Source organism: Psychrosphaera sp. HA2-10 (assembly GCF_055693745.1).
On the sequence record NZ_CM146341.1, the window covers coordinates 631,237 to 1,092,609 of the forward strand.

General features: G+C 39.5%; 409 protein-coding genes, 9 tRNA genes and 2 other RNA genes (2 of these 420 cut by a window edge). 285 read left to right on the forward strand and 135 right to left on the reverse strand.

Annotated features, from left to right (window positions below; translation table 11 throughout):
* The 7 genes from tpiA to ACZ1GV_RS02950 form a co-directional block, all read left to right on the forward strand.
* Positions 1-735 carry the 3' portion of a triose-phosphate isomerase gene (gene tpiA / locus ACZ1GV_RS02920; RefSeq protein ID WP_210560078.1) on the forward strand. It extends 3 nt beyond the left edge of the window, so the window shows 735 of its 738 coding nt (coding positions 4-738); its start codon lies off the left edge, out of view; it ends in the stop codon at positions 733-735.
* Positions 736-744: 9 nt separating this feature from the next.
* A complete protein-coding gene (gene secG / locus ACZ1GV_RS02925) occupies positions 745-1,113 on the forward strand; it encodes a preprotein translocase subunit SecG (RefSeq protein WP_472675152.1) in 369 nt (122 codons plus the stop codon).
* 20 nt (positions 1,114-1,133) lie between these two features.
* Positions 1,134-1,220, forward strand: a tRNA-Leu gene (locus ACZ1GV_RS02930).
* A 188-nt stretch (positions 1,221-1,408) separates the two neighbouring features.
* Positions 1,409-2,767: a molecular chaperone gene (gene yegD / locus ACZ1GV_RS02935; protein ID WP_472675153.1), complete on the forward strand. Its 1,359-nt coding sequence runs from the start codon at positions 1,409-1,411 to the stop codon at positions 2,765-2,767.
* 16 nt (positions 2,768-2,783) lie between these two features.
* Positions 2,784-3,293: a M48 family metallopeptidase gene (locus tag ACZ1GV_RS02940; protein ID WP_472675154.1), complete on the forward strand. Its 510-nt coding sequence runs from the start codon at positions 2,784-2,786 to the stop codon at positions 3,291-3,293.
* 63 nt (positions 3,294-3,356) lie between these two features.
* Positions 3,357-4,202 (forward strand): glutathione-dependent disulfide-bond oxidoreductase, encoded by an 846-nt coding sequence (gene yghU / locus ACZ1GV_RS02945; RefSeq protein WP_472675155.1) that lies wholly within the window; start codon positions 3,357-3,359, stop codon positions 4,200-4,202.
* Between the two features lie 134 nt (positions 4,203-4,336).
* Positions 4,337-5,344 (forward strand): hypothetical protein, encoded by a 1,008-nt coding sequence (locus tag ACZ1GV_RS02950; RefSeq protein WP_472675156.1) that lies wholly within the window; start codon positions 4,337-4,339, stop codon positions 5,342-5,344.
* Here the strand turns inward: ACZ1GV_RS02950 and ACZ1GV_RS02955 are convergent.
* Positions 5,293-5,649, reverse strand: a complete 357-nt coding sequence (locus ACZ1GV_RS02955) for an Hpt domain-containing protein (protein ID WP_472675157.1) — start codon at positions 5,647-5,649, stop codon at positions 5,293-5,295. The two genes, ACZ1GV_RS02950 and ACZ1GV_RS02955, sit on opposite strands and share 52 nt — an antisense overlap.
* Positions 5,650-5,765: 116 nt before the next feature.
* Positions 5,766-6,956, reverse strand: a complete 1,191-nt coding sequence (locus tag ACZ1GV_RS02960; RefSeq protein ID WP_472675158.1) for a flagellar assembly protein T N-terminal domain-containing protein — start codon at positions 6,954-6,956, stop codon at positions 5,766-5,768.
* Between the two features lie 211 nt (positions 6,957-7,167).
* Here ACZ1GV_RS02960 and ACZ1GV_RS02965 point away from each other — a divergent pair, with 211 nt between their 5' ends.
* The 5 genes from ACZ1GV_RS02965 to ACZ1GV_RS02985 all read left to right on the forward strand — a co-directional run bounded on the left by ACZ1GV_RS02965 (position 7,168) and on the right by ACZ1GV_RS02985 (position 14,083).
* Positions 7,168-7,626, forward strand: coding sequence for an LPP20 family lipoprotein (locus ACZ1GV_RS02965; protein ID WP_472675159.1), 459 nt, complete (start codon positions 7,168-7,170; stop codon positions 7,624-7,626).
* Positions 7,627-7,745: 119 nt separating this feature from the next.
* The gene (locus ACZ1GV_RS02970) at positions 7,746-8,810 is read left to right on the forward strand and encodes an efflux RND transporter periplasmic adaptor subunit (protein ID WP_472675160.1); all 1,065 of its coding nucleotides are present in this window, start codon (positions 7,746-7,748) and stop codon (positions 8,808-8,810) included.
* 2 nt (positions 8,811-8,812) lie between these two features.
* Positions 8,813-11,905, forward strand: coding sequence for an efflux RND transporter permease subunit (locus tag ACZ1GV_RS02975; RefSeq protein ID WP_472675161.1), 3,093 nt, complete (start codon positions 8,813-8,815; stop codon positions 11,903-11,905).
* A gap of 26 nt (positions 11,906-11,931) precedes the next feature.
* Positions 11,932-13,557, forward strand: coding sequence for an amidohydrolase family protein (locus ACZ1GV_RS02980; RefSeq protein WP_472675162.1), 1,626 nt, complete (start codon positions 11,932-11,934; stop codon positions 13,555-13,557).
* Between the two features lie 10 nt (positions 13,558-13,567).
* Entirely contained in the window at positions 13,568-14,083 is a 516-nt protein-coding gene (locus ACZ1GV_RS02985) for a DUF2058 domain-containing protein (RefSeq protein ID WP_472675163.1), read from the forward strand.
* A 78-nt stretch (positions 14,084-14,161) separates the two neighbouring features.
* Here the strand turns inward: ACZ1GV_RS02985 and ACZ1GV_RS02990 are convergent, their stop codons facing one another.
* Complete coding sequence (locus ACZ1GV_RS02990; RefSeq protein WP_472675164.1) at positions 14,162-15,073, reverse strand: LysR family transcriptional regulator; 912 nt, start codon at positions 15,071-15,073, stop codon at positions 14,162-14,164.
* A 132-nt stretch (positions 15,074-15,205) separates the two neighbouring features.
* Between ACZ1GV_RS02990 and ACZ1GV_RS02995 the strand changes: the two genes are divergently transcribed.
* From ACZ1GV_RS02995 to ACZ1GV_RS03005, 3 genes are all read left to right on the forward strand, one after another.
* Positions 15,206-15,892 carry a type 1 glutamine amidotransferase domain-containing protein gene (locus ACZ1GV_RS02995; RefSeq protein WP_472675165.1) on the forward strand — a complete coding sequence of 229 codons (687 nt, stop codon included), beginning with the start codon at positions 15,206-15,208 and terminating at the stop codon, positions 15,890-15,892.
* Positions 15,893-15,954: 62 nt separating this feature from the next.
* Positions 15,955-17,436, forward strand: a complete 1,482-nt coding sequence (locus ACZ1GV_RS03000; RefSeq protein ID WP_472675166.1) for an NAD-dependent succinate-semialdehyde dehydrogenase — start codon at positions 15,955-15,957, stop codon at positions 17,434-17,436.
* Positions 17,437-17,542: 106 nt separating this feature from the next.
* A complete protein-coding gene (locus tag ACZ1GV_RS03005) occupies positions 17,543-18,001 on the forward strand; it encodes a hypothetical protein (protein ID WP_472675167.1) in 459 nt (152 codons plus the stop codon).
* Between the two features lie 74 nt (positions 18,002-18,075).
* Here ACZ1GV_RS03005 and ACZ1GV_RS03010 read toward each other — a convergent pair whose 3' ends face one another.
* Together ACZ1GV_RS03010 and ACZ1GV_RS03015 are read right to left on the reverse strand one after the other, a co-directional pair.
* A complete protein-coding gene (locus tag ACZ1GV_RS03010) occupies positions 18,076-18,894 on the reverse strand; it encodes an ion transporter (RefSeq protein ID WP_472675168.1) in 819 nt (272 codons plus the stop codon).
* A gap of 5 nt (positions 18,895-18,899) precedes the next feature.
* Positions 18,900-19,499: a YigZ family protein gene (locus ACZ1GV_RS03015; RefSeq protein WP_472675169.1), complete on the reverse strand. Its 600-nt coding sequence runs from the start codon at positions 19,497-19,499 to the stop codon at positions 18,900-18,902.
* A 139-nt stretch (positions 19,500-19,638) separates the two neighbouring features.
* Between ACZ1GV_RS03015 and ACZ1GV_RS03020 the strand changes: the two genes are divergently transcribed.
* The 4 genes from ACZ1GV_RS03020 (at position 19,639) to ACZ1GV_RS03035 (ending at position 25,493) form a co-directional block, all read left to right on the forward strand.
* Positions 19,639-20,145 (forward strand): hypothetical protein, encoded by a 507-nt coding sequence (locus tag ACZ1GV_RS03020; protein ID WP_472675170.1) that lies wholly within the window; start codon positions 19,639-19,641, stop codon positions 20,143-20,145.
* 2 nt (positions 20,146-20,147) lie between these two features.
* Complete coding sequence (gene dgt, locus ACZ1GV_RS03025) at positions 20,148-21,617, forward strand: dGTPase (protein ID WP_472675171.1); 1,470 nt, start codon at positions 20,148-20,150, stop codon at positions 21,615-21,617.
* Between the two features lie 84 nt (positions 21,618-21,701).
* Positions 21,702-22,901, forward strand: a complete 1,200-nt coding sequence (gene tyrS, locus ACZ1GV_RS03030) for a tyrosine--tRNA ligase (RefSeq protein ID WP_472675172.1) — start codon at positions 21,702-21,704, stop codon at positions 22,899-22,901.
* 249 nt (positions 22,902-23,150) lie between these two features.
* Entirely contained in the window at positions 23,151-25,493 is a 2,343-nt protein-coding gene (locus tag ACZ1GV_RS03035) for a S9 family peptidase (protein WP_472675173.1), read from the forward strand.
* Between the two features lie 89 nt (positions 25,494-25,582).
* Here ACZ1GV_RS03035 and ACZ1GV_RS03040 read toward each other — a convergent pair whose 3' ends face one another.
* Positions 25,583-26,155, reverse strand: coding sequence for a DUF1415 domain-containing protein (locus ACZ1GV_RS03040; RefSeq protein ID WP_472675174.1), 573 nt, complete (start codon positions 26,153-26,155; stop codon positions 25,583-25,585).
* Between the two features lie 31 nt (positions 26,156-26,186).
* Positions 26,187-26,864 carry a DNA mismatch repair endonuclease MutH gene (gene mutH / locus ACZ1GV_RS03045; RefSeq protein ID WP_472675175.1) on the reverse strand — a complete coding sequence of 226 codons (678 nt, stop codon included), beginning with the start codon at positions 26,862-26,864 and terminating at the stop codon, positions 26,187-26,189.
* A gap of 137 nt (positions 26,865-27,001) precedes the next feature.
* On the opposite strand from mutH, the gene rppH reads away from it, so the two are divergent.
* The 9 genes from rppH to ACZ1GV_RS03090 all read left to right on the forward strand — a co-directional run bounded on the left by rppH (position 27,002) and on the right by ACZ1GV_RS03090 (position 37,444).
* The gene (gene rppH / locus ACZ1GV_RS03050; protein WP_472675176.1) at positions 27,002-27,592 is read left to right on the forward strand and encodes an RNA pyrophosphohydrolase; all 591 of its coding nucleotides are present in this window, start codon (positions 27,002-27,004) and stop codon (positions 27,590-27,592) included.
* A gap of 12 nt (positions 27,593-27,604) precedes the next feature.
* A complete protein-coding gene (gene ptsP / locus ACZ1GV_RS03055; RefSeq protein WP_472675177.1) occupies positions 27,605-29,884 on the forward strand; it encodes a phosphoenolpyruvate--protein phosphotransferase in 2,280 nt (759 codons plus the stop codon).
* Positions 29,885-29,896: 12 nt separating this feature from the next.
* Positions 29,897-30,706 carry a sulfite exporter TauE/SafE family protein gene (locus ACZ1GV_RS03060; RefSeq protein ID WP_472675178.1) on the forward strand — a complete coding sequence of 270 codons (810 nt, stop codon included), beginning with the start codon at positions 29,897-29,899 and terminating at the stop codon, positions 30,704-30,706.
* Positions 30,700-31,518 carry a prolipoprotein diacylglyceryl transferase gene (gene lgt / locus ACZ1GV_RS03065; protein WP_472675179.1) on the forward strand — a complete coding sequence of 273 codons (819 nt, stop codon included), beginning with the start codon at positions 30,700-30,702 and terminating at the stop codon, positions 31,516-31,518. Before ACZ1GV_RS03060 ends, lgt begins: the two co-directional genes overlap by 7 nt.
* A 31-nt stretch (positions 31,519-31,549) precedes the next feature.
* On the forward strand, positions 31,550-32,401 hold the full coding sequence (locus tag ACZ1GV_RS03070; RefSeq protein WP_472675180.1) for a thymidylate synthase: 852 nt from the start codon (positions 31,550-31,552) through the stop codon (positions 32,399-32,401).
* A 132-nt stretch (positions 32,402-32,533) separates the two neighbouring features.
* Positions 32,534-33,790, forward strand: a complete 1,257-nt coding sequence (locus ACZ1GV_RS03075; RefSeq protein ID WP_472675181.1) for a sterol desaturase family protein — start codon at positions 32,534-32,536, stop codon at positions 33,788-33,790.
* Positions 33,780-36,263 carry a TonB-dependent receptor gene (locus ACZ1GV_RS03080; RefSeq protein WP_472675182.1) on the forward strand — a complete coding sequence of 828 codons (2,484 nt, stop codon included), beginning with the start codon at positions 33,780-33,782 and terminating at the stop codon, positions 36,261-36,263. The genes ACZ1GV_RS03075 and ACZ1GV_RS03080 overlap by 11 nt, the downstream gene beginning before the upstream one ends.
* 74 nt (positions 36,264-36,337) lie before the next feature.
* Positions 36,338-36,994, forward strand: coding sequence for a hypothetical protein (locus ACZ1GV_RS03085; RefSeq protein ID WP_472675183.1), 657 nt, complete (start codon positions 36,338-36,340; stop codon positions 36,992-36,994).
* Positions 36,995-37,042: 48 nt separating this feature from the next.
* The gene (locus tag ACZ1GV_RS03090) at positions 37,043-37,444 is read left to right on the forward strand and encodes a DUF2750 domain-containing protein (RefSeq protein ID WP_472675184.1); all 402 of its coding nucleotides are present in this window, start codon (positions 37,043-37,045) and stop codon (positions 37,442-37,444) included.
* Between the two features lie 29 nt (positions 37,445-37,473).
* Here the strand turns inward: ACZ1GV_RS03090 and ACZ1GV_RS03095 are convergent, their stop codons facing one another.
* The 3 genes from ACZ1GV_RS03095 to ACZ1GV_RS03105 form a co-directional block, all read right to left on the reverse strand.
* A complete protein-coding gene (locus ACZ1GV_RS03095) occupies positions 37,474-38,079 on the reverse strand; it encodes a class I SAM-dependent methyltransferase (protein ID WP_472675185.1) in 606 nt (201 codons plus the stop codon).
* A 106-nt stretch (positions 38,080-38,185) separates the two neighbouring features.
* Complete coding sequence (locus ACZ1GV_RS03100; protein WP_472675186.1) at positions 38,186-38,716, reverse strand: peroxiredoxin; 531 nt, start codon at positions 38,714-38,716, stop codon at positions 38,186-38,188.
* Positions 38,717-38,772: 56 nt separating this feature from the next.
* A complete protein-coding gene (locus ACZ1GV_RS03105; protein WP_472675187.1) occupies positions 38,773-39,594 on the reverse strand; it encodes a putative RNA methyltransferase in 822 nt (273 codons plus the stop codon).
* A gap of 178 nt (positions 39,595-39,772) precedes the next feature.
* Between ACZ1GV_RS03105 and ACZ1GV_RS03110 the strand changes: the two genes are divergently transcribed.
* The 3 genes from ACZ1GV_RS03110 (at position 39,773) to rimI (ending at position 41,046) form a co-directional block, all read left to right on the forward strand.
* Positions 39,773-39,849: transfer RNA gene (locus ACZ1GV_RS03110), tRNA-Trp, on the forward strand.
* A gap of 373 nt (positions 39,850-40,222) precedes the next feature.
* Positions 40,223-40,588, forward strand: a complete 366-nt coding sequence (locus tag ACZ1GV_RS03115; protein ID WP_472675188.1) for a hypothetical protein — start codon at positions 40,223-40,225, stop codon at positions 40,586-40,588.
* Positions 40,585-41,046 (forward strand): ribosomal protein S18-alanine N-acetyltransferase, encoded by a 462-nt coding sequence (gene rimI / locus ACZ1GV_RS03120; protein ID WP_472675189.1) that lies wholly within the window; start codon positions 40,585-40,587, stop codon positions 41,044-41,046. The genes ACZ1GV_RS03115 and rimI overlap by 4 nt, the downstream gene beginning before the upstream one ends.
* 23 nt (positions 41,047-41,069) lie before the next feature.
* Here rimI and ACZ1GV_RS03125 read toward each other — a convergent pair whose 3' ends face one another.
* Positions 41,070-43,172 carry a fused MFS/spermidine synthase gene (locus ACZ1GV_RS03125; protein WP_472675190.1) on the reverse strand — a complete coding sequence of 701 codons (2,103 nt, stop codon included), beginning with the start codon at positions 43,170-43,172 and terminating at the stop codon, positions 41,070-41,072.
* Positions 43,173-43,299: 127 nt separating this feature from the next.
* Between ACZ1GV_RS03125 and ACZ1GV_RS03130 the strand changes: the two genes are divergently transcribed.
* The 3 genes from ACZ1GV_RS03130 to argS all read left to right on the forward strand — a co-directional run bounded on the left by ACZ1GV_RS03130 (position 43,300) and on the right by argS (position 49,073).
* Positions 43,300-45,591, forward strand: a complete 2,292-nt coding sequence (locus ACZ1GV_RS03130) for a sensor domain-containing diguanylate cyclase (RefSeq protein ID WP_472675191.1) — start codon at positions 43,300-43,302, stop codon at positions 45,589-45,591.
* A 145-nt stretch (positions 45,592-45,736) separates the two neighbouring features.
* A complete protein-coding gene (gene prfC / locus ACZ1GV_RS03135) occupies positions 45,737-47,320 on the forward strand; it encodes a peptide chain release factor 3 (RefSeq protein WP_472675192.1) in 1,584 nt (527 codons plus the stop codon).
* Positions 47,321-47,336: 16 nt separating this feature from the next.
* Entirely contained in the window at positions 47,337-49,073 is a 1,737-nt protein-coding gene (argS, locus tag ACZ1GV_RS03140; RefSeq protein ID WP_472675193.1) for an arginine--tRNA ligase, read from the forward strand.
* A gap of 150 nt (positions 49,074-49,223) precedes the next feature.
* Here the strand turns inward: argS and ACZ1GV_RS03145 are convergent, their stop codons facing one another.
* The 3 genes from ACZ1GV_RS03145 to ACZ1GV_RS03155 all read right to left on the reverse strand — a co-directional run bounded on the left by ACZ1GV_RS03145 (position 49,224) and on the right by ACZ1GV_RS03155 (position 51,480).
* Positions 49,224-49,709: a hypothetical protein gene (locus ACZ1GV_RS03145; protein WP_472675194.1), complete on the reverse strand. Its 486-nt coding sequence runs from the start codon at positions 49,707-49,709 to the stop codon at positions 49,224-49,226.
* A gap of 150 nt (positions 49,710-49,859) precedes the next feature.
* A complete protein-coding gene (locus ACZ1GV_RS03150) occupies positions 49,860-51,095 on the reverse strand; it encodes a M56 family metallopeptidase (protein ID WP_472675196.1) in 1,236 nt (411 codons plus the stop codon).
* Positions 51,088-51,480, reverse strand: coding sequence for a BlaI/MecI/CopY family transcriptional regulator (locus ACZ1GV_RS03155; RefSeq protein ID WP_472675197.1), 393 nt, complete (start codon positions 51,478-51,480; stop codon positions 51,088-51,090). The genes ACZ1GV_RS03150 and ACZ1GV_RS03155 overlap by 8 nt, the downstream gene beginning before the upstream one ends.
* Positions 51,481-51,752: 272 nt before the next feature.
* Here ACZ1GV_RS03155 and ACZ1GV_RS03160 point away from each other — a divergent pair, with 272 nt between their 5' ends.
* Both ACZ1GV_RS03160 and ACZ1GV_RS03165 read left to right on the forward strand, forming a co-directional pair.
* Positions 51,753-52,523 (forward strand): class II aldolase/adducin family protein, encoded by a 771-nt coding sequence (locus ACZ1GV_RS03160; protein WP_472675198.1) that lies wholly within the window; start codon positions 51,753-51,755, stop codon positions 52,521-52,523.
* A gap of 103 nt (positions 52,524-52,626) precedes the next feature.
* Positions 52,627-53,802 carry a mandelate racemase/muconate lactonizing enzyme family protein gene (locus ACZ1GV_RS03165; protein WP_472675199.1) on the forward strand — a complete coding sequence of 392 codons (1,176 nt, stop codon included), beginning with the start codon at positions 52,627-52,629 and terminating at the stop codon, positions 53,800-53,802.
* A 160-nt stretch (positions 53,803-53,962) separates the two neighbouring features.
* Here the strand turns inward: ACZ1GV_RS03165 and ACZ1GV_RS03170 are convergent, their stop codons facing one another.
* From ACZ1GV_RS03170 to ACZ1GV_RS03180, 3 genes are all read right to left on the reverse strand, one after another.
* Positions 53,963-54,109, reverse strand: coding sequence for a DUF2256 domain-containing protein (locus tag ACZ1GV_RS03170; RefSeq protein WP_472675200.1), 147 nt, complete (start codon positions 54,107-54,109; stop codon positions 53,963-53,965).
* On the reverse strand, positions 54,099-55,565 hold the full coding sequence (locus ACZ1GV_RS03175; protein ID WP_472675201.1) for a cryptochrome/deoxyribodipyrimidine photo-lyase family protein: 1,467 nt from the start codon (positions 55,563-55,565) through the stop codon (positions 54,099-54,101). The genes ACZ1GV_RS03170 and ACZ1GV_RS03175 overlap by 11 nt, the downstream gene beginning before the upstream one ends.
* 100 nt (positions 55,566-55,665) lie before the next feature.
* Positions 55,666-56,025: a Fis family transcriptional regulator gene (locus ACZ1GV_RS03180; RefSeq protein WP_472675202.1), complete on the reverse strand. Its 360-nt coding sequence runs from the start codon at positions 56,023-56,025 to the stop codon at positions 55,666-55,668.
* Positions 56,026-56,355: 330 nt separating this feature from the next.
* Here ACZ1GV_RS03180 and ACZ1GV_RS03185 point away from each other — a divergent pair, with 330 nt between their 5' ends.
* Together ACZ1GV_RS03185 and ACZ1GV_RS03190 are read left to right on the forward strand one after the other, a co-directional pair.
* The gene (locus ACZ1GV_RS03185) at positions 56,356-56,775 is read left to right on the forward strand and encodes a hypothetical protein (protein ID WP_472675203.1); all 420 of its coding nucleotides are present in this window, start codon (positions 56,356-56,358) and stop codon (positions 56,773-56,775) included.
* Positions 56,772-56,969 carry a helix-turn-helix transcriptional regulator gene (locus tag ACZ1GV_RS03190; RefSeq protein ID WP_210560027.1) on the forward strand — a complete coding sequence of 66 codons (198 nt, stop codon included), beginning with the start codon at positions 56,772-56,774 and terminating at the stop codon, positions 56,967-56,969. Before ACZ1GV_RS03185 ends, ACZ1GV_RS03190 begins: the two co-directional genes overlap by 4 nt.
* A 41-nt stretch (positions 56,970-57,010) precedes the next feature.
* Here ACZ1GV_RS03190 and ACZ1GV_RS03195 read toward each other — a convergent pair whose 3' ends face one another.
* The 6 genes from ACZ1GV_RS03195 to ACZ1GV_RS03220 form a co-directional block, all read right to left on the reverse strand.
* Positions 57,011-57,898 carry an amidohydrolase family protein gene (locus ACZ1GV_RS03195; protein ID WP_472675204.1) on the reverse strand — a complete coding sequence of 296 codons (888 nt, stop codon included), beginning with the start codon at positions 57,896-57,898 and terminating at the stop codon, positions 57,011-57,013.
* A gap of 21 nt (positions 57,899-57,919) precedes the next feature.
* A complete protein-coding gene (locus tag ACZ1GV_RS03200) occupies positions 57,920-58,645 on the reverse strand; it encodes an SDR family NAD(P)-dependent oxidoreductase (protein WP_472675205.1) in 726 nt (241 codons plus the stop codon).
* A 199-nt stretch (positions 58,646-58,844) separates the two neighbouring features.
* A complete protein-coding gene (locus tag ACZ1GV_RS03205; RefSeq protein WP_210560024.1) occupies positions 58,845-59,066 on the reverse strand; it encodes a glycine zipper domain-containing protein in 222 nt (73 codons plus the stop codon).
* Positions 59,067-59,211: 145 nt separating this feature from the next.
* A complete protein-coding gene (gene bfr, locus ACZ1GV_RS03210) occupies positions 59,212-59,679 on the reverse strand; it encodes a bacterioferritin (RefSeq protein ID WP_210560023.1) in 468 nt (155 codons plus the stop codon).
* A 13-nt stretch (positions 59,680-59,692) separates the two neighbouring features.
* Complete coding sequence (gene bfr / locus ACZ1GV_RS03215) at positions 59,693-60,157, reverse strand: bacterioferritin (RefSeq protein ID WP_472675206.1); 465 nt, start codon at positions 60,155-60,157, stop codon at positions 59,693-59,695.
* Positions 60,158-60,280: 123 nt separating this feature from the next.
* Entirely contained in the window at positions 60,281-60,475 is a 195-nt protein-coding gene (locus ACZ1GV_RS03220; protein WP_472675207.1) for a (2Fe-2S)-binding protein, read from the reverse strand.
* Positions 60,476-60,732: 257 nt separating this feature from the next.
* On the opposite strand from ACZ1GV_RS03220, the gene ACZ1GV_RS03225 reads away from it, so the two are divergent.
* From ACZ1GV_RS03225 to ACZ1GV_RS03285, 13 genes are all read left to right on the forward strand, one after another.
* Complete coding sequence (locus ACZ1GV_RS03225) at positions 60,733-61,338, forward strand: peroxiredoxin C (RefSeq protein WP_210560020.1); 606 nt, start codon at positions 60,733-60,735, stop codon at positions 61,336-61,338.
* 173 nt (positions 61,339-61,511) lie between these two features.
* Positions 61,512-63,425 carry an ATP-dependent DNA helicase gene (locus ACZ1GV_RS03230; protein WP_472675209.1) on the forward strand — a complete coding sequence of 638 codons (1,914 nt, stop codon included), beginning with the start codon at positions 61,512-61,514 and terminating at the stop codon, positions 63,423-63,425.
* Between the two features lie 9 nt (positions 63,426-63,434).
* Positions 63,435-64,121: a tRNA (adenosine(37)-N6)-threonylcarbamoyltransferase complex dimerization subunit type 1 TsaB gene (gene tsaB / locus ACZ1GV_RS03235; RefSeq protein ID WP_472675210.1), complete on the forward strand. Its 687-nt coding sequence runs from the start codon at positions 63,435-63,437 to the stop codon at positions 64,119-64,121.
* A gap of 84 nt (positions 64,122-64,205) precedes the next feature.
* Positions 64,206-64,808, forward strand: a complete 603-nt coding sequence (locus tag ACZ1GV_RS03240) for a TetR/AcrR family transcriptional regulator (RefSeq protein WP_472675211.1) — start codon at positions 64,206-64,208, stop codon at positions 64,806-64,808.
* Between the two features lie 34 nt (positions 64,809-64,842).
* Positions 64,843-65,274, forward strand: coding sequence for a hypothetical protein (locus ACZ1GV_RS03245; RefSeq protein ID WP_472675212.1), 432 nt, complete (start codon positions 64,843-64,845; stop codon positions 65,272-65,274).
* A gap of 41 nt (positions 65,275-65,315) precedes the next feature.
* Complete coding sequence (locus ACZ1GV_RS03250) at positions 65,316-65,912, forward strand: Slp family lipoprotein (protein WP_472675213.1); 597 nt, start codon at positions 65,316-65,318, stop codon at positions 65,910-65,912.
* Between the two features lie 30 nt (positions 65,913-65,942).
* The gene (locus tag ACZ1GV_RS03255; protein ID WP_472675214.1) at positions 65,943-66,773 is read left to right on the forward strand and encodes a class I SAM-dependent methyltransferase; all 831 of its coding nucleotides are present in this window, start codon (positions 65,943-65,945) and stop codon (positions 66,771-66,773) included.
* A 4-nt stretch (positions 66,774-66,777) separates the two neighbouring features.
* A complete protein-coding gene (locus ACZ1GV_RS03260) occupies positions 66,778-67,620 on the forward strand; it encodes an alpha/beta fold hydrolase (protein ID WP_472675215.1) in 843 nt (280 codons plus the stop codon).
* Between the two features lie 142 nt (positions 67,621-67,762).
* Positions 67,763-69,415, forward strand: a complete 1,653-nt coding sequence (gene fadD, locus ACZ1GV_RS03265) for a long-chain-fatty-acid--CoA ligase FadD (RefSeq protein WP_472675216.1) — start codon at positions 67,763-67,765, stop codon at positions 69,413-69,415.
* Positions 69,416-69,483: 68 nt separating this feature from the next.
* The gene (gene rnd, locus ACZ1GV_RS03270) at positions 69,484-70,662 is read left to right on the forward strand and encodes a ribonuclease D (protein WP_472675217.1); all 1,179 of its coding nucleotides are present in this window, start codon (positions 69,484-69,486) and stop codon (positions 70,660-70,662) included.
* Between the two features lie 3 nt (positions 70,663-70,665).
* Positions 70,666-70,956, forward strand: a complete 291-nt coding sequence (locus ACZ1GV_RS03275) for a YcgL domain-containing protein (protein ID WP_210560011.1) — start codon at positions 70,666-70,668, stop codon at positions 70,954-70,956.
* A 10-nt stretch (positions 70,957-70,966) separates the two neighbouring features.
* The gene (locus tag ACZ1GV_RS03280) at positions 70,967-71,986 is read left to right on the forward strand and encodes a lytic murein transglycosylase (protein ID WP_472675218.1); all 1,020 of its coding nucleotides are present in this window, start codon (positions 70,967-70,969) and stop codon (positions 71,984-71,986) included.
* Positions 71,987-71,996: 10 nt separating this feature from the next.
* Complete coding sequence (locus ACZ1GV_RS03285) at positions 71,997-72,497, forward strand: YcgN family cysteine cluster protein (RefSeq protein WP_472675858.1); 501 nt, start codon at positions 71,997-71,999, stop codon at positions 72,495-72,497.
* 72 nt (positions 72,498-72,569) lie between these two features.
* Here the strand turns inward: ACZ1GV_RS03285 and dxs are convergent, their stop codons facing one another.
* From dxs to ACZ1GV_RS03300, 3 genes are read right to left on the reverse strand one after another with little or no spacing between them, the layout of a single operon-like run.
* Positions 72,570-74,474: a 1-deoxy-D-xylulose-5-phosphate synthase gene (dxs, locus tag ACZ1GV_RS03290; RefSeq protein ID WP_472675219.1), complete on the reverse strand. Its 1,905-nt coding sequence runs from the start codon at positions 74,472-74,474 to the stop codon at positions 72,570-72,572.
* A 7-nt stretch (positions 74,475-74,481) separates the two neighbouring features.
* Positions 74,482-75,366: a (2E,6E)-farnesyl diphosphate synthase gene (gene ispA, locus ACZ1GV_RS03295; RefSeq protein WP_472675220.1), complete on the reverse strand. Its 885-nt coding sequence runs from the start codon at positions 75,364-75,366 to the stop codon at positions 74,482-74,484.
* Between the two features lie 5 nt (positions 75,367-75,371).
* Positions 75,372-75,617 (reverse strand): exodeoxyribonuclease VII small subunit, encoded by a 246-nt coding sequence (locus ACZ1GV_RS03300; RefSeq protein ID WP_210560006.1) that lies wholly within the window; start codon positions 75,615-75,617, stop codon positions 75,372-75,374.
* Between the two features lie 210 nt (positions 75,618-75,827).
* Between ACZ1GV_RS03300 and pomA the strand changes: the two genes are divergently transcribed.
* The 4 genes from pomA to ACZ1GV_RS03320 all read left to right on the forward strand — a co-directional run bounded on the left by pomA (position 75,828) and on the right by ACZ1GV_RS03320 (position 81,831).
* On the forward strand, positions 75,828-76,589 hold the full coding sequence (pomA, locus tag ACZ1GV_RS03305) for a flagellar motor protein PomA (protein WP_472675221.1): 762 nt from the start codon (positions 75,828-75,830) through the stop codon (positions 76,587-76,589).
* 3 nt (positions 76,590-76,592) lie between these two features.
* Positions 76,593-77,522 (forward strand): flagellar motor protein MotB, encoded by a 930-nt coding sequence (locus ACZ1GV_RS03310; protein ID WP_472675222.1) that lies wholly within the window; start codon positions 76,593-76,595, stop codon positions 77,520-77,522.
* A 95-nt stretch (positions 77,523-77,617) separates the two neighbouring features.
* The gene (gene thiI, locus ACZ1GV_RS03315; protein ID WP_472675859.1) at positions 77,618-79,078 is read left to right on the forward strand and encodes a tRNA uracil 4-sulfurtransferase ThiI; all 1,461 of its coding nucleotides are present in this window, start codon (positions 77,618-77,620) and stop codon (positions 79,076-79,078) included.
* Positions 79,079-79,188: 110 nt separating this feature from the next.
* On the forward strand, positions 79,189-81,831 hold the full coding sequence (locus tag ACZ1GV_RS03320) for an aminotransferase class V-fold PLP-dependent enzyme (RefSeq protein ID WP_472675223.1): 2,643 nt from the start codon (positions 79,189-79,191) through the stop codon (positions 81,829-81,831).
* A 68-nt stretch (positions 81,832-81,899) separates the two neighbouring features.
* Here ACZ1GV_RS03320 and ACZ1GV_RS03325 read toward each other — a convergent pair whose 3' ends face one another.
* Complete coding sequence (locus ACZ1GV_RS03325) at positions 81,900-82,979, reverse strand: cysteine synthase A (RefSeq protein ID WP_472675224.1); 1,080 nt, start codon at positions 82,977-82,979, stop codon at positions 81,900-81,902.
* Between the two features lie 270 nt (positions 82,980-83,249).
* On the opposite strand from ACZ1GV_RS03325, the gene ACZ1GV_RS03330 reads away from it, so the two are divergent.
* The 10 genes from ACZ1GV_RS03330 to ACZ1GV_RS03375 all read left to right on the forward strand — a co-directional run bounded on the left by ACZ1GV_RS03330 (position 83,250) and on the right by ACZ1GV_RS03375 (position 94,712).
* Positions 83,250-83,326: transfer RNA gene (locus ACZ1GV_RS03330), tRNA-Met, on the forward strand.
* 184 nt (positions 83,327-83,510) lie between these two features.
* Positions 83,511-83,969 carry a ribosome maturation factor RimP gene (gene rimP, locus ACZ1GV_RS03335; protein ID WP_472675225.1) on the forward strand — a complete coding sequence of 153 codons (459 nt, stop codon included), beginning with the start codon at positions 83,511-83,513 and terminating at the stop codon, positions 83,967-83,969.
* A 23-nt stretch (positions 83,970-83,992) separates the two neighbouring features.
* On the forward strand, positions 83,993-85,489 hold the full coding sequence (nusA, locus tag ACZ1GV_RS03340) for a transcription termination factor NusA (RefSeq protein WP_472675226.1): 1,497 nt from the start codon (positions 83,993-83,995) through the stop codon (positions 85,487-85,489).
* Positions 85,490-85,512: 23 nt separating this feature from the next.
* Entirely contained in the window at positions 85,513-88,152 is a 2,640-nt protein-coding gene (gene infB / locus ACZ1GV_RS03345) for a translation initiation factor IF-2 (RefSeq protein ID WP_472675227.1), read from the forward strand.
* Positions 88,153-88,239: 87 nt separating this feature from the next.
* A complete protein-coding gene (gene rbfA / locus ACZ1GV_RS03350; protein ID WP_472675228.1) occupies positions 88,240-88,647 on the forward strand; it encodes a 30S ribosome-binding factor RbfA in 408 nt (135 codons plus the stop codon).
* 5 nt (positions 88,648-88,652) lie between these two features.
* Positions 88,653-89,645, forward strand: coding sequence for a tRNA pseudouridine(55) synthase TruB (gene truB / locus ACZ1GV_RS03355; protein ID WP_472675229.1), 993 nt, complete (start codon positions 88,653-88,655; stop codon positions 89,643-89,645).
* Positions 89,646-89,758: 113 nt separating this feature from the next.
* Positions 89,759-90,028: a 30S ribosomal protein S15 gene (rpsO, locus tag ACZ1GV_RS03360; RefSeq protein WP_210559995.1), complete on the forward strand. Its 270-nt coding sequence runs from the start codon at positions 89,759-89,761 to the stop codon at positions 90,026-90,028.
* A gap of 219 nt (positions 90,029-90,247) precedes the next feature.
* Complete coding sequence (gene pnp / locus ACZ1GV_RS03365) at positions 90,248-92,356, forward strand: polyribonucleotide nucleotidyltransferase (protein ID WP_472675230.1); 2,109 nt, start codon at positions 90,248-90,250, stop codon at positions 92,354-92,356.
* Between the two features lie 145 nt (positions 92,357-92,501).
* On the forward strand, positions 92,502-93,425 hold the full coding sequence (nlpI, locus tag ACZ1GV_RS03370) for a lipoprotein NlpI (protein WP_472675231.1): 924 nt from the start codon (positions 92,502-92,504) through the stop codon (positions 93,423-93,425).
* A 9-nt stretch (positions 93,426-93,434) separates the two neighbouring features.
* Positions 93,435-94,712 (forward strand): hypothetical protein, encoded by a 1,278-nt coding sequence (locus ACZ1GV_RS03375; protein WP_472675232.1) that lies wholly within the window; start codon positions 93,435-93,437, stop codon positions 94,710-94,712.
* Positions 94,713-94,766: 54 nt separating this feature from the next.
* On the opposite strand, the gene ACZ1GV_RS03380 is transcribed toward ACZ1GV_RS03375, so the two are convergent.
* The 5 genes from ACZ1GV_RS03380 to map all read right to left on the reverse strand — a co-directional run bounded on the left by ACZ1GV_RS03380 (position 94,767) and on the right by map (position 102,117).
* Positions 94,767-97,157, reverse strand: coding sequence for a S8 family serine peptidase (locus ACZ1GV_RS03380; protein WP_472675233.1), 2,391 nt, complete (start codon positions 97,155-97,157; stop codon positions 94,767-94,769).
* Positions 97,158-97,475: 318 nt separating this feature from the next.
* Positions 97,476-97,697 (reverse strand): DUF3820 family protein, encoded by a 222-nt coding sequence (locus ACZ1GV_RS03385; RefSeq protein WP_472675234.1) that lies wholly within the window; start codon positions 97,695-97,697, stop codon positions 97,476-97,478.
* A 99-nt stretch (positions 97,698-97,796) separates the two neighbouring features.
* Positions 97,797-98,624, reverse strand: a complete 828-nt coding sequence (gene dapD, locus ACZ1GV_RS03390) for a 2,3,4,5-tetrahydropyridine-2,6-dicarboxylate N-succinyltransferase (protein WP_472675235.1) — start codon at positions 98,622-98,624, stop codon at positions 97,797-97,799.
* A 13-nt stretch (positions 98,625-98,637) separates the two neighbouring features.
* Positions 98,638-101,253: a [protein-PII] uridylyltransferase gene (gene glnD / locus ACZ1GV_RS03395; RefSeq protein ID WP_472675236.1), complete on the reverse strand. Its 2,616-nt coding sequence runs from the start codon at positions 101,251-101,253 to the stop codon at positions 98,638-98,640.
* A gap of 72 nt (positions 101,254-101,325) precedes the next feature.
* On the reverse strand, positions 101,326-102,117 hold the full coding sequence (gene map / locus ACZ1GV_RS03400) for a type I methionyl aminopeptidase (protein WP_472675237.1): 792 nt from the start codon (positions 102,115-102,117) through the stop codon (positions 101,326-101,328).
* 332 nt (positions 102,118-102,449) lie between these two features.
* Here map and rpsB point away from each other — a divergent pair, with 332 nt between their 5' ends.
* The 18 genes from rpsB to tilS all read left to right on the forward strand — a co-directional run bounded on the left by rpsB (position 102,450) and on the right by tilS (position 123,298).
* Positions 102,450-103,172, forward strand: a complete 723-nt coding sequence (rpsB, locus tag ACZ1GV_RS03405; RefSeq protein ID WP_210559987.1) for a 30S ribosomal protein S2 — start codon at positions 102,450-102,452, stop codon at positions 103,170-103,172.
* Between the two features lie 148 nt (positions 103,173-103,320).
* Complete coding sequence (tsf, locus tag ACZ1GV_RS03410) at positions 103,321-104,172, forward strand: translation elongation factor Ts (RefSeq protein WP_210559986.1); 852 nt, start codon at positions 103,321-103,323, stop codon at positions 104,170-104,172.
* Positions 104,173-104,307: 135 nt separating this feature from the next.
* Entirely contained in the window at positions 104,308-105,036 is a 729-nt protein-coding gene (gene pyrH, locus ACZ1GV_RS03415) for a UMP kinase (protein WP_210559985.1), read from the forward strand.
* Positions 105,037-105,061: 25 nt separating this feature from the next.
* On the forward strand, positions 105,062-105,619 hold the full coding sequence (frr, locus tag ACZ1GV_RS03420) for a ribosome recycling factor (RefSeq protein ID WP_472675238.1): 558 nt from the start codon (positions 105,062-105,064) through the stop codon (positions 105,617-105,619).
* Positions 105,620-105,697: 78 nt separating this feature from the next.
* Positions 105,698-106,468 carry a polyprenyl diphosphate synthase gene (uppS, locus tag ACZ1GV_RS03425; protein ID WP_472675239.1) on the forward strand — a complete coding sequence of 257 codons (771 nt, stop codon included), beginning with the start codon at positions 105,698-105,700 and terminating at the stop codon, positions 106,466-106,468.
* Between the two features lie 15 nt (positions 106,469-106,483).
* Positions 106,484-107,350, forward strand: a complete 867-nt coding sequence (locus ACZ1GV_RS03430) for a phosphatidate cytidylyltransferase (protein WP_472675240.1) — start codon at positions 106,484-106,486, stop codon at positions 107,348-107,350.
* A 9-nt stretch (positions 107,351-107,359) separates the two neighbouring features.
* Positions 107,360-108,550, forward strand: coding sequence for a 1-deoxy-D-xylulose-5-phosphate reductoisomerase (ispC, locus tag ACZ1GV_RS03435; protein ID WP_472675241.1), 1,191 nt, complete (start codon positions 107,360-107,362; stop codon positions 108,548-108,550).
* The gene (gene rseP / locus ACZ1GV_RS03440; RefSeq protein ID WP_472675242.1) at positions 108,550-109,890 is read left to right on the forward strand and encodes a sigma E protease regulator RseP; all 1,341 of its coding nucleotides are present in this window, start codon (positions 108,550-108,552) and stop codon (positions 109,888-109,890) included. Before ispC ends, rseP begins: the two co-directional genes overlap by 1 nt.
* Positions 109,891-109,930: 40 nt before the next feature.
* Entirely contained in the window at positions 109,931-112,405 is a 2,475-nt protein-coding gene (gene bamA, locus ACZ1GV_RS03445; RefSeq protein ID WP_472675860.1) for an outer membrane protein assembly factor BamA, read from the forward strand.
* A 31-nt stretch (positions 112,406-112,436) separates the two neighbouring features.
* Positions 112,437-112,940: an OmpH/Skp family outer membrane protein gene (locus tag ACZ1GV_RS03450; RefSeq protein ID WP_472675243.1), complete on the forward strand. Its 504-nt coding sequence runs from the start codon at positions 112,437-112,439 to the stop codon at positions 112,938-112,940.
* 69 nt (positions 112,941-113,009) lie between these two features.
* Entirely contained in the window at positions 113,010-114,056 is a 1,047-nt protein-coding gene (gene lpxD / locus ACZ1GV_RS03455; RefSeq protein ID WP_472675244.1) for a UDP-3-O-(3-hydroxymyristoyl)glucosamine N-acyltransferase, read from the forward strand.
* 30 nt (positions 114,057-114,086) lie between these two features.
* Positions 114,087-114,551, forward strand: coding sequence for a 3-hydroxyacyl-ACP dehydratase FabZ (fabZ, locus tag ACZ1GV_RS03460; protein WP_472675245.1), 465 nt, complete (start codon positions 114,087-114,089; stop codon positions 114,549-114,551).
* A gap of 29 nt (positions 114,552-114,580) precedes the next feature.
* Positions 114,581-115,342 (forward strand): acyl-ACP--UDP-N-acetylglucosamine O-acyltransferase, encoded by a 762-nt coding sequence (lpxA, locus tag ACZ1GV_RS03465; protein ID WP_472675246.1) that lies wholly within the window; start codon positions 114,581-114,583, stop codon positions 115,340-115,342.
* An 87-nt stretch (positions 115,343-115,429) separates the two neighbouring features.
* Complete coding sequence (gene lpxB / locus ACZ1GV_RS03470) at positions 115,430-116,581, forward strand: lipid-A-disaccharide synthase (protein WP_472675247.1); 1,152 nt, start codon at positions 115,430-115,432, stop codon at positions 116,579-116,581.
* Between the two features lies 1 nt (position 116,582).
* On the forward strand, positions 116,583-117,194 hold the full coding sequence (rnhB, locus tag ACZ1GV_RS03475) for a ribonuclease HII (RefSeq protein WP_472675248.1): 612 nt from the start codon (positions 116,583-116,585) through the stop codon (positions 117,192-117,194).
* 71 nt (positions 117,195-117,265) lie between these two features.
* Positions 117,266-120,784, forward strand: a complete 3,519-nt coding sequence (gene dnaE, locus ACZ1GV_RS03480) for a DNA polymerase III subunit alpha (protein ID WP_472675249.1) — start codon at positions 117,266-117,268, stop codon at positions 120,782-120,784.
* A gap of 53 nt (positions 120,785-120,837) precedes the next feature.
* Positions 120,838-121,794: an acetyl-CoA carboxylase carboxyl transferase subunit alpha gene (gene accA / locus ACZ1GV_RS03485; RefSeq protein ID WP_472675250.1), complete on the forward strand. Its 957-nt coding sequence runs from the start codon at positions 120,838-120,840 to the stop codon at positions 121,792-121,794.
* Between the two features lie 112 nt (positions 121,795-121,906).
* Positions 121,907-123,298: a tRNA lysidine(34) synthetase TilS gene (gene tilS / locus ACZ1GV_RS03490; RefSeq protein ID WP_472675251.1), complete on the forward strand. Its 1,392-nt coding sequence runs from the start codon at positions 121,907-121,909 to the stop codon at positions 123,296-123,298.
* Here tilS and ACZ1GV_RS03495 read toward each other — a convergent pair.
* On the reverse strand, positions 123,295-124,188 hold the full coding sequence (locus ACZ1GV_RS03495; protein ID WP_472675252.1) for a GGDEF domain-containing protein: 894 nt from the start codon (positions 124,186-124,188) through the stop codon (positions 123,295-123,297). The two genes, tilS and ACZ1GV_RS03495, sit on opposite strands and share 4 nt — an antisense overlap.
* A gap of 178 nt (positions 124,189-124,366) precedes the next feature.
* Here ACZ1GV_RS03495 and ACZ1GV_RS03500 point away from each other — a divergent pair, with 178 nt between their 5' ends.
* Positions 124,367-126,346, forward strand: coding sequence for a monovalent cation:proton antiporter family protein (locus ACZ1GV_RS03500; protein WP_472675253.1), 1,980 nt, complete (start codon positions 124,367-124,369; stop codon positions 126,344-126,346).
* Here ACZ1GV_RS03500 and ACZ1GV_RS03505 read toward each other — a convergent pair.
* Entirely contained in the window at positions 126,343-127,509 is a 1,167-nt protein-coding gene (locus ACZ1GV_RS03505; protein WP_472675254.1) for a patatin-like phospholipase family protein, read from the reverse strand. The genes ACZ1GV_RS03500 and ACZ1GV_RS03505 overlap by 4 nt on opposite strands.
* Positions 127,510-127,731: 222 nt before the next feature.
* Here ACZ1GV_RS03505 and ffs point away from each other — a divergent pair.
* An RNA gene (ffs, locus tag ACZ1GV_RS03510) (signal recognition particle sRNA small type) lies at positions 127,732-127,828 on the forward strand.
* Between the two features lie 36 nt (positions 127,829-127,864).
* On the opposite strand, the gene ACZ1GV_RS03515 is transcribed toward ffs, so the two are convergent.
* The gene (locus tag ACZ1GV_RS03515; protein WP_472675255.1) at positions 127,865-129,232 is read right to left on the reverse strand and encodes a TrkH family potassium uptake protein; all 1,368 of its coding nucleotides are present in this window, start codon (positions 129,230-129,232) and stop codon (positions 127,865-127,867) included.
* Positions 129,229-129,888, reverse strand: coding sequence for a potassium channel family protein (locus tag ACZ1GV_RS03520; RefSeq protein WP_472675256.1), 660 nt, complete (start codon positions 129,886-129,888; stop codon positions 129,229-129,231). Before ACZ1GV_RS03520 ends, ACZ1GV_RS03515 begins: the two co-directional genes overlap by 4 nt.
* Positions 129,889-130,126: 238 nt before the next feature.
* Between ACZ1GV_RS03520 and ACZ1GV_RS03525 the strand changes: the two genes are divergently transcribed.
* Genes ACZ1GV_RS03525 through ACZ1GV_RS03535 form a run of 3 tightly spaced genes read left to right on the forward strand, consistent with a single transcriptional unit; the run spans position 130,127 to position 133,509 of the window.
* Positions 130,127-131,599 (forward strand): alpha/beta fold hydrolase, encoded by a 1,473-nt coding sequence (locus ACZ1GV_RS03525; RefSeq protein ID WP_472675257.1) that lies wholly within the window; start codon positions 130,127-130,129, stop codon positions 131,597-131,599.
* Positions 131,600-131,608: 9 nt separating this feature from the next.
* Entirely contained in the window at positions 131,609-132,343 is a 735-nt protein-coding gene (locus ACZ1GV_RS03530; protein WP_472675258.1) for an ABC transporter ATP-binding protein, read from the forward strand.
* A complete protein-coding gene (locus tag ACZ1GV_RS03535; protein ID WP_472675259.1) occupies positions 132,340-133,509 on the forward strand; it encodes an ABC transporter permease in 1,170 nt (389 codons plus the stop codon). Before ACZ1GV_RS03530 ends, ACZ1GV_RS03535 begins: the two co-directional genes overlap by 4 nt.
* Before the next feature lie 105 nt (positions 133,510-133,614).
* On the opposite strand, the gene ACZ1GV_RS03540 is transcribed toward ACZ1GV_RS03535, so the two are convergent.
* The 5 genes from ACZ1GV_RS03540 to ACZ1GV_RS03560 form a co-directional block, all read right to left on the reverse strand.
* Positions 133,615-133,782 (reverse strand): DUF2496 domain-containing protein, encoded by a 168-nt coding sequence (locus ACZ1GV_RS03540; RefSeq protein WP_472675260.1) that lies wholly within the window; start codon positions 133,780-133,782, stop codon positions 133,615-133,617.
* A gap of 12 nt (positions 133,783-133,794) precedes the next feature.
* Complete coding sequence (locus tag ACZ1GV_RS03545) at positions 133,795-134,067, reverse strand: late competence development ComFB family protein (RefSeq protein ID WP_210559962.1); 273 nt, start codon at positions 134,065-134,067, stop codon at positions 133,795-133,797.
* Positions 134,068-134,129: 62 nt separating this feature from the next.
* A complete protein-coding gene (locus ACZ1GV_RS03550; RefSeq protein ID WP_472675261.1) occupies positions 134,130-135,041 on the reverse strand; it encodes a histone deacetylase family protein in 912 nt (303 codons plus the stop codon).
* A 1-nt stretch (position 135,042) separates the two neighbouring features.
* Positions 135,043-135,633, reverse strand: coding sequence for a primosomal replication protein PriC (gene priC / locus ACZ1GV_RS03555; RefSeq protein WP_472675262.1), 591 nt, complete (start codon positions 135,631-135,633; stop codon positions 135,043-135,045).
* A gap of 21 nt (positions 135,634-135,654) precedes the next feature.
* A complete protein-coding gene (locus ACZ1GV_RS03560; protein WP_472675263.1) occupies positions 135,655-136,452 on the reverse strand; it encodes a TSUP family transporter in 798 nt (265 codons plus the stop codon).
* Between the two features lie 89 nt (positions 136,453-136,541).
* Here ACZ1GV_RS03560 and ACZ1GV_RS03565 point away from each other — a divergent pair, with 89 nt between their 5' ends.
* The 9 genes from ACZ1GV_RS03565 (at position 136,542) to ACZ1GV_RS03605 (ending at position 148,028) form a co-directional block, all read left to right on the forward strand.
* Positions 136,542-139,016: a DNA polymerase II gene (locus ACZ1GV_RS03565; RefSeq protein ID WP_472675264.1), complete on the forward strand. Its 2,475-nt coding sequence runs from the start codon at positions 136,542-136,544 to the stop codon at positions 139,014-139,016.
* Positions 139,017-139,231: 215 nt separating this feature from the next.
* Positions 139,232-142,129 (forward strand): TonB-dependent receptor, encoded by a 2,898-nt coding sequence (locus ACZ1GV_RS03570; RefSeq protein WP_472675265.1) that lies wholly within the window; start codon positions 139,232-139,234, stop codon positions 142,127-142,129.
* Positions 142,130-142,294: 165 nt separating this feature from the next.
* Positions 142,295-142,777: a DUF3016 domain-containing protein gene (locus tag ACZ1GV_RS03575; protein ID WP_472675266.1), complete on the forward strand. Its 483-nt coding sequence runs from the start codon at positions 142,295-142,297 to the stop codon at positions 142,775-142,777.
* Between the two features lie 283 nt (positions 142,778-143,060).
* Positions 143,061-143,828, forward strand: coding sequence for a DUF3450 domain-containing protein (locus ACZ1GV_RS03580; RefSeq protein ID WP_472675267.1), 768 nt, complete (start codon positions 143,061-143,063; stop codon positions 143,826-143,828).
* A gap of 6 nt (positions 143,829-143,834) precedes the next feature.
* Entirely contained in the window at positions 143,835-145,196 is a 1,362-nt protein-coding gene (locus ACZ1GV_RS03585) for a MotA/TolQ/ExbB proton channel family protein (RefSeq protein ID WP_472675268.1), read from the forward strand.
* 2 nt (positions 145,197-145,198) lie between these two features.
* Entirely contained in the window at positions 145,199-145,723 is a 525-nt protein-coding gene (locus tag ACZ1GV_RS03590; protein WP_210562436.1) for a MotA/TolQ/ExbB proton channel family protein, read from the forward strand.
* Between the two features lie 11 nt (positions 145,724-145,734).
* A complete protein-coding gene (locus tag ACZ1GV_RS03595; RefSeq protein WP_472675269.1) occupies positions 145,735-146,139 on the forward strand; it encodes an ExbD/TolR family protein in 405 nt (134 codons plus the stop codon).
* Position 146,140: 1 nt separating this feature from the next.
* Complete coding sequence (locus ACZ1GV_RS03600; protein ID WP_472675270.1) at positions 146,141-146,758, forward strand: TonB family protein; 618 nt, start codon at positions 146,141-146,143, stop codon at positions 146,756-146,758.
* A 1-nt stretch (position 146,759) separates the two neighbouring features.
* The gene (locus ACZ1GV_RS03605; RefSeq protein WP_472675271.1) at positions 146,760-148,028 is read left to right on the forward strand and encodes a tetratricopeptide repeat protein; all 1,269 of its coding nucleotides are present in this window, start codon (positions 146,760-146,762) and stop codon (positions 148,026-148,028) included.
* 114 nt (positions 148,029-148,142) lie between these two features.
* Here the strand turns inward: ACZ1GV_RS03605 and ACZ1GV_RS03610 are convergent, their stop codons facing one another.
* Complete coding sequence (locus tag ACZ1GV_RS03610; RefSeq protein ID WP_472675272.1) at positions 148,143-148,649, reverse strand: GGDEF domain-containing protein; 507 nt, start codon at positions 148,647-148,649, stop codon at positions 148,143-148,145.
* A gap of 166 nt (positions 148,650-148,815) precedes the next feature.
* Between ACZ1GV_RS03610 and ACZ1GV_RS03615 the strand changes: the two genes are divergently transcribed.
* The 10 genes from ACZ1GV_RS03615 to ACZ1GV_RS03660 all read left to right on the forward strand — a co-directional run bounded on the left by ACZ1GV_RS03615 (position 148,816) and on the right by ACZ1GV_RS03660 (position 158,626).
* Positions 148,816-149,301 carry an HvfA family oxazolone/thioamide-modified RiPP metallophore gene (locus tag ACZ1GV_RS03615; protein WP_472675273.1) on the forward strand — a complete coding sequence of 162 codons (486 nt, stop codon included), beginning with the start codon at positions 148,816-148,818 and terminating at the stop codon, positions 149,299-149,301.
* A gap of 64 nt (positions 149,302-149,365) precedes the next feature.
* Entirely contained in the window at positions 149,366-150,193 is an 828-nt protein-coding gene (locus ACZ1GV_RS03620; RefSeq protein WP_472675274.1) for an HvfB family MNIO-type RiPP peptide maturase, read from the forward strand.
* Entirely contained in the window at positions 150,190-150,972 is a 783-nt protein-coding gene (locus ACZ1GV_RS03625) for an HvfC family RiPP maturation protein (protein ID WP_472675275.1), read from the forward strand. Before ACZ1GV_RS03620 ends, ACZ1GV_RS03625 begins: the two co-directional genes overlap by 4 nt.
* Before the next feature lie 79 nt (positions 150,973-151,051).
* Positions 151,052-151,585: an adenine phosphoribosyltransferase gene (gene apt / locus ACZ1GV_RS03630; protein ID WP_472675276.1), complete on the forward strand. Its 534-nt coding sequence runs from the start codon at positions 151,052-151,054 to the stop codon at positions 151,583-151,585.
* Positions 151,586-151,608: 23 nt separating this feature from the next.
* Positions 151,609-154,050 carry a DNA polymerase III subunit gamma/tau gene (dnaX, locus tag ACZ1GV_RS03635; protein ID WP_472675277.1) on the forward strand — a complete coding sequence of 814 codons (2,442 nt, stop codon included), beginning with the start codon at positions 151,609-151,611 and terminating at the stop codon, positions 154,048-154,050.
* Positions 154,051-154,120: 70 nt separating this feature from the next.
* Positions 154,121-154,447 carry a YbaB/EbfC family nucleoid-associated protein gene (locus ACZ1GV_RS03640; protein ID WP_210559947.1) on the forward strand — a complete coding sequence of 109 codons (327 nt, stop codon included), beginning with the start codon at positions 154,121-154,123 and terminating at the stop codon, positions 154,445-154,447.
* Between the two features lie 40 nt (positions 154,448-154,487).
* A complete protein-coding gene (gene recR / locus ACZ1GV_RS03645; protein ID WP_472675278.1) occupies positions 154,488-155,105 on the forward strand; it encodes a recombination mediator RecR in 618 nt (205 codons plus the stop codon).
* 150 nt (positions 155,106-155,255) lie between these two features.
* Complete coding sequence (gene htpG, locus ACZ1GV_RS03650; RefSeq protein ID WP_472675279.1) at positions 155,256-157,184, forward strand: molecular chaperone HtpG; 1,929 nt, start codon at positions 155,256-155,258, stop codon at positions 157,182-157,184.
* Positions 157,185-157,414: 230 nt separating this feature from the next.
* A complete protein-coding gene (gene adk / locus ACZ1GV_RS03655) occupies positions 157,415-158,059 on the forward strand; it encodes an adenylate kinase (protein WP_472675280.1) in 645 nt (214 codons plus the stop codon).
* Positions 158,060-158,236: 177 nt separating this feature from the next.
* Positions 158,237-158,626, forward strand: coding sequence for an MAPEG family protein (locus ACZ1GV_RS03660; RefSeq protein ID WP_472675281.1), 390 nt, complete (start codon positions 158,237-158,239; stop codon positions 158,624-158,626).
* Between the two features lie 144 nt (positions 158,627-158,770).
* On the opposite strand, the gene rpsT is transcribed toward ACZ1GV_RS03660, so the two are convergent.
* A complete protein-coding gene (gene rpsT, locus ACZ1GV_RS03665) occupies positions 158,771-159,031 on the reverse strand; it encodes a 30S ribosomal protein S20 (protein ID WP_155694308.1) in 261 nt (86 codons plus the stop codon).
* A gap of 169 nt (positions 159,032-159,200) precedes the next feature.
* On the opposite strand from rpsT, the gene murJ reads away from it, so the two are divergent.
* The 12 genes from murJ (at position 159,201) to ACZ1GV_RS03725 (ending at position 173,612) form a co-directional block, all read left to right on the forward strand.
* On the forward strand, positions 159,201-160,751 hold the full coding sequence (murJ, locus tag ACZ1GV_RS03670; RefSeq protein ID WP_472675282.1) for a murein biosynthesis integral membrane protein MurJ: 1,551 nt from the start codon (positions 159,201-159,203) through the stop codon (positions 160,749-160,751).
* Positions 160,752-160,865: 114 nt separating this feature from the next.
* The gene (gene ribF, locus ACZ1GV_RS03675) at positions 160,866-161,801 is read left to right on the forward strand and encodes a bifunctional riboflavin kinase/FAD synthetase (protein WP_472675283.1); all 936 of its coding nucleotides are present in this window, start codon (positions 160,866-160,868) and stop codon (positions 161,799-161,801) included.
* 2 nt (positions 161,802-161,803) lie between these two features.
* Positions 161,804-164,641 (forward strand): isoleucine--tRNA ligase, encoded by a 2,838-nt coding sequence (ileS, locus tag ACZ1GV_RS03680; protein WP_472675284.1) that lies wholly within the window; start codon positions 161,804-161,806, stop codon positions 164,639-164,641.
* Positions 164,641-165,159 (forward strand): signal peptidase II, encoded by a 519-nt coding sequence (gene lspA / locus ACZ1GV_RS03685; RefSeq protein WP_472675285.1) that lies wholly within the window; start codon positions 164,641-164,643, stop codon positions 165,157-165,159. Before ileS ends, lspA begins: the two co-directional genes overlap by 1 nt.
* A 24-nt stretch (positions 165,160-165,183) precedes the next feature.
* Positions 165,184-165,648: an FKBP-type peptidyl-prolyl cis-trans isomerase gene (gene fkpB / locus ACZ1GV_RS03690; RefSeq protein ID WP_472675286.1), complete on the forward strand. Its 465-nt coding sequence runs from the start codon at positions 165,184-165,186 to the stop codon at positions 165,646-165,648.
* Between the two features lie 9 nt (positions 165,649-165,657).
* Positions 165,658-166,587, forward strand: a complete 930-nt coding sequence (gene ispH / locus ACZ1GV_RS03695) for a 4-hydroxy-3-methylbut-2-enyl diphosphate reductase (protein ID WP_210559938.1) — start codon at positions 165,658-165,660, stop codon at positions 166,585-166,587.
* 160 nt (positions 166,588-166,747) lie between these two features.
* Positions 166,748-167,458 carry a type IV pilus modification protein PilV gene (gene pilV / locus ACZ1GV_RS03700; RefSeq protein WP_472675287.1) on the forward strand — a complete coding sequence of 237 codons (711 nt, stop codon included), beginning with the start codon at positions 166,748-166,750 and terminating at the stop codon, positions 167,456-167,458.
* The gene (locus tag ACZ1GV_RS03705) at positions 167,455-168,333 is read left to right on the forward strand and encodes a PilW family protein (RefSeq protein WP_472675288.1); all 879 of its coding nucleotides are present in this window, start codon (positions 167,455-167,457) and stop codon (positions 168,331-168,333) included. Before pilV ends, ACZ1GV_RS03705 begins: the two co-directional genes overlap by 4 nt.
* Before the next feature lie 3 nt (positions 168,334-168,336).
* Entirely contained in the window at positions 168,337-168,990 is a 654-nt protein-coding gene (locus ACZ1GV_RS03710) for a pilus assembly PilX family protein (protein ID WP_472675289.1), read from the forward strand.
* A gap of 1 nt (position 168,991) precedes the next feature.
* Positions 168,992-172,603, forward strand: coding sequence for a pilus assembly protein (locus tag ACZ1GV_RS03715; RefSeq protein ID WP_472675290.1), 3,612 nt, complete (start codon positions 168,992-168,994; stop codon positions 172,601-172,603).
* Between the two features lie 16 nt (positions 172,604-172,619).
* Complete coding sequence (locus ACZ1GV_RS03720; protein ID WP_472675291.1) at positions 172,620-173,087, forward strand: type IV pilin protein; 468 nt, start codon at positions 172,620-172,622, stop codon at positions 173,085-173,087.
* Positions 173,088-173,090: 3 nt separating this feature from the next.
* A complete protein-coding gene (locus ACZ1GV_RS03725) occupies positions 173,091-173,612 on the forward strand; it encodes a GspH/FimT family pseudopilin (RefSeq protein ID WP_472675292.1) in 522 nt (173 codons plus the stop codon).
* A 24-nt stretch (positions 173,613-173,636) separates the two neighbouring features.
* On the opposite strand, the gene nadE is transcribed toward ACZ1GV_RS03725, so the two are convergent.
* A complete protein-coding gene (gene nadE, locus ACZ1GV_RS03730) occupies positions 173,637-174,467 on the reverse strand; it encodes an ammonia-dependent NAD(+) synthetase (protein ID WP_472675861.1) in 831 nt (276 codons plus the stop codon).
* Between the two features lie 92 nt (positions 174,468-174,559).
* Here nadE and ACZ1GV_RS03735 point away from each other — a divergent pair, with 92 nt between their 5' ends.
* Positions 174,560-174,898, forward strand: a complete 339-nt coding sequence (locus ACZ1GV_RS03735; RefSeq protein WP_210559932.1) for a P-II family nitrogen regulator — start codon at positions 174,560-174,562, stop codon at positions 174,896-174,898.
* Positions 174,899-174,966: 68 nt separating this feature from the next.
* Here ACZ1GV_RS03735 and ACZ1GV_RS03740 read toward each other — a convergent pair whose 3' ends face one another.
* A complete protein-coding gene (locus tag ACZ1GV_RS03740) occupies positions 174,967-175,404 on the reverse strand; it encodes an Hsp20 family protein (RefSeq protein WP_472675293.1) in 438 nt (145 codons plus the stop codon).
* Positions 175,405-175,599: 195 nt separating this feature from the next.
* Positions 175,600-176,247 carry a thiol peroxidase gene (gene tpx, locus ACZ1GV_RS03745; RefSeq protein WP_472675294.1) on the reverse strand — a complete coding sequence of 216 codons (648 nt, stop codon included), beginning with the start codon at positions 176,245-176,247 and terminating at the stop codon, positions 175,600-175,602.
* A gap of 137 nt (positions 176,248-176,384) precedes the next feature.
* Here tpx and ACZ1GV_RS03750 point away from each other — a divergent pair, with 137 nt between their 5' ends.
* Positions 176,385-177,389 carry a response regulator gene (locus tag ACZ1GV_RS03750; protein WP_472675295.1) on the forward strand — a complete coding sequence of 335 codons (1,005 nt, stop codon included), beginning with the start codon at positions 176,385-176,387 and terminating at the stop codon, positions 177,387-177,389.
* Between the two features lie 2 nt (positions 177,390-177,391).
* Complete coding sequence (locus tag ACZ1GV_RS03755; protein WP_472675296.1) at positions 177,392-178,369, forward strand: sensor domain-containing diguanylate cyclase; 978 nt, start codon at positions 177,392-177,394, stop codon at positions 178,367-178,369.
* A 93-nt stretch (positions 178,370-178,462) separates the two neighbouring features.
* On the opposite strand, the gene hisIE is transcribed toward ACZ1GV_RS03755, so the two are convergent.
* Both hisIE and ACZ1GV_RS03765 read right to left on the reverse strand, forming a co-directional pair.
* Complete coding sequence (gene hisIE, locus ACZ1GV_RS03760) at positions 178,463-179,086, reverse strand: bifunctional phosphoribosyl-AMP cyclohydrolase/phosphoribosyl-ATP diphosphatase HisIE (RefSeq protein ID WP_472675297.1); 624 nt, start codon at positions 179,084-179,086, stop codon at positions 178,463-178,465.
* A 20-nt stretch (positions 179,087-179,106) separates the two neighbouring features.
* Positions 179,107-180,825, reverse strand: coding sequence for a proline--tRNA ligase (locus ACZ1GV_RS03765; RefSeq protein WP_472675298.1), 1,719 nt, complete (start codon positions 180,823-180,825; stop codon positions 179,107-179,109).
* 123 nt (positions 180,826-180,948) lie between these two features.
* On the opposite strand from ACZ1GV_RS03765, the gene ACZ1GV_RS03770 reads away from it, so the two are divergent.
* Positions 180,949-181,743, forward strand: coding sequence for a DUF2310 family Zn-ribbon-containing protein (locus tag ACZ1GV_RS03770; protein WP_472675299.1), 795 nt, complete (start codon positions 180,949-180,951; stop codon positions 181,741-181,743).
* Positions 181,744-181,818: 75 nt separating this feature from the next.
* Here the strand turns inward: ACZ1GV_RS03770 and ACZ1GV_RS03775 are convergent, their stop codons facing one another.
* Complete coding sequence (locus ACZ1GV_RS03775; protein ID WP_472675300.1) at positions 181,819-183,021, reverse strand: Kelch repeat-containing protein; 1,203 nt, start codon at positions 183,019-183,021, stop codon at positions 181,819-181,821.
* Positions 183,005-183,709 (reverse strand): tRNA (N6-threonylcarbamoyladenosine(37)-N6)-methyltransferase TrmO, encoded by a 705-nt coding sequence (gene tsaA, locus ACZ1GV_RS03780; protein ID WP_472675301.1) that lies wholly within the window; start codon positions 183,707-183,709, stop codon positions 183,005-183,007. Before tsaA ends, ACZ1GV_RS03775 begins: the two co-directional genes overlap by 17 nt.
* Before the next feature lie 184 nt (positions 183,710-183,893).
* Here tsaA and ACZ1GV_RS03785 point away from each other — a divergent pair, with 184 nt between their 5' ends.
* Positions 183,894-185,930, forward strand: coding sequence for a methyl-accepting chemotaxis protein (locus tag ACZ1GV_RS03785; RefSeq protein ID WP_472675302.1), 2,037 nt, complete (start codon positions 183,894-183,896; stop codon positions 185,928-185,930).
* 42 nt (positions 185,931-185,972) lie between these two features.
* On the opposite strand, the gene ACZ1GV_RS03790 is transcribed toward ACZ1GV_RS03785, so the two are convergent.
* From ACZ1GV_RS03790 to ACZ1GV_RS03800, 3 genes are all read right to left on the reverse strand, one after another.
* Entirely contained in the window at positions 185,973-186,701 is a 729-nt protein-coding gene (locus tag ACZ1GV_RS03790) for a UDP-2,3-diacylglucosamine diphosphatase (RefSeq protein WP_472675303.1), read from the reverse strand.
* A 9-nt stretch (positions 186,702-186,710) separates the two neighbouring features.
* Positions 186,711-187,205: a peptidylprolyl isomerase gene (locus tag ACZ1GV_RS03795; protein ID WP_472675304.1), complete on the reverse strand. Its 495-nt coding sequence runs from the start codon at positions 187,203-187,205 to the stop codon at positions 186,711-186,713.
* Positions 187,206-187,353: 148 nt separating this feature from the next.
* Positions 187,354-188,016 carry an SDR family oxidoreductase gene (locus ACZ1GV_RS03800; RefSeq protein ID WP_472675305.1) on the reverse strand — a complete coding sequence of 221 codons (663 nt, stop codon included), beginning with the start codon at positions 188,014-188,016 and terminating at the stop codon, positions 187,354-187,356.
* Positions 188,017-188,213: 197 nt separating this feature from the next.
* On the opposite strand from ACZ1GV_RS03800, the gene ylqF reads away from it, so the two are divergent.
* From ylqF to ACZ1GV_RS03815, 3 genes are read left to right on the forward strand one after another with little or no spacing between them, the layout of a single operon-like run.
* Positions 188,214-189,143 carry a ribosome biogenesis GTPase YlqF gene (gene ylqF / locus ACZ1GV_RS03805; RefSeq protein WP_472675862.1) on the forward strand — a complete coding sequence of 310 codons (930 nt, stop codon included), beginning with the start codon at positions 188,214-188,216 and terminating at the stop codon, positions 189,141-189,143.
* A gap of 39 nt (positions 189,144-189,182) precedes the next feature.
* Positions 189,183-189,590 carry an acyl-CoA thioesterase gene (locus tag ACZ1GV_RS03810; protein ID WP_472675306.1) on the forward strand — a complete coding sequence of 136 codons (408 nt, stop codon included), beginning with the start codon at positions 189,183-189,185 and terminating at the stop codon, positions 189,588-189,590.
* A 33-nt stretch (positions 189,591-189,623) separates the two neighbouring features.
* Positions 189,624-189,929 (forward strand): 4a-hydroxytetrahydrobiopterin dehydratase, encoded by a 306-nt coding sequence (locus ACZ1GV_RS03815; protein ID WP_472675307.1) that lies wholly within the window; start codon positions 189,624-189,626, stop codon positions 189,927-189,929.
* A gap of 138 nt (positions 189,930-190,067) precedes the next feature.
* Here ACZ1GV_RS03815 and ACZ1GV_RS03820 read toward each other — a convergent pair whose 3' ends face one another.
* From ACZ1GV_RS03820 to cmoA, 11 genes are all read right to left on the reverse strand, one after another.
* The gene (locus ACZ1GV_RS03820; protein WP_472675308.1) at positions 190,068-190,775 is read right to left on the reverse strand and encodes a DUF445 domain-containing protein; all 708 of its coding nucleotides are present in this window, start codon (positions 190,773-190,775) and stop codon (positions 190,068-190,070) included.
* Between the two features lie 71 nt (positions 190,776-190,846).
* Positions 190,847-191,284, reverse strand: a complete 438-nt coding sequence (locus ACZ1GV_RS03825) for a YebG family protein (RefSeq protein WP_472675309.1) — start codon at positions 191,282-191,284, stop codon at positions 190,847-190,849.
* 212 nt (positions 191,285-191,496) lie between these two features.
* Complete coding sequence (gene serA, locus ACZ1GV_RS03830; protein ID WP_210559914.1) at positions 191,497-192,726, reverse strand: phosphoglycerate dehydrogenase; 1,230 nt, start codon at positions 192,724-192,726, stop codon at positions 191,497-191,499.
* A gap of 70 nt (positions 192,727-192,796) precedes the next feature.
* Positions 192,797-193,450, reverse strand: coding sequence for a ribose-5-phosphate isomerase RpiA (gene rpiA, locus ACZ1GV_RS03835; protein ID WP_472675310.1), 654 nt, complete (start codon positions 193,448-193,450; stop codon positions 192,797-192,799).
* Complete coding sequence (locus ACZ1GV_RS03840) at positions 193,447-194,046, reverse strand: 5-formyltetrahydrofolate cyclo-ligase (RefSeq protein ID WP_472675311.1); 600 nt, start codon at positions 194,044-194,046, stop codon at positions 193,447-193,449. Before ACZ1GV_RS03840 ends, rpiA begins: the two co-directional genes overlap by 4 nt.
* A gap of 8 nt (positions 194,047-194,054) precedes the next feature.
* Positions 194,055-194,822, reverse strand: coding sequence for a DUF3108 domain-containing protein (locus ACZ1GV_RS03845; RefSeq protein ID WP_472675312.1), 768 nt, complete (start codon positions 194,820-194,822; stop codon positions 194,055-194,057).
* Positions 194,812-195,465 (reverse strand): phosphoribosylglycinamide formyltransferase, encoded by a 654-nt coding sequence (gene purN / locus ACZ1GV_RS03850; RefSeq protein WP_472675313.1) that lies wholly within the window; start codon positions 195,463-195,465, stop codon positions 194,812-194,814. The genes ACZ1GV_RS03845 and purN overlap by 11 nt, the downstream gene beginning before the upstream one ends.
* A 3-nt stretch (positions 195,466-195,468) precedes the next feature.
* Entirely contained in the window at positions 195,469-196,512 is a 1,044-nt protein-coding gene (gene purM / locus ACZ1GV_RS03855) for a phosphoribosylformylglycinamidine cyclo-ligase (RefSeq protein ID WP_472675314.1), read from the reverse strand.
* A 75-nt stretch (positions 196,513-196,587) separates the two neighbouring features.
* On the reverse strand, positions 196,588-197,481 hold the full coding sequence (locus ACZ1GV_RS03860) for a LysR family transcriptional regulator (RefSeq protein ID WP_472675315.1): 894 nt from the start codon (positions 197,479-197,481) through the stop codon (positions 196,588-196,590).
* A 9-nt stretch (positions 197,482-197,490) separates the two neighbouring features.
* Positions 197,491-198,459, reverse strand: coding sequence for a tRNA 5-methoxyuridine(34)/uridine 5-oxyacetic acid(34) synthase CmoB (cmoB, locus tag ACZ1GV_RS03865; protein WP_472675316.1), 969 nt, complete (start codon positions 198,457-198,459; stop codon positions 197,491-197,493).
* A 30-nt stretch (positions 198,460-198,489) separates the two neighbouring features.
* Positions 198,490-199,215, reverse strand: coding sequence for a carboxy-S-adenosyl-L-methionine synthase CmoA (cmoA, locus tag ACZ1GV_RS03870; RefSeq protein ID WP_472675317.1), 726 nt, complete (start codon positions 199,213-199,215; stop codon positions 198,490-198,492).
* 157 nt (positions 199,216-199,372) lie between these two features.
* On the opposite strand from cmoA, the gene ACZ1GV_RS03875 reads away from it, so the two are divergent.
* The 18 genes from ACZ1GV_RS03875 (at position 199,373) to ACZ1GV_RS03960 (ending at position 214,760) form a co-directional block, all read left to right on the forward strand.
* Positions 199,373-202,207, forward strand: a complete 2,835-nt coding sequence (locus ACZ1GV_RS03875; RefSeq protein WP_472675318.1) for a diguanylate cyclase domain-containing protein — start codon at positions 199,373-199,375, stop codon at positions 202,205-202,207.
* 129 nt (positions 202,208-202,336) lie between these two features.
* A complete protein-coding gene (gene aspS / locus ACZ1GV_RS03880; protein WP_472675319.1) occupies positions 202,337-204,127 on the forward strand; it encodes an aspartate--tRNA ligase in 1,791 nt (596 codons plus the stop codon).
* Positions 204,128-204,138: 11 nt separating this feature from the next.
* Positions 204,139-204,663 (forward strand): crossover junction endodeoxyribonuclease RuvC, encoded by a 525-nt coding sequence (ruvC, locus tag ACZ1GV_RS03885; protein ID WP_210559903.1) that lies wholly within the window; start codon positions 204,139-204,141, stop codon positions 204,661-204,663.
* 49 nt (positions 204,664-204,712) lie between these two features.
* Positions 204,713-205,321: a Holliday junction branch migration protein RuvA gene (gene ruvA / locus ACZ1GV_RS03890; RefSeq protein WP_472675320.1), complete on the forward strand. Its 609-nt coding sequence runs from the start codon at positions 204,713-204,715 to the stop codon at positions 205,319-205,321.
* A gap of 37 nt (positions 205,322-205,358) precedes the next feature.
* The gene (gene ruvB, locus ACZ1GV_RS03895) at positions 205,359-206,366 is read left to right on the forward strand and encodes a Holliday junction branch migration DNA helicase RuvB (protein WP_210559901.1); all 1,008 of its coding nucleotides are present in this window, start codon (positions 205,359-205,361) and stop codon (positions 206,364-206,366) included.
* Between the two features lie 467 nt (positions 206,367-206,833).
* Positions 206,834-207,232, forward strand: a complete 399-nt coding sequence (gene ybgC, locus ACZ1GV_RS03900; protein WP_472675321.1) for a tol-pal system-associated acyl-CoA thioesterase — start codon at positions 206,834-206,836, stop codon at positions 207,230-207,232.
* Entirely contained in the window at positions 207,222-207,911 is a 690-nt protein-coding gene (gene tolQ / locus ACZ1GV_RS03905) for a protein TolQ (RefSeq protein WP_472675322.1), read from the forward strand. The genes ybgC and tolQ overlap by 11 nt, the downstream gene beginning before the upstream one ends.
* Before the next feature lie 6 nt (positions 207,912-207,917).
* Positions 207,918-208,349, forward strand: coding sequence for a protein TolR (gene tolR / locus ACZ1GV_RS03910; RefSeq protein ID WP_472675323.1), 432 nt, complete (start codon positions 207,918-207,920; stop codon positions 208,347-208,349).
* Entirely contained in the window at positions 208,346-209,341 is a 996-nt protein-coding gene (gene tolA / locus ACZ1GV_RS03915; RefSeq protein ID WP_472675324.1) for a cell envelope integrity protein TolA, read from the forward strand. The genes tolR and tolA overlap by 4 nt, the downstream gene beginning before the upstream one ends.
* Complete coding sequence (tolB, locus tag ACZ1GV_RS03920; protein ID WP_472675325.1) at positions 209,341-210,693, forward strand: Tol-Pal system beta propeller repeat protein TolB; 1,353 nt, start codon at positions 209,341-209,343, stop codon at positions 210,691-210,693. The genes tolA and tolB overlap by 1 nt, the downstream gene beginning before the upstream one ends.
* Positions 210,694-210,754: 61 nt before the next feature.
* Complete coding sequence (pal, locus tag ACZ1GV_RS03925) at positions 210,755-211,312, forward strand: peptidoglycan-associated lipoprotein Pal (RefSeq protein ID WP_472675326.1); 558 nt, start codon at positions 210,755-210,757, stop codon at positions 211,310-211,312.
* A gap of 21 nt (positions 211,313-211,333) precedes the next feature.
* Positions 211,334-212,071 carry a tol-pal system protein YbgF gene (gene ybgF, locus ACZ1GV_RS03930; RefSeq protein WP_472675327.1) on the forward strand — a complete coding sequence of 246 codons (738 nt, stop codon included), beginning with the start codon at positions 211,334-211,336 and terminating at the stop codon, positions 212,069-212,071.
* Positions 212,072-212,227: 156 nt separating this feature from the next.
* A tRNA-Lys gene (locus ACZ1GV_RS03935) sits at positions 212,228-212,303 on the forward strand.
* A 20-nt stretch (positions 212,304-212,323) separates the two neighbouring features.
* Positions 212,324-212,399: transfer RNA gene (locus tag ACZ1GV_RS03940), tRNA-Lys, on the forward strand.
* Positions 212,400-212,436: 37 nt separating this feature from the next.
* A tRNA-Lys gene (locus ACZ1GV_RS03945) sits at positions 212,437-212,512 on the forward strand.
* A 177-nt stretch (positions 212,513-212,689) separates the two neighbouring features.
* Positions 212,690-213,769 carry a quinolinate synthase NadA gene (gene nadA, locus ACZ1GV_RS03950; RefSeq protein WP_472675863.1) on the forward strand — a complete coding sequence of 360 codons (1,080 nt, stop codon included), beginning with the start codon at positions 212,690-212,692 and terminating at the stop codon, positions 213,767-213,769.
* A gap of 248 nt (positions 213,770-214,017) precedes the next feature.
* Positions 214,018-214,488, forward strand: coding sequence for a hotdog fold domain-containing protein (locus tag ACZ1GV_RS03955; protein ID WP_472675328.1), 471 nt, complete (start codon positions 214,018-214,020; stop codon positions 214,486-214,488).
* Positions 214,489-214,670: 182 nt separating this feature from the next.
* Positions 214,671-214,760, forward strand: a tRNA-Ser gene (locus ACZ1GV_RS03960).
* Positions 214,761-215,292: 532 nt separating this feature from the next.
* Here the strand turns inward: ACZ1GV_RS03960 and ACZ1GV_RS03965 are convergent.
* The 4 genes from ACZ1GV_RS03965 to ACZ1GV_RS03980 all read right to left on the reverse strand — a co-directional run bounded on the left by ACZ1GV_RS03965 (position 215,293) and on the right by ACZ1GV_RS03980 (position 218,683).
* On the reverse strand, positions 215,293-215,817 hold the full coding sequence (locus ACZ1GV_RS03965) for a prepilin-type N-terminal cleavage/methylation domain-containing protein (protein ID WP_472675329.1): 525 nt from the start codon (positions 215,815-215,817) through the stop codon (positions 215,293-215,295).
* A gap of 311 nt (positions 215,818-216,128) precedes the next feature.
* A complete protein-coding gene (locus tag ACZ1GV_RS03970) occupies positions 216,129-216,335 on the reverse strand; it encodes a cold-shock protein (RefSeq protein ID WP_210559890.1) in 207 nt (68 codons plus the stop codon).
* Between the two features lie 203 nt (positions 216,336-216,538).
* Positions 216,539-216,958, reverse strand: a complete 420-nt coding sequence (locus tag ACZ1GV_RS03975; RefSeq protein WP_472675330.1) for a VF530 family protein — start codon at positions 216,956-216,958, stop codon at positions 216,539-216,541.
* Positions 216,959-217,078: 120 nt separating this feature from the next.
* Positions 217,079-218,683, reverse strand: coding sequence for an ABC-F family ATPase (locus ACZ1GV_RS03980; protein ID WP_472675331.1), 1,605 nt, complete (start codon positions 218,681-218,683; stop codon positions 217,079-217,081).
* A gap of 240 nt (positions 218,684-218,923) precedes the next feature.
* Here ACZ1GV_RS03980 and ACZ1GV_RS03985 point away from each other — a divergent pair, with 240 nt between their 5' ends.
* Complete coding sequence (locus ACZ1GV_RS03985) at positions 218,924-219,211, forward strand: MazG nucleotide pyrophosphohydrolase domain-containing protein (RefSeq protein WP_210559887.1); 288 nt, start codon at positions 218,924-218,926, stop codon at positions 219,209-219,211.
* 111 nt (positions 219,212-219,322) lie between these two features.
* On the opposite strand, the gene katG is transcribed toward ACZ1GV_RS03985, so the two are convergent.
* A complete protein-coding gene (gene katG / locus ACZ1GV_RS03990; RefSeq protein ID WP_472675332.1) occupies positions 219,323-221,563 on the reverse strand; it encodes a catalase/peroxidase HPI in 2,241 nt (746 codons plus the stop codon).
* A gap of 175 nt (positions 221,564-221,738) precedes the next feature.
* On the opposite strand from katG, the gene ACZ1GV_RS03995 reads away from it, so the two are divergent.
* The 5 genes from ACZ1GV_RS03995 to ACZ1GV_RS04015 all read left to right on the forward strand — a co-directional run bounded on the left by ACZ1GV_RS03995 (position 221,739) and on the right by ACZ1GV_RS04015 (position 229,248).
* Positions 221,739-222,152: a CBS domain-containing protein gene (locus ACZ1GV_RS03995; protein WP_472675333.1), complete on the forward strand. Its 414-nt coding sequence runs from the start codon at positions 221,739-221,741 to the stop codon at positions 222,150-222,152.
* A 79-nt stretch (positions 222,153-222,231) separates the two neighbouring features.
* On the forward strand, positions 222,232-222,417 hold the full coding sequence (locus ACZ1GV_RS04000; protein ID WP_472675334.1) for a DUF6435 family protein: 186 nt from the start codon (positions 222,232-222,234) through the stop codon (positions 222,415-222,417).
* Between the two features lie 141 nt (positions 222,418-222,558).
* Complete coding sequence (locus ACZ1GV_RS04005; RefSeq protein ID WP_472675335.1) at positions 222,559-226,281, forward strand: hypothetical protein; 3,723 nt, start codon at positions 222,559-222,561, stop codon at positions 226,279-226,281.
* Positions 226,282-226,419: 138 nt separating this feature from the next.
* Positions 226,420-227,526, forward strand: coding sequence for a hypothetical protein (locus ACZ1GV_RS04010; RefSeq protein ID WP_472675336.1), 1,107 nt, complete (start codon positions 226,420-226,422; stop codon positions 227,524-227,526).
* A 114-nt stretch (positions 227,527-227,640) separates the two neighbouring features.
* Positions 227,641-229,248, forward strand: a complete 1,608-nt coding sequence (locus ACZ1GV_RS04015) for a long-chain fatty acid--CoA ligase (protein WP_472675337.1) — start codon at positions 227,641-227,643, stop codon at positions 229,246-229,248.
* A 12-nt stretch (positions 229,249-229,260) separates the two neighbouring features.
* Here ACZ1GV_RS04015 and ACZ1GV_RS04020 read toward each other — a convergent pair whose 3' ends face one another.
* Positions 229,261-230,616, reverse strand: a complete 1,356-nt coding sequence (locus tag ACZ1GV_RS04020) for a M24 family metallopeptidase (RefSeq protein WP_472675338.1) — start codon at positions 230,614-230,616, stop codon at positions 229,261-229,263.
* 143 nt (positions 230,617-230,759) lie between these two features.
* Here ACZ1GV_RS04020 and prsT point away from each other — a divergent pair, with 143 nt between their 5' ends.
* Together prsT and ACZ1GV_RS04030 are read left to right on the forward strand one after the other, a co-directional pair.
* Positions 230,760-233,549 carry an XrtA/PEP-CTERM system TPR-repeat protein PrsT gene (prsT, locus tag ACZ1GV_RS04025; RefSeq protein WP_472675339.1) on the forward strand — a complete coding sequence of 930 codons (2,790 nt, stop codon included), beginning with the start codon at positions 230,760-230,762 and terminating at the stop codon, positions 233,547-233,549.
* On the forward strand, positions 233,546-234,475 hold the full coding sequence (locus ACZ1GV_RS04030; protein WP_472675340.1) for a glutaminase: 930 nt from the start codon (positions 233,546-233,548) through the stop codon (positions 234,473-234,475). The genes prsT and ACZ1GV_RS04030 overlap by 4 nt, the downstream gene beginning before the upstream one ends.
* 185 nt (positions 234,476-234,660) lie before the next feature.
* Here ACZ1GV_RS04030 and ssb read toward each other — a convergent pair whose 3' ends face one another.
* Entirely contained in the window at positions 234,661-235,119 is a 459-nt protein-coding gene (ssb, locus tag ACZ1GV_RS04035; RefSeq protein ID WP_472675341.1) for a single-stranded DNA-binding protein, read from the reverse strand.
* Positions 235,120-235,224: 105 nt separating this feature from the next.
* The gene (locus tag ACZ1GV_RS04040; RefSeq protein WP_472675342.1) at positions 235,225-235,626 is read right to left on the reverse strand and encodes a rhodanese-like domain-containing protein; all 402 of its coding nucleotides are present in this window, start codon (positions 235,624-235,626) and stop codon (positions 235,225-235,227) included.
* Positions 235,627-235,837: 211 nt separating this feature from the next.
* Here ACZ1GV_RS04040 and ACZ1GV_RS04045 point away from each other — a divergent pair, with 211 nt between their 5' ends.
* Complete coding sequence (locus tag ACZ1GV_RS04045; RefSeq protein WP_472675343.1) at positions 235,838-238,168, forward strand: TonB-dependent receptor; 2,331 nt, start codon at positions 235,838-235,840, stop codon at positions 238,166-238,168.
* A 93-nt stretch (positions 238,169-238,261) separates the two neighbouring features.
* Positions 238,262-238,942: a Fe2+-dependent dioxygenase gene (locus ACZ1GV_RS04050; protein ID WP_472675344.1), complete on the forward strand. Its 681-nt coding sequence runs from the start codon at positions 238,262-238,264 to the stop codon at positions 238,940-238,942.
* Positions 238,943-239,021: 79 nt separating this feature from the next.
* Here the strand turns inward: ACZ1GV_RS04050 and ACZ1GV_RS04055 are convergent, their stop codons facing one another.
* The 9 genes from ACZ1GV_RS04055 to cysZ form a co-directional block, all read right to left on the reverse strand.
* Positions 239,022-243,128 (reverse strand): ExeM/NucH family extracellular endonuclease, encoded by a 4,107-nt coding sequence (locus ACZ1GV_RS04055; RefSeq protein ID WP_472675345.1) that lies wholly within the window; start codon positions 243,126-243,128, stop codon positions 239,022-239,024.
* Positions 243,129-243,448: 320 nt separating this feature from the next.
* The gene (locus ACZ1GV_RS04060) at positions 243,449-243,853 is read right to left on the reverse strand and encodes a type 2 periplasmic-binding domain-containing protein (RefSeq protein ID WP_472675346.1); all 405 of its coding nucleotides are present in this window, start codon (positions 243,851-243,853) and stop codon (positions 243,449-243,451) included.
* Positions 243,854-243,864: 11 nt separating this feature from the next.
* On the reverse strand, positions 243,865-245,049 hold the full coding sequence (locus ACZ1GV_RS04065; protein ID WP_472675347.1) for a porin: 1,185 nt from the start codon (positions 245,047-245,049) through the stop codon (positions 243,865-243,867).
* Between the two features lie 206 nt (positions 245,050-245,255).
* The gene (locus ACZ1GV_RS04070; RefSeq protein ID WP_472675348.1) at positions 245,256-246,503 is read right to left on the reverse strand and encodes a glutamate-5-semialdehyde dehydrogenase; all 1,248 of its coding nucleotides are present in this window, start codon (positions 246,501-246,503) and stop codon (positions 245,256-245,258) included.
* Positions 246,503-247,612, reverse strand: a complete 1,110-nt coding sequence (gene proB, locus ACZ1GV_RS04075) for a glutamate 5-kinase (RefSeq protein ID WP_210559870.1) — start codon at positions 247,610-247,612, stop codon at positions 246,503-246,505. Before proB ends, ACZ1GV_RS04070 begins: the two co-directional genes overlap by 1 nt.
* 182 nt (positions 247,613-247,794) lie before the next feature.
* Complete coding sequence (locus tag ACZ1GV_RS04080; protein ID WP_472675349.1) at positions 247,795-248,268, reverse strand: MarR family winged helix-turn-helix transcriptional regulator; 474 nt, start codon at positions 248,266-248,268, stop codon at positions 247,795-247,797.
* A 33-nt stretch (positions 248,269-248,301) separates the two neighbouring features.
* A complete protein-coding gene (gene putP, locus ACZ1GV_RS04085; protein WP_472675350.1) occupies positions 248,302-249,792 on the reverse strand; it encodes a sodium/proline symporter PutP in 1,491 nt (496 codons plus the stop codon).
* A gap of 263 nt (positions 249,793-250,055) precedes the next feature.
* Positions 250,056-251,006 carry a hypothetical protein gene (locus ACZ1GV_RS04090; RefSeq protein ID WP_472675351.1) on the reverse strand — a complete coding sequence of 317 codons (951 nt, stop codon included), beginning with the start codon at positions 251,004-251,006 and terminating at the stop codon, positions 250,056-250,058.
* A gap of 85 nt (positions 251,007-251,091) precedes the next feature.
* A complete protein-coding gene (gene cysZ, locus ACZ1GV_RS04095) occupies positions 251,092-251,841 on the reverse strand; it encodes a sulfate transporter CysZ (RefSeq protein ID WP_472675352.1) in 750 nt (249 codons plus the stop codon).
* 148 nt (positions 251,842-251,989) lie between these two features.
* Between cysZ and smc the strand changes: the two genes are divergently transcribed.
* Both smc and zipA read left to right on the forward strand, forming a co-directional pair.
* Positions 251,990-255,493, forward strand: a complete 3,504-nt coding sequence (gene smc / locus ACZ1GV_RS04100) for a chromosome segregation protein SMC (RefSeq protein ID WP_472675353.1) — start codon at positions 251,990-251,992, stop codon at positions 255,491-255,493.
* A 33-nt stretch (positions 255,494-255,526) separates the two neighbouring features.
* Complete coding sequence (gene zipA, locus ACZ1GV_RS04105) at positions 255,527-256,513, forward strand: cell division protein ZipA (protein ID WP_472675354.1); 987 nt, start codon at positions 255,527-255,529, stop codon at positions 256,511-256,513.
* Here the strand turns inward: zipA and flgN are convergent.
* The 3 genes from flgN to flgA all read right to left on the reverse strand — a co-directional run bounded on the left by flgN (position 256,510) and on the right by flgA (position 258,054).
* Complete coding sequence (flgN, locus tag ACZ1GV_RS04110) at positions 256,510-256,947, reverse strand: flagellar export chaperone FlgN (protein WP_472675355.1); 438 nt, start codon at positions 256,945-256,947, stop codon at positions 256,510-256,512. The genes zipA and flgN overlap by 4 nt on opposite strands.
* A gap of 1 nt (position 256,948) precedes the next feature.
* Entirely contained in the window at positions 256,949-257,275 is a 327-nt protein-coding gene (gene flgM / locus ACZ1GV_RS04115) for a flagellar biosynthesis anti-sigma factor FlgM (protein ID WP_472675356.1), read from the reverse strand.
* Positions 257,276-257,343: 68 nt separating this feature from the next.
* Entirely contained in the window at positions 257,344-258,054 is a 711-nt protein-coding gene (flgA, locus tag ACZ1GV_RS04120) for a flagellar basal body P-ring formation chaperone FlgA (protein ID WP_472675357.1), read from the reverse strand.
* Positions 258,055-258,203: 149 nt separating this feature from the next.
* Between flgA and ACZ1GV_RS04125 the strand changes: the two genes are divergently transcribed.
* From ACZ1GV_RS04125 to flgE, 6 genes are all read left to right on the forward strand, one after another.
* Positions 258,204-259,136 (forward strand): chemotaxis protein CheV, encoded by a 933-nt coding sequence (locus ACZ1GV_RS04125; protein WP_472675358.1) that lies wholly within the window; start codon positions 258,204-258,206, stop codon positions 259,134-259,136.
* A 31-nt stretch (positions 259,137-259,167) separates the two neighbouring features.
* Positions 259,168-259,989 carry a CheR family methyltransferase gene (locus ACZ1GV_RS04130; RefSeq protein WP_472675359.1) on the forward strand — a complete coding sequence of 274 codons (822 nt, stop codon included), beginning with the start codon at positions 259,168-259,170 and terminating at the stop codon, positions 259,987-259,989.
* A gap of 69 nt (positions 259,990-260,058) precedes the next feature.
* Positions 260,059-260,457 (forward strand): flagellar basal body rod protein FlgB, encoded by a 399-nt coding sequence (gene flgB, locus ACZ1GV_RS04135; RefSeq protein WP_472675360.1) that lies wholly within the window; start codon positions 260,059-260,061, stop codon positions 260,455-260,457.
* A gap of 2 nt (positions 260,458-260,459) precedes the next feature.
* On the forward strand, positions 260,460-260,873 hold the full coding sequence (gene flgC, locus ACZ1GV_RS04140) for a flagellar basal body rod protein FlgC (protein WP_210559858.1): 414 nt from the start codon (positions 260,460-260,462) through the stop codon (positions 260,871-260,873).
* Between the two features lie 11 nt (positions 260,874-260,884).
* Entirely contained in the window at positions 260,885-261,568 is a 684-nt protein-coding gene (locus ACZ1GV_RS04145; protein ID WP_210559857.1) for a flagellar hook assembly protein FlgD, read from the forward strand.
* Between the two features lie 22 nt (positions 261,569-261,590).
* Positions 261,591-263,066 carry a flagellar hook protein FlgE gene (gene flgE / locus ACZ1GV_RS04150; RefSeq protein WP_472675361.1) on the forward strand — a complete coding sequence of 492 codons (1,476 nt, stop codon included), beginning with the start codon at positions 261,591-261,593 and terminating at the stop codon, positions 263,064-263,066.
* A 178-nt stretch (positions 263,067-263,244) separates the two neighbouring features.
* On the opposite strand, the gene rsgA is transcribed toward flgE, so the two are convergent.
* Positions 263,245-264,303, reverse strand: coding sequence for a ribosome small subunit-dependent GTPase A (gene rsgA, locus ACZ1GV_RS04155; protein WP_210559855.1), 1,059 nt, complete (start codon positions 264,301-264,303; stop codon positions 263,245-263,247).
* A gap of 279 nt (positions 264,304-264,582) precedes the next feature.
* Between rsgA and ACZ1GV_RS04160 the strand changes: the two genes are divergently transcribed.
* Complete coding sequence (locus ACZ1GV_RS04160) at positions 264,583-266,157, forward strand: SulP family inorganic anion transporter (protein ID WP_472675362.1); 1,575 nt, start codon at positions 264,583-264,585, stop codon at positions 266,155-266,157.
* 232 nt (positions 266,158-266,389) lie between these two features.
* Positions 266,390-267,376: an oxygen-dependent tRNA uridine(34) hydroxylase TrhO gene (gene trhO, locus ACZ1GV_RS04165; protein WP_472675363.1), complete on the forward strand. Its 987-nt coding sequence runs from the start codon at positions 266,390-266,392 to the stop codon at positions 267,374-267,376.
* A 140-nt stretch (positions 267,377-267,516) separates the two neighbouring features.
* Here the strand turns inward: trhO and hemW are convergent, their stop codons facing one another.
* From hemW to ACZ1GV_RS04180, 3 genes are all read right to left on the reverse strand, one after another.
* Positions 267,517-268,701, reverse strand: a complete 1,185-nt coding sequence (gene hemW, locus ACZ1GV_RS04170; RefSeq protein ID WP_472675364.1) for a radical SAM family heme chaperone HemW — start codon at positions 268,699-268,701, stop codon at positions 267,517-267,519.
* Position 268,702: 1 nt separating this feature from the next.
* Positions 268,703-269,302 carry an XTP/dITP diphosphatase gene (locus ACZ1GV_RS04175; RefSeq protein WP_472675365.1) on the reverse strand — a complete coding sequence of 200 codons (600 nt, stop codon included), beginning with the start codon at positions 269,300-269,302 and terminating at the stop codon, positions 268,703-268,705.
* A 151-nt stretch (positions 269,303-269,453) separates the two neighbouring features.
* On the reverse strand, positions 269,454-270,035 hold the full coding sequence (locus ACZ1GV_RS04180; RefSeq protein WP_472675366.1) for a Fe-Mn family superoxide dismutase: 582 nt from the start codon (positions 270,033-270,035) through the stop codon (positions 269,454-269,456).
* 210 nt (positions 270,036-270,245) lie between these two features.
* On the opposite strand from ACZ1GV_RS04180, the gene ACZ1GV_RS04185 reads away from it, so the two are divergent.
* The 28 genes from ACZ1GV_RS04185 to wecA all read left to right on the forward strand — a co-directional run bounded on the left by ACZ1GV_RS04185 (position 270,246) and on the right by wecA (position 302,494).
* A complete protein-coding gene (locus ACZ1GV_RS04185) occupies positions 270,246-270,590 on the forward strand; it encodes a Grx4 family monothiol glutaredoxin (RefSeq protein ID WP_210559850.1) in 345 nt (114 codons plus the stop codon).
* Positions 270,591-270,784: 194 nt separating this feature from the next.
* Positions 270,785-272,413 (forward strand): Lcl C-terminal domain-containing protein, encoded by a 1,629-nt coding sequence (locus tag ACZ1GV_RS04190; RefSeq protein ID WP_472675367.1) that lies wholly within the window; start codon positions 270,785-270,787, stop codon positions 272,411-272,413.
* Positions 272,410-272,949, forward strand: a complete 540-nt coding sequence (locus ACZ1GV_RS04195; protein WP_472675368.1) for an Lcl C-terminal domain-containing protein — start codon at positions 272,410-272,412, stop codon at positions 272,947-272,949. Before ACZ1GV_RS04190 ends, ACZ1GV_RS04195 begins: the two co-directional genes overlap by 4 nt.
* 84 nt (positions 272,950-273,033) lie before the next feature.
* A complete protein-coding gene (locus tag ACZ1GV_RS04200; RefSeq protein ID WP_472675369.1) occupies positions 273,034-273,813 on the forward strand; it encodes a DUF2884 family protein in 780 nt (259 codons plus the stop codon).
* Positions 273,814-273,872: 59 nt separating this feature from the next.
* A complete protein-coding gene (locus ACZ1GV_RS04205; RefSeq protein WP_472675370.1) occupies positions 273,873-274,304 on the forward strand; it encodes a diacylglycerol kinase in 432 nt (143 codons plus the stop codon).
* A 217-nt stretch (positions 274,305-274,521) separates the two neighbouring features.
* Positions 274,522-276,021, forward strand: coding sequence for a peptide MFS transporter (locus ACZ1GV_RS04210; RefSeq protein ID WP_472675371.1), 1,500 nt, complete (start codon positions 274,522-274,524; stop codon positions 276,019-276,021).
* Between the two features lie 253 nt (positions 276,022-276,274).
* Positions 276,275-279,004 carry an SLBB domain-containing protein gene (locus tag ACZ1GV_RS04215; protein WP_472675372.1) on the forward strand — a complete coding sequence of 910 codons (2,730 nt, stop codon included), beginning with the start codon at positions 276,275-276,277 and terminating at the stop codon, positions 279,002-279,004.
* A gap of 66 nt (positions 279,005-279,070) precedes the next feature.
* Positions 279,071-280,078: an NAD-dependent epimerase gene (locus tag ACZ1GV_RS04220; protein ID WP_472675373.1), complete on the forward strand. Its 1,008-nt coding sequence runs from the start codon at positions 279,071-279,073 to the stop codon at positions 280,076-280,078.
* A gap of 31 nt (positions 280,079-280,109) precedes the next feature.
* Positions 280,110-281,285 carry a nucleotide sugar dehydrogenase gene (locus ACZ1GV_RS04225; protein ID WP_472675374.1) on the forward strand — a complete coding sequence of 392 codons (1,176 nt, stop codon included), beginning with the start codon at positions 280,110-280,112 and terminating at the stop codon, positions 281,283-281,285.
* Between the two features lie 214 nt (positions 281,286-281,499).
* Entirely contained in the window at positions 281,500-282,408 is a 909-nt protein-coding gene (locus ACZ1GV_RS04230; RefSeq protein ID WP_472675375.1) for a Wzz/FepE/Etk N-terminal domain-containing protein, read from the forward strand.
* A gap of 93 nt (positions 282,409-282,501) precedes the next feature.
* Positions 282,502-283,929 (forward strand): mannose-1-phosphate guanylyltransferase/mannose-6-phosphate isomerase, encoded by a 1,428-nt coding sequence (locus tag ACZ1GV_RS04235; RefSeq protein ID WP_472675376.1) that lies wholly within the window; start codon positions 282,502-282,504, stop codon positions 283,927-283,929.
* On the forward strand, positions 283,929-285,377 hold the full coding sequence (locus ACZ1GV_RS04240; RefSeq protein ID WP_472675377.1) for a phosphomannomutase: 1,449 nt from the start codon (positions 283,929-283,931) through the stop codon (positions 285,375-285,377). Before ACZ1GV_RS04235 ends, ACZ1GV_RS04240 begins: the two co-directional genes overlap by 1 nt.
* Positions 285,378-285,476: 99 nt before the next feature.
* Complete coding sequence (gene rfbB, locus ACZ1GV_RS04245; RefSeq protein ID WP_472675378.1) at positions 285,477-286,535, forward strand: dTDP-glucose 4,6-dehydratase; 1,059 nt, start codon at positions 285,477-285,479, stop codon at positions 286,533-286,535.
* Positions 286,536-286,573: 38 nt separating this feature from the next.
* Positions 286,574-287,458, forward strand: a complete 885-nt coding sequence (gene rfbA, locus ACZ1GV_RS04250; protein WP_472675379.1) for a glucose-1-phosphate thymidylyltransferase RfbA — start codon at positions 286,574-286,576, stop codon at positions 287,456-287,458.
* Positions 287,451-288,230 (forward strand): hypothetical protein, encoded by a 780-nt coding sequence (locus tag ACZ1GV_RS04255; protein ID WP_472675380.1) that lies wholly within the window; start codon positions 287,451-287,453, stop codon positions 288,228-288,230. The genes rfbA and ACZ1GV_RS04255 overlap by 8 nt, the downstream gene beginning before the upstream one ends.
* A gap of 16 nt (positions 288,231-288,246) precedes the next feature.
* Positions 288,247-288,486, forward strand: a complete 240-nt coding sequence (locus tag ACZ1GV_RS04260; protein ID WP_472675381.1) for an acyl carrier protein — start codon at positions 288,247-288,249, stop codon at positions 288,484-288,486.
* Positions 288,486-289,226: an SDR family NAD(P)-dependent oxidoreductase gene (locus ACZ1GV_RS04265; protein WP_472675382.1), complete on the forward strand. Its 741-nt coding sequence runs from the start codon at positions 288,486-288,488 to the stop codon at positions 289,224-289,226. Before ACZ1GV_RS04260 ends, ACZ1GV_RS04265 begins: the two co-directional genes overlap by 1 nt.
* A complete protein-coding gene (locus tag ACZ1GV_RS04270; RefSeq protein WP_472675383.1) occupies positions 289,223-290,566 on the forward strand; it encodes an AMP-binding protein in 1,344 nt (447 codons plus the stop codon). Before ACZ1GV_RS04265 ends, ACZ1GV_RS04270 begins: the two co-directional genes overlap by 4 nt.
* Position 290,567: 1 nt before the next feature.
* On the forward strand, positions 290,568-291,632 hold the full coding sequence (locus ACZ1GV_RS04275; RefSeq protein WP_472675384.1) for a LuxE/PaaK family acyltransferase: 1,065 nt from the start codon (positions 290,568-290,570) through the stop codon (positions 291,630-291,632).
* Positions 291,619-292,869 (forward strand): acyl-CoA reductase, encoded by a 1,251-nt coding sequence (locus ACZ1GV_RS04280; protein WP_472675385.1) that lies wholly within the window; start codon positions 291,619-291,621, stop codon positions 292,867-292,869. The genes ACZ1GV_RS04275 and ACZ1GV_RS04280 overlap by 14 nt, the downstream gene beginning before the upstream one ends.
* A gap of 12 nt (positions 292,870-292,881) precedes the next feature.
* Positions 292,882-294,009: a dTDP-4-amino-4,6-dideoxygalactose transaminase gene (gene rffA / locus ACZ1GV_RS04285; protein ID WP_472675386.1), complete on the forward strand. Its 1,128-nt coding sequence runs from the start codon at positions 292,882-292,884 to the stop codon at positions 294,007-294,009.
* A 188-nt stretch (positions 294,010-294,197) separates the two neighbouring features.
* On the forward strand, positions 294,198-295,622 hold the full coding sequence (locus ACZ1GV_RS04290; RefSeq protein WP_472675387.1) for a lipopolysaccharide biosynthesis protein: 1,425 nt from the start codon (positions 294,198-294,200) through the stop codon (positions 295,620-295,622).
* A gap of 23 nt (positions 295,623-295,645) precedes the next feature.
* The gene (locus tag ACZ1GV_RS04295) at positions 295,646-296,707 is read left to right on the forward strand and encodes a TDP-N-acetylfucosamine:lipid II N-acetylfucosaminyltransferase family protein (protein WP_472675388.1); all 1,062 of its coding nucleotides are present in this window, start codon (positions 295,646-295,648) and stop codon (positions 296,705-296,707) included.
* On the forward strand, positions 296,704-297,762 hold the full coding sequence (locus ACZ1GV_RS04300; protein ID WP_472675389.1) for a glycosyltransferase family 4 protein: 1,059 nt from the start codon (positions 296,704-296,706) through the stop codon (positions 297,760-297,762). Before ACZ1GV_RS04295 ends, ACZ1GV_RS04300 begins: the two co-directional genes overlap by 4 nt.
* A 7-nt stretch (positions 297,763-297,769) precedes the next feature.
* Positions 297,770-299,071 (forward strand): hypothetical protein, encoded by a 1,302-nt coding sequence (locus ACZ1GV_RS04305; RefSeq protein WP_472675390.1) that lies wholly within the window; start codon positions 297,770-297,772, stop codon positions 299,069-299,071.
* A complete protein-coding gene (locus ACZ1GV_RS04310; RefSeq protein WP_472675391.1) occupies positions 299,061-300,032 on the forward strand; it encodes an acyltransferase family protein in 972 nt (323 codons plus the stop codon). The genes ACZ1GV_RS04305 and ACZ1GV_RS04310 overlap by 11 nt, the downstream gene beginning before the upstream one ends.
* Positions 300,029-301,222, forward strand: coding sequence for a glycosyltransferase (locus ACZ1GV_RS04315; protein ID WP_472675392.1), 1,194 nt, complete (start codon positions 300,029-300,031; stop codon positions 301,220-301,222). The genes ACZ1GV_RS04310 and ACZ1GV_RS04315 overlap by 4 nt, the downstream gene beginning before the upstream one ends.
* A gap of 216 nt (positions 301,223-301,438) precedes the next feature.
* Positions 301,439-302,494, forward strand: coding sequence for a UDP-N-acetylglucosamine--undecaprenyl-phosphate N-acetylglucosaminephosphotransferase (wecA, locus tag ACZ1GV_RS04320; protein WP_472675393.1), 1,056 nt, complete (start codon positions 301,439-301,441; stop codon positions 302,492-302,494).
* A gap of 62 nt (positions 302,495-302,556) precedes the next feature.
* Here the strand turns inward: wecA and galE are convergent, their stop codons facing one another.
* Positions 302,557-303,579, reverse strand: a complete 1,023-nt coding sequence (galE, locus tag ACZ1GV_RS04325) for a UDP-glucose 4-epimerase GalE (RefSeq protein ID WP_472675394.1) — start codon at positions 303,577-303,579, stop codon at positions 302,557-302,559.
* 731 nt (positions 303,580-304,310) lie between these two features.
* Between galE and ACZ1GV_RS04330 the strand changes: the two genes are divergently transcribed.
* The gene (locus tag ACZ1GV_RS04330; RefSeq protein WP_472675395.1) at positions 304,311-306,035 is read left to right on the forward strand and encodes an SLC13 family permease; all 1,725 of its coding nucleotides are present in this window, start codon (positions 304,311-304,313) and stop codon (positions 306,033-306,035) included.
* A gap of 115 nt (positions 306,036-306,150) precedes the next feature.
* On the opposite strand, the gene galU is transcribed toward ACZ1GV_RS04330, so the two are convergent.
* Positions 306,151-307,056 (reverse strand): UTP--glucose-1-phosphate uridylyltransferase GalU, encoded by a 906-nt coding sequence (galU, locus tag ACZ1GV_RS04335; protein WP_472675396.1) that lies wholly within the window; start codon positions 307,054-307,056, stop codon positions 306,151-306,153.
* 269 nt (positions 307,057-307,325) lie between these two features.
* On the opposite strand from galU, the gene ACZ1GV_RS04340 reads away from it, so the two are divergent.
* From ACZ1GV_RS04340 to ACZ1GV_RS04385, 10 genes are all read left to right on the forward strand, one after another.
* The gene (locus ACZ1GV_RS04340; RefSeq protein ID WP_472675397.1) at positions 307,326-308,543 is read left to right on the forward strand and encodes a polysaccharide biosynthesis protein; all 1,218 of its coding nucleotides are present in this window, start codon (positions 307,326-307,328) and stop codon (positions 308,541-308,543) included.
* Positions 308,533-309,681, forward strand: coding sequence for an O-antigen polymerase (locus ACZ1GV_RS04345; protein ID WP_472675398.1), 1,149 nt, complete (start codon positions 308,533-308,535; stop codon positions 309,679-309,681). The genes ACZ1GV_RS04340 and ACZ1GV_RS04345 overlap by 11 nt, the downstream gene beginning before the upstream one ends.
* Complete coding sequence (locus ACZ1GV_RS04350; RefSeq protein ID WP_210559819.1) at positions 309,669-310,829, forward strand: glycosyltransferase; 1,161 nt, start codon at positions 309,669-309,671, stop codon at positions 310,827-310,829. Before ACZ1GV_RS04345 ends, ACZ1GV_RS04350 begins: the two co-directional genes overlap by 13 nt.
* Positions 310,830-310,834: 5 nt before the next feature.
* The gene (locus ACZ1GV_RS04355; protein ID WP_472675399.1) at positions 310,835-311,893 is read left to right on the forward strand and encodes a hypothetical protein; all 1,059 of its coding nucleotides are present in this window, start codon (positions 310,835-310,837) and stop codon (positions 311,891-311,893) included.
* Positions 311,894-313,033: a glycosyltransferase gene (locus tag ACZ1GV_RS04360; protein WP_472675400.1), complete on the forward strand. Its 1,140-nt coding sequence runs from the start codon at positions 311,894-311,896 to the stop codon at positions 313,031-313,033. It abuts the gene before it with no gap.
* The gene (locus tag ACZ1GV_RS04365; RefSeq protein ID WP_210559816.1) at positions 313,017-313,610 is read left to right on the forward strand and encodes a sugar transferase; all 594 of its coding nucleotides are present in this window, start codon (positions 313,017-313,019) and stop codon (positions 313,608-313,610) included. The genes ACZ1GV_RS04360 and ACZ1GV_RS04365 overlap by 17 nt, the downstream gene beginning before the upstream one ends.
* Positions 313,611-313,618: 8 nt before the next feature.
* On the forward strand, positions 313,619-314,233 hold the full coding sequence (locus ACZ1GV_RS04370; RefSeq protein WP_472675401.1) for an acetyltransferase: 615 nt from the start codon (positions 313,619-313,621) through the stop codon (positions 314,231-314,233).
* Positions 314,234-315,409 (forward strand): DegT/DnrJ/EryC1/StrS family aminotransferase, encoded by a 1,176-nt coding sequence (locus ACZ1GV_RS04375; RefSeq protein WP_210559814.1) that lies wholly within the window; start codon positions 314,234-314,236, stop codon positions 315,407-315,409.
* A gap of 4 nt (positions 315,410-315,413) precedes the next feature.
* Positions 315,414-317,372, forward strand: a complete 1,959-nt coding sequence (locus tag ACZ1GV_RS04380; protein WP_472675402.1) for a polysaccharide biosynthesis protein — start codon at positions 315,414-315,416, stop codon at positions 317,370-317,372.
* A gap of 123 nt (positions 317,373-317,495) precedes the next feature.
* Positions 317,496-318,491, forward strand: coding sequence for a DHH family phosphoesterase (locus ACZ1GV_RS04385; RefSeq protein ID WP_472675403.1), 996 nt, complete (start codon positions 317,496-317,498; stop codon positions 318,489-318,491).
* On the opposite strand, the gene ACZ1GV_RS04390 is transcribed toward ACZ1GV_RS04385, so the two are convergent.
* The 4 genes from ACZ1GV_RS04390 to ACZ1GV_RS04405 all read right to left on the reverse strand — a co-directional run bounded on the left by ACZ1GV_RS04390 (position 318,469) and on the right by ACZ1GV_RS04405 (position 321,916).
* Positions 318,469-319,065 (reverse strand): hypothetical protein, encoded by a 597-nt coding sequence (locus ACZ1GV_RS04390; protein WP_210559811.1) that lies wholly within the window; start codon positions 319,063-319,065, stop codon positions 318,469-318,471. The two genes, ACZ1GV_RS04385 and ACZ1GV_RS04390, sit on opposite strands and share 23 nt — an antisense overlap.
* Before the next feature lie 28 nt (positions 319,066-319,093).
* Positions 319,094-320,572, reverse strand: a complete 1,479-nt coding sequence (locus ACZ1GV_RS04395; protein WP_472675404.1) for a capsule assembly Wzi family protein — start codon at positions 320,570-320,572, stop codon at positions 319,094-319,096.
* Between the two features lie 85 nt (positions 320,573-320,657).
* Positions 320,658-320,927, reverse strand: coding sequence for an EscU/YscU/HrcU family type III secretion system export apparatus switch protein (locus tag ACZ1GV_RS04400; protein WP_210559809.1), 270 nt, complete (start codon positions 320,925-320,927; stop codon positions 320,658-320,660).
* Positions 320,928-320,977: 50 nt separating this feature from the next.
* Complete coding sequence (locus ACZ1GV_RS04405) at positions 320,978-321,916, reverse strand: hypothetical protein (protein ID WP_472675405.1); 939 nt, start codon at positions 321,914-321,916, stop codon at positions 320,978-320,980.
* A 92-nt stretch (positions 321,917-322,008) separates the two neighbouring features.
* Between ACZ1GV_RS04405 and ACZ1GV_RS04410 the strand changes: the two genes are divergently transcribed.
* From ACZ1GV_RS04410 to ACZ1GV_RS04430, 5 genes are read left to right on the forward strand one after another with little or no spacing between them, the layout of a single operon-like run.
* Positions 322,009-323,937 (forward strand): heme lyase CcmF/NrfE family subunit, encoded by a 1,929-nt coding sequence (locus ACZ1GV_RS04410; RefSeq protein WP_210559807.1) that lies wholly within the window; start codon positions 322,009-322,011, stop codon positions 323,935-323,937.
* Positions 323,938-323,939: 2 nt separating this feature from the next.
* Complete coding sequence (locus ACZ1GV_RS04415; protein ID WP_472675406.1) at positions 323,940-324,539, forward strand: redoxin family protein; 600 nt, start codon at positions 323,940-323,942, stop codon at positions 324,537-324,539.
* Positions 324,536-325,108, forward strand: a complete 573-nt coding sequence (locus ACZ1GV_RS04420) for a cytochrome c-type biogenesis protein (protein ID WP_472675407.1) — start codon at positions 324,536-324,538, stop codon at positions 325,106-325,108. Before ACZ1GV_RS04415 ends, ACZ1GV_RS04420 begins: the two co-directional genes overlap by 4 nt.
* Before the next feature lie 3 nt (positions 325,109-325,111).
* The gene (gene ccmI / locus ACZ1GV_RS04425) at positions 325,112-326,413 is read left to right on the forward strand and encodes a c-type cytochrome biogenesis protein CcmI (protein WP_472675408.1); all 1,302 of its coding nucleotides are present in this window, start codon (positions 325,112-325,114) and stop codon (positions 326,411-326,413) included.
* Positions 326,410-327,261, forward strand: a complete 852-nt coding sequence (locus ACZ1GV_RS04430) for an MlaA family lipoprotein (protein WP_472675409.1) — start codon at positions 326,410-326,412, stop codon at positions 327,259-327,261. Before ccmI ends, ACZ1GV_RS04430 begins: the two co-directional genes overlap by 4 nt.
* A gap of 28 nt (positions 327,262-327,289) precedes the next feature.
* Here the strand turns inward: ACZ1GV_RS04430 and ruvX are convergent, their stop codons facing one another.
* From ruvX to rsmE, 4 genes are all read right to left on the reverse strand, one after another.
* A complete protein-coding gene (gene ruvX / locus ACZ1GV_RS04435; protein ID WP_472675410.1) occupies positions 327,290-327,724 on the reverse strand; it encodes a Holliday junction resolvase RuvX in 435 nt (144 codons plus the stop codon).
* A complete protein-coding gene (locus ACZ1GV_RS04440) occupies positions 327,724-328,302 on the reverse strand; it encodes a YqgE/AlgH family protein (protein WP_472675411.1) in 579 nt (192 codons plus the stop codon). The genes ruvX and ACZ1GV_RS04440 overlap by 1 nt, the downstream gene beginning before the upstream one ends.
* A 44-nt stretch (positions 328,303-328,346) precedes the next feature.
* Positions 328,347-329,300 (reverse strand): glutathione synthase, encoded by a 954-nt coding sequence (gene gshB / locus ACZ1GV_RS04445; protein WP_472675412.1) that lies wholly within the window; start codon positions 329,298-329,300, stop codon positions 328,347-328,349.
* A 185-nt stretch (positions 329,301-329,485) separates the two neighbouring features.
* Positions 329,486-330,217, reverse strand: a complete 732-nt coding sequence (gene rsmE / locus ACZ1GV_RS04450) for a 16S rRNA (uracil(1498)-N(3))-methyltransferase (RefSeq protein WP_472675413.1) — start codon at positions 330,215-330,217, stop codon at positions 329,486-329,488.
* Between the two features lie 144 nt (positions 330,218-330,361).
* Here rsmE and ACZ1GV_RS04455 point away from each other — a divergent pair, with 144 nt between their 5' ends.
* Together ACZ1GV_RS04455 and ACZ1GV_RS04460 are read left to right on the forward strand one after the other, a co-directional pair.
* Positions 330,362-331,255, forward strand: a complete 894-nt coding sequence (locus ACZ1GV_RS04455; protein ID WP_472675414.1) for an ABC transporter ATP-binding protein — start codon at positions 330,362-330,364, stop codon at positions 331,253-331,255.
* Complete coding sequence (locus ACZ1GV_RS04460; RefSeq protein WP_472675415.1) at positions 331,252-332,586, forward strand: ABC transporter permease; 1,335 nt, start codon at positions 331,252-331,254, stop codon at positions 332,584-332,586. Before ACZ1GV_RS04455 ends, ACZ1GV_RS04460 begins: the two co-directional genes overlap by 4 nt.
* A 302-nt stretch (positions 332,587-332,888) precedes the next feature.
* On the opposite strand, the gene ACZ1GV_RS04465 is transcribed toward ACZ1GV_RS04460, so the two are convergent.
* Positions 332,889-333,128: a hypothetical protein gene (locus ACZ1GV_RS04465; RefSeq protein ID WP_472675416.1), complete on the reverse strand. Its 240-nt coding sequence runs from the start codon at positions 333,126-333,128 to the stop codon at positions 332,889-332,891.
* 450 nt (positions 333,129-333,578) lie between these two features.
* On the opposite strand from ACZ1GV_RS04465, the gene ACZ1GV_RS04470 reads away from it, so the two are divergent.
* Positions 333,579-334,475 (forward strand): ABC transporter ATP-binding protein, encoded by an 897-nt coding sequence (locus ACZ1GV_RS04470; RefSeq protein WP_210559796.1) that lies wholly within the window; start codon positions 333,579-333,581, stop codon positions 334,473-334,475.
* 9 nt (positions 334,476-334,484) lie between these two features.
* Entirely contained in the window at positions 334,485-338,039 is a 3,555-nt protein-coding gene (locus ACZ1GV_RS04475) for an ABC transporter permease/M1 family aminopeptidase (RefSeq protein WP_472675417.1), read from the forward strand.
* A 717-nt stretch (positions 338,040-338,756) separates the two neighbouring features.
* Here the strand turns inward: ACZ1GV_RS04475 and metK are convergent.
* On the reverse strand, positions 338,757-339,908 hold the full coding sequence (gene metK / locus ACZ1GV_RS04480; protein ID WP_472675418.1) for a methionine adenosyltransferase: 1,152 nt from the start codon (positions 339,906-339,908) through the stop codon (positions 338,757-338,759).
* Between the two features lie 218 nt (positions 339,909-340,126).
* Here metK and ACZ1GV_RS04485 point away from each other — a divergent pair, with 218 nt between their 5' ends.
* The 3 genes from ACZ1GV_RS04485 (at position 340,127) to ACZ1GV_RS04495 (ending at position 345,916) form a co-directional block, all read left to right on the forward strand.
* Entirely contained in the window at positions 340,127-342,913 is a 2,787-nt protein-coding gene (locus ACZ1GV_RS04485; protein WP_472675419.1) for a M16 family metallopeptidase, read from the forward strand.
* Positions 342,914-343,135: 222 nt separating this feature from the next.
* Positions 343,136-345,226 (forward strand): S9 family peptidase, encoded by a 2,091-nt coding sequence (locus ACZ1GV_RS04490; RefSeq protein WP_472675420.1) that lies wholly within the window; start codon positions 343,136-343,138, stop codon positions 345,224-345,226.
* Positions 345,227-345,304: 78 nt separating this feature from the next.
* Positions 345,305-345,916: an acyltransferase gene (locus ACZ1GV_RS04495; RefSeq protein ID WP_472675421.1), complete on the forward strand. Its 612-nt coding sequence runs from the start codon at positions 345,305-345,307 to the stop codon at positions 345,914-345,916.
* Positions 345,917-345,976: 60 nt separating this feature from the next.
* Here the strand turns inward: ACZ1GV_RS04495 and ACZ1GV_RS04500 are convergent, their stop codons facing one another.
* The 5 genes from ACZ1GV_RS04500 to ACZ1GV_RS04520 form a co-directional block, all read right to left on the reverse strand.
* On the reverse strand, positions 345,977-346,306 hold the full coding sequence (locus ACZ1GV_RS04500) for a TusE/DsrC/DsvC family sulfur relay protein (protein WP_472675422.1): 330 nt from the start codon (positions 346,304-346,306) through the stop codon (positions 345,977-345,979).
* A 43-nt stretch (positions 346,307-346,349) separates the two neighbouring features.
* Complete coding sequence (locus ACZ1GV_RS04505) at positions 346,350-346,646, reverse strand: DsrH/TusB family sulfur metabolism protein (protein WP_472675423.1); 297 nt, start codon at positions 346,644-346,646, stop codon at positions 346,350-346,352.
* A gap of 13 nt (positions 346,647-346,659) precedes the next feature.
* A complete protein-coding gene (gene tusC / locus ACZ1GV_RS04510) occupies positions 346,660-347,022 on the reverse strand; it encodes a sulfurtransferase complex subunit TusC (protein WP_472675424.1) in 363 nt (120 codons plus the stop codon).
* Positions 347,023-347,029: 7 nt separating this feature from the next.
* Positions 347,030-347,386, reverse strand: a complete 357-nt coding sequence (gene tusD, locus ACZ1GV_RS04515; RefSeq protein WP_472675425.1) for a sulfurtransferase complex subunit TusD — start codon at positions 347,384-347,386, stop codon at positions 347,030-347,032.
* Positions 347,387-347,671: 285 nt separating this feature from the next.
* Positions 347,672-348,337, reverse strand: a complete 666-nt coding sequence (locus ACZ1GV_RS04520) for a Bax inhibitor-1/YccA family protein (protein ID WP_472675426.1) — start codon at positions 348,335-348,337, stop codon at positions 347,672-347,674.
* A gap of 459 nt (positions 348,338-348,796) precedes the next feature.
* On the opposite strand from ACZ1GV_RS04520, the gene ACZ1GV_RS04525 reads away from it, so the two are divergent.
* Together ACZ1GV_RS04525 and ACZ1GV_RS04530 are read left to right on the forward strand one after the other, a co-directional pair.
* Positions 348,797-348,888: transfer RNA gene (locus ACZ1GV_RS04525), tRNA-Ser, on the forward strand.
* A gap of 50 nt (positions 348,889-348,938) precedes the next feature.
* Positions 348,939-349,030: transfer RNA gene (locus ACZ1GV_RS04530), tRNA-Ser, on the forward strand.
* A gap of 501 nt (positions 349,031-349,531) precedes the next feature.
* Here the strand turns inward: ACZ1GV_RS04530 and ACZ1GV_RS04535 are convergent.
* From ACZ1GV_RS04535 to ACZ1GV_RS04550, 4 genes are all read right to left on the reverse strand, one after another.
* A complete protein-coding gene (locus ACZ1GV_RS04535) occupies positions 349,532-350,590 on the reverse strand; it encodes an NAD(P)/FAD-dependent oxidoreductase (RefSeq protein WP_472675427.1) in 1,059 nt (352 codons plus the stop codon).
* A 64-nt stretch (positions 350,591-350,654) separates the two neighbouring features.
* Positions 350,655-351,383, reverse strand: coding sequence for an SDR family NAD(P)-dependent oxidoreductase (locus tag ACZ1GV_RS04540; protein ID WP_472675428.1), 729 nt, complete (start codon positions 351,381-351,383; stop codon positions 350,655-350,657).
* Positions 351,384-351,385: 2 nt separating this feature from the next.
* Positions 351,386-351,805 carry a thiol-disulfide oxidoreductase DCC family protein gene (locus tag ACZ1GV_RS04545; protein ID WP_472675429.1) on the reverse strand — a complete coding sequence of 140 codons (420 nt, stop codon included), beginning with the start codon at positions 351,803-351,805 and terminating at the stop codon, positions 351,386-351,388.
* Positions 351,806-351,892: 87 nt separating this feature from the next.
* Complete coding sequence (locus ACZ1GV_RS04550) at positions 351,893-352,801, reverse strand: TIGR01777 family oxidoreductase (RefSeq protein ID WP_472675430.1); 909 nt, start codon at positions 352,799-352,801, stop codon at positions 351,893-351,895.
* Positions 352,802-352,910: 109 nt separating this feature from the next.
* Here ACZ1GV_RS04550 and ACZ1GV_RS04555 point away from each other — a divergent pair, with 109 nt between their 5' ends.
* The 3 genes from ACZ1GV_RS04555 to ACZ1GV_RS04565 are packed head-to-tail and all read left to right on the forward strand — an operon-like array spanning position 352,911 to position 356,373.
* Positions 352,911-353,975, forward strand: coding sequence for an AI-2E family transporter (locus ACZ1GV_RS04555; RefSeq protein WP_210559783.1), 1,065 nt, complete (start codon positions 352,911-352,913; stop codon positions 353,973-353,975).
* A 43-nt stretch (positions 353,976-354,018) separates the two neighbouring features.
* Positions 354,019-354,525 carry a TIGR03546 family protein gene (locus ACZ1GV_RS04560; RefSeq protein WP_472675431.1) on the forward strand — a complete coding sequence of 169 codons (507 nt, stop codon included), beginning with the start codon at positions 354,019-354,021 and terminating at the stop codon, positions 354,523-354,525.
* A gap of 15 nt (positions 354,526-354,540) precedes the next feature.
* Positions 354,541-356,373, forward strand: a complete 1,833-nt coding sequence (locus ACZ1GV_RS04565) for a TIGR03545 family protein (protein WP_472675432.1) — start codon at positions 354,541-354,543, stop codon at positions 356,371-356,373.
* Positions 356,374-356,474: 101 nt separating this feature from the next.
* Here the strand turns inward: ACZ1GV_RS04565 and ACZ1GV_RS04570 are convergent, their stop codons facing one another.
* Positions 356,475-357,158: a PEP-CTERM sorting domain-containing protein gene (locus ACZ1GV_RS04570; protein WP_472675433.1), complete on the reverse strand. Its 684-nt coding sequence runs from the start codon at positions 357,156-357,158 to the stop codon at positions 356,475-356,477.
* Positions 357,159-357,311: 153 nt separating this feature from the next.
* Between ACZ1GV_RS04570 and ACZ1GV_RS04575 the strand changes: the two genes are divergently transcribed.
* The 3 genes from ACZ1GV_RS04575 to ACZ1GV_RS04585 all read left to right on the forward strand — a co-directional run bounded on the left by ACZ1GV_RS04575 (position 357,312) and on the right by ACZ1GV_RS04585 (position 359,637).
* Positions 357,312-358,109, forward strand: coding sequence for an acyl-CoA thioesterase (locus tag ACZ1GV_RS04575; protein ID WP_472675434.1), 798 nt, complete (start codon positions 357,312-357,314; stop codon positions 358,107-358,109).
* 76 nt (positions 358,110-358,185) lie between these two features.
* Positions 358,186-358,821 (forward strand): pyridoxamine 5'-phosphate oxidase, encoded by a 636-nt coding sequence (pdxH, locus tag ACZ1GV_RS04580; RefSeq protein WP_472675435.1) that lies wholly within the window; start codon positions 358,186-358,188, stop codon positions 358,819-358,821.
* Positions 358,822-358,842: 21 nt separating this feature from the next.
* A complete protein-coding gene (locus ACZ1GV_RS04585; protein WP_472675436.1) occupies positions 358,843-359,637 on the forward strand; it encodes a TatD family hydrolase in 795 nt (264 codons plus the stop codon).
* A 46-nt stretch (positions 359,638-359,683) separates the two neighbouring features.
* On the opposite strand, the gene ACZ1GV_RS04590 is transcribed toward ACZ1GV_RS04585, so the two are convergent.
* Positions 359,684-360,283, reverse strand: a complete 600-nt coding sequence (locus tag ACZ1GV_RS04590; RefSeq protein WP_472675437.1) for an AhpA/YtjB family protein — start codon at positions 360,281-360,283, stop codon at positions 359,684-359,686.
* Between the two features lie 119 nt (positions 360,284-360,402).
* Here ACZ1GV_RS04590 and serB point away from each other — a divergent pair, with 119 nt between their 5' ends.
* Both serB and cysS read left to right on the forward strand, forming a co-directional pair.
* Positions 360,403-361,581 carry a phosphoserine phosphatase SerB gene (gene serB / locus ACZ1GV_RS04595; protein ID WP_472675438.1) on the forward strand — a complete coding sequence of 393 codons (1,179 nt, stop codon included), beginning with the start codon at positions 360,403-360,405 and terminating at the stop codon, positions 361,579-361,581.
* Between the two features lie 78 nt (positions 361,582-361,659).
* The gene (gene cysS, locus ACZ1GV_RS04600; RefSeq protein WP_210559775.1) at positions 361,660-363,042 is read left to right on the forward strand and encodes a cysteine--tRNA ligase; all 1,383 of its coding nucleotides are present in this window, start codon (positions 361,660-361,662) and stop codon (positions 363,040-363,042) included.
* Between the two features lie 50 nt (positions 363,043-363,092).
* Here cysS and ACZ1GV_RS04605 read toward each other — a convergent pair whose 3' ends face one another.
* Positions 363,093-363,692, reverse strand: a complete 600-nt coding sequence (locus tag ACZ1GV_RS04605; RefSeq protein WP_472675439.1) for a Yip1 family protein — start codon at positions 363,690-363,692, stop codon at positions 363,093-363,095.
* A gap of 383 nt (positions 363,693-364,075) precedes the next feature.
* On the opposite strand from ACZ1GV_RS04605, the gene ACZ1GV_RS04610 reads away from it, so the two are divergent.
* The 4 genes from ACZ1GV_RS04610 to ACZ1GV_RS04625 all read left to right on the forward strand — a co-directional run bounded on the left by ACZ1GV_RS04610 (position 364,076) and on the right by ACZ1GV_RS04625 (position 368,482).
* Positions 364,076-365,212 carry a methyl-accepting chemotaxis protein gene (locus ACZ1GV_RS04610; protein ID WP_472675440.1) on the forward strand — a complete coding sequence of 379 codons (1,137 nt, stop codon included), beginning with the start codon at positions 364,076-364,078 and terminating at the stop codon, positions 365,210-365,212.
* A gap of 708 nt (positions 365,213-365,920) precedes the next feature.
* Positions 365,921-366,640 (forward strand): PEP_CTERM-anchored TLD domain-containing protein, encoded by a 720-nt coding sequence (locus ACZ1GV_RS04615; RefSeq protein WP_472675441.1) that lies wholly within the window; start codon positions 365,921-365,923, stop codon positions 366,638-366,640.
* 580 nt (positions 366,641-367,220) lie between these two features.
* On the forward strand, positions 367,221-367,973 hold the full coding sequence (miaE, locus tag ACZ1GV_RS04620) for a tRNA isopentenyl-2-thiomethyl-A-37 hydroxylase MiaE (RefSeq protein ID WP_472675442.1): 753 nt from the start codon (positions 367,221-367,223) through the stop codon (positions 367,971-367,973).
* A gap of 116 nt (positions 367,974-368,089) precedes the next feature.
* The gene (locus tag ACZ1GV_RS04625; RefSeq protein WP_472675443.1) at positions 368,090-368,482 is read left to right on the forward strand and encodes a DUF6404 family protein; all 393 of its coding nucleotides are present in this window, start codon (positions 368,090-368,092) and stop codon (positions 368,480-368,482) included.
* 4 nt (positions 368,483-368,486) lie between these two features.
* Here the strand turns inward: ACZ1GV_RS04625 and ACZ1GV_RS04630 are convergent, their stop codons facing one another.
* Complete coding sequence (locus ACZ1GV_RS04630) at positions 368,487-369,539, reverse strand: phospholipase A (protein WP_472675444.1); 1,053 nt, start codon at positions 369,537-369,539, stop codon at positions 368,487-368,489.
* A 323-nt stretch (positions 369,540-369,862) separates the two neighbouring features.
* Here ACZ1GV_RS04630 and ACZ1GV_RS04635 point away from each other — a divergent pair, with 323 nt between their 5' ends.
* Both ACZ1GV_RS04635 and ACZ1GV_RS04640 read left to right on the forward strand, forming a co-directional pair.
* Positions 369,863-370,039: a DUF1328 family protein gene (locus ACZ1GV_RS04635; RefSeq protein ID WP_472675445.1), complete on the forward strand. Its 177-nt coding sequence runs from the start codon at positions 369,863-369,865 to the stop codon at positions 370,037-370,039.
* A gap of 20 nt (positions 370,040-370,059) precedes the next feature.
* Positions 370,060-370,254 carry a hypothetical protein gene (locus ACZ1GV_RS04640; protein WP_210559768.1) on the forward strand — a complete coding sequence of 65 codons (195 nt, stop codon included), beginning with the start codon at positions 370,060-370,062 and terminating at the stop codon, positions 370,252-370,254.
* Positions 370,255-370,321: 67 nt separating this feature from the next.
* On the opposite strand, the gene ACZ1GV_RS04645 is transcribed toward ACZ1GV_RS04640, so the two are convergent.
* On the reverse strand, positions 370,322-372,751 hold the full coding sequence (locus tag ACZ1GV_RS04645) for a TonB-dependent receptor (protein WP_472675446.1): 2,430 nt from the start codon (positions 372,749-372,751) through the stop codon (positions 370,322-370,324).
* A 236-nt stretch (positions 372,752-372,987) separates the two neighbouring features.
* Between ACZ1GV_RS04645 and ACZ1GV_RS04650 the strand changes: the two genes are divergently transcribed.
* Complete coding sequence (locus ACZ1GV_RS04650) at positions 372,988-373,986, forward strand: NADP-dependent oxidoreductase (protein ID WP_472675447.1); 999 nt, start codon at positions 372,988-372,990, stop codon at positions 373,984-373,986.
* Positions 373,987-374,120: 134 nt separating this feature from the next.
* Here the strand turns inward: ACZ1GV_RS04650 and ACZ1GV_RS04655 are convergent, their stop codons facing one another.
* Positions 374,121-376,211: a M13 family metallopeptidase gene (locus tag ACZ1GV_RS04655; protein ID WP_472675448.1), complete on the reverse strand. Its 2,091-nt coding sequence runs from the start codon at positions 376,209-376,211 to the stop codon at positions 374,121-374,123.
* A gap of 147 nt (positions 376,212-376,358) precedes the next feature.
* A non-coding RNA gene (gene ssrS, locus ACZ1GV_RS04660) (6S RNA) lies at positions 376,359-376,555 on the reverse strand.
* Positions 376,556-376,832: 277 nt separating this feature from the next.
* Here ssrS and ACZ1GV_RS04665 point away from each other — a divergent pair.
* The 14 genes from ACZ1GV_RS04665 to ACZ1GV_RS04730 all read left to right on the forward strand — a co-directional run bounded on the left by ACZ1GV_RS04665 (position 376,833) and on the right by ACZ1GV_RS04730 (position 393,179).
* Positions 376,833-377,387: a UPF0149 family protein gene (locus tag ACZ1GV_RS04665; RefSeq protein ID WP_472675449.1), complete on the forward strand. Its 555-nt coding sequence runs from the start codon at positions 376,833-376,835 to the stop codon at positions 377,385-377,387.
* 28 nt (positions 377,388-377,415) lie between these two features.
* Entirely contained in the window at positions 377,416-378,765 is a 1,350-nt protein-coding gene (gene pepP, locus ACZ1GV_RS04670; protein ID WP_472675864.1) for a Xaa-Pro aminopeptidase, read from the forward strand.
* A gap of 3 nt (positions 378,766-378,768) precedes the next feature.
* Entirely contained in the window at positions 378,769-380,007 is a 1,239-nt protein-coding gene (gene ubiH, locus ACZ1GV_RS04675; protein WP_472675450.1) for a 2-octaprenyl-6-methoxyphenyl hydroxylase, read from the forward strand.
* 65 nt (positions 380,008-380,072) lie between these two features.
* Positions 380,073-381,317 carry an FAD-dependent oxidoreductase gene (locus ACZ1GV_RS04680; protein WP_472675451.1) on the forward strand — a complete coding sequence of 415 codons (1,245 nt, stop codon included), beginning with the start codon at positions 380,073-380,075 and terminating at the stop codon, positions 381,315-381,317.
* Positions 381,318-381,506: 189 nt separating this feature from the next.
* Complete coding sequence (gcvT, locus tag ACZ1GV_RS04685) at positions 381,507-382,592, forward strand: glycine cleavage system aminomethyltransferase GcvT (RefSeq protein ID WP_472675452.1); 1,086 nt, start codon at positions 381,507-381,509, stop codon at positions 382,590-382,592.
* A 139-nt stretch (positions 382,593-382,731) separates the two neighbouring features.
* On the forward strand, positions 382,732-383,121 hold the full coding sequence (gene gcvH / locus ACZ1GV_RS04690) for a glycine cleavage system protein GcvH (RefSeq protein WP_210559759.1): 390 nt from the start codon (positions 382,732-382,734) through the stop codon (positions 383,119-383,121).
* An 82-nt stretch (positions 383,122-383,203) separates the two neighbouring features.
* Positions 383,204-386,128 (forward strand): aminomethyl-transferring glycine dehydrogenase, encoded by a 2,925-nt coding sequence (gene gcvP, locus ACZ1GV_RS04695; RefSeq protein ID WP_472675453.1) that lies wholly within the window; start codon positions 383,204-383,206, stop codon positions 386,126-386,128.
* 282 nt (positions 386,129-386,410) lie between these two features.
* Positions 386,411-387,817 (forward strand): FAD-binding oxidoreductase, encoded by a 1,407-nt coding sequence (locus tag ACZ1GV_RS04700; RefSeq protein ID WP_472675454.1) that lies wholly within the window; start codon positions 386,411-386,413, stop codon positions 387,815-387,817.
* A complete protein-coding gene (locus tag ACZ1GV_RS04705) occupies positions 387,807-388,493 on the forward strand; it encodes a penicillin-insensitive murein endopeptidase (protein ID WP_472675455.1) in 687 nt (228 codons plus the stop codon). Before ACZ1GV_RS04700 ends, ACZ1GV_RS04705 begins: the two co-directional genes overlap by 11 nt.
* Positions 388,494-388,516: 23 nt before the next feature.
* Positions 388,517-389,542, forward strand: coding sequence for a leucine-rich repeat domain-containing protein (locus tag ACZ1GV_RS04710; protein ID WP_472675456.1), 1,026 nt, complete (start codon positions 388,517-388,519; stop codon positions 389,540-389,542).
* A 175-nt stretch (positions 389,543-389,717) separates the two neighbouring features.
* The gene (locus ACZ1GV_RS04715) at positions 389,718-390,116 is read left to right on the forward strand and encodes a hypothetical protein (RefSeq protein WP_472675457.1); all 399 of its coding nucleotides are present in this window, start codon (positions 389,718-389,720) and stop codon (positions 390,114-390,116) included.
* 148 nt (positions 390,117-390,264) lie between these two features.
* Positions 390,265-391,281, forward strand: a complete 1,017-nt coding sequence (locus tag ACZ1GV_RS04720; protein WP_472675458.1) for a hypothetical protein — start codon at positions 390,265-390,267, stop codon at positions 391,279-391,281.
* On the forward strand, positions 391,278-392,363 hold the full coding sequence (locus tag ACZ1GV_RS04725; RefSeq protein WP_472675459.1) for an AAA family ATPase: 1,086 nt from the start codon (positions 391,278-391,280) through the stop codon (positions 392,361-392,363). Before ACZ1GV_RS04720 ends, ACZ1GV_RS04725 begins: the two co-directional genes overlap by 4 nt.
* Positions 392,364-393,179, forward strand: a complete 816-nt coding sequence (locus tag ACZ1GV_RS04730) for a hypothetical protein (protein ID WP_472675460.1) — start codon at positions 392,364-392,366, stop codon at positions 393,177-393,179.
* 497 nt (positions 393,180-393,676) lie between these two features.
* On the opposite strand, the gene ACZ1GV_RS04735 is transcribed toward ACZ1GV_RS04730, so the two are convergent.
* Both ACZ1GV_RS04735 and ACZ1GV_RS04740 read right to left on the reverse strand, forming a co-directional pair.
* The gene (locus ACZ1GV_RS04735) at positions 393,677-394,480 is read right to left on the reverse strand and encodes an SDR family NAD(P)-dependent oxidoreductase (RefSeq protein ID WP_472675461.1); all 804 of its coding nucleotides are present in this window, start codon (positions 394,478-394,480) and stop codon (positions 393,677-393,679) included.
* 363 nt (positions 394,481-394,843) lie between these two features.
* A complete protein-coding gene (locus tag ACZ1GV_RS04740; protein WP_472675462.1) occupies positions 394,844-395,830 on the reverse strand; it encodes a zinc-dependent alcohol dehydrogenase family protein in 987 nt (328 codons plus the stop codon).
* A 126-nt stretch (positions 395,831-395,956) separates the two neighbouring features.
* Between ACZ1GV_RS04740 and ACZ1GV_RS04745 the strand changes: the two genes are divergently transcribed.
* From ACZ1GV_RS04745 to ACZ1GV_RS04755, 3 genes are all read left to right on the forward strand, one after another.
* Positions 395,957-396,847 carry a LysR family transcriptional regulator gene (locus tag ACZ1GV_RS04745; protein WP_472675865.1) on the forward strand — a complete coding sequence of 297 codons (891 nt, stop codon included), beginning with the start codon at positions 395,957-395,959 and terminating at the stop codon, positions 396,845-396,847.
* A gap of 540 nt (positions 396,848-397,387) precedes the next feature.
* Positions 397,388-397,975: an outer membrane beta-barrel protein gene (locus ACZ1GV_RS04750; protein ID WP_472675463.1), complete on the forward strand. Its 588-nt coding sequence runs from the start codon at positions 397,388-397,390 to the stop codon at positions 397,973-397,975.
* A 207-nt stretch (positions 397,976-398,182) separates the two neighbouring features.
* Positions 398,183-399,904: a diguanylate cyclase gene (locus ACZ1GV_RS04755; RefSeq protein ID WP_472675464.1), complete on the forward strand. Its 1,722-nt coding sequence runs from the start codon at positions 398,183-398,185 to the stop codon at positions 399,902-399,904.
* A 106-nt stretch (positions 399,905-400,010) separates the two neighbouring features.
* Here the strand turns inward: ACZ1GV_RS04755 and ACZ1GV_RS04760 are convergent, their stop codons facing one another.
* Positions 400,011-400,928 (reverse strand): LysR family transcriptional regulator, encoded by a 918-nt coding sequence (locus ACZ1GV_RS04760; protein ID WP_472675465.1) that lies wholly within the window; start codon positions 400,926-400,928, stop codon positions 400,011-400,013.
* Positions 400,929-401,065: 137 nt separating this feature from the next.
* Here ACZ1GV_RS04760 and ACZ1GV_RS04765 point away from each other — a divergent pair, with 137 nt between their 5' ends.
* A complete protein-coding gene (locus tag ACZ1GV_RS04765; RefSeq protein WP_472675466.1) occupies positions 401,066-401,767 on the forward strand; it encodes a CPBP family intramembrane glutamic endopeptidase in 702 nt (233 codons plus the stop codon).
* A 66-nt stretch (positions 401,768-401,833) separates the two neighbouring features.
* On the opposite strand, the gene ACZ1GV_RS04770 is transcribed toward ACZ1GV_RS04765, so the two are convergent.
* Complete coding sequence (locus tag ACZ1GV_RS04770; RefSeq protein WP_472675866.1) at positions 401,834-403,114, reverse strand: TMEM143 family protein; 1,281 nt, start codon at positions 403,112-403,114, stop codon at positions 401,834-401,836.
* A 205-nt stretch (positions 403,115-403,319) separates the two neighbouring features.
* Here ACZ1GV_RS04770 and ACZ1GV_RS04775 point away from each other — a divergent pair, with 205 nt between their 5' ends.
* From ACZ1GV_RS04775 to ACZ1GV_RS04805, 7 genes are all read left to right on the forward strand, one after another.
* Positions 403,320-404,585: an OmpA family protein gene (locus tag ACZ1GV_RS04775; protein ID WP_472675467.1), complete on the forward strand. Its 1,266-nt coding sequence runs from the start codon at positions 403,320-403,322 to the stop codon at positions 404,583-404,585.
* Between the two features lie 104 nt (positions 404,586-404,689).
* A complete protein-coding gene (locus tag ACZ1GV_RS04780; RefSeq protein WP_472675468.1) occupies positions 404,690-405,562 on the forward strand; it encodes an MBL fold metallo-hydrolase in 873 nt (290 codons plus the stop codon).
* A 67-nt stretch (positions 405,563-405,629) separates the two neighbouring features.
* The gene (locus tag ACZ1GV_RS04785; protein ID WP_472675469.1) at positions 405,630-406,436 is read left to right on the forward strand and encodes a sulfite exporter TauE/SafE family protein; all 807 of its coding nucleotides are present in this window, start codon (positions 405,630-405,632) and stop codon (positions 406,434-406,436) included.
* 173 nt (positions 406,437-406,609) lie between these two features.
* On the forward strand, positions 406,610-406,858 hold the full coding sequence (locus ACZ1GV_RS04790) for a DUF3297 family protein (protein ID WP_210559738.1): 249 nt from the start codon (positions 406,610-406,612) through the stop codon (positions 406,856-406,858).
* A 61-nt stretch (positions 406,859-406,919) separates the two neighbouring features.
* The gene (locus ACZ1GV_RS04795; RefSeq protein ID WP_472675470.1) at positions 406,920-407,705 is read left to right on the forward strand and encodes a phytanoyl-CoA dioxygenase family protein; all 786 of its coding nucleotides are present in this window, start codon (positions 406,920-406,922) and stop codon (positions 407,703-407,705) included.
* Between the two features lie 75 nt (positions 407,706-407,780).
* Positions 407,781-408,878: a serine hydrolase domain-containing protein gene (locus tag ACZ1GV_RS04800; RefSeq protein WP_472675471.1), complete on the forward strand. Its 1,098-nt coding sequence runs from the start codon at positions 407,781-407,783 to the stop codon at positions 408,876-408,878.
* Positions 408,879-408,939: 61 nt separating this feature from the next.
* Positions 408,940-409,275 carry a zinc ribbon domain-containing protein YjdM gene (locus ACZ1GV_RS04805; protein ID WP_472675472.1) on the forward strand — a complete coding sequence of 112 codons (336 nt, stop codon included), beginning with the start codon at positions 408,940-408,942 and terminating at the stop codon, positions 409,273-409,275.
* On the opposite strand, the gene arsJ is transcribed toward ACZ1GV_RS04805, so the two are convergent.
* The 3 genes from arsJ to ACZ1GV_RS04820 all read right to left on the reverse strand — a co-directional run bounded on the left by arsJ (position 409,262) and on the right by ACZ1GV_RS04820 (position 412,005).
* Positions 409,262-410,482 carry an organoarsenical effux MFS transporter ArsJ gene (gene arsJ, locus ACZ1GV_RS04810; RefSeq protein ID WP_472675473.1) on the reverse strand — a complete coding sequence of 407 codons (1,221 nt, stop codon included), beginning with the start codon at positions 410,480-410,482 and terminating at the stop codon, positions 409,262-409,264. The two genes, ACZ1GV_RS04805 and arsJ, sit on opposite strands and share 14 nt — an antisense overlap.
* 38 nt (positions 410,483-410,520) lie before the next feature.
* A complete protein-coding gene (locus tag ACZ1GV_RS04815) occupies positions 410,521-411,531 on the reverse strand; it encodes an ArsJ-associated glyceraldehyde-3-phosphate dehydrogenase (protein WP_472675474.1) in 1,011 nt (336 codons plus the stop codon).
* A gap of 114 nt (positions 411,532-411,645) precedes the next feature.
* Entirely contained in the window at positions 411,646-412,005 is a 360-nt protein-coding gene (locus tag ACZ1GV_RS04820; RefSeq protein ID WP_472675475.1) for a metalloregulator ArsR/SmtB family transcription factor, read from the reverse strand.
* A 357-nt stretch (positions 412,006-412,362) separates the two neighbouring features.
* Here ACZ1GV_RS04820 and ACZ1GV_RS04825 point away from each other — a divergent pair, with 357 nt between their 5' ends.
* Both ACZ1GV_RS04825 and ACZ1GV_RS04830 read left to right on the forward strand, forming a co-directional pair.
* Positions 412,363-413,334: an ABC transporter ATP-binding protein gene (locus ACZ1GV_RS04825; protein ID WP_472675476.1), complete on the forward strand. Its 972-nt coding sequence runs from the start codon at positions 412,363-412,365 to the stop codon at positions 413,332-413,334.
* Complete coding sequence (locus tag ACZ1GV_RS04830; RefSeq protein ID WP_472675477.1) at positions 413,331-414,554, forward strand: ABC transporter permease; 1,224 nt, start codon at positions 413,331-413,333, stop codon at positions 414,552-414,554. Before ACZ1GV_RS04825 ends, ACZ1GV_RS04830 begins: the two co-directional genes overlap by 4 nt.
* A gap of 60 nt (positions 414,555-414,614) precedes the next feature.
* Here ACZ1GV_RS04830 and ACZ1GV_RS04835 read toward each other — a convergent pair whose 3' ends face one another.
* The 3 genes from ACZ1GV_RS04835 to ACZ1GV_RS04845 all read right to left on the reverse strand — a co-directional run bounded on the left by ACZ1GV_RS04835 (position 414,615) and on the right by ACZ1GV_RS04845 (position 419,411).
* A complete protein-coding gene (locus ACZ1GV_RS04835) occupies positions 414,615-415,562 on the reverse strand; it encodes a carbohydrate kinase family protein (RefSeq protein WP_472675478.1) in 948 nt (315 codons plus the stop codon).
* Between the two features lie 59 nt (positions 415,563-415,621).
* Positions 415,622-418,027, reverse strand: coding sequence for a TonB-dependent receptor domain-containing protein (locus ACZ1GV_RS04840; protein WP_472675479.1), 2,406 nt, complete (start codon positions 418,025-418,027; stop codon positions 415,622-415,624).
* Positions 418,028-418,181: 154 nt separating this feature from the next.
* Entirely contained in the window at positions 418,182-419,411 is a 1,230-nt protein-coding gene (locus ACZ1GV_RS04845; protein WP_472675480.1) for an MFS transporter, read from the reverse strand.
* Positions 419,412-419,621: 210 nt separating this feature from the next.
* Here ACZ1GV_RS04845 and gtfA point away from each other — a divergent pair, with 210 nt between their 5' ends.
* The 5 genes from gtfA to ACZ1GV_RS04870 all read left to right on the forward strand — a co-directional run bounded on the left by gtfA (position 419,622) and on the right by ACZ1GV_RS04870 (position 429,833).
* Positions 419,622-421,109: a sucrose phosphorylase gene (gtfA, locus tag ACZ1GV_RS04850; protein ID WP_472675481.1), complete on the forward strand. Its 1,488-nt coding sequence runs from the start codon at positions 419,622-419,624 to the stop codon at positions 421,107-421,109.
* 41 nt (positions 421,110-421,150) lie between these two features.
* A complete protein-coding gene (locus ACZ1GV_RS04855; protein ID WP_472675482.1) occupies positions 421,151-422,182 on the forward strand; it encodes a LacI family DNA-binding transcriptional regulator in 1,032 nt (343 codons plus the stop codon).
* A 76-nt stretch (positions 422,183-422,258) separates the two neighbouring features.
* Positions 422,259-423,161 carry a prohibitin family protein gene (locus ACZ1GV_RS04860; protein ID WP_472675867.1) on the forward strand — a complete coding sequence of 301 codons (903 nt, stop codon included), beginning with the start codon at positions 422,259-422,261 and terminating at the stop codon, positions 423,159-423,161.
* A gap of 4 nt (positions 423,162-423,165) precedes the next feature.
* Positions 423,166-428,751 carry an alpha-2-macroglobulin family protein gene (locus ACZ1GV_RS04865; RefSeq protein ID WP_472675483.1) on the forward strand — a complete coding sequence of 1,862 codons (5,586 nt, stop codon included), beginning with the start codon at positions 423,166-423,168 and terminating at the stop codon, positions 428,749-428,751.
* The gene (locus tag ACZ1GV_RS04870) at positions 428,748-429,833 is read left to right on the forward strand and encodes a hypothetical protein (RefSeq protein ID WP_472675484.1); all 1,086 of its coding nucleotides are present in this window, start codon (positions 428,748-428,750) and stop codon (positions 429,831-429,833) included. The genes ACZ1GV_RS04865 and ACZ1GV_RS04870 overlap by 4 nt, the downstream gene beginning before the upstream one ends.
* Here the strand turns inward: ACZ1GV_RS04870 and ACZ1GV_RS04875 are convergent.
* From ACZ1GV_RS04875 to ACZ1GV_RS04890, 4 genes are all read right to left on the reverse strand, one after another.
* A complete protein-coding gene (locus tag ACZ1GV_RS04875) occupies positions 429,813-430,553 on the reverse strand; it encodes a DUF3307 domain-containing protein (RefSeq protein WP_472675485.1) in 741 nt (246 codons plus the stop codon). The two genes, ACZ1GV_RS04870 and ACZ1GV_RS04875, sit on opposite strands and share 21 nt — an antisense overlap.
* A gap of 16 nt (positions 430,554-430,569) precedes the next feature.
* Entirely contained in the window at positions 430,570-431,196 is a 627-nt protein-coding gene (locus ACZ1GV_RS04880) for a hypothetical protein (protein ID WP_472675486.1), read from the reverse strand.
* Positions 431,197-431,320: 124 nt separating this feature from the next.
* Positions 431,321-431,878, reverse strand: a complete 558-nt coding sequence (locus ACZ1GV_RS04885; RefSeq protein WP_472675487.1) for a carboxymuconolactone decarboxylase family protein — start codon at positions 431,876-431,878, stop codon at positions 431,321-431,323.
* A gap of 94 nt (positions 431,879-431,972) precedes the next feature.
* Positions 431,973-432,581, reverse strand: coding sequence for a TetR/AcrR family transcriptional regulator (locus ACZ1GV_RS04890; RefSeq protein WP_472675488.1), 609 nt, complete (start codon positions 432,579-432,581; stop codon positions 431,973-431,975).
* Between the two features lie 204 nt (positions 432,582-432,785).
* Here ACZ1GV_RS04890 and ACZ1GV_RS04895 point away from each other — a divergent pair, with 204 nt between their 5' ends.
* On the forward strand, positions 432,786-433,208 hold the full coding sequence (locus ACZ1GV_RS04895; protein WP_472675489.1) for a VOC family protein: 423 nt from the start codon (positions 432,786-432,788) through the stop codon (positions 433,206-433,208).
* Positions 433,209-433,337: 129 nt separating this feature from the next.
* On the opposite strand, the gene ACZ1GV_RS04900 is transcribed toward ACZ1GV_RS04895, so the two are convergent.
* The 3 genes from ACZ1GV_RS04900 to ACZ1GV_RS04910 form a co-directional block, all read right to left on the reverse strand.
* Positions 433,338-434,615, reverse strand: coding sequence for a dicarboxylate/amino acid:cation symporter (locus ACZ1GV_RS04900; protein ID WP_472675490.1), 1,278 nt, complete (start codon positions 434,613-434,615; stop codon positions 433,338-433,340).
* Between the two features lie 149 nt (positions 434,616-434,764).
* Complete coding sequence (locus ACZ1GV_RS04905; RefSeq protein WP_472675491.1) at positions 434,765-438,025, reverse strand: M1 family aminopeptidase; 3,261 nt, start codon at positions 438,023-438,025, stop codon at positions 434,765-434,767.
* A 2-nt stretch (positions 438,026-438,027) separates the two neighbouring features.
* Complete coding sequence (locus ACZ1GV_RS04910) at positions 438,028-438,921, reverse strand: ATP-binding cassette domain-containing protein (protein WP_472675492.1); 894 nt, start codon at positions 438,919-438,921, stop codon at positions 438,028-438,030.
* A 234-nt stretch (positions 438,922-439,155) separates the two neighbouring features.
* On the opposite strand from ACZ1GV_RS04910, the gene ACZ1GV_RS04915 reads away from it, so the two are divergent.
* The 10 genes from ACZ1GV_RS04915 (at position 439,156) to ACZ1GV_RS04960 (ending at position 450,111) form a co-directional block, all read left to right on the forward strand.
* Entirely contained in the window at positions 439,156-440,814 is a 1,659-nt protein-coding gene (locus tag ACZ1GV_RS04915; protein ID WP_472675493.1) for a sensor histidine kinase, read from the forward strand.
* Entirely contained in the window at positions 440,807-441,517 is a 711-nt protein-coding gene (locus tag ACZ1GV_RS04920; RefSeq protein WP_472675494.1) for a LytR/AlgR family response regulator transcription factor, read from the forward strand. Before ACZ1GV_RS04915 ends, ACZ1GV_RS04920 begins: the two co-directional genes overlap by 8 nt.
* Before the next feature lie 128 nt (positions 441,518-441,645).
* Positions 441,646-443,820, forward strand: coding sequence for a prolyl oligopeptidase family serine peptidase (locus ACZ1GV_RS04925; protein WP_472675495.1), 2,175 nt, complete (start codon positions 441,646-441,648; stop codon positions 443,818-443,820).
* 125 nt (positions 443,821-443,945) lie between these two features.
* A complete protein-coding gene (locus ACZ1GV_RS04930) occupies positions 443,946-444,587 on the forward strand; it encodes a hypothetical protein (RefSeq protein ID WP_472675496.1) in 642 nt (213 codons plus the stop codon).
* A 164-nt stretch (positions 444,588-444,751) separates the two neighbouring features.
* Positions 444,752-445,288 carry a methanogen output domain 1-containing protein gene (locus ACZ1GV_RS04935; RefSeq protein ID WP_472675497.1) on the forward strand — a complete coding sequence of 179 codons (537 nt, stop codon included), beginning with the start codon at positions 444,752-444,754 and terminating at the stop codon, positions 445,286-445,288.
* Entirely contained in the window at positions 445,272-446,225 is a 954-nt protein-coding gene (locus ACZ1GV_RS04940; RefSeq protein ID WP_472675498.1) for a GGDEF domain-containing protein, read from the forward strand. Before ACZ1GV_RS04935 ends, ACZ1GV_RS04940 begins: the two co-directional genes overlap by 17 nt.
* 192 nt (positions 446,226-446,417) lie before the next feature.
* Positions 446,418-446,684 (forward strand): CBU_0592 family membrane protein, encoded by a 267-nt coding sequence (locus ACZ1GV_RS04945; RefSeq protein WP_472675499.1) that lies wholly within the window; start codon positions 446,418-446,420, stop codon positions 446,682-446,684.
* 207 nt (positions 446,685-446,891) lie between these two features.
* On the forward strand, positions 446,892-447,395 hold the full coding sequence (locus ACZ1GV_RS04950) for a hypothetical protein (protein WP_472675500.1): 504 nt from the start codon (positions 446,892-446,894) through the stop codon (positions 447,393-447,395).
* A 52-nt stretch (positions 447,396-447,447) separates the two neighbouring features.
* Positions 447,448-448,104, forward strand: coding sequence for a cupin domain-containing protein (locus ACZ1GV_RS04955; protein WP_472675501.1), 657 nt, complete (start codon positions 447,448-447,450; stop codon positions 448,102-448,104).
* A 156-nt stretch (positions 448,105-448,260) separates the two neighbouring features.
* Positions 448,261-450,111, forward strand: a complete 1,851-nt coding sequence (locus ACZ1GV_RS04960; RefSeq protein WP_472675502.1) for a choice-of-anchor I family protein — start codon at positions 448,261-448,263, stop codon at positions 450,109-450,111.
* 133 nt (positions 450,112-450,244) lie between these two features.
* Here ACZ1GV_RS04960 and ACZ1GV_RS04965 read toward each other — a convergent pair whose 3' ends face one another.
* Positions 450,245-450,754: a nuclear transport factor 2 family protein gene (locus ACZ1GV_RS04965; RefSeq protein WP_472675503.1), complete on the reverse strand. Its 510-nt coding sequence runs from the start codon at positions 450,752-450,754 to the stop codon at positions 450,245-450,247.
* Positions 450,755-450,879: 125 nt separating this feature from the next.
* On the opposite strand from ACZ1GV_RS04965, the gene ACZ1GV_RS04970 reads away from it, so the two are divergent.
* From ACZ1GV_RS04970 to ACZ1GV_RS05010, 9 genes are all read left to right on the forward strand, one after another.
* Positions 450,880-451,482: an FMN-dependent NADH-azoreductase gene (locus ACZ1GV_RS04970; protein ID WP_472675504.1), complete on the forward strand. Its 603-nt coding sequence runs from the start codon at positions 450,880-450,882 to the stop codon at positions 451,480-451,482.
* Positions 451,483-451,539: 57 nt separating this feature from the next.
* Positions 451,540-452,766, forward strand: a complete 1,227-nt coding sequence (locus ACZ1GV_RS04975) for an aminotransferase class V-fold PLP-dependent enzyme (RefSeq protein ID WP_472675505.1) — start codon at positions 451,540-451,542, stop codon at positions 452,764-452,766.
* An 88-nt stretch (positions 452,767-452,854) separates the two neighbouring features.
* On the forward strand, positions 452,855-453,265 hold the full coding sequence (locus ACZ1GV_RS04980; RefSeq protein WP_472675506.1) for a hypothetical protein: 411 nt from the start codon (positions 452,855-452,857) through the stop codon (positions 453,263-453,265).
* Positions 453,266-453,428: 163 nt separating this feature from the next.
* On the forward strand, positions 453,429-454,820 hold the full coding sequence (locus tag ACZ1GV_RS04985; RefSeq protein WP_472675507.1) for a TolC family protein: 1,392 nt from the start codon (positions 453,429-453,431) through the stop codon (positions 454,818-454,820).
* The gene (locus ACZ1GV_RS04990) at positions 454,810-456,087 is read left to right on the forward strand and encodes an efflux RND transporter periplasmic adaptor subunit (RefSeq protein ID WP_472675508.1); all 1,278 of its coding nucleotides are present in this window, start codon (positions 454,810-454,812) and stop codon (positions 456,085-456,087) included. The genes ACZ1GV_RS04985 and ACZ1GV_RS04990 overlap by 11 nt, the downstream gene beginning before the upstream one ends.
* Positions 456,080-459,205 carry an efflux RND transporter permease subunit gene (locus tag ACZ1GV_RS04995; protein WP_472675509.1) on the forward strand — a complete coding sequence of 1,042 codons (3,126 nt, stop codon included), beginning with the start codon at positions 456,080-456,082 and terminating at the stop codon, positions 459,203-459,205. The genes ACZ1GV_RS04990 and ACZ1GV_RS04995 overlap by 8 nt, the downstream gene beginning before the upstream one ends.
* Positions 459,198-459,941: a glutaredoxin domain-containing protein gene (locus ACZ1GV_RS05000; RefSeq protein WP_472675510.1), complete on the forward strand. Its 744-nt coding sequence runs from the start codon at positions 459,198-459,200 to the stop codon at positions 459,939-459,941. The genes ACZ1GV_RS04995 and ACZ1GV_RS05000 overlap by 8 nt, the downstream gene beginning before the upstream one ends.
* A gap of 152 nt (positions 459,942-460,093) precedes the next feature.
* Complete coding sequence (gene efpL, locus ACZ1GV_RS05005; protein WP_472675511.1) at positions 460,094-460,660, forward strand: elongation factor P-like protein EfpL; 567 nt, start codon at positions 460,094-460,096, stop codon at positions 460,658-460,660.
* Positions 460,661-460,855: 195 nt separating this feature from the next.
* A complete protein-coding gene (locus ACZ1GV_RS05010; RefSeq protein ID WP_472675512.1) occupies positions 460,856-461,269 on the forward strand; it encodes a DUF3293 domain-containing protein in 414 nt (137 codons plus the stop codon).
* Positions 461,270-461,347: 78 nt separating this feature from the next.
* Here ACZ1GV_RS05010 and fabR read toward each other — a convergent pair whose 3' ends face one another.
* A protein-coding gene (fabR, locus tag ACZ1GV_RS05015; protein ID WP_472675513.1) for an HTH-type transcriptional repressor FabR crosses the window boundary here: on the reverse strand, positions 461,348-461,373 show its 3' portion. 586 nt of this gene lie beyond the right edge of the window; only the last 26 of its 612 coding nucleotides appear in the window; its start codon lies beyond the right edge, outside the window; the stop codon is at positions 461,348-461,350.

Consider the following 461,373-nt stretch of genomic DNA (forward strand, 5'->3'; position numbering starts at 1 on the left):
GCCATTCGATTACCGCTTGTTGTAGCGAATTGGAAGCTTAATGGCGACCGCCAATTGTTAACAGATATGGTTAGCAGTATCCAACAATTAGATGCTGATAGTGTAGAGACAGTAATATGTCCTCCGTTTGTCTATCTTTCTGAAGATACACAAGGCGTTAAAAAAGGCGCTCAAACGATTTCCGTTCATGACTCTGGTGCTTACACCGGCGAAATTTCTGGAAGAATGTTGAGGGATGTTGGCTGTCAGTATGTTATTGTAGGTCACTCAGAGCGTCGCTCTTTATTTGGTGAAACAAATGATGTCGTTGCGAAGAAAGTTTTAGCAACACTTGCTGCCGGACTTATACCAATTATTTGTGTTGGTGAAACAGACGAGCAAAGAGAAAATGGTGAAACAACAGCCGTTATAACTGAACAAGTTAAATCAGCTATTGACGCATTACCAAATTACTCTGATAGTGTTGTTTTTGCTTATGAGCCTGTATGGGCTATAGGCACAGGTAAAACAGCTAGTGGCGAACAGGCTGAAGAAGTTCACGCAATGATTCGTAAAACATTAGCGGGATATAGCCAAGAATTAGCAGACTTAACGCGCATTTTATATGGTGGTAGCGTTAAGGCAGAAAATAGTGAAGAATTGTTTTCCAAGGAAAACATCGACGGCGGCCTAATCGGTGGCGCGAGTTTAGATGTGGAAGCGTTCACAAACATTTGTAAAAACGCAGTAGCTTAAGGTAAAAGCATGTACGAGATTTTAATAGTAGTATATTTGATCATAGCGATCGCTCTAGTTGGATTAATTTTAATTCAACAAGGTAAAGGCGCTGATATGGGTGCATCATTCGGTGCCGGTGCGTCAGCAACATTATTTGGTTCAAGCGGTTCTGGTAACTTCTTAACAAAAACCACAACATTTTTAGCGACAGCATTTTTTATCCTAAGTATCTTCTTAGGAAGCATGACAGCAAATTCTGTTAAGCAAGAAGATGAGTTTAGTGACCTTTCTGTACCTACAGAAACAGCGCCAGCTGCACAGTCAGAATTACCTGCAGAAATTCCTGTCGGTGATGCGCCTAAAACAGACGGTTCGGACGAAGTTCCTGTAAACTAACTGTAACGCATAATAATTTAGCGGTTGTGCTGAAATTGGTAGACAGGCAGCGTTGAGGTCGCTGTGTTCGAAAGGACGTGAGGGTTCAAGTCCCTCCAACCGCACCATTATTAGGTTCATGTAGAACCACAAAGAGTCAGAATAGCTAGGTAAAATCAGCGTTCTGGCTTTTTTTATGTCCAATGAAAATTAATTACGGACAATGACGCTATCTGCACGACAAACTAAAGGTGAAAGTAAGTTAGATATCCTGTAGAATCCGCGCCCTTTATTTTCAAAGTGAGTAGCAGTTTTAATGATAGGTTTTGACTACGGGACATCGAATTGCGCGGTTGCGACCATGCATAATGGGCGACCGGAAATGTTAACATTGGGCGATCATGGGAAGTTCATGGCGTCGTCGCTATATGCTCCTAGTCGTGACGTTATCGCGAACTGGTTACATAAAAATATCAATGCTGCTCATCAACAAACCTTCTTAGACTCACGCAGATACCTCATATCAAAAGGGCAAGAAGCTCTAGAAGATCTTCGTTATGACGGTATAGCTGAACATTTATCTTTTGGTAAACAGGCTTTGGCAAGGTATTTAGAAGACCCAAGTGAAGGTTATTATATAAAGTCACCTAAATCATTTTTAGGTACGAGCGGGCTGTTACCTCAACAAATTGTATTTTTTGAACATATTGTTGCCTCTATGATGGCGCATGTAAAAAATTTAGTAGAAAAGCAATTAGAACGCGAGGTAACAAAAGTAGTCATTGGTAGACCAATAAACTTCCAAGGACGAAATAGTGAACAAAGTAACAAACAAGCTATCGACGTTCTCACAAATGCTGCTAGACATGTTGGCTATAAAGATATTGAATTTCAATTTGAGCCTGTAGCGGCTGGTTTCGAATACGAAGCAAGCCTAACCAAAGAAACGCGAGTATTAGTCGTCGACATAGGCGGTGGTACAACGGACTGCTCTATGTTGCTTATGGGGCCAGAACTAAAGAGTAAAACTGACCGAAGCGATGCATTATTAGGACATAGTGGTTTAAGAGTTGGTGGTAATGATTTTGATATCCAGTTAGCGCTCAAAGGCGTCATGCCTAATTTAGGTATGAACGGAAAGTTGAAGTCTGGCAAGCCGATGCCAGTTAACAGCTACTTTAAAGCGGTTGCAATTAATGATGTTAATGCACAAACTGACTTTTATAGTGACAGTAATGGACGATTTTTAAAGCAATTGATGCGAGACTCGGAACAACCAGAAATATTATCTAGATTCCTCAAAGCGTACGATGAAAAACTTAGCTATCAGCTAGTGAACAGCGCTGAACAAGCAAAAATTGCCCTAACAGATGCTTCAAATGTTAATATTGACCTAAGTTACCTAACACCTTCTTTAGTGCAAAATGTAGATCGTGAATTGTTTCTAACCGCATCTGAAAATCAATTAAACAGTATTGCTACACTTATGACTGATGCTGTTGAGCAAGGTGGCGTTGAGCCCGACGTAATATTTGTAACCGGCGGTACAGCTAAATCTCCTGTTATTAATGACTTTATTAAATCGAAGTTTAATAATAAACCTGTGGTCATTGGTGATCATTTTGGTAGTGTCACTGCAGGTTTAAGTCGCTGGGCTGAAACCATTTTTAGCTGATAGGAATACATTAAACTTGACTAGTAACACGCTTAAATACATCAGCCACTATCCACCGTCGATCATTACGTCGGTGGAACGCTTGATTAGCGAACAAAATTTAACTGCGTACCTACGAAATAAGTATCCAAAAGTACATTCGTTCAAAAATGATAAATTGTTGCGAGACTACGTGTTAGATAAAAAGTCTCAACACTTAAAAAAAAGTCTTCCTGTTAGCAAAGTCGAATACGACAACAAGTTACACGTTGTTAAAAACGCCCTTGGTACACACACGAGTATCGCTCGCGTGCAGGGAAATAAATTAAAACGTAAATATGAAATACGAATTAGTTCTATATTTAAAAATGCACCAGAACCATTTTTAGCTATGATAGTGGTTCATGAACTTGCACATTTTAAAGAAGCAGAACACAACAAAGCGTTCTATAAGCTTTGCGAATATATGTTGCCGGATTATCATCAACTTGAGTTAGATGTCCGCCTTTTCCTCACTCACTTAGAGTTGATAGGTGATATTTATTAATTTACAAAGGGTTCATCTAAAAATTAAGTTGTAACGTAAAAGTATAAAAAAATAGGAGTTTTTATGGCGAGTAATACGTACAACCCTCCAAAGGTATGGACCTGGGAAAACGAAAATGGTGGCGAATGGGCTAGTCTCAATAGACCTGATTCAGGCGCTAGATTTGACAAGTCGTTACCCGTTGGCAAGCATCCTTTTCAACTGTACTCATTGGCAACACCCAACGGAGTAAAAGTTACGGTAATGTTCGAAGAGCTTCTAGCAGCAGGGTTTCAAGAGGCGGAATACGATGCACATCTAGTTAAAATTCAAGATGCAGAGCAATTTAGTAGTGGTTTTGTATCTGTAAATCCAAACTCTAAGATACCTGCGTTAGTCGATAAATCTGGCAATAAAGACATTAATATCTTTGAGTCAGGTGCAATACTGCTCCATCTTGCAGAAAAATTTAACGCCTTTATTCCAAGTTCAACGGAGGAGCGTGCGGCGTGTTTGTCTTGGTTATTTTGGCAAGTAGGAAGCGGCCCTTACTTAGGTGGTGGCTTTGGTCACTTTTATGCTTACGCACCAGAAAAATTTGAATATCCAATCGACCGCTTCACGATGGAAACAAAACGTCAGTTAGATGTTTTGGATAAACATTTAGCCAACAATGAATATATGGTTGGAAAAGATTATACAATTGCTGATATGGCTATATGGCCTTGGTATGGCGCACTAGTACTTGGCCACCTTTATGACGCAGCAGAGTTTTTAAACGTAAGTAGCTATAAAAACTTGGTTGCTTGGGCTGAAAAAATTGAACAAAGACCTGCAGTGAAACGCGGAAAAATCGTCAATAAAACATGGGGTGATGAAAGTGAACAACTGCACGAACGTCACTCACACGAAGACTTCAATAATAATTAACTTCAAATAACACAGTGTTACATGCAAGGTAGGTATAAGTTTGTACCTATCTTGCACCTCGTTTGTTTTTAATATCGCGCCCAAACATTTCTATACTATGCTAAAAGATAGGTATAGGAAGTTGGAGTGCAACATTGAACAAAATATCGGTTCTTTTAGTATTTACCATAGTGTTTTATGCACCAGGTATATTTGCGCTTAATGGCGAAACTATATCCTTCGAAATACAAGCACTACCGGCCTACGAAAAACACGATGAAGTTCGCCTTCCATCATCTGTACCTTTCGAATATCAATCTCATCAATATTATTTAAGGCTTTTAGAGTTGGCCTTAATAAAGACACAAAAAGAATTTGGGCCTTATAAAATATCATTTGTCGATTTGCCGTTTTACCAGAGCAGGGCTTTACAAGAACTGGATATAGAAGACAGTATTAATGTTTATTGGAGTGTAGCTACAGATAAACGAGAAGAGCAGGCCACGGCGATTAAAGTCCCTCTACTAAAGGGACTATTGGGGTATAGAATATCTCTAATATTAAAAGAAAAATATGCGATGTTCCGTCGCTTAAATGATCCTCGGAAGTTACAAGAGTTAATTGCAGCGCAAGGTTATGATTGGCCAGACTATTCAATTTTAAAGCATAATGAGTTTAATGTTGTAGGTATAAGTGTGTATGACTCTATTTTGGAATTACTGCACAAGCAGCGAGTTGATCACTTTCCTCGCGGAGTTGAGGAAGCAATGCGTGAAGTTGAGCAGAGAGAGGACTCCGCAATTACCTTAGAGCCAAAATTCATGTTGTATTACCCGTCGTATATTTACTTTTTTGTAGGTAAAAAGAACGTTCGCTTAGCAAAACGAATTGAAAAGGGTTTATTGTTAGCTCATAAAGACGGAAGTTTAGAGGAACTGTTTGAGCAGTTTATTCAAGTTGACGAAATTTCGAAGAAGGTGAATGTTAAAAATAGAAAAATAATTAGACTGGACAATCCTTTGTCAACGTCAAAGCCGTTAATAGAGGTGAAACCGATATGGCCGGTTCCTCAAAAAGTTAATAACAAGTTATTAGTACCGAACAAATCTTCTTACAGTGACTCTTTGATTGCAGACTTAGTGGTTTCTAACAACAGGATATAATTATCGTAAATAGACTTTATTGTTGTTTCATCCTGCTCTTTACCTGCCTTTTCTAAAATAGCAGACTGCTCTTGTACTTTAAAAGCACCAACGCTTGCAGCTGCACCTTTTATACTATGACATGCCTTACCAAACCCAATCCAATCACCTAAGTTAAAAAGTTGTCTAATAACGGGAATATCTTGCTCTAATTGCACAATAAACATAGCAAGAACGTCATTGAATAATTGTTCATCGTCCATACAATTAGTTAGTCCAGTTTTCGTATCTAAACCTTCTATTGTTTGTAATGCATCGATTGTCATTCTTATATTTCCATTTAAGTGTTTAGTTAAAGAACCGTTAATCTAAATATAAAACGATTAGATACTTGGTAACTCATTATAGACTATAACAAATAGTAAATGACGCTAAAACCCGGTTACCAATCAGTTGCCCAGTCTTTAAGCTCAATTACATCATTTACTTGAACGTTGCTCATAAAGTCTTTATCAAGAGACTCAGCAATAGCCGAGTTTTCATATACTTGGGTGATTTTCACTCTATATGGACTAATAACAAAGTTGGTAAGTAAATTACCACTATTATCTACGATATCAGCACGATACGAAACTCTATACTCTTGACCAACATATACACCTTGTCCACGGCCAATATTAAGTTGTATTTGTTTACCTTCTTGTATCGCTAAAATTTTACTTTGTAACTGTTGGCAGCTCAATTGACTTAATATATCGTCTCGCATATCGGTAAGGTTTCGTTCTATTGCGCTACCATATTCAGAGTTCCAAAACTTACGGCTGCTCACATTAACCGAGTCTCTTTTATCAAACGTCCAGTCAGCCTCTGTTCTAAAACGATTTTGATAAATGACCTCGTGCGTAAGCGCATTGGCAATCATTAAATCAAATGTAAAAAACCGCTCAAATTCATCATCTTCCCAGAAGCTAAAACTGTTCGATACATCGCCGAATGACAAGTCGCTAATACGACCAAACATTACAAATTGCGTATTTGCATTCTGTGCAACAGCGTCGATAAGTTCATGTCGAACACGCCCTTGCTGTTCAAAATCGATATTTACGTTTAGCTTTTTTTCAAACCAAGCGACGGGATATATTGTTGAACTCCCGGATTGCAACATAGATAAGATCTTTCTAGGGATTTCTTTCTCTAGGCCGTATAAACCACCAATTTTTGCATGTTCCCAATGCTGAATAGGGAATTGAGTAATGGCGACTTTTTTACCGAATTCAGCAGCGTAACAAGCTCGTTCTTCCGGGAATATATCAGCTCGAATAGTTACAGAAATAGAGTCACCGCGTTGTAGTTCACTGACTATTTCTATTCTATTTACTGCACCGTTTGATCGCACTTGGATTGAGTCATCGACCAAAAGACCTTTTGAGATTTGCTGAATACTCGAAACATTCGCGCCAGAAAATAGCATTGCTTGCTTAACGGCATCTTGCATCGCTCGATTTTTAGCGCTCGCTACATCACCGTGGCGAACTCGAGCTTGCCCGGTGGCCTCGTACCAATCAGCAATCGTTGTTGCTGAAAATGCTGATAGAGTCATAAATACGATAAATTTTACAAACGAATTAGTCATGGCTTTGGTCTCAGTGCTAAATTCTACGATGTGGCCGTCAAACTATTGTCACCTGACAAACCAAGCGACAAAGGCCTTACATTTAAACTAGTGTAAAACTGCAATTTATAGACCAGTCTTATAAGTTCGTTTGATATTATTGGGGTTGGTGGAAGTGGCCTAAAATTTGAATAACAATATTTACTTTATGATCCGTGCTTGAGACGACAAGATGACTATTCGATTTATTATTATTTTATTTGTAGCACTAAGTGCTGGTGGATGTACGTCCTTACTGGATAAGCATGTTAGTTGGGAATATGAAAAGCCTGAGCAGTTCCCCATTCTAAGAGCCGTGGGTTATGCACCAATTTCAGCACAAACCGGCAATGATCCTCAAATTCGGCAAATAATGGCAATGCGTGCATCTAAGTTAGATGCTTATCGAGAATTAGCAGAGCAAGTTTATGGCTATCAAATTAAAGGTAAGTCTGAAGTAAAAAATTTAGTTGCGCAAGATGATCAAATGAGAGCTAAAGTAGAGGGAGTTATAAGAGGTGCAAGATTAGTGAAATCTTATCCCGTTGGAGATACCTACGCCACGGAATTAGAACTTGATATGAAACTAGTTTTTGATTTGTACCGTATCAATACCCGTCCAAGAAAAATTAAGAATGTAGAATACTACTAGTTACCCACGAGATTCAGACAAGACGATTGAAACTCAAGGCAAATCACATGGTTGAATAAAACCAAACAAGTATGATTCTACTATTATTTAAATCAGCTTAAGATTAGTAGGATCTCGGTATGTTAAAAAATCCTGTTTTATGGATTGTAGTTTTATTAATAGGCATGTTGGCATTTGTATTTTGGCCAATGGAAGACAAACTGCAAGATCAGCGAAGAGGCGGTACACCGTTAGTCGAATATTCTGTCGTATCTTCGTTACCGTATAATGAGGAGATTTCAGCACTAGGTAATGCACAAGCTAACGAATCTATAGATTTAAAAGCCTACAGCACAGATAGGGTTCAATTAGTTCACTTTGATGACGGCCAGTTTGTAAAAAAAGGTCAGCTACTTGTCACAATGAAACATGATGAAGAAAAGGCAAATATTGACGAGTACAAAGCCACGCTCAATGAACATCGCCGTCAATTAAGGCGTCTGCAAGATTTAGAAAAGCAAAGCGCAACTGCTGCGAGCGCAATAGAAAAACAACAAAGCCTCATCGAGTCAACGGAAGCGCAACAACAAGTTGCAGAAGCTCGCTTTAACGAAAAATTCATTGTAGCTCCATTTTCTGGCCAAGTAGGTCTTCGACAAATTAGTCCCGGCCAACTTGTTACCAATAGCACCAATATAGTTACCTTAGACGATGTGAGCAGAATCAAAGTCGAGTTTCAGCTTCCTGAAAAATACCTAACGGAAGTTACTGTCGGTCAACAAGTACAAGCGCAACACGTCGCGTTCAAACAACCTTTTTTCGGTCAAATTGATAGTATTTCATCTCGCGTTGATAAAACGTCACGAGCTTTTTCAGTGCGAGCCATATTTAACAACGAGTCACAGTCATTACGTCCAGGTATGTTGCTTCAATTAAAGATCACGACCGAAGCTAGCAGTGCGCTTGTTATACCTGAGTCTGCAATTGTACCAATTAATAATCAGCACTTTGTCTATGTTCTCAACGACGATAACACAGTAACTAAAACTGAAATTGAAGTGGGCCGTCGTAAACCTGGAACAGCAGAGGTAATTAGCGGTTTAACGAGTGGCGACAAAGTTATTCACAAAGGGGTTTTGAAGATCAGAGATGGCGCTAGTGTTATGACACCGGAAGACAACAAGAATAAGCCTAAGGAGAGCTAATCATGTTACTTTCCGATGTGTCAGTTAAACGCCCTGTTTTTGCAACAGTAATAAACTTACTATTAGTCACATTTGGCATTGTTGCCTTCTTCATGTTGGCTTTAAGGCAATACCCGGACATTGATCCTCCCATTGTATCAGTAAGTACTTCCTATCCTGGAGCGTCAGCTGAAATAGTAGAGAGCAAAATTACCCAAATATTAGAATCTCGAATATCAGGAATCTCGGGTGTTAAAAATATTAACTCGAGCTCACGAAACGGTCGCTCAAACATCAGTATTGAGTTTAATACTAACGTTGATATTGACGCCGCTGCAAATGATGTTCGTGAACGTGTATCAAGAGCACTTCGTAGTCTGCCAGACCAAGCCTTGCCTCCTGAGGTTTACAAAGCAAATGACGATGAAGATGTGGTGGTGTGGTTCGTTTTAAACTCAGAAACCATGAACGCATTGGAACTAACTGATTATGCAAAACGGTATATTGTTGACCGCTTTGCTGTGGTTGACGGCGTTGCTCGCGTTCGTTTAGGCGGAAGCCGTGATTATTCAATGAAAGTTTGGCTAGACAAGGATGCAATGGCTGCGCGTGGCGTTACCGTCACTGATATCGAAAATGTACTTCGAAGAGAAAACGTCGAGTTGCCTGCTGGTGAAATTAAGTCTACCGATCGTAATTTTAACGTTCGAATTGCGCGGGCATATAAAACCCCAGAACAATATCAATCTATGGTCGTTGCTCGAGGCGATGATGGTTATTTGGTTCGCCTCGGTGATGTCACCAGAGTCGAGTTAACTGCACAAGATGATGAAAATACCTTCCGTGGTAACGGCGAAAACATGATTGGTTTGGGCATAATCAAACAATCAAAAGCCAATACTTTAGATGTTGTTAAAGCCGCCCGAGTCGAAATGGATAATATCCGTGCAACATTGCCTGAAGGGACACATATTGAGGACTCTTATGATTCGTCAGTATTTATCGCTAAGTCAATTGATGAAGTGTACAACACACTATTTATCGCCATATTTCTTGTTGTGCTTGTTATTTATCTATTTTTGGGCAACGTAAGAGCTACTTTTGTTCCTGCGGTAACGGTTCCTGTTGCCTTAGTATCCACCTTTACAGTTCTAATGGTGTTAGGTTTTTCGATTAACCTACTAACGTTATTAGCTTTAGTTTTGGCAATTGGTCTGGTTGTCGATGACTCCATCGTCGTTCTTGAAAATATTTACCGCCGTATGGAAGAGGGCGAGCCACCTTTATTAGCCGCTTATCGTGGGGCAAGGGAAGTTGGTTTTGCGGTTATCGCCACCACGCTTGTTTTAGTTGCGGTGTTTATTCCCCTAGTATTTTTAGAAGGCAATGTAGGGCGATTGTTTGTTGAATTTGCAATTGCAGTCACTGCCGCCGTGATTTTTTCTAGTTTTACTGCGCTAACATTGTCGCCTATGTTGTGTTCTAAAATTCTTACCTATCGAAAGCGTGAATCTAAAGTTGGTAAATGGCTAGATAGCGGATTTGATAAGCTAGAAACAAGTTATGAGTCACAACTTAACAGCACGGTATCAAATAAAGTTGGTTTAGTTGTCGTTATGTTAATGTCTTTGACATTAATTTATGGACTTTTCAAAGTGATTCCTCAGGAGCTTGCACCACAAGAAGACCGAGGTAACTTCTTTATGATTGTACAAGCGGCTGAAGGTGCAAGTTACGACAGTAACCTAGCCAACATGAATGAAGTGGAAGCTAAACTACTAAAATATTATGAGCGTGGTGAAGTTGATCGTGTCATCGTTCGAACGCCAGGGTTTGGAGGCGGAGCCGGAATTGCAATTATTGGTATGCCAGACTGGGACAACCGAATTAAGTCAACTAACCAGGTGATGGGCGAAATATCAGCAGAGATGCAATCATTAACTGACGTTAGGGCCTTCGCGATAATGCGAAGCGGATTAGGTGGTCGAGGGCTTGGCCGTCCAGTACAATTTGTATTACAAGGTGATACTTACGAACAACTTGCCCAATGGCGAGATATTATTTTAAGTGAAGCAAGAAAAAACCCTAATTTACTAAGGCTCGACAGCGATTATAAAGAAACATTGCCACAGCTATTAGTGGAAATTGATACATTACGTGCCGCAGATTTAGGTGTATCAGTTGCAGATATTGGTCGAACATTAGAAGCAACACTTGGACAGCGTCGCGCTACAACGTATATCGAGCGTGGCCAAGAGTATGAAGTGGTATTAGAAGGACCTGATGAAGAGTTTGCGACACCGTCAACCTTAAATGATTTGTACGTCCGCTCGGCTCGTACTCAGCAGCTTATTCCACTGTCAAATTTAGTGACAGTTCGAGAGCAGGCGACTGCCGGAACACTAAACCGCTACAATAGAATGCGTAGTATCACTATTGAAGCTAACTTAGCTGACGGTTATAAATTAGGTGAAGCACTGGATTTCTTAAACCAAGTAGTAGCCGAAAATATAACTGATGCAGTACAAGTCGATTACCAAGGCCAATCAGCGCTCTACAAAGAGTCAGGTAGTTCCATTGCGTTTGTTATGCTAATGGCGATGGCGATTACTTACTTAGTATTAGCCGCACAATTTGAGAGCTTTGTTCATCCGTTAGTTATTATGCTTGCGGTACCATTAGCGGCGGTAGGTGCCTTAATGGGATTGCAGTTTGCTGGCTTGAGTTTAAATATTTACAGTCAAATTGGGCTCGTTATGCTAATTGGACTTGCTGCTAAGAATGGTATTTTAATTGTTGAATTTACTAATCAGCTACGAGATAAAGGTGGTGAATTTAAAACATCGCTTATTCGTGCATCAAAACAAAGACTTCGCCCAATCGTGATGACCTCTTTCTCAACTATAATGAGTGCGGTCCCTCTAATGCTCGCAAGTGGTGCCGGTGCAGAGAGTCGAGAAGTTATTGGTGTTGTTATCTTTTCAGGAGTTGCATTTTCAACAATGTTAACCTTATACATTGTTCCAATGGCTTATTTTTGGATAGCTCGTAATACAGGTTCGCCGCAGGCAGTAAGTAACGAGTTAACAAAGCAAATGAACAATCACCCTGAGTAATTAATTTAATATATGTGGATTTACTTATGACAGTAGCAAGGAATCTAGCTAAGCAAAGCTATCTTTTATCTTTAAAAAACATAATCAGTGGCTGTTTGCGTCGGGCATTTTTGGTAGCTGCCGTATTTGTATTCTCGCCACTGTCGCTCGCAGAGCCAGGAGAAAAGGCACCAGAAAGGAAGTCTACAGAAGGTATTGAAGCTGAGCGTATAATTTTACGGGGTGGTATTTTAATAAATGGTGAGGGTGCACCTCCGCGCGGTCCCGTAGATATACTCATAGAGAAAGGTCGAATCAAGAATATTAAGTCTGTAGGTTATCCAGGTGTACCAATAAAAGATGGTGGGCGCCTCAAAGCCAAAACAGGCGATGTCGAAATTGACATTGAAGGTCAATATATCCTCCCTGGATTTATTGATATGCACGGCCATATTGGTGGTTCAACGGCAGGTGTGCCTGCAGAGTATGTATTTAAGTTATGGTTGGCGCATGGCATCACAACGATCAGAGAACCAGGTAGCTTCAACGGTTTGGAGTGGGTATTAGAGCATAAAAAACGCAGTGACAATAATACGATTGTTGCGCCAAGAATTGTTCCTTATGTTGGTTTTGGAATGGGACATAAAGGTCCTATATACACTGCTAAACAGGCAAGGGACTGGGTTGAGCTAATCGCAAGTAAAGGTGCAAAAGGAATAAAGTTTTTTGGCGCAACACCTAAAGTTATGGAAGCGGCGCTAGATGAAGCAAAAAAACAAGGTCTAAGAACCATGATGCATCATGCTCAGCTTAATGTAATGAGTATGAGCGCATTAGATTCAGCGCGACTTGGCTTAACAACCATGGAGCATTGGTATGGGCTACCAGAAGCTTTATTCGAAGATAAAGTTATTCAGCATTATCCAGCTAATTATAACTACAATAATGAGCAACACCGTTTTGCTGAAGCCGGAAAACTATGGAATCAAGCTACAGACGTTAATTCAAAACACTGGCAAGAAGTGCGTGATGAGTTGATCGCCCTTGATTTCACCCTAAATCCTACGATGACAATTTATGAAGCGAGTCGAGACTTAATGAGAGAGCGACAAGCTATATGGCACGAGGAATATACATTGCCAGTACTGTGGAAGTTTTTTGAACCAAGCCGTTATGCACACGGGAGTTATTGGTTTGATTGGACAACAGCGGATGAAATTAACTGGAAAAATAATTTTAATAAATGGATGGCGTTCTTAAATGACTATAAAAATCATGGCGGACGAGTGACTACAGGATCTGACTCGGGCTACATTTATAAAATATTTGGGTTTGGCTATATACGTGAACTAGAACTGCTTCAAGAAGCTGGTTTTCACCCGTTAGAAGTTATTCAATCAGCAACATTAAATGGCGCAGAAGCATTAGGAATGGCAGAGCAAATTGGAAGCATTAGCATAGGAAAGCGCGCTGATTTAGTGATCAGTTCAGAAAACCCACTACATAATTTTAAAGTTTTATACGGAACGGGTCATTATCAGTTAAACGCCGATAATCAACCAACACGTGTTAATGGATTAAAGTATACAATTAAAGATGGTATCGTTTATGATGCCCAACAATTGTTACAAGACGTTCGCAATATTGTTGCTAAAGCGAAAGAATCAAAATAAAAGGTTAATCATGGCCCAGATGTCATTACAAGAGCAGCTATTAAAAGCTGGCTTAACAAACGAAAAAAAAGCAAAAAAAGCAAAAAAAGCGAGTAAAAAAACTCGTGATATGAAACGCGACGTAAAAGCAGCCGCGGAAGAAAAGCGTCAAGCGCAATTAGCAAAAGATAAAGAACTGAACAATCAGATTAAACAGCAAGCTGAGCAAAAAGCGCAAAAAGCACAGATAAAACAACTGATTGAAATGAATATGCTTGAAGTGGCTGGTGGCGATGTTACCTACAACTTCATGGACGACAACAAAGTTAAAACCCTGAAGGTGACCGCAGCAATACAGCGCCAGTTGGCTAACGGATTATTGTCTATCGTTAATTATAAAGATGACTATGCAATTATCCCTTCTGTTGTATCAGACAAAATTGCAATTAGAGATGATTCGGTTCTGGTTTCACAAAATGAAATTGAAGAGCCGGATGAAGACGATCCGTATGCGGACTATGTTATTCCAGATGATCTGATGTGGTAATAGCAAGTTTAGTAATGCTTATTATTTTATTTTGAGTAAATGCAAAAAAGGAGACAATAGTCTCCTTTTTTATAAGCGTTATTTTAGCAATGGAAGTTGATCGTCCCGCCAATCCTTAAAGTGTTCAACAAGAAAGTCTATCGCTAATCTTGCTCTGGCCGGTAAGTACTGCTTATTAGCGTAAACAATCCAAGTGGGAATTTGTTTTTTCCAAAATGGCTCTAAAATTGGCACAAGGTTTTTATTTATAAGACTATTACCGTAACTCGATTGAGGCATATACGAAATGCCCATTCCCGCCTCAACAGCTTGGACTAAACTTCGACCACTGTTTGATCGCCATTTCGGTTTTACCTTAACGGTAATTTCCTTATTTTCACTCTCAAATCGCCAATGATCAGATATTGCCACTATGCAGTCATGATTCACCAAATCTTGCGGTGTTTGAGGTATGCCGTACTTTTGCAAATAACCAGGACTGGCCGCGGCCACTAATTGTCTATCAACGAGCTTTCTTGCAATTAGCGAAGAGTCTTTTAACTGACCATAGCGAATAGAAAAGTCGATTCCTTCTTGAACAAAGTCGACATATTTAGAATTAAAATCAATATCAATATTTAGTTTTGGATGCAGCTTTGCAAACTCCAGCAACACTGGAACTATATAGAGTTCGGCAAACTCGCCTGCGGCTGATACGCGTAAAGTGCCAGCTAGTTCCACTTGATGATCACTAATAGCTTCGTTCGCTTGAGCTAGTCCGTCCAATAAGCTTTGGCAGCGATGGTAATAACTATGACCTGCATCGGTTAATTTTACCTGTCTTGTCGTTCGCGCAAAAAGTGCAACACCTAAACGTTTTTCTAATTTAGCGATCTGTCTACTGATATGCGACGTAGAAACATTGAGCCTTTTTGCTGCACTTGTGAAACCTTGTGTTTCCGCAACAGCAACAAATTCTGAAATGCCGTCGAACGATAAAGACGTGATCATGTAGTCAACCTTTGATGATTAATTGTTGCATTATAACAATAATGTTTTCTAATAAAAGGTTATTATCAATGAATCAGAAAGGGTCTATTATATATTTGTAAAGTATCTCAAATAAATTATTAAGGATTGGAAATGTCAGCAACAGAAAAAAAGATTTTAGTATTAGTAACTAATCACGCAACGCTAGGTGACACAAATGAAGCAAACGGCACGTATGCTCCGGAGATCACACACGCTATAAATGTATTTAACAAAGCTGGCTTAGACTACGATATTGCTTCAATAAAAGGTGGTGCAGCGCCACTATACGGTACGGATGCGGAAGGTGACGATGTAAATGCAGCTATCCTTGCAGAGTCAAATTTCAGCCACAAAATCGAAAACACTAAATTAGCATCATCATTAAATCTTGAAGAGTACAATGCGGTATTTTATCCGGGCGGGTTTGGTCTACTTACAGATTTAGCCAGCAACGAAGATGTTGCTAAACAAACCGCACAGTTATTTGAAAATGGTGCAGTAGTTGGTGCTGTGTGTCATGGTCCTGCTGGCCTTCTACCAATTAAATTATCTAACGGTAAGTTACTTATTGAAGATATCACGGTTACGGGATTCACTCGCGAAGAAGAAGTTGAATTTGGAACTATCGATAAAATTCCATACGTTTTAGAAGAAAAGTTAACGCGTGCAGCGGGTAGCTATGTTAAAACTGCTCCATGGGGCGAGTTTATTTCTAAACAGGATCGTGTTATCACAGGTCAGAACCCTGCGTCTGCTCACGCAGTTGCCGATGCAATGGTAGAGCGTTTAAAAGCATAATCGCAACTGCAACATACGCTAACCGACAATAATACTATTGAACGTTTACAAGGATATTTAGCATGAGTACGACAATTTCTGCCAAGGTGTTTGAGTTGTTACAAGACCCTAGTTTAGTCAAAACTGGATCGCTTATTAATGGTGACTGGCACTCGTCTGATGCTACTTTTGACGTACTCAACCCTTTTGATCAAGAAGTATTGGTTTCGGTTAGCGAAGTTGCCAAAGATGACATGAGCCAAGTAGAAAAGGCGATTGCAGCTGCTAAAAGAGCGCAGCAGGAATGGCAGCAGAAAACAGCGTATGAACGTTTTGATTTAATGATGGCTTGGTTTGATTTGATGATTAAGCACAAAGATGATCTCGCCACTATTATGACGCTAGAACAAGGTAAGCCTTTAAAAGAGTCACGAGGTGAAGTTGAATATGGAGCGAGTTACGTTAAGTGGTTTGCTGAAGAGGGCAAACGTATTTACGGTGACACAATACCGGCTTTAGCTTCTAACCAAACTATCAAAGTCATAAAGGAGCCTGTGGGCGTTGTTGCTGCAATTACACCGTGGAACTTTCCCAACTCAATGTTGGCTAGAAAAATTGCCCCTGCAATTGCAGCGGGTAATACCGTTGTTGCAAGGCCAACCGAGCTGACGCCATTGTCTGCTCTAGTGTTAGGAGAGTTAGCTAATCGAGCTGGCATACCTAAAGGTGTGATAAATATTCTTGTTGGCAGTAACGCTAAGGAAGTAGGAAAGGTACTGACAACTCACGACGACGTAGATAAATTTAGTTTCACCGGTTCGACTAATGTCGGTAAGTTACTAATGGAGCAATGCGCATCGACCGTGAAAAAAGTCTCATTTGAGCTCGGTGGTAATGCGCCGTTTATTGTGTTTGAAGACGCGGATATTGATGCTGCAGTCGATGGTGCAATAAAAGCAAAATTTAGAAATGCAGGTCAAACTTGTGTTTGTGTAAATCGAATAATGGTGCACTCCTCGGTTCATGAGGACTTTGTTGAAAAATTTGTCGAGAAAGTAAAGTTATTAGATGTGGGTAACGGTTTAGATGATGTTGATATTGGTCCGTTAATCCATCAAAAAGCTGCGGATGATGTTAGAGAGCTTGTACGTGAGGCAACTGAGCAAGGTGCAACGATCAAATATGGACAACTATTAAGCGGAACCATTCAGTCGCCTATCGTGCTTACTAATGTGAATAACGAAATGCAAATTGCCAAAACAGAAATTTTTGGGCCCGTTGCTGCCATTCAGAAATTTGAAACTGAAAAACAGGCGGTTTTATTAGCGAACGATACTCCATTTGGATTAGCTTCTTATTTTTATAGCCAAAATGCCAGCCGAATAGAAAGGGTAAGCCGAGGGCTTAAATACGGAATTGTAGGCGTTAATGAAGGGCTTATTTCAAACGCTGCTGCGCCATTTGGTGGGGTGAAACAATCTGGTTTTGGTCGTGAAGGCTCGTTGTATGGTTTAGATGATTACTTGAACATAAAATATATCTGTACAACATATGAAATGAGCTAATCTAAGAGCCGTTGTCCGAGTAGCGTAATTACAGGCAAGCTTGCTAAACAGGTGAAGAGTATTTAAACTCAAGCCTGTTTTTTATTATTTATAACAAGGAAAGGTTATGAATTTCAAAGTATTACCACTAGTTACTACCGCCAGTTTGATACTGTTATCGGGGTGTTCATCGACACCAGACTCTTCAAATAGTTTAGAGCAAGTCATTACCGTGGAACAAATGCTAACGGTAGCCTCTAATCAGCTCAATACAACACTGCCAAAAATGATTGATACCGAAACTAGGCTAGACGCTTCGTATGTAAAAGGGAATCGATTTTACTACAAAAGCACACTATTAAATTATTATGTCGATAATATTGACGTTGATGTATTTAATCGTGAAATGTCACAATCCACCAGTCGCTATATTTGTTCTTCAGATGACATGGCTTTTTTCAAAGAAAACAGTGTGATATTAGTTTATTCCTACCATGACGACGAAAATAAATTTATTAGTGACGTTATTGTCGATACATCGGCCTGCCATTTAACAACAGGCTCAGACATACCAACAAATAACTAATCGCTTACCGAATCGAGTCGCAGTTATCCGCGACTTTTTTCATCACCCATTTTTCATTAACTGCTTTTCATTAACTACTTTTCATCGAGCTTAGCTCTTAAATATCTGAGCTCCTTTAAAATATCGTCCATTTTATCTTCTTGCTCGGATGCATGTTCCTCATTTAATGCCAGTTCTTTTTCAAAACGAGCCTTACGGTGTTCCTCTTCCATTACATTAACCACAATTCCGATAACCATGTTTAAGAACGCAAAAGCAGTAAAAAATATAAACGTTAAATAATAAACCCAGCTCATAGGATAAACGGCCATGGTTTCGTACATTACGTCGGTCCAGTCTTCAAATGTCATAACGCGGAACAAGGTTAGTAGTGAAATGGTAATATCACCCCACAAATCAGGGTTTATATCTTCAAATAAGGTACTACCGATTGCTGCATAGATATAAAAAATTATAAACATCAGCAGCATAACGTAACCAAGCTGAGGCATAGCTTTAATCAGTGAGGTTAATAAAATGCGTAACTCAGGAATAAAAGAGATCATCCGAAGAACTCTAAAAACACGTACCAAACGAGCAATTAATGCCATGTCGGTATTTTCAATAGGGATCAGACTAACGGCGACTATGATGGTGTCGAATAGATTCCAAAAGTCATGAAAAAAGCGCTTTTTATTTTCTTCAGTACCAAATCGTATCGCAATTTCGATAATAAAGAATACGGTAATAAACCAGTCAAGATAGACGGTGATTTTATGCATGGTGGAGGACACGTCATAAGTTTTTACACCAACGAGCAGTGCCGAGGCAATAATTACTGATATGACAAACAGCTCAAACGCTTTGTTATGACGAATGCGAAGTAGTGTATTTTGAAATGACTTAAGGCTCATTATGTTTATTTCTCGGTTATCTTAAATTGAAAACTTTTAGCAACTAATAACGCGCACAGGGCGTCAATATTGTCTTTGGGCAACTCTATCGTTATAAGCACCTGATTATTGTATAAAACATCTTCTATGGTACCCGATAGTAGCTGGCACTGATGTCGAAGCCATTGCTCATCTGAAAAGGGTACAGTAACGGCTATTTCAGTGCGCTCAACAACAGGCTGAAGCGAAGCAAGTTGGTAACTTTGTTCAACTGCTTGAGAATAAGCTCGCACTAAGCCGCCAGCGCCAAGTTTTATGCCACCAAAATAGCGAATGACAATCGCCATAACATTATTAGTTGGTTTATGTTGGAGCACATTTAACATAGGTTTACCGGCAGTTCCACTCGGCTCTCCGTCATCAGACATAGCCGCTGATTGAGAATTTGGTGAGTCCCCAATAACATAAGCCCAACAATGGTGACGAGCATCAGGGTATTGTAACTTGGCTTCCTGCAGCCATTTCATCCCATCGGCACGATCAGAAATTGGTACCAACCATGTTATAAACTGACTCTTTTTTATTTCAAGTGTGTTTTTAACGGGCTCAATTAGTTGATATCGCATTAAAGACTCTAATTTGTTGGGTTTAACTTTGTTTTAAATACTGATAAGTTAGGTGCAGTAAATTGAATGAGCGGGATTATGCCACGGCATACTCTAAAAACGCTAGATACATCTAATTAGAAATTGATATGGAAGTTTCATGAAAACGGTTAAGTTGTTGCTAACTATTGGCTTATTGGGAATAAGCATGTTCAGTCAAGCTGAAATATACAAGTGTTTAGAAAATGGAGTTGCTAAATTTTCAGCCTATCCTTGCAAAGATCCAGCTTCGCAGGAAGAGTATGATATTAACCGATCTGAATCGATGTCATCCTACTTCACTCGTCAAAACGAAAAGTTACAACAAAAACTAGACGAACAACGCGCTCGAGCGGAAGCCTATATCGAGAGTTATCCAGCTATACCTAGCACCATCAGAGACGCGATTTTAGATTGCAAAATCATTCGTGGCATGAACCGCAAGCAAGTTTATTATGCGTGGAACGTGTTGCCAGAAGATCAAAAGCAAAGTATCAGTCGAGAATCATCACTCACTTACTTTACGTATAAACAAGCCCCTATTTGTGCAAACGACAAATTTAAAGAGGCGGATCTTACTTTTGATAACCGCACCAAATTGCTCGTTGGCTGGAACATTCGATACTAATAATGACAGACTATTCAAAAAAAATATCAGCGGTTCGATCATACAGTCGAAACGCGACAGCCTCGACGGATCCGCAATATCTATCTGAACAATTCGAAAGTGATCGTGGGCGTATAATTCAGTCAGCAGCGATAAGACGTTTGCAGCAAAAGACCCAGGTATTTCCCTTAGAAAAAAACTCAGCCGTTCGCAGTCGGCTTACCCACTCACTTGAAGTACAACAAACCGGCCGGCATATAGTTCGAACGGTTTTTAAACGTCTACCGCAAGCCATTGCAGAGAGTTGGAAGTTACTACCTTACGAGCGAGAAGTTGAAACGCTTGTTGAGATGGCTTGTCTAATGCACGACATTGGCAATCCGCCATTTGGCCACTTTGGTGAGTCAGCAATTAATCATTGGTTTGAAAAAGAATTAGATAATCACGTGGTATTTAGCCAAGCTAACGACAAAATGTTAGGCCTGCAGTTAAAGTTGGAATTAAAAAGCTTTGAAGGCAACGCACAAGCATTCCGCATAATCTTTAACTTACTTAAGCTTAATCTGACTTATTCACAAGCAGCGAGTATTTTAAAATACACCCGAAGTGGTCTAGAACGTAAGCCAGAGAAAGATAAACCGCTATCGTATCTAAAGAAAAAAGTGGGTTATTATTATTCTGAATTAGATGATATCAACGCGATGAGTAAACACCTCAGCATTAAGCCTGGGCATCGCTACCCTTTAGCTTACTTGATGGAAGCCGCAGACGATATAAGTTACTGCTTAGCGGATATTGAAGATGGTGTTGAAAAGGGCTTATTAGACTGCCAAAAGTTAGCTAGCAAATTAAAAGAAACGTTTGCTGAATTAGCCGGTGACAAAGCTGACGAGCCTTTGGCAAGAAATAAAATGTTTTCTGAAGCAGTTGATTACGCGTTGGGCCGCAGTGAAAAAGAACCAATAAACAAAGCTCATGAATTTTTTGTTTGGCTTAGAGTACAGTTGATACATCCTCTAGTCGAACATGCAGCACAAACTTTTATTGATAACGGTGACGCGTGTTTTGACGGCAGTCTTAATCGTGCATTATTAGAAGATGACAGCGTTTATCATCACATGATTGAAACATTTAAATCGGTGGCCATACGCTATATTTTTAGTACAAATGAAGTAGAGACGAAAGAACTTCAAGGTTATCGAATTATTACGGGTTTACTTAATGCATATTCGCCGTTATTAAAGTATCCAAAAGATAAGTTTTTAGCTATGGTTGAAGGTAGTGAGCGTGGAGGCTTAATCGAAGCTCGTTTATACAAGCGCTTACCTAAAAAACACCTTAAAGCCTATCAAGAAGCATTAAAGGAACGTCGCGATAGTAACGACTTTGCTTTATTCGAGTTTTATTACCGATGCCGACTTATTCAAGACTTTGTAAGTGGCATGACTGACCAATTTGCTCTAGAAGAAGCAAATAACTTATCCGCTATTTAACAAAATTTGTTTATCGGGATTCAAAACAAACTCGGCTTGCAGTACACTGCAGGCCATTATTTTTTCATATCAAAAGCCTAAGCCATGACAGATATCAATCAAGCGTTTGCAGAGATTAAACGCGGAGCAGATGAAATCCTGCCAGAACAAGATTTAATCGATAAACTTAAAACCGGTAAAACATTAAAAATTAAAGCCGGATTTGATCCTACTGCGCCTGATTTACATTTAGGCCACACAGTTCTTATTAATAAGTTAAAAACGTTCCAAGACTTAGGTCATGAAGTTATATTTTTAATCGGTGACTTTACGGGCTTAATTGGTGACCCAACTGGAAAAAGTGCAACACGTAAACCTCTGACAAAAGAAGACGTGTTACGTAACGCGGAAACTTATAAAGAACAAGTATTTAAAATATTAGATCCGGCAAAAACGACAATTGCATTTAACTCCACCTGGTTTGATAAATTTGGTGCCGCTGACATGATTAAGCTTGCCGCGCGTCAAACCGTCGCTCGTATGTTAGAGCGAGATGACTTTAAAAAGCGTTATGCTGGTGGTCAATCAATTGCGATTCATGAGTTTTTATACCCACTCGTTCAAGGCTGGGATTCAGTAGCGCTAGAGGCAGACGTTGAGCTTGGTGGTACAGATCAACGCTTTAATTTATTGATGGGTCGTGAACTGCAAAAAGAAGAAGGTCAAACACCGCAGTCAGTATTAATGATGCCATTACTTGAAGGCCTTGACGGTGTTCAAAAAATGTCTAAGTCATTAAATAACTACATCGGTATTACGGATGCTCCAAACGATATGTTTGGTAAAGTAATGTCAATTAGTGACGAATTGATGTGGCGTTATTACGATTTATTGAGCTTCCGCCCGTTAGAGGAAATTGCTGGGCTAAAAGCACAAGTTGAAGCAGGTACAAACCCTCGCGACATCAAAATTGATTTGGCGAAAGAGTTAATCGCACGCTTCCATTCAGAAGATGATGCACAAGCTGCGCACAATGACTTCATTAAGCGTTTCCAAAAAAATGCGTTACCAGACGACATCCCAGAAATAAATGTTTCGGCGACAGAAGCAATGGGCATTGCAAATGTTCTAAAAGAAGCTGGTTTAGTAGGCAGTACATCTGAAGCAATGCGAATGATCAAGCAAGGTGCCGTAAAACTTGACGGCAAAGAAAAGGTAACCGACAGCAAGATGATGGTTGAGTTAGGTGCACCGCAAATTTTCCAAGTAGGAAAACGCAAGTTCGCTAAAATTACCTTAGGCTAACCTTGATAGTTAGATGAGATAAAATTGAATTACGTAAAATGAATTTTATCTAGTTCAATTTGAGAACGTTTTAATTAGTTGTCATCATTGATGAGTTATAAAAGCCAGTCTTAGACTGGCTTTTTTGTTATTTGATCGGGCAATTTCGCACAATCAACAAAATCAATGATAATGTTGGCATCATAGTAATAACAATTTTCAAACTATTCTTAATCATTATAAAACACACATAAAGGGGAGAGCCTAGCAATGTTGGTGAAAAAGCTTACTTTGCTAATGACTGCAGCTTTGGTCGTAACTGGTTGTGCAAACTTAAATAGCACAACAGCACCTCAAGAAAAGCCTCAGGAATTATCATTAGAACGAATTTATAAAGATCGCGAATTTAAAAGCGAACGTGCTACTTATTTTAAATGGCTAAAAGATGGATCTGGTTATACGGTATTAGAAAGACGTAAAGCGGAAGTCATCCCAGCAAAGAATAAAAATGGTGAAGTGGCAAGCGATATTGATGCCCTTGAAGACAAAGATGCCGATAGCGCAAATGGTATATCGGGCAATGATATCGTTTTTTATAACCCAGACAGTACAGGTCGTAAGGTATTAGTTAATTTTGAACACTTGATACCGGATGGGCATAAAGAGCCTCTTAGTATAGAAAGCTATGATTGGTCAAAAGATGGCAAATGGTTAATGGTTTTTACCAATGGTCAGAAAGTCTGGCGTTCAAGAAGCCGTGGTGACTTTTGGTTATTAAACTTAGAAACTAATAAACTAATGCAACTAGGTGGAGAAACACCAGCTGATGCTAAGTTGATGTTTGCTAAATTTTCACCAGACAGCTCAAAAGTTGCTTACGTACAAGACAATAATATTTTTGTACAGCCCGTGGGTAGCAATAAAGTGACTCAGCTAACCAATGATGGCAGCGATATTATTGTTAACGGTAATTTTGATTGGGTTTATGAAGAAGAGTTTTCTATTCGCGATGGTTTCCGTTGGAGCCCAGATAACAAAAGTATTGCCTATTGGCAGTTAGATACGTCTGGCGTAAAAAACTTCATCATGATTAATAACACCGACGAGCTTTACCCTACATTAACTACATTCCCATATCCAAAAGCGGGTGAGCAAAACTCAGCGGTTAAAGTTGGCGTTGTTAATCTGGAAGATAAAAAAACTCGATGGGCTGACTTAAAAGGTGACAATCGTGACCGTTACATTCCACGCATTAGCTGGGCAGGCAACGGCCAGTCACTGCTAATTCAAGATGTTAACCGTCCGCAAAATACCAATAAACTATGGATTTTTGATTGGCAGGCTGGTGATTTAACGAATATTTATACAGATAAAGACGAAGCATTTTTAGAGTGGTTCTATGACGCTAAGTTTATTAATAATGGTGAGGACTTTATTTGGCATAGTGAACGTGACGGTTGGCGTCATCTTTATAAAGTATCTCGCGATGGTAAAAGTATTGTTGATTTAACACCAGGCGATTATGACATTGTTGATATGTTAGGGGTTAGCGAAGAGAAAAATGCTTTGTTTTTTACAGCGTCTCCAAAGGACGTATCGCAACGCTACTTATTTAAAGCAACACTAGACGGCTCTGAACCTGTACAGCGTATTACTCCAGAACAATATGCAGGTACAAACAACTATTACATGTCGGAAGATACATCTTGGGCGCGTCACTCCTTTAGTCAATTTGCGACACCAAATACTCGTCAGGTTATTTCGGTTAATGATCATAAGGCGATAAAAAGCTTAGTGAAAAACGAAAAACTAAAAGAGCAACTGGCACAAGAAAACTTACCGAAGCATGAGTTTTTCCAAGTAGAGGCACGCGATGGCGTTAAGCTTGATGGTTATATTATGTTCCCGCCAAATATGGACAAAACTAAGAAATATCCAATTATTTTTTATGTTTACGGTGAGCCATGGGGGCAAACAGTAAAAGATAGCTGGAGGGGTAATAGCTACCTTTGGGATTCTATGATGACGCAAAAAGGTTATATTGTTGCATCAGTAGATAACCGAGGGACGAGAGCTCCAAAAGGGCGAGACTGGCGTAAGTCGATTTATAAAAAGCTAGGCGATATTACAGCTCGTGATCAGGCCGATGCATTAGATGAAATGGCTAAACGTTGGTCGTTTATTGACACAGATCGTGTTGGTGTTTGGGGACATTCAGGCGGTGGTACACAAACATTAAACTTACTATTCCGTCATAGCGATAAATATAAAGTCGGTGTTGCTGTTGCAGCGGTTCCTGATTTAAGCCTTTATGACACTATTTATCAAGAACGCTATTCAGGCAACCCTAAAACCGACCCAGATTCTTACAAAAACAGCTCGGCATTAAACTTTGCTGATGGTTTGGAAGGTAAGTTGTTGCTCATTCACGGTACTGGCGATGACAACGTTCATTATCAGGGAGCTGAACGTTTAATTAATGAATTGATTAAACATAATAAACAGTTTGAATTCATGTCGTACCCTAATCGCAGCCATGGCATTTATGAAGGTAAAAACACGACACTTCACCTAAAAACGCTGTTAAGAGATTTCTTTATCAAGAATCTATAATGAGCGAGGATAGAGAGTTTTAATTCAAAAGGCGCCTAGGCGCCTTTTTTCATATTTTTTTATTAGATACTTATTGTCCAAATACGTCGCTATTCGGATATATTGCCATTCAGATGTGGAAATAGGCGTTCTATCTCCGGCTCACTTAACGCATCCATCAAATTCATATTACGCTGCGGAATTTGCTCTGGGTTTGGGTATTGTTTTAATACACGGCTCATACTGTCTTCACGAATAATGTGAATGATTGGGTAAGGTGCTCGGTTTGTTAAATTCTCTCGAGCGTCTTGTTCAGCACCGTCAAATTGGTAGTCCGGATGAAAGCTTGCCAGCTGAAAAACACCTTCAAAACCTAAATCCTCATTGACAACGTTTGCAGTATCTAAAAAGTCTAAGTAGACATAAAAATCTTCTAGCAAGTTAGGGATAACAAATACAGTTGTATCGGTTTTTTCAGCGGCAGTTTTATGTAAGCTAGCTAAAGCCGCAGCAAAATCCTCTCCAATATCCAACATGGAGTTTCGCTGACTAATCACGATTTCTATTTGCTGTTGGCTACGAGGCTTTTTGGCAAAGGGACACAAATTTAGGCCGATGACGACATCGTCAAGCCATTGCCAAACTTGGCTTTCAATATTCTGATGTTCAGTTGACATGTTCATTGTATTTACTCGTGCTAATAACTGATATGTCTTAATCTAAATGAAACTTTTGCTTTAGAAGGTTATGCGTAAATTGACTGCGTAAGTAAAAGCCTTTTGGTGGAGCCATTGTGGGCGCTCCTGATTTATCTATCGCGGCGGTTCTGACGCTAGAGTCTGCTGCTTTTGGCCTCAATTGAATGACTTCACCATGGTGTGCGGTGATCTTATCGTGTTCGCCCATTATTATCATGTCGGTGAGCTCTTGCCAGTCTTGTTGCAATAATAATTCTGATTGCTCATCCATTTCCCATAAAAAGGGCATAGCAACTTGCCTTTGTGGAACAGGAATATGGCGCTCCGCTACAATGGGCACCCAAAGTACATGTTTGAGCTTTTTATAAACAACACTGTCTCGCCAGTGGTGGCCAGCCGTCATGATTAAAGGCGCAACACATACAAAGGTAGTTTCTAAAGGTTTGCCTGATGCTGAAATAGGTAACGTTTTAAGTTCCACACCAAGTTCTTGAAAATCAGGCTCTGGAAGGTTACCCGCTGTGGCTCCTAAATAAGCCTCTAGTAATTGACCACTCCAACCTTTATCTACCAGCAAGTTTTCCGGCACCATGACTTGCAACTCTTCGGCAATTTCTCCTAACGACATACCAGCGATGGCATCAATTCTATATTGCAACTCAGTAATAGTTTTTGGTGGATTGGGTAAATTCATATCAATTAACTTTGTTATTTTGAATAGTTATTATCTAACGTCCAATTAATTGATGCTAGTGCTAATTTACGTTTGCGCTAATACGCGGTTTGTGGAAGAATCAATTCATATAATAGAATAAAAAGACAGGTGAAACTGTGATTGATGCCGAAGGGTTTCGACCTAATGTTGGCATCGTGATTTGCAACCACAAAGGTCAAGTGTTTTGGGCCCGTCGTTACGGACAACACTCTTGGCAATATCCTCAAGGTGGCGTGGATGAAGGTGAAACGCCTGAACAAACCATGTATCGTGAACTTGAGGAAGAAGTGGGGCTTAAGCCAGATGATGTAGAGATTCTGGCAGTGAGTAAAAACTGGCTGCGCTATCGATTACCAAAAAGGCTTATTCGCCGAGAAAGTATGCCGATTTGTATAGGTCAAAAACAGAAATGGTTTTTACTGCGCTTGCGATGCAAAGAATCCGATGTAGATTTATTAAAGTCCAATCATCCTGAGTTTGATGATTGGCGTTGGGTAAGTTATTGGTATCCAATTCGAAATGTCGTCTCATTTAAGAGAGATGTCTATCGAAGAGTGATGAAAGAGTTCGCTCCTATTGTTATGCCAATGGGCCGACAGCAGTTTCCTCGTGGAGAGCATGCTGGTGGAAAGACGGTTAACCACCGTTTTAAAAGGCGAAATCAAAAGTCTCAACAACAAAGGAATAAGCCGCAACAGCAACAATAACGCTAAAATATTATGCTAGACGAACTGAGACGTATCACCCACAACTTTGTGCAAGAGCCAAATCTAGACTTGGCTCTTGCCAGTCTCGTCAGTGATATTAAATTTTGTCTAAATACAGATTGTTGCTCTATTTATCTTGCCGACCCCGATCAAAAATTACTACGACTTAAAGCAACTGACGGCTTAAACCCTGACGCGGTAGGTAAAACTATTATGCGTTTTGATGAGGGATTAACCGGTTGGGTAGCGGAGCGTGGTGAGCCTATTAAAGTCCACAACGCACTGCAACATATTCGATTCAAACAGTTCCCAACTATTGAGGAAGATACCTACTCTGGATTTTTAGGGGTGCCAATTATGCATCGCCGTAAAATTTTAGGTGTTATTTCCCTACAGCAATCTGAATCCAGATATTTTGAGCAACAAGAAGAAGCATTTTTAGTGACCTTAAGTGCTCAACTCGCCTCTACATTTGCAAATGTCACTTTACGACTACGCTCAGAACCCGATGAATTGAACCAACAAAGTGCTCTTGTACTTCAAGGTGTTTCAGGTGCAAGAGGCGTCGGTATTGGCCACTCTTATTTGGTACAAACTAATATTGAGTTTTCTGATGTATCATTAAAAAAAGTAGGCTCAGCAGAACCTGAAAAGGCTAGATACTTTAACGCTGTAGAAAACACTCGTGCTGACATTATCGAAATGACGCAGCGCATGGCTAATCAGCTTCCAAAAGACGCATTGGCTATTTTTGATGTTTATCAACAATTACTAGAAGCGGCAAGTTTAGGTAATGAGGTTGTAGATAAGATTGAGCAAGGCTGGTGCGCCGTTTCTGCATTAAAAATCGTAGTTGAAAAATATATAGCAGAATTTGAAAAAATGGATGATCCCTATATAAGGGAACGAGCCGTTGATGTTAAAGACTTAAGTCGACGACTACTCGAACATCTTACGGCAAAAGCGCATCGAGAATTATCGATTCCCAAGTCAGCCATTATTATTGCCGAAGAAGTCACAGCATCAATGTTGGCTGAAATTCCAAGAGATCAAATATCCGGTATAGTATCAATTAAAGGCGCTGAAAATTCTCATGCCGCGATTATGGCTCGGGCGCTAGGCATCCCAGCTGTCATTGGTCTTAGAGATGTCCCTATTTTGCAGCTAGATGATATTGAGCTTATTGTCGATGGTTATAACGGTAAGGTATTCATTACTCCAAACGAAGCAATTGTGGATGAATACCGAAAGTTAGAGTCGGAAGATAAGGCCTTTGCAGACTTACTTAAAAAAGAGTCCAACGAGTTTGCGCAAACGCAATGTGGTCGACGAATATCTATGTATATAAACTCAGGCATGGGGTTTGAGGGCGATATTGCAGAACAACTTCATATTGAAGGTATAGGTTTGTATCGCACTGAATACCTATTTATGATGCGCCAGCGATTTCCGTCAGAACAAGAGCAACAGTCTTTTTATCAAGAAGTGCTAGGCGACTTTGAAGGTAAGCCTGTCGTGATGCGGACTTTAGATGTCGGCGGTGATAAACAGTTACCATACTTTCCAATTGTTGAAGACAATCCCTTTTTAGGTTGGCGTGGCATTCGATTAACACTCGATCACTCGGAAATTTTTTTGGTGCAAATCCGTGCCATGATAAAAGCCAACATCCTCACTAATAATTTGCATATCATGCTACCTATGGTGTCTGATATTGGTGAAATTGAAGAGGCATCAAGGCTAATTAAACAAGCGCATCGTGAAGTTGAGAAGGAAATGCAGGAAGCAGACGCCGGAGCTCATGTTCATAAGCCTAAAATAGGTGTGATGATAGAAGTACCAAGCATGATCTTTCAGCTTAGCAAATTAAAGGGTAAAATCGATTTTTGTTCAATTGGTACCAATGACCTGACTCAGTACTTGTTAGCCGTAGATAGAAATAATGATAAAGTTGCAAGTCTTTATGATGCCTACCACCCAACGGTACTGACCGCGATTAAGATGATTGCGGATGAAACGAAAAAAATTGGTATACCTTGTAGTGTTTGTGGCGAGTTAGCCGGCGACCCTGGTGGAGCTATGTTATTGACGGGCATGGGGTTTGATCAACTGAGTATGAACACTCAAAACATTCTTAGAGTGAAATGGGTGTTGAAAAAAGCACCATTTAAAACATTAGAAACGCTGGTAGATGATGTTTTACAATGTACACGGCCTGACCAAGTCAAATTTAGAGTAAACCGAACAATATTGAATATTGGTGCTGCAGGAATACTCCGAGCAGGCAATTAATTTGGAAATTTAGTGACAGACCTTCTTATTTTTACACCTCTTTTAGGTATCGTAGCTGGCTTTTTATCTGGCTTGTTAGGTATAGGTGGCGGAATTGTTATCATACCGGTTTTGCTATATCTATTGCCTCAATTACCTCAGGTCAATGATTCAAATGTTGCCATTATTTCTATTGCGACGTCGCTTTTTACTATTTGTATTACTGCGTTTTCCTCTGGTCGAAGTCATTATAAAAATGGCAACGTCAATTGGGCAATTACTAAACCTGTGGTATTGACGGTCGGTATATCTGCGGTTGTCGCTTCACAAATAGCCGTGCAATTATCATCCGCTTGGTTAACTAAAATATTTGCTGTTTTACTTATGGTTCTCGCCCTATTAATGTGGCGAGGTAAACATGACATTGCAGACGATAACTATGACGTAAATCGAGTTAGTTTGGGCTTTGGAGGCATACTTACTGGTACATTAGCGTCTATGGCCGGCTTAGGTGGAGGAGCGATTTTAGTTCCATATATGACTTTTATTGGTGTTCATGTAAGACAGGCTATTGCAACGGCGGCAATTGCCGGTGTGGTAGTAGCGGTGTTTGGTACGTTAGGGTATCTATGGGCAGGATGGAATTGGACATCTTCAGCTGACTTTTTAGGTTACGTGCACTGGCCAACGGCATTAATGATTATGGCATTTTCATATTTTTCAGCGCCATGGGGTGTTAAAGCAGGACAAAAATTACAACAAGCACAGCTAAAGAAGGTATTTGCCGTCTTTATGATGTTGGTTTCAATTAAATTATTATTAGAGGTATTGCAGGTTTGGTAGATCCAATTATATTTCCACAAATAGACCCAGTCATTTTTTCTGTTGGGCCCTTTGCAGTTCGCTGGTATGGCCTAATGTATTTAGTAGGTCTTGGTTTTGCTTATTTTTTAGGGATGAAAGCAGTAAAAAGTGGACGTTCACCTTTTACAGAGCAGCAACTCAGTGATTTATTATTTTATGGTTTTATGGGTGCTGTGTTAGGCGGTCGATTGGGTTACGTATTCTTTTATCAATTTGAGCGATTCATAGAAGACCCATCCTATCTCTTTATGATCCATCAAGGTGGCATGTCTTTTCATGGCGGTTTACTGGGTGTTGTCGCGGTATTGTTTATATTCAGCCGTGTCACGAAACTATCTTTCTTACAAATAGGTGACTTTGTTGCGCCACTAGTGCCCATTGGTCTAGGTGCAGGTCGGCTAGGTAACTTTTTAAACGCTGAACTTTGGGGACGAACCACTGACGTGCCATGGGGCATTGTTTTTCCAAATGCAGGCCCATTACCACGCCATCCGTCGCAGTTGTATGAATTCTTTTTAGAAGGATTTGTTTTATTTTTTGTGGTTTATTGGTATTCAAAAAAACCAAGAGCCGTTGGTTCAGCAAGTGGTTTGTTCTTGATGGGGTACGGTTCTTTCCGTTTTATTGTTGAATACTTTAGACAGCCAGATGATCACTTAGGTTTACTTACATTAGGCATGTCTATGGGACAGTGGTTGTCACTGCCGATGGCATTAGCTGGACTTGGCTTAATGGTCTGGTCAATAAAGACAAACCCTAAAGCCGATAATGGTAAATTAGTTACACCGTAATCATTAACAATTAGTTTATTAGAGAAACATTATGAAACAGTATTTAGATTTGTGTCGTCGAATTGTTGATGAAGGTGAGTGGGTAGAGAATAAACGCACAGGCAAACGTTGCCTAACGGTTATTAATGCGGAGCTAAATTACGACGTAGCCGGCAATAAGTTCCCTATCATCACAACTAGAAAAAGTTACTGGAAAGCCGCAATAGCCGAATTACTAGGTTATTTGCGTGGGTATGATAGTGCCGCTGACTTTAGGGCTATAGGCTGTAACACTTGGAATGCCAATGCCAACGAGAATGATGTTTGGTTAAACAATCCTCATCGTAAAGGTGAAGATGATATGGGTCGAGTTTATGGCGTTCAAGGTAGAGCCTGGGCTAAACCTGATGGTGGTTTTGTAGATCAATTAAGAAAGTTAGTTGACGACTTGTCAAACGGTATCGATGATCGCGGTGAAATACTGTCATTTTATAACCCAGGCGAGTTTCATATGGGCTGTTTACGTCCATGTATGCATACTCATACTTTTTCTTTGTTGGGCGACACCTTGCACTTAACCAGTTATCAGCGTTCTTGTGACGTACCGCTGGGACTTAACTTTAATCAGATACAAGTCTTTGTATTGCTAGCACTTATCGCGCAAATTACTGGGAACAAACCAGGTAAGGCTTATCATAAAATTGTAAATGCACACATTTATGAAGACCAATTAGAGTTGATGAGAGATGTACAACTAAAGCGTGAGCCTTTTGAATCACCTAAGTTGCATATCAACCCTAAGATAAAATCACTGGAAGATATTGAGACTTGGGTAACACTAGATGACTTTGAAGTTATTGGTTACCAAAGTCATGACGCGATTAAATATCCGTTTTCCGTTTAAGATTTGTAACATTTTTAATTGACTTAACGCGCAATCAGCTATGTGCCTACAATAGACAAATCAATAACTTATGTTAGGCTAAAGTAATTAATATTATGCTCACTAGAGTATTTCACTTACCAGAGTGGCGATATGAACTTTGTAGCGCTAGCTATTCCCTTTTTTTTGTTTTTGATTGGTATAGAGTTGTTAGTAAATTGGTGGCGAAAATCCAACTACTTTTCACTTAACGACTCTATAAACTCCCTACACTTGGGGGTATTAAGCCAGCTTACAGGTCTTGCTAAAAAAGCGCTTCAGTTTTCTGTTTATGCTTGGATCTTCCCATATATTTCAGTATTTGAACTAAACAGCCAGTCTGTATGGGTGTGGATTGCTGGATTTATTGTTTATGACTTTTGTTATTACCTTTACCACCGTTGCTCGCATGAAATAAATGGGCTGTGGGCTTCTCATGTTGTTCACCATCAAAGCGAAGAATACAACCTAACCACAGCATTAAGACAAACCAGTGGTGGCATTGTAAACTTTGTTTTTTATATACCTTTAGCAATTTTAGGCTTTGAGCCCATTGTATTTATTGCTGTTGGCTCGCTGAATTTAGTTTATCAATTTTGGGTACATACACGACACATTGATAAAATGCCCAAATGGTTTGAGTTTGTATTTGTTACGCCAAGTAATCATCGGGTGCATCATGGTCAAAATCCAGTTTACCTAGATAAGAACCATGGCGGTGTATTTATATTGTGGGATAGAATGCTTGGTACTTATCAAGAAGAGTTGTCACACGAGCCGGTAATTTTTGGAGTGACAAAACCTTTGGCTAGTTGGAATCCAATTTGGGCTAACGTCGAAGTCTATTGGGGACTATTACTAGACTCTTTCCATACCAAAAGATGGTCCGACAAATTGCGTGTCTGGTATAAAAAGACAGGCTGGCGACCAGCGGATGTTGCGAGTAAATACCCGTATCCAGTTTTTGATCCTTATCAGCAAGTTAAATTTGATGTTAAGAGCTCAAAAGACAGATCTTGGTACGTGATAATACAGCATATTTTTACATTAGCGCTTTCGCTTGTTGTGTTGTATCAAGCACCAAGTGTTGCGGCAGAGTTTAATGTTATTACCTTAGTCGTGATTGGCTTTGGTTTGCTCTCTCTTGGTTATTATCAACAAAAGACTAAGTTTTCGACATTATTAGAGATTTTAAAAGTAATAGCATGGTGTTTATTCATAGTGCTATCACCTTACCAGTTTATATGGACGTTGGAGTTGGTGATGTGTTACGCAATAATCAGCTTCGGTGGCCTGTTACTTATTCAATATTATAAAAATAATAAAGCGCATGTAGATCACATAGCTTCAGGGAATAAATATGCTAAATAACGCTTCGTTACTAGGATTTAATAAAAATAAAATTTATCTCGCAACTCTATTAGGTATGTTGTCAGCCCCAGCATTTGCCAACGATATGGTTAACGACCCCACTGAGTCAGCTCCTGCTGAAAATAAAGGTCTTGAAGTTATTCAAGTGAGTGCGCAAAAGCGTGTTGAGAGTATTCAAGATGTACCAATAACGATTTCTGCATTTGGCGAAGCCGACATAGAAAAGATGGGTATTCAAAATGCCAATGATCTCGGCTTAATAACACCTGGTTTGGAAACAAATAACGCAACAGCGACGCAAACGACATTTAACATTCGCGGTATCACCACAAACGATATGGGTATTGGTTTAGATGCCGCGGTTGCTGTATATATCGATGGTGTATATGTTGGTCGTAGAGGTACGTCCAATTTAAACTTTAACGACGTAGAGCGAGTAGAGGTTTTAAAAGGGCCACAAGGTACTTTGTTTGGACGAAACGCAGCTGCAGGGGCTATTCACATTATCACCAAAGCGCCTACTGATGATGATGAAGGTGCCATCCGCTTTACTATTGGCAGCCACAATAAACGCAAAGTTGAAGTGTCGGCGAATACCCAAATAGATGAAGAGTGGTCTTTTAGAGGCAGTTTTAATTCCAACCATCGCGGTGGATATTTAGATATTAAAGATAGCCATGAACAATATGGTAATCAGCGTGACTGGTCAGCAAGAGGGGCCTTATTGTGGAATGCGGCATCGAATATCGACATTACTTTTAGAGCCGACTGGAACGACACAAATCAGCAAGGTCGCCCCGCAATTACTTTAAATACAGGATTTGGTAGTGGTGACCCATTTGCGCCTATTGAATTTGATTTTGAAGGAAAGGAAACGCGCGAAGCAGGCGGCATCTCGGCCGAAGTAAATTATTATAAAGACGAATTAACTTTTACTTCTATAACTGCTTATCGTCAGTTTACACGTTATAACGCCATGGAAGATGATGGTTCGGCTTTTGAACGTGCCTATTTTGAAAGTTTGTTGGACGAAGATCAAAGTCAGTTTAGTCAAGAGTTTAGAGTGTCGAGTGAGCAAGGGGACTTTAAGTGGACTGCAGGTACTACCTTCTTTTATGAAAATATTGACCAAGACGTCGTTGCTAACTTTAATACATTAAGTTTTGACGCTTTAGCTGCTGTGCAATTAGGCTTAGATCCTCGTATGGTACCTAATATGCCAGTTGGACAGGGTGTTGCAGGTGCGTATATGACCCTAGGCCCTGTTCAAGCTCAACAAGCTATTGCGCTTGAAATACAACGACGCATGATCTCGGGAATGAGCTTTGACGATGCTCAGTCTTCAGTAGGAATGGAGTTAGTTGGTGCTAACATCAATAAATTATTTAGCCAACATGAAGAGCGTTTTTATCACGCGGCTACTACAGCAAGTATCGCAGCTTATTTTGACGGTACCTACGCGGTTACCGAAAAAATGGATGTCACACTAGGCTTGCGTTACACCTATGACGATAAGAATTTTAAACTGTTTTCAGAGCCTCAAAATAGTTACATTGTTCCATATCAAGGTGCAGATGGTAACGTTGTTGGTGAAGTGCCATTGGCGGTTGCTTTCCAGCCGGAAGATGCACAACAAGAAGAAAGTTGGGATAAATGGACACCAAGGTTTGTAGTTGATTATAAATGGACAGATACGTTCATGACATTTATTTCATATGCTGAAGGGTTCAAGTCCGGTGGTTTTAATGGTGTAGGTATTGCGCCGCCAGTAAAGGAAGAAACCGTTGTTAATACTGAAGTTGGAATCAAGTCGTCGTGGTTAGATAATCGTGTACGTTTTAATATTTCGGCATACGACTATCAGTATAAAAATTTACAGCAACTAGAATTGTTTGGCGCGCCAATTCCAACTTACAACCTACGAAACGTTGATGCGGAAGGCGAGGGTTTTGATATAGAAACCATAGTACAAATTACTCCGGACTTAATCTTGACGGCTAATTACGGTAAAACAATTGCCGAGTACACTAAGTGGGACTTTTTTGAGGGTGAAACACTCAGTGATAGCCGTGTAGGAGAACCAATTTCAGGGATGCCGGAAAATCAGGGCAATTTGCGTTTAGACTATTATTTTGAAGGGCTCAGTGGGCAGTTTAATGCTCATATAAGCTATGCCTTTACAGGCGATAGAACACAAGGCGTAGAAGGCCCAACTCTGGCGATAATGCCATTTGAACCAGGCACTGTGACTGGCCTGAATGCAGACAATCGCATAGAAGGTTACTCTTTAGTTAATGCTCGTGTTAGCTGGCAAAGCGATAATCATCCAATTTATGCAGCTTTATTTATCAGTAACGCACTGGATGAAAAATATTTACTCCAAACCGGAGGGCAGGCAATGGCGTTAGGTTCTCCAATCGCCACTCCTGGTTTGCCACGAATGTTTGGGATTGAGTTCGGGATGGAGTTTTAGAAGTTTGCTTTTTTGATATGCAAAAATCTATCGCCCCATAGAAGGGGCGTTATGTATAGTTCAGGGAGAAATATATGAGTTATTTGGATACGTTTGGTGAGCTTGTTTTAATTGTTTCGTTATTAATGTTTATTATTAGCATCAATAAAACAAGTCAATTTGATTCACCTTTTCGAAACTACCTTACTGTAGCGTTATTGTTTATCGTTGTGACTGCATCATTTGGCGCAGCGAGGTTTGCAGGTGTAGAACAAGTAATTAGTATTCACGATTTACTGTCTTTAATTAGCGCTAAGTTAGCCATGGTGATTTATGTATTTAGTTTGCCTATTGTAATGTTATCTCAAGTGCTTAATCGGAATTATAAAGACTTAGATGAACTCAGTATCAATTTTTCCATAAGCCCATTCAAAGTCATAAAACTTGCAAAATCGGCGATGGTGGCAATACTTGCCTTTAATGTATTAGCTATTATTTTCGATATCCAAGCCGCTAACCTTCTGTCGGATGTTGCAGTAATTTTGGGTTTCTTATTATTTTCCCTAATTACCAAAGAGAAAGCTTTAGTTTATGGGGCAATGGTAGCATTAGTGTTGGTTCCTGCCAGTACTCAGCTTCATATAAGTAGTGACTTAAGTATGGCAATGTTTCATTTATTGCTAGCGTTACACTTTTGGTTAATTAATAAAGTTTTTGTTAATTACACCAAAGAGCAAGTTTTCCTCAGGTAAGCTAAAGAAATGATTTACACTATGCATCAGAAAAGAAAAAGGTGATGTATGACACACAGTAAAATTGACTCAAGCCGATTTGTTGAAATTAAAAGTTGGGACCAAGATAAGCGATTAAAATATTTGTTAACGCAGATGTTAGAACAACAAGAAGTATGGATTTTAACAGACGAGCATGGCGCGGTTATGCTGACCACAGACGATGAAGATTGCATTCCTGTATGGCCTCACGAAGAGTTTGCCGCTGAGTGGGCGACTGGTGATTGGCAAGGCTTTGAAGCTAAATCGATTAGTTTAAAAGATTGGCAGGCTAAATGGACACGAGGCTTAGAAGATGATGAACTGTTAGTTGTCGCTTTTCCATTGCCTGATGAAGATGGCATCGTTATTGAGCCGTATGAGCTGGAAGAAGAATTAGAACAACAGAAACGTAAATCACGTAATCGATGATCTTTCTGTATTTGTTAAAAAAGCACCTATTATAGGTGTTTTTTTAACAATATGACGTCTTGATCTGTGAACTCAATTTCTAAATTGTATTGTTGTGCGATGTAAGAAAAAGTGTATTCGCTAAAGAAGCTTATGTGCGTAGGATCATTTTTATAATGCCAATGCTTAAAGCGTTGCTGATTTATTACTAGCTTTGTCATTATTGCCAGCATGCCGCCAGGTTTAACTAAATTGAAAAGCTGTTTAATGCCAGTTGCTGGCTCATTAAAGTGTTCAACGACTTCAGTACAAGTAACAAAGTCATATTGTCGATTTAAATTAGATTTGTCGTCGTGGTAATAAATATCATAAAGGGACATTTTAAAACCAAGTCTTGATAGCTCCGTAGCCAGAGCTGGTCCCGGACCACAACCAAAATCTAATCCCTCAATCTCAGCGAGGCTATGATAAAAACCATCAGTCGTTCGACTATTATCAGCAAAACATTCGGCGATATCAGCGTTGCTAAGTTTCGTAATTACAGGTTTCGCAACCCGACTCAAAAAGCTTAAATAGCCTATGTCTTCAAGTTGGTTATCGTGCTTATCGTATTCTGCTTTTTCATTTTCAGAATTTAAGTGGAAGGGTTTCGGCACAAATACCAACTTACATTGTTGGCATTGAAAATAATCTCGGCGTTTGTCTTTACAGAAGTGTGCGACCTCGAGATGGTCGCACAATGGGCATGTATGTTGGGGTTTGTTAGTCACTAACTGCCTCAAAACTTAGCATTTTCATATACTTCGCCATATCTTCCGCTGAGCTAGCAGGGCGAACATTTTTATCTATCATGACGATTTTACCCGTTTTGTCTATGTAAAAAGTGTGACGTTTTGCGTAACCCATAAAACTGACATCATACGCTTCTGCTACTTCACCTTTTGGATCGCTTAGTAATGGGAAGTCGGCTTTTGTTTCTTGCGCAAATCTTTTGTTATCAGAAACATCATCGGTACTTGCCATGAAATATTGTGCGTTGAAGTTCTTTAATAAATGACCATTTTCAGCTAGTGATTTACATTCAATAGTACAGCCAGATGTAAAGGCTTTTGGGAACCAAGCTAGTACAACGTTTTGTTTACCTTTGTAATCTGATAATGAGTAGGTTTTGCCGTCACTACCTTGCATGGTGAAATCAGGCGCTTGATCACCTACTTTTAATGATGCGAGTGATGAGGCGCTAAATATCAATGCTGCAGCGAGTGTTAATGTGTTTACTAGTCTTTGTAACATATTACTTTTCCTTATAATTAAACTAATCCGTTTTACGCCTTAGCAACGTTAACCGATCAGTTAAGAGAAGCGTTTGGTATATATTGTGAAATAATAAAATCCAGTGTAACAGTTAGCGGTAATAACGCTTGTAGTTTCTGTAAACTTTCCTCACTGGTTTTCCAGCCAAACGGAGTCATGGTAAGTAGATTACTTAGCTGCTCAGAGCTACTAATAGTAATGGCGTTTTTAACATTCCAACTGCCACTATTTTCAAAAAACTCCGGTGGGCGAGGGGCTTCATGTAACTCGGCTGTTGGGTAAATAACCTGTTTTATTTCCAATAAATGGTTTGGTCCTGGTGAAACCGCTAAAATCTTTCCCGTGTTATTTAAAATTCGCTGACATTCTTTGCCAATCAATGGTGCAAAAATGTTAACGATTAGGTCTACGGATTTATCACAAAATGGTAAGTGAGCATTTGTCGCAACGGCGTAATGGACTTCTTTATTTCGCTTGGCAGCGTATTTTACGGCTGATTTAGAAATATCGACGCCGTATACTTGCTTGGATTTGTGCTGAGCTTTAATTTCGTTGGTGTAATAACCTTCCCCGCATCCTAGGTCAACGATCAGTTTTGGGTCATTCTCGGTAACAAGCTCGATAAGTTTGTTACGCATAAATTCATAATGTCCAACTTGTAAAAATTCGCGACGGGCAACAACCATTTTCAAATCATCACCAGGTTGAAGTGACTTTTTAAGCTGCACAGGCAACAAGTTGACATAACCTTCTTTGGCATAATCGAAGCTATGATTTGATGCACATTTTAGCATTTTATCTGTTTTGACTAAGTCTGCTGAACAAATAGGGCAGCTAAATTTTGGTTGGTCATTCATGAAGTTGCTTTTTAAAAAATTAAAGACAGAGAATTATAACCCACTCAGCTTTAAATTAAATGGAGTTTAGGTTCAGACTTTGGTTATTAAATGTCCGAACGAGCGGTAAACCCTAAATTAATTCAAAATTACTCTTTACCTTAATCAAAGGCACAGTATAATTGCCGGACTTTGATGCAGGGGCGTAGTTCCAATTGGTAGAACAGCGGTCTCCAAAACCGATGGTTGGGGGTTCGAGTCCCTCCGCCCCTGCCAAGTCAAAGTAAACAATAGGCCGCTCATTGAAGCGGTTTTTTTGTGCTTGGAATTTGAAGACCAGGTCTCCGCTCTTTACAAAAGCAGCGATGGTTGGGGGTTCGAGTCCCTCCGCCCCTGCCAAGTCAAAGTAAACAATAGGCCGCTCATTGAAGCGGTTTTTTTGTGCTTAGAATTTGAAGACCAGGTCTCCGCTCTTTACAAAAGCAGCGATGGTTGGGGGTTCGAGTCCCTCCGCCCCTGCCAAGTCAAAGTAAACAATAGGCCGCTCATTGAAGCGGTTTTTTTGTGCCTGGAATTTGGAGACAAAAATAATTGGTTGAAGCCTATATAATTCGATATCATCGGTTTTTATTTCAATATCGGATTGCCAGTGTATACATCTCACCAAATAGACTGCTTAAAAAAGTTGGGAATCCAGTTTTTAAAATCAGATCCAGAAAAGCCGTCCAAACATGATTCTGCCTCTATACAAGTAAGCGAAACTGCTAGCCGTATTGAATTGCCTGAGGCGTTATTAAAAGACTTAAAGGTGTTATTTCCTGCCTTAAAAGTTGATGGCAACAAAATCCGTTTAACTGAGCATTTTGTATGGTTGATTGAAGCCAGAACAACAAGAGTGATCGCGACTAAAACACAATTAATAACGACCCCATTTGAAAAGCTATCAATAGCTCATAAAAAACAAATTTGGGATAAGCTTCAAGAAAGCGTTGATAAGGTGTCAGCGTCTCAATGAAAACCCGCCTAGAACCCCTTAATCATTCGCATATCGCAGAGATAATGGAGATCGAATTGAAGGCCCATTTGGCGCCTTGGACCGAACGAATCGTTAATCAAAGTTTTGGCCCAAGAAGTCATAATATGGGTTTGTTTAAAGTGGAAAAAAAGCAATATCAATTAATTGGATATTACTTTTCTGATCACGTTGCTGGAGAAGTGTCGTTAGAAAATATCTGTATTTCAAAAGACTATCAAGGACAGGGCCACAGCCGCATATTAATGGCAAGTTTGTTTGAACATGCAAATAGTATAAACGCCGAAGAAATATGGTTAGAGGTTCGAGAGTCAAACCTGCCAGCGGTTAAACTCTATCAGTCTTTGGGTTTTGAAACACAGAGTATTAGAAAAAACTACTACTCTGTGCCTAATAGCATTGAAAAAGAACATGCCTTGTCGATGAAAAAAACGCTATAGTTGTCAAAAGCTAACAACCCCAATTACCACTTCATCACAGATAACAAACTTGAAAAATCATCGGTCCAAGACACACTCAAACCTGGTTGCATAAGTTGCAAAGATGCTTCCCTCTTAATATGAGGCTCTTGTAAATAGGTATTGTCACTGGTAAAGATGACCCATTCCGTCGTGTGAATGTCGCTTTGTTTCGACTCTGCTTTAAAATACAGTGCCGTCATCGATAGCTGTGTGGCAATATTTCTCATAACCGGCTTTAAGTCCAAATAGCTGTTTGATATGTGAAATGCTAAAAGGCCTTGCTCAGACAAATGGTGTCGATATAGATTAATAGCTTCCTTCGTTATTAAATGCACTGGAATTGAGTCACTGGAAAATGCATCCACAACCAGTAGGTCAAAGGCTTGGCGATCATCTAACGTCATTTCGTGCTCCAACGTTACTCTAGCATCACCTAACTTTATTGCGGTGTTGGCTTTAGACGAATTTAAATAGTCGAAGTAATTTAATGCAACATCAGCGACATCAGGGTTAAGTTCGTAAAAAGTGTAGGTATCGTTAGGTTGGCCATAATAGGCCAATGCACCAACACCTAGCCCAATTAAACCTACATTATTAGGTTTGCTTTTAAAATACGGTGTTTGCAACAGCAAACCAATACCGGAGTCTGGTCGATAATAGCTTAGCGGTTCTAAATGACGGTTGTCTGCCGTAGAAGTCAGTCTTTGAGCACCATGCGATGTATACCCATCAACTAATCTTCGTTCAGCTTGTTCTAAAAGTGTTAAATCTTTGACCGCTAATGTGCCGTAAAAACTACGTGTTTCATAAACATTAAATTGATTAAATTGATTATTTAAAAATAAGAAAAAGGCGGAGAAAATACCTAAACCAAATAGACTGGCTACAGCGACTTTTCGGTCATTAGAGTGATTCGTGTTGTTTGCAAAAATTGATAATGCGGTAAAAGCAAAAACGGCCGCAAAGCCAACAATAAACTCGTAATATAAGCTGAAAATTTCGGTGGCAATAATAGATGCAAATATACTTCCCGCGCATCCACCCGCAGATAAAATAAGATAAAACAAGGTAAGTTGATTAGTCTGAGGTTTTGTTTTAACAAGCTCACCGTGACAAATCATAGTAGCAACAAACATTGCTACTAAATACAACACAATCTGAGAAATAACGCCAAAATGGGTGCCGATAAAAAATAGCAGTAATGCAATGAGTGAACACACGGCAAAGGTAATAAGCCAATACCATCTGACATAAATCCGTTCATCGTGAAAAGTTAATATAAAAGTTAACAAATAGATGGCCAGAGGCATAATCCATAGAAATGGAATTGGGGGAATGTTTTGTGTCATTTTGCTAGTGGTAGCCACTAATAATATAACGCCGGTTGCGGACAATAAAAACCAAGTCACCATCGTTAAGTATCCAGTGCTTTGTGATTCTACCTTTTGTTGCTGTCCCGTGCCTGCTGGTTCAGCCCGGTTGATCAATTCAAAATTAACATTACTCAACGTCATTTTACTCTGCTTGTAGACGGTATAAATGCTCAAGCTGATTGCAACAGTGAATGCAAGATAAGTTATTGACCAGTAGACCGTTTGTTGGTTTAGCGTGAGTTGATATTCAATTAAAAATGGATAGCTAAATAACGCGAGTAAAGCGGCAATGTTAGAGACTGAATATAGCTTGTAGGTCTGTGACTTATAATCGGTTTGACCGAACCAATGTTGTATTAATGGTGCCGTTGCTGACAATACAAAATAGGGGATGCCGATGCTAAAAAAGAGTAACGAAAAAATGTTCCAAAACGGTGATTGCAGCTCAATAAATGCGGATTGAGACCATACATTTGAGATTGGCATAAGCGTTGCTGCAATTAACACAACAGCTGTATGTACTTTAGCTTGGAGAGCAGTAGAGTTAAGCTTACTGATTAAGAACGAGTATAAATACCCAGCTAGCAACATTGTTTGAAAAAATAACAAACATGCGGTCCAAACACTACTACCACCACCTAATTTAGGTAACAGCAATTTTGCATACATTGGTTGAACAGCAAACAACAAAAATGAACTTAAAAAAATAGTAATCAAAAAAATGAGTTTCAAACGTATTGCTCTATGAGTTATTTAACCAAACCCCAGATGATACACGGCTTTTTAAAAATGATGGAGCAGTAAGGGTAATTTTTCCTACTATACTGAAGAAAATCGACATAAAAAAGGTATTGGCTTTATGAATAAAAGAGCTTTAGCGGTGCCTCACTATCAATTAATGCGTCATGAAAAAGATGAGACATTTCACTCTTTAGCTACGTCTATTGCAGAGATATTTAATGTACCTATTGTGATTATTTCAATAATGGACGAGCACAATCAAATCGTAAAAGGTGCGGCTGGTTTTAGCGCAAAAAATATACCAAAAAAAGATACATTATGTAATCAAGTTGTAGTGAACGAAGAGCCGTTCGTTATTGAAAATGCTGCGGAGGACCAGTGTTTTGAAAATAACCCTTATGTTCAAGGTGAACCGAAAATTAGAGGTTACGCTGGAGTCCCTATTACATTTAAAAAAAATATAATAGGCGCGCTTTGCTTAGTAGATTCGAAACCACGAAAGTGGAAGGCAACAGAAATAAAGCAACTTGAAGCATTAAGTGTCCATGTGACTGGCTGTTTAGAGTTAATGTCTGAGGCTATTTTAGCGGAGCAGGAACACAGCCTACTCAATAATTCGCCGGCAGTATTAATGCGTTTTGATATGTCTGCGCTGATGGAACTTAGTTTTATTTCAGAAAATGCGTCCTATTTATTTAACCTTGATACTGAATCCTTACGAAATAAAAGTATACGTTTTGAACGTTTAATTCATGAAGAGGATCTGAAAGAGTTTTTATTCACCATCAATAACCATAAACACGGAGTACTAAACGGTGATTGCCGGTTTCGGCTAGTAAGCGAGAAGAAGGTACATTTAGTACAAATGATTAGCAGTGCTGTTTTAGATGAAAATGATCGACTTGTTGCGATACAAATTATGCTGTTAGATAACACTCAATCACAATACCTAGAGCAAAGGCTGTTAGAAACTAATGAACGAATGCGTTTATTACTTGAGGCGTCGGAATTAGGGACTTGGGATTGGGACATACAAAAAGATGTTAACCGAATTAATCAACGTTGGTGTGACATGTTAGGCCTAAATATTGATGATGTTGATAACTCGTCAGCGTTCTGGCGGAATTTAGTTCACCCAGCAGACCAAAAGAAATTAGAGCAGGAGCTAGAAAGACACCTATCGGGTAAGACTGATGCATTTAATACAGTTTACCGGATGCGCCACCGTGATGGTCACTGGATATGGATAGAAACGTTTGGGCGAATTGTTGCATACAATGAGAACGGCGAACCATATCGATTAGCAGGCACCCATCGAGATATTTCAGATAAAAAAGAAGCAGAGTTAAAGGACAACCAACAAAGACAATTATTAAGTTTTATAAATAATGTGCAAACAATATTTTTGGCGCGACAAAATATCAAAGAGGCTTGTTCAGATATATTTACTGAACTTCTTGAATTAGCCAATAGCGATTTTGGTTTTATTGGGCAAGTATGCCAGCACGAAAATAAAGATGCGTTACTCATTCATGCAATTACTGATATCAGTTGGTCTGATGAAAGTGAAAAGTTTATAGAAGCTTACAACCGAGGAGAGCTCTATTTTAGCTCATTTGACAATTTATTTGGACATGTCATTTCTAGTGGTAAACCGGTAATTAGCAATGCGCCTGCTCAACATCATGCTGCACGTGGTTTACCGGAAGGGCATCCGCCTCTTTTTCGGTTTATGGGAGTACCTATTACATATAATCAAAAGGTTAGAGGTATGATTGGCTTTGCCAATAAGTTAGACAACTACACCGAACAAAATGCGGAATTTTTACAGCCATTGTTAGACACTCTAGGCTCTCTTTATTACGCGCTAGAGTTGAATGAAGCTCGACTTGAAGCAGAGCAGCAGCTTAAAGCGCTAGCTGAAACTGACTCATTAACTCAACTGTCAAATAGAAGAGCGTTTATAGAGCAACTAGAAAACTTTTATTCAAATAAATCCTCATCATTTTGCCTTGCTATCGCTGACATTGATTATTTCAAAAAAGTAAACGATACCTATGGTCATCATGCCGGTGACAAGGTATTGATGTCGGTAGCTAAAATGTTAAAAAATCAACTGAGAACAGATGACGTTATATCGCGTTTAGGGGGTGAAGAATTTGGAATTATTATGCATACAGATAATAAGAAGGAAGCCTTGGAAACCTTAAATAAACTTTGTCTTTTCATATCAAAACAATCCATAGAAATTGATGAAATAGAAGTCAATGTGACCGTTAGTATTGGCGCAACATTACGAAGAGTAGGGAGTAGTTATGACGATGATATGCAAAATGCCGACAGTGCGCTGTATAAGGCAAAAAATGCTGGTAGAAACCAAGTGAAGTGGTTTCGGAGTAAAAGTGAGTAGTATATAGCCTTTACAAAGCGAAAACTAACGTCATAAAAATCGAAGTTATGGACACTCTTCGCCTTACTTTTAATCGTAATTCGGCTATAATGCGCGGCTAAAATTTTATTCTCTTTTTCGATCCATTTTAAAACAGGTAATTTGCATGTCTGCGCAACAACAGCAAGTCGACATTCGACGCACATTCGCGATCATCTCGCACCCGGATGCCGGTAAAACAACTATCACCGAAAAGGTATTGTTGTTCGGACAACATCTTCAAACAGCTGGTACGGTTAAAGGTCGTGGATCAAACCAGCATGCAAAGTCTGACTGGATGGAAATGGAAAAAGATCGTGGTATTTCAATTACTACGTCTGTTATGCAGTTCCCATATAACGATTGTTTGGTGAACCTACTCGACACTCCAGGACACGAAGACTTCTCTGAAGATACTTACCGCACATTAACTGCTGTTGACTCTTGTTTAATGGTTATTGATACCGCTAAGGGTGTAGAAGATAGAACCCGTAAGTTAATGGAAGTTACACGCCTTCGTGATACACCAATCATAACATTCATGAACAAATTAGACCGTGATATACGTGACCCAATGGAAGTCATGGATGAAGTTGAATCTGAATTAAAAATTGCATGTGCGCCAATCACCTGGCCAATAGGTTGCGGTAAATTATTCAAAGGCGTTTATCATATTTTACGTGATGAAGTAATCCTTTACGCAACAGGTCAAGGTCACACCATTCAAGAAGTACGCACCGTTAAAGGCATCGACAATCCAGACGTTGATGCTGCAATTGGTGAAGACTTAGCTGAGCAATTACGAGAAGAATTAGAACTAGTTGTTGGTGCTTCACACGAATTTGACCATGAAATGTTTTTAGCGGGTGAATTAACACCAGTATTTTTTGGTACCGCTTTGGGTAACTTTGGTGTAGACCACATGCTAGATGGTTTAACAGAGTGGGCACCAACGCCAATGCCTCGCGATACAGATCAACGACCTGTAAAAGCAAGTGAGGAAACGTTTAGTGGTTTTGTCTTTAAAATACAAGCAAACATGGACCCTAAACACCGTGACCGTGTTGCATTCATGCGTATCGTTTCCGGTAAGTATGAAAAAGGCATGAAAATGAAACACGTTCGTTTAGGAAAAGACGTTCGAATTTCAGATGCGTTAACCTTTGTGGCTGGTGATCGAGCTCAAGTTGAAGAGGCATGGCCGGGCGACATCATTGGTTTGCATAACCACGGCACTATTAAGATTGGTGATACTTTTACCCATGGTGAAGACTTTAAATTTAGTGGTATTCCAAACTTCGCACCAGAATTATTCCGTCGTATCCGTCTTAAAGATCCACTGAAGCAAAAGCAGTTATTAAAAGGCCTTATTCAATTATCAGAAGAAGGTGCCGTACAGGTATTCCGTCCACTTGAAAACAACGATTTGATAGTAGGCGCGGTGGGTGTACTTCAGTTTGATGTTGTTGTTCAACGATTAAAGTCGGAATACAACGTTGAAGCAATTTATGAAAATGTAAACGTGGCAACTGCTCGCTGGGTAGAGTGCGACGATGAGAAAAAACTAGATGAGTTCCGCCGTAAATGTGCCACTAACTTAGCGTTAGATGGTGGCGACAGCTTGGCGTACATTGCTCCTACAAGAGTGAACTTAAACTTATCGATGGAACGTTACCCAGATGTACGTTTCTTAGAAACTCGTGAACACTAATTAGGCACCTAAGAAAATGAATGTATTTCAATTAGTTCAAGACAGATTTAAACAAGCATTAAGCAACATTGAAGGCGCAGAAGGCGCACCAGCACCATTGGCTCGCAGTACTCGACCTGAGTTTGGTGAATATCAATTTAACGGTGCAATGGCACTGGCTAAAATTTTAAAGCAAAAGCCTCGTGATATTGCAGAAACGATTGTTGAGCAAGTAAACCTAGACGATATGGCTGAAAGCTTGGAAATAGCTGGCCCTGGTTTTATTAACGTAAAGCTTCGCCCTGAGTGGTTAGCTGCACAGGTTGAAACTGCACTGGCAGATCCTCGTTTAGCCATTGAAAAAGAATTGGCTAAAAAAGTTGTTGTTGATTTATCGTCACCAAATTTAGCTAAAGAAATGCACGTTGGTCACCTTCGTTCAACGATTATAGGTGATGCCGTTGCTCGTGTTATTGAGTTTTTAGGTCACGATGTGATCCGCCAAAACCATATGGGCGATTGGGGAACACAGTTCGGTATGCTAATCGCACATTTACAAGACAAGTTACAAGCATCTGAAGTTGCAACTACCGCTCTGTCAGATTTAGAAGACTTTTACCGTGAAGCAAAAGTGCGTTTTGATGACGAAGAAGGGTTTGCTGACCGAGCTCGTGAATATGTTGTTAAGCTGCAAGGTGGCGACGCAGAATGTAAAGCTCTATGGCAGCAGTTTATTGAAGTGTCTATTCAACACTCAGAAGAAGTATACGAGAAGCTTAACGTTAAGCTAACTAACGATGACATTATGGGCGAAAGTGCTTATAACCCAATGTTACCAGGTGTGGTTGCTGACTTAAAAGAGCAAGGCATTGTAGTTGAAGACCAAGGTGCGCAAGTTGTATTCATTGAAGAGTTAGCGAACAAAGACGGTGAGCCGGCGGTTTATATTGTTGAGAAATCAGGTGGCGGCTACTTATATTCCACTACGGATTTAGCAGCCATGAAGTATCGCTCATTTGATTTAAATGCGGACAGGATCATTATCTTTACAGACGCTCGTCAAGCCTTCCACTTTAAGCAAGCTGAAATAGTTGGCCGTAAAGGCGGACTGTTACGTGAAGAAACGACCTATGAGCATGGTCCTTTTGGCATGATGTTAGGTAAAGATGGCAAACCTTTTAAAACTCGTACGGGTGGCACTGTAAAACTGGCCGACTTGTTGGATGAAGCCGTTGAGCGCGCGGGTAAACTTTTAGCAGAACGTAATAGTGAGTTGTCAGCGGACGAGCAAAAAGAGATTGCTCGTAAAGTAGGTATTGGCGCTATTAAATATGCGGACTTAAGCAAAAACCGTACAACGGATTACATTTTTGACTGGGATACCATGTTGAGCTTTGAAGGCGATACGGCTCCTTATTTACAATATGCATTTGCGCGTATTCAAAGTATTTTCCGTAAAGCAGGTATTAATACCGAAGACTTTGCTGCCAATGTTGTTATTGAAGAAGTTCAAGAAAAAGCGTTAGCAATGAAGCTATTGCAGTTTGTTGAAGTAATGAATGCGGTTAGCCAAAACTTAACGCCTCATGTTTTATGTACTTACCTTTACGAATTAGCTAGCTTGTTCATGACATTCTATGAAGCGTGCCCAATCTTAAAAGATGGCGTGCCAGAGGAAACAAAACAAAGCCGTCTAGCATTAAGCTTATTAGTATCACGTACTATGAAGCAAGGCCTTGATCTTCTTGGCATTGAAACAATGGAAAAAATGTAAGTATAAAATGTATAAACCTGAGCTCAAACGTTGGGTTTAGATTTATCATGTATTTGCGGAAAAGCGGAGCCTAGTGCTCCGTTTTTTTTTTAGACTTTAGACTTTAGACTTTAGACTTTAGACGATGAAGATTGCGGTCGCGTCCTGAAGCTAGACTAGGTGAGTTACTTCCAAAGTAAGCTTGGCATTAACAGGATGTTGAAATTCAACACCTACTTGTTTGGATTTCAAAGCTCCGCCTAGGGGTGACGAGAATGTGATAACGGTAACAACTTCGTTTGAAACCTCTATTTTTAAACCACCAGAGTAATTGCCGATTAAAAACATCTTGGACACGTCATTTGAGTCAACGAGCTCCACCAAAGCCCCCGCGTCAATAGTAGACTCACTACTGAAACTTTTGTGTTGCAACGTTTTCCAATTTTCTATGGCACTGGCTAGGTCAGCTGCACGTTGTGAGTGACCATGGGCTAAATAGGAAGCCTCGAGCCCAACCGTATCGTACTGAGTTTCTGGTTTACTTTGTTCGTGAGTCGCTAATTGACGTGCCCCTTCAGCAGCATCGCTCGCTGCTAAAAAAGACTTCTCTAACTGGATAAAGAGTTCTGAAAATACGGCTGATTTATCAATGTTCATATATAGTTTTAAGCAATTTCCAAGGAATCTGATTCTTTGGTGAAGTATACCGCAAGCAAGGCTAAGGTGAATGGAAACATTTACCGATGCACTAATACGCCCTTGAACCATCACATAAATAAATTAGATAGTAAAAGGGCGGGATGGGTTTTAGTGTGAAACAACTTTGATCTTTTCAACATCAGCATTTTTGGATGGCCCATTACTCGTTAGGCTGAGTCTAAAGTCTAACTGTACTAGCATGTCTTCCTGTGCATATGCTTTGCCACCTTGAATACGAGGCTTATACTTCCACTTTTTAAGCGCTTTTACGGCACTTTCGTCAAACAAACCTTTTGGCGTTGACTTGATGACACTAATATTATTTGTTGCGCCAGTTTCCGTTACGTCAAATTGTAAAATAACAGAACCTTCAACTCCTTCTTTTGCAGCTTGCGCTGGATAGTTTGGCTCAACTCTTACAATTGGTGTCGCTGCAAACATTTCAGTGTCTATTTTTGGTGATTCAGTAAATTTAGCAAATACAACATTAGTGCTAAATAAGGCCGCAACAATGATAGCGACTGACGTGATGACTTTGCTTGGCTTTTGTGCTTTTTGCATCATAGTTAAACGTTTTAACATAGTGTTTTTATCTCCGAGAGTTGGATGTAATAACGTGTGGGTTGATGAATGCTGAGCACACAACAAAAGTGCTTTGGCATAAGAAACTCTTTCATGTTTGTTTTTGTTTTTTAATACTTGTTGATCACAAGCAAGTTCTTGATTGGTTCGGAACGACCGTAACCCAAACCAAACCAAAGGGTTAAACCAAAATAGTGTGGCGATTATTAGTGCCAGAATATTCCATAAATGATCACAGCGCTGAAGGTGAACGAGTTCATGCTCCAGGATTAAACTCTGCTGTTCTGAGCTGTAAAGGGAATTAAAGTTAAGTGGTAACAAAATACGTGGCGTAAACATCCCAAAAACCATAGGCGTTGCAGCTATATCTGAATAGATAGCTTTATGGTTTTGTTTAACATGAATGTTGTGGCTTACTTGTACGTCGAGGTCATCAATCTCTGATTGATTAAGACTCTTATAATGCATCAAGATAAAAGCGGCGATAGCAATGACGCCTAAACCCCAAATCAGAAGGTAAGGGCTATAGGTAGAAATTGAGACAGATGGCATGAGACCAACCGTATATCGGCTTATTGTATTGGAGCCAGCAACTGTCCATTGCTCTGGTAAGTTAGTGAGCAGTATAACGACTGGAAGAAATCCCCAAAAATAATAAGCGCGCTTTGGACCAAGGCTTGGCGTTAGGGCCTTTTCCATTGTAATAAGCAAGATGAGTGCAACAGACAATGGACCTTGTTGTGCGATTAACCAATCAATCATTGTCTTGCTCCCAATCTGAGATTAAGGCTTTTAATTCATCAATATCTTGTTTTGAGAGGGCATTTTGTGATGCAAATCCCGTTACTAACGGCGCTACCTTGCCATTGAATAAACGTCCCACAAAATGTGATGCTTCAGATTGCCTGTAGTCTTCTCGTTCAATTAACGGAAAATACAAATACTGGCGTTGTTGCTTCTCGAAACCCAGCACTTCCTTTTTTACCAAACGGCTTAATAGGGTTTTCACGGTTTTGTCATGCCACTCTTTTTTCTTTTCGAGTCTGGCAATTATTTCGCTGGCACTTGCGGGGAATGAATCCCAAATTACATCGAGCACTTCAAATTCGGCGTTTGAAATTTCTGGGCGTCTGTTTTTATCGATCATTTCTTTACCCTGGTATGTTAAAGATTACAAATGTAGTCCAATTAAGATTACACTTGTAATCAGTTGGGTCAAGTTTTAATTTTGATTAAATATTATTTGGGTGTATGGCTTGCTAGATAACTAGAGGGGGATAACTAATAAACGACTATTTTGAGGTGTATCAAATTCAAATATATAAAATTTTCACGCTATATATTATTATTATCGGTTATTAAGGTTGGTAAAGACTATCCTATATACTGCCAACTAAATCAGAGCGTTAAGGAACATTTATGTACGACTTGCCTGTGGTCAGCTTAAAAGGCTCAGTGTCTGAACAAGAATGGCAGACGCGTGTGGAATTGGCCGCATGTTATCGACTATTGGTCATGCACGGCTGGGATGACTTAATTCACTCTCATATCTCAGCTCGTATTCCTGGTACCGATCATTTGTTGTTGAATGCATTTGGTCTTACGTTTGACGAAATCACGGCGTCGAATTTGGTAAAGATTGATATTGAAGGCAACATTGTTCAAGAGAACTGTCCTTTTACGATTAACCCAGCTGGCTTCACTATTCATAGCGCATTACATGAAGCAAGGCATGAAGATCAATGCACATTACATGTTCATACTAATGAAACCGTTGCGGTTGCAAGTTTAGAAGAAGGTTTATTGCCGTTAAGTCAGTATTCAATGTTTGCCTTGGCTTCACTTGCTTACCACGACTATGAAGGTTTAGCAGTTAATGATGAAGAGAAGCAAAGACTCAAAGATGATTTGGGTAATGCTAATTTTTTCCTGCTTAAAAACCATGGTGCAATTACACTAGGTAAAACCATTGGCGATGCCTTTATGCATATGTACGATTTAATTCGTGCTTGTGAGATTCAGTTGCAAGTTCAAGCAACGGGGCAATCTGCGTTTATGGTCGATCAAAGTATAGTTGATGGCATAAAGGCGCAAGCCAATATTGTTCATTCAGGTCAAACTGGTGGTCAAAAAGCATGGCCAGCTATGATGCGAAAAGTTAAGCGCGCTTACCCTGACTTTGATATGTAAATAGAATAAGTAAAGTCTGTTAATAAAGACCGACATTTAATTTGAAAGCGTGACTAATTGTCATGATTGAAAACAACAAAGAACCTAATTAAAAGAGACAAAAATGAAAATCACTCACGTCGAAATATTTGATATTCACTGCCCTGAGCGCCCACCATGGAACCCCGTTTTTGTCCGCATTCATACTGACGAAGGCATTACTGGTGTCGGTGAGGCTGGTTTAGCCTATGACTGGGGGCACAGTGCCGCTGCTGCTATGATCAAAGAAATCGCTGAAGCGGTTTTAATTGGTTTTAACCCGTTTAATACTGAATTGTTGTGGAGTCGTATGCTGCGCGAAAGTTTTTGGGGCTTAGGTGGCGGACCAGTTTTATACTCTGCAATGAGTGCAATTGATACGGCTCTGTGGGATATCAAAGGCAAAGCCTTTGGCGTTCCGGTTTATCAATTGTTGGGCGGTAAAACTAACGACAAGTTACGAACTTATGCTAGCCAATTACAATTTGACTGGGACAAAGACATCACCAAGCTTATTCAACCTGAGCAATATGCAGAAGCGGCATTAAAAGCCGTTGCTGAAGGTTATGACGCAGTGAAAGTTGACCCAATTGTATATGATGCAGATGGCGGCTCGTCGTTTGATAGAACTAAGTTATTCACCAAACCACAAATGCGCCTGTTTGGTGATCGCCTTCGTGCAATCCGAAATGCAGTAGGTGAAGATGTGGATATCATATTTGAATCACACTCGTTAATGGGTGCAGCGTCAGCTATTCAAATGGGTGCGATAGTCGAAGAAGTTGGTTGTATGATGTATGAAGAGCCTGTGAATTATTTAAATTCAGCGGTTCACAAAAAGGTTTCGGAAAATGTAAATGTTCCAATTGCTGGTGGCGAACGTTTGTATCATCGCTGGGATGTGCGTCCTTATTTTGAAGATCAAAGCATTGACGTATTGCAACCAGATGTTGGCTTGTGTGGTGGTTTCACCGAAGCGAAAAAAGTGTGTGACTATGCCGATGTTTACGACATTCGAGTACAAGCACACGTTTGCGGTGGGCCAGTTGCAACGGCAGCGTCACTACATTTAGAAACGGCGATTCCAAACTTCTTAATTCATGAACATCATACTTATGCAATCAAGTCGTGGAACCGTGAACTTTGTATTCAAGACCCACAACCGGTAGACGGTTTTTTCCAAGCTCCTGATACACCAGGAATTGGTATTGAACTGAATGATGATGTTGTTAAGCGCTCACCAAATGTGACGGTTAAGTAAGCTTCTTTTATCAGTTTTAAAGGCAGTTAAAGCAAAAAGTCGCATTTTACAATGCGACTTTTTTGTAGGTGAATAAAATTAAATTTGTAGCCACTAAATACTTTTGAGCATTTTTAATCATGCTTTACTTCCTTTTTAAGGAGCTTGTAAATTCAGGTCTTTACCGGTGTTGTGACTTTGTACTTCTACAGCGTTTTGAGCAATAGATCACGTTATCCCATTCTTTTTCCCATTTTTTTCGCCAGTTAAAAGGCCGGTTGCAAACGGGGCAAATTTTAAACGGTAAATTTAGCTTTTTATGAGACATGTTTTCTCAGTATAGATGGAATAGCACGTTGGACGTCAGGTCTGTCTCTAAATTCCCACAAACGCTCTCTCGCCGATTTACTTGCTTCCTCTAAATTAACAATAGGCTCTGGGTAATCGCGCCCTAGTTGAAAGTCGTTAAAGATTGCTTCTAGCGGTGGCTGAGTCCATGGTTGATGTAAATACTCATCCGGTAGGTTTTTTAATTCAGGGCACCACTGTCGAATAAAGTGACCGTTTGGGTCTTTGTCTTCAGATTGCTTGATTGGGTTATAAAGCCGAATTGTATTTATGCCAGTGACCGAGGCCTGCATTTGAATTTGTGGATAATGAATTCCAGGCTCAAAGTCCAAGAAATAATTAGCAAGGGGAAGACTAGCCTGTTGCCAACTGATGTTTAAGTGATGGGTCACAAAACTCACTAACATGGCGCGCATCCTAAAGTTAACATAGCCTGTATGCTTTAAGCACCGCATACACGCATCAATGATAGGAATTCCAGTGTTGCCATCTTGCCAATGTTGCAGTTGTTCTAGCGCTTTTGAATCGGAGCGATACGGAAACTGATTGTAACCAGAATTAACAGGGTAAAACTCCATACGACACTCGCTTTCAAACTTTTGCATAAAGTGACAATGCCAATGTAGCCTAGAAATAAATGCCGATAGAGGGCGTTTCCAACTGTTTTGATGTGGCTCTAGCTGTTGCATCTTTCGAATTGTAGCCTGAAATACTTGGCGTAGGCTTATGTTTCCCCATGCAAGGTAGGGCGAAAGTCGAGAGCAACCAGTTTGACTTAAACTTGGGCTTGAAATACTTTTTTGATAATTAGCACCTCTGCTCGACAGAAACGACTCTAACACTTTTCTAGCCTGCATAGGTCCGCCTTGCTGGAACGAGTCGTTAGGAGTAGTAAATTTGTCAGGTAAAACAGGTTCTATATGGTTATTAAGCACTACAGTATTGACACCTTTCCAGTTCGGTGTCGCTGGGAATGCATCCATATAGAGCTCCCATAGTTTATTCCATGATTTTCGGTTTTTTTTGCCCCTTACAACTGCTCCTGTTTGATATTCGTACCAAGTTATATGCTTGTTAGTACACCATTGTTGGACCTGCTTATCACGTTCGTAAGTGTTATTTAAACCGATTTCTTGGTGACTATATATGCAGCTAATATCAAATTGCGTAGCGAGAGAGTCTAATAGAGACAGCATATCTTGGCTAAATATATAAACCTTTGCACTAAAACGGACTAGTTGTTGATTAATATCTTGAAGGGATTGGTGTACAAATCGCCAGTGACGTTCGTTGTAATGGTTGTCATTTAGTAATATTGGCTCAAAATTATAAATTAGTAATGTGGGCAGGGTAGAATTAAATGCCTGCTTTATCGGCTCATGATCAGAAAGGCGCAAATCTCTTTTGAACCAAACTATATTAATTTTTTCTCGCATTGATAACCCAATATGGACCGTTAAAATGTCTTACTGCTATAAACCTGCAAGATCAGACAAAAACTATTAGTTATCATTACGAAATAATAGAAGGTTTGGTTTATCGCAAATTATCGAGACGTTTAGACCAGTTACCATTGTTTTCACGTCTACAAGATTCCTCACTGTCAAATACAATCTGTTGATCTGACTTTTTATTAGTCTTGAGTTTAATATTTAGTTTTTCTAAATGGCGACTGATGCTGTTAACGATCTGAATTTCTATTTTTGAGCTTATAATCGATTGCAAACGAGCGTCTGTATCAAACACAACAAGTATACGTAAACTATTTGGGAAATTCTTATACTCTGCTTTATGGGTCAGCCATTCAAAACCTTCAAAGGATTCAAGTAGCGACTCACAAAGAGAGGTAAGGGCAACTCTTATGTCATTATCGATTTTTTTATCTGATTTGCGCATCTATGGTGTCTACTAACTTAAAAGGCTTAATTATTGCTCAAAGTTTACCATAAAGTAGCGTTTTATTTTCGCAAACCCTGTTTTGGCGACATGTTTAGTGCAAACGATTATATCCGCAATCTTTTACTGCAGCAGTTACACAAAAAAGTTGAAATGGAGGCAAGTACGCGAAGTTGGTTTCGCACTCGGTAAGTAAAGTTTAATAATCTTAATGTAAAACGTGTTTGACATTGCTTTGTTGTGCGTCTACTATTTGCTCAATGTAAAGCGTATTTGTCATTATGACAAGCAGACCATATTTCAAATCGTATATTTATTGAGGGTAAGAAGATGACTAAAAATGATTTATGCGGCAACTTAAATTCAAGAACCGCAACCAATACAAAATTATTAGCCAAATGGACGGGCCTTTGGCTACTGTCATTGGCTTTTGTAAGCTTTGGTCCAAAGTATATATGGGACTATAACTTAGCATTAACATCAGCCGTGATTATAGTTAACCTAATGTTTGGCTTTAAAATGATTTGGGCAAATAAAGTGCATTTAGAGGGTTTAGATGAAATGCAACAGCGGATAATGTTAGAAGCCATGGCTATTTCACTTGGAACCACCATGGTGTGCGGAGCCGTGTATGGTTTGCTAGAAGCGGTTAAAGTGATTTCTTTTGAGCCTAACGCCTCTGGCTTATTATTTGTAATGGGTATTAGCTACATGGTTGGCATGTTAATTAGTCGGAAACGATATCTATGAAAAACAGGCTAAAGGTACTGAGAGCTGAGCGAGATTGGACGCAAGCCGACTTAGCGAAAGAGCTAGATGTGTCTAGACAAACGGTAAATGCAATTGAAAAAGGAAAATTTGATCCGAGCTTGCCATTAGCATTTAAAATGGCACGACTATTTAAGTGTCAAATAGAGGCCGTTTTTAGCGATGAGGAAACTTAGCGCGAACTTAATTTAGATGCCTTTGGGCATTGTTGGCTTGGTTAAGACCGGTCAAAATAAATGGAAAAAGCATTGTCGTGAAGCAATGCTTTTTTTTGTTCTTCAGTAACGTCTAATTTGTTAAGTGTCGAAACAATCTCGCACCAAAAAGCCTCATAAGATTTGCTGAATGTGCATAGGGGAAAGTTACTCGCCAGCATAACTCTACGAAAACCAAATATACGAACTGCAGTATCAATTACTTCTGCAATAAACTTATTTGAATAATGCCTGTCAGTCATTTCCCATCCAGAACATTTTATCGATACGTTGGGGTTTTGGCTTAACTTTTTGATGCTGTTTGTCCAATTAATAAACTGTGTTTTGTTTTGTGGAACTGGCGGAAAACCGGCATGGTTGATCACCACATTTAATGACTTCAGTGGCAGGTCCTCTAACATCTTAACAATTAAATTAACAGTTTCACTATCGGCCAAATCGGCTTGGAGTTCAAAAATAACGCCACACTCTTCAAGATAACTTAAGTTGGTAAAACTTGTTTTGGATTGAAGGATCGATAAGGCGTCAGCATCCAAAATGTGGCGAACACCAACTAGCGAGTTATAAGCAATGAGCTCGTCGATTTGTTGCTTAAACTCATGCGTTTTTAACATTAGATTTGTTGATGCAATTGTTTTAAAGGAGAGTCGACAGCTGCTTTCTAACCATTCTAATTCCCGACTAGGTTGGCGATTATCGAATCCAGCCTCAATATGAACAAATCCCATTAGTTTAAGCTCAGGTGCCAATATTAAGTCCTGTTCAGAATAGCTACGATGGATGTTCTGTTTGTCACGCCAATAGGGCGGGTTTGCAGGTTTTAACCAATGATATTCGCCATCCGTTAAATTAAAAAAATGCAGGTGTGGATCTATAATTTTATAAGTCATATTAATGGCTGCCAAGATAAGCTATTGCGCTGTATATCCGCCATCAATAACCTGTAAACTTCCCGTGATGAAAGATGCTTTATCACTGGCTAAAAATAGCGCAAAATCGGCAACTTCTTTAGGTTGGCCTAGACGACCAAGAGGCTGAAGCGACTGCTCTTCTTTGTGAACCTCTTCTTTATTAGCCCCTGATTTTGAAACATAACTGTTGATGGCGTTATGATAAAGAGGCGTTTCAATAGTTCCAGGGCATAATGCATTAGATCGTATATTGTATTTGGCATAATCAAGCGCGGTAGTTTTTGCCATTGAGGCTAAAGCGGCTTTACTAAGGTTGTAGGCAAATGAGTTTTGTTTTGCGATTAATGCTTGATCAGACGCTATGAGGACGATTGACCCTGATTGGTTTTCTTTCATACTTGGCAACACCGCCTGTATCGCCGCATAAGCCCCTTTTACATTGATATCAAATACTCGATTAAAGTCACTGTCGCTGGTGGTTTCAATTGTTCCTGAAAAGTGAATGCCAGCATTAGAAACTAGAACATCAATTTTTTGTTGTTTTGCAATATCAGCTATTATGGTTCGCACTTTATTCAAGTCAGTAATATCACACTCACAAAAGTGACCAAGTTCACTAGGTAGAAGGTCTAAATTAAAAACGTCGTATCCGTCGTTCAAGAATGCTTCAACGCAACTGAGGCCAATACCAGATGAGCCGCCGGTAATTACACAGGTTTTTTTCATTAAAACATCCTATTTCAGGTACCGATTTTAAATTAATAACAACGCCTAATTATGCAAAAAAAACAGAAAATACGCACGGTTAATTTAGAAAGTTAGCTTTAAAAAGAAAAGCCATTGGCATTAAACGGCTAATCAGGTTGGACTGCCTATCTGAGTTAGTAAATATTTTTCACTAGCGATAAGTTTGCGTTGGTCAAATTTAGCTTTGGCCACCGGTATCACTATCATTACGATCATCTTCAACATCTTGTGAGCTATTTTCTGTTTTGGGCTGAGTGCTCATTGAGTAAGCCGCACCTAAAGCAACGCCGAGTGCAATGCCCAAGCCTACATTATCAGTAGCGACACCAACAGCGACTCCTATTGCAACACCAACACCAATTCCCACTTCTAATTTTACTGGTTTATTTTCGTCGGCCATTGAAACTTCCTTTTGTTAATTTGGAATAACTAACCTAACACCTTACACAAAAAAGCAGAACAAATGTTCTGCTTTTTATAAATATTTAATGTCAGCACTGCTAGTAACGATTCGTTTTACACTAAATACGTTTAAAGTTATTGCCTTACATTTGCGCTTGTAAGTAGTTAGGTAGGCCAATCTTCTTAATCAAGCCTAACTGTTGCTCTAACCAATGTGCGTGATCAGTTTCTGTATCGTCGATAAGAACCTGAAGCATATTGCGAGTAACATAATCCTGTTCTTTTTCACATAGCGCCATGGCTTCTTTTAGTGCTGCGTCTACCGCGTATTCAACTCTAAGGTCGCTTTCAAGCATTTCAGGTACATCTTTACCAATATGTAAACCATCGCGATTCACCATGTCAGGGATGCCTTCTAAAAAAAGAATGCGCTCGATTAGTAGAGAGGCGTGACCTTTTTCATCATCAAACTCATGATCAATTCGCTCAAATAATTTAGTGAAACCCCAGTCGTCATACATACGAGAGTGAATGAAGTACTGATCCATCGCTGCTAGTTCATATGCCAACAGACCGTTTAGTGCGTCGATTATATTTTTGTTGCCTTTCATGATGGATACCTTTTTATAACTGTGCTTGTAAGTATTTTTCTATACCAAGATTTTCCACTTGGTAATCTTGAGTCTCTAACCAGTCCAAGTGTTCTTCTTCACCTTCTAAAATTTCAGTGAGTAGATCTCTTGAAACGAAGTCCTGTTGCTCTTCACAGACGGCAATTGCCGCGCGCATTTGCGCAATCTGTGTTAATTGGAATTGTGAATCACATTTGATCATTTCAACAGTATGTTCGCCAATAGATAGAGCGCCTAATTTTTGTAGGTTAGGTAAGCCTTCTAAAAATAATATACGCTCTATTAACTTGTCAGCTTGCTTCATATCTAAAATCGATTTTTTGTAGCACTTATCATTAAGTTTGCTAAATCCCCAATTTTTGTACATACGAGCGTGCAAAAAATATTGGTTAATAGAGGTAAGTTCCACCGTTAGAATATCGTTTAAGGTGGTAAGGATGGTGCGATTTGATTGCATAAAAAAATCCTACTAATTGCGTATAGGATTATTATAGATTAAAACGAGGGATTTGCAAAAATATCTAATAAAAACAGCAGTTTAATAATGCGAATCATTATTAATTAGATTGCTAATTTGTAACTAACTGACTTCTCTAAATAAAGACTCATCGATAATGATTTTATCAATAACGCTTTGCGCAACTTTGGTACAGTTTCCACACTCAGAACCAACAGGCAGGTGCTGCTTTAGTTCACGTAAGTTACCAACGCCATGTTGATTTACTACATCTTGAATGTCTTTATCTGTGATGCCTTTGCATAAGCAAACGTACATTTTAATAACCCTGGGAATTGAGCACTTTGTTAATGCAAGTGATAATAGTTCTCATTAAGCTTGTTGGCAAGTGTTTTTGTTTATTTTTGTGCTATTTTTAAGCGTTGTATTATCCCGCTATTGGAAAATAACAGTAAAGGATTACCTATATTGATAATTTCGATAGGTTTAATCGAAAATTCACCTTGGTTTATGGGATTTTAACTATATATACTGTGCACAAGAATTTATTAACAATAACCACATTGGAGAAACCCATGGGCGTTTTAGTAGGCCGTCAGGCACCAGACTTCACTGCAGCTGCAGTATTAGGCAACGGCGAAATCGTTGATACATTTAACTTTGCTGAAGCAACTAAAGGTAAAAAAGCAGTTGTTTTCTTTTACCCTCTAGACTTCACTTTCGTTTGTCCTTCAGAGCTAATCGCTTTTGACAAACGTCTAGCTGAGTTCAACAAGCGCGGTGTTGAAGTAATTGGTGTTTCAATTGACTCACAATTCAGCCACAACGCATGGCGTAACACTCCTGTTGCAGACGGTGGTATTGGCCAAGTTGGTTACACACTAGCAGCAGACGTTAAACACGAAATCTGTAAAGCATACGACGTTGAGCACCCAGAAGCTGGCGTTGCTTTCCGTGCATCTTTCTTAATTGATGAAGAAGGCATGGTTCGTCACCAAGTTGTTAACGATCTTCCTTTAGGCCGTAACATCGACGAAATGCTACGTATGGTTGACGCATTAAACTTCCACACTGAGCACGGCGAAGTATGTCCTGCAGGTTGGGAAGAAGGCAAAAAAGGTATGGACGCGACTCCTGCTGGCGTAGCTGCGTTCTTATCTGAAAACTCTGATTCTTTATAATTAAAGATTAAGTTTTAAATAAGGAAGCAGATTCAGCCTCCTTAATACATAAAAAAAACTCTCGGCTTGCCGGGAGTTTTTTTTGTGCAAAATAAATCTCAAAGAGTACATTCTTAACTTCCATTACATTTGGTAAACTGCAGTTCGAATTTGTTATTTTTGGATGAGCTTGGGTGAAACAAACAGTTAATCAGTGTTTTTCAGATGAAGGGGCGCTTGCTAAGGCTATCCCTGGATTTAAAGCCCGACAATCGCAACTAGACATGGCCAATGCGGTCGCTGCAGCAATTAAAGACGGTAAGCAGTTAGTAGTGGAGGCCGGAACAGGTACGGGCAAAACATTTGCCTACTTAGCACCTGCTATTTTAGACGGGCGAAAAATCATTGTCTCTACTGGAACCAAAGCATTACAAGAACAGCTGTTTCATCGCGATTTACCTTTGGTAAAGCAAGCGATAAAACCACGCTTAAAAACGGCTTTGTTAAAAGGTCGAAGTAATTACCTCTGTATTTATCGTATGAACCAAAATGGTCAGCATCCACCATTTGATGATCCCGAATTTATCACAGACTTATCGAAGGTTCGCCGTTGGAGCTCAGAGACAGACTCCGGAGATTTAGGTGAACTTACTTCTATTGAAGAAAATAGCCGTGCAATTCCCTATGTAACGAGCAGTGTTGATAACTGTTTAAGTAAAGATTGTCCAAATATTGGCGAGTGCCACGTAGTTAATGCTCGAAAGAACGCATTAGAAGCAGACTTAATTGTTGTGAACCATCATTTGTTTTTTGCAGATATGGCACTTAAAGACACAGGTTTTGGCGAATTAATCCCAGAAACTGATGTCATTATATTTGATGAAGCGCATCAAATCCCTGATATCGCAGCGGAATACTTTGGTGATCACTTTTCTTCTCGTCAAGTTTTTGAATTATGTAAAGATATACAAGCAGAATATCAAACTAACCTGCGTGATTTGTCGCAATTAAATAAAGCAGCAATGAATTTAGAAAAGAATATTTTGGATATGCGTTTAGCATTTCCTTTTGATAGTGAACGAGGTAACTGGCGCGAAAAAGCATCACAACAAGAGATTGTTGCTGCTATGCAGTTAGTACACAAGTCGTTCGACTTCATATATGACGTTTTAAAATTAGCTGTTTCACGAACAGAGGCGATAGATTCCTGTTTTGAGCGATTGGTCCAATTACGAGGCAAGTTTGATAGGGTCAATCAAATAGAAGAAACAGGTTACAGTTATTGGTATGAGACCAGTAAACGACATTTCACTCTGCATACCACACCGCTTTCAATTGCTGACAAATTTGGTGGTTTTGTAAAAGAGTCGGATTCAAGCTGGATCTTTACCTCGGCGACCGTTTCGGTTGATGATGACTTTGAACATTACACTAGTCAATTAGGCTTACCGGAAGCTCGCACCCAAATTCTTGGTAGTCCATTTGACTATCAAAAACAGGCGCTGTTTTGTGTTCCTAGGTATTTCCCAGAACCAAACGACAAGGCTGCTGTGCGAGCGTTTGCCGAATTAGCATTAGAACTTGTTGAAGCAAGTAAAGGCCGTGCATTTTTGTTATTTACTAGCCACAGAGTCATGTCTTTAGTTGCTAAAATGTTAGAAGATCAAACCAAGTTACCACTGTTAGTGCAGGGAACAACCAGTAAGCGATTATTATTGGAAAAGTTTACCAAGCTCAAAAATGCCGTGTTATTGGGGACCAGTTCGTTCTGGGAAGGTGTAGATGTAAGAGGTGATGCTTTATCTTTAGTGATGATAGATAAACTACCTTTTGCATCCCCGGACGAACCTTTACTGCAAGCGAGAATGGAGGACTGTAAGCTCAAAGGCTTAGACCCATTTAAGCATGTTCAAATTCCTCAAGCTGTTATTTCATTAAAACAAGGGGTCGGTCGTTTGATTAGGGATGTTACAGATAGCGGTGCTCTGGTAATATGCGATCCAAGACTGGTGACGCGCCAATATGGCGAGACTTTTATGCGAAGTTTACCCGATATGAAACGTACAAGAGATACTGATCGAGTAGCTAGCTTTTTAAAAACTTTATAGTGTGTAAATATGAAATTATTAGCCTTAGACGCCGCTACGGAAGCTTGTTCGGTAGCAATAAAATCCGACGAAAGAGTATTTAGTTACTTTGAAGTTTGCCCTCAGCAACATTCTCAAAAACTATTGCCTGGCGTAGAAACATTACTTAAAGAATCGAAGCTTTCATTAGAGCAATTTGATGGCATTTTATACGGCTGTGGCCCTGGTAGTTTTACTGGCGTTAGAATCGGCGTTTCTATTACACAAGGGCTTGCTTTTGGTGCTGATTTACCTGTTTTAGGCGTTTCTAATCTTGCGCTTATGGCACAACAAGCTATTGAAGAGCATGGCGCTGAGCAAGTCATTGCAGCAATAGACGCGAGGATGTCTGAAGTTTATTTTGCTATTTATAACAATATTGATGGTGTTGCTGTAGCAGCCCTTGCGGATACAGTATGTAAACCGGAGACAATTGACTTGTCTGATTTTAAACTGTCAGATAATGCCGTTGCTGTAGGAACTGGTTGGGAAACATATCAGGAAATTCTATCGTCTAAAGTAAAGTGTGAGATCAGCAACATTTTACTACCAGATGTTAAATTTGGTTTTACGTTAGTTGAAGACAAGTTTAAGAATGGTGAAGGTCTTCCTGCCGAGATAGCTCAACCAAATTATGTCAGAGATGAAGTCACTTGGAAAAAATTACCAGGCAGATAGTTTGAACTTTTTGGTTATTTTTAAGACAAAGTTAGTGCATAATTAAAACCGACCGGTTGGTTGTTATTATTAGAGATAAATTTTATGGCCTTAAGAGATCCAGATAAAACCCGAAAAAATTTGTTAGAAATTGCGTCATGCCTATTTCAGCAAAAAGGCTATAACGGCACAAGTTTGTCGGACATAATCAACAAAGCTGATGTGTCTAAGGGTGCGCTTTATCATCATTTCTCAAACAAACAAGAGTTGTTGTATGCCGTCGTTGATGAGCTTTTTAAAGAGCAGTCAAAAGCACGTTGGGAGCCATTAGCAAAAGCCAATGATCCAATGGAGGCAATGGCACTTTCAATAGAGGAAATCTCTGAAAATGCGTCTCAAGATGACATGTGCAATGGCTGTCCAATTCACAATCTTCTTGCTGAGCTTGGTGCTACAGATGATGGTTTAAGAGTCAGAATTGATGGCATCTTTTGTTCTGCACAAAGCTCAATTTTGAATGCCATTGAGCGAGCAAAAGAGTTAAATCAGGTAAGTCACACAGTTGACAGCAAACGAGTATCAACTTTAATTATGTGTACCCTGAACGGAATGCCACAAATGGTAACTAGCTGTCAAAATAGAGATGTTTTTAAAGAGATCACATCCGCATTATCGGATTATATTCGCAGTTTTAAAATCGTTGACTAAACTTAAAGTAACTAGATTATTTTAGGAGTTAGTTATGCCAGAAGGTATCGGTTACGGACCAAATGTTGGTGGAAATGTTCGAGCTGAACAGCAACTTATCCAACAGCAGAATCAAAACAGAGACGCGAGCGTTCAACGTCGAGAGCAGCAAGAAGACGCTGTGCAAAGTCGTCAAAACACTGAGAACATTCAGCAACAAGAGGCTTTGCAATCAGAGGCTGGTAGAAGTGAACAACGCCAGCGAGATGAGCGTTTACGTACTGACACAGCGGATACATCCAATCAACTTAGGGCTCCTGATGCTCAAACAATTCAACAACTCGAGCTCAACGCCGCAACCCGTCGAGAGCAACAGCAAAACTCCTCAGGTTTAGGTCAAACGGCGGTGAATTCATACAATAGTCTACAAGTTAATGAAAGTAGCCAAGATATAGCTAGAAAAATAAAGGTTGATATTACAGCGTAATTTGCCTAATACTAGCCGTTACAAAATAGTGAGGTAGGTAAATGAAGTTATTAACAAAAAGCTTAATGGTACTTGGAACATTCGCATTACTCAGTGGGTGTGCAAGTTACCCAGACTTAGTTAGTGTTCCTGAAAATACTAAGCTAACGGAGTATTCATCTGCCAGTGCCGACGATGTTAAATTGGTCGGACAGCAAGCCCGTTGGAGCGGTGTGATTGCTGATATTAAAAACGAAGCAGACAAAACTCGCTTTGATGTTCTGTACTATCCAGCCAAAAGTAATGGCAGACCTGATTTGAAAGATGATCCTGCTGGCCGTTTTAGAGTGTATGTGGATGGTTTTTTAGACCCTGAGGTGTTTAAAAAAGGTAAATCTGTGACAGCGTTAGGTGAGATAAAAGCTAGTGAATCGCAGAAGATAGATGAGTATGAATATGTTTATCCTACGTTAACGAACGCTAAGTTGCACTTATGGAAAAATTCGGTTGCACCAACTAGAGTTCAGTTTCATTATGGTTGGTACGGTTATAACCCTAGATGGTATTGGCAAGGCGGTACACGCCACTTGTATATAATTGGCGGTAATAACAAAACAAAGCCCACTGGTGTGGTTAAGTCAAAAGACAACAAACAATAATAAAATTAATAATTACCAAGGCTGAACTTAATGTTTAAAAGCTCCTTATTGACCGCGCTTTATTGCGCGGTCGCTGTATATTCGGCACAAACTTCTGCGAGTCAACCAGGCAAAAATATTGAAGAAATTCTCAATGGCGATCACCGTAGTGTTGAACACAAAGCTCGTGATAATTTTCGTCATCCGGCTGACGTTATTAAATTTTTTAATATAAAACCGTCAAGTACTGTACTTGAGGTGTGGCCTGGAAATGGTTGGTATAGCGAAATACTTGCGCCTTACCTAAAAGACAATGGACAACTAGTAGCAGCAACGTTCGGGTTGAATAATCAAAACTCAGACGATAAGCGTTTAGCATTTTGGAGTAAAATCGCACTAGAGTATCGAGAAAAAATGTCGGACCAGGCATTGTATGGCACGGTGCTTTTTACTGAATTTGAACCACCTGAGCAAATTGATATTGCGGAAGTTGACTCGATTGATATTGCGATTATTGTTCGCACGTTGCACATTTGGGATGAGGTTGGTCAAATGCAACAAGGCTTAGAGTCAGTTCATAAGGCGTTAAAACCAGGCGGAATCTTGGGTGTCATACAGCATCGCTCAACTCAGTTTTCTGACTTTTCATCTTCTGCGCCGGAAGGTTACTTAGCTGAAAATTATGTGATTAAAGCAGCTGAAAATGCAGGTTTCAAGCTTGTAGAAACCAGTGAAGTTAATTCTAATGACGCCGACACCAAAGACTACCCTAAAGGGGTATATACTCTGCCTCCGACTTTAGCAATGGGCGCATTGGATCAAGATAAGTATTTGGCCATTGGTGAAAGTGATCGTATGACTCTGAAGTTTGTAAAGCAATAAAGCATTGAACAAAAAAATTATCAAAATATCGGGTGGCGAAGTTACTGCCATAGAACATATGTCGTCGCCTGACTCTCCTACAGTACTCGCATTGCATGGCTGGCTCGACAACGCCGCGAGTTTTGTTCCACTTATGGATATATTACCGAACGTAAACTGGATCGCTATTGATTTACCAGGTCATGGCTATTCATTTCATCGTGCCAATAATAGTTATTATCATTTTATTGACTGGGTTTCAGACATAATTGAAGTCATTGATGCACTAGATCTTGACTCGCCACCAGTATTGGTAGGGCACTCTTTGGGTGGTATGTTAGCGACAGTTATCGCGGGCTTGTATCCAGACTCGATCGCAAAGCTTGTTCTCATAGATTCTGCGGGTTTAATTATTCAAGACGACACTTTAGCCCTCAGTGATATTAGAAGTGCTATGGACTCTCGCAAGCTAATCGCTAATAAGAAACCACGAATTCACAAAAATATTGAACTGGCTATAAAGGCTCGGCAAGAGGCCGGTAACTTAAGTTATTTAGCGGCGAAAAGATTAATCCATCGAAATACTCAATTGGTTGATGGTGGATTTACTTGGAGAACGGACCTAAGGTTAAAAACAGGCTCACCAGTTCGGTTAAACAAAGTTGCGGCTGAGCAAATTATATCAGCGATTACAGCAGAAACATTGTTAATATTAGCGGATGATGGTTATCAAACTATGAAAGAAAGTTATGCTATGTTTCAACAATGTTATAAACAACACACATTGGTAAAAGTATCAGGTCACCACCATTGCCATCTTGAAAACCCTTCACAAACAGCTCAGCATATTGGTGAATTTTTACTATAATTGCCGAATAATTAAACTAATATGATGGTTTGATGCTTTTTTATTCTATCTAATTTGTCTGATCGGATGAGTTGGAGTATTGTAGCGGATTATTTTGGTCTTAAAAAATTGAAAGCATTGAAAATTGATTCAGGAGAGCGTTTTGGACAAGATCTGGTTAAATAAATATCCTAAAAATGTAGCATCAGAAATAGACCTAGATCCGCAACATTCGTTATTAAACGTTGTTCAAGACAGCGTCGCAAAATTTGGCGATAAAGAAGCATTCATGAATATGGGTAAATCCATTTCATATAATGAGTTAAATAGAGAAGCAGAAGCTTTCGCCGCATATCTTCAAAATGAACTTGGTATTAAAAAGGGCGATGCAGTCGCGATTATGATGCCAAATTTATTGCAGTATCCGGTAGCTCTTATTGCCGTACATCGAATAGGTGCTATTGTTGTTAATGTTAATCCACTCTACACACCTCGCGAATTAGAACATCAGTTAAACGATAGCAAATCAAAAGCCATCATTATTGTTGAAAACTTTGCCAATACACTAGAGCAAGTTTTAGATAAGACCGCGGTAGAACATGTGGTGCTTACTAAAATGGGCGACATGCTTGGAATGAAGGGCTTTGTTGTTGATTTTGTGGTTAAGTTTGTTAAGAAAATGGTTCCTGATTATAACTTACCAACAGCGATACCATTTAAAGACGTGATTAAAAAGGGACGCCAACTTTCAGTTACCCCTGTGGAAGTTGTTGGTGAAGATTTGGCCTTTTTACAGTATACCGGCGGTACCACAGGTGTATCTAAAGGAGCGATGCTTACACATAGCAACATGGTCGCGAACCTAGAGCAAGTTTCAGCATTGTTAGGGCCGTGCTTGGAAGAAGGGAAAGACACGATAATAACAGCATTACCGCTTTATCATATTTTTGCATTAACAGCGAACTGCTTACTCTTCTTAAAGTTTGGTGGAACGAACGTTCTAATTACAAATCCAAGAGATATGCCGGGTTTTGTAAAAGAGCTTAGCACGGTAAAATTCACAGCGATTAGTGGTGTAAATACATTATTTAATGGCTTGTTAAATACTCCTGGATTTTCTGAACTCGACTTCTCATCACTTAATTTAAGTATTGGTGGTGGTATGGCGGTTCAACGCGCAGTAGCAGAGCGTTGGTTAAACGTTACTGGTTGTGATTTATTGGAAGGTTATGGCTTAACAGAGTGTTCACCAGTTGTTTCATTTGTGCCTTTTGATATTGGCCAATATACGGGCAGTATCGGTGTCGCAGTGCCATCTACGGATATCCGTTTAGTTGGTGAAGACGGTGAAGACGTCAAAGCAGGTGAGCCAGGTGAGCTGTTAGTTAAGGGGCCTCAGGTTATGCGAGGTTACTTAGGACGACAAGAAGCGACTGACGAAGTGTTGACAGATGGTTGGTTGTCTACTGGTGATATCGCTAAAATTGATGATGAAGGCTTACTGTATATAGTTGATCGTAAAAAAGACATGATTTTAGTTTCTGGATTTAATGTATTTCCAAATGAAATTGAAGACGAAGTGGTTACTCACGAGGGCGTTTTAGAGGCGGCCGCTATTGGTATTCCTCATGAAGTGTCTGGCGAAGTAGTTAAGATATTTGTCGTTAAAAAAGACCCGAGCTTAACGGAAGAGCAAGTGATTGAACATTGTCGTGAAAGATTAACAGGATATAAAGTTCCTAAACTGGTAGAATTCCGAGACGAATTGCCAAAGTCTAATGTTGGCAAGATCTTACGTCGTAAGCTTAAAGAATAATTGATTCTACAATTTGATTAAAAGCTGACTAAGGTCAGCTTTTTTTGTTTTAAAGAGTGAATAATATAGTGAAAGAGTCACAATCTGAATACCAATACGTCGATAGCCAAGCGCAGTTAGATGCATTTTGCTCACAGGCATCAAGTGCCAGTGTTTTAGCGCTCGACACGGAGTTTGTTCGTACCAGAACATTTTATGCTGATTTAGGATTAATTCAGGCTTACGATGGAAAGTCACTAGTGCTTATAGATCCACTAGTAGGATTAGACTTAGAGCCGTTTTGGCAATTATTGACAAATAAAAACATCACTAAAGTACTACACTCTTGTCACGAAGATCTTGAGGTTTTTAAGGTTTATTCAGGCCGCTTACCACAACCCCTTTTTGATACGCAAATTGCAGGCCAATTTTTAAATGACGGAACAGTGTTAGGTTTTGGTGCTGCGGTCGAAAAAACACTAGGTGTGGTATTAGATAAAGGTGAAGCAAGAACGAACTGGTTAAAAAGACCTTTAGAACAAACTCAACTCCACTATGCCGCAAACGACGTTAAGTACTTACTACCGCTTTATCATGCGTTTAATGAGGAGCTTCAATCTCGTAAATTGGATCAGTACAATTTGATTGAAGCCGAACTAAAAGTTGAACAAAAAAGTAAAGACAAAGATATAGAGAACTTGTATCAAGATTTTGGAAATGCATGGCAGTTAAAACGAAGAGAACTCGCTGTTTTAAAAGAATTATGTATTTGGCGCTATGACGTCGCGGTTAAGAAAAACTTAGCGTTAGGCTTTGTGGCGAAGGACGCGACATTATTTACGCTTTCGCAGCGCCGACCAGCAGATTTAAACAGTTTAAAAAACATTCCGGATATTCATCCAAGTGAAGTTCGTATCCATGGCAAGGCAATGTTAGATTGTATTTCGAAAGGTAAAGAAGTGGAGTTAGAAGATTGCCCTTTAATAATTCCAAGACTAACTGACTTCCCAGACTATAAGCAGGCTTTTAAATTATTAAAGCAGTTAGTGACAGAAGCAAGTGTTAAACATAATGTACCTCTGCCACTTTTAGCGACAAAAAAACAGTTGAATCAATGGGTGAAATGGCAATGGCAAGTGCCGGGTCAAGAACAACCAGACTTTTCCCAACCATGGCGCTATGCTCTGCTAAAAGACAGCTTGCAAATTTGGAATGAAAAGTACGATATCGGAAAGCTCTCATACAACCCACTCTTAAAGAAAGGCTAAATTATGCAACTATGTACAATATATAAAAGCTCAAAAAAGGCCGAAACTTATCTATATGTAGAGAAAGCCGATGACTTTTCAAAAGTTCCAGAAGCATTGATGGAATTAATTGGTCGTCCGCAACTCGTCATGACTTTAGACTTAGATCGTCGTAAACATCTTGCAATTGCCGACCTACCTAAAGTAAAAGAAGAGTTAGTAGAGAAAGGGTTTTATTTACAAATACCACCCCCACAAGAAAACTTATTAGATACATTTAAAAAGAACCAAACACATTCTAAAGAGGATGTATAAGAGAGGTTACATGAAGTTAAGAACTATCATTGCAGGAATTCTTTTGTCGTCGCCTATATTTTCGTCGTTAGCGGCTGACAAACCATCTTTTGAGCAATATGTTGAAGGCTTAAAAAAAGAAGCAATTGAAAAAGGTTTTGAATCTAGTTTTGTTGAAACTCATTTATCAAATTTGACTTACCTAAAACGTGTCGTTAAAGCTGATAAAAATCAACCTGAATTTGTTGAAACACTTGATACTTATTTACCAAAACGAGTACCGGAGTGGAAGGTAAAAAAAGCGAGAGAAGCTTATGTTGAAAATCGCGAGTTATTAGAAAAGATTGCGGCTGAATATGGTGTTCAAGCTAGGTTTATCGTCTCTTTGTGGGCATTAGAAACGAATTTTGGTCGTATACAAGGCAAAATGCCGATTATTGATTCGATAACAACACTGAGTTATGACGGACGACGAGAAGCTTTCTTTAAACGTCAATTATGGGCTTCACTTCAAATTCTCCAAGAAGGCCATATAAGTAAAGAAAAGTTTGTGGGTTCTTGGGCCGGCGCAATGGGGCAATGTCAATTTATACCAACGTCATTTCTTGCCTATGCTGCCGATGGTGACAAAGATGGTAAGAAAGACATTTGGACCAATAAAACCGATGTTTTCGCCTCAATCGCCAATTACTTGAAACAAGAAGGTTGGGATAACAATAAAACCTGGGGTCGCCAGGTACTTTTACCAGAAAATTTTGATAAGAATCTAATCATGGCGAAAAATAGTAAAGGTCGAAAAGGTTGGTTAGAAAACTTTGCTAAAAATGAAAAGCCATTATCAGAGTGGGCAGACCTGGGCATTAAACGTATGGATGGAAAGCCATTACCAAATGTTAATATAACTGCAGCGTTGATTATGCCAGATGATGCGAAAGGCCGTATGTATTTAGCTTACGATAATTATAAATCGTTAATGCACTGGAATCGTTCGTATTACTTTGTGACCTCTGTGGGGTATTTAGCGGATCGTATAGGATATCCAAAAATTTAATATGACAACAATGAATAACGCAGCACCTTTTTGGAAAGAAAAATCGTTAAAAGAAATGACTCGCACAGAGTGGGAGTCTATTTGTGATGGATGTGCAAAATGTTGTCTTCACAAATTGATTGATGATGAAGGGTATGACGATGCGGTTGATACTACACATATTAATGAACAAGAAGAGCTTCATTTTACGTCAGTGGCGTGTCGATACTTAAATGATAAAAAGTGTGAATGCAGTGTTTATAGTGAACGAACTAAATTAGTCCCAAGTTGTATTCAGCTTACTCAGGACAATTTAGAGCAAGTTTTTTATATGCCAACCAGTTGCAGTTACCGTCGTCTTCAAGAAGGACGAGGGCTACCGAGTTGGCACCCTTTGCTGAATAAAGGCAAAAAGTCTGCTATGCATAAAGCTGGTATGTCAGTTAGAGGAAAAATTGTGTTTGATGATATGATTTCAGAGGAGCAATTTGAGGATTATATTGTTGTTTGGCCGCTAAAAGACCTAGACTAAAGCGTGTAATTTGGAGAAACCCGTTAAGTAAATCATCGATGAGATGCCTAACTCTTAACGGGTTTTTTAGTATTAGCTAATCATGAATCGACGAATTTGGTTTTCAACACCTTTGCCGTCTAATTCAAGCTCCTCGTATATTTCTTGCTGTGTTCCGTGCTTGATGAAGTTATCAGGAAGACCTAAGTTTAATACGCGATTATCGTGGCCACGCATATTTAGGTATTCATTTACATAAGAACCTGCACCACCTGCTATTGCATTATCCTCGAGCGTTACTAGCACATCATGGGTAGCGGCTAATTCATCAATGAGTTTAACGTCCAACGGCTTAACAAATCGCATATCGACAACGGTCGCATCTAACTCTTTTGCTGCGAAGTTTGCTGAGGCTAGGAATGTACCAAAACTGAGTATAGCGATGCATGTTTCATTACATTCTGAAGCCGTTTCTTTAGATATAATTCGACCTTTACCAATCTCCAGCTCGGTCATCGTCTCGATTACCTCGGTGCCCATACCCGTCCCTCTTGGGTAACGAACTACCGATGGTTTATTGAGTTTATGACCTGTGTATAACATTTGACGGCATTCATTTTCATCGCTAGGCGCCATGATAACTAGGTTTGGTATGCAGCGCATGAAACTCAAATCAAATGAGCCTTGGTGTGTTGGACCATCAGCGCCAACAATGCCAGCTCTATCAACGGCAAATAGCACAGGTAAGTTCATGATAGCGACGTCATGTATTAACTGGTCATAAGCGCGCTGTAAAAAGCTGGAATAAATAGCAACAACAGCATTGTAGCCTTCGCATGCCATGCCAGCTGCAAGTGTAACAGCGTGCTGTTCAGCAATAGCTACGTCAAAGTATTGGTCTGGGTATTCTTTTGCAAACTGAACCATACCCGAACCTTCGCGCATGGCAGGTGTGATGGCCATTAACTTAGGATCTTTCGCCGCCATATCACACAACCAGTCACCAAATACTTTTGAGTATGTTGGGCCACTTGATACCGATTTAGGCAAAGAGTCTAAACTTGGGTCAAACTTTGGAACGGCATGGTATTTAATCGGGTCAAGCTCGGCTGGATCGTAGCCTTTGCCTTTTTTCGTAACGATGTGAAGAAACTGAGGACCCTTTAAGTCTCGCATATTACGTAAAGTATCTACAAGAGCATCAACATCATGGCCATCAATAGGTCCAATATAGTTAAAACCTAATTCTTCAAAAATAGTGCTTGGAACTACCATACCCTTTAAGTGTTCTTCGGCACGGCTTGCTAGCTCTTTAATTGGAGGAATACCACTAAGTAATTTTTTCCCGCTCTCTCGAAAAGTTGTATATAAGTTCCCTGAGAGTAACTTAGCCATATGGGTGTTAAGTGCACCAACATTTTCTGAAATAGACATGTCGTTGTCATTCAGGACGACTAACATATCGGGCTTAATATCACCGGCGTGGTTCATCGCTTCAAAAGCCATACCAGCAGTCATTGCCCCGTCACCAATAACAGCGCACACTTTTCTAATTGCATCAGCAGGATTAGCTTTGTGCTGTGCTTCAGCAGCAATAGCCATTCCTAAAGCTGCGCTAATTGACGTTGATGAATGGCCGACACTTAATGTGTCGTACTCACTTTCTTCTCGCCAAGGAAATGGATGTAAGCCATCTTTCTGACGAATTGTATGGATTTTATCGGCTCTTCCAGTAATGATTTTATGAGGATAAGCCTGGTGGCCAACATCCCAAATTACACGATCGTAAGGCGTGTTATAAACATAATGAAGAGCGACCGTTAATTCTACGGTTCCCAAGCCGGACGCGAAGTGCCCTGAACTTTTACTCACCGAGTTTAAAAGGTACGCACGTAATTCATCACAAACAGAAACTAACTGTTCCTGAGGTAATTGACGCAGGTCGGTAGGCAATAACGCCTTTTGTAAATTCGGATAATCCGCCATATTAACTGTCATAAAATTACTAATGATCTCTTTCAATGATGTATTGCGCCAATTGACTTAATGTTGAAGTGTCAGCATCAATTTTCGTTAATGCCAAATTTGCTTCATCAATCAATTGCTGTGCTTTAATTTTTGCTTGTTCTAGTCCTAACAATGCAGGATAGGTCGACTTATTTGATTGCTCATCAGAGCCTTGCGGTTTTCCTAACGTTTCGGTATCCGACGTAATGTCTAGAATATCATCCCAAACTTGAAATGCTAATCCAATAGCATCAGCATATTGACCTAAGGCTTGTATTTGAGCGGATGTTGCATTAGCGCAAATGGCGCCTGCAAGAACAGATGCCTTTATTAAAGCACCTGTTTTTAGTTTATGCATATTTTCTAAGTGTTCGATAGACACATTAGCATTGTTGGTATTTTCTAAATCGATACTTTGGCCAGCACACATTTGAGACGCAGAGGAAGCGACCAAGCTCACAAGCGCGAGTTGGTTGGAAATATTTGTGCCTTGAAAACTATGTCCGGTCAGGATCTCAAATGCAAATGACTGCAGTGCATCGCCTGCTAGGATAGCCGTTGCCTCATCATATTGTTTATGACATGTTGGCTTGCCACGCCTAAGCTCATCATCGTCCATTGCTGGTAAGTCGTCATGAATTAAGCTGTACGTATGAATTGATTCGATTGCGGCCGCTGAGGCATCTAAATCCTTTGGGTGAGCACCTAAGATTTCACCTGTGGTATACACTAAAAATGGTCGAACTCGTTTGCCACCAAGCAGCAACGAATAACGCATTGCCTCTTTTAATTTTGAGTCTGAAATACTCGACTCAGCTAAAAAGCTCTGTAGGACGCTTTCAATTCGTTGTTGCGTATCAATAATGACGTTTTGAATAGTCATTAGCTTTAGTCGTCCTGGCCAACATTTTCATTAAATGGCTGAAGCTCTAAATTACCTTGCTTTTCCATTAAAATTTGAACTTTTTGTTCAGCTTCTTGCAAACGACTTTGGCTTAAACGTGTTAATTCGATACCTCGTTCAAAAAGCGCTAACGATTGCTCTAGTTCTAAGTCACCAGATTCAAGTTGGTTTACTATTGTTTCCAGCTCAGTTATCGCAGTTTCAAACGTTAAATTTTTCGGAGTAGTCATAAGTCTGTTTTCATTTGCATATAGGCTGCCAAAATTAGCCGGTAAAGGTATCGTAAATGCCATGGTTATTCAATTATATTGAGCTAGAATAACTATAAATTGATTAAACTTTGTTCGGTTAAGTCATTAAGTTACCGATAATATTTAAGTTGCTAGTTTTGCTGTCGATAATTAAACTTAGTGGAACATCATCTATTGCAGGAGTAAATTGTGGATTTAGCTAGTATTGTTGGCATGATCGGAGCCATAGGCTTTATTGTATTAGCCATGATTTTAGGTGGTGGGCTAGGAATGTTTATCGACGTTCCCTCAATAGCTATTGTATTTGGTGGCTCAACATTCGTTTTAATGTCTAATTACACACTGCCGCAATTTATATCAGCGGGTAAAATTGCCGGTAAAGCATTTTCATTTAAAATCGAAACTCCAGAAGAACTTATAGAGAAAATTGTAGAGTTAGCTGACTCTGCACGTAAAGGTGGCTTTTTAGCCCTAGAAGAAGCAGAAATTGGTAATCCATTTTTACAAAAAGGTGTCGATCTGCTTGTTGATGGCCATGATGGTGAAGTAGTAAGAGCTACTTTGTCAAAAGACATCTCACTAACCACAGAGCGTCATGAGATGGGCGCTGGAATGTTTAAAACATTAGGTGATATCGCCCCTGCAATGGGTATGATAGGTACGTTAGTTGGTTTGGTTGCGATGTTATCAAACATGGATGATCCAAAGTCTATTGGGCCGGCGATGGCGGTAGCACTACTAACTACTCTTTATGGTGCTTTCTTAGCCAATGTTATTGCGTTACCTATGTCATTTAAGCTAAATCTGCGTACGAGCGAAGAAAAGCTAAACCAAAGCTTAATAATGGACGGTGTACTTGGTATTCAAGATGGTCAAAATCCAAAAGTCATTGAGGGTGTTTTAAGAAATTACCTTGCCGCTTCTAAACGAGAAGTAAATACCGAGGAATAGCGGATGTCTGAAGAAGAATGCCCAAAATGTCCCCCAGAGGGACTTCCAGCGTGGATGGGAACATTTGCTGATCTAATGTCTTTGTTGATGTGCTTCTTTGTTTTGCTTCTATCCTTTGCCGAAATGGACGTGTTGAAGTTTAAACAAATTGCTGGTTCGATGAAGTTTGCTTTTGGTGTGCAAAATAAAATTGAAGTGAAAGATATTCCAAAGGGTACTTCTGTCATTGCTCAAGAATTCCGACCTGGCCGACCAGAACCAACTCCGATTGAAATTATTCAACAGCAAACCATAGAAATCACCCAACAGGTTTTGGAATTTGAAGAGGGTGAGGACGAATCTGCCGGTGGGCGTCAAGAACAAACTGCTGAAATGCGAGGTGGTATGAGTTCAGCTACGGCTGAAGCTGAATCAGAGTCGTCTGCTGAAGCGGCTGCAGAGCAAGAAGAAGTGAATGAGCTTCTTAAAAAAATAGCTCAACAAATGCAGCAAGAAATAATTGATGGTGCTATCGAATTAGAATCGCTAGGACAACAAATTATTATCAGAATAAGAGAAAATGGCTCGTTCCCATCAGGATCTGCTTATTTGCAGGACCAGTTTAAACCAATTATTCAAAAGGTTGGTCGGGTTTTAAATGATGTTCCTGGTGAGATTACAGTATCGGGTCACACCGATGACATTAATGTGACGAATGAGTTGTTTTTTAACAATTGGGACTTATCCTCACAACGTGCAGTCGCTGTGGCTACTGAAATGATTAAAGTACCTGGGTTTGATAAAAACCGCGTCATAGTAGTCGGTCACGCGGATACTAGGCCATTATTACCAAACACATCTGCCGCTAATAGACGTGTCAATCGCCGAGTCGAGGTATCTATTATGCAAGGTAAAGCCAAAGAGTCTGAGCAGATTAATATTACAAATCAGTAGTATATCCATTGTTTTTGAATGTCGCTTTTCGTAAGTGAGGCGTGTGTGTATAATATGCGCGCGCTGAAACGCGAGAACTGACCTACAAATGAGATATTATGAAGTTAATTGTTAAATACCACCCAGAGATAAATATAAAAAGCCGCTCGGTTCGCAAACGGTTTTATAAACTACTTGAATCTAATTTACGCATTATTTTGAAAAAGGTTCACCCTAAAGCTCATATTATTTCTCGCTGGACAGATATTTTAGTTGATGCACCTCACGCCACTCCTGAAGAACGCGAACAATTACTTGATCTTATTGTAAAAATCCCTGGTGTTGATCAATTTAATGAAGTGGTTGAATATCCGTTTGTAGACTTTGATCAAGCGTTTAAAGATGTTGCTCGTCATTGGCAAGATGAACTTATTGGCAAGTCATTTTGTGTCCGAATCAAACGTACGGGTAAGCATGATTTTACTTCCTCTGAATTAGAGCGTTATGTAGGTGGCGGCCTAAACCAAGCTGTGGAAACGGCTCGGGTTCAATTAAAAAAGCCTGAAGTGACTGTCAAAGCTGAACTTCGAGAAGATGTGTTTCATGTTATAAAAGCAAATCATAAGGGTTTAGGCGGGATGCCGTTGCCAAGCCAAGAAGATGTTTTAGCGTTAATGTCTGGTGGCTTTGATTCTGGAGTAGCGGCGTATCATCTAATTCGACGCGGTGCTAGAACACATTTTTGCTTCTTTAACTTGGGTGGGAAAGAACATGAAATCGGCGTAAAACAAGCATCGCATCAAATATGGAAAGCATTCAGTAGTTCCCATAAAACACGTTTTGTTTCGGTCAACTTTGAACCTGTGGTTGCAGAAATCTTAACTAAAATAGACAACGGCTTAATGGGTGTTGTTTTAAAACGAATGATGATGCGTGCGGCAGCGCAAGTAGCAGAAAAATTAAATATTAAAGCATTGGTAACTGGTGAAAGTTTAGGACAGGTATCGTCTCAAACATTGACAAACTTAAATGTGATCGACCGTGTAACTGAAATGCTTATATTGCGCCCGTTAATCCATATAGATAAGTCAGAAATTATCGACACGGCTCGTAAAATAGGTAGCCATGACTTGGCTGCAGCTATGCCTGAGTATTGTGGCGTTATCTCTAAAAAGCCGACAACACGCGCAGTACTCAGTGAAATTGAAGCAGCCGAAGAGAATTTTGATTTCGGAATTTTAGATAAAGCAATTGCAGAAGCATCACTGATGGATGTGCGCGACATTGAAACTGAGTCTCATGAGGAAGTAACAGAGGTAGAGCAAGTTACAGAGCTGTCAGAAAACTCAATTGTGATTGATATTAGAAGCCCGGAAGAGGAAGAAGATTCGCCTCTTGAAATCGAGGGTATAGATGTTATTACGATGCCATTTTTCAGAATCGCCACCCAGTTTGGTGACTTGGATCAGTCTAAGTCGTATTACTTGTATTGTGATAGAGGTGTAATGAGTCGATTACAAGCGCTACTTCTTCATGAGCATGGATACACCGACGTTAAGGTTTATCGTAAGCGATAACCATAGTTAACTGTTTTAATTAGTTGCGTTAGGCACAAACCACGCAGCCATATTGTTAAGCTAAATCTTTGTGATAGGATGATTAATAATTATCCAAGCAGGGGTTTAGCATGCACATGAAATCTGTTGTTGGTCAATACGGCCTATTCCCCTTATTAGAACGCTTTTCGGCTACATCATGCTGGTCTGACGCGCAACAAACCTTACGCAATCACTTTTCGGGCTATACCGAGAGCCAGAATCGGCAAGAAAAACTTCAAGCGATATTCAAACAAGCACAATTACTTCCTTTTTGGAAAGCGCGTTTACAGAACTATACATCACTGCAAGATGTTCCTGTTACATATAAACAAGATTATATTACTGGTTTTCCCACTCATGTTGTTTTACCCCATCGTCAAACTGAACATCAGACTTTGGCGTCGGGAGGAACGAGTGAAAGAATGACAGTGGTAACCGATTTTGCGAAAAGAGATAGGTTAAGAGCGCTAGAGAACGTCAATGTTGCATTGAGTCATCAGGCGTTTTGGGCACGAAAGACCTTAGATATTCCGCCATCTGCGTGTAATGTAACTTGCGGGCTTATGGATAAAGGGCCAGAATCAATTTTCGCATTTATAAAATGGGCCACTGAACAACAGCAGTGGAGACACCCCGATACACTCAGTAACTTGAGGGGCCGTGTTGAACGTCAATGGTTAATGCAAAGAACGACGGCAAGCCCTATAACACCTGGCAATTGGGCGCATATCTGTACGCAAATAGATCCCTTACTTACAAAGCTGGCTAAAGAACGGATAGAGATTCTTCGTGGTTATCCACTATTTCTGTATTGGATAGCACTACGAGCTGCCGAACTTAAGACATCTTTACCATCGTTGTCTACGGTGATTCCATATGGCGGGTTAGCTGCAGAAAGTATGGTTGACACCATAAAGCAAGCATTAGATGTTCAATTTATCAATCTATACGGTACCGGAGAGGTTGGCAGTATCGGAGCAAGTTCAAAAGATCAGCATGGCGTACACGTTTACCAAGATGATATCTTTTTAGAGCTTGTAGACGATAATGACGAGCCTGTTGATGAACCAGGGCTACTGGGGCGAGTGGTAGTTACTGATCTTAATAATACTGTAATGCCTATTATACGGTACTCGATTGGTGATGTTGGGCAGTGGCAACGCTTTGCCAATGGACAGCGCACACTGTTATTACATGGACGAGAATCTGAAAATATAATTACGATTCACAAGCAAACCGTGACCGCTAGGACCTTACAAAACTTAGTGCTGTGTCATCCCAATATTATTAACTTTTTGTTAGAACAGCGCAGTGATTATGAGTTTACTTTGAGAATCGCTACTCGCGGTGAAATTAAAATTTGTATTTTTAAGGCGCTGAAAGAGGTTCTAGGTGGTGATGAAATTGATTTAGCTATTGTAGAGGAAAGTTTTTTAACGCCTAAAAGTAGTGGAAAGTATCTTGCAAGTGAACCTTCTCAAACAACTATGTTGTCATCATCTATACAAGACAACATAAAGCCTAATCGAGACAGTAACCTTGATTTTTCGTTAGCTGAAAATTTTCCGTTAAGACAAGTAACCACTCCGCTTGGGCTGCCAGTTTGTTACCTAGACAACGCAGCAACTACACCAAAACCTGAATATGTTGTAAAAGAAGTTACTCGTATCCTTTCCCAAGTTACTGGTAATGTACATCGAGGTGCACACTTTTTAGGCGATGCAATCACAGATGAATTTGAGCGAGCTAGAGCTGATATTGCTCGTTTAATTGGTGCAATGCCAAGTAATATTGTGCTGTTAAGAAATACAACTGAATGTTTAAACCTCATCGCTCAACAACCAAATAGTCCAAAAGTAATAACAAGCATAGCCGAACACCATGCTAATTATTTACCCTGGAAAGATAAGATAGTTGTGGAGCTAGACGATGACCTTCATATCAATATGACTTCCCTCGAGAGGGCAATGCAGTCCGCACCCAAAAGTCTTGTGACATTGGCACATATATCAAATGTTACTGGTAATCTTTTAAATGTGGAGCAGGTTGTGTCTTTAGCACGAAGGTATGATTGCCAAGTTTTATTGGATGCTGCGCAGTCGGTTCCTCACATGCCTATTAATACCAATGATCTGGGCGTCGACTTTTTGGTCTTTAGTGGTCATAAAATAGGAGGCCCAAGCGGAGTGGGCGTGTTATGGGGCACAACCGAAGCTCTTTCTCGACTGCAACCTGTTCAGTGGGGCGGCTCGATGATTGAACAAGTCAGTCAACGTAACTTAGCTATTAAACCGGTACCATGGTGCTTTGAGCCTGGCACTCCTGCAATGGAGAGCGTTATAGGTTTAGGAGCTGCAGCCCGCTTTTTGTTAGATATCGGTATGGAAAATGTTCACCAGCACGTTCATGGTCTTACTATGCAGTTAAGATTGGCGTTAAACAAATTTTATTCCGGCTTACTATTGGGAGATTCCGATGCTCCAGGCCCTGTTACATTGGCCCCTCAGTCTATGTCGGCACAAATAATCGCTAATACACTTAGCGAGAGAGATGGTATTTGTGTTCGAGCCGGTTTTCATTGTGCACAACCATTACATGACCACATACATAGCCTAGGTACTTTAAGATTTAGTCCCTGGTTAATGAATACATCAGAGGACATAGAGAAATGTATAAGGGCTTTAAAGACAGTACTTCCGCCTTTAAAAACAGCAGAAGACTCAGATAATTAAAAACGATAATTTTGAAATTCGACATATTAAAAAGGCGATAACAATGTATCGCCTTTTTCTAAAGTCTATTAACGATAATCAAATGACACAGTTTTTAATATGTCATTGTCTTGAAGATAACGTTGGGTTAGTTGTTCCATCGTTTCATTCGCTGAATCAATATCACGTGTCTTCAAGAAATCCTCATTATAAAGTTTAGAAACAGAACGTTCTCCTAAGTCACACGCAAGAGTCACAACGTGTTGTTTTGTTCCACCACTTAACGGGCCGTATTTCAGTGCCGAATAAAAAGCGGCAGTAACATTTAATGCACTGGAACTTCCTAATACAAGGCCATCTTGTTGGCGAACATAATTTGCTAAGGTTACAATATCACTATCAGGTAACGTTAATGTTTCGTCGATACGAGCTTGTTTAAAATTATTAACCAAACGCATTATGCCAATACCTTCAGTAAATGAACCTCCAGAGGTTGCTTTATATTCCCCGGTCTGCAAAAAATTATAAACACCAGAACCATTCGGATCTACGCAAATTGTCTTGATTGCTTCATTTTGTTCTTTTAGATACTTTGTAATACCGCCGATTGTGCCACCGGTGCCAGCAGCAGATACAAAACAAGTTACGTTACCTGATGTCTGGGTAAATATCTCAGGTCCAGTTGTTAGATAATGAGCATCAGCGTTTGCCGTATTCTCAAACTGATTTGCCCACCAATAATCGCTATTTTCTTCGGCGATCCGCTTTGCCGTATGGTAAAAGTGATTTGGGTTTGAAAATGGCACAGCATCAACCAGAATAAGTTCAGCGCCATGGAGCTCTATCATCTGCTCTTTCTCTTTGGCTTGCCCTTTTGGCATGACAACTTTTAAATTAAACCCTAAAGATTTAGCAACAATTGCTAAGCCTATTCCTGTATTACCAGCTGTTCCTTCAACTATGGTCATACCCGGCTTTAGTTCACCGGACTCTATTGCGGCTAACACCATTTGAAGCGCCGCACGGTCTTTTACAGAACCACCGGGATTCTGGAACTCACACTTTACGCTGATATCACATTGTGTGATGCGACTTAAGCTTGGAATAGTAAAAAGGTCTGTATTTCCGATAAGATCAGAGAGTTTGTTGGCGTGTCCATTGATTGGCATAAATTTAATCTCTTGAGTATGACTAGTGTTTATTATGACAAGTTATCGGTCCATACCACAAATTAGATTTGGCATTAATTACTACTAAATCGAATAAAACAAAAATTAAGATTTTATTAATTAAAATTAACTAATAATAAAGAAGGTTTAGCTTGAATGTATTTTAATAGCGAGTATAATCCACCGCATCAAATCTTTCTCAGAATTTATTTACGAAATTCTCTGTAAAGTAGTCGTTAAAACCGACTTAAAATGTTTTTAGTCTACTGGCGCGGGATGGAGCAGCCTGGTAGCTCGTCGGGCTCATAACCCGAAGGTCGTCGGTTCAAATCCGGCTCCCGCAACCAATACAGGAAGCTATTTATAAAACAATCGCAACTTTGTATTTTAGTAGACCCAGAAGCTAGGCCTCGAAACATTCGGGGCGCTTTAGTTTCTGTAACAGTTTATGTGGTGTGCTGTTGAACTGCACATGCAACTGGGGCTTTAGGCCCTTTTTTTGTATTTAAAATTAGTGATAGGAGTGGTGATTTGACTAACCTTGAATTGCGTTTGACTGAAATGTTACAACCTGCAGTTGATGCTTTAGGCTTTGAATTGTTAGGTGTTGAGTTTTTGCGTGCTGGTAATCATTCAACGTTGCGCGTTTACATTGATCATGAAAATGGTATTTCGGTTGATAACTGTGCGGATGTAAGTCATCAAGTTGGCGCGATCTTAGATGTTGAAGATCCAATTTCTACCGAATATAGCTTAGAAGTTTCGTCACCGGGCATGGATCGTCCATTGTTCACAGTTGAACATTTCGCCAAAGTGGTAAACGAAACAGTGAGTGTAAAATTAAATGTGCCGCAAGACGGCCGTCGTAATTTTAAAGGAACACTTGTCGAAGTTGAAGGCGATATGATCAACATCAACGTTGATAACCAAGTGTTTTCTATTTTAATTGATAATGTCCAGAAAGCACATTTAGTTGCTCGATTCGACTAACCAGACTAAAGGAGCGAAGTATAATGGCAAAAGAACTATTACTGGTGGCAGAAGCGGTATCGAATGAGAAAGCCGTACCACGCGAAAAGATTTTTGAAGCGCTAGAGTTTGCTTTAGCCGCTGCAACAAAGAAAAAACATACAGCAGAGATTGAAGTTAGAGTTTCTATTAATCAAGAAACTGGTGAATACGATACTTTCCGTCGTTGGTTAGTTGTTCCAGATGATCATCAAATGGAAAACCCAAGTGCAGAAATGAGTATCTCTGCTGCACAATACGATGAGCCTGAGTTACAACTGGGTGATTACGTAGAAGAGCAAATTGAATCTATAAAATTTGACCGTATTACAACTCAAATGGCGAAACAAGTAATCGTACAAAAAGTACGTGAAGCTGAACGTGGTCAAATTGCTGAGCAATACTACGACCAAGTTGGTGAATTAATTACAGGTATCGTTAAAAAAGTTAATCGCGACAACGTGATTTTAGACTTAGGGGCAAATGCCGAAGCGGTTTTATATCGTGAAGATATGATTCAACGTGAAACATTCCGTCCAGGCGATCGTGCTCGTGCATACTTATATGCCGTTAAGCCAGAAGTACGTGGCCCGCAATTGTTTGTTAGCCGTACCAAACCTGAAATGCTAATTGAGTTATTCCGTATTGAAGTTCCAGAAATTGGCGAAGAGATGCTTGATATCGTAGCAGCTGCTCGTGATCCTGGTTCTCGTGCGAAAATCGCGGTTAAGTCAAACGACCGTCGTATCGACCCTGTAGGTGCATGTGTTGGTATGCGTGGCGCACGAGTTCAAGCGGTATCTGGTGAGCTTAATGGCGAGCGAGTTGACATCGTATTATATGATGACAACCCAGCACAATTTGTTATCAACGCGATGGCACCAGCGGAAGTTGCATCAATTATTGTTGATGAAGACCGCAAGTCGATGGATATTGCAGTAGCAGCAGACAATCTTGCTATGGCCATTGGCCGTAGTGGTCAAAACGTTCGATTAGCTAGTCAATTGACTGGTTGGGAATTAAACGTAATGACAGAAGCCGACATGGCTGAAAAACATCAAGCAGAAAACAGCAAAACAATTCAGCTGTTTACTGAAGGATTGGAAATCGATGAAGACTTCGCAACTATGTTGGTTGAAGAAGGTTTCTCATCACTAGAAGAAGTTGCCTACGTACCAGTTTCTGAGTTACTTGAAGTTGATGGATTAGACGAAGAAACAATTGAAGAACTGCGCGCACGTGCAAAAGCAACACTTACAACAAGAGCACTCGCTAATGAAGAGTCGCTCGAAAATTCAGAACCGGAAGAAGATTTACTAAACCTTGAAGGTGTCGATCGTCATTTAGCTTATGTATTTGCAAGCAAAGGTATTACTAACCTTGAATTGTTAGCGGAGCAAGGTGTTGATGAACTTAGTGACATTGAAGAGATTACTGAAGAAAAAGCGGGTGAGCTAATTATGGCAGCGCGTAACATTGTTTGGTTTAGTGAAGAGCAATAGGTTCAACGGAGGTATTTAGAAATATGACAGAAGTTAGTTTAGATAAACTAGCCCAAGATGTGGGCACTCCGGTTGAGAAGCTGGTTTCACAATTCGCAGATGCAGGCATCAAAAAGTCTGCTGGCGATATGGTTAATGAAGCTGAGAAAAAGCAATTACTTGACCACTTAAGCAAAGCTCATGGTGGCGAGGGCGCAGAACCTACAAAAATGACTCTGCAACGTAAAACTAAAAGCACGTTAAGTGTGAACAGTGGTTCAGGAAAGTCTAAAAACGTACAAGTAGAAGTTCGTAAAAAACGTACATTTGTAAAACGTAGTCCTGAAGAGTTAGCGGCAATGGCCGCTGCTGAAGAAGCTGCGAAACGCGAAGCTGAAGAAGCTGCGAAACGTGAAGCAGAAGAAAAAGCGAAACGCGAAGCTGAAGCAAAAGCGAAGCGCGAAGCTGAAGCAAAAGCTAAAAAAGAAGCAGATGAGAAGCGTAAAGAAGCAGCTAAAAACGCAAAAGCGAATAAGCCTTCTGAGAAAAAAGCTGAAAAACCTGAAACAGCTGAAGAGCAAAGAATTCGTTTAGCGCTTGAACAAGAAGCTCTTAAAAAAGCGGAAGAAGAAGCTGCTAAGCTAGCTGAAGAAGCTCGTAAACTTGCTGAAGAAAAAGCAAAAGAGTGGGAGGAGCAAGAAGCACAGCGTAAATATAAACTTGAACACGAAAAAGAAGAAGATCTTCACGTGCACAGTTCAGTTTATGCTCAGCTAGCTGAAGATGATCAAGATAAGCAAGAAGAGAAAAAGTCTCGTCGCAAAGCTAAGAAAAAAGGCGATAAAGAAGAAGCTCCTCTGACAGGTCGTCGTAAAAAAGGCAAGCAATCTAAAAATCAACATGCCTTCCAAAAGCCAGCTTCTCCAGTAGAGCAAGTGGTTAAAATTAGTGAAACCATTACCGTTGCAGAATTAGCAAATAAGATGGCCGTTAAAGGTGCTGAAGTTGTTAAAACGATGATGAAAATGGGTGAAATGGTTACCATTAACCAAGTCCTAGACCAAGAAACAGCAAGCTTAGTTGTTGAAGAGATGGGTCATAAGTTCGTACTAACAAAATCTAATGAATTAGAAGAGTCGGTACTAGCTGATCGTGCATCAGGTGAAGGCGATGCAGTACCTCGTGCACCAGTTGTTACGGTAATGGGTCACGTTGACCACGGTAAAACATCATTACTAGACTATATTCGTAAAGCTAATATTGCAGATGGCGAGGCAGGTGGTATTACTCAGCACATCGGTGCTTACCACGTTGATACGTCAAATGGCATGATTACCTTCTTAGATACTCCGGGACACGCGGCGTTTACTTCGATGCGTGCTCGTGGTGCCAAAGCGACGGATATTGTTGTTATTGCGGTTGCAGCCGATGACGGTGTTATGCCTCAGACTAAAGAAGCGGTTCAGCATGCTAAAGCGGCTGGCGTTCCTTTAATCATTGCAGTCAACAAAATTGATAAAGAGTCTGCGGATCCAGATCGTGTTAAAAATGAATTGTCTGCACTTGACGTAATCCCAGAAGATTGGGGCGGTGATACCCAGTTTATGCACGTATCTGCAAAAACGGGTGAAGGTATTGAAGCCTTACTTGAAGCAATCAGCTTACAAGCTGAACTACTTGAACTTACAGCGGTTGACCACGGTGCGGCACATGGTGTTGTAATCGAGTCACGTTTAGACAAAGGTCGTGGTCCAGTGGCTACGGTGCTTGTTCAAGAAGGTGAGCTTAAGCGCGGTGATATCGTTCTTTGTGGTTTTGAGTATGGTCGTGTTAAAGCGATGAAAGACGAAAACGGTAAAGAGATTGATAGAGCAGGTCCATCTATTCCGGTAGAAATACTTGGTTTATCAGGTGTACCACAAGCTGGTGATGAAGCAACTGTTGTACGTGATGAGCGTAAAGCTCGTGAAGTAGCTAATAAGCGTCAGGGTAAATACCGTGAAATTAAGTTGGCTAGACAGCAAAAAGCTAAACTTGAAAACATGTTTGCTAACATGGAAGAAGGTGATGTTTCTGAACTAAATATCGTTCTTAAAACGGACGTTCAAGGTTCACTAGAAGCGATCACTGACTCACTTACTCGTTTGTCTACTGATGAAGTAAAAGTGAACATTGTTGGTAGTGGCGTAGGTGGTCTTACTGAGACTGATGCTTCATTAGCACAAGCTTCAAACGCAATCGTAGTTGGCTTTAACGTACGTGCTGATGCAACGGCTCGTCGCTTAATGGAACAAGAAGACATTGACTTACGTTATTACAGCGTAATCTACGATCTAATTGATGAAGTTAAACAAGCGATGTCAGGTATGTTAGCGCCAGAATTTAGACAAGAAATTATTGGTCTAGCTGAAGTTCGTGACGTATTTAAATCGCCTAAGATTGGTGCTATCGCAGGTTGTATGGTTACCGAAGGTAATGTTAAACGTAACAACCCTATCCGTGTACTTCGTGACAACGTTGTTATCTATGAAGGTGAACTAGAATCTCTACGTCGCTTCAAAGATGACGTACAAGACGTTCGAAACGGCATGGAGTGTGGTATCGGCGTTAAGAACTATAATGATGTTAAAGTTGGCGACATGATCGAAGTATTCGAGATTGTTGAAGTACAACGTACTTTGTAAATGCCTTTTAACGGCTGACGTATAAAAGGGGCTAACGTGCCCCTTTTTTGTCTTTAACTTTTAGTCCCTAATTTATAGGAGAGAAAAGTGGATAGAAACTTTTCTAGAACAGACCGCGTTGCGCAACAAGTGCAACAAGAAATTGCGATGATTTTACAACGTGATTTTAAAGATCCACGAATTGGTTGGGTTACCGTATCAGAAGTAGAAGTAACAAAAGACCTTGCTTACGTTTCGGTATTTGTAACGTTTTTTGGCAAAGAAGACGAAGAAATTGCTGAGGCTTTAGAGATATTGAACAAAGCAAATGGTTTTTTCCGTATGGAAATTGGAAAACGTATGCGTTTACGTATCGTTCCTGAAATTAAGTTTATCTACGATAATAGCTTAGTAACCGGTATCAAGATGTCGAACAAGGTTGATGAAGCTATTGAGAAAGATAAGGTTTTACGTAAAGCATCAGGTGAGAACCCTGCGGAAAATCTGGACGATTAATTAGCATGGCGCGTAGAAAAAAAGGCCGTGCGATCAACGGCATTATCCTTGTCGATAAGCCTGAAGGTGGATCGTCAAATAATCTATTGCAAAAGGTGCGAGCTATTTTTAATGCCCAAAAAGCAGGGCATACAGGAGCGCTTGATCCTTTAGCAACGGGAATGTTGCCTATTTGTCTGGGCGAGGCGACAAAATATAGTCAATATTTATTGGACTCGGATAAAAGTTATTTTGTGACGGCTAAGTTTGGTGAGCGGACAGATACCAGTGATGCTGAAGGTGAAATCGTTGAGGTACGAGATGTTGATATCACGGAAGCACAAATTGTAGACCTTAAAAAGTCGCTCACCGGAGATATCCAACAAGTTCCAACAATGTTTTCAGCTTTAAAGCATAACGGTCAACCCCTTTATAAGTTAGCTCGTCAAGGCATCACCGTTGAACGAGCGGCGCGACCCATAACAATTTATGAATTTGAGTTGCTTGAATTTCGAGGTGATGAAGCTGATTTTCAAGTTCGTTGTTCGAAGGGCACCTATATTCGAACCTTAGTGGATGATTTAGGGCAGCTGTTAGGTTGCGGTGCACATGTAAAAGTTTTACGTAGAACTCAAGTCGCCAATTATCCAGTTGATAAAATGCTAACACTAGATGAAATCCAGCGTTTAAAAGACGATAACTTTATTGACGGTAATCCAGAAAATGAAGTTGATTATACTGCGCTTGATAGTCATTTATTGCCAATGCAAACCGCTTTAATCGGTATGCCAGAAATAAAGCTAGCACCTAGAGCCTTTGAGACTTTACGGTATGGCCAAACAGTGCCTATTGACGCTATTATTGTAGAAGAGAATGACGCTTTATTTAAACAATACACAGTGAAAGATGAAAACACTGAGTTTGTTGCCTTTGATTCCGTAACGGGAGAATTTGAAGGTGTTGTTTGTTTTTCTCAAGGACATATTAAAGTTAAGCGTCTGGTAGTAAAAAACGCTTGAGTTTTACTGGTAGTTGCGTAGAATGCGCGACTCTCGTTAATTCGAGATTATCCTGTAGTGGCTGAGTTAGTGATTGGCTGCTACCACATCATATTTTATTTTTGGAGAGACTTATGTCACTAAGCGTTGAAGATAAAGCTAAAATCCTAGCGGATTTTGGTGCAAACGAAAAAGATTCTGGTTCTGTTGAAGTACAAGTTGCATTATTAACTGCAGACATCAACAAGCTACAAGGTCACTTTGCTGCACACAAAAAAGACAACCACTCACGTCGTGGTCTTTTACGCAAAGTTAGCCAACGTCGTAAACTTTTAGATTACTTAAAAGGTCGTAACCTTGAGCGTTACAATGCCCTAATCCAACGTTTAGGCTTACGTCGCTAATAAAATCTGATTTCAGATTTATAAGAAGGAGCATTTTTGCTCCTTTTTTTGTGCCTGTAACTTAATTTTAATAGCAATAGAGTTTGAGCTACGTATAATATGCGTCGAACTTAAATGAAAAAATCTGATTCAGTCAGCGTGGTTGTAAGAAAAGTAATATACAGCCAATAAAAAAGCGCTAAACGAAAAAAACTGAATCGCTATATAAAGGAAATAAATGTGACTCCAATTATCAAAAAATTTCAATTCGGTCAGCATGAGGTCACTCTTGAAACTGGCGTAATCGCACGTCAAGCAAGTGCTGCCGTAATGGCAAGTATCGGTGATACTTCAGTATTCGTAAGTGTTGTTGGAAAGAAAGAACCTAAGCCAGGTCAAGACTTCTTCCCTTTAACTGTAAATTATCAAGAGAAAGCCTACGCAGGCGGTAAAATCCCAGGTGGTTTCTTTAAACGTGAAGGTCGCCCTTCTGAAGAAGAAACGTTAATCGCGCGTCTAATTGACCGTCCATTACGTCCACTTTTCCCAGATTCATTCAAAAATGAAGTACAAGTTGTTTGTACAGTAATGTCGGTAAACCCAGAAATCGCACCTGATATTGTTGCACTTATTGGTGCGTCTGCAGCATTAACTATTTCTGGTATTCCATTTAACGGCCCTATCGGTGCTGCGCGTGTTGGTGTAGTAAACGGTCAGTACGTATTAAACCCTTCTCAAACAGAGCTTGCGACAAGTGACCTTGATCTTGTTGTTGCCGGTACTGACAATGCAGTACTTATGGTTGAATCAGAAGCTGCAGTTTTATCAGAAGAAACTATGCTTGGCGCTGTTGTATATGGTCATGAGCAAATGCAAGCCGCTGTTACTGCAATAAAAGAATTTGCAACTGAAGTTGGCAACCCAGCTTGGGAATGGTCAGCACCAGCTGAAAATACAGAACTTAAAAACAAAGTTAAAGCACTTGCAGAAGAAGGCATCACAGCTGCTTATGCAATTGCTGACAAAATGGACCGTTATGCGGCCGTTGGTGAAGTTAAAGCAGCAACAATCGCTAAGTTAGCGGAAGAAGCTGGCGAAGAAGACTTCAACGAAAAAGAAGTATCTGAACTAGTTCATGACTTAGAAAAAGATGTTGTTCGTTCTCGTATATTAGCAGGCGAAAAACGTATTGATGGTCGTGAACCAGATATGATTCGTGCGCTAGACGTTAAGACAGGTATTTTACCTCGTACGCACGGTTCTTCATTGTTTACTCGTGGTGAAACGCAAGCGATTGTTACTTGTACTTTAGGTACAGAGCGCGATTCTCAAATCATCGATTCGCTACTAGGTGAACGTCGTGACCCGTTCATGCTTCACTATAACTTCCCTCCATACTGTGTAGGTGAGACTGGCATGATCGGTTCGCCAAAGCGTCGTGAGATTGGTCACGGTCGTCTAGCGAAGCGTGGTGTTGCTGCCGTTATGCCTTCACAAGCTGAATTCCCATACACAGTGCGTCTAGTTTCTGAAATTACAGAATCTAACGGTTCATCTTCAATGGCTTCTGTTTGTGGTTCATCTCTAGCACTAATGGATGCGGGTGTTCCAATCAAAGCTTCTGTAGCTGGTATCGCGATGGGTCTAGTTAAAGATGATAACAACTTTGTTGTATTATCGGATATCTTAGGTGACGAAGATCACTTAGGCGACATGGACTTTAAAGTTGCTGGTACTGCAGAAGGTATTACAGCACTTCAAATGGATATCAAAATTGAAGGTATCACTAAAGAGATCATGGACAAAGCTTTAGTACAAGCTAAAGCAGCTCGTTTACATATCCTAACGGTAATGGACGAAGCAATCGGTGGGCACCGTGAAGAAATGTCTGAGTTTGCTCCACGTATCTACACAGTTAAAATCCCTCAAAAGAAAATTGCAGATGTTATCGGTAAAGGCGGCGCAACAATTCGTGCACTTACTGAAGAAACAGGCACTACAATTGAAATTGATGACGACGGTACAGTTAAGATTGCAGCAACAGACGGTGCAAGCGCACAAGCTTGTATTGAGCGTGTTAAGCAATTAACAACTGATCTAGAAGTTGGTAGAACGTACAACGGTAAAGTTGCTCGTATCGTAGATTTTGGTGCGTTTGTAAATGTACTACCTGGTAAAGACGGTTTAGTTCACATTTCTCAAATCTCACAAGAGCGTGTTGAAAATGTATCTGACGTACTTTCTGAAGGTCAAGAAGTTGTTGTTAAAGTCCTTGAGATTGATCGCCAAGGTCGTGTTCGTTTAAGCATGAAAGAAGCGGTAGCGGAACAAGCACCAGCAGCAGAATAATTTTCTGACTAAAATTATCAACAAGACATTGTTTTGTTGTTAAAGAGTAAAATAAAAGAGAGCTTAGGCTCTCTTTTTTGTTGCTAGGCTTATGCTAAGTTTACTTTTATGTTATTAATAATGACTATAATTTATAGGAGTTATTATGAAACAAGCTGGTTTGTCCTTAGTGTTGCTATCCATGTTGTTAACCGGTTGTGCGTCAACTGAAAAAGTAGCAAACAATAGTGAGCCACATGTTGTCAATAATGTATTGATTTCTGAGCCTTTAAACGTTGATTATAAGAGTGAGTTAGCAATTGCTAAACTTACTCAAATTATTAATCACGCTAAACTTGAAAAAGAAAAGTTAGCGCAGCTACTCTACGACCGAGGCGTAATGTATGACAGTTTAGGTTTGCGCTCTCTGGCTCAGTTAGACTTTAGACGTGCATTAGAGCACAAACCGGACTTTGCCGATGCATACAATTTTATCGGTATTCATTTAACTTTAATGGGCCAATACGCACAAGCATTTGAAGCTTTTGACTCTGCATTAGAAATAGAACCTAATCATCAATATGTAAATTTAAATCGTGGCATTGCACTTCATTATTACGGACGTAATAAGCTGGCAATGGAAGATTTAGAACAGTTTTATGTAAAAAAACCTGAAGATCCTTATCGAGCTATTTGGCTGTATTTTAGCGAAGCATCTGAAGATTTAAACGGTGCTAAATTACGTCTAATTTACAACGCAAGTCAGCTGAATCCAAATCAATGGTCCTATCAAATTGTCGACTTATTGCTAGGCAATATATCAGAGCAAACCTTTATTGATAACATGGGTAAAAACCTAAATAGTTCGCGAGAATTAACCGAGCGGTTGTGTGAAGGCTATTTTTACTTGGCTAAATTTAAACTGCTTTTCGGTGAAGAAGAGTCTGCTAAAAATTATTTTCGTTTAGCACTAACTACTGGCGTACATGAGTTTGTTGAACACAAATATTCAAAACTAGAGTTATCAAAATTATATGAATTAGCCCGACAGCGTTTTAATAATAGAGAAAGTCTAAAAACCATGGATTAGTTAGGTTTCATGTCCAGAAAATATTTAACTGCATGCAAAGTAGTTTCACTTTCTACCATAAGCTTACTGGTGGCTGACAGTATTCTTCTATCAGCTAGTCAAGTTCAATATCACTTCAATAAAACATCAAGTTATATATATGCCGCGGCTAGCTCTGGAGAGGGGCTAGCCGCATATCAACTTTACCAGACAAAGCAAAATAGTTATTGGCTCGAAGAGGCGGCAATGGCTGGCCACATCGACGCTATTTGGGAACTACATCTTAAGAAAGCGCAGCAAGATGTCGATTATAATAATATTTGGTTAGAGGTTGCATTAAAAAGCGGTCATCCGATAGCGATACTGAACCGCATAGAGCAACTTGTTACGTTAAAAGAGTGGCAAAGAGCATCGTTTTTATTCGCTGAGTTAGAAAAAGAACGACTTGCAGAGCAAGATTTAAGTGCGGTTGCGTTATTAGAGCACTTGAAAGACACAGTATATAATTTGGGTAGTGATAAGCCCGACTCGAAAGCAGATAAACATTCTCAAAGCAGCGTAACACGCTTTAATCTAACCATTAATGACTCTAGGTATAATAGCGCTTGGACCGAATTCGAAATGGCTTCCAGTTGTGAAGTCAAAGTCCTGATATATTCATCTTCACTAAAACTAGCGGAGCACAGCGGTCAGTTAATTGAACAGTTTTATTCTTTGTTGCCCAACTCTCAACAAGCAATTTGTTTCTCACCAATTACCGTGGATTATCGCTTAAATAGAATTTGTGATGAAAATAATCATGGTCTACTTACGTGTGATAAGAAAAGTCTGGGAAACATGGTGCAAGAAGCGTTGCCTATTTCAATAGAAGATAAAAAGCTTCGTTTGTTAATAGTAGGGGAAACTGGTCGAGCTAATAGTGTTGGACCGTTGATTTACCTAGACTATCGGGATACGGCTCAAGTTCTACTTCATGAAATTGGTCATTGGTTAAATCTATATGATGAATATAAAATAGCCCGCTCACATCAACAAATATTTTGTAACGAATCGTCTCCCACTGAATTGGGGTTTAATCTTGTCATCGCGCCAACGAGTTACGCCAAAAGCACACTTGAGCAACATTTTAATCACTCTCTGTGGCCGGCTGATACATGCAAAGGGACTAATAATAACGCGTTTAAAAAGCAGCCATATTTGTCACCCATGGAGTACTTTGACGTTACTTTGCCAAGCGAATACTTACCTTTTTTTGATACGCCAGTCCTAAACCCAAATCATACTAGTCTAGATATATTTTTTAGATAAAAAAAAGCCCGCGAACGGGCTTCAGAACTAACGATTGGGAACATCGTGTTTAAACTAAGGCTGGTATGAAACGTCCATACTCAAGCCTGAGAATGTGCTGTAAGCGCGAACGCCTATGTGCCATGTGCCGGCGGTTGGGTTGTTTACCGAACAGTTTTCGGTATTACCTGACTTATACGGACGACAATCGTACGCAGATGTTGTAGGTTGAGCACCAAAGCGAATATATAAATCGGCATCACCAGAACCGCCATATGTGTTTACGTCAAACGAAGACATACCGGCAGGAACGTCAACTGTGTAATACTTCCAGTTGTTACGTGTTGCAGAGATATTATTAATAGTTGTGTCATAACCTTGACCACCACCTGTTGAACCAGCTGTATAGCTGCCTGTTAAGCTCACACCACTAAATGCAGAGTAACCAATAACTTTAACGTGGTAAGTACCTGCTTGCGCGTTAGTGATAGGACAGCTTTCTACGTTACCACCTTTATATGGACGACAGTCGTAGCTAGATGTTGTTGGTTTAGAACCAAACTTAACATAAAGATCGGCATCACCAGTTCCACCCGTCATATCAAAGCTTAAACCAGTTGCACCAGCCGGAACTTCAAGTGTGAACTCGAGTTCTTGATTTGCAGAGCCTGATAAGCCAGTTTTTGCTTGTCCATTAGTTAGTGCGTTGCCGCCTGTTGGAGGAGGTGTTGTTCCGCCACCACAGTTTGCTGCAAGATAATCAGAAGCAGCTTTAACCTGTACTAAACCAAAACCGGTTTTATTATCACGGCCTGCAGTTTCTAAGTCGATAGCAGTTGCTTTAAGAGCTGTACGCACTTCAGATGCAGTACAAGAGATATTGTTAGACCAAGCTAAAGCAGCGGCGGCAGCAACGTGCGGAGTTGCCATTGATGTACCGTTGTAATATGCATAGTCTTGGTTCGCTACAACACTTAATGATGCAGACTGTCCAATTCTGGATGCAAGCTCTAAACCTAACGCACGGTTCACAGATACAGTAGGGACATCCACAGCGCCAGTCGCGTCAACTAAGAATGGGTTTTGTAGACCTGGACGAGCACTGTTACTGTATACAATAACACCTGACGCTCCAGCATCAGCACAAGCTTTAGCTGGGTTGATTTCAGGATAATTGCTGCCTTTTTGGTTGTCATTACGAGGCGCAATACAAATATTACCTGCTACGTTTGAACAGTTGTAAGACGAACCTGACCAAGTACATTGTGAAAGAACGCCAGATGCAGAGCCATTCACGTCTTGAACAACATAGCTACCACCACTTTGAACAAAGCGTGTTTGTGGTGCTGCACGATCATTTGCCCATGTTGTACCACCCACTGTGATAGAGCCTAAACGACCGTCACCAGCTACCGTAGATAATATAGCTTCACCTGGGCCGGCGATTTCAACTTGTGGTGTAAACTGAGAAAACTCAGCATGTTTACCAGTTTCATCAACAGCACCAACTGCCATTACCGTGTCGTAGGATGCAGGGTAAGAAAGGCTTGAATCACCATCGTTACCAGAAGCTGCAATTAGTAATACACCTTGCGCCGTAGCTGCTTCTAAACCATTACGCTCAGAAGTGCTTTGTGAAGGACCACCCAAACTCATGTTTACAACTTTGGCACCATTGTTAACACAGGTATTAACTGCTGTTACTAAGTCAGAGCTATAACCCCAACCTGCTTCGTTAAATACCTTAACAATATGAAGGTTTACATTGGTATTTGGCATAACTCCAACAACGCCTTCGTTGTTGTTTACTGCTGCAATAGTACCGGCAACGTGTGTGCCATGTGAACCGCCAGCTTGGTACCAATTGCCTGTACCTGGATCATTTGTACCAGTTGCATTATTTGATGCTAAATCAGGATTGTTAGCTTGATAGCCAGAATCAATGATACAAACCGTCATGTTACCTGCGTTTGCATCTGATACTTGGTCGGCTTGAATGTTAGGAACGCCCCAAGGAACGTTTTCAGCCATTAAGAAACGAACAGGGTCCATCTCGGCCATTTTAATATTTTTATCTTGGCGAACTAAATCAAGGAATGCTTTACGCTCTTTACTGCCAATTTTTTGTGCTAGTTTAAAAATGTGCTTTTTGTTTTTAAGCTTACCTTTATGCTTAACACCACTTTTTTTAAGCATCTTACGTAAACGCTTAGCTAATTTTTTAGCTTCTTTTTTTGTGTCTACGTTGTCTAAATATTCGATAATGAATTGATCTGTTTGATCTTCAAGAATTAACTCACGTTGTTTGGCTTTCCACTCTGCAAAATCAGCGTGAGTACCAACGTATTCTTTCTTTTCTACTTCTTGCAGGTTCGCAGCGTTTGCTGCACCCATAGACAGGGTCGCTGCCGTTGCCAATGCCACTATAGTCATGGCTGGCGCTTGTTTTTTATTATAGTTTGTCATCTATCTTCTCTTTTCATGTTCTGTGTCGCTTTGCGCTTCACAAGATTGTTAGATGCATTCCTTTGTCCTGAGACCACATTTACACTCTCTTCAATGGAGTGCTTGTTAAAAATGTAGACTCAGACACTAGCTTGTTTTTTACAATAATTGTAGAAAATTTTTCCTAAAGATTAGGTTGATTACACAAAATGACGGGTTGAGGTGCGTTTGATGGGAATAATATTCTATCGTGCAGGCGTTGAAGGTAAAGACATCAGGGTTATATAAACGCGATTATTACAAATAAATAAAACTAATAAAAAAAAGTATTACAAAATGTTAATAGGGGGTTTTTAGTCTTGCCAACATACCCTCTAATCCATTTAGTTTTATTTCATACATGAGCGCTAGCTGTTGACCTAATTGATTGTTTGGAAAGCCTTGCTTATGAAACCAAACTAAATAAGGTTCTGGTAAATCAATAAGTTTACGACCGGCATACTTGCCAAATGGCATTAGCGTGTTGATTGCTTTGGTAAGAAACTCTGGATTATCGAGCATATAGTTAACGTTCTTTTGTTTAAACCATTTCTTAGGTATTGATAGGCTTTGTCTGTTTGATACACATAAAGGCGACCGAAGTCGCCAATATCAGTTAACTTACTCGTCAATGCCTCGTAGTAAGGCATTAACACCCACTTTAGCACGGGTTTGAGCGTCTACTTTCTTAACTATGATAGCTGCGTATAATGTGTGTGAGCCATCTTTTGAAGGTAAAGAGCCTGGAACGACTACAGCTCCAGCTGGAACTCGACCATAGGTAATCTCACCTGTCTCGCGATCATAAATACGTGTTGACTGGCTAATATAAACGCCCATTGAAAGCACGGCGCCTTCTTCAACAATTACACCCTCTACAACTTCAGAACGCGCACCAATAAAACAATTATCTTCAATGATTGTTGGGTTTGCCTGTAATGGCTCTAAAACACCACCAATACCAACACCGCCAGACAAGTGTACGTTTTTACCGATTTGTGCACATGAGCCCACTGTCGCCCAAGTATCCACCATAGTGCCTTCATCAACAAAAGCGCCAATATTTGTATAAGAAGGCATAAGGACAACATTTTTACCAATAAACGCACCTTTTCTAACTGCCGCAGGAGGAACAACTCGCATACCTTGAGCTTTGAAGTCATCCGCAGTGTAGTTGGCAAATTTGCTGTCTACTTTATCCCAGTATTTAGTTTCAGCGCCGTCCATCAACTCATTGTCTTTTATTCTAAAAGATAATAAAACTGCCTTTTTAAGCCACTGATGAACGACCCATTCGCCAGCGATTTTTTCAGCGACACGAGCTTCACCACGATCTAGCATAAGCAGTGTTTCTTCAACAGCTGTCTTTATTTCTTGGCTTACTGTGCCTGGGGTAATGTTGTCACGTTGTTCAAACGCATTCTCAATAATATTTTGTAGCTGGCTCATATTCTTCCTTTGTTCAGTCGTTAATTTCAGCTTGTAATGCTTCTACTAAATCTTGTTTTTGTTGTTCGTTCAGTCTTTCTCTTGTCGCCGTGGAAATTTTAAAAATATCCTCTGCTTTTTCGCCATTTGTAGAAATTTTTGCTGAATACAAGAGTATGTTCATTTCACTAAATACTTTGGCTATTTTAGCGAGCAATCCTGGAGTGTCTAGCGCTGTAAACTCCATCATGTCTCGTTTGTTGCTTTTTGCATCCATAAACCGAACACGCAGTGGCATCGAAAACTGCTTTATTTGTCTAGGGACACGTTTTTGTGCTCGTGTTATAGACAATTCGCCTGTAAGTACTTTTGCAATTGTCTCTTTTATATCATTGCGACGACTAGCAGAATCGATGACAGTATTATCATGATCTAAAACGATAAATGTATCGATTAAATAGCCATCTTTGGTATTCATAATATGGGCGTCAACAACGTTTACGTTTTTGTTATGGAAAACGGACACTATATTCGCAAAAAGGCCGGCTTGATCTTTTGCATAAACAAACACCTGAGTGCCACCCCTGACAGACTGCTCACTGATCCATACTAATGGTTGCTTAGTTCTATTTTTATGAGCTAATAGATGCTTAGTGTGCCAAGCCAGTTGTTGTGGACTATGTCGAGTGAAATATACTGTCCTAAATTGTTTCCATATTTGTACTGCTCTTTCTAAGTCTAAATTTTCTTTCGATAATAACGCTAAGGCCTGTTCTTTATGCGATGCTGCTGTTTCCCTCATGCCTTTCGCATTCTCTAAGCCTTGTCTAAGAGCACGTCGCGTAGCTAGGTAGAGATCAGAAAGTAGCGTGTTTTTCCACTCGTTCCATAAATTGGTATTTGTTGCTCTTACGTCGGCAACCGTTAGGCAGTATAGGTTGTCTAATCGAGTTTCATCTTTAATTTTTTTTGCAAATTCTGCAATCACATCAGGATCGTAAATATCATTCTTTTGCGCCGTAATAGACATTAGTAAGTGATTCTCTACTAACCAGCTAACGAGCTTTTTATCTGACTTTGGAAGACCATGCAAAGTACCAAAGTTCATAGCGTCAATGGCGCCTAACTTAGAGTGATCACCGCCTCGTCCTTTACCAATATCGTGAAAAATGCCAGCGAGTGTTAATAACTCAGGCTTGTCTAATCGTTTATAGATCTCACTACATAATGGGAACTCATCTTTATACTTAACGAGAGAATAACGATGAATATTTTTCAATAATCTATGAGTATGTTCATCAACTGTATATGCGTGGAAAAGGTCAAACTGCATTTGGCCTACAATGTGGCGCCAATTCGGCATGTAATAGGCGAGAACGCCATGTTTGACCATTAGCGTAAAGGCATGGCCTAGTGCATTTGGATGACGCAAAAAGGTCATAAACATAGAACGACATTTTTCTAGATCATGTAAATCACCCATGAGACGACGACGAACTCTACGCAGTAAACGAATGGTGTCTGAATGGAGCGTTTTAATTTGCGGGTTATCGGCAATATGAATAAACATTTTTATTATATTGGCACGATAGAAAAACGCGTCGTTGTGTCTTACAAGCAAAGAGCGACCGTGAGTTGCAAAGTCCTCATCAATGTTGATCGTTTCTTCTTTGGTGCCCAGTATTGCCGAGTTAAAGCGTTGCAATAACATAGTATTAAGTTCGATAACTCGACGGGCTACTCGAAAAAAGCGTTTCATCATACGCTCTACAGCTGTTTTACCGTCGTTACCAAATCCCATGGTTTCAGCGACTAAAGGCTGATAGTCAAATAATAATCTGTTTTCATTTCGCTTAGCCACTATATGCAGCGCAAATCGCATTTGCCAGAGAAAGTCTTGGCACTCCAGCATTTCTTCATATTCATCTTGGAGTAAATATTGTTCTTTAACTAAATCTGTAATGTGCTGCGTATTAAAATGTTTTTTGGCAACCCAAGAAATAGTTTGTAAGTCTCGTAGACAGCCTGGATTGGCTTTTAAATTTGGCTCAAGGTTGTAGGAGGTTGAAAAGTAACGTTTATGCCTTCTTTCTTGTTCTTCACGCTTAGCTAAATAAAATTCTTTGCTGGTCATGAAGTTGGATTCGGTCAAATTAGATTCGAGCAAATCAAAGTTTATTTTATTCCCACATAATAAGCGGCGTTCCATCAAATTTGTTGCAATGGTAATGTCTTCAGCTGCAATGTTAATGGACTCAGTAATAGTTCTTACCGAATGACCAACATCAAACTTAAAATCCCAAAGTAGCGTAAGGAATTGGGAGATTTTTTCACTGGTGGAGGAATTGATTTCTTTGTTTGTAAGTACTAACAAATCGATGTCTGACTCTGGGTGTAATTCACCTCGCCCATAGCCACCAACTGCTAGCAGGGTTACATCCGTTTCTTCATTTAGACCACAATGTTGCCAGATGTTTAATAACATGAAATCGACAAAGGTAGCCCTTGCTTGCACTAATTTTCTAACAGAAATTAGATTAAAATGCTCCTCGCTCCAAAGTGAAAACTCCGTTAAACGCTGACGGTAAGTTGTCATGTCGAAAGGCAGAGGTAGTGGGGCAAGCAAATGATTAGGGATCTTTGATTTCACGGTTTTATTGGCCTTAGCTTTTCAAAATTATATCTGGCAATAAAAAAGGAGCGACACGCGCTCCCATCTTAATTAGTGTTCTATCACTCTTGGAAAGTCTTCATCATTACGAAGCGTCAATACTTCAACACCGTTTGCAGTAACTAGTAGTGTATGTTCCCACTGTGCTGAAAGCTTTCGGTCTTTAGTTACGGCTGTCCATTGATCAGGCAGTATTTTCAGTTTGTGAGTACCAACGTTTATCATAGGCTCAATAGTAAAACACATACCTTCTTTTAGCTCTTCGCCTGTGCCGGGACGACCATAATGAACAATTTGTGGCTCTTCGTGAAAACCTTCACCAATACCATGTCCACAAAAATCACGAACGACTGAATAAGAATGACCTTCTGCGTGCTTTTGGATTACAGAACCGATGTCACCTAAACGACAACCAGGCTTAACTAACTCGATCGCTTTGTATAAACATTCTTGTGTAACTTTCGCCAAGCGTTCTGCCATGATTGTTGGCTTGCCGACAAAAAACATTTTAGAGGTGTCACCATGAAAACCATCTTTAATCACAGTAACGTCGATGTTAACGCAGTCGCCATCTTTAAGAGGCTTGTCATCAGGAATGCCGTGGCAAATTACGTGATTAACAGAGGTACAAACTGACTTCGGAAATGGTGGTTGTCCATAATTCAAAGGCGCAGGAATACAACCTTGAACATCAACAATATAGTTGTGACAAAGTGTATTTAGCTCGTTGGTTGTTACGCCAGGTTTAACGTGAGCTTCAATCATTTCTAGAACTTCAGCCGCTAAGCGTCCAGCAACTCGCATTTTTTCTATTTGTTCCGGTGTTTTTATTACCGCGCCCATATTACCCTCACAAGAAGTTATTAATCACAAAACCAATGAAATCGGTAAAAATGTCAAAAAATGAACAGTTTTTATGTGATTTTGTTGTGTTTCATTAGGGTAATATGGTATAAAGCGCGCCTTATTTTTACAAAGGTTTTTTCAGGTTTTCCTTAAATCATTTTTGTATTAGTAAGAATGTTGTCTTCTTTAGGGACGATAACACTTAACTTTAATTTAAATAACACACATATATCGACACATTCTCCGGGGTGCCAAATCACTGAAAAGTGAAGCGGTCGGATTGGAATGGGATATATGGAGGCCTAACCCCATATAGAGGATTATATATAATGGCAAACGTATCTATGCGTGACATGCTACAAGCTGGCGTACACTTTGGTCACCAAACTCGTTACTGGAACCCTAAAATGAAACCTTTCATTTTCGGCGCACGTAACAAAGTTCATATCATCAACTTAGAAAACACTGTTCCTATGTTCAACGAAGCGCTTGATTTCATCAAGTCTGTTTCTGCACGTAAAGGTAAAGTTTTATTTGTTGGTACAAAGCGTGCTGCAAGCGAAGCGATCAAAGAAGCGGCTATTGCTAGCGACCAATACTACGTAAATCACCGTTGGTTAGGTGGTATGTTGACTAACTGGAAAACAGTTCGTCAATCAATCAAGCGTTTAAAAGATTTGGAAGCACAATCTGACGACGGTACTTTTGAAAAGCTAACTAAAAAAGAAGCTTTGATGCGTACTCGTGAGATGGAAAAACTTGAAAAGAGCCTTGGCGGTATCAAGAACATGGGCGGTTTGCCAGACGTTATCTTCATCATCGATGCAGACAACGAGCACATCGCAATTGCTGAAGCAAACAACCTAGGTATTCCTGTTGTTGCTGTTGTTGATACAAACTCTAACCCAGACAACATCGATTTTGTTGTTCCTGGTAACGATGACGCTATCCGCGCTATTCAGTTATACACATCATCTGTAGCTGCAGCGATCAAAGAAGGTCGTTCAAAGAACATCGAAGTTCAAGCTGAAGATTTTGTAGAAGCTGAGTAATAATTGCTGTAACAAATCGTTAATCCCGATTTAATCATTACAACAATTTTGGGGGTCATAATATGGCCCCTTTTCCAAATTATATAAATTAGCGCTTCAAGACTGTTTTGTTTAGAAGCGATAATCATACAAATTAGAGGACAAGACCATGGCAGTAACTGCTGCATTAGTTAAAGAACTTCGTGATCGCACTGGCGCGGGCATGATGGACTGTAAAAAAGCCCTTACTGAAACTAACGGTGATATCGAGCTAGCAATCGAAAACATGCGTAAAAACGGTCAAGCAAAAGCGGCTAAAAAAGCCGGTAACATTGCTGCCGAAGGTACGATCATCATCAAAGAAAACAACGGCGTAGCTGTTTTAGTTGAAGTTAACTGTCAAACAGACTTCGTTGCTAAAGACGCAAGCTTCTTAGCATTCGCTAACTCTGTTGCTGATGCTGCTATTGCTGAAGTAACAACTATCGACGATCTTAAAGCTAAGTTTGAAGAAGAGCGTGTTGCATTAGTTGCTAAAATTGGTGAGAACATGAACGTTCGTCGTCTTCAGTACGTTCAAGGTGCTGCTTTAGCGTCTTACCGTCACGGCGAGAAAATTGGTGTTGTTGTTGCGGGTGAAGGTTCTGCTGAAACTCTTAAGCACGTTGCTATGCACGTTGCAGCAAGCAAGCCAGAATTCGTTAACCCTTCTGACGTTCCAGCTGATGTTGTTGAAAACGAAAAGCGTATTCAAATCGAAATCGCAATGAACGAAGGCAAGCCAGCTGAAATCGCAGAAAAAATGGTTTCTGGTCGTATGAAGAAGTTCACTGGTGAGATTTCTCTTACTGGTCAAGCGTTCATCATGGAACCTAAAAAGTCTGTTGGCGAAATTCTTAAAGAAAAAGGCGCATCAGTTACTTCTTTCGTTCGTTTAGAAGTTGGTGAAGGCATCGAGAAAAAAGAAGAAGATTTTGCTGCTGAAGTAGCTGCACAAATCGAAGCTGCTAAAAACGCTTAATTCGTTAAGCCTTTAAAAGCAATACAAAACCGTAATGGGGCAACCTGTTACGGTTTTTTTGTTTTGTAAAATTATCAAAATTGGCATAGAATACGCCGCAATTTGCACCTCTGTTAAATCATATCGGGAGCCTTAATGAGCACAAAGCCAGTTTTTAGACGCATCTTATTGAAACTTAGCGGGGAAGCCTTAGTTGGTGACGAAGGTTTTGGGATTGACCCAAAAGTTTTAGACCGTATGGCTCAAGAAATTAAAGAACTAGTTGAGCATGATATCCAAGTTGGTGTTGTGTTGGGTGGCGGTAATATTTTTCGAGGTGCGCCTCTGGCAGAAGCCGGTATGAACCGAGTTGTAGGTGACCATATGGGCATGTTAGCAACTGTTATGAATGGTTTGGCGATGCGTGATGCTCTTCATCGAGCTCATGTTAATGCACGATTAATGTCAGCCATTCCTCTTAAGGGAGTGTGTGACGATTACTCGTGGGCAGAAGGCATTAGCTTACTCAAAAGCGGTCGTGTTGTGATATTCTCTGCTGGTACAGGCAACCCATTTTTTACAACTGACTCTGCAGCCTGTTTACGTGGAATCGAAATTGAAGCCGATGTTGTATTAAAAGCAACGAAAGTTGACGGTGTTTACTCTGCAGATCCAGTGAAAGATCCGGAAGCGACCTTATATCGTGAACTAGATTATCAAGACGTAATTGAACAAGAATTAAAAGTAATGGACCTAGCAGCATTTACTCTAGCTAGAGACCATAATATTCCTATTTGTGTTTTCAACATGAACAAGCCTGGCGCGCTTCGTCGAGTTATCATGGGTGAAGAAGAAGGCACAATAGTTACCAAATTAAATAAATAATAGAATAACTCGAAGGATATTTACTGTGTTAGATGAAATTCAAAAAGATGCAGCCACTCGCATGGACAAAAGTATTGAGTCTCTTCAGTCTCAATTAAATAAAATTCGCACCGGTCGCGCGCACCCGAGTCTTTTAGACGGCATTCAAGTTTCTTATTACGGAGCTGATACGCCGTTAAACCAGGTAGCAAACGTGACTATTGAAGATAACCGCACGTTATCTCTAACTGTGTTTGATAAATCTTTATCGCAAGCAGTAGAGAAAGCAATTATGAAATCAGACTTAGGTTTAAACCCTATGTCTGCAGGCACTGTAATTCGAATCCCATTACCACCACTAACTGAAGAACGTCGTCGTGACCTAGTTAAGGTTGTGAAGGGTGAAGTTGAAGGCGGTCGTGTTGCGGTACGTAATATTCGTCGTGATGCAAATGGTGACATAAAGTCACTGTTGAAAGATAAAGAGATTTCTGAAGATGAAGCTCGTCAGTCTGAAGACGCAATCCAAAAGCTTACAGACGCTAAAATGAAAATTATTGATGCAATGTTAGCAACAAAAGAAAAAGAGTTGATGGAAATATAATCCGCGGCTCAGAAGTTAAATAAAAACGCCGTTACAGTCAAAGTGAACGGCGTTTTTATTATCAAGCAGGTTTTAAAAATGGCAAAAAAAGACGTTGTTGAACAGGTTCTTTCACACTATTCAGGCTCTATCCCAAAGCATGTTGGGATTATTATGGATGGGAATGGACGCTGGGCACAACAAAAGGGAATGCCTAGGGTCTATGGACATAAAAAAGGGGTCGACTCAGTTAGAGAGGCTGTCAGTTTTGCGCGAAAGGTTGGTGTTAAATCACTAACCCTGTTCGCTTTCTCTAGTGAGAACTGGAAACGACCTGAGGACGAAGTAAGCGGCTTGATGGAGCTTTTCATGCTAGTGCTTACTAGAGAAGTTAATACGTTACATAAAAATAACGTGAAGTTAAAAATTGTTGGGGATATTTCTGCGTTTAGCGACAAGATTCAACAAAAGGTCGCAAGCGCGCATCACTTAACTGACTCAAATACGGGACTAACTCTCAATGTAGCCGCCAATTATGGTGGGCGCTGGGACATAGTTAATGCGGCAAAAAGTATTGCCAATGATGTTCAGTCAGGTAAATTAGACCCTAATAGTATAGATGAAGCTTTGTTTGGTGATCGAATGTCCTTAGCGGAGCAACCAGAGTTAGACCTACTTATTCGAACGGGTGGGGAGTCACGCGTAAGTAACTTTTTGTTGTGGCAACTCGCTTATGCAGAATTACACTTTACCCCTATTTATTGGCCGGATTTTGATCAGCTCAGTTTTGCACAAGCGATAGAAGCTTTTGCAGGAACTGAACGCCGCTTTGGTCTTACAGGTGAACAGGTCAAACTTAATGAATTTTAGAATTGGGAAATTAGTTTGTTAAAACAACGCATTATTACCGCAGTTATATTGGCTGCAATTTTATTATCGGCACTGTTCACAATGCCGTTCGACTATTTTGCATGGGCTTCGCTTGCTGTCTTTGGTTACGGAGCCTACGAGTGGAGCAAATTTGCTGAAATTTCGCAATTTAAGTATCAATTACTCTACGCAGCTGGAGCTGTGGTTGTTGGCATCGGCCTGTACGCTGGTGTACTCGATTTCTCTTTATGGACGCTAACTGGCCAATTGACGCAGAATAACTACTTATTAATGGTGCTAGCGTGTATATGGTGGACCATTAGTTCTGTACTTGTACTTATTTACCCAAGAGGTAACCGAGTCTGGCAACATCAACCAATCGTAAAATCTATATTTGGTTACTTAACGCTAGTACCTGCTTGGATTGCGTTATTGACGATTCGGGAATATCACTACCTATTGGATAAAGATAGCGGTGCTTGGTTAGCGCTATTTGTATTTAGTATTGTTTGGTCGGCGGACATCGGTGCCTACTTTGCGGGTAAGAAGTTCGGTAGCCATAAGCTTATGCCGAATGTAAGCCCAGGTAAAACTATTGAAGGTTTTGTTGGTGGCATGGTAGCAGTTGTCGTTTTGTCTCTGGTAGTCCTTTGGAACAATAACGTTGATTTTACTGACTGGTTAGCACTAACAGCATGTTGTGTTGTCATTGGTGTTGTGTCGGCATTTGGTGATTTAAGCGAAAGTATGCTTAAACGAGACGCGGGAATAAAAGATAGCGGGAATATACTTCCAGGGCACGGTGGTCTACTAGATCGCATTGACTCTTTGACCGCCGCAATGCCAGTATTTTTGGTTTTCTTTAGTCACTTCTATTTGTAAGCGAACTTAATGCAATCCGTTACTATACTCGGTGCCACAGGCTCTATAGGCTTATCTACATTAGATGTGATGTCTCGTCACCGCTCTGAATATTCTTTGTATGCTGTAACTGGCAATACTAATGTTGATGGCATGATCGCATTGTGTCAGCAACATCACCCTTCTATCGCCGTTATGGCAAATGAACAAGCAGCAGAAAAATTACAAACAGCAGTCCTCAAGTTAGGCCTAGATGTCACGGTTAGAAGCGGTAAAAATGCGTTAATCGAAGTCTCTAGTTGTAATGAAGTAGATATAGTCATGGCTGCGATCGTAGGTGGTGCCGGATTAATGCCAACAATGGCGGCCGCTCAATCTGGAAAGCGAATTTGTCTAGCTAACAAAGAAGCACTGGTAATGAGTGGTGAGCTGTTTTTAGACGCCGTTCGAGATAATAACGCTGAATTATTGCCGGTAGATAGCGAGCACAATGCGATCTTTCAGTCTCTGCCTGCCGAAGTACAACAAGGCGGCGCCTTGGAGTCGGCAGGGGTGGAGAAAATATTATTAACCGGTTCCGGTGGTCCATTCTTAAATACGCCTATTTCTGAGTTTAACAACATTACGCCCAAGATGGCTGTTGCCCACCCAAACTGGAGTATGGGCGCTAAAATATCAGTAGACTCTGCAACTATGATGAATAAAGGGCTCGAGTTTGTAGAAGCTCGACTGTTATTTAATGCAAGATTTGATCAAATAGAAGTCGTAATTCACCCGCAAAGTATAATTCATTCTATGGTCTCGTACTCTGATGGCTCGGTGCTAGCTCAAATGGGCCAACCAGATATGCGGACGCCGATTGCTCATTCATTAGCGTATCCAAGTCGAATTAAGTCAGGCGTAGAGCCATTAGATTTTAGTAAATTAGCGGACTTTTCTTTTTGTAAGCCTGATTTCGAGCGTTTCCCTAACCTAAGATTAGCTTTAGAAGCCTCGCAAAAGGGTCAGGGCGCAACAACTGTTTTAAATGCAAGTAATGAAGTTGCTGTGGATGCGTTCTTAAAAGGCAATATTAGATTTACCGACATAGCGACAGTGAACGAGTACTGCTTAACTGAGTTAGGCGGCGCATCACCGACAACGATAGACGATATCCTACAGTTAGACTGCCGCGCTCGGGAATATGCAATAGCTAATATAAGTAAAGGTAATGCCTGCTAATGGATATTCTAATTAATATTATAAGCTTTTTAGTCGCGTTAGGCATTTTAGTCTTTGTGCATGAATATGGTCATTACTGGGTTGCTCGACGCAATGGCGTTAAGGTTATTCGTTTTGCCATTGGTTTTGGTAAACCGATTTATTCGTGGCTTGGCAAAGACGGCACTGAATATGTAATTGGGCTTATTCCATTGGGCGGCTACGTTAGAATGTTAGATGGCAGAGTTGATAGTGTCTCCGCAGAGGAGCACCACTTAGCCTTCGATAAAAAACATGTATTACAGCGTATTTCAATTGTTGCGGCAGGGCCACTAGCAAACTTCATCTTTGCTGCAGTACTGATTTTTATAATGCTAGTCGTCGGTGTACCTGCGGTAAAACCGGTAATAGGCGATGTTAAAGAAGGCTCAGCAGCGCAAACAGCAGGGCTGCAAACGAATGACTTAATTACCTCAATTAATAACGAATCAGTAACAGATTGGTCTTCCGTTCAATATAAGTTAATTGATTTGATTGGTAACGACACAATTCCATTAGTAGTAAAGAGAAATGGTAAAGAATCGCTTATTGAAATAGACACAAAGAGCTGGTCAATTGAAGAAGGCGAGCTAATGTCGTCACTTGGTTTTACGCCTTTTTCACCAGAGCCGACATTAACGATTAGCTATATCGACGAGCAAGGCGCAGCTTTTGCTGGCGGTATAATTAAAAATGATACTTTACTATCAATTAATGGCGAACTATTGAGTTCTTGGCAACAGGCCGTGTCCATAATTACAAACTCTCCAGGGAAATTACTTTCTATCGCAGTAATGCGAGGCAACGAGGTAGTCACGCTTGAGGTCTCACCAAATAACCGTCCAACGGAAGAAGGTTTTTCACGCGGTTATTTAGGCGTCTCGCCAAAGTTTGAAGAATGGCCAAAAGACTATGTATTTACTAATCAATATGCTATTTTGCCCGCCATCAATCAATCTTTTGTGAAAACTTGGGACTTGATAAAACTGACCTTTAATATGATTGGGAAGTTTGTGACTGGCGCTATCGGTCTAGAAAATTTAAGTGGCCCTATTGCAATTGCACAGGGGGCCGGCATAAGTGCCCAAAGCGGTTTTATTTATTTTATAAGCTTCATGGCGCTGATAAGTGTAAACCTCGGCGTAGTTAATTTGTTGCCTTTACCTGTCTTAGACGGTGGGCATTTAATGTATTTTATTATTGAACTTATAAGAGGAAAACCTGTCTCTGAAAGGGTACAGGAACTGGGATTCCGTTTTGGTGCAATTGCACTGATGTTGATTATGGGAATCGCCTTATTTAATGATTTTGGTCGTTTATAGTGCGTTGTAAACGAGCCGTAGTAGTTGTATTGGAATTAAAATAATAATGAAACAAGTCTTAATTGGTATTTTTTTAGTAAGTGCGAGTTGGTTATCTGTTGCCAATGATGAAAAGTTTGTCATAGAAGACATTCAAGTTAATGGCCTGCAGCGTGTTGCACTCGGTGCTGCATTGACTCATGTACCGTTCACCGTAGGCGATCAGATATCCGAGTTTTACGTCGCTCAATCTATAAAGCGACTTTATGCTTCGGGCTTTTTTGCCAATATAGAAGCCTTCCGTGACGGTAATAAAATTATATTTAAAGTTACGGAACGTCCTACAATTAGTGACATTGAGTTCGACGGCAACAGTGATATTAAAGATGATCAACTACAAACGAGCTTAAACGACAGTAATATCAGAGTTGGTGAGTCTTTAGATAAAACTGTTCTTGATACCGTTGAGTCTGGACTTTTAGATTTTTATCATAGTGTTGGTAAATATAATGCGTCAATTAACGCAACGGTTACCTACCTACCAAGAAATAGAGTTAAATTGAAGTTTGAGTTTGATGAAGGTGATGCTGCATCGATAAAACAAATCAATATTGTAGGAAATGAAGTTTTTAATGACGAAGAGTTGTTAGCCGGTATTGAAAGTAAACAGAATCTTTCCTGGTGGCAGTTTATGGATAACGACCGTTATCAAAAACAAGCACTTAAAGGTGATATGGAAACGATTCGCGATTATTACTTAGATCGTGGTTATTTGCGTTACAACTTAGATTCAACGCAAGTGTCGGTGGCTCCAGATAAAGAATCTGTCTATGTAACTTTAAACGTCTCTGAGGGTGAACCATACACAGTTACTGGTTTTGATTTTATTGGTGATCTATTAGGGCAAGAAGATTTTATTAGAAAGATTGTCCCAATTCGTAAGGACGAGCGATATAACGGAGCATTAGTTACTTATACAGAAGAAATGATAACTAAGTACCTTGGTCGTTTTGGTTATGCAAATGCAAAAGTAAATACAATTCCAGACGCAAATGATGAAACAAAAGAAGTAAAACTGACAATATCTGTAGACCCAGGTAAACGAGTTTATGTTCGACGAATCAAATTTGTAGGTAATTTTTCAACGTCAGATGAAGTATTACGTAGAGAGATGCGCCAATTTGAAGGTGCCACGTTATCGAATAATTTGTTAGAAATGTCTAAAACTCTTCTACAACGTCTCAAATATATTGAAAGTGTAGATTTTGCAATTCAAGAGTTACCAGGTGAAGACGATCAAGTCGATGTTGTATTCAGAATAAAAGAACAAGCGTCGGGTACTTTCCAGGCGGGTATTTCATATGGTGATTACACTGGACTTGCGTTTAACACATCCATTCAGCAAGAAAACTTTCTTGGAACAGGAAACTCTGTTGGCATTGGCTTGAACACTTGGAAAGCACAACAAACTATCTCTCTAAACTATACAGATAACTATTTTACAGACGACGGTGTCGCACTTGGTGGTCAGATATCTTACAGTAGTTACGATGCCTCGAAAGTAAATCTAGTAACATATTCTCGAAAAACCGTTTCGATTGGTCCAACTCTCAGTTGGCCTGTTATGGAAAACAACAGAATAAGTGTTGGTGTGGCTTACAAAGATATCGAAATATCGTCGTTACAGCCTTATGACCAAATTAGACGTTTTGCAGAAGCATATATTGATCCTGCAGATCCAGATGCAAAATTTGACTTTGAAAGTGTTGAAGCAAATATCGGCTGGAGTCGAAATACATTGAACCGAGGTGTATTCCCATCGGATGGTTCAAGTCAATATTATGGCTTCAAAGTATCTGTGCCTGGTTCAGATGTTGAGTACTTTAAGTTTAACTTTGACTCCAAGTTTTACTTCCCTCTAACAGATAACCATAAGTGGACTCTACTGGCTCGGTTTGAGGCAAACTATGGTAATGGTTATGGGGACCTAAATGGTAATGAACAGACTTTACCTTTTTGGGAAAATATGCAACAACGTTCAAATGACCTTCGTGGCTTTGAAAGCAACACAATTGGTCCAAAAGGTATTCAACGAGTATCACAAACAATCAGTGGTGGTCCAAATACAATTGGTGGCATAAACAGTATTATTATAGGGTCTGAAAATGATTCCATTCAACCAACGTTCCGCGCGACAGGTGGTAATGCGTCGGTATTTGGTGGTATTGAGTTAATTACTCCAACACCATTCTTATCGGATGATTTTGCTAACTCAGTTAGAACATCAGTATTTATCGATGCAGGTAATGTCTGGGATACGGAGTTTGATATTAGTGATTACGATAACTTAGCCGCAGATCAAAGAGCAAAGATAGTTGATTATTCTGATGCGGGTCGTTATCGTGTATCTGCCGGCGTAAGTTTTCAGTGGTTATCACCAATGGGACCTCTAGTATTCACATGGTCAAAGCCACTTAAAGAATATGAAGAAGACGAACATGAAGTATTTAGTTTTAATATCGGAACGACCTTTTAGGGAAAACAGTTCTTTAATTTTGGAGTAGAAAATGACACTAGCAAAAAAAATCTTAGCCTTAACAACAGGTATCTTATTTTCGGTTACAGCTTGGGCTGAGTCGATAGCAGTAGTAGACGTGCAAAAAGTTGTAGCACAGTTACCGCAAATGGCGGCTATGCAACAACAATTGCAACAAGAGTTTGCTGGTGCAGCTGAAGAAGTTGAAAAACTAAAAAGCGACATCCAATTTAATATGGAAAAGTTTCAGCGTGAATCAATGACAATGAGCCAAGAACAACAAGATAAACTGCGCTCAGACATTGAAACTATGCAGCAGTCTTATCAAGCTAAAGCTCAACCGTTGCAAGAAAACATTCGTCGTCGTCAAGCTGAAGAGCGCAATAAAATAATGGCTATCATTAAGACTGCGGTTGACGAAGTTGCGGCTGAGAAAAAGATTGATGTGGTGTTCCAAGCGCAATCAGTAGCGTTTGTTACTCCTGAGAAAGACATTTCTCAACTTGTAATCGAAAAAGCAAGTAAAGTTAAGTAAAATCATATTACTATAGTGAAGCCCACTTTAGTCTCTAAAGTGGGCTTTTTTGTGTCTGGAGCAATATAAATGAAATATACACTTAAAGAATTAGCAGCATGGGTAGCTAATGAGTCAGGAATAGAAGTTTGCATAAAAGGTAACGCAGACTTGCTAATTCAAAGAATCGCTACCATAGAGGGTGCTTCAGGAAGTGATATTACTTTTCTAGCGAATAAAAAATACGCTAAACATTTAACAACTTGTAAAGCTGGTTGCGTAATTTTAGCACCAGATATGGTTGATAACTGGACCAAAGATGCGCTGGTAATGGAAAACCCTTACGTGGGTTTTGCACTTGTTGCGCAAAAACTTGATACCACACCTCAGCAAGTAAAAACGATTGCCCCTTCTGCAATTATTGGTGCAACAGCAACAATTGGATGTAATGTGGCCATTGGTGCCAATGTAGTTATCGAAGACGGTGCTGAAATTGGTGATGATGTACAGATCGGAGCAGGTTGCTACATAGGACAAGGTACAATACTCGGAGCAGGCACAAGATTATGGCCAAACGTAACCGTTTATCATAACGTCACTTTTGGCTCCAAATGTATGGTTCAAGGAAACTCTGTTATTGGAGCCGACGGTTTTGGCTACGCACCTCTTCAAGAAAACAACAATCAAAAGTGGATTAAAATTCCGCAATTAGGCGGAGTTAGTATTGGTGATGGTACAGAAATTGGCGCGAATACTACAATTGATCGTGGCGCTATAGCTGACACTAAAATTGGTAAAGGCGTTATTCTCGATAATCAAATTCAAATTGGGCATAATGTCGAGATTGGTGATTACACGGCAATAGCAGCTGGTACTTTGATTGCAGGAAGCACAAAAGTTGGCCACAACGTAACGATAGGTGGTGGCGTTGGTATAGCTGGTCATCTTAATATATGTGATCGAGCGTTTATAACTGGCCGAACTTTTGTAATTAACGATATAATGGAGCCAGGTGTATATTCATCAGGGATGCCTGCAACAACAAATAAAGAGTGGCGCAATAATGCGGCACGCTATAGAAAATTGACTGAACTATTTTCACGGGTTAAAACCTTAGAAAAAAAGATACAAAAATAGTTCTGATTGCAGCTTGTAAGGAGACATATTTTGTCTGAGCAATTAAATACATTTGAAATCGAAGAAATCATGTCATATCTGCCACATAGATACCCTATGTTGCTGATTGACCGTGTTATTGATTATAAAGTTGGTGAAACACTGCACGCCATAAAAAACGTCAGTATTAATGAACCAATTTTTACAGGCCACTTCCCAGGTAAACCTGTATTTCCAGGTGTACTGATTTTAGAAGCGATGGCCCAGGCTACAGGTTTACTAGGTTTTAAGACGATTGAAGCTCAAAAAGGCCAAGTAGATCCAAATGAACTATATTTATTTGCAGCAATAGACAACGCTCGTTTTAAGCACCCAGTTACGCCAGGCGACCAAATTCACTTTCACGTGAAGTTTATAAAAGAACGTCGCGGTATATGGAAGTTCTCAGGTGAAGCTTTAGTAGATGGAAAATTAGCGGCTAGTGCAGAAATCATGTGCGCCCGTCGTGTCCTTTAATTTAACAACTATATAAAAGAGATTTTGATTTGATACACGAAACTGCAATCATTTCTAAAAGTGCAATACTAGGCAAAAATGTAAGTGTCGGGCCTTATTCTATCATTGGTGATGATGTGGTCATTGGTGACAATACCGTAATTCATAGCCATGTTGTAGTTAAAGGCCCAAGTGTTATCGGGAAAAATAATGAAATTTATCAGTTTTCATCGGTAGGTGAAGATTGCCAAGATAAAAAGTATGCTGGTGAACCAACTCGGCTTGAAATTGGCGATAATAATATTATCCGTGAAAACGTCACTATCCATCGTGGTACAATTCAAGATCAAAGCCTAACTAAAATTGGTAGCAACAATTTGTTTATGGCTTATACCCATGTAGCGCACGACTGCGTAATCGGTGACAACGTAATATTTGCAAACAACGCAAGTGTTGCAGGACATGTACATGTTGGTGATTGGGCTATTTTAGGTGGAATGGTTGGCGTGCATCAATTTGTTCACATTGGCGCACATAGTTTTATCGGGCTAAATAGTATAGTGGTAAAAGACGTGCCTCCGTATGTACTTGCGGCCGGTAACGGTGCTGAGCCGAAAGGCTTGAATAGTGAAGGACTGAAGCGTAGAGGTTTTAGTTCAGAGCAAATCAGTGCAATAAAGGCTGCGTATCGTACAACTTATCGAAAAGGCTTGAGCGTGGCTGATGCCTTGTCTAGTATAGACTCATCAGATCCTGCCGTAGAGTTATTTACTTCATTTATAAAAAACTCATCAAGAGGCATTATTCGTTAAGCCACGTTACTGACCTAGAATCAAAAAGTAACTGTTTTATTGCTAGGGCATGCGTACGGATGATAGACGTATAAAAGAAAGAGAGTTATGTCGACACTAAAAATAGGCATAGTAGCTGGGGAACACTCCGGCGATTTATTGGGCGCTGACTTAATGTCGGCGCTTTCTGATCTTGCCAAACAACAAAATAAGACCATCGAATTTCGTGGCGTAGCCGGTCCCAAGATGATTTCACTGGGGGCGCATAGCTACTTTGATATGGAAGAGCTCTCTGTGATGGGAGTGGTTGAAATACTTAAGCGCTTGCCTAGATTGCTTAAAAAGCGCAAGCAGTTAATAAAAGACCTTGCCGCTTGGCAACCTGACGTTGTAATAGGTATCGATGCCCCAGAATTTAATTTAGGCATGGAGCTACAGTTAAAGGATTTAGGATTTAAAACCATTCATTACGTAAGCCCATCCGTTTGGGCTTGGCGTCAATCTCGAGTAAAAAAAATCAAGAAAGCGGTTGATAAGGTGTTAGCTTTGCTGCCTTTTGAAAAAGCCTTCTATGACAAACATGGTGTGCCGTGTGATTTTGTGGGTCATACACTTGCCGACCAAATTCCAGTTGAGAGTCAAAAAGCTGAATGTAGAACAAAACTGGGCTTGGCTACAGATGATAAAGTGTTAGCGGTTCTGCCTGGAAGTCGCGGTTCGGAAATTAAATTTCTGTTACAGCCCTTTTTAGCAGCAGCGAGTCAACTCAAACAAGATTTTCCTCAGTTGACAATATTAGTGCCAGCGGTGAATGACTTCAGAGCTCAGCAAATTCAAGCTCAAATAGATACACAATTCCCTGAATTGAATATAACCGTATCTATCGGCAATGCTCGAGAGGTTATGGGGGCAGCAGATGTAGTTCTATTAGCGTCTGGTACAGCTACGCTAGAGACCATGTTAATGAAGACACCTATGGTTACTGCCTATAAGGTTAGTTGGCTAAGTTATGAAATATTTAAACGCTTAATTAAAACCCCATTTTTTACCCTGCCTAACTTACTTGCACAAAAACAGATCGTTGCCGAACTGATTCAAGAAGAAGCGTCAGTTAAGAATATAGTCTCTCACATTAAGCCTATGCTGGAAGTTCCACAGACAGAAATGATAGAGCAGTTTACTCAGTTGCATATCGATATAAAGCGAGATGCCAGTGCCAAAGCCGCTCGTTCAATATGGCAAGTATTAGAGGATAAGTAAGATGTCTGTTATCTTTAATGCACAAAATTTTCAACGCCCTAACGTATTATTAATCGCCGGTGTCGATGAAGTTGGTCGTGGACCTTTAGTGGGTGATGTTGTTACAGCTGCGGTGATTTTAGATCCAAACAAGCCTATAGAAGGCCTTACGGACTCGAAAAAGCTATCAGAGAAAAAGCGAAATGCATTAGCGGAAATTATCAAGCGAGATGCGCTGTCGTGGTCGATAGGACGTGCAGATCCAAGTGAGATTGACGAATTAAATATACTACATGCCACCATGTTAGCAATGCAAAGAGCTGTGGCTAGACTCGATGTTCAACCAGAGCATGTGTTAATTGATGGAAATCGTGTTCCTAACTTGCCAATGGCTGGAAATGCGGTCGTTAAAGGTGATGCGCTCGTCCCTGAGATTTCAGCGGCATCAATATTAGCAAAAGTTGCTCGAGATCAAGAAATGGACGAGTTAGATCAGATTCACCCTGAATATGGCTTTGCTAAACATAAAGGTTATCCAACAAAATTACACTTTGAAATGCTTGCCAAATTCGGTCCAACACCGCACCATAGGAAAAGTTTTAAGCCAGTGCAAAAAGCACTAGGTATAAGTTAATAGCTGGCAATGTGCTAAGCCTTATGTCGCCCGTATTTCAGTAAAATTACTATATAAGATTACTATAATTTATGTCAGAACCGTCAAACTTGCCTATTACGTCCAATCAAGATCCGAGATTTGTGCATTTACGTGTCCACAGCGATTTCTCCATGATGGATGGTTTAGCCAAAGTAAAAGTGATTCTTGCAAGAGCCGCTGAGCAATCTATGCCGGCAATTGCGCTTACGGATCAGATGAACCTTTGTGGTCTCGTTAAATTTTATGAAGGCGCCCACGGCAAAGGTATAAAACCAATTATTGGCGTCGACGTCTGGGTAAAGCGTGAAGACGATGAACCATTATTCAGATTGACGCTATTGGCTAAAAATAATGACGGTTATAAAAATATAACCACGTTAATCTCAAAAGCTTATTTACGAGGCTCTCTGCTGGGTAAAGTTGCGATAGATAAAGACTGGCTGATAGAACACAAAGAGGGCGTCATTATCTTATCGGGTGCAACGGCCGGTGATATTGCCTATGCACTTAGCAAGCACAATAAAAAGCTACTTTCCTCGGTGCTTGATTTTTACGTTGAACATTTTTCTGATCATTTTTATATAGAGCTGACGCGAACAGGGCGGCCTAATGAGGCAATGTATGTTGAGCAAGCGCTGGATTTAGCGGAGCAAACAAATTTACCTGTTGTCGCAACGAATGAAGCTGTATTTATGGATGCAAGTGACTTTGAGGCACATGAAGTTCGTGTTTGCATCAACCAAAAGCGTACGATTGATGATAAAAACCGACCTAAAGATTATAGCTCAGAACAATATTTAAAATCTGAACAAGAAATGTGTGAGTTGTTTGCTGATGTGCCGTCGGCTTTACAAAACTCCGTTGAGATTGCTAAGCGATGTAATGTTACCGTTCAGTTAGGCACTTACTTCCTACCTGAGTGTCCTACTGATGGCATGACAGAGGCTGATTTCCTAGTAAAACTGTCTGAAGATGGCCTAGAAGAGCGATTAGAGTTTCTATTTCCAGATGAACAAGAAAGAGCGGTAAAACGAGTCGAATATGATGAGCGCTTAGAGATAGAGCTGAAAGTTATTAACCAAATGGGGTTTCCTGGTTACTTTCTAATTGTTGCTGAGTTTATTCAGTGGAGTAAAGATAATAATATTCCAGTTGGTCCAGGTCGTGGTTCTGGTGCCGGTTCATTGGTGGCGTATGCGTTAAAAATCACTGACCTAGATCCTCTTGAGTTCGCATTACTTTTTGAGCGATTTTTGAACCCAGAACGTGTTTCTATGCCCGATTTCGATATCGATTTTTGTATGGATCGACGCGATGAAGTTATCGACCACGTTGCCGAGCTTTATGGCCGAGACGCAGTATCACAGATCATCACATTTGGTACTTTGGCTGCCAAAGCCGTTATCCAGTCAGTAGGTCGGGTACTTGGTCAACCATTTGGTTTTTTCGATCGGATATCAAAACTAGTCCCAGGCGATCCGGGTATTACATTAGAAAAGGCATTTAAAGCTGAGCCGCAGTTAGAGCAACTGTACAATCAAGACGAAGAAGTTCGCGAACTGATCGATATGGCCCGAAAGCTTGAAGGTGTGACTCGAGGTGCCGGTAAACACGCAGGTGGTGTTGTAATTGCACCTACTAAAATCACAGACTTTGCGCCACTTTATTGTGACGATGAAGGTAAAAACCCGGTTACGCAATTTGACAAAAATGATGTCGAGACTGCAGGGCTCGTTAAATTCGACTTTTTAGGTTTAAGAACACTCACCATATTGCAATGGGCGATTGATATGGCCAATAGCCGTATCGATGATCCAGAGCAACACGTTGATATTGCATCTATAGATATGGCTGACGCAGCTAGCTTCAGAATGTTGATGAATGCTGAAACAACAGCTGTGTTCCAGCTAGAATCGTCAGGTATGAAAAGCCTAATTAAAAAACTTCAACCTGACTGCTTTGAAGATATTATCGCATTAGTAGCGCTATTTAGACCGGGCCCATTGGATTCGGGCATGGTAGATAACTTTATTGAGCGTAAACACGGTCGAGAAGAGGTTGCTTATCCGGATCATGAATATCAGCATGAATGCCTAAAAGAAATTTTAGAGCCAACCTACGGCATTATTTTATACCAAGAACAAGTAATGCAGATCGCCCAGGAAATGGCAGGTTACTCGTTAGGTGGCGCTGACTTGCTACGTCGTGCTATGGGTAAGAAAAAGCCCGAGGAGATGGAAAAGCAACGCTCATCATTTGCGGAAGGTTCAAAGAATAATAATATCGACCCAGAATTGGCGATGAAAATCTTCGACTTAGTAGAAAAGTTTGCCGGCTACGGATTTAACAAATCTCACTCAGCAGCATATGCGTTAGTTTCCTATCAAACGTTATGGATGAAGTGCCATTATCCATCAGAGTTTATGGCGGCGGTAATGTCTGCTGATATGGACAACACGGATAAGATTGTTACTTTGGTCGATGAATGCGACCGCATGAAGCTAACGATTGAGCCACCTGATGTTAATTCGGGTTCATATAAGTTTACCGTAAATGACGAAGGGCATATCGTCTATGGCATCGGCGCAATAAAAGGCGTGGGTGAAGGACCTGTTGAAGCCATTTTGGAAGCTCGAAATGAAGGTGGCAAGTTCACTGACTTATTTGATTTCTGTGCTCGAGTTGACGTTAAGCGAATAAACAAGCGCGTAATGGAAAAGCTTGTTTTAGCAGGCGCACTTGATCAACTTGGGCCAGAACCGCACACACAAGAGAATAGAGCCATCATTATGGCGTCTCTCGAAGATGCGATGAAGGCCGCCACGCAACACGCAAAAAATGCTGATTTAGGTCAGTCGGACTTATTCGGTTTGTTCGCAACAGAGCATGAAGAAGTAAAGCCACAATTTAAAGAAGCAAGCCTATGGCCAGATGCGATTTGGCTGCAAGGTGAAAAAGATACATTAGGACTGTTTTTAACTGGTCATCCAATAAATGCCTATCGCAAAGAGTTAAGGCATTACACAAAGCTTAAATTATCGGAAGTTGAACCAACTCGCCGTGATCAAACGGTCACTGTTTGTGGGTTAATTATAGACATGCGAGTGCTAGTTAATAAAAAGGGTAACCAATGGGCGCTGGTCACCTTGGATGATAAAAGTGGACGGTTAGACTTCAGATTATTCCCAGAACAGTTTGAACAATTTAAAGATTTACTGCAAAGTGGTGAAATTATAGTCGTTTCTGGACAGGTCAGCTTTGATAATTACAGTGACGGCAATACAATGACCGGACGTGATGTTATGTCATTGACTATGGCAAGAGAAAAATTTGTTCGAAACATTAAGTTAAATGTAACAGGAGAGGCACAAGCAACAAGCCTTAAACAACATTTAAAACGAATTTTACTGCCGTACAAAGATGGAACAACACCAATACGAATTGGCTATCAAAATGAATTGGCAAGTGCGGAGTTGGAGCTAGGAACAGCATGGCGGGTTACGCCGGATGAACAGTTGTTTATAGACATCAACGAGAACTTGGCTATTGAGCCTAAATTAGAATTCTAAATATTCATGCTTTGAATCATGGATAGAAAATTAAAGTAAATACTGGTGGAACAATGAGTCTCAATTATCTTGAGTTTGAACAACCGATTGCAGAACTAGAAGCAAAAATTAATGAGCTACAAAACGTTAATCGTGGTGGTGAATTAGATTTAGGACTAGAGCAAGAAATTTCAAATCTAAAAGACAAAAACCGTGAATTAACTGAGAAAATTTTTGGCAACTTAGGGGCTTGGCAAGTCGCGCAAATCGCAAGACACCCTTTACGTCCTTATACAAAAGATTATATTGAACGTATTTTTACTGAATTCGATGAGTTAGCTGGCGATAGAACCTACGCAAACGATTTAGCGATTGTTGGCGGCATAGCAAGATTGGACGATGAGCCAGTCATGGTTATAGGTCAACAAAAAGGTCGTGATACGGCTGAAAAAATCAAACGTAACTTTGGTATGCCAAAACCGGAAGGGTACCGTAAAGCATTGCGCTTAATGGAGATGGCAGAGCGTTTTGACATGCCAATTATTACGTTTATCGATACACCAGGAGCATACCCTGGCATTGGTGCAGAAGAACGCGGTCAAAGTGAAGCTATTGCTCGTAATCTAAAAGTAATGTCAGGATTAAAAGTACCAGTTGTTTGTACTGTCATTGGCGAAGGTGGTTCTGGTGGAGCCCTAGCAATAGGGGTTGGCGATAGAGTTAATATGTTGCAATACTCTACGTATTCCGTTATCTCGCCAGAAGGTTGTGCTTCTATTTTATGGAAGAGTGCGGCCAAGGCGCCTGAAGCAGCTGAAGCCATGGGTATAACTGCCACTAAGATCAAAGAGCTAGACTTAATAGATAATATCGTAAAAGAGCCTTTAGGTGGCGCTCACCGCGATATGGATAAAATGGCAGCGAATTTAAAGCAGCGTATAAAACAAGATTTAACGGACTTAAAAACGCTATCAAAAGAAGAATTACTCGATAAGCGTTATAACCGTTTAATGGCGTTTGGCTATTTATAAATAAAAAATTATCGTATTATTAAGCCGTCTCCAAGATGGCTTTTTTTATGCCTGAATTTTAATGTAATGCAGCATACAAGACTCTAATGAAATGAAACAAACAAGCGCTACTATGACTTCACCTGATGCAAAAGAGCTTTATCAGTTTATTAAGCTAAATAATTTGCAGATTGACCAACATGGTAATACTAGTAATTTTGTGGTGGCACTAAGTGGAGGGTTAGACTCCATGGTGATGTTACGCTTAATGCTAGAATTACGTTACCAGTTTGATATTCAATTTAGCGCTATTCACGTTCATCATGGTTTAAGTGTTAATGCAGATAATTGGCAACGAAGTGTAGAAAAGTATTGTGAGATTAATCAAATTCCATTGCAATCACATAAATTGTCTCTAGAAAAAACACCCCAACGTTCACTAGAACAAATAGCTCGAGACGCTCGGTACGAGGTTTTTGCCAAAACATTGCCATCGAGTACTTTCGTGTTTACAGGGCATCATTTACAAGATCAAATGGAAACGTTTTTTCTCAGATTAGCCAGAGGTTCGGGTAGCAAAGGCTTGGCTTCTATGACAGCAGTTAGTGACTTACCCAATCATCAAGGCAAACACAAACAAATAAAACTTGTTCGTCCTTTGTTATCGTTATCAAAGGGACAGTTACAGAGTTATGCGCAATCACAATTTCTTGAGTGGATTGAAGATGAAAGCAATCAAGATACTCATTTTGATCGCAATTACATTCGCCATGAACTCACTCCAGTTCTAGAAAAACGCTGGCCTAAAATAGGCTCATCCATCAAAACTTCCACAGAATTGCTATCTAAAGAAAACGAATTACTTGGAATTTACCTTAGTGAAGAACTAGCGCAATTACTTGAGCCTGGAGTATGTGATTTCGAGGCACTAAATTTAGAAAAGTGGGAAAAATTACAAACACTTAAGCAAGCTGAGCTGATTCGTGTTTTTATCAAACGTAGAACAAGTCGTGCACCATCAAGAAACGTTTTAGCGGAAGTGATGTCTAATGTTATCGCGAGTAAAGATGATAGTCAGCCGAAAGTCGTTATGTCGGACTTCACCATAAGAAGATTTAAAAATAAGCTATATTGTGAACAAATTGAACAGGCTCCATTACCTCAATTAATTTCTTGTTCACCCGGTAACATCAATGGGAATAGCGCTGTGGTTCACTCTCATTGTGTATTGCCAGAGGGTAGTTTGTATCAAGGTAAAAGAATTGAAATTAAACTGCATAACAGTATCAAGTTAAATGAGTCAAATACCCTAGTTGTGAGGTGGGGTCAGGTTGGCGATAAAATACAGCCTAACCAGTCTTCTGGAAACAAAAAAGTCAGTGAGTTACTAAAACAACTGGGCTGTCCAGCTTGGTTAAGAAGTCGTGTGCCGCTGTTATATTTGAATGGTGAGTTGGTGTCAGTAGTTGGTTATGCGATTGCGTATCCGTTCCAATCGCATATTGAGCTTGATTTTCCGCGTTAAGCGAATTCTACGCGGTTTTTACCAGCTGATTTTGCTTGATACAAAGCTTTATCGGCTCGAGCAAATAAACTAGCTTCAGTATCACCGTCTTTATAATATGAGCAGCCAATACTAACGCTGACATCATACTTTTTTACTACAGATGAAGCAGTTAAAGCATCTAGTAAGCGCTTAGTAACTACCGATGCTGAGTCATGATTATCATGCTCTAGGATAATAGCGAATTCATCACCACCAAATCGAAAGAACTGGTCTGTTCCTCTCAAACAATCATTTGTTAAAGCAACAAATTGAATTAGCAAATCATCGCCAATCTGATGGCCGTATTGATCGTTAACTTGTTTAAAATTATCTAAATCCAGAACTAACAGTGCAAAAGGTTGCTGGTGACGCTTCGCTTGTAACAAAGCTCTGCCAATCCCATCGTTATAACTAGCTCGGTTTCCAATACCAGTTAATGAGTCTTGCAATGCAAGTTGTTGCAATTGCCAGAACGCCAACGCATTACGCAATGGAAAAACCAAGCGCTTTTGAAAGTTACTTAGTGACGACAAAAATATGTCAGTAATCGGCTTTTGCGAGTAGTAAATTACTCGTCCCATTAACTGGTCATGTATACGAATCGGTAATGAAAGCCTTTCATTATCATCGCTTGCATTTCCAGCCTCAAACTTTCCATGGTAGGTTTCTAATTCAATACCAGTAATTTTGAAGCTACTAGATAAGGCACGCAGAAATATAGACAGCTGCTGGGTAATATCCAGCGTTGTTTGTAACTGCTCTAACAGTGAAACCTGATCACCATATGAGGTGTTGTAGCCTGACCAATTCGTCAATAAGGCAGCATTTGAGTCAGGGTTAATAACGTCCAAATGACTAATATAATCCACTGATGCCTCCGTAAATAAATAATAAAAAAGTAAACCTGACTGGTATAAGCGAAAGTCGTGCCACTTATGCAATAAGCTGATAAATATAGAAAAATGATATGACTGAAATTTGTTCTGCTACACTGACAAAATACTGTCGGCAATGGGTTGCCAAAATTAGGATGAGAGTAGATTAGTTATGGGCCATGGTTTTTTTCTTGAATTGATTTTTTTATTGGCCACTTCGGTGTTTTTGGTTTGGCTTTTCAAACGATTAAAGTTACCAGCAATTTTAGCCTATTTAGTTGCTGGTGTTATCGCCGGCCCCCAGGTTTTCAGTATCATTGCAGAGCCTAAAGATTTGGTTTTGGTAGCCGAACTTGGCATTGTATTTTTGTTATTCAGTTTAGGTTTAGAGTTTTCGGTACCTAAATTAGTAGCCATGAGACACTTAGTATTTGGGGTCGGCAGTGCGCAGGTCGTCCTGACTCTTATTATATTTATGTTGATGTTTGTTGGCCTAGATCAAACTTGGGAAAGTGCGTTCATTATAGGCAGTATTTTCGCACTATCGTCTACTGCCGTTGTTGTAAAGTCGCTTAATGAAAGTGGCTTAACACAGACAAAACGCGGACAAATAGCCATTAGTATTTTACTGTTTCAGGATATTGCGGTTGTCGCGTTTTTAATCGCTATTCCAATTCTAGGCGGTGACGGTGAAACAAGCGTATTAGTCGCTATCGCCATTGCACTAGCAAAAGGGGCTTTGGTAGTAACTATTTTACTGTCGGTAGGGAAATGGGTTTTACCGAGAATCTTTAATCAGGTCGCGCAAGTGCGCACGGATGAGTTATTTGTATTAACCGCTATTTTGGTCACGGTTTTAGCCGGCACGCTAACCAGCTTTTTTGGCTTATCTATGGCTTTGGGAGCATTTCTTGCCGGTATGATGCTTAGTGAGAGTCAGTATAAACATCAACTCGAAGCTGACATTCGCCCTTTTCGTGACATCTTAATGGGGCTGTTTTTTATATCTGTTGGTATGGAACTGAATATTCAAGCTATGTTACACCAATGGGTATTTATTCTATCAGGCATAGTCATCATGTTACTTATTAAGACTATTTTGATTCGACATGTCGCCGTTTTAGCTGGCGAGACGAGCGCCGATGGTTGGTCTGCAGGTCTTATGCTTTTTCAAATGGGTGAATTTGGTTTTGTCTTAGTCGCATTGGCTCAACAGTTTGATCTTATCTCGTCTGAGTTGGCCGCTGCATTGTTAGGGATAGGTGTACTGAGTATGGCGGTTACACCAACTATAATTAGCAATGACAAAAGGTTAGTTCTGGCGGGTAGTCGTTTATTTGGTAACACAGAACAAGAACATATAGAGACAGCCGAGGCGGAGTTTGAAACGGATTTGAAAGATCACGTAATTATTTGTGGCTTTGGTCGCGTTGGCCAAACAGTAAGTCGCTTTTTAAAATCTGAAGCTGTGCCATATGTGGTATTAGATGTCGACCCGGTTCGAGTAGCAGAGGCGCAGGCCGCCGGTGAAAACGTGCAATACGGACATGCTCGAGATAAGGCTATATTAAAAGCGGTAAAAATAGAGGCGGCGAAACTCGTAGTTATTACATTTGGGGATTTAGCTAAAACTCAAACTGTTATTAACAATGTAAAGCAATGCGTCACCTCAGCCAGAATTATGGTACGTACTAAATCGGACGAACATATGGCATTCATATTAGAGGAAGGCGCGGATCAAGTGGTTCCTGAGGCAATTGAAGGTAGCTTGATGTTGGTTTCTCAGGTTCTATTTGAATCAGGCGTGCCTATGTCTAGAGTATTAAGGCGTATACGCAAAGAGCGCGAAAACCGCTACGGTCAGATGCACGGTTTTTATCAAGGCGAGGGTACCGAGGTATCGAACGATAAAAGAGACTTACTTGAGTTTATTCACGCTATTGCTATACCTGCAGGCGCATACTCAATAGGCAAAACATTGTCAGAACTCGGTATCGTTGAACGACGCGTCGATATTGTCGGGTTACGTCGAGATAGACAAGAAATATCCAATCCAGACTTAAATACAATTGTGCAAGCTCAAGATATTATCGTAGTGAAGGGTAAACCTAGAAGAGTAGAGAGAATTGAACGATTTTTGATGACAGGCTAGCCTGTCATCTTTTTCATAGCTTTGGGGTTGGCTTCTAACTCAAGAAACTCAAGAATTTCATCAATACGTTCGACACCATCTTCGTAACCAATTTGAATTAATTTTTCGGTAAAGGGTTTTTCAAACAAAATATAACTCAATAATGCTGACTCGGCATTTTGCTTCACACCAAAAAAGCGCATAAGAAACTTAATCGCTGGTGGTAAGTTTTTATAGTAGTGACGAGCAAGTTTATTGAAGTTTCTCGAAGGGTTGATAAGAAGCGTGTCCACTTTTTTCAGCCCTGTTTTTTCAGTTGGCGCATATTCTAGCGTTTTGTTTATCCGTTGTAATCGCTCTAAATCTGCATTCATAGAGTCGGTAAAAACAGTATCGAGTAAGTGTCCGGTAATGGCAGCTGAGTTTGGGTGGAATTCAGATTGACCGTAATACTTATCCTTATTCGGTTGCTCGACACCAATGATTAATATTTTATCTGCTCCTAAATGTATCGCAGGACTCAAGGGACTTAATTGATGAATTGCACCATCTCCATAGTAGCTATCACCTATTTTTATACTAGGAAACATGAGTGGAATTGCCGACGACGCCATTAAATGTCGTGTTGTTAATACGGTTTTAACCCCTTGACGTTTTGCCCGCTGCCACTCTTCACCTTCGCTTGACTGAAAAAAAGAAATAGAGTCGCCATTACTATAGCTTGATGCTGATACTGAAATTGCGGTGAGATGATCACTTAAGATGTTTCGATCAATTCTCTGAAAGTTTATTACTTGTTTTAACAAATTCCGTAAAGGTTCGTTGTTTAATAGGCTCGTAGCTCTATCTAGGCCTCGCTTCGTGAAGCGTGATAAAAAGTTTTTAAAGAGGTAAGTAAATACGCCAGTCCAAGAGCTAACGTATACCTGATCAGTCGTAAAGTTTTTCCAAACCCACTCTGTTTTTTTTACGCCCAAATGGAAACAAGATGCATGCGTTGATAATGTAACTGCATTAATGGCACCAGCAGATGTACCACAAATAATCTTAAATGGTATTTTTTGGTTACGAGGTAAATGTGCCGTAATTGCCTTAAGAACACCAATTTGATAAGCGGCCCGAGCACCGCCGCCAGTTAAAACCAAGGCAATTTGTTTTGGGTCTTTAGTTTGATTAAAAAGCATGAGGCTAGTTTATCCTTATCATAACGAGCATTTACTTTTGATAACATAGTGTACCTTAACGACAAGGCGCTATGTTATAAAATAATGCAATAATTGAGCGACTCAATTATTGACCAATTAACGGCAGTTTTCCTTTTACACCTTGCAACTGGTATTGGTTTGCGTAATAATTCGCGGCGTTGAGGTAACGCAATGTAGTTCAACAGTTCGTTATGGTGACCTCATTGGTTCTCTCGCAACGATAGCTGGTAAACTTGGTCAGGCCCGGAAGGGAGCAGCCATAGCTAGTGATTCGTGTGCCGAGATGTCGCTGGTGAGGTTGCCACCTGAATTCCTCAGTGTTAACAATCTTCAATTAACCCACTTTGATAGATGTAGAAGCATAAGTTACGTGTTTTCGCTTAGAAGTCGCAAGCAGGTACATAAAGCTTAACGGCCCAACTCGACCTACCAACATCAAAAAAATTATTATAAATTGGCCATAAATACTCAACGTTCCAGTTAAGCCGCGTGATAGACCAACAGTGCCAATTGCCGACACCGTTTCAAATACGATATCAAGAAAGGGAGCATCTTCGCTTAATGTCAATAAAAAGATCCCTGCAAAGATTAAAAATATATAAACGACAAATAGCGAAAGCGCGGTAAATATCGCCTTGTTTTTAACACTTCGTGAAAAGATCGTAACTTGCGAGCGCTGTCGCAAAAAGTGATAAGTAGCCAATAGTAAAATAACAAAAGTTCCTAATTTTAACCCACTCGCGGTACTTAACGAACCACCACCTATAAACATCAATAAAATAACTAATAAGGTACTACTGTTTTCTAGCTGCTCTATTGGCAGAGTATTAAACCCGGCAGTTCTGGGGGTGACCGCTTGAAACCAAGATGCCCATAATTGTTCCGAAAGAGGAAGCGTGGCAAGCGTCGCTGGGTTGTTCTTTTCAATCAACCAAAAAAGTAAAAACGCAAGAGCATTAATTATTAGGGTTGCGATCAACACCACTTTGGTATTTACCGTGAATTTAAACCAACGGCGATTGTCTTTAATATCAATCAATACAATAAAACCCAATCCACCAATAATAAATAACAAGGTTATGACTAAGTTAATTCCAGCATCACCTCGAAAGGCGGTAAGACTATCGGCGCTTAAGGCAAAACCGGCATTATTAAATGCTGAAATAGTGTAAAAGAATGCATTATAGGTGGCGTCACCAATTGATTGTTGTTGTAAAAATAGTAATGTGAGCAAGATAAATCCAATGAACTCAATCACTAACGCTATGATTATTACAAATTTAGCAATATTGGTAATTTGTTCGAGACTAGTCTGGCCGAGCGCCTCTTGAGCAACTTTCATACGGCCAATGTTAAATTTAGCACCCACACTAGTGGCCGCAAGGATAGCGAAAGTAACAAAGCCGAGCCCACCAATTTGAATGAGTAAAGCTATAATGGTTTGGCCCCAAATAGTAAACTGTGAACCTGTGTCAACCACCACTAAGCCTGTTACCGTCACCGCGGATGCAGCTGTAAAAATAGCCTGGTTCCAGGATATTGGGGTTACATAAGAAAATGGCATCATTAACAGTAACGCGCCGATAAGTATTACTGTCGAAAACCCCCAAAATAAGACGAGCGGCGGACTGATGGTTCGGCACTTTGATGGAATCTTTGGGCTCGGTTGATAAGGTAAGTAGTTTGGATCCCAGTTTTTCATTTATTAAGTAACTTAGGGGCAATGCCTTTTAATGCATTGATGGAGCCCGAGAGTATTAAAGAGTCGCCACAATTAAGTATAAAGTCACTATCAGGGTGATTAAAAGCGTCAGTTTTTCTCTGAACCGTTAAAGCCGAAATATTGTTTTGCTTGTCCTCAATTAACTCTTTTAGTTTTGAGCCATCTTGTTTTTCAGTGACAATAACTTCAACTAAATATTGCTGATGGCCAATGCTCATGTATTGATTAACCATTGGATAATTTAGAGATTGTGCAACGCGAATACCCATCTCCTCTTCCGGGTGAATAACTCGTGCGACGCCTAGCTTACTTAAAATCATATGATGCTGTTTAGACGTAGCTTTAACCCATATTTCCTCTACGCCCATGGTTTTTAATGTAAGTACACACAACATACTTGCTTCCAAATTTTCACCAATGGCAACCAGAACAGCATCTGAAGCGTTTACGTTGAGTTCTTTTAGGGCTTCTTCATCGGTCGCGTCTATAACGGCAGCAACAGTCAGCTTATCTGCGACTTTGTTGATAAGTTTTTCACTAAAATCAATGCCAATAACTTGATGCCCAAGTCTAATCAACTCCTGACTTGCCGCTAGTCCAAATCGACCTAGTCCAATTACCGTATATTGCTGCATTTGCTGTCCTCTTTTACTAAGGTTTAAGAATGATATTCTGACTAATAAATACAAGTATTTAGCTTACGATATATAGTAATAAATTGGACAAAATTGTTTACAAAACACTTAGCCATACTTTGTTACAAAAACAAGTATCAATATCCACACTTGAAGTATGTATCAGATTGCCAATACAGTACAAAAAATATAAAGTGACTGAGTAAAAAACTACAACAATGAAAGGAAGTTATCCGTTATGAACCCTGCTAAATTACGTGCTTTTGTACTCTTGAGTACAGCATTAGTAATCTCGCCATTTGCTCATGCATTAAATACAACAGAGAGCTTGAACCTAGAAAAGTGTTTTGTAGATGGTGTAAAAAGTAAAGCGTTGTGCGGCACTTATACGGTACCGGAGAATCGAGCCAAAGCATTATCAAACGACAATAAAATAGACTTAAATGTTGTTGTACTGCCAAGGTTTAAAGAAGAGAGTAAAGCACTACCTGTAGTCTTTTTAGCAGGCGGACCAGGACAAGCAGCAACAGAACTTGCTGGTGGTCTTAATATGATGTTGAATGATGTAAGACAACAGCATGACATCATTTTGGTCGATCAGCGTGGTACAGGAAAGTCTTCTCCAATAGCGTGTGATCAAGAGGGTATCGAACCGTTATCGTTTGACGAAAGAAAAATTGATTTACAAAAAGAAGTAACTAAGTGTCTCGACTCGGCGAAAGGTAAGCATTTGCCGAGTTATAACTCTATTGAGTCAATTAAAGACATAGAGGCAGTACGAGAAGCTTTAGGCCATAAAAAAGTTCATGTGTTTGGTGGTTCCTACGGTACCCGAGCGGGTTTTACATATTTACAGCAATTTCCAGAGTCTATTGAAACTGCAACATTAGACAGTAATGCACCGATGCAACTAGTCATTGGTTTCTTTGGTAAAACGTCTGAGCGAGCTTTTGATTTATTAGTGGAAGATTGCAAAGCGCATGAAGAATGTAATAAATCGTTTCCTAATCTTAAAAATGACTATTTAACATTAGTTAGTCGCTTAAAAGAACAGCCGGTTACTGAACGTATTTATCATCCATTAAGCGGCAAACCAGTTGATATGGTACTGACCCACGATAAAGTTACCGATGCACTTCGAAGCACCTTATATGCACTGGGCTCACGCGTTATCCTTCCATACGCGGTGAATAAAGCCGCTAATGGTGATTATCGAGCTATTGCCGCCATGATAGGTCAGACTGATGATCCTAAAAGAGCGCCAGGTCAGTTGTATGCCGGACTTACTATTAACATTTTATGTAATGAAGACTTTCCTCGAGCGTCGGAGTCTGATTATCTTAATGATGCGGATAACTACTTTAACGGTGAGCGCGGTTACTCGGCATTAAGCACGTATTGCGACTATTGGCCTCGTTGGGCGGTTGATGCTGATTTTAATAAACCGTTAAAAACCTCTGTTCCAGTACTTTTATTCTCTGGTAAATATGATCCTGTAACACCTCCTGAGTATGGTGATATGGCGATGGAGACACTGGAAAATGCGAAACATATTGTAATCGAACAAGGTTCTCATGTTGCTTCATTTAGAACCTGCTTAAAGCCAATTCAAGAGTTCTTAAAAACCTCCTCGTTAGAAAACTTGGATTTTAGCTGCGCTGAAGAAGTTCGCCCGCAGCTATTCTTTACCAACATGAACCAAATTAAGTAAGGAAACGGTATGTTAGAAGTTAAAAATCTAGTCAAAAAGTTTGGTGATGTTGAAGCGTTAAAAGATTTAAGCTTTAGCGCCCAAGATGGACAAATTACAGGGTTGCTTGGTCCTAATGGTGCCGGTAAAACAACGGCACTTAGAGTACTTTATGGTTTACTAAAAGCAGACCAGGGAGTTGGTTTTATCAATGGTATTGATAGCCAAGTTGACCCAATCGGCGCGAGACGTGAAATTGGTATTTTTCCAGATAAATTTGGCTTGTATGAGCGATTAACTGCTCGTGAGCAAATTGCTTATTTTGCCGATTTACATGGCTTAAATGGTGATAAGAAACATCAGGCGATTGAGAAAGTAATCGATCGCTTAGACATAGGTGACATTATTGATCGCCGTTGTGCTGGTTTTTCTCAAGGTCAAAGAATGAAAGTTGTGTTAGCGCAGAGCTTAGTCCATGAGCCTAAAAACCTAATTCTTGATGAGCCAACTCGCGGTTTAGATGTGATGAGCACGCGGATTTTAAGAGACATACTTATCGAGTTAAAAGCGCAAGGAACCTGTATTCTGTTTTCTTCACACGTAATGCAAGAAGTTGCAGCATTGTGTGACAAAGTTATCGTGATAGCTGACGGCAAAATTGCAGACGAAGGAACACCTGCTGAGCTTTGTGAACGCACAGGTAAAGAATCATTAGAAGAAGCATTTGTGACACTAATTGGCAGTGATGAGGGGATTGCAGCATGATTAAAGCATTATTTAAAAAGGAATTTATTGACACTATTCGTGATAAAAGATCCGTTTTTGCCGCGCTGTTTGGAGCATTATTCACACCATTGTTATTTGCGGCCATGATGACGTTTAACATCGAAAAGGCTCGCTCAGTAGACGATATCTACATTGAGATAAACAATGCAGAGTTAGCACCACAAATTGTCGAACTTTTAAATCGCGAAAATATTTATAACGCGCCAACTCCAGAAAAAGGAAAAACCTTTGAGCTTGATGGCGAAAAGCATGAGCATTCAAAAATTACGCTAACATTTGATGAAGACTTTGATGCTCAGTTATCAAATGGTCAACCTGCGCTGGTTACGCTGAATGCGGACTATTCAGATCAGGAACGATCTGCAAGTATACGCCGCGTTAAAAGAGTCTTGGAACAATATGAAGGTGCTGTTGTCAACATGCGTTTAATTGCACGAGGTGTCTCTCCAGTGTTAACAAATGTCGTTAACTTAGATGAACAAGATACCAGTACACCAGGGTCTAAATCGGCAATTATATTAGGTATGCTGGGTGTATTTATCTTATTTTCAGTTTTTGTCTCTTCAACAAATGTTGCGATTGACTGTTCTGCAGGTGAGCGTGAACGGAATTCATTAGAGTTATTGTTGATGCAACCCGTATCCACTTTTGATGTAGTAGCGTCTAAAACAATAAATACCGGATTGTTTGGTTTATTTGCAGGTACGTTAAGCATCGCTTTAACTGCGTTTGTTGTGCCGTTTATTCCGCTTCATAAAATAGGTATGGCGTTTAATTTTGACCTTGAAGTGGCATTAACAATGTGGGTAATCATCTTTCCGTTAGCCTTTTTTGCAGCAGCGTTTCAGCTAGTTACTACGTTCCATGCTAAATCGTTTAAAGAAGCTCAAACCTATATTCAATATACGATAATGTTGCCTCTAATTGTCCCAATGGCGTTGGAGTTCAGTAAATATAAGCATGCCGCACTAGATTATCTGCCAATAGTTGCGCAACAGCAGGCTATTAGTAAATTAATAAGAGGCGAGTTAACAGATTTAACCCCAGTAATTGGTGGGTTTGTTGTTACTTTATTATTTGTTTATGGCTTGGTGCTATTTACCTCAAAGTCTTTACGCTCTGAAAAAGTAGTACTTGGTCTTTAGTGGAAGTGTTCATTCAGGTAGAATGACCTCTGATATAAAAAAGCACAGCAATGCTGTGCTTTTTCTTTATAAAAACTCCAAATGGAATCTTTACGAATTACTTTTCTACTTTTCTACTTTTCTGAGTAAATCAGCTTTAACAATCTCAATGGCTTGCAATGCAATGTGGCTATCAACATTGTTATCTTCTAATAGCATGATTAAATCGACAGCTAGTTGAACGTGTTCAGGTGCATTTGCTAATGTTTTTTCTGCTACTTCAATATCGGACAACGTGGAATAACCTTATATTTCTCTGTTTTCTCTGGAGTTCATAAACTCTAGTGCGCGGCCTATGGCTTCTCTAACTTGCATCTCCATTTCGTAACGCTCGGCTTGCGGTAAGTAAAAGGCCATATCAACTTCATGGCGGATGTATTTAGAAGGCAGCTGGTTTAATACAATACAGCACATATCTGCGATAAACTCTTCGCTATATTTATCGTCTAGTTTGTTATATGCAATATAGTCAATGACTAATTTTTCGTAGTAATTATGAATGTCTGTTGATAGTTGCATTGCGATTTCCTTTTTAATTTCTGTTTATAAACATAACACTGAATTAGAGAAATGGGCAAAAATTACAAAAATGTATGACACGCAGCTTTAATGAGCTGAAAGTGAACGTCTGTTAAGGCATCAATATCCCGCTGATAACCTCCACCGATAACAGCCATAATTGGGATGTTTAGTTTTTTGGCCGTTTGGAATAATAACAGGTCTCGTTTATAAATGCCCTGTGTGCTTATATTAAGGTGACCTAAGTCATCATTCTCGTGAATATCAACACCAGCATCATAAATAATTAAATCTGGTTTAAAGCCATGAACACATGTCTCTAGTGTGTCTTCTATAGCTGATAAATAGTCGCTGTCAGTTAGATACTTATCTAATCCTAGGTCTAAGTCGCTTGTTTGCTTACGAGAGGGAAAGTTTTTTTCGCAATGCACTGACACGCTAAATATATCAGGCTCGTTTGCTACACAGGTAGCTGTTCCATCGCCTTGGTGAACGTCGCAGTCAAAAATTAGTACTCTATGCGCTAGTTGCTCATTAATGGCTACTTTGGCAGCAAGCGCTAAATCGTTAAAAACGCAAAAACCGGAACCAAAATCTACGTGGGCGTGATGGTAACCACCGGTAAAGTTAACCGCAACGCCAAATTCGCTGGCGAGCTTAACCGTTTTAATTGTCCCTGCAACAGCATGGCAAGTTCTATCAACAAACTGTTGGGACCACGGAAAACCAATGCGTTTCATTTCCTTTTCACTAATTTGACCAGTTAAAAAGTCATTTATGTAGCGTTCATCATGGACTAACAGTAATTCACTTTTAGTTACTTTTTTTTCAACTAAATTCACATTAATTTTAGTCGGAAACTCCTTCAAACAGCGATCATGCAACGATTGATATTTTTGGATAGGAAACCGGTGGTTTTTAGGGAGTGTTAATTGGCTATAAATTGGGTGAAAAACCGTTTGTAATTGTTTCATATTACTGACGACTATCTAATTTTTGAATTTTATCTTCTACACCAGTAATGGCTTGTCGACATCGACCTAATCGTTGTTGTGTTAATAATACTTGTTGCTGAAGATGGCTTTTCTCGGAGCCACTATATTGATTCAGCATAGTCTGTTTGTCTGCGACCATATCAAGTAATCGTCTTTCGTACTCATGCAGCTGAGAGAGCTCTTCGTATAATGACTGGCTGGTTTGTGTCGCTTGTTGAGCAATTTTTTTTACACGTTGTTCAAGCTTAATATGTTTGCCTCGATGGGCTGCGTATTTTGAATTAAGTTTGCTTGAATTCAAAAGATTCTTAAAGCAATTAAACTGATTTGTGATCTTTTCGCTGAGGTAATCTGCGTGTGACTGCTCTTTTACTGTCGCCAATCGGTTGATGTTATTTTTTAGCTCTTTTAGGTAATCAATAACTTCATCACTTTGAGTATGAAAACTACTTGAGTTAAATATGTCAGAAGAACGAAACCAGTTTTGCTGAGTCAACTTACTCTGTTTTACTTCATGTTCAAGTATGGCCAACTGCGACTGTAAATTTGCAATAGATTGTTGCACTGACACGTTTCGTATTCCTAAGTTAAATTACAACCAAGCATCAACAGCTAGTTTAACCGCCATTACCGAAACTACAATAGTAAAAATCGGGCGAATAAACTTGTTACCAAAATGAATAGCAGAATGAGCGCCAGTGTATGAACCCAACATTAATAAGGCACCCATAGCGATTCCAATGGCAAAGTTAACGTGGCCCAGAATAATAAAAGCAACTAAAGAGCAAATATTGCTAACAAAGTTCATAGCTCGAGCAACGCCACAGGACATAAGTAGGTTCATTTTATACAAAAACAAATTGCTTACGGTCCAAAAGGCGCCGGTTCCTGGACCCGCAAAACCATCATAAAAACCAAGCGTTAAACCTTGTGATACTTTTTTGATAGTTAAGCCTTGGCATTTTTCAGGAAGTTGAGTGTTCCCCGTTGGTTTAATTGGGTTTAGCAATGTGTAAAGCGCGCTAAAGCCAATGAGGAAAGGCAGTATCTTGTTAAGCAAGTTAGCATCAATAAATGACACCATTACAGTGCCAAGCACTGCACCGATAGCTGTTGCAATGAGGCTTAGACGCCAAAAGCTAGGCGAAAACAACTTCTTTTTATAAAAAGCATAACTTGCTGTAAGTGAACCAAATGTCGCGGCCAGTTTATTGGTACCCAAGGCTACATGAGGTGGCAAACCAGAGGCTAATAAGGCTGGGACTGTCAGTAAACCACCGCCACCGGCAATAGCATCAATAAAACCAGCTAAAAAGGCTGAAACCAATAACAAGGCAATAATACTATTTGGCAATTCAGTAAATTCAAAAAGGTTAAGCAACCACTCCAAAAGACTTCTCCACTTTTACTATCAGGCAATAGTTGAATACCTAATTCTTAAGGGTATTATAACGACCATCTCAAACTTTTGATATGCCGATGTCGACTCACTTATATCAATCTATTCCATCACACGGTTTTATTATTACTCGAAATCAATATGATTTGGCGGGTAAACTCGTATTTGAAATTTGGATCAAGACCTATGATAGTCCCTCCAAGCTAATAAAGTTGCTAGTTAGAGATCAAGAAGCCGTGTGTTTTGTTCGATTACAAGACATTAGTGCAATTCAAGAGGCGCTAAAATCACAGAACATATTTGTTCGTTTTAAGGAAATACCGCTTAAAAGCTTTGATAACGAACCTATGGTGGCAATATATAGCAGGTCTTTGCGCAACTACTACAAAGTTAAACAAGTGGCCCAAACCTATCAAATTGAATTGTTTGAAGCGGACGTTAAACCTGTAGATAGATTCTTAATGGAGCGTTTTATTAAAGGCGGTTTAACATTCGTTGGAGAAACGCTTTCGCAACAAGATAGCTTTTCAGCGTTTGATAAGGTCAAAGTAAAAGCTGCAGAGGCTGAAGAGCTAAATTTAAGCGTACTGTCAATTGACATAGAGTGTAATGAAAAAGGTGAGCTATTTTCTATCGGCTTACATCAATATTTTGAACGTAATGTTACAGAAGAGGGCAAGCGTGCCAGGAGTGAGTATAAAAAAGTCCTCTATAACACCAGTGGTGTAAAAGACGCTGCTTTGAACGAAGCTGTTTCCGAACAAGAAGTTGACGACCTTCAATTTATTGAATGGTTACCCACAGAAAAAGCGTTGTTAGAGCGATTTGTTCGAGAAGTCCAAAAGCTAGATCCTGATTGCCTAGTCGGTTGGAATTTTATTAGCTTCGACGTTCGATTAATTGTTAGATCATGTGAGCGAAACGGCGTATCACTCGCACTAGGCCGAGATTTGTCCTTATTGCAATTTATTGATGGCCAAAAAGGTCAACAACGATTCCCTGATAGAGCATACGTCGCTGGGAGATTAGTGCTTGATGGCATCGATGTCATGAAAAATGCCACGTATCATTTCGCGAGTTTTTCTTTAGATAACGTCGCCAGTGAATTATTAGACGATAAAAAGTTAACGTTAACCGAAGAGGGCGGCGATAAATTAGAGGAAATAAAACGTTTACATCGACAAGCCCCGCTCAAACTAGCTAAATATAATTTGCAAGACGCTAAACTTGTATCTCGAATTTTCTCGCAAGAACAGCTCGTTCAATATTTGATAACACGCACGAAACTAACAGGTTTAGAGCTTGATAAGACGGGTGGCTCAGTAGCTGCATTTACCAATTTATATATGCCTGAAATGCATCGAAGGGGGTGGGTTGCGCCAAATTTGGTAAATATGTCCGATTACGTTCACAGTCCTGGCGGCTTTGTTATGGACTCAATTCCGGGCATTCACTCCGATGTATTGGTGTTTGATTTTAAAAGCCTTTATCCAAGCATTATCAGAACTTTCAATATCGACCCCATTACCCTCGTGGAAGCGACACATACAAACAATGACACTTTGATCCCTGGGTTTAGAGGCGGCAAGTTTACTCGAAATAAAAGTATATTGTCTTCAATGTTGGACACCTTGTGGACGGCAAGAGAAAAGGCTAAAAAAAATCAAAATTTAATTCATTCGAATGCCATTAAAATCATAATGAATAGTTTTTATGGCGTCCTGGGTTCAGCAGGTTGCAGGTTTTATGACACCAAGTTAGCTAGTTCCATTACGATGCGAGGTCATTGGGTTTTAAATGAGTCTAAAGCATGGTTTCACGAAAACGGGTTAGAAGTAATTTATGGTGATACCGACTCTGTCTTTATTAGTTTAGCGAACTCTAATTACACCCACAGTGACGGAAAGATGTTGGAATCAAAATTAAACACATGGTGGAAAAACAAAATAGAAAGTGACTTCGGACTTGATAGTAAACTTGAGATGGAATTTGAAACCTATTACTCACCCTTTTTCATGCCCACTATCCGAGGCACCGATGCTGGCTCAAAAAAACGCTATGCGGGCAAAAAACAACATAACGACGGCACGAGCGAAATTATCTTCAAGGGCTTAGAGTCTGTCCGTAGTGATTGGACGCCTCTTGCTAAATCATTTCAACGAACTCTATTTGAACTTATATTCGATGGACGGCCTTGTCGTGAGTTTGTCGAAAATACGATTAAAGATTTACGGGAAGGGAAACTCGACGATTTATGCATTTATCGAAAACGAATACGGCAACATTTATCGGAATATGTCAAAACTACACCGCCACAAATCAAAGCTGCAAGGTTAGCTAACCAATACTATCAGCGCGATGTTTATCAAAAAGGGTCGTTAATTCAGTATGTAATATCCATTACAGGGCCTGTGGAATATAACTCTAACGCTAATGCATTAGATTATGAACATTACATATCTAAACAACTTTATCCAATTGCGGAATCAATTTTGCATACAAGCGAAATTGACGTTTTAAACTTGTTTGAACAACAAATGACTTTACTTTTTTGATGCTGTATTTCTATTAAATATAAAAAACTTATCAAAAACTTTACATTGTAAGTAAAAAGTACATAAAAACGTTGAACTAAAGGTTGACGGCGTTAATTTAATGACGTTAATATCAAGGTCGATTTTTCGGAAATTCTATTTCCGAAGGCCTGAGTAGGCTTAAAACTACTATAACTAAAAATTGAATCACACTAATGTGATCCAGGGAGAAAATCATGTTTAAACTGAATAAAAGCTTAGCAGCTATTGCAGTTACTGCAGCGCTAGGTATGTCATCTGCAGCACTTGCGGGCAACAACGACGGTGTTTTAAAAGGCCTAGTAGTTGACTCAAATGCACAAGTAATTGCCGGTGCAACTATCACAATTAAAAACCCTAAAACGGGCTTTACAAGAACTGTAGTAGCAGACTCTGAAGGTAAGTACCGTTTCCCAGCTCTTCCAGTTGGTGAATATGTTCTGACTACTTCTAAAGACGGTTTTTCTACAGAAACTGTAGAAAGCGTTTCTGTTAGAATCGGCGAAACAAACGTAACAAACCAAATGTTCGCATCAGGTGTTGAGCGTATTTCTGTAACTGGTAGCGTAATTTCAGTTATCGATACGACTTCTTCAGAATCTGCGTTAAACATCGGCGCGGTTGAACTAGCTCGTATTCCAGTGGCTCGTAACTCTACAGACGTTGCTCTACTTGCTCCTGGTACCGCTCGTGGTGATAATCGTTTCGGTAACTTAGCATCATTTGGTGGTGCATCAGTTGCAGAGAACGCTTATTTCGTAAACGGTCTAAACGTAACTAACTTCCGTAACGGTCTAGGTGGTTCTACTATTCCTTTCGAATTCTACAAAGAGTTCCAAGTTAAAACTGGTGGTTATTCTGCTGAGTTTGGTCGTTCTACTGGTGGTGTAATCAACGGTGTAACTAAATCTGGTACAAACGAATGGGAATACGGAGCGAACGTTTACTTCACTCCTGATGCGTTCCGTGAATTAGCGCCAAACGTTGCTGATCCGCGTGAAGGTCGTACGCAACCTATTATTTATTCTAACGAAGATAAAACAGATCGTTTTGATGCAAACATCTACCTATCTGGTCCGATCATCGAAGATAAATTATTCTTCTATGTTCTATATAACCCACGTAATCTTGAGCAAGAATACGTATCTGGTGATGACTTCTACAAAACAAAACAAGATGATGCCTTCTGGGGTACTAAAATCGACTGGAACGTAACAGACGATCACATCTTAGAATTAACAGCATTCTCAGATAAGCGTACAACAGTAAGCAACTTCGTGGGATATGACTTCGAAACTGCAGCTATTGCAGCTGGCGAAGGTTTCAGTGATGATGCGCTAGGTGAACGTGGTGGTAAAAACATCTCTGTAAAATATACTGGTTATATCACAGACGATTTCACATTATCAGCGTTATGGGGTAAAAACGAAGCAGACCTTACTGATTCGTCACCAAACGACTTAACGTGTCCATTAATCATCGACGTTCGTACTAATCCTACAGCATCTGGCTGTTGGGCTAACTCAGTACCTTCATCTGGTAAAGACACTCGTGAAGCTTTCCGTGTTGATGGTGAATATGTTCTTGGCGATCACAGCATCCGTGCTGGTTTCGACTATGAAACAAACACGTCAATTGCAGAAACGTTCTACTCTGGTCACATCTACTACCGTTATATTACAGTAGACGCAGGTGAGACATATCGTGGTCGTGCATTCCCTGATGGTGGCGAAGTTAACCGTATTCGTGTATACGAATCAGGTGGTGAGTTCGAAACTGTTTCAAATGCATTCTACATCGAAGACACTTGGACAGTTACGGATAACATTACAGCATCACTTGGTCTACGTAGCGAATCGTTCGATAACAAAAATGCTGAAGGTGAGTCATTTATTAAAGTTGACAACCAAATTGCACCTCGTTTAGGTGTGGCATGGGACGTTAACGGTGACGGTGAATCTAAACTATTTGCTAACTATGGTCGTTACCACTTACCAATCGCTGCAAACACAAACATTCGTATGGCTGGTGCAGAGTTATTCACAGAAGATTACTATATCTTAGATGGCTTGAATGCAGACGATACTCCAATTTACAGCGAAAGTTCATTATTTGACTCTCAAGTATACTCAGACGGAACAGTTCCTGACGTTAAAGAAGTATTAGACGAATCTATTGAACCTATGTACCAAGATGAGTTCATCCTAGGTTATCAGTTTATGCTGAATGACGAGTGGGGAATGAGCGTTAAAGGTACTTATCGTGACCTAGCATCAGTTATTGACGACGTTACAATCGATAAAGCGATTATTGCGAACGATTGGTACTACGATCACAACATCTATGTACTAACTAACCCTGGTACTGATATCACAACTTATGTACATAAAACTGAAGATGGTCCTCTAGAGAAAGTTACGCTTTCTGCTGAAGATCTAGGTTACCCAGAGCCAAAACGTACTTATAAAGCGGTTGAAGTATCTTTAGATCGTGCATGGGATGATGTTTGGTCTCTAAGCGCTTCTTACGTTTGGTCACAATCTAAAGGTAATGCTGAAGGTTATGTTAAGTCAGATAATGGTCAAGACGATGCTGGTCTAACAACTGACTGGGATTTCCCTGAGTTGATGGATGGCGCGTACGGTTACTTGCCGAACGACAGAACTCATGCATTAAAAGTTTACGGTGCGTATCAAGTAACTGAAGAAATTCGCTTAGGTGCAAACTTCACTGCTGCTTCTGGTCGTCCAATCAACAAGTTTGGTTATAGCTACCCAAGTTCAGCTGAATGGGCAGACATCGGTTACGGCGAAACTTACTACCAAGCAAACGGTGAGTTTAACTCTCGTGGTAGCCAAGGTCGTACAGACGCTACTTACCAGTTAGACTTAAATGCAACATATGAAACTACAGTTGGTGAAGCTGACGTTACATTAGCAGTTGATATCTTCAACGTGTTTAATGCTGACACAGCGACGCGTGTAATCGAGCAAGGTGAAACTTCACTTAACGGTTCTCCTGATGCTCGTTACGGAACACCTATCTCGTTCCAAACGCCACGTAGCGTTCAGTTTAGTGCATCAGTTCGTTTCTAATGAACACTAAATAAAGACAAAAAGCTCCCATAGGGAGCTTTTTTTTTGACATAAAATTAATTGAGTGCTATTAAATTATTAGTACAGAGGAAGTTTTTTGAAGAGGTAGCAAGATACTTCTCGTAATTTCAGTAAGATAGATGCGTTATAAACTAAGGAAGAAAAATGTATAAAAAATTACTTGTTTTAAGTCTGGCAGTTCTGAGTTTTGGTGCGGTGAGCGGAGAAGCCGAAATTAAGTGGGTGAACGCGGATAAGTACACGGATCTGAAGGGTGATACGAAATCCGACGAAGCAAGAGTTCAACAAGCGTTTTTTAAAACGATGCAAGAAGAAGCAAATAAGTTTGCGAAGGAAAACTTGCCTAGTAATCAAAAGTTAGTTATTGCTATTTATGATGTTGATCTAGCTGGCAGTGTGCAATTAGCTAATGGTAACGGAAGGTTAAGTTTAAGAAGAGTTGTTAAAGACGAAACACCACCAGGCCTGTCAGTTGGGTATATAGTTGTTGATGATTCTGGTAAAGAAATAAAGTCTGGAGCAAAAGCACTTACTGTAACAATGTTTAGAAATCGCGGTTTTGATTCATCGAGATTTTTCTATGAAACAAGGTTACTAAATGACTACCTTTCTAAAGAACTCGGTTAATATGACAAATTAGAATTACTATGAGGCCTCAATCAATATTGAGGCTTTTTTAATTAAAGCGCTAAACATATTTGTAATATAAAAATAAACTTGCATACTATTTGAACGTTATCTGTGTTCTTTTAAGTCAGTGTTATAACAAATTGAATCTAATTATATTAAGTCATTTGACATTAAGAAGTTTGTTTGGGAGACTCGACAGTGATTATTTGCGGGTAGAAACTGCAAATACAGAGCATAGACTCTAAATAGATAATTTAAACACATACATTGGTTGGGAACTATGTCAAAGATGAAACTAAGTCTAGTAGCTTCTGCGCTAGTAGGGGCGGTAGTTTTTACCGCGCCAACTTTAGCCGCAGACCCTCTAGAGCAATTACACTCTGCAGAGCAAAAAATTCATAAAGCAGCTGCTAAGTCACAAACTAAAATTAATGCTATTCAAGAGCAAACTACTGAACTGTTGTTTGAATACAGAGATGTTGTTGCAGAAACTGAGATTAACAAAGTTTACAACGACCACGTAGCTAAGTTGGTATCTGCTCAAAACGACGAGATCAAGTCTTTAGAAGATCAAATCGCCGAGATCGAAAACACTAAACGTAACGTTGTTCCTTTAATGTATCGTATGATCGATATGCTAGAAAAGTTTGTTGAAGCTGATATGCCAATCAAACTGGATCGTCGTGTAGCACGTGTTGAAAAACTTCGCGCAACTATGATCAATCCTAACGTAAGTACGTCAGAGAAATATCGTCAAGTATTAGAAGCTTACCAAATTGAAAAAGATTACGGTACAGCTGTTGAAGCTTGGGAAGCTACTGAGAACTTAGGCGGCCAAGAAATTACAGCTGACTTCGTTCACGTAGGCAGAATTGCACTGATTGCTCAGTCGAAAGATCTTAAAAGTGCTTGGGTTTGGGACAACAGCGTTCGCGGTTGGACTAAACTAGGTGATGAGTACCTAAAAGATGTGACATTGACAATACGTATGGCTCGTAAGCAAGCGCCATATGAGTTAATCAAATTACCAATCTTTGCCGCGGAGTAATAACACATGAAAAAGATTTTTAATTCATTGGTTTTAGCGGCTGTGGTTTCGTCAGCTGGCTTCGTAGCTAATGTAAGTGCTGAAGGCAAGTTAGATGACTTGTTAAAGCAAGTAAAACAAGACAGAATTTCTGAAGGCGCTTTAAACAAAAAGCGTGAGCAAGAATTTAATGCAGTTAAAGCTGATAAACAAGCTTTGTTAAATAAAGCTAAAAAAGAACTAGCTGACGAGAAAGACCGTGGTGTTCGTTTACAGAAGCAATATGCGCAAAACGAAAAAACACTAGCCGTTCGTGCTCAAGAACTAGAAAATGCTAAAGGTACGCTAGGTGAAATGTTTGGCGTAGTTCGTCAAGCTGCTGGTGATACTATGGGTTCAGTTTCTGCTTCTATTATTTCTGCTCAGTACCCAGGTCGTGCAGAGCTATTAACAGAATTGGCTGAAGCTAAAAAACTTCCTACCACTCGTGAATTAGAAGAGTTATGGATCGCTTTACAGACTGAAATGACTGAGTCTGCAAAAGTTGTTTCTTTTGACAAAGAAGTATCGGCAACTGCTGGTGGTTCTGCTGTTGAAAAACTAACTCGAGTTGGTGCATTTAACTTAGTTACAGAATCTGGTGACTATGTTATCTACAATTCTGACGTACAAATCGTACAGCACTTAGGTAAAGCTGCTGAATCTCACTACCGTTCATCTGCAGAAGATCTTGCGAATGCAACTCCTGGTGAATTAGTGGCATTTTACGTTGACCCTTCACGTGGTGGTATCTTGCGTCTAAACACTCAGAAAGCAACACTTGAAGATCGTTATCACCAAGGTGGTACACCAGGTTATGTAATTACGGTTGTTTTAGCATTTGGTTTCTTACTAGCATTGCGTAGCTTAGTGATCACACTAGGTGAAGGTTCTAAGATGAAAGCTCAGCTTAAAGATACTTCAACACCAAAAGACAACAATGCTCTTGGTCGTATTCTTAAAATATACCAAGAAAACAAAGACTCTGATGTTGAGAATTTAGAACTGAAGTTGGACGAAGCAATTCTACGTGAAACTCCTCGCATAGAAAGTGGTATCAACACTATCAAGATCCTTGCTGCAGTAGCACCTCTACTAGGTCTACTAGGTACGGTTGTTGGTATGATCGAAACGTTCCAACAAATCACGTTATTTGGTACTGGTGACCCGAAATTAATGGCTGGTTCAATCTCTATGGCGTTGGTTACAACAGCTATGGGTATCATCGCAGCATTACCATTAATTTTCGTGCACAGTGTTGTAGCAGCGCGCGCTAAATCAATTGTTCATGTATTAGATGAGCAAAGCGCAGGCATCATTGCAGCACATGCTGAGAAGGAGAAAGCGTAATGATGATTTACCTGATAGGCCTATGGGAATCTGTCAGGGATTTTATCGGCACGGGCGGCTTTGTACTTTACTTTGTCGCCGCAGCTCTTCTAATTATGTGGGCGTTAATGATTGAGCGTTGGTGGTTTTTAACCGCTGAATTTCCTAAAGTTCGCGATAATATTATCGCGAGCTGGGACGCTCGAGCAGATACCACATCTTGGAGTGCTCATAGAATCCGTGAAGCTTGGGTTTCTGAAGCATCCGAACTATTAAATGCAAGAATGTTAATTATTAAAACTCTTGTTGCAATGTGTCCTCTAATCGGCCTTTTAGGTACGGTAACAGGTATGATAACTGTTTTTGACACTATGGCATCACAAGGAACTGGTAATCCACGCCTAATGGCTGCTGGTATTTCCATGGCAACTATCCCTACAATGGCGGGTATGGTTGCAGCTTTATCTGGAATATTTTTCAGCTCAAGGCTTGAAACAAGAGTTAAAGTGGCAAAAGAGAAGCTAGTAGATAGCTTGCCACATCACTAGGAGATTGAACTATGGCACGTAAACAACGTTTTCGTGATGACGACGATGCAGCAATTGATATGACTCCGATGCTAGACATCGTATTTATCATGCTTATCTTCTTTATTGTTACCACGTCTTTTGTAAAAGAGGCAGGTATTGATGTATTGAAGCCGAAAGCTTCTAACGCAACAAACAAGCCATCAGCGAATATCTTTATTGCAATCAGACCAAATGGTGAAGTGCACATGGATAAACGTCAAGTAGACGTAGAACGTGTAGCAGCGAACATTGAGCGTATGATTGCTGAACAGCCAACGGATACAGTTATTATCCAAGCTGATAAAGAAGCAAAACATGGTGTAGTTGTTAAAGTAATGGATGCGATTAAGTCTGCTGGTATAGAGAAAATTTCAATCGCAGCGGAGAAGAAGTAGTATGTTGAGATTTATTGCATCAATAATAGTTGGTGTAGTAATCACATTCGGCTTGTTCGTATTCATGGCTGAACTTATCTCTAGTGGAGGTAAGTCCAACCAGAATGAATTCGAGAATATCATAGTCGAAATAAATACTACGCCGCCGGAGAGCAAAGCGCAGAAACGTAATCGTGTTCCGCCACCGCCACCTCCACCACCTAAACAGCCGCCTAAACCGCAGCAGCCTGATCCTGAACCGCAAATTTCTAATGCGTCAGGCCCTAGCTTTAATATGCCGTCGGTAGACGTAGGCAGTGCAAACTCAGGTCTTAATGGTCCTGGTGCTTTAATACGAGACGGTGATGCAACGCCTATCGTTCGTATTGAGCCTAAGTTTCCTGCTAAAGCACAGCGTGACGGTATATCAGGTTGGGTTCAGCTTAGATTTGATATCGATGAATTAGGGGGCGTTGATAATGTTGAAGTTATCAATTCAGAGCCTCGTAGAGTATTCGATAGGGAAGCGAGAAAGGCATTACAACGTTGGAAATACAAACCAAAAGTAGTTGATGGGAAACCACAAAGACAGACAGGTTTACAAGTTCAACTAGACTTCAACTTAGACGGAGGCAACTAACATGAAAACTGTAGTTAAGTTTATAACAGTTTCATTAACTGCTTTATCGATATTTGCAACGCTTCCTGCAAGCGCCGAAGTACCGAGTGATAAGTTAGAAGAAGTTGAACGCCGTAAGAAAGAACGTGGCGGACAAGTTCTTGGTCAGCGTGTAGGTAAAAAAATAGGCACAGCATTCGAGCTTTATTCTGAAGATAAAATAAATGAAGCTTTAGAACTTTTGTTAGAACTAGAACCGAAAGGTGCTTTTGATAAAGCTTATGTTGACCGCTTTATTGGTAACATGTATGCGGGTATCGAAGGTAAAACGAAAATAGCTATTGAGCGTTTGCAAAAAGCAAAAGCTGCTGACGTTTTGCCTTTTAATGACCACGCTGACACGCTTAAACTAATTGGGCACTTGTCTTTGCAAGAACGAGATTTTGACGAAGCGTTGAAAAACTATAAGGAATATTTAGAGTTTTCTTTAAATGAAAACCCTGAAATATACCTTCGTATGGCTAACGCTTATTATGAATCTGGTGATTACAAAAATGCAATTATACCAGCTCGTAAAGCGATATCTTTGTATAAAGAACCAAACCAAAATCCATACATAATAGTTATGGCGTCATACTTCGAGTTGAAAGACATGAAGTCAGCGACTAAGGCTGTAGAGGAATTGGTTAAAGCGTTCCCAGAGAACCCTAGATGGTGGGTTCAACTGGGTTCTTTTTACATGGCTACTGAAGACTATGAACGTGGACTTTCAGCTATGGAATTAGCGTATAAACAAGGCTTTTTAGAGACGGAAAATCAAATCAAGCAACTAGCACAGCTATATGCGACAAATGGTATTCCTTACAAAGCAGCGCTTATTCAAGAAAAGTTCGTAAAAGAAGGTCTAATTGAGTCTACTAAGCAGTCGTTATCGGTTCTTGCTAGTACTTACAGAAACGCAAAAGAGTTTAGAAAAGCAGCCGAGTATTTTGGTAAAGCCGCTAACCTTAGCGATGACGGTGAGTATTTTAAAGATCAAGCAAATATGTTAATGGCCGTAGAAGACTTTAAATCTGCGATTAAAGCATATGATGCAGCGTTAGCGAAAGGCGTTAAAAGAAAAGGTATTGTTTATATGGGAGTTGCTGAGGCAAACTTTTATCTTAGACAATGGAAGCCTGCTCATAAAGCCATTAAGTTAGCAATGAAAGAAAAGAACACTGCTAAATCCGCAGCCAGCTGGGAATCGTATATACGAGATTCTGCTGAACGTGATGGTGTGAAACTTTAACTTTATTGTTATTAAAAAAACCGCCTTCTGGCGGTTTTTTTATGTCAAATTATTCAACGTTGTTATGCACATTTAATTAACGAACAGTTCCATGAACCTTAATACATAGCTCGTCTAATGTAAGCTTAAGTATTCCAGCTTATATGCATTTTTTCCTTCAAGCTCCGCAGCATCAGCTAATTTTTCTGTTTTTAGAAATACCTCTTCTAGATCTATAGTGGGTGATGGAAAAAGATTCAGTGCACCAATTGACAAGTCTATAGGGTAAGTAAAACTCTCTAAGCTTTCGTTAATATCTTTGATAATTCGTTTTACCACGGCTTCAGTACCGTTTTCGTCAAGATTAAATAAGCCAATTGCAATTTCGTTTGAGTGAAAACGACACACTAAATCCGTAGATCGTTTTGTACTGCGTTTAATTGACTCTGATACAAGTTTAAATGCTAGTTTATCGTCTTCTCGGTTTGTATTTAAGTGCGGGTGAATTATTAATACTGACAGAGCATCTTTCTCGCGTAACATCCTATGCCATTCACGATGGAATACTTGAACAAAGTATTCCTCACTATATAAACCCGATAAACGATCTCTAAAAGACGTATCTAAATGGTTAAAGATCATATAAAACCTCGCTAATGCCTAGTTACCTAATTATAGTCAATATTAAACACTTGCTATTTTTTTAATTTAAATAAAACTAGAGATGATAATGAAATATTAGTTGGTATTTGTCGGTCTTTTTAATAACTATCTAATATTTCAACTAAATAAAATTAACGGGATTAATATGAATACTAATAAAAAAGCAACACTGGCAGCATTAGGTCTGGCTGCCCTAGCTACGTCTTCACTCGCTTCTGCTCAATCAATGTCTTTTCAAGCAACAACACTTGAAACTGGTTATCAAATAGAAAATATGGAAGGTAAGTGCGGTGAAGGTAAATGCGGCGCTGACAAAATGAAAGAAAAAGCGAAAGACAAGGCTAATAAGGCTAAAGAAGGTAAGTGCGGCGAAGGCAAATGTGGCGCTGACAAAATGAAAGAAAAAATGAAAGACAAGGCTAATAAGGCCAAAGAAGGTAAGTGCGGCGAAGGCAAATGTGGCGCTGACAAAATGAAAGAAAAAATGAAAGACAAAGCTAACAAGGCTAAAGAAGGTAAGTGTGGCGAAGGCAAATGTGGCGCTGACAAAATGAAAGAAAAAATGAAAGACAAGGCTAATAAGGCCAAAGAAGGTAAGTGCGGCGAAGGTAAATGTGGCGGCACACTCTAACTGAGTTGGACCTTAAGTTGCAGTCAGCATTGCTGGCTGCTTTTTTAATTTTAAAGGGGCAGTAATGGTTAAGGGAGTTGGGTTAGGTTATCGACGCGAAATGGTTAGTATGAATAAAGAAATTTTATCGGCTAATATTGATTACGTTGAAGTCGCGCCAGAGAATTGGATGCGAATGAATAGCTTATATCAAAAACCGTTAAAGGAGCTCACAGAAAATATACCCTTATCTACGCACGGCTTATCACTTTCCTTAGGTAGTCCTGATCCACTAGATATTGAATTTGTAAAAAATGTAAAATCGTTTTTAGACGCTTACAACGTTGAATCTTATTCTGAACACTTAAGTTACTGCTCGTCTAATGGTCATGTTTATGACTTAATGCCCATACCATTTACGTATGATGCTGCACGTTATGTAGCAAAACGAATTCAACATGTCCAAGATATACTCGAGCGCAAAATAGCAATAGAAAACGTATCCTATTATTTATCGCCATCTAATGAATTAAATGAAATAGAGTTTACGCAAATTGTATTAGAGGAGGCGAAGTGTGATTTGTTACTCGACGTGAATAATGTTTACGTAAATAGTATTAATCATAATTATGATGCCAAATCGTTTATTCAAGCTATGCCCTCAACTGCCATTTCATGTGGTCATATTGCTGGGCATTATGATGAGGATGATGACTTAAAAATAGATACTCATGGTAGTGCAGTTAAATCCGAAGTTTGGTCTCTTTTAGAGTATGCTTACCAATGTCACGGTGTATTTCCTACGTTATTAGAACGCGATTTTAATATTCCAGAATTATCAGAAATGTTAGGTGAAACAGGCCAAATTAGTGCAATACAAAACAAGTTTAGTAAGCGACAATCCTCGGTATGAAAAATGATCATAAAAATCTTACACAATCTGCTAAAAGTGCGAGTAGCCAGTCGTTAGGTTTTCGTGAATTACAAAAGTCTTTAACCGAAGCCATTATTAATCCCGCTGAGTCTAATCATTTTGAGGCGAGGCGTCTAAAAGTTTACCAAGAGCTTGTATTTAACAATGCGGAAGGCTTTTGTGCTAATGCATTTCCCGTACTAAAGACAGTATTCACCGACGCACAGTGGCATAGTCTTATTCGTGCATTTTTAATCTATGGTGAAAAATCATCGCCTTACTTTGTGGATATTGCCGAGCAGTTTTTGCTATTTTTAACAGGACAGCATGTCAAAGAAAGTGGAGTGGTTGTACCGCCGTATTTACATGAATTAGCTCACTATGAATGGGTTGAATTAACCGTTTCATTGCAAGAACCTCCTACAAAAAATGATGAATGGCATGAACGCAGCACTTTGAATGTTCCGGACTCAACATGGGCATTGGCCTATCATTATCCTGTTCATACAATTAAAGCAGAGCGCATCGCTGAACTTAAACCAATAGCCACTTGTCTTGTTGTGTATTTGGATCACCAGGGTGAGGTGTGCTTTTTACATACTAATCACGCTTCAATCTATTTGCTCAATTATATTGAACAACGAAACAACACGACATTTAACGATTTGCTTTCATATTTTCAATCAAATGAGCAAGATTCTGATCCTGAAACAATATCAAATTTCTTGCGTTCAGCGCTGAAAGATTTTTCCGATAAAGGCGTAATTGTAATCGAATAGAAAAATATCTTTGGAAAGGTATTTTTCATATCAAAGGCTTCTGGCATACTTGCCTTAAGTTAAGTCAAAGAGAGCCGAAATGTCGGATTTGATTAAAAATAGTATTAAAACAATACCAGACTATCCAAAGCCAGGTATTCAGTTTAGAGATGTTACATCCCTCATGCAGAATGCCGAGGCATTTTCAGCAACAATTGATGCATTTTATGAGCGTTATAAAGATTCTGGCATTACTGCTATTGTTGGAACAGAAGCAAGAGGCTTTATTTTTGGCGCCCCTTTAGCGTATAAGCTTAATGTATCGTTTATTCCTGTAAGAAAGCCAGGCAAGTTACCAAGAGCAGTATATTCCCAGTCTTATCAGTTAGAGTATGGTGAAGATATTCTAGAGCTTCATACTGACGCACTAACAGAAACAGATAAAGTTCTGATGGTAGATGATTTATTGGCAACGGGTGGAACAATTGAAGCCACCACGAAGTTGATAAGAAAAGTCGGTGCGAGTGTTTCTGATGCCTGTTTTGTGGTTAATTTACCCGACATTGGTGGTGAATCACGACTATCAAAACTAGGTATTGACTGTTATAGCTTAACTTCATTTGAAGGTGAGTAATTGTTTATGAAGGGTGAGCTGTCATGAGTTATCAAGTATTAGCAAGAAAATGGCGGCCCACTAAGTTTTCTGAACTTGTTGGTCAAGATCACGTTAAATCAGCAATTATTAACGGGTTAACCCAACAACGCACACATCACGCTTATTTATTTACTGGTACTAGAGGTGTTGGTAAAACCACAATCGCTCGAATATTTGCTAAAAGTTTAAATTGTGAGGCCGGTATTTCTGCAGAGCCTTGTGGGCAATGTCCTGTTTGTTTGGATGTTGATGCAGGGCGTTTTGTTGATTTAATCGAGATAGATGCTGCCTCAAGAACCAAAGTTGGTGATACTCGCGAAATTTTAGATAATGTTCAGTATGCGCCAACTCGTGGTCGTTATAAGATTTATTTAATTGATGAAGTCCACATGTTATCGCGCCATAGCTTTAACGCGTTGTTAAAAACGCTTGAAGAGCCGCCAGAACACGTGAAGTTTTTATTTGCGACTACAGATCCGCAAAAGCTACCGGTGACTATTTTATCTAGGTGTTTGCAATTCAACTTACAAGCCCTATCAATTCAACAAATTGGCGATCAACTTACTTATATATTAAATGCAGAAAAAATCCCTTATGAGCCTGAAGCACTTGTGCTGCTAGCGAAGTATGCTAGGGGAAGTATGCGTGATGGTTTGAGTCTAACGGACCAAGCGATTGCTCAATCAGGACAAAATGTCACACTGTCTATAGTGCAACAAATGTTAGGTACGGTAGATCAAACATGGAGTCAGCAAATCCTATCTTTGGTAGCAAACAAGGATTCTGCACAACTAGTTGATCTATTTTCTAGGTTGAGACAACAACAGCCAGACTTTGAGAAAATATTTGATGATCTTCTCACCTTGACTCACCAAGTTGCCATGTGTCAGTTACTTTCTAGTGCTGCCCAATTAAGCGAAACAAACGAAGATTTAATAAAGTCTTTAGCGTTAGCCGTATCGGCACAGCAAATTCAAGTAAACTATCAGCTTCTCATTCAAAGCAAAAAAGAACTGCCTTATAGCTCAGACCCAGCTTCAGCTTTGGAAATGGCGTGTTTAAGGTTATTAGCATTCAGTCCTGCACAGCCTCAAGAGCTAGAAAAAAAAAACCTTAATGAGGTAGCTTCGCCGAGCCAAGTTAAGGTTAAAGTTCCTGAGATTTCGCATGAAATAGAGCAAGTAGCGGTTGCAAATAAGTCAGTTCAACTTGAGAGTGAACCTGCTGAACCTGCTGAACCTGCTGAACCTGCTGAACCTGCTGAACCTGCTGAACCTGCTGAACCTGCTGAACCTGCTGAACCTGCTGAACCTGCTGAACCTGCTGAACCTGCTGAACCTGCTGAACCTGCTGAACCTGCTGAACCTGCTGAACCTGCTGAACCTGCTGAACCTGCTGAACCTGCTGAACCTGCTGAACCTGCTGAACCTGCTGAACCTGCTGAACCTGCTGAACCTGCTGAACCTGCTGAACCTGCTGAACCTGCTGAACCTGCTGAACCTGCTGAACCTGCTGAACCTGCTGAACCTGCTGAACCTGCTGAACCTGCTGAACCTGCTGAACCTGCTGAACCTGCTGAACCTGTCCCAGATTACGGTCATGTCATGTATGATGAAAATGATGTCAGCGAACAGTACCAATATCAAAGTAGCGATTCGTTTGGCAATGATCCTGTTGTCGATTTCAATTTGGATACTTCATCACAGGCCAGTACATACTCCGAGCAAACTCTAGCTTCAGAAAATCCTGTATTTCCAGACGATGCTGAGCAAAACCCTGTTCTCGCTATATTAGCAAGTCGAGGCATAGACTTAGGGAACGTCAACAAAGCTAAACCAGATTTAGCTGAACAGACAAATATAACAAATTCCGAACATCAAGCTACAGAAGAAGTTCTTCATCAAACAGGCGAACAAAATGCTACTTTGGCAAATGCAAATGCGCCAATTGAAACATTAAGCTCTGAGCAAAATGCGGAACATAGTGCTAATTTGGTAGAAGCCGAGCACATTCAAGTAATAGATGAGTCCAGTTTACAAGACGTAGAGAGTGAATCTGTGCGTTATGCGCACGAAGTCGACCGCTGGGCCGCGATGATAGAGCAATCTCATCTACAAGGCTTAGGTCGCCAACTGGCATTAAATAGTGAAGTTAATATAGATGGTGATCGAATAGAATTGATAGTTCGCCAAGAATTCGCTCACTTACTAAATGAAAAGTCTGAGCAAGAATTAACAGCTGTAGTTGCACAACTAGCGCCGGCTTCTGAATTTATAATTAACAAAAGCGCTATTACAACAACAGCCCCAGCTGATATTCAGCAAAACATTAATTTAAATAGACAGCAGCGCGCTGAGGATAGTATTCATCAAGATCCTATGGTGAACACTTTGATTAACGAATTTGGCGCAAAATTAATCGACAATTCAATTAAACCTTTATAGCAAGGTACAAAGCCTTGTTTTACACAAATTAGACCGCATACTAAGCGGATAAAATTGAGAGGAAAATATTATGTTTAAAGGCGGAATGGGCAACATCATGAAACAAGCCCAACAAATGCAAGAAAAAATGCAAAAGATGCAAGAAGACTTGGCAAAAATGGAAGTTGTTGGTGAGTCTGGTGCAGGTCTTGTTAAAGTAACAATGCTGGGAAGCCATAACGTCAAGCGTGTTGAGTTAGACGAGTCTTTAATGGAAGATGACAAAGACATGATTGAAGATTTATTAGCTGCCGCTGTTAACGATGCTGTGCGTCGTGTGGAAGAAATGAATAAAGAGCAAATGGGCAAATTGACCGGTGGTATGGGCATGCCTCCAGGCATGAAGATGCCATTTTAAGCCACAAGATAGATTACATGTAAATTAAGAGGTTAATTCAGTGCAAGCTAGTTTATTACAGAAAATGATTGAGCAATTACAGTGTTTACCAGGCGTAGGTCCAAAAACGGCACAACGCATGGCTTATCATTTACTGCAGCATAAGCGTCAAGCGGGTACTGAATTAGCTAATACATTAGCGAAGGGGTTGGCAGATATCGGTCAGTGCCAGCAATGCCGAAATTACACAGAGTTAGAGCTGTGTGATATATGCACTAATACTCGTCGAACTCAAAACGCCTTATTATGTATTGTAGAGTCAGTATCAGATTTGGCTGCGGTTGAACAAAGCGGTCATTATTCAGGTCGGTACTTTGTGTTACACGGTTGTTTATCGCCGATAGACGGAATTGGTCCACAGGAGCTTGGCTTATCTCAGTTAGAGGAAGTGTTAGCAAGTGATGGAACAGACCCATCAAAACCAGCAGTAGAAGAAGTTATTCTCGCATTAAATCCAAGTGTAGAAGGTGAAGCTACATCTCATTACATTGCAGATATCTGCAAGTCTAATAATGTCTCAATTACGCGTATTGCTCACGGTATTCCAGTAGGTGGTGAATTAGAAATGGTCGATACATCGACAATGAGCCATGCGTTAATGGGCCGTAAACAATTCTAAATTTTAACCTCACCCGCTTTTTTTTAATTAAATATCACTTTTTTCAAGAATAAACTTTTACAGACCTTGAAAAGCCCTCAGTGCACTCCTATTTACTTGTCATCAAACTATTAAAGTCTTAATACGTAAAACATAAAGGAGACCCTGACAATGGCAGAAGCAGCCACTCAAGGTAAACAAACTCACGGTTTTCAAACCGAAGTAAAACAACTATTACAATTAATGATCCACTCTTTGTACTCAAACAAAGAGATTTTCTTGCGTGAACTTATCTCCAACGCAGCCGATGCAGCAGATAAGCTTCGTTTTGAAGCGTTATCTAACAATGACTTATACGAAAATGATGGACAACTGCGTGTTCGTGTAAGTTTTGATGCCGAAAAAAATACCGTAACGATTGAAGATAATGGTATCGGTATGAACGCTGAAGATGCTGCTAACCACTTAGGTACAATCGCAAAGTCAGGCACAGCTGATTTCTTCAAAAACTTAACGGGTGATAAGGCGCGTGATTCGCAACTAATTGGTCAGTTTGGTGTTGGCTTTTACTCGGCATTTATTGTTGCCGATAAAGTAACTGTTCGCTCTCGCAAGGCCGGTGACAGCAAAGATAATGGCGTTGAGTGGACAAGTGAAGGTGAAGGCGAATATACAATCGAAACGATTGAGAAAGCGACACGTGGCACAGAAATTACATTATTCTTAAAAGAAGATGAAAAAGAGTTTGCTGAAGATTATAAGCTTCGCCAAATTATTAAAAAGTACTCAGACCACATCTCTACACCTGTCGAAATGTGGAAAGAGGGTACACCAGAATCGGAAGCTGAAGACGGCGAAAAAATCGCAGCAACGCCAGGCGAATGGGAAGTTATCAATAAAGCGGACGCGCTTTGGACATTAGATAAATCAGAGCTTGAAGATAAAGACTACAAAGAGTTTTATAAGCACATTAGCCACGACTTTGAAGATCCACTAACGTGGGCACACAATAAAGTTGAAGGAACGAATGAGTACACTTCATTATTGTATATTCCTAAAAAAGCACCTTTTGATCTTTGGAATCGCGATAAACAACGCGGTCTGAAATTATACGTTCAACGTGTTTTCATTATGGATGATGCTGAACAATTTATGCCAACGTACTTACGTTTTGTTAAGGGCCTAATTGATTCGAACGATTTGCCACTAAATGTTTCTCGTGAAATTTTACAAGACAACAAAATAACACAAGCCTTACGTAAAGCATGTACATCACGCGTTCTTAAGATGTTAGAACGAATGGGTAAAAACAAAAAAGAAGACTATCAAGTATTCTGGAACGAGTTTGGCCAAGTCCTTAAAGAAGGACCAGCAGAAGATTTCGCAAATAAAGAAGCAATTGCTAAGTTATTACGATTTGCGTCAACTCACAATGATGATGCTACTCAATCTGTGTCTTTCCCTGACTACGTTGAGCGCATGAAAGAAGGCCAAGATAAAATTTATTATCTTGTTGCGGATACATTTGAAGCGGCTGCAAATAACCCTGCATTAGAGATCTTCCGTAAGAAAGGTATCGAAGTTGTGCTCATGGTTGATCGTATCGATGAGTGGTTAATGTCTCATTTAACTGACTTTGATGGTAAACAGCTCGTTTCTGTTACGCGTGGAGATCTAGATTTAGGTGACTTAGAAGATGAGGAATCTAAAAAAGCTCAAGAAGAGTCTGACAAAGCATTTGCATCAAGCATTGAGCGCTTCCAGTCAGCGCTAGACGGAAAAGTTAAAGAAGTTAAAGTTTCTCACCGTCTAACTGATTCGCCAGCTTGTATTGTTACGGGTAACAGCGACATGAGCCCTCAAATGATTGAGCTGATGAAGCAAATGGGTCAAGAAGTACCAGATGTTAAGCCTGTATTTGAAGTTAACATGGAGCACGAATTAGTGAAGCATGTTGACCAAGTACAAGATGAAGAGCAATACAAACAATGGGTTGAAGTGTTACTTGACCAAGCTACTTTGGCTGAACGAGGCACAATTAAAGATCCAGGTGCATTTGTTAAGCGTCTAAATAGATTAATGCTGTCGCTAGCAAAGTAATTGTTTAAAAAGCGACGCGTATAACGTTAGCTTTATGAAATAAAAATAGTTTTAAATGAAAGGGGAAGCTTCGGTTGCCCCTTTTTTATGCTCAATTTATAGGCATGCAAAGTAAAATTAACAAAACTGTGAATGAATCCTTACCATATCGGCTTGTTATCAATGGGTTATTGTGCCAAGATTCTGGCTATAAAAATTAAATATCATTTGGATTTGCAGGGGAACATTTCATGCGGATTATTTTATTAGGCGCACCAGGTGCCGGAAAAGGTACACAAGCCCAATTTTTAATGAATAAATTTGGCATTCCACAAATCTCTACTGGTGACATGTTACGTGCTGCTATTAAAGAGGGAACTGAGTTAGGCTTACAAGCTAAAAAGGTAATGGACGCAGGTCAACTTGTATCAGACGATTTAATCATTGGTTTAGTGAAAGAGCGCATTGCAAAAGCCGATTGTGAAAATGGTTTTTTATTAGATGGCTTTCCTCGAACCATTCCTCAAGCTGACGCCATGAAAGAAAATGGTATCTCTGTAGATTACTGTTTAGAGTTTGATGTTCCAGATGAAGTGATAGTTGACCGTATGGCTGGCCGTCGAGTTCATCCTGCCTCTGGTCGTGTTTATCATGTTGTTTACAACCCACCAAAGGTTGAAGGTAAAGACAACGAAACCGGTGATGACTTGTTGATTCGTGATGATGATCAACCTGAAACGGTTCGTAAGCGTTTAGGCGTTTATCATGAGCAAACTCAACCACTAGTTGCGTATTATAAAGCAGAAGCGGAAGCTGGAAATACTAAGTTTGCTACAATTGACGGCACACAAGCTGTTGAAAGTGTAAGCGCTAAGCTTGCCGAAATTTTAGCGTAAACCTAACGCTAACTAGTAATAAAAACGCCGCTTATGTGGCGTTTTTTGGTTTTAAAAGAAAAGCTGGTAAGTTAACAAATAATAGTAGTTAAAAAAGCCGATTTGTTTGATGCGTAGTAGTCATAAAACGATATCTATATAAATCCAAATGAATACAAATAATAAGAAAAGGGAACAATGATGATAATTAAATACACTGCATTTTATGCCGGTATGTTAGCCGTGTTTTATGTAGCTCTGTCGTTTCGTATTATAAAACTACGACTAGTACACAAAGTTGGCATTGGTCATGGTGAGTCTAATACGTTGCACCGGGCAATTAGAGTACATGCTAACTTTGCCGAGTATGTGCCATTGGCTTTATTGTTACTAGCTTTTTTAGAGCTTAACAAGGCAGAGGTTTGGGAGCTTAATATTTTAGGAACGGCATTACTAATTGGACGTTTGTTTCATGCAATGGGTTTAGGCAAAAGCGCTGGTACGTCAATTGCCCGTACTGTTGGTGGAGTTTTAACTTATTTGATGATGTTGGCGGCCGCGTTGTTAAATATTCTAGCGGTTTATTAGGCTTTTGATATTTGGTAATTTATTTAGTGATTTATAGGTGTTTGCTTAGCTATTGATGTTTACTAGAACCTATAGCAAAGCCAAATTTTAGATATAAAAAAACCGGAACGAGTTCCGGTTTTTTAAAAAGCATAATTACAAAAATTATAGCGCGTTAATTTGAGCGTTTAAACGACTCTTATGACGTGCTGCTTTGTTTTTGTGAATTAGACCTTTAGTTGCATAACGGTCAAGAACTGGTACAAGTGCAGTGAATGCTTCTTGTGCAGTTTCTTTTTGACCAGCTTCGATAGCTGTTACAACTTTTTTCATGAAAGTACGCATCATAGAACGACGGCTTGCATTGTGACGACGAGCCTTCTCAGAAGTTATAACGCGTTTCTTAGCAGACTTAATGTTAGCCAAGGCTGACTCCTAAACTTTTTAATTCAAATAACCGGTTTTTTAAGGCCGAGGAGTTTGCCTTTTTGTAACGCTTTTGTCAAATCATTTTAAATGGAAAAGCTAATTTATAAATGACTAAAAGTCTGGCAAGCTATGCGAGTTTTATTATGTTGCGGTTAAAGGAAATATTTTGGCGTTATTAAAGTCGAGTCTGATCGTTTCGTTCATGACTCTTATATCAAGGGTATTAGGATTAGTCAGGGATGTTGTCATTGCTACCTTTGTAGGGGCGGGCGTTAACGCTGATGTTTATTTATTTGCTAATCGCATTCCTAATTTTTTAAGGCGCTTGTTTGCCGAAGGCGCATTTGCTCAGGCGTTTGTTCCTGTTTTATCAGAAGTAAAAGAAAAACATGGAGACGATGCGGTTCGAGAGCTAGTGGCTAAAGTTTCTGGCACGTTAGGTGTCATTGTTCTGGGTTTGACTGCTTTTGCTATTGTCGCATCTCCAATTATTGTCATGGTTTTTGGTACTGGTTGGTTTATTGACTGGTGGCAAGGCGGCGAAGATGCCGCTAAATTTGATATGGCCTCCGCATTATTAAAAATCACATTTCCTTATCTATTCTTTATTACCTTTGTTGCTTTATCCGGGGCGGTCTTAAATGTTTATAACAAATTTGCAGTGGCAGCATTTACACCGGTATTCCTCAATATTTCGATTATTGCCTGTGCCATTCTGTTTAAAGACACTTTTAGTGATACTGCTTATGCCCTTGCTATCGGTGTGTTTGTTGGCGGATTAGTCCAGTTTTTTTTCCAGTGGCCATTTTTGGCTAAGGCCGGTTTACTAGTCAGGCCCAAATGGGGATGGAATGACGAACATGTTAAGCGTATCCGTCTTCTTATGTTGCCGGCGATATTAGGTGTGTCGGTTCATCAATTAAATGCATTGGTTGATACCGTTATCGCTTCTTTTCTAATGACTGGCTCTATTAGTTGGTTGTATTACGCAGATCGGTTAATTGAATTTCCTCTAGGGCTGTTTGGAATCGGTATCGCCACGGTTATTCTGCCAAGCTTATCAAAACTGCATAGCACCAATAATCCGGCGAAGTTTCAAGAAACCATGGATTGGGCGTTAAAAATGGTGCTATTAATGGCGTTTCCTGCACTAGCAGGCTTAATTGTTTTAGGTCCTTTAATTATTAAAATTTTGTATACCCATGGTGAGTTCACAGCTACCGATGGCCAGCAAGTTTATTTTGCGCTAATTGGTTATGCATCTGGGTTAGTTAGCTATATGACCGTTAAAGTATTAGCCCCTGGCTATTTTGCAAGACAGGACACCAAAACACCGGTGCGGCTAGGTATTATCGCTATGTTATCCAATATAGTGTTCAACTTTATGTTAGCGCCATTTTATGGTTTTGTAGGCTTAGCGATTGCTACGGCTATGTCAGCAACGTTAAATGCCGGCATGTTATATTGGGGATTGCATCAGCAAGGCGTCTACAGGCTTTCTAAGGCCACCATTAGTTGGATTGCGCGCCTAGTTGCCGCGACAACTGCTATGGTAATTACACTTGAATACATTAAACGCTCAGGTTGGTTTGCAACGGAGTCGTTTTGGCAGGAATCAGTGATGCTGTTTTCATTAATTGGCGTTGCTGTAGTGGTTTATTTTGTGAGTTTAATTTTATTTGGAACACGTAAACGGCATTTTAGACAGGGCGCTTAATTTAATCTCAATTTATATTACATAATTGTTGCTTTATCGAACGCTCTGGGTAGTAATTAGCCTAGCTTTGCCGTTATAATTCTTGGGTTTTTTTTAACAGTTTATGAAGGTCAAATGGAGTTAGTTAGAGGTTTAGTCAATTTATCCGAAAAACACAAAAACTGTGTTTTAACGATAGGTAATTTTGACGGTGTACACATGGGCCATCAACATGTGTTAAACAAGCTGAAAACTGAATCTAAAAAGCATGGTGTTCCATCTGCCGTGATGATTTTTGAACCTCAACCGCAGGAAGTATTTTTAGGCGATAAAGCCGCTGCGCGAGTGTTGACCTTTAGAGACAAGTTTAAAAAGTTAGAAAAGCTCGGTATTGACCGTCTTATATGTGTCCGTTTTAACAAAGAGTTCGCAGCGATGGCGGCGGACGAGTTTATTGAGTCTTTGTTAGTGGAGCAATTAGGTGTAAAACACTTAATTGTCGGCGATGATTTTAAGTTTGGTGTGAAACGCAGTGGCGACTTTGCATTACTGCAAAAAGAGTCAGTGCTTTGTGGCTTTAGTGTTGAAGATACAAAAACGTTTAACTATTCAGACCAAAGAGCCAGCAGCACGGCAATTCGAAAGTATTTACAAGACGCTGATTTTAAAGCAGCGGAAGATTTACTCGGTGAACCATTTGTGATGCAGGGCCGTGTGATTCATGGCCAAAAAAATGGTCGTAAATTTGGTTTTCCTACGGCGAACATTGCTGTGAAAAGGAAAGTGCTACCTATCAAAGGTGTGTTTGTTGTTGAAGTTGAATTGAACAATCAGACCTTTTATGGCGTTGCAAATATTGGCAATAAGCCAACGTTAGATGGCGTAAAGCCTGTGTTAGAAGTAAATATATTTAACTTTGACCAACAAGTGTATGGGCAAAGGTTATCGATTAAACCTCTAAGTAAAATTAGAGATGAACAAAAATTCGAGTCGATAGAACAACTCATTTCTCAAATTAAACTGGATGTAGCAACGGCTAAATCCAAACTAAGTCAATATGGAATCAAATAACCATGAGTGATTATAAACATACTCTTAATTTACCTGAAACTGCGTTCCCTATGCGCGGTAACTTGGCACAACGCGAGCCAAAAATGTTAGACGAATGGACCAACAAAGATTTGTACGGTCAAATTCGTGCAGCAAAAAAAGGTAAAAAGAGCTTCATTTTGCATGACGGCCCTCCGTATGCAAACGGTGATATTCACCTAGGTCACTCGGTTAACAAAATTTTAAAAGACATTATTGTAAAGTCTAAAACGTTATCTGATTTTAATTCGCCATACGTACCTGGTTGGGACTGTCACGGCCTTCCAATTGAGCTAATGGTTGAGAAAAAAGTTGGCAAGCCTGGCAAGAAGGTTGACGCTGCAACATTCCGTCAGAAGTGTCGTGAATATGCACAAAAGCAAATCGACGGTCAGCTAGCTAGTTTTGTTCGTTTAGGTGTTTTAGGCGACTGGAACAATCCATACAAAACAATGGATTTTAGCTCTGAAGCTAATATCATTCGTGCGTTAAGCAAAATCATCGACAATGATCACCTGCAAAAAGGTGCTAAGCCTGTTCATTGGTGTACAGATTGTGGTTCGGCGCTTGCTGAAGCAGAAGTTGAATACCAAGACAAAGTATCTCCCGCTATCGATGTTATGTTCACTGCAGTAGACAGTGAAGCCGTTGCAGCTAAGTTTTCAGAACTAGACGCTGGAAAAGGCGAAGGTGATGTTTCTTTTGTTATCTGGACAACCACTCCTTGGACACTTCCTGCTAACCGTGCTATATCTTTGGGCGCAGATGTTGAGTACTCATTAGTTCAAGTTAAGTCTGCTGAAGGTTTTGATAAGCCATTTAGATTAGTACTAGCAACTGACTTAGTTGCCGACTGTATGGCACGTTTTGATATCACTGAATTTAGTGTTTTAGGGCACTGTAAAGGGGCTGATTTAGAATTAGTTCAAGCTAATCACCCATTCTATGATTTTTCTATCCCAATGATCTTAGGTGATCACGTAACAACTGACGCTGGTACAGGTTGTGTGCATACAGCTCCAGGCCATGGTCAAGAAGATTTCACCGTTGGTTTACAGTACAACATTGAAGTAGCAAACCCAGTTGGACCAAATGGAGTCTACGTACCAGGTACTGAATTTTTTGAAGGTCAGCACGTATTTAAAGCAAACGATAACGTTGTTGCTTTGTTGACAGAAAAAGGCAAGTTACTTAAACATATTGCGTTTGAACACAGTTACCCACATTGCTGGAGACACAAAACACCAATTATTTTCCGTGCAACACCTCAGTGGTTTATCAGCATGGACAAAGCGGGTCTTCGTCAGCAATCTATCGAACAGATTAAAAACGTAGAATGGTTACCTGAATGGGGTGAAGGCCGCATTAAAGGTATGGTTGAAGGTCGTCCAGACTGGTGTATTTCACGTCAACGTACTTGGGGCGTGCCAATTACGCTATTCATACATAATGAAACAGATGAACTGCACCCAAATAGCATTGAGCTAATGGAAAAAGTTGCTCAGCGTGTTGAAAAAGAAGGTATTCAGGCTTGGTGGGATCTTGATTCAGCTGAGTTACTTGGTGAAGAAGCAAGTCAATATCGCAAAGTAGAAGATACGTTAGACGTGTGGTTTGATTCAGGCGTTACACATTACTTTGTGGTCGATCAGCGTGATGAATTTGATACCGCTCCAGATCTATATTTAGAAGGCTCAGATCAACACCGTGGTTGGTTTATGTCGTCGTTAATGACAGGTACGGCGATGAATGGCAAAGCGCCATATAATCAAGTATTAACGCATGGTTTTACCGTTGATAAAAACGGCCATAAAATGTCTAAATCATTAGGCAACATCATTGCGCCAAAAGAAATCACAGATGTGTACGGTGCCGATATTCTTCGTTTATGGGTAGCCTCAACAGACTACACTGGCGAAATGACCGTTGATAAAGAAATTTTCAAACGTTCGGCAGATACTTATCGTCGTATTCGTAACACGTCTCGTTTCTTATTAGCTAACTTAAATGGATTTAATCCAGAAACGGATTTAGTTGCTGAACAAGATATGGTGGCACTTGATCGTTGGATTGTAAGCAAGGCTGCACGTTTACAAAACGAAATCGTAACGGCATATGACAAGTACCAATTCCATAACGTAATGCAAAAGCTAATGAACTTCTGTTCAGTAGACTTAGGTAGCTTCTACTTAGATGTTATCAAAGACCGTCAATACACTGCGAAAGCAGACTCTACAGCTCGTCGTTCTTGTCAAACAGCGCTTTACTACATTGCAGAAGCAATGACGCGTTGGATGGCACCGGTATTGTCATTTACTGCACAGGAAATTTGGCAAGAGCTTCCAGGTGAGCGTGAAGAGTTTGTATTCACAGGTGTTTGGTACGAAGGAATTGAGAAATTTGCATCTGATGGCGAATTGGGTGACGACTACTGGTCTCAAGTATTAGCAGTTAAAGAGCAAGTAAACCGTGCTTTAGAAATTGCTAAAAAAGACAAACTAGTGGGTGCTTCGTTAGCCGCTGACGTGACACTTTATGTAAGTGATGAGATTAAAAATGTATTGCTAACGTTAGAAGACGAACTACGATTTGTTTTAATTACTTCTACTGTTTCTATCGCGCCGTTGGCGGAAAAAGCAGACAATGCCTTTGATTCAGAGGTAGATGGGTTATTTGTTAGCGTAGCAGCAAGTTCAGCTGAGAAGTGTGAGCGTTGTTGGCACCACGTTGAATCAGTAGGCCAAAATGAAGAACATAAAGATTTATGTGGCCGCTGTATTGAAAACGTAGAAGGCGCTGGTGAAGTAAGGAAATTTGCGTAATGTCGTTTAAGGACTTAAATGCCAATGGATTATGGTTTATCGCACTAGGTGTGCTGGTGGTGATCTTAGATCAAGCCAGCAAACTTTGGATTTTAGTCAACGTACCACTTTATTATGACATTAATATCTTACCTATATTTGATATTACTTATGTTAGAAATTACGGCGCTGCTTTTAGCTTTTTAAGTGATCAAGGCGGGTGGCAGCGTTGGTTCTTTACTGGAATTGCTTTTGTTATTAGTGCATTACTTATTTACTGGATGGCCAAAACACCGTGGCGTGAGCAGCGTCAATTATGGTCGTACGGACTTATTTTAGGTGGCGCTATTGGTAATGTTACTGATCGTTTAATGCATGGTTACGTAGTGGATTTCCTACATTTCTATTATGAAAACTGGCACTTCCCTGCGTTTAATGTTGCGGATATGGCGATTAGCTGTGGTGCAGCGTTATTAATTTTAGACGGCATTTTAGAAGCAAAAAATTCAAAATCTACTGACTCTGTAAAAGAGTCTTAAGATTTATAGTTATAAGGTGTAATTGTGAGTAAAAATAATATCCAAGCTGGCAGTGAAGTCGTGTTTCACTTTACTATTAAGCTATCTGATGACTCGGTTGCTGACAGTACAAAAGTAAGCAATAAACCGGCTAAGTTGACAATTGGTGATGGTAGTTTAACAAAAGGCTTTGAAGACTGTTTGATCGGGCTAGAAGCCGGTCAAGAAGCGTCGTTTACATTGCCACCAGAGCAAGCATTTGGTCAACCAAACCCGGATAATATTTACTACGTTGATAGAACTAAGTTTAGCGAAGTTACACCAGAGGTCGGAACAATAGTTGCCTTTACACAACCTGATGGCAATGACTTACCTGGCTTGATTCGAGAAGTAGCAGGGCAATCGGTTACGGTTGACTTTAATCACCCGTTAGCGGGTCAAACACTTACGTTTGAAGTCGAGATTCAACAAGTTAATCAACCAGAAACGCAAACCGAACAAGGCGCATAGGGGATAACGATGGATATTTTATTAGCAAACCCACGAGGTTTTTGTGCTGGAGTTGATCGAGCTATCTCAATTGTAGAACGAGCATTAGAAATCTTTCAACCGCCAATCTACGTTCGTCATGAAGTCGTTCATAATAAGTTTGTGGTAAACGGTTTAAAAAATCGCGGTGCTGTTTTTGTCGACGAGTTAAATGAGGTGCCAGACAATAGCATCGTTATATTTTCAGCACACGGCGTGTCTCAGGCTGTTCGCCAAGAGGCTAAACATAGAGGTTTAAAAGTCTTTGATGCAACTTGTCCATTAGTTACCAAAGTTCATATGGAAGTAACACGCGCATCGAGAAAGGGTATAGAATGCATCTTAATTGGTCATCAGGGCCATCCTGAAGTTGAAGGGACGATGGGGCAATATAGCAACGATGAGGGAGGCATATACTTAGTAGAGTCGCCAGCCGATGTTGCTACGCTTGAAGTAAAAAATGCCGATGAACTTTATTACTGCAGTCAAACGACGTTATCGGTTGACGATACTGCAGACGTAATTGACGCGCTAAGAGAGAAATTTCCTAAAATTGAGGGACCTCGAAAAGATGATATTTGTTACGCAACGCAAAATCGTCAAGATGCCGTTCGTCAATTGGCACAAAAAGTAGAATTGATGTTAGTAGTCGGAGCTGCAAATAGCTCTAACTCAAATCGATTAAGAGAGTTGGCAGAGAAAGTTGGCACTAAGGCTTACTTAATTGATGATGCCAGTGACATTAAACTTGATTGGTTATCTACACAACCTGCAATTGGTGTAACAGCCGGGGCTTCAGCGCCAGATGTTTTAGTTCAGGGCGTAATTGAGCGCTTAAAAGAGTTGGGTGCGACCAATGTTGTTGAAAACCCAGGGAAAGAAGAAGATATCGTATTTGCAGTGCCGGCAGAATTAAGATAGAACTAGGTACAGAGTTTTTGTTATAGGGACAGTATTTTTCGCTAACTATAGTTTTTCATTAATAATTTTATATAGTACGATGAAAAAGTATACAGCGGGTACTAAAAAGGAACTAAACTTAGTCAGATAGGATTCTGTCGATTAAGTGGTAAGGCGGACAATGACAAAACATAATAAACCGTTAAATAATTCAAAAGAGTTGTTTATTAAACAGCAACGAGGTGTTGGATTAATAGAGATCCTCATTTCGTTGTTCGTGATATCAATTGGTCTGATTGGCTTGGTTGGTTTGCAGTTTACAGTATCTACTTCTAACCAAGACGCTTATGTAAAATCACAAGCCACAATAATAAATGAAAGTCTTGCCGACCGAATTCGCATTAATCGACAGTACCAAAACCGTGATGACAATACACTCCCTCCTATAGATGGAACCGACAACGCGTACACGACCCTAAATAATTACAACTTTCGAGCTAATGGCGATTGCAATCGCTCTGAATTTGAGTGTTTTTGTGAAAATGTCCCAAACAACATAGTGAATTGCAGAGATGAGAGCGGTGTTGACGCCCAACTCTGTTCAGCGCAACAATCCGCCGTATTCGACGCTTATGAAGTCAGCTGTATGGCCGCCGCAGTAATGGATGATATGGAAGTTGGCGTGGTTGCTTTAAATGCAGTACCTGGTGCGAATGGCGACGTAGTGCCACCGAACTCTACCTTAACTGTTTATGTTGCATGGCCTGCGACCATCTGGAAAAACTTAGATCGAGCCGCTAATCAAATGTGTACCGATATACTTGATGAACAAGGCATAGAGGGTGATTATGAGTGTGTCTACATGGACGTCATAGTAGGTAATTCGTTATGAGTTTTGTAAGGTCTACCTCTAAAAAAAGAAAGGTAGCTGGTTTTACGCTGGTGGAACTGTTGATTTCACTCACCTTAGGGTTAATTATCACTTCAGCACTCGTGCGTATTTATCAAAGTAATAACAATTTACAACGCTACAACTACGCACTTTCTAATATACAGCAAGACGGTCGATACATTATTTCGTTGTTACGTAATAGTTTAATGGAAGTTGGTCGTTACAATGAGTTTGCAGCCAATCTTGATAGATCAGTGGACATTGAAATTGAAAAAGCTTTTATCAAAGATAGTCCAATTGTTTTTCCCGGGGATTATTTAGTTGATATCAATGTAGGATCAGAAGATGGCGCGGCTGCAGGTCCGGACACTTTGGTTGTGAACCTTATGTCCGAAGACAGTTGCACAGGATCTAATTTTGATTTTGTTGAAGGCGATGAGTTCCATACTGTGAACGAATACTTCCTTGATAATAATTCGTTAAAATGCCGTGGTCATGATGGAAGATATTTACGTGGGTTAAAAGGCAATGGCTCCTCCAATCAATCGGTAACCTTGCTGGAAAATGTGTTTGATTTTCAAGTGTTGTATGGAATCAGTTTACCTACGGGGAATGTTGAAACAGGTTATGTCACCTCTTGGGTGACAGCTGATAGAGTTAATGCATTTGATAGGCCAGACGGAACGTCAGCTGTTGTCGCGATTAAATTGGCCGTATTAATAAAGAATGACGACGATATTAATTTTAATAATACACGAAATTTGAAAATGCTCGGGAACAACGCCTTCGCACAGCGAAATGATGGTTTATATCGAGTTTTTGAAACTGTTATATTGTTCCGTAATTCGTGGTCACACTTGACTGTTGGTGGGTAATAGATGAAATCTAGAATAACTGTTCAAAAAGGCATAGCGTTAATTATTGCGCTAGTGATCCTGACGTCAATGACAGTAATAGGCGTAAGTTCGGTGTCATCAGGTGTGATGCAAACTAAAATGGCGAGTAACCAAAATACCGTAGCGCTAGCCTTTGATGCAGCAGATGCCTCGGTGGAAGGAATTATTCATGAAGGGAGCTCTGCTAATCTGCGAGCGGGAAACGTAATGAATGGTGCGGGTAACCCAGAGATAGATGTATTAACAGCTGCTCGTAATTCTGGTGCCATCACGAATAATAATTTGGTTGATTTAAACCAATTGCCAACGTGCGATCAAATTGCAAATGCATTATGGACACAACGACGAATGAATGCAGCTGGTTTGCAAAACGATGCTATTCACAATAATGCTGGCGCAATGATGACGGTGCCTGAGATTCATGCTTGGTCAAAATCGGCTTTTGTTGGTCTAAAAAATATAACAGATCCAAGTTCTGGCTTGGTTTCTAGTATTGTAGATACAGATGGCGCAAGAAACAGGACCATTTTTGAAGTATTTATGCTTAAAGGATGTGGACACGTTTCTGGCACGGTTGTGAATGCGGCTAATACTGTTGTGGTTTCTAGACAGTCTGTTGAATTAGGAGAAAATTAATATGGAGATTAGATTTCTAACTAAGCTCAAAACAATTGCTCAGTCTATTGCTTTTTCTATGGTTATCGGCTTTTCAGCCTATGGCGACGATATTGAAATTTATTATGGAATATCAGACCAAAATAGAACGGTAAACCCAAATGTTATTTTTATCTTTGATACCTCCGGTAGTATGGCAAATACAGATGGTACGGCGTCAAGTCGAATGTTCAAATCCAGAGAAGCGCTAAAACAAGCTATCAACAATATTTCAGATGTAAACGTTTCTCTCATGAGGTTTTCACCAAAAGGTGGTCCTGTATTGATGGAAGCTAAAGACGTCAATGCAGAGTCCGATGAAAACATAATAGTGCGTACTTTATTTGGGAACTCCGATTTTGCCGTTTCTCTGCCTGGAGGAGTGTTAGCAACGGAGTTTGCAGCAGGAGGGTTAGCGCATCCCGACCATAATCGTGTGCATGCAATGCGGTTTACCGATATGCAAATTCCAAAAGGTGCAATAATAGAGAGTGCACATATTACTTATTTTTCAGCCGCCAGTACTACAGATACGCCTGTTTCTTTTGGGTACATTGGGTATACAGGTAACGACCCAGTTGAATTTCAAAATGGCTCTTCGTTTAGTGATTTGTTTTTTAATGACTATAACCCGGCGAATGGTGCTGCTGTAACAGGAGACGGACAAACCTGTAGTGATGGCGGAGTGGTATGTTGGCCAACGCCTGCGTGGGATATTACAGGGTTACCAGTCAATACCGTTGATCTCTCGCCAATTGTTCAAGAAGTCATCGATCAATCAAACTGGGAAAAAGGCGACCCGATTCTATTGTTTGGTGTAGCTGATAATACAACAGCTCTATTAAGGTACGCAGCACTCAGTCATGGCGCCGCAAATAACTCTTCGGAAAGGCTAAAATCGCCCCAGTTACGAGTTAGGTATAGTATGCCATCAGGGATTTTTCCTCCGCTACTCTCATTTGGAACAAGCAATGATTATCAAGTTAAAGATAATTTCATTAGCCTATTAGAGGAGTTTGTAGCCGACGGTTCTACACCTGTGGTAGACACTATGTATGAAGCATATCTTTACATTAATGGTAAAGGTGTAAATGCCGGGAAAAATCGAGGTGACACAAATAATTCGACTTCCCTAGTTACCAGGGTTAGTCATCCTGACACGTATAGCGGTTCAACTGTTAATATTCCTGCTGACTGTGATACTGAAAAACTATCGTCAAGAGAGTGTCGTTTTATGTCATTAACCTCTCCAAATGATGCAATATATAATACACCGATTGATCCTGAAATTGGTCAATGTCAAGCAAACTACATCGTTCTGTTTAGTGACGGACAACCAAACGCAACTACAGAAACAGCAGCAATATCAGCGCTAACAGGGACGGCCTGTAGTGGCACGAGTTGCGGAAATGCGCTAGCCGAGTATATGGCGACTAAGCCTTCAGAGCGTGGAAATGATAATAATGACGCCCAAGTATTTACGTATACAGTAGGATTTGACTCTTCTGGTTTTAACGACACTTATCTACGAGATCTTGCAACGGCAGGTGAAGGTCAATTTTACTCAGACAATACTATTAACGGCTTGGCTAATGCATTTACGTCAATTTTAATTGAGGCAAAAAAAGGCGCAAGTACCTTTGTAGCACCGGGTATATCAGTTAACCAATTTAACCGACTCACGCATTCGAATGATATTTACTATGCATTATTTGACCCGAAGAGCACAGAATATTGGCCTGGAAATCTCAAAAAATATAAGATAATAGACAGCGTTGTTCTTGATAATTCCAGTACCCCCGCTATTTCTACAGACGGTTTCTTTAAAGATACAGCACATGACTGGTGGGCAACTTCTAGTGAGTTGAATGGGCCGTTTGTTGGCCGAGGCGGTGCAGCTGCTCGTCAGGCAACTCCTCGTAATGTCTATAGCAACATGTCTAATCCGAATACGCCGTTTAGCGATGGCGATAGTCGTTTATCTAAAGGAAAATTAGACATTAATAGCGAACCGAACTCGGATTCATTAAGGCTTTCTATGGTTGATTGGATTCGTGGTTACGACGCTACCGACTTGGATGGCGATGGCGTATTAAATGAGCCTCGTTATCAGATGGCGGATCCTTTGCACTCTGAGCCATTATTTTTTCAATACAGTGACAAAGCGTCGGTATTTATTGGCACAAACGAAGGTTATTTATTGTCTATTGATGCTGAAACAGGCCAAGAAAACTGGGCATTTATACCAGAGGATTTACTACCTAATCTTCACAAATATTATGAAAATAATAATGTATTTAATTCTAAAACCTACGGGATGGACGGCGCGATAAACGCATGGACCGAAGATGGTCGTAGCTACATTATTGTAGGGCAACGTCGAGGTGGAAGAAACTACTACGTATTAGATGTAACTAATCGTACTCAGCCTGAGTTTAAATATATGATAGAAGGTGGAGAAGGCGATTTTGATGAGCTTGCTCAGTCCTGGTCTAAACCTACAATTACGAAAATTGAAATAGGCGGTGTAATAAAACGCGTTTTAGTATTTGGTGGTGGTTATGATACAAATCAAGATAGCAATACACTGCGAGATCGTGACAACGAGGGCGCTTCAGTATTTATAGTTGATGCTTCTGATGGATCGTTAATCGCAGAGATAAAGGATAGTGGCCAGCATAGAGTTGATGGCATGGATTACAGCATTCCAGCTCGAATCGCCGTTATTGACCGAGATTTTGATGGCCTTATGGATCATATGTATTTTGGTGACATGGGCGGTAATTTGTTCCGTGTTGATGTATACAATGGCGAGTCCTTAAGCAATATGTTTGAAGGCGAAAAAATTTATACCACGTCGCAAAATTTTTCTATTAGTAAAAATCGACGTTTTTATTATGCGCCTGACGTTGCAGAAATTGTGCATAAACAAGAGCATTACTATGCTGTAAGTATTGGATCTGGTTATCGTGCACATCCTTTAAATGAGAATATTGATGATTCGGTATTAATGCTCAAAGACAAAGGCGTGTTCGCTAAAGATAACGATGGAAAATATACATTCCCCAATTTAACGAATATAGCGCAACTTGATGCAAGTACACCTTCGGTAGACGATATTTCAGCTTATGATGGCTATGAATTTAATTTAACCAGAGGCGAAAAAGTTATTACAGGTGTAACTATCATAAATAGTAAATTAGTTTTTACTACCTATGATCCTAGCACCGCTGGCTTGATAGAAAATACCTGTTCAGCCGCGCAAGGTGGTGGTCGCATATATGTCATTGACTTATTGGATGGCAGCGCGCTGTTAGACAATGATGGTGATGGCGATATCGATTTTGATGATACCTATGTGAAACTTGATAAATCAGGTATCCCAGCAGAGCCAAGACTTATTATTACCGATCCAGAAGCACCTACTTTGTGCGTCGGTACTGAATGTGCAGACACAGTGCAAACAGACGACGATGTGAATGACGACTTTAAGTCTTTGTTAGGTACAATATCTGGCCCTAGAAGTCGTCTTAACCAAGTGTTTACAAATTCATGGTCAACAGAAATTGAACCAACGACAAAGGATGATAATTAATATGTATAGGCGGTTTGTGAAAGGTTTTACCTTGGTAGAAATGTTGGTGACCCTAGCTATTATCGGTATTTTGAGCTCTGTTATATACCCCAGTTATACGCGTTATGTTGTTAGTTCTTATCGAACACAAGCGCAAGCAGATATGCTTGAATTTGCAACTGCAATGGAACGTCACAAAGCAACAACTTTTAGTTATGCTGGTGCCGCGGGAACACAAGGTTCTCCGGCAGATACAGGAGAGCCTTGGATATTTGCAGCGCATTCTCCCTCTGATAAAGCTGCCGCTGACAAAAAATACTCACTTACTATTGAAGCAATAGAAAATAATGGTCGCTCTTACGAAATTAGGGCGACACCAGTGAATCAGACGTACGGTGATCCTATGTCTGATGGCATAATGAGTATCTTCTCTGATGGGCGTAAAGCTTATGATGCCAATAAAGATGGCAATTATTCCGAAGACGAATATTGTTGGAATTGCTAAGTGATGCTATTTCATAAGAGTAAAGGTTTTACATTGATTGAAGTGCTCGTTACTTTGGCGCTGTTTGCAATCATCACAACTTCTGTTGCACCTTCCGTTGGCAATTTTTTCAAACGCAATAAGGTTGCTGCAATTGTTAACAACCATAGCGCTGCGCTGCAATTAGCTAGACATACTGCAATTTCGCAAAACCGTTTTGTGGTGATTTGTCCAACAAAAAACATGTCAACCTGCGAGACCGACTGGAATCTAACAAAAATGATTTTTATAGATGAAGATGGTGATGATAGCTTAGGTGCAAATGAAGAAGTTATTGGTAGTGCAGATATGGTAAAAGGATATTTTATCAAGTCAACTCGCAACCTGATTCGTTTTGCACCAGTGAATACAGCGCAAACGGTAAACACAACTATTAGGATTTGTCCTCAAGAGGGTAATAGTGCTTTTGCCCGAGCTTTGGTGTTATCAAATGTGGGCCGAGTTCGAATCGTTCGAGACCCGGCGGACATTGACTGCTCAGCATAAACGTTAATAACGTGAGCCTAATGACTAATCATAAATAGTTGGAATGGGCTTTCTTTTATGTTGAGTAGCATTAAAAATAGCAACTAATTTATCTTCAACTTCTTTAGATACCGGTTTGCCTTCTAAAAAATTGTCAATATCGTCATAGCTCATACCTAGCGCATCTTCATCTTTTTTACCTGGAGATAGCTCCTCTAAATCAGCTGTTGGCGCTTTCTCGACCAATACTGAAGGCGCACCTAGATATTGTGCTATAGCTCTTACTTGTCGTTTACATAAGCCAAATAAAGGAATTAAGTCACAGGCACCATCACCCCACTTGGTATAAAATCCCGTAATATTTTCAGCTGAGTGATCTGTGCCTAAAACAAGGCCATTGAGTAAACCTGCGATTTCGTATTGAGCAACCATGCGTGCTCGAGCTTTTACGTTACCCTTCACAAAGTCTATTTTTGCTTGATCAAGATTCGATTTCAAAGAGGCGGGTAAAACATTCATGACTTCATTGTGAATACCATCTACGCCGTTTTTAACGTTAACGGTAACAACTTCACTGGGCTTTATAAAACCTAACGCAAGCTGTGCTTCATCTTCGTCAGCTTGGACATCGAATGGCAGTCTTACGGCAATAAATTTATAAACCGAGTTTGTCTCGTTGTTAAGCTCGTCAGTAGCTAATTGTGCTAAACGGCCACAAGTTGAAGAGTCAACACCACCGCTGATGCCTAAAACTAAAACTTTTGAGCCCGACTCAACTAAGGTTTTTTTTATAAAATCAACTCTTCGTCTTACTTCAAAGGCAGCGTCTATTTCAGGAAGCACTCTCATTTCGTTGCGAATTTCATTGGCATTCATAGATTTAAAACTTCTCATGTTTGTCTGGTAAGCGTATTCTATGACAATTGAACTTAAGCCACTAGTTGAAAACTACAAATTGAGAGCAAGATATGAAAAAAGTAACGGCCATTATTAAACCTTTTAAATTAGACGATGTTCGAGAGGCATTATCAGATTTAGGCGTCAACGGTATGACAGTTTCTGAAGTTAAGGGATTTGGGCGTCAAAAAGGGCACACAGAGTTATATCGTGGAGCAGAATATATGGTTGATTTCCTGCCCAAAATGAAAATTGAGATAGTAGTGGCAGAAACTATGCTTGACCAAGTCGTAGATTCAATTTTAGAAACAGCACAAACGGGCAAAATTGGTGATGGCAAAATATTTGTGGAGCCAGTTGAACGGGTGATCAGAATTCGTACCGGTGAAGAAAACGACGAAGCCATATAACAAAAAAAGCCCAGTTTAAAACTGGGCTTACTTTTAGCTTAATTGGTTAACAAACCGGGAATAAAAGTTTACTGCTCAATTAAATTGTTTTTACCAATTGCAATTTTTCTTGGCTTTAAAGCCTCAGGAACTTCACGCTCTAGGTTCACGTGTAACAGACCGTGTTCCATGTGGGCATCAATAACCTTAATATAGTCGCCTAGTTGAAAACGACGTTCAAAGTTGCGCTCAGCAATGCCTTGATATAAGTAGTTTTTGGTTTCTTTGTCTTCAGCTTTAATACCTTTGACAATGAGACTATTATTCTCAGATTCAATTTCTAATTCAGACTCTACAAAGCCCGCAACCGCCATAGTAATTCTATATTTGTCGTCAGCGATTGATTCAATATTATATGGAGGATAACCAGTATTTTTGTCGCTACGATTTGCAGCATCTAACTTTGAAGCTAATTGATCAAAGCCAATGAAAGAACGGTAAAGTGGTGATAGATCGATATTTCTCATTTTTCTTATCCTTTAATTTTTAAGCAATAAGTTATTAATTAATTGCCGACTTTTCTTATGAACAAGTCGGTGAGCTTGCTGACCCTAATGGCATCATTTCAAGCTCACTACATATGTAAGGACTGAGGTTTTTTTTTCAAGTAAAAAAATTAATTAATTTATATCTAATTGAAAAATAATCTATTTTTGAAATTGCTATTGTTCGGTAACAACGACGTCAGGTTGTTCTAATGAAGAGTCAGGTTCCGTTTGTTGCTCCGAAATACTTCTTAACACCGCTAGTGCTGCATCATAATTCGGTTGTTCGGATAATTCTGATACAACTTCTTTATATACAATTTTATCATCAGGGCTAATTACAAAGATGGCTCTCGCTAATAATCCCATGTCTTTAATGAGTAGCCCATAGTTCATTGCAAAATCGCGCCAAACGGAGTCCGATAATGTCATTAATTTGTCGATATCTTCTGCTTGGCAGAATCGCTTTTGCGCAAATGGCAAATCCGCGCTCACCGTTAACATAACAACATCTTGCGGCAAGTTATCGACTTCTTCATTAAATCGCTTGGTTTGAATACTGCAAACACCTGTATCTAAACTAGGTACTGCGCTAATTAACAGAGGTTTGCCTGAGAAGTCCGCTTTCGTTTTTAAAGAAAAGTTAGCATCAACGACTTTAAAGTCAGGTGCAATGTCTCCTACTTCTACCTGGTTACCTAATAGTACTACTGCTTTACCATTTGCCTTTACAATATCTAAGTTGACCGGCAGGTTCTTCTGAATATCGTATGCAAAACTGAATGTAGATACGAGCATTAGAGAAGAGATTAGAGCTTTCTTCATAAAAATTTACCAACGTAATGAGAAATAAAATAATTTTACTAGATACTATTGTTAACTAACTGCTATAGTTTTTCTATAAACATTTTTGAATATTTGATAACGCCTTTAACTGTTAGCTAATGGATTGAATTTTAACTATGAAAACGTCGGTAGTCATTTGTGACGACTCAAACCTTGCCAGAAAACAAATGGCTCGATCTTTACCGGATGATTGGGAAGTAGATATTACCTTTGCCGTAAATGGTGAAGATGCTATGGACAAACTGCGCAAAGGATTGGGTAGTGTGTTATTCCTTGACTTAAACATGCCTATTCTTGATGGATATGGCGTGTTAGAGGCGATTAAAAAAGAAAACCTGCCAGTTTTAACTATCGTTGTATCAGGTGACATTCAAAAAGAAGCACACGAAAGAGTTAAGTCTCTTGGTGCCCTCGACTTTATTAAAAAGCCTATAGATAAAGACAAACTCCAAGATTTACTTACTAAGTACGGCGTAAGTAGCGAGGCCGACCTCACCAAACGCGGTGCTTCGGTTGATACTATGCTTGATGAGGAAATGCGCGATGTCTTGCAGGAGGTCACTAATGTTGCCATGGGACAGGCGGGTAGTTTACTTGCAGAAGTGTTAAAGGTATTTGTAAAGCTGCCAATTCCAAATGTAAATATTCTTGAAGTTAGTGAGTTGTCAATGGCCCTTCAATCGGTGGAGTCTAACTTATCGACTTCAGGGGTATGCCAAGGCTTTATAAGTGGTGGTGTTGCTGGAGAGGCGTTATTAATCTTAGGTGATTCTGGCTTTAAAGATTTAGCTAAGCTAATGAAATACGAAGGCCAAATAAACGATACCATAGAGCTAGAGTTGTTGATGGATATTGCCAATATTCTAATCGGCTCAGTATTAAAAGGGCTGTCGGAGCAACTCGATCTCAATTTCAGCCAAGGGCACCCGGTTGTACTAGGGCAACACTGCAATGTATCTGAGTTAATTTATACTAACTCGACGCATTGGAAAAAAACTTTAACGGTAGAAATTAGTTATGGTCTAGAAGGTCTTGATGTTACTTGTGACTTACTATTACTAATAACTGAAGACTCAATTCCTACACTTCGCAATAAACTAAACTTTTTATTTGATGAATAATCATGAGTGATCAAAACCAAACAGCACAAATTGAAGTATCAGAAATACACTGGTTAATGGATATGTTCCAGTCGGTAGATGTTGGTTTGGTCGTATTAGACGATCATTATCGCATTCAAGTTTGGAATGGATTTATGGAAAACCATAGCGGTCGCTCGCCTTATGATGTGAGAAACCAGTCGCTATTTGAAACTTTTCCAGAGCTCAATGAAACATGGCTTCGACAAAAAACTGATCCTGTATTTGTATTAAAAAACAGAGCATTTACGATTTGGGAACAGACACCTCATATTTTTAAGTTTAAGAATTATCGGCCAATTACCAGTGTCGCTCCTTTTATGTACCAAAACGCGACTTTTATTCCGCTTACAAACACTATGGGTGCGGTTACTCATATTTGTATCATTATCTACGATGTTACTGATGTTGCGGTGTCAAAGCTTGAGTTAGAAGAAGTAAACACAGAATTGAAGCGTCTTAGTCAAACGGATCGTTTAACGAATCTAAACAACCGAGGTTTTTGGGAAGAGTGTTTGAAAAAAGAGTTTCAACGACAGCGCAGAACCCATAACATCAGCTCGCTATTAATATTCGATATCGATCACTTTAAAAATGTAAATGATAGCTACGGTCACGCAGCTGGAGATGAAGCAATACTTCACTTAGCAAAAGTATTGAAGCAAAACTTACGTGAAACTGATATTGGTGGTCGATATGGTGGGGAAGAGTTTGCCGTTATATTACCAGAGACAGATGCACGACATGCCGCCGTATTTGCTGAACGTGTTAGACGTTCAGTTGAAGCCTCCTCGGTTATATTTAATGAAGTTGAAATTAAATTCACGGTTAGTTTAGGTATCGCGGAATTCCACAGTGACTTTAACTCACACCAGAAATGGATTGAGGCTGCAGATAGCGCGCTATATGTGGCAAAAAGTAATGGTCGTAACCAAGTTCGAGCTTACGTTCATAAAGCTTAACTGTGGTGTAGAATAAAAAAAGAGCGTGTTAGGTTTAACCAACACGCTCTTTTTTATTCGGTTAAGAAAAGTGATAACCTTTTTGTTAATACGCTACTTTTGATGACGCTTTTTAAGTACGTCTATAACATCGTTTAACGACAAATCACTTGCTTGCAGCAATACCAACAAATGATAAAGCAAGTCAGCACTTTCATTTTTTAACTCTTCAAGGTCTTTAACAGTTGCAGCAAGCGCTGTCTCTACACCTTCTTCACCTACTTTTTGTGCGATACGTTTAATGCCACTTGCGTAAAGTGAAGCTGTATAGGATGAGTCTGCATCTGCACCTTTACGACTGGCAATAACACGCTCCAGATCGGCAATAAACCCAACAGACGGTGTGGCCTCGCTATTTTGCCAGCAACTCTCAGTGCCTGTATGGCACGTTGGTCCATTTGGGTTAGCCAAGACAAGAATACTGTCGTTATCACAGTCTACGTGCGCGCTGACAAGCTCTAAGGTGTTGTCTGATGTTTCACCTTTGGTCCATAAGCGTTGTTTACTGCGACTAAAGAAAGTAACTAAACCTTTCTCAAAGGTTGTTTCTAAGGCTACTTTGTTCATGTAGCCTTGCATTAACAAAGTGCCACTTGTTGCATCTTGAACAATAGCTGGAACTAAGTCGCCCATCTTTTGCCAATCAACTTGGCTAATGTTGTTTAATGATAATTTCATATTAATCCTGCGTACTTCAATTACGCTTTTATTTGCTTCAGCACAAAATCGACGGCTTCATCAACCGACAGAAGTGCTTTCTCACCAGTGTGACGATTTTTATATTCAATTTGATTGTTATCTAAGTTGCGTTCACCAATAACGATTTGATGCGGAATACCAATCAGCTCCATATCGTTGAACATAACGCCAGGGCGCTCTTTACGATCATCAAATAAAACTTCAACACCCGCTGCTTTTAGCTTTTCATACACGGCCTCAGCGATGGCTGGAATGCGGTGAGATTTGTGCATATTCATAGGTACAATTGCAACACTGAATGGAGCTAATGCTGCAGGCCACTTGATACCAAATTTATCATGATTTTGTTCAATTGCTGAAGCCACAATACGCGTAATACCAATACCATAACAACCCATTTCTAGAACTTGATGTTTACCTGACTCGGTTAATACACCTGCGTTCATCGCTTTTGAGTATTTAGTACCTAGTTGGAAAATGTGTCCTACTTCAATACCACGTTTAATGGTTAATGTTCCTTCACCACAAGGACTAGGATCACCTTCAACAACATTACGAATGTCAGCCACTTCGCCTAACTCAAGGTCACGAGACCAGTTAACGCCAAAGTAATGTTTACCATCTTCATTAGCACCAACGGCAAAGTCAGATGTTACTGCTGCAGTTCTGTCAACAATAACAGGAATAGGGCTGTTAACTGGACCTAATGAACCAGGTGCTGCACCCATTACTTTCACAATATCTTCTTCGCTAGCCATGGTTAATGGCTCAAAAACTTCTGCTAAGTTTTCTGCTTTGATTTCATTAAGTTCGTGATCACCACGAAGCACTAATGCTACAAAATCACTATCAACGGCATCAGATGCTTTTACCACTAACGTTTTTAAAGTATGTTCAATTTTTACATCAAAGTTAGCAACTAAATCGGCAATTGTTTTTGTATTTGGTGTATCAACAAGTGTTTTTTCTAGGGTAGGTGCATCAGCCACAGCTTTAAGTGCAACAGCTTCAGCTTTTTCAACATTTGCTGCGTATTGACTTACTGTTGAGAAGGCAATGGCATCTTCGCCTGATTCTGCTAATACATGAAACTCGTGTGATGCATCGCCACCAATTGAACCAGTGTCAGCTAATACTGGACGATAATCTAAACCTAAGCGTTCAAAGATATTACAGTAGGCTTTATGCATGCGATCATAAGTCTGTTGCAAGCACTCTTTTGTAAGGTGAAAAGAATACGCATCTTTCATGATAAATTCGCGAGAACGCATAACGCCAAAGCGAGGTCTCACTTCATCACGAAACTTAGTTTGAATTTGATAAAGGTTTAACGGAAGCTGTTTGTAGCTATTTATTTCTTTTCTTACAAATTCCGTAACCACTTCTTCATGCGTTGGCCCTAACGCAAAGTCACGATTGTGACGATCTTTAATACGTAGCAACTCAGGGCCGTACTCCTGCCAACGACCTGACTCTTCCCATAAATCAGCAGGCTGTACAACAGGCATTAACATTTCAATTGCGCCGGCTTTCTCAAGTTCTTCACGAACAACTTGTTCAACTTTACGCACGACTTTTAAGCCTGTCGGTAACCAAGTGTACAATCCAGATGCTAACTTTCGGATCATGCCGGCACGTAACATTAGCTGGTGGCTAATGACCTCAGCATCGGACGGCGTTTCTTTTAATGTTGCGATAATATAATCACTGGTACGCATTGGATTCTGCTCTCGTATTAAATTTACTTAATTAGTTGCCACAAAAATGGGCTAGAATGGGCAAGGATTCTAGCAATCAAATGCATCGGATTAAATAACTAATACAAAATAAAAGGCGAATTAATGGTTGTCTGCCAAGTTAAATTTATTTGTCAGCGAGAAATGTCGCTTGAACAAGCTCAAACTGTCATCTCTGAGTTATTAGATGAACTCAGGTATAACGGTCAAATATTGGGGCGTGAGTTTGCTCTCACTTTAACTAATCAAGCATTTATTTGCCATTTAGTATGTCCAGAACAAGACGCTATGGACCCTAAGTATTTTACGCCGACAATAGCCGAAATTATCGCTGAGTTAAAAGACTTAGGCATCGCAGGGCCATACACTGAGGTTACCGGTTTAGAAAGTCAGTCAGACTTTACCGATGTTTGCCAATCACCCAAGGGTTACATTCTTTATTCTACTTTTGTACAGTCTTGCTCACCAATTCGTTGTAGCGAACATTTCATGCCAATTCCCTTGTATAAATTGCCCGAGGTGGTCCGCAAACCATTAATAAAATGGCAAGAAAGTCAGGCTGCATGCGACCAATTACAAATGAATGAAATGTCAGATGTCGAAACCTTAATGTTAGAACAACTCTCGTTACCCAATAGTCAGTTGTCGATAATCGGAAGAGAGCTGCTAGACCAAATAGAGTTGGTAACGGCTAGACCATGTTTTCAATATTTATACCGTGTTGGTGGTGACAGCTTTGAGCAAGAAACAACAAGACGCTGCCCAAGTTGTGATAGTCATTGGCGAGTTGGGGCTGCTAATGAACACGCAGAGCAAGAGCTTGAACCCTTATTTGGTTTGTTTGATTTTAAATGTGACTCGTGCAAGTTATTATCGAATATTAGCTGGGACTGGCAGTAGCCGGTCAAAGTAAATTTAAGTTTCAACCTCAATTTAAAAACTAACTAAAACCATGAAATTAGTGCATTGCCATATTTAACGCTCACTATGATTCAAGACTTTATTGGAAATACCAGTAGACTCGCGGCCACCTATCGTTAGGAGTTGGTTATTTAATTTTACAACGTTTTTAATATCAAAGACTGGGTTGCTTGACTCAGTAATACTCCAACTGCGTTTATCTGCATGGTAAGTCCAAATTTCAGCGTTCGGCTCTGCTAATTTACCGCCATTGATCGTGCCATTAACATCATACGGTTTTGTTGAGCCACCTATAAAACTTATAGAGCCACGATCGACGTCAGAAAACGCTGCCATACGAAAGCGACCAGAGTCTGTAGGGTGCACCCATTGAAACCAGGTAATTTTACTTGGGTCCATGGCGTTTATTTCACCTAATAAACATGAGGCTTTTATATTAAGAGCTGGTGCTGAAGCTAATTGTGGCGTTTGCTCCATCCCATCGCAAAGTACAATTTGATTATCTATTATGCCTGCTGCATGACCAAAACGACCATTGCCTAATAATGGACTAGCCTGAAACCAACTGTTTTTGTGTGTGTCGAACACTTGCACCAAATTAACCGCACCGTCTTTATGCCAACCTGATATTACGTACAAGTAGCGACTTTGGTATGGAAGAATAACGGTATCGTCCACAGGTACAGGCATGTCTGCTAGATGTTGATAAGTATCATTTACGGGGTCATAACTATAAAAGTCGGTAATGTTTTGTAAATTGGGTGTAAGTTTAGGGCGAGTTACGCTATTGGTGCTGTAACCACCAAGTAGATAAATAATATTATCTAAAGTTGTAGCCGTTGTTGCAAAACGACCTTTTTGTTTTTGAATTGTAGGTACCGCTGAAATTGTTTTCCATTGCAGGGGAGTATCTGATAAGTCCAGTTTCCAAGCTTGACTACTAACGTCTAAGCCTTTATCGGTTTGTTCAAGGCCCATAAAGCTATAAACAAAAGTGGTGCTATTAGTAGTCACAGTGACAGATGCGTTAGCTGTTGTAGGTTTCGGTAAAGGGGGAAGAACAAACAGATCCTCGTTCTTTTTACGCTCACTAGGCTCACCAGCATCATTCGTCACATCTATATCATTAGATATGACGAGGTCGTTTGTAGGCGTAGTTTGAGCATTGATAAAGGGAGCCGTCTGGGAGTTGGCCGATACCGAGCTTAATATAGAGCCAAGTACAATAAATATAAATACGTTAAATTGCTTTAACATCCACCACCTCACAAATTTCGTTAGTCACTTGCCACGTAATATTTATATTTTCTAATGTGATGCCATATATTTTGGAATCAAGTTTATTCTTTTTATATGACGGCCTGGGATCTTGCGACAACACATCGACAATTAGTTTTCTAGTTTCATCTTTTATTTTGAGATTTTTTAACGAGGCTTCAGCATCAAGTGAAAAAACCACATTTAACGTTTGTAATGGTTCGTTATTGGCCAAGCTTGACGTTGCATCAATGATGGCATCTGAATAGGGTATGTAAGGCTTAATATCAACAATAGGCGTATTATTAACTAAGTCGACACCTTGCACCCCAATATGCAGCTGTTTATCTACTTGTTCAACGCTCAATAATTTAACGACTGACATTCCGATTGCATTTGGTCTAAAAGTTGAACGAGTCGCAAATACTCCAACTTTCTTATTACCACCTAAGCGAGGAGGGCGAACAGTCTCTTTCCAGCCTTTTTCTATATTCTGGTCAAACAAAAACAGCAACCAAATATGGGAATGAGAAAGCAATCCATTCACCGAATCAGCTGAGAACAAAGTTTCGTTAAGTACAATGGTCCCTTTAGCCGCGCACAAATTAGGTTGTCGAGGTATACCAAATTTTTCTTTAAAAGGCGTTTGTATGTAACCTATTGGTTCAATTGTGTGTTTAGTATCCAAAGGTGAGCCTCTAGCTCTTCTAGTTCAGTTAAAGTTAACAAAAAAACACTTTAATGTGGTTAAATGTTAAAGAAATAGGTAATAATTCCGATAAAAGTTCGTTAATCAGAATGACTTAATTATTTAGACGTTCTGCAATATAACTTCTATATTCATAATAACAAAAAGAAAGAATACGAGCCTTATGTTTAAAATTTTGTTTAGACCCGCTACATCTTTTATGAACCAGTTACGATTTGGGCACAAATTTACCCTTATCGTCATTTTATTTTTCGTGCCTTTTATTATTTTGGCGAATAAATACGTAAACCTAGTAAAAACTGAGATAGTTCACAGTGAAAACGAGTTGCAGGCTGTGTCATATATCAAACAAATTGATGCACAACAGCAAAAATTAGTCGCCTTGATTGCTAGCGATATGCATTGGCGCTCGGGTCAAACGATTCCACAAGATCAAACTAAACGAATAAAAGCTTATGTTGATCAATTAAATGCGTTAAATGTTGCTGATGCATTTGAAGAGCAAGACTTAGAACAAGTACAAACTCAGATTAACGAAATCAAAAAAACAATTCTTGAGAAAACCAGCACAATAGGCTCAGCGGTTTGGCGTTCGCCGACGGATAAAATGACTTATTTAATGTCAATTCTTGATCAATATAACACCCTCTATCCGCTGGTGGCGAATATAAAAGGCCTTACTAACGATCCTGATATTGATACTGTTTTACTAAACCGTTTAATTATTGAAAAACGCCAAGCAGCACTAAAACAGTTGCTGTCGGCCTATGGTTTGGCAATGTACGCTATTGGTGAGCCGCAGGTGTCTTCGGCAACGTTCGATAGTTTAAGTCTAGCGTCAGATGAATTGGCTGCTGAAATGCCGAAAATCGCGGAATTAGAAAATTTAGTAAGCGATCAAGATGATGCATTAAAAGAAGCCGTAACCAATGATGTTGCAACACTAGATGCAATTATGAATGATGCGTTGATGTACTTAGAAGAACAATTTGTAATTGCTGACGAAATTACGCAAACAAAAAATCAGTTTGAAGCACATTTTGCCGCTGAACTTACAAAATACTATAAAAGTAAAGAAGGTTTATTCAGTGAATTTGAATCACGTTTGAATACCCGTATCGATAATAATCGTCAAGACTTTTACATTCTAGTTACATTGGTTGTTGTTTCATTGTTGCTTGTTGTGTATCTATTTGTCGGGATGAGTTTGTCTATTTCTATCACCACAAGAAGTTTAACTCGAGTGGCAACTAGCTTAGCAGAAGGCGATACACGAGTTTCTGCCAAAGTAAGAACAAAAGATGAATTGGCAGAGGCCATCAAAGCGTTTAATCAAATGGCTAAAAACGTCCATCAATTGGTTGAGGCAGTTCAAGAAGCGTCTCATGGTGTGACCAATCAAGCTCAATCTGTAGAAGAGCTTGCACACCAGACTGGTCAAGCGGTGGCGTCTCAACTTGGCGATACACAAACAATTACCTCTGCAATTGAGTCACTAATAGAAGCCGTATCTGTTGTTTCGGAAAATAGTGCGACAGTAGTGCATTCATTAAATAGCGCGACAGAACAAACCCAACAGGGACGATTAACATTAGCAGATGCTCGACATGCTACTGACGAGTTAGGTCGTGAAATTAAACACTCAGTAGATGTTATTAATAAGTTATCACAACAGAGTGAGAGTATTAATGATGTTCTTGCCGTTATCAAAGGTATTGCAGAGCAAACTAACCTATTGGCTTTAAATGCCGCAATAGAGGCAGCTCGAGCGGGCGAACAGGGTCGTGGTTTTGCCGTAGTAGCTGATGAAGTACGAGGTTTGGCAAAACGTACACAAGACTCTACTGAAGAGATACAAAGCACAATTCATAGTTTACAAAGTGGCGTTCAAAATGCGGTTCAAGCTATGACTCGCTCAGATGAGCAAGCTTTAAAAACGATTGAAGAGTCTGCCAAGTTAGAAACAGCGCTTGATCATATCAGTATGTCGGTAGAGCAAATTAGTGAGCAAAACGTTGCAACTGAAGAAGCAACACAAAGGCAACAAGTCATTGCGAAGGAAATCGAGCAAAGCTTATCATCTATTAGCAAAACCTCTGAAGTTACCGATCAAAATGTTAGGGATTCAATTGCAGCTACAAATAGCTTAGGTAAGTTTGTAGCTAAATTAGAGTCTATGCTTGAGAAATTTAAAACGTAGAGACGTAAGGCAGACTAACTTGCAACTCTAACAGGAGGCCAGTTAATTAGCGTTTTGATGAAAAGGAAGCGTTGATAACTGGCCTTTTTCTTTGGTGATGATCAGAACAGAGCCTTGTTCGTACCAATCGCCCACGACCATGCGCTTTTTGTTATGAGCTAATTGGTGAATATTAGGGCGGTGAGTATGGCCATGAATAAGCCATTCGCACTGGTAATAGTCTATAACACGATTCACTTCTCGCTCGGCCACATCCATGATATCGATAGATTTGTTTTGCTGGCTTTCTTTACTTTTTTTGCGAATATTAGCGGCAATCTTTTGGCGTTTTTTAAGAGGCAAAATCAACATTAATTTTTTCCACCACCATGAGCGACTGCGTTTTCTAAAGGCTTGATAATCAATGTCATCAATGCAAAGTTGATCACCATGCATAAATAAAACAGGACGACCATATAACGTCGTTTTGTAATCTTCAGGTAATAGGCTCATCCCGCTGCGCTTTGCAAACTCATGGCCAATTAAAAAATCTCTATTACCATGAATAAAATAGACGGGAGTATTTGAACTAAAGGCTTTGATTGCGTCTGCAACCGACAAATTAAAGTCACTCTTGTCATCGTCACCAATCCAAGCTTCAAACAAATCACCTAAAATATATAAGGCGTCATGTTGGTCTAAATTTTCCTTTAAAAAGCGAAAAAAGCAGTCCGTAATTTCAGGTCTGCTTGGACACAAGTGGAGATCCGCGATAACAAGAGTGCTAGACATTATTGATGATTAACCGATGAATTCAGCTTTTTCAATAATGATATCTTCTCTTGGAACATCTTGGTGCATACCAAAACGGCCAGTAGATACTTCAGAGATTTTATCTACCACATCCATACCTTCAACAACTTTAGCAAATACACAATAACCCCAACCTTGTGAGCTTTCGCTCGTAAAGTTCAAAAAGCTATTATCGACACTATTAATAAAGAATTGTGAAGAGGCTGAGTGAGGATCCATAGTTCGAGCCATTGCAAGCGTTCCGCGCTCATTTTTAAGACCGTTGTTTGCTTCGTTCTGAATCGGAGCGTTACCGTCTTTTTCTTCCATGCCAGGTGCCATGCCGCCACCTTGTACCATAAAACCAGGAATAACACGGTGGAAGATTGTACCGTCATAAAACCCAGACTTTACGTAGTTTAAAAAGTTTTCAGAAGTAACGGGTGCTTCTTCAGAAAAAAGTTCAATTTTGATTTCGCCAAAATTTGTCGTTAATACAACCATGATAAATCCTAATAATTTAAATAAAAATCGTGGGAAATGTCTTACATCGCCCGTTTGCGCGCATTGTATCGAATTTTTAAGGTGAAGACCTCAAAATATTAAGTAGATACCGAATGGGTTTTCCTTAACATCGAGTACATCAGGCTCATTACCATGGCAGCTGTTCTCCGTTGCTGTGCCAGAATCCACCTGTATTCTCAAGGTTTAACTCATCGATACGAGCTAATAAACCTTCAGCAGCTTCCTCCGGTGTAATGTGGCCACCAAAGTTTACCATTCGCGTTTGCACGTACCCTGGATGAAGCAGCCCAACAGCAATGCCTTGGTCTTTTAAATCAATTGCTAGTGATTTACCAAAAGCATTTAATGCTGCTTTTGAGGCTCGATAGCCATAACGACCACCTGAACCATTATCACTAATAGAGCCCATTCGGCTTGTAATTAACGCAACTTTACTACCTTGACTCATATTTGGTAATAGAGCTTCAGTTACCATAAGTGGCGCAATGGTATTAATTTCAAATTGCTCACGGATTGAATCAAAATCAATTTCACCCAGCTTTTCATCTTGCAGTAGTCCAGCATTGTTGATTAATAAATCAACCTTAGTGCCACCAAGTATTTTTGTTACTTGTTGAATCTGTTCAGGTTGAGTCACGTCAATCCCACTTATTACCATACTAGCGATGGCTTCGAGCTCTTCAGAATCAGAACGACAAATGCCAATGATTTCCCAACCTTGTTCAGATAATTGTTGAGCCATGGCTAATCCTATACCTCGATTAGCACCGGTAATTACTGCTGTTTTCATAATATGTCCTTAACTTTAATAAATTTTAAAAGCTGTGTAGGTAGGTTTTATGTAGTTAAGTGTGGGTCCACTAAGTCGGTTTTTCAACGACATGTATCAATTAAGACCTTGTAAATAAATAAGTCGTTTATACTAACTTCGCAAACGGGTAGAATATGCGCCCATTATTAAGACATAAAATATTAACGGAGTTGCTTGTGGCAATAAACTGGTTCCCTGGACATATGCATAAGGCAAGAAAAGAAATTGCCGAGATAATGCCTCAGGTTGATGTCATCATTGAAATACTTGATGCTCGCATTCCGTTCTCAAGCGAAAATCCGCTAGTACCTGCACTACGTGGCGACACGCCAGTGTTAAAAGTACTGAATAAGTCTGATTTAGCGGATCCTGTGCAAACCGATATTTGGTTACAACATTTTAAAGCGCAGCGAGGTATTGATGCGATAGCGGTGACACAGCATGATCCTAAATCAGTAAAGGATTTGCTTACAGTAATATCTGAAATGGTGCCGCATCGAGTAAGCCAAGACAAATTGCTTCGCGCGCTAATCTGCGGTATCCCAAATGTTGGTAAGTCGACAACAATAAATATTCTAGCTGATCGAATTATTGCTAAAACCGGTAATGAAGCTGGTGTTACTAAAGCTCAGCAACGAATACGCCTAGACAATAATATTGTACTACACGACACACCAGGGTTTTTATGGCCAAAGTTAGAGCCTGAAGACTGTGGGTACCGTTTAGCCATTACTGGTGGTATCAAAGATACAGTTACCGAAAAAGAAGACATAGCCTACTACGCCATTGAATATTTGATGGAACACTATCCTCAATTGCTAGTGGATCGCTATCAATTAAAAGAGTTACCAGAACAACCTATTGACGTAATGGATGCCATTGCCCAGCAACGAGCTTGTATTCGTAAAGGCGGAATTGCCGATCTATATAAGGTGTCTGAGATAATATTGAACGAATATCGTTCAGGTACATTAGGCCGCATTACATTAGAGACTGTAGAGCAGGCAGAAGAAGCCAAAGTAATTATTGCTGAAAAAGAAGCAGAACGAGCCGCAAAAGCGGCAGAGGATGACGGTAAGAAGAAAAAACGTCGTCGTCGCAAGTAATCGTATATTTAAAGCCAAGGTTGTATAAGGAAGTTAAAGATGAATAAAACAAGTCTAATAAAAGTTCGTGGTTTCCATTTAGATATTTACCAGCACGTAAATAACGCTCGTTACTTGGAATTCCTAGAAGAGGCTCGTTGGCAATATTTAGAGGACAGTGGTGATATTGAGTATTTCACCTCTCTTGGTTATGCGTGGGCAATCGTTAATATCAATATTAACTATCGAGCCAGTGCTTATATGGGCGACACACTAGAATTAAGTACTTCACTATCAAAAATAGGTAATAAAAGTGCGGTATTCCATCAAGTTATTACCAAAGAAGGTACTGACAAAGTAGTCGTGGATGCGGACATTACGTTTGTTGTAATGGATCAAAAAACGGGCAAAGCAGTTGAGATTACCGGAGACTTGTTAACTCGAATGCAAGTTCATATGAAAGACTAATATAATAAAAATATAAGTGAAAAGGGGAGTGTTATGGCTGCAAATAAATTGACTGGCGAGCAAATAGCTCAGGAATTATTAGAAATAAACTCACTACTAGACGATGATAAACATTGGCAAATTGTTGATGGAAAACTTCACAAAGAGTTTGTATTTAAAAACTTTATTCAGGCATTTGGGTTTATGACTCAAGTAGCTATTCATGCAGAAAAGCTTATCCATCACCCTGAATGGTCAAATGTGTGGAACAAGGTTGTTATAGATCTTGTAACGCATGATGTAGATGGCATTAGCGATCTAGATATAAAAATGGTGAAGCGAATAGAGAAGTTGATTTAATTTCTGCTGTTTTGCATTGAATAAAAACAACGTATTAGCCAGTCTAAATTTGTATTCACAAAGACTGGCTAATTTATTCTGGGAACGCATGGTTGATAAGCAAATTGCGCTGTTTTAATTAAGTTAACTTAACCAACCCTACAACCCAATAAAATAAGCTAGTAAACCAATTAGGCCACCAAAAACACCACCCCAAACAACTAACCAGCCTAAGTGGCTTTTTATCATTTGCTGAACAAGCTCTTTGACCATATTGGGCGTTAACTCATTTAAGCGCTGCTGTACAATTGAGTCTACTTTTGATCTAATATCCCCAAAGTTTGACGAACTCCCTAATTGAGATTTTAGCTTCTCAGCAAATTCATCAGACGCGGTGATATCCGTTATCGACTGTTTAAGATTGTCTTCAAAAGGGCCTTTTAAAGGCGCCAATGCCTCAGTACCACCGAACATACTTAACATGCCACCAAATGAGCTTTGCTGTATTGTCGTGACTAAAGAGTCAAATGCAGGCGACATATCGGTTTCTTTGATTAGCGGTGCTAAATCAAAATGGTGTGCATCACCTGTTTCTTCAGACAAAAACTTGTCCAGATTTTCTTGAGTAAAAAACTGTTCCATAATTAAGTTATGGATAGCAGCCTTAAACTCTTCAAACTTGAGTTGAACAATGCCAGTACCATACAAGCCTGGCACTTTCTCAAACAGCATATGTACAGCTATCCAGTTAGTGAGCGCTCCAGATAGTGCAAATAAAGATAAATAAAATAACCAATCTAATTTAAGTCCAAATCCAACAATACAGCCTATCGCTGCAAGTGCATTGGTAACAACGCTTTTGTTCAAAGTATTTCTCCTGTAAAAGTGACATTGCCATTATAAGCTATGTCACCTTTATGTGGATAAATTAAATGACTTCAAGCGGCATCGTCTTTTTCGATAACAAAATCAATTAAATTGTCCTCAGATTCATCAGAGTGAGTATCGGACTGCAACTCACTCTCAGTCTTTTTTACACTATTTGCTTGTTCGTTTTTTTCCGACTCATCTGCTGTATCTACTAAGTCAGCTTGATTATCTGATTTTGCTTTTGGTTTTTTAGCCACAGGTTTCTTTTTCGCTTGCAACGCAACAAGCACATCTTCTCGTTGCTTAGCTAGAAAGATACTTAACTCTTCGGCTTGTTGATCGTCGACCTTAACTCCGCTTTGCTGCAACAATTCAAACATGTCATCAGCCATGTCTAACATTTTGTCATATTCGTCAGCTGCACGTTTGTCGGTAAAAGTCATGACGTCTTGTTCCTTATTGCTTTTGTCGGTTCGGATCACGACATATCTAGTTTCAACAGCCATTGCTATCTCCTGTAAATCTAGCTTATGGAAAATCAATTTATTGTTACTGTTTAAATATACAGTAAAACATTTGTCTGTAAAGAAAATATATCAAATTAAAAAGCCAGTGAATGAATCACTGGCTTAAAAAGGAAAATTGGACACTCTGTAAGTTATCGCTTGTTGAAGAATGTAATCACGAACCTATATCTATCAACTAAATAAACTAGGGGTTAGTGTAATAAACGAGTTTTTACAGTGCCTTCAATTAACTTCAATTCATCAAACGCGGTGTTACTATCATCAGTCTCAACATCAATAACTACGTAACCGATTTTCTCATCAGTTTGCAGGTACTGTGCAGCAATATTGATATTGTGCTTAGCAAAGGCTTCGTTTATTTTTGTTAGTACACCAGGCTGGTTTTTGTGGATATGCAATATCCTGCTGCGCCCTGTATGTTCAGGTAACGATACTTCAGGGACGTTAACTGCACTTAAAGTAGAGCCATTATCAGAGTACTTAACGAGTTTACCAGCTACTTCAATACCAATATTTTCTTGTGCCTCTTGAGTAGATCCACCTACGTGAGGCGTCAAAATAACATTATCTAAACCACGAAGAGGCGATAAAAACTCTTCATCATTTGACTTTGGTTCTATTGGGAACACATCAATGGCTGCACCACCGATATGTTTGTCTTTTAATGCACTTGTAAGGGCATCTAAGTCAACAACAGTGCCGCGTGAAGCGTTAATTAATATTGCACCGGGTTTCATTTTTGCAAGCTGAGCAGCGCCTATCATGTTTTGTGTAGAAGCTGTTTCTGGAACGTGAAGAGAAATCACATCTGAGCTTTGGAGCAATTTATTTAGTGTAGAAACTTGGCTTGCATTCCCCAAAGTTAATTTGTTTTCAATATCAAAAAATTGAACCCGCATACCAATGTTTTCAGCCATAATACCAAGCTGAGTACCTATGTGACCGTAGCCAATTATGCCGAGAGTTTTACCTCGCGCTTCAAATGAACCGATAGCTGATTTTTGCCAAATACCACGGTGTGCTTTGGCACTTTTTTCTGGGATGCCTCGAATAAGAAGTAGTATTTCGCCCAGTACTAATTCTGCAACAGATCGAGTGTTAGAAAATGGCGCATTAAAAACCGCAATGCCTTTCTCTTTTGCTGCATTTAAATCAACTTGGTTAGTACCAATACAAAAGCAGCCAATAGCAATTAACTTATTGGCGTGTTTTAAAACATTGGCATTAAGATTGGTACGAGATCGAATACCAACAAAATGAACATCTTTTATTTTTTCGATTAATTCGTTTTCAGGTAACGAGGTTTTTAGTGTTTCAATGTTCTCATAACCCTGGGATTTAAGTGTTTCTTCAGAGCTAGGGTGCAGACCTTCTAACAACAAAATTTTGATTTTATGCTTGGCAAGCGAAATATTTTCCATACTAGGAATCCAATTTTTAGAGGTTCAATTTATACGAGGCAAATGTTAATTAGAATTAATACTCTATTTGTTAACGTTTCTCAACCCCATTCTTACTTCCAATCACAACATGGTCAGCGGCTCTATGCGCAAATAATCCATTAGTTACAACACCAACAATATTATTAAGCTGTTCTTCAAGTTTTCTTGGTTCTGCAATTTTCATGTCAAAAACATCTAAAATAACATTGCCATTGTCGGTTACGACACCTTCACGGTAAACAGGGCTACCACCAAGTTTCACTATTTCACGAGCGACATAACTTCTCGCCATAGGGATGACTTCAACTGGTAACGGGAACTCGCCTAAATGCCTGACCAATTTTGTCTCATCAACAATGCAAATAAACTGTTTAGCGACAGCAGCGACAATTTTCTCTCGAGTTAACGCGGCGCCACCGCCTTTTATCATAGCGTTATCTGAATTTATCTCATCTGCGCCATCAACATATATGTCAAGATCCGCGACGTTATTTAAGTCAAAAACTTCTATACCGTGTTGTTTTAATCGTGCAGTCGAGGCTTCAGAGCTTGAAACTGCACCTATGATGTTTTGCTTCATTTCAGCAAGTCCATCAATAAAATAATTAACGGTTGAGCCTGTACCAACCCCAACAATGGAATCTGATTTTACGTAATCGAGAGCTGCAAGTGCAGCGGCTTTTTTCATTTCATCTTGAGTCATGGTGTTCTCAGTCTTTGTGGTGAAACATTAATAATTCGGGTTGGGGTAACAATTGCGTCAATTGGAACATCCCAGTCTTCGTAAGGCAGGCTATCTACCTCTTGGCAATCATGAGCTAGGCCAATTAATTTAGGTTTTGCAGGTAAAGATTGGATTTGAGCTAATGTTCTGTCGTAATAGCCACCACCCATACCGAGCCTATTTCCTTGTTGGTCAAATGCAACCAGTGGCATTAATATAACGTCTATATTGGAAATAGGAGTGGTTGTTATAGAGTTTAGTTGAGGTTCGTTGATTTTGTACTTATTTAGCGTCCATTGAGTTTCTCGATTGACGCTCTGAAAATTCAAATAACCTTTTTTAAACGGATGCAATACCGGAAATAGTAGACGAGTATTTTGCTCTTTTAAGCTATCAATAATAGGTGAGGTATCAATTTCACCATCATTAGTTAAATATAACGCGATAGTTTGTTGAGCACTTACAATTGATAACAGTCTATCTCTTAATGCGAAAGAGGCTGTGCGCTGTTGCTCATCGCTCAACGAATTACGACGTTGGCGAATAAGAGTTCGTAATTGTTGACGAGTATCCATTTTAAACGTTATTCACTGACGGTATAGCTTTTAATGACTAAGTCGTATTGCTCAACACCTTTTTTCATTCGCCATAAACGAGCAAGGGTAAAGTTTAACTCAGGAATAAACCAAGCGTGTTGTGCGTAAAACTTTTTGTCATCGTAAATTCTAGCGATTTTAACCGCTTTAAAACGACCAAAGCCTGTACTTATAAGTTCTTCACCAATAACTTCAAAATTATAATCACGTAATTTGCCATTATTTGTTACCACAGTGTAGTCAAATAGCTTTTTACCGTTTATCAAATCTAACTGAATTTGAGCGTGCAATGACATTTCGTCTTGCCATCCCAGTTGCCAGGTTTCAGGCGCTGCATCTTTCCTTGCTTTGGGATTAATGACTAATGAATTGTCTTTGTTGAATAGAATATTGATTTCATCGTCAGAGCCAGTACCAGAACGATTAAATTGATAAGAACTTGGCACAACTTGCTCATCTTGAACAGAAAATACGCTAGTTTCTTTTCGTCTATCCGAGAAAATGAGCCATTTAAGCTCACTTTCTAGTGATAAAGAATATTGGTTGTTTGCCTGTCTTTCTAATCTTCTTTCGCCTTGACCTAAGCGATCGCCTTGTCGATACATGTCATAAACAGCAACAAAAGGCTTAATTGTTTCAGAGTGCTTAACTGTATCGTTAGATACCTCAGTGGCACTAGTAAAAAAACTAGACATGAGTGTTACACAACTCAAAACTAAAGAAGAGAGGACTGCAGTACGACCATTATTCATCATTCGCATAACCTTGTTCTGGTAAAAGAGAGTTGTCTAAATATACGCCATCTGATTGTAAACGTAACCTTTTTTCACATAGCCATTTAACAACAAGTGGATAAATGAGGTGTTCTTGAACATGTACACGCTGCGCTAAGCTATCCGCGTCATCATCGCTAAATACAGGTACTTTTGCTTGTAAGATGACAGGACCACCATCTAATTGTTCGTTTACAAAATGGACGCTACAACCATGCTCTTCGTCACCGGCGTCAAGCGCTCGTTGGTGCGTATTCAAGCCTTGATATTTAGGTAGTAACGACGGGTGTATGTTAACCAAACGTCCTGTAAACGTATCAACAAATTTAGCGGTAAGAATGCGCATGAAACCAGCTAGAATAACAACGTCGGGTTGGTAGCTTTCAATCGTAGCTGCCAATACCTCATCGTATGCTTCTCTCGTTTCAAACTGTTTATGATCAACCACTTGATTATCAATGTTGTGCAATTTAGCTCGTTCTAAACCATATACATCGGCTTTATTGGAGATAACTCCAACAACTGAGCCAGGTATTCTCCCAGCTTCAGATGCATCAACAATAGCCTGTAAGTTAGAGCCGTTACCTGAAATCAGCACGACTATTCTTGCTTTGTTAGCTGTCACTAATTACGCCTCGATTATTTCTACTTGTTCTTCAGCGTCAGAAGCGCTTTGAATTTCACCAATGTGCCAGGCATTTTCACCGGCGTCTTTTAATATTGACAAACTTTTCTCTAAATCGTTCCCGTCAACAGCAATAATCATTCCTACGCCACAGTTAAAAGTACGATACATCTCGTGGCGATCTATGTTGCCATTTTCTTGTAACCAATCAAATACAGCAGGCCATTGCCACGATGACTCATTGACAACCGCTTTTGTTAATTCAGGTAATACGCGCGGAATATTTTCCCAAAAACCACCACCAGTAATATGTGAAAGAGCGTGCACATCAACCTGTTTAAGCAGCTCAAGTACAGGCTTAACATAAATTTGAGTAGGAGCCATTAAGTGATCCGCAAGGGGTTTGCCATGAAAATCAGCTGATAAATCAGCGTTGGCTACTTCAATTACTTTACGAACTAGTGAGTAACCATTTGAATGTGGGCCTGATGAACCCAGTGCTATTAGTTGATCACCCGGTTTCACTTTTGTGCCATCTATAACTTTTGATTTTTCAACAACACCAACACAAAAACCAGCCATGTCATAGTCGTCGCCTTCGTACATACCCGGCATTTCAGCAGTTTCACCACCAATTAGTGAACATCCAGATAGCTCACAGCCGTCGGCAATGCCACTAACTACATCGGCTGCAACATCGACATTTAATTTACCTGTTGCGTAATAATCTAGAAAAAATAAAGGTTCTGCACCTTGAACTATAAGATCATTTACACACATTGCCACTAAATCAATACCAACTGTGTCATGCTTTTTTAAGTCGATAGCGAGTCGTAATTTTGTACCAACGCCATCGGTACCTGCGACTAAAAGAGGCTCTTTGTAACCAGTCGGTAATTGGCATAGTGCGCCAAATCCGCCTAAGCCGCCCATAACTTCTGGGCGTCGTGTGCGTTTTACAGCGCCTTTAATACGTTCTACTAGAGCATTGCCTGCGTCTATATCTACACCAGCGTCTTTGTAACTTAATGATTGATTATTGCTCAATTTCATGTCCTCAAAAGTGGGGTGGTAATGGCTACGGTGAAAAATACTATCGTAAATTTATTCACTTGTATGCCGTCATTCTTGGTACTGCTTTAAAAATAGGTTTTTTAACAATGTTGCACCGGGGCCCAATTGGTTCGGTGTGGGTGTTACTAAATGTGTAAGCACGCTTTTTTCACGAGCTGATGTTAATTGAATTGGTGTAATATTTCCTTGTTCAACTTCGTGTTTTGCCAAATGCGTTGGTATCCAACAAAATCCGGTTCCGCGCTTCAATATTTCAATAGCTTGAAAAAAGTTACTGACAGTCCAGCGTTGTTCGGCTTTGAGCCAACCGCCACTTTCTTCCGGCTTTTTCGAGCTGTCACTGATAACAATTTGTAGCTCTTGGGTTAATTCTTCTATATCAACTTCCGTTCGCTCAGCCAACGAATGTGATTTACCGCAGTATGCGATAAAAGAAACAGTTTCCAACGTTTCAGCCGAATAACCTTTAGGAATAACACCGCCAATAATCACTAAGTCTGCGCTATGTTCTAAAATACGCTCTTTTGTGCCCGTTAATACCTCATCGGCAATACGAACTCGGGTGCCACGCGCTTGCGGATAAAACTCTTCTAATGCGGAATACAGTTTTTCTTTGGGATGAATAGTTTCACATGCGATGGTTATTTCTGGCTCCCAACCTGATGTCATATTGTCAGCAAGCTGTTCCAATTCTTCAACGTTTTGGGTCAATAGACGAGAGCGACGCAGCATTACTTCACCTTCTTTAGTTAAGTAAGCTTTTCTTCCTTTAACTTCCAGAAGTTGAACACCTAGTGTGTGTTGTAATTTAGAAACTGCGTGGTTGAGGCTAGATTGGCTTTTGTTTAATGCATCACCCGCCTGAGCATAACCTCCAAAGTCAACTACCGCTTGTAAAATTCTCCATTGCTCGATAGTTGATTTTGGACGGTAAAGAGGCATCGTAATTCCTTAAGCGTTCGCGACAAAAATAGCGCGAAGAGGAGCGGGATAACCCTCAATCGTTTTGTTGGGGTCGTTTGGATCTAGGAAGTCTTCTAATGACTCGGTATCTATCCAGTCTGTTTTGCGCTGTTCATCTAAGGTTGTTTGATCTATGTTAACGAGGCGAATATTGCTAAACCCTACTTTTTTAAGCCAACCTTCCAGGGCTTTTGCACTTGGTATAAACCAAACGTTTCTCATTTTGGCATATCGATCATCAGGAACAAGAACCGTGTTTTCGTCACCTTCAATAATTAGTGTTTCTAAAATAAGTTCTCCACCTTTTACCAACTGCGCTTTGAGTTGTTGTAAAAAGTCGATAGGTGATTTGCGATGATATAGTACGCCCATTGAAAATACCGTATCAAATGATTTGAGTGGTGGTAAGTCATCTACGCCAAGTGGTAGAAGGTTTACGGTCGGGTCTTGAATAAAATGTTGAACAGCCATAAATTGGGCGAAAAACAACTGCGTTGGATCAATACCCACTACAAATTTAGCCCCAGCACCTTTCATACGCCATAAGTGGTATCCGCTACCGCAACCAACATCTAATACAAATCGGTCCGTTAAATCTGAAATATAAGGCGCTAAACGCTCCCATTTAAAGTCAGAGCGCCATTCTGTGTCTACATGAATGTCGTGGATATGATAAGGGCCTTTTCGCCAAGGCTTAAGTTGCATTAAGTGATGGATGGTTTTTTTCTTTAAGCCCTCAGGCAAGGCTTCCGCACCTAATACTTCTACCCGATTAGACAGGTTGATCTTGGCCGGTGTTAAACAAGGAAGCAGATCGATATTTTTCATCCATAGCTTATATTCGCCATGCAGATTAGAGCTATGCCAATCGTTCAATTGTTTTGGTAATGACTCTAACCAATGAGATAGTTGATTTTGAGCTATTTGTGCGTAGAAGCCGTTAAAAATATCAGTCATGCGTGTAGCGATTCACTTTTAATTCACACGTTATTTTTTGATACCAATAAAAGAACCGAAGTTAAAACATTGATACCAACTTGAAACATGGTTAAAACCCACGTTTGATAATCTAGTTAAATGCGCTTGAAATGAATCAACTTTCATAACATTTTCAATCGCACTTCGTTTTTGACTGATCTCTAATTCGCTGTAACCATTAGCACGTTTAAAATCGAGATGTAATTCGTTGAGAGAATCATTAATTTTCACATCATCAAAAATAAACTTTTCAGACAAAATAAAGATGCCACCAGGCTTTAATCCAGCGTAGATTCTTTTTAATAAATCTAGCCTTTGTTCCTGAGGGATGAATTGTAAGGTAAAATTCATCACAACAACAGATGCATTTGCAATTTCTATGTCTTTTATATCAGCACAGACAATTTCTACCGGCACATCAGACTTGAATGAGTTTACATGTAATCTGCAGCGCTCAACCATGGCTTCACTATTATCGACACCAATAATATTGCAAGCTTTCGCGTCGACGAACTTGCGCATAGAAATTGTCGCGGCACCTAACGAACAGCCTAGATCATAAATAGTAGAGTTAGGTTGTTGATATTGTTTGGCTAATTGACCAATAGAACTAACAATAGTCGAATATCCTGGGACGCTGCGTTGGATCATGTCCGGAAATACTTCTACTACCGAACGGTCAAATGTGAAATCTTTTACTTCTGCTTGAGGGCTCGCGTATATGTTGTCGCGCATATATAACCTAATTATTTAGTGGGCTAACTTTGCAATACTCTGCCGTGAATTTAAACAAATCGTTGAAAAATTAAACTTGGTTTTGCTGTGAAATTTTGTTACAACTACCATCATTACGGACAATTATAATAATAACTCAATAAGATTCCTACCACCAATGAAGTCGTTTTTAGCCAGGATTTTGCGCTTTACTCTTTTATTTGCTTTTTTTGTAGCGAACTATGCTGATGCTAACGACATATCGGTAACTAAAACTCCCCCTTTGAAAGTCGCAACATCAGTTGATCTTGTTCCATATTATTATGTTGATAAAGGCCAGCCTACTGGTTTAGTGGTGGATTTATGGAAACTATGGGCTCAAAAGACCAATCAAGATATTGAGTTTGTTGTTTCTGACTGGGAGAGTTCATTAGTGAATGTCACTAGTGGGTTGGCGGATGTTCACTCTGGGCTGGCTGTGCGATCAAATCGAGTCGACATTTATGATTTTGGACATGAAATCTATTCTGCGCCGGTAAATGTATATGTCCATAAAGATTTGCAGATGATTTCAAGCATTGAAGAACTAGAGCCGTTTTTGATGGGGGCAATAGCTGACTCTAACGCTCACCAATTATTACTCGACAAAAATCCTAAACTGTCTTTTAGATATTATGAAAGCTGGCAAGATATGCTTGAGGGAATCTATCGAGGCGAGATTAAAACGTTTGTTTCTTATGATTTTTTCGTTTTCCGTTATGAAGACCACTTAAGAATTAACGACCTTTTCCCTTCATATAAAAGCTTTAAAATAGGTGAGATTAAAACACAACTTGCTGTCACTAAGGGTAATATTGATTTACTTAATAAATTGAATGCAGGCTTTAGTCTTATTTCAGAGCAAGAACGCAAAGCACTGGATGATAAGTGGTTAGCTACTAAATCGCCAGACGACACCTTGTTACTAAGTTTGTCCGTAGGAGCCGAGCCTTTCATGGGCGTTAATGCCGACGGCAAACCCGTCGGTTTATTTGTTGATATGTGGAAATTGTGGTCGAATAAAACCAAGACCAAAATAAAGTTTGTTCCTAATACTGCGAAGTTGTCAATGAATGCGCTAAGAGAGGGGGTCACTAATATTCATATCGGATACCCCGAGAGTATGACAACCAATACAGGCTTGCCGCGCGCTAAACATTTATATTCAACAACGTCTACACTGTTTGTTTATGACACGTACGATTTTGATAAATCTATTGAGCAACTAAATGGTAAAAACATAGGGCTGTATGTTGGCTCTCCGTATCAAGAGCAATTTAAAGCCGCTTATCCGAAAATAAACGTTATTTTCTTTGATAACCTAGATGATGCAATAAACGCATCAATAGAAGGGCGCATCAGCGGGTTTATTAATTCTTCAATAATGACAAAATTGCGATTAGAAGAAAATAATATTCTAGAGCGATTCCAGCAAGTAACTGACGTTCGATATCAAGCAAAAATATACTCACTTGTAGGTGAAGCCGACAAATCCTTAATTAAAAAGGTTAACGATGGTTTTGATCTGATATCACAACAAGAATTTGTTGAAATAGAAAATCGTTGGATAAGTGACGTACAGTCTAGGTATTTCGGTGCTCGTCGAAGTCAGTTTTCGCTAAGTACAGATGAAAAAAAGTGGTTAAAAGATAACCCTAAAATGTCCGTTGCCATTGTCGAAGATTGGAAGCCTTATGAGTTTGTTAATGAGGACGGTGAAATTTCTGGCATCAGTCGCGATATGTTCGCTATAGCAACAAAGCTAACCGGGCAAGAGTACGAGTTTAAGGTGTATCCAACTTGGGATGAACTTTACGAAGATTTTACGAGTGGTAAAGTAGACATTGTCGCTAATATAACAGCGTCAGATGAGCGCAGAGCATTTGCATATTTCACTTCGGCATATTGGCGAACGCCATGGTCAGTGGTTACTCACAAGTCTATAGACAATGTATCGAGTATAAAAAAGTTTTACGGAAAACGCCTTGCAATAATACAAGGTTATCAAATAATCAAAGAGATCCACGATAATCATCCGCAAGTTATTATTCATGTCGTAAAAGATTTTGATGAAGCAAATGAATTGTTAAAAGCGGGTGTTATTGACGGAATACTTGATTTAATGACAATCGCAGCACATTACGTTCAAGACAACTCATTGTATCAATTTAAAATTCATGGTTTTGAAGACTTAGGAAGTGATAATGCTCACATTGGGGTGAGAAAGCCACTTAGTATTCAAGGCAGAATTTTAGATAAGGTTGTGCAATCTATGTCAGAAACCGACATAGAAGATATTCTGAAAAAATGGAATAAAGTGGATGTGGTCGCATTTGCAGGTATAAGAGCAGAAATTTACTGGCGTAATATCACTATCGCGATAGGCATAGCATCAATCATTATTCTAATTGTTTTGATATGGAATCGACGTTTAAAAAGTGAAATATTATTACGTCAAAAAGCGGAAGAAAAGCTAAGACATTTAGCGTCACATGACCCAATGACAGGATTACCAAACCGCTCACTATTAATAGATAGACTTAAGCAGTCGATGTCACATCATTCTCGTAATAACAAAAATATTGCCATATTGTTTCTCGATTTAGATGGTTTTAAACAGGTGAATGACAGTTTCGGTCACGACGTTGGTGATGAGTTACTTACTCAGATAAGTGAAAGGTTAAAGGGGCTGGGACGAAATTCCGACACAGTTGCGAGATTTGGTGGTGATGAATTTGTAATGCTGGCCACTAACATGGACGATGTGAATCAAGCAACAAAAGTTGCTGAAAAAATTATTTCAGAATTAAGCACACCGTTTGTTTTATCCAGAGCAACGGTCAATATTGGTGTATCAATTGGTATTTCACGATATCCACAGAATGGCCATGATGCAACGAGTCTAATTAAAGCAGCCGATGACGCCATGTACGCTGTTAAAGCAAACGGTAAAAACAGTTATCAATTTGCGTAACTTAATTTGCACAAAGGCGATTTCAATCGGTGACATTGCCTTTCAAATCCTTATAATGTCTGCCACTTTTTAGATCAATATTTCTATTGGTCTTGTCACAAAATTCAACTTTTTAATAATAGGTTAAATATGCGTTCTCATTATTGTGGTCAACTCAACAAGAGTTTAGTAGATCAAGAAGTCACTTTATGTGGTTGGGTTAACAAACGTCGCGACTTAGGTGGCTTAATTTTCATTGATATGCGTGACCGTGAAGGTGTTGTGCAAGCCGTGATTGATCCAGATGAAACTGCTATTTTTGATGCTGCAAACAAATTACGTAATGAATTTTGTATCTCGATTACAGGTGTTGTTCGTGCACGTCCTGATAGCCAAGTAAATAAAGACATGGCAACCGGTGAAGTTGAACTTTATGTTAAAGATTTAACTATTTTAAACGCGTCTGCGCCATTACCATTAGATTTTAATCAAGAAAACTCAGAAGAAGCTCGTCTTCGTTACCGTTATCTTGACTTACGTCGTCCTGTAATGAATCAGCGACTTCAGTTCCGCTCAAAGGTAACTAGTGCCGTTCGTCGTTTTCTTGATGACAATGCATTTTTAGACATAGAAACGCCAATTCTAACTAAAGCAACCCCTGAAGGCGCCCGTGACTATTTAGTACCAAGTCGTACGCACAAAGGTGAGTTTTTTGCTTTACCACAGTCACCTCAGCTGTTTAAACAGTTGTTAATGGTTGCTGGTTTTGACCGTTATTATCAAATTGTAAAATGTTTCCGTGACGAAGACTTGCGTGCTGACCGTCAGCCAGAATTTACTCAAATCGATATTGAAACGACGTTTATGTCTGGTAAAGATGTAATGTCTTTAACTGAAAAAATGGTTCGTTCTGTATTCAACGAGTTGTTGTCTGTTGATCTTGGCGAGTTTCCGTCGATGACTTATGCAGAAGCGATGCGTCGTTTTGGTTCTGATAAGCCAGACTTACGTAACCCACTAGAGCTAGTTGATGTAGCTGATATTTTAAAAGATGTTGATTTTAAAGTTTTCAGTGGCCCAGCAAATGACGAAAAAGGTCGTGTTGCGGTTATTAAAGTACCAGGCGGTGCGGCAATGACTCGTAAACAAATAGACGGCTATACAGAGTTTGTTGGCAAGTATGGTGCTAAAGGCATGGCTTGGATTAAAGTTAATGATGTTGCAGCCGGTTTAGAGGGCTTGCAGTCACCAATCGTTAAGTTCTTAAATGCAGACGTTGCTGCACAGATTATAGAACGCTCAGAAGCAAAAGATGGTGACATTTTATTATTCGGTTCTGACACTTACAACACAGTAACAGACGCGCTTGGTGCGTTAAGACTTAAGCTAGGCGAAGACTTCGGCTTAGTTGAAGACAAGTGGGCACCGTTATGGGTTGTTGATTTCCCTATGTTTGAAGAATTGGAAGGTGGAGCATTAACACCTCTTCATCATCCATTTACTGCGCCAAGCAATATGACACCAGCGGAATTAGCAGCAAATCCAGTTAATGCGATTTCAGATGCTTACGACATGGTACTTAATGGCTGTGAGTTAGGCGGTGGTTCTGTTCGTATACACAATCAAGACATGCAAGCTGAAGTATTCAAGCTTTTAGGTATAAGTGATGAAGAAGCTGAAGAGAAGTTCGGTTTCTTATTAGATGCATTACAATACGGTGCTCCACCACACGCAGGTTTAGCGTTTGGATTGGATCGCATGGTAATGCTAATGGTTGGTGCAGATTCTATTCGCGATGTTATGGCGTTCCCGAAAACATCAACTGCGGCATGTCCATTAACTTCTGCACCAGGTTTAGCCAATCCAGAAGCGCTTGTTGACTTAGGCATTTCTGTATTACCTAAGGTAGATAAAACCAAAGCTACTGACGAAGCTAAGTAAAGGTATACGTCATGCCCGTTATTCTCGGTATCGATCCAGGTTCACGAATTACGGGCTACGGCATTATTCGGCAACAGGGGGCGAAATTCACCTATTTAGGTAGTGGATGTATTCGAACTCCTGATGCTGACTTATCAATAAAATTAAATACCATTTTTAATGGTCTCAGCGAAATAATCCAACAATATCAGCCAGAAACCTTTGCTATAGAGCAAGTGTTTTTAGCGCACAATCCTGACTCAGCATTAAAACTAGGCCAAGCCCGCGGCGCCGCTATTGTAGCTGCTACTCAGGGTAACTTACCTGTTTTTGAATACTCGGCTCGTCAAATTAAACAAGCGGTTGTAGGCACAGGCGCTGCCGACAAAGCGCAAGTTCAACATATGGTCCAGCAAATATTAAAGCTATCTGGAAAACCACAAGCTGATGCGGCCGATGGCCTAGCTGTTGCTATTTGTCATGGTAATACCAACCAAAGTTTAATCAATATGGCTGGCGTTGCTAAAAAAACTGTACGTGGTCGTTTACGTCGTTAAAAATGCTGTGTATATTTACAGTTATTGATAGTTCAAATAAGCAAATTATATGATTGGAAGACTTTTAGGCACGGTTGCAGATAAACAAGCACCTGACTTATTAATTGACATTAATGGTGTTGGCTATGAAGTGCAGCTACCTCTTACTAGCTTTTACGAACTGCCAGACATTGGCCAAACAGCAACGGTTTATACTCACTTTGTGGTACGTGAAGACGCACAACTACTGTATGGTTTTAGTTCCAAGCAAGAGCGAGCTTTGTTCCGCTTATTGATTAAAGCAAACGGGGTTGGACCTAAGTTAGCATTAACCATCCTTTCAGGACTAACAGCAGAGCAGTTTGTGCAATGCGTAGAACATGATGATGTAACGACGCTTGTTAAGTTACCTGGGGTTGGTAAAAAAACCGCGGAAAGACTATTAATTGAGATGCGAGATCGAATTAAAGAGCTAAACATGGCCCCAACTAGCGAGCGAGCTATTGGTGGTGAAACGATCCGACCATTGATCCAAGCAAATGGGATGGACGATGCAATTTCAGCTCTGGTATCCTTAGGTTATTCCCCTCAACAAGCTCAAAAAGCCGTGAAATCTGTTTATACAGAAGGCGATGATAGTGAAGTTGTTATCCGAAACGCTCTTAAGAGTATGCTGTAGTAAAGCATAGTGATAGGTGTAACATGGAATCAATAAAATGATAGAAGCAGATCGCCTAGTAGGTGCAGTATCTTTTGGTGAAGATGAGGTTATCGACCGCGCCATTCGACCAAAAATGCTGGAAGACTACCAAGGGCAACCAACCGTAAAAGATCAGATGGAAATCTTCATCCAAGCGGCGAAAAATAGAAATGAAGCACTGGACCATTTGTTGATTTTTGGACCTCCAGGGCTTGGTAAAACAACGCTAGCAAATATTGTTGCTAATGAGATGGATGTTAGTATTAAAACAACGTCAGGCCCAGTGTTAGAAAAGGCAGGCGATTTAGCGGCATTACTAACAAACTTAGAAGAAAATGATGTTTTATTTATTGATGAAATTCATCGTTTGAGCTCTGTTGTTGAAGAGATTTTGTATCCTGCAATGGAAGACTATCAGTTAGATATAATGATAGGTGAAGGGCCAGCTGCGCGTTCTATTAAGCTTGATTTGCCTCCATTTACTCTTATTGGTGCTACAACGCGTGCCGGTGCTTTGACGTCACCGCTTCGAGACCGCTTTGGTATAGTGCAACGCTTAGAGTTCTATAAAGTCGCTGACTTAGCTCGAATTATAGAACGTAGTGCTGAGTGCCTTAACATGGAAATGACACCAAACGCAGCAATTGAAGTTGCTCGTCGCTCCCGAGGCACGCCTCGAATAGCTAATCGGCTGCTTCGCAGAGTACGCGATTTTGCTGACGTTAAAAGCGATGGCAAGGTTAATGATGATGTTGCTAAACAAGCACTAGATATGATCAATGTCGATAGCGAAGGATTTGATTATATGGATAAAAAATTGCTAGCAACCATGATAGAAAAATTTGATGGGGGGCCTGTAGGCTTAGATAATATCGCAGCCGCCATTGGAGAGGAACGAGACACAATTGAAGATGTTATTGAACCTTATTTGATTCAACAAGGTTTTTTACAGAGAACACCAAGAGGACGAATAGCCTCTCCTAGAGCTTATACACATTTAGGGTTTGATTTACCCAGTGAATAATTGAACGAGCATCTGCTCGTTTTTTTTTGCCAAACTCACGTTACAATGTGAAACCATAAATTTTAGGCAAAAAAAATGCCCATTCAAAATGAATGGGCGAAATAAGGAATAAATTCCAGGGAACATGAATAGGAGAAGAAAACTAATTCTTCGCTCTGAACAGGTTGTGTTCAGAAGATGCGCGCATTATAGAAGTTAGAGTAAATACTTCAAACAAGAAATTTTGCTTTTTTTAATTAGTTTTACTAATGCTGAATAGCTAGTTAAATTACAAAAGTTACGTAATTATATTTTATGAATGAGTTCTGTGTTATATAAAACAAGAGTTTGCGTTAGTTGGTGGTATTTTGAACAACTTGAATTTTATTAATGAATCGTCGAATGTTAGATTAATATTCATTAAATTTGCATATTATAAGAATTAGCAACATAAAAATATTTCTTAAAAGTTATAGAAGTGAGAATTTGTGCAAGAATTTAAAGTAAAAGTGTACTACGAAGATACTGACGCAGGTGGTATTGTTTACCATGCAAACTACTTAAAGTTCTGTGAAAGGGCAAGAACTGAGCTTTTACTGTCATTAGGTATTGAACAAGACGGCTATCTTAAGCAGAATATAGGTTTCGTAGTTAGCAATATGGCGATTGACTTTAAATTGCCCGCAACTTTGCATCAATCGCTAATGGTGCAAACAAAGATTTTAAAAATAAAGCGGGCGTCAATTGAATTTAGCCAAATCATATTAAATGAGCAGCAAAACATTGTGTTTCACGCCAATGTCATTGTTGCCTGTATTAATCCGGTAAAAGGAAAGCCAGTGGCAATTCCACCGGAAATTTTAGAGGTGTTAAAAAGTGCAAGCTGAAATTAGTTTTTGGGGATTGTTTTGGGAAGCTAGCTTTATAGTTAAGTTAGTAATGATAACACTGCTAGGATTGTCGATTAGCTCCTGGACAATTATCTTTCAGAGAAGGAAAGTTTTAGTTGAAGCAGAAAAACAAACTAAAACATTCGAAGATCGTTTTTGGTCTGGCGTCGACTTAAGTCGCTTGTATAGTGAAATTACAGCAAGACAATCGGTAAATGGATTAGAGTCTTTATTTAAAGACGGATTTAAAGAGTTCGCACGACTTAAGAAAAATAGCATTGGCACAGCTCAAGTTTATTTAGAAGGCACACACAGAGCTATGCGTGTTCGTTTATCTAGAGAAGTTGAAGATTTAGAGCGCCATTTAAGCTTTTTAGCATCTGTTGGCTCAATCAGTCCTTACATCGGTTTGTTTGGAACGGTTTGGGGTATTATGAATGCCTTTTTAGCATTAGGTGAAGTACAACAGGCAACATTAAACATGGTAGCGCCTGGTATTGCAGAAGCGCTTATTGCAACGGCAATGGGTCTTTTTGCCGCTATACCATCGGTTTTAGCCTATAACAGTTTTGCTCACAGAGTCGAAAAGCTAGAAGTAAGCTACGTAAACTTTACAGAGGAATTCTCAAATATTCTTCATCGTCAAGTAACTGCTAACGTAAATGCAACGGCTTAGACTATTATGAATACGCCAATTCGTCGTCGTAGAAAGCCTGTCGCAGAAATAAACGTGGTCCCATACATAGATGTTATGTTGGTGCTACTTATTATTTTTATGGTTACCGCCCCACTGGTGACTCAGGGTGTAAAGGTAGATTTACCTCAAGCCAACGCAGAGCCACTAGAAGATGATAGTAAGTCACCCATTATTGCTTCAATAGATGCGCAAGGTCAGTACTTTGTTTCTACAGGTGATAGTGAAAGTGACGAGCCAATGTCGGCTACCGATGTTGCTGTTATTGTCGCTGCGCAATTAAAAATCGATCCGTTAACGCCTGTTGTTGTGAAAGCGGATAGAACTATCCCTTACAACAATGTTATCGAATTGATGGTATTGTTACAAAGAGCCGGGGCTCCTTCCGTTGGTTTAATGACGGAGCCTGCTCAAAAATGATCAACAAAACCTATTCACCATTTATCGCTATGTCAATTGGGTTGCATATAATTTTTGCCATCGTATTAGTGTTAAGTTTTAATTTTTCACCTCCTGCAGTTAAACCAGAAAAAGCACCGGAGATTTCGGCAATTGATGCTGTGGTAATTGACGCTGCTGCGCTAGAACAGCAAGTAAACAAAGTTAAGCAACAACAAGCCGATAAAAAAGCAGCAGAAGAGAAGCGCGTTCGAGAGCTAGAAGAACGTGCAAACAAAGCTAAACAGGACTTAACCAAATTAAATCGTGAGCAAAAACAAAGCGAGAAAGAAGCCAAAGAAGCGAAACGAAAAGCAGAATTAGAAAAGAAAAAAGCGATTGCGGAAAAGAAAAAAGCAGATGCTGAGCAGAAAAAAGCAGAACAAGCCAAGCAAGAGCGTATAAAGCGTGAAGCGGAAGCTAAAAAAGCCAAAGATGCAGCAGCAAAAGCTAAACAACAAAAAGAAGCCGAACAAAGAGCCGCTGCTAAAGCCGAGGCTGAAAGAAAGCAACGTGAAAAAGAAGCTGCAGAAGCCGCTGAAAAAGCACGCAAAGCAAAAGAAGCAGAAGAGAAAGCAAAAGCCGAAAAGCTGAAACGTGAACAAGAAGCTCGTGAAAAAGCATTGCAAGAGAAAATGATGCAAGAGCAATTAGCTCGAGAACAAAGTGTGCGTCAACAAGCTCGCCAAAAGGTAGTGATGTCAGAAGTTCAAAAATATAAAGCGTTGATATCATCGAAAATTCAACAGAACTTTCTTACTGACCCGAGCATGAAAGGTACGTCTTGTCGTTTGAACATAAGGTTGGCATTTAGTGGGTTAGTTACGAAAGTAACGATTCTAGAAGGCCAAAACAACACCTGTAAAGCCGCCGAAAGAGCAGTACTAAAGGCTGAAACTTTGCCAGTGTCAAAAGAAGAAGACGTATACCAGCAATTAAAAGATATTAATCTAACCGTGGAGCCTGAACGTTAATGATTCAAAAATTTACTATAGCGCTGATGTTTGTCAGTTTATTGATTAGCCAAGCCGCTAAAGCTTCATTAGAAATTGTAATTACCGAAGGTATTGACAGTGCGCGACCGATTGCCATTGTTCCCTTTAAATATGAGGGTACAGCTGAGCTCCCGTTAAGGATCTCTGAGATTATAGCGGCCGATTTAATGCGTAGTGGTAAATTTAAACCTATTGCGTTAGATGAAATGCCACAAATGCCAACAAAAGACGAAGAAGTCGATTACGGCTCATGGGCGTCATTGGATGTAGAAGCTGTTCTAGTTGGTACTATTCAAGATCATTCACCCGATAGATTTCTTGTCAGTTTCGAACTAATTGATGTTTTACGTGGCCAAATTACTGGCGGAACGGTACAGGCACTTGTTAATGGCAAGCTAGTTGAAACCAAAGATCATATTTTAGATAACCGTCAAGTTACCATAGGCTCTAAACAGTTTCGTCGTTATGCACATCGCATCAGCGACTTAGCTTACGAAAAACTCACTGGCGAACGAGGTGCTTTTTTAACAAAAATTGCCTACGTTACGGTAAATCACGGCGACGAATATGTTTATAAGCTTATTGTTGCTGATTACGACGGTGCTAACGAACAAGTTCTGCTTCGTTCAAAAGAACCACTTATGTCGCCTTCATGGTCACCAGACGCTAGCAAGCTGGCTTACGTAACATTTGAAAACAATCGTTCTCAAATTTACGTTCAAGATATCTACACAGGTACACGCCAACTGATTACATCTTACGAAGGAATAAATGGCGCTCCTCAATGGTCTCCAGATGGCAATAAACTAGCTTTAACGTTGTCAAAAGATGGTAACCCTGAGTTATACGTTTTAGAGTTAAATAACAAAACATTAACGCGATTAACCAGACATAGAGCTATTGATACGGAGCCGAGTTGGTCACCAGACGGTAAATATATTGTATTCAGCTCAGAACGGGGTGGTAATGCTCAACTTTATAGCGTAAATTTGGACACTAAGCGTATAAAACGGTTAACATTTGACGGTGAGATGAACTTAGGTGGATCAATAACACCTGATAACAATCATCTTGTTATGGTTAATCGAACGCAAGGTAATTATCATATTGCCAAAAAGGAATTGGAGTCAGGGAATTTTCAAATACTGACTAAAACTCGTTTAGATGAAAGTCCAAGTATTGCACCAAACGGGTCGATGATAATTTACAGTACTATGCATGGCAGTGGTCAAGTGCTAGCCTTGGTTTCTATTGATGGTCGTTTTAAGGCTAGATTACCGGCATCAAGCGGACAAGTAAAAAGCCCTGCATGGTCACCATTTTTAAAATAATAAACGTTTGGAATAAAACGTTAGTTCTAACAACGATTTGTGAATAAAAAGGAAACAAAGAATGCAATTTAGCAAAATTACTAAAGGTCTTTTGATCGCTATCCCAGCTCTTGTTTTAACAGCTTGTGGTTCAAGCTCAGTTGTTAACGATGAAAGCAAAGCGGCGACTAATTCAGCTTCTGAAACAGTTCAATCTGAAGGTATGGGCCAAAATGCAGCTGCAGTTGAAGTTGCAACTGTAGAAAAAGTTCAAACTGTTGAAGAAATGCAACAAGCTAAATTTGAAGCATTACGTCAAGAGCAAACAGTTTACTTTGACTTTGACGATTCAAAAGTTGACGCTAAATACTTAGAATTACTACAAGCACACGCTGACTACCTAATCAAAAACCCTAACCAAACGGTTATGGTTGAAGGTCACTGTGATGAGCGTGGCACGCCTGAGTACAACATTGCTCTTGGTGAGCGTCGTGCAAAAGCAGTTGCAACATACCTACAAAATTTAGGTGTTATGCAAAGCCAAATCTCTACTGTATCTTACGGTGAAGAAAAACCTCTTGATTTAACTCGTACTCAAGAAGGTTTTGCTAAAAACCGTCGTGCAGTTTTAGTTTACTAATAAAAATAGAAGCGACAGTCTATGAGATTATCTCTTTTGGCCGTTCTTCTTGCTAGCGGTGCATCTATTGCAGATGCACCCGTTACTGACCTGAGCAATAATAGTCAGTTAACCGAGCAAGTTACTCAACTTAAACGCCTTATACAGGCGCGTGGTGCAGCTCAAGTCAATTTGCAACAGCAAATTAATGATCTTCAAGATGAAGTTAGTGAGTTACGTGGCGTAACTGAAACGCACACTTATAAGCTAGAACAAATTGTTGATCGACAGCGTGAGCTTTATCTAGAAATCGAACGTCGTTTAAGTAACGTTCAGCAAGTCGCTCCAGAAGTTGTAGAGCCTGTTGTTGAAAATACTAAAGATGAACAATACGGCGGCTCGTTAAGCGAAAACGAAGCGTATGATCAAGCGGTAAATTTGATCTTGAAAGAACGTCGTTACGACGATGCGATTCCTGCGTTTCAAACATTTATCGATCAGTTTCCGAAATCTATCTACATTCCAAATGCGCATTATTGGTTAGGTCAGCTATTATTTAATAAAGCAATGTATCCAGAAGCACAATCGCATTTTGATAAGGTAATTCGTCTTTACCCGGATTCTAATAAACGCAGTGATGCTTTATTAAAACAAGGAACAGTTTTGCAGAAATTAGGCGATTCAGCCGGTGCAAAAAAATTATTCCAACAGGTAGTGGATGAGTACCCAGAATCTAACTCTGCAAATTTAGCAAGGTCTAGACTGTTAAGTCAGGGCTAGAAAAGTATGTTTTTTAACGCTTTTGTCCAATTATTAGACGAAAGCGCTTAAAATTAAATTATTTTCAAAATATACTTGCACTGAATAATTAAATAAGTATTATATGCGCCCGCAGCAACGGAATGACTCGTCACTCTGATGCTGTACAAAAATTGTGGGTCATTAGCTCAGTTGGTAGAGCAGTTGACTTTTAATCAATTGGTCGATGGTTCGAATCCATCATGACCCACCACTTTTTTTGTCCTGTTTGATGGGTCATTAGCTCAGTTGGTAGAGCAGTTGACTTTTAATCAATTGGTCGATGGTTCGAATCCATCATGACCCACCATCAGACAGAAAGGTAATAAGAAGTACATCCCTAGAGTGGGTCATTAGCTCAGTTGGTAGAGCAGTTGACTTTTAATCAATTGGTCGATGGTTCGAATCCATCATGACCCACCACTTCTAGGATATACCCACCAAAGGTATATCAAATATCCTCAAGTTTTATATATTCGTTATCCCAACACCTTACTAAAAATTAATATTTCAGAATTGTTATCAAAGCCTTATTCTCGTGACATTTACGTTACAGCAAGTATAATGTCGACCATTATTTTTAGCAGTTATTTTAGGCCTATGAACCCTACAGAATCAGCATTAGCAAGCGTTATCCCGTCGGCAACAACTGACTATCCGTTTCCGCCAAAGCCAGCTTCTTTAAGTGAAGTAGAAAAGGCGGAATACCGTGAACGTATTAAATCGTTATTAAAAGAAAAAAATGCAGTACTAGTTGCTCATTACTACACAGATCCAGAGATTCAGGCATTAGCTGAAGAAACTGGTGGTTGTGTTGCAGACTCTTTAGAAATGGCTCGATTCGGTAATCAACACCCAGCAAGCACCTTGATCGTTGCTGGTGTTAAGTTTATGGGCGAGACAGCTAAAATTTTAACACCTGAAAAAACAGTATTAATGCCAACACTAGAAGCGACTTGTTCGTTAGATCTAGGTTGTCCTGCCGATAAGTTTAGCGAGTTTTGTGATCAACACCCTGATCATACGGTTGTCGTTTATGCGAATACATCAGCGGCTGTTAAAGCTCGTGCCGATTGGATTGTTACCTCAAGTATTGCACTAGAAGTTATTGAGCATGTAGAGAGCGAAGGAAAACCAATTATATGGGGACCTGACCGTCACCTAGGTGGCTACATATCGAAACAAACGGGCGTTGATATGTTGTTATGGAATGGCGAGTGTATCGTTCATGATGAGTTCAGCGCCAAAGCATTAAAAGATTTAAAGAACGTGTATCCAGAAGCCGCGGTATTGGTTCACCCAGAATCGCCTGCGTCAGTAGTCGAGTTAGCAGATGCCGTTGGTTCAACCTCACAGTTAATTAATGCCGCTAATGAAATGGCAAACGATACCTTCATTGTGGCTACTGACCGAGGTATCTTTTACAAGATGCAGCAGTTAAACCCTGATAAGACCTTTATTGAAGCCCCAACCGCTGGTAACGGCGCAACATGTAAAAGCTGTGCTCATTGTCCTTGGATGGCAATGAACGGCTTAAAAGCGATTGAAGCTGCTTTAACAGACGCAAATGGTCATGAAGTTTTTGTTGACGAAAAGCTTGCAGAAGAGGCAATGAAACCGCTAACTAAAATGCTTAACTTTGCGGCAAAAAACAAAGTAGCACTAAAGGGTAATGCTTAAGTTTTATTTAAAGCTCATGTAAAAGTCTTTTGCTAGGTTAAACTACAGATTATACAAAGACCGACTCTACGTCGGTTTTTTTATACCTGCTGAAAATAATACCGAGAAGATTAACTAGACTGAAGGTTTAGATAAAGCGTTAGGTTTTAGATGAAGTTCACAATATAACTTGTTAACATGCATAAAAATTTCAACTGGTAAGATGAGTTGACTAGGGTGATGTATCCTAGTGAATGGAGAATATAGAGATGGCAAAACCAAACAAAACCATGGGCATATATAAAAAGTTATTAAACTGGCCTTTTGGTAAACAAATATTTTCAAAACTAATTTGCAGAATGGCACCGTATTTTGGGACTGTTAAGCCTTTCGTATCAGATTTAAAAGAGCACGAATGTACGGTAATGATAAAAAAGGCCCATCGCGTTCATAACCACATTAAAACCGTGCACGTTATCGCTATTTGTAATGGCCTTGAAATGGCAATGGGAGTAATGGCAGAAGCGTCTATCCCTAAAAACCTACGCTGGATTCCAAAAGGAATGAGTGTGAACTACACAGCGAAAGCGGGTACTGACATTAAATGTGTTGCAAAAGTTGACGCAGAAGCTTGGAAACCAGGTGACATGCCTGTTGAAGTTAAAGCTTACGATACTAATGGCATTGTGGTTGTGGAAGGTTATATAAATCTTTGGATATCAGAAAAACCCAAAAAGTAATAGTTGAACACAAATAGCTGTGTTTATTTAAAAACAGCTATTTCATTCCTTAGTTTATTTATCTGTGTGATAAATCATCAGTTAATAGCTTTGTCGCGTTAACCACTTGCCTAAGTTGGTTAAAATGAATAGACTAGCGCAGCTTTATAAAAAGCTAGATTGTCTGCGAACAATCAACCTGCGGAGAGGTGGCTGAGTGGCTGAAGGCGCACGCCTGGAAAGTGTGTTTAGGGTAAAACCTAACGAGGGTTCGAATCCCTCTCTCTCCGCCAGCATTAAAAAGAACCAGCCCAATAGGCTGGTTTTTTAATGCCTCGAGATAGGGGTGAGAACCCGAGTAGAGGTTCGACTAAATTGCCGGGAGCAATTTAGAACAGCTTCAGCTGGCCCGAAGGGTAAAAGACAGGAGTCTTTTATAATCCCTCTCTCTCCGCCAGCATTAAAAAGAACCAGCCCAATAGGCTGGTTTTTTAATGCCTCGAGATTGGGATGAGAACCCGAGTAGAGGTTCGACTAAATTGCCGGGAGCAATTTAGAACAGCTTTAGCTGGCCCGAAGGGTAAAAGACAGGAGTCTTTTATAATCCCTCTCTCTCCGCCAGCATCAAAAAGAACCAGCCCAAGAGGCTGGTTTTTTAATGCCTCGAGATTGGGATGAGAACCCGAGTAGAGGAAAATTAAAATTAATACAAATAGGAAATCGACGAAGAGCAGAGCAAAAGGTAAAAAAATAAAAGGCTGCAGTGACTAAGGCAGCCTAATAAAATTGAAAATATAGTTACGTTGTTAACGACAACGTGGGAACTTAATTACAGCCTGTTAAAGTCGCTGTGATTGTCGGCTTAGTATCAACGGCTGTTGGTGCAATATAAGTAATGAAACAATCACCAGTAGTAATTGGTACATTGTTAATTTTTTGGCCTGCACCACTTTGAGATAATTTAGCAGAAGTTAGTACTACACGTTGTGGGCCATTTCGCGTTGACCAAGCCCATTCAGTTGCAAAATCATCGCTCATCGCCAGTGTAATACCTGTAGCACGGTCATCACTTGGATAGCCATACTCAGTATTAATATCACCAGTTCCATCGCCATCAATGTCAACAGAGCCAGTTTCCAACTTGTTTACACCTTGAATGATTGACTTTGAATACACTAAATCAGATGCTGATTTCAGCGTGCCAACCATACTATTTAATGTTGCCTTATGTGTGTCACCTGTCAGGTTCAAAAACTTTGGTGCGGCGGTAACAGCCAAAATTCCCAAAATAACAATGACGATAATAAGTTCTATTAATGTAAAACCATGCTGTTTGTTCGTTTTATTCACTGCTTTCCCTACTACTTGAAATGAAATTTTTTAATAGGTTATCAGTAATTAAACCAACTTAAAATCAATACTTAGATTTTGATTAGCGGGGGACGGTAATACCGAGGACACCTAGCTGACTTGAATAGGGGACAGGCAGATTACTTAAGGTGTAAAGGCGGATTATTTAAGGTGTAGACAGATTACTTAGGGTGTAGGTAGGTTGCTATAGATGCAGGTCGATTTCTTGTTAGGCAGATATAAAAAATCCCACTCACAGAAACCTATGAATGGGATTGTAATACGTTAAAACGTACTAATTACAAGGCTGATTAGATACAAACGATCTTGTCAGCTTGTGGGCCTTTAGGGCCTTGAGAAACAGTGATTTCAACACGTTGGCCTTCAGCCAAAGTTTTGAAGCCATCGCTAGCAATTGCGCTGAAGTGAGCAAACACGTCAGGACCAGACTCTTGTTCGATAAAACCAAAGCCTTTTGCTTCATTAAACCATTTAACTGTACCAGTAGTAGTAGACATAATAGATATCCTAAAAATTTTTAAAAATGCGCCTCAAATAGGCATTACACAGGAAGAAAACATATATTTAACTTGAGGATAACGCGAAGATTTAAAAATAAAACAACGTGGTACGAACAAATAAACAGGGTTTTCTGTAAACCCGATAACAAGGAGAATAACAGCTATTCTATCGATAGCAAGGCTTTTCTTTAATAACTACGTTAAACCCCCCAAGGGTTAAAGTCAGTTGAACGTTTTTGTCTAATGGCTCTAGCTGCGTTGGCTTTTTGTTTATTGTATTTAACGCGCTCCGCATCTTTAATACTCAATTCACGAGGTGCTCGAGGTTTGTCGGTGAGCGGAACAATTCGATCTCGAGGCGGCTTGTCATATTGCGTGTCATCAGGCTTTGGCAGATTTTTTAACTTATACATATAAAACGCTTCGACTTTTTCTCTTGCCCACGTCGTTTTCTTTAAAAACTTAACGCTAGACGCAATACTAGGATTCGTTTTAAAACATGCGATATTTAAATAGGCATGTAAAATTTCAAAACCGTAATGTTCTATAAGCTCAGTTACCACTTGCTCAAGACTGGTGCCGTGAAGTGGGTTGTTTTTGTATATTTCTTCAGTACTCATAATATTCTCTATCTAAAAGCGCCCTTATTAACTTTAATAAGAACGCTATAATATTCTAGACTAAATCCTGATTAATTTTAACCTTACGGTAGGTTAAAAAGTTACAGATCTTTAGCCTTGTTAAGCGACTTTTTTCTCGCCAACTTGACTCACCAGATATTCATCTAAGGTGCCGTCAAAATTTATTACCTTTTGATCTTTTATATCAATAATGCGATTTGCTAATGAGGAAACAAATTCTCTGTCGTGACTGACAAAAATTAACGTGCCTTCAAATTCTTTTAATGCGTTATTTAGTGCATCAATCGCCTCGATATCCATATGGTTGGTAGGTTCATCCATAATGAGAACATTAATATCCTGCATCATAAGCATACCAAATAGTAAGCGGTTCTTTTCACCACCAGAGCAGTTCTTGGCTTTTTTATTAGCGTCATCTTCGGTAAACAAAAGGCGACCTAACATACCACGAACCATTAAGTCATTATGACAAGGCCTGCGCCATTGAGACATCCAATCCATTAACGACAAATCGTTCTGGAAAAAGTGACCACTATCTTGTGGGCAATAACCAACGGAGGCATTTTCCGACCACTTTACTACGCCTTCAAGGTGAGCGAGTTCTCCCATTAAACAACGTAAAAAAGTAGTTTTACCAACACCATTTTCACCAATAATTGCTAGCTTAGTTCCTGCATCAAGCAATAAATTACCGTTTTTGAATAATACTTCGCCATCAAAACCATGGCCTAAGTTTTCTAGCTCTAGAGCTTGGCGGTGCAATTTTTTTCCAGATTGAAACTTCAAATTAGGCGAAATACGACTAGAAGCTTTAACATCGTCTAACTTAATCTTTTCCATCTTTTTAGCGCGAGAGCTAGCCTGTTTAGCCTTTGAAGCGTTTGCACCAAACCGGTTCACAAAGTCTTGAAGTTCATCAATCTCTGCTGCTTTTTTAGCATTTCCTGCGAGCAATTGTTCACGTAATAAAGTCGACTGCGCCAAAAAGTATTCATAATTACCCGGATAAATGCGTAATTCGCCGTAGTCAATATCAGCCATATGAGTACAAACGGCATTTAAAAAATGTCTGTCATGCGAAATGATTATCATGGTGCACTTACGTTTGTTTAACTCGGTTTCTAACCAACTTATTGTATGGATATCTAGGTTGTTGGTCGGTTCATCCAACAATAAAATATCCGGGTTAGCAAACAAGGCTTGAGCAAGTAAAACGCGAAGTTTCCAACCTGGTGCTACTTGTTCCATTAAACCGTAATGAAATGACTCTTCGATTCCGGCTTCGAGTAATATTTCTCCAGCACGACTTTCCGCGCTATAACCATCCATTTCAGCAAATTGGCTTTCTAAGTCGCCAACCCGCATACCATCGGCATCGCTCATTTCGGGCTTCGCGTAAATAGCATCACGCTCTTGTTTTACTTTCCATAAAGCAACGTCACCCATGATCACTGTATCGATAACACTGTATTCTTCAAAAGCAAACTGGTTTTGACTTAACGTACCGACCTTATTTCCAGGACTTATAGACACATTGCCAGAACTCGGTGTTAATTCCCCAGTCAGTATTTTCATGAACGTCGATTTTCCACAACCATTCGCACCAATTAAACCGTAGCGGTTACCATTGCCAAATTTAGCTGAGATGTTTTCAAACAACGGCTCTGCGCCAAATTGCATTGTGATGTTGGAGGTAGTGATCAAAAAGGTATTCCTATTTACTTGAAAATTTATTGCGTATGGCATTTAAGGCGGCGCAGTATACAGGAAATCCACTTATCAACCTACATAACATTGACTATTATTTGACTAATTTTGCAGGTTAGGAACTAAAGCAAATGTGTTTTAGTATTGTTACGATGTGAATGGTTATATATTGGGTTTATCAAATGATGTGTTATTCAAAGCACAATTACTAACTAAACCAAATGGTTGGAGTCCCTATTGAAAATTAATGATATGGCAAAACGAAATTATGACTGGGTCGAGAGCATGGGCTGGCATAAAGATAAATCGGTGTTGGAAGCACTAGCTTTAATCGCATCAGAGGTGGGTGAGGCAGTGAATGAATGTCGAAACGAAAAACCTACCGCTGAGTTTGCAGAAGAGTTGGCGGATATTGTACTTAGAGTAATGGATTTAGCACATTGGCAAGGAATTGATTTAGAGAAAACCTTACTAGCTAAAATCGAGAAAAATGAGGCTAGGGGCGCCAGGGGACGTTTAAAATAGTCACTTTAGCAATAAAAAGGCTCTATTTCTTTCACTCATTATGTGTCAGAGCAATCGAAAACAGAGCCATTATAATGGTTGGTTTATAACCGGATAAAGCTAATGCTAAATCTAGATGTTCAAGTCGAACCGATCTGCATTCATAACCTTAGTCCAGGCAGAAACAAAATCACGAACAAACTTAGCATGTGAGTCGTCAGTTCCATATACCTCAGATATTGCTCGTAATTGTGAGTTTGAACCAAAAATAAGATCAACACGAGTAGCAGACCATTTTGGTTGTCCTGTGCTGCGGTCTAAGCCAACAAATTCTGCTTTTGAGTTACTAGCGTGCGCATCTTTCGGTTGCCATTCAATATTCATGTCCAAAATGTTTTTGAAAAAGTCATTGCTTAGTTCGCCAACATTATTTGTTAATACACCGTGACCATTATCGTCTGCATTGATACCTAATGCTCTCAAACCACCAACTAGAACCGTCATTTGCGGTGCAGTTAGTGTTAAAAGTTGCGCTTTATCAAGCAACATTTCTTCAGCTGACACAGCAAAGTCCGACTTCAAATAGTTTCTAAATCCATCGGCCACCGGCTCTAACACTTCAAAGGATGGCCCATCGGTATGTTCCTCAGTGGCATCTACTCGACCTGGAGCAAAAGGTACATCAACTTTTACACCAGCTTGATTTGCGGCCTGCTCAATTGCTGCAGTGCCACCGAGTACAATCAAATCCGCCAAAGAAACCGATTTATTCGTTCCCAAAGCCGCTTGTTGCTGATTAAAGGCTTGTTGCACCGACCCAAGAACTGAGAGTACCTTCTCTAATTGCTCGGGTTTGTTTACCGGCCAATCTTTCTGAGGTGCAAATCGAATTCTAGCACCGTTCGCACCACCGCGTTTGTCAGAACCACGATAGGTAGAAGCTGAAGACCAAGCCGTGTAAATTAATTCTTGTGAGCTAAGCGAAGAGTTTAATAACTCGTGTTTCAGAGCTTCGATATCTTTATCGTCAATGACTTTTGAATCTGATTTTGGCAAAGGGTCTTGCCAAATAAGATCCTCGTTTGGCACTTCATTACCTAAATAACGCGATTTAGGCCCCATATCCCTATGTGTTAGTTTAAACCAAGCGCGTGCGAAAGCATCGGCAAATTCTTCAGGATTTTTATGAAAGTGCTCTGAGATTTTTCGATACTCTGGGTCCATTTTCATTGCCATATCCGCTGTTGTCATCATGATCCCAACTTTTTGGTCAGGGTTCTCAGCGTCAGGTGCATGGTGTGCGTCGTCTAGACCTTTTGGTGTCCATTGATGTTTGCCAGCTGGACTTTTGGTTAGCTCCCATTCGTAACCAAATAAAACGTCAAAATAGGTCATATCCCACTTAGTTGGTGTTGGTGTCCACGAACCTTCAATACCACTGGTAATTGCATCGCGACCTTTACCACTGCCATAGTTATTTTTCCAACCAAAACCCATTTGCTCAATTGATGCGCCTTCGGGTTCCGCTTCTAAATTACTTTCTGGAGCTGCACCGTGACATTTACCAAAAGTGTGACCGCCAGCGGTTAAAGCAACGGTTTCATAATCATTCATCGCCATACGAGCAAAGGTTTCTCTTATATCTTTGCCAGATGCGATTGGATCTGGATTGCTATCAGGACCTTCAGGATTTACATAAATCAAGCCCATTTGAACAGCTGCTAGTGGCATTTCTAGTTCACGTTTTAAAAGATCGTTACCGTCATAACGTTCGTTGTCTAACCAACCTTTTTCCGCTCCCCAATAGATGTCTTCTTCAGGCTCCCAAATATCTTCGCGACCACCGCCAAAACCAAAGGTTTTTAATCCCATAGACTCCAACGCTACGTTACCCGTTAAGATGAATAAATCTGCCCATGAAATGTTTTGGCCATATTTTTGTTTAATAGGCCATAACAAGCGACGAGCTTTGTCGAGGTTTGCATTGTCAGGCCAACTGTTAAGTGGCGCAAATCTTTGATTACCTGTTGAGGAACCACCTCGGCCATCACCTTCACGGTAGGTCCCGGCAGCATGCCAAGCCATACGAATCATAAATGGTCCGTAATGTCCGTAATCTGCTGGCCACCATTCTTTAGAGTCAGTCAAAAGTGCTTCGATGTCTGATTTTACTTTCTGTAAATCCAAGCTGTTAAATGCTGCGACATAGTCGAATTCTTGGTCTAAAGGATCTGATTTTTCACTGTTTTGATGAAGGATTTTTAGATTAAGTTGGTTTGGCCACCAGTCGACATTTTTTGTACCTTGGCCACCTACCTTTGTATTTGCACCATGCATGAAAGGGCATTGACCTGATGATTTGTTACTATCCATTTTATTCTCCGTGCCTGTATTTTCTGCTGCGACTTATTGTTGCAACTTTTGATTCGTTAACTATAGTCGCGAAGTTGCAAGTTTGATATTAAGATTATGTGAAGATGATGTTCTAAAAAATAGGATAACAACTAAAAATCTAATTGAACTTCAAGTAACTAGCGAGATAACTAAGATGATAGTACAAGATATAATGACGACACCGGTTGTCACAGTGGAGCTGGATGACTCTATTGCAGTAGCAAATGAAATCTTTGCTAAAACGCATTTTCATCATTTACTCGTTGTTGAGGATCACAAACTGTTGGGTGTAGTATCTGATAGAGACGTACTAAAGGCATTAAGTCCTAATATTGGAACTGCATCAGAGAAGCAACAAGACATAGCGACATTAAACAAGCGAATTCACCAAATAATGACTCGTCAGCCAATTTGTCTAAAACCCACAGACCGAGTTAAACGCGTTGTAGAGATATTTGATGAAAACAAAATATCGTGCATTCCTATCGTCGATGATAACTGGTCACCTTTAGGCATAGTGACGTGGAGAGATATAATTAAGGCAATACGAAGCAAATATAAAACCTAAATCAATCTTAACTGGCAAAGCGAGCGTATATCCGAACTAACGATTCATATTTATATTTAAATATTAAAAGGTCATTAAAATGGGATTATTCTCTGGCTGGTTCGACCCAGTAAAAAAGAAGCGAAAGCTCTACGACATGAAACTAGAAGAGGCAATGCATGCGCAAAGGCGTGGTGACATTAAAAGTTATGCGATGCTTTCTGCTGAAGCCGAAGCCTTATGGTCGGAGATTGAAAACCTAGAATCACAACGTGATAAGAGCTAAATCACAAATTATTAAGCTATAAGAGCTAAGTCTCAAAGCAAATGGAACTTGCTAAAACAGGGTTGCTGGTTAATAATCATCCAATACTATCAAGATAGCTGTTTTGATACCTCCTCCAAAAAACTAAACAAGGAACGTTGCATGAAGTTTAATAAACTCTTTCTCGCAATTTCAATATCCGCGCTCACCGCTTGTGGTGGTGGTGGCAATGATGATACACAAGTCAATATACCTGACGAGCAAGTGGTACCGCCGGTTGAAACCGCGATATCGGGTAAATCGGTCAAAGGCGTCATGACAAACGCCGTAGTAAAGGTCTTTAAATACGTTGACAATGCAGCTGTAGAATTAACCGCAGCAGAATTAAAAGATTCCAATATTGTTACAGATGCACAAGGCAATTATACCTTTACAGTGTTGGACTATAACGGACCAATCAAAGTAGAAGTGTCGGTATCGACAGATGCAAATGCCCCGACAACCATGCTATGTGATGCGCCTAGCGGATGTGCTGGCGTTAGTTTTGGACAGGAAATTAATTTAACAACAAGTGCGCCGGATTTTGTTCTGAATTCAGTCTCTTCAGTTCAATCTGGTACGCCGGTAAAAGTGAACGTTTCTCCTTTAACACATATTGCAACGGCTTTAGTTGAAAGCAGCACTGAAGTCACGGCAGAAAGCGTTCAACAAAATGTATCAAAAGTTGCAAACACCTTCGGTATTCAAGGCAGTATTGTTGAGTTAGAGCCAACCTCGGTGAATAGTACTGGTGACGTAGCGAATGAAGATAACGCACAGGAGCTTCGTTACGGTTTAATAAACGCGGGTATTGCTGAGTCGCTATTTAATGGCGATGGAACAATTACCAGTAAGCTTGCTTCAGCAACAACTGATTTGGTTGAAAATGATGGTGATCTTTTAATATCTCCCGATGGTGATGATGAATTTGAATTTAATCTAGTTGATATATTTGAAGGGGCGTCTAAAACGGCTAGCCTAGTTGCAGAAAATATTGCAGCAGACTCTTCAATAGAGAATGGTGCCGATGCAATTACTGGCCTTGCTCAAGTAGAAAACAATCTAGAAAACGAATCGGCGAATCAAGTGTTGTTAGCTGGAGAAGAAGGCAGAACACAAGCTGAATCTGAACAACAAACTGAAGGTGATGCGGTTGCCAAGGCAAAGGCTATGGTCGGCGATGTCCGTGTTTTTGCTAATTTATTCGATGCAAATCATTCTAGTAATCAAGGTATAAATAATCAGGGCGCAGCTCTTATGACGCTCATTGATGATGCCGAGACTATGGTTAACTTAGAAGGTGATAATTTCACGTTACTTGCTCATGTTTCTGAAGCGATTGCTATTATTTCTATGGAAGATAACGGTGACAAGACATCGTTTGATTTAGCGGATTATTTGGAGCCTCAAACGGGTGTGACGGGTACCGTCGTTTTACAACCAGAAGACTTTATATTTTCGGTTGATGCAGCCGGTAATCAAGGCGAACGTTTAAAGTTAGCGGTGGAACTAGGCTTAGACGAAGTAGGTGATAAAATTCAGCTCGCTTTGTCAGGTACAATGGAAAGCAATAATGCGAAATTTGAAATAAAAGAAACCAGCGGTGTCTACATTGCTCTAGATAAAGTTGTGACAAGAGAACAGCTTGAAAACGGACAAGCTGACGCTGAGATCGCCGGTGGCGGACTTAACTTAGAAATTGCGATATCCCAAAAAGCTACTGATGCAGTTACTAACCCCGTTATGTTTGAAGGCAAACTGGCCGCCGATTTAGTTATGGTTTCAGTGCCAACCTTAAAAACCAAATATTTTGATTATGACGATTATCAATCATTCTATTTATCTAACAATCCGCTGTTTTCGCCAGAAGATGAGCTAACTCCGATTCCTGACTCGGTTACCTTTTCCGGCGTATTTTCTTCTGCGGAAGGGCAAAGCTTTAGTGCAGCGCTTACATTTGACGTGGACGAAGTAGCCGCATTTATCCCAAGTGGCTTTAAAAATGGAACAGGCTCTTTAATTGATGGTTATGTAATATCACTTGATGTTTCGCAAGATGCCAACACTTTGTCATATACCTATAACCCAGCTTATTTTGAAGATGCAGGTACTAGCACTACGGTGTATAAAAACCTATCTGAAAACGATTTGAGACATGACAATATCACTCGTTCTTTTAGTCAAATGGATTATGTAAGCGACCGTATTACTGAAGTGCAACACATACAGCACGAAACAGCGCAAGGTACAATACTAAATGAATATAGAAAAACCGTTTTAATAAAAGTTGATTCTGACAACCCATATATTTACGTAGATTACAAAGTTGCCAGAGAGTTAGATACCGATAATGATGGTATTGCAGATATGCATGAAACCGTTTCAAAGGGCTTGTACGAGCAAGAGCTATATGAAGGTGAATTTAGTGTTGATGCATTTATTGATAGCGATGGGAATATAACGGTATTACCAGAAGAGGTCTATGAAAGTTATGATTCAGTAAATGGTCAGTTTATCGGATTGTTTGATGATTATGTGAATTTGAACTTATATATAGAAGATCCTGTAGTTAGTGCCCTTGATTGGTTTCAAACCAGCTTTGAGTTAAAAACAGATAATAAAGTTTATGATCTTTGGGGTACTAATTTGGGTATCGTTATGTCGGTAGAGGCCGATTTACGAGCTGTTAAAGCTGGCGCTGAAAATCAGTTGGTCGGCGGAATTTTAGTACAGCCAATTTTAGAAGATGCCATGACATTGTCTATTAATGATGCTGACACTGAGTTTTCTATATCAGTTGATGGTGGTGCAAAATGGCAAGTCGCTTCGATAGAAAACCAAGATGACTACTTATTACAATACAGTTCAATGTTTTCGCAAGATGGCTTTTCGTATAGCAATGAAATACATAGTTTTTCCAACGATGACGTTGCTACAGTTGATTCGTTTAACCTTTTCCGTGAGTCTCGATATGAATATAGTGATGGATACGTCTACCAATCCGCTGTAATTTATTATGTGGATGGGGAAGATAGCAATCAAGATGGTGAAATATCGTTAGAAGAGTGGGAAGTTACTTCTTATTACGGTAGCTATATTGATGAAACTGGACAATTAAGAGATGAGTTGGGCGATGTGGTTAATTCAGGATATGTAAATTCGGCCGTGTATGTAGACTCTGAATTTAAGCAAGAGTATGGCATTAGCATGTTTGAATTTGCTACAGGAACTAATTCTGCAAGTTCACTTCTCGTTACATTACAAGAAAATAAGATAAGTGAATATAACAATTATTTAAGTTCATTCCAGTGGAGCAATGTTGATGGTGTTGGTCAAATAGGCAAATTTGAGTTATTAGAAGAAATGTCAACAAGTGACGTGTTTTCGCCAGGCGCAACCAATAGCTTTGATGTTTATGTGATTGAGCCAGAAAACGACCAAGGGTTAGAAAGCGAAGATAACTATCTTGATATTGCCGCATCCTTATCGGTTGGCGTAGTGTTACAAGATTACGAAATAGCCTTGATGCTTTCCGGTGCACGCACTGGATTTGACGATGGCAAGTTTGCGTTAGATGTAGCATACAAAACACCGGAGTCTGAATCACAACGTTCGTTTAAGGTAATGGTTGAGTCGTTAGATAGTAATTCGATTGTTGCAACGAACTCCGAAGCAGTGGTTCTTCGCATGAATGGTGAAGAAGTAGATGTCGATGATGAGACTGAAGTAGTAATTGGTGAAATTCGTGTTGGTGCTCAAGCCGAATTGGCAGCAGAAGTGGTTCAACGTGGTTCAGCAATATTTATTAAATACAAAGATGAAGCCGGAACAATAGAAACATTATAATTTAAAGTGCTTCAACCATAGTGTTTCAAATTAAAGCGCCATTTAGCATAGCTAAATGGCGCTTTTTAATGTTTAAATAAATTTTTACTATTTTATGTTATTGAAACAAATAAAAATGTTAATAAAAGAATAATAATAATGAGAATAACAAAGTCGCTGGTCGCGATATTTTTTAGTTTAATACCTTTACAGGTTGTTGCTGAAGGGATTAACGAAGATCCGTATTCAAAGAACTATCAGCTTGAGTTTTACGCCGACAGTTTTAATGCGACTAACATCCAGCCGATCAAATCTATTTTAGATGACAATTGGCAACAAGAAGTAAATGGCGACGCTGATTACGGACTATCTCAGTCCAAAGTTGGCCTAAGGTTAAAATACAATCATTGGTTCATCGCGGTCGAAAGTCGTAATGATCATTTTTTAATAACTAACCCCAGTTCTGCATCGCTTTATCAATACTCAAAAACGCAGTTTCCTGTTGGTAAAACTGAATATGAGCTAGATCTTCAGTACCAAAAGTTACAGTCCAAAGGCATTAAGTTTGGCTATCAATGGTCTATTTCAAACAACTTATCGATTACCAATGTGTTGGGGTTATGGCAACCTTCAGAGGTGAGGGTAAGTGAGCTAACGGGCCTTGTTCAATCTAATAAGCGAATATCAGGCCAAGCGCAGTTAGAGGAATGGTATAGCCATAAAAATTTACTAAAGCGACCTGTCAACGATGCCTGGAATAACGGGCACGGATACTCTTGGGACGTTGGTTTGATGTGGCGACCGACGCCTGAAATACTTTTACAGGCACTATTAGAAGATGCATACAATACCGTTAAATTTGACGATGTCGGGTACAGCGCCGGTGCATTGAATAGTGAAACCACGTTTAGAGATGGGAATAATATTTTACGGTTTAATCCAGCTTATTCAGGTGTTGAGACCACTAAATCATTGAGTTGGAAAACACCTAAAACTATTTTATTTAATCTTGAGTATAACTCTGGACAGACTTTATATTTTATTCAACATGAAAAACGCTCCCTCAACAAGGTGACTTTAATTGGGGCGGGTAGAGCGCTAAATCACGGATTAGTTAAAGCCGGTTTAGACGTACAAAATAAAGCGATATATTTGGCATACAAAAATGACTGGTTTAGTACTGAAATTCACAGCGATAGCTTACGGTTTAATAAAGCTGAGGTGTTTCGACTCTCAATGAATATTAACTTTGTATTTGGCGGTTAGTTGATTCGATAACATCGTTATTTTACGGGTTAAATACTCGGTTATACGGGTGACATAGCTGAAAAATCAGCGTAAGTTATTGTTAATGGAATAAAATAAATCTAAGGAGTTATTATGTTAGCTGGCGCTATGATGAATGCGGATCTTACAATCAATTCAATCATGTCTTACGCTAAAAAGGTATACGGAGAAGTTGAGATTGTCTCTGTTACCCACGACCACGACAGGTTCAAATATACTTATAAAGACGCATTTAAACGTGTAGACAAGCTCGCCAATGCTCTTAAAAAATTTGGATTGCAGCGTAGCGATCGAATTGCAACCATAGCCTGGAATGATCATCGTCACTTTGAGCTTTATTATGCTATTTCATGTTCGGGTTACGTTTGTCATACAATTAACCCAAGGCTTTATGCCGATCAATTAGAATACATACTCCAACATGCGAACGATAAAGTCATATTTGTTGATAAAACACTCCTTCCTGTACTTGAGCAGGTAAAAGATAAACTGTCTGAGCTGGTGGCAATTGTGGTGTTATGTGAACAATTGGATTTACCGGAATCTGACCTGCCATTATTGTCATATGAAGCATTAATAGCCAACGAGCCAGCTAGTTTTGATTATCCTGAGCTAGATGAAAATGCAGCAAGTTCACTATGTTACACATCGGGTACAACCGGAAATCCAAAAGGCGTGTTATATAGTCACCGTTCGACGGTGCTGCATAGCTTTAGTATTGCTATGCCAAATAGCATGTCCATTGGTAATAATGAAGTCATCATGCCGATTGTTCCTATGTTTCACGTAAATGCGTGGGGTTTGCCATATGCTTGCCCCATGTCTGGTGCCAAGTTGGTATTCCCAGGCAATAAAATGGCAGACGGTGAAACGTTAACAGACCTTATTAATACCGAAAATGTCACCATGTCGGCCGGCGTGCCAACGGTATGGCTAGCATTGCTGAACTACTTGAACCAGTCTGGAAAACGTATCGAATCAGTCAAACGCTTTATTGTTGGCGGTGCAGCTTGTCCACTTGGACTAATGAAAGGGTTTGCTGAGTATGGCGTTGAAATGCAACATGCTTGGGGAATGACGGAACTAAGTCCATTAGGCACCATTAATGTGCTTAAACCAGAGTTAGCGGGTTTGGATGAAGGCCAGCTCGATGGCGTACGAGTCACACAAGGCTTACCGGTTTACGGCGTAGAAATGAAAATAGTTGACGATGAAAACAATGAGCTACCATGGGATGGAGAGACTTCAGGCAATCTGAAAGTAAAAGGAGCATGGGTGTGTAGCAGTTACTTTAATCAAAAGGACTCAGAGGCCCATGACAATGACGGCTGGTTTTCAACTGGCGATGTCGTCACTTTTGATAAGCATAGCTACATGACAGTTACTGACAGATCAAAAGACGTTATAAAGTCTGGTGGTGAATGGATTAGCTCGATAGAACTTGAGAATATAGCAACGGATCATCCTAAGATTCAAGAAGCTGCTGTAATAGGTATTCCGGATCCAAAATGGACTGAACGCCCAGCTGTATTCGCTATTAAAGCCAGTGGTGCCAATATCTCTGAGCAAGAGTTATTAGCAAGTTTTGAAGGTAAAACAGCGAAATGGTGTATACCAGAAAAAGTAACCTTTGTAGATGAGTTACCACACACAGCAACAGGCAAGCTAGACAAGAAAAAACTTCGCCAACTATACCTGTAACTATATTAAAACTTATTTAATTAAGTGAAACTTGGTTTGTCGGCCATTTAAGTAATAAACTTTTTGGCCGTCAAACATCGCTTCTTCTTCCAACATGATACGAATTTCTTTGTTCCACTCAGATATAAAAGTAGCAGCGTTTAACTCTATAGAATAGGCGGTATTTGCGTATAGAGGATAGTCTCCCCTCACAGGCACACCACCTTGTGAATCCCACATGCCAATAGTTGGTCCTGCTGCATGGCCATGATACCCAATTGGATGGGTATAAATAGCCGGTTTTAAACCTTCACTAATTGCTTTTTCACGGGCCGTTTTTAAAATTTCATTACCTGTTCGGCCAAGTTTAAATTCATTGGTAAAAATATCTTGAACACGGTTAGCATTCGCTAAGGCTTGCTTTAAATATTGAGGAGCATCTTTTTCTCCTGGCCTTAAGACATAAGCATGTTGCTGTTGGTCTGAGTTTAATCTTAAATAGGTAATGCCAAAATCTACATGCAATAAATCACCTGGCATAATCAACTGACCAGCAGGACGATCGCTAAAGGCCTTTAATTGATCAAAGCTTTCATTATCACTACGTTGAATAGACACGGTTGGGTGGAACCAGTTGGTGAGCCCTAAACGACGACTTTCATTTCTTAACCACCATACAACATCATCCGTTGTTGTTTTTCCCGGCGACACCACTTTATTAGAAAAAGCCTTAGCAATAATTTGGTGACCAATTTTAATTAGCTCAGGGTAATAAGCCATTTCTTTTGCGGTTCTGGTTTCAAGCCAAGCGATAGCTAACGCTTCTGCGCTTGTAACCTTGTTGGAAAGATCAGTAGGTAAGGCTTGTATAAACTCGGACTTATCGGTAACGGTAATACCATCAGCCAAGGCAAAGTGAGTACTTTGGTTTATACCAATTTTTTTCGGGTTTTTAGCTTTTATTAATTCAACCAGCCCTTGCCATTGGTTAGGCGTTTTTTCTTTGTCCCATGCTTTTTCAAACAGGTTACTAACACCATATCGAGCAACAGCATATCGCTCCACGCGCTCACCATTATCAAACAGTACTAAAATGGTTCTTCGACGAGCACTAATCCAAGTCGCAGGTAACATTGTTTTTAATACGGGATCTTCGTTGTACTCTCTTGAAATAAGCACCCACATGTCGATACCTGAGCGTCGCATCAAAGAGGGTAAGGTATTTTCTAACTTATCTAGTAAAAGTGAATCAACAATTGCTGCTCGTTTTTGCATCGTGAATATTTTTGATGATGTAGATTTTTCGTCGGCGATGACCGGTTTTAATATAAGCACTGATGCGAAGATTGATATTAGTGCCAATATGACTATTGGTTTATAACGTTCCATTTAATTACCCTCTTGTTCTTAAACAACAAAACTATACCTAAGCTAACGGATAAAGTGACAATAATAAATAACTTTCTATTGAGCATTCTACTCTGAGAGATTAACCTGTGTGCAGGAATGTTTTTGCAAATTGGATGATTAAAGTGAATAACAAATTAATAAAATTAGCCGTATCAGCGGTATTGGCGACTGCGATTGTTGGATGTGGTGAAAAGTCGAGTTTTGAATATGTCGAATCGGCAAATACAGCACTTAAAACTAACGACTACAAAACGGCTATAATTGAGCTGAAAAATGCAATTAAGCAAGAACCAGAACAAGCTGAAGCTCGTTTTTTATTAGGTGAAACATACTTAAAGCTAAGGCAGTATGATTTTGCTGAAAAAGAATTAGAACGTGCGTTAGAGTTTGGTTATTCGCCTGAAAAGGTTATTCCATTACTATCAAAGACATATCAAAAAAATGGCGCTAATAAGTCATTATTTAAATTGACTAGTAAAGCAAAAGGCCTAAAGCCGATTGATTTAGCACAATTAAAGTTCTTTCAAATTCAAGCCTACGTAACGGCAGGGAACGATACAAAAGCTCAATCCCTAATTGACGAATTAAAAGGGATCTCAGGTGGCGGTCCGTTTGCTAAGTTAGCCTTTGTTTATGATCTAATTTTAAAAAATCAACTAGATGGCGCGGTCACCCAACTTGATCAAATATTAGCGACTTATAAAAACCAACAAGATGCGCTAAAAATAAAAGCAAATATCCAATTACGATTGCAACAAGGTGAGGCCGCTGCTGAGACTTATGCGCAATATATTGAAGCCTACCCAGACGAAGCTGAAGTCAAATACGTACTCGCGCAACTTTATAGCGACCTTGGTCAGCCACAAAACGCCGAGCCGCTGGTTACAGAACTACTAAAAAATTACCCGAAACAACCAGTATTACTTCAAATTAAATCCACAGCATTACTACAAAAGAAAGACTATGCCGGTGCATTTGAATACGCCGAAAAATCATTAGCGATAAATCCAGAAGATACCGCTACGCGCTTAATTGCAGGTGTCAGCAGTTACTTAAACAAAAACTTTGAAAAAAGTGAATCGCATTTATCGCTGGTGGCCAGTTTACTGCCAGCTAATCACCCTGCGTTAAGAATGTTAGCGGACTCACAAATTCGCCTTGGTCGCGCACTTGATGCAAATGAAACGGTTCAAATGTTTGATAACATATCTGAAAGAGACTCAGGCTTAATGTCTGGACTAGGACAGGCGTTATTAAAAGATGGTGAGATCAAAAAAGCAAAAGAGGTGTTAAATAAACAACCTGACACATTAAACTCGCCATACGCGCTTGCCGGACAAGCGACACTGAAATTATCGTTAAATGATGTTTCAGGTATAGTTGATTTAGAGCAGGCATTAGCAAAAATGGAGGCGACTCAAACGCCATTAGCGACTGAACAGCTGGAGCTTACGTTAGTGCAAGCTTACATGTCTACTAAGCAGTATGATAAAGCGCTAGAGGTAGCACAAGCGTGGCAAAAGGATAGTGAATTAGCGGTAAAAGGTTGGATGTTAGCGGCAAAAGTACATGCTATTCAAGGCAATACCGTTGAAGCCCAAAACGCGTTGCAGCAAGGCTTAAAAATTGAACCGACTAACACGGTAATACAGTTTCAATTAATAGAATTATTGCCAACTAAGACTGAGCAAGAAAGACTCGAGATGTTGGCTAAATTAAACCAACTCCTGAAAGATGCACCGAGCTTTTTACCAGCCGTATCAAAGCACTACGTACTGACAAAAGTATTGAAACAGCCAGAAACGATGACAGCTCATGTTAAGCAACTAATTTCGGAAAATGATAGCAACGCTATTTTACATATAACATTAGGGCGATTATACACAGCCGAGGGTAAGTTTGATCAAGCACTCGCATCATTTGAAAAAGCAAAAACAATTAATAGTTCACCGGCCCCTTATTGGGAGCTATTAGCGAATGCTTTTATTCAAACTAAAAATATTGATGGCGCTAAAAACCTTTACCAACAATGGTTTGATGCGCAACCAAATAACCCTAAAGCTATTATTGGAATGATGAAACTGTACGATAGTACAGGTGAGTTAAATAAGGCAATTGAACTAGCCGATCATTACTCGAATGAAGTTGGCGGTAAAGACTTCGAAATAATTGCCTTACATGCATACGCGTTAGCAAGAGCCGGAAAATATCCATCAGCAAAAATTAAAATTGCCGAATTGCCACAGCAAATTCAAGCATTACCTTTTGTTAAAGGAACCACAGGACTGATTCAGCTTTCAGAAGGGGATTTAGGCAACGCGGTTAGTAATTTGTCTTTAGCATATAAAGCAAACCCGTCGCCGATGAATGCAAACTGGATGATCAATGCAATCGCTCGTCACCAAGGTATTGATGCAGCGATAGCCGCGACAAAACAACACATTCAAAGCCTTCCAACTGACGAGTTAAACATTTTGCGCTACGCACAAATGCAAACATCGCGTGATGAGCCTGAAGCTAAATTGTATTATCAAAAAGCGCTTGAGTTAAATCCTAAAAACTTTGTCGCACATAATAATTTAGCCTACCTTTATTCTGAGTCGAAAGATTACAAATTGGCGTTAAGTCATGCACAAAAAGCATTAGAAATGCGTCCAAATGATGGTCGCGTGTTAGATACGATAGGCGCTATTGAGCTCAAATTAGGCAACTACGAAGAAGCGCTAAAGCATTTAGCTGCCGCTGTAACTGATAAAAATACTCAAAGCACAGATGATGTGTTCGTAAATTACGTAGAAGCACTGTATGCAAATAAAGAGTTTAAGTTAGCAGAACGTAAAATTTCACAATACACCTTTAAAAAATCGACAACACAAGCACAACTAGAAAAGGTAAAAATAAAGTACTTATGATCAAAGATATATCGGATTTAAAAGCCAAACTAGAGCACATATTAGTATCTAATCAAGGATGTTTTAAATCCGGTAAAGTTGCAGACTACATACCTGCATTAGCCGAAGTACCAGGTAATTTAGCAGGTGTTGCGGTTGCAACAATCGACGGTAAGCTTGTCTCAGCAGGTAATGGCGACTTACCGTTTTCTATACAAAGTATCTCGAAGGTATTTGGTCTTGTTTTAGCTATGAACCGGCTAGGCGACGAGCTGTGGCAGCGCGTTCATATGGAGCCGTCTGGACAACCATTTAATTCTATAATTCAGCTAGAGTGGGAAAAGGGCATACCCCGAAACCCGGTAATTAATGCTGGCGCCTTGTTAGTATCCGACGTGTTAGTGAGTCATTATTCTGCTAGTAAGTTGAGCTTTGTAAACTTTATGAGAACGTTAGCAAACGATGACTCTATTCACATTGATCACGCCGTTTACGAGTCTGAACTTGAACATGGCAGTCGGAATGCTGCTTTAGCTTATTTGATGAAGAGTTTTGGTAATATCGAAGCTCCAATTCCAGAGGTATTGAGTCATTACTTTACACAATGTTCCGTAGCGATGAGTTGCGAGCAACTGGCAAGAAGTCTTTTGTTTTTAGCTAACAAAGGTAAAGATCCAATAAATAATCAAACTATTTGTTCTCGAAAAGATACACATAGGGTAAACGCAATTTTATCTACCAGTGGTATGTACGACCAATCTGGTGAGTTTGCATTTTCAGTGGGCTTGCCAGCAAAAAGTGGTGTTGGTGGCGGTATTGTTGCTATCGTGCCCAATTATGGTGTCATTTGCGCTTGGAGCCCACCGTTAAATGAGTTTGGTAACTCAGTCGTCGGTATGAAAGTCGTCGCCAATATTGCGGAAGAGCTAGGTCTATCCATATACTAAACATGTAAAAACTCCATACGTGTGTTTATGTCCAGTTATTGAACTTCATGTAAATATCAGTAAATTAGCGGCCTAGGAACGACGAGGAACAAGGATGTTCACCTAATCCCCAGCTAACAGCGAGTTAAGTAGTGTACTTAAACTAGCGGGGCTTAAACCTATTTCAATTAGAAATATTAGGTTTCCTAAAAAGGAACGCCGTCGTTCATTTCCATAACGGGAGTTGGTGGTCTAGATTTAGGTCCAGACAATGTGGTCTCCACTGAGTTTTTATGATCTGGTGATTGGGAGGTGGCCGCCTTAGGACTGAGCATTTGCATTTGGCCTGTCATATCAACAACAACTTCGGTGGAATATCGCTCAACACTATTCTGATCTGTCCATTTTCGAGTCTGAAGTTTTCCCTCAAAATAGACATGGGAGCCTTTAGTTAAATATTGTTTAACAACGTCAGCGAGCTTTCCAAAAACAGAGACTCGATGCCATTCTACTTTTTCTTTAATTTCACCTGTTGTTTTGTCTTTCCAGCTTTCATTTGTCGCTAAACTTAAGTTCGCTACACTATTGCCATTTGATAGTTGTTTTACGTCAGGGTCATTACCTAATGTGCCCACCAAAATTACTTTATTTACGCCTCTAGTCATGGTTATCCTTGATACATTAATTGTTAGATAACCATACTAGTGAATTTAGATAAAAGGCAATTTTATAGTTAAAAACTGATCCTTATCTTGTACCTTTGGAGGGGATTAGCTTGGTTTTACGATTTCAAAACCCTGGTCTTGCCAATCTTTCATACCGCCAGCAACAGATGTTACTTTACTAAACCCTAGTCGCTGCAATGCTTCTGTAGCAAATGCCGATCGCCCACCAGATTGGCAAACTAGGAATAGCTCATGCTTATTTAATTCTTGCATCGCTTGTAGGGTATCGCATTCATAACCTACGGCAGGGTGAGTATGAATTTTCATTTCAAGTACGCCTCGCGGAAAATTAACCGACGTGGCTATATGACCACTTGCGTATTCACCTGGCTCACGCACGTCAATAACGATTGTTTCTCCGTGTTGTAGCTTGTCTTTTAGTTCTGCGGTCGAGATTTCGTTAATAGTCTTTCTTACTTCCGCAACTAACTCTGGTGATGTTTTCATATCGATCCTTTAATTGTAAATGATAGATTTAATTAGCTATTACTAATATAAGGGCTTGATTAATCAATTACTAGTTTAGTTGCAATTTTTATCATTGGATTTGTTTAAAAAGTATATTTTTAATCTAAATGCGAACTATTATCATTTACATTCGAAAGATTTTATCTTATTCTCCACTTCGTTAAGTCAGCAACGATGTTTTGGAACGGAAATGAAAAAAACAAACAACAGTAAAAACAAGTATCTTGGTGAACAAGTTAATTTAGGCGCACAAACACTAGCAGCGTCATTAATGTTAGGTTCGACAGCACTTTATGCGGCACCAACTGATGTGCAGTGTGAAGCCAATAAAGATAAGCAATGTGAATCAGCAGAAGCGATAGAGCGTATTGAAGTACATGGTGTAAGAAACTCAATCTACCATGTTGATAAGTCGGGTGATTTACGCAGAGTTAATGAATTAGTTAAAACCCCTCAGGTCATCAATATTTTGACTCAAGATCAAATCCAAGAGTCAGGCAAAACAGATTTAAAAGATATTTTGTCTGCCCAGTCTGGAGTTACGCTTGGTACAGGCGAGAACGGCAACGCATTTGGCGATCGTTATATTATTCGCGGTCACGAAGCTAGAAGTGACGTGTTTGTAGATGGTTTACGTGATCCTGGCATGACTACTCGTGAAAGCTTTGCCACAGAGCGTGTTGAAATTACCAAAGGGCCAAGCTCAACGTTTGCTGGTCGCGGTTCATCAGGCGGTGCGGTTAATAGCGTTACTAAAAAAGCGTCAACATCTTATAACTTTGGTCGTGTAGATGGCAGTGTAGGTAGCGATGATTACTACCGTTTAACAGCCGATTACAACCTATCAATTAGTGATGATACTGCCCTACGAATAAACGCACTTTCTGCCGATCAAACTAAGCCTGGTCGTGATGGAATTACTAGTTCACGTCAAGGAGCACAATTATCAGGCGTTCATCACGTTAACGATAAGCTCAACTTTATTGCAGACTTTTACTATTTAAACGCAGATGATCGTCCTGACTTAGGTAGCTATTTTGACAGAGATACACGTAAACCAGTTGCAGATATTCCTGTTTATGCGCAACAAGAGGACTTTCTAGAATCAGAAGTATCCACTCTCACTTTACGTACAGAATATGAAATTGATGACAATACAAGATTTTATAACTCGACTCGTTTTGGTAAAACCGAGAATGGTTACATTACAACGGGGGCTAGTGGCACGAGTCGTCATGAGAGTGACGTAGTAGCGCCAGGTGCGCCAACAATCAGAATCAGTACTCATCAAGGCTGGCAAGAAGTAGAGTATTTTGCGACACAGTTTAACCTAATTGATACGGTTTCGGCATTAGGTATGAAACATAAACTGGTTTACGGTTTAGAGTTTACTAGTGAGTCAGTAGATAATGGGTTTTATACTTACTCAATAATGGGCGATAGCAATTGTCGCATTTCAGGCCGAGGAGGTGTTTCAGATGGTCATTGTATTTTAGATGCTAATGGTGCTTTGTTAGAAAACGCCACTCACCTTTTACAACGTGAATACACCAAAGCGGATACCGACGCATTATTTGATATTGAAACCATTTCTGCTTACGTTATGGACACGGTTGAATTGACCGACGCAACCCAGTTATTCTTGGGACTTCGTCAAGATAGCTTTGATTATAGCAATGACACCAGTGGACGTTCAGGCGATGTACTATATGAATACTCAGATACTATGTATAACGGACATATAGGTTTGTTGCACAGTATTACTGAAGATGGCAACGTGTATATTAACTTTAGTACCGCAACAAATATTAATGGTGGCGAGTCGGACCTAGGTGCCAACTGCGGTTATGGCGGTATTTGCGGAGATCCAGTCCAAGCTCAACAAGCTGATCCTGAAATTGTTGAAAACATAGAAATTGGTACTAAATGGCAATTGTTTGACCATAAATTTATGGCAACTGCTGCAATTTTCCAAATGACTAAAAGCGATGTTATGGAAAGTGTTGGTGATAGCTATTCGACTTTAGGAACTCTAAACACGGGTAAAAACCGAGTAAAAGGTGTGGAGTTTGGTTTAGTTGGTGATATTAACGAACAAATAAGCATGCAATTTTCTGCAACATCTATGTCGTCAGAAGTGATGGAGTCGTATAACGAAGATAATGTTGGACTAACATTAAGCAACTTTGCTGATAATAGCTTATACCTGCAACTTCGTTATCAGCCAACGGAAGACTTTGCTTTTGGTGGTGACTATTCTTATCAAAGCGAAATGTATGGCGGTCAGCCAGATACGGCGGCTAGTTTTGATGCAGCGAATCAACGTTACTCAATTGTTGTTCCAAGCTATCAAGTAGTTAACTTATTCGCGAACTACAATATGAATGAAGACGTCACATTACGTTTAAATATTGGTAATGTAATGAACAAGGAGTATTGGACTGCGGCTTATCGCTCAGGTGCATTTATGTATCTTGGAGATGCTCGAAATGTTCGTTTTACAATGAATTACCAATTCTAAACGAATTTAATAAAACGAGTAGATAACAAGAAGTATGTAACATCAGTGTCTTTCATTGGTGTTACATTTTTTTTTAGTAAAATTGGAGTCAGTATGGTTGTTATTGATCAACTACTTAGTGCCAAAGAAGTGGCTGTATTTAGAGAGGCTTTATTAAAAGCTGAGTGGCAAAATGGTGATAAAACAGCAATGGGCATGGCCGCGTCAGTAAAAAATAATAATCAAGCTAACCCTAGTGATCCAATCGTTGGAGATTTAGCTAATGAGCTTCTAGGACGAATCGGCTCCGCGGCTAAAGTCGTATCAGCGGCATTGCCTCTTAAAATTTTTCCACCCTGTTTTAATCGCTACTCCGAGTCCGAAGAGTATGGCTATCACGTTGATGCTGCGATTATGCGATTACCGAATAGCAATGATGTACTTCGTAGCGACGTTTCAATGACAGTATTTTTAAGCGAACCTGATGAGTATGAAGGTGGTGAGCTCATTATTAAAACCGAATTTGGCGAGCAACAAGTAAAGCTTCCTGCAGGTTATGTTGTCGTTTACCCATCAAGTAGTTTACACAAAGTCACGGCTGTCACTAAAGGCCAACGTGTTGCGGCAATAACATGGATGCAAAGTATGGTAAGTGACGTAACAACAAGACAATCTTTGTATCAGCTAGATCAAACAATCCAAGGCTTGATTGCCACAGAAACGGCGAGTCGAGAGCACTTAGATCAGTTACACAATGTGTATCACAATATGGTTAGACAGTTTTCACAGATATAAAAAAGCCGCTTTACAGCGGCTTTTGTCAAACTAGGCTTTAACTAATCAGCCTAGTTTGTCTTTATTGCAAATAGAGTAATTAATTTAATGACTCTAATGCTTTTGTTTCAATCGTCATTGTTACGTCAAAAAACAGTCTCTTGCCTTTAACGCTAATAAACCATTGACCTGCTTCTGGCAGTTCAATTTCACAAACTTCGTCGTTGCCGTTATTCACAGAGCGACAATCGAATTTACGTTTGTTTGGTTTTTTACCTTGGCGAAGATATAAGTCTGCGTCACCTGTTCCACCGGCCAATGTTACTTTTAAGCTAGTTGCATTTTCAGGCACGTTCACGGCAAAAGTATTTTGAGGCTTGTACCAGAACCACCAGAACCAACGGCGAACTTTATCAATATCTTCAATTACTTTCGTTGTTGTTACAACAGGCGTTACACCATTTATCTCAATAACAACTGGATCATGATCTGAAGCACGATAAGGTTCAGTATCAAATAACGTTACTAATTGATCATCGCTCTTATACTCTACGTTGTAGTCCAGGATACGAGGTTCATCAGTGTTGATATGCCACTCTGTAACATCTACGACTTTTTCGGCAAGTGAGTTACTCGCTAAAGCGTGGTCAATAGTCCCTGACTCACCTTGGTAAGTATAAGAATAAGTACCCGCACCGTTTAGAGACTCTATGAGGTTAGTGTAACCAGCGTTAACGATTGTGGTAATTGGATCTTCTTTTGTATAGGCATTTAAGTCACCCATAATCAAGTAGTCTTCATCTTCCACGCCTGTAGGATTAGTGGCTAACCAAGCTGTTACAGCTTCAGCGGCTTGCACTCGACGAAGGTTATAACAGCCTTGTCCATCACCTTTATCTTCATTCTCAACACCACCGCTGCTTGAACAGCTCTTTGAACGGAAGTGGTTGATAGCAACAGTCAATTTTTCACCAGATACTGAGCTTCTGAATGTTTGAGCTAGTGGTGGGCGATTATGATATTCAAAAGGGAAACCAGTAATCGTCGCTGCCGTACCAATTTCAGTCACTGATAGGTCATTGTAGATTAAAGCTACTTTAATTTGGTCAGTACCTAATTGATCTAAACCTGGGTTTACAAATGAATAGTGTTTGCCAGCAGGCGCTATAGCGTTTAAGCCATTCACAATATCTTGAATTGCACTTGTTTCACTAAAGTCGTCGTTTTCAACTTCAAGTAAACCAATGATATCTGCATCAATTGTAGTAATTGCGTTAAGGATTTTGCTGCGCTGACGTTCAAACTCTACTAGTGAATCCGCACCACGACTCGTCGGGAATCCTTCGCCAAAACCATCGCCATTAAAGTAATTTAATACGTTAAAACTTGCTACACGTAAGTTTCCGGTTTCCAAGTTTGGTGTTGCTTCACGAGCATTTTCTTGAATAAACGTAGGTTCAGCAGTTGGCAATACGCGGTAGTTACCAAAGCTGTAATCAACTATGCCTTCTAATGCTGCAACTTTATCGCCTGAGCGTAATGTATTATTAGCCGACAAGCCACCTGAAGGGTATTTAATAAACTCCGGGTTTGAGCCATTAACAGCATCATCTAGTAAGATTTTATTGAGCTTATTTTGCGCCGTTAAGTTTGCAACTTCTTCCGAACCCGGTAAGTACAAGTTAGTCGGAACAAATAAACGTTCACTTGATAAGGTTACTTCACCATAACGACCTAAGTTGTAGTTATCAGTCACTGTAAGGTCTTGAGAAAACGACACAAACATACCTTCTAACGACTCTTGTTGCTCTGCGCTAACAAATGGCAAGGTTACAACTACAGGTGCTATTGTATCAGTACCGCAGTTTAACGCTTCTTTTGTTGCCGTTAACTGTGTTTTACCATAGCTTTCAACTACATTACCTAAAACTCGAACCACATCGCCGGTTGCCGGTAATTCACCCGCTAATTCGTAAGACACAAAAATGCCTTCAGAAGATAATGAATCTAGGTCTTGGTCTGCTATTTCTTCTTGAACAAAAAATCCACCAATTGCAGGTAGGCTAGCCGTCACCACACCTTGGATAACTTTAGTTTCATTTAATAATGGCGACTCAAAGCCGTTACCTTGGATAACATTAATAAATGTCGCTTCGTCAGAACATTGACCTAATAGGTCTGGTTCAGGCTCAAGCTCGCCTTCGGTAGAAAAACTACCTAATGGGAATGGTGTGCTTGTTGTTGCATTATCAGAGCTGCCATCTAGTGCATTTTTGCCACTGAAAAGCCAATTTGCGACGTTAAACACGCCATCGTTTGCTACGGCACCGTTTACACGATAAGCCCAACCGTCTAGGTATTCCCAAGGTTGATTTGTACCATCAGTATTGATATCGCCAAAAACGTCAATCACTTCGCCATCACAGAAAAGTTCAACGGCATCATCACCATTAACTCCAGCGGCACCAGTAACAAAATCAGGAGCAAAACCAAAGAAGTTTGTAAATCCAGTAGACTCAGAAGCAACATAAATAAAGCTACCAGCCGACGCCGATGTACCCGCAGGGAAACTGAATTCCTCTCCATCTGTACCGCCGCCATTATTGGCAGAGCCAACGCCACAATTACCTAAGTCGGCAATATCTGTCGCAATAAAGATTTCAATCGCTTTTGGCACGCCGCCTGTTAGTGGTCCGTCAATAACACCACTAATTAATAGTGCAGGGCTTTGAGAAAAGACTTGAACTGGAATTGCATCGTCTGCTGTTGCATTGCTAGTTGCGCCATCTAGTGCGTTTTTACCGCTGAATACCCACTGAGAAGCGTCATAAACACCACCATTAACAACTGAGTTTGCTTTACGAGCAGCCCAGCCATCCATGTATTCCCAGTCTTGACCAGTACCGTCGGTATTAATGTCGCCAAGAACGTCAACAACTTCTCCGTTGCAGAATAGTTCTAATGCATCATCGCCGTTTACGTTCGCTGAACTACTCGTGTAGTCTGGTGCAAAACCCATGAAAGCTTCAAACTGTGCAGACTCAGATGCCAAGTAAATGTATTGGCCTTTGCTAGCGCTGTCAGCTGGGAATGTAAACTCTTGACCATCAGAACCACCGCCATTATTCGCCGAACCAAAGCCACATACGCTTAAATCAGCGATATCTTGAGTAACATATAGCTCAACACCTTTTGGTAAACCGCCAGTTAAAGGCCCATCGTAGGCTGCTGAAATAATTAACGGTGCAGAAACAGGTGTTGTTGGTGTTTCTGGATCGGTCGGGTCAGTTGGGTCCGTCGGGTCCGTTGGATCTGTAGGATCTGTCGGGTCAGTTGGATCCGTTGGTTCATTCGCACATTCTGCTTTTGGGAATACAGACTCTACCCATTCAGGATGGTCGACAAAAGGGTTACGGTTGCCTTGATATTCATAAATAGTGTTGTTTCGGTTTGTTTCGAACGAGTCAACTGGATCCGCTTCATGCCACTCTAATAAACGACATAGCTTTCCAAGTAAAGGCTCACCTGAGCTTGTAATTTCATTTACAACCGTTAGGTTAGGGGTTGAGTCAAAACCTTCATAACGAGTGTCCATGTATAGGACCATACGCGCAACATCACCTTTTACAGCATCACGTGGTTCAAAAGAGTCGCTATCGTATCGGTTAGAAGGGGCTTCACTAAGAGGATTGTCACTATTGTCAAAATCGAGGTTACTACGGGAGGAATTTATTGAGATGTCAGAGGGGCGAAGATGGTGAATATCGGTATAAGCTTCTAGAGAGGAGGATGGAAAGCCATGGCTCTTGGCCCAAACATGTTCTCTATTCCAATTATCAGGATTGGTGCTTTGAGAACCGCTCCCGTTTGAAAATTTGGGAATCGATATGCCCTTATAAAGCAACATCACATTATCCGGATTGGATGGGTCTTCATCCGTTTTGGTTAATGCACTCCATACTTCAGAGTAGGTTAACTGCTTGTGGTTCAAACTAATTGCTGTTGACAGTAAAGATTTTATCTCTTGCTGACTTTGACCACTATTAATTGCATTAATCACATCACGATAATAATCACTATCTACATAGGTTGACGCATCGGCAACCTTATCTAAATCTGGACAATTAAAGCAAGGTGAAGTTATATCGCTTGCTTGCGTAGTAGCTGAGACCAAGCATGCGAACACCGTTAAACTTAGGTATTTCATCTTATTATTTCCTGATTGGAGGCGGAATTATTGTTGTAAAGGTTAATTTTACCGCGCCAATGTTACCGTTTTTTTAACGGTACAGGTATAGGTACAGGATAAAAAAAATGATTAAAATTTGATTAATGTATAAGCATTTCAAGACGGTAAATTTACAACTAGAAATTAGTTTTAAAACTAAATGCTAATGACAAACATCAAGAAAAAGAGGAAGAAAATAAACAAATCTGAATATAAATTACAATCGGTATTATGGGCTTTTAAGAGGGGGAGATAAACATCCGTGTTTAGTAATCCATTTATTTTTGAAGACTGGTTAATTAAAAGCTAGCGACTACCTTAACAGCGCCGCCACCATCACCTTGAATATAACCGATCATGTCAGGGTTTTTAGAAACCATGTCAATTACAGCTGCATCACTATCTAACTTTTTAGGTGGTGTGCCTTTACCAGTAAATACTAACTTAGACCAATAAGCTTTAAGTTGGCTAGCAGAACGACTTAATACTTTATCATTAAACTCGTCTGTTACCGCTGCACCTTCGGCCTGATCAACGGGCGTTGCTGCGCCACCGCCAGGAAATGACTTAGCTTTTCCTAAAAAGATACGTGATATGGAAGCTTTATCAAGCGCATCTGTATTTGACGGGTGGACGACAATATTAACCGCCAAGGTTTGAAAGCTAAATAATGTTGCTATAAGAGCTACAGTAAGTTTTTTCATGCCTTCCTCCTTTAAAATACAACGTCTACAGCAAACGCAATAGTATCTGCATCCCATGCATCGTTGTAATCATTATCAGTCATAGTGTATTGGACTTTAAATGCAGCGCTTGGATGGAAGTTATAACGAACACCAACAGAGGTAGATGTATATTCATTTCTGTTAGTTTGGTTAACAACACTTTGAGCAGCTGCACGTAAAGGTGCGCCATCAAAGGCAGTTCCTAAAGCTGGAATTGTAACGTTTGGTAAGCCTGCCGCAATACTAGAGTTAGCGCTAGTTTCAAAGGTTTCGAGCAATAGATAAGGCATGGTTGAATCAGACACACGGTAACCAAAGCTAATGTAACCACCTTTGTCGTCTTCTTGAAGTACCGAGTTATCCGTACCGTTTTGCGAGTACTCACCAATTATTGACCATTTCTCATAATCAATATTAAAGCCAGCACCTATAAAGGTACCTGTGTCCCCATTGATCCTAAGTTCATCAGCAGCTGACTGTGATGCACCTAACGCTTGAGCCAACGAAGCGAAAGACTCTATTCCGGCAACTGGGATATCCACTTCACCTTGAATGAAAGTAAAATAACCACTAAACCAGTTTTTTGTAAAACTAGTCGCTAAGCCGAAAATATTATTCAATGAGCCGTCTGTTGGAGTTGTATCCTCAAAGAAGGTATCTGAAAGTTCACCGTATAAGAAGTTAAATGAAAAATCCCAGTCACCAACGAGTTTATTATGAACGACGCTGACCCCGTCATAATTGCTAAATGGTAAATTATACATAGCATTAGCCGGTCTTACCCATGGGTATGCATAACCAACATCTAGATAATCAGAATATAAATAAAACGGTATTCTTAAACGACCTGCGCGAACAGTAGTGTAGTCACTCGCTTCGTAAGAAATGTAGGCCCAGGCAAATTCGGTGTTAAAGTTATCGCTTCCTTGTGACACTATTTGTGCTGTTGCTGATAAGCCATCGCCTAAATCCGCTACAGCTTGTAGCGCAAATAAAGATTCATTTTTGAACGATAAGTCGTTGTCATAACCCAGATAAGTTTCGTTATCACTAAGCGTTTGACCAGCAACTATCGAAGCGAACCCATTAAAGCGTATATCTGCGTTAGCGGTAAAGCTGGCAGTCGATAAGGCGATAAGCCCGATTGGAAAACCAAGTTGCAATACTTTTTTCATAGTACCCTGTCTCATTGTTGTTAATTTACAATGAAAGTGTAGACGACACTCAAGAATTTGCTTAAAAAACAGTGAATCAAATAAAAAAAAAGCCCTTTTTTTTAAAAGGGCCTAAAAATAGAGGAGAAATAAACTTATAAATTAAGGTTTAGAAAGCGCCGCTTTTGGCGTAATTACTTAAGAAACACTCTTTATTAATAAAACAATTAAGCGCGAACTTGACCTTCACCACTAACAACAAACTTCTCTGCAGTAAGTGACTCTAAACCCATAGGGCCATAAGCATGAAGCTTAGTTGTAGCAATACCAATCTCTGCACCTAGGCCTAACTGCGAGCCATCAGAAAAGCGAGAGCTTGCATTTACCATAACAACAGAAGCGTCTACAGCTAGCTGGAAAAGCTCAGCAGTTGCTTTGTTTTCGGTACAAATAACTTCTGTGTGATGGCTACCAAATTGATCTATGTGCTCTAACGCTTGCTCAAAATCATCTACAGTACGTACAGCAATTTCTAAACTTAGGTATTCTTGACCAAAATCTTCATAAGGCAGTAGACGAGGGCTCAGAAAAAAGCCATGTGAACGCTGACAGGCATTCACTTTAACACCTTTATCTTGCAACATTTTTGCAGCAATAGGTAAAAAGTCGGCGGCAATATCACTGTGAACCAATAAGCCTTCTAGTGCATTACAAACACCAGTGCGCTGTGTTTTACCATTCTCTAGAATACGAAGTGCTTTTTCAAAGTCAGCCTCTTTATCTACATATAAATGACAAACACCTTTAAAGTGCTGGATAACTGGAATTTTACTATTGTCACTCACAAACTTAATAAGGCCTTCGCCACCACGAGGAATTACTAAGTCGATGCTGTCAACTTGCGAAATTAGTTCCAATACGAGTTCTCGCGCCGGATTATCAATCACAGAAACTAATTCTTTAGGCAAGCCATGTTCTTCTAGCGCTTTGTGCATCGCTGCCGCAATTGCCAAGCTAGAATGCAATGCTTCTTTACCACCTCGCAAAATTACGCCATTACCAGACTTAAAGCAAAGGGCGCCGGCGTCTGCTGTTACGTTTGGACGAGATTCATAAATCATACATATGACACCAAGCGGAATGCGCATTTTTTCGATCTCTAGTCCGTTTGGACGAGTGGTGACCTTTTTGCGGTTGCCAATTGGATCGTCAAGTTCAGCAATTTCTTTGATTCCATTGACCATGTCATCAATACGTTCAACGTTTAATGTTAAGCGATCAACAAACGAGGCCTCTAAGGACATTTCTTCCGCTTGTTTTAAATCTAATTCGTTCGCTTTTAATATGTCAGCTTCAGCACTCTTAATATTTTTTGCCATAGACAACAAAACTTCGTTTTTGTCTTGTTCCGATAAAATAGCTAACTTTTTAGATGCAGACTTAGCTGCTTTTGAAATCGTTTCGATATAGCTCATTAGGCTTCCTTTAATACGGCAATATTTGTATCTTCAATAAGTGAGTCAATAGTAGGAAAAGAAGACTCTTCTGGAGCCTGTTTATCAGAAATATAGGCCATTAAACAGCTACTATAATTTGCAACACCTTTTGCTACGCGGTGACCATTTTCAGTCTTAACTAACACCGTATCTCCAATGTTAAAGTTGCCCTTAACATCAACTAATTGGTCACTAGAAAGCGTTTTATCGTCGTCTAATACACATATCGCACCATCGTTATCAACGATAATTTCACCCTGCGCTCTAGTAGTGTGAGTCAACCAATGTAAATCGTCTTGCATTGGATTTTTATATGGCGTAAATACGGTGCCTGGATTGTCGCCTCTTACTAGCTTCGAAAAGGTTTCTGCTTCAAAACCATTAACTATAAAAGTAGTAATCCCATGCGCCGTCGCTTTTTCTGCCGCTTGTAGTTTTGTCAACATACCACCGGTGCCCATTGAACTAATAGCTCCACCGGCCATTTTCTTCACTTCATCTGTTATTTCGCTTACAACACTAAGCAATTCTGCGTCATCATGAAGGTTAGGGTTTTTATTATATAAGCCATTAATGTCAGAACACATTATCAATGCATCAGCACCAGCCGCAGCAGCTACCATGGCCGATAAATTATCGTTATCACCCACCTTCAAGCCATCGGTGGTTATCGTGTCATTTTCATTAACAATGGGCATTACGCCATGTTCAAGAGAGGTAATTAATGTATCTCTAATACTTTGATAACGTTCCTGATCGCGCAAATCACCATGTGTTAATAGTATTTGTGAGGTCGGAAAATCAAATAGACGATCCCAGGTTGCTACCATTTCAGCTTGCCCAGCGGCAGCCATGGCTTTTTTCAATGCTAGTGAAGGGTGCTCAGGACTAGAAAAAACGTGACGACCTGCAGCAACTGAACCAGAAGAAACCAGCACGACTTGTTTACCCTGTTTTTTACATTCAATAATAAACTGGGCGATTGGAAATAATTGGTGAGCGCTACAGCCATTGCCACTAGGGGCAATTAACGCACTTCCGACTTTCAAGACGATTCGGTTCCAGTCATTCCAAGAGTTTGTATTCATTACTTATATCCTATTACTCGAATCAGGTTGTAAAGTATACAGCTTAATACTTAGAAGTCTAATCATTATTGTACTAAATAATATTCAAGTTACTTATGTCTGTTATTAGTTCTATTTATAGTTTGCGTTCAGGCATAAAAAAACCGGCTATTTAAGCCGGTTTCAGTACGTATCAGTTATTTTTATTTAGGCGTAATATCACCAATATTCAAAATTGGTGCGGCGTCTAATTCATTAGCGTCCATCATATTTGCAACTCGTTGTACGCTCGATAACAACAAAGACTGCTCCCAGTCTTCCAACGTATTAAACTTTTCAATAAAACTATCTTCCATTGAACGAGGCGCATTTTTTAACGTTTCTTTACCTTGTGCGGTTAAGTAAAGCGCAATACGTCGTCTATCTGACTCGCTTCGCACGCGCTCAACCATAGACTTAGTTTCTAACCTATCTAATATGCTAGTGACTGTAGCTTGGCTAAGGTTCACTATATCTGAAACTTGCTTTGCAGTAATACCCGGATCAGCCCCAAGTTCTTGCAGAACGAGCAATTGTGGGCCAGTGATACCCACATCTTTACTTAGTTTCTTAGAGCGCAAATCGATTGCGCGAATTACACGTCGAATTGCAACTAGTAACTCTTCATACTTTTCCAAAATTATTCCACCTAAAATCGTTAAATTACTAAACTAAGAATTTATAATTGTTTGTGTTTCTTCAAATTGAGCTAAGGTTTTTTCACTCGGCTCTTTAGAGAAGATACTCACAACATAGATTGCCACTGAAGACGCAACAAAACCTGGCAATAACTCATAAAACAGAGTAGATAACGCATCACCGTTAGCTAAAACAGGTGCGTGTTTCCAGAAAATAACCGTAATAGCACCAGCTAAAACACCCGCTATAGCGCCTTCGTTTGTCATGCGTTTCCATAACAATGCAAATAACACGACCGGCCCAAACGCAGCACCAAATCCAGCCCAAGCACTAGAAACTATATCAAGTACGCCACTATTAGAATTAAAAGCAACTCCCGTAGCAACGGCAGCAACAATAACCACACATAACCTGCTGGCTAATAACAGTTCCTTATCGCTTGCTGTTTTATGTATAAATATACGGTAACAATCTTCAACTAATGAGCTTGATGATACTAATAGTTGAGACGATACCGTACTCATTATAGCCGCAAGAATCGCCGCTAATAACCAACCAGCAATTAAAGGGTGGAATAGAATTTGTGACAACATCACGAAAATTGTCTCAGGATCGTCAATAGCAATATTATGTTGTTGCGTGTAGTGAAGACCGACAATACCAGTTAACACTGCACCAACAATAGTTACCGTCATCCAAGACATACCAATGCGTCTTGCTGTTTTTACTTGCTTATGTGAATTGATCGCCATAAACCGGACAATGATGTGAGGTTGGCCAAAATAGCCTAAACCCCAAGTCATCAAACTTAATACACCAAGCCAACCTAATGCATCTTTACTACTTACCTCAGTAACAAAGTCGCTCGTTATCATCGAAGAGATACCAGACAAGTTATCTAACTGACCCATTGCAAATAACGGAACCATGGCCAGTGCGATGAACATAATGCAACCCTGAACAAAATCGGTCAAACTAACCGCAAGGAAACCGCCGAGTACTGTGTATAAAATAACAACAGACACTGTTACCAATACCCCTGTTTCGTAACCCATACCAAAGCCACTCTCGAATAATTTACCGCCGGCAACTAAACCTGAAGATGTATATAATGTGAAAAATAAGATAATAACAATAGAAGCAATAATACGAACGGAACTGTTATTCAACGAAAAACGTTTTGAAAAGAACTCAGGGACAGTCAGCGAGTCATCGGCAACTTCAGTGTAAACTCGCAGGCGAGGCGCCACTAAAATATAGTTAACATATGCACCAATTAATAACCCTAGTGCCAACCAAATGCTATCTAAACCATTTATAAAAGCAGCACCAGGTAGGCCCATCAACATCCAGCCACTCATATCAGAAGCACCAGCTGATAAAGCAGTCACCTTAGGACTGACATTACGACCGCCTAATAAATACTCACTATTATCTGCAGTAGAATGTCGCATTGCATAGACGCCAATGGCTAGCATCAGCAAAAAATACAGTAAAATTGACAAAAATGTATAACTAATCAAGGGACACCTTTTTTATTAGAGTTCTAATGTTTGTTTAAGGAATGAAATTGCGAAAAAGTGTAACACGACTTAATTTAAAGATCGAATTTACCCCTGTTTTTCATGCTGATAAGGTGTTGAGCGGGACTTGATAAGTGGCAGGTAGTAAAAAAGCCACCGCAGTGACTTTTTATAAAGTAATTTTAATACTAATGATTTAGGTCGCTTTTTTGTCAAAAGTACGCAACAAAAGTATGAAACAAAAGAGCAAATTAAATTCGGCGCTAGAAAAGATTATCAACGTTTTGTTCGATCTGCTCAGGCATCAAACTTTTTGCTTGCTCTTCAAAACCCGCAGGTATTGGGAGCTCATGATAGAGCAGCTCTAACTTATCTTTTATCAGTTCAGCAATAATTTCACTGCTTAGAATCACTTTACCTTCTTTACCGCTGGTTAATTTTTCCAAGGCATTATGTATCGCTAATTTGATTTTCCAAATCTCTGCGTCGGTAACTAACTTAACTGCGTTTAAGGTTATGATTGCCTCAACATGCTCAGTAATTGACTTAACATAGGGAGAAATATAGACCCAACCTTTGTTTTTGATGAGTGACTGACAAATATATATTTCGTGGTGAACATTATGAAGATATTTAGCGATGACCTTCGCATCACGATCATGTCTAAATTTGATATTAAACTCTTTGCTGTGTTGCAGATCTTGATTCCACGAATCAATGACATTAAACAGTCGAGTTTCGTGAGGTAATTTATTATCAAAATTTAGTATATCAACGTAAATATTTACTTTGGTATTTAAAATAGAATCAGCCTGTTCAACTAGGCTAATTAAGCCCTTTGCACTGGATTCAAGTTCAAAATTAATATGCGAGCGAGCTAAAATATCCTCTTGGGTATCAGCGAGCTTATTCTGAACTTCGGCAGACTTATCAATAGCTAATCTAATTAGGCGCGTTTGTTGAATTTGAAAACGGAGAGTAAATATTAAAAGTAAAGATACGAACAAGCCAACCAGAGGTGTTAACCAACCACCAAAAAACTCACCGATTTGGCCAATTTCACTCGGTGCGACTACGCCATAAGTAAAAAATAGATATGCTAACGCAGCGACAACGGCTGGCAAAAATATTAAGCCTAGCGTCAATACAATAGAAAAGTTACCTTCATCCTTGGCAGTTAGGTTTGATAACTCGGCTTTAGAAAACGAACCCATAGAGACTTTAAATCCATATATAAATTAATTGATGACTAAAATACCTGCAACAAGAACGACTGGCAACGCCAAATTTTACAAAAGGCTAGTCTTGTTCTGAAATGCTTTGACTTCGAGTTTGCTCTTCAAGTTGTTCAACCCACATTAACGTTGCACCACAAATAGCAGCGGGCATTACCAGTAAATTGATAAAGGGTAACGAAGTAATAATTGAAACTGAAGCGCCAAACCCAAAACAGGCTGACTTATTTTGACTAAGAATATAACGCATGAAATCAAAACTATATTTGTTGTTATCAAAAGCATAGTCACAGTATTGAATTGCTAAAACCCACGCAATAAAAGCAAACCAAATCAATTGACCGATAACCGGAAAAAACCAACCAATTAGAAAGAACCCAATCATTCTAGGAATAAAGTAAACGAGCTTTTTCCATTCTCGGAGCAGGGTATGAGGCGTCGCCTTAATTAAAGCGGCAACAGAGTCTTGACGCGGAGCTTGGCCAGTTAGATGCATTTCTACTCGTTCTGCTAATACACCATTAAAAGGTGCGGCTAGCCAGTTGGCAACCGTTGTGAAGAATAATCCAAACAATAAAACCATCAATAAAATTACAAACGGGTAAATAATAAACTCTAGCCAGCTTAACCAATCAGGTATTTGTTCATGCATCCAAGTTATGTTGGCACCAAGGACATCAAAAAGGTAATAAAAAGCGCCAATAAAAAGAACAAAGTTAACCATTAACGGAATTAAAATGAAACGTTTCAAGCCTTTAGTCTTTAATAAACCAAAACCGCGAAAAAAATAACTAACGCCATCACTCATTGTCATTATAAAAACCCCAAACAAACTTTATTTTACAAAGTCTTAAGTATAAAGTTGTTTGAAGACTAAGCAAGTCGGCAAGTGTTACAAAGTACAACAAAATTTGCTATCGTTTGCCCCCATAATAATAACTAAAAGCAAGTAACAAACGTAAATGCGTCTAAAACATATAAAACTGGTTGGATTTAAGTCATTTGTTGATGCCACCACGGTTCCGTTTCCGGAACAGATGACCGCTATTGTCGGTCCAAACGGCTGTGGTAAATCTAACGTAATAGACGCCGTACGCTGGGTATTAGGTGAAAGCTCAGCGAAAAACCTTCGTGGCGACGCAATGACCGACGTCATTTTTAACGGCTCAACCAATCGAAAGCCTGTATCCCAAGCCAGTGTTGAACTGTTATTTGATAATACCGAAGGAAAGTTGCAAGGTCAGCTCGCCAGTAGAAGTGAAATTTCAATCAAACGTGTAGTAACTAAAGACGCTACATCGACCTACTTTTTAAATGGCACGAAATGTCGCCGTCGTGACATTACCGATATATTTTTAGGAACGGGTTTAGGTCCCCGAAGTTATGCCATTATCGAACAAGGCATGATCTCGAGATTAATTGAGTCTAAGCCACATGAGCTCCGCGTTTTTCTAGAAGAAGCCGCTGGTATTTCAAAATACAAAGAACGTCGACGAGAAACCGAAACGCGCATCAAGCATACACGAGAGAATTTAGAGCGTTTAGCCGATGTTCGGGAAGAGCTCGGTACTCAACTAGAGAAACTTAAACGTCAAGCCGCAACAGCCAGACGCTTTAAAGAATTAAAAAAGCAAGAGCGCCAATATAAAGCGGAGTTAGCCGCATTGAAGTGGCACAAATATAACGAACAGCTTAACTTTCACGACAGGCAGCGTTTAGAAAAAGAAACTGAGCTTGAAGCCTTCATGGCCCAACAACGTGGTGGAGAGCTAGGTTTAATTACTAAAAAACAACAATTGCAGGAATTAACCGATAAAGTTCAAGAAAAGCAGCAAATTGTTTATCAAACTGGCAATAAGATTACCAAACTCGAGCAACAAATTGTTTTTGAACAAGAAAACCGCTCGCGTCAACAAGAGCAATTAGCGCAATTAGAAACAAGCATCGTTGAAAATCAGCAACACCTTGAATTAGAACAAGCTTCGTTAGAAGACATTAGCGAACAATTACTATCATTTGAGCCAGAACAAGAATTACTTCACGAGCAACTTAGTCAAGCAGAGCAACAACTTTATGACGCTGAGCAAAATTACGAACAAACGCAACAAGGCATTAGTCAACAAATTCAGGCTGTTGCCAAAGCTCAGCAAGCAATAAAGATTATTGATACTCGTTTACATCATCAACAATTAGAACTATCAAAAAGTAATCAGCGTTTAACAGATCTCAAAACTGAATTGGCAGAGCTATCAACAAACGATTATCAGCAGCAACTTACCGAACAACACCAAATTATTGGCACGTTAAACTCCGCGATTAGCGAATTGTCAGAGCAATATGCCGAGGCTGCTCATCTTGATGATCTTCATCAAGAAAATAGAAAAAAAGCACAAGAGAAAGTGGATCAGACACTTAGACAAAAAGAAAGGGTGCAAATAAAATTAGAGCAACTTGAACAATGGCGTGACGAACTCTTTGCTAATCAAAGTAGTAATAACACTAGCGAAATAGAAACGCTTGGGCTGCTAGTTGGCCAATTAAATGTCGAGGAAAAGTGGCGAAATGCTATAGAGCAACTGCTGAGTCATCATGGACACGCGCTAATGGTTTCTGAATTGCCAACAGCGGAGTTAACACAGCCAGGACAATATGTTTTAACTGCTAACAGCAACGACATTGACGAAAGTCCTAAACGTTCGTCAAACAGTCTTGTGCCAAATGCTATGTCAGTGATTTCAGCGGGCGTAGCGCCAGCATGGTTTGCCAAGGTCGCGCTAGCCGACAATTTAGATGAAGCTCAACACATTATAAATAATGACGATTGGTTGGCTGTACTTTTACCGTCAGGGCAGTGGCTAGGTAAAAACTGGACTGGATTAGGTGGTGTACAAAACGCCGATAATGACGCTGGCAATAATGGTGTATTAAAACGTTTGGCCGAAATAGAAACCTTAACCTTATCTTTATCGGTAATTGAACAAGAAACGTATAATAATCAGATGTTGCTGGAAAATTCGATTGCAGAAACTAGAGACTCTCAGGCTCACTATCAGGCAATTAAAACCCAACTAGAACAACAAAAACAAGCACTACAAAAAGCCCAGTTAGAGTATGGCTTTTTAGAGCAACAAGCCCAGCAATTTAGTGAACAGAAACTAAAGCTACAGTCACAAATTGAATCTTTAACTCAAACCGTTGATGAGTTGAACCTGACACTAGAAGTGCTTTTAGAAGAACAATTACAAGCGCAAGAAGCAGAAATAGAACTTCAAAGCCAAAGCGATACAACTGAACAACACAAAGCATCAGCGCAACAAACCCTTACTAACGCAAAAATGACAGTGGAGCGACTAAAGCAAGAAACTCATCAATTGTCGTTAAAGGTACAATCGTTACAAAATACCAAATCAAATCTACAACAAAATATTCATCGCGCGTCGACTCAAATCAAGCAATTACAAATGCGAAAGAATGATTTGTTATCGGGCAATGAGCAAAATGAATCGAGTGAACTTTTAGCTGAACAACTAGAGCAAGCGCTGTTAGATAAGCTAGAAAGTGAAGAACAACTCATGCAATTGCATAGTGAAGCCGCGATAATAGATGACGAAATTAAGACCTTAGAGCAAGGGCAGTCGGGAGTTATAGCGAAACTCGATAAAATGCGTGAGCAAATTACAGACATTAAAATGGAATGTGAGGGCGCAAGAGTGCGAGCGCAAAGCATGATTGAGTCTCTTCAAGATATGGAACAGTCATTAAAAGCGCTACTTGAGAATATGCCAGACGATGCTGAAGAAAAACTATGGACTGATAATCTAGAAAAAGCGACATCGTCAATTCAACGCCTAGGGGCAATTAATCTGGCAGCAATTGATGAATATGACATACAGGCAGAACGAAAAGGGTATTTAGATGAGCAATATACTGATTTGGTAAATGCCCTTGAAACACTAGAGTCAGCAATTAGAAAAATAGATAGGGAATCTCGTGCCAAGTTTAAAGAGACCTTCGACAACGTTAACGAAGGACTTCAAACTCTGTTTCCTAAAGTGTTTGGCGGTGGCGCTGCATATTTAGAGTTAACAGGTGACGATTTACTGGACACTGGGGTTTCGATAATGGCACGTCCTCCGGGCAAGAAAAACTCGACAATTCACTTGCTTAGTGGTGGCGAAAAAGCGCTGACCGCATTATCATTGGTTTTTTCAATTTTCAAACTGAATCCGGCACCATTTTGTATGTTGGACGAAGTTGATGCACCACTAGATGATGCAAATGTTGGACGTTTCTGTAAACTGGTCAACGAAATGTCAGAATCGGTGCAATTTATATATATAAGCCACAATAAAGTGGCAATGGAAATGGCGACTCACTTAACGGGTGTAACTATGCAAGAGCCCGGGGTTTCTCGATTGGTCGCAGTAGATATTCAACAAGCAGTAGAAATGGCAGATGCTATTTAATGCAATGGAACGTAAATAGGGTTTTTAATTAACATGGCTGAAGAACTTAGATTAGCACTTATTTTATTAGGCTCACTGGCAATTGGTGCAGTGGTTTTACATGGTATTTGGACAGTGCGAAAAAATGTCAACGAAGAGCGTAAATTACACGCGAAAGATTCAGAGCCAGAAGAGGTTGACTTAAACGAAGAAGAACTTGAAATACAGTCGTTAAAAATAAAGCAGATGGAAATGGACTTTAGTACCTTGGGCGCCGATAGTCAGCACGGCCTGCCAGTTGTAGACGTAGATGTGGACTCCATTTACCATCATGATAAAGCCGCCAAGGACGAGCGTGGGCTTAGGGTACAAGGTCACGTGAGTGAAATTTCTATAGAACCTGAAATAGAACCTGAAATAGAACATGAAGTAGCACCGCAATTGACCAGAGATGATAGTCAAGGCTCGCTGTTAGACGATGATGAAATGCCAAGTTTTTCGGCCTTAGATGATGAAGCGTCAACAAAACAAAATGATTCTAATTTTCAGTTCGAACAACACGCTACATCAGATTTTGACGAGCCAGCAGCAGCTCAAGAAGAAACAAAAAAAGAAACAACAGCAGAACCAGCTAAGAAAAATGAAGTGTTGATTTTATATATCGATAAGCCGGAAGGTGACATGATCGATGGTGCCAAATTATTGCCACTATTATTAACTTTAGGTTTTAAGTTCGGTGAGATGGACTTCTTTCATCGTCACGAACAGAGCTCAGGACATGGCGAAATATTGTTTAGCTTAGCGAATATGTATAACCCAGGCACGTTTGATATTGATAACATGGAGCAGGTAAGTACTCGCGGTTTAAGTATTTTTATGACATTGCCAAATGCTGGAGAGGCGTTGCAAACGTTTAATATGATGCACAACGCAGCGAAGAAAATAGCGGATGAATTTGATGCTTATGTATTAGATGCCAACCGTCAACGACTTGATGTACTTAGAGTACGTCATTACATTGAGAAGATTAGAAAGTTTTAAGCTTTAATACCTTTTGTAAGGCTTGGACCTGATTTTTTCTGTCCATACGCGTCATAGGTGGTGTTTTTGCTGCCGCCTATGAGCATATGTTTGACTTGCTCGATAACAACTTCATTTTGTTTTGCAGTTAAATAAATTACTTCGTTTTGTGTTTGGCACTCTTCTAATAGACGGGTGATGTCTTTTTTCAAAGATGCGTGTGCCTCATCGTTATTAATAGTATCGGCAGCCGGGTGTTGGCTTAACTGATGATCAGTCTGCTGGATTGTTATCAGCATCAGTTCTTTTTGTTTTGCAACCTCAACTAAATCATTACCATCACGTCGCTTCACGGCATCTAGCTCGTTGCCTAACAGCGCTTTTAGATTAGTTAAAGACTCTAGTTGTTGACGTAATAAAACGTCGACAGAAGTAGTAGGTTGCTCAGTAGTCATATTATAAATCAAACTCAAATGCAGACAGCTTTTCAGCTAGCTTGTCATAGTTAATTTTGTAATCACCACTGGCTATCGCTTTTTTAATATCGTCAATTTTCTTACGATCAAAGCTTTCAGATTCGGTGATCTTCTTTTGTAAATCTTTTAATTGTTTCGCTTGTGGTGTTAATGCAACGGAATCTTTTTCCGCTGATTTCGCACTACTCGCTTGCTGTGTTGTATTTGACACAGATTCTTGCTTAGCTTGTTCAAGCTTTTGATTTTGCGATTGATAAGCTGAAGCTTTAGCTCCATTTACCGAATTGTTATTTACATTATTAACCATACATCACCCGATTTATAAAATTTCTCTGTCATCGTTATCGGCTTTATTACCGTAAACTTTAACATATTTTATAGTTTAATGAATATTTGTCTCAAATCGCCAATAACACCTTTCACAATACGCTCCGAAGAGTTGTTTTTAACTTGAATCGACTCTCCAAATGAACCGTTTTCCAATGCTGTTCCTGAAGTTTTAATACTCAAGTTATTATAGTCCGCAATAATTGAAACACTATCACCTTTACAAACCAAACAAACGTCACTTCCAGAAACTTGAAAGCCCCTTGAAATATTTCGCATTGCACGTCCGCCAATTATATTCTCCATTGCATCGGTAGACTTTGCTCGAACCTTTGACTTATCGACTAGAGCAGTTTTAATCATGTCCTTAGAAACCACTTCTCCTTTTGCAATATGCGTAGTGGTGACTATAGTTTCTATATATTCGTAAACTCGCACTTGAACATAGGCTTTCCAATTAGCGCCATTGTCGTAACAAGTTGCTTTTATTGGGAAGTGTCGAGTAAAGCGTTGTCTTGATGGCATTTCGAATTCAAGCTCAGATTGACACTGAGTAATACGGATTCGGCTATCGAGAGGCATTGCTTTTACCGTGATGTTTGGCGTATTGTGCGGATTCACTTGTTCCTGAACAAAATCAGAAACTTGTTGTAAAAGAGCATCATGCGCTAAAGAATTTGCGGTTTTTGCCGATAGGGGAAAAGCCACAAAAATAAAATTTATGCTTAAAAGAAGAATTATTAACAAATTTTTCAACATATTAATCGCCTTTTTACTATGCTGTATCTTATAGTTAAAGATATGAAATTATTGAGTTTCAAATTCGTCGAAATATTGACGCGAAAATATCGATAACACAGTATTAGTTATAGTTAGCAAGTATCGTTCCTAGTTTTGGAGAAAAATTTATGGCGGGTATTCTTGACTCAGTCAATCAAAGAACCCAGTTAGTCGGTCAGAATAGACTGGAATTACTATTATTTAAGTTGAAAGGACGTCAACGCTACGGCATCAACGTATTTAAAGTCCGAGAGGTACTACAGTGCCCACCTTTGACTTCTATGCCAAGACTTAACTCATTCGTTAAAGGTATTGCACATATTCGTGGTCAAACAATATCTGTTATTGACATGGGGTTAGCGACTGGCGGTCGTCCAATTGTTGATATCAAAAACAGCTTTATTATCATTACCGAATACAACCGAACAATCCAAGGCTTTCTAGTGGACTCTGTTGAGCGAATTGTTAACCTCAACTGGGAGTCGGTAATGCCACCACCACAAGGGTCTGGCAGAACAAACTACCTAACAGCTGTAACCGAAATTGATAAAGAACTTATCGAGATACTGGATGTTGAAAAAATTCTGGAAGAGATAGCGCCTTCGAGCACAAAAGTCAGTGACGGCCTTATTTCTGACTCACAAGAAATGCAAGACGAGTTGGGCGATAGAACCATTCTTATAGTGGACGACTCATCAGTTGCTCGTAATCAGGTAAAACGTGCGCTTGAAGCAGTTGGTTTGCCAATCGTAGCTAAGAAAAACGGCAAAGAAGCACTGGATTACTTGGTTGAAGTTGGCGCGGAGTGTAACAACTCAGTAACTGAGAAAATTGGTTTACTTATATCAGACGTTGAAATGCCAGAAATGGATGGCTACACCCTAACAGCCGAAGTGAAATCTAGACCGAAACTAACCGACTTACATGTTATTTTGCATACGTCATTAAGTGGAGTCTTTAACCATGCTATGGTTGAAAAAGTGGGCGCTGATGATTTTATTGCGAAATTCAACCCAGATGAGCTTGCCGGTGCCGTTCAAAAATGGCTGCATGCGGATTAAACATTGATAAAATTAAGTAGAGTGTTTAATAGTGGGAAATAATAACTTAGCTGATAACGAGTATCGCACTTTTTGCAATTTTCTTGAGCAACAGTGCGGAATCGTATTAGGCGACAGTAAGATGTACTTGGTTAAAAGTCGCCTGTCGCCTCTAATGGCTCGATTTGATATAGAGTCACTAACGGAATTGGTCAACCGCACGCTGAAACCAACGGAAAGACAACTGCGCTCAGCGGTCGTAGATGCAATGACCACCAATGAAACCTTATGGTTTAGAGACACCTATCCATTTGACCTTTTGCAAAACAAAGTATTTCCCGAAATAGATCAGGGCAAAGGCATTAAGATCTGGTCCGCTGCGAGTTCGTCGGGGCAAGAGCCTTATTCAATTGCCATGACCATTACCGAATATAAGGCAAAATCAAAAAGTCGGGCTAATTTTTCCGTAGTAGGGACTGATATCAGTAACACTATGCTAGACCTGTGTAAAAATGCCGAGTATGACAATCTTGCTTTATCGAGAGGATTGTCGGACCAACGTCGCAAAGCTTTTTTTGAAGACAGCGGTAACGGTATGATGAAAGTGAAGGCAGATATTCGCCGGTTAGTTAATTTTAGACATCTAAATTTATTGGATAACTACAGTTTAATGGGCAAATTTGACATTATTTTTTGTCGAAACGTACTTATCTATTTTTCTCCAGAAATCAAATCGCAGATCATTAATAAGTTTGCAGCACAATTAAATCCTAACGGTTTTTTGATTTTAGGAGCCTCAGAATCAATGTCAGGCTTGAGTGATAAGTTTGAAATGATTCGATGCAATCCAGGTATCATTTACAAGAAAAAATAAGCGCCAAAAATTTTTGGCCTTTTTTTTGCATTTCTTTTGTCATATAGAAATTCCACTGGTGGAGCACTTATGGCAATCAGTCTAGATAAAGCATTTGGTATACATCAACACGCGCTATTAGTTCGTTCAGAACGAGCTGAAGTGCTCGCGAGTAATATCGCCAATGCTGACACTCCGGGTTATAAAGCAAAAGACATCGACTTTGCCGATGCGTTGGCTAATGCCCAAAAACGTTCTGGCTACTCAATGAGTAAAACTCACGAGAAGCACTACGACCTGTCAATAAATGTTAACTCCAGTTCAAAGTTTCGTAATCCTATGCAACCTGATACTGGCGACGGTAACAGCGTTGATGTGCAAGTAGAACGGAATCAATTTATGCAGAACTCCATGGAATACCAGACGAGCTTGCGGTTCCTAAATGGAAAAATTCAATCACTTAATAAAGCGTTAAGTGGAGGGCAGTAATTATGAGTTTATATAACGTATTTAATGTATCAGGCACTGGTATGAGCGCACAGTCTGTTCGCTTGAATACCACTGCCAGTAACATAGCTAATGCAAATAGTGTATCGAGTAGCGTTGATGAAACGTATCGTGCACGCCACCCAGTATTTCAAGCAGAAATGAGTAAAGCTCTAAATGCTCAGTCGGCAGGGGTAAATGTATTAGGTATCGTAGAAAGTGATGCGCCGCTAAAGATTGAGTACAGCCCTAATCATCCTTTAGCGGATAAAGATGGTTACGTTTATAAACCAAATGTAAACGTAGTAGAAGAAATGGCCAACATGATCTCTGCATCACGCTCGTACGAAACTAACGTGCAAGTCGCTGATGCTGCAAAAACCATGTTAAGCAAAACCTTACAAATGGGTCAACGATAGGACAATAACCAATGATTGATAATACAATTTCAAATCCTGCCGTTGACAACCTCCGTTGGAAGGAAGATGGCGTAACCACGAATAAAGTGAACGGTGAGTTAGGTAAAGAAGATTTCTTTAAATTGTTAACGACACAGCTGTCGATGCAAGACCCAATGAACCCAACAACGAATGAAGACATGATTGCGCAAATGACGCAGTTTACTATGGCGGAAGGCATTTCAGATCTTGGCGACAAGATGAATCAGTTAACCGCATCAATGACTTCAAACCAAGCATTAGAGGCGTCATCTTTAGTTGGTCGAAATATCCTAACGGCAAGTCCTGTCGCATACTCTGACGGCTCTGGTGTAAGCGGCCAGATTCCGCTGCAAAGCGCGACACAAAATGTCTTGGTAGAAGTTAAACACGAGAATGGCGCAACTATGGTCATTCCATACGGCAATCAAAATGCCGGCATGATGGATTTTGCCTGGGACGGCAAAGGTCCTGATGGTCAAGCATGGCCTCCAGGGCGTTATGAAATTAATGTAACCGGCTTACCAGCTGGTGCAACAGAAGCAGAACGCATGGCGGTATTAAGCTATGGCAACGTAAGTTCTGTAACTTTAGGACAGAATGGCACAGGTCTTGAATTAAACATTCAAGGTTTAGGCTCAATCCGACTTGCTGACGTGTTAGCAGTTGGTGAATAGATTAGTAAAATAGGAGAATCCTATGTCTTTTAATATCGCCCTTAGTGGTTTAAAAGCAGCGCAAAAAGATTTAGATGTTACCGCGAACAACATAGCCAACGTAAATACGTACGGTTTTAAAGAGTCTCGCGCAGAATTTGCCGATGTATATTCTTCATCCATTTTTACTAACGCTAAAACAGCGAACGGTGAAGGTGTTTTGGTTAATGATGTTGCTCAGCAATTTTCTCAAGGTAGCTTGTTGTTTACATCAAACTCACTTGATATGGCAATCTCAGGTGGTGGCTTTTTTGCCATGACTAATGACTTGTTAAGCCGAGACATTACTTACACTCGCTCTGGTGCCTTTAAGCTAAATGCTGAGAATTACATTGTTGACTCAAACGGCAGTTTTTTGCAGGGCTTTCCGGTAAACGATGATGGCTCAGTAAAGTCGGTTAGTTTGAGTACAACTAATCCAATTGAAGTACCTGATACTGCTGGTGCACCTCAACAAACTAGTCAAATTGATATGTCTTTTAACTTAGACAGTAACGAGTTTCCAATTGACCCAACTCAATTTGACCCAAATGACACAAATACATTTACATCATCAACATCAACGGTCATTTATGACTCGCTAGGTAATAGCCGCATCGCGTCAATTTATTATGTTAAAGCCGCGTCACCAACCAATGTTGATGCAGCTGCAACAGCTGATGCAACCTCTGCGACCGATGGTTTTGTTGGTGGCCTAGGTGCCGTACCAGCCGCTGAACAAAATAATGCCAATAGTTGGATTATGTACGCAACGGTTACGGATGAACAAGGCAACACTATTCCTGTTGATTTACAAAACGACAACGTTTTAGGTGCGACGGGTGTCACGTTTGAGTCACGTACAGGTCAACGTGGTATGTTATTGCAATTTGATAGCGCAGGCGCGGTAGTCAACTCTACTTTCCCTTACCCGCAAACAGAGCGATTAGGTGAAACGACAGCAGCAACCACTATTGCTCCGCCACCTGTAGCGCCATATGACGGTGCGAATGCAATTACAAATGGTGCCGATCCAGATCAGCGTATTAACATTAATATGACCAACCTAAAGCAGTTCTCTGCGCCATTTGAAGTTTCGGCATTGAGCCAAGATGGTAAAACGGTAGGGCGATTAACAGGCGTGACGATTGGTACAGATGGCTTGATTGAAGCTAAGTACTCAAACGGTGATTCGGTTCCAGTAACAAAAATTTCTCTTGTACGTTTCGCCAATGATCAAGGCCTTACCCAAATAGGCAATACATCTTGGACAGAAAGCCAAGAGTCTGGCTCGCCATTAGCGGGTGAAGCTGACTCAGGTACATTTGGTCAAATTCGTTCAGGTACGTTAGAGCAGTCAAATACTAACCTAACTACTGAGCTGGTTGATTTGATTACGGCTCAAAGAAACTATCAGGCTAACTCAAGAGCACTTGAGGTTAACTCAACGATTACGCAGGCTATCCTGCAGCTTCGTTAACAGATTTAGTTTACAGCGCACGACTTTGGTTGTTGGCTTTACTACGTAGGATTTAATCCGAAACAATGTTCGCTATGGAGGTGGGGTTGTTTAGTAAAGCCAAACAACCCACTTTTTTTATACTCAAATACTCAAATACTCAAATACTCAAATACTCAAATACTCAAATACTCAACCGCTACACATCTAATTCTCTGTGTTTCATATGACGAGATTCAGCCTGCACACGATGGATCATTTTACCTAAAGTTTTATCTTTTGAGCGACGTTCAGCAACGCTATCGCTATTTAGCTCTTGTTCCCGCAACAGTTTTTGGAAACTCTGCAACCTTCTAAGTTCTAAATTACCATCAAGAATCGCTTTTTGAACGGCACAGCCTGGCTCTTTATTATGAGAACAGTCATTAAAACGGCATTTTCTGGCCAAGGTCACTATCTCACTAAAGGTTTCATTGACGCCTTGTTCACAATCTACTAATTGCAATTCACGCATTCCAGGGGTATCAATAAAGATACCGCCGGCCGGCAACCACTTTAATGAACGGGCTGTGGTTGTATGGCGACCTTTGCCGTCAGACTCTCTTATTTCTGCTGTTTGCTGGACATCAATTCCCATCAAGCCATTAATTAAGGTAGATTTACCAACACCCGATGAGCCTAATAAAGCCAAAGTTTTACCAACACGGCAATAAGGCTCGAGTTGAGTTAGGTCTTCTGGATTTAATGAATTTAGTGCGTGAACAATAATAAGAGGATTAAGTTTTTGAACTTGTTCCACTGGGGTATCAATGTCATCACACAGGTCAGCTTTAGTAAGCACTATAATTGGCTCCACTTCCGCTTCCTTGGCAATCGCTAGATATCTCTCAATTCGATTTAAATTAAAATCTTCATTTAACGAACTAACAATAAAAACTCTATCAACGTTAGCGGCAATAAGCTGTGCTTGCGAACGAGTACCCGCAGCCTTTCGTTGGAATAGCGACTGTCGTTCTAAAACTCTAACTAATCTATTGTTGTCGTCATAAAGTACCCAATCACCCACCGCAACGGGTTCGTCAGATGGAGTTGAAACTAAGCTAAGCTGTCCTTTATCCGTCAAAATAACATTGTTATTTCGATGCTGTTCAGAAACGCGACCAATATGAAATTGATCAAATTCTTCTAATGACAGTTGTTGTTGGAAATAAGGGCGCCAACCTAGTTGGGGTAATGAAGGTGTTGTTTCAGTGTTCATTTGCTTTCCGCAGTAAAAATACTAAAAATATTGTTGTTCGTAATTAAACGGACGTGTTCAATTTTGGCGTTCAACAATTAAGCGATAAATAATGTATTTATTGAAAATACGCAAGAAATACCGAGCTTAAAAGTTAAATATTTATGACTAAGTATAGAAGCTGCCGCGAAAAACATAATTTTAAATAATAGACTAAGATAAATTGACTTAATTAATGAACAGTTACGCTGAATTTGATAGACTCTCGCGCCTTAAAATTCGCTCAAAAACGGAGTTGTCATGTTTAACCTGATCACGAAAAGTGATTCAAACGTAAAAAATGACGTGTTATCTGGTATTACCGTTGCACTTGCACTGGTTCCAGAAGCCGTAGCCTTTGCTTTCGTAGCAGGGGTCGACCCAATGGTTGGTTTATACGCCGCATTTATGATGGGCCTAATCACTTCTGCAATTGGTGGACGTCCAGGAATGATTTCTGGTGCAACTGGCGCAATGGCAGTCGTTATGGTCGCACTAGTTGCTCAACATGGTGTTCAATATTTATTTGCAGCCGTAATATTGGCGGGCATACTGCAAATACTCGCTGGGGTATTTAAGCTCGGTAAATTTATTAGACTAGTGCCATATCCAGTAATGCTTGGTTTTGTTAACGGACTAGCGATTGTTATTTTCCTAGCGCAAATGGGCCAATTTAAAATTTTAGATTCATTGGGTAATGCTCAATGGATGACAGGCCAAGCCATGTATATCATGCTAGGTCTCGTCGCTTTAACCATGGCAATTATTCATTTCCTACCAAAAATTACGACCGCGGTTCCAGCATCACTTGTCGCTATATTAGCAGTAACAGGCATAGTGCATGGTATGGACTTAGAAGCACGTACCGTAATCGACTTTGTTCGCGACATGTTACCAGAAGCTGAAAAAGCAACGGCAACGCTAGCGGGCGAACTACCAAGTTTTGCTATTCCAACGCCTGAAACAGGCTTGTTGTCACTTGAAACGCTATACATTATTTTACCAACGGCGATAATTCTTTGTCTTGTTGGTCTGATTGAGTCGTTACTAACATTAACGCTGATTGACGAGCTTACTGATACTCGTGGTAGTTCAAACAAAGAGTGTATCGGCCAAGGCGTTGCAAACAGCGTAAATGGTTTCTTCGGTGGAATGGGTGGTTGTGCCATGATTGGACAGTCTATGATCAACATTAATTCTGGTGGTCGTGGTCGTTTATCTGGTATTACCGCTGCTGTTGTATTGTTAGCCTTTATTCTATTCTTGGCGCCATGGATTGAACTTATTCCTCTAGCGGCACTAGTTGGCGTAATGTTCATGGTTGTTTTAGGTACCTTTGAATGGGCTTCGTTCCGCATTTTCCGTGGAGCAAACAAAGAAGACGCTTTTGTACTGCTGTTAGTAACTGGTGTGACTGTCATTGCTGATTTAGCAATTGCCGTTATTGTTGGTGTAATTGTTTCGGCGTTGGTATTTGCGTGGAAACACGCTTCACATATTAGTGCACGTACTCATATTGATGACGAAGGTTGGAAAGTTTACGAGTTGGATGGGCCATTATTCTTCGGCTCAGTTTCATACTTCCGCAACTTATTTGAAGTGGATACTGATCCTTCAGATGTTGTTATTGAATTTAAAGACTCTCGTATTTGGGACAGTTCAGGTATAGATGCACTAGACGGACTTGCTGATAAGTATCAGAAAGCAGGTAAGAAATTACATATTCGTCATATCAGTCCAGAGTGTCGTACCTTACTTAACAAAGCACAAAAATTCGTTGAAATTAATGTTAATGAAGATCCGCGCTACAAAATTGCCACGGATAAGCTAGACTAAATAACGAAAAAAACTGCAAGGTCAATTATTGGCGATATCGCATAAACATCGACATCATCAAATATTGATCTGAAACAAGTAAAATCCAAATCGTGTTATAGCGGTTTGGATTTTTTTTATCTGTCGTTTGTCAGCTCAAAGTTTAATCCGTATAATGCGCGCTCGCTAAATCAACCCTGATTTACCCACAATGCTCCGGATTTACGATTCGGGCGGCAAAGAGGAAAAAAATATGTCACAAGTTGTAGTGTGCGCAATGTATAAGTTTGTGCGCTTAGAAAATTTTCAAGAGTTACGTGAGCCGTTACAAACAGTAATGGAAGACAATGGCGTTAAAGGCACCTTGTTATTAGCCGAGGAAGGCATTAACGGCACTGTTGCTGGTAGTCGCGAAGGTATCGACACCGTATTAAACTGGTTGCGCCAAGACCCACGTTTAGCTGATATCTCATCAAAAGAAAGCTTTGATGAAGAAATGCCATTTTATCGCTCTAAAGTAAAACTGAAAAAAGAAATTGTGACCATGGGTGTTGAAGGCATCGACCCTCGTGAAGTCGTTGGTACATATGTGAAACCAAAAGACTGGAATGCACTTATTTCAGATCCAGAAGTGATTTTAGTTGATACTCGTAACGACTACGAAATTCAAATTGGTACCTTTGAAGGGGCAGTAAATCCAAAAACAGAAACCTTCCGTGAGTTTCCTGAATACGTCGCTAAAAATATGGATCCGGCCAAACACAAAAAAGTAGCTATGTTTTGTACAGGCGGTATTCGCTGTGAGAAATCAACAGCTTATATGAAAGAACAAGGTTTTGAAGAAGTCTATCATCTAGAAGGCGGCATTCTGAAGTACTTAGAAGAAGTGCCAAAAGAAGAAACCATGTGGGAAGGTGAGTGTTTTGTTTTTGATAACCGTGTTGCCGTGGATCATGACCTAAACAAAGGTCAGTATGATCAGTGCCACGCTTGTCGTATGCCAATTACCGAAGACGAAATGAAATCTGAGCACTACGTACAAGGCGTGTCTTGCCCGCATTGTATTGACAAAGTAACAGACGAGCAGCGTGCACGTTTTGCAGAGCGTCAAAAGCAAATAGAATTGGCGAAAGCGCGTGGTGAAGAGCATATAGGCTCAGAAGCTAAAGAAGTTATTGCTGCGCGCCAAGAACAAAAGCGTAAGCAAAAAGAAGTGGCTCGCGCCTCGCAAAAGAAATAACATTAATGCGAAGCTAAGACTGCATCAAAGATGCGTAGCTCTACGTTTAACAAAAAAGCGACCAAAAGGTCGCTTTTTTTATGACGTAAGTTGTCACAGTTGAAATGTTAATTTTACTGAGGTTAAAAACCACCACTTAGTTACAAAAAAAGATCCACTAAGTTGTTGTAGTATCTTATTCCCTTGCTGGTGGTTTTGTAAGAATTAGCATCAATTTGAGTTAAAAGCCCCAATTCTAAAGCTTTTGTTAGTGGTGCTAACTGACTTTCTTTCGCCAACCCCGTCCTTTGCTCAAACTCTTCCATATTAAACATAGACTTAAGGCGCAGTCGATTCATGAAATACTCAAATGGTAATTCGTCAGGTTCAACTGTCCATTGCTTATATGCATAAGGTTTTGTTAAGTCCATATAGCCTTTAGGATGCTTAATCTTTTCGGTTCGAATAACTTCGACGGAAGACGACGGTTCCGGTGTTTTAACCGTGATTTTGCCGTGGGCGCCACAGCCAATACCTAAATAATCACCAAACTGCCAGTAATTCAAATTGTGTTGGCAGCGATGGCCAGGTTTTGAATAAGCCGATATCTCATACTGTTCATATCCTGCTTGGCTCAATAATTCATGCCCTTGTTGCTGAATATCCCAAAGTACATCGTCATCTGGCAGTACAGGCGGTTTAGAGTGAAATAGGGTGTTTGGTTCAATCGTCAATTGATACCAAGAAATATGAAAAGGATCTAAGGCGATGGCTTGTTTCACGTCGGCCAGCGCTTGTTCAACTGATTGATTTGGCAAGCCATGCATTAAGTCTAAATTAAAAGTAGACACCGAACTATGAGCAAAACCAGCGGCTTTTAACGCCTCTTCGCTGTTATGAATACGCCCTAATTGAACCAACTTTTCTAATTCAAAACTTTGTACACCAATAGAAATACGGTTCACACCTGCCTTCGCAAACCCTTCAAACTTGTTAGTTTCCAAGGTGCCAGGGTTCGCTTCTAACGTTATTTCTATATTTTCAGAAAAAGGAATACGCTGTTCTATGCCGGTTAAAAGTGTCGCCATCGCCTGTTCTGACAATAAACTAGGCGTACCACCACCAAAGAAAATGGTTTGTAATTGCCGGCCTTGAACAAAATGCAAATCAGCACTGAGATCATCTAGTAAGTGTGCAACATATTCTGTTTCAGGAATACCACCTTTTAAAGCGTGTGAATTGAAGTCGCAGTAAGGGCACTTTTGTACACACCATGGGATGTGTACATAAAGAGAAAGAGGTGGTAGTTGGTTTATTAACACACGGTTGGATGAATTTGAGGGCAACTTATATTCCTAGCTCTTTAAATTTATCAACAAGTTGCTTTAACGCTTGGCCTCTATGGCTCAGCGCATGTTTTTCAGAAGGTGATAATTGTGCCGCGGTTTTATCTAATTGTGGTTGATAAAAAACCGGATCGTAACCAAAACCACTCTCACCAGAGCGCTTTTCAGCAATAACGCCATCCCAATAGCCTTCACAAATAATAGGGCAAGGATCATCGGCGTGACGCATAAATACGATAACACAAACAAAACGGGCTTTACGTTGTGCGACAGTTTTACCATCAAGTACCGAAAGCAGTTTATCGATATTGGTACCATCTGTAGCATCAGGGCCTGCAAAACGAGAAGAATAAATGCCTGGTGCGCCATTTAACGCATCCACTTCCAAACCAGAGTCGTCGGCAACGCATGGTAAGCCTGTCACTTTAGATGCGTGACGTGCTTTGATAATGGCGTTCTCGACAAACGTCGTGCCTGTTTCGGGCACTTCGTCAACATTGTAATGTTTCTGCGCTACAACATTAAAACCAAAAGGGCTCAAGATTTCCTGTAATTCGTTTACTTTGCCTTGGTTACCCGAAGCGAGTAATAACTCTTTCATTTACTTTCCCTACTTATTTGTATGAGGGGTATTATACGCAAAAAAAAACGCTAAGTTCACAATAAACTCAGCGCTTTACTATTTATTTTATGACTAAAAATCAAGCTGGCTAAATGCTCAATCCTGACTAATGTCTTCAAATAATTACGAATTAAGCAAAGTTGCTATTCGCAAATTCCCAGTTCACAAGTGCCCAGAAACCGTTTAGGTATTCAGGACGAACATTGCGGTAATCGATGTAGTAAGCGTGTTCCCAAAGATCCACAGTCATTAGCGGAGTAACGCCTGCTTCAGTAATTGGAGTGCCAGCATTAGACGTGTTAACGATGTCTAAAGAACCGTCAGCTAGTTTAACTAACCAAGTCCAGCTTGAGCCGAAGTTATTTACTGCTTTGTCGTTAAACGCCGCTTTAAAGTCTTCAAACGAACCCCATTTTGCAGAGATAGCGTCAGCAAGTGCGCCAGTTGGTGCGCCGCCGCCATTTGGGCTTAATGAATTCCAGTAGAAAGTGTGGTTCCAGATTTGTGCCGCGTTATTAAATACACCACCTTCAGAAGTCTTAACGATTTCTTCTAATGACTTACCTTCAAACTCAGTACCACCGATTAGACCGTTTAACTTTACAACGTAAGTGTTGTGGTGCTTACCGTGGTGAAAGTCTAACGTTTCCGCTGAAATGTGTGGTTCTAATGCATCTTTTGCATATGGTAGTGCTGGTAATTCGAATGCCATAATGGTTGTCTCCGTTGGCTTTGTTTATGTTTGCTGATAAGATTATAAAACTTGACTAATTTACTCAAGTATCAGTTTTGTAACGTTATCAATAAATATGACTTAAAGTTTGTTTTTCAAGTCTAAAGTTATAAAACGCCGTATTTTATTTTTAAGATCAGACATAAGTCTAGTCGTCGTGTAAAAATTTACCATAAAGAAGAGGTTGCAATGGAAACCATTGATAAAATTAAAAAACAAATCGCAGAAAACCCAATTTTGATCTACATGAAAGGTAGCCCTAAATTGCCATCATGCGGTTTTTCTTCACAAGCCTCTCAAGCATTAATGCAAGTGGGCGAACCGTTTGCGTATGTTGATATTCTGCAAAACCCAGATATTCGAGCTGAATTACCAGGTTATGCAGAATGGCCAACATTCCCACAGTTATGGGTAGACGGTGAATTAGTTGGTGGTTGTGACATTATTATGGAAATGTTCCAAAAAGGTGAACTACAGCCATTAATTCAAGAAACTGCAGCAAAATATAAAACAGAAGAAGACAGCGCAGAATAATAAACTTATATTCGACTGAACTTCAGAAAAGGCCATTTGATTATTCAACTGGCCTTTTTTTATACTAGCCTTAATAGGCGCTGGCGTAATTATTGCTTCGTATTGGCAACAGAGATGAATTTTTGTTTCTCCGGCAGTTAATATTTAGCCTAACAAAAATCATTAAATAACGTTAAAACTGGATAACCAATTAAATGAGAAGTCATTATTTAATATTTGTATTGTTATTTACCTTAATACTCACCGCTTGTTCTGGCAGTGAATCTTCCGATCAGTCTGGTAACAATTTGGCAAGCATTAATATAGGTAACGACATTACCGTATTAGAAGGGCAAACTTTTGCCTTAACGGCATCAATTTATCCAGAAAATGGCTCCGTAATTTGGACTCAAACTCAAGGGCCTAGTATTAGCGACTTTCCGATAGATCCAGCACTAGAAGTCAGTTTGGTGGCACCAACGGTTAATGTTGATACCATGATAGTGGTTAAGGCAACCTACACCACAACAGATGGCCAACGAGTCGATGACTCAATAAACATCAGTGTTACTAACGTTAATGAAGAGCCGATTGCGCGCATTACTAATAATACCGATGCTGTTGCACCTTATGAAACCTTTGAAGTTATTTCGTTATCGGCTGCAGACAGTATCGATCCTGACGGTGAAATTCGCTACTACCAATGGACACAAGTGGATAGTAATCCTGCGCTGCAAATACTCTCACCAAATAATTTAAGAGAGATCACCTTTCAAGCGCCATATGTAACACAAATAACAAATTACACTTTTCAGTTACAAGTGACTGATAATTTTGGGTTAACAGCGACCAACACGATAGACATTCAAATTGCCGCCGCAGAAGGCACAGTAGCAACTGCAGGCCAAGATCAAATTGTTGACGAATTCACAAAAGTCACACTAGATGCCTCCGACAGTGTTTCAATAGATAATGTTTTGTCTTGCCAGTGGGAGCAGTTAACGGGCATTACCGTAACCTTGACCAATGCCGACCAGTGTATTGCCGAATTTTTTGCACCAAACGTTGACTCAACAGAGTTACTCACTTTTCAAGTGACGGTTATTGATAATGCCAGTAATAGCGAATCAGATACCGTTAACATCACAGTAAACCCGCTAAATTTAGGCAGTTTGCACGACTCTGGAGTCATTGAATGTTATGGCGCAACCGACGTTGTGCCTTGTGATAACGTAAACTTCCCAAATCAAGATGCAGACTCAGGTCGTGACTCAGTGAGAGATGCCATTGACAAAAGTGGTGCTGGCGATAAAACCTTCGACTTTACAAAATTTGATATAAACGGTGATGAACTGCCAAATGATGCACTCGTTTTTAGTTGTATTCGTGATAATTTCACCGGATTAGTATGGGAAGTTAAAGTTGCTAATGCGACTCCGCAATACAGCGAATTACATGGCGTAGAAAATTATTACAGCATTGACGACACATTGCCCGGCCAACTATCTTGTTCACATCCATCAAGCTGCGGTAGCGAAACCTTTATTGAAGAAGTGAATGATGACACCTTCTGTGGCGGGGCTAACTGGCGATTGCCTACCTACTTAGAATTAATGCAAATTCTTGATTATGGTGAACTTGATAAAGCGAACTTATTCCCAACTGACTTTTTCCCAAACTCACCGGATCCTGCAGTACTCAATCACTTATTTTATTGGGTATCGGAAATAAATATCGAAGGTGGCAATGAAACATTGCAATGGGTAATCGACGTTAGAAATGGTGACGATTCGGCAATTAAAGGCACATCTGGCGCATATATACGTTTAGTGAGAAATCCATGAAGAAAATACTTTCTGTTACGCTAGCCGGTTTGTTAGCGGTGTTTAATTTGTCGGTATCAAATGCTTGGGCTCAAGACTGTCCAGGAAAAGACGCGACATTACCAACCGACATCTTTATAACCGAAGATATTAGCCAGGAAATGGTTATTGACTCCACCACAGGTCTTGCCTGGGCGCGATGCGTGGTTGGGCAACAATGGAATGGCACATCTCAAACTTGTACTGGTGAGGCACTAAGGCTGACTTGGCAAGAAGCGTTGCAAGCCTCATCTACCTATCAAGCGGGTAACTTTGACGACTGGCGAGTACCGAATATCAAAGAATTAGCTTCGATTGTGGAGCGTGCCTGTGTCAATCCTGCAACAAACTTAACCATATTTAACGGCGCCCCCGCGCAGCATTACTGGTCCTCTACACCTAATACAGCAGCCACTAAAAAAGACGAAGCTTGGGCATTAGGCTTTTTTAATGGTCGAATCGACAGCAACGACAAAAATAGCGATTTCTATGTACGCATGGTCAGATACGCTGAATAACATGGATTTAAACTCTGGTTGCTCGCACACTTAACATCGTGTTTAATTGCGCCTGATTGTCGCAACCTATAAGTGGTCGAAGTTTTGCCTATCAAAAGTATTTTAATAACACTGATTACGCTATGTAGCTTAGTATTCACATCGCAAGCTACGGCGGAAGAGTGCCCAATTCGTCTAAAGTTTGGATTGTTGATCTCGCCAGACCACATCCGAATTATGGAAATGGGGCGCACTCAAATGCAAATTAACAACGACTCTGAGTTATTTATTCGCGGCGAACTCATCACACTTACCGATCAAGAACGCTACTTATTGCGTGAATTTAGTTTAGGTTTACGAAAAGAACTACCAGAAATCGTCACCATCGCCATGGACAGTTTAGACATTGGCTTTGACGCATTAAATAAAGTGATCAAAGACTTTGCCGGTACCGACGCGGCGCAAGAAATTGAAGATCACTTTTTAGAACTTAGATACGGCTTATTAAAGCGATTCGCCCGCAGTGGTGATAATTTTTATATTGCTCCGCAAGGCTTAAATGAACTCGACGACTTTTTTACTGACAAACTTTCAGAACAAATTTCCAGAGTCGTTACCGACTCAATGCGAGTCATGTTAGGAGCCATGGGCGAGGCTTATCGCCAAAGTGAAGGTTCTGTAGAAGGTCAAGGTTTCGACGTTGACGAAAGTGTAGAGAAGCTAAGTAGTAGTGTTGAGCGAACATTAGCCTACAACGCCAACCGACTGGCCGGCAAAGCGGCCGCTTTTTGCGAACGTTTTGAAACGCTCGATAAAACGGAAGCAAGACTACAGAATCAAATACCGCAATTACGAAAGTATGATATTTTGAGTCGTAATAATTAAGCGCTATATCTAAACTGAAGCTGTCAAAACATGCCGTTAAAAATTAGCAGACCAAATCAATGAATTTAAATCAACAACCGCCGCTTGAAAAGCAGACTCAAGACCAGACTCAAAAATACAATGAAAAGCCAAATGGCAACGGTATTGGCCGTATTTTAAAAGCAACAAAATGCTCAATCTTAGGATTTAAAGCCGCTTTTAAACATGAAGCCGCATTTCGCCAAGAATTCATTTTATTCATTCTGCTCGCGCCTATAGCCTGGTTTATCACAGAGTCGATGATGGACTTTGTGTCGCTTATTGTCGTGATGTTACTCGTGCTGATTGTTGAGCTTATTAATTCGGCCATTGAAGCTGTGGTTGACCGAGTCGGACTAGAGCATCATGAATTGTCAGGGCGAGCAAAAGATCTTGCCAGCGCCGCAGTGACATTATCACTTATCATTGCCGGTATAGTGTGGGCCGCGCATCTCATTAAGCTTTTTATATAAATAACAAACCAGATGTAAATAACAAACCAGATATAAATAACAAATTAGGTGTAAAAACCGACTATTCGCTAAACAGTTTGCTTCATATTTATGCAATGTACAGGTATAGCCTTGCAACCCGTCATTGATGACTGTATAAATCTTGAGGTCAATTTTTTTAATAATAAAAATAAATAAAAAATATTATAAAAACAAAATAAAAATAAAAGGGTAAATTATGAATAAATCTGCCTCAGCAGGAGAAATGTTAGGCCATCCTAAGGGCCTCTTCCTGCTATTCGGAACGGAAATGTGGGAGCGCATGAGCTACTACGGTATGCGTGGTATCTTTGTTTTATATCTATCAAGCTTAGCTACGGCGACGGCAATGGGTTGGGACATGGCTTACTTTGGTATTGATGCAGCAGCAGCTGGCGCTGATGACTTGTACCAAACAGAGCTTCAGAAAAAAGCACTTGGTATTTTAGGTACCTACGCAATGTTAGTTTACGTAACACCAGTACTTGGTGGCTGGATGGCCGACAATGTTTGGGGTCAGCGTAAATCAATCATCTTTGGTGGCGTCGTAATGATGTTTGGCCAATTCGCGCTAGGTACACCGCACGAATATATTGCCGGCATGGAACAAACTTTCCTTTGGTTAGGTCTTGCCCTATTAATCGTGGGTAATGGTTTCTTCAAACCAAATATCTCTACTATGGTTGGCGACTTATACGTCGAAGGCGACAAACGTCGTGACGCAGCATTTACTATCTTCTACATGGGTATTAATACTGGTTCTATCTTAGGTTATTTTGTTGTAGGTACAGTTGGCGAGAAGTATGACTATCAATACGGCTTCTTAGTGGCAGGTATTGGTATGTTGTTAGGTGTGTTGCTACAACTTGCACTTTCTAATAAATACTTAGGTGATGTTGGTGTCGAGCCTTCAGCTAAACAATCAAAAGGCGACAACGCTGCAGTTGCAAACAAGCCGCTAACGCCTGAAGAGCGCGACCGTGTTAAAGTTATCCTTATCATGTCTTTCTTCACTATTATTTTCTGGGCTGGTTTTGAACAAGCGGCCGGTTCAATGAACTTATTCGCAAAATATAAAACTGACCTTGTATTCTTTGGCTGGGAAATGCCAGCATCATGGTTACAGTCAGTAAACCCAATCTTTATTATCATCATGGCCCCTATGTTTGCCGCTATTTGGTTAAAAATGGGCGCAGCTGAGCCAAACTCACCAAAGAAATTTGCCTTAGGTATGTTCTTCCTTGGTTTAGGCTTTATTTCAATGGTAGGTGCTGCACTTCAAATTGGTGACGATGCGAACATGAAAGCGCACGTTATCTGGTTAGTGATGGCGTACATCTTCCACACAATGGGTGAGCTTTGTTTATCACCAATTGGTCTATCAATGGTTTCTCGTTTAGCACCACTTAAATATACTTCATTACTAATGGGTATGTGGTTCTTGTTCTCTGGTTTAGGTAACTATGCGGCGGCCGCTATTGGTCAGTTAGTTGGTGACGCAGGTCCACTATCTACATTTGGTGGCGTTGCAGTTATGGCGTTCCTAGGCGGTATTTGCTTATGGTTACTAAGCGACAAGCTTGTAGACTGGATGCACGGTGCAGAAGACTTCAAACCGGCTGAAGACGTTGAGGCAAAAATTGATGAAGAACTATCTGTTGTTGGTACTCACGAAGGTACCCAAGAGAAGCACCTGTAATTTTGAGATGCTGAGGTAGCGAGACGATTTCGTTTCAATACCGTTTAATACCGTCTCAATAAACAAACGCAGTTTAGTAAGAAATTTAGTTTAATTAAAAAACCAGCTTCGGCTGGTTTTTTGTTTAAATTACTTAGGCAAACTAGGTGCAAGTCATAATCAGTTAATGTATTATTCAACGTCGATTTTTAGGTAAAGGATTACAGTACGGCGTCCTTACCTAACGTGTTAGTAGTTTTCTGAGGATAGATATATGAACAAGGCCTTTTCCAAAGGGTTCGTTTCGCTTTTAGCAACAACATTTTTTTCATCTACATTGTTGTTATGTTCAAGCTTTGCCAGCGCGCAAATTTCAACCACACCATCCGCCGCGCAAATAGAGCAGTTTAAAAAACTTCCTAAATCGCAACAACAAGCCTTGGCCAAGCAGTTTGGTATCAACCTTGATAGCTTTGATATGTCTGGTAATAAAACTCAGAACGGTCAACAACAAGCACCAGAGCTACAATATCTAAACAACCAAAATGCCAATAGTGCGTTAGACCAAGCACTGACTAACACAAACAAAACTCAGAATAAACACAACCTAAACAACTTAAAACCTTTTGGCTACGACATGTTCGAAGACATGCAAACGGCCTTTGTTCCAGGTGAAAGTACTGCAGTGCCGGCCGATTACATTATTGGCCCTGGTGACACGCTAGAAATTAACTTGTTTGGTAAAGAGTCATCTTCACAACAGGTTACTGTTGATAACGAAGGTAAGATCACATTTGCTGAATTACAGCCAGTTAACGTTTCAGGTTTAACATACCAAGAAGTAAAAACACGCATTGCTGAACTTGTTGAAGTGAGCATGATAGGCATAAAATCTTCTGTCTCAATTGCCAACTTACGTAATATCCAAGTGTATGTTGTTGGAGGTGTGCAAAAACCCGGTGCGTATCAACTATCTAGTCTATCAACAATGACTAACGCCCTGTTTGTCAGTGGTGGACCAAACGAAGTGGGCTCATTGCGTGATATTCAACTAAAACGCGCAGGTAAAACCGTATCTAAGCTCGACCTTTATAAATTGTTTACTCAAGGCGATGTAACTAGCGATGCTCGCTTACAACAAGGTGATGTGGTTTTTGTAAATGCAATTGAGTCACAAGTTAAAGTTTACGGTGAAGTACGTCGTCCAGCGATTTACGAAGTTAAGGCAAATGAAAGCATTGCCGAAACAATCAAATTAGCCGGCGGTTTAACCTCGCTAGCGTATCCAAAAAACGTATTGCTAACGACACTAGATACAAATTATCAGCGCGTTGTAAAACGCATCGACTTAACAGAATCGTCGGCAAAACAAAACGTAAAAGCCGGTGATGTGGTTCGTGTGTTGCCTATATCTCAGCAATTTAGCCAAGTGGTGCATGTTGCGGGCGCAGTATCTAGACCGAGCAGTTATGCCTTTGTCGAAGGGATGACCTTAAATGAACTCATAACCAATGCTGATGACCTAACTCAGTCTACTGATATGAATTATGCGCTTATTGTTAGTGAAAATAACGATGGCACTATCAGCTTAAATAATTTTGCTCCAAGAGCTGCACTAGCTGGTTCAAGCGTGACATTATCTGCCAACGATTTAGTCTTGTTTTTTAATCGTTATGACCAAAACGACTTTATGGCCGATAGCCTGAAAAAGCGTGAGCTAGTTGCGGCAAAACTGGATGATATTCCAAATATCTCAACTAATGAAAAGTTAGACCTAACTTATTCAGCGCAACAAAGTGCAGCAAACTCGTTAAAGCAAGAATTATTAAAACTTAACATCGCTGCATTAAAAGATGATCAAGAATTAAACTATTTATACAAGTTAAAAACCGGTGACTTGCAAATTCAACAACAAGCACTGGACTCAACAAAATCATTAAGCCGCCAAGAGCTTATATTGCCAATTGTTAAGTTGTTGCAAGCCAATGTATTACCAGGACAACTCGTTCCGACGGTAGAAGTAACTGGACAAGTTAATTTCCCGGGTGTTTATCCAATATCATCAAATGCAACAATACTTGACGTAATTGCTTCAGCGGGCGGCGTTCAAGAATCTGCAAATTTAGACGTTGGTGAAATTACGCGTATCAATAATAGCGTGAATGCACCAGACAGCACTCATGTGCGCTTTTCATTACATCAAGCCTTAAATGGCGATGCGTCGGCCAACATAGCCGTGCAACCTAAAGATGTTGTTAACGTTTATCAGCAAGCCAATTGGCAAAAAGAGTCTCGTATTACATTAAGCGGTGAAGTTGTATTCCCGGGTACTTATACAATTCGCGAAGGTGAAGGTTTAGCCAACGTGATTCAGCGTGCAGGTGGCCTGACTAACTTTGCGTCATCAGAAGCTGCGTTTTTTACGCGTGAATCATTAAAACAATTAGAACAAAAACAAGCACGCGATTTAGCACGTAACTTAAGCAAAGAGTTAGCTTTTAAGTCTATCTCATCGTCGTATGCCAGCATTGCCGTTGGTGAAGTACAAACCTTAGTTAATCAATTAACAACCGTAGAGGGCGTTGGTCGCTTAGTTATTGATCTAGAAAAAGTGCTCGGTGATGACGGCTACGATATTCAATTAGAAAATGGCGACAAGCTGGTTATTCCAACTTACCGTCGTGAAGTTAATGTTATTGGTGAAGTGCAAGTGGCTACCTCTCATATTCATAACGTTGAGTGGGAACTAGAAGACTACTTGCGCTCTAGTGGTGGTTTACGCCAACAAGCTGACGAAGACCGCGTTTATATTATTCGTGCCAACGGTCTTGTCGATATTCCTGATTACACCTGGTTAGGTGGCAACGAAACTATCATTAATCCAGGTGATACGGTTGTGGTACCGCTTGATGCAAATTACACCGACCAATTAACCTTATGGGAAAAAGCAACGTCTATTTTCTATCAGTTAACAGTCGGATTAGCAGCTTTAGGTCGCCTTTAAGCCGTAAGTTAGTAGCTAAAAATTTATAATGAGTTTTTGCATCTAAAGAATAAAGTGAGTTTTAAAATGAAATACCTCGTAACAGGCGCAGCTGGGTTTATTGGTTTCCATGTAGTGCGTGCCCTAGCAAATCAAAGTCATGAAATTATCGGTATCGATAATCTTAACGATTATTATGATCCAGCATTAAAGCTAGCTCGATTAGCAGAACTTGACCCGATAGAAGAATTTTCTTTTATTAAACTCGATTTAGCTGATCGCGATGGCATGGCCAAGTTATTTGAACAGCATCAATTTGATATTGTTATTCATTTGGCTGCGCAAGCCGGCGTTCGTTATTCCATCGATAATCCATTAGCCTACGCCGATGCTAATTTAGTAGGGCACTTAACGGTACTAGAGGGCTGTCGCCAAACGAAAGTCAAACATCTTGTTTATGCATCTTCTAGTTCAGTGTATGGCTTAAATACTAAAACGCCCTTTAGTTGTGACGACAGCGTTGATCATCCTATTTCTTTATATGCAGCGACCAAAAAAGCAAATGAGCTAATGAGTCATACATATTCTCATTTGTATAATGTACCAACCTCGGGGTTACGTTTTTTTACTGTTTATGGCCCGTGGGGCCGACCAGATATGGCATTGTTTAAATTTACAAAAAAGATCATTGATGGCGATACAATCGATATTTATAACAACGGCAACTTAAGTCGCGATTTCACCTATATTGACGACATTGTTGAAGGCATAGTGCGAGTTGCAGATAAAATACCAATGCCAAGTCAAGGTTGGACGCCGGAAACGGGGAGTGTAAAAAATAGCTCTGCACCTTACCGTATATTTAATATAGGTAATGGTCAGCCAGTTCAGTTGTTAGATTTCGTAAATGAACTTGAAGCGGCAATTGGTATATCGGCTAATAAAAATTTAATGCCTATGCAGGCCGGTGATGTCTATAAGACCTGGGCCGATACGCAAGATTTATTTGATGCGGTAGGTTATAAGCCTAAAGTAGACATAAAAACTGGCGTAAAGGAATTTGTATCTTGGTACAAATCTTTTTACCAACTTTAGAAATCCAATGTAGTTTAAAATGGACTGAACAATGACAAAATACAATATAGCAATAGCAGGAACCGGTTACGTTGGTCTTTCAAATGCCATGTTACTTGCACAGCACAATACCGTTGTAGCTGTGGATATTGTTGACGAAAAAGTCGCTATGCTCAATAACCGCCAGTCGCCAATTGTGGATAAAGAAATTAGCGAGTTTTTATTAAATGATGCGTTAAACTTTACCGCCACCACAGACAAACAGCTCGCTTATCGTGATGCAGACTTTGTGGTGATTGCCACGCCAACGGATTATGATCCGGAAACTAACTATTTTAATACGTCATCTGTCGAGTCGGTTATTAAAGATGTATTAGCAATTAACCCAAACGCTGTTATGGTGATTAAATCCACAGTGCCGGTTGGTTTTACCGCTGATATTAAACAGCAATTTAGTACTGATAACATTCTATTCTCACCCGAGTTCTTACGTGAAGGTAAGGCGTTATTCGACAACCTACATCCATCTCGTATTATTGTCGGTGAGCAATCAGAACGAGCCAAAGTATTTGCAGGTTTACTTGAGCAAGGCGCCATCAAAGAAAACGTTGATGTGCTTTTTACCGATTCCACGGAAGCTGAAGCCATCAAGTTATTCTCGAATACCTATTTAGCCATGCGTGTTGCTTACTTTAACGAGCTAGATAGCTACGCAGAAATTAATGGCCTAGACAGTAAACAAATAATTCAAGGTGTAGGACTTGACCCAAGAATAGGCAGTCACTACAACAATCCATCTTTTGGTTATGGTGGATATTGTTTGCCAAAAGACACCAAACAGTTGCTCGCTAATTTTAGTGCGGTGCCACAAAACCTTATACGCGCTATTGTTGATGCTAATACTACCCGTAAAGACTTTGTTGCCGACTCTATTATTAGACGCAATCCCAAGCGAGTGGGCATGTATCGATTAATCATGAAAACCGGTTCGGATAATTTCAGAGCGTCAGCAATACAAGGCATCATGAAACGCATTAAAGCAAAAGGCATTGAAGTTGTAGTGTATGAGCCTGTTTTAGAAGAAGACGAGTTTTTCCGTTCTAAGGTGATTAAAGACTTAAATGAATTTAAACAAAGCTGTGATGTGATTGTAGCCAACCGCATGGTTGATGAGCTCATTGACGTTACTGACAAGGTTTATACCCGAGATTTGTTTGGGAGTGATTAAAAGATAACAGACTTTTGCATTAGCTCACTAGTAGATGCGATAAATAAAATCAATATACAGTTGGTTCATATGAACAAGACTTTGCAAGACTGCTAGTGGCGTCTATGAGATCTGCTACTTTAATGGGTGTACAGCTTAATATTATGAGTAAATTCAATTTTAAGAAGAAAGCTTATTACAAGCTGTAAGGCTAACAATTTTCAGGAATAAAAATATGACATCTTATAGGAACGAAGAAATAGATTTAGTGGCATTATTTGATGTAATTTGGTCAAAAAAACTAGTTGTATTATTAATTACACTTTCATTTATTTGTGCGTCAGTTTTATATACTTTCTCTCAGCCAGACAGATATACATCTGAGGTGCTTTTAATGCCAAACGAACAGGAAAATAAAACCGGAATTAGTGGTTTAGCTGGGCAGTTAGGGGGCATAGCATCTTTAGCCGGAATCGACGTAGGCAATACAATGATTAGTAAAACAAAGTACGCTTTAGAAGTACTTAAATCTCGTCGATTTCTTTATACCTTTTTTAATGACCATGATATTAAACGTGAAATTATTGCTAGTACCGGGTGGGATAAGCAATCAAACACGCTGTTATTTGAAAATAGTACTAACCAAATTAAACCTAGAAAAAGTGTTTTTACCACTTTTACAAATCACGAAGTTTATGAAACTTTTCGGAAAGAGAATTTAGGGATACATGAAAGTAGTGAAACTGGAATGGTTAAGATTTCAATTACTCACTATTCTCCGATATTTGCTAAAAGCGTTTTAGATAAGATTGTGGCGGCTATCAACCATACAATTAAGCAGGAAGATGTTGAGAATGCTTCGAAAAGTATTGAATATTTGGAGCGTGAACTTAAGGAAACCAATGTTGTTGGATCTAAATCGGTATTTTACAGGCTAATTGAACAGCAACATAGGTCATTAATGTTAGCAAAAGTTCGTGATGAATACGTTTTTAAAATCGTGGATCCGGCAATAATACCCGAAAAAAAACATTTTCCTAATAGAGCTATCTCTATAGCTGTAGGGGGCGTTTTAGGCTTATTTTGTTCACTTCTATTTGTTCTCGTTGTTTACTTTCGTAAGGAACCTAATAAGCAGAGTTAAATGAATTCGTTTGTTGCAATGAATTCAAACAAGTTACTTTAAATAGTAAGTAATCAATATATTTTAAGAGAGTTATTTAAGTTTGGAAGATGTATGAATAATAAAATTTTACCGGTAATAATTTCTGGCGGCAGCGGGAGTAGATTGTGGCCCTTATCTCGTGCATTACACCCGAAACAGTTTTTACCATTAATAAGCGAAAGTACAATGCTACAAGAAACTCTATATAGAGTTGGGGAACAAAGCCTGTCGCCGATAATAGTCTGTAATACTGAACATAGATTTATAGTTGCGGAACAGTTGCGGAATATCAATAAGAAGCCGACTATAATCCTAGAACCGTTTGGAAGAAATACTGCACCAGCAATAGCGTTAGCCGCTCTTTCAGCGATTGATGCTGGTGAGGATCCTTTATTATTAGTTTTACCAGCCGATCACGAAGTAAAGGATAATGATGAATTTAGAAAGATAATAAAAGAAGCTACAGACTTAGCGCAAAATGGAAAATTAGTTACATTTGGTGTTACGCCATCACACCCTGAAGTTGGTTACGGTTATATAAAGCACGGCAACTCAATACTTAATGACTCTGCGAGTGAAAATGTAGCGTTTACAATAGACTCGTTTGTCGAAAAGCCTAACTTAAAAAAAGCTACACAATATTTTAATTCAGGAGAGTACTTGTGGAATAGTGGAATGTTTTTGTTTAGAGCATCTGTATTCTTGAGTGAGTTGAAAATTCATTCCCCTAAAGTTTACTTAAGTTGTAAAGAAGCCTTTGCTGCTAAAGAAAACGATCTTGATTTTGTTCGAATTAACTCCTCTGTGTTTGAAGCTTGTCCAGATATATCAGTAGATTACGCTTTAATGGAAAAAACGCAGAAGGGTGCCGTAGTTAAATTGGATGTCGGGTGGAGCGATGTTGGTTCTTTTTCCTCTCTATGGGAAGTTGCACAAAAAGATAAAGATCACAATGTTAAGAGCGGAGATGTAATTAGTCATCAATCTGAAGGGTGTTATATTCATTCTAGTAATAGGCTTGTTGCGACAGTCGGCATCGAAAACTTAGTAATTGTTGAAACAAAAGATGCAGTATTGGTTGCATCAAAAGATAAAGTTCAAAATGTAAAAGAAATAGTAAATGAACTTAAATCGAAAGCGCGATATGAATATAAACACCAAAGAGAGGTGTATCGCCCATGGGGGAAATATGATTCTCTTGACTTTGGAGAAAGGGATCAAGTAAAACGAATTACAGTTAATCCTGGAGCTAAACTGTCAATTCAAATGCACCATCATAGAGCCGAACATTGGGTCGTTGTGTCGGGCACTGCTAAAGTAACTAACGGAGAAAAAACCTTTTTGGTTACTGAAAATGAATCTACTTATATACCAGTAGGGCAAATTCATGCTTTAGAGAATCCAGGTGTATTGCCATTGGAGTTAATTGAAGTTCAAACAGGTTCATATCTAGGTGAAGATGACATCGTTCGTTTAAAAGATAATTACGGTAGAATTTGATGAGTAACATTTACAGTACGAAAACAACTTTAACCAACAGTGATGTTAAATTTGGTACTAGCGGTGCTAGAGGGTTAGTTTCTGATCTTTCACCTGAGGTTTGTATAGCTTTCACCCTTGGCTTCATTAACTCTATGAAGCGTAAGTATTCATTTGAGAGGGTTGCTGTCGGGATTGATAATAGACCAAGTAGCAGTGAAATAGCGGAAGTTATCTCTAACGCGCTTGTCGATGCAGGGATAGAGCCCGTTTATTGTGGGGTTCTGCCTACGCCTGCTTTAGCACTTTGGTCTATCCGTAATAGATTACCTAGTATAATGGTCACGGGAAGCCATATACCTTTCGACCGGAATGGTTTGAAATTCTATAATCCAGATGGAGAAATTTCGAAAGATGATGAAAAAGAGATATGTTCAATAGATACAGAGTTTAGTATTTCAAATGCAAACAGAAAGTTTTCATTAAATAAAGGTCCTGAAATAGAGTATATCAAGCGTTTCACTGATCTTTTTGATGAGAATACTCTTACAGGAAAAAGGATCGGTATTTACGAGCATTCAAGCTCAGGAAGAGATATATATAAAATTATATTTGAGAAACTAGGCGCAACAGCAATAAGCCTTGAACGAACGGATACATTTGTACCAATAGATACTGAGGCCGTTTCAAAAATAGACCAAAAGAAAGCAATAGAATGGTCAAAGACCTATGATCTTGATATGATTTTTTCAACAGACGGAGACGGTGATAGGCCCCTAGTTGCAGACGAAAATGGAATTTGGCTAAAAGGAGATATTTTAGGGTTGATTGTTTCTAAAATATTGGGTGTTGAAGCAGTCGCTGTTCCAGTTAGCTGCAACTCTGTTATAGAGTCTTCCGGTTTTGTCAAAAATGTTACTAGGACCAAAATTGGGTCTCCATATGTAATCGATGCTGCAAATGCTTTAACTAATAGATTTAACACAGTAGCTGGCTTTGAAGCGAATGGTGGTTTTCTCTTATTTACAGATTTAAAAATTAATAATGTAGATCTTAAAGCCTTACCTACTAGAGATGCTGTACTTCCAGCATTAATTTTAATGGCATCACACCGCTCGCGAAAAATATCGGATTCTGTTTCAAGTCTACCGAAACGTTTTACTTTTAGTGATAGACTTAAAAACTTTCCAAAAGCGGCTAGCGAAGAAGTCATTAGTAAGGCTATTACGATACCTTCTGAACTATTAAGAGAGATCGGTATCTCTGGAAATATTGTAAAAAGCATAGATAAGACTGATGGTGTAAGGTTACAATTAGACTCTTCTAACATTATACATTTGCGTCCATCTGGAAATGCACCTGAATTTAGGTGTTACGCTGAGTCGGACACGTATGATGACGCCAGAAAATTGGCAGAAAAGGTATTAACATCATTAAGTAAGATGTACGGATTGCACTACGAATATTAATATTCCTGTTCAAAAAAGGTCCTAAAATATTTTAAATAATCAGAACCCTCGATTATATAAAAGCAAAATTGAAAGTACGCGAATTAAAAGGCAAATTTAATGAAGATTCTTGTAACTGGCGGAGCTGGATTTATTGGTTCAGCGGTCATACGTAATATTATAAATAATACATCGGACTCTGTAGTGAACATTGATAAGTTAACTTATGCAGGAAATTTGCAGACTTTAGAAAGTATACAAGATAATAAACGGTATAAATTTGAACAAGTAGACATTTGTGACACAAAGGAATTAAATAGAGTGTTCAACATTCATAAACCCGATGTTGTGATGCACCTAGCGGCTGAAAGCCATGTCGACCGTTCTATCACCGGCCCCTCAGAGTTTATTAATACGAACATCGTAGGCACATACAACTTATTAGAAGTAGCTCGAAGTTATTGGGAAACCTTGGATAAGACAAGTCAAAGTACTTTTCGTTTTCATCACATATCTACAGATGAAGTTTATGGAGACCTTTTACACCCAGATGATGTAAAAGATAACGATGCGAACCAGAATCTTCCGTTATTTACTGAAAACACGTCATATTCCCCTAGTAGTCCTTATTCAGCAAGCAAAGCGAGCTCGGATCATTTAGTTAGAGCTTGGTTTAAAACTTACGGTTTACCAACTATAATTACTAACTGTTCGAATAACTACGGACCATTCCATTTTCCAGAAAAACTAATCCCACTAGTAATTATAAAAGCTCTTCATGGTAAAGAGCTTCCTATCTATGGGAAAGGTGAGCAGATTAGAGATTGGCTTTATGTGGATGATCATGCGAGAGCTCTTTACCTAGTGTTGACCAAAGGCCGCATAGGCGAAACGTACAACATAGGTGGTCATAACGAAAAAAGAAATATTGATGTTGTTAACAGCATTTGTAAAATTTTGGACAAGTTGGTGCCGAAGGGGGAGCCCTACTCAAGCCAAATCTCATTTGTGCGAGACCGTCCCGGGCACGACCGACGTTATGCAATTGATGCTAGTAAAATAGAAAAGCACTTGGGGTGGGTGCCTCTTGAAAGTTTTGAGTCTGGATTACAAAAAACAGTAGAGTGGTATCTAGATAATAGAGGTTGGTGGAACAGCGTTCATGAAGCCAATGACTAAATATAAATTAGCTTAACTAAAAAATTGAGATTCTAAAAATGAAAGGAATTGTACTAGCAGGTGGATCCGGCACACGACTTTTTCCCATAACTATGGGCGTATCCAAGCAATTATTGCCTATTTATGATAAACCGATGATTTACTATCCACTTTCGGTCCTGATGTTATCTGGTATTAGAGATATCCTTATAATAACTACCCCAGAAGACAGTTCGGGTTTTAAGAGAATGTTAGGTGATGGAAGTCAGTTCGGTGTTAATTTATCTTATAAAGTCCAGGAAAAGCCGGATGGATTAGCGCAAGCTTTTATTATTGCCGAAGACTTTATTGGAGATAAGGATGTATGCCTAGTATTAGGAGATAATGTATTTTTTGGGCAAGGCTTTTCACCTAAGCTAAAAAAGGCCGTCTCAAGAGCTAAAAACGGCCTCGGGGCAACAGTCTTTGGGTATGAAGTTAATGATCCAGAACGATTTGGAGTTGTAGAATTTGATGAAAACCAAAAAGCAGTTTCAATTGAAGAAAAACCAATAGAGCCTAAATCAAATTTGGCTGTTACCGGTTTGTACTTTTATGATAATTCGGTTGTTGAATTAGCTAAAGATGTTCAGCCTTCCTCAAGAGGAGAGTTAGAGATTACATGTTTAAATGATATGTATCTAAAGAAGGGAAACTTGAACGTAGAAATTTTAGGTCGTGGTTTCGCATGGTTAGATACAGGGACGCATGAAAGTCTTTTAGAGGCTGCTAATTTTGTTGAAATAATTGAAAAGCGACAAGGGTACAAAGTTGCTTGCCTCGAAGAGATTGCATTAAATAATTCGTGGCTTACTGAAGATGACGTAAAAGCCCGTGCTCAACTTTTGTCAAAAAATAGTTACGGAAAATATTTGTCAAGCTTGGTGAGGAAAAAAGGTGCTTAGAAAGTTCAGTGACTTAGCTGGTAATCAAATCACGTTAATAAATACTATTTGGGACCAAAAGGTATTAGATAAGAAAACATGTGAGCTATCTTTAATTTGTAAAGGCGATGATGTTAAAGCAATATGTGAGCTATTAGAAGAAGCAGAGAAGTACTTAAAAAGTGAGAATTTCGAATATGTTCAAATAAGATGCGACTCAAATAGCAGACTTATAAAGTCTTTGTTACATAAGAAAAATTATTATGTGGGAGAGATGTCACTGTCTTTGAGTTTTAATAACCCTCTGAGGCTTAATTTAGACAGTATAAATAGAATGAAGGTTGATTTGGAACAAATGGATGTTAATGACTTTGATTCCATTAGTTTTATCAAAGCCGTGGCATATAGCGATTTTCATCACGGTAGACTTCTCGAAGATGTCCACATTAAAGAAGTTCATGGGCGCACTAGAACAGCAAATTGGATAGATGATTTATTGAAACCTCCTTTTGCTTTATATAAAGCAACATTTAGGGGTAAAATTATCGGTTTTCATGCAGAAAAAGTTAACCATAGTAATAAAAGTGTAGAGTGGATTCTAACTGGTGTAGCTTCTCAGTATTCAGTTTACGCGCTGCCGTTATGGTGTGCAGCATTTGAGTTAGCAAAAGATAACGAAGTCGAAAAAATCACAACTATGATTTCCGCTTCGAACACAAAAGTATTGAATTTATATAACAAGTTTCCATTTAGAATTGATGGAAGCTGGTTTGGTTTTCACAAAAATTTATAAATTACTGGAGAATGAAATGACAAATGAAGAAAAGTTAGTTGGATGTTTTTCGTCAGCCTTAGGAGTTGATAAAGCGCAAGTTGTGGACGATCTTCAATATAACACTATCCCCGAGTGGGACTCTGTCGCTCATATGACATTAATAGCAGACTTAGAGGGTGAGTTTGACGTTATGATTGATACCGATCAGATTATAGAAATGAGCTCTGTTGGAAAAGTTCGTGATATTTTAAAAGACTTAGAGGTGACGTTTTAATGTTACAAGGAAAACTTGCTTTTATAACTGGAGCAAGCCAAGGAATAGGAAAGGCAATTGCGTTGAGATTTGCGGAACAGGGTGCTGATATTATTATTACAGGACGTAACGAGGAAAAACTAATAGAAGTTGCTTCTGAAATTGAGGACCGATTCTCAGTCAATGTATTCACTTTCAGCGCGGACTTATCTGATCCAAGTTCAGTAAAAAAATTGATTCTTAACATAAATAAACTTAAGCGTCCGTTAGATGTAGTGGTGAATAATGCTGGTATACTCCACTCGAATATGCTCGGACTGATTTCTCGAAAAGAAATTGAAGAGCAGTTTGAGGTAAATGTGTTTTCACTAATTCAAATATGTCAGTTAACGTCTAGAATAATGATGCGATATAAACAAGGAAGCATTATCAATATGTCGTCAATTATGGGAACTAATGGGGCGCAGGGTGTATCCGCATACTCCTCGTCCAAAGCCGCAATTTTAGGCTTCTCCAAATCATTAGCTAAAGAGCTTGCGATATATAACATTAGAGTTAATACGATTTCCCCAGGCTTTATTGATACTGATATGACTCAAGCTTTGAGTAAAGCTGACTATGAAAAGCGTATAAGTTCTATACACTTAGGTAAGGCAGGTAAACCTGAAGATGTTGCGAATACTGCGCTATTTTTAGCATCTGAAATGAGTTCTTATATCACTGGCCAGAATATAGGTGTAGATGGAGGAATGGTTTTATGACGCTAAGAGAGCGTTTGTGTGCGTTTTCCTCTAATGTAGCTTTAATTAAAGACAGTTTGGAATTTTTAACCTATTCGCAATTGATAAATCGTGCCGATGATATCGTTGCTAGTTTAAGTCAAGAGCGCAATTTGATATTTATAGAAGCAGATTCTTCTTTTGATACAATTTGCGCATATGTTGGGGGGTTAATTAACGGACATGTTGTAATGTTACTTGACCCTGAATTATCTGACGATCTTAAAGGTTCGCTATACCGTCACTATAGTCCAAACTACATTTTCAAAAATGGTAACTTATTATCATACTGTAATGTTATTCACGACTTACATCCAGATTTAGCACTCATGTTATCCACATCTGGAAGTACAGGAACCCCGAAGTTAGTCAAACTAACGATAGAGAATATAATTGCAAATGGATCCTCGATTGCCGAGTACTTAAAATTGGAACGTTCTGACAGGGCGGTTACTAGCCTTCCTCTTCATTACTCATACGGCTTGTCAATTTTAAACTCACACCTTTTTAGTGGTGCCAGCGTCTTGGTCAGTAAAGAAACATTGTTTAGCAAAGGTTTTTGGACTTCTGTCAACGAACTTAAGGTAACATCTTTATCGGGGGTTCCTTACACCTATGAAATGTTCAAGCGTCTTAAGCTTAAAGATATGCTTTTACCGCATATCCGATTTTTAACGCAAGCAGGTGGTAAGATGTCGGAGGCTATGACGAAAGAGTTTTATGAAGTTAGTAACGACAAAGGTTGGGATTTGTTCGTTATGTACGGACAAACTGAAGCGACTGCTCGAATGAGTTATTTAACACCAGACCTATTACCAAACAAAATTGGATCAATAGGTAGAGCAATACCTGGAGGTAGTTTTGAAGTACAGAAACTAAATTCATTAAGTGCAGAGGGGGAACTTGTTTACCGAGGGCCTAATGTAATGATGGGGTATGCAAAGAGCGTTGAAGATCTATCCATTGGTGATGAATTAAATGGCATCCTAAATACTGGTGATATTGGCTTTGAAGATAATGATGGCAATTTGTTTATTACTGGACGCAAGAGCAGGTTTATAAAGCTTTTTGGCTTAAGGTTTAGTCTTGATCAAATCGAAAATGAACTAATCAACAATGGATTCGAAATAGTTGCAGGAGGCTTCGATGAAATGCTTAAGATTGCCACAACAGAACTAGATAGAGTAAAAGAAATAAAAACTTATATTTTGAAAAAGTTCAAGATAAATCATCGTGCAGTAGATGTCTTTCATGTTCAAAAATTACCATTGAAGTCCAATGGAAAAGTTGATTATCAACTGTTATTTGGTGAGAAAAAATAATATGAATGTTTTAGAACGGCTACTAAACGAAGAGTCTCCTTACTCTTTGTCCAAAGATGAAAAGCAACAATTATTGAATAAAGAAATTGCTAACCTTACCAGTTTTCATAAAGATAACTGTCATGTATACGCTAATATTATTAACTCTTTTAGTTCAGAGGATAACACGCCAGTTCCGCTTCCAGTGCGACTGTTTAAGTTACATAAGTTACAAAGCATTCCCGAGCAAGACATCTTCAAGGTTTTAACCTCATCGGGCACAACGTCACAAGTTGTGAGTCAAATTGTACTCGACAAAGAAACAGCGGGATTACAAACGAAAGTATTAATCAAAATAATGCAATCGTATCTTGGTAAGCAGCGTTTACCAATGTTAATTATTGACCATCCAAATGTTATCAAAAATAGAAAGTCGTTTTCTGCTCGAGGTGCTGGCATCCTCGGCTTATCAAACTTTGGAAGAGACCATACATACGCTTTAAATGACAATATGGAGTTGGATTTAGAGGCAGTAAACTCTTTTCTTGAGAAGCACAAGGGAAAGCCGAAGTTTGTTTTTGGGTTTACTTTTATGGTTTGGAAATATTTTATACAAGAGCTTGTTAATAAGGAAGTTAAACTTGACTTTAGTGAGTCTACTCTAATACATAGTGGTGGCTGGAAAAAGTTGATAGATGAAGCTGTTGATAATCAAACATTTAAAAATGTCACACGAGAGTATGCTGGTATAAGAAATGTTTATAATTTTTATGGTATGGTAGAGCAAGTTGGCTCAATTTTCGTGGAATGTGAATTTGGGTACTTACACACCCCCAATTTTGCTAATATCAAAATCATAGATCCTGTGAACTTTAGTGAAAAAGCTATGAAAGAGTCGGGTGTAATTCAAGTTGAATCTGTAATTCCAAAAAGTTACCCAGGACATATACTTTTAACCGAAGATACAGGAACTGTGTTTGGAGAAGACGATTGTACGTGTGGTCGCAAAGGTAAATACTTTTTAGTTCACGGAAGGCTACCAAAAGCAGAAGTACGAGGATGTAGTGATACCCATGAAAAGAAATAAAATAAATGAAATATTTCAAAAGTATGCAAGTGAAATAAAGTTTGCAACGATTGTCGATGATCTGGAGACCATCCCAGTTTATACAAAACAAATAAAGCCTTTTTCACCTATTTTAATGGATTTTATAGAGGACTTTTCTAAAAAAGTCTTATCAGACCCTGGCTTTAAAAAGTTCCCTGAGGTCATTTCTCTGGCTTTTTGGATGCGAAAGAGTCACATTAAAAAATTGGCCTCCCAGCTTTATGAGCGAAATGAAACTAGACTAGTTGCGAGTCGTGGTATAGCGCTTCACTTTGCCCCAGCAAACGTAGATACAATTTTTATATATTCGTTGTTTATCTCTCTATTAATCGGTAATAAAAATATTGTTAGGGTTTCAAAAAATAAAAGTGAGCAACAATTATTAATTGTAAGTGCCATAAACAGCATTTTGAATAAAGAAAAGTATATCTCATTAAGAACATATATCGTCATACTCAACTACCCTCATAACGATAATATATCAGCTGAACTATCATCAATTTGTGATCTTAGAATAATATGGGGTGGTGATGACACGGTAAAAAAAATTTCAAGTTTGCCACTGCCCCCTAAAGCAATAGATATAAAGTTTGCTAATAAATATTCTTTTGCACTGTTCGGAGCAAATGAAGTTATGCAGTCTTCTAATGAAAAGTTGAATACTCTAGCTAGACATTTTGTCAATGACAGTTATTGGTTTGGACAAATGGGCTGTTCTTCTCCAAGGAATGTGTACTGGGTTGGAAACAAAAATGATATTGAAGAAGCACAAAGGATGTTTTGGCCTGAAGTGTTTAATCAAGTAGAACAGTTTCCGCACTCTTTGACAGACGCAGACTTTATTAATAAATATGTATCTCAATGTGACTTTGCCGCCACAAACCAAGTGAAAAATTCAAGTTACTCCAACATGCTTACTGCACGTATTGTTAATAGAAGTAGCAAGTTATTCGGTCAGCAAGCTGAACATTGTGGTGGAGGCCTGTTCTTTGAAGACTCAATAGCTAGTTTAGAGGAATTGGGTTCAATTATAGATCGCAATACCCAAACAATTACATATGCAGGAATTAAGAAAGAATGTATTCAATCTGCAATGTCTGACTGGTCAACTCTACCAGATAGAGTCGTTCCTTGTGGAGAGGCTTTAAACTTTGACTTAGTTTGGGATGGTTATGATTTATTGGAATCGTTTGGCCGATTTGTTGTAGTGAAATAATAGGAAAATAATATGATCCCTTTTAATAGGCCACCGAAGACAGGAAAAGAGTTAGAGTTTATAGAGCAAGCTTTGAGCTCAGATGCACTTGCCGGTGATGGACCATTTTCAAAAAAATGTGAAAAATGGTTTGAAGAAAAATTTGCGACACATAAAGCTTTATTGACCCCTTCTTGTACTGCTGCTTTAGAATTAGCAGCGCTGCTAGTTAATATTAAGCCAGGCGACGAAGTTATTATGCCTTCCTATACGTTTGTTTCAACAGCAAATGCATTTGTTTTACGAGGCGCCAATATTGTATTTGTTGATATTCGGCGCGACACGATGAATATTGACGAAAGTAAGATAGAGAGCGCAATAACAAGTAAAACCAGAGCAATAGTACCAGTGCACTATGCCGGTGTGGCTTGTGAGATGGACACTATCATGAGCATTGCTAATCGCTACGGCTTATGGGTTATTGAGGACGCCGCGCAAGGGGTCATGTCAGAGTATAAAGGGAAAGCATTAGGCACTATAGGCCATGTCGGATGTTTTAGTTTCCATGAAACTAAAAACTATTCTTCAGGTGGCGAAGGTGGTGCAATTTTAATAAATGACAAGAGCCTTATCGGAAAAGCTGAAATAATAAGAGAAAAAGGTACTAATCGAAGTCAGTTTATAAATGGATTGGTTGATAAATATACATGGCAGGATGTTGGCTCAAGCTATTTGCCTGGTGAATTGCAGGCTTCTTTTTTGTATGCTCAACTTTTAGAAGCGAGCGCAATCAACGAAATGAGACTAAGAATTTGGAAAAATTATTTTGACTCACTAAGTTTAACGCTCTCCAATAAGCAATTACCTTTTATTCCGCAGGAAGTTTCACATAATGCCCATATGTTTTACATAAAATGTAAGGATAAAGACCAAAGGGATGAATTTATAATATATATGAGGGCTCGTTCTATAGTAACCCCTTTTCATTATGTACCGCTGCACTCAAGTCCCGCCGGAAAAGTGTTTGGTCGATTTAAAGATAAAGACATTCATACTACTAAAGAAAGTGAGAAGCTTGTCCGTTTACCTTTATATTTCGGGATGAATGATGTTGAACAAACTGAAGTGTTAGAAGCAGTAAAATCATTTTTTACTGACTAGTTCAGCGCACAGCAGTTAACAAAGAATTCTTGGCTTCTAGTTAATAAATGTAGATATACCGACTTAACTGCCATGTTAAGTCGGTATCGAAATGCAGGTTTTCAAAGTTCTAAAATTGCATATTAACCGAACTATTGAAACCTTGAAAATACTGATTTCGAGATACTTTGTATTGAAGGAAATACTTTTTGAAAATCGCCCCTCTGTCGAATCTAAAACTCTACGCTATTGGTCCTGTGGTGACCGCCTTATTGGGAGTTATAACCCTCCCAATATCCACTTGGTTTTTTCCAAAAGAGGCTGTCGGCTCTCTTGTAATGTTTCAAGTGTTTCTTAATCTATCTTGTGTTGTGATGGGTTTGGGTTTGTTTCAAGGGTATGTACGTGATTATCATGAAACAAAAGATAAAGAAGGGTTGTTTTTAGATTCATTAATACCTTCTCTCCTGTTAACCGTTTTTATAATAATAGTTCACTGGCTTGTGTATAAGTGGAGTGGTTTTAGTCTATCTGGATACTTATTTAATTTTAGCGGCTACTGGTTAGACCTTTTCGTAATATTAGCCGTTTGTTTCTTAACAATAAATAATTTAATTCTTCATGTTTTTCGCATGGAAGAAAGAGCGTTAATTTATAGTATTAGCCTGGTCGCTCCTAGGTTTTTTTTCTTGTTGTTTATGTTTTTATTTCTGCTTTTGATTAGTCGGACATTTGCGGCATTATTCAGCGCTCATTTAGTTGCAATTATATCTACTTTTTTACTATTGCTTTATTGTTATAGCGCTACGTTAAAAACATTTTGGCTAACCCCTCCCCCGAATATGATGCGAATTAAGCGATTGCTAAGGTATTCATTACCTTTAATGTTTGGGAGTTTAGCGTTTTGGTTAGTGAAAGTAATCGATAGGTTTTTTTTGAATCACTATTTTTCATTAGAAGACGTAGCCATTTACTCTATAGCAGTAACAGTGGGAGGAGCTTTCAATATACTTTCTAGTTTCTTCTCTTCAATTTGGCATCCAACTTTATTTAAATGGGTTAGCGAGGGAATAAATATTGATAAATTGAATTCTGTGATTGGTTTGACAGTCTCTACGTGTGTTATACTTTTCGCGTTGGTGGGTGTGTTTTCTCCAGCGATAACTCTTTTTTTTCCTGTAGGTTATGAAGACCTACCTTTCTTAATTGTCATATGTTCGTTGTGCCCAATTTTATTTATAATCTCAGAAACCACAGTTGTTGGAATTGCGGTTTCAAAAAAAACAAACTATTCACTCTTGTTGTCGGTGCTTACATTAACTTTTTGCATTTTTAGTAATATGATTTTAGTACCTTATAAAGGTATAGATGGTGCTGCAATATCGAGTGTTTTAACTTTTTTTCTTTATTTTGTTTTTCGAACGTATGCTAGCAAAACACTATGGTTAGATTTTGATACTGGGTATGCATTTACTAGTACTGTAGTAATGAGCTTTGGGTCTTGTTTTTATTTGCTTTTCGGAAAAGAAATCGATTATTTAAACTGGTCATTTCTTGGTTTGCTTTTGCTGCCTATTCTGTATAGAAGTGAACGTTCAAGGATTTTAACCTTCTTAAAATCTCAGGAGCTATAGATGTATATAATGGAGAACTCTTTTTGGAAACATTAAATTTACATGTCTTTTTTAATAATAGAGCCGACGAAAATAAGTTTGTTCCCGCATATTCCAACATGGTACACAAGCATATTAAAGAAAGCACGCACCGATTCGTATACTTAGGTGATAGGCTTCGAAAGGAGGAGAGTCAACTAGAATTTATCCCCAGTAATGTCGCTTCTGTTTTTAAACTGGTATTTGGACTTCAAAAGTTTGATAAAGTTGTGTTTCACTCTGTGCCTAGATTTAATACACTTGTTCTATTAATCTTGGCAATGCTTATTGCCAGACCATCTCGAGCTAAATTGTATTTGGTCTTATGGGGAGGAGAGATTTATCACTTGGGTAAGTCATTAAAAGATAAAATAAAATCTAGGCTTTACAGGAAATACTTGAATTTATTCTCAGGCTTTATCACATATATAAAAAATGATTATGAAGTGGCGAGAAAATTATGCAAATACAAAGTGAAGTTCGTCGATTTAGGAGGGTTTTATCCGAGTAATAGTGTTGAGCCTATAGAAATAAATGACGTTGTCGACATTAAAGAGGCTAAACATATTTTGATTGGAACTTCTGCTTTAGCTAGAAATAATCATATTTTTGTTATTCAACACTTAGAAAGCTGTAGCTTCGAGGAAAATGTTAAATTTTACTTTCCACTATCGTACGGTGATAAAGTTTATGGTGACTTTATCGCTCAAATTGCAAAACAAAAGTTAGGTGCAAACAATGTTGTAATTTTGGATGAATTTATGACCCTAGAAGAATATCGTAAAATATTGGCGTCAATGGATATAGCTATATTTCATCATCTCGGGCAACAAGGAATGGGGAATATCAGGTTTCTTTTGTCTACAGGAGCAGATGTCTATTTAAACAGAGATAGTACATCTTATGAATATCTAACGGGTTTGGGATTTGAGATATGTTTAATTAATGGCTTTTCTTTAGATAAGAAAACAAATAATAGAGAACTGGCGGCCAATTGCTTTTCTTTAGAGTCAACGTTGATTAAACAAGAGCGTTTTTTTGCAAAAAAAGTGATGGAAATATCATGAAAATAAGTTTAGTAGCCCCTTACCTGTCATATGGTGGCGCGGAAAAGCAGTTTTGTAAACTAGTAGAGGTTTTAGCGGGTGAAAAATGTGAGCTCAGTTTATACGTATTGAGTTCAAATTCTAAATGTGTTGAGAAGGGAAAAGAGTTCGTAGCAAGAGGTATTTATGTCAAGCACTTCAATATTGACGCAATCAACTCAAAGACATTTAGTGTTTTAATAACAGCTTTGAAGGTACTGCTGCTTGTAAGAAAAGGAAAACCTGACTTTATTTATTTTTATACTTTATACCTTATGCCACTGTGTTTACTGAAACTCGTATCAGCTTCAAAAATTATATACTCTGAACGAATTCTGTCGCCACAAACGATTTCTAGAAGGCCACTTTATAAGGTTATGTCATTGCTAGTTGACAGTTTTGTAGTTAATGGTGAGTCTTTGTATGAATTCTTTAAAGATATAAAAACTAACACTTTTTTGATTCACAATTTTGTGGAACCTATTCGTTATGAGAGTACCGTAACTTCTAAAAAAGTTACAAAAATCGGATTGGTAGCTAGAATTTCGAGTGAAAAAAACATTATTTCAGCAATTCAGGCAATAGAGGGCACAGCTCTCACTCTCAACCTATACTATACGGCCGTTGATGATTTATATTTCGATTTTTTAAAAGTGGAAATTACTAGAAGGGGGTTAGAGGAAAGAGTGCTTTTTAAAGGAGCAAAACCGGTAGAGAGCATATACGCAGATGTGGATTTAATAGTACACCCCTCAAAATTCGAAGGTACTCCTAATGTAGTATTGGAAGCTATGGCCTCTTTTATACCGTGTTTATGTAGTAATATCCGAGAGTGCAAAGACACTGAAATTGAAAACGATTTCATTTTTGAAGTTGACAGTTTTCAATCACTCGCCAGAAAAATTAAGTGGTGGGACAACCTACCGTTAGATCGGAAGCAAAATTTATTATTAAAAAATAAAATTAACGTTGATAAAAAGTACTCTATAGACATTTTTTCTCAAAAGATACTTAAGTTATTTAATATAGAGTTGTAAAGGTCATATGATTTTTCAGTATGCATACTATCGGCTTTGCTGGCTTTTAATACCGTTTTGGACGCTGCCGTTTATACCAGGTCTATTTAAACCTGTATCGACCTTATTAGTCAGTGTTGTAGCCGTTCCTTATCTAATTAAGCGGCTATTTATTACTCGTAAGTTAGAAAGACTAGATTTCGTTTTAATTTGTTACATCGCTTTTTCACTATTGATTGGAGTACTTCTCTCATATAGTTCTTTTGGCGTGAACAATGTTATAGCTTTTTCAATGTTTTTGTGTGGAACATTATCGTTTTTTGGCTATAAATATTTGCTTAATTACAAAGGTTTTGAGTTTGCATTAACACTGATTAAATCTGCCATTTACGTTACAGTATTAATTGGTTGGGTTGATCTTTTGTCTTGGGCAGGTTTTATTCCTAAGATACTAGGAGAGTCACTTTCACTGGTGTTATCTGGGAAAACTCCAAGTAGGATTGTATTGACAACATCTGAACCCGCGTGGGCGTGTAGACTGATTTCCCTATTATTACCTTTTGCTTGGTATTTCTTAAAGGTTGATCAAAGAGTAAGAAGTAAATTTACTTTTTACTCTTTGATCATATTTTTCATAGCCACTTTTTCTTTGTCGGGTATCGTAATTTTAGCATTTTTCGTAGTTGCATTTTTACTAAATAAATTTTCCATCAGTAATATAGTTAAGACGCTATTATATGGCTTAGTAATAATGCAACTATTTGCTATCGTCTTTGACTCTATAAAAGAATCAGGGGGATATTACGTATCAAGGATCGATAAAATTGCTAACTTAGACAACGTTCAAAACGTTATGAATTTGAGGAGCTTGTCAAAGCTCGATGGTTCTGCCTTCATAAGGCTCGGATACCCAATAATATCATTTAATATATTTTTGGATAACCCAGAGGGACTTGGTTTAGGAAATTATGGCGCCCATTTTTCCGATTATGTGAAGAGTAATATGGACTACGCACTCGAAAACGATACAGTGAATAAACATGTAGAAAAGAAAAACGCCGACCAAAGAAATTTTATAACTAAATTAGTTACAGATAATGGTTTGGTTACATTTTTATTTATTGTTGCTTTTTACTTAATTTCTTACCTGCAAATAAAGCACATACTAAAAAAATTTCCCAAAGACCATTTTGCAAAGTGTTTACTCTTTGGAATGTTTTTTATGTTTGCCAATATGATTCAAATGGCTAGTTATTTATTTATTTCATATTGGTTAATTCCCGCGTTAATCAGCTGCTATTATACGAAAAGAGTTTTAGATGAAAAATAAAATAGTTGATATCTCTATCTTAACAATATTTGCGACTATCTTAGTTGTAATTGGTCATTCCTTGCCAGGTAGGTTTGATTACAATAGTAGTTATATGGGATTTTTTAATTACCTTGTTGAGGCTATTTATTATTTCCATATGCCCTTATTTTTTTACATATCTGGGTTCTTATTTTCACGAAATAAAAGTGCGTCTCCATTTAACGAGTTTATGTTGAAGAAAGCTCGAAGGTTACTTTTTCCTTATGTGCTTTTTAGCACAATGGGATATTTGTTAAAAGTGTTCCTATCAAATTTTGCAATGAGGCCTATATCTCCTTCTTTTATCGACTATATAGAAAGGCTCTTGGTTCCTTGGAATAATCCGGTAATATTTTATTGGTTTTTACCTACGTTGTTTCTGACGTTTGTCATTTTTTATATTTTATTTAAGGTCAGCCATAATAGACTTTCTAGAACAATTTTAGGATGTTTATTTGTCATCACCTTTTATAACTTTCGTCATGAAGCCAACCCAGCCACGTTGCTTAATTATACAGGTGTTTTGCACAATCTTATTTTCTTTTATATAGGTATGTTAACCGCGGCTCGAAAAAAGCAAGAAATTGTATTTATTATTTCTTTTGGTGCAGTTATATCAATAATCAATAATTTTGAGTTAAAGATACTTTTCACTTGTTTTATCATTTGGCTTATACACTATGCTTCTAATTTGATTGCAGTTAATTTAACTCAAACTAAAAAGATTAATGAGTTGGCTTCGAAGATGTTTTTTGTTTACTTATTTTCATTTTTCATTCAAGTGCCAGTTGGTTTTCTGGTAAATATGTTTACGAATAGTGCTTTAGTTATGCTTGTAAGTTCAAGTATTCTCGGTTTTTGGATACCGTTAATTATAATTTGTCAATTAACGAGAATTAAAGGTGTTAAGCTTGCATTAAATAGAGGTGGAATAATATGAGAAAAAGTATTTTGGTGATTACCCCAAGATTCCCTTATCCAGTAATAGGTGGAGATCGTTTAAGAATTTACAATATATGTAAAGAGTTATCTGAACACTACGATATTCATTTAGCTAGTCTTTGTGAAACGAAAAGTGAATTAGTTTATAAAATACCAAAAGACTTAGTATTTAAATCCGTTGTGAGGGTTCTGCAACCCAAGTGGAAATCATATTTAAATTCGCTACTGTCATTATTTACTTCTGTTCCAATGCAGGTAGCTTATTATCAAAATAGTCAGTTTAGAGAACTTGTCAAAGATCTGTCATCAAAATGTGACGCTGTGATGCCACACTTGGTTAGGACGGCACAATATGCAGAGCAGAGTACAAATATTAAAATTTTAGAAATGACGGATGCAATTTCACTTAACTATCAGAGGGTTAGAGATTCAGAGGGTGGAATAAGCCTAAAGAAAATAATATATTCTATAGAGCAACCTAAACTGCTAAAGTATGAACGCAACGTTGGTTCGAAGTTTAATATAGTATCTCTTATTTCTGAAGTCGATAAAAAGTTCTTATACAAAGAAAGTAACACTGTAAACACGATCGTCTCATCTAACGGTGTAGAATTTAACCAAATAAATGGAAGCTATAACCCAGACGGAAAGACTATTATCTTCATTGGAAATATGACAACCGTTCAGAATTTGGATGCAGTAATTTGGTTTTCTGAAAAGGTTCTGCCCACACTATTTGAAAAGTATGGTTGTACGCTTAAAATTATTGGTAGAGCAGATGAATCAACAATCGCTCAATTAAACGCAATTAATAACGTTGTAGCTACTGGCAGTGTAGAATCTATCGTAAACGAAGCAAAAGGAGCTGCCATTGCTGTATGTCCAATGCGTTTAGGGGCCGGTGTTCAAAATAAAGTGTTAGAGTATATGGCCCTTGGGATACCAACGATATCAAGTCAAATTGGCCTTGAGGGAATAGATGCTGTAGAGGGAATCGATATTCTAAAAGCAGATTGTGCTGAAGAGTATGTTTCGCATGTTGGAAGGTTACTTTCTGATATGGATTTTGCGTTTAATATCTCTGTAAGCGGAAGGAGAGTTATTGAAGAAAAGTATTCTTGGTCTAATCAGTTAAAGCCTCTAGTAGAAGAGTTGGAGCACAAACTTCTTCACAAAAGCATAGCATAGAGAAAAATTCAAACAGCAGAACCTTTATTACTGAATACATTTTTTAGAACAATTACAAAGTTGTATTTATATAAAATTTACTCTCGGCTTTTCTTGAATCAAAATTTCACTTTAGCTGAATTAGAGTTTCAATGTTTTAACTCGTGCAAAGGTGCTTTTTATTAGTTAAAATGCGGTGTGTCGCAGTGTATTGCTAACCAGGTTAAAGAGGGATAAATGGAATACCCATTTTTAGAGTTTTTATTTGTATTTTTTGTAGCGGCTTCGTCGCTCTATATTTTTAGAAAAATCGGTAAAGTAGTAGGATTGGTAGATAAGCCAAACGAACGGAAAAAGCACGATGGTTCAATTCCTCTTGTTGGTGGTGTGTCTATCTGTTTTACAGTCGTTCACTACTTATACTTTAATCCTGTGTTAAACGCCTATAACGACCTTTTTATTGCGTCTATCGTTATTCTTACTTTGCTTGGCGCAGTAGATGATCGTTTTGATGTGAGCTTTAAATTCCGAATTTTGGTACAGGCGCTAATATCTATTATAATGATCCACTACAGCGGGATAATGCTGTCCGACTTAGGTAATTTATTTAACCTAGGTGATATAGAATTGGGGTGGTTAGGCTGGCCTGTAACTGTTCTAGCTGTAGTTGGTGCAATTAATGCTTTTAATATGGTCGATGGTATAGATGGATTATTAGGTGGCTTATCTATTGTTACTTTTGCTTCAGTTGCTGTTTTGATGAATTGGACAGGACAAGAAGCTAAACTTTACATCAGTTTATTATTTTTGGTTGCAATCATTCCTTTCATATTTTTAAATTTGGGCATAATCGGCCGTGAGCGTAAAGTATTTATGGGTGATGCTGGAAGTATGATGATAGGCTTTACTGTTGTTTGGTTGTTGCTCGGAGCAAGTCAAGAGCATTCAGTTAATACTATAAGGCCAGTAACCTGTTTATGGTTAATTGCTATCCCTTTATTTGATATGGCTTCAATTGTTATGCGAAGGCTGAGAAGAGGGCACTCCCCTTTTTACCCAGACCGTGATCATATTCATCATATTCTTCAGAGGTTTAAATTTTCTGATTTAAAGTCGCTTACTATCATTTGTGGTGTTGCAGTAATATTATGTGGTTTCGGCGTAATAGGCGAAATATATAAGGTGTCAGAAGTAATTATGTTTGTTTCGTTTATTTTTACATTTATTGTTTACCATCTAACTTTACGACAGATGTGTACTCTTAAGCCGCATCAAATAAATAATAATAACTAAATTGAAATTGCGCTGTAACGCTAAATGAAGAACACTTAACGTTATAGCGCTTTATGTGATAATTAGTCATATCCATTTGGATTATTAACCTGCCAATTCCAAGCACTGTCTACCATTTCTTTTAAGCCTAATTCTGCTTTCCAACCCAACTCTCTTTCGGCCTTGTCAGTAGCGGCCCAGCACTTTGCAATATCGCCGGCTCTACGTGGCGAAATTTCATAAGGAATACTTTGCTTAGTTTGTTTTTGAAACGCCTCAACAATCTCCAATACTGAATACCCTGTTCCAGTCCCTAGGTTGTGGATAAGTAAGTTACCATTCGGTTGTAATGCCTCTAACGCTTTAATATGGCCCTTTGCAAGGTCCACTACATGTATATAATCTCTAACACCAGTGCCATCTTTGGTAGCGTAGTCGTTCCCAAATACAGATAACCGTGATCTTTTACCAATAGCAACTTGTTGAACAAAAGGCATTAAATTGTTCGGTATACCATTAGGGCTCTCACCAATTAAGCCAGACTTGTGTGCACCCACAGGGTTAAAATAACGTAAAATTGAGATAGACCAACTATTGTCTGCGTGGTAAAGATCTTGCAATATATGCTCAACAATTAGTTTAGTTTGACCATAAGGGTTTGTAGCTTTAGTTGGGAAATCTTCGGTAATTGGCACCTTTGCTGGATCGCCATAAACAGTGGCAGATGAGCTAAAAACAAATTGCTTGATGTTAGCGCCTTTCAAGACTTCTAATAGTGTTAACGTGCCTGACACGTTATTTTGATAATAGTCTAACGGTATCTCGTTAGACTCGCCAACAGCTTTGAGGGCAGCAAAATGAATAACGGCTGATATCTGGGGATGACTTTCTAACACTTTTATTACGAAGTTTTTATCTCTGATATCACCGTGATAAAAACGTACATTTTGTTTTGTAATCTTTTCTACGCGCCTAATTGACTCTTGGTTGGAGTTACTTAAGTTATCTATAACAACGACATCATAATTATTCTGTAGCAATTCAATTAATGTGTGTGAACCAATATAGCCCGCCCCACCAGTAACCAGAATATGTTTTTTATTCATTTTGAACTTGCCTTATGTGACCTACTTCAGAAATCGGATATTACCAAATAACGTAACTTTTCTATTGTAAACATAAATACTACTTAGATTAACCTTTTTATACGTTGCTTTTTAATACTCGTTGTTAATATAACGAAGGTGTGAAAACACGAAGACTTTGGGGCGAGGGTATTTCAGCAACGTGGTAGTTAGCCGTACTTAAAAAATAATATAGGGTTCATGGTGTCTTTGAAGAGTGCAATATACAATTTAAGCAACTAATTGCACACAATTAAGTTTTTGCTTTGGTGGCTTAATCTCGACTCGAGGGTGTGCTCATTCGCTTGTTCAGTGCTTACCGACGTATACAGCTACGAAAGGTAGGTCATGCAATACGTTGCAGTGGCGCAGTGATTTTGGCCACCAAATAATTCTTGTCTTTGCTATGATTGGAGTTCTTTAAATTGCCAATTCTGAAGTCGCCTCTAGGGTATCAACTCTATTCAGTTTAGCTATTTCAATTTTTATCAAGCAACTCTTTAAACTTTGATATTTATTCGCATCATCAATTTTATTTTAGTATTGTTGTTCTTTACTGGTTTTGCCAACTAATGTTCACCATAGTTAAAACTAGTGATTTATACGCGAAGGTAAACGGTTAATTTTAATAAAAACACTTATTAAATCTTTGGAAAAAGAGCACTTTTACTCTACAGTTGATTTAGTATAAATAATCAACAAGGTAGTAAATCGTGCTCGAGCCGTTTGGTCCAGTTGTTATATTGGTGGCTACCATTGGTGGCCTCATTCGATTTCAGCAAGTGCCGGAGCGGGTTTTTGGTGTCGCCATTTTAGCCTGCTATTTGTGTGGCTTTGTTTCTACCGAAAATGTCCTTTCTAATGCTGTTAATAACGGCTTAATGACCCTCATTTTATTAATTATTTGTGCTTCTGTTTTGGAGCAAACGAGTTATTTGCGCCGCTTGTCTCAACTTTTATTGAGCCGAGTTTCCTCACTCACTTATATTAAAACACTTATTACCACTTTGTTTTCGTCGGCGTTTTTAAATAATACCGCTGTGGTTGCAACACTGATTAACCCCATCAAATCTAACAAAATCATTCCTCCTAATAAACTGCTGCTTCCTCTTTCTTATGCGGCCATTCTTGGCGGCACTATGACCTTAGTCGGCACCTCAACCAATTTAATTGTTGACTCTATGTTGATTGAAAAAGGCCATCCTGGTTTTGCCTTTTTTGATTTTTTATATATTGGTCTTGCCGTGTCGTTTTGTTGCTTAATTGTCATACTAATTCAGATCCCGCGTCTAAAAGGTGAATTAGAAACTAGCGATAGCAGTGAAGGCTATTTAGTTGAGGCGGTGGTACAAGAGGCTTCAACTTTAATTGATACCAGTATGGAAGACAGTGGCTTATTAAATTTAGACCAACTAGAGCTTGTAGAAATCGTTCGTTACGGACTCGTGATATCGCCAGTGGAGCAAGATGAAGTAATTAAAGGTGGCGACCGACTTATTTTTTCTGGCGATGTTAAAAAGGTGTCGGTATTGCAGCAGTTTGACGGTTTGAGCATGTACGCCGACTCAGAAGGGGAGATCAGTCGTAAACTCGCCGAGGTGATGGTTCGGCCATCGAGTTCGTTGATTGGCAAAACGTTAAAGTCGTCGGGTTTTAGTTCTCGGTTTAATGCCGGCGTGGTAGCAATTAGACGCCAAGGTGGTCGACTGTCGGGCAAGCTAAGCAACATTCGTATTAAGCCTGGGGATTTTTTGGTGCTGGCCGTCGAGGGTGATATTGAAGGCCGTCATAGCTTTATGAAAAACTTCTTTTTGTTAAAAGGTAAGCGCGTTGATAATGCCTTGTCTGGCTGGCGCGAAAAAACGGCGCTTTGGGGCTTTATTGGTAGCATCAGTATTTCGGTGATCTTTTCGATAAGCTTGCTTAAGTGTTTTGTATTTTATCTTGCTTTGCTTACCGCGATTGGCAGTTTAGGTATCCATCAAATTAAACAACGCTTTCCGCTGGAGTTATGGCTAGTTGTGGTGGGCGCGTTAACGATTGCCTCGTCGTTGGATAACGTCGGCGCCAGTTTAATGTTTGCCAACTGGATACAAGAGACGTTAAGCGATTACAGCGTGTGGTGGGCCTTTGTGGGCATATTTATTCTAACAGTGTTAATGACAGAGCTAATTACCAATAATGCCGCCGCTGCGCTTATGTTGCCCTTGGCGTATTCTGTTGCGCTTGGTTTAAATGTGAATGTCATGCCCTTTGTGATGGCGGTGGCTTTTGGTGCTAGTGGCAGTTTTATTAGCCCTTACGGTTATCAAACTAACTTAATGATTTTTAATGCTGGCAGTTATGAGTTAAAAGACTTTATTCGTTTTGGTTGGCCGGTATCGCTCACTTATGCTGTTACTGCGCTAACCGTGATACCTCTGGTGTTTCCATTTTAGTCAGGCATAAAAAAAACGCTGCGTTAATAACCGTATGACGGTGCAGCGTTTTGTTTGGCACTCAGCGATAGAAGAGCTCACTGATATTTAGTTTGCTCTCTGGCCTAGTTCATTGTTACTGGCTTAAGTACTCACTAAAGGCTTCGCCTAATACCGGATGACGCTTGCTGTATTCAACAAACGCTTTCATGTAACCAAGCTTGTCGCCACAGTCATGGTAGCTGCCTTTTAATACATAAGCATTGACTTGTTCCCAGTCCATTAACGTAGCGATGGCATCGGTGAGCTGAATTTCATCGCCTGCGCCAACTGGCGTTTTCTCAAGAATATCCCAGATTTCTGCAGATAAAACATAACGGCCAACAACAGCTAGGTTTGACGGTGCGTCATCGATATCAGGTTTTTCAACCATGCCTACCATGGCTTTTGATTCGCCGGCTTTTATTTTAACGCCGTCTACATCAGCAATACCGTATTTATTCACGTCTTCATTTGGCACTGCATCCACCATGATTTGACTCGCTCTACTCTCGTCATAAAGCTTGATCATGTCGGCTAAGTTGTCTTGTTTTAAGTTTGAGTCGTAATCGTTGATCATTACATCGGGCAATACAACGGCAAATGGGTGATTACCTACCAATGGTCGCGCACAAGCAATGGCGTGGCCTAAACCTTTAGCTTCGCCTTGACGAACGTGCATTATGGTAACGTCTTTTGGGCAAATAGCCTGTACTTCGTCTAATAACTGACGTTTTACGCGTTTTTCCAAAATAGACTCAAGCTCAAAGCTTTTATCAAAATGGTTTTCTATGCTGTTTTTTGAAGAGTGCGTAACTAAGATAATTTCTTTAATGCCGGCAGCAATGATCTCGTTAACAACATATTGAATAATAGGTTTGTCTGCAATTGGCAGCATTTCTTTTGGAATGGCTTTTGATGCCGGTAACATGCGAGTGCCAAGTCCAGCAACGGGAATAATGGCCTTTTTAACTTTTGATAATGTTTTTGCATTTGTACTCATTGAAAACTCCTATGTGTCCTTTGATTCAATGAAAATCTTTTGTTTATGCTAATGCTTATGTGTAAGTCGCTGAAGTTAGTTCTTCACTACGACGTATGGTTAGCATTCACACTATAGCAATATATCGGAAGGAGTTCATGAAATAATTATGACTAACCCGACTTAGAAATTATTTGTATTTTATTGCAGTTTATAGGTGTAAGTTACTCGTTATAAATATAGTATAGAAACTATAAAAAATAGCAGTACAAAGTAGTTTAGAGACTCCATTGATAAAAAGAATAAAAAGCCTTGGAGCGAGCGGTATCTTAGTTGCATTGGCACAAGTATTCCTTATTGTGGTGATCGCACAGTTTCGTGGCTTACAAGAAATTGGAGAATACTCCTATATATTAGCCATATGCGTGCCACTCAATGTGTTGGGGCTGTTTGGTTTTAAACAATTATTGGCGTCGGAAGTAAACGTCGCTAGCGCATTTGATAACGTGTTAAAAATGCGTTTTATTTTTCATTCGGCTTTGTTTTTAACTTTTTTAGTGGTTGCTACCTATTTAATAACCAAATTTTCCGTCAATGTTTCAATTCCGCTTCTTGTTGCCTTATGTTTATTTAAGTTTATTGAGTCTCACCACGAGCTTGAGTTAGGCAAGTATCAAAATCAAAATCTAACTCACGCTATTGATAAATTGAATGCCTTTAAGTTTTCTGTTTACGTTTTAATTTCGTTGTTAGTAATGCTGTCCGATTTAGAACTATCGTTGTTGTTTGCATTTGGTAGCCTTATTTTATTTATTCATTACTTTAGTGTTTTGCGGCCATTGCAGTTATGTAACAGTGAAACACAACATAAGGTATTGGGCCGGTATGTTTTTAAACGTTCTTCCCATCTAGTCTTTATTGCGCTTTTTACGGCTGTGTTGGCTAATTTGCCTAAATATTACTTAATGACATTTTCGACTATTGAACAGTTAGCTTTATTTACGATTTTTTTTCAAGCTATGTCTTTTGTAAATATGTTAGTGATTAATTTAGTAAATTATCAATGGGGTAAAATTAAGATTAGCGTTGCTCAAAATTTAACGCCCACTATTTCTCACTTAGGTAACGCAGATATTAAAAAACTAGTCTTATTAATATCTGCAGTGTCCCTGGCAGTCATATGCTTTTCTTTTGTTTCAATTCAGCTTGTTTCTTTTGTATTTAATATAAATGCGCAATCTTATTTTTTTGAATGGTTAATTATTAATGTTGCTTTTGCGTTAAATTTTTATTCTCACTTGTTAAATGCATTAAATATTATGTTAAAACGAGAAAAGGTATTAGCTCGAACAACTATTTTAATACTAGGTATAGGTTTGTTGGCATGTCTATTTTTACCAAATGGACAGGCATTCTTTAGCGCAAGTTTGTTGCTACTGATTATTTTTGCTTTAAAAGGAGTATTTGGAGCTTACATCCTATTATTGGGAGGCCGGAGTGACAAATAACAACCGGCTTATTTCACCACTAATGTTTTATATATTGTTTTATATCTATTTTACGTTAGGACCTGTTTTAGCTTACTACCTTGGTTTTGGAATATATTCAGGCATTAAAGAAACCTATATAGCTGACGCCGTCACCGTATTTTGTGTTGCTTTACTAGGCTTGTTTGTTAGTAAAATTGTGCAAAGTCGACCGAGCAAAATTTTAGTCGGTGAATCTAGCCGAAGTAAATGGCATGTTCAGCTTGTTCTTATCGCATTGAGTTTAGTATTGGGTTTAGCCTACTTAAATTTAATGATGAAAATTGGTGGTGCATCAAAAAAGTCTGACATTTTAGATAAAATAGGGGCGCTACATTACATCGTTATGTATATAGCTCCTTTATTGGTGTGTATTCGCCTATCTATTAAAAGATCCTTTACTAAGTATGATGCTGTTATTTTTATGGCATTCACTTGGTATTGCTTGTTAATTGGTGAACGCGACTTTGTTCTCATTATTATCCCATGTATTTTAACTTATTCCCTTTATCGAAAAATAAGCTTAACCAAGTTAGGTCTATTATTGCTCGTTTGTTCGATATTATTTACCGCACTGAGTCTACTGAGAGCTAATCTAGAGGGTGACAGTGTGCTGGAAGCCTTAAAAGCCATTTTAAGCCAAGGTAGTAACCTTATGATTGTAACTAACGTGTTGAGGTGGATAGAGGTTGGTTATTTTGATTTTTACTATGGAGTAACATACGTAGATTCTGTTTTATCACTTGTCCAGCTAAAGCAATTTGAAACTATAGGCCGATTAACAATTTGGTTTACCGAAATGTATGGGGCGAACGTACGACCGGGTGCATTTGGTTTTTCAATAGAAGCTGAGGCATTCATGAACTTTGGTTACATTGGGGTGTTTGCTTTTTTCTTTTGTGTGGGAAGTTTGTTTAGAGTCTTCTGGTTAAGAGCGATAGCAGGAGACTCTTTAGCGTTATTTATTTCTGTCTACGCGTCATACATTGCAATTTACGCAATTCGTGGCGACTTCAACATGATGCTTAAAGGCATTGTATATGGTGTTTTAGCTTGGTTTTTCTTTTATAGCATTACCTATGGCCGTTTTATAATAAGGAAAATTAGTTGGGAAAGGTAATTTTTGTTTTTCATGATGCCAGGTTTGTCGTACTGCCAAATGGTGAATATTACACCCGTTCAAAAGCGGATGCCTTTTTCTGGCAACGTTATTTATCAGAGTTCGATAAAGTGGTGGTAGTTTCAAGAGTGGCTGAAGTGAGTGAAGTCAGCTCAGAATATAAAAAAGCGGATTGTGAAGGCGTAACTTTTGAACATTTGTGCAACTATCGAGGCATAGGTGGTTTTGTTCGCAATATCCTTAAGATGGTGAAAAAAGGGTGGTCACTCTCTAGGCGAATAAAAAAACAAAATGCGACGTTAGTGTTTCGGCTACCTTTGTCATTAACCGCAGTAATTCCAATGATTTTTAACAAGTACTCTGTAGAGGTTGTTGGCGACCCTTACGATGCTGTGGCAGGACGAACAGTTAGTTCTAAAATGATTGCCTGGTTGTTGAAGGTTAAAATGAAATGGGAAGTTAAAGGCGCCTACGCAAGTTCTTTTGTTACTGAGCATAGTCTACAAAAGACTTACCCTCCTAAGAGAGGGACCTTTTCCACCAATTATTCAAGTTTAGCGTTGCTGGATACGGACTACTTTTTACGAGAACCTGAATCGGCAAACAAAAACTCTTATCAAATATTAAGCGTTGGAAGTTTAGAGCATTATTACAAAGGTCCAGATGTATTATTACATGCGTTAAAAAAAGTAAGAGAGAAAGGCCTAGACGTTAATTTAGTTTGGGTTGGCGCAGGGATAAAGCTAGAAGAGGTTAAAGGGTTAGCTAATGAGCTTGGGCTGAGTAATGCAGTTAATTTTGTTGGTTTTTGTGATTTTAACGAAATAAAGACATGGCACAAAACATCTGATGTATTTGTATTGGCTTCACGACAGGAAGGCTTACCAAGAGCCATGATCGAAGCCATGGCAAGTTCAATGTGTTGTGTAGGCACTGATGTTGGTGGAGTAGCAGAGTTAATAACGAACAAACTTATTGCCCCGCCAGATAATGTGGATGATTTGGCAAGCCGCCTATTAACAGTATTAGAGCAGTACCCACTGAGAAATGAACAGTCCCAATTAAATTTTGAACATGCACAAAAATATAAAAACAGCCTCCTACAAAAAAGGCGAAATGAATTTTACAGAACTATAGAAGGGCAATGAGCTAAATGAATTATTTTGTACCTATTGACAACATTCTTGCGGTTAAAACCAATCTGAAAGACTTTAAATGGTCTTATGGACTATGCATGCCACAATCTACGAGTGAGAAGTTTGATAACGCACTAATTAAAATAGAGATAGAAGTAGTCGGTGGTCGTTTGTGGGAAACCCCACCAAGTGATGAAGAAACAGGTAAGTTTCACTATTTTTCGGGTAATAAAAAGGCTGGGAAAATATTTTATAATCGTAACTTTTTCTTTGGTAGAAAACTTCAATATGAACTTTCTGGATTGGAAACAAATGAGATAAAAATCAAAGTAAATAAAGACTACCTTAGGTTCGTGACTCATCGTTTTATGAATGTTCATTCGGTAGGGTATATTTTAACAGACATAGTTAATTTAAAACTTCTGCATAATAAATTGGCTCCGCTTCACTGTTCTGGCATCGCCGATGAAACAGGTTCTTATTTAATATTTGCTCCACCAAATACGGGTAAAACGTTATCGAGCATGAAGCTGTGTATGGAAGATGGCTATCGTTTTGTAGCTGAAGATTTAGCGGTAACCGATGGTACGCAAAGTCACGCAGTACCTTGGACTAGTACTTTTAGGTATTACAGTGATGTCGATAATAGCAAATTTAGCCGTTTTCTGAATTGGCTCACCGAAAAGGTTGCGGTTATTGAGCTGTTTGGGTTTGGCAAGATAGAACCAATTACTAAGTATGTTGATGAGGCTAAAATAGCACAAGTTGCTGATGTTAAGGGAATCTTTATATTAGAGCGAGGCTCTGACAGTGTTGCTGATATCGACGCCCAAACGGCTTTTAATATGTGTTTAAACTTAGATAGATACGAATTTAACTACATGAGAGCACCTGCCATTATAGCTTATGAGTACTTTAATCCAGAGGCGAATATTCAGTCGGCTCTAAATACAGAGCAGGCACTTTTGAGTCAACTTATGGAAAAAGCGGATTTTATTAAGGTTGTTAAAAATGATAATGCCTTAAATTATAGTTCGTCTATAAAGACGGTTGTTTCTAAGGTGGCTACGTCATAAATGAAAGTGTTGGTTGTAGTAACCTCAGCGTTAAGTGTTGAAAGTTTTTTAGAAGGCCAGTTTAACGCTTTTGTAGAAAGTGGTATCGACGTGCATTTAGCGGTTAATACTGCAACTGTGCGCCGTGCACTTCCAAGAGGAGTTACGGTTCATGATATGGGGTTTAAACGGGAAATTAGTTTATCAAAAGACATTAAGTCTTTATTTAAGCTTATTCGCTTAATCAAAAAGATTAAACCCGATATCGTACATACTCACACACCAAAAGCATCATTGTTGGGGTGTTTTGCTGCGCGCTTATGTAAGGTAAAAGCCATTATTTATCATTTGCATGGCTTAGTTGCTATGGAAGCTGGCCTAGAAAAAAAGTCTGTGGTGAGTTTTGTAGAACGGTTACCGTTTAAACTTTCAACCCATATTTTGTGTGTGAGTGCGAGTCTTCAAAAGTGGGTTGTCGATCATGGTTATTGTCAAAACTCGAAGATTTCGACCCTAGCGCATGGCTCCATTTGTGGTGTAGATACCACAGAAAAATATAACGTTAGCAAGGTAAAACCTATATGGCCTGTTGCTAACCACGCGCCAGCACAACGATTTATTGTTGGTTATGCCGGTAGGGTATGTGTAGACAAGGGAATTGACGACTTTTTAGAATTGCTAAGCATCTTAAATAGTCAAGCGGACGTTTTTACTGGCTTGATTGTTGGCCCAATAGAAGATGCTAAATACAATAACCTTAATGACATACCTAATATTGTCCACATTGGGTATGTTAGTAATGTAAATGAGTATATAGCGAGTTTTGATGTATTGGTGTTACTTTCAAAGCGGGAAGGTTTTGGTTTGGTTGCTGCCGAAGCAAATGCGTTAGAAATCCCAGTTGTGTGTTATCAAATTCCTGGTTTAGAAGATGCGGTTGCCGATGGCGAAAGTGCGACTCTTGTGAAATACCAAAAAATAGACGCAGCGGTGAGTGCGGTTTGGTCTTACTATTCCAGTTCCGGCTTAAAAGAGCGTCATGGCAAGGCTGGAAGAGAGCGTGTTGAACATCTTTTTAATCCAGATGTGTTAACGGCTTGCCAAATCAACTTTTATCAATCTCTTATAAATCACGAGGTGTGCAATGAAAAGGGTATTTGATGTTGTTTGTGCATGTAGTGTACTAATTGTAACTATGCCTTTATTGTTGGTTCTGGCCCTATTAATTCGTTTTAAGCTTGGTTCTCCAATTTTATTTACACAAAGTCGTCCAGGGCTTCATGGCAAAGTATTTAAAATGGTTAAGTTTCGCTCTATGACTGACGAAACGGATGCACTTGGTAACTTAAAGGCCGATGAAGAGCGATTAACAAAGTTTGGTCGCTTTCTGCGTTCGACAAGTTTAGATGAGTTGCCAGGTCTGTTTAATGTGTTGAATGGCAATATGAGCTTAGTTGGACCAAGGCCTTTGCTTGTTGAGTATTTACCTTTGTATAGTGAACAACAAGCTCGTCGGCATGATGTTAAACCGGGTATAACTGGTTGGGCGCAAGTTAATGGGCGAAATGCGATTGATTGGGAAACAAAGTTTGCTCTTGATGTTTGGTACGTCGACAACCAGAGCTTTTGGTTAGATATAAAAATACTATTTTTAACAGTAAAAAAGGTGCTGATCAGAGACGGGATTAGTGCTGAAGGCCACGCTACTATTTTACCTTTCAGAGGTAATATAAAGTGAGGGTTGCAGTGTTAGGCGCTAGTGGTCATGGTAAAGTTGTTGCAGATATCGCGGAATCATGTGGTTTCCAGGTAACCTTTTTTGATGATAGATATCCAGAAATGAAAGGGATTGAGCATTGGACTGTTAACGGCAATACCGCCGATCTTATTAGGGTAAAAAATCAATTTGACTGCGCTTTTGTAGCAATAGGAGATAATACGATAAGAGCAGCAAAACAGGCTGTTCTTCAGACGCATGGATTAATATCGACCTCACTAATACATCCATCGGCTGTTGTGAGTCGTTATGCGCAAATAGACCATGGCACGGTTGTCTTTCCTGGTGCAATAATAAACAGTTTTTCTAAAATTGGTGCCGGGTGCATAATAAACTCTAATTCTGTAATAGAACATGATTGTAATTTAGGAAAATTTTGTCATATTAGTCCTAATGTTGCTTTGGGTGGTGGTACAAGGATTGGTAGTAAGTCTTGGATAGGGATTGGGTCTGTTACAAAGCACCTAATTGAGATAGGAGAGTCTGTTGTCATAGGAGCGGGCTCTACTGTAGTATCGAATGTACCGAATTATGTTATTGCATACGGCACACCAACAAAAATAATAAAGGCTGTAGACTCTTAAATGTTAAATACGAATTTTTCGCCATGGCCAAGTTTTACGGCTGAAGAGGCGACTGCGGTTCAAAACGTATTATTATCAAACAAAGTTAATTATTGGACAGGCTCAGAAATTAAAGCTTTTGAACTAGAATTTGCCCAATATTGTCAAACAAATTATGCAGTGGCCGTTGCTAATGGCACACTTGCATTAGACTTAGCCCTCAAAGCGCTCAATATTCTGCCGGGTGATGAAGTAATTACTACTCCCCGCACCTTTATAGCCTCAGCAAGTAGTATTGTAAGTGTCGGCGCTGCACCAGTATTTGCAGATGTTGACCTTAATTCTCAAGCTATTACAGCGAAGTCGATAGAAGCGGTTCTCACTAAAAATACCAAAGCAGTTATTGTTGTGCATTTAGCGGGAATGCCAGCTGAAATGGATGACATTATGGCTTTAAGTGAAAAGCACGGATTTTATGTCATTGAAGATTGTGCACAGGCGCACGGTGCTGTTTATAAAAATCGGCCAGTTGGTTCAATAGGACATATAGGTGCGTGGTCATTTTGCCAAGATAAAATAATGTCTACTGGTGGTGAAGGTGGAATGGTGACTACGAATGACAAAGCTCTGTGGTCTAAAATGTGGAGTTATAAAGATCACGGTAAAAGTTACGATGCCGTCTTTAATAAGTCTCACCCTGCTGGTTTTAGATGGTTTCATGAAAGCTTTGGAACAAACTGGCGGATGACTGAAATGCAGGCTGCTATTGGCAGAATTCAACTGAGCAGAATGCCGACGTGGACCAAGGCTAGAAATGAAAATGCAATAAAAATCAATAAAGTCGCTGCAAAATTTCCATTAGTTCGTGTCGTTGATGTTCCAGAATATATCACTCATGGCGCTTATAAACATTATTTGTTTGTTAATCCTGAGCGACTCGCAGAAGGTTGGTCTCGAGACAGAATTGTCGACGAGATAGTCGCAAAGGGAGTACCGTGCTATCAAGGAAGTTGTTCTGAAGTTTATTTAGAAAAGGCGTTTGAAAACACTCCTTTTGCGCCACCGACTAGACTGAAGGGGGCCGTTGAATTAGGTCAAACGTCCTTGATGTTTTTAGTGCACCCGACATTAACGAATCAAGAAATGGAACAAACTTGTGCCGTGATAGAGACTATATTTTCATTGGCTCAGGGGTAAGATAATGGATTCGTTTTGGAGCAATATATTTAATTCCACCAGAACCATTAAACGACTGATCACTGTTTTCCTTGACGCTTTGTTTATATTCCTTGCATTTTTTGGCGCTTTTGCAACGCGTCTTGAGCATTTTGATACTATTTATGATATTGAAATGTGGTTGGTCTTTTCGATTTTATTACCAGTTAGCCTAATTATTTTTACTAAACTTGGCTTGTACCGAGCTATTTTGCGATACGTAAATGTACAAGCTATGTGGGCGATTTTAACAGGCTGTTTTTTATCATTTGCTACCTTAGTGACGATAGAGTTTTTGTCGAAAGTTGGGGTACCTAGAACAGTTCCATTCATTTACGTTATTTTATGTTTATTGCTTGTGGGTGGATCGAGAATGCTAGTTAAGTCGGTAGTAACTCGGCGAAATGTTGACAATAAAACCTCTGTTATTGTTTATGGAGCTGGTTCTGCAGGAAGGCAGTTAGCCCTATCTTTAGAAAATGATCCTACCTATGCTGTCTGTGCTTATTTGGATGACGATGTATCAAAGCAGAATAACTTTATTCAAGGAATAAAAGTATACAAGCCTAGCGAAATTGATGAGGTTATTGAAGCCTATAGTGCCAAGGTTATTTTATTAGCGCTTCCGAGTGTAGATAGAAGCTACAGAAGGGAAGTGTTGTCGCAATTAGAGTCACTGCCGGTAGAAATAAAAACGGTTCCTCCGATGTCTGACATTATCGCCGGCAAAGCCAGTTTGAATGAATTCAAAGATGTTGATATTGAAGATTTGTTGGGCCGAGATCCAGTCGCACCTCAGCAAGACTTGATGTCGAAAAATATATATAAAAAAGTAGTATTGGTGTCAGGAGCAGGCGGCTCAATAGGCTCTGAATTATGTAGACAAATCATAAGGCAAAAACCAGAAAAGTTATTATTGTTTGAGTTAAATGAGTTTTCTTTGTACGAAATCGACAAAGAATTAAAAGGTTTGGGATTGCCTGAGGTTGAAATCATATCGCTTATTGGCAGTGTGCAGGATAAAGATAGAGTGGACTCCATTTTGTCGACGTTCACTGTGGACACGATATATCATGCTGCTGCATATAAACATGTTCCTATTGTTGAGCATAATGTGACGGAAGGAATAAGAAATAATGTATTTGGTACGTTAAATCTTGCTTCTGCGGCCATCACCTACAAGGTGCAAAACTTTGTATTAATATCTACTGATAAAGCGGTACGCCCAACCAATGTAATGGGTGCGAGTAAGCGAATGGCTGAACTAGTTTTACAAGCTCTTGCTCATGACCAGTCAAGCACTGTGTTTTGTATGGTGCGTTTTGGAAACGTATTAGGCTCATCGGGCTCGGTAGTCCCGTTGTTTAGACAACAAATACGCAATGGTGGCCCAGTGACCATTACTCATATGGATATTACTCGATATTTTATGACGATTCCTGAGGCTTCTCAGTTAGTTATTCAAGCGGGAGCGATGGCTGTCGGTGGCGATGTATTTGTTTTGGATATGGGTGACTCGGTCAAAATTGTCGATCTAGCGAAAAAGATGATTCGTTTTAGTGGTTTAGAGGTAAAAGACTTTAAAAACCCAAATGGTGATATTGAAATTAAATGCACAGGTCTAAGACCGGGTGAAAAGCTCTATGAAGAATTGCTCATTGGCGATAATGTCTCAGGAACCGAGCACAAACGAATTTTAACCGCGCAAGAAGTGATGTTGCCTTGGTCGGAGTTGGAAATATTAATTAATAAGTTGAAAGAAGCATGTTTGAACAGCGATCAAATTATGTTGCGTCATATTCTTTTGGAAGCACCAACGGCTTTTAGACCAAAAGACGATATTTGTGATTTAGTCTGGCGTGAAAGTAATAGAGAATTAGAACGAGCGATAGCAGAGTCGTATTATGACACATTGCCATCGGCAAACTACACTCAAGCGTCATAACAACGAAATAATAGAGCTTTGCCATGCAAAAAATAAAGCTCAAGTTTATAGTTGTTATGTTTACTAAAATTAACGATTTATAGGTGTGATGCAACGGTTTGAATAATGTGATTTGGGCGCAATATGAACTTTGATGTATTTAATGGCGATGCCGACGGTATTATTTCGTTATTGCAATTACGTTTGCATGAGCCTAGGCCGGCGCAATTAATTACCGGCATTAAGCGTGACATCAGCCTAGTAAAAAACATCCCGTTAGACGCCGTAAACCCGAATTCTCAGATCACTATTTTAGATATCTCACTTCGTAAAAACAAAGAAGCGCTTGTTGCTTTGCTTAAAACTGAGGCTAAGGTGTTGTACATTGACCACCACAAGCCTGGTCCCATTCCAAATACAGCTAATTTAACCACACATATCGAGCAGTCGGCTCGAAAGTGCACCGCGCTTATTATCGATGACTTACTTGAAGGAAAGTTTCATAACTGGGCTATAACAGCTGCTTATGGTGATAACTTAACACAAGTGGCGAATGAGTTAGCCTCGGACGCGGGCCTGAACAAGCAGCAAAAAGAATTGCTAGAAGAGCTTGGTACTTTGATTAATTACAATGGTTATGGCGCCAACACCGATGAGCTTGCCTATCATCCAGCTGTATTGTTTGAACTATTGCTGTCATACAACTGCCCCTTTGAATGTATTGCAGACGCCGACTCTCCCTATCACAGGTTAAAAGATTTGTATGAAGAGGATTATCGCCGCGCATCAAAAGCGGAAATACTTCATCAGTCGTCAAGTTGTTATTGCTTATTGCTTGAAAATAACGGGCCAAGCAGGCGCATCAGTGGCTCTTATGGCAATGAGCTTGCCAATGAGTTTCCGACTCGCGCGCATATAATTTTAACTACCCTTGATGCCGAGCATTATCTTGTGAGTTTAAGAGCGCCACGAAATCGCAAAAAAGGGGCCGGTGATATTTGTGCTCAGTTTGAGACTGGTGGGGGCAGAGCGGCTGCCGGAGGCATTAATAAGCTATCAAAAGCTCGTGTATACGAGCTTATTGACGCCGTTGAGCAGTATTACTCAGAGAGCACACTTAAAAATGATATGAAAGGGTAAAACTTAGACCTGCCATATTAGTGAAAGTGTCAGGCCCAGTTTCTGCATTAGCAGGAATATCATCTGGATGGATTTTATCGCGTGCCATCTTGTCCATAAATTGCACTTCAGTTCCTAGCGACCAGTTTTGCCAGTGTGTAGGTTGATAAAACGCACCAAAACCAAGAGTGTATCCGTATGCGGGTGATCGGAAGTCGTAACGTGCGGCACCAATATAAGCACCGACTTGCCATTGCCCATCAATGATATAGCGATAATCAATTGCTCTAAATGCCGTTAACAAGCTACCGTCTACATGTTGAAACTCAATTTTTGTTCCTAACAGGGATTGCTCGCCAACTCGTTTGTTGAGTGCAAAACCAACTAGAGGTGAAGTAGTTGCATCGCCGTAGCTGTCGGGTGCATTACTGTGATCTTCAAGCACCTTGGTTTTAAGCACACTAAAACCAAAGTCAATACGACCGTTTATAGTATTTACTTTACTAAGATCAATAGCATGACTATTTGTGACAAAGGCAAATGAACTTAACGCCAGTAAAATTGCAAAGCGGCGAAACGGATGACTATTATTCATTTTTATTCCTGTAGATAAGCGCATTGATTTACCACGCAACTGATAGAGTTAGGCCAGAGTGTTTTTCTGCCAGAGTATTTTTTCCGGTAAATAGTATGATACGCGTGTCCCAATCATCTATTACACCAAACCAGTTTACTTCAAATTGGCGTCCAGTGACGTAGTCATAACTGGCCAGAGGCTCATTTTTTGTCTGGTTATAATTGAATTCAAAACGATTTGAAGGTGAAACTTGCCAGCCTAAAGTAAGATTATGGTGCGTTGCGCCAACACTTTCACCAGCAATTGAGCTTAAACGGCGTCTTTGTTCCGCGGCAAAGTGGCCAATGAGGCTACCTTCGTTTTGCAGCCCATCTACATACACATGGTGACCATACCAGGCATTTTGCCATTGACTGTACTCATAATTTAACGACAGGCTGTTAAACATAAACGGGATGTCGAGTCCGGCCGACAGTGAGGTATTGCCAAGGCGGTAATTAGTCCCTCGGCTCGTATCTTCGCCTGCATACTCCAAATAAATAGAGAAGGGCACGGCGGCGTTAAAGTCAAAACGTGAAACAATTGAAGCTGCTTGATTGCCAAACTCTTGATCTGAGTTCAAACCCTCACGTGTATTGTCCGCGCCACTAGGGTCTAAAAAAGCATCAATAATTTCACTTATGCTAGGAGTACCGCGCTGATCACCGCCAGATTGTAAAACGCGATTTACCGCAAGCGTAAAACCATCAAAAGGTGATATGGATAAGTGCATGCCTGTAATAAGTGGCTTGCCACTGGTGTATTGGCCTTCAAATCTAATTTTATCGGAATTTGAAAGCTGACCTGCAAACAATTCGTAATTAATGTTCCAGCTAGTAAGTGGGACATTGTTGGCAAGTGAGATATTGGCAAAGCTAGGGGCATGAGTGCTTAATAACATTGCTGACTGCTTAAATGGTGATAACCAATGTGGTTTGTAGCCGATATCGAGTTGCGCTTGGGGTACACCAATTGAAATATAAGTATCTTCTAAGTTGGTTTCGCCTTGCCATCCTTTCACGCCACCACTAAATGCTAGGTATTCGCCAAAATTTAACACCATTTGGCCTTGAACTGACCAGCTTGAGTCAAAGGATTCACCGCGACGATTTGCTAACGTCATAGCCGGCTGCATCTCATAGAGATCTGAGCTTTTGCGTAGTTTTAAATCGATACTTGCATGATTAATATAACGGCCACTGTCGACCTTTTTTAGGTATTTTTTGACTTCTAAACATGCTCGAAGTACTGCTGGGGCGCGTCGCTGTTGTACATTACAGACTTTATGATAAGCCGGCTTTAGCGAGTTTATTGCTAGGGGCTTTTTTACTGTGCCACGTTCTGCGGCTATCATAATGCGATCGATATGAGATTCGAGCAAAGGGTCTTGATTTAAAGGAGTGTAGCCCGACACGCTTGCGGCTGTCGTGGCAAAACTAGAGAAAGCGATAAAGGCAGAGGCTGCACGTAACAAGTTTCGCGTCATAGTATTGAAAATTCCTGGCAAAATACGGGCTCTTCATTGAGCAGTTGTTTTGTATTCTAAACGAGCGAGTGCAGTGAAAAAAGGCTTATTTCCAACTTTCTGGAAACTTACCGCGTAAGACGTAACTAAAGGCGATCAATTCGGCGATGACCACATAAAGATTAGGTGGAATAGACTGGCCAGCTTGTAAGTGTTCAAGGCGTTTAAAAAGTTCAGGGTCTTGGTGAACGAGCAAATCGTTTTGTTTTGCGTTTGCGATAATTTGTTCGGCTAGATGATGATAGCCTTTAATTGCGACGTTCGGTGCATTTTTACCATCGTATAATAACGATAAGGCACCTAATTCATTTTCCATGTTCCCTCCTTTTAATTGTTAATTGTTTAAATAGTTAATTGTTTAAATAGTTAAACTTTTATATCAATCAGTCGGTGGCTGCTACTGTTTTGCGTTTCAGTAAGCTGCTCATCTAACTGCACACTGTTTTCTATTTTGAAACCAAACATTTCAAGGCGACTCGCTAATAATGGCCAGTGCTTGTCAACACTAGTAACGAGTGAAGGATGACTGCAATGACAAACCGAGGTTAAGTTGAGTTCATTTAAGTCAACGTCGATTGAAAGTATTCCTTGCTGATCAAGGTCAAAGGTAAGAGTAAAACGCAACGTTTGTGAAATGCCGTGTTGCACTTTGTTATTAGATTGTTGCTCATGCTGTTTTTCCGAGACTTTTTGTTGTTTTGCATGTTTATCCTCCTGGTGGAGAGGATTTACTGAGGTTTGTTCGCTCTGGGCATTTCTAGAAGTGTCGCTACCGGGCAGTTCTCTTATAATGAGGCTGGCTTTATCTTGCATGGCTATAGGGATTAGTAACTTTAACAATCCACCAATCATGGCTTGTCCAGACTGTTGAATTGCGCTGCTTTTACTTGCAAGGCTAGATGAACCAATTAGCCAGGATAGGCGTAATGCGTCGGGTACGGTGTGGTTTGCATTGTTAATGGTTCCTGACAACAATTGCATTTTGCTAATGAGTGGCAACCACTGAGAGGCCGTAAGTGTTGTTAGCCCTTGTTGGTTTTGGAATTTATTAAGCGATGTCACCAGCCAGTTTTTGATAGCGGTTGGCATGGTTTCAATATTTGGTTGTGGTGTGAGACTGAGCCATTGACTTAACGATGCTTTAAGATCGCTAGGAATAACAAAGGCTTGCTGTGTCGTCTGATTCGATTTAGATTGTAAGTGTTGGACCAAATAGGTAAACAGCACCGAAGCTTGCTGACTAGTGCTTGAATTGCTGTTGGTGTTTGCCTGTGTCGAGACAATCGGAAAAGTTTTAGATTCCATAATAAAAACAATGCTAGAGCGCCCTTGGTAAATAGGCAAGCTGTTTTCGCTATGTTACAATTTTGCCGCTTAAATTTTGGATAAGAAGAAGTATGATCCCTGAACTTGGTAATTTTGCTCTATTTATTGCGTTTGCATTTAGTTTGTTGCTGTCAATCTTTCCTGCGATTGGATTAAGAACAAATAATCTAAAATTGATGCAGTTAGCGCCAAACTTAACAATTGGCTTGTTTGCCTTTACGTTATTCTCTTTTGGTTGTTTGGTATTTGCCTTTTTAACCGACGACTTTAGCGTATTAAACGTTGCGCAAAACTCTAATTCCTTACTTCCTGTTCAATATAAATTTGCTGCCAGTTTTGGCAGTCACGAAGGCTCATTTTTGTTGTGGCTGGTGATGCAGTCTGGTTGGGCTTTTGCCGTTGTATTAAAGTCTAAAACGTTACCGGCGGAAATGCGTACACGAGTTCTAATGGTACTAGGATGGATATGCGTCGGTTTTTACGCTTACATTATCACTGCTTCTAATCCATTTGAGCGCACTTTACCTTACTTTCCTGTTGATGGCCGCGACTTAAATCCGTTACTGCAAGACGTGGGTATGATCATTCATCCGCCTTTGCTATATATGGGTTATGTTGGCTTATCTATAAGTTTTGCTTTTGCTATTGCGGCTTTGTTAAGTGGAAAATTAGATTCTACTTGGGCTAAATGGTCGCGCCCGTGGACGGCTGCTGCGTGGGCCTTTTTAACGTTAGGCATCACAATTGGTAGCTGGTGGGCTTATTCAGAATTAGGCTGGGGCGGTTGGTGGTTCTGGGATCCAGTAGAAAATGCTTCTTTTATGCCTTGGTTAGTTGCCACCGCGTTGTTGCATAGTTTAGCGGTGTCAGAAAAACGTAATGCTTTTAAAAGTTGGACGGTATTTTTAGCTATCGCTGGTTTTTCTTTGAGTTTATTGGGTACGTTTTTGGTGCGTTCGGGCGTTATCGTATCGGTTCACGCTTTTGCGACCGACCCATCGCGTGGTGTGTTTATTCTTATTTTATTAGCCTTGGTGATTGGTGGCAGTTTAACTCTGTACGCTGTTCGTTCGGGCTCAATTAAAAGTGTTGGACGCTTTTCTGCTTTCTCTCGTGAGACTATGTTGTGGGCGAACAATATCTTTTTAGTGGCCGCTACAATTATTGTTCTGCTTGGAACTTTACTGCCTTTGGTTCACAAAGAAATTGGTTTAGGTTCTATTTCGATTGGTGCGCCATTCTTTAACCAAATGTTTACTTATATTACTGTACCATTTGCGTTACTTCTTGGTATTGCGCCGCTGGTGCGCTGGAAACAAGACAAGCTTAATAAATTTGTTAAGCAGCCTATCGTCATCGCGCTAATTGCTATGTTGTTGTCTGCGGTTTGGTTATATGCAGAATTTGGTGAAGTGCTATTTTATGGTTGGTTGGGCGCCGTTTTAGGTTTGTGGATTGTTATGTTTACGCTTGTTGAATATAACAATACTCGCTTAAAACTTGGTTTTGGTAATGTTCCGCTTAGTCATTATGCGATGTCGCTAGGTCATATTGGTATTGCCTTTGTAATTGCGGGTGCTGGTTTAACGTCACAATACACGCAAGAAAAAGACGTGAAGTTGTGGCCAGGTGATTCAGCTGAGTTAATGGGTTATACCTATAAGTTTAATGCAATTACCGACGTGATTGGCCCAAATTACGAAGGGTGGGCCGCGGATATGTCGGTATACAAAGGTAATTATTTAGAGGCAAATTTGTTGGCCGAGAAACGTTATTATCCGGTGCAACGCAATACTATGACAGAGGCAGCGATTGATGATGGCTTTACTCGCGATTTGTATGTGTCGTTAGGTGAGTTATTACCAGATGATGCGTGGGCAATTCGTATTCATGTAAAACCTTACGTTCGCTGGTTATGGCTTGGCGGTATTTTAGTAGCGCTTGGTGGCTTTTTAACCTTGTTTGACCGTCGTTATCGCGGCAAAGTGAAAGGAGCCTAATCATGTCGGATAAGCAGTCTTCTAGTTTATTTAAGAACAAGCTCGCATTTTTACCTTTGGTGATTTTTGCCGTGCTGTGCGTGTTTTTATTAAAAGGCTTATTCAGCGATCCTAATGAGCGTGAGTCGGCCTTAATTAATCGACCTATGCCTGAGTTTTCGTTACCAGACTTGTACGATGAATCCTTAATTCATACTCGCCAGAGTGTCATTGGTAAGCCGATGATTATTAATGTTTGGGGCACTTGGTGTACAACTTGTAAATATGAGTTGCCTTATTTAACTAAGTTACGAACCGAATACGGCGTTCGTATTGTTGGTGTTTATTATGACCAAAACCATGCTCCGGCTTTTGGTGAGTTCGCCGACGTAAACGAAATTCGTCGAGACGTGACTAATATGGTGGGGCAATTAGGTAATCCATACGAGTTTAATATTTTAGATTTAGATCGTAGTTTGTCTTTAAACTTAGGCATCAGTGGTGCGCCTGAGTCGTTTGTTATTGATGCTAATGGCGTTATTGTTCTTCATCACATGGGTGACGTAAATGAGCGTGTTTGGCGAGATAAAATAGCACCAGTTTGGAACGAGGTGTCACTATGATTAAAGTTATTAGCGCAGTTATGACGTTTGTTTTGTTGCTTGGTGCTAGTTTTAATGCACATTCTGAAGAAACGATTGTGTTTAAAGATGATGTTCAAAAAGCGCAGTACCAAGAGCTGGTTGTTGAATTGCGTTGTCCAAAATGTCAAAACCAGAATATTGCTGATAGTAATGCGGTTATTGCCCGTGATATGCGAGTAAAAACTAAAGAATTGCTCGATCAAGGTTACACAAAAGACGAAGTAATCGGTTACATGGTGGACCGTTACGGTCAGTTTGCTCATTACCAACCGCCTATGACGCTTGCAACAAGCATGCTGTGGTTGGTGCCGGCTGCGTTTATTTTATTTGGCGTAGTGGTGTTGTTACGTCGTACACAAAATAAAGATTTGACTCAAAATGATGCCGATGAAAACTATCGTCACTCTTCGCTAGACCAGTCATCTTCAAATAAGACGTCGAATAACGCATCTGCAATCAATAAAAGTGCAATCGATGCTGAATTAGAACAATTGTTGGATGATGCGAGCAATTCTGATCAAACTTCTGACCGTCAAGAGAACCGTTAAATCATGAGTTTAAATTTTTCGATGTTTTGGACCTTAACTATTTTAATGTTTGCGGTCGCGTGTTTATTTATTGTGATCCCATTTGTGAAGTTTAACCGTGCACAAAGCGCAAAAGGCTTAAAGTCAGACTGGTATAAAAGTCGCCTTAAGGAACTAGAAGGTGAGTTACAGCGAGGACAATTTAGCCAACAGGAGTTTGATGCTGCGGTAACTGAGCTTAAACTAACGGCCACAGCAGAATTAAAGCTAGAACAAGTCAGTGGCGATGTTGCTGGCGTTGTTTCCGGCGATGTTGCCGGCGATAAACATTCCGCTCCATCAGAGGCGTCGAGAGCAGGTTTAATGCGTACTTACTTAATTGCAGCGATTGTTATTGTTGCTGCAGTCGTTTTTCCTGCTTATCACTACTACGGTGAGCAAGACAAGTTAGTACAATGGCAAGCCGCGTTAGAGCGTATGCCAGTGTTAACGTCTCAAGTATTAAACGACCAAAACGCAACACCGTCTGATGAGGATTTACGTGATTTTGCGCTAGGTTTACGAACTAAATTGCAACATGATCCAAAAGCTATCGGCTGGATGTTACTCGGTCGCAATTTGCAACTGTTAGGTGATTTAAATGGCGCCATTGATGCGTTTGATAAGTCTTATCGGATGGATCCAAACAGTATTGGCAATATGGTTAGCTTAGCGACGGCATTGCAGCAAAACGGCGAGCCGGGCGATTATAAGCGCTCAATTCGTGTGTTAAATAATGTGTTAAGGCTTGATCCACAAAACCTAACTGCGTTGATACTCGTTGCAGAAGGGCAAATGTTAGACGAGCAGTTTACTGAGTCGCTAACCGGATTTAAGCTGGTCTCACGAGTGATGTCGCCAAATGACAATCGATATCAAGCCGTGCAGCAACGAATTGATTACTTGTCGTCTAATACAACAGCAGTGGAAAATGCGGTTACCATAAAGATAGACGTCACTATTTCTCCAAATGTTAATTTGAACGAGTTTAAGACTTTGTTTGTTTTCGCTAAAAAGCCAGGTTTGCCTATGCCTTTAGCGGTTAAGAAAATTCCTGTTACAAAGGACATGTTTACAAATAACACATTCAACATTACGTTGACTGAAAGTGATGTAATGGTGCCTTCAATGTCCTTAGCAAACCAGCCTAGCGTCGAGCTATTTGCTCGTTTGTCGATAGATGATGAAGCGCCTCTTCAAACCGGCGACTTAGAAGCGACACTTGCTAATTTGACGTTACCAAGCGATGACACAGTAGTACTGAATATTAAAAAGGAAGGTAAATGAGTACCTCTTTAAAAGTTTTTTTTATAGCAGCCTTATTGGCGCTAACAACAGCATGTGCACAACAACCGACTAACACCCAAGCCCAGCAGGATGCTCAATCTACGGTCAATGAATCGCCGAAAATTGCTGCTGTTCCCGTTGATGCGCAAATAGAAGATGCGCCACTAACAGCGTCGATCCCGACTTATGCCGATGAGCGAGATCCGCTAGAGAGTATTAACCGTGATTTATGGCACTTTAACTGGGAGATACTTGATAAATACTTGCTTCGACCACTAGCGGTTGGATACACATCTCTACCTCAAGGTGCGCAAACAAGCGTTCGTAGTTTTGTGACTAACCTAGAAGAGCCGGGTTACGCATTGAATAGCTTATTGCAGGGAAAACTTAAAAAGACAGGCGTTGCAACAGGGCGCTTTTTAATTAATTCGACCGTTGGCTTACTTGGATTTTTTGATGTTGCTAATCATATGGGCTTAGTTCAGCACAAAGAGGATTTTGGCCAAACATTAGCGGTGACGGCTAACGTAGGCGATGGTCCATTTTTGATGTTGCCTGGTTATGGTCCAACAACCGTTCGAGATGGTGTAGGTGACTTTGTTGACGGCCAAATTTTCCCGATGTATTTAATTGATTGGCCTTGGAACTTGGTGAAGACGGGTATTAAAGCAGTTTACACTCGTGCTGACTTGATCCAACAAGAGCAAATGATCAATAACTCAACAGACTCTTACATCTTCGTGAAAGAGGCCTATTTTCAAAACGTGAATTACAAAATTTATGATGGAAATCCGCCAATCAAAGAAGAGTTTCAGTTAGACGATGCATTACTGGACGAGATAGATTAATTTAATCTCCGAACAAATTGGAAAATTATTAATAAAGAGACTCGAAGTAGCTTTCTAGAATAACCACTGCGGATTGCGCGTCTACATTGCCTTTTTTAAGGTTTTTATAGCCGCCACTGGCAAATAAGCTGGCCTTAGCATCGGTGGTGCTAAGGCGTTCGTCGTGCATATGAACTTGCACACCAAATCGGCCATGAACGCGGTTGGCAAATTTTTTCGCCTTCTGCGTCACCAACTGCTCCGTACCATCCATATTCAAAGGCAATCCCACTACCACTAAGTCGGGTTGCCACTCTTTCAGCAACTTTTCTACTTCGTCCCAGTTTGGAACGCCTTCTTTGGCTTTTAACGCTTTGATTGGTGAACCGGTGCCGGTTAATGACTGGCCAATGGCAAAACCGATACTACCTGTACCAAAGTCGATTCCCATAATGGTTTGTGGTTGATTTGGAAACTCTGACATTATGCGTGCCCTGCAAAGTGAGACAATTGACTGCTATCTATACCAAGCTTTTGGACGGCCAATTCCCAGCGCTGTTCGATTGGTGCATTAAAGATAAGCTCAGGGTCGGCATTAACAGTAAGCCATGAGTTGTTGGCGATTTCATCTTCTAACTGGCCAGCACCCCAACCGGCATAACCAAGGGTGACAACAAAGTCCAGCGGCCCTTCATCTGTACCTAAGTTCTCTAATATGTCCTTTGAGGTGGTTACCACAAAGTTATTCTTGAGTTGTAAGCTGGATGACCAAAGACGGTTGCCGTTATGTAATACAAAACCACGGTCTACTTGCACGGGGCCGCCAGAAAGGACTTTTTGCTCTTGTAGTGGTGAAGACTCTGGTATATCAATTTGTATCTCGGATAGTAGATGTCGAACCGACATGTCGGTTTGCTTATTAACCACCAAACCCATTGCGCCATTTTCGTCATGCTCACAAATGTAAGTTAGCGTACGCTCAAAGTAACCATCGTCCATCGACGGCATGGCGATAAGAAATTGATTAGTAAGACTAAGACTACTGTTAATTTTTATACTCATTGAAATTCAATACGCCTATATTTAATTCACTGTTAATTGTGTGACTATTTTGCGGTGATGCGCTTTTCTATTGCATCAAATAAGTGGCCGGTAATGCTTATATCAAATGCGCCTTCAATTTCTCGGATACACGTTGGGCTGGTCACATTAATTTCAGTAACGCATTCGCCAATCACGTCAAGACCAACAAAGATTAACCCTTTTTCCTTTAGCTTAGGTCCAATTGCGTTTGCGATTTTCCAATCGGTATCGCTTAACGGTCGCGCTTCACCGCGGCCTCCCGCAGCTAAGTTACCGCGTGTTTCACCTTTGGCCGGAATACGAGCAAGGGTATAAGGCATCGGTTCGCCATCAACAATTAAAATACGTTTGTCGCCATTGCTAATATCAGGAATGAAGGCTTGTATCATGGCGTACTGTTCACTGTGCGCGGTTAACGTTTCGATGATAACCGATAAATTAGGATCGCCTTTTTTAACTCTAAATATTGATGCGCCGCCCATACCATCTAGTGGTTTTAAGATTATATCGCCGTGTTCCTGATAAAAATCTTTTATTAAACTGGCATCGCGAGTAACTAGTGTTGGTGGAATAAACTCGGCAAACCAGCTGGTGTATAACTTTTCGTTGGCATCACGCAGGCTTTGTGGTTTGTTGACAACTAACGTGCCTTCGTCTTCTGCTCGCTCTAACATGTAGGTTGCATAAACAAACTCAGTATCAAACGGAGGATCTTTACGCATTAAAATGACGTCAAGATCGCCCAGTGGCATCGTTTTAACATCACCAAGAGAGTAATAGTCGTCAAAGTCGTAACGAACGGTTAACGGTTTACATTTACCAAACGCACGCCCGTCACGTAGATACAAGTCTTTCATTTCTAGATAGAACAACTCATAACCCCGAGATTGAGCTTCAAGTAACATCGCAAAACTAGAGTCTTTTTTGATGTTAATGTCTTTGATGGGATCCATCACGATACCGAGTTTAATTGTCATAGTTATTCCGTTTTTAGTTCATTTTGAAATGCGTTTTGTACTGATGTTACGTCACCGAGTTTTACCTAAGCTAAGTTAGCAAGTTTTACCTAAGTTAAGTCACTAAACTTTACCTAAGTTAAGTCATCAAACTTTACCTAAGCTAAGTCACCAAACTTTACTTAAGCTAAGTCACCAAACTTTACTTAAGCTAAGTCACCAAACTTTACTTGCAGCGCGGTTAACAAAGTTAAAGCGGCCGTTTCTGTACGCAGAATTCTAGGCCCCATTAGAATGTCTTGATATCCTGCGCTGTTTGCAGCTTCAATTTCTTGGTCGTTAAGACCGCCTTCCGGGCCGATTACAAATCTTACACCGGTTTCAGGCATTGTAAGTGATGATACGGAAATGGAGGCACGAGGGTGCAAATTCAACTTTAGCTGTTCAGTTTTTTGTTCAATAAATTCTTTAAACTCAATTGGCCTATGGATGGTAGGCACAAACGCTCGACCTGACTGCTCACAGGCTGCAATGGCTATTTTTTGCCACTGCTGATGTTTTTTATCTAGTCGCTCACCTTTGAGCTTAACGCCACATCGCTCCGTAAAGATAGGTGTGATGTCGGTAATTCCAAGTTCTACTGACTTTTGAATGGTAAAGTCCATTTTGTCACCGCGTGAAATACCTTGGGCAAGGTGAATTGAAAGAGGACTTTCGTTTTGTACGGATGTTTTGTTTTTTGCAACGACTTCCACATGCTTTTTGGTCACGTTGGTAATAACGGTTTGATAATCAAAACCATCGCCACAAAACAAGGCTAGCTCTTGTTCGGCTGTCATTCGTAGTACACGACCAACATGATTTGCCGCATCGGCGTCGAGTTCAAAAGGCGTGTCTAATTCAATTTGAGAAGGGTGATATATTCTTGGGATCCGCATACTTTTGCAAATAGTTGAGTTTTAATCGCTTTATTCTAGCAATCAAAGCGCTAGATAGAAATGAAGAATTGGTGTCTAATCGTGTTAATGATGTTGGCAAGTCGCTAACAAATAAAATTAATCACGCCATGTGGAGAAATTAACATGCCAGCAGTGGTCGAGGTCAAAAGCCTCAGTAAAAAATACGATGATGTTGAAGCCGTCAAAGGTGTGTCATTTAGCGTTGAACAAGGGCGATGTTTTGGTTTATTGGGCCCAAACGGTGCGGGCAAAACAACGACTATTGAAATGATGGAAGGCTTGATTCAACCGTCTAGTGGCGAAATCTCTTTTTTCGGACAACCGCTAGATAAGGAGTCGTTGAAAGAAATCGGTATTCAGTTTCAGCATACTGCGTTGCAAGACTTTTTAACCGTTGGTGAAACGTTAGACCTGTTTGGCTCGTTTTATCCAAATGCGGCAAGCAAGCAAGCGGTGATGGAGATGTGTAATCTTGTCGAAATTGAAAAACGCCGTCATCAAAAGTTATCAGGTGGACAAAAGCAACGTTTGTTATTGGCCCTGGCACTTATAAACGATCCAAAAATTCTATTCTTAGATGAGCCAACAACTGGCTTAGATCCTCATGCTCGCCGAAATTTCTGGGACTTAATCACTAAGATTAAACAGCAAGGCAAAACGGTGATCTTAACGACGCATTATATGGACGAGGCGGAGTATTTGTGTGATGACATTGTGATCATGGATCAAGGTGCCATCATTGCGCAAGATACGCCATCGCGTTTGTTGAATCAGCATTTTTCAGGCGCGATTATTCGTTTGCCCGTTGAGAATCTAGGCGACTATGACGTAGAGCAAATTGGCCGACCATTTGGCCATCATCATGTTGATATTGATGCACAAGATGTTGAGGTTTCTATCTCAGACTTACTTAAAAAAGGTGTTAAATTAGACGGTTTGCAGGTTAAATCAGCAAACCTTGATGATTTATTCATTAAGTTGACCGGACACCAATTAACGGAGGCTCAGAAGCCATGAAGGTCTTTTTCACCCGATTTTATGCCATCTTAAAAGCTCGAAATTTGGAGTTTTTTCGAGATCGTTCATCGCTCGCTTGGAGTGTGATTTTTCCCGTACTTTTGTTAGTAGGTTTTGCCGTGGTTTTTTCTGGTGATGGCAAAGATGTATACAAGGTTGGTGTTTTAAACTCAGAGACTTTATTACCTTCTGAACCAACTTCAACAGCTTCTGAACCAACTTCAACAGCTTCTGAATCAACTCCAACAGCTTCTGAACCAACTGCAACAAGTTCTGAATCAACTTCAACAGCCTCTGAACCAACTTCAACAGCTTCTGAATCAACTCCAACAGTTTCTGAACCAACTTCAACAGCCTCTGAACCAACTTCAACAAGTTCTGAATCAAAATCTGTATCAGCATCAACTGTTCAACTGCAACCTCATCCATTTTTACAAACAAAATACATTGAGTTTGTCGATTATAACGACTCTAAAAAGGCATTATCAAAGCTGCACCAGCATAGACTTGATCTTTTAGTGGATTTTAACAAACGTCAATACTGGCTAAATGAGTCATCACCAAATGGCTATTTTGTAGAAAAGTTGCTGTTGGCATCGTCCCTTAATGTACAAGAAAGTAGCACTAACAATTCGGCTGAAGGCCAGCTTAACTCAAATGACTTGGATTCGAATCAACAAACTGCAACAAACTGGCAGCAGCAAACGGTTGATGGGCGACAAATTCGTTATTTAGATTGGGTTTTACCTGGTATTTTAGGTATGAATATGATGTTTAGTTGCTTGTTCGGAGTAGGCTATGTCATTGTTCGTTATCGTAAAAACATGGTATTAAAGCGTTTAAATGCAACACCGGTCACGGCGCTAGAGTTTTTAACGGCGCAGGTGGTTTCGCGTTTAATGATTGTCATGTTTTTATCCTCGATGGTATTTATTGGCTGCGATTTATTGTTCGACTTTTATATGTTGGGTAGCTATCTAGACCTTATTGTTGTTGCTGCACTTGGCGCATTTTCACTCATTTCTTTGGGCTTAATGATCGCCTCTCGCTCGAGAAGTGAAGAGCTTACAGGTGGCTTACTAAACTTAGCGACCTGGCCGATGATGATACTGTCTGGAGTGTGGTTCTCACTTGAAGGCAGTCCAGAATTTATTCAAACAATTTCACAGGCCCTTCCGCTAACGCATTTGGTTGAAGGAGCCCGAGCGATTATGACTGAAGGCGCTAGCTTGATGGACATAAAACACCATGTGTTGACACTAATAGGCATGATAGTCGTGTTTTTAACGGCGGGGACTGTGATGTTTAGATGGGAAGGGGATGGGCGATAGCGATTCATCCCTGAATCGCGATGCCATCGCTGATAATCAAATGCCAGCGCCGCTGTTGGAAATCATTGCGTATATCGCTTCGCTGGATTTGTTATGCAGCGAGGACGGCATAAATACATCCATGTAGCCTCGGCGATTCATCCTTGAATCGCGACGCCGTCGCTGATAATCAAATGCCAGCGCCGTTGTTGGAAATTTCTAGGTAAATCGCTTCGCTGGATTGGTTATGCAGCGAGGTCGGCATAAATACATCCATGTAGCCTCGGCGATTCATCGTTGAATCGCGACGCCATCGCTGATAATCAAATGCCAGCGCCGCTTTTGGAAATCATTGCGTATATCGCTTCGCTGGATTTGTTATGCAGCGAGCCTGCTGCCTTAAGTTCGAACAAATTTTCTATACCGCAACGACTCACTTCGCCAAAGAACAGATGAACATAACTACTGCAACGACTCACTTCGCCAAAGAACAGATGAACATAACTACCGCAACGACTCACTTCGCCAAAGAACAGATGAACATAACTACCGCAACTACTCACTTCTCCAAAGAGCAGATGAACATAACTACCGCAACGACTAACTTCGCCAAAGAACAGATGAACATAACTACCGCAACGACTAACTTCGCCAAAGAACAGATGAACATAACTTTACGCAAGAGGTCTCCAAGGCATGGATGCCTTGGTTAAGCGCTTCAGGGAAGAACTTGAGCGGCCGATGCAGTAAAGTTACGTTCAGCGGTTCTGTGCCAACTATGCCCCGATGGAGTAAAGTTATGTTCAGCTGTTCTATGCCCCCCAAACGAATGGATGCCTTGGTTAAGCGCTTCAGGGAAGAACTTGAGCGACCGATGCAGTAAAGTTACGTTCAGCGGTTTGGAATCCCAAAATCTTGTTACAAATTAGAGACTAATAGTTAATCCGGGCTGTTTTTTTATTCGTCACATTATGCCATTCTAGGAAAAGGCAAAATAACTAAACGGAATTCAAATGTTATCAATTTCAAATCTTTCAAAAACTTATAACAATGGTGTGAAAGCACTAAACAACGTCAACTTGACGGTACCTAAAGGTATGTACGGATTACTTGGACCAAACGGTGCCGGTAAATCATCTTTAATGAGAACCATCTCTACATTGCAAATGCCAGACTCAGGTAGCATAACTTTTGATGGTATCGATGTACTAAACAACCCAAATGAGCTGCGTAAGCGCTTAGGTTATTTGCCACAAGATTTTGGTGTTTATCCTCGTGTTAGCGCATATGACCTGTTGGATCATTTAGCTATTTTGAAAGGTCTTGAAAATAAAGCTGAACGTAAAGAGGCGGTAGAGGGCTTATTGGCTCATACCAACTTATTTCAACATAAAGACAATGCAGTAAGCGGATTTTCAGGCGGTATGCGTCAACGTTTTGGTATTGCTCAAGCCTTATTAGGCGACCCAGATTTATTAATTGTTGATGAGCCAACGGCTGGACTAGACCCAGAGGAACGCAATCGTTTTCACAACTTGCTAGTCAGTTTAGGTGAAGAAAAAGCCATTATCCTTTCTACGCATATTGTTGATGATGTGACTGAATTGTGTCCAAACATGGCCGTATTAGGCGCAGGTCAAATTCTGTTGGAAGGAAATCCGATAGAGTTAACTAACCAACTAGGCCAAAAGATCTGGAGAAAAACAGTTTCACAGCAAGAGTTTGCTGAGATTGAAGCTAATCTGCCAGTGATTTCACAGCGACTGTTTGCCGGTAAAACGATTGTGCACGTATATGCCGATACTCAACCTGAAGGTTTTGAAGCGGCGCCAGCGAATTTAGAAGATGTCTATTTCTCGACACTTTATAATTCTCGTCAATCAGCTCCATCTAACAGCACTGCAGCTTAGGGGCGTCGTATGTTTTTAAATATGCTTAAATTTGAGTGGCGATATTACGTTCGTCAACCGTCGTTTTATGTAACCTGTTTAACGTTTTTCCTATTGCCATTTTTAGCGATGGTGAGCGATTCGGTCATAATAGGTGGTCAGAATACCACGTTTAATGGCTCTTACGCAGTTGCACAAACCATGTTGATCTTAGGGATTTTCTCCATGTTTTTAGTGGTTAATTTTATGGCCACTACCGCGACTAAAAATGACTCGTCTCACATGGCCGAGTTACTTTATACCAAACCGATGAACCCGTTAACATATCAATTGGGTCGTTTCTTTGGTACATACCTAGTGATACTAGTTGTGTTTGCCATGGTGCCATTAGGCATTTTAATAGGCTCTTGGATGCCTTGGCTTGATTCAGAGCGACTAGGTCCTACAGATCTTACTTTCTATTTAACAACGTACTTCTATTTTTCTGTACCTACGTTATTTGTTTTCTCGGCTATATTTTATTCGGTAGCGCAAAAGTTTAAATCGATGATGTCGGTTTACTTGGCTGCAGTGGCAATGTTTATCTTGTACATCGTTAGCGGCAACTTCATTAGTGAACCCGAATATCGTTATATCGGAGCGTTAACCGATCCGTTTGGTATTAGAACCTTTGCCGATATTACTCGTTACTGGACGCCGGTTGAGCGAGACAGCCAAGTAATCTATTTAGAGGGCGTATTGTTATATAACCGTCTAATTTGGATCGGTATTAGTGTTGCTATTATTGCGCTATTTGGAAAAATTGCTTCACCGTTAACATTAGCGCCAAAAGCAAATCCTAAGAAGAAAAAAGCTAAAAAAGAAGAAGTTGCACCAGTTAACGCAAATATAAAATATAAAAGTGCAGCGTCAGGTACTTGGGCAAAATTCAAAACAAGAACTTTATTTGAAATCAAACAAATTATGTTTAGCCCGCCGTTCTATATCTTGTTGATATTCTCTGGTTTTACCATTGTTTCATCGTTTTTTGGTCATGGTGATTTTTACGGTACTTCAGAATGGGCACTTACTAAGTCTATGGTTACAAAGATATCTGGTAGCTTTAGCTTAATGATGATTGTCATCATCACTTATTATAGTGGTGAAGTAGTGTGGCGTGAACGCAGTTCTGGAATGGGCGATATTGTCGATAGCATGCCTGTTTTTAATATGACATTTTGGTTGTCTAAACTGATTGCTGTTTGGCTAACGCTTTTATCACTATTTGTTATAGGTATGTGTGTCACTATTACTTATCAGTTGATTGCTGGTGTGAATGATATTGAACTAGGCCAGTATTTTATCAGTCTGTTCTTTTTCCAGGCACCAGGCATGTTGATGATGGTGGTTTTAGCGTTTTTCCTTCAAGTATTAAGCCCAAACAAGTTTGTTGGTATGCTTTTATTCCTTGGCTATTTTTTAGCAAGCTTAAGCTTTTACCAATTAGGGCTAGAGCATAATTTATTGAATTTTGCTTCACATCCAATTATGCAGTATTCGGACTTAAATGGTTACGGCTGGTACTTAGAAACACAGGCTTGGTATCTCATTTATTGGGGCGCTATGTGTGTCATTTTAAGTACAATTAGCTATGCCCTTTGGCAGCGAGGCCCTCAAGTTGCATTAAAACATCGTTTTAAGCAAATGGGTTATCAAATGCAAACCGGAGGAAAAATTACAATTGCTTCTGCGGCTTTGGTGTTTGTACTTTCTGGTAGTTACATTTACTACAACACAGCGGTTGTTAACGAGTATTACTCTAGTGATGAGATGATGGAAATCCGCACTGATTATGAAAAGCAGTTTGATCAGTATGTAAACGATCCGATTCCTGTTATTACTCGTGTTAATGCAAAAGTTGATATTACGCCAAGTGAAAGAACGATTGTTGCTACCGCTGAAATAACGGTTAAAAACAAGTTCGACACGCCAATATCTCGTTTCTTAGTGAATGCACCTCGTTTCGCAGAGGCTTGGAACGTACAGCTTCCTAATGGCTCGATGCAGGAGGTTGATTCACGTTTAGGCTCAGCTTGGTTCGTATTTGATGAACCTTTACAACCTGGCGAGACTTTGGAAGGTGAAATTACCGTAACTCGAACCGTTAAAGGCTTTAAAGATAAAGGCTTTGATGTACAGCTAGTTAAAAACGGCACCTTCATTAATAACTTTGAGTTATTCCCAATTTTTGGTGTAAACACACAAGGTTATTTATCCGACAGACATGAGCGCAGAAAACGCGATTTGCCTGCGCCGAAAAGAGCGAACAAGTTAGAGGATGAAGAGTTTTATAATCAAAGCTTCTTTGGTAAAGGAAACGACTTCATAGACTTTGAAACGACAATTTCTACTGAGCTAGACCAAGTGGCTATAGCTCCTGGTTACTTGCAGAAAGAGTGGGTTGAAGGTGATAAGCGTTATTTCCATTATAAAATGGACTCGCCGATGATTAACTTCTATTCCATTTTGTCGGCTCGATTAGATGTCAAAAAAGAAGTTCACAAAGGTATTAACATTGAGGTTTATTACCACCCTAAACACTTTATGAATGTGGATGTAATGATTGAGTCCACTAAAGATTCAATTGACTACTTCACTGAAGCATTTGGTCCATACCAGCATAAACAAATGCGCATCATTGAGTTCCCTGGTTACAGAGGCTTTGCTCAAAGTTTTGCTAATACAGTGCCTTATTCGGAAAACATTGGTTTTACTACAGACCTACGTGATCCTGACAATATTGACCCTGTTTATTATGTAACGGCGCACGAACTGGCGCACCAATGGTGGGCGCATCAGGTTGGCAGTGCAGACGTACAGGGTAGTGCAATTCTGTCTGAGTCGTTGTCACAATACAGTGCGATTATGGTGATGGCGAATAAGTATGGTGATAATAAGTTACGTAAGTTTTTGAAATATGAACTAGACCGTTACCTACGTGGCCGAACTCAAGAATCAATTGAGGAAATGCCACTAATGCGAGCTGAAAACCAAGGGTATATTCATTACCAAAAAGGTTCAGTGGTAATGATGGCGATTAAAGATAGGCTAGGTGAAGAGCGTTTAAATCAGGCGCTAAGAAACTTATTGCAGAAGTTTAAATTTAAGAGCGATCCTTATCCAACGACTTTGGATCTGGTTGCTAGTTTAAACGGCGTAAGTAATAGCGAAGAGCAGTCGTTTATCAAAGACTTGTTTGAGGAAATTACACTTTATGATTTACAAGCTAAAACAGCAGACATTGTTGAGTTAGATAACGGTAAGTATGAAGTAACCTTTAAAGTTGATGGTAAGCGTTATAATGCTGATGGCAAGGGTGCTGAAACACCGGCTGAGCTTAAAGAGTACGTTGATATTGTGCTATTTAGTGAAGATCCAGAAGATTTGAATGCTGAAGTTACTGTTTTGTACGAAAAGAAACATTTGGTTATTGAGGGTGAAAACATCTTCAAACTTATCGTTGATTTAAAACCTAAGTATGCTGGTGTTGATCCATTCGTTAAGTTGATTGACCGAGACAGCTCTGACAATGTCATTAAGCTTTAATACCTAAACTCGACGATTCAAGTTTTAAGTCTTAAACCAGACTAACTTGAACATCGCCTAGAGGCGACACTATTAAAAGGACCTTCGGGTCCTTTTTTGTTTCACCGTCGCTGATAATGAAATGCCAGCACCGCTCTTGGAAATCTTTACGTATATCGCTTCGCTGGATTTGTTATGCAACGAGGACGGCATAAATACATCCATGTAGCCTCGGCGATTCATCCTTGAATCGCGACGCCATCGCTGATAATCAAATGCCAGCGCCGCTGTTGGAAATCTTTACGTATATCGCTTCGCTGGATTTGTTATGCAGCGAGCCTGCTGCCTTAAGTTCGAACAAATTTTCTATACCGCAACGACTCACTTCGCCAAAGAACAGATGAACATAACTTTACGCAAGAGGTCTCCAAGGCATGGATGCCTTGGCTAAGCGCTTCAGGGAAGAACTTGAGCGGCCGATGGAGTAAAGTTATGTTCAGCGGTTCGATGCCCCCAAACGAATGGATGCCTTGGCTAAGCGCTTCAGGGAAGAACTTGAGCGGCCGATGAAGTAAAGTTATGTTCAGCGGTTCTATAAACCCAAACAAATGGATGCCTTGGTTAAGCGCTTCAGGGAAGAACTTGAGCGGCCGATGAAGCAGGCATAAAAAAAGGACCCGAAGGTCCTTTTTTTAAAGCAGCGCTTGTCTCAACTCAATTGCTGCAAAAACTTATTGCTTATAAGCCAGCGTCAGCGCGCAATGCTTCTACTTTGTCAGTACGTTCCCATGGGAACTCTTCGCGACCAAAGTGACCGTATGCAGCTGTGCCTTTATAAATAGGGCGCTCTAGGTCTAACATTTGAGTTAGGCCGTATGGACGTAGGTCGAAGTGACGACGTACTAATTCGATTAGTTTGTCTTCTTCAAGCTTGCCTGTGCCAAATGTTTCAACGCTGATAGACGTTGGCTCTGCAACACCAATCGCATAAGAAACTTGAAGTTCAGCTTTATCAGCAAGGCCAGCCGCTACTAAGTTTTTAGCAACGTAACGTGCTGCGTATGCGCCTGAACGGTCAACTTTTGAAGGATCTTTACCAGAGAACGCACCGCCACCGTGACGAGCCATGCCGCCGTATGTATCAACAATAATCTTACGGCCTGTTAAACCACAGTCACCCATTGGTCCACCAATTACAAAGCGGCCTGTCGGGTTGATGAAGTATTTAGTTTTCGCTGATAACCATTCTGCAGGCAGAGTAGGCTTAACAATCGTTTCCATTACAGCTTCAACTAAGTCTTTTTGACTAATAGTGTCACAGTGTTGAGTAGAAAGTACTACTGCATCGATGCCAACTGGTTTGCCATTTTCATAGATAAAAGTTACCTGAGATTTTGCATCAGGACGTAACCAAGGAAGTGTGCCGTCTTTACGTACTTGTGCTTGACGTTTTACTAAACGGTGCGAGTACTCAATTGGAGCAGGCATTAATACTTCAGTTTCGTTACATGCATAACCAAACATTAAACCTTGGTCGCCAGCACCTTGTTCGCTAGGGTCTTTACGATCAACACCTTGGTTGATGTCTGGAGACTGTTTACCGATTGTATTTAAAATTGCACAAGAGTCTGCGTCAAAGCCCATATCTGAATGAGTGTAACCAATTTCACGAACTGTACTACGAGTTAACTCTTCAATATCAACCCAAGCTGAAGTGGTAATTTCACCACCAACCATAACCATACCTGTCTTAACGTATGTCTCACACGCAACACGTGCCTTTGGGTCTTGCTCTAAAATTGCGTCTAATACTGCGTCAGAAATCTGATCTGCGATTTTATCTGGATGACCTTCAGATACTGATTCCGATGTGAATAAATGTTGTGCCATTTAACCTATCTCTTTAATTACGTAAATTTTGCGGTAATTTTAGCTAAGTTTTTCGGTTTTGCATATTACTTTTTTACGCCTAGACGTCTAAACACTTATATGGTCCTAAATTGTTAACAAAGTGTTACAAGTTAAAAGTTAGTTTTAATAGCCATATTTGGTATAAAACGCGTAATAGAACGTCGACATATTATTATAAATTCAGGGAGCTTCATTGAATGAAGATTTTTAACAGCAATAACAAGTCAAAGTTTACAAAAACGGTTCTGGCATCTGCCGTCTTTTTTGCCCTAGCAGGGTGTTCAGCGACTCAGCAAAGTGTCGCGCCAGAAGTTGTTGCGACTAACGCTAAAATGGAATTCGTTCGAAATGTAGAAGGTATCAATGAATATACCTTGTCAAATGGTATGAAAGTACTGATGTACCCAGACGAAGCGCAGCCAAAAACTCTGGTTAACATCACCTATAAAGTAGGTTCAGTCCACGAAAAGTATGGTGAGACTGGTATGGCCCACCTTTTAGAGCACATGTTATTTAAAGGCTCTACAAGCTACAAAGCAATCGACACCGAATTTAATAAGCGCGGTATGCGCGTAAATGCGACAACCTGGCTAGATCGTACTAACTATTTTGAATTATTTGAATATGATGAAGCTAACTTAGAGTGGGCTTTAGGAATGGAAGCAGACCGTATGGTTAATGCGACCTTTACTAAAGAGCAACTTGAGTCTGAAATGACCGTGGTTCGTAATGAAATGGAGCGTGGTGAAAATAACCCATTCCGTATGTTGTCTTCGCGATTAGCATCTACTGCCTTTTTATGGCACAACTATGCAAACTCTACGATTGGCGCACGTTCAGACGTTGAAAACTTTCCTTTCCAAGTTTTACGTGACTTTTATAAGCGTCATTACCGTCCAGACAACGCCGTATTAACAGTAGCAGGTCGTTTTGATAAAGAAAAAACAATCGAAATGATTGAAAAGACTTTTGGCAAGTTACAGCAACCTGAAACGCCAATAGAAAAGCTATATACCGTTGAACCGACTCAAGACGGCGAGCGTGAGGTTAATCTACGTCGTACAGGTGACGTGCCAATGATTGCGGCTGTATATCATGTTCCATCAGCGCTTCATGAAGATACGCCAGCGGTACAAGTGTTAGCGCAGATATTATCTGATAACGCTCGTGGCCGTATGCAGAAGAAAATGGTCGAGCCTGGTTTAGCGACAGGTGCCTACGCCTACTCTTATCTACTAAAAGATCCATCAACTTTTACCGTATTAGCTCAAGGCTCAAAAGGTAAAGATACAACCGAGATGGAAAAAGCATTAGTAGCGATGGTTGAAGGTATTAAAGATAATACAATTTCAGAGTCGGAAGTAGCGGTTGCCAAAGCTGCTATTTTAAAAGAAACAGAAGAAGCGTTGCGTAACGTGACGTCGGTAGGTATGGAATTATCAGAATACATCGCGATGGGTGACTATCGTTATATCTTCTATTTCCGTGACTTAGTAGAAAAAGTAACAGCTGCTGACGTTCAGCGAGTTGCAGAGCAATACTTTGTAGAAAGTAACCGTACGCTAGGGCGCTTTATCCCAACCAAAGAGCCTGTGCGTGCGGAAATTTCTGAGGCAAAAGATATTTCAGAACTATTAGCAGACTATAAAGGCCGTAAAGCTGTTGCTAATGGCGAAGTTTATGACAATAACGTTGAAAATGTCTTGGCTCGTTTACAGGAGTTTACTTGGGCAACCGGCACACAGGTCAGTATTTATCCGAAGAAGCTACGCGCTGGCGAAGTGAATATTGCAATGACTTTCCCTGTTGGTTCTGAGAAATCATTAAAAGGTTATGAGGCTGACTTTAAGATGTTAGGTGGTTTGATCATGAGCGGTACTGAAAAGTACAGCAAAGAGCAAATTGCTTCTAAGTTAGATGAATTAAAAGCGAGCATTAATATTTCTACGCGTACTTTAGGTGAAATCAACGTTTCAGTTAAAGCAGTAAAAGAAAACTTAGATAAAACGTTAGACTTTATTCAGGAGCTATTAGTTAACCCAACGTTTAAACAGTCTGAAGTTGAAATTGATCGTAAAGCAATGATCACAGGTCTTGAGATGAACCGTAGTGAGCCTCAAGCAGTTGCGGCTTCAGTGCTAAGTAAAACTTTTAACGGTCATGAAGCTGGTCACCCATCAGCGTTTCAAACGATTGATGAGCAAATTGCTGGTTTAAAAGCGGTATCATCTGAGCGTCTTAAAAAGCTGCATTCAACACACTTCAACGTAAGTAATGGCTACGTAGCCGTTGTTGGTGATGTAGAGCCTAAGATTATTTCTACTCAATTAGAAATGCGCTTAAGCGAATTAGCTGGTAAGGCAAAGTATGCGAAACTTGAAGATGAAATCAACGCGGTAACGGGTCAAGAAAACTGGATTGAAACGCCAGACAAAGCAAATGCTCAGTTATATATTGCGCATGTAGTTGACCTAAACCCACAAGAAGATGATTACTATGCGACTTACATTGCAAACCAAATCTTTGGTGGCAGTGGTTTTGCTTCTCGTCTAATGCAGCGTATCCGTGTTAAAGAAGGTTACAGCTACGGTACGGGCTCTTGGTTACAAATGGAGTTTGATGAAGAGAAGGGGATGTTCATCATGTCTGCAATTGCGGCTCCTGAGAACATGAAAAAAGTAGTTGAAGCTTATAAAGAAGAAGTGCAAAAAGTATTAGACGAAGGTTTCTCTGATAAAGAGGTGACTGACGCTATTAACGGTGCACTCAAGTCACTTCGAGTTACATGGTCAAGTGAAGCATATATTGCTCGCATGTTAAACGGCAACAAGCAAATGGGCCGTGATATGAAATGGTTCTCTGAATACCAAGCAAAACTACCAACGGTAACTGTTGAGCAAGTAAACGCGGCCTTTGCTAAGTATATTGCTCAGCAAGAGTTAAACATTTTTGCGGCAGGTGATTGGGCAAAGGTAGAAAAATAAAGCTTGGCCTTTTTAATCTACAAAGCTATTTGTTAACTACGACTCAGTAAAAATGACTCGTTAACACGACTAGCAAAAAAATGTGAAAGCGTGGCAGTTAACTCTGTCGCGCTTTTTTGTTTTATGGCCGATAAAACTCCTTACCTGTTTGTTTTTAAGCCATAAATGCGATTACACTGAAGTTAGAAATAATTTCAAGAAATGACAATGAAAGGAACTAATATGAAACGAACACACGTTTCTATCGCGCTACTTTTACTTAGTACTCACCTTACTGGGTACAGTTATGCGTTGGAAGGTAACAATTCGACAGCCATTACGTCTCAAACAGAAGAGGCAGCAACGAGTAAAAAGTTTGAAGCTGAAGATATATTTGAACTTGAATATGCCAGTGCTCCGCAAGTCTCTCCTGATGGAAAATGGGTTATTTATACCAGACGTAGTCATGATGTTATGACCGACGGGACTCGTTCTAATCTTTGGATATCTAGAACAGACGGCTCATTACATCGTCCATTGTTGTCAGGGAAAAAGGCTTATATGGGAGCGTCATGGTCGCCAAATGGCGATAGAGTTGCCTATTTATCGAACGAAGAGGGTCGAACACAGCTTTATGTTCGTTGGATGGATACTGGGCAAACCGCGCTAGTAACTAATGTGCAATCGGGTATCAGTAATGTTTCGTGGTCACCTAATGGCCAGCAAATTGCGTTTACTATGTCAGTTGATGACACTACAAAACCTTTATCGGTAAAAATGCCAAAACGTCCTAAGGGCGCAAAATGGTCGGAATCAGTTACCTATGTAACAAAAGCTCGATATCAAGCTGATGGCGCGGGTATTTTAGATCCAAAATTCAGTCATATTTTTGTTATACCAGCCGACGGGGGAACGCCTCGACAACTTACTAGTGGTAATTTTAATCACGGTGGCAACTTATCTTGGGCTCAAGATGGCAGTCGAATATATTTTTCAGCTTATCGTAATGCAGACTGGGAATATCAGACACGTGAATCAGATATTTACTCTGTTGTAGTTAATGGCGAACAGGCCGGCGAGCTCATTCAAGTTACTGATAGACCAGGTGGTGAATACTCGCCAGTGGTATCGCCAGACGGGAAAAAATTAGCGTTTGTTTCAATTGATAATAAACCACTTGCGTATCGAAATAGAATATTAGAAGTGATGGACTTATCGAGTAAAAAAGTAAGTGCGGTGACTGCTGATATTGATAACTCCGTAAGTGGCATAAAGTGGAGTGAAAACAACTCAGGCTTATATTATCAAATGACCGAACGAGGGCTTATTACGGTTGGTTTTTCGACATTAGAAAGCCGTCATATGAAAATTGTTGAAGGGTTAGGCGGAACCACAATTGGCCGCCCTTATGCATTTGCTAATTATGATGTTGATAACGATGTTATAGCTTACACAAAAGGCAGCGCTCAACGACCGGCAGATATTTTTGTAAGAAGAAAAGGGAAAGACTTTCAGATAACACAATTGAATGAAGATTTACTTGGGCACAAAAACTTAGCGGAAGTAAAGGAAGTAGTATACAACTCGTCTATTGATGGCGAAGAAATTCAAGGTTGGTATTTGTTGCCACCAAACTTTGATCCAGCTAAGAAGTACCCATTAATTCTTGAGATTCACGGTGGCCCTCACTTAGCGTACGGTCCTCATTTCTCGGCTGAGATGCAACGTTTTGCCGCAGAAGGTTATGTTGTTTTTTATGACAACCATCGTGGTTCAACTGGTTATGGTGAGCGCTTTGCGTTGTTGTTACAAAATAAGTACTCAAGTAAATGGGACTTTGCCGACCATATGTCGGGCGTTGACGCGATGATTAACAAAGGTTTTATTGATTCAGACAAGCTTTATATTACTGGTGGTTCAGCTGGTGGTATTGCCTCTGCTTATGCAATTGGTTTAACAGATAGATTTAAAGCCGCTGTAGTTGCAAAGCCAGTGATAAACTGGATATCAAAAGTATTGACCGCTGATAGTTATTTGGGTCAGATACCATTTCAATTTCCAGGTATGCCGTGGGATAACTTTGAACACTACTGGGAGCGTTCGCCGCTGTCGCTAGTGGGCAATGTGACTACGCCAACTATGTTAATTACCGGTGAGAACGATCGCCGTACGCCAATGTCCGAAACCGAGCAGTTTTATCAAGCATTAAAGCTTCGTAAAGTTGATACGATAATGGTCCGCGTTCCAGGCTCACCGCACGGTATTGCAAGTCGTCCATCAAGAATGGTGGCGAAAATTGAAAATATCTTAGCCTGGTTTAAAAAGTACCCTTAAAGCTAATTTGTTTGTTTACATTTACTTTCGTAAAACGTAGATTGCTAGCGGTTAATTTATGATTATATGGAAGATGCAATGAAGAGAATCGTAGAGCTTATTTTGCACGACCCGTTAAAAGTTTTTGACTTTTTAAGGTCTAAGCTATTAATTTTATTTATGAAGTTAAGCTCTAAAGTGATTATTGCTGGCTCAATTAGAGTTTCTGGAGTTCCAATAATTGATTTACGTTCAGGAACCAGTCTTATTCTAGAAGATGGCGTAGTTTTAAATTCAAGGAACAAGGGGTACCACTTAAATATGTTTGCCCCGGTAAAACTATTTGCAGATAAGCCTGGCGCTGTTATAAGTATTGGAAAAAACACCCGAATACATGGCTCAGCAATTCACGCGTTTGAGTCAATTGAAATAGGTGAAAATTGTTTAATTGCAGCGAACTGCCAAATATTTGATGGGAACGGGCATGCAACTTCCTTTGACGATGTTGAAAATAGAATTAATACTAAAGGTGGAAGCAGACCTGTTTGTATCAAAGATAATGTTTGGCTTGGAGTCAATGTAGTTGTACTTCCTGGGGTTACAATAGGGGAAGGATTGATTGTATCGGCAAATAGCGTAGTTACAAAAGATATACCGGCGATGTCTGTCGTAAGAGGTAATCCAGCTACCGTAGTCAAAGTAGTTAACTAAGTAAAATGTTAAGCCCGACAGGTGATATTTTGCATACCTGAGCGGGCTTTTTTGTGCCTGTTATATACACTTCGCGGGTTTTGGCAAACCTGCGATACGAGTCGCTTGTTTTGCTGGGCCTTTTGGAAATAGCTTGTATAAATAAATGCTGTTGCCTTTGTCTGCTCCAAGCTGTTTTGCCATTGCTTTCACTAACATTCGAATTGCAGGTGATGTTTTGTATTCTTTATAAAAGTCACGAACAAAATTAACGACTTCCCAATGATTTTCGGTCATTGTTATATTTTCTAGCTCAGCAATATGCTCAGCAAGTGGCACACTCCAGTCGTCAATATTCGCTAAATATTCGTGTTTATCTGTTGCGTACTGCGTACCGTTAAATTCAATCATTATTCTTAATTCTTAATTCTTAATTCTTAATTCTTAATTCTTATTACCAAGATATTATATTTTTAGCATGTTCAGTGAGCTGAACCCAAAGCTCATCTTCAATAGCCTCAATATCAACACCCTTGTCAGCTTGTGCCGATAAGTTTATGCGTCTAGCATTGATGTCTAAGGCTCGAGCATATAGCAGAGGAGAGGGGCTGTTAAGCTCGCTTTGTAGCAAATAAACGGAATCTTGTAAAAACAAAACACGGTCATCTGGGGCAACCATAGATTGAGCCTGTAGCCAGCCGTTTGGACTGAAAATCATGTGGAGGCTATAACTATGTGATGAAAAGGGCATATTAGACTCCTAATTAAATTACAAAAATATGGTCAGCGTTGCTTTTTAGTTTTATAAAGTCGCTATGCTCAATAGTCTCAATATTCGCTAATCGTTCATTGTTGCTCAAGCCAAATTCACTCAAGCTGTCACTATGCGCATACACCTTGTCAATATCGTATATATCCAACGCTTTAATCGTACTTATGTAATCCTTCTGTGATATGGATTCTGCATCTTGATGAGCTAGTGTTTGAAATACACCCTGCTTAAAAAAAACGACGGCAACATCTTGCTCATATGAGCCAAGTATCAAGCTCAAATCGAGCGCCTCTTTACCCTGTAAGTCATTAAAGGTAGGTGTAGTGTGAATGACTAAAACTGATTTGGTATTCATAATCGCTCTACTTAAATTGGATAACTTTATCGGCAAGGGTGCAACGTTCAGCAAACTCAGCAAGGCCAGCTATCTTAAAGCCTGGCATCACATTATCTTCATTTACTCCTCGTTTTACTGCAGCCGTTACGCACAACCAAAGTGGTACACCATAAGTAATGTGAAGATCAGATAATGCTTGCTGACCATTAAGTTCATCTGAGCTAATGTCTAGGTATGGAAGGGCGTTGGTTATCCCATCTTGATACAAAAAAATGGCATCGATAATATGACCCTGCGCAATGGCTGCCTCACAAAATTGGCAAGCGGATAATACAGATTGCTCTGACCATGCTTTGCCTTGCAACATTAATAAATAACGCATGAATTTCTCATTTTTTGATTCCGATAGTTATAGTTTAAAGCAAATTTTGTAGATAACCCATGTAACCATCAGAAAATAGTTAAAAAACAAAAAACAAAAAACAAAAAACAAAAAACAAAAAACAAAAAACAAAAAACAAAAACTAAAAACTAAAAACAAAGAATCAATCACAACATCAATCACCAAGGCCGCACTGTCAATATCGGTGTTTAATATTGTCGTCAACGACAAATTTAAGACAAAAAAAAGCGCCACATTAAGTAGCGCTTTCCTTAAGTTTGGCTATTAGTCGTCGTTGCCGCCGAATGCCATTAAGATATTTATTAAGCTGATGAAAATGTTGTAGATAGATACAAACAGAGTCACAGTTGCAAGGATGTAGTTTGTTTCGCCACCTTTAACAATCGCTTGTGTTTGCATAAGGATCGCACCAGACGAGAACAAGATAAACATTGCACTAATTGCCAATGATAAAGCCGGTAACTGTAAGAAGATGTTTGCTACAACCGCAACAATCAATACCCAGAAGCCTGCTACCATCATTCCACCTAAGAATGACATGTCACGCTTAGTTGTTAATGCATAGGCAGAAACACCAAAGAACGTTAACGCTGTGCCACCAAGTGCCATCATTACGATTTCACCGCCACCTGCGCCAATTACCATGTTTAAAATAGGCCCTAGTGTGTAACCAAGGAAACCTGTGAATGCAAACACTGCAACTAAACCCATTGATGAGTTAGCTGCTTTATGGACAAAGAATAGTAAGCCATAAAAACCAACCAACGTCACAATTAACCCCGGGTGAGGTAAGTTTAATGCCATTGCACCGCCAGCAACCATAGCGGCAAACGCTAAAGTCATAGCTAATAATGAATAAGTGTTTCTTAGTACCTTGTTCTGCGCTAATACAGAGGTTTGAGTACCTTGATACGCCATTCTGCTGTCCATTTTGAACTCCTGTTGTTTCATAAAATAAAACGTTGTTTAAAAACTTTCGATAGTTTTCATTAAATTGTATTCCTGGTCAATATATATAGGTAAACAATTTAGTTTCAAGATATTTATACGACATTAATACGCATTTTGATTAAATTAAACGCGATTAAATCAACCTTTTTATAAACACCCAAATGTATTGTGTTAGGGCTTTGTGCTAATTATCACCACAAATGAAGTTAACTAATATTATTCTTGGTTACTTCGCATTATGCTTATTTGATAAATAAAGTTTACAAAGGTTCAATTTAATATTGAAGGTTTACTCTAAATTTTAATGTTTTTTGAAATTTCGAATTAAAAAAGCCCCACTTTGTTTTAAAAATAGCCATACAAACTAAAAAACTGGTTTTTTTTAACGTTTAGACTTTACAAGGCGAATCAAGGTCTCTAATATGCGCTTCATCAAGTGGAGAGGTGGCAGAGTTCGGTCGAATGCACCTGACTTGAAATCAGGCGAAGGGTTAAACCTTCCGGGGGTTCGAATCCCTCCCTCTCCGCCACTTATACAAACATTGAGTTTTGTTATTTAAAACTTAATGAGTTCGACTTAGGAAAGCTGGCAGAGTTCGGTCGAATGCACCTGACTTGAAATCAGGCGAAGGGTTAAACCTTCCGGGGGTTCGAATCCCTCGCTTTCCGCCAAACAACGAAGCCCAGTCATTGACTGGGCTTTTTTGTATCTGCAATTTATGAAGAGAAGCCTCGGCGATTCATCCTTGAATTGCGACGCCATCGCTGATAATTAAATGCCAGCACCGCTCTTGAAATCTTTACGTATGTCGCTTCGCTGGATTTGTTATGCAGCGAGGACGGCATAAATACGTCCATGTAGCCTTGGCGATTCATCCGTGAATCGCGACGCCGTCGCTGATAATCAAATGCCAGCACCGCTGTTGGAAATCCTTGAGTATATCGCTTCGCTGGATTTGTTACATCGAACCTGTCGCCTCAAGTTCGAACAAACTTTCTATACCGCAACGACTCACTTCGCCAAAGAACAGATGAACATAACTTTACGCAAGAGGTCTCCAAGGCATGGATGCCTTGGCTAAGCGCTTCAGGGAAGAACTTGAGCGGCCGATGCAGTAAAGTTATGTTCAGCGGTTCTGTGCCAACTATGCCCCCGATGCAGTAAAGTTATGTTCAGTGGTTCAGCTTAAAAGCATCAACACACTCAATGGCACTCAGATACGCACCTTCTACGCGCCCACCTTTTGCCCAATCTCCAATTATTGCGTATTGCTGCTTGGCGTTAAATATCATTGTCGGCTTGTTTTTCTCATACTCTGCTAAATAACTTTCTGCAGGGCGAGCGTATCGCCAAAAATGAGCGTAACCGTCAACCAGGCGAACACCATCACCAAGATTGTTATTAATTATTAGCTCATTAAGCCAATCAAGAGCAATGTTTTGTATGTTTTTGGAATCGACACCAATGTGTTGTTTGGTAAATGCGGCATCAAAGTGAATATTCCAAAGATCGTCTATTTTTTGTTGAGGTTTTGCACCTGACTTAACTTCAGAAGTTAATCGGTTTTCTATTTGTCGTTGTGGTTTGTGGTTTTGCCTTGCTAACCAAGATACCTTTTCTCGACTAAACACCCCTTGCAATACGTCACTCACCTCACCTTGGGTTGCTAGTGTGACGGCCCAACAAGGCTCGTGGGCACCGCGTGGAATTTGATTTTGGATTGAAGGAATATCGGCAAAAAGTTCAAAAGCTTGTTCGGCTGGAATAGTAGAAATCAACCAGTCATAGATACCCACTAACTCCATGTTATCTCGCCACAACAACCACTTACCGTCGTCGTTTGTAATATGGTTTATTTTTGTATTGAGTTCTAATTTTTTATCTTTTAAAAGGTGCTTAGCAATTGAATTCATCTCTGGCGTGGCGACATATCTAAGCTCGGCGTCAGGGGATGCAGCAAGAACTTTTGCTCTTAACAATGACGGTGAGAACGACCAGGGTTCCACAAGGCCATGAGTTTGCCATTGTTCTATTTCAGCTACAAAGTGAGGATCTCTGGCGGTAAAATATTGTGCGCCCATGTCACAGTTTGCCCAAGACAGGCGTTTGGTATTCATACGGCCGCCGCGACCACGTGATTTTTCAATCACAGTAACATTATGTCCTAGCCTTGATAACTTATCTGCGACAACGGCCCCGGTTAGACCTGCGCCTATAATTGCTATTTTCATCTTGAATCCTTTTTACAGCTAATTCCGTCTAATATTGTGACGGTAAATTGGCGTTTTTATGTCATTACCAGTTAATTATGTTGCCTTGCCAATCAACATAGCTTAATTGATTATCATAGGGTTGTTTTTCAACCACATTTATAAAAAAGTCAGCCGATTTTTCGGCGGAGAACAGCTGTTCGCTGGGCACATTAGCTTGAAAGGGCTTTGATAACGGACTATCCGTTGTACCAGGGTGATAGCTAATTAACTTTATACCTTTGTAACTTCTGGCACATTCGATGGTAATGTTTTGCAATAACATATTTAATGCTGCTTTGCTGGCGCGATAGCTATGCCATCCGCCGAGTCCATTGTCAGATATGCTGCCAATACGTGCTGATAACGCTGCTATTTTAAATTGTTGAGATTTTTCGCAAAGACTTAAAACTGCCTGAATAATTGATATTGGTGTGATTGTATTTGCTGCAATAACAGCGGAAAAAGTGTCAGGGTTAAATTGGCTGAGCGCTTTTTCAGGCCTGAATTTATCTGAGTGGAGTATGCCGTTAAAAATATAAACACCGACAATATTTTTCTTGCTAATTTCTAATGGTTTCAGAGCTGCTTTAAGATTTATCGCTGAGTAGTCCTCAACCGTAATTGAATGAACTTGACTTGATGAAACGTCGATGGCCTTGCGACTAAATGCATAAACGTCGTTGTTTGGTTGTTCGATCAGCTTTTGGATTACAGCGTTCGCAATTGCGCTGGATGCGCCAAATATTAAATAACACGAGTGAGCCTTTGACATACTTATTTTTCTCCAGGTCGGCCGATTTGGCAAGACTCGCATCGAGCATTTCCAGTTAAAAACGCAGAGATGGAATAGCGATTTTTAGCAAACCAAAGATATATAGGATCAGCAAAAAATCGCAACCATCGCCAAGTTAAAGGTTTGAATAACCAACCCTTGCCGACGATTTCCCACGCTTTATAAGTTACGTCTAAACCTAGTAGTAGCCTTCCACTTTGATCAATAGCGTGGAGGATTCTATTGGCCTGCGCAACATCAACTTGGGGGTATAACTCCATTTGAGATGAGTTTTGAGTGTTTATAAATTCGATTTTTTTATTGTGATCAACTTTAGCTAATTTGCTCATTTCAGCAACGCACAAAGGACAACAGCCATCGTAAAACAGCAGGAATTTATTACTATTTGTCTGTTTTTTCACAATACACCTCTGATTATCCTTAAACTAAACGAAATACTTTGTTTAAGTTACAAAAATGACCCGTCAACACGACTGGCCATTAGGGCACTAGTGTTTATTAACGACTTCGTGTAAGGCTTCGTTTAAGTTTTCGTACTTAAAAGAAAAGTCAGCGTCGAGTAACTTTTGTGGCACGGCATTTTGACCGTAAAGAACTAAGTCAGCCATCTCACCCATGAGAATTCGAAGTACAAACTCTGGTACGGGAAACAAACAAGGGCGGTTCAATGTTTTCGCCAGCGTTTTACTAAACTCTTTATTAGTGACCGGGTTTGGTGCGGTGAAGTTAAATGGCCCAGTGAGTACAGGATGTTCGATTAAAAATTCGATTCCTGCCACCATGTCTTCAATGTGAATCCAAGGCATATATTGCTTACCTGAAGCAATGTGACCACCTAGTCCTAGCTTAAAAGGCAACAACATTTTATCAAGCGCACCACCGCGATGGCTTAATACAATACCGGTCCGTAACAGGGCAACATTGGCATGTTTAGCATGCATCGCTATGTCCTCCCATTGTTGGCAAAGTTTGTGGCTGAACTCTGGAAAATAACTGGTAAATTGTTCTGTGATAACAGCATTACCTTGTCGGCCGTAAATACCCACGGCGCTACCGCTAATAAAACGGATAGGATTATCCTCGCTTCGCTCTTTACTGATTTTGTTAACTATTTGATCCGTTAATGTCCAACGACTTTTGCAAAGATTCTGTTTTTGACTTTCACTCCAACGTTTAGCCACGATGGGTTCGCCTGCGAGATTTAAAATAACGTCAAAATCACAGAAGTTAACTTCCGATAAATCCTCAATTATTGTGACGTAAGGCGGCAAAATGTTTTTTGCAGATTCCTTATTTCGAGTAAGCACAGTAAACTGATCGTCAGGGTGTTTTTCGTGATGTTGTTCGATAAATGAACGACCAATCAAACCTGTACCGCCCGAGAGAAAATAATTCATAATAAAATGCCGTATTAAAAGGATTTAACTTGTTAATTAATCATAGTTCTTTTACGGTATTTAGCTGAAAAACGGTCATTAATTATTAAAAAGATTTAAAGGATTGTAGATGCCAAAGCTAGAAATTAATTTTGCGACAAAATTTCTGTTCGTAATGGCCTGTTTGGTCATTTTGTTAGCCGGAATTAAAGCTTCGAGTGCGATATTAGTCCCGTTTTTACTCTCTATTTTCATCGCTATTATCACTAACCCAATTGTAACCAGACTTGTTTCATGGCGAGTCCCAAGAGTCGTTGCTGTTTTAATCGTACTTTCTTTGCTACTCGTGGCTGGCTTAAGTCTAGCTGGCGTAGTTGGTCAATCATTTAACGATTTTTCGAAGTCGTTACCTGAGTATCAAGAAAAATTAGCTTCAGAATTGCATTGGTTAGTAGGGCAGTTGGCCTTATTCGATATCAATGTAGATAAGTCGCAGTTAACCGAATACTTTAATCCTGGTGTTGCTATGCAAATGGTTGGCAATCTACTAAGTGGCTTTGGTGGCGTTATGGCCAATCTGTTTTTGATTGTGTTAACGGTCGTATTTATGTTGTTTGAGGCACCGGATGTTAACAAAAAAATTCATATAGCCTTGCACGATCCAAAGATGAAATTACACCATATTGATCGCTTTTTAGACTCGGTAAACAGCTATTTGGCGATTAAAGCGTTAGTTAGTTTAGGTACAGCCTTATTGGTTGCACTATTGTTATGGGTGCTTGATGTCGATTATGTATTGCTATGGGCGGTACTTGCTTTCCTATTTAATTTTATTCCTAATATAGGTTCGATAATAGCAGCGGTTCCGGCCGTATTACTGGCTGTGGTGGTTCAAAGCCCAGCTGTTGCTGGCTTAGTTGCAATTGGTTATATCGGCATCAATACCGTAATGGGTAATATTGTAGAGCCGAAGTTTATGGGCCGCGGATTAGGCTTGTCTACGTTAGTTGTGTTTTTGTCGTTAATATTCTGGGGTTGGTTATTAGGTACCGTAGGTATGTTATTGTCGGTTCCATTGACTATGATTGTTAAGATTGCATTGGAAGCAAATGACGATAGTAAATGGCTCGGCTTGTTGCTTGGCAATGTAGATGACGACAAGCTGGAATCTCAAGTTGATGATCTTGTTAAATAGTATTAACAAAGTAAGCAAAATTTAAAATAAACAAGGAGTTTATGTGATTAGTTTATTGGCTAAATTGCTCAATGTATTAAATTCAGATACAAAACCAAGTCAGATTGCACTCGCTATCGCACTGGCTATGCTTGTAGGATTTAACGGCTTTATTAGTGTCGTTGGTTTGGTCGTAATTTTGTTGCTATTTATCATACGATGTAATTTAACGATATTTTTAGCATTTTCTGCCGTGTTTGGCGTAGTTTCTGCCCTAATAAGTTCTATATCTCACACTTTAGGCTCCGCGATACTTAATAACAGTGCATTACAAGATACCTTGACAGCGCTTTACCAAACATATTGGTTCAGATTAGATGAGCTCAATAATACAGTTCAAATGGGAGAGCTTGCACTATCTATTGTTTTGTTTATTCCGGTGTACTTACTTAGCCTATTTCTAGTAATTAAATATCGTAATTCATTGATGCAATTTGTGAACAAATTTAAGGTTGTGCAAACTTTAAAAGCGTCGAAGTTCTATCGTATCTATGCGGCAACGCAAAGCTAAGGAGAGGTTAAGTTTATGGAAAACAAATCTACTAAAAAAGCTCCTGGGCCAATTCGTACAGGTGGCATCGCGGCATTATTCGTTACAGCAGGTACTTTGGGTGCACTTGGTTATTTTCTGGCTGAACCATTTGCGAAAAGCATTATTACAAGCAGTATGGAAAAGGCATTTGGTGCAGAAACAAATATTGAATCAGTTGATTTAAATTGGCAGCCCTTTGGTATTGCAATAAACCAACTACAGCAAGCAGATCCAGACCAACTTTCACAAAACTTATTTGAGTTTAATACGGCATCAGCCAGCGTGAATTTATGGGAATTATTGTTAGGCAATGTGCTTGTTGATGAGCTAACAGTCGACAAATTGGCGTTTAATACCAAACGAGAACAAATGGGTGAGGCAATTGTTTCCGACAGCTCTGAAGAACAACAAGAGGGTGATGAGTCCTCTGTATCAGGCGGATTAGAAGTTCCTTCGGCAAAACAGTTATTGGCTAAAGCGGACCTAATTACTGAGAAAAAAGCGAAGCAACTGAAAGCCGTTTGGGGCGAAGAAAATGAGGCGTTAAAAACGAAGTTGGCAGCTTTGCCAAGTAAAGACTCATTAAAAAGTTATGAGGCGCGCTGGAAAGAAATAGAAAATACCAAAATAAAATCTTTAGAAGACTTGGAAGCGCTTAAGCAAAAGGTTGATCAACTTAAGGCAGACATTAAGAAAGATAAAAGCGCAATTGACGAGTTAAAGTCACAATACAAATTAAGCAAGAATAATGTTGATCAAGCATATTCAGAATTAAAAGCTGCGCCCGATCAAGACTGGGACAAAATTAAATCGACATTACCGATTGATGATCCCAGTGCTGTTGCAATATCAAAACTGATATTTGGTGATGAGATTACAGGTTACATTGTAAAAGCAGAGGAACTGTATCAAATAATTAAACCCATTATTGATGCAAACAAAGAAGTGAAAGCCCAGGATAAACTCAAAGCTAACGAGAATGAAACTGGTGTATTTGTTGAGTTTAAGCTTGACCAACAGTGGCCGAGCTGGATGATTAAGCAACTATTGTTAAATGTCATCGCGCCGAATCAGCAGACTTATAAAGTGACAGGCGAAGAAATTACTAGTGAAAACTATGTTCGCAACACCGCAAGTCGTTATGCAGTCGATTTAGTGTCAGAGAGACAAGGTGAGTCATTTACTTTAAATGGCCAATACTTTATCAATAAAAAAGCTGATATAACGACAGAAGGTGACTGGGTTGCCAAGGGAATAGTTATCAATGATAAATCTTTATCAGATAGCGATGACTTGTCCATTGTTATGAGTAACGCGGAGTTAAAAGGCAATGGGCAGTTTAAATGGCAAGAACAACTTAGCAGTATTCACACTATGAAGTTCGATGATGTCGTGCTTTCTGGTGATGCGAATACAAACCTAGCAAAATTAACGTTAGACACGTTAAGCAAGGTATCTGCGTTTAATCTTAACGTTGGTGTGGATGGCAATATTTCTGCACCTGATGTGTCCATCAAGTCTGATCTTGATAATCAAATTAATGCGGCATTTAAACAGCAAGTGTCAGACCGTTGGGTTAGCGTTAAAGCAGAGACAAAAGAAAAACTAAACGAGCGAGTTCAAACAGAATTGAATTTGAACAACGATGACTTACAGAAATTTAATGAGATAAAAGCTCAATATGAAAACGCTGAGTCAAATTTGAAAAAGTTTGGTCAAGAGCAACTCGATAAATTCATTGATGAGAAAAAGTCGCAATACGAAGACAGCGTAAAAGACAAATTAAAAGATAAGCTAAAAGGCAAGCTTAAAGACTTTGGTTTTTAAGAGTTTACGAGGTTAATGAGAATAAAAAAAACGCCCAAAGAGGCGTTTTTTTTATTACATAGAAGAGCACGTAGTCGCTCTTCTTGTATGACAGAGTAGCTTTATTTCGATTTTAATTTACGGGCCGTTAGCGCTAAACCAGCCAATAATAACATCCATGAAGATGGTTCTGGAACGTCATCTGACTGCGTTGGAAGTGGATTACCTAAAGCGCCATTTCGCATCGACATTGAGTAATTACGATTATCACCGTCGATAACTACGCCGTCAAACACCGAAACTAGCAGGAACTGTCCAGAGTTATCCAAATCAGTAGTTGGTTCGTGATAAAGAGTCATAAAGTTACCATTACTTGATTCGTTAGAACCACTCAAGACAAAAGAACCTTCACCGGCGCCAGAACTACCCCAAAACGCAGTGTTTAAATTGTTTTCAATAAAAAGGCTAAAATTGATCATGTCTGGTGTAAAAGTATCACGAGAGATTGAAACTAAGTTCATCAGATTATTACCTGGTGAGTTTAAATTCAAAAAATCAAAGCTAACTTGGTAATTAAAATTAGAGAAGTCAGTTGCATTAATTGCATTTATGCCAAAATCTAATTCGCCAAAAAGGCTGAAAAAGCCCGTACCACTTACTTGGTATGCTTCACCGTTAATAGTTGTATCACCAGTGTAATTGATATCGAATTCGTAGGTGATTGGTCCTGCAAATGCGGTGCTAGATAGCAAAAGTGTTGTTGCGATAGCACAGTTTTTAGCGCTATTTTTGATAAAGTTTTTCACTATTAACCCCTAAATACAAATAACAGTGTTTCTTTATTTTGGCCGATTAATAAACAAATAGCAATAAAGTTTTGTTTTCAATGCCAATATTATTGGCTAGACTTGTCTGATTAAGTTTTGAGATCCGACCAGTTTAGTTAAGGATAGTTAAAAATGAATATCGATCAAATATTTACCGTCTTTCAAGATAAAAAAGAGACTTATCATTTGGTTATTCCAGATCATTGGTCACAAGGACGAACTGTGTTCGGCGGTTTATCGGCAGGTTTGGCATATCAGGCTGCAGAAAACTTGATTGAAGATGAACGAGAACTTAGAGCGTTTCATTGTAATTTTATTGGCCCAGTTAATGTGGAAGAGCCGATTGAGGTGACCGCAGAAATATTAAGAACGGGTAAAAATGTTACACAAATCTTAGCAAAAGTAGTTCAAAATGGACAAGTCGGTGTCATGGCACAAGTTTGTTTTGGTATTAGTCGCGACTCAAAACTTAATCATGCAGATCATCCGCGTCATGACATGACGATACCTAAAAAAGCCAAATATATTCCACAGATTCCAAAAATTGTACCTAAGTTTATTCGTCACTTTGATTTGGCGTTAGACAAAGGTAGCTTTTCGGTCGGGACTCGCAAAGATCCTGAAATGCATGGTTGGTGCAGATTGAGCCAAGCGCCTGAGAAAATGCGCATGGCCTATTTAATTGCATTGATGGATGCTTGGCCACCAACGATGTTTCAAATGATGAAACTACCAGCGCCAGCAAGTACAATGAGTTGGGACATTGAGTTTTTACACCCAATTAGTGAAATATCTCCAACTGATTGGTTAGCTTGCGTTGTTAAAGCGTCACATGTAAATCAGGGTTATGGTCATGAAGAAGCAAACTTTTGGGATCAGAACGGCAGGTTAGTCGCGTTGTGCCGACAAGTAGTGGCTGTTTTTGGATAAAAGTTAAAATTCGCTGACGTTTATTCGAAAAATATTCGTATACTGTAGCTAAGTTATTGTTATAGGGGAATTACAGGTGGAATTATCCAACCTTCGACGCGAGTATTGTCAAGGCAAGCTCAGCGAGTCAGATGTAAACTCAAATCCATTTGCGCAATTTGAATCTTGGCTTCAACAAGTTATCGACGCTAAATTACCCGACCCAACGGCTATGGTTGTAGCAACGGTTGATGGGCAAGGCCAGCCGTCACAACGAATTGTGTTACTGAAGCACTGTGATGACAATGGTTTTGTCTTTTTTACAAATTTAGGTAGTCGCAAAGCCCAAGAATTATCGAAAAACCCAAAAATATCCTTGCACTTTCCATGGCATATATTGGAACGTCAGGTCATTGTATTTGGTGAAGTAGAGCCGTTATCAACAAAAGAAAATATGGCGTACTTTTTATCCCGCCCGAAAGAAAGCCAACTCGCAGCGTACGCTTCTCATCAGTCTCACCCAATTAAATCGCGTGATTTACTTATGCAAGGATTTGAGCGGATGAAAGATAAATTCTCAAAAGGTGAAATTCCTGCCCCAGACTTCTGGGGCGGTTATCGTGTAAAACCGTCAAAAATTGAGTTCTGGCAAGGCGGTGAACATCGCTTACATGATCGTATTTTATATACTAAAAATGGCAATCAATGGAACATAGAACGACTAGCTCCGTAGTGCTTAACAGTAAGTGGTTTGGTGACTAACTTGTTAATTGACTCGCATTGCCATTTAGATTTTAGTGATTTTACCGCAGACATTGATGCGGTAATTTCGCGAGCTGTTGATAATAATGTGCGGGCGTTTGTAGTGCCTGGTGTACAGAGCAACCAATGGTCAAGGCTAAAAACGTTCCAACAACAACATGATAGCGTTTTTATTGCACTGGGTTGTCACCCATACTTTTTAGATAAATTTGCGGATAAGGATTTAGAGGTACTCGCTCAATTAGCCAGTCAAAATTGGGTTTGTGCCATTGGTGAATGCGGAATTGATGGGTATTTGGCGGAGCAGGGCAAGTCTCATGGCTTCTTGATACCCCATCAACAACAAGTGTTTGAAGCTCACATTGACATTGCCAATATCACGAACAAGCCGCTTATTGTCCATCATCGAAAGTCCCACCATTTAATATTGCAAAGCTTTAAACGGATCCCTCCAAAATGTGGTGGAATTATTCATGCTTTTAGTGGCAGTCTTAACGATGCCAAACGTTACATCGATTTAGGTTTTAAATTAGGGTGTGGAGGAACCATAACCTATCCTCGCGCTCAAAAAACACGACACGTTTTTACTCAAATAGACTTGTCTGACATAGTACTAGAAACGGACTCGCCAGATATGCCATTAAACGGACAACAAGGGTTAAGAAATGAGCCTAAAAACATTAAAGATGTAGCCGAAGCATTGGCGTTACTTAGAAACGATTCTTTTGCTTCTATTGAAGCTACAACGAGTGATAATTTGATGCGCACATTAGGCATCACGCGATAAACACTTAGCGACATTCACTTAGCAAAAATCAAGCTCAAGCTGTACTTTAATCTTTTACCATGTAGGCGTTTGCAGAAAATGGTTTTAGGCCATTGGTAAGCAAGTATCCAATAAAACCCGACAACAGCATGATTAATAGCACTTGTTTGGTCATAGTATAAATATAGCTGATGCCAGAGCGCTGCAGGTTTTTTGTAAGAACCGTAACTCTGATGAAACCTAATAGTTCTCCTGTTTTTGACTTTACATCGATGACATAAGGTGTTGGAAGAAACTTCTGTAAGTCAGTTGAGATGTTTATAAACCGTTCTTTTGCTGGAATAGCATTTTCGCTTTTACTAAGTAACTCACCGTATTTATTGTAAATTAACATTTCGTAGATATTTTCAGAAACGAGCGCCGATTCGGTAAGCACCGCTAATGCTTCGGTATCACCCTTAAGGATGTAATAAGCTGCGCTATGACCGGTTTGTTGCAAAAGGTTATCGGCAAGAACAATGGCATTTTCAGCTAATAGATTATTTCCTTTAGTTTTAATGTCGGCCCATAAACTGAGTGTGAATATAACCAAAGCGATGGCAACCAAAAGCTGTAGCAACTTTTTGCTCACTGACGATGTTTTAATATAAGTGACTTTAGTGGCCATTAAGATCCGTTTGAAACGTTAAAATCTAAAATTTAATGTTAAATAGTGAGCATTTTATGACGAAAAAGCAATGTAGTTTGGTATATTCTGTTCATAATTATTAATTACCAAGTGTTGTTATGGTCGCTAATCAAAATCTAACTTACAGTCACCTTTTCTCTGTGCATGACTGCACCTTATCAGACATATTTGTTGAGCTAAAAACAACAGACTATTGCTCGCTTTTTTTGATAAAGGACAATGCTGACTCATTGCAGTACCTAAAACTTGAAGGATTAAGCAGCACAAGAAATCAAGACCTCGTAAATTCAACGGATAAAATTAAAATTGTTGCCTTTGCAAGTAATGAAAACTCGTTAGCTAGTCACCTAAGTTCTAACGCAGCAACTGCATCTAACCACACTTCTACATTCAATTGGCAGGCGTTAGAACGTATCGTTAAGACCATTGATGCGCAATCTGATAATGTATTAGCTAGATTAATTAAACCCACTGAAGACTTACCTGGCGCGATTGAGTTTATTGTTAGTCAGTCGAAAGGTAGACAACTAGAGCCTTCAAAGATTGATGTACTAAAAATACAGCTGGCAGAAATAGCAAAAGAACTTTCACTAGAGATTGTTGTGATGCCTGATAAGAAAGGTTCAACTGCGCCATGTCCATCCCTGTTGTCGCCAGGTTTGCTTGTTATGGATATGGATAGCACTGCAATTTCAATTGAGTGCATAGATGAAATTGCTAAGCTTGCCGGTGTAGGAGAGCAAGTTGCAAGTGTCACTGCCGCTGCGATGCGTGGCGAACTTGATTTTGCTGAAAGCTTGCATGCTAGAGTGGCAACATTAAACGGCGCGTCAGAAAGTATTATTGATCAGGTGGCGAATAATCTACCACTCATGCCGGGCTTAACAGCTTTGGTGAGCGTATTACAAAAGCATAGTTGGAAAATAGCGATAGTTTCTGGTGGTTTTACCGCGATGACAGAAGCGTTAAAACAACAGTTAAAGTTAGATAGAACAATAGCAAATAACTTAGACGTAAATAATGGCATATTAACGGGCACCGTCAGTGGTAAAGTTATAGACGCGCAAGCCAAAGCGGATGCCGTTGTCGAATTAGCAAAAGAGTTTGATATTCCCATGCAACAGACTATTGCTATGGGCGACGGCGCAAATGACTTAGTAATGATGGCTGTCGCAAATCTTGGTGTTGCGTTTCACGCTAAACCAAAGGTTCGCGAGCAAGCAGATGTTTCAGTTTCCCATGGTGGCTTAGATCAGCTTTTATATTTAATTAGTTAAAATTAACAAGTGTAAAACGCGGTTGGTTTGTTAAAATGCCGCGTCAAACAAACATACTAAATTTAATCAGGAATATTCATGTTACGCATATACAACACTATGTCCCGTCGCAAAGAGACTTTTAAACCGTTAGAGGCCGGCAAGGTTGGAATGTATGTGTGCGGTATTACTGTTTATGACCTATTACACATGGGACACGGTCGTACTTACGTGGCGTTTGATGTGATGCAACGCTACTTTAGACATACGGGTTATGACGTTACATTTGTTCGTAACATAACGGATGTTGACGATAAAATTATTAAGCGTGCCATCGAAAACAATGAAACCTGTGATGAGTTAACAAACCGCACTATTGCTATGATGCATGAAGATTTTGATGCACTAAAAATGTTGCCAGCGGATATTGAACCGCGAGTGACAACTCATATGCCTGAAATCATTGACGTAATTCAACGCCTTATTGATAAAGGTCATGCATATGTGGCTGGTAATGGTGATGTGTTATTTGAAGTTTCCACTTTTGAAAAGTACGGTGCGTTAGGTCGTCAAGATTTGACCCAATTGGTTTCTGGCGCAAGAGTTGACGTTGAAGAGAGCAAACGTGACCCGCTAGACTTTGTACTGTGGAAGTTAGCTAAAGTTAACGAGCCTAGTTGGTCTTCTCCTTGGGGTGATGGCAGACCGGGTTGGCATATAGAGTGTTCGGCAATGAACTCAAAGCATTTAGGAACACATTTTGACATTCATGGCGGTGGATCAGATTTACAATTCCCTCACCATGAAAATGAAATTGCTCAGTCATGCTGTGCGTTTGATACGCCTTATGTTAATTATTGGATGCACACTGGTATGGTGCAAGTTGACAATGAAAAGATGTCTAAATCATTAGGTAACTTTTTTACCGTAAGAGAAGTTTTGAAAACGTACGATGCAGAAACCGTTCGTTACTTCTTACTTTCTGGGCATTATCGTAGTCAATTAAATTACTCTGATGACAATTTGAAACAAGCAAAGTCTAGTCTTGAACGCTTATACTCTGGGTTACGAGATGTTGTGCCAAACCTAGATGTTGATGTATCTAAATTTGAGCAGTCAGCTGACTTTTATGCTGCTATGGATGATGATTTTAATACTCCAGAAGCGTTAGCAGTACTCTTTGATTTAGTGAAAAAGCTAAATATTGAGAAAGCTAATAATGAAGCATCAGCTGCAGACACGGCCGGTGTTTTAGTTAAGTTTGGTGAAGTTCTTGGTTTACTGCAAAGTAACCCAGAAAGTTTTTTCCAAGGTGAACAAAATGACGATGAAGTTGCTAAAATTGAGCAGTTAATTATTCAACGTAACGATGCTAGAGCCAATAAAGATTGGGCCGCGGCTGATGCAGCCAGAGACGCTCTGAATGCGTTAGGTGTTGTGTTAGAAGATGGTGCGAATGGCACAACGTGGAAAAAAGGATAAATAAAAAAACCGGCTTAAGCCGGTTTTTTTTGGTCTTTGGAATTTAATTTTTAATGGCTAAATGCTGGGGCGTAACCTGAGCTCCAGAACATTGCAAATGCAGTCATAATACAAACCAATAAAATAAGGCCGCATGTTACAACAGAGCTTGCGTACATAAAGCCGCGTTCTTCTGGTATGTGCATTAAAATCGGCACTCCAGCGTACAGAAGATACACTGAATAAGATAAAGCGATTAGTCCAACAATCATCACAAACCATACTTCAGGGTATAACGCTCCAAAACCTGCCATAAACAAAGGCGTTGCCGTATAAGCCGCTAGTTCTAATGTTTGTGTGTAGGTTGGCTCTGAACCGAACGTATGAGCCATCCAATGTGCCAAATAGCCTAACAAAAATACACCGGCAATTAAGGCGAAATACATGCCTGTACAAAGCAGCAGAGCCGTTTCGGACGTCATTTTGAGCGGTTCACCAACGCCAACACTCCAACCCATTTGTGTTACTGAAAAGTATCCACAAATAGAAGGTATTAACGCGATGATCATGATGTGAGACATTGAGTATTTGAAGCTTTCATGTCGATTGTCGATGGTATGCCATTCTTCAACCGGATGCGCGTACAGACCCCATAGGTGATTTAGTATCATAATTATGTTCCTTACTGTCTAGTGATCGCTACATTGCGCAAATGTTACACAATATGAGTATGTTATGGGCAAAAAATGATCAAGAGTCAAGAATAGAATTGCTCAAAAAGTAATCTTTATATGCTTTATTGTTATATACAGTCTGTAAATACGACAAGAGTATTTATTCTAAAAAGACCTTCAATTACCTGAAGCTATTGGCATTTTAGACTTATTTTTGGCCGTCATATATTTTTCAACATCATTCAAAAAAAAAGATAATTTTTTGAGCGTTTTTTGATATCGAGATTATACTCAGGTCGTGGCCGCGCTAAATATTATTGATGTTGCCTGCTAAATTATTCTTCAACTAGGAACCCATTTCCAATTACTAGAGAGTAGCTATGATATTCGGATCGCAAAATAAAGAAGAAATAAAAGAACTAAAGCGACAAGTAGAGGACTTAAAATTACAAAATAGCAAATTAGAAGGTGACTTAACCACAGCTAAAAATGAGCATAGTCAGCTATTAAATAAGATAGCGTCAAAAGCTGAAAATAATGAAAGTCTGGCATCTTACAGTAAACTCTGGGTGCAATCGTCAAACGTTGTTAACCAAATTAGAGAGAGTTTAGCTGAGTCTTCAAATCAACTTATTCACCACAGAGACAATTTTCAAGCATCCGATAAACTGTTTGATACCGTTATTAAAATGCTATCGACGACAACTGATTCAACACTAGAGATTGCTGAAAACACCAAACAGGCTTCCGCGTCTGCAGATGAGTTAAAAAACGTTATGTCTGGCATAAATGATTTCGTAAACATCATCAAAAGCATCTCAGACCAAACCAATTTGTTAGCGCTAAACGCAGCAATTGAAGCGGCCCGTGCTGGTGAACAAGGTCGAGGTTTTGCTGTTGTAGCCGATGAAGTAAGAACACTGGCGCAGCGCTCATCTGAAGCATCAAATGAAATTTCAGGATTGATTGAGCAAGTAAATCAACAAATGACAGGAGTTATTGCTGGTATCAACAGTGTTGGTGAAAAAAGCAGTGAAATTAACGACAGCACAATTCTTATTGAGAAAAAAGCCAATGAAATTGTTTCGATGTCGAAAAACATGTATTCAGTTATTTCATATTCAACCGCAAATTCTTTTATTGATGCGGTTAAAATGGATCATGTGGTTTGGAAGTCAGAGGTGTACCAATATATGCTAGGACTCTCGAGTAAGTCCATAGATGACTTTTCAGATCATACTATTTGTCGATTAGGAAAATGGTACTACCACGGTGAAGGGGCGGAAAAGTATTCTAGCTATTCTGCATTTACCAAAGTTGAGAAGCCCCATAGCGAAGTTCACTCGTTTGGTAAAGAGGCATTAACTGCGTTTTCAAATGGCAATCACAAAAAATCGTTAGAGTGTTTATCTCAAATGGAAAAAGCCAGTGTCGCTGTGTTTTATCAGTTAGAGGAACTTGCCGAGCAAATTGAGGAGAGTGCCATGGCTATACCGGCAAAAACAAACTCGAAATAGGGGTGAGTTTAATAGTAATGAAAAGGTTAGAATAGGCTAACAGAGTCGTAAAAATGGTTAGCTATGAGTTTTGACAATTTATTAGATCCCATAAAGTCTTTTTTGCATTGCACAACACCACAAGCGTGGAAAGCCGATATCACAATAGTAACTGTTTTAAACGGGTAAACACATTTTTATTTACAACGCTAATTTTGATATGCGTTTTTAAATCAAAATGCCGAAAAGTATGGCCTTGTGATGTCGAATAATTTTACAGAAAGTGCGTTTTGTTTTACGGACTGGGATGTAGAAATTTGGGGCGATTACACGCTAAATTACGATGATTATCGTCGGTAAACTTTGATCAACGCTTGCAAGCGGCACAGCGTTGATATATCTGACCTCCCAGCTCATGGTGCACTTTAAGATTGTTAAATTATGCAACTACTGATGGAAAATTTAATAAATAAAAACCATGAATTTAATATTAAAAATTTAATACTTGTAAATAACTAGTCTATTTAATACCAAAAAAGTTAAAGAGGTTATTTTTGTATGCTTAAATTTTATTGTCAGTAATAAAATGTCAACTTTTTTTACAGTGTTATTTTTTTTCAGTGACTTAAACCTTATATAGCGCTTGAGAAAAGGCTTTTGTAATATTGGATCTTTTTTTGCTTTGTTAAATCCGAACAATTTTCAAAAATTTAAACAAGGAACAAAGGAATGAAGCTAAAATCACTAATATCCTCTGTTTGTCTATTGGCTCTTTCGCATACGGCTTCTGCTGGAATCATAGACGCTGATAGCGTGTTGCTTGATGATGCAGGTGCGACACAATTAGAATCTTGGTTAGGCCTTGGCGATCTTGATTGGGATAGTATTTGGTATGGTGAAATAGGAAACAATGCTAGTACATCACAATCTTGGCATGAAGCTGTGGATGGTGTTGGCCCTACAGTGTCCATATATTCAGTAACCAATTACTTAAATGAACAGGTATTGATTGGTGGATACACTGAACAGGACTGGAGTGGAAGTGGCTATCGATATGATTCTAATGCGTTTCTCTTTAATCTATCAACAGGTGAAATGCAAACACATCGATATTCTGATGGAAGCAACGCGATTTATACTAATAGTGGATATTTTGCGACTTTTGGTGGTGGTCATGACTTAACCGCACATAGTGCTGGTAATGTGTTTTATACTTTTAGTTACACGTATGACATTACTCAGGGGCGAATTGATGTTTTTGGCGACTCCGGCAGTGCTTATGGGGGAGTGGGAAGTTTTATGGATAATACTGTTCATTCTTTACAAACATTTACTTTTTCAACAGCGGGACCGTCAGTTCCAAGTACTGATGTACCAGAACCTTCATCATTAGCTATTTTTGCCGCTGGTCTTTTAGGTTTATTACGAATCAGAGCTAAAAAAGCCTAATAGTTTTTTAGAAAAGTGGCACCAAATCAGGTGCCTTTTTTTATACCCTGACAAAATGTATTGCCCTCTCAGAAGGTATTATGTTTTAAAGCGGCTTTTACCTTTTTTAAACTAATATAATATTGTCCCTAGACATAATTCTATCAATTTAGCGTCGTTAAAGCTGTTGAGGTCTTTTAACGCAGGTGTTGCTTTTATTATTTCTTTAATATTTCTCAAACTCTTTCTTCTCTAGGTTGCAGAAGTCATCGGGGCTAACCCTCCACGTAAGTCGCTTCTCAATCACGCTGCCTATAATTATCGTTATGATAGTTTCGGCTTATGGTTTAAAGAAATTCATATCGCAATAACTGACTAGCTCGTCAACTGCAATTTGAGGCGTTTTGTTCTTGAGTAACATCATTACCCTCCGTATATGTTTATGAACGATTGATTGCCTATCGACAACAATGAAATTTTGCCCCAATGAAGTTAATCCGTGTTAACCCAAATTATGCTTGTTTGTGTTAGGATATCGCTCAATTAGACACACTGATTTTTAGTAACTCTTGAAAATAATTACTTAAGTAGAGAAAGAAAATTGGAAGAATTATTAACGCCGATTAAAAGCTTTTTGAAATGCGAGACGCCAGAAGAGTGGATTGCAGAAGCGGTAAAGAAAGAAAACCTACCTGTTGTATTAATAGATCATCTGATATGTGAGCTTAAAGCAGCACAAACAGCAATGTGGTTAATTAGAAAGTATGCTGTAGATAAGGCTAGTGGTGATGAGTTGTTAGCTTGGTTAACACCCTATGAAGACTTCATTTATAAACGTGAAGGTAAGTTGTCCGACTTAGGTAACTTAAAGGGAATTAATAAAAAGCTAACGCTGCGTGAAAACAGCCGCTACGGGCAAGAGTTAGTTGATAAAATGGTGATGTTAATTAAAGAAGAGTTACATCATTTTTACCAAGTTCTAGAGATTATGGAAGAAAAGGGCGTTGCATACCGAAGCATTACCCCAGCTCGTTATGCGAAAGGAATGATGAAACATGTAAAAACTCACGAGCCTGAAACTCTCATTGATAAGCTAATTTGTGGCGCGTACATCGAAGCTCGTTCGTGTGAACGTTTTGCAAAGCTCGCACCTTATGTCGACAAGCGCTTAGGCGACTTTTATGTATCTTTACTTCGCTCAGAAGCTCGTCATTTTCAAGATTATTTATCCCTAGCTGAAGAAATTGCTGGTGGTGATATCAGCGAACGAGTGGCATATTTTGGGGAAGTAGAAGCGGCGTTAATAACGAGCGCCGATGAAGACTTTAAGTTTCACAGTGGTGTGCCATCTTAATGTAAGGTGTTGATGTACCTATAAAAAGTAAAAATTGAAATTTTGCTTTTTTCGTTTGCAGCCTTATCTAAAAAGTACGACAATGTCTAAAAATAAGCCGACTAGTCTAGTATATAATGGATTTTACCGAGAAAGTTTGTCACTTTAGAGACGAAATGGAATACCTAGGGGTATCTGAATATTCTGCTGCCCCTTTTTTATATCGGGGCTTGTGGGCGATAGGGATTTTAGAGCCACCCCCATTTTTTACTGGCTTTTTAAGAAGCTTGTTAGTTCAAATACTCTGTTTTGCTTTTATCATGTTATGTATTTTGTTTTCATTACATTATATTTTCGCGTTACATTCAGACATCACCATAAACTTATTTGCGATTATTTTTTTATTTAGCACAGCATATAGTTTTTTTATGACCATCTCATATCGACAATTAAGCAAAATATTAGAGCTCCCAAGTTGGGAACTCTATTTGTCCGAAAAGCACAAAGTTGAAGCTTCAAATATTTCTTAACAGATTAAAAAATATCATTAACAGCGATACCAAAGCCAATTTTCTGCTGTTTATGGTTATAATCAATTAAGCTCTCGCCATATCCGCTGAAATACTGCGCAAAACCAACTAAACGAGATGATCCTGGAAACGGAAAAGAATAGTTTAATTCAATAGAACCATTGCCGGTATTCCAATTGTTACGAAGGTTAAAAGAAAGCTTGTGCTCATCATTAAAGGCGTATGCACCAAATAGTTCGTAGTACCCCAAGAATTTATGAATATCAGGATTGTCATCACCAGATGGGTCTAACGGGCTGGTTTTTTCATTTTCTTTTAATCGATACCAAGGCTTGATGCCTACAGCGAAGTCGTCTTTTTCATAAACAACAGAGGCCAGTATACGGTTCCAGCTTCTTGAAAGTAGCTGTGTTTGACCATTTGACTGATGTTCAAAGTGCAATGTAAAGGCCATGTTGCCGTCGTTAGGCTTCCAAGGAAGTGGCGCAACATAAAATATTTCCGGCGTGTAGTTTGTTTCACGAAAAGGTTTGGAAATCTCATCAGAATAGACTTGCCACCAAGCTTGAATTGTCATGGCAAAGTATAATCCGTCACCAGGTATAAACAATGTGCTACTTCTTAACGGCACTTTAAAACTAATTTGATACTTGGACTCATATTCCTCTAATTGCCCTGAAATAAGCTCATTGCTTTCATAAGGCTTTCTATTAAATCGATCAGATATAGTAAATGGCAATATATAACTTTGCTTATGAGGAGTAATAACAAAAGGATTTAACTCTGTGGTCCGTTCGTTAATGATACGTTGTGCAAGTCGCCCTTGCTTAATTCCACGGGACAATATGCGAGTTTCACAGTACCGAAAAATTAATTTGTCGTCTGCAGATACAAAACCGGTTTCTTTTAGTGTTTGCGCACAGGCTTTAATTTTTTGCTCAAGTGCAATTTCTTCCGGGGTTTTTACTATATCGTCTACTCCTGCAGCCACGGGCAATGCCGCAAGCGCTGATAGTAATAGCGTACTTATCTGGAGCTTTCTTAAAGGTGAAGACATGGATATCCCTAAATAAAATGGCGAGATGACTACAACAAGGCACTCATAATAAAAGAGTTTTACGTATTAATGCTAGTTTGGTTTGAAAAAGTTGCAGGGTAAGTGTGAATATTTTTTATATTGTTCAAATAAATTATTTCTCCTACTATCAGTCGAAAAATGAATTTCAACTACAACCCATTGTTAATAATATGTTTTTTACTTATTTTTTAATGTTTTTATAAACTGGCACACAAGTGGCAACATATAAATCTGTAAACAAATGAATTTGAATTTTTAAACAAGAATAAGCAGCAACATTAAAGTTTATTTAAGGAGCATGCATGTTATCTTGGATCATTACGTTTTTTGTGATTGCAATTATTGCCGGTATTTTTGGTTTTGGTGGTATCGCTGGCGCTGCAACAGGTATTGCAAAAATTCTATTTTTCATATTTTTAGTCGGACTTGTGGTTTCTATAATTTTGAATGCATTCCACGGACGTAAAACAAACCTTTAAAGGTAAACAGGAGATATATTATGAAGTTATTAAAACTATTATTTATCGCAACACCATTAGTATTATCAGCATTTGTTCTGCAAGGGTGTGAAAAAGGACCAGGCGAAAAAGCCGGTGAGAAAGTTGATGAAGTAATGACTGACGCAGGTAACGCCATTGAAGATGCGTGTGAAGACGTAAAAGAGAAAGCGGATGCGAAGGATAAAGACTGTTAATTCAGTTAACCTTTAGCCGAAAAGAAAAGCCTGCATTAGCAGGCTTTTTGTTTAGATGTGCGCTTGATTATAAGTCGAATTGATAGTTGACTTTAACACCTACGCTTCTTGGTTTAATGACATAGTGACCATAAGTACGACCAAGTTCAGTCAAATCTTTATTTTCACTTGCGAAAACAGCATTTCCTGACCAAGACGGGTCTCGTCTGTTTGCTGTGTAAGCGTACTTGTTGAATAAGTTATCAACGTAGGCGGTTATCGACCAATTGTCATCAGACAGGGTTGCCGAGAGGTTGCTTAACGCGTAACCCGGTAATATTTCTCCATCAGCTCTTAAACCAACCTTAGTATAAACATCACTCTGAGCCGTTAGGCCGTAATTTACAATTAGTAATTTGTCGTTAAGTACGTCTGTTTGGTAGTTCACTCCAAATGTAAATTGTTGTTCAGGTGCGCCAGGCAAACGGTCACCATCTTTACCATCATAAAAGTCTTGTAACGCAGAGCCAGCATCACCTGCAACTTTAAACAGGAATGGTGCATCTTCAGTTAGCTCAGCTTTTGCATAAGAAAAGCTCGCAAATATTGCCCAGTCTTTCAAAAGCGTGGTTCGCGAAGACAATTCAAAACCTTGAGACTTTGCTTTACCGGCATTCAAAGTTATTGGCTCGGCACCATTAACGGTAGCGGCACTAATTTGAGCATCATTCCAATCAACGTTAAATATTGATGCGTTTAAATGAAGCTTGTTGTTAAACCAAGTACTCTTCAGCCCGAGCTCTGTATTTTGTGTTGTATCTGGTTGATATTCAACTTCATTTGGCAATGCGCATACCTGTGCAGTTACTGGATCGGTACAAGCAATGATGCCGTTACCACCGCCAAGTCTGAAACCTTCACTAACGGTAAAATAACCAATTACATTGTCGTCGAATTGATAGCTAGCGTTAAATTTAAAAAGATTACCAGAATCAGAGGCGGTAACGGTTTCAAAATGAAGATCGTCCAGAGTAACCACAGTATCAACATCTAATGGGGCTGCTGCTGCGGATACAGTATTTACATCGTATTTATATAGACGAGTGCCGAGTGTTAATTCCAATTGTTCAGAAACCGCGTAAGTAAGCTCTCCAAATAGAGCGGACTCTTTGCTTTTGTTAAATCCAGTCGCTATATATTCAAGATCGTAATCTAGGTTTTCGTAATCATCGTTATACCATTCAAGTGTTGCGCCTGGCATATATTCACGGTCATCGAAGTCATACTGTGAGTCAGAATAAAAAACACCCACGATCCAATTTAAATTTTGCTCATTATTTGATACTAATCTGAACTCTTGGCTAAAAGAATCGCCTTCTCCAAAGTCCCGAGTGTAGGCAGGGAAGTCTGCATAGCCGGTCCAAATATCCTGCATTAGGAGATCAGTTTGATCACGTTGTCCGGTTTGTTCAAATTTTGTAAACCCAATCGCAGAAACCAGCTCGGCATAACCTAGGTTTAACGATAACTCAGCGCTAACAAGGTGATCTATTTGCTCACCAGGCTCTTCGTATCGCATTACATTTTGATAAGGTTGAACAAACGATGATAAAGGATTTTCTGCTGATAGCGTATTAAACTGATCAATGGCGTTGCCACCAACTTCTTTGTTTTGATATATGTAATTTATCGATGCGTTAAAATTGTCCGTCGGTGCCCACCTTACGGCGACCCTTGCGGTTAAAGTATCTTCAGTGTTGGCATCTTTAACGGTTTTTAAATTTTCATTAACGGCACTTGAATCACTCCAGTCAGGATCAGCTGAAGATTGTCCCGGAGTTTTTAGTACAGTGGTGTAATCAATAAAACCAGGGCTGGATAGTTTATTAACATTAAACCTAACGGCTAATTCGTCTTGAATAAGTGGCAGATTAATAATTGCGCTCGCTTCAGTGCCTAAATCTTCGCTTTCAGCCAAAGAAAAAGTATCTAATGACACGGCCATATTGCTCTCGTCTAACGCTGGTTCGTTTAAAATATAACGAATCGCACCACCGAGCGAGCCAGTTCCATATAATGTTCCTTGTGGGCCAATTAATACTTCAACACGCTGTATATCAATTAAACGTAAGTCGGTATCAAACGCAATATCGCCTAAATAGGTGGCTACCGTACCGCCATCGGCAGCACGGTCTGAACTATTGGTATTAAGTCCACGAACAATAATTGAAGCACCTTCACGGCCACCTTGATCAGCAATTGTTAATCCTGGCACCCAACGAGCCATATCTTCTTGAGAATAAATATTCTGTTGTTTCATGATGTCACCGTCAAGTGCAGAAATATTCATCGGCACTTCTTGTACGGTTCCTGATCGTCGACTCGCAGTTACCTCAATTTTTTCTATTTCCTTAACGCCTTTGCTTTCATTGCCTGTGGCTGCATAAATATTAAAGCTTGATGCAATGGCTAATGACAGAACTGACGATTTAAAAAGAAAGTGTGAGGTGTGATGCATTTATATTCTCCAGTGAATAAATATATTAATTTTGTGCATAATTATATTTCATTTTTGTTTCGTCAATTAAAAGTTAAGTATTAACTCTAATTTATTTTCATGCGGGTTATTAATTTTTCTAATGCCCTTGAAAAAGTAAATAAAAGCGTCAAATAGAGGAAACCTAGCTACCGCGTTTAAACTTGACGCTGTATCCACTACATTTTGTGTTAACACACTGAATACAAGGAATAAAAATGACTACGAATAAATCTATCCATTTAATGAAACGTCCTACAGGCGGCCCGATTGACGACAGTTTGTTTGAGATCAGAGAAAATGACGTTCGTGAAATTAACGACGGAGAAGTGTTAGTTAAACAAAACATGATGTCTTTAGACCCAGCGATGTTTGGTTGGATGAGTCCAGATACAGAGAGTTATATACCGCCGGTTGAACTGGGTGATGTAATGCGTAGCTCAGGTATTGGTGAAGTAGTTGCAAGTAAAAGTGATAAGTTTCAAGTTGGCGACCGTGTAATGGGCATGATGGGTTGGCAGCACTACTTTGTTGGTAGCGCAGAAGGGCTTAATAAAATTGAAGCGCCTGTTTCAGATGAAGCTGTGTTATCAGTATTTGCGCTTCCGGGCTTAACGGCAACTCAAGGGCTAATTAGAGTAGGCCAACCTAAGTCAGGCGAGACGTTAATAGTGACTGGCGCAGCAGGTTCGGTAGGTTCTATTGTTGGACAATTAGCAAAAGCAGAAGGCTTACATGTAATTGGTGTTGTCGGTAGCGACGAAAAAGCAGAATGGATAACCAAAGAATTAGGTTTTGATGGCGCCATTAATTATAAAACGGATGACTTAGCGGCTAAATTAGAGGAACTTGCACCAAACGGCATAGATGTGTTTTTCGAAAATACCGGTGGTCCAATCCAACATCATATCTTTGAACGAATGAACGCGCATGGTCGAGTTGTTGTGTGTGGCTTAATTGCAGACTATCCAAAAGCAGAACCTGCGCCAGGCCCAAGCTGGTTAAATGTGATTAAAAAACGCATTCGAATCGAAGGCTTTACGATGCCGGATCATTTCGGTGAAATACCGCAACTTTTGCAAACATTAACGCCTTATGTAATGGGCGGTAAAGTTAAATATCGCGCACACACATTAGAAGGGTTAGAGTCAGCGATAACAGGCTTGAACTTGTTCTTTACCGGTGACAACAAAGGTAAGTTAGTGGTTAAGTTTTAATACTTTAGTTGCTTACAAGATGTAAATGAGGGATGAAGTTTAGGTTGTTCACTTTCTGACCAGATACAAAAAAGCCGCTAGTCATGAAATCTTTCATAAAACTAGCGGCTTTTTTAATGCTGGTAATTAATTTATTACCAAATACGTACGCGATCTTCTGGCGCTAAGTATAAAGCGTCATCAGGTTTCACATCGAATGCTTTATACCAAGCATCGTGGTTACGAGGTGCTAATGCACGGAATTGACCTGGCGCGTGAGTACCAGCGCGAAGCTGTTGCAACATGCTTTGCTCGGTGCGTTTTTCTCGCCACACTTGTGCCCATGCCAAGAAGAAGCGTTGGTCGCCTGTTACACCATCAATAACCGGTGCTTCTTTACCATTTAAGCTTAGTTTGTATGCATGGTAAGCCATTGCTAGACCGCCAACATCACCAATGTTTTCGCCTAGGCTATTACGTCCATTAACGAAGTTTTCAGGAATTGGCTCATACTTGCTGTATTGCTCGGCTAACATGTCGGCCTTAGCATCAAAAGCCGCTCGGTCTTCATCAGTCCACCAGTTACGTTGAATACCATTTGCATCTGACTTTGAACCTTGGTCGTCAAACCCGTGACCCATTTCGTGGCCAATAACGGCACCAATCGCTCCATAGTTAACTGCTGGATCTGCATTTGGATCAAAGAATGGTGGTTGTAAAATAGCAGCAGGGAATACAATTTCGTTAAACGATGAATTGTAATATGCATTTACTTGTTGCGGTGTCATGCCCCAACGGTTGCGGTCTGTTTTCTTCAGTTCTTGTTCAACACTGTCGTTTTGGAAGAACTGACGAATATTACGAATGCTACCAATAAGATCATCAGATTTAATTGTGAGGCCATCAAATGACTGCCATACATCTGGGTAACCAATTTTAGGTACAAACGCCGCTAGTTTAGCTTGCGCTTCAACTTTCGTTTCTTCACCCATCCAATCTAACTTTTCTACACGTTCGCTTAACGCTTTGCGAAGGTTTTCCACTAAGTCAGCCATTTGTGTTTTTGAGCTTTCTGGGAAGTATCGGTCAACATAAATTTTACCAATAGCAAAACCTAAAGACTCGGTACCTGACATAGTGCCAAGTGCACGTTTCCAGCGAGGGCGAGGTTCTTGTTGGCCACTTAACTTAGTGCCGAAGAATGCAAAATTGGCTGCATAAATTTCTTCAGATAATAGACCCGAGTTGTTAGAAATCGTGTGGTACGTTAGGTAGTCTTTCCAAACGTCTAGTGATTCTGAGTTGATCACGGCAATCATATCTTTTACTGGCTCAGGTTGAGACACGTTTAAATGTGGCACCTTATAACCAGTTTGCGCAAAGAAAGTATCCCAATCAAACCCTGGATATTCTTTTGCTAAGTCTTCACGTTCAATTTGGTTAAGCGTTAAGTCGCGGTTACGACGTTTTTCACGTGGCCACTGTAATTCAGCGATTTTTGTTTCTAACGCTAAAATTTCCTTGGCTTTTTGCTCAGCATTTTCAACTTTTGCAAACGCTAACATTTCAGCGATGTGTGCAACGTAAGCCGCGCGAATGTCTTGGAAACGCTCGCTGTCGGTTAAGTAGTAAGAACGATCTGGTAGACCTAAGCCGCCCACACCTACTGACATTTGATATTCATCTGGGTCTAAACGGTTAAACCACATGCCGCCACCGATAGGGCTTGTTGTGCCATCTAACCAAGCTTGACCAAATACTTTAGTTAAGTCAGTGACTGAACCAATATTCGCGATTTTATCTAACACTGGTTGAATCGGTGAAATGCCTTTTTTGTTTAGCGTTTCAGTGTCCATATAAGCCGCATAAAAGTCGGCAACCATTTGCTCTTCTTTATTCAGGTTTTTACCAGAAGTTAAGCTATCAATAATAGCCTTAACTTGTTCTTCAGAGCGTTCCGCTAATGCGGTAAACGCACCGTAGCGAGTCTTATCTGCTGGCATTTCATAATTGTCATACCAAGTACCTGATGCGTACATAAAGAAGTCGTCACCTGGTTTAATAGCTTCGTTACGGGCAGAAAGATCAACGCCAAAACTACCAAGTTCAGCTTGTTTAGCTGCTTCAACTTTAGCTACTTCAACAGCTGTATCAGCGCTTTGGTTTTTTGCAGTTGTATTTTGTTCACAAGCAGTCAGCGTAAAAAGCGCACTGACCACTGAGATTGCGAGAAGGGATTTTTTCATGTTATTCCTATTACTTTATTATTATTTTTTGACACAGTTATCGATTAAGTTAACAAACTAGTGATAAAGGGGGAAGTAAATAGAAACACTAAAGCGATGAACATACGAGAATGAGTGATGTGTATAAGAAGTTAAGTTCTACTTTATGGTGGTCCCAAGGTGCCGATGAAAACCAAACCCTTGAACAACCGACGTGTTCAAGGCGGACAGCATATCCTCGCCGTAGGCTTCTCGATTCACGCTGTTAAGCGAGCCGAGCTTGCGCAATAGCAAGGAAGATGACGTCCTTTATAAAAAGTATCGGCTCAGGGATATGTGTTTCCTGTCAAACACCCCAGGTACCATAATAAAGTACAACTTTAAACATAGAACAGCGCAACAAAATTACCAGAATACTTGAGTCCAGAAATTAGCTTATCTATGTCAAAGCGGAATATAACATCTCAAACATTCAGTACAATGAAAATAGGGATTTGGATGACTCGAGTGGCCATTTTTTTTACAAACTGAACGAAAATCCCACGGTTACCGTAGAGATGGATAGCAATATTCGCTCAATACTTCTGATTTTACTTGGTTTCTATTACACTCAATGCAAATGAATCAAAGTAGCGAATTCCAATGACGCATCAAGAACTAGCGCAAATATTAAATGAACAAGACTTTACCGCCACAGCCAGTGAATTTCATGGCCTATTAGTCGGTTTAATTTCAGGTGGCATGTTTAAAGGCTCAAAAGATTACCAAGAACATTTGGCTGAGCTGTTTAATAATGGCATGACGATTAAAGGTAAAATTAAAATTGCAGCCCAAGATATTGTTTCTAAGACGTATGAGCAACTTGAGGCTGGTGAAATGGCGTTTGAAATATTAATGATGGATGACGATGAGCCGTTGAGCGATCAAGCCGAAGAATTAATTAACTGGGTACAGTACTTTTTAGTAGGTTTTGGTTTAAATAAACGAGACTTAAAATTAGCTAGTAATGATGTACGCGAAGTAATAGAAGATTTGACGAACATCACACGGATGGACTCGGAAATGGAAGATACTAACGAAAACCAAGCAGACTTTTATGAAGTGGTTGAGTTTATTCGTGTATCCGCTATTTTATGCCATCAAGAATTTGGAACTGAAACAACAGTGCCAGATGACTCTAAAAAAACCTTACATTAATTCCGCAAATCACAAAGAGGTGTAAATGATAAACTCAATTCCTGTTAACGAATTTGTAAATCGTCGTATAGCGCTTGCCGACAAAATGAAAAACAATAGTGTGGCAATCATTCCAGCTTCACGAGAGTTAACAAGAAGTCGAGACACAGAGTTTGCATTTCGCCAAAATAGCGACTTTCACTATTTGACCGGATTTCCCGAGCCGGATGCATATTTAATTGTTGAGAAGGCTGACGGTGCGCATGCCTCAACCCTTATTTGTCGAGTAAAAGATAAATCAGCTGAAATTTGGCATGGTCGCAGAATTGGTAAAGAACAGGCGGTTTCTCAATTTAAGGTTCATCGAGCGTTTGATACGACGGAACTTGATGAGGCTGTAAAAGACGCAATAAATGGCAAAACGACCTTGTATTTTGCACAGGGTGAATATGACTATGCCGATGAATTGGTTTTTAACACCATGCACGAATTACGTATGGGGCCGAAAAAAGGCTGGTCTGCACCGACCGAAATTTTAGATTTACGCCCCGTTGTGCACAATATGAGGCTATTTAAGTCTGATGCTGAAATTAATGTAATGCGCAAGGCAGGGCAGATTTCAGCGGCGGCACATCAGCGTGCAATGGAATTTTCGGCCAATCAGATTAAACAAAATCTACCGGTTTATGAATATCAATTAGAAGCTGAAATTCACCATCACTACGCGATGAACGGTGCTCGTCATCCCGCTTACGGTACTATTGTAGGTGGCGGTGAGAATGCCTGTATTTTGCATTACACAGAGAACCAAGATGAAGTGAAAAGTGGCGATTTAGTGTTAATTGATTCTGGTTGTGAACTCGAGGGGTATGCAGCTGATATTACACGTACGTGGCCAGTAAATGGTAAATTTACCGATGAGCAAAAAGCGATTTACAACGTTGTTTTAAACGCTCAACAAGCGGTATTTGATGCTATTTCGCCAAGCGCATCACTGAAATCTATTACTAATGCATCGATAAAAGCCATTACGGAAGGGTTGGTGGAATTAGGTATCTTATCTGGCAATGTTGATGAATTAATTAAAAATAACGCCCATCGCGCTTTTTATATGCACGGCTGTTCACATTGGATAGGTTTAGACGTGCATGATGTTGGCGATTACAATTTAGCGGGCGCCGAACGTAGTTTAGAGCCAGGTATGGTTTTTACCGTTGAACCAGGCATATATATAGATAGCGAAGCGGACTGTGACGCTAAATGGCATGGCATTGGCGTTCGTATAGAAGACGATATTTTGATTACTAAAGACGGGTTTGAAAACTTAACACAGAGCGTACCAAAAACCGTTGACGAAATAGAATCTATATTCGCAAAAATATTAAACGCAAAGGATTAGTAAGTGGCTGAGGCATTGTTGTTTGACGTAGTAATATCTGGTGGCGGACTGTCAGGACTGTTAACGGCCATTGGCTTAAAACAAGAAACGCCGTCTTTGTCTGTGGCTATTGTTGAGCCAGTGACGCAAACAAGCCAAGACAAGGTTCAGTCTAACTTCGATCAACGTTGCCTAGCGTTATCACATGGCTCACTCCAACTTTTAAACCATTGGAAAGTCTGGCCGGAACTTAAAAGTAACGGCTGGCCTATTGAAACTATTATCACTTCTGATCGTGGCCATATTGGCAAAACTATTATGCAAGCCAAAGACTATGGTCTAAATGCGATGGGCCATGTCGCCTCGATGCATAATTTAGGTTGTGCGTTAAAAAGCGTAGCCAAGCACTTTGATATTCATTGGTTTTGTCCAGATCATATTACGGATTTAACTATGCCGACCCAACAAAATGATCATGTCTTGCTGTCATTAAGTTCAGGACAGATGCTAACAGGCAAGTTGCTGGTGGTCGCAGAGGGTGGAAACTCACCAACCCGAGATAAGCTGAACATTACGAACGACACTAGTGAATATCAACAGGCTGCGATAATTGCTAATGTCCGTATTGATCAATCGCCTAAAATATTAAAAATGTACGATAGTAATGCGGCTTTTGAACGCTTTACTACGAACGGTCCAATTGCATTTCTGCCAATTGGCGAAAACGAATACAACGTTGTTTGGACGCAATCTCCCGATGAAGCTCAAATAAACATGGCGCTTGATGATGTCGCATTTTGTGAAGCACTGCAGCTGGCTTTTGGTTATTCCGCAGGTCGCATTACAGCTTGTTCAAAACGTGCACATTACCCATTAAGTCTTACTAAAGTTGAGCGTCTTGTTAGTCCTAGAACTGTGTTATTGGGTAATACGGCACACACTGTTCATCCAATTGCAGGGCAGGGTTTTAATTTAGGCGTTCGAGATATTGGCGTGTTGGTTTTTGAAATTAAACAAGCACTTGAGCAGGGCAAAGATATTGGCGACTTTTCGGTACTAAACGCGTACCAAGAAAATCGTTTAAATGACATTGAACGTATTACCGAGTTTACCGATATGCTAGTTCGAATTTTTGCTCTGCCGGGACGTTTACCGGCTTTTACCCGAACGATAGGGCTAATGTCTTTACAAAAGTGTGACTCTTTACAACAATGGCTTGCGTTGCATTTTATGGGCAGCCATAAACAGCTTAATTTGCCGTGATAAATGACAATACATTAAATGACTTTTAACCAATGTAATAACGACATAACAGACAGAGTTTTAAAATGATATTGACTGATATAGTAGTAATAGGTGGCGGTTGTGTTGGCTTAACGGCAGCGCTTGGTTTAGCGCAACAGGGTTATAAAGTCACTGTTATTGATAAAGCGTCTGAGCATGTAACGTTACGTGATGCTGAACCTAGAGTCAGTGCCTTATCAATCGCAAGTCAGCAGATATTATCTAATTTGAATGCGTGGCAAAATATGGATGCGACGCGATTGGCTCCTTATCAATCTATGCGCGTTTGGGATAAAGAAAGCTTTGGTGATATCAATTTTGACGCACACGACGTTAACCAAAGTCACTTAGGTCACATTGTCGAGAATAATAATATTCGTAATGGTTTAATTAAAGCCGCCAAGGAAGAGTCATTAATTACGTTAAAATTTGATACCGAAATTAACGCTATACACAATGATGAAGAACAAGTGGTACTGACACTGCAAGATGGCTTGATGATGGCAAAATTAGCGGTAGCAGCCGATGGTGCGCAATCTTGGGTGAAAAAACAACTTAAAACACCAACCACATTTTCCGATTATGATCACCACGCCATAGTTGCCAATATTAAAACTACTGAGCCGCATCAACTGTGCGCCAGGCAGGTGTTTTTACCACAAGGCCCGCTAGCGCTATTGCCTTTATTTGGCGTTGAGCAAAATGTTTGTAGCATTGTTTGGTCAACGGCACCAGAACATGCACAACAGCTTAGAGCAATGAGTGAGGTCGAATTTAACAAACATCTTACAGCGGCGACAGATAGCGTGCTTGGTCCTTGCGAAGTGATTACCGAACGCACCAGTTTCCCGCTAACGATGCGCTATACCCAACAGTGGCTAACTAAGCGTGTTATTTTTATCGGTGATGCAGCACACACAATTCACCCTTTAGCTGGACTCGGAATGAACCTTGGTTTGTTGGATGCCGCAAGCTTAGCTCAATGTTTAACAGTAACCACTGAAAATGGCGATACAACAAATATAAGTCTCACATCAAGCTCCACAGGCTTAACGAAACAACTGAGAGAATTTGAGCGATGGCGCAAATCGGAAGCACAAACTTATATCGCTGCAATGGCATCGTTAAAAGAATTGTTTGAAGGTAAGAATCCGATAAAAAAACTAATTCGAGGCGTTGGCTTAAAGTTAACGGACAAAACGCCGTTCGTAAAAAATAAAATAATCCAACAAGCAATGGGATTAACGGGTGAATTACCTGTATTAGCTGAAAATAAAGATAATATATAGCGAAAGCCAGACACGCGTCGTCGGCGTTTTTTTATAACTTTCAAACAGTTTGGTAAGTTAGTTACCGTTTATTTGTCATTAATATTACTAATCACCAACGCGTAGAGTTCTGTTTTTTTATGCGGTATACTCTGGCGCAAATTTTTACTGCAGTCCTTTACAGCACTCTTTTATTAAAAGGTAATGTTCATGAGCAACAGAACGGTTTTATTTGATAAACACATCGAAGCGGGCGCTAAGATGGTCGACTTTCACGGTTGGGAAATGCCAATTAACTACGGCTCTCAAATCGAAGAACACCATGCAGTTCGTCAAGATGCAGGTATGTTCGACGTCTCTCACATGACTATTGTGGACATTAAAGGCGCAGACGCAAAAGTATTCTTACAAAAACTAGTAACAAATGACGTTGCTAAACTTCAAGTGGCAGGTAAAGCTCTTTATACCGGCATGCTAAATGAAGAAGGTGGCGTTATTGACGACCTTATCATTTATCACTTTGACGAAACTTTTTATCGTATGGTTGTTAACTCGGCGACTCGTGAGAACGATTTAGCTTGGATAAACAAACAAAGTGAAGGGTTTGACGTAACCGTTACTGAACAACCTGATTATGCAATGATAGCCGTTCAAGGCCCAAATGCGATTGCAAAGGTTGCCACCGTTATTAACGCTGAACAGCAAGCACTTGTCGAAGGCATGAAGCCATTTTTTGGTGTTCAAGCCGGTGACCTATTCATCGCAACAACGGGTTACACAGGTGAAGCGGGTTATGAAATTATTCTTCCTCCTGAGCAAGCCGCAGATTTCTGGCAAAAACTAATTGCAGCAGGCGTAAAACCAGCTGGCTTGGGCGCGCGTGATACGTTGCGATTAGAAGCAGGTATGAACTTATACGGTTCAGATATGGATGAGACTATCTCGCCATTAGCGGCGAATATGGCTTGGACTATCTCTTGGGAGCCAGCAGAACGTAACTTTATTGGCCGTGAAGCTTTAATTAAGTTAAAAGAACAAGGCTCAGATAAGCTTGTTGGCTTAGTTATGGAGCAAAAAGGCGTGCTTCGTGGTGGTCTTAAAGTGATCACTGAGGCAGGCGATGGCGTAATAACGTCAGGGACTTTCTCACCAACTTTAGGCTATTCAGTAGCTATGGCTCGTGTTCCAAAAGGTGTTGAGTTAGGTAGCACGGTACAAGTAGAAATGCGTAAAAAGCTAGTAGATGTAAAAGTCGTGAAAGCTGGATTTGTGCGTAACGGTAAGTCAGTACTGTAATATCACAATAAATATTTGATTTGCTAGGTTGAACATTCTGCCAACTGCCATTATCTTTGCAGGTGGCTAACAAAATAGACAACCTAGTTATCTAAACAACTTATAAGATTAATAAAGAAAGATCCCTAAGGAACTTAAAATGAGCAATATTCCATCGGACTTAAAATACGCGTCGTCTCACGAGTGGGTACGTAACGAAGGTAACGGTATCGTTACTGTTGGTATCACAGAGCACGCACAAGAACTTCTTGGCGACATGGTGTTTGTAGACTTACCAGATGTTGGCGATACGTTTGCTGCAGGCGACGATTGTGCAGTTGCAGAGTCTGTTAAAGCGGCCTCTGACATATATGCACCAGTAAGCGGTGAAGTCATTGCCATTAACGAAGATTTAGAAGACGCACCTGAGAATGTAAACTCAGACGCGTACGGTGACGGTTGGTTATTCAAGCTTAAGCTTGAAGACGAGTCAGAACTAGACGACTTATTAGATGCCGGTGGTTACGCCGACTCTATCGACGAAGACTAAGTCAACGTCAGAATATTTTAAAGCCTCGCTCGGATAATCCTGCGAGGTTTTGTCTATTTTAATTGTAGGAAATCTGTTAGCCATGTCAGAAAAATTTAGCCTATCGCAACTTGAGCAAAATGAAATCTTCATCCGTCGTCATATTGGCCCTAGCCAAGATGAGCAGCTTGAGATGTGTAAAACTTTGGGCGTTAGCTCAGTTAAAGAATTGATTGACCAAACGGTTCCTGGCTCTATTCGTTTGCCAGAAGCCTTAAATATTGGCGATGCTCAAACAGAAGAGCAAACGTTAGCGTATTTAAAGTCGGTAGCCAGTGAAAACCAGATTGCCAAGTCTTATATTGGTTTAGGTTATCACCCGGTTTCAGTTCCAAACGTGATTCAGCGTAACGTATTAGAAAATCCAGGTTGGTATACGGCTTATACGCCTTATCAGCCAGAGATTGCACAAGGTCGTTTAGAGTCACTGCTTAACTTCCAACAATTAACAATAGACTTAACTGGCTTAGAGCTAGCAAGCGCATCTTTATTAGATGAAGCAACGGCAGCTGCTGAAGCAATGGCGTTAGCTAAACGTGTTGCGAAAGCAAAAAAAGCCAATACATTTTTTATAGCAAATGATGTATTCCCACAAACAATCGACGTTGTTAAAACACGCGCTGAATTGTTTGGTTTTGAGATTGTTGTTGATGTTGCTGAAAAAGTATCTGAATACGACATTTTTGGTGCACTGTTCCATTACACTGGCCAAGAAGGTCAGGTTAATGACATCAAACCATTAATTGAAGCGACGCAAGAGAAAAAAGCCATTGCCATAGTGGCAGCCGACATCATGAGCTTAATCATGTTAGAAGGCCCAGCGCAATTTGGTGCGGACGTTGTACTTGGTTCTGCACAGCGTTTTGGTGTGCCAATGGGTTACGGTGGTCCACACGCTGCATTCTTCGCAACAACAGACAAGTTCAAACGTTCATTACCAGGTCGTATCATCGGTGTTTCTAAAGACCGTCGTGGTAACAAAGCATTGCGTATGGCTATGCAGACTCGTGAGCAGCATATCCGTCGTGAAAAAGCCAACTCGAACATTTGTACTGCACAGGTTTTACTGGCGAACATGGCATCTTTTTATGCTGTTTACCACGGACCAAAAGGCTTAAAAGCCATTGCGCAACGCATTAACCGTTTAGCTGATATTTTTGCCTTAGGCTTAAAAGAAAAGGGCGTTAAACTGGTTAATGACTCTTGGTTTGACACGGTAACGTTTGAAGCTACAAACAAAGATGAAATTCTTGCACGCGCTGCGGACAAGCTTGTTAACTTCCGTTCAGATTTAGACGGCAAGTTATCAGTATCTATGCACGAAACAGTAACTCGCGAAGATATCATTGAGTTATTTGATGTTGTTTTAGGTGAAGGTCATGGTCTTACAGTAGAAGCATTAGATAATGCAGCTCAAGGTTTTGATTCAGTACCAGCAGAATATACTCGTAAAACAGATATTCTTACGCACCCAGTATTTAATGCCTATCAGTCTGAAACTGAAATGCTGCGTTATATTCGTAAATTAGAAAGCAAAGATTTGTCATTGAACCACTCTATGATTTCTCTTGGTTCTTGTACGATGAAACTAAACGCGACTGCGGAAATGATCCCTGTTACTTGGCCTGAGTTTGGCAACATGCACCCGTTTGCGCCAATGTCTCAAGCGCAAGGCTATCGCAAAATGATTGGCGAATTGTCTGATTGGTTAATTGAAATTACTGGTTACGATAACATTTCAATGCAGCCTAACTCTGGTGCGCAAGGTGAATACGCTGGTCTTATCGCTATTCGTAAATACCACGAAAGCCGTGGCGATCATCACAGAAACATCTGCTTGATCCCAAGCTCAGCGCACGGAACTAACCCAGCTTCTGCTCAAATGGCCAGCATGAAAGTTGTGCTTGTTGAGTGTGACAAGCAAGGCAACATCGACATGGCTGACCTTAAAGCCAAAGCAGAAGAGCACAAAGACGCACTTTCTTGCATCATGGTAACGTACCCGTCTACACACGGTGTATATGAAGAAAGCATCCGTGAAGTATGTGATATTGTTCATGACAATGGCGGTCAGGTGTATATGGATGGTGCCAACATGAACGCACAGGTTGGCCTTACAGCGCCTGGTTTCATTGGGTCTGACGTGTCGCACTTAAACTTGCATAAAACATTCTGTATTCCACATGGTGGCGGTGGTCCAGGTATGGGCCCAATTGGTGTTAAAGCGCATTTGGCGCCGTTCTTACCAAATCACCAAGTGACAAAAGTTGAGTTCTTTGGTGACAATGAAATTGACGGCATGACAATTAATGGTGGTGCTGATAACGGTGCGGTTTCAGCGGCTCCATATGGCTCTGCTGGTATTTTACCAATTTCTTGGGCATACATTGCCATGATGGGTAAACATGGTCTTCAACAAGCTACAGAAGTTGCAATCTTAAACGCTAACTACATTACTGAGCGCTTGAGCAAGCACTACCCAATTTTATATCGTGGCCGCAACAACCGTGTTGCTCACGAATGTATTGTTGATATTCGCCCATTAAAAGAAAGCTCAGGCATTTCAGAAATGGATATTGCTAAGCGTCTAAATGACTATGGTTTCCACGCGCCAACTATGTCATTCCCAGTTGCTGGCACGTTAATGATTGAGCCAACAGAATCAGAAGCTAAAGTTGAAATCGATCGTTTCATCGACGCATTAATCTCTATTCGTGAAGAAATTGCGAAAGTAGAGAGCGGCCATTGGACATTAGACAACAACCCACTTGTGTTTGCACCGCACACATCGGAAGACGTGTTAGACCCTAACTGGGATCGCGCATACGCCCGTGACTATGCAGCATTCCCATGTGAAGCGGTTAAGCAAAACAAATTCTGGCCAACGGTAACTCGTATAGATGACGTATACGGCGACCGTAACCTGATCTGTTCTTGTCCGGATATTGATTCATATCGCGACGAGTAAAAACTTGTGTCTACGGTGAATAGAGTCTAAGAACAATACGTCCATTAATCTTAGACATTAATTCGTCCCTGAATTAAAAGGTGAGCCTAGTGCTCACCTTTTTGCTTTAGTAAAACATCATAAATATTCTTTTGGTTCCAAACATAAAGAACTGTCACTTTTGGACAAAGTTGAGATTAAGGTGGTAATCTAACAGCTCTAAAATTATAGAAATAAAGGGATTTTATGTTCATTGCAGGGAAGAGGTTACTTAAATACCTCTCTACAATTTTTGTTGTCTTATTGACAATCGTTTTGTTGCTTGCTGCCTATGTACTAGTGGACTTTGCGCCAGAACCAGAGCCTTTTCCCAATAACGTCAATGTAGTAAACGATGTAACTCAACTTAATCCAATAGAAGTATCGAAAGTAATTTCGCCTAAATCTGTCGAGGAGATTCAGGCTGCCATCATTGCAACAAAAGGAAAAATAGCCATTGGGGGTGGTCGCTATAGCCAAGGCGGTCAAATCGCACTAGAAGAACACCTGCACCTTGATATGAGAGAGTTTAATCAAGTTGTTTCTTTTGAACCCACAGCAAAGGAAATTACTGTTCAAAGCGGTATCCGCTGGCGTGACATTCAGGATGTTATTGATCCAAAAGGTCTCTCTATAAAAATTATGCAGTCATATTCTAACTTCACTGTAGGCGGCTCATTAAGCGTTAATGTGCATGGACGCTATATGGATGAAGGTCCAATTATAAGATCTGTTAAATCTATAAAAGTTGTTTTAGCCGATGGCTCTATTGTAAATGCGTCACCAGACGAAAATTCTGAAGTGTTTTATGGTGTTATTGGTGGCTATGGCGGTTTAGGTGTCATCGCTGAGGCAACTCTTGAGCTAGTTCCAAATGTCAAAGTTGGTCGAGAAACTGACTACATGACGATTGAACAATACAAATCTTTCTTTGAACAGAACGTGAAAAATAACCCAAGTGTCGTTTTTCATAATGCTGATATTTACCCGCCAGATTATACACATGTGAATAGTGTTAGCTGGGTGAAAACTAACAAGCCTCTTACTGTGCAAGATAAACTGATTTCACGCGACAAGGATTATTGGTGGCAACCTAAAGCAGCTAAGTTTGTTGCTGATACTGATCTTGGAAAATGGATGAGACAACACATTATCGAGCCGATTCAGTACTCATCTGAAGCGGTTCAATGGCGAAACTATGAAGCCAGTTATGATGTTAGAGAGTTAGAACCAAAAAGCCGAAAAAATGAAACCTATGTTCTAAGGGAATATTTCGTTCCTATTGATAGGTTTGATAGCTTCTCTGCAAAAATGTCAGCCATTTTTAAAGCTCATGAAGTAAATGTGCTTAATGTTTCAATTCGACACGCTTTGCCAGATACTGGTTCATTACTAGCGTGGGCAAGAGAAGAGGTGTTTGCATTTGTTGTTTATTACCGCCAAGGAACATCAGATCAGGATAAAGCAGAGGTTAAAGCGTGGAGTAGGGAAATGATTGATGCGGTAATTTCTGAAGGTGGAGCATATTATCTACCATACCAACTGCACGCTACGACAGAGCAGTTCCATAATGCTTACCCAAGAGCTAATGAATTTTTTGCATTAAAGAAAAAGCTAGATCCCGATAATCGATTCAGTAATAAATTGTGGGAGCAGCATTATGGTGAATAAAACAATTACTACCTTTCTATTTGTTCTAACTACATTTAGTTTCAATCTTGCCTCTATGGAAAGTACTTGTTTTGGAACCACATCGGTAGGAAGGCTTGAACACGGTGTCCAGCTTCCTGATGAAGGCAATAATTATGTCGGTTATAGCAATATTGCACGACTAGCTGGCAGAACTTATGTTCATTCAAAAGTGAGAGATATTGTTGTTGATGCATATTCTGACCTAGAGGTTATGCAGCCCCAAAAGTTATACAAATATGCAGAAACTGGCTTTGAAGAGGGAGGGAAGTTCAAACCTCACAAGACCCATCAAAACGGTTTGTCTGTAGATTTTATGACACCAGTAATGGACTCAAAAGGAAAATCGACTCACCTTCCAACACATCCACTGAATAAGTTTGGATATGACATCGACTTTAATGAGTCAGGCAAGTATGAAAACTTGTCGATTGATTATGAAGCGCTTGCCGCTCACATTGTAGCGTTACACAAACAGTCTGTTAAACATGGCTATGACTTGTGGCGCGTGATTTTTGACCCTAAGTTACAACCTAACTTATTTAATACTCAATATGCGGATTATTTGAAAGAGAACATTCAGTTTTCAAAGAAGCGTTCATGGGTAAGGCATGATGAGCATTATCATGTTGATTTTGAAATCCCTTGTAATAAATAGCTGGTTTTTGTAAGGAAAGTGAATTGGTTAAAAAATTTAATAGACTAAACGACCCAACCAACATTGTTGAGGAAGAAATAAGACAGATAATTGATAACGGTGAATATCCAGTTATTCAGTACTGTGAACCAGTATATAACTCACAATTATTGAAGCAGGTTGATGATTTATGCCTGAAATATGGAGCTAATTTAGAAGTTAGATTTTACGGTCATTATTCTGGTGCTTTTGATGCAACTTGGCTTTCTTATATCCCTAACGTAGTTAATTTGTCTATTGATTGTTTGTCGGAAATCGAGAGCATCGAACATCTATATCAGCTAAAGAATGTTGAGGTTCTTTCATTTGGTGTATTTGAGTTTGCCGATAAAGATTTTCTAAGCCAGCTTCAATTAGTTGGCCTGCAAGAATTGAGAATTTCTGATAACAGAAAAAAGAACTTTGATTTAAAGGCTCTAAAAAACGCAACTTCACTCAGGGAATTGAGCGTTGTTGGGCATACAAAAAATATTGAATCTATAAAATCGATATCAAGTTTGAAGCAGCTTAAGCTAAGTCAAATTAACAGAAAGGTGTCTTTGGAATTTTTGAATGAAACATTGGCATTGGAAGAGTTAGAGATATTGTTGGGAGGAAGAGATGATATTGATGAGTTATCTATCCCTACACTAAAAACCTTACGCATATTGCGAGTCCGAGGATTCGAAAAGCTACCTTCATTTGCAAAATTCCCGAATCTGGAGTGTTTGCATATTGAAGATCAGACAAAGTTAGAATTTATCGACCTCAGCGAAGCAAGTTTGAAAAGCTTAATCATTGGTAACTGTAAGAACCTATCAAATGTATCAAACTTAACCTCACAAAAAGAGCTATTTCGCTTAAGTGTCAGTAGGACTAAATTGGATTTGGATGCTTTGAAACAGAATGACTGGCCTAGTCCACTTAAGGTTATTTCACTCTGGTCTGGCAGCAATAAATGGAACGACAGTACTAAACAGTTTTTCCAAGATAAAGGCTATGTTGCTTATCCGTGGCAACTAGACACCTAGGTTTAATTAAATGAATGCAAATAATATATTTCCTTTACCTCCTGATATTGCAATCGCTTATTTTCAGCTAGGTTTGCTCTCATCAACTGACTTGGTAATGCTGGCGGATACATGGCTAAATCAAGGAATATATACAGATAGCATAAATTTTTTGCAGATGGATAAAGATCCAATAATGTCGGAAGCGTCAGAATTGTTTATCAAAGCTATGGAAGAAATGGACGTTAGTGTTCCGACTAGAGTAGCTGCTGCATGGTTAGTAACAGAAGATATAATGAAACGAATCTCATCAAGGTCTATCGACCTAATGGAAGGTGTGAACTTCATATATTGGGATGTTCACCATGAGATTGATACCGAACTACCTGATGGCAAATATTTGGGTAGTAACCTAAAACTTGAGCAGGTATTTTGTTGGTTGAGAGAAGTTTGGGATTGTCGTGACGGTTCAAGGCTGATTTGCCATGAAGACCTTCCTAGAGATGAAGCAGAACAGAAGTTTCTTAGTTATCTGCTGGATGAATGCCGAAAGTGGTTGGAAATTAATTCTGAACAAGGAAAACAACACAAATAACTCGCACCAAATAGATTCCTTTTATATGTTTTGAAGTGTAAATAACTAAAGATTTATGTGTATTAATTATGCTAATATGAAGCTAAGTTTTTATATGATTAACTATTTGTAACTTATTGGATTTCTTCTGAAGTAACTAGATTGTTTTATGGGCAAAAATTTATCTCGAATGAGATTTAAGACAAAACAAGTTTCATTGTACGAACTTGTTAAAATGATTGAAATTGGGCGCTTGGATTATAGGTCCTTTTTTAGATTGCATGCAAGATGGAATAATCGCTATAAATCTCAATTAATCGAAACAATGTTGTTAGGCTTGCCCAATGAAGAAATTTGGGCAGAGGAAGATAAGTTCGGACAGATTAACATTCTGACTGGAATTGATGTTATTTCAACATTGATAGACTTCAAAGAAGGTAAGTTTCGATTAACGGGGTTACGTTATCTTCGAAATCTAGAAGGGTATAGCTTTCGTACCTTTGATTATTCAGACAGAGATGATTTATTTCAAACCAACATTAATTTGAATGTAATTGACCATAGTCTGAATCCGTTACTCAAATGCTTATTTCTTAAAAATAAAAACAAAGAAAAAAATATTAAATTTTCTAATCAAAGTGCAAGGAACTTCTGCTTTCCAAGTGCTGAAGAAAGATTGAGAGATTTTACAATTCATATATACGAAGAGTTCAATCTTGCAAATAATTTAGGCAAAACCAAACAACGCACTTCTTTTATTCTTGCGTTACAAGAAGATATATTGGTTTTAGTGTTAGTAAAGCTTCTAAAAGATAGAAAGTTGCAAAACGAAATCAGCATGTATAGGCGAAAGCATTTTAATCAATTTGAAGATCATTATGAGCATGGGTTTTCTGACCTAGAAATTTCATATGAAGATCAATTAGATATAGCTCTTGATAAAATCATGTTTGAAATAAATATGCATAACTCCTACCTAACAAATGAACTTTCCAGCATTTTTGATGAAGTTTATCATTTAATAAGTAAAGACGGACAGTTTCTGAATCAAGTTGGAATTATTAGTATTTTGCCAATACATAAACAGCGAAGTCCTAGCCTACTTCAAGCACTATTTGGTCGAGATACTCCTCTTATTAGGAATGACATGCATATATGGCAATTAGGTAAAAAATTAGAGTTATGATTAGTAACATTAATGTTAAGAATTTTAAGTGCTTTAAAGAGCAGCCATTTGATTTTGCACCTTTAACTATGTTCTGTGGTGCTAACTCTGCCGGTAAATCAACTGCGATTCAAGCTGTCTTGTCCGTTGTTCAAAATAAGGAAAATATATTTAAGGGATGCTTTAGTACTTTTGGAAGTTATTTTAATTTCGGAAAAGTTGTAGATCTTTTTAATCACAATGCCGAAAGCAGTGATTTTGAAATAACTATTGATGATTTATCTATCCGAGCCAATGTAACAATAAAAGAAAAACAAGATTATGTCCTTAAATTGACTGATGAAGTTAAAGAGGTAACTACAAAATTTCAACATGATTTTGTTTACTTATGTGCCGAGAGGTTTGGGCCTAGAGCTAGTTACGATGTAAATAGAAATAGTGAAAAACTTGACCTTGGAATATATGGTGAATATGCACTTTCCGAGTTTGCCAGATTTGAAGAACATCCATGCGTAAATCAAGTTTTTGCAAAATCAATTTGCTCCCACTTAAAAGAGCCATCTGAGCCTGAAAAACTAGTATTTACAGATGTAGTTGTTCGGGAAGCAATGAAAAAGATATATCCTTCATTCGAGATGAAAGTAACTGAAGCTGAAAATATTGATAAGGTTTATCACCTGTATGGGGGGAGTTCAAGCAAAGACTTTGTTAGGCCTATTAATACAGGTTTCGGTGTAAGTTATGTCTTACCAATAATTATAGCCGCTTCAACAATTGAACCGGGGGGAATGTTAATTGTTGAGAACCCGGAAGTTCATCTTCACCCTTCAGCTCAGTCTCAACTAATTGGAATTTTGGCGACTTTATCCCAAAGCGGGGTTCAGGTTATCATTGAGACTCATAGCGACCATATAGTGAATGGATTAAGAGTGTTCGCTAAAGAGAATTCATTGGATACTAACAGTAATATCATTTACTCAATATCTGAACAAAACGGAGAAAGAAAAGTTAAGGAAATAAGAATAGACAGTGATGGAAACTTTACGGACTTAGACATTGGCTTTTTCGATCAGATTAATAATGACTTAATGAAATTATTTTAAATGGATATGTATATAAATGACCTTTCATTTCAAGGTCAATTTAAGGATTTTGAAGAGGCAATTGGAGCTTTTGAAATACTAGCTAAAGCTATTAGTTCATCAAATATGATGAGAGGCTCTACTCCTGTCAGAAGGACAAAAGCTCTAAAGACTATGCCTGTTTGTCAAGATAAGTCGATTTATGAATTTTTGGCATGGTTACTCGCCAAATCTAGTACATCACCCAAATATAAAGACGTATCCACATTAGTTTTACAGCATATCGTTCAAGGTCCATTCGTTGATATGAATGTTCTAGATCTCACGATCAAAGATCTAATTGCTCCGTGTAATAGAAAGATCGAAGATAGTTTAATTCATGCTGCTTTATCAGAACGTTATTCTAGTTTTCCAGCTTTTGTTTCTATTCAAATGTCAGAGGGGTATAATTGTTCAGAAATTACTTTCGAGGGTAGTAACAAAAAGATTATCAACTTATTCTCCGAAAATTGCGCAACTCCATTTCTTAGGCAATATGAACCAAATCCTAAACATGAAATAAAAGAATCTAAAGCGGTAGCAGGAAAGGTACATACAAAGATGGATATCACGATCGAAGTTGCTCAACAAATTTTGGATCAAGGAATTCATTTACTTAGTAAAAACGCTATTTTTTCTTTTTATAATGATAAGTGGTATCAGTTTCCCGCCCACGAAGATTGTAAATTTCATGGGTATCCAATTGGAAAACCCACGAATAACACCAACATTAACTTGATCATAAGTAATATCGGTCTTCCACCCTATCCTGAAAATGGATATAAAATTCTCAGTTAACATTAGTACGATTCACAAACTTTATTAATATCGATAAGGCTAAATTCACTAAAATTAAAAAATACTCACAAACTATATTCGATTTTTAGCTTGAAAAAATCCTTATAAACTAGACCTCCGACTCACAAACTTTATTCGAGCACGACACCAGATATGGTTCGCTTTTTTATTGTCGAGCTTATAAAAGGAAACTTAATAGGTTTTGCTTTATCTTGAGCGAGAAATGAATGCTCGCGCTAGAACATTTTGGGATAGAAATACGTGAGAGCAACGGGCAGCTCTGTAGGTATACCTGCCGGTCTTTGCGCCATTTCTTTTCAATATCTGCTCTACAGAGTGAAGCGGTCTTTGGAATATTAATAATCTGGAAGCAAGAGCCAGCGGCTCTGCTCTCGCAGACTCAATAATTAGAACAAAATAGTTAGCAATTGCCCGGCAAAGCGTAAGCATTAGCTTAATTTTACGATAACGTAATGGGCATTATTTAAGATAGAAATTTAGCCCTTATTGATAATAGTCTTTATTGCTTCTACAACTTCTTCAGATTTTTTTAGGTTTAATCCATCTGGGTGTGGTTGAGAAAAATGACCACGGTCGTTATCAAAATATTGGCCAGAATGTTCAGAAATACCTTCTTCTAATGCCAAACGTTTTAATATATCCGCGCCAATACTTAAATCATGCCCCTCAACCCCAAAGCCTTCTTTCACCATCTGTGAGGCAAGCAAAGACCCAGGATTAACGGCAATAACTGTTGGTCCTTTGCCGTCCAGTTTGTCGCCAAGAGTTTTGCTCCACATGGTAATGGCCAATTTGCTTTGAGCATAGGCTTCCATATCACTCAGTTTTGTTTTTCCAAGCAATGCCAGGATATTTACCGGCGATTGAGCTGCAGAAGAAAGGTTGATAATTCGCCCTGAATTTCCCAGTAAAACTAAAAGTTTCTTAGCCAAAATGTATGGCGAAATAGTGTTTACTACAAAGCGCACATCTAGTCCGTCGAGTGTCATTGAGTTTTTGGTCTTAAATACACCCGCGTTATTGATCAGTACATCAATATTTTTATGTTCATGCTTAATATTATCTACAAGTTTGTACACATCAGAAAAAACAGATAAATCCGCTAAATAGCTGTTAATGTTGCCTGCATTTGGTGTGGCAGCCAAAAGGCTTTTAACTGAGTCTAATTTTTCAAGATTACGTCCATGTATCAATAAATCATGCCCATCAGCTGCCAAAATTTTCGCAGTTTCTAAGCCAATGCCGTCAGTTGCCCCGGTGATTAGGATGGTTTTTTTCATGTTCTTGTTCCTTAAAATAGTCAAAGTTACCTAGTAAAATTAGGTAATACCTCATCAGCAATACGCTTTAACGTTGCCGGTACATTTAGTTGATTAAATCGTAAGTTAAGTGCAACGTGATTTATGCCTATGCTTTCTAACGACTTTAGATAAGTAATAAGATGCCGAGTACCAACTTTAGGCAGTTTGGTTAATATGGGTTAAAGGTCATCTGGCAAAGCGTCAACTAGCTAATGTGAAGCTAATACACAATGGCGTTTACACAAATAGACAGACTAGCTTCCATTTGAAATATTTGTGTTGGCTTAGCAGATGTAAGCCAACCAGTATTTTCAATATGGTGCTTCTAATATTAAAAATTATTTAAATTTCGACTACTACTTTACCCATGCCTTGACCACTTGAAAGACGATCGTGTGCCTGACCTGCTTGTTCTAAGCAAAAGGTGTTTTCATCTATTACGGGTCGCAAGGCACCAGCTTCTGCAATTTCAGTTAATTTATTTAGAATTAGCGCATGAGTTTCACGTTTATAGTTATGTAGCATTGGGATCAACATGAATACGACATGCAATGATAGGCCTTTGAAATGCGCCACACTTAAATCTAATTCCACCATAGCAACCGTTGAGACAACTTGACCATTTAGCGCTGCTGCGTTAAATGAATTAGTCATATTTTCGCCCCCAACAGAATCAAATACCACATCGAAACCAGCACTGGCAGTATGTTTAGCAACATATTCTTCAACTGTTTCGCTTTTGTAATTTATCCCTTTTGCGCCAAGCTCTTTAATTAATGCAAGTTGTTTGTCACCACCACCTGTGGCAAAAACATTAGCACCCATGTAGTTAGCTAGTTGAATAGCAATATGTCCTACTCCACCTGACCCGCCATGTACCAGTAAATTTTGACCTTTACCGGTATTAGCACGCATTAAGCCTTCGTATGCGGTAATACCGACCAAAGGAATGGCAGCAGCTTCGCGCATGCTTAAGTTTTTTGCTTTCCTAGCGACTAAATTTGCATCAGCCACTATGTATTCTGCCAAAGTGCCTGGTAAATCGGCTAATCCACCCGCACAACCATAGACTTCATCCCCCACTGAAAACTGAGTAACACCTGTGCCTACAGCTTCTACGATTCCTGCAAAGTCCATTCCTAAAACGGCAGGTAATGGGGGAGCGAGAGGCAAATCATCACCCATCTGGCGTATCATGGTATCTACCGTGTTTACACTACTCGCTTTAATTTTAACTAAAACATGTCCTGCTTTAATTTGTGGCTTTGCTACATCTGTAACTTCAAATACTTCCGAACCGCCAAAACTTTTAATGATCATTGCTTTCATGAGGTTTACCTTATTGATTAGGTCGTTAACTAATAGATGTCATTTAATGAAGTCAGTATATTTACTATTTATTATTTTGATAATAGACTTAAATAAAGAATTACTTTATAGATTTCATTGATAATGATGAACATTGAACACCTTAAACTTTTTATCAGAATTGCAGCGACGCATAACATTAGCTTAGCGGGAAGCGAGTTAAGATTATCTCCAGCAGTAGCTAGTAGTCATATCAATAAATTAGAAGCAGAATTAGGTGTAAGGTTAATTCACCGAACGACACGAAAGGTATCACTTACAGAAGAAGGCAAAGCTTTTCTTCCACACGCTGAAGATGTGCTCTCTAGTGTTGAAGCAGCGCGAGCATCTGTCGGAGCGGGTAATGCGTTCCCCAGAGGAACATTACGTGTTGCTGCTCCAGCTTCATTTGGACGCATGCATATATTACCTGCGCTAACCAACTTTCTGGCCTTATACCCTGACTTGAATGTTGATTTAAAGCTCTCTGATACCATTGTCGATCTAGTTGAAGGTGGATTTGATATTGCCGTTCGTAACTCGGCCTTGAAGGATTCGAGTTTAATTGCGCGAAAATTAGCACCAGACAAAAGGATATTGTGTTCATCGCCAACATATTTAGCCAAAAATGGAGAGCCAAAATCTCCCGAAGAGCTAAATTTGCATCAATGTATAACCTTAATAGGCTTGGAGGACTGGGCGTTTCATACCCCACAAGGACAAGTAAATATTAAAGTTAAAGGTAATTTGAGAACCGACAACGGAGAAGCGGTAAGAGATGCCTGTATTAATGGTTTAGGGGTTACCATAAGCTCTAAATGGAGTGTGTATAAACACCTTGAAAATGGAGAGCTCATCCAAATACTCAGCGATTATCCTATTGCTACTGACACTGCCATTTGGGCTGTTTATCCTAGCTCTAGGTTACTTGCCCCAAAAGTTAGAGCCTTTATCGATTACTTTACTGAATATTTTGGAGATACCCCTTACTGGGAGTGACGTGTATTAACCTGAAAATCCTCAGCATCTGCCCACGTATTTTTCATCTATCAAACTTCACAATAATAATATAAATGAAAACTAGTAAGTTACTTTTTACAACTTTGTTTTTATTTACATGCATAACTGGATTCTCAAAAGCTATTTTTAGTTAGAGCGTGTAAACAACTGCATTTTTCTATTGCTAGACTCGAAGGCAAAAGTTACACAAGCGTTATTATTAATGCAAACTCTACAAGTGCTAAAGGTATGCCAGGATGGATTTTGAAGCTATTCAATACTCAAGAGGTTGCGGATGGTTTAAGCAAAATAAATTCAGACAGAAGCATTAAATTAACGTCTTCGTTAAAGCTCGAAAATCTTGTCAATGCGGGCATACGTGTTCAAGTCTAATACTAGAAATATTTTGTTACATACTTTCTAAGAGTAATGCTTTTTATAAATTTATCAATGGATTAACTTGTTCGCTCACAATATTATGAAGTGTCAGTACATATGCTCGACGTACTGACTATTTTTAAATGGGCATGGAGAACAACAATGAAAAAATTATTAGTGGCATCGGCTTTGTTATTAGCTATGGGTTCAGCGCAAGCTGCAGATAAGGTCCGTTGGGATAGCGTTTCTGCGTCTTACGAGTCTCTAGATTTAGACGGGTCAAAGTTTGCTGGCTTTGGCGTTTCTGGCACAAAGCTATTAAATGAAAATGTATTTTTAACAGGTAGCTACGTATCAGTATCTGACGACATGACGGTATTTGGAAGTACGATTGATCTGGAAGTAAGTACTCTTTCTCTAGGCGCAGGTTATCGTTATGCACTTTCAAACGATACTGACTTTTTTGGTGTTGTTTCATTCGTAGACTACACCGCTGACGTATCTGGTTTTGGTACGTCAAGCGATGCTAGTGAGAGTGGCTTTGGCCTTGAAGGTGGTGTTCGCTCTTTATTAAACGAGCAATTTGAACTAATGGGCTCTATTAGCTACGTAGATGTTGCAGATGAATCGGAAGTCGGTTTTGGTGTGAAAGGTGTTTTCCACTTTAATGATAAGTTTTCTGCATCACTTGGTTATCAAAGTGGCGAAGATACAGACGGAATAAGCGCTGCTGTAATCATGTTCTTTTAATTGAACTAAATATTATGTAACGCAATTCATCTGAATGAAGCGCCTGCACTTTTGGCAGGCGTTTTTCTTTCCAAAAAGTAAAAATGTAACTGACAAAAAATATCATTATCTTGTATCTTTTATAATCAATTTATGGAAAGCTAATACCAATAGGGCTTAACGCGCCGTGAACCATACGGGGCTGACAATATCACTTCAAATGAGACTGTGAATTCATTGAAAACGATTTATCAACCACTTTTTAGAATATGGCTAGTATTGCTCGTCGTACTTTCCAATGTTGCGGTTGCTAAAACACTCTCTACTATTACTGACACAGAGCTTGTAAACTCTGAACTCTACCTTCTAAAAGATCACAAACAGTTATTGAGCATAGATGAGGCATTTACAGAATTTAAGCTCGGTAGTTTTTCAAAAAATGACAAAAATCAGGTTAGCTTTGGATTCACAGACAGTACGATATGGGCGGTATTGCCTGTTACAAATTCGACTGACAACGCAGAACCCTTAATTGTTAAAATTGATAATGCCTGGTTAGATGAAATTGACGTTTTCTTTTATGAGCAAGGTGCTTTAGCAAAAAGTGTAAAGCTTGGTGATACTGCAGCGTTTATTAGTCGCGAACGTCAAAAGCGAATGCCATCAGTGGTTTATACCTTCAAACCAGGTGTGACTAATGTCCTAATTCGATTTAAATCAGCCGATCCTATGACCATACCTGTCTATCTTGGTGATACGGAGAGCGTCGATAAGTTTGAGCAAAAAAATGCTTATTTTTATGGTGCGTTATACGGTGCGTTAATTATTTTATTGATCTACAACCTAGTTCTTTATGCATACTCTAAAGAGTTGAGGTACTGCTTATATTCTTTTTATCTGTTTTCATTCACCGCTTTTAACTTTACCTACACTGGGCATGGCTTTTGGTTGCTCTGGCCTGCAGATGTTTTGAAACAACAATGGTTAATGCCCCTGTTGATGTTTGTTTATATATGTTCAGGCGTTTTGTTTACGATTGAATATCTGCAGATTAAAAAATACTTGCCAAGATTATATTCCTACCGCCACTTTATATACGGACCGCTGGCCGCCATAGGCTGCATTATGCTATTTGTTGGTAGTATTTCTTTTGCCGTCATGGTGCAGCTTGTCATCCTTTCTACGATGGCCGTTTGGATGTTAGTCATTGGCTATTATTCTTATAAAAACGGCAATCCGTTAGCTAAATTTTTTGTGCCTGCAGTATTAATGGGAACGTGCGGTGCTTTTATTTCGAGCATGACGACATGGGGCCTTTTCCCTTATACGCAGTGGGCGTTTAGAGGCATAGAAATAGGCATGCTTTTGGAGATGTCTTTGTTGTCTGTATCATTTGGGTTTAACTTTAAAGTGGCGTACGACGCTCGGCTAACAGCAGAACATTATGCCAGAATAGATCCACTCACTAGTTTGTATAACCGCCGAGCTTTAAATGAACTTGTATATCCTGTATGGAAACTAGGTGATCGCCAGCAGAGTAAAATGTCAATCTTGTTAATAGATTTGGACTGGTTTAAGCGGATTAATGATGAGTTTGGTCACGTAGTAGGTGATGACGTACTTAAACATGTTGCACGTGCTCTAAAAAAACGACTGCGAGTTTCTGATATTATCCTTCGCTGGGGAGGAGAGGAATTTCTTGTATTTTTACCAGATACTGACATAGCGCAAGCAAAAAGTTTAGCGGAGGAGATGCGGCGTTATTTTGATGAAAATAATGTAAATGACTTTTCTAAGATCACTATAAGTGTTGGTGTCGCTACTGGTACCGCTGATAAAATTAGCTTTGAAGAGTTAGTAAAACGAGCGGATGAGTCATTATATCAGGCTAAAAAAACAGGTCGAAATCAGGTGGTTTCAATAGATGAATTATCACCTGAGGTATCATGAAGATACCATTAAATGGAATATCAATGCTTGAGCTCAGACTTTGGAAACGAGCTAAGTACCTCTGTAAAATGTACTTTTGATAAGCGGTGAACCAAAGAGTATATATTTACCAAAGTGCTCTTTTAGATAAGAAAAAGTCTATAAATGCTCTTACCTTAGGCTGTTCTATTTTTACATTATGATAATAAAGATAAATCTCTGCGTTTTGATACCAATAATCAGCTAAAACAGGAACAAGCTGGTTATTTTGAACCGCTTGTTTTATGTCTTGGTTGTCGTGAAGCGCATTAATCAATCCTAATCCATCAATGGCAAGTTTAGAATGACAAGCCACTGTTTTAATTGGGGCCTTTAGCAGTTCAAACTCCATTTCTATTTGCGCGCTGTTGGGCTTTTGGTTAACGGCAAGGGCATTATCTGGTTTTGAATGAGTATGACTTATCATGTGATGTTCACGCAGGTCTGCTGGTATTTGAGGCATTCCATGCTTTGCTAAATATTCAGGTGACGCAAATATCCCCAACTTCGTTTTCCATAAAGAACGTCTTTTTAATCCTGGATGATTTTGGCCCAGGTATTCAGCGACGCCCCAGTAGATGTCGTTGGGATTTTGTTCAATATCAATCGCGTTTTCTTGCACATCAAACGATAACTCAATATCAGGGTACAACTGGTTGAACTCTGCTAACCAGGGAAAAATCGTTTCTTCATAAGTCTGAATATCTTGGCTTAATATCTTCAACGAGCCAGTAAATTCACCATTTTGTGATTCTAGCCAGTCTTGAAGTGCTTCATGTTGCTTAAGTATGTTGTTTGCTTTGATCAAAAACGATTGACCAAATTGCGTTAAGTTGACCTTACGTGTAGTGCGTTCAAATAAGGCGGAGCCTAAGCGTTGCTCAAGCTGCGAAACTTGTTTGCTGATTGCCATGGGGGTTTGTTGCTGTTCTTCAGCCGCTAATGTGAAGCTACGGTGTTTTGCTACAAGTACAAAGGCAATGAGAGTTTCTGTTTTAAACATCATTTATAAACACCTTTTTCAAACATCATTTATAAACTTTTGGTTTGGTTGTTTAAAACTATAATAGTATTTGTTTATTGTTTTTGAAAGGTACTATGGAGATTCAATTTCAACCCTGATTTAAAAACAAAGAGAAATTTATGGAATATTTATTGTGGAGCTACTTTTTTTTGTACCCAGTTTATATCTACTTCACTTGGGAGAGCGATAAAAGGCTGGTCTTGTCTAGTCCAGAGAAACGCATAACAGTTTATGGCAGTACCATTGTAATGCTATGGCTGCCTGTTCTCGTGCTTATGTTTGTTGTATTTCAGAGTGGCGCTGGCAACGGCCTTGCTTTAGATAATATTGGATTTGTTTTTAAGTGGGACTGGGCAAACCTTCTAGGATTATTTCTTGTTTTTTTGTTGGCAGGGTATTTTTATTATTCACTACAAAAACTTAAAAAGGACGACAAAGAGCAACAGGCTTTAAAGTCTCAAATGGCTTACATTCAGTGGTTTTTACCAGCTAATCCTAAAGAGTATCGTTGGTTTATGTATGGTGTTTCTATTAGTGCTGGAATTTGTGAGGAAATTCTATTTCGAGGTTATTTAATACAAGCACTAGGTGATTATTTACCGACTTATGGAGCGGTCATTATTTCTAGTGTTTTATTTGGTTTGCCTCATATTTACCAAGGGCCTATTCACGTGATCCGCACTGCGGTACTTGGTTTAATCATGGCATTGATTTATTTAGCTACGGAGTCATTGTTAGTGCCAATTCTGTTACATGTATTGGTTGATATGTATGGCGGTGCTATGGCGTATATTGTGTTTGGCGAAAACCGAAAAGCATGACTTAAGCTAAATACCAACTTCAGGTTTGTTAGGTAAGTTATGAACTAAATGTTCGTGAAATTCAAACTAACCGTCAATGTTGTAACTAAAAATATTATCCCACTTTTTATCAAGTTGTTGCTTAGCTTCCTTGAGAGGCTTAGCAACAAAAATAGCTTGCTGCTCATCGGCGACGGTGTCTTTAGTAAAGTTAACGCTTTTACTCACTAGCTCCATGCGTTCCAATTTATCGAGCGCATCTTCAATTTCAAAATCCAGTTTGCATTTGTGGGTTTGCTCAAACCAGTTTTCAATGGTTTTATCTAATTCAGCTGCGTTTAGGCCAGCAGGGTTCTTTAGTAAAAAAGTATAGGCGAGCAGAGCTTCTTTTACGTCTTCTTCTTCTGCTGAGTCAATAAGAGTATGAAAAACGCCAGCGTTATTATCCAAGTTTTTAAAGTATAAATTATCAGATAAGGCTTTCATAAATTTGATTTTACGGTTCTTGAATTTGCTCCATTCTTTGAAAATGAAACCGCCTAATACGCCGAAACCCATGCCGATAGTAAGCAAGTGTTGTTTAGTCAATTGAACGGGCGTGTCTTTTAGGCCAAGCCAAAAACCAAAAAGGGCAGCAAGTAACAGTAATGTTGGGCCTAATTTAGTCGCTAAAACAACAGAACCACCAACCGCTGCAGATGCACCAATTAGGATTTTGTCGATGCGACGCATCCTAACTTCACTATTAGGAAATAGCATTTCTAAGTCTGCTTTAGGTACGTTTTGAAACAGTTTGATTATTGTTGATCCTGGTTCAAAACCAACAGGAGCTTTGTTCTTTTTGCTAAAATGAGAGGCGTCTTTTAAAGTAATGAAAACTGCAACTCGGTCGTAATTAGTGAATTCAATAAGTTGTTTACGTAAGCCAAAAAACGATCTAAGTGTTTCACTTTTTTGAGACTCACCGCGTCGGTAAAAGACCACTTGCTCAAATTCTTCAAATTCAACTTCCAAGCGAACTTTAAACAACGACTCTTCCGTTAATGCATCTTGTAGGTCTTGTTCTGTGATCTTTTCATAATTGGCGGCATTTAAAACATTGGCAAAGTTAGTGGCAAAAGACTGCTGGCATTGTCGCTTTTGTTCATCGCTTAACGCATTTAATAATCTGGTATCGGCGTTGGGATCAAAAGGCGCATAATCATTTTTAAGCGACTCTAAAACACTGTGATAATCAAAATGAATATAACTTGAAAGCAAGTCGCTAAATTGTTTAAAAGAGTCACTGTCATGTGAATTTGGTAATTCTTTACGACACATCTCAACAATGTCTTGTTTTCTAAAAGGAATAAATCGATCGGCCGGCATTATTATTCTCGTCATTCGAGGTTGATTACATTGTAATTAAGTTGGCAGTTAACTCAATAACAAAATTTACTCAAAGTTGTGTCCCTTAAAGTTGACCAAAGTAACAGCTTGCCTCATGATAAGTCTGATACTTCTAAATCAAAGTGATATCGATGTTGTTTTGCGTCATTGCGTAATTTTCGGTTAAAAAACAAAGGAATTAAAAATGAAATTAGGAAAACAAATACCATTTTCCAAACTTACAATTGCACTACTAACCGGCTTAGCTTTAAACGCTAATGCAGCTGAAACGCAACAACAAGACAATAATTGGCCATATGCTCTTGGTTTTTATGTTGGTGGTCAATTAGGGCAAGCTAAAACGGATGTATCCTCACAAAATTTAGATTCCCTATACTCAAGCTCAGGTTTAAGCACAAACTCAAGTGAGATTGATAGAATCGACACCAGTTATAGTTTGTTTGTTGGTTATCGCTTTAATGAATATTTTAGTGTCGAGGGTGGATATCAAGACTTAGGTGACCGCGCAGCGAGTTTCTCTGGAACTGCGACTAATTTACAGTCTTACTACGTTTTATCTGAACGTGTTTATCCAGAAACTGCTGACGGGATATCAATTAGTGTACTTGGCACTATACCTTTAGAAGATGGCTTCACGTTAACGGGTAAGCTTGGTTATTATGACTGGGAAATGGATGCCATATCCTCGGAGCTGTCGGGCGTAACTATTGTAAATCCAAACGCAGAAAAAAGATCTGACTCAGGTATATGGTTAGGCGGTGAAGTTGGCTACCACATCAATTACAACACTCAAGCTTATGTTAGCTATCAACATATTCCGTTACAAGATGATGACGTTAACGTTGTATCTGTAGGTTTTCGTTACTTCTTTGACGACAAGGGACCAACTTATCAGCCCGTTAAAGCAAAACCAGCGGCAGTTGTTAACGAAGCTCCAGTTGTAGCGCCGGCTCCAGTTGCTAAAGCTGCGCCTACTCCAGTATCAAAGCCAGTAGATACAGACGGTGATGGTGTTTATGACGACAAAGACAAGTGCGCGGACACGCCAATTAAGCACATTGTTGATCAAGATGGTTGTTCGCAATATGTCGTTCAGCCAGTAGATAAAAGAGTTGTGATCTTATACGCCAATAACAGCTCTGAAATCAATGAACGTTATTATGGAGAGTTGGCGGATTTAGCGGCCTTTATCAAAGAGTATAAAGTAGATACGCTTAACGTTGTTGGCCACACATCTGCTTCTGGACCAGCGGCTTATAATCAAAAACTATCGTTACAACGTGCACAGTCAGTGGCTTCGTTTTTAACTAAACGTTTCGGAATTGACCCTTCAGTTATCAATGCTGTAGGTAAGGGTGAAACTGAATTAGTAAGCGATGACGCAAATAAAAACCGTCGTATGGAAGTGTATATTCAATCTAAAGTACGCATGCCGTTATTAAAAGACTAAGTATTAAGGCTAATTAGTATTTTATTATTTTAGTACTTTCTAATATAGTGGTTGCTTGTATCGTTTACGCCTAAAATCTTATTTTGGAATTAAGGACATACTTTATGAGCAACAGCATATATACGATTAAAGAGTTTTTGGATGAAGACAGTGAAACCTTTAGTTATGTAGTCTTTGATAAGACAACAAAAAAAGCGGCAGTGATTGATCCGGTTCTTGATTTTGATTACAAGTCTGGACGCACGTCTGAGAAGAGTGTTGAGCAAATCGCAGAATATATAGATTCCAATAAACTTACATTAGAGTGGGCTTTAGAAACGCACGCTCATGCGGACCATATTTCTGGAGCGCCTTACTTTAAGAGAAAATACGGTGCAAAAATTGGAATTGGTAGACACATCACTAAAGTTCAAGACACGTTTAAGACACTTTTTAATTTAGAAAAAGAGTTCCTACCCAATGGCTGTCAGTTTGATCAGCTTTTTGACAATGACGATGTTATCACGCTAGGCCAGTTGCACATTTCTGTCATGCATACTCCAGGGCATACACCTGCAGATCTTGTTTATGTATTAGAAAACGAAGTCATGTTTGTTGGCGATACGATTTTTATGCCAGACGTCGGTACAGCACGATGTGACTTCCCAGGTGGCAGTGCGTCTCAATTGTTCGACTCTATTAAACTGCTTTTATCAAAGCCTGAAGATACTTTAATTTATGTTTGTCATGACTACCCAACTGAAGGTCGAAGTCATCGCAGTCATGTTTCAGTCAAAGAGCAAAAAGAGTCAAATAAGCACGTACACGATGGTATTTCAAAAGAGCAGTTTATTGAAATGCGTGAAACAAGAGACAAAGGCTTAGCAATGCCAAGACTAATCCTTCCTTCTATTCAGTTGAATATACGTGCAGGTGAAGAGCCACCAAAAGAAGACAATGGAACTCGCTACCTAAAAATCCCACTAAATCAGCTTTAATTAAACTTGTTAACTAATACTGCCTGATTTTTTGAATAGTCTAAAACTAACTGGGTAGGAGAACAATATGATGGTACTCGGTTATCTCATGGCCGTGGTCATGGGAATCATTTTAGGTGTCATAGGTGGAGGCGGCTCCATCCTTACAGTGCCTATACTCGTTTATTTGATGGGGGTTTCACCTGACATCGCCACTGGCTATTCTTTATTATTAGTTGGTGCTACCGCCGCTTTTGGTGCATATCGTTACTTTAAAGATGGGCTTGTTGACATTAAAGCATCGCTCTTATTCGCAGCGCCTTCAATCCTTGCTGTGTATCTTACTCGCGCATTTGTAATGCCAAATATCCCTGATACGTTAATTAGCTCTCCCTTCGAATTATCGAAAAACACAGCCATCATGTTGCTCTTTGCAACGTTAATGCTGGCGTCCGCCGTGATGATGTTGTTAAAGGCATATCGAAAAACAGAGTCTATGGGCGACGATATCAGTCATCAACCTAAACAACCCAAAGTCGCTTTAATAATGTTTGAAGGCGCGGTAGTGGGATTTGTCACGGGCATTTTAGGCGCAGGAGGCGGCTTTTTAATTATTCCTGCATTGGTACTATTTTTAGGCATGCCAATAAAAAATGCCGTTGGTGCATCGCTATTTATTATTGCTCTCAAATCTCTAATTGGTTTTATAGGTGATCTACAAGCTGGAATTCCTTTAGAAGTGCCATTGTTGCCTCTTATGTTGGTAGCAACTTTATTAGGAATGGCCGTTTCTACAAAATTGGCGAAAAAGCTAGATGGTGCAAGGTTACAAAAATTCTTTGCGTTTTTTACACTTGTTATTGCCATTTTCATAATATCAAAAGAGCTTATTTAACTCGGTTAAAGAAGTTTAAAAGCATATTGGCGATAGTGCCTAAGGCAGTTATAAGCGACTTTTAATTACAGTTAGTGACTAAACCTTGAGCCATTGTTGAGTATTGACTACAATGGCGCACTTTTTTTATGTCATGCCTGTAATTGATGTGACAAGTAGCGGAATTTTATATTATGAACGACAAAACTGATTTACCTGAATTACCAAATCATCTATCTATTAATCCTCGTAGCCCACATTACAATGCTGAAATTATTGAGCACCATATTGGCATTACTTTAAATGGCAAAGAGCGCAATGACGTTGAAGAGTATTGTATTAGTGAAGGTTGGGTAAAAGTAGCATCTGCTAAGGCACTTGACCGTCGTGGCCAACCATTGCTTATTAAAAAGACAGGTACAGTAGAAGCGTTTTATAAATAATTGAGCATTGTGCAAATTTAGAAAGCTTAATTGTTGATAAAGACAGAGGCAGTTTAAGTAAATGTTAGAAACGTTACTACAGTGTAATCGTGACTATAACGAACACGGTTACTTTGTTTTAAGAAATTATTTTACTGCCTCTGAAATTTCCTCACTCAGGGAAGTGGTTTTAAAATTCCACGACCGTTGGAAACTTGATAACGAAACGTTTTATAACGAAGAAGCGTTTAACTCATCTCTTATTACTGGTAGCCAGTATTTGGCTAGCAATGAGCGTGTTGTTCTATTTAACTTCATTAGTTGTTCCAAGCTTATGCAGGTGGTTAATACGGTTATTGAAAAAAAACCGGCGTTTATGAACACTCAGTTGTTTTTTAACCCTGTAAGGCCCGAACAAAAAGACTTCTGGCATCGAGATTGTCAGTATGATCATGATTTAGAGGGTCAACAAAAGGTCATACAAGAAACCCAAGTTGTGCATTTTAGAGTTCCTTTGTTTGATGAGCTGGGCATGGAGTTAGTACCTGGCAGCCATGCGCGCTGGGACAATGAGTTAGAGTTAAATGTTAGAGAAGAGCTCAATGGTCATCAAAGCCATGATGACTTACCTTTAGGCAAAAAAATCCCCTTAGCGGCTGGAGACTTGTTGGTATTTTCTGCTGATATGATCCATCGCGGTATATATGGGTTAGACAGACTTGCCTTAGATATTCTTGTATTTGACTCGTCAGCAGACTTTATTGATTACGTAGATGATGACTGTTTGCCAAATGAAACCTTGTTAGCGAAAATTGCCAACCCAGAAATTTTTGTAAACACACTAAAGCTAAAAAAGTTTGGTAGATAGGCATTACATCAGGCTTAAAAGATGTTTATAGTATTTGCCTTAATACTTCTTAGAAAAACTTAATTTGGTTACGCTATGGAAAGTTCATCATCAATTTCGGCTTCAACAAAAGCTCAAAACAAAACTAAAACTGCTGCACCCGCAACTCTGCTAATCATTAGGTTGAGCCTATTATTTGGGACCGTAATTTCGCTGTTTTTTGTGCCGTGGATATTAGTTTATGCCTGGCTGTTACCGCTACCAAACACAGTTCAAGCACAAGTTGATGAAGCAATAGGGCATGGCTTCGATGGCATGATTGTTTATGTTCAAAAGGGCACTGAGCCCGCCAAGTATTATACGGGAGGCTGGAAAGATAGAGCCAACAAAATCCCAGCTGATCCCAAATCACTTTTTAAGATTGCCAGTATCAGTAAGCTTTACGTAGCGGTTTCTATTGCAAAGCTTGCGAATGAAGGTCGCCTATCTATTGATACGCCTGTATCCGAGTATTTTCCTGAATTAGTAGGTCGAATTGAAAATCTAGAATCCATCACGATTAAAATGATGGCACAGCATCGAAGTGGCATTCCTAATTTTACAAACAATCCTGAGTTTTGGCTTGATCACCCTCATTCCACCGATGAAAGTTTACAATTTGCACTAGACTTACCAGCGAGTTTTGCGCCAAATGAAGGTTATGAATACTCGAATACTAACTATTTATTACTACGTAAAATAATCGAGCAAACGGTAGGCTACGATCATTATCAGTTTATAGTAGAAAGGATCATACAGCCTTTAGGACTTCAAAATACTTATGGTTCTATTAATGATGTTAATTTAGATGATGTGATGAGTGGCTACTACGTTGGTTATGAAGAAGACCAAAAAGCCCATGACTATGGCATGATGGCAACGGCTGAAGATGTTGGTATTTTTCTTCGAGCATTAAATGACGGCTCTGTGTTTGAAGATGGTGAAAGAGAACTATACGACCAACTATATGTTTATGAACATGGTGGACTTGTGATCGGCTATCAAAGTTATGCGGAATACCACAAAGATATAGATACGGTTGTTGTGCAGTTTATAAATACGACGGATTTTGAAGGTTACGAGTGGAATTTGTCTGAAATTACCATCAACCGAATTGTCAAAATACTAAAGAACCAGGCAAAGTCTGAAAACTGAAAACCAACTTTTAGAATTTAAGTTTAAACCTAGGCAAAGCCAAAATTTATAAAGGAATAAAATGTCGCTTCCTCCTTGCCCAAGCTGTAAGTCTGAATTTGTATATCAAGACCAGCAACACCTTGTGTGTCCTGAATGTAGTTATGAGTGGAACCCAGTTGAGTTAGCCGCTGAAGAAAAAATTGTTGTTAAAGATGCCAACGGCACGTTACTAAATGAAGGTGACAAAGTAACGGTGGCGAAAGACTTGAAAATAAAAGGCAGTTCTCAAGTGATAAAAGTCGGCACTAAAGCCATAGTTCGCCGAATTGTGGACGGTAAAGACCACCAACTTGATTGTAAAGTTGATGGTATTGGGGAAATGATGGTGACAGCAAAGTTTGTTAAGCGGGCCTAGCCACGTCGTTAGGCAGCTTAATTGAAATTAAGGCAGTCAACGCGATAAACACAAATGATATAATTAAGCAGTATTCTAGGCCATATTGTTGGTACACAAAGCCGGATAAAACGGTTCCGAGTAATCGGCCTAACGCATTAGCCATATAGTAAAAACCAACATCGAGCGACACACCATCCGCATCGGCCATGCTAACAATCAGATAGCTATGCAGTGACGAGTTAATGGCAAACAGAACCCCAAAAATTAGCAAACCAACGATTAAAGACACTTCAATCCACCAACCAAAGTGCAAGGCCAGAGCGATAGCCAGCGGTGAAACAGCTAAAAGAGAAGCCCACTTTACCGTTTGTTGTGCTGGCGATAATGGTTTGTTGGTTTTTATGAGTTTAGGTGCAAATGATTGAACTATGCCGTAGCCAATTACCCACAACGCTAAGAATCCGCCAACTTGCCAGTGATCCCAGTTAAAAATTTGTGAGAGAAAAACTGGCAGGGCAACGACAAACCAAACATCTCTAGCACCAAATAAAAAGAGGCGTGCCGCAGAGAGTATATTGATGGACGGGCTTTTAGAAAATATGTCGGTGAATTTGGGTTTTGTTTTGGCCTTACCTAAATCTTTTTTAAGCACAATCATGCTGAACAACCAAACCAAGGCTAATATGGTAGCCATAAATACCATTGAGCCTTTAAAGCCAAGTGTAGTAAGCAATACGCCTCCTAAGAAAAAGCCAATTCCTTTTAGCGCATTTTTAGAGCCTGTTAGAATCGCAACCCACTTAAACAAAGTATCTTCTTGGCCTTGTGCCACTAAAATTTTAATAGAGCTTTTTGCGCTCATTTTATTGAGATCTTTGGCGATACCAGAAAGCGCTTGGGCAGCCATAACATAAGCCACGGTTAACCAGCCACTTGGTACGGCAAGCATAAGCAATGCAACTACTTGCAAGGCTAAACCAATATTCATGGTTTTATTTAAGCCGAGCTTTGCACCAATCCAGCCGCCAACTAAATTAGTTACAACTCCAAATACCTCATAAAACAAAAACAGCATGGCAATACTTAATGGCGTATATCCTAACTGATGAAAATACAAAATCACGAGCATTCTTAATGCTCCGTCGGTCAGAGTAAACGCCCAGTAGTTGCCTGTTACTACTAGGTACTGTTTTATTTCGGAAGGTAAATTGGCTAGTCGTTGCATAAACTTATGTCTCGAGTAATTTTACAGGAATAGCAGATTTACTGACTAATGGAACGCGCGACTTTTAATGCTAGCTCTGCCGTTCGGTTAGCGTAACCCCATTCGTTGTCGTACCATGTATAAAGCTTAACTTGAGTACTGTTTACAACCATAGTGGACAGAGCGTCAACGATGCTTGAGCGAGGATCAGTTTTGTAATCTATCGATACAAGCGGCTTTGCTTCGTAACCTAAGATGCCCTTTAAATCGCCTTCAGCAGCCTCTTTCATCCAACCATTAATTTCTTCGCTGGTGGTTTCACGCTCTACTTCAAATACACAGTCGGTTAACGAGGCGTTTGCTAATGGAACACGCACGGCGTGACCATTTAATTTACCTTTTAATTCAGGAAAAATATGAGTAATAGCAGTTGCCGAGCCAGTAGTTGTAGGGATTAAACTCATGCCACATGCTCTTGCTCTACGTAAGTCTTTGTGCGGTGCATCTAAAATAGTTTGGGTATTGGTGATGTCATGAATTGTTGTCATTGAACCATGTTTGATACCAATCTTGTCTTGTAACACTTTCACTACAGGCGCTAGACAATTTGTGGTGCACGAAGCGGCTGTAACGATATCAAATTCATCACTTGAATAAAGGTGATCATTGACGCCCATCACCACATTCAGTACGCCGTCTTCTTTTACTGGAGCCGTCACTACAACCTTTTTAACACCTTGGTCAAAATAGCTTTGTAACAGGGCTTTAGTTTTCATTTTGCCAGAAGCTTCAATAACTAAATCACATTTAGACCAGTCCGTATCCGAGATGGTTTTATTTTGAGTTACGTTAATAACGTGGTCATCAATTTTGATAACGCCGTCACTAGCCGTTACTTCGTTTGGCCAAATACCATGAACGGAGTCATACTTTAATAAATGAGCTAAGGTTTCTGCGTCTCCGGCAGGATCGTTAATATGAATGACTTCAATATCTTGCCATCCGAATGCAGCGCGAAGTGTTAGGCGGCCCATACGACCAAAGCCATTAATACCTACTTTTATAGCCATATTTATCTCCAATATTTGTTCATTGATAGTTTATAAAGTGTGTTTATAACCGTTTTTTAAACAGCTAATAAAAAAGTAATTTAAGACGAAGTATCTAATCTAAGGTGCCGAACTTTAGGCACAGCACGTTTCAATTCGTGTTGGTCTGTCACCCATTAATGCGAGCCTTTTTTGTTCTGTTTTAACAAATACAGCATTGTTGTTCAGTGTGGTTAAAAGCACTTGTTGCATCCAGTCATCGAGGTCTTTGTTTATCGAATAGAACACCCATTGACGCTCTTTTCGCGTAGAAAGTAAGTTAACGTTTCTTAATTGCGCTAGGTGTCTTGATATTTTAGGCTGACTTTCTTCATCAAGCGCTACCATCAATTCACAAACGCATAATTCTTTTTCAAGCAAAATAAGTAATAGCGTTTTTAAACGTGTCTCGTCGGCCAATGCTTTATAAAAAGTAACGGGAGAATTATTTTTCATGTATATAATTAATTTGTTATATATGATATTTGTTATATGTTAGTTCGGTTATTTACAGAACGCAATCCTAAATTTTTTTAGTTTACTATTAATGTGTTATCGGTAACTATGATGTTGGTAAATTAGCCTCGATTAGACAAGGAATGTTAAATGTGTGTAACGACTTGTCTCAATATTAAAGAGCACCAACGGGCGGATCGTAAGCACTATTCTTCAAACTTAGGGCTGAGAGTGCACAGGGCAATGAGTTTTTTCAGCCGTTTGAGGTGAGCCTTGTTATCCGGTCGTTGAGTAATGGCAGACCTGATAATAAAACGCCAACATCATTTAGAATAAATAACAAAAAAGAGATATGTAATGTCATTAAAAGTGAGTCAGTTGGAAAAGCATTACCATAGTTTAATAGCCGTTAATGGTTTGTCATTTACTGTTGAACCTGGTGAGGTGTTTGCGTTGTTGGGCCCTAATGGAGCCGGCAAATCGTCTTTAGTAAAAATGCTAGTGGGTTTTACTCAGCCAGATGCGGGTACTATTCATTTATCCGATGGTAATGATCAATACAACTCGATACCTGCGCATTTACTTGGTTATTTGCCAGAAGATCGAGGTTTGTATCCGGAGAAAACGGTAAGGCAAAATTTGGCATTTTTCGCAACATTACATGGGGTTACTGCCAAGGACTTTGACGTTCGCTGCAACCATTGGTTAGCTAGATTTAACTTGTCTGATCGTATCGATGAGCAGCTGAAGTCATTGTCAAAAGGCAATCAACAAAAGGTCCAGCTTATATCGGCAGTGTTACATGAGCCTAAGTGGGTGATATTAGACGAGCCGTTTTCCGGACTTGATCCAATAAATCAAGAATTAGTTGTAAAGTTCTTAGCGGAATTGAAACAAAAGGGCATGACGGTTATTTTAAGCGCTCATCAAATGGCGATGGTTGAGAAATTGGCTGACCGAGTGCTCCTGTTAAATCAGGGACGAAGTGTTATTTACGGCAACTTAGAAGAAGTACTGTTAGCAAAACAGGAAAGCGTTATTCATGTTCGTTATCGCAATGACAAACCGATCGGAGCGTTAACGGCGCTTGAAAAAAACTATGTTGTTGAGCCAATAAAGTCAAACCAAATTAAAATCAAATTAAAAAATGACCAAACATTAAACGAACTGCTTCCGTCACTCGTTTCCTTGGGTGAAATTGTAGAGTTAAAAAATCAAGCTCAATCGTTACATACGATTTATTTAAATGCGGTTGAATCGCATAACTCTAGTTTTGCCAAATCTGAGACTCTATCAGAAGCGAAGATAGTTGCGGGGGAAAAAGCATGAGCACTCAAAAGTCACTCACGGCAACACAGGTATGGACAGTAGCAAAGTGGGAGTTCATGCATTTTTTCAAACTTAAGCAAGAAATTATCTCAAAGTTAATCATGCTGGCGGTAGGCGTCGTTATTTATATTTTTGTGATGAATAATCAACAGCTCGAACAAAGTTACACCATAGCGACTAATCAAACCTTTTCGTTAGGTTTAGAACAAACTAGTGACACAGGCACCGAAAGAGGGGATTTAACGACGCCGTTTAATTTTGTCCAAGTTGCAAATATCGACAAGGTTATAGATGGTCTGGGTGATGACAGTGAGTTTGATGCGGTACTCAAGTTTGACGCTGGAACGGTCACTTTAATTAGTGTCGAAAAAGAGACGTGGCAGACACAACTTACAATGCAGGTAACATCTAAATTACAACAGGAAAAGTTTAAGCAATTGCAATTAACGGATGTTCAGAAGCAAGGGTTAAGTAAACAAATAATTGTTGAACAGCAAATCCTTGATGATGTTATAAAAAACCAAGCTGATAAAAGTCAGAGTTTGACAGCCTTTGGAGTCCTGATTTTATTGTTTATAGGCATGTTTGGAATGTTTGGTCAGCTGTTTGTAAGTATCACTGGTGAAAAACAAAATCGCGTAACAGAGCAGTTAATGGCAACAATGACGCCTCAAACTTGGATTGATGGTAAGCTTACCGGACAAATTTTATTAGCTATTAAGACGATGATTGGCACGCTATTGTCTATCGTGCTTTCGATGTTGTTTTTCACTGTCGTTATTAAACAACAAAGTCTGGACTTAAACTTTGTGAATTGGTCATTACTACCTTGGTTTTTTGCGTTTGCGATATCAGGGTTAGCGATTTCTGCTGCTTTCATGGCTGCAATAGCTGCGGCTATTGATGATCCGAATCATAGCGGTAAAAGTGGTTTGATGATGCTCCCTGTTGCACCTATTGTGATAGCGTATTTCTTAATGGATGCACCAAATAGCCTACTAACAATAATTATGAGCTATTTACCAGTTACAGCATTTGCAGCAATGCCTGTGCGAATGTCGTTGGTTGATTTACCAGTTTGGGAGCCAATATTATCGTTAATCATAAGCATTGCATGTTTTTATTATTTACGAGTGTTTGCCGCACGAGTATTTAAAATGGGCATGAACATGTATGGCAAAGAGCCTAGCTTTAAAGAAATGTTCAAAGCAATATTGTGATTTACACTAAAAACTGAATATTAACCCCTAGTCTTATACTGCTAGGGGTTAAGTGCTCATTTAAAGTTGCTCAAATAACGGCATTGCCGCAAAAGCGCCTTTTGTTTGGCAGGTATATGCACCACATTTCGACGCAAAGTGAATGGCATTTATAATATAACTTTTATCTGCTATTGCTTGGATAATGGACTCACCTTGCTTTAAATGTTCCGCTAAATAAAAAAGAAATCCAGCGATAAAGCTATCTCCGGCTCCAGTTGTGTCTACTGCCGTAATATTGGGCACCGCCACTGTAGTGGTAAAGTTCTGAGTTAGTACTTGTACGGCCTCCGCACCATCAGTTATTACAATAACTTTTACGTCAAAGGACAAAATAACCTGTAAATACTCATCTAATTCTAAATTGTTCTGCTTGGCTAAGTATAAAGCTTCGTCTCTGCTCATTTTGACTATGTCGGAATACTTTATGCCTGCCTCTATTCGTTTTGGCAGAAGCGATAAATCCGGCCATAGTTGATGTCGCAAGTTAACATCAAAGCTTACTAAGACATTATTTTCCTTTGCATTAGAAAGCGTTAGCATTGTTGATTCATGCATATCATCCGTGGTCATGGTGTTAGAACACAAGTGGAAAATACCGATATTCGACCAATCAATAGACGCAATGTGACTTTGATTATATAAAGTATCGGCCGTGTTGTTTCGATAAAAGTTAAACGAGCGTTCACCGTCCGAGTCTAAATTGACCAACACAATAGCCGTGTTTGTATTATCTATAATTGCAGAGTTAGATGTATTTACACCATTACTTTGCAATTCATTTAACAGTACTTGCCCAAAGTGATCTGAGCTAAGGCCACCGGCAAAATAACTATCGCCGCCAAGCTTTGAATAAGCAACTGCAACGTTTGCTGGTGCGCCTCCGGCAAGCGGAGCATAGCTTATTGGTTGAGTGTTCAAAGGCAAGAAGTCAATTAACACTTCGCCGTAGCTTAATAGTGCAAGCATAGAATTTCCTTTAAAAAAAAGCCCATAAATGGGCTTATTTAATGTTTAGCAATTGTAAATTAGAACTCGTATTTAAATGATACGCTGCTTGTGCGACCATTTATTGTTCTAGCTCTAATAATGTCGTTTGCCGGTACAGTCGCTTCTTCTGCTTCTGTAATACCAACTGTATCAAACAAATTGTTTACATTTAACGACACACTAAATGTCTCAGATAGGTAATACTGAGCAAACAAGTTTACTTGAGTATAGCCGTCAAACTTAAGATCTAAGTTGTCTTGTGCATACGCGTCAGTTGTACCAATTAAACTAACGCCAGCCGTACCTTGTTCAAAGTTATAGCGAGTCATTAATGTATAAACGAAATCAGCTTGACGTCTAGGCGTATTGCCAACTAAGTCTGGATTAATGGCGTCTGCTGCTATTTCAGCATCTGTCCAAGTAATATTACCTTTAATATCCCAATCATTAATGTAATACGCGCCTTCAAACTCAATACCTGTTGCTTCGTATTTGCGGTCGAAAAACCTTTGGCTTGTTGCTTCAAAATTTTGCTCTTCCGTTTCTGCACGGAATAAAGTTGCAAATAATGACAGTGTATCTTGGCGATATCTAACACCTAGCTCAAATTGATCAACTTCGTCTACCGCGTCCTGTTTTGCTACTGAGCCGTCTGGGTTTATTTTACCAAATGCTAAACGATCAGCATTCGCTCTGCCGCCTCGACTGTTACTGGCAAAAATAGCCAAGTTGTCATCAATTTTATAGTTAGCACCAATTGAGTAAGACGTATAACTCCAATCGTAATTAACCGGCGAATAATTTGCATTATCAATCGAAGCTACATTCTGTTCTGGCACTGATATTACGCCATCTCGGTTCATATCTACCGTTGACACAACTGCGCCGGCGTAAAAGCCTGTCGCAGTACCACTATCTCGTCGCAAACTGAAATCTATGGTTAAATCATCAAACTGTGACGAAATAGCAACGTAAGGCGCACTAATATCATATTCGGTATCATAGTTTCGTTGACAACAGTTGCCCCAAAATGGAGTGCCGTAAGCATATAGGCCATTATCTGAATAACTGGTACCGTCAGCAGCTGCAACATTGACTAATGCCGCGTTATCGCCTTTGAGTTCCATCAAATATGAATTCCATAACCACGACATACTGATGTTTTGTAGTGCTTTATAGTAACCGAAGGTAATGTTGGTATCGTCGATAGTTTTTGTTAATTTAAAGTCATTAACGTAAGAATCGAAATTATTCATTTCAACATCAAAAGTGTGGATTCTCATTAGGTTGCTGTCACCGAATGCCTCTCCAGCAGAAGGACCGTTTGCATAACTTAAAGTTGCACCTGGACCCGCAATGCTTTCCGCAATAGCTGAAGAATCACCAACCTCAGCTGGAAATGGAGATAGGAAGCCACCTGACACATTTGACTTTCTAAATCGATTTTCAACGGACCAGTCATTATCTAAGTCAAAAGCCGCTTCAAAACCTATTGAGTCAACTAAAGGGCTCATTCCGCTACGCATGTCGCCACGTCTAATTTGACCATCGGCACCCAAAGATAAAGTAGATAAGAAGTAGGCTGAATGAGGCGTATCTGAATTTGAATCGAAGCCCGGTAAGGAGTCGCCATTTGATTTCATTGGCATCGGTAAATAACCAATTGTATTATCATCTAAGTGTTTGTAATAAAGGCGAACATAACCCTTACTAAACTCTTTTGTTAAATTGGCTTTTATTTGACCGCCTTTGTTTGCAGTATAGCCAGGATCTCGAGGACCTTCTCCTTGGCGTAAAAAGCCGCCAACATGAAAGTACAGGGAATCGCTAATTTCACCACCGTACTCGAAGTCAGTTCGAAGGCTGTCGTAATCTAAGCCAAAGGTCGTTGAAACGCTGCCACCTTCATCCTGACCTGTTTTACTTATGATATTGATAATTCCGCCTGGGGCATTACTTGCAAGAGTTGACGCTGAACCACCACGAATTGATTCAACACTTTTCATTGTACTGTCGAGTCTAAGGAAAATGTCAGCGTTACCAAATGCAACATCACCGAATTGCATGATTGGCAAACCATCTTCTTGAAGTTGTAAGAACTTTGCACCACCTGATGCAACCGGTAAACCGCGAACCGCGATGTTGGCATTGCCGTCACCACCAGTAGATTCTGAGCGAATACCAGGAATAGCTCTAAATGCTTCTGCAGTGCTTCGCGGGGTAGTTACTTCAATTTGTTCATTGGAGAAACTACTTACAGAAACGGTTGAGGACATAACCGTGGTTTTTCGTGGTACACCTGTGACCATGATACGTTCGAAGTCCAAACCTTTCTTTTCAGCTTTTTCTGCCGATGAGTCAGTGTCCTCAGCAGCATATAAATTTGAACATACAGCAAGAGCAAGTGTGCTCAACATAAATTTTTTGTAAGAAACCTGTTTCATTTCTTTCCCCTTTACTTAAGAGTATTTGATTGTCTATTTGTAGACTATTTATAGTTATATTGTTATTAAAAATTAAATAAGCGATTAACTTAATCGATTAAGAATATTATTGGTGCAAAAATTAGCCATTGCAAGTATTTTTTTATCTTGTTGTTTAAACAGCTGTTTTATTCTTTATTGGATCAAATATTAAGTTGTAAATTGCAGCAAAAACGAGCAACGCAGCAAATCCCGTTGCTAAATAAAAGCCATAGGAAACGTGACCCATAATGTCACTCACAATACCCATTAGTAGTGGTGCAAGAGCAGCAGAGACTGCGGTAAAGAACAATATTACACCAGCAACAGCGCCGTGTTTTGCCGCTGGAAAGCAACTAATGCCTTTTGAATTAAGCGTAGGGTAAATCATCGACATGAATAAGCCAGACAAAGGGAGTAAAATTACAGCGAGTTCGACGCCCCAAATTGCAGTGCCGAGATAGCATAAGAACACAGCAAGAGAGAACCAAAACATGACATGTTGCCATTTAAAATGTTTTAACATCCATGCACCTAAAAAGCGCCCACCGGCTCTTAATGCAAAAAATATTGTTAGTGCGTAAGTTGACAACCAAACTAGTGAGCCTGTGTAATCTGCTAAAAGCGTTGGCATCCAAACATAAATCGCCACCTCGGTTGCGACGTAGAGGGCAATAGCGAGAGAAAAGCCTAACGCATAAGGGTCTTTAATTAGTTTCATTGAGCGTTTGAGGTTTATCTTTCCTTCTGCGCTTTTTTGCGTTATTGGGTATTTAGTTCTTAATGCAGCCAAACAGAGTAGGGCGCAAATTACACCAGCGCATATGTATAAATATTTCCAAGACATACCACTGATCAGTAAGTAGCTAACTATCGCTGGGCCAACCATAGCGCCGACACCGAAGTAGCCCTCAACCGTATTCATTGTTGAAGTATGCTCTTTGTGGTTTGCTGAAATATCGCCAATTAATGCAATCGCACCCGTTTTAAACAAGCCTATCGCAATACCAATCAGAGCTAAAAGCGATAAGAAATAGTAGAAGGAACTACCAATTGAAAACAAAAAGCAGGCAACAGAAAATAATAATAGTCCGCTAACTATAGTTGCTTTTCGGCCCCATTTGTCGGCAAGAAATCCCAAAAAAAGTCCACTAATAGCTATAAATATCATTGGGATATAATGGAAGGCACTTGCTTGGGATAAGCTTAGTTCATAGGTTTTAATGAGTTCAGGAATGATTACGCCAACAGCGTCAGATGTCATAGCAAACACAAAAAACATCATATAGGTAAGTATTTTTATTTGTGTTACCACAGTATCACTCGGCGACGCCAGACCTGCTGTTAAGCCTTTAGTTTGGTTCATAAGTTTGTCCGTGTTGATTATTTGATATTAACGTTGCCCATCTCTGTCAGTTATTAATTAACTAATCCGGCGGGCTTTATATTTTTAGTCTAGTTTATGTAAAGCAACTTCAATATCTCAAAATATATAAAATATTCTTGATAAAAGTTGCATTGTATATAACATACAACTTAATCGATTAAGACGCAATTCAAACTTTATGGTTAAATTATGAAAAATAATGTTCAGCTCATAACATATGTAGACAGGATTACCGGCTCTGGTGTTGAATCACTCACTAGTCTTTTGAATAATCAATTGGTTAATTTATTTTCTGGGGTGCATTTACTACCGTTTTATTATCCGATAGATGGCAGTGACGCAGGGTTTGATCCTATCGACCACACTCAAGTAGATAGTCGTTTAGGCAATTGGCAAGACGTTAAGAAGTTAGGCCAAAAGTCTGAGTTAATGGCCGATTTAATTGTTAATCATATGTCAGCTCAGTCTCGGGAATTTAAAGATGTTTTAAAAAACGGAAAGTCGTCTCCATATTGGGATTTGTTCTTAACTAAAGATAAAGTCTTTCCAAATGGGTTGAATGAATCTGATAAGGCGAAAATTTATCGTCCAAGACCTGGAAGTTGTTTTACAAAATTCGAATTGCCTAACGATGAAGATGAATTGTTTTGGACCACATTTACAGATAACCAAATCGATATTGATGTTACTTCACCTATTGGGCAGCAATATTTGGCCAAAATTTTACAGACGTTTGCTGACAACAAGATAAAAATTATTCGTTTAGATGCAGCTGGTTACGCTATTAAGAAAGCGGGGACGAGTTGCTTTATGTTAGATGATACCTTTGAATTTATTGACCAACTATCTAAACAAGCAAATAAGCTTGGTATCGAAACGTTGGTGGAAATTCACTCTTATTATCAAACACAAATAGAAATTGCGAAGCGAGTCGACAAAGTCTATGATTTCGCGCTACCTCCACTTGTTTTGCATAGTTTGTTTAGTAAAGACTTTTCGGCACTTAATAAGTGGTTATCTATTTCACCTAAAAATTGCATAACAGTGCTGGATACTCACGACGGTATCGGTATCATTGATGTAGGGCCAATGGATGGAAAAGCAGGTCTTTTGACTAACATTGAAATTGATAATTTGGTTGAAACCATCCATAAAAACAGCTCAGGTGAGAGTAAATTAGCAACGGGTGCTGCAGCAAGTAATGTTGACTTATATCAGGTCAATTGTACCTATTACGATGCGTTGGCTAAAAATGACTTTGACTATTTGGTTGCTAGGGCTATTCAATTTTTTGCGCCGGGCACACCTCAAGTTTATTATGCTGGTTTGTTCGCCGAAACGAATGATTTGGAATTGCTTGCGAGAACAAATGTAGGTCGTGATATTAACCGACCTTATTTGGATGTCGCACATATTGAGCAAGCGTTAGAAAAACCATTTACCCGAGCTATGGTTGAGCTGATTTCAATTCGAAACAACAATGAAGCTTTTAACGGGGACTTTTCAATTGAATCAAATGGTCCAACGCTAAAAATGGTATGGCATGATGAGGCAAACAGGGCGACCTTGCTTGTCGACCTAGAGGCTCGGGCGGCATCGATTGAAACAGAACAGTTTGATGCTCAGGGTACTAGAGATACGAAGTTAGTTCGCTTAGAAAGCTTATTAGGCCACTAATCAAACTATAAAATTATGATCAGGTAAGGTAAAACGTAGTAATGGCTGAACAAAAAGTATGGACATTAAAAAGTATTGCGAAAGAGCTTGGCGTTTCAAACGCGACAGTTTCAAATGCGTTTAACCGACCTGATCAATTATCGAAGAAGCGTCGTGAAGAAATATTAGCTTCATGTAAAAAGCTAGGTTACTCCGGGCCAAACAAGGCTGCACAATCATTACGAAGTGGGCGCTCGAATATAGTAGCGTTAGTTTTACCTGACAGTGTTGAATATATGATTTCAGACCCTGTGGCTAGCAAGTTTGTTAAAGGTGTTGCATCGGTACTCGAAAAGCACAGTATAAATTTATTGCTATTTTCCGGAGCATCAAAAAGTATTAATGAGGTCTCTGATTTTGTGGATGGCTTTATTTGTTATGGTCGTCCACGCAATACCAAATTGGTAGAACAGTTAAAAGTCACCTCAAAAAAAGTCGTAACTGCAGATTTTGATATAGATAGAAAAGCATCGGTTGGGATTGACAATGAACAAGCTGCCTATGATATTGCAATGCTCGCGCTGAAATCGAAAGATGATGATGTTGCGATACTGGGGTTGCGATTATTAGACGCCAATTTAACTTGTCGTGTTTATAACTTCGCAAACTTTGACTATGATGGTTCGATTGCTCATGAGCGTTTAAAAGGTTATCACCGCGCTATTGATGAGTGCGGCGTTATACTCAGATCGGATCGAATTTGGAATATACCGGAAAGTAACAACCATTATGCGTTAATTGCTGCTAGAGAAGCGCTTACCTCTGTACCAAGACCCAACGTGTTGTTGTGTATGAGTGATTTAATAGCATTGGCCGCCCTTGAAGAAATACATTCCATGGGGCTTAAAATCCCGGAAGATATTCGTATTGTTGGTTTTGACGGTATTTATGAGGCTTCTCGTTCAAATCCACCATTAAGCACGGTACACCAGAATAATGAAGAAAAAGGCAGCAGTGCAGCAGAGTTATTCATAGCTCGTGCAACCGATAGAGTGGTCATTCCTTACGAGCTAGAAAAACGTAAAAGTTGTTGATATTGTTTTCTACTTCGACTTGTTAGTATAATCTTGAAAATAAAAGCATTACTAACAAGGACGATCCTCAATGGACATGACAAACCCAACCAAAAACAGCAATTCTAAAAATAAATTTTTCAAATCAATTTCATTCAAAAAAGTGTTACCAGTTCTTGCAATAGTAATAGGTGTGTTTAATTCATACTTTATTGTTATAGAAGGGCATGTTGGCGTTGTTAAACGTTTTGGCGAAGCCATGCACCAAGAAAACCCAGGGCTGCATTTTAAAATTCCATTTATTGAAACCGTTGAAAACATTGAAGTAAGAACCCGCAAAAACGCTGAAAAAATGGCTTCGAGCACAAAAGAGCAAATGCCAGTCACCATTGAAGTATCAGTAAACTGGACGGTAAACAAAGAAGCTGCACTTGACCTGTTTAAACGTTATGGTGGCTTAACGCAATTTGAGCAACGTATTTTAGATCCACGTTTCCGCTCTGCAACCAAGGATACAATTCCACAGTTTGAAGCTGAACAGTTAATTCAAGACCGAGCATCTGCAATTCAAGGCATTGAACGTCGCTTAGCTGAAGAAATGGAAGGTTTTCCTGTCATTGTTGATAACATACAAATAGAAAATATCGTGTTGCCTACTAAGTACATTAATTCGATAGAAATTAAACAAACAGAAAAGAACTTAGCGGCCGCAGAAGAGCACAAGCTTGAGCGTCAACGTCTAGAAGCGTTACGTGCAGTAAATACCGCAGATGCTAAAGCAAAGGGCATTTTAAAAGTAGCAGAAGCAGAAGCACAATCGATTTTACTGAAAGGTAAAGCCGAGGCACAAGCTATTGAAGCAAAAGCTAAAGCACTTAAAAACAACCCACTAATTGTTAAGTTGACCGAAGCCCAAGCTTGGGACGGAAAGCTGCCTTCAACTATGATGGGTGAGGGCGCGATGCCAATTATGGATTTAAGAAACAAAGACGGGCAATAATGTAATGCCGAGACTAACTTCTGTTGTACTTGCGTTTTTAACAATTTTAATAGCTTCTTGTACGACAGAGGTTAGCCTCAATAAGAAAGTAGAACCAGCTAATAAAGATGAAAATTTATTGGTAACAGACATAACTTTCAACAAGCATTCAAATAATGAAAAAGATAATAACAACGTCACACAAATTTTAATTTCGTTTAATCAAGAAATTGCGATTCCTGGCTCTGTTCCAGTAAATAGTCAGCTTCGGTCTATTATTACGTCAAACATCCCAAAAGAGCAGTGTAATTGGCATTTTGTCACACTGACTCAACTATCATGCAGACTCTTATTCCCACTGACTCCACAAACTGAGTTTTCAGTTGCAGTACAGCCTTCTTTTTCAGCACTTGGACAATCGTTAAAAAAAGAGTTTGTCGCGAAGTTTATATCGGGCTTACCAAACTTTAAATTTGAACCAAACGGTAAATGGAATGACTTTCCCTCAAGCATATCTTTGATTGAAAGTAAGCCGTATGGAGTTTTTGGTAAAATGTCTGATATCAAAAAATCAGAGCAAGAAGAGCTTGTAGATAAGCTTGTACAGTCTATACGCCTTAAAACACCAAGTGGAAACTTAGAATCCGTCATAGTTAAAATTCATGATGATTCGTGGCAAAAAAAGCACAGTCTTTATTTTGAACCGTCAGAAGGTGAAAAGGAAGTACTTGCGCAAGCAGGGCGAGAGGAAGGCGAATATGAATTGGTATTACCTGCGGGTTCAAAATTGTCAGCGTCGTCATTAGCCATTGTTGAAGATGTCACACTTTTTACATTCTCTTATCGGAAAGAACTTACATTTTTAGGCTTTTATTGCCTTTCTGGCTATAACTTTTGGACCTATATACCGATTGTAGTGAACGAAAGTGGTGTATTACCCTGCCGACCAGAAAGAGTAGCGCTAGCCTTTAATGGAATACTTTACGAAAACGCTTACGGACGAAACTCAAGAAAAGCCTTGGATTTAGATTGGCTAACAGGTGGTGAAGCAACAAATAGGTTTGTTAGGAATTTCCAAGGGCGTGGAATGCACAGTATGAGTCTAGAGGGCAATACGCAGTACCAGTTGAATTTAGAAAAAGTGACATCGCTAGAGGGTAAAAAAATCATAAACCCTCAAACAATTAATTTCAAAACTGAACATGCAACACCTATTTGGGAGTTCGATGATGCGGCCGGTACAGTCGTCGAAAATAGAAACAAAAGCCAGTCAGGTCCTTTACTGCATAGAAAAAATGTAGAGCTTATAAAATACCAATCTAGAGTTATTAAATCAGCCGAATCATTACTTGCTTTCCTAAATGGGACGGTTAGTGAAAAACGCTTTGAGGGAACTTTCAAATCTATTGAGGCGCCAACAGGGGTTGAGAATTCATGGTTTAAGCAACCGGTTCCATTTTTGTCTGAACTACATAACTCGAGTGGGCTTGTAGAAGTCACTCTTTCAGGAAAGAGTGCTGGCTGGGATAGCGCTATTTTAAGTGACAAGATACGAAAACATATTCTGCAGTCTGCTGACTTTAATATTTCGATTTGGCGTGATCATAATTTGTTTGTAAAGGTTTCTGATTGGAGTGGCGAATCCATCATGAATGCATCTGTATCGCTTGTATGCAGTTTGTCCGACTCTGTAAAAAGTTTGGGAAAAACAGATAAAAATGGCTCACTATGGTTAGAACATGAAGAGTTAAGAAACAAACTATCGGAAAACTGCTGGTTATGGGTCGAAAAAAAGCATCAAAAAGCGGCGTCACAATTACCAGAGCCAAGCAATAACGCGATTTCAATAATAAAAGCACAGGCATGGAGTACTCAGCCTGTTTACTTGCCAGGTGACACAGTTTTTATAAACTTTATTTCTAGAGTTCGCACAGAAAATGGACTAAAACCTCTTAACAGCTTTGATGATTACGTCGTTGTTTTGAAGCCGGATGGCCGAGATATTGAATATGTTTTACAAATGGAGAAGCCAACAAAAGAAGGTTTTTCATCGACTCGTTTTGATCTTAGTTTGGACCTTAACTCAGATGTTCAGTTAGGGAATTATTCTTTTTATATCGTGCACACTTCATCAGGGTTAGAGAAAAAGATTGGCGAGTTTTATGTCGGTGAGTTTACCCCGCCTGAATTTGAGTTTGATGTTGAAAACCTAGATGTTGCTTATAAAGGTGAAGCACCGTTCGTGAATATAAAAGCAAGACGAATGAACGGTGGCAGACTTTCCAATGCTAAAGCAACAGTTAAATATCATTTTTCTCGAAGTTATGACGTACCCAAACATTGGCCTCGAGGCTATGAGTTTATTTCCTGGCAAGACTATGACAAAAATGACACAAGTTCATCTCAAAGTGGTGTAATAGATTTAGAGTTGGACTCTTCAGGTCAAGGTAAAGCGACTATGCCAATAGTCCGTAGCTCTTTGCCAATGGCGAAGATAAACTTTAATACGATAGTGATTTCTAAGTCAGGGGAGTCGCAATATAAAGGCAGTAGCGCGCGATATTTTTCAAGAGAGCACTATATTGGAACTAAATTTAACCAAGATACACAAACACTGAATGTAGTTGCTGTTGATAAGTTTGGAAAAAGCGTCAACGACCTAAACGTATTAGTAGAAGTTTACCCAAGAAGTAATGAAGAACCGGCTAAAAAAGACTTAATAACCTCATGTCGACTATCTAAACTACCCAGCTCTTGTGATCTTAACGCATTAAATATTACTGATACAGACACAGCTCAAAGCTACACAATACTTTTAAAAAGTGATAACGATTCGGTGACATGGTATCGCTCTATTAATGTTCAATCCAACGTCAATATTGATACGGAACGTCAATTGTTAAAATTTGAATTTGAGTCTCTAAAGACGGAACTAATAGCAGGACAAAGAGCTGAACTGATATTAAGTTCGGATGTTGAGGGTTTAGCAACGTTTATTGTCCAAGCAGGCACAAAAAGTTCATTGGTTTATAAACGGTTACATAAAGGACAAAACAAAGTTTCTTTTGATGTCACTCAAGCGTGGTTACCCTATGCTCGAGTCTATGCATTTTTAGCGGTAGGGCACGCTACAATTAAAGAGAAAGTAGCGAGTTTGTTAAGTGCAGAAACGGACGAAGCCGATAAAAACATGGTGAAAAATAAGCTAAATCGCCAACGACTGTTAAATACTTCTATTCAAATTGAAACTCGTAGCAACAATGCAGAGCATGAGTTAAATATAGCGTTAGTAGACAATACTGGCATACCAATTATTGATGAAGTCAGGGCCGGAGAACAAATTAAAATATCTCTTACTTCGACACTCGATGCTGATGCACAAGTTTGGTTGGTCAATGATGCTTTACTTCCCATGCTCCAAAAGCAAAATTCGAGCTATGATTTTGCTCAAGACTTATGGCGTCATTGGGGGTTTGATAGGTCAGTACAAATCACTTCATTAAGTGACAACTTGGTGTTTGATGACGCAACTTTGAACCCGACAGGAAAAAATAGCGTTCAGAGAAGAAACCGGGTACCACCACCTCCAGCCCAAGCCGCTGGTATGTCCGCTTCATTTAATTTTCCTAGCATTGATATTCAAGATGAAAAAAATATCGATATGTCTCAGTCAGTATTTGTAAAATCTCAAAGGCTTATTGCGGGTGAAGTAAAAACTATAAATGTACAACTGCCTAGTCTAATAGGTCGTTGGAAAATTATGGTACTAAGTGCACAAAATGATCATGTGCGCCTTGATAACAAAGTCTTAAAAACCGTACAAGATATAGAATATAGTTTACAAGCGCCGAAAAGTATTTATGAAAATGACCAAGGTGTGCTGTCTATAGAACAGATCAATAAAACCAATTCAGCAGTGACCGACACAATTACTTTATGGCTAGATAATGAACCATTTAAAAGCTTCGTTGTATCTTTACGGCCTGATGAGCAAAGTAAACGTGTTATCGAAATGCCGAACTTAGCGCCTGGTATCTATCAGTTTGTACTGGTTAGCAAAAGGCAAAGTAGCTTTGCAACACGACAAACGGTTTTAGTAAAAAGTAGTGAAATCGACAGTACAAAGCGTTTCATATTAGACAGTACGCAAAACAAAATTGTTGTACCGTTAGAGACAGAAACTCAACACATGATATTGTCGGCGTCGCCAATCTCAGAAGTTGGCCCAGATTGGTTAGGGCTATCAAACTTTAATAGAAATTATACCCATCAATGTTGGGAGCAAAATATTTCCCGTGCGGTGTTATATAGCAACAACGCTTACGCTAGAGAAATGTGGCCAGAAGGTAAAGCTATTTTAAATAAGCAGATCAATAGCTTCGTTAACCCTTATGCCTCAGAAGGCCTGTTTTCCTATTTCCCTAATCAAAACCCAGATTTGTTTTTGGGCATGTACACTTATCTAGTTTTGGGGTGGTTAAAAAACACCGATATTGATTTTCCGTTTGATGAGTCAGTATTTTCTAAAGCGTCGGAACGACTTAATCAGACTGATTCTATTTACACCATGTTTAACAAAGGGACCAGTTCTTTAAACACCGTAAAGAGTATGTTTTTATTAGCACAAGCTGAAAATAGCCAAATAGATCTTCAAGAAGCGTTAATAGAAAGGCAGAGTTTGGGCGCTTCGGAACCGTTCGCAACTGTGCTTCAAGCGTTGGCGCTCAAAAAGTTAGGTGCAGATAGGACTACTTATATAAATGAAATAAAAGCGCTTAGTCACAATCGTTACGTTGATACACACCAGAATATTTTTAATGAAAATAGTCAGAAGTGTTTTATGGCGATGGTTTACGACAAGACAGATCCCGAAAAGGCTGCACTGGAATTAGAACTTCTATTGGAGCAACAAAAAAGTGGACACTTCGGCTCTACATTTGCGAATGCTGTGTGTAGTCAGTTATTCAAAGGTAAAACAGGAATTAGAGAGTATCAGTCGATAGATTATAAAGTGGATGTATCAAAACAGAGCGAAGTAGGTGGCAGTATATTAAGTTTTGATCTCAAGGCGGTTCTGGAAAAAGAAGGCCACACTTATCAGAACAATACTCAGAACAACAATGTTGCTTTGGAGTTGCGCTATAAAAAGAAACTAACAGACATAACTCAGCATCAGCAAGGAATGAGTTTATCTAAAGAATATTTTGTTTATAACAGTGGCGAGTGGATAAAACTCTCTGATCCGATGTTGGTCAAAGTTGGCGATATCGTAAAAGTAGAAATAGACCTTAGCTCTCCGATTGAACGCTCGCAAGTTTCTATGGTTGATAGCGTACCAGCAGGATTTGAGCCCATTAACCCAGACTATGATAATCAGTTTTACCGTGATAGCCGAGACTCTGGCTGGTTTGCATCAAATCAATTAGAGTTTAGGAATGGACAGGCTTTTGCTTACTTGAAAACGCTAACGACTAAGCCTACGTCATTAATATATTTTAATAGAGTACGTCATTCAGGGATCTTTAACATAGGTCCAGCGTCCGCGGAAACTATGTACCGTAATGATGTTAACGCAAACACGTCTAGTAAAACTATAAGAATAGAACCATGAAAAAAGTAATAGTGCGTAATCATTGTACAGTTTTAACCTTAATGGTTTTGTTACTACTTTCTTTTTCAAGCCAGGCTGTGTTTATGAATGCCCAAGCTTACCAGCAGTTGAGTAAAGAGGAGCTCGAACATCTATCAACCTTATCTCCAACATTACTATCACAACTTCGTTTTGTTCCAGAAGCCATACTCACACACCCAAAAAGCAGCGTAAAAGTGCTGACTAAATACAAATATTTCGGTAATGGCAATGACATATCAAAAGTGGTTCAGGCTGCCATTGTTGATAATGAAAAAGTGATTTGGCAAGGGCAGGGCCTCTATACAGATGTTGTTTTTTCGAAAAATGGCAACTCTATATTGGTTGCTGAAATATCATCAACTCAACGCACTTTTTATACTTACAAACTAGGAGACAAAAAGGTCTCTGAAAAACAGGTTTTGTTCCCAGAGTCTATCGAAATAACATTCCACTACCATGGCCATACTCAGTTTTTAATTAGTGATGATGCTCAGTATTTATTGTCTTTTAGAGCAAAAGTAGATGATGGCATACGTGATATAAAATTATGTAGCTTGGATGATTCTTCGTCGAAGCGTTTAGATGAAACGTTATGTTGGTCTTACGACGATGCTTTATCAGAATCTTTAAATGGTTATGCGGTTAGCCATCTATGGCTAGGCGATAACAATGAGGTCTATACTGTTTCCTATAAAAACCACTACTACGAAGCGGTTTTGGATGGAAAAACGAAATATCAGACTAACTCCTTTGGCGTATTATCTAAAATCAAAAATGGCAGGGTAACTTGGCAGTCAAAACTTTCACCAGAAGTTAACTGGGAGTCAGTTGGAGGTGAAGGTTATGGTGATTTAATCATTTTAAAAACGAGAGACTCTATAAGCGTATACAATCAGCTTAATGGTGAGCAATTATGGTCTGCGGGTGTCAACAGTTTTAAGCGTCCATTAGCGCCGTTATACAAGGCATACATTGAGAATGGAGTATTGATAATGCCAAGTAAAAATGGCGTCGATCGTTCGGTAAAACACTTAGATGAGTTAACTACTAACGCGCATTAGGTGCAGCGCGTTCCAGCCTACAAAAATCGCAATAGAATAGCTAAGTAGTGTACCTAACATCATATATTCTGTTAGCTTCATGTCGGTATTTTTTGTTAAATCACCAAAGCGAAATATGGTTTTCGCAGCCACTAAAAAAGCGATACCAGCAAACTGACCCATAAAAATAAATGAAATGGTTAGACACCGTTCTAGGTAACCTATCCATGCGCCTGCCGCCTCTAAGCCTTTATCGCCAGCTTCTTCAGCTAAATGCTGCGTGTGTTTGTTTAGGGCCAAACTAATGAGTACAGAGGCCGGTTTGCAAACCAATAAATAGGCCGCGGCAAAAATGATATTGCTGATTGTAAGTAGGTTATCAAAAGAGTTACTTAGTTGTTCAAAAGTGATGTCAGATACAACAAACCCAACGCATAAAATAACCAAGATATGAATTAGCTGGTCGATAAGGAACGAAGTTAACGTTGCCGGTTGATGCGACTTCCAAAGATCAGTTAAAAAGTGTGTTGTTGCAATAACTAGCCCTACTAATAAGGCCGTAAATAAAGACATGTCACTCACTATCGCGGCCAATATGCTTAGGGCTAGGTGAATAACGGTGTGCTTATGCAAACCTGCTGACGAAACATGATTGGCATTGCGACAATCAACCCACGCCTTTGGCTGTAAGTAAAAGTCACCGATAAAATGTGCGAGTAATAAAAAAACAAACAAATCCATTTCTGATCCAGCCTAACTAGTCCAATAACTCATTTATGTAATTCACATAGTCTCTCACTAAATGTGCGCCCATGCTACTCAACCGGTTACTAATGTTTTGCCGGCTAGTTCCCATCAACTCTGCTAGATGTTTGTGTTCAGGAAAGTCATTATTTATATAAGTTAGTAGCAAATTAGCTTGTGACTTAGTTAAATTGTTTAATGATTGATTAAAAAACTGGTTGAGTAATTTAAACCCTTCAGGAGAAAGGTTAGACGATTGCTTTTTTACTTGAGAAGAATCTGTACTAGTAACGAACTGTAGCAATAAGTCACCACGGTTAGCGTTATCTAAGCCATGTCCAGATGCGACATAAACTGGACCTGATGAGGTACTTGGTAAGTCATTAAATGAATCATAAGGGCCAAACGCAAGCGATAAGGTACATGGAATATTTAGTTTAAATCGTAATGCGCTTGTCAGTGCAAATTTTGGTTTTAAATAATGAAGCTGAAACTCATCACCGCGATATATATCCCCACTGGCATTGCTTTTTTTATATTCGGTTAATATAAGTTTCTTTAGCGTTTCTATCGTTTGTGAATATTGACGACTGGACATTTTACTAGAATGAACGACGTCACCGGTTAACACTGCAATCATATTTAATCACCTCTGTGGCAACTATATAAGGTTGCAAACTTAAAGGCAATTAAATTTGATTGCTTTTTAAAATGCAACCGTATAGGGTTGCATTTATTGAAAGACTAAGACGATTATTTGACTTTTATTTAGCTTTTTTCTGCCATGCGAACTGTTCAAATGGCTTGTCAACAGGCGTGTTCGCAATATGGTTGGTGTAGTTACTAATTACTTTTTGTGAAACACCTAAAATGATCTCTAGCACTTGACGCTCGCCATAACCAGCATCATAAAACGCCTTTAACGACTCTTCAGAAACACGGCCGCGCTCTCTAACAATTTCTAGTGTCATGTCTAATAAAGCTTGCAGTTTAGCCGATGGTAATGGCTGTTCATTACGTAATGCGTCAATTAGTTGTTGGTCTACTTTCATCGAGTGAGCAATGCCGGTATGAGCTGGAACACAGTATGTACAGCCATGTTCAACGTTAATACCTTGCCAAACAACGGTTAATTCTTCCGCGTCAAATGACGTGTTTACAAACAACTCATGCATTTGTTGGTATGCGTCCAAGGTGCTAGGTGCGCTAGCCAATACACCATGTAGGTTTGGTAGCATGCCATAGGCATCAATAGACTTTTGAATTAAAGGTTTGCTATCAGCAGGGGCAGACTCAAGAGATTGTATTGTTAATCGTGTCATTTCATGTTCCTTAACTTAATTGTACCGGTTGGTATGAAATGAATTGTACCGATCGGTATTTTCAAGTCAAGCATAGAATTAATGAGACTATTTGTTAATTTTTTTGATATGAAACACCAGCAAGGACATTATCAACAACGCATGATAATTCTGCGAGTGTTGCGCCTGAACGAGCCATTGATGCTGTGCCTTTTAACACGGTATACAAGGTCAATGCTATATTATTGGCGTTCTTATCTAGACCTTGCTTGATTGATTGCGCATCTGTGGTTAGCAAGTCGATTAATACATTTTGGGGTAACGCATCTAACTCTCGTAACTGCTGCGCCGCAGATTCTGGAATATCGCCGCCAGCGAGCTCAGATTGGCAAAGTACTAAATAACAACCTTTAGGGTGTTTTGGCTCACATTGCATAGCGATAATTGAATAGAGATAATTTTTAAGACGCTGAATAATATCAACGTTTGGCTCATACAAAAAACGTAAATGAGGCTTCACTTTTTGTTCCACATAATAAGAAGTCGACTTAACAAAAAGATCTTCTTTATTGCCAAAAGTACTATACATACTGGGTTTGTTAATACCCATACTTTCAGTTAAAGCAGACAAAGAGGCGCCAACATAGCCTTTACTCCAAAAAACATGCATAGCGGCTTCAAGTGCCTCTAACTCGCTAAATGATTTTTTTCGTCCGCTTGTCATTTGTGGTTAACCTTAAAATTTGTAAACCGTTATATTGTACCTATCAGTATGTAATCTTCAAGTTGGTATTATTTGGTAGAAAATTTTAAGTATCACAATTTGGAAATATCTTATGCTTATTGGTTGATATAGATCGCTATTCCATAACTATAAAAAATGTATAATGCTGAAAATTAGATTGAAACAAATATTCAAGGATAACTTATGTCGAACTGTTTACACTTGGCAATTCCCGCAGGTAACTTGTCAGTAGCGAAGAAATTTTATTGTGACATCTTGGGCTGTAAAACGGGTAATTTTGAAGAAGGTCGTTGGGTTGATATCGACTTTTGGGGTAACGAACTTACGTTACATGAAAGTAAAGAAAGATTGCCTACGGTTCGTCACGATGTAGATATGGGCGCGGTGGCCGTTCCGCATTTTGGTATTCACTTAAAAGAAGACGAATTTCAAGCTTTAAAGCAACGCATTGAAAGTGCTGGGCTTGAGTATTTAGATAAGCCTTATCGTCGTTTTGTTGGTGATGAGTATGAGCAAGAAACGTTTTTTATCGAAGACCCAAACGGTAACGTATTAGAAATGAAAACGATGGTTAACCCTGAAGTATTATTCAAGGTTGATGCTTAAAACAACAATTATATACCTCGTTGTCAATCAAACCCCAATCATTGGACTTACCAATAGTTGGGGTTTTTTATATTCAGATATGACAACGCATTTAACGGCAAGTTATAAAATCAGACTTGGATTTGTTTACTAAGACGATACACCAAGTTCTGAAGCCAGCTTATTTGAAGACGGCACCTCTTTTCCTGAATTGAAGCCCTGAGCATCATTATTAACCAGCCCCTCTGATTGCCCCACAACCAGTGCCGTTACCGCATCGCCAGTGATGTTTGTCGCCGTACGCATCATATCTATAATTCTATCAATTGCGGCAACTAAAGCGATGCCTTCTAATGGCAAACCAACGGCGTTTAGTGTAACGGTTAACATGACCAACGCAGCACCAGGTACACCAGCGGTGCCAATACTGCTGATCACAGCTGTAAATGAAATCATCGCGTAATCGGTATAATCTAGTGAAATACCATAGATGTGGGCGATAAAAATAGCGGCGATAGCAGGATAAATACCGCCACAGCCATCCATATTTGCGCTAGATCCAATGTTTGCGACAAAAGAGGCATAGCCTTTTTCTACTTTTAAATTTTCGGCAATAACTTTAGTGGTAACGGGTAAAGTCGCATAACTACTGCATGTAGAATATGCAGTAACTTGGGCTTCAAAAATGTTTTTGTAAAACGCAATGGGGTTCATTTTGCCAAACAAGGATACAAGCGATGAATATGTAAACGCCATATGAAGTAAACAAGCAGCATAAACAGCTAATATAAATTGAGCCAGCGGTAGCATGGTATCTAAACCAAATTGACTAACTGTGGCGGCCATTATTGCAAATACCCCAATTGGCGTTGTTGCTAAAATTATTTTCATCAACGAGCTCATAACATCATTACCAGATGTAATAAAAGCTTTAAAAGGCGTTGCAGATGGACCTGTTTTTAATACCGCAATGCCAAGTAATACTGAAAAGACGACCACAGGTATAACTTTTCCATCCGCCATTGCATCAATGATGTTTGCAGGAATAAAACCGGTGAGCACTTCTGCAACACTAGGAATGACTTTCTCTTTTGTAACAGTAGGAGTTAAGTTTATTCCTGAACTCCAATCTATTGCACTGCCAATGGTCAAGCCAATTAAACTGGCGATAAAGGCTGTAATAAGAAACACGGCAACCGTTTTTAATCCCAGTCGCTTTAACTTTTGTGGATCCGAGAAGTTAAAAATTGACGATACGATGGAAAAAAACAGTAATGGGATTACGACCATTTTAATGGCGTTAATGTATGCCGTACCGATAGGTTTTATAGCTAAAGCGGCACTTTCAAATAATAGGCCAAACGCTATTGCAGCAACAAAAGCGAATAAAATTTGTTTAGATAAAGACCATGAGAAAAAACGAGTCACTGTATTATGCCCCTAATTAAATTTAAGGGGCGATAGTAACCGTTAGAAAGGTTATAGATAATTGTTTTTATATATCAAAAGTGGATATGAAATAACAAACTTAACTAATTTTGACGTTAATATTCAAAACGAAGTGGCAAGGTTTAGTTCTATAAAATTGACAAGTCATTTGTCATCAATAGTTGTTCGATTAGTTTTTGATGCTCTTGAGAACTCACTTTTTTTAATGCAGAAACAAAATCAAGTGCAACAGCAGGACGATTCGGTGGTTGATGTAGTAACCATACCTGCTGTATAGCCGAAATAATGGCTTGGTCGCCAAGTTCACTGCGTAACTTCGCAAACACTAGTGTTGCCCTAGAATACTGGTGATGTGGTTGGGTTTCATCAATGATGGCACTTGGTTTAAGCGAATTAGTACGTTCGGTCAACTCAAATCGACGACGTTCATAATCAATGAGGCCTTGCATTGTTTGTTTCCCGTAATGTTTTTCGATAACGACAAGCTCAACATATTTCGCCATTGCCTCAATCAAAAAAGAGCCGTCTTCAATTACACCATTACCGAGTTGATGACCAAACCATTGGTGCGCCGTTTCGTGTACCGCGCGGCGGTAACGCTGATCAAAGGTTGCTTGTTCATTGGGTATAGATCTAAAGGCGTATCGATGTGAAACGAACATGATTTGTGGTAGGGCATATCCCGTTGTACCAACTTCAGGAAGGCTAACTAAGGTAAGTTGCTCAGCCGGATATGCTGCAATATGCGTCGAAAACCAGGATAGGGTGTGTTTAATTGCGGTCAAATTTGCATTGTAAGCGTCTGTTAGCTCAGTTCCCTTTGGAGCAACAATGTTGATATGTACCTGCTTGTTTGTCTCTGTTGTTTTGGTATTTTCATCGACAAATAACTCGTTATGCAAGGATGAGGTTGGGAATGACAACCAAGCTGGAATTACTCTAATTGGTTTAGATGTTTTATAAACGAACTCGTTGCGGTCGGTGTTTTTATTATAAGAAGACGAGATAAGTTGTCCTTGTGTTAAGGCGGTTTGCCCTGCGTCAGTACTGATAACCGTGCGCATGTTAGCCCACTGATATGCATGAACATTTTTAGCAAAAAATTCGGGTGTTAATTCACTTGGTTTTGCTAAGTTTAGTGCAACAAGGTCATGCTGTTTTCTAAGTAAAGGATCTCTAAGCTGATAGGTGGTTTGAAAACCAATGACTGGGAGGACAGGAATAGCGCGTAAGTAACTAACCGATGGATCGATAAATTGGTGTCCGCCCGCAGGCCACAAACGTGGTTGTTCATAGGTAAAGGAAAAACTTGCTGTCATTTCATCACCTGGAGTAAGTGGCGTCGCTAAATGAATGACTGCTTGTTTAAGCGTTTCATCGAGCTCAATTTTTTCATAGTTTGATGCATCTATGCCAGGTAGTTCATGATTACCATATTGAGAAATAAGCACTTTATTAATGTTGGTACTTGATTTGTTTTCTAGACGGTAGCTAATTGCAAACGTTGCTCTATGTTCTGCTGGATATAAGTCAACGTTCGATTCTATATTAACAATGACAGGTTGCGCCTGAGTCGCCCACTTTTTATATGTTTTTTCGTAAGACGCTTTCCAAAGCTCTCGTTTATGAGAATTAGTTAACGGCTTTTCTGATATTAATGAAAAGTGCAAATTCAAACCAACAAATGTGGTCGCCACGATAGAGAGGAGCAAGGGTATTGCGGTGATAGGTTGAGACACTCGTTTTGTAAATAGACGACGTTTGGAACTCGATATACCTGTCCCTCGATGACTTAGGGTAATAGCAATTAACACAAAGCTCACACTCACCAGCAGCCAAAACGTCATATACGGCCAATAAACGGAAGCACTTCGAGCATAACCCCAAAATAAGTCTGGGTCTTGAAGAGGGGTTCCACCGATATTCCAAAGGGTATGTGTGAGTCCAAACGCGGTGGTTACAGGTGTAAACTTAATTATAATAAGTAAAAAAATGGTAAAAGCTGCGATCATTTTGTTTTGAATAATGTGCTGTACTGAAACGACTAATGTACCTAAAACAATCAGAGGCAATAACTGATAAGTCATCATCACAACATAATGACTTAATAATATATTACTGTTGGTAAATACTTCAGCACTAAGACTAGCTAAAGTGGCAAGACTGATTAAAAGTAGCGCCATTATTGTTATTACAACAACATGTGATAAGACGAGTTGAAGGTTATTAAACTTGGCAGTGGCGTGAATTTCAGCAAAACGAACGGTATGTTCGCGCCAACAAAGCTGCCAACTCCAAAAGCAAATAATAATTGCACCAAATACCGGCATGATATCTGATGAAATTCGATTTAATGCGTCGACAGAGGTGGGCAACAGCCGCGACATTGCCTCAACATAATCAATGCCTGAAGCAATTTCGCTGAAACATAAAAACGGCCAAAGTACCAGTAAGCCAATAGAGGTAGGTGTACGAAGCAAGCTTAATAACGAAGTGTGAACCAACGTTGTAAAAACAGTCGCGTTTTTATTGATAGTAATAGTTTTACTCGCACTTTGTTTTGTGTCATGAGTGTTGATTTTGTCAGTATTTTTACCGGGATTACGAGAAAACATACGTAACGGGTGTCTAAGCAGGTAATACAGCCAGATTAAACTGAAAATAGTGAAACAAGCTCGATTGACAAAATAGGTGAAACTAAAGTGTTGATTAGGTCTGTTGATGTTATCGAAAACAGCGGTAAGCCCATATGGGTCAAGCCATAACATGACCTCATAAAACCAAGGACTGTTAATTTGGCTACCAGCTAATATAGGTGAGCCAAGCGTGCTACTCATAACAATGTAGCCAATCCAAATTACGCCTAATATTGCGGTTAAAATAAGTGTCACATTAAGTACGTTGGTGCTGCGCTGAATTAAAACTAAACAAACAAAAAGTGAAAATGTAGAAAGCACTAAAATTGACGGCAGTTGAGAGATAAATAGTGTTTGTAAGGTAAGAACAACAACACCATCTAGGTGATTAGTTTGCAGAATGAATGAACTAAGTATCATTAGGTCAGTAATAAATATAGCAATAAAACAAACGCCTACAGCACTAAGCCAACGGTATAACCACTTTTTAGTATGTGTAATTGGCGCTGCGGCAATAAGGCCATCCATACCACTGTTGATATCACGTAAAAATAGCGAATTGGTAATGACTAAGGTCATAATCGGTAAAACGAGCAATACAAAACCATGCAATTTAATGATTAACTGACTGCTTGGCTGAACTGCGTCGATGGATACTCCGTTTGCAAAAATATAAGCAAACGCAATGAGAAATAAGCCACCAACGGCAACGATTGGCTGTCGAATTAGAAACTTTAGTTCGTTAATAATCATAGTTATTTGCTCGACTTTATTTGTTCTAAAAAGTATCTGTCTTGAAGCGTGGGAGTTGACAGACTTGCGTCTTTGTTCGGCTGCTTATTACTGAAAATACGAAAGACAGGGTCGCCATAACTGTACGTCTTATTAAGCACAATGGCTGGCGCTTGATCAGGCAAATCGCTTTGGCTCGTGCTGTTAGGTGGGTTCGAAGAACGCCATACCTTATTGTGTAAAGGCTCAAGTAGGCTTTGAATATCGCCACTAACCACTATTTTGCCATTGAACTGCATTGCCACAAATCGACACAGGTTTTCTACCTCTTCAACAATATGTGTTGATAATAAGACTAAGCGATCTTTACTGATGGTCACTAACACATCGTTTAAGCGTTGGCGTTCAACTGGATCTAATCCTGCTGTGGGCTCATCCATAACTATTAATTTGGGATCACCTAACAAGGCTTGGGCTATACCAAAGCGTTGCTTCATGCCACCTGAGTAATTGGCCACAGATTTTTTGGCTGAACTGGTTAAGTTAGTTAGCTCAAGCAGATGAGGGATCTGCTGTTCACGCTGTTCTACGGTTAAGCCTTTTAATACCGCCATATGTTCCAGTAAAGCAAGACACGACATATGCGGATAAACGCCAAATTCCTGTGGTAAGTAGCCCAGCGTTTTACGTATACAATCTGGTTGTTGCTGCACATCAATGACTTTAGTTTCGTTAGTAAATACCACTGAACCAGAATCTGTCGTTTGCAGTCCGGCAATTGTGCGTAATAAAGATGACTTTCCGGCGCCGTTTGGCCCTAACAAACCGACCATGCCACTTGGAAAGTTTATCGTAATGTTTTGTAGCGCCTTGGTACCATCGGCATAGGTTTTGGTAACATTGTTTAACGTAAGCATGTGAATCCTTTTGCAAATAACCGCTATGGAATTAGCTTACTCAAGACAAATTTTAATACGAGCTTTAAATGATGAAAGGACACGTTGACGTGACAAAGGGCAAAATTGCCATTAATGGGCTGGTTTTGTACGTTTATCATCTATATTGATACTTTTGTCATTGCTTATTTGCAACTGCCTGAAAAACCTAAGAAGATGACGACTATTCGGGCTAAAATTTATAACAGGGTTGTGATGAGTCGCTTTATTTGTTTATTACCTTTGTGGGCCGCAATTTTGATCGAAGCGCACATTCGCTTTTTGAGTTTCAGATCCTCAAATTCTTTAGATTTTATTGGTATCGCAATTCAGCTAATACTAGAGTCTTTACCAATATTTATCGTACATTATTTTATTTTTAAACCCGCGGTTAAAAAGCAGACACACAATAACAAGAGTAATCAAGTCAACACGCTCGTTCATGCAGGGCCCAATGTTGAACTTGTTGTTTGGCACAAAAAGTTAAGACCTCTAATTCATCAATTGTTAAAACCTGCTTTATGGTTCACCTCCTTATTTTTATATCCTCCAATACTGATCAGTATGGACATAGGAGAGTTTTCTCACTTTGAGTTATTTGAGTCGATTTTATTTAGCTTTCAGGCATGGCTGTTCTTTATTATTGCCAGCGTTCTTTGCATGTTAAATCATTTTTTATCGGCAACGCATAAAAGCCATTCCAGTGACTTTTTAACTAACTTATTTTCACTAAACGCGATTGTAATATTAGGTATTATCGGCTGGAGCGTTTTGATGGCAGGCGTATTTAATGGTTACCAAGACCCAATGGCCAGTCAACCGTTAAACTTAGTGATTGATGTCATGCTAATTTTTTCTGAGTTTGCTACTTTTATGGGCTACTTTTGGCAATTTTTAACTTTAGGCTTTCTTATAGGAGTAGTGTATTTTGTTAATCGCTACTTTTTTATCCGTCAGCTACTTGCAAAATATGGCGTGTTATCGTTTTTAGCATCTTCACTTATTTTTATCGTTTTACTAACACCCTTGCTGTCATGGCTTGCCTTACAATTGCCATTAAATGAATACAAATTTACGTTGATACCCTCTGGTGATCAAAACCCTTTTGATATGGCTAATTACCAATTCACGTTTTTTTTATTAGCGATATCAACACCTATTATTTTAGCCTTTGAACGACAGCAACAAGAGGTAGAAGTCAGCCGTATTAAATCCATGCAAACATTGACAGAATTGAAGTTGCTGCAACAACAAATTAATCCACACTTTTTATTTAACACGTTAAACAATCTTTATGCGTTAACACTGACTAAGTCTGAACAGGCGCCTGAGATGGTGATGAAATTGTCTAATTTACTGCGATATACCGTATACGACGGTCAATTAACATTAGTTGAGTTAGAGAAAGAAGTTAATTACTTAAAAGACTTTATCGCGTTACATGAAATCAGGCTAGGCAATGATCATAAAGTAGAAACGTTTTGGCCAGAACACCAAGAACAGTATGTAATTGCGCCGTTGTTATTAATTAATATCGTTGAAAATGCCTTTAAATATGGTGTCCAGTCTGGCGGTGGTGACACAGCTACGCCAATAAAAATAACGTTAACTCTAACAGGAAATAGCTTGTTGCTGGTTTGCGACAATCCGATTATCAAAGAGCCTAAACATCATCAAAAGGGCGTAGGATTAGATAACCTCAAGCGCAGGTTGTCCTTGCTGTATCCAAACCAACATTCGTTATCGACATCGAGCAAAAATGAAGTTTGGCAAACTCGATTGCAGATAGAGTTGGAACCAGTTAGTGCAGACAAGCAAAAGAGAACGATAGCCCCAAAGGTAGACTCAAAAGGGAAGGATTCTAAGGATGATTAACGCGATTATTGTTGATGATGAGCCTTTGGCACACCAAGTTTTACTTCATCACATAAAGGAACACAGTGACATTAACGTTGTTGAGCAATTTACAAGTCCAGTAAAAGCACTGTCCTGGTTAGCCAATAACAGAGCAGACTTAATTTTTTTAGATATTAATATGCCGTTGTTAAATGGCATCGATTTACTAAAGGTGTTAGCTAATCGGCCCCAAATCATCATAGTCAGTGCGTATCAAGAATATGCGATTGAAGGCTTTGAGCTCGATGTGACCGATTATTTGCTTAAACCGACATCAGCAGACCGACTCTCTATGGCTATCGATAAAGTTCGACATAGACGCGCGCTACAATTGAATAATAAGAGCAATGTAGAAGCCTCTGAAACTGAGACGCGCGACAATTTTATTGTCTTAAGAGTTAACCGAGAAAAACGCAAGTTTGAGTTTTCTAATATTGATTATATTGAGGCTTACGGCAATTACGTAAAAGTATGGCAAGGTTCACAGATGGTATTGGTTAATAGCACACTAAAAAATATATTGGCGGAGCTTCCCGAAGCCCAATTTACGCAAGTTCATAAGTCCTATGTAGTATCAAGGTCAAAAGTTTCGGCGATTGATCAAGAATGTTTGTGCTTAAGTAACGGTATTGAAATAAAAATTGGTAAGTCGTTTAAGCAAAAAGCGTTAAATATTCTGTAGTATTTGCCTTAATAACTTATTAAACCATCACTTTAGCCCAATAATAGGCGGTGATTTATTGGTGCTAGAGTAACTTTGAGGTAAAGTTGTATCAAACCAATAAAAAGAACATTTTTTAAGGGATATAAATGAATAGTAAAAAACTAATTTTAGGCAGTGCCTTGTTATCATCGTTAATGATCGCAGGCTGCCAAACTCCTCAATCAGAACCTTCAGAAAAAAAAGTGGTTAAACCTATCGTTTCAGAAAATTATACTGCAGTTACCTATCCGGGCACACGAAAGGGTGATGTAGTTGATAATTACTTTGGTACAGATGTTGCCGATCCTTATCGTTGGTTAGAAGACGATATGAGTGCCGAAACAGCAGACTGGGTTAAAGCGCAGAACAAAACTACGTACCAATACCTAGACTCTATTCCTTATCGCGCCAAGATTGAAAAACAATTAGGCGAGTTATTAGATTATGAAAAAGTGGGCATGCCATTTATTGAAGGCGACTACACTTATTTTTACAAAAATGACGGGCTACAAAACCAAAGTGTTTTATACCGTAAGAAAGGTGACGGCGAAGCTGAAGTCTTTTTAGATCCAAATGCGTTCAGTGCTGATGGTACGGTTTCTATGTCGGGCATCACATTTTCTGAAGATGGCTCTTATGCCGTGTATTTGATATCGGAAGGCGGCAGTGACTGGCGTAAAGCGCGTATTATCAATACCAAAACGAAAAAACAAATTGGCAATGATCTTGTCGACTTAAAATTTACTGGTATTGCATGGGTAGGAAATTCTGGTTTTTACTACTCTAGTTATGACAAGCCTAAGGGCAGTGAGTTGTCAGCAAAAACGGATCAGCACAAATTATATTTCCATGTGTTAGGAACTTCACAGGCTGAAGACAAACTAGTTTACGGTGGAACTGAAGCTGAAAAACATCGCTATGTTGGTGCAGATGTAACCAGTGATGGTCGTTATTTATTAGTATCGGCTTCTGTTTCTACGTACGGCAACAAACTATTGTTAAAAGATTTAAGTCGTCCAAATTCAAAGTTAAAAAGTATTGTTGATGACACAAAGTCTGATATTTCACTGTTGGCTAATAAAGGCAAAAGCATATTTTTATTAACGGACCGTGATGCCCCAAACAAACGTGTTGTTAAATTAAATGCAAACAAACCGACACCTGAAAATTGGGTTGATGTGATCCCTGAAACTGAAAATGTGTTATCTGTATCAAAAGGTGGCGGTTATATATTTGCGCGTTATATGAAAGATGCGACCTCTCTAATTCAACAGTACGACTCAAAGGGCAATAAAGTTAGGGATATTGCCCTACCGGAAGTGGGCAGCGCTGGTGGTTTCTACGGCAAAGATTCACAGGCAAAAGTATACTACTCGTTTAGCAACTACAAAACGCCTCGTACTATTTTCTCGTTGGATGTTAAAACGGGTAATTCTGAAGTTTATAACAAGTCTGCTGTGAACTTTAATAGCGACAACTATGAGTCAAAACAAGTATTTTATACGTCAAAAGACGGCACTAAAGTACCCATGATCATTACTCATAAAAAGGGCCTAAAGTTAGACGGCTCAAACCCAACTATTTTATATGGTTATGGCGGCTTTAATGTGAGCTTACAACCAGGATTTAGTTCTACTCGTGCAGCATGGCTTCAGTTAGGCGGCGTTTACGCAGTTGCGAACTTACGTGGTGGCGGTGAGTATGGTAAAAAATGGCATGATGCAGGCATTCAAATGCAAAAGCAAAACGTGTTTGATGACTTTATCGCAGCCGCTGAATATTTAATAGAGAGCAATATTACGTCATCAGGTAAGTTAGCCGCAATGGGTGGCTCAAATGGTGGATTATTGGTTGGTGCAGTAATGACGCAACGCCCTGACTTGTTTAAAGTTGCATTACCGGCAGTTGGTGTATTAGATATGTTGAGATATCACACCTTTACCGCTGGCGCAGGCTGGGCATATGATTACGGTCGCTCTGATGACAATGCTGAGATGTTTAATTATTTGCTAGATTACTCGCCAGTTCATAACGTAAAACCTGGTGTCGAGTATCCAGCAACTATGGTAACGACTGGCGATCATGATGATCGAGTTGTACCAGCCCATTCGTTTAAATTTGCGGCTGAACTGCAAGACAAGCAAGACGGAAAAAACCCAGTGTTAATTCGTATTGAAACCGATGCGGGCCATGGAGCGGGAACACCAATAAGCAAAACTATCAAGCAATACGCTGATATATATGGTTTTACGCTTTATAACATGGGCGTCAAAAACATCTAATTAAACTTTATTGGTTAATACCCAAAAGTTAAAAAAGGAGCAAAATAGTAAGTCGTTTCGACGCCATGCTATTTTGCTTTTTTTATATTATATTCTTGTAATACCAGTAAGGTCACCATAACCCAATGCTTTACCATATTTTAGGTGCAGTTAGCTCTATCCTGTTTTTGTTAACCTGGTATGGCTTGTCAAAGCAACTCAACTTAATAAACCATCGAAAATCTAAAAAACTGTTAGCCACAGAAAACTTATCGATTAACCAATTTGGCTCTAGTTTTTTTGCGTTTTACGCTAATTTTATGTTTGGTATCGCAATAGAACCATTTAATCATTATTTGGTCTGGACTCGCTTTGGAGCATTAGTGCTGCTCATTGCAATATTGTTTCGTATTTATCAAGAACGTAAAGGGCGCGTTAATTCTGTGGTTTATTATGGTGCTGTATTGGCGTTTTTGATGGGCTTACTTTCAATAGGTTATCGACCTTTTCCTATTTTCGCAAAAGTAGCAACTGATATGTTGATGCTAGTTGTTACCCTAGTTCTCGTCCAAGGTACAATTCATCAATATTGGCTTCTGCACAAATCAAATTCACTAGGGAGTCTGTCGTTCCCATTAATAAAAAGTATCCTAATTAAGGATGTTAGTACGTTAGCATTTGCCTTAACAATGCCTTTTAGCAGTGCCTGGCCACTACTGATTTTAAATGGCATGAGTATCATCTCTCGAGGTGTTTTACTAATCAAGATGTATAAAGTTAATCAATGACCCTCTAAGGTTTTTCCCCATATTGAAACAAATATTTTGACATTAACTAATTAGTCTTCTAATCGTTAATAACTACAAGTAAATTTGTTTAATCTAACTCGATTAGATTGAGTTTAACCTAGCTAAAATTAATTGTGTTTTTATAAAATATAAGGATTTAACTGATGGACTCTGGCCAAAAATTACATCTACATCAGATTCCTATTTCTATAAACCAAAGCGACTTTTATTTAAAAACACTTATTGAGTTAAATAGTGTTTTAGAAAACTTTGTAGGTGAGTCTGAAAGTACGGCTTTTATGAATCATGTCGCACAACATCTTTCCGATTTGTTTTTAAACATGTATCAAACAGGGACTGAAAAAACTCAATTTACGCCACACCAACTTGCGGAAATATTAGTTGATTTAAAACGTCGAATTGGTGGTAGCTTTTCAATCATTGGAGTGACAAATAAACACATTGTGTTAGGTAATACTATGTGTCCCTTTGGTAATGCTGTACTTGGCCGTCCCTCTATGTGCCAAATGACAGCAACGGTGTTTGGCAAAATAGTTGCGGATAGTAACGGCTATGCAGGTATCAAAATTGATAAATCCATCGCAAATGGTGACGGCCATTGTCATGTAAAAATATTGCTTGAACCGGACTATAACGATACGGAAGTGTTAAGAGAGTATTTTCATGATGTTCAACAGTGATATAGATTTAGAACAGCATTTGGACACAGAAAGTATTATTACCAATATAACAGACTCTGCAGTCATCGTTACCTTGTCGGGTAAAATAGAGCGTTGTAATGCCAGTGCCAAAAAGTTGCTTGAACGATATACTAAAAGTCAGACATTTAACGACTTAGTCGAAGAGGTTTCTTCATTCAAAACCTTTGATGCCATTAGGTCTAAAGCAAAAGAGATCACCGGTTTGCAGGTGTGCAGACTAAAAAAAATAAGTAATGGAGAGGAATGCCTGACATTCTTTTCATCGTTAAGGTCTAGACTTGATCATCAAGTTGTAGCGATACTATTTCAGTTTGATGACAAAGTATCTAAATTTAACCAAATGCAAACACACCATACAAGCGAATTGGGCGAGCATGCAAAGCTCATTCGAAAATTTCAATCAGATGGCATACACGACCCGCTAACCGGTTTAAAAAACCGACGCTACATGGATGAGTATTTACATAGTCAAATCGAATTGAATGTTCGTCATAAAGTCCCAGCGACATTAGCCGTATTAGATATTGACCACTTTAAAAAAGTAAATGACACATACGGTCACAGTGCTGGTGATACAGCTATATGCGCTGTTGCAGAACAGCTTGAGCGAAGAGCAAGGGACTCAGATGTGGTATGTAGATGGGGCGGAGAGGAGTTTTGCATCTTTTTAAATCATGTAAGCGGCGAACCAGCTCAACAGGTTCTAAATGAAATACGAAAAAATATTGAGCGTTTAACCATAGAAACGAATGAATGTAGCTTTCACATAACGGTCAGTATTGGTGCTTCAGAGTTACAAGGCAATGAAAATAAGCCTATTACCATGACAGAATTGTTTGAACGTGCGGATCATGCTTTGTACAAAGCAAAGAATGGTGGACGGAATAGAGTTGTATTAAAATTAGAAGCATTTTAAGTCTTTCCATTGCAATATATAGGTTGCTATAATCCGCCTGAACAGCGGGTCGCCCGACTCGTTATTTGATAACAATGCCTATATTTCTTGAATGTGCATTGTAAAATTAAATGTGCTGTTTCAAGGAGCGAGAATGATCCTTCCCATGGATAGGGCCAGTCTTTTGGATCATTATATATCTCGGAGTTTTACATGATAGATGTCATTTTTGACGTTATCGGCATGTCTGGTACTTTTTTAGTAGTGGGCGCGTTCTTTTTATTACAGTTAAATAAAGTTGCACCTACTGGTTTAGTTTACAACATGATGAACTTATCGGGGGCGATCTTGTTGCTAATTAGTTTGTGTTACAACTTTAACTTAGCGAGTTTTGTCATTGAAATATTCTGGATAGCAGCATCGCTAATCGGTTTGTTTAAATACTATAAAAATAAGGCTGACTCAGCACAAGCGCAATAACTATACGAACGCAATAACTATACGAACGCAATAACTATATCGAGATGCGTGTTGTATAATTGACCCGTTATTACATGGGTTGAAATGAAGGTGAGTATTTGGCTCACCTTTTTTGTACAAGTAGGAAAACAAAATTGAAAACATTGTTTATAGCGCTAATAACTTTAGTATCCTTTGCCGCTATTTTATTTTCCGCACGATTATCAGGTGGTTTATAAAATAAAAGTTAACTCGAATTCGGACTTTGAAAAGCTACTTGCTTTAAGTACAAAACCGCTTGTTACTATTCTTCCAGATAATTTTGATTTGTTAAAACTCATTAATAAAACCCGCTTTTCAGTAAAGGCCAAAGTGTATGATGGTCATTTTGAACGAGGTGGAAAGCCGTTGTTTGATACTAACGTTTTGTTTGAAAAAGCCTTATACGTTGAGCCAATTGTTACCAAAGGCCAGCTAACAAATTCAATTATGACTTTTGATTTAGTATCGATAGAAAATAACCAAAATCTTTTAGCGATTAAAAAAATAAGTGAAAAGCCGTCTTTTGATGCACTGACTTGGGTAGCTAAAAGTCGAGCGGAAAAAGCAAAATCGATAACGTGTCCTTCGGTTGAAACAGAGCCTGCACTAGAAGCTACAGTAATATTAAATGAAATTGTTGCTTGTTTAGGTAATACGCCAGTTTATTTAGAAACAGCAGACTTTAAGTGATCAAATCAGTCTAACGGTCAGTATCAACATCATTAATTTTTGAGGTTCTATTATGCTTAATATGGATTTTTCAGAACGACTTGTTATTGAAACTGAAAAAGTAGATTGGATAAAAAGCCCCGCGCCTGGCGTTTGGCGAAAGCCACTAGAACGAGAGGCCAAAGAGTCTGGGCATACCACAAGCATTGTGAAGTATGATGCAGGTGCCTCTTTTTCAACACACACTCATCCATTTGGCGAAGAGATATTTGTGCTAGAAGGCGTTTTCTCAGATGAAAACGGCGATTACCCTGCGGGCACTTATATTCGAAACCCACCTAATAGTCACCACGCGCCATTTAGCAAAGAAGGTTGTGTTATTCTGGTAAAGCTTAATCAATTTGATCAGCGTGATTTAACCGACGTTAAACTCGATACCAATGTAACACCTTGGTTGCAAGGCCACGGAGGATTGCAGGTTATGCCTCTGCATGACTTTGAACATGAACACGTTGCTTTAGTAAAATGGCCAGCCAATGAAGTCTTTAATCCACATCGCCATTTTGGAGGTGAAGAAATTTTAGTTCTATCTGGTTGTTTTTGCGACGAAAACGGCGAGTACCCAAAAGGCACGTGGATCAGAAACCCTCATATGAGTCAACACACTCCATTTGTTCGTAAAGAAACCGTCATACTAGTAAAAACGGGGCACTTGCCGCTGGCAATTTAAGCCGACGCTTAACGCAGCACAAAGCCCAGACCAAAAAAGGATTTAAGCAGGGCTGGTTGTCAGGTCATCATTTTTTAATAGTGCGGTCATATAGCGGTAACAGTTTTCTTTCAAGTTAGACACAAATCTAACATTCACTTGAAAGGAAATAATAAAATGAAACAGGCAAAATCTTTAATTATGGTAGCGTTGATCGCAGCTCTTGCAGGTTGTGATCTTGATGGCAACGATGGTGAAAATGGCGTAAGCGGTGCAAACGGCACTAACGGCATTGATGGCGTGAATGGAGAAGCGGGAAAAGACGCTCCAACATCGTTGGTTTCAACTTTAGTGGCAAGAAGTGTTTTAAATGCAAGTTCGCCTGAGGGCGCGGCAGAAATTGTTGCCTTTCAAAAGTCTACTAAATGGATTTACGCCATTAACAGCTCGGTATCACCAGCCGTTGTTGAAATTTTAGATACTAATGACCTCGATCCAAACGCACTTTCTAAAGACGCCGAAGGTGTGGTCACAAATACCAACCTTACGTCAGCAATTACAATTAATCTGAGCGACACAGCAAATCTAAATGGCGATGCAAATAGCATTGCTGTAGATGACGTAAATGAATTGTTAGCCGTTGCCGTAGCTTCAGGTACGCCTGGTGTTAATGGCCATATCGCGTTTTTTGATATTTCTGGCGCAGCGCCCGCGTTTATTAAAAACGTAGAAGTTGGTGACCTGCCAGATAACGTTGCCTTCACGCACGATGGCGCAAAAGTTATTGTTGCCAATGAAGGTGAACCGTCTAGTGACTATACCATTGACCCAGAAGGCTCTATTTCGATCATAAATATCCTTGATGGCGCCCCAGCAGACGTTGCTACAATGATTTCACTTACTGGCTTTAATGATCAACAAGAAGCATTAGAAGCACAAGGTGCTAAGTTCTCAAATCCAACGGGTCAGACCATAAAAGGTGAAGTGAGAAGCTACACAGTGGCACAAGATTTAGAGCCTGAATACGTAGTGGTTTCAGAAGATAACTCTGTGGCCTTTGTTTCGTTGCAAGAGAACAACGCCTTAGCCATCGTAGATTTATCAGATAATAGCGTTCAAGTTATTGGCTTAGGGTTTAAAGACTGGAGCCAATATAAACTGGATGTGTCTGATAAGGACGATGGAATTAACTTAAAGTCTTATGACAATTTATACGGCATGTATCAACCTGACACCATTGCTTCATTTAATTGGCAAGGTGCGAACTTTATCGTATCTGCCAATGAAGGCGATGGTAGAGAGTATATTGCATTTGAGCGTGACGCTGCTGAAGATGAAGGTAAAAATGAGTGTGAAACGGACTTTCCTGATGGCATTTACGAATGGGATGATGGTGAGGAAGTATGTATTGCTTATACCGACGAGTCACGTGTTAAAGACTTAGAGGACTTTGCGCCTGTTACTGCAGAATTAGATGCTTATGTTTCGGAGCAGGGCGGAAAAGATGGTTTAGGGCGACTGCTTGTTACCAACGCTTTAGGTAAAAACGCTGACGGAGAATATGAAAAGCTATACGCCTATGGCGCTCGGTCATTTACTATTTGGGACCAAAATGGTTTGGTAGTATTTGATTCAGGTGACGACATTGCTCGAATTACCGCCTCTATTCACGGAGCGTCATTTAATAATGATGAAGATGAGAATACCGGAGATACGCGCTCAGATGCTAAAGGCGCTGAACCAGAAGCGTTAACCTTAGGTAAAATTGGTGAGCAAACTTATGCGTTTGTTGGTTTAGAAAGAATGGGTGGCATATTAGCGTACGATATTAGCAATCCATATAACGTTAAGTTTGTTGATTACTTTTATAACAGAGGTCTGACGGAAGGTGCTGATATTACCGGTGATTTAGCGCCTGAAGGCATGAAGTTTGTTGCAGCTGAAGACAGTCCAACAGGTGAAGCCTTGCTAATTATTGGCAATGAAATATCTGGCTCAGTGGCCGTGTGGCAAATAGAGCAAAAGTAGATTTTCAAATAGGATGAGCGCGGCAAAGACGTTGCGTTTATCCTATTATCTTCGAAGACCCTTCGTTACGCCTATTGTTAGCTTTAATATTTTTTAAATTCTGCTTTAACTACCACCAATTCTTTTGCTAATACTACTGATTTTGCGCTATAAACTCTTCACAACTGCCTTGGTGTGCCGTATCCATAAGGTGGGCTATTTTCCAGTCACTGTTTTGTTGAATAACGTGAATTGAATTAACGCCACAGTGACTTATTTTCCCGTTAAAGTAAAAAACAAAATATGTCCAAATGTTGGCTAAATTACCAAATGATTCAATGCGATAGTTAATGATTTGTTCATCCATGTAGTCTTTTTTACGTTTCGCTATACTGCTTGCAAACTGGGGGATATCGGTCATTTTTAACAGTCCGTTCTGTCTCGCTCTAACCAATGTTGCGTCTTTAGCAAAGGCGTTCGCTATCTTTTCTGCATTGTGTTCACGCATGCCATCAAATAACTGTTGAACTGGCTGATATTGGGCCTGATGTGCGGACTTTTTCAGCCTTAACTCAATATTATCAGTGACATTCGTTTTTATTGCTCCGTCAGCCAGATTGGATTCAGACAAGGCAAAAAGACTCAAAGCTAGTAACGCAGACATGACAATTCCTCAAAGACACTTTTTAGATTAGTTCAAAAAAATCGAAAGATAGTGGCGATTTTTCGCAATATTCATTTTTAAAAATAGAAGCTAAATTGTCGATACTTAATACAAGGAGCATTTAAATGAATAACGTACTAGTAATTAAATCTTCAATTAGCGGCGATGCTGGTAACTCTACTATGCTTACTAATGAGTTTGTAGAAAAACTTAAGAAGTCGAACAGCAAGCTTACGTTTGCAACAAGGGATTTGGTTAATCCAATACTGCCACATCTATCGGCCGATGAGTTAGGCGCCTGGATGGTTGAGCCTCAAAGCAGAACCAAGGAGCAACTTGAGTTAGCCTCTTTATCCGATGAGTTGATCAATGAACTAAAGTCACATGACACCTTAGTTATTGGCATGCCTATGTATAACTTTGGTATTCCTTCAGCTTTCAAAGCCTGGATAGATAGAGTGGCTCGCGCTGGTATTACGTTCAAATACACAGAGCAAGGCCCACAAGGCTTACTGACAGACAAAAAGGTTTTTGTTATTGCTGCTCGAGGTGGTATTTATCAGGGCACTCCGGCTGACACACAAAGCCAATACTTAAAAGATGTATTTGCGTTTATTGGTTTAACAAACGTAGAGTTCGTATACGCAGAAGGGTTAAACATGCCAAATAAAGAGGAAGGTTTGGCGACTGCACGGAGTGCAATGGATAGCATTATATCGCGCTTATAATTGCAATTTAGCTTAGCTTTCAATAAGGTGGCATCGTTCTTTTTATGGAAGTAAATTATGTACCAACATTTGTATAAACGATTTTTGAGTGCCAGACCTGATATTCAGCACTTTGCCTGTCATAGCCATCATTACTGGCCAGACGTAACTCGCGAGGCAATGTTAGAGTACTGGGACGATACTGCACAAATGGCCGATGACAAATGGAACTATATTTTTTCCCAAAAGATGCCACAAACTCAGGCATTAGTTGCTAATGCCTTAAATATTAAAAATCCAGAGCGAGTCGTATTTGCGCCCAATACGCATGAACTTCTAGTGCGTATCCATTCGTCGTTTGACGCTGACAAAAAAGTTAAAATCTTAACGACAGATAGTGAGTTTTACTCTTTTGAGCGTCAATCTCAGCGCTGGTTACAAAGCGATTTAGTTGAGATAGTGCGCGTTTCAACTGTGCCTTTTGACACTTTTGAACAACGATTTGCTAAAGCAGCCCACGAACAGTCGTTTGATTGGATATTTGTGAGTCAGGTATTTTTTAATTCCGGTTTTGCAATTAAAAATTTAAAAACTTTTGTTGATACCTTGCCAACACAGCCTCTTATAACGATTGATGGTTATCATGGTTTTTTTGCCATACCAACAGACTTGAGCGAACTTGAACACCAGGTGTTTTATTTGTCCGGCAGTTATAAATACGCACAAGGTGGCGAAGGTGCTTGTTTTGCCGTTGTACCAGACGGTAACTTTGAGCCGATTTATACAGGATGGTTTGCCGAGTTTGGTGATTTACACCAACGTAAAGAGGGTTATGTGGGGTATGCACAAAATGGTCAGCAGTTTGCTGGGGCAACCATGGATATGTCGCCGATGTATCGTCTCAATGCCAGTTTGCAGCTGTTTGAAGATGAAGGGCTGTCAGTTGACCAGATTCATGAGTATGTAAAACAGTGTCAGCTGTCTTTTTTAAAAAAACTACAAGCATTAAATCATCCACTATTAAACCTTGATAATTTGATGCAACATCAGTTTTTGCCTGATAAAAGACCATTTGAGCAATACGACGACGCTGAGAGTGAACTAGACTTAAATAAAATCGAAGTTAACGAGTTAGGTTTACACGGCCATTTTTTGACCTTCAAGCTGGAGCCAAAAGATGTTCAGTTATTAGCTGAGTTTTTATCGAACCAGGGTATCAAAACAGATTATCGTGGTGATAGATTAAGATTTGGTTTTGCAATTTATCATAACCCATTGAACTATGATCTCTCTTGCCTAGAGTAAGAAGCGCAAGTAATATGGTTCTTAGAGCATTAGCGTATCAGTTACAGCTGATGAGTAAACGAATTAATTAGAGCGAATAAAGCACATAATGTCATTAAAACAAAACATAGTAATAGCAATTACGTTACTGCTTGTCCTTATTGGACAATCGGTATCTGCTAGCGCGATTGTAATGACAAATTGTGACCACCAAACCGCAAATGAAGCTCATGTTAACCACGAGTCTGTAGATGTAGGCCATGTGATGCAAGGTATGTCACATTCGACTCAAAGTATGGCAAATAATGATAGCAACAATGCTGACCATGCCAATATGGACTGTTGCGATACAGATAACGAATGCAGCTGTCCTCATAATAGCTGCCACAATGCCACGTATTTATCATCAGTGGCGTATTTCCCCAACCAAGCATTTCCACCTAGTCGTTATGGCAAAGTGAAATCAATGACTACTCTAGCCCACCAATTAGGGCTCTATCGCCCACCGAACTTATCTTAACCTAGGATAATTGTGTCTAAAATTCACCAAATTTCTTAGTCATAAACATCATTGTTTAAGATTAACGTTTGGGATTGCACATTCAATTTATTGATAGATCAAGTTCTACCTCTATCTAGATCTGCCGTTTTGGCAAAAACACAATATTTTATTGGAGAATCCTGTGTACAGGTATTCAGGTATAAGTGGTTTAAAACGTAAATGTTTTACAGCCTTCATTGTTGCACCGTTAGTGCTTTTTAGTGGCAGTAGCGTATTTGCTAACGAACTCTCAACTCAACAGCCATTAACATTAAATAACTCGATTGCATTAGCCGTATCAGAGGATGTTTGGTTGATGTCTAATCGTCATAAACAATTGTCTTTGCAAAACCAAGCTGAGGCCGCTGACAGTTACGATGATCCTAAGGTTTCTATAAGCCTAATCAATATGCCAACCGACTCTTGGACGCTGGATCAAGAAGCGATGAGTCAATTTAAAGTCGGCATAGTTCAAACAATTCCACGAGGTGATAGTGCGACATTAAAAAAGCAGGGCTTAAGCCTTGAAGCAAATCGCCAAAGTACTATTAGGCAAGCCCGTAAAGCGGAATTAGCTATGTTGGTAAGTAAAAGCTGGCTTGATTATTATTTTGTAACTCAAAAGATATCGATAATAGAACAAAACAAAGCGATCGCTCAACAACTGTCAAGTGTAGTGGAGGATGCATATCGAAGTGCAATCGGCGGCGCGCGACAGCAAGATTTGCTCAGTATGCAGATAAAGTTGCTGGAACTCGATGATGAAAAACTCAATGCGCAAACAGAACTTAAGCGAATTGGCGCCCAGCTCAATCGATTTATTGGACGACCAAGCGAGTCAAGTTTGGTTATAACTGATGAACTTCCAAACTTAGTTTTGAACCAAGCGCTGAAAAATGATGTTTTTGGAGATAGTGGCCACATAGGCGACAGCCAGAGACAAGTATACGCAAACAAAGAGGTATATCTTGCAAGTTTACTTGAAAACCATCCGTTAGTTTTATCATCCACTCAGCAAGTAATGGTTGCTCAAAGCAAAGTTGAGTTGGCTAAACAAGCTTATAAACCCCAGTGGCAAATGAACGCAAGCTATGGTTTTCGAGAAAATAGTCCTAGCGGCGTTGAGCGACCTGACTTCTTTTCAATAGGTGTAACTTTTGATTTGCCGTTATTTACTGATTCTAAACAAGACAACTATGTTGCTTCCGAACGTTCAGAAAAAAATCGTATAAAAACACAGAAATTATTGTTGGTACAAAACCTAATGAGTCAACTCACTCAGTCATGGCAAACGTTAAAAATGCTTGAACAGAGGAAAAGTATTTATGAAACGCGTTGGCTTAACTTAACAAGCCAACAAAGTGAAGCGTCACTAGCAGATTACAGTAATGACAATGGCAATATTTTAGATGTATTGCGTTCACGTATGACTGAAAACAATACTCAACTCGCGGCTTTATCTATTGATATTTCGCGATTAAAAACAATCGCAGAGATTAATTATTTTCTTGTAGGGGCTAATAATGGCAATTAATAAGTTAAGTGGTAGCTGGAAAGTTGCGCTATTGATCCTAGTGAGCGCAGGTTTTGGCGCTGGGCTATACCATTCGTTGATTAACGGCGAACCACACACGCAAGTAACTACTTCTAACAATATTGAAACAGCAACCAATAAGGAACCTCTCTATTGGGTTGCACCGATGGATGATAATTATCGCCGTGATAAACCAGGTAAGTCACCAATGGGCATGGATTTAGTGCCTGTATATGCGCAATCAAGCAGCGACAAAGGCGTAATAAAAATATCGCCAAGTGTTGTTAATAATTTAGGGGTACGAACCGAAGCGGTGTCTATGGCAAAACTTGTCAAAACCATAGAAGCGTTAGGAATTGTAAAATATAACGAAGACAACTTAGTGCATATACACCCTAGAGTTGACGGTTGGATAGAGACCTTGTATGTCAATACGGAAGGACAACAAGTGACAAAAGGTGATCCAATTTACCAACTCTATTCACCACAACTCGTAAATGCACAACAAGAGTTTGTATTGGCATTGCAGCAGCAAAGCAAAAAATTAATTCAGGCGACTCAACAGCGCTTACTGGCGCTAAATATCAGTGATAAAACCATACAAAACCTTAAGCGAACTGGACAAGTACAGCAATTTGTAACCTTTTATGCACCAATGGATGGCGTAGTAGTAGGTTTGCAAGTCCGAGACGGTTTTTATGTAAAACCAGGTACGACTATGATGAGCATCGCGCAATTAGATGAGGTGTGGGTTGAAGCGGACATTTATGAGCGTGATAGTGAACGAGTAAAGCTTGGCCAGTTTGCAAGAATGACCTTGGATTATGAACCAGGAAGGGTTTGGTATGGCATGGTTGATTTCATATATCCTAGTTTAGATGCGACAACAAGAACGCTAAAAGCCCGGTTTAATTTTGCCAATAAAAAACGTTTATTAAAGCCGAATATGTTCACGAAAGTTGAGTTAGAGATTGAGGCTGAACAGCTTTCTATGCTGGTACCAAAGTCAGCAGTTATCCGAACAGGAACGCAAGATCGGGTTGTAGTTGTACTTGGTGAAGGTGAATTTAAGTCGGTAGCGGTAGTGTTAGGTCAAGAAGGGGCAAATGTTTATGAAATTCTAAATGGAATTGAGCCTAGTGACATGGTTGTAGTATCAGCACAGTTTTTGATCGACTCTGAGTCGAGTAAAACCTCTGACTTTATGAGGATGCAAAGCATAGAGAGCAAGACCGCAATGCCGGACATGGAGATGTCCCATGATTAAGCAGATCATTTATTGGTCCATAAAAAACCGAATATTAGTATTATTAATGACAGTAGCACTCGTTGTTGCTGGTATTTATTCCGTAAAAAATACCGCAGTTGATGCGATTCCTGATTTGTCTGATGTTCAGGTAATTGTTAAGACAAGTTATCCGGGGCAATCACCACAAGTAGTGCAAGATCAGGTTACTTACCCAATTACTACCGCAATGCTGTCGGTTCCTGGCGCAAAAACCGTACGCGGGTTTTCGTTTTTTGGTGACTCTTTTGTTTATATTATTTTTGACGAAAAAACCGACTTATATTGGGCCCGATCTCGAGTGCTAGAGTACCTTGCGCAAGTTTCAGAGTCTTTACCAAGCTCGGCCAAGGCTGAGTTAGGGCCTGATGCAACCGGAGTGGGTTGGATATATCAATACGCCTTAGTAGATAAAACGGGGCAACAAGACTTATCTCAGTTAACGAGCATACAAAACTGGTTTTTAAAGTTTGAGTTGCAAAGCGTCGCCGGCGTATCTGAAGTGGCGACAGTGGGCGGCATGGTCAAACAATATCAAATTCAAGTCTCGCCATTAAAATTACAAGCATATCAAATACCGATAGGTCATGTGGTAAAAGCAATACAGCAAGGAAATCAAGAGACTGGTGCGTCAGTCATAGAAATGGCCGAAGCTGAATATATGGTTACGATATCTGGCTATATTAAAAATATTGAAGATATTAATGCTATTCCACTCGGTACGAACGTACAGGGCGTGCCGGTTACTATTTCTGACATTGCAAATGTTATTGAAACCCCACAAATGAGACGAGGTGTTGCTGAGTTAAATGGCGAAGGTGAGGTAGTTGGCGGGATTGTTGTTATGCGATCGGGTGAAAACGCACAGCAAACTATCAACGCAGTCAAAGCAAAATTAGGACAACTTACAAAAAGCTTGCCCGATGGCGTAGAGGTAGTGACGGTTTATGATCGTTCAAATTTGATCGACTCAGCGGTAGAAAATTTAACGATTAAACTGTTAGAAGAGTTTGCGATTGTTGCGCTCGTTTGTATCGTGTTTTTGTTTCATGTTCGATCTTCACTTGTGGCAATTATAAGCTTGCCAGTTGGTATCTTAGTTGCGTTTACCGTGATGTATTGGCAAGGCATCAACGCTAATATTATGTCTTTAGGTGGTATAGCTATTGCCATAGGAGCAATGATAGATGGCGCAATAGTTATGGTAGAAAACCTACATAAACACATAGAGCAAACGCCACTTACAAAAACGAATCGCTGGCAAGTGGTAGGGCAAGCGGCCGCTGAAGTTGGGCCTTCACTATTTTTTAGTTTGCTCATTATTACCGTTTCCTTCATTCCGGTGTTTACTTTAGAGGCACAAGAAGGGAAGTTGTTTTCTCCACTAGCGTTTACCAAAACCTACGCAATGGCTGCATCTGCTGCCTTGGCAATTACGCTTGTTCCTGTATTGATGGGGTATTTTGTTCGAGGAAAAATAAAGTCAGAGAAAGAAAACCCTATCAATAATTTATTACTACGAGCCTACCGTCCGGTTTTAAAGACATTATTGCGTTTACCTAAATTAACATTAACCATCGCTGCCATAATAATGGTTATTGGCTTTTGGCCGGTTAATAAAATAGGTAGTGAATTTATGCCAACGTTAGACGAAGGCGATCTTATGTATATGCCAACCACCTATGCCGGCTTATCAATAGGAAAAGCCCGAGAGATCTTGCAACAAACCGACAAGTTAATAAAAACGGTGCCTGAGGTAAAAACGGTGTTTGGTAAAATTGGAAGAGCTGACTCGGCGACCGACCCTGCGCCCCTAACAATGATTGAAACTATTATCCAATTTAAACCCAAAAGTGAATGGCGTGCTGGTATTAGTTTGGCTGATATAAAAGCAGAACTAAATCAAAAGTTAGCTTTACCAGGCATTAGCAATGCCTGGGTCATGCCCATAAAAACAAGGATCGATATGCTTGCTACCGGAATAAAAACGCCGGTAGGAATTAAAATAGCCGGGAATGATTTTGCCCAAATAGAAACGATTGGAAAGCAATTAGAAACAATTCTTAGTGATCTGCCTGGCACAGCCTCTGTTTATGCGGAGCGCGTATCGGGAGGGCGATATATCGCTATTGATATCGATAGATCTATGGCTGCAAGGCATGGACTTAGTATCGCGCAGATCCAAGAGACATTAGCTTATGCGGTTGGTGGTAAGTTAGTGACACAAACCGTGGAAGGGCAGGCTCGGTATCCCATTAATATCCGACTGCCCCAAGACTATCGCGACTCGCCTGAGTCCTTAGCTCGCTTACCGATTCTAAGCGCAAGCTCGTCGTTTCAAATGGCACAAAAAGTTATGTTAGGAGATGTAGCATCAATTGCGATAAAAGAAGGGCCTGCTGGAATAAAAAGTGAAAATGCTCGAATCAATGGTTGGGTATTTGTTGATATTGATGACGTAGACTTAGGTCAATACGTACAAGATGCGCAGCGCATTGTGCAGGAGCAGCTGGTGTTGCCTGCGGGATACTCAATAAATTGGTCTGGGCAATATGAATATATGCTTCGTGCTCAGCAAAAACTGAGTTTGGTTGCGCCTATGACATTGGCAATTATCGTGTTGTTATTGTACTTAAACTTTAAGTCTTGGTTTGAAGTGTCGGTCATTTTGTTAACCATACCATTTTCATTGATTGGTGGGGTTTGGTTTATGTATTCACAAGGCTTTGATTTCTCGGTGGCAACCGGTGTGGGATTTATCGCCCTGGCCGGTGTTGCTGTTGAAATTGGTGTCATCATGCTTATGTATTTAAAACAAGCAGTAAAAACTTATCCTATAACAAATGAAACAGACGCTGTCGCTGCCATATTAGCAGGTGCATCAGCTCGAGTAAGGCCTGTATTTATGACGGCCACGGCAATTATCTTAGGCTTATTACCTATATTTTTTGGTCAAGGCACAGGTTCGGAGGTAATGAGTCGAATTGCAGCACCTATGGTTGGAGGCATGATATCTGCCGTAGTCTTGACGTTATTGGTGTTGCCAATCATTTATTTGTTGAATATTAAATTTCAACTAAAGAGGGAAGCTAATGAGTAAACATGCAACTTTATATCGAATGATGACAGATAAGCATATTTGTCCATTTGGGCTTAGAGCCAAAGATTTATTAGAAAGAAAAGGCTACGAAGTTACCGATGTTAGACTTAACAATCGTGAGCAAACCGATGAGTTTAAAAATAAATATGACGTAAAAACAACACCACAAGTCTTTATTGATGACCAACGTATTGGCGGTTATGATGATTTACGTTCGTATTTTAATATGGCTCCGGCGGTAACTAAGGGGCTAACTTACCGACCTGTACTGACTATTTTTGCCATCGCTTTATTATTAGCGTTAGTGCAGACTCATTTAACAGGTAGTCCAGTTTTAGCTATGGCAACGTTATTAACTTTTGTAGCTTATGCCATGGTGCTATTAGCACTACAAAAACTACAAGATCTTTACAGCTTTACAAACTCATTTATCACCTATGACATACTAGCAATGCGTTACCTTAGGTACGGTTATTTGTATCCGTTTTTGGAAGCGTACGCAGGCCTCGCTATGTTAGCGGGCTTGCCAGCACTTTATGTTGCACCGGTATCAATTTTTATTGGGCTGATTGGTGGTATATCTGTGATAAAGGCGGTTTATATAGACCAACGAGAGTTGAAGTGTGCGTGTGTGGGCGGGAACAGTAATGTACCGCTTGGTTTTGTATCCTTAACTGAAAATGTATTTATGTTTTTAGCCGGAATATGGATGTTGGCGACATCAGGTATTTTTTAATAGCCACATTAGAACCAAACTAGAGACCACAATAAATCAAGCTAAATTACAGCAATTGGAATTAAATGAACGCTTAAATTTTGCAAAATGCCGTCGGTACGGTTAAAGTCCACGGCATTAAAACTAGAATAAAGTGTTATCAGGAGCAAGGCATGCCTAAGGCAAGTGAAGTAAAAAAGAACGCAGCAATTGAACATAATGGCCGTGTTGTACTAATTAAAGATATTGAGCGTTCAGTTCCACAAGGACGAGCAGGTGGCAGTTTATACCGTATGCGCATGTACGATGTTGTAACTGGCGCTAAAATTGACGAAACGTTTAAAGACTCAGATATGCTTACCGCAGCAGATTTTTCTCGCCGAGCGGTTATGTTTTCTTATACAGATGGCGATGAGTACATCTTTATGGATAATGAAGACTATACGCCATATCACCTAAATAAAGACACAATTGAAGAGCAGTTGCAGTTCATCAATGAGGAAACACAAGGGTTAATGGTACTTGTAATTGCAGATGTTGCCGCGACAGTCGAAGTGCCAATGACTGTTGAGTTAGAGATCACTGAAACTGCACCGGCGTTAAAAGGTGGTTCTGCAACGGCAAGAACAAAACCTGCAACGTTAACAACAGGTCTAGTTATTCAAGTGCCAGAGCATATTTCCACCGGTGATCGCATTAAGATCAACACCGAAGAGCTTAAGTTTGTTAGTCGTGCGTAACTTACGGTAGTGCCAAATCGACTCTAATAAATAATTCAATTTAATCAGTCGCTCTATAAAAAGGGCGACTTTTTTATTACTCGTTATCAGTTTCAGTAAAGTTAATTTGTTTTAGTACACTTTCGAGTACTTCTATTTTGGTCTACGTTTATAAGTATTAATAATAAAATTTATAGCGCTAATACTGGAGAAAGAATGACAAGAAATGTTACTGAATTAATAAAGATTTACAGCGAAACTGTATTCGAATTGATGAGTCCACTTAGTGAGTTGCCAAACCCTTTTGCCATAATTACAGCCTACAACCCACAAAGTAAAAACTTCAGTGAAAGTAATAATATAATAGCAAATCAAGCGCTTGAAGAAGATCTGTCGCAGGTATTTCATTTGCCCGTAAATGGGCGTTCGCTCGATGCCAGTCACCAAGAGCCTAGTTTTGCAGTGCAAATATCTAAGGCGGCCGCAATTGGATTAGCAGAAAAGTATAATCAAAATGCTATCTTTTGGGTTGACGGTGACGATTTACACATAGTGCCAGTACTGATGGATGGCGACGAGGTTTCCGTGGGCTCGTTTCGAAACCGAATTCAAGCTAACCCCAAACCCTAGGCTATCTTTTAAACTAGCCTTTGTAGCTAACCACTGTAGCTAACCACTTTAGCTAACCTTTATAGCTAACCTTTATAGCTAACCTTTATAGCTTGATGCGCCTT

Excerpts from the sequence above, each read along its gene's own strand:
- ACZ1GV_RS03765 (WP_472675298.1), bottom strand. The coding sequence starts at position 180,825 with ATGCGTACCAGTGATTATATTATCGCAACATTAAAAGAAACGCCGTCC.
- ACZ1GV_RS03975 (WP_472675330.1), bottom strand. The coding sequence starts at position 216,958 with ATGAGTACTGAAGAAATATACAAAAACAACCCACTTCACGGCACCAGT.
- ACZ1GV_RS04260 (WP_472675381.1), top strand. The coding sequence starts at position 288,247 with ATGACAAATGAAGAAAAGTTAGTTGGATGTTTTTCGTCAGCCTTAGGA.
- secG (WP_472675152.1), top strand. The coding sequence starts at position 745 with ATGTACGAGATTTTAATAGTAGTATATTTGATCATAGCGATCGCTCTA.
- ptsP (WP_472675177.1), top strand. The coding sequence starts at position 27,605 with ATGCTAGACGAACTGAGACGTATCACCCACAACTTTGTGCAAGAGCCA.
- ACZ1GV_RS03590 (WP_210562436.1), top strand. The coding sequence starts at position 145,199 with ATGATTTACCTGATAGGCCTATGGGAATCTGTCAGGGATTTTATCGGC.
- rpiA (WP_472675310.1), bottom strand. The coding sequence starts at position 193,450 with ATGACTCAAGATGAAATGAAAAAAGCCGCTGCACTTGCAGCTCTCGAT.
- ACZ1GV_RS04000 (WP_472675334.1), top strand. The coding sequence starts at position 222,232 with ATGGGATTATTCTCTGGCTGGTTCGACCCAGTAAAAAAGAAGCGAAAG.
- ACZ1GV_RS03600 (WP_472675270.1), top strand. The coding sequence starts at position 146,141 with ATGTTGAGATTTATTGCATCAATAATAGTTGGTGTAGTAATCACATTC.
- lspA (WP_472675285.1), top strand. The coding sequence starts at position 164,641 with ATGTCGTTTAAGGACTTAAATGCCAATGGATTATGGTTTATCGCACTA.
- ACZ1GV_RS04725 (WP_472675459.1), top strand. The coding sequence starts at position 391,278 with ATGATTAGTAACATTAATGTTAAGAATTTTAAGTGCTTTAAAGAGCAG.
- ACZ1GV_RS04505 (WP_472675423.1), bottom strand. The coding sequence starts at position 346,646 with ATGCCCTTTTCATCACATAGTTATAGCCTCCACATGATTTTCAGTCCA.
- ACZ1GV_RS04800 (WP_472675471.1), top strand. The coding sequence starts at position 407,781 with ATGGAAAGTTCATCATCAATTTCGGCTTCAACAAAAGCTCAAAACAAA.
- ACZ1GV_RS03525 (WP_472675257.1), top strand. The coding sequence starts at position 130,127 with ATGAACCCTGCTAAATTACGTGCTTTTGTACTCTTGAGTACAGCATTA.
- ACZ1GV_RS03640 (WP_210559947.1), top strand. The coding sequence starts at position 154,121 with ATGTTTAAAGGCGGAATGGGCAACATCATGAAACAAGCCCAACAAATG.
- ACZ1GV_RS04390 (WP_210559811.1), bottom strand. The coding sequence starts at position 319,065 with ATGAATAATAGTCATCCGTTTCGCCGCTTTGCAATTTTACTGGCGTTA.
- ACZ1GV_RS04010 (WP_472675336.1), top strand. The coding sequence starts at position 226,420 with ATGAGAATAACAAAGTCGCTGGTCGCGATATTTTTTAGTTTAATACCT.
- ACZ1GV_RS04310 (WP_472675391.1), top strand. The coding sequence starts at position 299,061 with ATGAAAAATAAAATAGTTGATATCTCTATCTTAACAATATTTGCGACT.
- ACZ1GV_RS03205 (WP_210560024.1), bottom strand. The coding sequence starts at position 59,066 with ATGGCCGACGAAAATAAACCAGTAAAATTAGAAGTGGGAATTGGTGTT.
- ACZ1GV_RS03875 (WP_472675318.1), top strand. The coding sequence starts at position 199,373 with ATGAAGTCGTTTTTAGCCAGGATTTTGCGCTTTACTCTTTTATTTGCT.
- ACZ1GV_RS03625 (WP_472675275.1), top strand. The coding sequence starts at position 150,190 with ATGAAAAATGATCATAAAAATCTTACACAATCTGCTAAAAGTGCGAGT.
- ACZ1GV_RS04975 (WP_472675505.1), top strand. The coding sequence starts at position 451,540 with ATGTACCAACATTTGTATAAACGATTTTTGAGTGCCAGACCTGATATT.
- ACZ1GV_RS04460 (WP_472675415.1), top strand. The coding sequence starts at position 331,252 with ATGAAGGTCTTTTTCACCCGATTTTATGCCATCTTAAAAGCTCGAAAT.
- ACZ1GV_RS04915 (WP_472675493.1), top strand. The coding sequence starts at position 439,156 with ATGAGTCGCTTTATTTGTTTATTACCTTTGTGGGCCGCAATTTTGATC.
- flgM (WP_472675356.1), bottom strand. The coding sequence starts at position 257,275 with ATGGTTAATAATGTAAATAACAATTCGGTAAATGGAGCTAAAGCTTCA.
- ACZ1GV_RS04845 (WP_472675480.1), bottom strand. The coding sequence starts at position 419,411 with ATGAACCAAACTAAAGGCTTAACAGCAGGTCTGGCGTCGCCGAGTGAT.
- cysS (WP_210559775.1), top strand. The coding sequence starts at position 361,660 with ATGTTACGCATATACAACACTATGTCCCGTCGCAAAGAGACTTTTAAA.
- ACZ1GV_RS04070 (WP_472675348.1), bottom strand. The coding sequence starts at position 246,503 with ATGAGCTATATCGAAACGATTTCAAAAGCAGCTAAGTCTGCATCTAAA.
- ACZ1GV_RS03255 (WP_472675214.1), top strand. The coding sequence starts at position 65,943 with ATGTTTAAAAGCTCCTTATTGACCGCGCTTTATTGCGCGGTCGCTGTA.
- galE (WP_472675394.1), bottom strand. The coding sequence starts at position 303,579 with ATGAATAAAAAACATATTCTGGTTACTGGTGGGGCGGGCTATATTGGT.
- ACZ1GV_RS03300 (WP_210560006.1), bottom strand. The coding sequence starts at position 75,617 with ATGACTACTCCGAAAAATTTAACGTTTGAAACTGCGATAACTGAGCTG.
- ribF (WP_472675283.1), top strand. The coding sequence starts at position 160,866 with ATGGAGTTAGTTAGAGGTTTAGTCAATTTATCCGAAAAACACAAAAAC.
- ACZ1GV_RS03250 (WP_472675213.1), top strand. The coding sequence starts at position 65,316 with ATGAAGTTATTAACAAAAAGCTTAATGGTACTTGGAACATTCGCATTA.
- ACZ1GV_RS04665 (WP_472675449.1), top strand. The coding sequence starts at position 376,833 with ATGACGCATCAAGAACTAGCGCAAATATTAAATGAACAAGACTTTACC.
- ACZ1GV_RS04475 (WP_472675417.1), top strand. The coding sequence starts at position 334,485 with ATGTTTTTAAATATGCTTAAATTTGAGTGGCGATATTACGTTCGTCAA.
- ACZ1GV_RS03660 (WP_472675281.1), top strand. The coding sequence starts at position 158,237 with ATGATGATAATTAAATACACTGCATTTTATGCCGGTATGTTAGCCGTG.
- ACZ1GV_RS03770 (WP_472675299.1), top strand. The coding sequence starts at position 180,949 with ATGGTTGTCTGCCAAGTTAAATTTATTTGTCAGCGAGAAATGTCGCTT.
- ACZ1GV_RS03385 (WP_472675234.1), bottom strand. The coding sequence starts at position 97,697 with ATGCTCGATAATCCAGAGTTTCTTACCAAAGCAATCAACACGCTAATG.
- ACZ1GV_RS03380 (WP_472675233.1), bottom strand. The coding sequence starts at position 97,157 with ATGACAAACTATAATAAAAAACAAGCGCCAGCCATGACTATAGTGGCA.
- nusA (WP_472675226.1), top strand. The coding sequence starts at position 83,993 with ATGGCAAAAGAACTATTACTGGTGGCAGAAGCGGTATCGAATGAGAAA.
- ACZ1GV_RS04020 (WP_472675338.1), bottom strand. The coding sequence starts at position 230,616 with ATGGAACGTTATAAACCAATAGTCATATTGGCACTAATATCAATCTTC.
- ACZ1GV_RS03450 (WP_472675243.1), top strand. The coding sequence starts at position 112,437 with ATGACACTAGCAAAAAAAATCTTAGCCTTAACAACAGGTATCTTATTT.
- rpsB (WP_210559987.1), top strand. The coding sequence starts at position 102,450 with ATGGCAAACGTATCTATGCGTGACATGCTACAAGCTGGCGTACACTTT.
- ACZ1GV_RS04005 (WP_472675335.1), top strand. The coding sequence starts at position 222,559 with ATGAAGTTTAATAAACTCTTTCTCGCAATTTCAATATCCGCGCTCACC.
- ACZ1GV_RS03775 (WP_472675300.1), bottom strand. The coding sequence starts at position 183,021 with ATGTTAAAGCAATTTAACGTATTTATATTTATTGTACTTGGCTCTATA.
- ACZ1GV_RS04485 (WP_472675419.1), top strand. The coding sequence starts at position 340,127 with ATGAAGATTTTTAACAGCAATAACAAGTCAAAGTTTACAAAAACGGTT.
- ACZ1GV_RS04990 (WP_472675508.1), top strand. The coding sequence starts at position 454,810 with ATGGCAATTAATAAGTTAAGTGGTAGCTGGAAAGTTGCGCTATTGATC.
- ACZ1GV_RS03165 (WP_472675199.1), top strand. The coding sequence starts at position 52,627 with ATGAAAATCACTCACGTCGAAATATTTGATATTCACTGCCCTGAGCGC.
- ACZ1GV_RS04385 (WP_472675403.1), top strand. The coding sequence starts at position 317,496 with ATGAACTTTGATGTATTTAATGGCGATGCCGACGGTATTATTTCGTTA.
- ACZ1GV_RS04880 (WP_472675486.1), bottom strand. The coding sequence starts at position 431,196 with ATGATTGCAGTGTTAACCGGTGACGTCGTTCATTCTAGTAAAATGTCC.
- ACZ1GV_RS03310 (WP_472675222.1), top strand. The coding sequence starts at position 76,593 with ATGTCTGAAGAAGAATGCCCAAAATGTCCCCCAGAGGGACTTCCAGCG.
- truB (WP_472675229.1), top strand. The coding sequence starts at position 88,653 with ATGGCGCGTAGAAAAAAAGGCCGTGCGATCAACGGCATTATCCTTGTC.
- ispA (WP_472675220.1), bottom strand. The coding sequence starts at position 75,366 with ATGACTATTCAAAACGTCATTATTGATACGCAACAACGAATTGAAAGC.
- ACZ1GV_RS02960 (WP_472675158.1), bottom strand. The coding sequence starts at position 6,956 with ATGACTAATTCGTTTGTAAAATTTATCGTATTTATGACTCTATCAGCA.
- ACZ1GV_RS04065 (WP_472675347.1), bottom strand. The coding sequence starts at position 245,049 with ATGAAAAAAGTATTGCAACTTGGTTTTCCAATCGGGCTTATCGCCTTA.
- nadA (WP_472675863.1), top strand. The coding sequence starts at position 212,690 with ATGAACCCTACAGAATCAGCATTAGCAAGCGTTATCCCGTCGGCAACA.
- ACZ1GV_RS03160 (WP_472675198.1), top strand. The coding sequence starts at position 51,753 with ATGTACGACTTGCCTGTGGTCAGCTTAAAAGGCTCAGTGTCTGAACAA.
- ACZ1GV_RS04360 (WP_472675400.1), top strand. The coding sequence starts at position 311,894 with ATGAAAGTGTTGGTTGTAGTAACCTCAGCGTTAAGTGTTGAAAGTTTT.
- ACZ1GV_RS04355 (WP_472675399.1), top strand. The coding sequence starts at position 310,835 with ATGAATTATTTTGTACCTATTGACAACATTCTTGCGGTTAAAACCAAT.
- yegD (WP_472675153.1), top strand. The coding sequence starts at position 1,409 with ATGATAGGTTTTGACTACGGGACATCGAATTGCGCGGTTGCGACCATG.
- ACZ1GV_RS03085 (WP_472675183.1), top strand. The coding sequence starts at position 36,338 with ATGAGTTATTTGGATACGTTTGGTGAGCTTGTTTTAATTGTTTCGTTA.
- dnaE (WP_472675249.1), top strand. The coding sequence starts at position 117,266 with ATGTCAGAACCGTCAAACTTGCCTATTACGTCCAATCAAGATCCGAGA.
- ACZ1GV_RS03615 (WP_472675273.1), top strand. The coding sequence starts at position 148,816 with ATGAATACTAATAAAAAAGCAACACTGGCAGCATTAGGTCTGGCTGCC.
- serB (WP_472675438.1), top strand. The coding sequence starts at position 360,403 with ATGGTCGCTAATCAAAATCTAACTTACAGTCACCTTTTCTCTGTGCAT.
- ACZ1GV_RS03740 (WP_472675293.1), bottom strand. The coding sequence starts at position 175,404 with ATGAGAAATATCGATCTATCACCACTTTACCGTTCTTTCATTGGCTTT.
- gtfA (WP_472675481.1), top strand. The coding sequence starts at position 419,622 with ATGAAAAATAATGTTCAGCTCATAACATATGTAGACAGGATTACCGGC.
- ccmI (WP_472675408.1), top strand. The coding sequence starts at position 325,112 with ATGAGTTTAAATTTTTCGATGTTTTGGACCTTAACTATTTTAATGTTT.
- ACZ1GV_RS03090 (WP_472675184.1), top strand. The coding sequence starts at position 37,043 with ATGACACACAGTAAAATTGACTCAAGCCGATTTGTTGAAATTAAAAGT.
- ACZ1GV_RS04650 (WP_472675447.1), top strand. The coding sequence starts at position 372,988 with ATGACTACGAATAAATCTATCCATTTAATGAAACGTCCTACAGGCGGC.
- rfbA (WP_472675379.1), top strand. The coding sequence starts at position 286,574 with ATGAAAGGAATTGTACTAGCAGGTGGATCCGGCACACGACTTTTTCCC.
- gcvP (WP_472675453.1), top strand. The coding sequence starts at position 383,204 with ATGTCAGAAAAATTTAGCCTATCGCAACTTGAGCAAAATGAAATCTTC.
- gshB (WP_472675412.1), bottom strand. The coding sequence starts at position 329,300 with ATGACAATTAAACTCGGTATCGTGATGGATCCCATCAAAGACATTAAC.
- ACZ1GV_RS04910 (WP_472675492.1), bottom strand. The coding sequence starts at position 438,921 with ATGCTTACGTTAAACAATGTTACCAAAACCTATGCCGATGGTACCAAG.
- ACZ1GV_RS04630 (WP_472675444.1), bottom strand. The coding sequence starts at position 369,539 with ATGTCTTCACCTTTAAGAAAGCTCCAGATAAGTACGCTATTACTATCA.
- ACZ1GV_RS04045 (WP_472675343.1), top strand. The coding sequence starts at position 235,838 with ATGAAAAAAACAAACAACAGTAAAAACAAGTATCTTGGTGAACAAGTT.
- ACZ1GV_RS02970 (WP_472675160.1), top strand. The coding sequence starts at position 7,746 with ATGTTAAAAAATCCTGTTTTATGGATTGTAGTTTTATTAATAGGCATG.
- ACZ1GV_RS04210 (WP_472675371.1), top strand. The coding sequence starts at position 274,522 with ATGAATAAATCTGCCTCAGCAGGAGAAATGTTAGGCCATCCTAAGGGC.
- pyrH (WP_210559985.1), top strand. The coding sequence starts at position 104,308 with ATGAGCACAAAGCCAGTTTTTAGACGCATCTTATTGAAACTTAGCGGG.
- ACZ1GV_RS04925 (WP_472675495.1), top strand. The coding sequence starts at position 441,646 with ATGAATAGTAAAAAACTAATTTTAGGCAGTGCCTTGTTATCATCGTTA.
- ACZ1GV_RS04890 (WP_472675488.1), bottom strand. The coding sequence starts at position 432,581 with ATGACAAGCGGACGAAAAAAATCATTTAGCGAGTTAGAGGCACTTGAA.
- ACZ1GV_RS03130 (WP_472675191.1), top strand. The coding sequence starts at position 43,300 with ATGAATAAAAGAGCTTTAGCGGTGCCTCACTATCAATTAATGCGTCAT.
- ACZ1GV_RS04715 (WP_472675457.1), top strand. The coding sequence starts at position 389,718 with ATGTCGGAAGCGTCAGAATTGTTTATCAAAGCTATGGAAGAAATGGAC.
- yghU (WP_472675155.1), top strand. The coding sequence starts at position 3,357 with ATGGCGAGTAATACGTACAACCCTCCAAAGGTATGGACCTGGGAAAAC.
- pal (WP_472675326.1), top strand. The coding sequence starts at position 210,755 with ATGCAATTTAGCAAAATTACTAAAGGTCTTTTGATCGCTATCCCAGCT.
- ACZ1GV_RS04730 (WP_472675460.1), top strand. The coding sequence starts at position 392,364 with ATGGATATGTATATAAATGACCTTTCATTTCAAGGTCAATTTAAGGAT.
- ACZ1GV_RS04225 (WP_472675374.1), top strand. The coding sequence starts at position 280,110 with ATGACAAAATACAATATAGCAATAGCAGGAACCGGTTACGTTGGTCTT.
- ACZ1GV_RS04625 (WP_472675443.1), top strand. The coding sequence starts at position 368,090 with ATGGATTTTACCGAGAAAGTTTGTCACTTTAGAGACGAAATGGAATAC.
- arsJ (WP_472675473.1), bottom strand. The coding sequence starts at position 410,482 with ATGCAACGACTAGCCAATTTACCTTCCGAAATAAAACAGTACCTAGTA.
- ACZ1GV_RS04430 (WP_472675409.1), top strand. The coding sequence starts at position 326,410 with ATGAGTACCTCTTTAAAAGTTTTTTTTATAGCAGCCTTATTGGCGCTA.
- rimI (WP_472675189.1), top strand. The coding sequence starts at position 40,585 with ATGAAAACCCGCCTAGAACCCCTTAATCATTCGCATATCGCAGAGATA.
- ACZ1GV_RS04765 (WP_472675466.1), top strand. The coding sequence starts at position 401,066 with ATGGAATATTTATTGTGGAGCTACTTTTTTTTGTACCCAGTTTATATC.
- ACZ1GV_RS02980 (WP_472675162.1), top strand. The coding sequence starts at position 11,932 with ATGACAGTAGCAAGGAATCTAGCTAAGCAAAGCTATCTTTTATCTTTA.
- ACZ1GV_RS03520 (WP_472675256.1), bottom strand. The coding sequence starts at position 129,888 with ATGCAGCAATATACGGTAATTGGACTAGGTCGATTTGGACTAGCGGCA.
- ACZ1GV_RS04780 (WP_472675468.1), top strand. The coding sequence starts at position 404,690 with ATGAGCAACAGCATATATACGATTAAAGAGTTTTTGGATGAAGACAGT.
- ACZ1GV_RS04835 (WP_472675478.1), bottom strand. The coding sequence starts at position 415,562 with ATGCTTGCACTATTAAGCTACGGCGAAGTGTTAATTGACTTCTTGCCT.
- dxs (WP_472675219.1), bottom strand. The coding sequence starts at position 74,474 with ATGACAGTTAATATGGCGGATTATCCGAATTTACAAAAGGCGTTATTG.
- ACZ1GV_RS04830 (WP_472675477.1), top strand. The coding sequence starts at position 413,331 with ATGAGCACTCAAAAGTCACTCACGGCAACACAGGTATGGACAGTAGCA.
- ACZ1GV_RS05010 (WP_472675512.1), top strand. The coding sequence starts at position 460,856 with ATGACAAGAAATGTTACTGAATTAATAAAGATTTACAGCGAAACTGTA.
- ACZ1GV_RS02955 (WP_472675157.1), bottom strand. The coding sequence starts at position 5,649 with ATGACAATCGATGCATTACAAACAATAGAAGGTTTAGATACGAAAACT.
- ACZ1GV_RS03150 (WP_472675196.1), bottom strand. The coding sequence starts at position 51,095 with ATGATTGATTGGTTAATCGCACAACAAGGTCCATTGTCTGTTGCACTC.
- lpxB (WP_472675247.1), top strand. The coding sequence starts at position 115,430 with ATGTCGACACTAAAAATAGGCATAGTAGCTGGGGAACACTCCGGCGAT.
- ACZ1GV_RS04500 (WP_472675422.1), bottom strand. The coding sequence starts at position 346,306 with ATGATTGAATTTAACGGTACGCAGTACGCAACAGATAAACACGAATAT.
- ACZ1GV_RS04235 (WP_472675376.1), top strand. The coding sequence starts at position 282,502 with ATGAATAATAAAATTTTACCGGTAATAATTTCTGGCGGCAGCGGGAGT.
- ACZ1GV_RS03735 (WP_210559932.1), top strand. The coding sequence starts at position 174,560 with ATGAAAAAAGTAACGGCCATTATTAAACCTTTTAAATTAGACGATGTT.
- ACZ1GV_RS04375 (WP_210559814.1), top strand. The coding sequence starts at position 314,234 with ATGTTAAATACGAATTTTTCGCCATGGCCAAGTTTTACGGCTGAAGAG.
- ACZ1GV_RS03530 (WP_472675258.1), top strand. The coding sequence starts at position 131,609 with ATGTTAGAAGTTAAAAATCTAGTCAAAAAGTTTGGTGATGTTGAAGCG.
- ACZ1GV_RS04645 (WP_472675446.1), bottom strand. The coding sequence starts at position 372,751 with ATGCATCACACCTCACACTTTCTTTTTAAATCGTCAGTTCTGTCATTA.
- ruvC (WP_210559903.1), top strand. The coding sequence starts at position 204,139 with ATGCCCGTTATTCTCGGTATCGATCCAGGTTCACGAATTACGGGCTAC.
- tolR (WP_472675323.1), top strand. The coding sequence starts at position 207,918 with ATGAATACGCCAATTCGTCGTCGTAGAAAGCCTGTCGCAGAAATAAAC.
- ACZ1GV_RS03035 (WP_472675173.1), top strand. The coding sequence starts at position 23,151 with ATGTTGGTGAAAAAGCTTACTTTGCTAATGACTGCAGCTTTGGTCGTA.
- ACZ1GV_RS04090 (WP_472675351.1), bottom strand. The coding sequence starts at position 251,006 with ATGGGTTCGTTTTCTAAAGCCGAGTTATCAAACCTAACTGCCAAGGAT.
- ACZ1GV_RS03190 (WP_210560027.1), top strand. The coding sequence starts at position 56,772 with ATGAAAAACAGGCTAAAGGTACTGAGAGCTGAGCGAGATTGGACGCAA.
- accA (WP_472675250.1), top strand. The coding sequence starts at position 120,838 with ATGAGTCTCAATTATCTTGAGTTTGAACAACCGATTGCAGAACTAGAA.
- ACZ1GV_RS04400 (WP_210559809.1), bottom strand. The coding sequence starts at position 320,927 with ATGGAAAATGAATTAGGTGCCTTATCGTTATTATACGATGGTAAAAAT.
- ACZ1GV_RS04940 (WP_472675498.1), top strand. The coding sequence starts at position 445,272 with ATGATGTTCAACAGTGATATAGATTTAGAACAGCATTTGGACACAGAA.
- ACZ1GV_RS04145 (WP_210559857.1), top strand. The coding sequence starts at position 260,885 with ATGATTGATAATACAATTTCAAATCCTGCCGTTGACAACCTCCGTTGG.
- bfr (WP_210560023.1), bottom strand. The coding sequence starts at position 59,679 with ATGAAAGGCAACAAAAATATAATCGACGCACTAAACGGTCTGTTGGCA.
- ACZ1GV_RS03810 (WP_472675306.1), top strand. The coding sequence starts at position 189,183 with ATGAATAAAACAAGTCTAATAAAAGTTCGTGGTTTCCATTTAGATATT.
- aspS (WP_472675319.1), top strand. The coding sequence starts at position 202,337 with ATGCGTTCTCATTATTGTGGTCAACTCAACAAGAGTTTAGTAGATCAA.
- ACZ1GV_RS03790 (WP_472675303.1), bottom strand. The coding sequence starts at position 186,701 with ATGTCTAGCACTCTTGTTATCGCGGATCTCCACTTGTGTCCAAGCAGA.
- ACZ1GV_RS04575 (WP_472675434.1), top strand. The coding sequence starts at position 357,312 with ATGAATATCGATCAAATATTTACCGTCTTTCAAGATAAAAAAGAGACT.
- ACZ1GV_RS04640 (WP_210559768.1), top strand. The coding sequence starts at position 370,060 with ATGAAGTTATTAAAACTATTATTTATCGCAACACCATTAGTATTATCA.
- ACZ1GV_RS04395 (WP_472675404.1), bottom strand. The coding sequence starts at position 320,572 with ATGACGCGAAACTTGTTACGTGCAGCCTCTGCCTTTATCGCTTTCTCT.
- ACZ1GV_RS03285 (WP_472675858.1), top strand. The coding sequence starts at position 71,997 with ATGAATAACGCAGCACCTTTTTGGAAAGAAAAATCGTTAAAAGAAATG.
- mutH (WP_472675175.1), bottom strand. The coding sequence starts at position 26,864 with ATGAATTTACCCAATCCACCAAAAACTATTACTGAGTTGCAATATAGA.
- rpsO (WP_210559995.1), top strand. The coding sequence starts at position 89,759 with ATGTCACTAAGCGTTGAAGATAAAGCTAAAATCCTAGCGGATTTTGGT.
- nadE (WP_472675861.1), bottom strand. The coding sequence starts at position 174,467 with ATGAATGCCAATGAAATTCGCAACGAAATGAGAGTGCTTCCTGAAATA.
- ACZ1GV_RS03225 (WP_210560020.1), top strand. The coding sequence starts at position 60,733 with ATGGGCGTTTTAGTAGGCCGTCAGGCACCAGACTTCACTGCAGCTGCA.
- ACZ1GV_RS04365 (WP_210559816.1), top strand. The coding sequence starts at position 313,017 with ATGAAAAGGGTATTTGATGTTGTTTGTGCATGTAGTGTACTAATTGTA.
- prfC (WP_472675192.1), top strand. The coding sequence starts at position 45,737 with ATGTCTGCGCAACAACAGCAAGTCGACATTCGACGCACATTCGCGATC.
- ACZ1GV_RS03505 (WP_472675254.1), bottom strand. The coding sequence starts at position 127,509 with ATGCTTTTTAATCAAACTAAAGACCCAAAACAAATTGCCTTGGTTTTA.
- ACZ1GV_RS04995 (WP_472675509.1), top strand. The coding sequence starts at position 456,080 with ATGATTAAGCAGATCATTTATTGGTCCATAAAAAACCGAATATTAGTA.
- cysZ (WP_472675352.1), bottom strand. The coding sequence starts at position 251,841 with ATGACAATGAGTGATGGCGTTAGTTATTTTTTTCGCGGTTTTGGTTTA.
- ACZ1GV_RS04785 (WP_472675469.1), top strand. The coding sequence starts at position 405,630 with ATGATGGTACTCGGTTATCTCATGGCCGTGGTCATGGGAATCATTTTA.
- ACZ1GV_RS03075 (WP_472675181.1), top strand. The coding sequence starts at position 32,534 with ATGAACTTTGTAGCGCTAGCTATTCCCTTTTTTTTGTTTTTGATTGGT.
- ACZ1GV_RS03180 (WP_472675202.1), bottom strand. The coding sequence starts at position 56,025 with ATGCGCAAATCAGATAAAAAAATCGATAATGACATAAGAGTTGCCCTT.
- ACZ1GV_RS02975 (WP_472675161.1), top strand. The coding sequence starts at position 8,813 with ATGTTACTTTCCGATGTGTCAGTTAAACGCCCTGTTTTTGCAACAGTA.
- rfbB (WP_472675378.1), top strand. The coding sequence starts at position 285,477 with ATGAAGATTCTTGTAACTGGCGGAGCTGGATTTATTGGTTCAGCGGTC.
- ACZ1GV_RS03825 (WP_472675309.1), bottom strand. The coding sequence starts at position 191,284 with ATGGCTGTTGAAACTAGATATGTCGTGATCCGAACCGACAAAAGCAAT.
- cmoB (WP_472675316.1), bottom strand. The coding sequence starts at position 198,459 with ATGACTGATATTTTTAACGGCTTCTACGCACAAATAGCTCAAAATCAA.
- ACZ1GV_RS04535 (WP_472675427.1), bottom strand. The coding sequence starts at position 350,590 with ATGAAAATAGCAATTATAGGCGCAGGTCTAACCGGGGCCGTTGTCGCA.
- ACZ1GV_RS04820 (WP_472675475.1), bottom strand. The coding sequence starts at position 412,005 with ATGAAAAATAATTCTCCCGTTACTTTTTATAAAGCATTGGCCGACGAG.
- ACZ1GV_RS03375 (WP_472675232.1), top strand. The coding sequence starts at position 93,435 with ATGTCCAGAAAATATTTAACTGCATGCAAAGTAGTTTCACTTTCTACC.
- ACZ1GV_RS04735 (WP_472675461.1), bottom strand. The coding sequence starts at position 394,480 with ATGAAAAAAACCATCCTAATCACCGGGGCAACTGACGGCATTGGCTTA.
- ACZ1GV_RS04520 (WP_472675426.1), bottom strand. The coding sequence starts at position 348,337 with ATGGACAGCAGAATGGCGTATCAAGGTACTCAAACCTCTGTATTAGCG.
- ACZ1GV_RS03155 (WP_472675197.1), bottom strand. The coding sequence starts at position 51,480 with ATGATCGATAAAAACAGACGCCCAGAAATTTCAAACGCCGAATTTGAA.
- ACZ1GV_RS04840 (WP_472675479.1), bottom strand. The coding sequence starts at position 418,027 with ATGAAACAGGTTTCTTACAAAAAATTTATGTTGAGCACACTTGCTCTT.
- infB (WP_472675227.1), top strand. The coding sequence starts at position 85,513 with ATGACAGAAGTTAGTTTAGATAAACTAGCCCAAGATGTGGGCACTCCG.
- ACZ1GV_RS04705 (WP_472675455.1), top strand. The coding sequence starts at position 387,807 with ATGGTGAATAAAACAATTACTACCTTTCTATTTGTTCTAACTACATTT.
- ACZ1GV_RS03800 (WP_472675305.1), bottom strand. The coding sequence starts at position 188,016 with ATGAAAACAGCAGTAATTACCGGTGCTAATCGAGGTATAGGATTAGCC.
- ACZ1GV_RS04635 (WP_472675445.1), top strand. The coding sequence starts at position 369,863 with ATGTTATCTTGGATCATTACGTTTTTTGTGATTGCAATTATTGCCGGT.
- ACZ1GV_RS04125 (WP_472675358.1), top strand. The coding sequence starts at position 258,204 with ATGGCGGGTATTCTTGACTCAGTCAATCAAAGAACCCAGTTAGTCGGT.
- ACZ1GV_RS02995 (WP_472675165.1), top strand. The coding sequence starts at position 15,206 with ATGTCAGCAACAGAAAAAAAGATTTTAGTATTAGTAACTAATCACGCA.
- ACZ1GV_RS03010 (WP_472675168.1), bottom strand. The coding sequence starts at position 18,894 with ATGAGCCTTAAGTCATTTCAAAATACACTACTTCGCATTCGTCATAAC.
- ACZ1GV_RS03580 (WP_472675267.1), top strand. The coding sequence starts at position 143,061 with ATGTCAAAGATGAAACTAAGTCTAGTAGCTTCTGCGCTAGTAGGGGCG.
- ACZ1GV_RS03860 (WP_472675315.1), bottom strand. The coding sequence starts at position 197,481 with ATGCCTCTTTACCGTCCAAAATCAACTATCGAGCAATGGAGAATTTTA.
- ACZ1GV_RS03970 (WP_210559890.1), bottom strand. The coding sequence starts at position 216,335 with ATGTCTACTACTACTGGTACAGTTAAATGGTTTAATGAAGCAAAAGGC.
- ACZ1GV_RS03585 (WP_472675268.1), top strand. The coding sequence starts at position 143,835 with ATGAAAAAGATTTTTAATTCATTGGTTTTAGCGGCTGTGGTTTCGTCA.
- ACZ1GV_RS02990 (WP_472675164.1), bottom strand. The coding sequence starts at position 15,073 with ATGATCACGTCTTTATCGTTCGACGGCATTTCAGAATTTGTTGCTGTT.
- ACZ1GV_RS04470 (WP_210559796.1), top strand. The coding sequence starts at position 333,579 with ATGTTATCAATTTCAAATCTTTCAAAAACTTATAACAATGGTGTGAAA.
- ACZ1GV_RS04945 (WP_472675499.1), top strand. The coding sequence starts at position 446,418 with ATGATAGATGTCATTTTTGACGTTATCGGCATGTCTGGTACTTTTTTA.
- rsmE (WP_472675413.1), bottom strand. The coding sequence starts at position 330,217 with ATGCGGATCCCAAGAATATATCACCCTTCTCAAATTGAATTAGACACG.
- ACZ1GV_RS04930 (WP_472675496.1), top strand. The coding sequence starts at position 443,946 with ATGCTTTACCATATTTTAGGTGCAGTTAGCTCTATCCTGTTTTTGTTA.
- ACZ1GV_RS04405 (WP_472675405.1), bottom strand. The coding sequence starts at position 321,916 with ATGGAATCTAAAACTTTTCCGATTGTCTCGACACAGGCAAACACCAAC.
- ACZ1GV_RS04770 (WP_472675866.1), bottom strand. The coding sequence starts at position 403,114 with ATGCCGGCCGATCGATTTATTCCTTTTAGAAAACAAGACATTGTTGAG.
- tsf (WP_210559986.1), top strand. The coding sequence starts at position 103,321 with ATGGCAGTAACTGCTGCATTAGTTAAAGAACTTCGTGATCGCACTGGC.
- ACZ1GV_RS04920 (WP_472675494.1), top strand. The coding sequence starts at position 440,807 with ATGATTAACGCGATTATTGTTGATGATGAGCCTTTGGCACACCAAGTT.
- zipA (WP_472675354.1), top strand. The coding sequence starts at position 255,527 with ATGGCTGAAGAACTTAGATTAGCACTTATTTTATTAGGCTCACTGGCA.
- proB (WP_210559870.1), bottom strand. The coding sequence starts at position 247,612 with ATGAATACAAACTCTTGGAATGACTGGAACCGAATCGTCTTGAAAGTC.
- ACZ1GV_RS04555 (WP_210559783.1), top strand. The coding sequence starts at position 352,911 with ATGCCAAAGCTAGAAATTAATTTTGCGACAAAATTTCTGTTCGTAATG.
- ACZ1GV_RS04825 (WP_472675476.1), top strand. The coding sequence starts at position 412,363 with ATGTCATTAAAAGTGAGTCAGTTGGAAAAGCATTACCATAGTTTAATA.
- ACZ1GV_RS03515 (WP_472675255.1), bottom strand. The coding sequence starts at position 129,232 with ATGAAAAACTGGGATCCAAACTACTTACCTTATCAACCGAGCCCAAAG.
- ACZ1GV_RS04190 (WP_472675367.1), top strand. The coding sequence starts at position 270,785 with ATGAGAAGTCATTATTTAATATTTGTATTGTTATTTACCTTAATACTC.
- gcvH (WP_210559759.1), top strand. The coding sequence starts at position 382,732 with ATGAGCAATATTCCATCGGACTTAAAATACGCGTCGTCTCACGAGTGG.
- ACZ1GV_RS03240 (WP_472675211.1), top strand. The coding sequence starts at position 64,206 with ATGGCCTTAAGAGATCCAGATAAAACCCGAAAAAATTTGTTAGAAATT.
- ACZ1GV_RS04270 (WP_472675383.1), top strand. The coding sequence starts at position 289,223 with ATGACGCTAAGAGAGCGTTTGTGTGCGTTTTCCTCTAATGTAGCTTTA.
- lpxD (WP_472675244.1), top strand. The coding sequence starts at position 113,010 with ATGAAATATACACTTAAAGAATTAGCAGCATGGGTAGCTAATGAGTCA.
- efpL (WP_472675511.1), top strand. The coding sequence starts at position 460,094 with ATGCCTAAGGCAAGTGAAGTAAAAAAGAACGCAGCAATTGAACATAAT.
- ACZ1GV_RS04275 (WP_472675384.1), top strand. The coding sequence starts at position 290,568 with ATGAATGTTTTAGAACGGCTACTAAACGAAGAGTCTCCTTACTCTTTG.
- ACZ1GV_RS03145 (WP_472675194.1), bottom strand. The coding sequence starts at position 49,709 with ATGAACATTGATAAATCAGCCGTATTTTCAGAACTCTTTATCCAGTTA.
- ACZ1GV_RS04195 (WP_472675368.1), top strand. The coding sequence starts at position 272,410 with ATGAAGAAAATACTTTCTGTTACGCTAGCCGGTTTGTTAGCGGTGTTT.
- rsgA (WP_210559855.1), bottom strand. The coding sequence starts at position 264,303 with ATGAACACTGAAACAACACCTTCATTACCCCAACTAGGTTGGCGCCCT.
- ACZ1GV_RS04590 (WP_472675437.1), bottom strand. The coding sequence starts at position 360,283 with ATGGCCACTAAAGTCACTTATATTAAAACATCGTCAGTGAGCAAAAAG.
- nlpI (WP_472675231.1), top strand. The coding sequence starts at position 92,502 with ATGAAACAAGCTGGTTTGTCCTTAGTGTTGCTATCCATGTTGTTAACC.
- ACZ1GV_RS04205 (WP_472675370.1), top strand. The coding sequence starts at position 273,873 with ATGAATTTAAATCAACAACCGCCGCTTGAAAAGCAGACTCAAGACCAG.
- ACZ1GV_RS04550 (WP_472675430.1), bottom strand. The coding sequence starts at position 352,801 with ATGAATTATTTTCTCTCGGGCGGTACAGGTTTGATTGGTCGTTCATTT.
- dnaX (WP_472675277.1), top strand. The coding sequence starts at position 151,609 with ATGAGTTATCAAGTATTAGCAAGAAAATGGCGGCCCACTAAGTTTTCT.
- ACZ1GV_RS04240 (WP_472675377.1), top strand. The coding sequence starts at position 283,929 with ATGAGTAACATTTACAGTACGAAAACAACTTTAACCAACAGTGATGTT.
- ACZ1GV_RS04680 (WP_472675451.1), top strand. The coding sequence starts at position 380,073 with ATGATATTGACTGATATAGTAGTAATAGGTGGCGGTTGTGTTGGCTTA.
- dgt (WP_472675171.1), top strand. The coding sequence starts at position 20,148 with ATGACAGACTATTCAAAAAAAATATCAGCGGTTCGATCATACAGTCGA.
- ACZ1GV_RS04970 (WP_472675504.1), top strand. The coding sequence starts at position 450,880 with ATGAATAACGTACTAGTAATTAAATCTTCAATTAGCGGCGATGCTGGT.
- ACZ1GV_RS04215 (WP_472675372.1), top strand. The coding sequence starts at position 276,275 with ATGAACAAGGCCTTTTCCAAAGGGTTCGTTTCGCTTTTAGCAACAACA.
- ACZ1GV_RS03020 (WP_472675170.1), top strand. The coding sequence starts at position 19,639 with ATGAAAACGGTTAAGTTGTTGCTAACTATTGGCTTATTGGGAATAAGC.
- ACZ1GV_RS04615 (WP_472675441.1), top strand. The coding sequence starts at position 365,921 with ATGAAGCTAAAATCACTAATATCCTCTGTTTGTCTATTGGCTCTTTCG.
- ACZ1GV_RS03955 (WP_472675328.1), top strand. The coding sequence starts at position 214,018 with ATGGCAAAACCAAACAAAACCATGGGCATATATAAAAAGTTATTAAAC.
- ACZ1GV_RS04185 (WP_210559850.1), top strand. The coding sequence starts at position 270,246 with ATGGAAACCATTGATAAAATTAAAAAACAAATCGCAGAAAACCCAATT.
- ACZ1GV_RS03170 (WP_472675200.1), bottom strand. The coding sequence starts at position 54,109 with ATGTCTCATAAAAAGCTAAATTTACCGTTTAAAATTTGCCCCGTTTGC.
- ACZ1GV_RS04305 (WP_472675390.1), top strand. The coding sequence starts at position 297,770 with ATGATTTTTCAGTATGCATACTATCGGCTTTGCTGGCTTTTAATACCG.
- ACZ1GV_RS03605 (WP_472675271.1), top strand. The coding sequence starts at position 146,760 with ATGAAAACTGTAGTTAAGTTTATAACAGTTTCATTAACTGCTTTATCG.
- ACZ1GV_RS04230 (WP_472675375.1), top strand. The coding sequence starts at position 281,500 with ATGACATCTTATAGGAACGAAGAAATAGATTTAGTGGCATTATTTGAT.
- flgC (WP_210559858.1), top strand. The coding sequence starts at position 260,460 with ATGAGTTTATATAACGTATTTAATGTATCAGGCACTGGTATGAGCGCA.
- flgA (WP_472675357.1), bottom strand. The coding sequence starts at position 258,054 with ATGTTGAAAAATTTGTTAATAATTCTTCTTTTAAGCATAAATTTTATT.
- flgN (WP_472675355.1), bottom strand. The coding sequence starts at position 256,947 with ATGACTACTGAGCAACCTACTACTTCTGTCGACGTTTTATTACGTCAA.
- hisIE (WP_472675297.1), bottom strand. The coding sequence starts at position 179,086 with ATGAAATTATCATTAAACAACATTAGCCAAGTTGATTGGCAAAAGATG.
- ACZ1GV_RS03570 (WP_472675265.1), top strand. The coding sequence starts at position 139,232 with ATGTTTAAACTGAATAAAAGCTTAGCAGCTATTGCAGTTACTGCAGCG.
- ACZ1GV_RS04815 (WP_472675474.1), bottom strand. The coding sequence starts at position 411,531 with ATGGCTATAAAAGTAGGTATTAATGGCTTTGGTCGTATGGGCCGCCTA.
- ACZ1GV_RS04805 (WP_472675472.1), top strand. The coding sequence starts at position 408,940 with ATGTCGCTTCCTCCTTGCCCAAGCTGTAAGTCTGAATTTGTATATCAA.
- ACZ1GV_RS04855 (WP_472675482.1), top strand. The coding sequence starts at position 421,151 with ATGGCTGAACAAAAAGTATGGACATTAAAAAGTATTGCGAAAGAGCTT.
- ACZ1GV_RS03245 (WP_472675212.1), top strand. The coding sequence starts at position 64,843 with ATGCCAGAAGGTATCGGTTACGGACCAAATGTTGGTGGAAATGTTCGA.
- ACZ1GV_RS03015 (WP_472675169.1), bottom strand. The coding sequence starts at position 19,499 with ATGCGATATCAACTAATTGAGCCCGTTAAAAACACACTTGAAATAAAA.
- tusD (WP_472675425.1), bottom strand. The coding sequence starts at position 347,386 with ATGCGTTATTTATTAATGTTGCAAGGCAAAGCATGGTCAGAGCAATCT.
- ACZ1GV_RS03995 (WP_472675333.1), top strand. The coding sequence starts at position 221,739 with ATGATAGTACAAGATATAATGACGACACCGGTTGTCACAGTGGAGCTG.
- ACZ1GV_RS04980 (WP_472675506.1), top strand. The coding sequence starts at position 452,855 with ATGTCATTAAAACAAAACATAGTAATAGCAATTACGTTACTGCTTGTC.
- ACZ1GV_RS03185 (WP_472675203.1), top strand. The coding sequence starts at position 56,356 with ATGACTAAAAATGATTTATGCGGCAACTTAAATTCAAGAACCGCAACC.
- ACZ1GV_RS03105 (WP_472675187.1), bottom strand. The coding sequence starts at position 39,594 with ATGAATGACCAACCAAAATTTAGCTGCCCTATTTGTTCAGCAGACTTA.
- ACZ1GV_RS04870 (WP_472675484.1), top strand. The coding sequence starts at position 428,748 with ATGAAAAAAGTAATAGTGCGTAATCATTGTACAGTTTTAACCTTAATG.
- ACZ1GV_RS04750 (WP_472675463.1), top strand. The coding sequence starts at position 397,388 with ATGAAAAAATTATTAGTGGCATCGGCTTTGTTATTAGCTATGGGTTCA.
- apt (WP_472675276.1), top strand. The coding sequence starts at position 151,052 with ATGTCGGATTTGATTAAAAATAGTATTAAAACAATACCAGACTATCCA.
- cmoA (WP_472675317.1), bottom strand. The coding sequence starts at position 199,215 with ATGCGCGACAACATATACGCGAGCCCTCAAGCAGAAGTAAAAGATTTC.
- smc (WP_472675353.1), top strand. The coding sequence starts at position 251,990 with ATGCGTCTAAAACATATAAAACTGGTTGGATTTAAGTCATTTGTTGAT.
- galU (WP_472675396.1), bottom strand. The coding sequence starts at position 307,056 with ATGAGTACAAATGCAAAAACATTATCAAAAGTTAAAAAGGCCATTATT.
- ACZ1GV_RS04745 (WP_472675865.1), top strand. The coding sequence starts at position 395,957 with ATGAACATTGAACACCTTAAACTTTTTATCAGAATTGCAGCGACGCAT.
- ACZ1GV_RS04455 (WP_472675414.1), top strand. The coding sequence starts at position 330,362 with ATGCCAGCAGTGGTCGAGGTCAAAAGCCTCAGTAAAAAATACGATGAT.
- ACZ1GV_RS04655 (WP_472675448.1), bottom strand. The coding sequence starts at position 376,211 with ATGAAAAAATCCCTTCTCGCAATCTCAGTGGTCAGTGCGCTTTTTACG.
- ACZ1GV_RS04790 (WP_210559738.1), top strand. The coding sequence starts at position 406,610 with ATGAACGACAAAACTGATTTACCTGAATTACCAAATCATCTATCTATT.
- ACZ1GV_RS03595 (WP_472675269.1), top strand. The coding sequence starts at position 145,735 with ATGGCACGTAAACAACGTTTTCGTGATGACGACGATGCAGCAATTGAT.
- dapD (WP_472675235.1), bottom strand. The coding sequence starts at position 98,624 with ATGAGCCAGCTACAAAATATTATTGAGAATGCGTTTGAACAACGTGAC.
- ACZ1GV_RS04015 (WP_472675337.1), top strand. The coding sequence starts at position 227,641 with ATGTTAGCTGGCGCTATGATGAATGCGGATCTTACAATCAATTCAATC.
- ACZ1GV_RS04415 (WP_472675406.1), top strand. The coding sequence starts at position 323,940 with ATGTCGGATAAGCAGTCTTCTAGTTTATTTAAGAACAAGCTCGCATTT.
- ACZ1GV_RS03565 (WP_472675264.1), top strand. The coding sequence starts at position 136,542 with ATGTCGACTCACTTATATCAATCTATTCCATCACACGGTTTTATTATT.
- ACZ1GV_RS04490 (WP_472675420.1), top strand. The coding sequence starts at position 343,136 with ATGAAACGAACACACGTTTCTATCGCGCTACTTTTACTTAGTACTCAC.
- ACZ1GV_RS03195 (WP_472675204.1), bottom strand. The coding sequence starts at position 57,898 with ATGACTTATAAAATTATAGATCCACACCTGCATTTTTTTAATTTAACG.
- ACZ1GV_RS03005 (WP_472675167.1), top strand. The coding sequence starts at position 17,543 with ATGAATTTCAAAGTATTACCACTAGTTACTACCGCCAGTTTGATACTG.
- ACZ1GV_RS04610 (WP_472675440.1), top strand. The coding sequence starts at position 364,076 with ATGATATTCGGATCGCAAAATAAAGAAGAAATAAAAGAACTAAAGCGA.
- ACZ1GV_RS04895 (WP_472675489.1), top strand. The coding sequence starts at position 432,786 with ATGTCGAACTGTTTACACTTGGCAATTCCCGCAGGTAACTTGTCAGTA.
- ACZ1GV_RS05000 (WP_472675510.1), top strand. The coding sequence starts at position 459,198 with ATGAGTAAACATGCAACTTTATATCGAATGATGACAGATAAGCATATT.
- ACZ1GV_RS03080 (WP_472675182.1), top strand. The coding sequence starts at position 33,780 with ATGCTAAATAACGCTTCGTTACTAGGATTTAATAAAAATAAAATTTAT.
- ACZ1GV_RS03175 (WP_472675201.1), bottom strand. The coding sequence starts at position 55,565 with ATGCGAGAAAAAATTAATATAGTTTGGTTCAAAAGAGATTTGCGCCTT.
- tolB (WP_472675325.1), top strand. The coding sequence starts at position 209,341 with ATGATTCAAAAATTTACTATAGCGCTGATGTTTGTCAGTTTATTGATT.
- ACZ1GV_RS03320 (WP_472675223.1), top strand. The coding sequence starts at position 79,189 with ATGCACATGAAATCTGTTGTTGGTCAATACGGCCTATTCCCCTTATTA.
- ACZ1GV_RS03715 (WP_472675290.1), top strand. The coding sequence starts at position 168,992 with ATGGAGATTAGATTTCTAACTAAGCTCAAAACAATTGCTCAGTCTATT.
- ACZ1GV_RS04775 (WP_472675467.1), top strand. The coding sequence starts at position 403,320 with ATGAAATTAGGAAAACAAATACCATTTTCCAAACTTACAATTGCACTA.
- ACZ1GV_RS04300 (WP_472675389.1), top strand. The coding sequence starts at position 296,704 with ATGAAAATAAGTTTAGTAGCCCCTTACCTGTCATATGGTGGCGCGGAA.
- ACZ1GV_RS04495 (WP_472675421.1), top strand. The coding sequence starts at position 345,305 with ATGAAGAGAATCGTAGAGCTTATTTTGCACGACCCGTTAAAAGTTTTT.
- wecA (WP_472675393.1), top strand. The coding sequence starts at position 301,439 with ATGGAATACCCATTTTTAGAGTTTTTATTTGTATTTTTTGTAGCGGCT.
- uppS (WP_472675239.1), top strand. The coding sequence starts at position 105,698 with ATGGCAAAAAAAGACGTTGTTGAACAGGTTCTTTCACACTATTCAGGC.
- tusC (WP_472675424.1), bottom strand. The coding sequence starts at position 347,022 with ATGAATACCAAATCAGTTTTAGTCATTCACACTACACCTACCTTTAAT.
- flgE (WP_472675361.1), top strand. The coding sequence starts at position 261,591 with ATGTCTTTTAATATCGCCCTTAGTGGTTTAAAAGCAGCGCAAAAAGAT.
- ruvA (WP_472675320.1), top strand. The coding sequence starts at position 204,713 with ATGATTGGAAGACTTTTAGGCACGGTTGCAGATAAACAAGCACCTGAC.
- ACZ1GV_RS04420 (WP_472675407.1), top strand. The coding sequence starts at position 324,536 with ATGATTAAAGTTATTAGCGCAGTTATGACGTTTGTTTTGTTGCTTGGT.
- ACZ1GV_RS04050 (WP_472675344.1), top strand. The coding sequence starts at position 238,262 with ATGGTTGTTATTGATCAACTACTTAGTGCCAAAGAAGTGGCTGTATTT.
- ACZ1GV_RS03220 (WP_472675207.1), bottom strand. The coding sequence starts at position 60,475 with ATGTACGTTTGCTTATGCAAAGGCATCACAGATAAAGACATTCAAGAT.
- adk (WP_472675280.1), top strand. The coding sequence starts at position 157,415 with ATGCGGATTATTTTATTAGGCGCACCAGGTGCCGGAAAAGGTACACAA.
- gcvT (WP_472675452.1), top strand. The coding sequence starts at position 381,507 with ATGAGCAACAGAACGGTTTTATTTGATAAACACATCGAAGCGGGCGCT.
- ACZ1GV_RS04055 (WP_472675345.1), bottom strand. The coding sequence starts at position 243,128 with ATGAAATACCTAAGTTTAACGGTGTTCGCATGCTTGGTCTCAGCTACT.
- serA (WP_210559914.1), bottom strand. The coding sequence starts at position 192,726 with ATGGAAAATATTTCGCTTGCCAAGCATAAAATCAAAATTTTGTTGTTA.
- ACZ1GV_RS03500 (WP_472675253.1), top strand. The coding sequence starts at position 124,367 with ATGGGCCATGGTTTTTTTCTTGAATTGATTTTTTTATTGGCCACTTCG.
- ACZ1GV_RS04030 (WP_472675340.1), top strand. The coding sequence starts at position 233,546 with ATGATCAAAGATATATCGGATTTAAAAGCCAAACTAGAGCACATATTA.
- ACZ1GV_RS03785 (WP_472675302.1), top strand. The coding sequence starts at position 183,894 with ATGTTTAAAATTTTGTTTAGACCCGCTACATCTTTTATGAACCAGTTA.
- ACZ1GV_RS03755 (WP_472675296.1), top strand. The coding sequence starts at position 177,392 with ATGAGTGATCAAAACCAAACAGCACAAATTGAAGTATCAGAAATACAC.
- htpG (WP_472675279.1), top strand. The coding sequence starts at position 155,256 with ATGGCAGAAGCAGCCACTCAAGGTAAACAAACTCACGGTTTTCAAACC.
- ACZ1GV_RS03545 (WP_210559962.1), bottom strand. The coding sequence starts at position 134,067 with ATGCAACTATCAACAGACATTCATAATTACTACGAAAAATTAGTCATT.
- ACZ1GV_RS03200 (WP_472675205.1), bottom strand. The coding sequence starts at position 58,645 with ATGAAAAAAACCTGTGTAATTACCGGCGGCTCATCTGGTATTGGCCTC.
- ACZ1GV_RS02985 (WP_472675163.1), top strand. The coding sequence starts at position 13,568 with ATGGCCCAGATGTCATTACAAGAGCAGCTATTAAAAGCTGGCTTAACA.
- ACZ1GV_RS04885 (WP_472675487.1), bottom strand. The coding sequence starts at position 431,878 with ATGACACGATTAACAATACAATCTCTTGAGTCTGCCCCTGCTGATAGC.
- ACZ1GV_RS04180 (WP_472675366.1), bottom strand. The coding sequence starts at position 270,035 with ATGGCATTCGAATTACCAGCACTACCATATGCAAAAGATGCATTAGAA.
- ACZ1GV_RS04795 (WP_472675470.1), top strand. The coding sequence starts at position 406,920 with ATGTTAGAAACGTTACTACAGTGTAATCGTGACTATAACGAACACGGT.
- ACZ1GV_RS04265 (WP_472675382.1), top strand. The coding sequence starts at position 288,486 with ATGTTACAAGGAAAACTTGCTTTTATAACTGGAGCAAGCCAAGGAATA.
- ACZ1GV_RS03070 (WP_472675180.1), top strand. The coding sequence starts at position 31,550 with ATGAAACAGTATTTAGATTTGTGTCGTCGAATTGTTGATGAAGGTGAG.
- ACZ1GV_RS04875 (WP_472675485.1), bottom strand. The coding sequence starts at position 430,553 with ATGGATTTGTTTGTTTTTTTATTACTCGCACATTTTATCGGTGACTTT.
- ACZ1GV_RS04720 (WP_472675458.1), top strand. The coding sequence starts at position 390,265 with ATGGGCAAAAATTTATCTCGAATGAGATTTAAGACAAAACAAGTTTCA.
- ACZ1GV_RS04740 (WP_472675462.1), bottom strand. The coding sequence starts at position 395,830 with ATGAAAGCAATGATCATTAAAAGTTTTGGCGGTTCGGAAGTATTTGAA.
- ybgF (WP_472675327.1), top strand. The coding sequence starts at position 211,334 with ATGAGATTATCTCTTTTGGCCGTTCTTCTTGCTAGCGGTGCATCTATT.
- ACZ1GV_RS04175 (WP_472675365.1), bottom strand. The coding sequence starts at position 269,302 with ATGAAAGAGTTATTACTCGCTTCGGGTAACCAAGGCAAAGTAAACGAA.
- ACZ1GV_RS04280 (WP_472675385.1), top strand. The coding sequence starts at position 291,619 with ATGAAAAGAAATAAAATAAATGAAATATTTCAAAAGTATGCAAGTGAA.
- rseP (WP_472675242.1), top strand. The coding sequence starts at position 108,550 with ATGGATATTCTAATTAATATTATAAGCTTTTTAGTCGCGTTAGGCATT.
- ACZ1GV_RS03325 (WP_472675224.1), bottom strand. The coding sequence starts at position 82,979 with ATGCCAATCAATGGACACGCCAACAAACTCTCTGATCTTATCGGAAAT.
- ACZ1GV_RS04965 (WP_472675503.1), bottom strand. The coding sequence starts at position 450,754 with ATGTCTGCGTTACTAGCTTTGAGTCTTTTTGCCTTGTCTGAATCCAAT.
- bfr (WP_472675206.1), bottom strand. The coding sequence starts at position 60,157 with ATGCAATCAAATCGCACCATCCTTACCACCTTAAACGATATTCTAACG.
- map (WP_472675237.1), bottom strand. The coding sequence starts at position 102,117 with ATGGGCGCGGTAATAAAAACACCGGAACAAATAGAAAAAATGCGAGTT.
- ispC (WP_472675241.1), top strand. The coding sequence starts at position 107,360 with ATGCAATCCGTTACTATACTCGGTGCCACAGGCTCTATAGGCTTATCT.
- ACZ1GV_RS04380 (WP_472675402.1), top strand. The coding sequence starts at position 315,414 with ATGGATTCGTTTTGGAGCAATATATTTAATTCCACCAGAACCATTAAA.
- ACZ1GV_RS03705 (WP_472675288.1), top strand. The coding sequence starts at position 167,455 with ATGAGTTTTGTAAGGTCTACCTCTAAAAAAAGAAAGGTAGCTGGTTTT.
- ACZ1GV_RS04960 (WP_472675502.1), top strand. The coding sequence starts at position 448,261 with ATGAAACAGGCAAAATCTTTAATTATGGTAGCGTTGATCGCAGCTCTT.
- ACZ1GV_RS03550 (WP_472675261.1), bottom strand. The coding sequence starts at position 135,041 with ATGAAACAATTACAAACGGTTTTTCACCCAATTTATAGCCAATTAACA.
- ACZ1GV_RS03750 (WP_472675295.1), top strand. The coding sequence starts at position 176,385 with ATGAAAACGTCGGTAGTCATTTGTGACGACTCAAACCTTGCCAGAAAA.
- ACZ1GV_RS04760 (WP_472675465.1), bottom strand. The coding sequence starts at position 400,928 with ATGATGTTTAAAACAGAAACTCTCATTGCCTTTGTACTTGTAGCAAAA.
- ACZ1GV_RS04935 (WP_472675497.1), top strand. The coding sequence starts at position 444,752 with ATGGACTCTGGCCAAAAATTACATCTACATCAGATTCCTATTTCTATA.
- ACZ1GV_RS04040 (WP_472675342.1), bottom strand. The coding sequence starts at position 235,626 with ATGAAAACATCACCAGAGTTAGTTGCGGAAGTAAGAAAGACTATTAAC.
- tpx (WP_472675294.1), bottom strand. The coding sequence starts at position 176,247 with ATGAAGAAAGCTCTAATCTCTTCTCTAATGCTCGTATCTACATTCAGT.
- rffA (WP_472675386.1), top strand. The coding sequence starts at position 292,882 with ATGATCCCTTTTAATAGGCCACCGAAGACAGGAAAAGAGTTAGAGTTT.
- ACZ1GV_RS04860 (WP_472675867.1), top strand. The coding sequence starts at position 422,259 with ATGACAAACCCAACCAAAAACAGCAATTCTAAAAATAAATTTTTCAAA.
- ACZ1GV_RS03280 (WP_472675218.1), top strand. The coding sequence starts at position 70,967 with ATGAAGTTAAGAACTATCATTGCAGGAATTCTTTTGTCGTCGCCTATA.
- ACZ1GV_RS02965 (WP_472675159.1), top strand. The coding sequence starts at position 7,168 with ATGACTATTCGATTTATTATTATTTTATTTGTAGCACTAAGTGCTGGT.
- ACZ1GV_RS03795 (WP_472675304.1), bottom strand. The coding sequence starts at position 187,205 with ATGGTTGTATTAACGACAAATTTTGGCGAAATCAAAATTGAACTTTTT.
- ACZ1GV_RS03000 (WP_472675166.1), top strand. The coding sequence starts at position 15,955 with ATGAGTACGACAATTTCTGCCAAGGTGTTTGAGTTGTTACAAGACCCT.
- tilS (WP_472675251.1), top strand. The coding sequence starts at position 121,907 with ATGACTTCACCTGATGCAAAAGAGCTTTATCAGTTTATTAAGCTAAAT.
- ACZ1GV_RS03845 (WP_472675312.1), bottom strand. The coding sequence starts at position 194,822 with ATGATGAATAATGGTCGTACTGCAGTCCTCTCTTCTTTAGTTTTGAGT.
- flgB (WP_472675360.1), top strand. The coding sequence starts at position 260,059 with ATGGCAATCAGTCTAGATAAAGCATTTGGTATACATCAACACGCGCTA.
- ACZ1GV_RS04565 (WP_472675432.1), top strand. The coding sequence starts at position 354,541 with ATGGAAAACAAATCTACTAAAAAAGCTCCTGGGCCAATTCGTACAGGT.
- trhO (WP_472675363.1), top strand. The coding sequence starts at position 266,390 with ATGTCACAAGTTGTAGTGTGCGCAATGTATAAGTTTGTGCGCTTAGAA.
- ACZ1GV_RS03710 (WP_472675289.1), top strand. The coding sequence starts at position 168,337 with ATGAAATCTAGAATAACTGTTCAAAAAGGCATAGCGTTAATTATTGCG.
- pilV (WP_472675287.1), top strand. The coding sequence starts at position 166,748 with ATGACAAAACATAATAAACCGTTAAATAATTCAAAAGAGTTGTTTATT.
- ACZ1GV_RS03610 (WP_472675272.1), bottom strand. The coding sequence starts at position 148,649 with ATGATCTTTAACCATTTAGATACGTCTTTTAGAGATCGTTTATCGGGT.
- metK (WP_472675418.1), bottom strand. The coding sequence starts at position 339,908 with ATGGCACAACATTTATTCACATCGGAATCAGTATCTGAAGGTCATCCA.
- ACZ1GV_RS04905 (WP_472675491.1), bottom strand. The coding sequence starts at position 438,025 with ATGATTATTAACGAACTAAAGTTTCTAATTCGACAGCCAATCGTTGCC.
- ACZ1GV_RS04540 (WP_472675428.1), bottom strand. The coding sequence starts at position 351,383 with ATGTCAAAGGCTCACTCGTGTTATTTAATATTTGGCGCATCCAGCGCA.
- ACZ1GV_RS04060 (WP_472675346.1), bottom strand. The coding sequence starts at position 243,853 with ATGAAAAAACTTACTGTAGCTCTTATAGCAACATTATTTAGCTTTCAA.
- ACZ1GV_RS03575 (WP_472675266.1), top strand. The coding sequence starts at position 142,295 with ATGTATAAAAAATTACTTGTTTTAAGTCTGGCAGTTCTGAGTTTTGGT.
- ACZ1GV_RS04955 (WP_472675501.1), top strand. The coding sequence starts at position 447,448 with ATGCTTAATATGGATTTTTCAGAACGACTTGTTATTGAAACTGAAAAA.
- ruvX (WP_472675410.1), bottom strand. The coding sequence starts at position 327,724 with ATGTCAGAGTTTCCAAATCAACCACAAACCATTATGGGAATCGACTTT.
- ACZ1GV_RS04220 (WP_472675373.1), top strand. The coding sequence starts at position 279,071 with ATGAAATACCTCGTAACAGGCGCAGCTGGGTTTATTGGTTTCCATGTA.
- ACZ1GV_RS04440 (WP_472675411.1), bottom strand. The coding sequence starts at position 328,302 with ATGAGTATAAAAATTAACAGTAGTCTTAGTCTTACTAATCAATTTCTT.
- tyrS (WP_472675172.1), top strand. The coding sequence starts at position 21,702 with ATGACAGATATCAATCAAGCGTTTGCAGAGATTAAACGCGGAGCAGAT.
- rnhB (WP_472675248.1), top strand. The coding sequence starts at position 116,583 with ATGTCTGTTATCTTTAATGCACAAAATTTTCAACGCCCTAACGTATTA.
- ACZ1GV_RS03840 (WP_472675311.1), bottom strand. The coding sequence starts at position 194,046 with ATGGATACTCGTCAACAATTACGAACTCTTATTCGCCAACGTCGTAAT.
- argS (WP_472675193.1), top strand. The coding sequence starts at position 47,337 with ATGAATGTATTTCAATTAGTTCAAGACAGATTTAAACAAGCATTAAGC.
- ACZ1GV_RS03725 (WP_472675292.1), top strand. The coding sequence starts at position 173,091 with ATGCTATTTCATAAGAGTAAAGGTTTTACATTGATTGAAGTGCTCGTT.
- tsaB (WP_472675210.1), top strand. The coding sequence starts at position 63,435 with ATGAAATTATTAGCCTTAGACGCCGCTACGGAAGCTTGTTCGGTAGCA.
- ileS (WP_472675284.1), top strand. The coding sequence starts at position 161,804 with ATGAGTGATTATAAACATACTCTTAATTTACCTGAAACTGCGTTCCCT.
- ACZ1GV_RS03535 (WP_472675259.1), top strand. The coding sequence starts at position 132,340 with ATGATTAAAGCATTATTTAAAAAGGAATTTATTGACACTATTCGTGAT.
- ACZ1GV_RS03100 (WP_472675186.1), bottom strand. The coding sequence starts at position 38,716 with ATGTTACAAAGACTAGTAAACACATTAACACTCGCTGCAGCATTGATA.
- ACZ1GV_RS03815 (WP_472675307.1), top strand. The coding sequence starts at position 189,624 with ATGGCTGCAAATAAATTGACTGGCGAGCAAATAGCTCAGGAATTATTA.
- katG (WP_472675332.1), bottom strand. The coding sequence starts at position 221,563 with ATGGATAGTAACAAATCATCAGGTCAATGCCCTTTCATGCATGGTGCA.
- ACZ1GV_RS03275 (WP_210560011.1), top strand. The coding sequence starts at position 70,666 with ATGCAACTATGTACAATATATAAAAGCTCAAAAAAGGCCGAAACTTAT.
- ACZ1GV_RS04605 (WP_472675439.1), bottom strand. The coding sequence starts at position 363,692 with ATGATACTAAATCACCTATGGGGTCTGTACGCGCATCCGGTTGAAGAA.
- ssb (WP_472675341.1), bottom strand. The coding sequence starts at position 235,119 with ATGACTAGAGGCGTAAATAAAGTAATTTTGGTGGGCACATTAGGTAAT.
- ruvB (WP_210559901.1), top strand. The coding sequence starts at position 205,359 with ATGATAGAAGCAGATCGCCTAGTAGGTGCAGTATCTTTTGGTGAAGAT.
- tolA (WP_472675324.1), top strand. The coding sequence starts at position 208,346 with ATGATCAACAAAACCTATTCACCATTTATCGCTATGTCAATTGGGTTG.
- ACZ1GV_RS04315 (WP_472675392.1), top strand. The coding sequence starts at position 300,029 with ATGAGAAAAAGTATTTTGGTGATTACCCCAAGATTCCCTTATCCAGTA.
- ACZ1GV_RS04160 (WP_472675362.1), top strand. The coding sequence starts at position 264,583 with ATGTTTAACCTGATCACGAAAAGTGATTCAAACGTAAAAAATGACGTG.
- ACZ1GV_RS03620 (WP_472675274.1), top strand. The coding sequence starts at position 149,366 with ATGGTTAAGGGAGTTGGGTTAGGTTATCGACGCGAAATGGTTAGTATG.
- ACZ1GV_RS04865 (WP_472675483.1), top strand. The coding sequence starts at position 423,166 with ATGCCGAGACTAACTTCTGTTGTACTTGCGTTTTTAACAATTTTAATA.
- ispH (WP_210559938.1), top strand. The coding sequence starts at position 165,658 with ATGGATATTTTATTAGCAAACCCACGAGGTTTTTGTGCTGGAGTTGAT.
- ACZ1GV_RS03040 (WP_472675174.1), bottom strand. The coding sequence starts at position 26,155 with ATGAACATGTCAACTGAACATCAGAATATTGAAAGCCAAGTTTGGCAA.
- ACZ1GV_RS04410 (WP_210559807.1), top strand. The coding sequence starts at position 322,009 with ATGATCCCTGAACTTGGTAATTTTGCTCTATTTATTGCGTTTGCATTT.